This window comes from Nostoc sp. FACHB-110 (assembly GCF_014697425.1).
Lineage (GTDB): Bacteria > Cyanobacteriota > Cyanobacteriia > Cyanobacteriales > Nostocaceae > Nostoc_B.
This window is the reverse complement of record NZ_JACJRU010000001.1, coordinates 57672-519044: the sequence shown is the minus strand read 5'-3', so window position 1 is coordinate 519044 and position 461373 is coordinate 57672. Positions and strand designations below refer to the sequence as shown.

The 461373-nt window shown below is 40.5% G+C and carries 363 protein-coding genes, 2 tRNA genes, 4 pseudogenes and 1 CRISPR repeat array (2 of these 370 running past the window's edge); of the genes and pseudogenes, 183 read left to right on the top strand and 186 right to left on the bottom strand.

The annotated features are described in order from the left end of the window. Positions 1–70 carry the 5' portion of a CRISPR-associated protein Csx3 gene (locus H6G69_RS01930; protein WP_190680975.1) on the bottom strand. The gene continues 236 nt to the left of window position 1, outside the view, so only the first 70 of its 306 coding nucleotides appear in the window; the start codon lies at positions 68–70; its stop codon lies off the left edge, out of view. 102 nt (positions 71–172) lie between these two features. Between H6G69_RS01930 and H6G69_RS01925 the strand changes: the two genes are divergently transcribed. Continuing rightward, entirely contained in the window at positions 173–1570 is a 1398-nt protein-coding gene (locus tag H6G69_RS01925; RefSeq protein ID WP_190681203.1) for a TIGR03985 family CRISPR-associated protein, read from the top strand. Between the two features lie 7 nt (positions 1571–1577). Beyond that, complete coding sequence (locus tag H6G69_RS01920; RefSeq protein ID WP_190680973.1) at positions 1578–2150, top strand: HD domain-containing protein; 573 nt, start codon at positions 1578–1580, stop codon at positions 2148–2150. A 3-nt stretch (positions 2151–2153) separates the two neighbouring features. Then, a CRISPR array of direct repeats spans positions 2154–4031; the repeat unit is 37 nt; unit sequence GTTTCAGTCCCCTTGCGGGGAAAGTTAGTTTAGAAAC. A 651-nt stretch (positions 4032–4682) separates the two neighbouring features. Here H6G69_RS01920 and H6G69_RS01915 read toward each other — a convergent pair. The 23 genes from H6G69_RS01915 to H6G69_RS01805 all read right to left on the bottom strand — a co-directional run bounded on the left by H6G69_RS01915 (position 4683) and on the right by H6G69_RS01805 (position 32254). After that, the gene (locus tag H6G69_RS01915) at positions 4683–5651 is read right to left on the bottom strand and encodes a TauD/TfdA family dioxygenase (protein WP_190680971.1); all 969 of its coding nucleotides are present in this window, start codon (positions 5649–5651) and stop codon (positions 4683–4685) included. 72 nt (positions 5652–5723) lie between these two features. Beyond that, positions 5724–7166, bottom strand: coding sequence for an NAD(P)-binding domain-containing protein (locus H6G69_RS01910; RefSeq protein ID WP_190680969.1), 1443 nt, complete (start codon positions 7164–7166; stop codon positions 5724–5726). Positions 7167–8141: 975 nt separating this feature from the next. Continuing rightward, the gene (locus H6G69_RS01905; protein ID WP_199335656.1) at positions 8142–10385 is read right to left on the bottom strand and encodes a multicopper oxidase family protein; all 2244 of its coding nucleotides are present in this window, start codon (positions 10383–10385) and stop codon (positions 8142–8144) included. A 755-nt stretch (positions 10386–11140) separates the two neighbouring features. Then, positions 11141–11350, bottom strand: coding sequence for a hypothetical protein (locus tag H6G69_RS01900; protein WP_190680968.1), 210 nt, complete (start codon positions 11348–11350; stop codon positions 11141–11143). Positions 11351–11473: 123 nt separating this feature from the next. Continuing rightward, positions 11474–12661 carry an acyl-CoA dehydrogenase family protein gene (locus H6G69_RS01895; RefSeq protein WP_190680966.1) on the bottom strand — a complete coding sequence of 396 codons (1188 nt, stop codon included), beginning with the start codon at positions 12659–12661 and terminating at the stop codon, positions 11474–11476. Positions 12662–12760: 99 nt separating this feature from the next. Continuing rightward, on the bottom strand, positions 12761–13798 hold the full coding sequence (locus H6G69_RS01890) for an ABC transporter substrate-binding protein (RefSeq protein WP_313950115.1): 1038 nt from the start codon (positions 13796–13798) through the stop codon (positions 12761–12763). Positions 13799–13931: 133 nt separating this feature from the next. Further along, positions 13932–14693, bottom strand: coding sequence for a class II aldolase/adducin family protein (locus tag H6G69_RS01885; protein WP_190680964.1), 762 nt, complete (start codon positions 14691–14693; stop codon positions 13932–13934). A 44-nt stretch (positions 14694–14737) separates the two neighbouring features. Continuing rightward, the gene (locus H6G69_RS01880; RefSeq protein ID WP_190680962.1) at positions 14738–15382 is read right to left on the bottom strand and encodes a hypothetical protein; all 645 of its coding nucleotides are present in this window, start codon (positions 15380–15382) and stop codon (positions 14738–14740) included. A gap of 13 nt (positions 15383–15395) precedes the next feature. Beyond that, positions 15396–16481 carry an LLM class flavin-dependent oxidoreductase gene (locus H6G69_RS01875; protein ID WP_190589580.1) on the bottom strand — a complete coding sequence of 362 codons (1086 nt, stop codon included), beginning with the start codon at positions 16479–16481 and terminating at the stop codon, positions 15396–15398. Between the two features lie 55 nt (positions 16482–16536). After that, on the bottom strand, positions 16537–17613 hold the full coding sequence (locus tag H6G69_RS01870) for an aliphatic sulfonate ABC transporter substrate-binding protein (RefSeq protein ID WP_313950114.1): 1077 nt from the start codon (positions 17611–17613) through the stop codon (positions 16537–16539). Between the two features lie 200 nt (positions 17614–17813). Beyond that, on the bottom strand, positions 17814–18662 hold the full coding sequence (locus H6G69_RS01865; protein WP_190680961.1) for a MetQ/NlpA family ABC transporter substrate-binding protein: 849 nt from the start codon (positions 18660–18662) through the stop codon (positions 17814–17816). Positions 18663–18974: 312 nt separating this feature from the next. Next, positions 18975–19631 carry a methionine ABC transporter permease gene (locus H6G69_RS01860; RefSeq protein ID WP_190589582.1) on the bottom strand — a complete coding sequence of 219 codons (657 nt, stop codon included), beginning with the start codon at positions 19629–19631 and terminating at the stop codon, positions 18975–18977. Between the two features lie 85 nt (positions 19632–19716). Then, positions 19717–20910, bottom strand: a complete 1194-nt coding sequence (locus tag H6G69_RS01855) for an LLM class flavin-dependent oxidoreductase (RefSeq protein WP_190680959.1) — start codon at positions 20908–20910, stop codon at positions 19717–19719. A 465-nt stretch (positions 20911–21375) separates the two neighbouring features. Beyond that, positions 21376–22614 carry an acyl-CoA dehydrogenase family protein gene (locus tag H6G69_RS01850; RefSeq protein WP_190680957.1) on the bottom strand — a complete coding sequence of 413 codons (1239 nt, stop codon included), beginning with the start codon at positions 22612–22614 and terminating at the stop codon, positions 21376–21378. A gap of 274 nt (positions 22615–22888) precedes the next feature. Then, on the bottom strand, positions 22889–23524 hold the full coding sequence (yfcF, locus tag H6G69_RS01845) for a glutathione transferase (RefSeq protein WP_190680956.1): 636 nt from the start codon (positions 23522–23524) through the stop codon (positions 22889–22891). 32 nt (positions 23525–23556) lie between these two features. Further along, a complete protein-coding gene (locus H6G69_RS01840) occupies positions 23557–24906 on the bottom strand; it encodes an LLM class flavin-dependent oxidoreductase (protein ID WP_190680954.1) in 1350 nt (449 codons plus the stop codon). Positions 24907–24924: 18 nt separating this feature from the next. Beyond that, entirely contained in the window at positions 24925–25779 is an 855-nt protein-coding gene (locus tag H6G69_RS01835; protein WP_190680952.1) for a MetQ/NlpA family ABC transporter substrate-binding protein, read from the bottom strand. 119 nt (positions 25780–25898) lie between these two features. Further along, on the bottom strand, positions 25899–26876 hold the full coding sequence (locus tag H6G69_RS01830; protein ID WP_190680950.1) for a methionine ABC transporter ATP-binding protein: 978 nt from the start codon (positions 26874–26876) through the stop codon (positions 25899–25901). A 35-nt stretch (positions 26877–26911) separates the two neighbouring features. Further along, a complete protein-coding gene (locus H6G69_RS01825; protein WP_190680943.1) occupies positions 26912–27805 on the bottom strand; it encodes a MetQ/NlpA family ABC transporter substrate-binding protein in 894 nt (297 codons plus the stop codon). Between the two features lie 24 nt (positions 27806–27829). After that, complete coding sequence (locus H6G69_RS01820; RefSeq protein ID WP_190680941.1) at positions 27830–28720, bottom strand: MetQ/NlpA family ABC transporter substrate-binding protein; 891 nt, start codon at positions 28718–28720, stop codon at positions 27830–27832. 25 nt (positions 28721–28745) lie between these two features. Continuing rightward, positions 28746–29831 carry an aliphatic sulfonate ABC transporter substrate-binding protein gene (locus H6G69_RS01815; protein ID WP_190680939.1) on the bottom strand — a complete coding sequence of 362 codons (1086 nt, stop codon included), beginning with the start codon at positions 29829–29831 and terminating at the stop codon, positions 28746–28748. Positions 29832–30200: 369 nt separating this feature from the next. Then, positions 30201–31016, bottom strand: a complete 816-nt coding sequence (locus tag H6G69_RS01810; protein ID WP_190680937.1) for a hypothetical protein — start codon at positions 31014–31016, stop codon at positions 30201–30203. Positions 31017–31141: 125 nt separating this feature from the next. Beyond that, the gene (locus H6G69_RS01805) at positions 31142–32254 is read right to left on the bottom strand and encodes an LLM class flavin-dependent oxidoreductase (RefSeq protein WP_190680935.1); all 1113 of its coding nucleotides are present in this window, start codon (positions 32252–32254) and stop codon (positions 31142–31144) included. A gap of 228 nt (positions 32255–32482) precedes the next feature. Between H6G69_RS01805 and H6G69_RS01800 the strand changes: the two genes are divergently transcribed. The 5 genes from H6G69_RS01800 to H6G69_RS01780 all read left to right on the top strand — a co-directional run bounded on the left by H6G69_RS01800 (position 32483) and on the right by H6G69_RS01780 (position 38930). Then, positions 32483–33796 carry an LLM class flavin-dependent oxidoreductase gene (locus H6G69_RS01800; protein WP_313950113.1) on the top strand — a complete coding sequence of 438 codons (1314 nt, stop codon included), beginning with the start codon at positions 32483–32485 and terminating at the stop codon, positions 33794–33796. Between the two features lie 69 nt (positions 33797–33865). Next, on the top strand, positions 33866–34921 hold the full coding sequence (locus tag H6G69_RS01795) for an LLM class flavin-dependent oxidoreductase (protein WP_190681194.1): 1056 nt from the start codon (positions 33866–33868) through the stop codon (positions 34919–34921). 318 nt (positions 34922–35239) lie between these two features. Further along, entirely contained in the window at positions 35240–36877 is a 1638-nt protein-coding gene (locus tag H6G69_RS01790) for an FAD-dependent oxidoreductase (RefSeq protein ID WP_199335653.1), read from the top strand. Between the two features lie 13 nt (positions 36878–36890). Next, entirely contained in the window at positions 36891–37232 is a 342-nt protein-coding gene (locus tag H6G69_RS01785) for a 4Fe-4S binding protein (protein WP_190680934.1), read from the top strand. A 573-nt stretch (positions 37233–37805) separates the two neighbouring features. Next, positions 37806–38930 carry a choice-of-anchor tandem repeat GloVer-containing protein gene (locus tag H6G69_RS01780; protein ID WP_206757631.1) on the top strand — a complete coding sequence of 375 codons (1125 nt, stop codon included), beginning with the start codon at positions 37806–37808 and terminating at the stop codon, positions 38928–38930. Between the two features lie 162 nt (positions 38931–39092). Here H6G69_RS01780 and H6G69_RS01775 read toward each other — a convergent pair whose 3' ends face one another. The 7 genes from H6G69_RS01775 to H6G69_RS01745 form a co-directional block, all read right to left on the bottom strand. Then, complete coding sequence (locus H6G69_RS01775; protein ID WP_190680930.1) at positions 39093–39893, bottom strand: SDR family oxidoreductase; 801 nt, start codon at positions 39891–39893, stop codon at positions 39093–39095. Between the two features lie 241 nt (positions 39894–40134). Further along, positions 40135–40503 carry an inorganic pyrophosphatase gene (locus H6G69_RS01770; protein ID WP_190680928.1) on the bottom strand — a complete coding sequence of 123 codons (369 nt, stop codon included), beginning with the start codon at positions 40501–40503 and terminating at the stop codon, positions 40135–40137. 28 nt (positions 40504–40531) lie between these two features. After that, on the bottom strand, positions 40532–41209 hold the full coding sequence (locus tag H6G69_RS01765; RefSeq protein WP_190680925.1) for an HAD family phosphatase: 678 nt from the start codon (positions 41207–41209) through the stop codon (positions 40532–40534). Between the two features lie 22 nt (positions 41210–41231). Continuing rightward, entirely contained in the window at positions 41232–42182 is a 951-nt protein-coding gene (locus H6G69_RS01760) for a zinc-binding dehydrogenase (protein ID WP_190680924.1), read from the bottom strand. A gap of 29 nt (positions 42183–42211) precedes the next feature. Further along, positions 42212–43096: an NAD(P)-dependent oxidoreductase gene (locus H6G69_RS01755; RefSeq protein WP_190680922.1), complete on the bottom strand. Its 885-nt coding sequence runs from the start codon at positions 43094–43096 to the stop codon at positions 42212–42214. A gap of 471 nt (positions 43097–43567) precedes the next feature. Beyond that, complete coding sequence (locus tag H6G69_RS01750) at positions 43568–43753, bottom strand: microviridin/marinostatin family tricyclic proteinase inhibitor (protein WP_190680920.1); 186 nt, start codon at positions 43751–43753, stop codon at positions 43568–43570. Positions 43754–44325: 572 nt separating this feature from the next. After that, positions 44326–44730, bottom strand: coding sequence for a hypothetical protein (locus H6G69_RS01745; RefSeq protein ID WP_190680918.1), 405 nt, complete (start codon positions 44728–44730; stop codon positions 44326–44328). 816 nt (positions 44731–45546) lie between these two features. Here H6G69_RS01745 and H6G69_RS01740 point away from each other — a divergent pair. The 8 genes from H6G69_RS01740 to H6G69_RS01705 all read left to right on the top strand — a co-directional run bounded on the left by H6G69_RS01740 (position 45547) and on the right by H6G69_RS01705 (position 53779). Further along, on the top strand, positions 45547–46563 hold the full coding sequence (locus tag H6G69_RS01740; protein WP_190680916.1) for a formylglycine-generating enzyme family protein: 1017 nt from the start codon (positions 45547–45549) through the stop codon (positions 46561–46563). Then, positions 46553–48913: an arylsulfatase gene (locus H6G69_RS01735; RefSeq protein ID WP_190680914.1), complete on the top strand. Its 2361-nt coding sequence runs from the start codon at positions 46553–46555 to the stop codon at positions 48911–48913. Before H6G69_RS01740 ends, H6G69_RS01735 begins: the two co-directional genes overlap by 11 nt. Positions 48914–49289: 376 nt before the next feature. After that, complete coding sequence (locus H6G69_RS01730; RefSeq protein WP_190680911.1) at positions 49290–50183, top strand: bile acid:sodium symporter family protein; 894 nt, start codon at positions 49290–49292, stop codon at positions 50181–50183. A gap of 403 nt (positions 50184–50586) precedes the next feature. Then, positions 50587–50913 (top strand): divalent-cation tolerance protein CutA, encoded by a 327-nt coding sequence (cutA, locus tag H6G69_RS01725; protein WP_190680910.1) that lies wholly within the window; start codon positions 50587–50589, stop codon positions 50911–50913. Between the two features lie 131 nt (positions 50914–51044). Then, entirely contained in the window at positions 51045–51599 is a 555-nt protein-coding gene (locus H6G69_RS01720) for an acireductone dioxygenase (RefSeq protein WP_190680908.1), read from the top strand. A gap of 39 nt (positions 51600–51638) precedes the next feature. Further along, the gene (locus tag H6G69_RS01715) at positions 51639–52280 is read left to right on the top strand and encodes an HAD-IB family phosphatase (RefSeq protein ID WP_190680907.1); all 642 of its coding nucleotides are present in this window, start codon (positions 51639–51641) and stop codon (positions 52278–52280) included. Beyond that, positions 52259–52888, top strand: a complete 630-nt coding sequence (gene mtnB, locus H6G69_RS01710; protein WP_190680905.1) for a methylthioribulose 1-phosphate dehydratase — start codon at positions 52259–52261, stop codon at positions 52886–52888. The genes H6G69_RS01715 and mtnB overlap by 22 nt, the downstream gene beginning before the upstream one ends. Positions 52889–53083: 195 nt before the next feature. Next, entirely contained in the window at positions 53084–53779 is a 696-nt protein-coding gene (locus tag H6G69_RS01705) for a class I SAM-dependent methyltransferase (protein ID WP_190680903.1), read from the top strand. Positions 53780–53879: 100 nt separating this feature from the next. Here the strand turns inward: H6G69_RS01705 and H6G69_RS01700 are convergent, their stop codons facing one another. After that, positions 53880–54041 (bottom strand): CopG family transcriptional regulator, encoded by a 162-nt coding sequence (locus H6G69_RS01700; RefSeq protein ID WP_313950112.1) that lies wholly within the window; start codon positions 54039–54041, stop codon positions 53880–53882. A gap of 1092 nt (positions 54042–55133) precedes the next feature. Between H6G69_RS01700 and H6G69_RS01695 the strand changes: the two genes are divergently transcribed. The 3 genes from H6G69_RS01695 (at position 55134) to H6G69_RS01685 (ending at position 60829) form a co-directional block, all read left to right on the top strand. Continuing rightward, a complete protein-coding gene (locus H6G69_RS01695) occupies positions 55134–55700 on the top strand; it encodes a heme NO-binding domain-containing protein (protein ID WP_190681190.1) in 567 nt (188 codons plus the stop codon). After that, positions 55693–59589: a response regulator gene (locus H6G69_RS01690; protein ID WP_190680899.1), complete on the top strand. Its 3897-nt coding sequence runs from the start codon at positions 55693–55695 to the stop codon at positions 59587–59589. The genes H6G69_RS01695 and H6G69_RS01690 overlap by 8 nt, the downstream gene beginning before the upstream one ends. Positions 59590–59650: 61 nt before the next feature. After that, positions 59651–60829, top strand: coding sequence for a PP2C family protein-serine/threonine phosphatase (locus H6G69_RS01685; RefSeq protein ID WP_190680897.1), 1179 nt, complete (start codon positions 59651–59653; stop codon positions 60827–60829). Positions 60830–61174: 345 nt separating this feature from the next. On the opposite strand, the gene H6G69_RS01680 is transcribed toward H6G69_RS01685, so the two are convergent. The 8 genes from H6G69_RS01680 to H6G69_RS01645 form a co-directional block, all read right to left on the bottom strand. Then, positions 61175–61828: a glycosyltransferase gene (locus tag H6G69_RS01680; RefSeq protein WP_190680895.1), complete on the bottom strand. Its 654-nt coding sequence runs from the start codon at positions 61826–61828 to the stop codon at positions 61175–61177. Between the two features lie 83 nt (positions 61829–61911). Further along, positions 61912–62466 carry a polysaccharide pyruvyl transferase family protein gene (locus H6G69_RS01675; protein WP_190680893.1) on the bottom strand — a complete coding sequence of 185 codons (555 nt, stop codon included), beginning with the start codon at positions 62464–62466 and terminating at the stop codon, positions 61912–61914. A gap of 742 nt (positions 62467–63208) precedes the next feature. Further along, positions 63209–64513, bottom strand: a complete 1305-nt coding sequence (locus H6G69_RS01670; protein WP_190680891.1) for a sensor histidine kinase — start codon at positions 64511–64513, stop codon at positions 63209–63211. Then, complete coding sequence (locus H6G69_RS01665; RefSeq protein WP_190680890.1) at positions 64510–67308, bottom strand: CHASE2 domain-containing protein; 2799 nt, start codon at positions 67306–67308, stop codon at positions 64510–64512. Before H6G69_RS01665 ends, H6G69_RS01670 begins: the two co-directional genes overlap by 4 nt. Positions 67309–67642: 334 nt before the next feature. Beyond that, positions 67643–68695 (bottom strand): DUF928 domain-containing protein, encoded by a 1053-nt coding sequence (locus tag H6G69_RS01660; protein WP_190681188.1) that lies wholly within the window; start codon positions 68693–68695, stop codon positions 67643–67645. Between the two features lie 189 nt (positions 68696–68884). Beyond that, positions 68885–71449 (bottom strand): CHAT domain-containing protein, encoded by a 2565-nt coding sequence (locus tag H6G69_RS01655; protein WP_190680888.1) that lies wholly within the window; start codon positions 71447–71449, stop codon positions 68885–68887. A gap of 68 nt (positions 71450–71517) precedes the next feature. Next, complete coding sequence (locus H6G69_RS01650) at positions 71518–74091, bottom strand: S-layer family protein (protein ID WP_242071944.1); 2574 nt, start codon at positions 74089–74091, stop codon at positions 71518–71520. A gap of 252 nt (positions 74092–74343) precedes the next feature. Continuing rightward, positions 74344–76725, bottom strand: a complete 2382-nt coding sequence (locus tag H6G69_RS01645) for a type IV pilin-like G/H family protein (RefSeq protein WP_190680884.1) — start codon at positions 76723–76725, stop codon at positions 74344–74346. A gap of 1176 nt (positions 76726–77901) precedes the next feature. Between H6G69_RS01645 and H6G69_RS01640 the strand changes: the two genes are divergently transcribed. Beyond that, positions 77902–79587, top strand: coding sequence for a ShlB/FhaC/HecB family hemolysin secretion/activation protein (locus tag H6G69_RS01640; protein WP_190681186.1), 1686 nt, complete (start codon positions 77902–77904; stop codon positions 79585–79587). An 82-nt stretch (positions 79588–79669) separates the two neighbouring features. Further along, positions 79670–82123, top strand: coding sequence for an S-layer family protein (locus H6G69_RS01635; RefSeq protein WP_190680882.1), 2454 nt, complete (start codon positions 79670–79672; stop codon positions 82121–82123). Positions 82124–82374: 251 nt separating this feature from the next. On the opposite strand, the gene H6G69_RS01630 is transcribed toward H6G69_RS01635, so the two are convergent. Continuing rightward, positions 82375–85638: an EAL domain-containing protein gene (locus tag H6G69_RS01630; protein WP_190680880.1), complete on the bottom strand. Its 3264-nt coding sequence runs from the start codon at positions 85636–85638 to the stop codon at positions 82375–82377. 384 nt (positions 85639–86022) lie between these two features. Between H6G69_RS01630 and H6G69_RS01625 the strand changes: the two genes are divergently transcribed. From H6G69_RS01625 to H6G69_RS01585, 9 genes are all read left to right on the top strand, one after another. Then, entirely contained in the window at positions 86023–88503 is a 2481-nt protein-coding gene (locus H6G69_RS01625) for an S-layer family protein (protein WP_190680877.1), read from the top strand. 39 nt (positions 88504–88542) lie between these two features. Next, a complete protein-coding gene (locus H6G69_RS01620) occupies positions 88543–90984 on the top strand; it encodes a hypothetical protein (RefSeq protein WP_190680875.1) in 2442 nt (813 codons plus the stop codon). 156 nt (positions 90985–91140) lie between these two features. Next, positions 91141–91275: an S-layer family protein gene (locus tag H6G69_RS34310; protein WP_190680873.1), complete on the top strand. Its 135-nt coding sequence runs from the start codon at positions 91141–91143 to the stop codon at positions 91273–91275. A 124-nt stretch (positions 91276–91399) separates the two neighbouring features. After that, complete coding sequence (locus tag H6G69_RS01610; RefSeq protein WP_190680871.1) at positions 91400–93778, top strand: filamentous hemagglutinin N-terminal domain-containing protein; 2379 nt, start codon at positions 91400–91402, stop codon at positions 93776–93778. Between the two features lie 86 nt (positions 93779–93864). Next, the gene (locus H6G69_RS01605) at positions 93865–96750 is read left to right on the top strand and encodes an S-layer family protein (RefSeq protein ID WP_190680870.1); all 2886 of its coding nucleotides are present in this window, start codon (positions 93865–93867) and stop codon (positions 96748–96750) included. A gap of 65 nt (positions 96751–96815) precedes the next feature. After that, the gene (locus H6G69_RS01600) at positions 96816–99266 is read left to right on the top strand and encodes an S-layer family protein (protein WP_190680868.1); all 2451 of its coding nucleotides are present in this window, start codon (positions 96816–96818) and stop codon (positions 99264–99266) included. A 65-nt stretch (positions 99267–99331) separates the two neighbouring features. Beyond that, positions 99332–101788: an S-layer family protein gene (locus H6G69_RS01595; protein ID WP_190680866.1), complete on the top strand. Its 2457-nt coding sequence runs from the start codon at positions 99332–99334 to the stop codon at positions 101786–101788. Positions 101789–101852: 64 nt separating this feature from the next. Next, positions 101853–104315 carry a filamentous hemagglutinin N-terminal domain-containing protein gene (locus H6G69_RS01590; RefSeq protein WP_190680864.1) on the top strand — a complete coding sequence of 821 codons (2463 nt, stop codon included), beginning with the start codon at positions 101853–101855 and terminating at the stop codon, positions 104313–104315. A 49-nt stretch (positions 104316–104364) separates the two neighbouring features. After that, positions 104365–104970 (top strand): hypothetical protein, encoded by a 606-nt coding sequence (locus H6G69_RS01585; RefSeq protein ID WP_190680862.1) that lies wholly within the window; start codon positions 104365–104367, stop codon positions 104968–104970. A gap of 197 nt (positions 104971–105167) precedes the next feature. Here H6G69_RS01585 and obgE read toward each other — a convergent pair whose 3' ends face one another. Both obgE and H6G69_RS01575 read right to left on the bottom strand, forming a co-directional pair. Next, complete coding sequence (gene obgE, locus H6G69_RS01580) at positions 105168–106196, bottom strand: GTPase ObgE (RefSeq protein WP_190680860.1); 1029 nt, start codon at positions 106194–106196, stop codon at positions 105168–105170. Positions 106197–106314: 118 nt separating this feature from the next. Continuing rightward, positions 106315–106986 (bottom strand): Mo-dependent nitrogenase C-terminal domain-containing protein, encoded by a 672-nt coding sequence (locus H6G69_RS01575; protein WP_190680858.1) that lies wholly within the window; start codon positions 106984–106986, stop codon positions 106315–106317. A 223-nt stretch (positions 106987–107209) separates the two neighbouring features. On the opposite strand from H6G69_RS01575, the gene H6G69_RS01570 reads away from it, so the two are divergent. The 3 genes from H6G69_RS01570 (at position 107210) to H6G69_RS01560 (ending at position 109209) form a co-directional block, all read left to right on the top strand. Beyond that, positions 107210–107638, top strand: coding sequence for a DUF3110 domain-containing protein (locus H6G69_RS01570; protein WP_190680856.1), 429 nt, complete (start codon positions 107210–107212; stop codon positions 107636–107638). A gap of 236 nt (positions 107639–107874) precedes the next feature. Beyond that, positions 107875–108795: an N-acetylmuramic acid 6-phosphate etherase gene (gene murQ / locus H6G69_RS01565; protein WP_190680854.1), complete on the top strand. Its 921-nt coding sequence runs from the start codon at positions 107875–107877 to the stop codon at positions 108793–108795. A gap of 267 nt (positions 108796–109062) precedes the next feature. After that, positions 109063–109209 (top strand): hypothetical protein, encoded by a 147-nt coding sequence (locus H6G69_RS01560; protein ID WP_190680852.1) that lies wholly within the window; start codon positions 109063–109065, stop codon positions 109207–109209. 40 nt (positions 109210–109249) lie between these two features. Here the strand turns inward: H6G69_RS01560 and H6G69_RS01555 are convergent, their stop codons facing one another. Beyond that, complete coding sequence (locus tag H6G69_RS01555; protein WP_190680850.1) at positions 109250–111478, bottom strand: FdhF/YdeP family oxidoreductase; 2229 nt, start codon at positions 111476–111478, stop codon at positions 109250–109252. Positions 111479–111571: 93 nt separating this feature from the next. Here H6G69_RS01555 and H6G69_RS01550 point away from each other — a divergent pair, with 93 nt between their 5' ends. Further along, positions 111572–112123, top strand: a complete 552-nt coding sequence (locus H6G69_RS01550) for a 2'-5' RNA ligase family protein (protein WP_190680847.1) — start codon at positions 111572–111574, stop codon at positions 112121–112123. A gap of 60 nt (positions 112124–112183) precedes the next feature. Here H6G69_RS01550 and radC read toward each other — a convergent pair whose 3' ends face one another. After that, the gene (gene radC / locus H6G69_RS01545; RefSeq protein ID WP_190680845.1) at positions 112184–112915 is read right to left on the bottom strand and encodes a DNA repair protein RadC; all 732 of its coding nucleotides are present in this window, start codon (positions 112913–112915) and stop codon (positions 112184–112186) included. 419 nt (positions 112916–113334) lie between these two features. Between radC and H6G69_RS01540 the strand changes: the two genes are divergently transcribed. The 5 genes from H6G69_RS01540 (at position 113335) to H6G69_RS01520 (ending at position 120182) form a co-directional block, all read left to right on the top strand. Continuing rightward, positions 113335–113408 (top strand) — tRNA-Pro (locus H6G69_RS01540). Positions 113409–113967: 559 nt separating this feature from the next. Continuing rightward, on the top strand, positions 113968–117087 hold the full coding sequence (locus tag H6G69_RS01535) for a GAF domain-containing protein (protein WP_190680843.1): 3120 nt from the start codon (positions 113968–113970) through the stop codon (positions 117085–117087). Positions 117088–117797: 710 nt separating this feature from the next. Beyond that, on the top strand, positions 117798–118721 hold the full coding sequence (locus tag H6G69_RS01530; protein WP_190680841.1) for an energy-coupling factor ABC transporter permease: 924 nt from the start codon (positions 117798–117800) through the stop codon (positions 118719–118721). After that, a complete protein-coding gene (locus tag H6G69_RS01525; protein ID WP_190680839.1) occupies positions 118714–119382 on the top strand; it encodes an energy-coupling factor transporter transmembrane protein EcfT in 669 nt (222 codons plus the stop codon). The genes H6G69_RS01530 and H6G69_RS01525 overlap by 8 nt, the downstream gene beginning before the upstream one ends. A gap of 35 nt (positions 119383–119417) precedes the next feature. Further along, positions 119418–120182 carry an energy-coupling factor ABC transporter ATP-binding protein gene (locus H6G69_RS01520; protein ID WP_190680838.1) on the top strand — a complete coding sequence of 255 codons (765 nt, stop codon included), beginning with the start codon at positions 119418–119420 and terminating at the stop codon, positions 120180–120182. 216 nt (positions 120183–120398) lie between these two features. Here H6G69_RS01520 and psb34 read toward each other — a convergent pair whose 3' ends face one another. After that, on the bottom strand, positions 120399–120569 hold the full coding sequence (psb34, locus tag H6G69_RS01515; protein ID WP_190680836.1) for a photosystem II assembly protein Psb34: 171 nt from the start codon (positions 120567–120569) through the stop codon (positions 120399–120401). Between the two features lie 247 nt (positions 120570–120816). After that, entirely contained in the window at positions 120817–122058 is a 1242-nt protein-coding gene (locus H6G69_RS01510) for a hypothetical protein (RefSeq protein WP_190680833.1), read from the bottom strand. A 337-nt stretch (positions 122059–122395) separates the two neighbouring features. Between H6G69_RS01510 and H6G69_RS01505 the strand changes: the two genes are divergently transcribed. The 6 genes and pseudogenes from H6G69_RS01505 to H6G69_RS01480 all read left to right on the top strand — a co-directional run bounded on the left by H6G69_RS01505 (position 122396) and on the right by H6G69_RS01480 (position 128607). Next, a complete protein-coding gene (locus H6G69_RS01505) occupies positions 122396–122869 on the top strand; it encodes a hypothetical protein (protein WP_190681184.1) in 474 nt (157 codons plus the stop codon). Between the two features lie 337 nt (positions 122870–123206). After that, a complete protein-coding gene (locus tag H6G69_RS01500) occupies positions 123207–125102 on the top strand; it encodes an iron uptake porin (RefSeq protein WP_190680831.1) in 1896 nt (631 codons plus the stop codon). A gap of 160 nt (positions 125103–125262) precedes the next feature. Beyond that, the gene (locus H6G69_RS01495; RefSeq protein WP_190680829.1) at positions 125263–126300 is read left to right on the top strand and encodes a hypothetical protein; all 1038 of its coding nucleotides are present in this window, start codon (positions 125263–125265) and stop codon (positions 126298–126300) included. A gap of 289 nt (positions 126301–126589) precedes the next feature. Further along, on the top strand, positions 126590–127261 hold the full coding sequence (locus H6G69_RS01490; RefSeq protein WP_190680827.1) for a DUF1361 domain-containing protein: 672 nt from the start codon (positions 126590–126592) through the stop codon (positions 127259–127261). A gap of 187 nt (positions 127262–127448) precedes the next feature. Continuing rightward, positions 127449–127718 (top strand): annotated as a pseudogene (locus tag H6G69_RS01485) (hypothetical protein); the annotation flags it as partial. 67 nt (positions 127719–127785) lie between these two features. Further along, complete coding sequence (locus H6G69_RS01480; protein WP_190680823.1) at positions 127786–128607, top strand: hypothetical protein; 822 nt, start codon at positions 127786–127788, stop codon at positions 128605–128607. Between the two features lie 10 nt (positions 128608–128617). Here H6G69_RS01480 and H6G69_RS01475 read toward each other — a convergent pair whose 3' ends face one another. From H6G69_RS01475 to H6G69_RS01465, 3 genes are read right to left on the bottom strand one after another with little or no spacing between them, the layout of a single operon-like run. Beyond that, the gene (locus H6G69_RS01475; RefSeq protein WP_190680821.1) at positions 128618–129055 is read right to left on the bottom strand and encodes a PIN domain-containing protein; all 438 of its coding nucleotides are present in this window, start codon (positions 129053–129055) and stop codon (positions 128618–128620) included. Beyond that, positions 129056–129337, bottom strand: a complete 282-nt coding sequence (locus H6G69_RS01470) for a hypothetical protein (protein ID WP_190680820.1) — start codon at positions 129335–129337, stop codon at positions 129056–129058. It lies immediately after the preceding gene. A 14-nt stretch (positions 129338–129351) separates the two neighbouring features. Further along, entirely contained in the window at positions 129352–131694 is a 2343-nt protein-coding gene (locus tag H6G69_RS01465) for a putative PEP-binding protein (RefSeq protein WP_190680818.1), read from the bottom strand. 585 nt (positions 131695–132279) lie between these two features. Between H6G69_RS01465 and H6G69_RS01460 the strand changes: the two genes are divergently transcribed. Continuing rightward, positions 132280–132738 carry an MgtC/SapB family protein gene (locus H6G69_RS01460; protein ID WP_190680817.1) on the top strand — a complete coding sequence of 153 codons (459 nt, stop codon included), beginning with the start codon at positions 132280–132282 and terminating at the stop codon, positions 132736–132738. A gap of 236 nt (positions 132739–132974) precedes the next feature. Here the strand turns inward: H6G69_RS01460 and H6G69_RS01455 are convergent, their stop codons facing one another. Continuing rightward, positions 132975–133388 carry a hypothetical protein gene (locus tag H6G69_RS01455; protein WP_190680815.1) on the bottom strand — a complete coding sequence of 138 codons (414 nt, stop codon included), beginning with the start codon at positions 133386–133388 and terminating at the stop codon, positions 132975–132977. A gap of 90 nt (positions 133389–133478) precedes the next feature. Here H6G69_RS01455 and H6G69_RS01450 point away from each other — a divergent pair, with 90 nt between their 5' ends. After that, positions 133479–133631: a hypothetical protein gene (locus H6G69_RS01450; protein ID WP_190680813.1), complete on the top strand. Its 153-nt coding sequence runs from the start codon at positions 133479–133481 to the stop codon at positions 133629–133631. A 63-nt stretch (positions 133632–133694) separates the two neighbouring features. On the opposite strand, the gene recF is transcribed toward H6G69_RS01450, so the two are convergent. Beyond that, on the bottom strand, positions 133695–134816 hold the full coding sequence (recF, locus tag H6G69_RS01445) for a DNA replication/repair protein RecF (RefSeq protein WP_190680811.1): 1122 nt from the start codon (positions 134814–134816) through the stop codon (positions 133695–133697). A gap of 110 nt (positions 134817–134926) precedes the next feature. After that, positions 134927–137788, bottom strand: coding sequence for a cation-translocating P-type ATPase (locus H6G69_RS01440; protein ID WP_190680809.1), 2862 nt, complete (start codon positions 137786–137788; stop codon positions 134927–134929). A 397-nt stretch (positions 137789–138185) separates the two neighbouring features. Between H6G69_RS01440 and H6G69_RS01435 the strand changes: the two genes are divergently transcribed. Both H6G69_RS01435 and H6G69_RS01430 read left to right on the top strand, forming a co-directional pair. Then, positions 138186–139817, top strand: coding sequence for a transglutaminase domain-containing protein (locus tag H6G69_RS01435; protein ID WP_190680807.1), 1632 nt, complete (start codon positions 138186–138188; stop codon positions 139815–139817). Between the two features lie 437 nt (positions 139818–140254). After that, entirely contained in the window at positions 140255–141619 is a 1365-nt protein-coding gene (locus H6G69_RS01430; RefSeq protein ID WP_313950111.1) for a hypothetical protein, read from the top strand. An 80-nt stretch (positions 141620–141699) separates the two neighbouring features. Here the strand turns inward: H6G69_RS01430 and H6G69_RS01425 are convergent, their stop codons facing one another. After that, positions 141700–142539, bottom strand: coding sequence for a PD-(D/E)XK nuclease family protein (locus H6G69_RS01425; RefSeq protein WP_190680805.1), 840 nt, complete (start codon positions 142537–142539; stop codon positions 141700–141702). A gap of 154 nt (positions 142540–142693) precedes the next feature. On the opposite strand from H6G69_RS01425, the gene H6G69_RS01420 reads away from it, so the two are divergent. Both H6G69_RS01420 and H6G69_RS01415 read left to right on the top strand, forming a co-directional pair. Beyond that, positions 142694–144121, top strand: coding sequence for a phosphoglucomutase/phosphomannomutase family protein (locus H6G69_RS01420; protein ID WP_190680803.1), 1428 nt, complete (start codon positions 142694–142696; stop codon positions 144119–144121). 68 nt (positions 144122–144189) lie between these two features. Beyond that, positions 144190–144465 carry a LapA family protein gene (locus tag H6G69_RS01415; RefSeq protein WP_190680801.1) on the top strand — a complete coding sequence of 92 codons (276 nt, stop codon included), beginning with the start codon at positions 144190–144192 and terminating at the stop codon, positions 144463–144465. Between the two features lie 109 nt (positions 144466–144574). On the opposite strand, the gene H6G69_RS01410 is transcribed toward H6G69_RS01415, so the two are convergent. Continuing rightward, complete coding sequence (locus H6G69_RS01410; RefSeq protein ID WP_190680799.1) at positions 144575–149815, bottom strand: tetratricopeptide repeat protein; 5241 nt, start codon at positions 149813–149815, stop codon at positions 144575–144577. 31 nt (positions 149816–149846) lie between these two features. Next, complete coding sequence (locus H6G69_RS01405) at positions 149847–151151, bottom strand: P-loop NTPase fold protein (protein WP_190680797.1); 1305 nt, start codon at positions 151149–151151, stop codon at positions 149847–149849. 506 nt (positions 151152–151657) lie between these two features. Here H6G69_RS01405 and xerC point away from each other — a divergent pair. Beyond that, a complete protein-coding gene (gene xerC, locus H6G69_RS01400; protein WP_190680795.1) occupies positions 151658–152749 on the top strand; it encodes a tyrosine recombinase XerC in 1092 nt (363 codons plus the stop codon). A 39-nt stretch (positions 152750–152788) separates the two neighbouring features. Here xerC and H6G69_RS01395 read toward each other — a convergent pair whose 3' ends face one another. The 3 genes from H6G69_RS01395 to H6G69_RS01385 form a co-directional block, all read right to left on the bottom strand. Then, the gene (locus H6G69_RS01395; RefSeq protein WP_190680793.1) at positions 152789–153175 is read right to left on the bottom strand and encodes a hypothetical protein; all 387 of its coding nucleotides are present in this window, start codon (positions 153173–153175) and stop codon (positions 152789–152791) included. A gap of 239 nt (positions 153176–153414) precedes the next feature. After that, positions 153415–153972, bottom strand: a complete 558-nt coding sequence (locus tag H6G69_RS01390; protein ID WP_190680791.1) for a hypothetical protein — start codon at positions 153970–153972, stop codon at positions 153415–153417. Next, positions 153962–154219, bottom strand: coding sequence for a hypothetical protein (locus H6G69_RS01385; protein ID WP_190680789.1), 258 nt, complete (start codon positions 154217–154219; stop codon positions 153962–153964). Before H6G69_RS01385 ends, H6G69_RS01390 begins: the two co-directional genes overlap by 11 nt. 93 nt (positions 154220–154312) lie before the next feature. Here H6G69_RS01385 and H6G69_RS01380 point away from each other — a divergent pair, with 93 nt between their 5' ends. After that, positions 154313–154951 (top strand): hypothetical protein, encoded by a 639-nt coding sequence (locus H6G69_RS01380; RefSeq protein ID WP_190680787.1) that lies wholly within the window; start codon positions 154313–154315, stop codon positions 154949–154951. 231 nt (positions 154952–155182) lie between these two features. Then, the gene (locus H6G69_RS01375; protein ID WP_190680785.1) at positions 155183–155701 is read left to right on the top strand and encodes a hypothetical protein; all 519 of its coding nucleotides are present in this window, start codon (positions 155183–155185) and stop codon (positions 155699–155701) included. Positions 155702–156163: 462 nt separating this feature from the next. Here H6G69_RS01375 and H6G69_RS01370 read toward each other — a convergent pair whose 3' ends face one another. From H6G69_RS01370 to H6G69_RS01335, 8 genes are all read right to left on the bottom strand, one after another. Beyond that, positions 156164–157648, bottom strand: a complete 1485-nt coding sequence (locus H6G69_RS01370) for a virulence-associated E family protein (RefSeq protein ID WP_190680783.1) — start codon at positions 157646–157648, stop codon at positions 156164–156166. 97 nt (positions 157649–157745) lie between these two features. After that, a complete protein-coding gene (locus H6G69_RS01365; RefSeq protein WP_190620426.1) occupies positions 157746–157895 on the bottom strand; it encodes a plasmid mobilization protein in 150 nt (49 codons plus the stop codon). Positions 157896–158085: 190 nt separating this feature from the next. Beyond that, positions 158086–158265 carry a hypothetical protein gene (locus H6G69_RS01360; RefSeq protein ID WP_190680781.1) on the bottom strand — a complete coding sequence of 60 codons (180 nt, stop codon included), beginning with the start codon at positions 158263–158265 and terminating at the stop codon, positions 158086–158088. Positions 158266–158471: 206 nt separating this feature from the next. Continuing rightward, positions 158472–158732 carry a hypothetical protein gene (locus H6G69_RS01355; protein ID WP_190680780.1) on the bottom strand — a complete coding sequence of 87 codons (261 nt, stop codon included), beginning with the start codon at positions 158730–158732 and terminating at the stop codon, positions 158472–158474. Beyond that, positions 158729–158947, bottom strand: a complete 219-nt coding sequence (locus H6G69_RS01350) for a hypothetical protein (protein ID WP_190680778.1) — start codon at positions 158945–158947, stop codon at positions 158729–158731. The genes H6G69_RS01355 and H6G69_RS01350 overlap by 4 nt, the downstream gene beginning before the upstream one ends. Positions 158948–159115: 168 nt before the next feature. Then, a tRNA-Ala gene (locus H6G69_RS01345) sits at positions 159116–159188 on the bottom strand. A gap of 132 nt (positions 159189–159320) precedes the next feature. Next, a complete protein-coding gene (locus H6G69_RS01340; RefSeq protein WP_190680776.1) occupies positions 159321–160073 on the bottom strand; it encodes an HAD family phosphatase in 753 nt (250 codons plus the stop codon). After that, positions 160070–160984 carry a class I SAM-dependent methyltransferase gene (locus H6G69_RS01335; RefSeq protein WP_190680775.1) on the bottom strand — a complete coding sequence of 305 codons (915 nt, stop codon included), beginning with the start codon at positions 160982–160984 and terminating at the stop codon, positions 160070–160072. The genes H6G69_RS01340 and H6G69_RS01335 overlap by 4 nt, the downstream gene beginning before the upstream one ends. A 378-nt stretch (positions 160985–161362) precedes the next feature. Here H6G69_RS01335 and H6G69_RS01330 point away from each other — a divergent pair, with 378 nt between their 5' ends. The 4 genes from H6G69_RS01330 to H6G69_RS01315 all read left to right on the top strand — a co-directional run bounded on the left by H6G69_RS01330 (position 161363) and on the right by H6G69_RS01315 (position 165116). Then, positions 161363–162544: an RtcB family protein gene (locus H6G69_RS01330; RefSeq protein WP_190680773.1), complete on the top strand. Its 1182-nt coding sequence runs from the start codon at positions 161363–161365 to the stop codon at positions 162542–162544. 847 nt (positions 162545–163391) lie between these two features. Then, positions 163392–163757: a Mo-dependent nitrogenase C-terminal domain-containing protein gene (locus H6G69_RS01325; protein ID WP_190680771.1), complete on the top strand. Its 366-nt coding sequence runs from the start codon at positions 163392–163394 to the stop codon at positions 163755–163757. Positions 163758–163781: 24 nt separating this feature from the next. Then, a complete protein-coding gene (locus H6G69_RS01320; protein ID WP_190681180.1) occupies positions 163782–164054 on the top strand; it encodes a cupin domain-containing protein in 273 nt (90 codons plus the stop codon). A 315-nt stretch (positions 164055–164369) separates the two neighbouring features. Next, a complete protein-coding gene (locus H6G69_RS01315) occupies positions 164370–165116 on the top strand; it encodes a creatininase family protein (protein ID WP_190680769.1) in 747 nt (248 codons plus the stop codon). A 215-nt stretch (positions 165117–165331) separates the two neighbouring features. Here H6G69_RS01315 and H6G69_RS01310 read toward each other — a convergent pair whose 3' ends face one another. The 3 genes from H6G69_RS01310 to H6G69_RS01300 form a co-directional block, all read right to left on the bottom strand. Further along, positions 165332–165754 (bottom strand): peptidoglycan-binding protein, encoded by a 423-nt coding sequence (locus H6G69_RS01310; RefSeq protein ID WP_190680768.1) that lies wholly within the window; start codon positions 165752–165754, stop codon positions 165332–165334. 84 nt (positions 165755–165838) lie between these two features. After that, a complete protein-coding gene (locus H6G69_RS01305; protein WP_190680766.1) occupies positions 165839–168145 on the bottom strand; it encodes a PhoD-like phosphatase in 2307 nt (768 codons plus the stop codon). A gap of 124 nt (positions 168146–168269) precedes the next feature. Further along, complete coding sequence (locus H6G69_RS01300; RefSeq protein ID WP_190680764.1) at positions 168270–169661, bottom strand: malic enzyme-like NAD(P)-binding protein; 1392 nt, start codon at positions 169659–169661, stop codon at positions 168270–168272. A gap of 725 nt (positions 169662–170386) precedes the next feature. On the opposite strand from H6G69_RS01300, the gene H6G69_RS01295 reads away from it, so the two are divergent. The 6 genes from H6G69_RS01295 to H6G69_RS01275 all read left to right on the top strand — a co-directional run bounded on the left by H6G69_RS01295 (position 170387) and on the right by H6G69_RS01275 (position 177715). Further along, positions 170387–173560 (top strand): PAS domain-containing protein, encoded by a 3174-nt coding sequence (locus H6G69_RS01295; protein ID WP_190680762.1) that lies wholly within the window; start codon positions 170387–170389, stop codon positions 173558–173560. Positions 173561–174743: 1183 nt separating this feature from the next. Beyond that, positions 174744–176189, top strand: a complete 1446-nt coding sequence (gene atpD / locus H6G69_RS01290) for a F0F1 ATP synthase subunit beta (protein ID WP_190680760.1) — start codon at positions 174744–174746, stop codon at positions 176187–176189. A gap of 95 nt (positions 176190–176284) precedes the next feature. Continuing rightward, positions 176285–176698, top strand: a complete 414-nt coding sequence (atpC, locus tag H6G69_RS01285; RefSeq protein ID WP_190680759.1) for an ATP synthase F1 subunit epsilon — start codon at positions 176285–176287, stop codon at positions 176696–176698. A gap of 42 nt (positions 176699–176740) precedes the next feature. Continuing rightward, positions 176741–176872 carry a hypothetical protein gene (locus H6G69_RS34305; RefSeq protein WP_277883330.1) on the top strand — a complete coding sequence of 44 codons (132 nt, stop codon included), beginning with the start codon at positions 176741–176743 and terminating at the stop codon, positions 176870–176872. Positions 176873–177040: 168 nt separating this feature from the next. Next, positions 177041–177370, top strand: a complete 330-nt coding sequence (locus H6G69_RS01280) for a DUF433 domain-containing protein (RefSeq protein ID WP_190681178.1) — start codon at positions 177041–177043, stop codon at positions 177368–177370. 3 nt (positions 177371–177373) lie between these two features. Next, a complete protein-coding gene (locus tag H6G69_RS01275; RefSeq protein WP_190680757.1) occupies positions 177374–177715 on the top strand; it encodes a DUF5615 family PIN-like protein in 342 nt (113 codons plus the stop codon). Positions 177716–177869: 154 nt separating this feature from the next. Here H6G69_RS01275 and H6G69_RS01270 read toward each other — a convergent pair whose 3' ends face one another. After that, the gene (locus tag H6G69_RS01270; protein WP_190680755.1) at positions 177870–178121 is read right to left on the bottom strand and encodes a type II toxin-antitoxin system HicA family toxin; all 252 of its coding nucleotides are present in this window, start codon (positions 178119–178121) and stop codon (positions 177870–177872) included. Continuing rightward, positions 178114–178623 (bottom strand): DUF4365 domain-containing protein, encoded by a 510-nt coding sequence (locus tag H6G69_RS01265; RefSeq protein WP_190680753.1) that lies wholly within the window; start codon positions 178621–178623, stop codon positions 178114–178116. Before H6G69_RS01265 ends, H6G69_RS01270 begins: the two co-directional genes overlap by 8 nt. Positions 178624–178850: 227 nt before the next feature. Here H6G69_RS01265 and H6G69_RS01260 point away from each other — a divergent pair, with 227 nt between their 5' ends. Both H6G69_RS01260 and H6G69_RS01255 read left to right on the top strand, forming a co-directional pair. Next, positions 178851–179063, top strand: a complete 213-nt coding sequence (locus H6G69_RS01260; protein ID WP_242049142.1) for a DUF2281 domain-containing protein — start codon at positions 178851–178853, stop codon at positions 179061–179063. Beyond that, positions 179053–179442: a type II toxin-antitoxin system VapC family toxin gene (locus H6G69_RS01255; protein WP_190680752.1), complete on the top strand. Its 390-nt coding sequence runs from the start codon at positions 179053–179055 to the stop codon at positions 179440–179442. The genes H6G69_RS01260 and H6G69_RS01255 overlap by 11 nt, the downstream gene beginning before the upstream one ends. A gap of 76 nt (positions 179443–179518) precedes the next feature. On the opposite strand, the gene H6G69_RS01250 is transcribed toward H6G69_RS01255, so the two are convergent. The 4 genes from H6G69_RS01250 to H6G69_RS01235 form a co-directional block, all read right to left on the bottom strand. Further along, a complete protein-coding gene (locus H6G69_RS01250) occupies positions 179519–179662 on the bottom strand; it encodes a hypothetical protein (RefSeq protein ID WP_190680750.1) in 144 nt (47 codons plus the stop codon). 91 nt (positions 179663–179753) lie between these two features. Beyond that, positions 179754–180020, bottom strand: a complete 267-nt coding sequence (locus H6G69_RS01245) for a type II toxin-antitoxin system RelE/ParE family toxin (protein ID WP_190680748.1) — start codon at positions 180018–180020, stop codon at positions 179754–179756. Further along, positions 180017–180226: a hypothetical protein gene (locus H6G69_RS01240; protein WP_190680746.1), complete on the bottom strand. Its 210-nt coding sequence runs from the start codon at positions 180224–180226 to the stop codon at positions 180017–180019. The genes H6G69_RS01245 and H6G69_RS01240 overlap by 4 nt, the downstream gene beginning before the upstream one ends. A gap of 58 nt (positions 180227–180284) precedes the next feature. Next, on the bottom strand, positions 180285–182399 hold the full coding sequence (locus H6G69_RS01235; protein WP_190680744.1) for an AAA-like domain-containing protein: 2115 nt from the start codon (positions 182397–182399) through the stop codon (positions 180285–180287). Between the two features lie 375 nt (positions 182400–182774). On the opposite strand from H6G69_RS01235, the gene H6G69_RS01230 reads away from it, so the two are divergent. The 4 genes from H6G69_RS01230 (at position 182775) to H6G69_RS01215 (ending at position 187408) form a co-directional block, all read left to right on the top strand. Continuing rightward, entirely contained in the window at positions 182775–184106 is a 1332-nt protein-coding gene (locus H6G69_RS01230) for an AAA-like domain-containing protein (RefSeq protein ID WP_190680742.1), read from the top strand. A gap of 151 nt (positions 184107–184257) precedes the next feature. Next, positions 184258–184728, top strand: coding sequence for a hypothetical protein (locus tag H6G69_RS01225; protein ID WP_242071942.1), 471 nt, complete (start codon positions 184258–184260; stop codon positions 184726–184728). Between the two features lie 187 nt (positions 184729–184915). Then, a complete protein-coding gene (locus H6G69_RS01220) occupies positions 184916–187003 on the top strand; it encodes a flotillin family protein (RefSeq protein WP_190680738.1) in 2088 nt (695 codons plus the stop codon). A 216-nt stretch (positions 187004–187219) separates the two neighbouring features. Continuing rightward, entirely contained in the window at positions 187220–187408 is a 189-nt protein-coding gene (locus H6G69_RS01215) for a hypothetical protein (RefSeq protein WP_190680736.1), read from the top strand. Between the two features lie 66 nt (positions 187409–187474). Here H6G69_RS01215 and H6G69_RS01210 read toward each other — a convergent pair whose 3' ends face one another. Beyond that, positions 187475–187885, bottom strand: a complete 411-nt coding sequence (locus H6G69_RS01210) for a hypothetical protein (protein WP_190680734.1) — start codon at positions 187883–187885, stop codon at positions 187475–187477. A 138-nt stretch (positions 187886–188023) separates the two neighbouring features. Here H6G69_RS01210 and H6G69_RS01205 point away from each other — a divergent pair, with 138 nt between their 5' ends. Then, the gene (locus H6G69_RS01205; protein ID WP_190680732.1) at positions 188024–188602 is read left to right on the top strand and encodes a Uma2 family endonuclease; all 579 of its coding nucleotides are present in this window, start codon (positions 188024–188026) and stop codon (positions 188600–188602) included. Positions 188603–188608: 6 nt separating this feature from the next. On the opposite strand, the gene H6G69_RS01200 is transcribed toward H6G69_RS01205, so the two are convergent. After that, entirely contained in the window at positions 188609–189835 is a 1227-nt protein-coding gene (locus H6G69_RS01200; RefSeq protein ID WP_190680731.1) for an acetate kinase, read from the bottom strand. 130 nt (positions 189836–189965) lie between these two features. On the opposite strand from H6G69_RS01200, the gene H6G69_RS01195 reads away from it, so the two are divergent. From H6G69_RS01195 to H6G69_RS01180, 4 genes are all read left to right on the top strand, one after another. Further along, positions 189966–190286, top strand: coding sequence for a hypothetical protein (locus H6G69_RS01195; RefSeq protein ID WP_206757630.1), 321 nt, complete (start codon positions 189966–189968; stop codon positions 190284–190286). Between the two features lie 562 nt (positions 190287–190848). Next, the gene (locus H6G69_RS01190) at positions 190849–191106 is read left to right on the top strand and encodes a hypothetical protein (protein ID WP_190680727.1); all 258 of its coding nucleotides are present in this window, start codon (positions 190849–190851) and stop codon (positions 191104–191106) included. 1317 nt (positions 191107–192423) lie between these two features. Further along, entirely contained in the window at positions 192424–195516 is a 3093-nt protein-coding gene (locus tag H6G69_RS01185; protein WP_199335650.1) for an amino acid adenylation domain-containing protein, read from the top strand. Positions 195517–196102: 586 nt separating this feature from the next. Continuing rightward, positions 196103–201499 carry an ATP-binding sensor histidine kinase gene (locus tag H6G69_RS01180; protein ID WP_190680726.1) on the top strand — a complete coding sequence of 1799 codons (5397 nt, stop codon included), beginning with the start codon at positions 196103–196105 and terminating at the stop codon, positions 201497–201499. Between the two features lie 30 nt (positions 201500–201529). Here the strand turns inward: H6G69_RS01180 and H6G69_RS01175 are convergent, their stop codons facing one another. Then, positions 201530–202114 (bottom strand): DUF99 family protein, encoded by a 585-nt coding sequence (locus tag H6G69_RS01175; RefSeq protein WP_190680724.1) that lies wholly within the window; start codon positions 202112–202114, stop codon positions 201530–201532. A 148-nt stretch (positions 202115–202262) separates the two neighbouring features. Continuing rightward, the gene (locus tag H6G69_RS01170) at positions 202263–202529 is read right to left on the bottom strand and encodes a hypothetical protein (RefSeq protein ID WP_190680722.1); all 267 of its coding nucleotides are present in this window, start codon (positions 202527–202529) and stop codon (positions 202263–202265) included. 269 nt (positions 202530–202798) lie between these two features. Here H6G69_RS01170 and H6G69_RS01165 point away from each other — a divergent pair, with 269 nt between their 5' ends. Continuing rightward, positions 202799–205210 carry an MASE1 domain-containing protein gene (locus H6G69_RS01165; protein WP_190680720.1) on the top strand — a complete coding sequence of 804 codons (2412 nt, stop codon included), beginning with the start codon at positions 202799–202801 and terminating at the stop codon, positions 205208–205210. 58 nt (positions 205211–205268) lie between these two features. Further along, a complete protein-coding gene (locus tag H6G69_RS01160; protein ID WP_190680718.1) occupies positions 205269–206522 on the top strand; it encodes a response regulator in 1254 nt (417 codons plus the stop codon). A 13-nt stretch (positions 206523–206535) separates the two neighbouring features. Here the strand turns inward: H6G69_RS01160 and H6G69_RS01155 are convergent, their stop codons facing one another. The 4 genes from H6G69_RS01155 to H6G69_RS01140 all read right to left on the bottom strand — a co-directional run bounded on the left by H6G69_RS01155 (position 206536) and on the right by H6G69_RS01140 (position 216329). Beyond that, positions 206536–212166 (bottom strand): ATP-binding sensor histidine kinase, encoded by a 5631-nt coding sequence (locus H6G69_RS01155; RefSeq protein ID WP_190680716.1) that lies wholly within the window; start codon positions 212164–212166, stop codon positions 206536–206538. 576 nt (positions 212167–212742) lie between these two features. After that, positions 212743–213486 carry a hypothetical protein gene (locus H6G69_RS01150; protein ID WP_190680714.1) on the bottom strand — a complete coding sequence of 248 codons (744 nt, stop codon included), beginning with the start codon at positions 213484–213486 and terminating at the stop codon, positions 212743–212745. A gap of 864 nt (positions 213487–214350) precedes the next feature. Beyond that, complete coding sequence (locus H6G69_RS01145; RefSeq protein WP_190680712.1) at positions 214351–214725, bottom strand: ferredoxin family protein; 375 nt, start codon at positions 214723–214725, stop codon at positions 214351–214353. Continuing rightward, a complete protein-coding gene (locus H6G69_RS01140; RefSeq protein WP_242071941.1) occupies positions 214725–216329 on the bottom strand; it encodes an FAD-dependent oxidoreductase in 1605 nt (534 codons plus the stop codon). The genes H6G69_RS01145 and H6G69_RS01140 overlap by 1 nt, the downstream gene beginning before the upstream one ends. Positions 216330–216872: 543 nt before the next feature. Between H6G69_RS01140 and H6G69_RS01135 the strand changes: the two genes are divergently transcribed. The 7 genes from H6G69_RS01135 to H6G69_RS01105 all read left to right on the top strand — a co-directional run bounded on the left by H6G69_RS01135 (position 216873) and on the right by H6G69_RS01105 (position 225738). Then, on the top strand, positions 216873–218237 hold the full coding sequence (locus H6G69_RS01135) for an LLM class flavin-dependent oxidoreductase (protein WP_190680710.1): 1365 nt from the start codon (positions 216873–216875) through the stop codon (positions 218235–218237). 373 nt (positions 218238–218610) lie between these two features. After that, positions 218611–220149 (top strand): amidohydrolase family protein, encoded by a 1539-nt coding sequence (locus H6G69_RS01130; RefSeq protein ID WP_190680709.1) that lies wholly within the window; start codon positions 218611–218613, stop codon positions 220147–220149. A 138-nt stretch (positions 220150–220287) separates the two neighbouring features. Then, the gene (locus H6G69_RS01125; protein WP_190680707.1) at positions 220288–220941 is read left to right on the top strand and encodes a dienelactone hydrolase family protein; all 654 of its coding nucleotides are present in this window, start codon (positions 220288–220290) and stop codon (positions 220939–220941) included. Between the two features lie 93 nt (positions 220942–221034). After that, a complete protein-coding gene (locus tag H6G69_RS01120) occupies positions 221035–221676 on the top strand; it encodes a DsbA family protein (protein WP_190680705.1) in 642 nt (213 codons plus the stop codon). Positions 221677–221708: 32 nt separating this feature from the next. Further along, positions 221709–222707, top strand: a complete 999-nt coding sequence (locus H6G69_RS01115; RefSeq protein WP_190680703.1) for an aldo/keto reductase — start codon at positions 221709–221711, stop codon at positions 222705–222707. A gap of 42 nt (positions 222708–222749) precedes the next feature. Further along, positions 222750–223790: an aliphatic sulfonate ABC transporter substrate-binding protein gene (locus H6G69_RS01110; RefSeq protein WP_190680701.1), complete on the top strand. Its 1041-nt coding sequence runs from the start codon at positions 222750–222752 to the stop codon at positions 223788–223790. A gap of 124 nt (positions 223791–223914) precedes the next feature. Then, positions 223915–225738, top strand: coding sequence for an ABC transporter ATP-binding protein (locus H6G69_RS01105; protein WP_190680699.1), 1824 nt, complete (start codon positions 223915–223917; stop codon positions 225736–225738). Positions 225739–225953: 215 nt separating this feature from the next. Here H6G69_RS01105 and H6G69_RS01100 read toward each other — a convergent pair whose 3' ends face one another. From H6G69_RS01100 to H6G69_RS01080, 5 genes are all read right to left on the bottom strand, one after another. After that, positions 225954–226874, bottom strand: a complete 921-nt coding sequence (locus H6G69_RS01100; RefSeq protein WP_190680697.1) for a cyclase family protein — start codon at positions 226872–226874, stop codon at positions 225954–225956. Positions 226875–227095: 221 nt separating this feature from the next. Continuing rightward, the gene (locus tag H6G69_RS01095; RefSeq protein WP_190680695.1) at positions 227096–227506 is read right to left on the bottom strand and encodes a hypothetical protein; all 411 of its coding nucleotides are present in this window, start codon (positions 227504–227506) and stop codon (positions 227096–227098) included. A 192-nt stretch (positions 227507–227698) separates the two neighbouring features. Continuing rightward, positions 227699–228973, bottom strand: a complete 1275-nt coding sequence (locus tag H6G69_RS01090; RefSeq protein WP_190680693.1) for an MFS transporter — start codon at positions 228971–228973, stop codon at positions 227699–227701. 253 nt (positions 228974–229226) lie between these two features. Further along, positions 229227–229892: a glutathione S-transferase family protein gene (locus tag H6G69_RS01085; RefSeq protein ID WP_190680691.1), complete on the bottom strand. Its 666-nt coding sequence runs from the start codon at positions 229890–229892 to the stop codon at positions 229227–229229. A 75-nt stretch (positions 229893–229967) separates the two neighbouring features. Beyond that, a complete protein-coding gene (locus tag H6G69_RS01080) occupies positions 229968–231089 on the bottom strand; it encodes an aryl-sulfate sulfotransferase (protein WP_190680689.1) in 1122 nt (373 codons plus the stop codon). A gap of 123 nt (positions 231090–231212) precedes the next feature. On the opposite strand from H6G69_RS01080, the gene H6G69_RS01075 reads away from it, so the two are divergent. Further along, entirely contained in the window at positions 231213–232253 is a 1041-nt protein-coding gene (locus tag H6G69_RS01075; RefSeq protein WP_190680688.1) for an isopenicillin N synthase family oxygenase, read from the top strand. A 53-nt stretch (positions 232254–232306) separates the two neighbouring features. Here the strand turns inward: H6G69_RS01075 and H6G69_RS01070 are convergent, their stop codons facing one another. Together H6G69_RS01070 and H6G69_RS01065 are read right to left on the bottom strand one after the other, a co-directional pair. Next, the gene (locus H6G69_RS01070) at positions 232307–233530 is read right to left on the bottom strand and encodes a glutathione S-transferase family protein (RefSeq protein ID WP_190680686.1); all 1224 of its coding nucleotides are present in this window, start codon (positions 233528–233530) and stop codon (positions 232307–232309) included. A 2-nt stretch (positions 233531–233532) separates the two neighbouring features. Continuing rightward, entirely contained in the window at positions 233533–234186 is a 654-nt protein-coding gene (locus tag H6G69_RS01065; protein ID WP_190680684.1) for a class I SAM-dependent methyltransferase family protein, read from the bottom strand. A gap of 386 nt (positions 234187–234572) precedes the next feature. On the opposite strand from H6G69_RS01065, the gene H6G69_RS01060 reads away from it, so the two are divergent. The 8 genes from H6G69_RS01060 to H6G69_RS01025 all read left to right on the top strand — a co-directional run bounded on the left by H6G69_RS01060 (position 234573) and on the right by H6G69_RS01025 (position 238458). Further along, positions 234573–235205, top strand: a complete 633-nt coding sequence (locus tag H6G69_RS01060) for a helix-turn-helix domain-containing protein (protein ID WP_242071940.1) — start codon at positions 234573–234575, stop codon at positions 235203–235205. Positions 235206–235285: 80 nt separating this feature from the next. Further along, the gene (locus H6G69_RS01055; protein ID WP_190680681.1) at positions 235286–235822 is read left to right on the top strand and encodes a dihydrofolate reductase family protein; all 537 of its coding nucleotides are present in this window, start codon (positions 235286–235288) and stop codon (positions 235820–235822) included. Positions 235823–236316: 494 nt separating this feature from the next. Continuing rightward, entirely contained in the window at positions 236317–236523 is a 207-nt protein-coding gene (locus H6G69_RS01050; RefSeq protein ID WP_190680679.1) for a hypothetical protein, read from the top strand. 41 nt (positions 236524–236564) lie between these two features. Beyond that, complete coding sequence (locus tag H6G69_RS01045; protein ID WP_190680677.1) at positions 236565–237002, top strand: nitrogen fixation protein; 438 nt, start codon at positions 236565–236567, stop codon at positions 237000–237002. 42 nt (positions 237003–237044) lie between these two features. Next, entirely contained in the window at positions 237045–237254 is a 210-nt protein-coding gene (locus H6G69_RS01040; protein WP_190680676.1) for a hypothetical protein, read from the top strand. 46 nt (positions 237255–237300) lie between these two features. Beyond that, complete coding sequence (locus tag H6G69_RS01035; protein WP_190680674.1) at positions 237301–237591, top strand: Nif11-like leader peptide family natural product precursor; 291 nt, start codon at positions 237301–237303, stop codon at positions 237589–237591. 524 nt (positions 237592–238115) lie between these two features. Continuing rightward, a complete protein-coding gene (locus H6G69_RS01030) occupies positions 238116–238259 on the top strand; it encodes a hypothetical protein (RefSeq protein ID WP_190680672.1) in 144 nt (47 codons plus the stop codon). A gap of 55 nt (positions 238260–238314) precedes the next feature. Beyond that, positions 238315–238458 carry a hypothetical protein gene (locus H6G69_RS01025; RefSeq protein ID WP_190680669.1) on the top strand — a complete coding sequence of 48 codons (144 nt, stop codon included), beginning with the start codon at positions 238315–238317 and terminating at the stop codon, positions 238456–238458. 531 nt (positions 238459–238989) lie between these two features. On the opposite strand, the gene H6G69_RS01020 is transcribed toward H6G69_RS01025, so the two are convergent. The 4 genes from H6G69_RS01020 to H6G69_RS01005 form a co-directional block, all read right to left on the bottom strand. Continuing rightward, on the bottom strand, positions 238990–239742 hold the full coding sequence (locus H6G69_RS01020) for a peptidylprolyl isomerase (protein ID WP_190680668.1): 753 nt from the start codon (positions 239740–239742) through the stop codon (positions 238990–238992). Positions 239743–239866: 124 nt separating this feature from the next. Beyond that, positions 239867–241390, bottom strand: coding sequence for an HlyD family efflux transporter periplasmic adaptor subunit (locus H6G69_RS01015; protein WP_190680666.1), 1524 nt, complete (start codon positions 241388–241390; stop codon positions 239867–239869). 74 nt (positions 241391–241464) lie between these two features. After that, complete coding sequence (locus H6G69_RS01010) at positions 241465–244197, bottom strand: peptidase domain-containing ABC transporter (RefSeq protein ID WP_190680664.1); 2733 nt, start codon at positions 244195–244197, stop codon at positions 241465–241467. Positions 244198–244215: 18 nt separating this feature from the next. Next, positions 244216–244863, bottom strand: coding sequence for a helix-turn-helix domain-containing protein (locus H6G69_RS01005; protein ID WP_242071939.1), 648 nt, complete (start codon positions 244861–244863; stop codon positions 244216–244218). A 428-nt stretch (positions 244864–245291) separates the two neighbouring features. Between H6G69_RS01005 and H6G69_RS01000 the strand changes: the two genes are divergently transcribed. Further along, positions 245292–250700, top strand: coding sequence for an ATP-binding sensor histidine kinase (locus tag H6G69_RS01000; RefSeq protein ID WP_190680663.1), 5409 nt, complete (start codon positions 245292–245294; stop codon positions 250698–250700). Here the strand turns inward: H6G69_RS01000 and H6G69_RS00995 are convergent. Beyond that, a complete protein-coding gene (locus tag H6G69_RS00995) occupies positions 250695–251150 on the bottom strand; it encodes a DUF2214 family protein (protein ID WP_190680661.1) in 456 nt (151 codons plus the stop codon). The two genes, H6G69_RS01000 and H6G69_RS00995, sit on opposite strands and share 6 nt — an antisense overlap. A 241-nt stretch (positions 251151–251391) precedes the next feature. Here H6G69_RS00995 and H6G69_RS00990 point away from each other — a divergent pair, with 241 nt between their 5' ends. Next, a complete protein-coding gene (locus H6G69_RS00990) occupies positions 251392–251664 on the top strand; it encodes a hypothetical protein (protein ID WP_190680659.1) in 273 nt (90 codons plus the stop codon). 43 nt (positions 251665–251707) lie between these two features. Here the strand turns inward: H6G69_RS00990 and H6G69_RS00985 are convergent, their stop codons facing one another. Together H6G69_RS00985 and H6G69_RS00980 are read right to left on the bottom strand one after the other, a co-directional pair. Beyond that, on the bottom strand, positions 251708–253786 hold the full coding sequence (locus H6G69_RS00985; protein WP_190680657.1) for a LysR family transcriptional regulator: 2079 nt from the start codon (positions 253784–253786) through the stop codon (positions 251708–251710). After that, the gene (locus tag H6G69_RS00980; protein ID WP_190680655.1) at positions 253779–254825 is read right to left on the bottom strand and encodes an LLM class flavin-dependent oxidoreductase; all 1047 of its coding nucleotides are present in this window, start codon (positions 254823–254825) and stop codon (positions 253779–253781) included. The genes H6G69_RS00985 and H6G69_RS00980 overlap by 8 nt, the downstream gene beginning before the upstream one ends. Before the next feature lie 206 nt (positions 254826–255031). On the opposite strand from H6G69_RS00980, the gene H6G69_RS00975 reads away from it, so the two are divergent. The 6 genes from H6G69_RS00975 (at position 255032) to H6G69_RS00950 (ending at position 261470) form a co-directional block, all read left to right on the top strand. Further along, a complete protein-coding gene (locus tag H6G69_RS00975) occupies positions 255032–255232 on the top strand; it encodes a hypothetical protein (protein WP_190680653.1) in 201 nt (66 codons plus the stop codon). A 219-nt stretch (positions 255233–255451) separates the two neighbouring features. Next, complete coding sequence (gene sfnG / locus H6G69_RS00970) at positions 255452–256546, top strand: dimethylsulfone monooxygenase SfnG (RefSeq protein ID WP_190680652.1); 1095 nt, start codon at positions 255452–255454, stop codon at positions 256544–256546. Positions 256547–257056: 510 nt separating this feature from the next. Continuing rightward, positions 257057–258556: a sodium:solute symporter gene (locus H6G69_RS00965; protein ID WP_190680650.1), complete on the top strand. Its 1500-nt coding sequence runs from the start codon at positions 257057–257059 to the stop codon at positions 258554–258556. Between the two features lie 11 nt (positions 258557–258567). After that, on the top strand, positions 258568–259101 hold the full coding sequence (locus tag H6G69_RS00960; protein WP_190680648.1) for a hypothetical protein: 534 nt from the start codon (positions 258568–258570) through the stop codon (positions 259099–259101). A 26-nt stretch (positions 259102–259127) separates the two neighbouring features. After that, positions 259128–260336, top strand: coding sequence for an SfnB family sulfur acquisition oxidoreductase (locus H6G69_RS00955; RefSeq protein ID WP_190680647.1), 1209 nt, complete (start codon positions 259128–259130; stop codon positions 260334–260336). 96 nt (positions 260337–260432) lie between these two features. Further along, the gene (locus H6G69_RS00950) at positions 260433–261470 is read left to right on the top strand and encodes a hypothetical protein (RefSeq protein WP_190680644.1); all 1038 of its coding nucleotides are present in this window, start codon (positions 260433–260435) and stop codon (positions 261468–261470) included. Positions 261471–261725: 255 nt separating this feature from the next. On the opposite strand, the gene H6G69_RS00945 is transcribed toward H6G69_RS00950, so the two are convergent. Next, positions 261726–263270 (bottom strand): iron uptake porin, encoded by a 1545-nt coding sequence (locus H6G69_RS00945; protein ID WP_199335648.1) that lies wholly within the window; start codon positions 263268–263270, stop codon positions 261726–261728. Positions 263271–263935: 665 nt separating this feature from the next. Here H6G69_RS00945 and H6G69_RS00940 point away from each other — a divergent pair. From H6G69_RS00940 to H6G69_RS33730, 3 genes are all read left to right on the top strand, one after another. Continuing rightward, entirely contained in the window at positions 263936–265120 is a 1185-nt protein-coding gene (locus H6G69_RS00940) for an acyl-CoA dehydrogenase family protein (RefSeq protein WP_190680640.1), read from the top strand. 273 nt (positions 265121–265393) lie between these two features. Beyond that, positions 265394–266299 carry a cation diffusion facilitator family transporter gene (locus H6G69_RS00935; protein WP_190680638.1) on the top strand — a complete coding sequence of 302 codons (906 nt, stop codon included), beginning with the start codon at positions 265394–265396 and terminating at the stop codon, positions 266297–266299. Positions 266300–266317: 18 nt separating this feature from the next. Further along, positions 266318–266458 (top strand): hypothetical protein, encoded by a 141-nt coding sequence (locus H6G69_RS33730; protein WP_242071957.1) that lies wholly within the window; start codon positions 266318–266320, stop codon positions 266456–266458. A 79-nt stretch (positions 266459–266537) separates the two neighbouring features. Here the strand turns inward: H6G69_RS33730 and H6G69_RS33725 are convergent. After that, positions 266538–266732: pseudogene (locus H6G69_RS33725) on the bottom strand (zinc ribbon domain-containing protein); the annotation flags it as partial. On the opposite strand from H6G69_RS33725, the gene H6G69_RS33620 reads away from it, so the two are divergent. Together H6G69_RS33620 and H6G69_RS00925 are read left to right on the top strand one after the other, a co-directional pair. Beyond that, on the top strand, positions 266665–266883 hold the full coding sequence (locus H6G69_RS33620) for a hypothetical protein (RefSeq protein ID WP_206757628.1): 219 nt from the start codon (positions 266665–266667) through the stop codon (positions 266881–266883). The pseudogene H6G69_RS33725 and the gene H6G69_RS33620 sit on opposite strands and share 68 nt — an antisense overlap. A 205-nt stretch (positions 266884–267088) precedes the next feature. Continuing rightward, positions 267089–268366 carry an ATP-binding cassette domain-containing protein gene (locus tag H6G69_RS00925; protein WP_190680636.1) on the top strand — a complete coding sequence of 426 codons (1278 nt, stop codon included), beginning with the start codon at positions 267089–267091 and terminating at the stop codon, positions 268364–268366. A gap of 78 nt (positions 268367–268444) precedes the next feature. Here H6G69_RS00925 and H6G69_RS00920 read toward each other — a convergent pair whose 3' ends face one another. From H6G69_RS00920 to H6G69_RS00910, 3 genes are read right to left on the bottom strand one after another with little or no spacing between them, the layout of a single operon-like run. Further along, entirely contained in the window at positions 268445–269362 is a 918-nt protein-coding gene (locus H6G69_RS00920; RefSeq protein ID WP_190680634.1) for a glycine betaine ABC transporter substrate-binding protein, read from the bottom strand. A gap of 3 nt (positions 269363–269365) precedes the next feature. Further along, the gene (locus H6G69_RS00915; RefSeq protein WP_190680632.1) at positions 269366–269995 is read right to left on the bottom strand and encodes an ABC transporter permease; all 630 of its coding nucleotides are present in this window, start codon (positions 269993–269995) and stop codon (positions 269366–269368) included. Beyond that, entirely contained in the window at positions 269992–270750 is a 759-nt protein-coding gene (locus H6G69_RS00910; protein WP_190680631.1) for an ATP-binding cassette domain-containing protein, read from the bottom strand. Before H6G69_RS00910 ends, H6G69_RS00915 begins: the two co-directional genes overlap by 4 nt. 154 nt (positions 270751–270904) lie before the next feature. On the opposite strand from H6G69_RS00910, the gene H6G69_RS00905 reads away from it, so the two are divergent. Continuing rightward, on the top strand, positions 270905–271099 hold the full coding sequence (locus tag H6G69_RS00905) for a hypothetical protein (RefSeq protein ID WP_190680624.1): 195 nt from the start codon (positions 270905–270907) through the stop codon (positions 271097–271099). Next, positions 271074–271562, top strand: a complete 489-nt coding sequence (locus H6G69_RS00900) for a hypothetical protein (protein WP_190680622.1) — start codon at positions 271074–271076, stop codon at positions 271560–271562. Before H6G69_RS00905 ends, H6G69_RS00900 begins: the two co-directional genes overlap by 26 nt. Before the next feature lie 25 nt (positions 271563–271587). Here the strand turns inward: H6G69_RS00900 and H6G69_RS00895 are convergent, their stop codons facing one another. Together H6G69_RS00895 and H6G69_RS00890 are read right to left on the bottom strand one after the other, a co-directional pair. Further along, positions 271588–273291, bottom strand: a complete 1704-nt coding sequence (locus tag H6G69_RS00895) for a hypothetical protein (protein ID WP_190680619.1) — start codon at positions 273289–273291, stop codon at positions 271588–271590. A 34-nt stretch (positions 273292–273325) separates the two neighbouring features. Continuing rightward, positions 273326–274276, bottom strand: a complete 951-nt coding sequence (locus H6G69_RS00890) for an ABC transporter ATP-binding protein (protein WP_190680617.1) — start codon at positions 274274–274276, stop codon at positions 273326–273328. Between the two features lie 509 nt (positions 274277–274785). Here H6G69_RS00890 and H6G69_RS00885 point away from each other — a divergent pair. The 3 genes from H6G69_RS00885 (at position 274786) to H6G69_RS00875 (ending at position 276822) form a co-directional block, all read left to right on the top strand. Beyond that, positions 274786–275301: an AbfB domain-containing protein gene (locus H6G69_RS00885; RefSeq protein WP_242071938.1), complete on the top strand. Its 516-nt coding sequence runs from the start codon at positions 274786–274788 to the stop codon at positions 275299–275301. 197 nt (positions 275302–275498) lie between these two features. Then, a complete protein-coding gene (locus H6G69_RS00880; RefSeq protein WP_313950110.1) occupies positions 275499–276002 on the top strand; it encodes a hypothetical protein in 504 nt (167 codons plus the stop codon). Positions 276003–276210: 208 nt separating this feature from the next. Continuing rightward, positions 276211–276822 (top strand): hypothetical protein, encoded by a 612-nt coding sequence (locus tag H6G69_RS00875; RefSeq protein WP_190680613.1) that lies wholly within the window; start codon positions 276211–276213, stop codon positions 276820–276822. Positions 276823–276825: 3 nt separating this feature from the next. Here H6G69_RS00875 and H6G69_RS00870 read toward each other — a convergent pair whose 3' ends face one another. Then, the gene (locus H6G69_RS00870) at positions 276826–277194 is read right to left on the bottom strand and encodes a Dethiobiotin synthetase (protein WP_190680611.1); all 369 of its coding nucleotides are present in this window, start codon (positions 277192–277194) and stop codon (positions 276826–276828) included. A gap of 260 nt (positions 277195–277454) precedes the next feature. Between H6G69_RS00870 and H6G69_RS00865 the strand changes: the two genes are divergently transcribed. After that, a complete protein-coding gene (locus tag H6G69_RS00865; protein WP_190680609.1) occupies positions 277455–278615 on the top strand; it encodes a glycosyltransferase in 1161 nt (386 codons plus the stop codon). Positions 278616–278625: 10 nt separating this feature from the next. On the opposite strand, the gene H6G69_RS00860 is transcribed toward H6G69_RS00865, so the two are convergent. From H6G69_RS00860 to H6G69_RS00845, 4 genes are all read right to left on the bottom strand, one after another. Beyond that, on the bottom strand, positions 278626–279069 hold the full coding sequence (locus tag H6G69_RS00860; protein WP_190680607.1) for a type II toxin-antitoxin system YhaV family toxin: 444 nt from the start codon (positions 279067–279069) through the stop codon (positions 278626–278628). Then, entirely contained in the window at positions 279053–279391 is a 339-nt protein-coding gene (locus H6G69_RS00855) for a hypothetical protein (protein ID WP_190680606.1), read from the bottom strand. The genes H6G69_RS00860 and H6G69_RS00855 overlap by 17 nt, the downstream gene beginning before the upstream one ends. Positions 279392–279440: 49 nt before the next feature. After that, entirely contained in the window at positions 279441–280817 is a 1377-nt protein-coding gene (locus tag H6G69_RS00850) for a serine hydrolase (RefSeq protein ID WP_190680604.1), read from the bottom strand. A 111-nt stretch (positions 280818–280928) separates the two neighbouring features. After that, a complete protein-coding gene (locus H6G69_RS00845) occupies positions 280929–288695 on the bottom strand; it encodes a phytase (protein WP_190680602.1) in 7767 nt (2588 codons plus the stop codon). A 563-nt stretch (positions 288696–289258) separates the two neighbouring features. Between H6G69_RS00845 and H6G69_RS00840 the strand changes: the two genes are divergently transcribed. Both H6G69_RS00840 and H6G69_RS00835 read left to right on the top strand, forming a co-directional pair. Beyond that, a complete protein-coding gene (locus H6G69_RS00840; RefSeq protein WP_190680600.1) occupies positions 289259–290023 on the top strand; it encodes a PEP-CTERM sorting domain-containing protein in 765 nt (254 codons plus the stop codon). A gap of 80 nt (positions 290024–290103) precedes the next feature. Continuing rightward, positions 290104–290322, top strand: coding sequence for a hypothetical protein (locus H6G69_RS00835; RefSeq protein WP_190680593.1), 219 nt, complete (start codon positions 290104–290106; stop codon positions 290320–290322). 119 nt (positions 290323–290441) lie between these two features. Here H6G69_RS00835 and H6G69_RS00830 read toward each other — a convergent pair whose 3' ends face one another. After that, positions 290442–291236, bottom strand: coding sequence for a COP23 domain-containing protein (locus tag H6G69_RS00830; RefSeq protein WP_190680590.1), 795 nt, complete (start codon positions 291234–291236; stop codon positions 290442–290444). Between the two features lie 69 nt (positions 291237–291305). Beyond that, on the bottom strand, positions 291306–292904 hold the full coding sequence (locus H6G69_RS00825; protein ID WP_190680588.1) for a M48 family metallopeptidase: 1599 nt from the start codon (positions 292902–292904) through the stop codon (positions 291306–291308). 306 nt (positions 292905–293210) lie between these two features. On the opposite strand from H6G69_RS00825, the gene H6G69_RS00820 reads away from it, so the two are divergent. After that, on the top strand, positions 293211–293642 hold the full coding sequence (locus H6G69_RS00820) for a Fur family transcriptional regulator (RefSeq protein ID WP_190680586.1): 432 nt from the start codon (positions 293211–293213) through the stop codon (positions 293640–293642). A 135-nt stretch (positions 293643–293777) separates the two neighbouring features. On the opposite strand, the gene H6G69_RS33720 is transcribed toward H6G69_RS00820, so the two are convergent. The 3 genes from H6G69_RS33720 to H6G69_RS00805 all read right to left on the bottom strand — a co-directional run bounded on the left by H6G69_RS33720 (position 293778) and on the right by H6G69_RS00805 (position 296534). Further along, entirely contained in the window at positions 293778–294305 is a 528-nt protein-coding gene (locus H6G69_RS33720; RefSeq protein ID WP_190680584.1) for a cold shock domain-containing protein, read from the bottom strand. A gap of 140 nt (positions 294306–294445) precedes the next feature. Next, a complete protein-coding gene (locus H6G69_RS00810) occupies positions 294446–295498 on the bottom strand; it encodes a DUF1611 domain-containing protein (protein WP_190680582.1) in 1053 nt (350 codons plus the stop codon). Continuing rightward, positions 295482–296534, bottom strand: coding sequence for a dipeptide epimerase (locus H6G69_RS00805; RefSeq protein ID WP_190680580.1), 1053 nt, complete (start codon positions 296532–296534; stop codon positions 295482–295484). Before H6G69_RS00805 ends, H6G69_RS00810 begins: the two co-directional genes overlap by 17 nt. 221 nt (positions 296535–296755) lie before the next feature. Between H6G69_RS00805 and H6G69_RS00800 the strand changes: the two genes are divergently transcribed. The 4 genes from H6G69_RS00800 to H6G69_RS00785 all read left to right on the top strand — a co-directional run bounded on the left by H6G69_RS00800 (position 296756) and on the right by H6G69_RS00785 (position 299721). After that, positions 296756–297304 (top strand): NUDIX hydrolase, encoded by a 549-nt coding sequence (locus H6G69_RS00800; protein ID WP_190680578.1) that lies wholly within the window; start codon positions 296756–296758, stop codon positions 297302–297304. A gap of 11 nt (positions 297305–297315) precedes the next feature. After that, the gene (locus H6G69_RS00795; protein ID WP_190680576.1) at positions 297316–298104 is read left to right on the top strand and encodes an ATP-grasp domain-containing protein; all 789 of its coding nucleotides are present in this window, start codon (positions 297316–297318) and stop codon (positions 298102–298104) included. A 169-nt stretch (positions 298105–298273) separates the two neighbouring features. After that, complete coding sequence (locus tag H6G69_RS00790) at positions 298274–299050, top strand: uracil-DNA glycosylase (RefSeq protein WP_190680574.1); 777 nt, start codon at positions 298274–298276, stop codon at positions 299048–299050. Positions 299051–299217: 167 nt separating this feature from the next. Next, complete coding sequence (locus tag H6G69_RS00785; protein ID WP_190680572.1) at positions 299218–299721, top strand: methylated-DNA--[protein]-cysteine S-methyltransferase; 504 nt, start codon at positions 299218–299220, stop codon at positions 299719–299721. Here the strand turns inward: H6G69_RS00785 and H6G69_RS00780 are convergent. After that, positions 299712–300569: a fatty acid desaturase gene (locus H6G69_RS00780; protein WP_190680571.1), complete on the bottom strand. Its 858-nt coding sequence runs from the start codon at positions 300567–300569 to the stop codon at positions 299712–299714. The two genes, H6G69_RS00785 and H6G69_RS00780, sit on opposite strands and share 10 nt — an antisense overlap. Before the next feature lie 173 nt (positions 300570–300742). On the opposite strand from H6G69_RS00780, the gene H6G69_RS00775 reads away from it, so the two are divergent. Together H6G69_RS00775 and H6G69_RS00770 are read left to right on the top strand one after the other, a co-directional pair. Then, entirely contained in the window at positions 300743–301960 is a 1218-nt protein-coding gene (locus H6G69_RS00775; protein ID WP_190680569.1) for a TetR/AcrR family transcriptional regulator, read from the top strand. 293 nt (positions 301961–302253) lie between these two features. Beyond that, on the top strand, positions 302254–302712 hold the full coding sequence (locus tag H6G69_RS00770; protein WP_190680567.1) for an NUDIX hydrolase: 459 nt from the start codon (positions 302254–302256) through the stop codon (positions 302710–302712). Here H6G69_RS00770 and H6G69_RS00765 read toward each other — a convergent pair. Together H6G69_RS00765 and H6G69_RS00760 are read right to left on the bottom strand one after the other, a co-directional pair. Further along, positions 302709–304736, bottom strand: coding sequence for an ATP-binding protein (locus H6G69_RS00765; protein ID WP_190680566.1), 2028 nt, complete (start codon positions 304734–304736; stop codon positions 302709–302711). The genes H6G69_RS00770 and H6G69_RS00765 overlap by 4 nt on opposite strands. Before the next feature lie 237 nt (positions 304737–304973). Further along, the gene (locus H6G69_RS00760) at positions 304974–307046 is read right to left on the bottom strand and encodes an amylo-alpha-1,6-glucosidase (RefSeq protein ID WP_190680564.1); all 2073 of its coding nucleotides are present in this window, start codon (positions 307044–307046) and stop codon (positions 304974–304976) included. Between the two features lie 220 nt (positions 307047–307266). On the opposite strand from H6G69_RS00760, the gene H6G69_RS00755 reads away from it, so the two are divergent. The 4 genes and pseudogenes from H6G69_RS00755 (at position 307267) to H6G69_RS00740 (ending at position 309365) form a co-directional block, all read left to right on the top strand. After that, positions 307267–307878 (top strand): peroxiredoxin, encoded by a 612-nt coding sequence (locus H6G69_RS00755; protein WP_190680562.1) that lies wholly within the window; start codon positions 307267–307269, stop codon positions 307876–307878. A gap of 187 nt (positions 307879–308065) precedes the next feature. Next, positions 308066–308245, top strand: a pseudogene (locus tag H6G69_RS00750) (DUF2887 domain-containing protein); the annotation flags it as partial. An 83-nt stretch (positions 308246–308328) separates the two neighbouring features. Beyond that, the gene (locus tag H6G69_RS00745) at positions 308329–308667 is read left to right on the top strand and encodes a hypothetical protein (protein WP_190680560.1); all 339 of its coding nucleotides are present in this window, start codon (positions 308329–308331) and stop codon (positions 308665–308667) included. Beyond that, positions 308667–309365: a DUF6745 domain-containing protein gene (locus H6G69_RS00740; protein WP_190680558.1), complete on the top strand. Its 699-nt coding sequence runs from the start codon at positions 308667–308669 to the stop codon at positions 309363–309365. Before H6G69_RS00745 ends, H6G69_RS00740 begins: the two co-directional genes overlap by 1 nt. 157 nt (positions 309366–309522) lie before the next feature. On the opposite strand, the gene H6G69_RS00735 is transcribed toward H6G69_RS00740, so the two are convergent. Beyond that, positions 309523–311367 carry a VWA domain-containing protein gene (locus H6G69_RS00735; RefSeq protein WP_190680556.1) on the bottom strand — a complete coding sequence of 615 codons (1845 nt, stop codon included), beginning with the start codon at positions 311365–311367 and terminating at the stop codon, positions 309523–309525. Between the two features lie 386 nt (positions 311368–311753). Between H6G69_RS00735 and H6G69_RS00730 the strand changes: the two genes are divergently transcribed. From H6G69_RS00730 to H6G69_RS33705, 6 genes are all read left to right on the top strand, one after another. Further along, the gene (locus tag H6G69_RS00730) at positions 311754–311993 is read left to right on the top strand and encodes a DNA-binding transcriptional regulator (RefSeq protein ID WP_190680555.1); all 240 of its coding nucleotides are present in this window, start codon (positions 311754–311756) and stop codon (positions 311991–311993) included. A gap of 62 nt (positions 311994–312055) precedes the next feature. Further along, the gene (locus H6G69_RS00725; RefSeq protein ID WP_190680553.1) at positions 312056–313885 is read left to right on the top strand and encodes a VWA domain-containing protein; all 1830 of its coding nucleotides are present in this window, start codon (positions 312056–312058) and stop codon (positions 313883–313885) included. Between the two features lie 19 nt (positions 313886–313904). Continuing rightward, positions 313905–316637 carry a tubulin-like doman-containing protein gene (locus tag H6G69_RS00720; RefSeq protein ID WP_190680551.1) on the top strand — a complete coding sequence of 911 codons (2733 nt, stop codon included), beginning with the start codon at positions 313905–313907 and terminating at the stop codon, positions 316635–316637. A gap of 73 nt (positions 316638–316710) precedes the next feature. Beyond that, complete coding sequence (locus tag H6G69_RS33715; RefSeq protein ID WP_242071937.1) at positions 316711–319761, top strand: hypothetical protein; 3051 nt, start codon at positions 316711–316713, stop codon at positions 319759–319761. 21 nt (positions 319762–319782) lie between these two features. Continuing rightward, positions 319783–319929 carry a hypothetical protein gene (locus tag H6G69_RS33710; RefSeq protein WP_242071936.1) on the top strand — a complete coding sequence of 49 codons (147 nt, stop codon included), beginning with the start codon at positions 319783–319785 and terminating at the stop codon, positions 319927–319929. Positions 319930–319961: 32 nt separating this feature from the next. Next, positions 319962–320588: a hypothetical protein gene (locus tag H6G69_RS33705; protein WP_313950117.1), complete on the top strand. Its 627-nt coding sequence runs from the start codon at positions 319962–319964 to the stop codon at positions 320586–320588. A 186-nt stretch (positions 320589–320774) separates the two neighbouring features. On the opposite strand, the gene H6G69_RS00710 is transcribed toward H6G69_RS33705, so the two are convergent. From H6G69_RS00710 to H6G69_RS00675, 8 genes are all read right to left on the bottom strand, one after another. After that, entirely contained in the window at positions 320775–322028 is a 1254-nt protein-coding gene (locus H6G69_RS00710; protein ID WP_190680549.1) for a ribulose bisphosphate carboxylase small subunit, read from the bottom strand. A gap of 89 nt (positions 322029–322117) precedes the next feature. Then, positions 322118–322414: a type II toxin-antitoxin system VapC family toxin gene (locus H6G69_RS00705; RefSeq protein WP_313950109.1), complete on the bottom strand. Its 297-nt coding sequence runs from the start codon at positions 322412–322414 to the stop codon at positions 322118–322120. 123 nt (positions 322415–322537) lie between these two features. Further along, positions 322538–323533, bottom strand: a complete 996-nt coding sequence (locus H6G69_RS00700; RefSeq protein WP_190680547.1) for a hypothetical protein — start codon at positions 323531–323533, stop codon at positions 322538–322540. A gap of 103 nt (positions 323534–323636) precedes the next feature. Further along, a complete protein-coding gene (locus H6G69_RS00695) occupies positions 323637–324317 on the bottom strand; it encodes a Uma2 family endonuclease (protein ID WP_190680545.1) in 681 nt (226 codons plus the stop codon). Positions 324318–324390: 73 nt separating this feature from the next. Next, positions 324391–325221, bottom strand: coding sequence for an aminoglycoside N(3)-acetyltransferase (locus H6G69_RS00690; RefSeq protein ID WP_190680544.1), 831 nt, complete (start codon positions 325219–325221; stop codon positions 324391–324393). 194 nt (positions 325222–325415) lie between these two features. Beyond that, the gene (locus tag H6G69_RS00685) at positions 325416–325745 is read right to left on the bottom strand and encodes a ribulose bisphosphate carboxylase small subunit (RefSeq protein WP_190681166.1); all 330 of its coding nucleotides are present in this window, start codon (positions 325743–325745) and stop codon (positions 325416–325418) included. 45 nt (positions 325746–325790) lie between these two features. Beyond that, the gene (gene rcbX, locus H6G69_RS00680) at positions 325791–326198 is read right to left on the bottom strand and encodes a RuBisCO chaperone RbcX (protein ID WP_190680542.1); all 408 of its coding nucleotides are present in this window, start codon (positions 326196–326198) and stop codon (positions 325791–325793) included. A 90-nt stretch (positions 326199–326288) separates the two neighbouring features. Further along, positions 326289–327719 carry a form I ribulose bisphosphate carboxylase large subunit gene (locus H6G69_RS00675; protein ID WP_190680541.1) on the bottom strand — a complete coding sequence of 477 codons (1431 nt, stop codon included), beginning with the start codon at positions 327717–327719 and terminating at the stop codon, positions 326289–326291. A gap of 826 nt (positions 327720–328545) precedes the next feature. On the opposite strand from H6G69_RS00675, the gene H6G69_RS00670 reads away from it, so the two are divergent. Continuing rightward, positions 328546–329640: a DUF2817 domain-containing protein gene (locus H6G69_RS00670; protein WP_190680539.1), complete on the top strand. Its 1095-nt coding sequence runs from the start codon at positions 328546–328548 to the stop codon at positions 329638–329640. 5 nt (positions 329641–329645) lie between these two features. On the opposite strand, the gene H6G69_RS00665 is transcribed toward H6G69_RS00670, so the two are convergent. Beyond that, positions 329646–334751 (bottom strand): eIF2A-related protein, encoded by a 5106-nt coding sequence (locus H6G69_RS00665; RefSeq protein WP_190680537.1) that lies wholly within the window; start codon positions 334749–334751, stop codon positions 329646–329648. Next, complete coding sequence (locus H6G69_RS00660; RefSeq protein WP_190680535.1) at positions 334724–336058, bottom strand: P-loop NTPase fold protein; 1335 nt, start codon at positions 336056–336058, stop codon at positions 334724–334726. Before H6G69_RS00660 ends, H6G69_RS00665 begins: the two co-directional genes overlap by 28 nt. A 1662-nt stretch (positions 336059–337720) precedes the next feature. Here H6G69_RS00660 and tatC point away from each other — a divergent pair. Next, a complete protein-coding gene (tatC, locus tag H6G69_RS00655) occupies positions 337721–338515 on the top strand; it encodes a twin-arginine translocase subunit TatC (protein WP_190680532.1) in 795 nt (264 codons plus the stop codon). Positions 338516–338754: 239 nt separating this feature from the next. Here the strand turns inward: tatC and H6G69_RS00650 are convergent, their stop codons facing one another. Then, the gene (locus H6G69_RS00650) at positions 338755–339063 is read right to left on the bottom strand and encodes a DUF3067 family protein (protein WP_190680530.1); all 309 of its coding nucleotides are present in this window, start codon (positions 339061–339063) and stop codon (positions 338755–338757) included. A 229-nt stretch (positions 339064–339292) separates the two neighbouring features. Between H6G69_RS00650 and petC the strand changes: the two genes are divergently transcribed. After that, entirely contained in the window at positions 339293–339832 is a 540-nt protein-coding gene (gene petC / locus H6G69_RS00645) for a cytochrome b6-f complex iron-sulfur subunit (protein ID WP_190680528.1), read from the top strand. Positions 339833–339944: 112 nt separating this feature from the next. Next, entirely contained in the window at positions 339945–340946 is a 1002-nt protein-coding gene (gene petA, locus H6G69_RS00640; RefSeq protein ID WP_190680526.1) for a cytochrome f, read from the top strand. A 128-nt stretch (positions 340947–341074) separates the two neighbouring features. Here the strand turns inward: petA and H6G69_RS00635 are convergent, their stop codons facing one another. Further along, positions 341075–342766 (bottom strand): NAD-binding protein, encoded by a 1692-nt coding sequence (locus tag H6G69_RS00635; RefSeq protein WP_190680524.1) that lies wholly within the window; start codon positions 342764–342766, stop codon positions 341075–341077. Positions 342767–342924: 158 nt separating this feature from the next. On the opposite strand from H6G69_RS00635, the gene H6G69_RS00630 reads away from it, so the two are divergent. Then, complete coding sequence (locus H6G69_RS00630) at positions 342925–343410, top strand: hypothetical protein (protein ID WP_190680522.1); 486 nt, start codon at positions 342925–342927, stop codon at positions 343408–343410. A gap of 45 nt (positions 343411–343455) precedes the next feature. Here the strand turns inward: H6G69_RS00630 and H6G69_RS00625 are convergent, their stop codons facing one another. Together H6G69_RS00625 and H6G69_RS00620 are read right to left on the bottom strand one after the other, a co-directional pair. Continuing rightward, positions 343456–344637 (bottom strand): low temperature requirement protein A, encoded by a 1182-nt coding sequence (locus H6G69_RS00625; protein WP_190681164.1) that lies wholly within the window; start codon positions 344635–344637, stop codon positions 343456–343458. Positions 344638–344835: 198 nt separating this feature from the next. Beyond that, positions 344836–345120, bottom strand: a complete 285-nt coding sequence (locus H6G69_RS00620; protein ID WP_190680520.1) for a DUF2470 domain-containing protein — start codon at positions 345118–345120, stop codon at positions 344836–344838. Positions 345121–345328: 208 nt separating this feature from the next. Between H6G69_RS00620 and H6G69_RS00615 the strand changes: the two genes are divergently transcribed. After that, a complete protein-coding gene (locus tag H6G69_RS00615) occupies positions 345329–346087 on the top strand; it encodes a metallophosphoesterase family protein (RefSeq protein WP_190680518.1) in 759 nt (252 codons plus the stop codon). 34 nt (positions 346088–346121) lie between these two features. On the opposite strand, the gene H6G69_RS00610 is transcribed toward H6G69_RS00615, so the two are convergent. Next, entirely contained in the window at positions 346122–346976 is an 855-nt protein-coding gene (locus tag H6G69_RS00610; RefSeq protein ID WP_190680516.1) for a M48 family metallopeptidase, read from the bottom strand. A 277-nt stretch (positions 346977–347253) separates the two neighbouring features. On the opposite strand from H6G69_RS00610, the gene H6G69_RS00605 reads away from it, so the two are divergent. Next, positions 347254–347787: a DUF4330 domain-containing protein gene (locus tag H6G69_RS00605; protein WP_190680514.1), complete on the top strand. Its 534-nt coding sequence runs from the start codon at positions 347254–347256 to the stop codon at positions 347785–347787. 14 nt (positions 347788–347801) lie between these two features. Here the strand turns inward: H6G69_RS00605 and H6G69_RS00600 are convergent, their stop codons facing one another. Beyond that, complete coding sequence (locus H6G69_RS00600; protein ID WP_190680512.1) at positions 347802–348704, bottom strand: alpha/beta fold hydrolase; 903 nt, start codon at positions 348702–348704, stop codon at positions 347802–347804. Positions 348705–349204: 500 nt separating this feature from the next. Here H6G69_RS00600 and H6G69_RS00595 point away from each other — a divergent pair, with 500 nt between their 5' ends. Both H6G69_RS00595 and H6G69_RS00590 read left to right on the top strand, forming a co-directional pair. Next, positions 349205–349780: a hypothetical protein gene (locus H6G69_RS00595; RefSeq protein ID WP_397326856.1), complete on the top strand. Its 576-nt coding sequence runs from the start codon at positions 349205–349207 to the stop codon at positions 349778–349780. 328 nt (positions 349781–350108) lie between these two features. Further along, positions 350109–350888, top strand: coding sequence for a hypothetical protein (locus H6G69_RS00590; protein WP_190680509.1), 780 nt, complete (start codon positions 350109–350111; stop codon positions 350886–350888). Between the two features lie 25 nt (positions 350889–350913). Here the strand turns inward: H6G69_RS00590 and ftsE are convergent, their stop codons facing one another. Both ftsE and H6G69_RS00580 read right to left on the bottom strand, forming a co-directional pair. Further along, positions 350914–351657: a cell division ATP-binding protein FtsE gene (ftsE, locus tag H6G69_RS00585; protein ID WP_190680507.1), complete on the bottom strand. Its 744-nt coding sequence runs from the start codon at positions 351655–351657 to the stop codon at positions 350914–350916. A gap of 243 nt (positions 351658–351900) precedes the next feature. Beyond that, positions 351901–352653, bottom strand: a complete 753-nt coding sequence (locus H6G69_RS00580) for a WecB/TagA/CpsF family glycosyltransferase (protein ID WP_190680505.1) — start codon at positions 352651–352653, stop codon at positions 351901–351903. A 718-nt stretch (positions 352654–353371) separates the two neighbouring features. On the opposite strand from H6G69_RS00580, the gene H6G69_RS00575 reads away from it, so the two are divergent. The 3 genes from H6G69_RS00575 to H6G69_RS00565 all read left to right on the top strand — a co-directional run bounded on the left by H6G69_RS00575 (position 353372) and on the right by H6G69_RS00565 (position 356380). After that, positions 353372–354088, top strand: a complete 717-nt coding sequence (locus H6G69_RS00575; RefSeq protein ID WP_190680503.1) for a response regulator transcription factor — start codon at positions 353372–353374, stop codon at positions 354086–354088. 189 nt (positions 354089–354277) lie between these two features. After that, entirely contained in the window at positions 354278–355951 is a 1674-nt protein-coding gene (locus H6G69_RS00570) for a SpoIIE family protein phosphatase (RefSeq protein WP_190680502.1), read from the top strand. A 3-nt stretch (positions 355952–355954) separates the two neighbouring features. After that, a complete protein-coding gene (locus tag H6G69_RS00565; RefSeq protein WP_190680500.1) occupies positions 355955–356380 on the top strand; it encodes an anti-sigma regulatory factor in 426 nt (141 codons plus the stop codon). Positions 356381–356592: 212 nt separating this feature from the next. Here H6G69_RS00565 and H6G69_RS00560 read toward each other — a convergent pair whose 3' ends face one another. Continuing rightward, the gene (locus tag H6G69_RS00560; protein ID WP_190680498.1) at positions 356593–357012 is read right to left on the bottom strand and encodes a ketosteroid isomerase family protein; all 420 of its coding nucleotides are present in this window, start codon (positions 357010–357012) and stop codon (positions 356593–356595) included. A gap of 370 nt (positions 357013–357382) precedes the next feature. Between H6G69_RS00560 and queG the strand changes: the two genes are divergently transcribed. Continuing rightward, a complete protein-coding gene (gene queG, locus H6G69_RS00555) occupies positions 357383–358339 on the top strand; it encodes a tRNA epoxyqueuosine(34) reductase QueG (RefSeq protein WP_190680496.1) in 957 nt (318 codons plus the stop codon). Next, positions 358329–358961, top strand: a complete 633-nt coding sequence (locus H6G69_RS00550) for an HAD-IA family hydrolase (protein WP_190680494.1) — start codon at positions 358329–358331, stop codon at positions 358959–358961. Before queG ends, H6G69_RS00550 begins: the two co-directional genes overlap by 11 nt. Positions 358962–359060: 99 nt before the next feature. Here H6G69_RS00550 and H6G69_RS00545 read toward each other — a convergent pair whose 3' ends face one another. After that, a complete protein-coding gene (locus H6G69_RS00545; RefSeq protein ID WP_190680492.1) occupies positions 359061–359432 on the bottom strand; it encodes a hypothetical protein in 372 nt (123 codons plus the stop codon). A 214-nt stretch (positions 359433–359646) separates the two neighbouring features. Here H6G69_RS00545 and H6G69_RS00540 point away from each other — a divergent pair, with 214 nt between their 5' ends. Further along, on the top strand, positions 359647–360177 hold the full coding sequence (locus tag H6G69_RS00540; protein ID WP_190680489.1) for an orange carotenoid protein N-terminal domain-containing protein: 531 nt from the start codon (positions 359647–359649) through the stop codon (positions 360175–360177). A gap of 269 nt (positions 360178–360446) precedes the next feature. On the opposite strand, the gene H6G69_RS00535 is transcribed toward H6G69_RS00540, so the two are convergent. Then, on the bottom strand, positions 360447–361205 hold the full coding sequence (locus tag H6G69_RS00535) for an ABC transporter ATP-binding protein (protein ID WP_199335641.1): 759 nt from the start codon (positions 361203–361205) through the stop codon (positions 360447–360449). A 57-nt stretch (positions 361206–361262) separates the two neighbouring features. After that, the gene (locus H6G69_RS00530) at positions 361263–362246 is read right to left on the bottom strand and encodes an AraC family transcriptional regulator (RefSeq protein ID WP_190680486.1); all 984 of its coding nucleotides are present in this window, start codon (positions 362244–362246) and stop codon (positions 361263–361265) included. Between the two features lie 246 nt (positions 362247–362492). Here H6G69_RS00530 and H6G69_RS00525 point away from each other — a divergent pair, with 246 nt between their 5' ends. From H6G69_RS00525 to H6G69_RS00505, 5 genes are all read left to right on the top strand, one after another. Continuing rightward, a complete protein-coding gene (locus tag H6G69_RS00525; protein ID WP_313950108.1) occupies positions 362493–362954 on the top strand; it encodes a cupin domain-containing protein in 462 nt (153 codons plus the stop codon). Further along, entirely contained in the window at positions 362954–363472 is a 519-nt protein-coding gene (locus H6G69_RS00520; protein WP_313950107.1) for a cyclophilin-like fold protein, read from the top strand. The genes H6G69_RS00525 and H6G69_RS00520 overlap by 1 nt, the downstream gene beginning before the upstream one ends. 531 nt (positions 363473–364003) lie before the next feature. Then, a complete protein-coding gene (locus tag H6G69_RS00515) occupies positions 364004–365011 on the top strand; it encodes an aldo/keto reductase (RefSeq protein ID WP_190680485.1) in 1008 nt (335 codons plus the stop codon). Between the two features lie 161 nt (positions 365012–365172). Continuing rightward, positions 365173–366210, top strand: coding sequence for a zinc-dependent alcohol dehydrogenase family protein (locus H6G69_RS00510; RefSeq protein ID WP_190680483.1), 1038 nt, complete (start codon positions 365173–365175; stop codon positions 366208–366210). Between the two features lie 203 nt (positions 366211–366413). Beyond that, positions 366414–368561, top strand: a complete 2148-nt coding sequence (locus tag H6G69_RS00505; RefSeq protein WP_190680481.1) for a DHH family phosphoesterase — start codon at positions 366414–366416, stop codon at positions 368559–368561. Positions 368562–368679: 118 nt separating this feature from the next. Here the strand turns inward: H6G69_RS00505 and psb30 are convergent, their stop codons facing one another. Continuing rightward, a complete protein-coding gene (gene psb30 / locus H6G69_RS00500; protein ID WP_062296431.1) occupies positions 368680–368814 on the bottom strand; it encodes a photosystem II reaction center protein Ycf12/Psb30 in 135 nt (44 codons plus the stop codon). 130 nt (positions 368815–368944) lie between these two features. Between psb30 and H6G69_RS00495 the strand changes: the two genes are divergently transcribed. The 3 genes from H6G69_RS00495 to H6G69_RS00485 all read left to right on the top strand — a co-directional run bounded on the left by H6G69_RS00495 (position 368945) and on the right by H6G69_RS00485 (position 370203). Next, on the top strand, positions 368945–369295 hold the full coding sequence (locus tag H6G69_RS00495) for a YkgJ family cysteine cluster protein (RefSeq protein ID WP_190680479.1): 351 nt from the start codon (positions 368945–368947) through the stop codon (positions 369293–369295). A gap of 93 nt (positions 369296–369388) precedes the next feature. Further along, positions 369389–369805, top strand: coding sequence for a TMEM165/GDT1 family protein (locus tag H6G69_RS00490; RefSeq protein WP_190680477.1), 417 nt, complete (start codon positions 369389–369391; stop codon positions 369803–369805). A gap of 95 nt (positions 369806–369900) precedes the next feature. Then, positions 369901–370203, top strand: a complete 303-nt coding sequence (locus H6G69_RS00485) for a TMEM165/GDT1 family protein (protein WP_190680476.1) — start codon at positions 369901–369903, stop codon at positions 370201–370203. 143 nt (positions 370204–370346) lie between these two features. On the opposite strand, the gene H6G69_RS00480 is transcribed toward H6G69_RS00485, so the two are convergent. Continuing rightward, positions 370347–370841, bottom strand: a complete 495-nt coding sequence (locus H6G69_RS00480; protein WP_190680474.1) for a hypothetical protein — start codon at positions 370839–370841, stop codon at positions 370347–370349. A 346-nt stretch (positions 370842–371187) separates the two neighbouring features. On the opposite strand from H6G69_RS00480, the gene H6G69_RS00475 reads away from it, so the two are divergent. Then, entirely contained in the window at positions 371188–371778 is a 591-nt protein-coding gene (locus H6G69_RS00475; RefSeq protein ID WP_190680473.1) for a DUF2808 domain-containing protein, read from the top strand. Positions 371779–372020: 242 nt separating this feature from the next. Here the strand turns inward: H6G69_RS00475 and H6G69_RS00470 are convergent, their stop codons facing one another. Continuing rightward, positions 372021–374612, bottom strand: coding sequence for a GAF domain-containing protein (locus H6G69_RS00470; RefSeq protein WP_190680470.1), 2592 nt, complete (start codon positions 374610–374612; stop codon positions 372021–372023). 320 nt (positions 374613–374932) lie between these two features. On the opposite strand from H6G69_RS00470, the gene H6G69_RS00465 reads away from it, so the two are divergent. Then, the gene (locus H6G69_RS00465; RefSeq protein WP_190680468.1) at positions 374933–375349 is read left to right on the top strand and encodes a thioesterase family protein; all 417 of its coding nucleotides are present in this window, start codon (positions 374933–374935) and stop codon (positions 375347–375349) included. Positions 375350–375409: 60 nt separating this feature from the next. On the opposite strand, the gene abc-f is transcribed toward H6G69_RS00465, so the two are convergent. From abc-f to H6G69_RS00445, 4 genes are all read right to left on the bottom strand, one after another. Next, on the bottom strand, positions 375410–377017 hold the full coding sequence (abc-f, locus tag H6G69_RS00460; protein ID WP_190680467.1) for a ribosomal protection-like ABC-F family protein: 1608 nt from the start codon (positions 377015–377017) through the stop codon (positions 375410–375412). Between the two features lie 354 nt (positions 377018–377371). Continuing rightward, positions 377372–378328 (bottom strand): N-acetylglucosamine kinase, encoded by a 957-nt coding sequence (locus H6G69_RS00455; protein WP_190680465.1) that lies wholly within the window; start codon positions 378326–378328, stop codon positions 377372–377374. After that, positions 378325–379605, bottom strand: a complete 1281-nt coding sequence (locus H6G69_RS00450; RefSeq protein WP_190680462.1) for an MFS transporter — start codon at positions 379603–379605, stop codon at positions 378325–378327. The genes H6G69_RS00455 and H6G69_RS00450 overlap by 4 nt, the downstream gene beginning before the upstream one ends. Before the next feature lie 56 nt (positions 379606–379661). Next, positions 379662–380108 (bottom strand): GxxExxY protein, encoded by a 447-nt coding sequence (locus H6G69_RS00445; RefSeq protein ID WP_397326855.1) that lies wholly within the window; start codon positions 380106–380108, stop codon positions 379662–379664. A 63-nt stretch (positions 380109–380171) separates the two neighbouring features. On the opposite strand from H6G69_RS00445, the gene H6G69_RS00440 reads away from it, so the two are divergent. From H6G69_RS00440 to H6G69_RS00430, 3 genes are all read left to right on the top strand, one after another. Then, a complete protein-coding gene (locus H6G69_RS00440; RefSeq protein WP_190680460.1) occupies positions 380172–383183 on the top strand; it encodes a valine--tRNA ligase in 3012 nt (1003 codons plus the stop codon). Between the two features lie 176 nt (positions 383184–383359). After that, positions 383360–383803, top strand: coding sequence for a hypothetical protein (locus H6G69_RS00435; RefSeq protein WP_190680451.1), 444 nt, complete (start codon positions 383360–383362; stop codon positions 383801–383803). 391 nt (positions 383804–384194) lie between these two features. Next, a complete protein-coding gene (locus H6G69_RS00430) occupies positions 384195–384605 on the top strand; it encodes a hypothetical protein (RefSeq protein WP_190680449.1) in 411 nt (136 codons plus the stop codon). A 289-nt stretch (positions 384606–384894) separates the two neighbouring features. Here the strand turns inward: H6G69_RS00430 and H6G69_RS00425 are convergent, their stop codons facing one another. Continuing rightward, positions 384895–385602 carry a tetratricopeptide repeat protein gene (locus tag H6G69_RS00425; RefSeq protein WP_190680447.1) on the bottom strand — a complete coding sequence of 236 codons (708 nt, stop codon included), beginning with the start codon at positions 385600–385602 and terminating at the stop codon, positions 384895–384897. Between the two features lie 515 nt (positions 385603–386117). Between H6G69_RS00425 and H6G69_RS00420 the strand changes: the two genes are divergently transcribed. From H6G69_RS00420 to H6G69_RS00405, 4 genes are all read left to right on the top strand, one after another. Then, positions 386118–386582, top strand: coding sequence for a hypothetical protein (locus H6G69_RS00420; protein WP_190680444.1), 465 nt, complete (start codon positions 386118–386120; stop codon positions 386580–386582). Between the two features lie 11 nt (positions 386583–386593). Then, positions 386594–387151 carry a glutathione S-transferase family protein gene (locus tag H6G69_RS00415; protein WP_190680442.1) on the top strand — a complete coding sequence of 186 codons (558 nt, stop codon included), beginning with the start codon at positions 386594–386596 and terminating at the stop codon, positions 387149–387151. Positions 387152–387428: 277 nt separating this feature from the next. After that, positions 387429–392846: an ATP-binding sensor histidine kinase gene (locus H6G69_RS00410; RefSeq protein WP_190680441.1), complete on the top strand. Its 5418-nt coding sequence runs from the start codon at positions 387429–387431 to the stop codon at positions 392844–392846. Positions 392847–393446: 600 nt separating this feature from the next. Then, positions 393447–394145, top strand: a complete 699-nt coding sequence (locus H6G69_RS00405) for a nuclear transport factor 2 family protein (protein ID WP_190680439.1) — start codon at positions 393447–393449, stop codon at positions 394143–394145. Between the two features lie 92 nt (positions 394146–394237). Here the strand turns inward: H6G69_RS00405 and H6G69_RS00400 are convergent, their stop codons facing one another. The 3 genes from H6G69_RS00400 to H6G69_RS00390 form a co-directional block, all read right to left on the bottom strand. Then, entirely contained in the window at positions 394238–394729 is a 492-nt protein-coding gene (locus H6G69_RS00400) for a YajQ family cyclic di-GMP-binding protein (protein WP_190680437.1), read from the bottom strand. Between the two features lie 66 nt (positions 394730–394795). Further along, positions 394796–395191, bottom strand: a complete 396-nt coding sequence (locus tag H6G69_RS00395) for an MAPEG family protein (protein WP_190680435.1) — start codon at positions 395189–395191, stop codon at positions 394796–394798. A 110-nt stretch (positions 395192–395301) separates the two neighbouring features. Next, positions 395302–395805 (bottom strand): hypothetical protein, encoded by a 504-nt coding sequence (locus tag H6G69_RS00390; protein WP_015112345.1) that lies wholly within the window; start codon positions 395803–395805, stop codon positions 395302–395304. Positions 395806–395859: 54 nt separating this feature from the next. Between H6G69_RS00390 and H6G69_RS34300 the strand changes: the two genes are divergently transcribed. Next, positions 395860–395988 (top strand): hypothetical protein, encoded by a 129-nt coding sequence (locus H6G69_RS34300; protein ID WP_277883327.1) that lies wholly within the window; start codon positions 395860–395862, stop codon positions 395986–395988. Between the two features lie 38 nt (positions 395989–396026). Here the strand turns inward: H6G69_RS34300 and H6G69_RS00385 are convergent, their stop codons facing one another. Together H6G69_RS00385 and ebsA are read right to left on the bottom strand one after the other, a co-directional pair. Continuing rightward, a complete protein-coding gene (locus H6G69_RS00385; RefSeq protein ID WP_190680433.1) occupies positions 396027–397121 on the bottom strand; it encodes a DRTGG domain-containing protein in 1095 nt (364 codons plus the stop codon). A gap of 330 nt (positions 397122–397451) precedes the next feature. Continuing rightward, complete coding sequence (ebsA, locus tag H6G69_RS00380; RefSeq protein ID WP_190680431.1) at positions 397452–397826, bottom strand: type IV pilus biogenesis protein EbsA; 375 nt, start codon at positions 397824–397826, stop codon at positions 397452–397454. Between the two features lie 512 nt (positions 397827–398338). On the opposite strand from ebsA, the gene H6G69_RS00375 reads away from it, so the two are divergent. Further along, entirely contained in the window at positions 398339–399745 is a 1407-nt protein-coding gene (locus H6G69_RS00375; protein ID WP_190680430.1) for a glycosyltransferase family 2 protein, read from the top strand. A 113-nt stretch (positions 399746–399858) separates the two neighbouring features. Here the strand turns inward: H6G69_RS00375 and H6G69_RS00370 are convergent, their stop codons facing one another. Then, positions 399859–401847 carry a DNA polymerase III subunit gamma/tau gene (locus tag H6G69_RS00370; protein ID WP_190680428.1) on the bottom strand — a complete coding sequence of 663 codons (1989 nt, stop codon included), beginning with the start codon at positions 401845–401847 and terminating at the stop codon, positions 399859–399861. 216 nt (positions 401848–402063) lie between these two features. Here H6G69_RS00370 and H6G69_RS00365 point away from each other — a divergent pair, with 216 nt between their 5' ends. Then, positions 402064–402762 carry a hypothetical protein gene (locus H6G69_RS00365; protein ID WP_242071935.1) on the top strand — a complete coding sequence of 233 codons (699 nt, stop codon included), beginning with the start codon at positions 402064–402066 and terminating at the stop codon, positions 402760–402762. A gap of 210 nt (positions 402763–402972) precedes the next feature. Then, positions 402973–406908 (top strand): tetratricopeptide repeat protein, encoded by a 3936-nt coding sequence (locus H6G69_RS00360; protein ID WP_190680426.1) that lies wholly within the window; start codon positions 402973–402975, stop codon positions 406906–406908. A gap of 63 nt (positions 406909–406971) precedes the next feature. Here H6G69_RS00360 and H6G69_RS00355 read toward each other — a convergent pair whose 3' ends face one another. Beyond that, positions 406972–407307, bottom strand: coding sequence for a hypothetical protein (locus H6G69_RS00355; RefSeq protein WP_190680424.1), 336 nt, complete (start codon positions 407305–407307; stop codon positions 406972–406974). A gap of 197 nt (positions 407308–407504) precedes the next feature. Further along, entirely contained in the window at positions 407505–407906 is a 402-nt protein-coding gene (locus H6G69_RS00350) for a fasciclin domain-containing protein (protein WP_190680422.1), read from the bottom strand. Positions 407907–408171: 265 nt separating this feature from the next. On the opposite strand from H6G69_RS00350, the gene H6G69_RS00345 reads away from it, so the two are divergent. Next, the gene (locus H6G69_RS00345; RefSeq protein ID WP_190680421.1) at positions 408172–409116 is read left to right on the top strand and encodes a putative 2-dehydropantoate 2-reductase; all 945 of its coding nucleotides are present in this window, start codon (positions 408172–408174) and stop codon (positions 409114–409116) included. 299 nt (positions 409117–409415) lie between these two features. Here the strand turns inward: H6G69_RS00345 and H6G69_RS00340 are convergent, their stop codons facing one another. From H6G69_RS00340 to H6G69_RS00325, 4 genes are all read right to left on the bottom strand, one after another. Further along, positions 409416–409628, bottom strand: coding sequence for a DUF1830 domain-containing protein (locus H6G69_RS00340; RefSeq protein WP_190680419.1), 213 nt, complete (start codon positions 409626–409628; stop codon positions 409416–409418). 202 nt (positions 409629–409830) lie between these two features. After that, positions 409831–410073 carry a hypothetical protein gene (locus H6G69_RS00335; RefSeq protein ID WP_190680417.1) on the bottom strand — a complete coding sequence of 81 codons (243 nt, stop codon included), beginning with the start codon at positions 410071–410073 and terminating at the stop codon, positions 409831–409833. Between the two features lie 53 nt (positions 410074–410126). Continuing rightward, positions 410127–410507: a DUF423 domain-containing protein gene (locus H6G69_RS00330; RefSeq protein ID WP_190680416.1), complete on the bottom strand. Its 381-nt coding sequence runs from the start codon at positions 410505–410507 to the stop codon at positions 410127–410129. A gap of 24 nt (positions 410508–410531) precedes the next feature. Then, entirely contained in the window at positions 410532–411020 is a 489-nt protein-coding gene (locus H6G69_RS00325) for a hypothetical protein (protein WP_190680414.1), read from the bottom strand. Positions 411021–411405: 385 nt separating this feature from the next. On the opposite strand from H6G69_RS00325, the pseudogene H6G69_RS34740 reads away from it, so the two are divergent. After that, positions 411406–412485 (top strand): annotated as a pseudogene (locus H6G69_RS34740) (PAS domain S-box protein); the annotation flags it as partial. A 108-nt stretch (positions 412486–412593) separates the two neighbouring features. Beyond that, on the top strand, positions 412594–415314 hold the full coding sequence (locus H6G69_RS33700) for a PAS domain-containing protein (protein ID WP_397326869.1): 2721 nt from the start codon (positions 412594–412596) through the stop codon (positions 415312–415314). A gap of 156 nt (positions 415315–415470) precedes the next feature. Here the strand turns inward: H6G69_RS33700 and bchM are convergent, their stop codons facing one another. Continuing rightward, the gene (gene bchM / locus H6G69_RS00315) at positions 415471–416160 is read right to left on the bottom strand and encodes a magnesium protoporphyrin IX methyltransferase (RefSeq protein WP_190680411.1); all 690 of its coding nucleotides are present in this window, start codon (positions 416158–416160) and stop codon (positions 415471–415473) included. 525 nt (positions 416161–416685) lie between these two features. On the opposite strand from bchM, the gene H6G69_RS00310 reads away from it, so the two are divergent. Then, positions 416686–416904, top strand: coding sequence for a hypothetical protein (locus H6G69_RS00310; protein ID WP_190680409.1), 219 nt, complete (start codon positions 416686–416688; stop codon positions 416902–416904). 80 nt (positions 416905–416984) lie between these two features. Here the strand turns inward: H6G69_RS00310 and nagA are convergent, their stop codons facing one another. Further along, a complete protein-coding gene (gene nagA / locus H6G69_RS00305) occupies positions 416985–418166 on the bottom strand; it encodes an N-acetylglucosamine-6-phosphate deacetylase (protein WP_190680407.1) in 1182 nt (393 codons plus the stop codon). A gap of 98 nt (positions 418167–418264) precedes the next feature. Between nagA and purE the strand changes: the two genes are divergently transcribed. Both purE and H6G69_RS00295 read left to right on the top strand, forming a co-directional pair. Continuing rightward, positions 418265–418783 carry a 5-(carboxyamino)imidazole ribonucleotide mutase gene (gene purE, locus H6G69_RS00300; RefSeq protein WP_190680406.1) on the top strand — a complete coding sequence of 173 codons (519 nt, stop codon included), beginning with the start codon at positions 418265–418267 and terminating at the stop codon, positions 418781–418783. A gap of 121 nt (positions 418784–418904) precedes the next feature. Then, the gene (locus H6G69_RS00295) at positions 418905–419141 is read left to right on the top strand and encodes a DUF2795 domain-containing protein (protein ID WP_242071934.1); all 237 of its coding nucleotides are present in this window, start codon (positions 418905–418907) and stop codon (positions 419139–419141) included. A gap of 236 nt (positions 419142–419377) precedes the next feature. On the opposite strand, the gene H6G69_RS00290 is transcribed toward H6G69_RS00295, so the two are convergent. The 4 genes from H6G69_RS00290 to H6G69_RS00275 form a co-directional block, all read right to left on the bottom strand. After that, positions 419378–419614 carry a hypothetical protein gene (locus H6G69_RS00290; RefSeq protein ID WP_190680404.1) on the bottom strand — a complete coding sequence of 79 codons (237 nt, stop codon included), beginning with the start codon at positions 419612–419614 and terminating at the stop codon, positions 419378–419380. Between the two features lie 259 nt (positions 419615–419873). Then, on the bottom strand, positions 419874–420671 hold the full coding sequence (locus H6G69_RS00285) for a basic amino acid ABC transporter substrate-binding protein (RefSeq protein ID WP_190680402.1): 798 nt from the start codon (positions 420669–420671) through the stop codon (positions 419874–419876). 59 nt (positions 420672–420730) lie between these two features. Then, on the bottom strand, positions 420731–425773 hold the full coding sequence (locus H6G69_RS00280; protein ID WP_190680401.1) for an eIF2A-related protein: 5043 nt from the start codon (positions 425771–425773) through the stop codon (positions 420731–420733). 241 nt (positions 425774–426014) lie between these two features. Next, positions 426015–426335, bottom strand: a complete 321-nt coding sequence (locus H6G69_RS00275; RefSeq protein WP_190680399.1) for a multidrug efflux SMR transporter — start codon at positions 426333–426335, stop codon at positions 426015–426017. 355 nt (positions 426336–426690) lie between these two features. Between H6G69_RS00275 and H6G69_RS00270 the strand changes: the two genes are divergently transcribed. Then, positions 426691–427140: an Hsp20/alpha crystallin family protein gene (locus tag H6G69_RS00270; protein ID WP_190680397.1), complete on the top strand. Its 450-nt coding sequence runs from the start codon at positions 426691–426693 to the stop codon at positions 427138–427140. A gap of 71 nt (positions 427141–427211) precedes the next feature. Here the strand turns inward: H6G69_RS00270 and H6G69_RS00265 are convergent, their stop codons facing one another. Together H6G69_RS00265 and H6G69_RS00260 are read right to left on the bottom strand one after the other, a co-directional pair. Continuing rightward, positions 427212–427403 carry a hypothetical protein gene (locus H6G69_RS00265; RefSeq protein ID WP_190680396.1) on the bottom strand — a complete coding sequence of 64 codons (192 nt, stop codon included), beginning with the start codon at positions 427401–427403 and terminating at the stop codon, positions 427212–427214. Positions 427404–427578: 175 nt separating this feature from the next. Next, positions 427579–429654 (bottom strand): cytochrome-c peroxidase, encoded by a 2076-nt coding sequence (locus H6G69_RS00260; protein ID WP_190680394.1) that lies wholly within the window; start codon positions 429652–429654, stop codon positions 427579–427581. A gap of 500 nt (positions 429655–430154) precedes the next feature. Between H6G69_RS00260 and H6G69_RS00255 the strand changes: the two genes are divergently transcribed. The 4 genes from H6G69_RS00255 to truB all read left to right on the top strand — a co-directional run bounded on the left by H6G69_RS00255 (position 430155) and on the right by truB (position 434929). After that, positions 430155–431078: a DMT family transporter gene (locus H6G69_RS00255; protein WP_190680392.1), complete on the top strand. Its 924-nt coding sequence runs from the start codon at positions 430155–430157 to the stop codon at positions 431076–431078. Between the two features lie 260 nt (positions 431079–431338). Beyond that, positions 431339–433153, top strand: a complete 1815-nt coding sequence (locus H6G69_RS00250; protein WP_190680390.1) for an alpha/beta hydrolase — start codon at positions 431339–431341, stop codon at positions 433151–433153. Between the two features lie 67 nt (positions 433154–433220). Next, a complete protein-coding gene (locus H6G69_RS00245; protein WP_190680388.1) occupies positions 433221–434024 on the top strand; it encodes a Uma2 family endonuclease in 804 nt (267 codons plus the stop codon). Between the two features lie 29 nt (positions 434025–434053). After that, the gene (gene truB / locus H6G69_RS00240; RefSeq protein WP_190680386.1) at positions 434054–434929 is read left to right on the top strand and encodes a tRNA pseudouridine(55) synthase TruB; all 876 of its coding nucleotides are present in this window, start codon (positions 434054–434056) and stop codon (positions 434927–434929) included. Between the two features lie 278 nt (positions 434930–435207). On the opposite strand, the gene H6G69_RS00235 is transcribed toward truB, so the two are convergent. The 3 genes from H6G69_RS00235 to H6G69_RS00225 all read right to left on the bottom strand — a co-directional run bounded on the left by H6G69_RS00235 (position 435208) and on the right by H6G69_RS00225 (position 437435). After that, positions 435208–435891 carry a J domain-containing protein gene (locus H6G69_RS00235; RefSeq protein WP_190680383.1) on the bottom strand — a complete coding sequence of 228 codons (684 nt, stop codon included), beginning with the start codon at positions 435889–435891 and terminating at the stop codon, positions 435208–435210. Between the two features lie 176 nt (positions 435892–436067). Then, the gene (locus tag H6G69_RS00230; protein ID WP_190680382.1) at positions 436068–436661 is read right to left on the bottom strand and encodes an ATP-dependent Clp protease proteolytic subunit; all 594 of its coding nucleotides are present in this window, start codon (positions 436659–436661) and stop codon (positions 436068–436070) included. A gap of 111 nt (positions 436662–436772) precedes the next feature. After that, complete coding sequence (locus H6G69_RS00225) at positions 436773–437435, bottom strand: ATP-dependent Clp protease proteolytic subunit (RefSeq protein ID WP_190680379.1); 663 nt, start codon at positions 437433–437435, stop codon at positions 436773–436775. 235 nt (positions 437436–437670) lie between these two features. On the opposite strand from H6G69_RS00225, the gene H6G69_RS00220 reads away from it, so the two are divergent. Both H6G69_RS00220 and H6G69_RS00215 read left to right on the top strand, forming a co-directional pair. After that, positions 437671–438927 (top strand): VWA domain-containing protein, encoded by a 1257-nt coding sequence (locus tag H6G69_RS00220; protein WP_190680377.1) that lies wholly within the window; start codon positions 437671–437673, stop codon positions 438925–438927. Further along, positions 438924–440201 (top strand): VWA domain-containing protein, encoded by a 1278-nt coding sequence (locus H6G69_RS00215; RefSeq protein ID WP_190680375.1) that lies wholly within the window; start codon positions 438924–438926, stop codon positions 440199–440201. Before H6G69_RS00220 ends, H6G69_RS00215 begins: the two co-directional genes overlap by 4 nt. Positions 440202–440212: 11 nt before the next feature. Here the strand turns inward: H6G69_RS00215 and H6G69_RS00210 are convergent, their stop codons facing one another. From H6G69_RS00210 to H6G69_RS00195, 4 genes are all read right to left on the bottom strand, one after another. Then, positions 440213–441565: an RNA-guided endonuclease TnpB family protein gene (locus tag H6G69_RS00210; protein WP_190680373.1), complete on the bottom strand. Its 1353-nt coding sequence runs from the start codon at positions 441563–441565 to the stop codon at positions 440213–440215. A gap of 227 nt (positions 441566–441792) precedes the next feature. After that, entirely contained in the window at positions 441793–442353 is a 561-nt protein-coding gene (locus H6G69_RS00205; RefSeq protein ID WP_199335637.1) for a hypothetical protein, read from the bottom strand. Between the two features lie 12 nt (positions 442354–442365). Further along, the gene (locus tag H6G69_RS00200) at positions 442366–443187 is read right to left on the bottom strand and encodes an alpha/beta fold hydrolase (protein ID WP_190680371.1); all 822 of its coding nucleotides are present in this window, start codon (positions 443185–443187) and stop codon (positions 442366–442368) included. Between the two features lie 87 nt (positions 443188–443274). Next, on the bottom strand, positions 443275–443769 hold the full coding sequence (locus H6G69_RS00195) for an NUDIX hydrolase (RefSeq protein WP_190681148.1): 495 nt from the start codon (positions 443767–443769) through the stop codon (positions 443275–443277). Between the two features lie 940 nt (positions 443770–444709). On the opposite strand from H6G69_RS00195, the gene H6G69_RS00190 reads away from it, so the two are divergent. Beyond that, positions 444710–444874: a hypothetical protein gene (locus H6G69_RS00190; protein ID WP_190471133.1), complete on the top strand. Its 165-nt coding sequence runs from the start codon at positions 444710–444712 to the stop codon at positions 444872–444874. Positions 444875–444980: 106 nt separating this feature from the next. Here H6G69_RS00190 and argH read toward each other — a convergent pair whose 3' ends face one another. Together argH and H6G69_RS00180 are read right to left on the bottom strand one after the other, a co-directional pair. Next, entirely contained in the window at positions 444981–446372 is a 1392-nt protein-coding gene (gene argH / locus H6G69_RS00185) for an argininosuccinate lyase (RefSeq protein WP_190680369.1), read from the bottom strand. Between the two features lie 63 nt (positions 446373–446435). After that, complete coding sequence (locus H6G69_RS00180) at positions 446436–446642, bottom strand: hypothetical protein (RefSeq protein WP_190680367.1); 207 nt, start codon at positions 446640–446642, stop codon at positions 446436–446438. A gap of 413 nt (positions 446643–447055) precedes the next feature. Between H6G69_RS00180 and H6G69_RS00175 the strand changes: the two genes are divergently transcribed. After that, positions 447056–451234, top strand: a complete 4179-nt coding sequence (locus tag H6G69_RS00175) for a chemotaxis protein CheB (RefSeq protein WP_242071933.1) — start codon at positions 447056–447058, stop codon at positions 451232–451234. A 237-nt stretch (positions 451235–451471) separates the two neighbouring features. Here the strand turns inward: H6G69_RS00175 and larB are convergent, their stop codons facing one another. The 6 genes from larB to trmD form a co-directional block, all read right to left on the bottom strand. Beyond that, positions 451472–452248 (bottom strand): nickel pincer cofactor biosynthesis protein LarB, encoded by a 777-nt coding sequence (gene larB / locus H6G69_RS00170; protein WP_190680363.1) that lies wholly within the window; start codon positions 452246–452248, stop codon positions 451472–451474. A 53-nt stretch (positions 452249–452301) separates the two neighbouring features. Beyond that, a complete protein-coding gene (locus H6G69_RS00165; RefSeq protein WP_190680355.1) occupies positions 452302–454068 on the bottom strand; it encodes an ABC transporter substrate-binding protein in 1767 nt (588 codons plus the stop codon). Positions 454069–454099: 31 nt separating this feature from the next. After that, positions 454100–454696, bottom strand: a complete 597-nt coding sequence (locus H6G69_RS00160) for a PIN domain-containing protein (RefSeq protein WP_199335635.1) — start codon at positions 454694–454696, stop codon at positions 454100–454102. 13 nt (positions 454697–454709) lie between these two features. After that, positions 454710–455228 carry a type I restriction enzyme HsdR N-terminal domain-containing protein gene (locus tag H6G69_RS00155; protein WP_190680351.1) on the bottom strand — a complete coding sequence of 173 codons (519 nt, stop codon included), beginning with the start codon at positions 455226–455228 and terminating at the stop codon, positions 454710–454712. A gap of 66 nt (positions 455229–455294) precedes the next feature. Continuing rightward, positions 455295–455777: a 2-C-methyl-D-erythritol 2,4-cyclodiphosphate synthase gene (ispF, locus tag H6G69_RS00150; protein WP_190680349.1), complete on the bottom strand. Its 483-nt coding sequence runs from the start codon at positions 455775–455777 to the stop codon at positions 455295–455297. Positions 455778–455924: 147 nt separating this feature from the next. Further along, the gene (gene trmD / locus H6G69_RS00145) at positions 455925–456635 is read right to left on the bottom strand and encodes a tRNA (guanosine(37)-N1)-methyltransferase TrmD (protein ID WP_190680347.1); all 711 of its coding nucleotides are present in this window, start codon (positions 456633–456635) and stop codon (positions 455925–455927) included. Between the two features lie 544 nt (positions 456636–457179). On the opposite strand from trmD, the gene H6G69_RS00140 reads away from it, so the two are divergent. Together H6G69_RS00140 and cphA are read left to right on the top strand one after the other, a co-directional pair. Then, positions 457180–458043, top strand: a complete 864-nt coding sequence (locus H6G69_RS00140; protein WP_190680345.1) for a cyanophycinase — start codon at positions 457180–457182, stop codon at positions 458041–458043. A gap of 176 nt (positions 458044–458219) precedes the next feature. Then, the gene (gene cphA / locus H6G69_RS00135) at positions 458220–460931 is read left to right on the top strand and encodes a cyanophycin synthetase (RefSeq protein WP_190680342.1); all 2712 of its coding nucleotides are present in this window, start codon (positions 458220–458222) and stop codon (positions 460929–460931) included. A 73-nt stretch (positions 460932–461004) separates the two neighbouring features. Here the strand turns inward: cphA and tatA are convergent, their stop codons facing one another. Both tatA and H6G69_RS00125 read right to left on the bottom strand, forming a co-directional pair. Continuing rightward, positions 461005–461178, bottom strand: a complete 174-nt coding sequence (tatA, locus tag H6G69_RS00130; protein WP_190680339.1) for a twin-arginine translocase TatA/TatE family subunit — start codon at positions 461176–461178, stop codon at positions 461005–461007. A 73-nt stretch (positions 461179–461251) separates the two neighbouring features. Continuing rightward, positions 461252–461373, bottom strand: the final stretch of a protein-coding gene (locus H6G69_RS00125) for a serine/threonine-protein kinase (RefSeq protein WP_190680338.1). Its footprint extends 1279 nt past the window's final position; the window shows 122 of its 1401 coding nt (coding positions 1280–1401); its start codon lies beyond the right edge, outside the window; the stop codon is at positions 461252–461254.

Sequence of the window (461373 nt, the reverse complement as noted above, 5' to 3'; positions counted from 1 at the left end):
CATTTTGGGCTGGTTCGCCAAAATTAACTCGTAATAGGTTGTCTTTAATTTCAATTTTGTAAGTAGACATGACCATTACCTTGATTTGCTGGGTACATCATACACGTCATTGGAAAAGATGTCTTCCAATAGGCTGTATCTTAAAGAAAGTTATATGTTGAAAAACCCTATAGTGTCTGAACTCGTCTTTCAAGAAGTTCCTCAAGTTGAATTACTGCAATGGTTAGCCCGCGGTTCGCTCAAGCAAAAACTGTTGCGGACAATTCGATTGTGGGTATGGTTGCGTTCGTTATACGGTTTTGAAGGAGCATCGCTTAATGGTGAGTGTGATGAACGTTTAGCTTTAAATGATCCTTTTACTTATGCCGAATGGCGAGACGCATTTTTTAGTTCTTCTCATACCAAAGGCGAAGAAATTCCCAGCTTACATGATCCTGATTGTCCTTGTGCTAAAACAACCCAGCAGTGGTTATTTAACGAAAAAACAGGCGTGGTTGCTCACCAATGGCAAGAATCGTTGATAGCTCACACTGGTATATCACAATCAAAGTTGAACGAAGTATTAATGCAAAGATTGTTTGGCATAACTCGCCGTTCTTTGCTGGATGATTTAAAAACTTTAGTCAATTTAAATTGGCTGGTTTATCAAAACGAAAAATATTACCGTGTCAGTGAGTTTCCCCAACGTCCAGTTACGCCAAAAAACGAAGCTGAATCTAACCAACTGAGTGTTTATCAATTGAATTTTTTACACGATGATTTGTTGGGATTTGCCCAAAATCACTTTCAAAAAATTAACGGAGTACAACGCTTTTTTTTGAAAGTAGATTATGTTGTACCTCGTAGTACTTTAGATGCTGTTGATGATTGGCAGTATCAGTTAAGAGAACTTTGGACAAAAATTCCAGTCCCACCAATTAAACTAACTTACGCCAGTGCCAAAGTAGGAAATAAGCTTGATTGCATAGTTTATCCAGTCTGTATTTACTATGTACAAAGGGCAGTTTATTTGTGTGCTTATGGTGAAAGCCCAGATAAACAAAGCCAATGGTATAACTTCCGTCTTGACCGCATTCAAAAGATGATTCCTTTAAGCTGGGATGTTGCTGAACTACCCTTAAATTTACGTCAGCACTATCAAAGACATACCTTACCCAGCCCAGATTATATTGCCTTAGAGATGTCTAAAGCTTGGGGATTTGATTTTTATTTACCTGCACAATTAACGTTGTTGCGGTTTGATAGAGAATTTGGCGATCGCTATGTTAAAGGTACTGAACGCCATGAAACTTTTGCAGAAATTTCTTACCAGCAAGCACAAAAATTAATCAAGCAAAAAATACCCCAACCAGAACAACAGACTTTACTCAAAATTCTCAATAATCGCTCAGACAAAGATGCTTATTATCAAGTATTTATTCGTTATCAAAACGAGCAATCTAGAGATAACAATGTCATCATGCGCCTGCGTGCATGGCGGCCGAAATGCGAAGTTATCTTTCCTTACGAGTTAAGACAAAGTATTGCCGCCGATGTCGCCACAGAATTTCAGCTTTACCATCAACATTGATTTTTTTATGAATACATTACAGTTAACCGCAAAATTTGAAGAAGCATTAGTCTATGCAACTCGTCTTCATGCCAACCAAACACGCAAAATTAGCGGCGTTCCTTACATCGCTCACTTGCTGAGTGTAGCTGCACTTGTACTAGAAGCAGGTGGAACCGAAGAAGAAGCGATCGCAGCCTTACTACATGATGCCATAGAAGACCAAGGCGGCAAATCTACCCGTGAAGAAATACGCCAGCGTTTCGGTGAGACAGTCGTTGCAATAGTTGATGGCTGCACAGAATCTGACATATACCCGAAACCACCTTGGCAAGAACGCAAGCAAAAGTATTTAGAAAACCTGCGTCATGCTTCACCCTCAGTCCGGCGGGTATCTTTAGCAGATAAGCTCCACAATGCCAGGTCTTTGCTAGCAGACTTGCGGCAACATGGCAATAGTATTTGGCAACAGTTCAAAACTGGCAAAGAAGGCAGTTTATGGTTTTACCAGCAGTTACAGCAAGTTTATAGTGCAAATGGTTCCGACTTTTTGACCCAGGAGTTTTCCAGAGTGATTCAAGAACTTTGTAATGAAAGTTAAAAATGTGTAATCCCCTTGCGGGGAAAGTTGGTTTAGAAACCTGGTACTAACACTGGTCTTGCCGCACAGGTTAACACGTTTCAGTCCCCTTGCGGGGAAAGTTAGTTTAGAAACTCGTCGAGCGAGTACCCGTTTGTTAGGTGTGAATATGTTTCAGTCCCCTTGCGGGGAAAGTTAGTTTAGAAACTGTCCGCTTCGCCACTAGGGGCGAGATGCAACTGAGTTTCAGTCCCCTTGCGGGGAAAGTTAGTTTAGAAACATATATTTCCACCACATCTTCCCACGGCATCAAGGGAAGTTTCAGTCCCCTTGCGGGGAAAGTTAGTTTAGAAACCACCTTCAGTGAATTCATAGCAGGATACGTCTCCAAGTTTCAGTCCCCTTGCGGGGAAAGTTAGTTTAGAAACTCAAAATAAGTGCTGAACAAGCTAAGGATCTAGGCGTGTTTCAGTCCCCTTGCGGGGAAAGTTAGTTTAGAAACTTGAATTTTGTGTCATTCGGGATGTCATATAATATGTGTTTCAGTCCCCTTGCGGGGAAAGTTAGTTTAGAAACGCGAAATCTTAGAAGGCAATCCTAAACTATTGTTTAATCGTTTCAGTCCCCTTGCGGGGAAAGTTAGTTTAGAAACTCCGTAGATGATTGCAGCGATCGCAATGAGTTCAAAGTTTCAGTCCCCTTGCGGGGAAAGTTAGTTTAGAAACTGGAGTATTAACGCCCAACACCGTTTGACTTCACGTTGTTTCAGTCCCCTTGCGGGGAAAGTTAGTTTAGAAACCGTTAGTCGCAGGAGGTCAACCGAGTACTGTTTACGTTTCAGTCCCCTTGCGGGGAAAGTTAGTTTAGAAACGTTGGAATTGCGGCTTGTAGGTGATGTTGTAGAGAGTTTCAGTCCCCTTGCGGGGAAAGTTAGTTTAGAAACCCTATGCCTTCCACCAATGATAAATAACGCGTTCTCGTAGTTTCAGTCCCCTTGCGGGGAAAGTTAGTTTAGAAACACACACTAGCAGCAGCACAGAGTCTCGGGATAGACTAGTTTCAGTCCCCTTGCGGGGAAAGTTAGTTTAGAAACTTTTGCCTATTCAAAGCATTGAGCCGGACTTTGTTTTGTTTCAGTCCCCTTGCGGGGAAAGTTAGTTTAGAAACGTATTGTTGTAATCGTTGCAATATGCGTCAATTGAGTTTCAGTCCCCTTGCGGGGAAAGTTAGTTTAGAAACGTATTCAAAATATAAGTGGTGAACTTGCAAAGTATAGTTTCAGTCCCCTTGCGGGGAAAGTTAGTTTAGAAACTCAGTTGACTACGTAAAAGAGGAAACTGGTTATATAGTTTCAGTCCCCTTGCGGGGAAAGTTAGTTTAGAAACTTTGATCTTTTGGTGGGTTGGCGTCTTTGAATGTTTTGTTTCAGTCCCCTTGCGGGGAAAGTTAGTTTAGAAACTGAAAAGCATCGACTCCAAAGCCTCATCCATATCAGCATGTTTCAGTCCCCTTGCGGGGAAAGTTAGTTTAGAAACATACCACAATAATTATAGTAAGGCTAGGTGATGTTTCAGTCCCCTTGCGGGGAAAGTTAGTTTAGAAACCTTACGAATTGAGCGAGATACAAAAGGGGCTATTGCGTTTCAGTCCCCTTGCGGGGAAAGTTAGTTTAGAAACACAAACAAAACCGTCTGGTCTTTTACCTAAGAAAGCTTCAAGGTTTCAGTCCCCTTGCGGGGAAAGTTAGTTTAGAAACCTTGCCGTTGGTAACTTCTTAAATTGTTGTATAACTCGTTTCAGTCCCCTTGCGGGGAAAGTTAGTTTAGAAACATTAAAGAGCTTACTGGTTGGGCTTACTTTCATTTGTTTCAGTCCCCTTGCGGGGAAAGTTAGTTTAGAAACTGCTCGGTGCTGAAACTGTTACAGAGACAGCTTCCTGGAAAGCATTTTGACGAACCTCAAAAAAAGGTCGATTTCAGCCGCGATTATTGCGACTAATTCTCAACTTTCCAACCTAATGAAATGCTGTAATTATTACATTGTCAAGGTTCTGGCGATTTTGGCAAATCCCCCAGGGTTTTTGACCCCGCTTTGATTTGACAAACATCAAGCTGATTACCCAATCATAATATGAGTATCTACTATTGTCGAGTTTTTCATAACTTACGCAAGAGAACGAAAAATAAAATTAAAGTTTTGGGAAAGGGTGTAAGGGTTCTGGAGATATATAGCGTTTCCTAGTCTGCTGAAGTACAAATTTCTGCGTACCTCTGCGCTTAACTCTGCGACCCTCTGCGTTTCAAAATATTACCTGTACCTCACTTAACTGGGAATCGCTATACTACACCCAATACTTTTCGGATAAAGGTTTGATCATCCTAGATTTAGATCCCCCCGCCTGCGACGACCCCCTTAAAATGGGGGTAAAAGAGGTGTATTAGACACCTTAAAAAAGTGGGGTTAGGGGGAGCTAAACAAAATAGAAACGTTAACCGAAATGTATTGATACCATCCCTACACCCTCATATTACAAGGTTGTACTTCAGTCCTGACTTAATTTAGTACTGCATCTGCTAACACTTTCTCAGATTTTTGCTTTAGGACTGTTGGTAAATCACTAGTTAACGGCTCACCTTCAACTATTTGTGATTTAAACCCATCTGGGCCAACGGGAATATCACCTGTAATGGTAGTGCGATAAAGTACGCGCTCAACTTCTATATGATCTAAATCTTGGGGTGCTAAATGTGAGGTGGCGCGGTTATCCCAGAAGGCAATATCACCATTGTTCCACCGGAAGCGAGTGGTATAGGCGGGTTTAGTGATTTGGTTGAAGAACAACTCAAGCAATAATTCACTTTCTTGTGCTGATACATCGAGAATGTGTGAAGTGAAGCCAGGGTTCACAAACAATGCTTTTTCACCAGTCTCAGGATGAACGCGCACTACTGGGTGAATGGAAACTTGGGGATTAGCTGCAATACGTTGAGCGTATTTGCTATTGCTGGGTATCCGTAGACGTGCATTAAAGCGATGTTCAGCTTTTAATCCATCGGCTAACTTCTTTAGAGGTTCGGATAGACCTTCGTAAGCGGCTACTAAATTAGTCCACTGTGTGTCACCACCAAAGCTAGGAACATTCACCGCTCGCAAAATCGAACCCGCAGGAGGGTTAACAACCGCAGTCACATCAGTGTGCCAACGGCTTTCGTAGCTAGAACGTTGTATACCATTGCGACGCTCAAAGCGGCTGCGGTCAATTGGTAAGATTTGAGAAAAGCCTTCTATCGGCTCATCTTCGTGGGGGTGCGCGTAGGTCACTTCACCAAAACGAGCCGTGAAGGCAATCTGTGTAGCATGATCTATGTTCTGATTGCGAAAGAAAACAACCTTCCACTTCAATAGTGCTTTACGAATTTCTGCAACTACCTCATCTTGCAAAGGATGTGAAAGATCCACGCCACTGATTTCCGCACCAGTAAAGCCAGAGGTTGGTTTGACTTCAATATGCTTGTAGCCCATATCTAATCTCCAAAGTTTGATTTACGAGAAATGTTTAAACGTTCAAAAGCCATCAGGTAACGCTACGCAGATTTAGCTGACTCCTGCCTTAGCTGGCTGTTTCCACACGGCATTGGCATACAGTGATGGCTCAAAGTCTGGTGTAACATTGTCACTGGTAATTCGGGCTTCGTGTAGTGACCAGTCAGCAAAGAATAAGTCGTGGCTAATGCGTGAGACGATTGCTGGTACATCCCGGCGGATGCTGGGGACATCGCCGATGGGTAGGCCAAAACTGACGAAGCCAGCCGGATTAAACACATGAATATCTTTGAGATAAGAAGCCGTACCAGGGACTTTTTCTAGATATTCATGAGCAGAACCAAGGTAAGGATAGGTACTAAGTTGCTCGTTGCGCTGGTCGGCTGGCGGTTCGTAGCGATCGCGCCACAGGGCGATATGATGAGCAAAATCAGCTAGTTCTGGCCGTCTGGTGGGATCGACAAAGTAGCCAGTCCCTGCGATCGCAAAATCGAACTCAAATACATCATCATTCACTTGCGCCACAATGCGATCGCCTTGAGCCTGAGCTTCTTTCCAAGCTGCAGATAAATGCAGATGGAAATTAGCAAAAGCTGTGACTCGCTCAATCGCATCCGGTGGTGGTGTTGAGCCAAATTGATTAAACCGCCAAGCTTGAAACCACCGCGCTGCATCAGGTAATTGCCAATAGTTACTGTAAGCTCCAGGATAACCCCGCACACGAATCACAGGCAAAGATGCGATTTGCGATCGGCGTGCAAATAAATGCACTTCCTTCGCACCTGATTCTAGTGCCACACCCGCCGCATCAAACGCCGAAGCCGCCGCACCCAACACAGCTACCTTTTTGTCACGCAATGCCTCAAAGTCAATTGCTTCTGAGGTATGTGCATATAAATTGCGCGGTAGAGATGTTAATCCAGAGGGGATGTTTGCTCCACCAGTACCAGCTACACCATTAGCAAAGATAATCTTTCGTGTGGTTTCTATCTGGGCGACACCATTCACTTCCAGATGTAGGCGAAAGAAACCTGCGGCTGGTTCAACTCGCACCAACTTTGTCTGATACCGAACTGGAATGTCTAAGAAATGCCGATACCAACTAAGATACTCCGCCCATAATACTCTGGGTATGCGGTCAATTGCGGCGTATGCTTCAGTTCCGTGTCGCGCCTCGTACCAAGCCTGAAACGACAGTTCGGGAATTCCCAGTTCTGGCCCTGGGAGATTTTTCGGTGTGCGTAGCTTTTTCATCCGCGCTCGTGTCAGCCATACGCCCGCATTAGCTTCGTCTTCAGCCGCATCGATAATTGTCACGCGGCCAATACCTGCACGCCGTAGCGCAAATGCAAAAGTGCTACCACTGCCACTACCACCTACTATTGTGACGTTGTGGTCAATCTCTGGATGATCAGGTATCCAGTTTTCGGGATCGGGGCCGATGAGGCGCAACGCTTCGCGTGCGGCAAAATCAGCGTCAGTCGTTGTTGTCATATCGGTCTTTCAGGATGAAACGAGGTTTGAGCAAGATTAGTGTTGACAGAAGAATAATTTGGCTTTGCTAATTAGTTGGGTGTTTTTTGTTTCGCACCAAGACGAGGTAGCACATTGGTTGGGCAGTTTCCCCGACTTGTTCGCTAAAAGCCTTCCCGTAGGGTAGCGACGGCAGTCGCCAAGACTAAGATTTTCAAAGGAAAATTCGATGATTTCATCCCGCATTCATACAACGCCAATAGTTTTTTATCTGACGCAAACATACAGATGGATGAATTACATAATGTTTTCTCTCAACCAAATTTGGTTGCAGAAATTTACTAATTGCTATGCCAAAAATGAAATCAGTTAAGGGGATGTTGTTTTGTGAGCGATTGACCACAAATTTTTGTAGTCATTTACTCAGCAGATACAGCTTACATCTATTGATACAAAAAATATGTACTGACGAACACAATCTTTGTATCACTAATAATTAGTTTAGCTAATATTAAGTTTTGCAAATAGCTTATAGTTGATTAAACCAGGCGAAAGAAAGACTTTTGAGCAGGGCGATCGCATCTTATTTACTAATAAAAACTAATATAGCGTTTCCTAGTCTGCTGAAGTACAAATTTTTGCGTACCTCTGCGCTTAACTCTGCGACCCTCTGCGTTTCAAAATATTACCTGTACCTCACTTAACTGGGAATCGCTATAAAAGATTTACCAATGATATGAACAATTCTAAAATTGAGGAAATAATAAGCAAAATAAATCAAATATTTTTTTCAAATCTGGATGCGCTTATCTTCAATTAACCGACTATTTATTAATAGTAAAATAATTCACTTATCAAATATATAAGCTTATCTTTATCTAATAAATATACTTTTTATGTCAAGTATGAAACTCTAGTTTTAATATTATATTTAGAGTCAAGACGATTGCATTGGTTGGGGTTCCAAGCCCTCACCAATGCTGTCTTCACTACACCCTACACCCTATTCCCTACACCCTGTTGCTGACTGCCACTATTCGCACCCCCACCACTGGGGATAACAATATTGACGTTCTGCATCATACCTTGGTCTTCATGGTCGAGAATATGGCAGTGAATCACAAATTCGCCAATATAACGCTGGTAACGGGTGCGTACAATAATTTTGTAAATTCCTGTTGGTGGTGGTATTTTATCTGACTGTGATGCCGTTGAAACTAGGCTTTTTATCCAGAGAGTATCTTTCCAAACACCCTTTAACCCTGGATACTGCGGATCATTCGTGCCATCTGCATTATCTATCGCATCCGGCAAACTAACATCCTTGCCGTTAGGGTCGAGGATTTTGACGATCTGGAAAGGGTTGACATGGATGTGGAACGGATGGCTGACTAAGTACGACTCCAAAGTCCATTCATCGACACCGCCAAGGGTTAGATATCGGTCGATGCGGTTGCCATCGTAAGGTTTGGGAGCAAAATTCTTGCCTATAGCGTTGCTGACCTCGAACTTGAGTGGATTGCTCTTTAAGTCGATGAAGAAAGCCAATTCCTGCTTGCCAGTGACCTCACTGTCTTGAATGTCAAGGTGAGGTGTAAAGGCTATGAGTTTCAGATCACTTTTTAAGTCTGTTACAATCTTTTCTTTGATTGAAATTGGTAAGTCGAGTTTGTTAGCGGCAGCAACAAGTTGATCTTTCAAAGAACCACCAATGTCATACCCTTGCTTTTCGTCAATGAAAGGCACTTGCACTTGGGTTCCGGCCTTGGCTTTAACCACACCTAGCAGTTGACGGCTGCTCGCCTGTGCGTTAACAGTTCCCGAAGGTGAAGTAAGGGCATCAACGACACAGTAATTACCTGGTTCAGGGAAAATAACTAGCGCATCGCTGCGATAGCCAGGCTGCAAAGTCGTTAAGTCAGTTTTCCATGCTTTGGATCTGGTCAGTCCATCGTCAGCGATTACATAGTAGGAGATGGGATTACCTGTACAATTTTCGCGGATGTAACTGTCAGCATCTACGGTTTTCAAACCTTTGAAAGTAGGTGCGCCTTCTTTCAATTTGCGAAATCTCAAGTTGATTGTGTCGCGTACACCTGCATGTATTATTCGCCAGCGTTCGATTCTGCCGGATTCGGCCTCCTTGAAGGTTGGCAGAATTTGCCCATTAATGCTTGTGTAACGCCCGGATTCACTCCATGTTCCTGGGCCAAACAGTCCGTTGCCGCCCGGATCATCGTAAAATTCGATTACGCCTTTGTCATTGGTGTCACAAATCCAGGCAACAACTTTATCCTGACCATTTTGGTCTTTTTCTTTTCTAACCTTGATCGCACCATTTCTATCCAAACAGGCATACTGGATCTGCTGTAGTACCAAGATTCGTTCTTTGCTGTTGGCTTCTTTGAGCAAGGTGTCGATGTCGCCGTTAGTCTTTTCACTAGGCAAGCGATCGCCACGCACGATCAAAGCTCCAGCCATGCCACTTGCTACCTGGAGTGCAGTTGAGCCATGTAGATGGGGATGATACCAAAAAGTGCCAGCTGGATGGTCAGGCGGAATGTTGTATTCATATTGGAACTTCACACCAGGATCTACCACCGACAGCACATTATCACTATTGCCGGTCGGACTGATCCATAAGCCGTGAGAATGTATATTCGTGCGATTGAAGTTGATGCAATGAGGCTGGTTTTGATTATCTATCTTTATGCAACGCTCATCAATCCGCAGTAGGTTGTTCAGGTTAATTCGCACGGTTTCGCCTGGTTTGATCTCGATGGTAGGTGCGACATAGGGCGTTTTATTACTAGTATTGGTTCCTACATAACTACGCAAGCTTACTTTGTCATAGTTCCGGGTTGCCGGATTGTAGAGTTTGCTATCGGTATAGACAACTTTGAGATCGAATACTTCTTCGCCTTTGGTATCTCTCTCGAAGGGTTGAGTCAAGCGTGTGATAGGTCGGATCTGTTTTTTGCGGAGTTGCAACACTGGTGGATTTTCCACAACGCGTTCTGCTGGTGGCGGGTTTTCTACGATACGTTCGGCTGGCGGTAGGTTTTCCACGACGCGTTCTGCTGGTGGCGGGTTTCCTACCACATTTGCTGCTGGGGCTGCTTGTACAGATGGGACAAAGAACGTTGTCATCAGTACTGATATCAAAGCCGCAAAAGTAATTTTTTTCCAGGCTCGAATTAAACCCGAATCATGAGAATTGCACTCAGATGTTTTGAACATTGATTAATCCTTGACTGGATTTGATAAGGGTTTGGGAAAGCATTTCTTAGCAGATGAAAGCACTAAAAAAGGGAAAACACATATACATATGTTTTCCTTACCTAATAAGTCACAATCAAGGGATTTCAGAAACATCAACTTGATCGGAACTTACGCGTTTATATAACTTCACTAGGCCGAAAAGATTTCTCAAAGGCTTACCTTGGGTTTCCTTAGGTCAACCCAAGCTACTTCTCAGTCTAATTTGGGGTTGGAAAACACGCCCTAGCATCCATACATTCAATCAAATGTATAGAATCCGCCAGAATGCTTATATCATTTGCTTTTTGAGCAATGTATAACAGTTATTCTGGTGAGGTATGCGATCGCTCTAGTCAAGACCAGAATCGTCGCTGAAAACCCTAACTATTTCCTCGGCGCACAAATGTTTTCGGCCTACTGAAGTTATCAATGGCACGATGAATCACAATTTGACTGCACAGAATTATACTCAGTTAGAAAGGAGTTTTTAATTGGTTGATAACCATCAATTATCAAGGTGTATGACGTTATGTCAAACTTATACCCAAAGAAGGATGCGTGTCAAAGAATTTTAACTTTTTGAAAAGAAAGTCTTATTATTTATTAACACTAACGTGAGTTCGACGGTTAAAAAACGGTAGGAATAAATATTTTTTCTGTTTACTTTTGCCTTGTTGTATTAGTAGCTTACAGTTATGCCTCCAAGACTCTTTCTTGATTCTGTCCATCAATATTTAGATGAGTTCGCCCTGGCCTTTTAGTTTACGAAAAAATCCCACTTTTTTTATTTTTTGTTGAGAAAAATGTTTATCCTCCGTAGATATTTGTGGTGGTAATTCCCAAATATCACGGCTTTTATATTCTTCTCGTTCTGGCAAAGGATAATGTTGTTTAATTAATCCAAATTCACCGTCTAATAATTCTCTTTCTATTTCGTGAAACATATTTTCACCATGATTAAAATTATGATAATCAACACTTTGCTATATAAAATTCATATTCGATTGCTGCTTTTCTACGCCCCACTCCCTATTTACACAAGCAAATTCGGCAATCAAACCACATTCCTATAGTTTTAAAGCTGACTTACCTAAAGAAGAACAAATCACATCATTTTGTGGCGTATGAATCCGACTACATAGCACATCTCGATAATGTCTTTCCAGGGGATTTTTTTTAGATAAACCGGGATTTCCGATTAGTTGTAAACCAGTTTCTACCGCTTTAATTGCATTACTGGTAACTAAATATTTAACTGTTTGTGCTTGTAAATTTACCTTCGGGTCTAGTTCACCTTTATCAATATCTGTTGCAAGACTATAAATTAATCGCTGGTTAGCATAAAGTAAGGCTTCAATTTCTCCAACAGCTACTTGAAAGCGGGGTAAAGTTGCGAGAGTTGCACCTAAATTGGTAGGCGATCGCTCATTTAAATATTCCACTAACCAATCTCTGGCGGCTGTTGCTACACCTTGATACAAAGCACTCAACAATAAACTGCCAGCAGCCAGCATCAAGGGGTCGGGCTGTGACCAAGCTTTTAAAGGACGCACATCCAAGGCATATTCTGAAGGAATGCCAACATCTTCTAAAATCAAATCGTGACTGCCAGTTGCCCGCATCCCCAAGTGATCCCAAGTTTCCACAATCTTGATCCCTGGAAGATGTCGCGGAACTAAAAAACTCCCTATTTGCGGTTCTTCATCTTCTGTTCGCGCCCACACTACGAAGTAACGCAAAATCGGACTGCCTGTGGTGTATTGTTTGTGACCAGTAATTAACCAACCATCAGCTGTCCGTTTAGCGATGGTGGCAGGTAATCCGCCTCTGGCTGGTGTGCCTAATTCCGGTTCCACACGAGCAGCATTGAGTAAAGCGACACCTTGCACAGACTCTCGACACAATCTTTCATAAACAACCGGATGCCAACGTCGATGTCGGGCGGCGTTAGCGTGTTGTAAGTAGTGCATTGTTAGCACCAACGCAGTAGAAGCATCTCCACTAGCTATCTTTTCAATCACCCGACAGGCTGTGGTGTATCCCACCGCTAACCCGCCAAACTCTACGGGTACAGTCAGACTTAATAATCTGGCTTTGTGCAGAGCATCAAAATTTTCAAAGGGAAAAGAACTATCACTGTCATGGATAGCGGCGCGGGTAGCAAAATCAGCAGCCAGAGAATCCACAAGTTCAAACAGATTGGGTAAGAATTTTGCTGTTGTGGTAGCTGCTTCTAAAACAGGTGGTTTGGACATTTAGCTAATCCTGAATTGGGGGTGTAAGGGGGTTAGGGTGTAGGGGTGTTAGGGTTCAAGGGTGCAATTTTTCCCCTATACGCCTACACCCCTACACCCTTAGTTTGATTTGCATTTATTGATATCTTCGTTAAAACTGTTATCCCACAGTTGTTTGACCTCAACCTTGGCAGGAATTACACCTGCTTGAAAGAAGGTATCTGCAACTTTTTGTTGAGAAGCTATGGCTTCGTCAGAAATAGGTAGGATTTCTTGACGGCGTTGTTTTTGACCTTGTTGGGCATCTTGATAAACAATACCTTCATCAACATTAATGGCGGTTGAATATGTCTTTGACCATTCCTTGAGGTTAGATTCCCGCCAGTTTTGGGATTTTTGTAAGCGACATAAGAAATCTGCGATCGCACCTTTTTTTTGTGAATCAGCGATCGCATTTGGTGAAGCAATAATCACAAAGTTACCGCTTAAAATATCCTTTGCCGATTCCAACACCCGCGCCCCTTCTTTTTGGGCTTGGGGAATAGAGTAACCGTAAGTCGCCCAAGCATCTAGTTCGCCTTTACGAAAAGCCGAAAGTCCATCAGGTATCGATAACGGAATCGCATTGATATCCTTCATCGTCAGCCCGACTTTTTCCAACATCTTAATTAAGAAGTAGTGGGCAGTTGTGGCTTTAACGTAACCGACTTTTTTACCTTTGAGATCAGCGATGTTTTTGGCGGTTGAGTTCTTCGGTACAAGCACAACTTGACCAGTCGTCGGCCCTTTGAGAGTAGCGATAATTTTTACCGATGCTTTCGATTCAATCGCAAAAATTGGCGGAATTTCACTAGCTGAAGCCAAGTCAATTGCACCAGCGTTGATGGCTTGTACCATCAAATTACCGCCAGTAAACTCAGTAAACTGCGTTTTGTAGGGGAAATTATCTTGTCCAGCTAACTTTAAACTCAAATCCCAGCCACCTTTGTACTTAGCCACACGTAATTGAGTTGTATCTGATGCTGCCACTTCAGAAGGGGCGGGATTTGCTGCGATCGTTGTTGGACTGGTAGACTTAACCTCTGAGCAAGCCGTTGTTGCTAATAACAAACACCCCAGAGGCAAGATAAAATTCTGCCGTAACCAATTGGTAAACACGTTAATTCTTAAGTATAAAAAGACAAAATCTCTAATAACCTCTGCGCCAACCTCTGCATAACGGCAGTCGCTACAACGGGGGGAACCCCCGCAACGCGCTGCCTCACCTTTGCGTTAAAAAAGGTATTCGCAACTACTCCAATAAATCCGGTTCTTCCCGCACAATCCGGTCATAGAGAGGCTGAAAACTAAACCAACCGCCCGTATGAGTTCCCACTTGACCATGAGTAAAACTTGCAGTTTCATGATCAATCGGCAGGGGTTTGCCAGCTGCTTCTGCCAACAATTGGGCTTGAGCCGATCGCTCAAAAGAGATGTACCAAAAAGCAGCTTCGTCTACTGTCTGCCCCACAGTTAAAAAGCCATGATTTCTAAGGATGACAGCTTTTTTATCTCCCAAAGATTCAGCAATTCTTTTACCTTCAGAAGTATCTAAAACTACACCTTTGTAGTCATCAAATAGCGTATGGTCTTGATAAAAAGCACAAGCATCTTGAGTTAAAGGGTCAAGCAAACGACCCAAACTTGACCAAGCTTTGCCATGTAGGGAATGAGCGTGAGCGGCTGCAACTATATCAGGACGTGCTTCATGCACCTGGGAATGAATCGCAAAGGCGGCGCGATTTACAGGCGCATTACCTTTGACCACTTCCCCTTCTCTATCAACTAACAACAAATCAGAAACACGGATATGACCAAAGTATTTACCCAAGGGATTCACCCAAAAATGGTCGGTAAATTCAGGGTCACGGGCGGTAATGTGTCCGGCTATTCCTTCGCTAAAGCCAAAACGACCAAACAGGCGGAATGCTGCTGCTAGGCGTTGTTTGCGATAAAGGCGTTCTTCTTCCACCCGTTCAAATACTGGTGGTTCTGGTCTAGTGAAATTTGGCATAATTTTTTCCAGTGCTGAACAGCTATGTGTGGGTTTTCCTTGTTTTATTTGAAAAGTACATTGGAATATCCAGAGCGAAAAGACCGCACACTCTGTTGTTGGGGATGATAATGATGTCGCCAAATGCTACCAGTATCATTCCCCATAACATGAATTGAGATTGATGGCGCGAAGACGTTAGTAGCTTTGACAGAGTGAATATCGTTATCTGGAGGTAATAAATGATAAATATCCCCAGTTTTCACCTGATAAGTTCCTACCGTTTCTAAATAGGCGTATCCTTCTAATTCACCGTTATCTACGCGACGATATACTGTTTCTTCTTGTTTACCTTGATACAGTCCGACTAGTCCCCAAGATAAATGATCGTGGACAGGTGTAATTTCATCGGGAGGAATCACCAAACTAAAAATAGTTAAGGAGCGATCCTGAGAACGATACAGTAACCATTGTCCGATTCCTCCGCCTAAACCACTGTCAGGATTTGGCTGGGCAAAATTTGTTGGTAGCCAGTTCTCTTTCTTTAGTAGTGCTGCAAAGTAAGGTTCTAGAGTATTGAGAGTTTCGGCGCGGTTATGAGTCGTGCTAGAGATAATGTCTTTAGCTGTTGCTACAAACTCACGCAAATCAGGACTATCAACAAACCATTGGTCTGCTTGTAAAGGTTCAAGAACAGTTATCTGAGGCATAGATTTAGCTGATTTAAGCTACGGTTGCTGTTTGTCTTTCTAGTCGTTGGACTTCTTGACGCACCAAAGGAATTACATCTCGGCCATAGGCTAGAGCATCTTCCACAGGGTCAAAACCACGAATCAAGAGTGTTGTTACCCCAGCTTTGTAGTAATCAAATAATGATTCTGCTACCTGTTCTGGAGTCCCAACCAAGGCTGTAGTATTACCCCGCGCACCAGTAGCAGCTGCAATTGGTGTCCATAAACGCTTATCGTGGATTTCCCTTTCTTTGGCAAAATCCAGCAACCGCAAGGAACCCACAGCTTCAGGTACTGCCGGAGCCTGACCACGAATTTCATTAATCCGCGAGAGAATATAATGGGCTTTTTCCCAGGCCTTTGCTTCGGTTTCGCCCAAAATTGGACGCAAGGAAATACTGAAACGTAAATCTTTCCCTGGCGGTGCTGCGGCTTTGACTTCAGCAATGCGTTGCTTAATCGCACCTATGGGTTCTCCCCAAAACGCATAAACATTACTGTGCTTTGCACCTACACCCACAGCTGCACCAGAAGCACCACCAAAATATATAGGAATATGTGGTTGCTGTAAGGGTTTAACGTCTGAAAATGCGCCTTTGAATTGGTAAAACTCGCCTTCATAATCGAAGGGTTCTTGGCTTGTCCATACTCGTCGCACAACATCAAGATATTCATCAGTTCGACGATAGCGAGTATCATGGTCAAGCCAGTCACCATCACGCTGTTGTTCAGCATCACTACCACCAGTAATGATATGTACTGCAACACGACCATTGCTAAAGTGATCTAATGTAGCTAATTTACGTGCGGCTAAAGAAGGAGACACAAAACCAGGTCTGTGTGCAAGTAAAAACTTAAGTCGTTCTGTTGCAGCCGCCACATAACTAACAACATTAAAGCCATCTGGCCCTGTGGAACTATAACCAACTAGCACTCTGTCAAAGCCACCATCTTCATGGACTTTGGCAAAGTTACGCACATAGTTTAAATCTATACTTCCCCCCGTAATTGATACGGTTGGGCTATGTAACTCTGACGCATTTCGCGTACCAATCATGCCAATAAATTCAACAGGCATAAATATCTTTACTCCAAGTTATTAATCATAAGTCAAAAATTCTTCTCCCCCTACCTCACCTAGAAGCAGTAGTTCCCAATGGACATACGGATGCAGCAATATCTACTTTTTGGGGAATAATTTTTTGTTCTAATAACCAATCAGCAGTTTTCTGGAGTTTGGCAACATCTTCACTGTTGGGAAATACGTAAGACTCTGGGCCGCGATTTTGAGTTACTTGTTTGGCGACTGCATCCGAAAGTTTTAATTCTTTAACTAAAAAATCTGATGCAGCATTAGTATTTTTATTTAGCCAATCACCATCTTCACTTAAAGCAGTCAGAGCAGCTTTAACTGCTACAGGATTTTCTTTCGCTGCATCACCGCGCACAACCATAATGCCGTAGGTAGGTGCAGGGTGTGTCGTGGTAATTCTTCTGGCTTTATGTTCTAATTCGGCAATCGAAATATAAGGTTCCCAAACTGCCCAACCATCAACAGAGCCTTGATATAAAGCCGGTGCAGCGTCATTTGGTGATAGATAAACTCGCTGGACTTTTTCTTTAGGAATCTTTTCTTTTTCCAAAACTTTTAATAGTAAATATTCGCCTGCACCACCTTGATTCACTGCAACTTTTTTACCGACTAAATCAGCAGGTTTGCGAATGGGAGAATCACCCCGAACTACGATCGCACTGCCCAACGAATCGGGACTTGGACGCTGTACAGAACCAATACAAAGAGGCTGTCCCGCCGCAATTCCAGAGATGGTCGGAATATCACCACATCCACCAATATCGGCTCGATTACCATTGAGAGAACTTAACAGCGTAGCACAACGGTCAAATGGGCCACTCCATTCAACTTTAATATTTTGTGCTGTTAACTGACGCTCTAACTCACCTCTTTGACGGGCTAGGGGAATAATGCCGCCTTTTTGGTAGCCTAAGCGAATGACATTGTTTTTCTCTGTTGTTTTGGTAGCAACAGTATTTGAATTTGAGGTTGTATCTGATTTAGCTGAGACATTGGTAGCTGTTTGTTGGCTGCAACTAGAAGCGATCAATCCTATCAAAGAAACTGCGATCGCTAATATCTTACCAGCAGAATATTTTTGTGTATCCACAAAGCGGGGGTCTTGGCAATTGTTCACTACAATTTACTCCTTGATGTCAATTTTTAGGAGTTTAAGCAGCCATTATTGATGATGATAACAACTTAAATACATTAAATCGACCGATTTACCGTATTTAATAAAAATCAGCATACCATCTTTCGATAGACTGCCCAAACCAAATCAATATTTCTTTATCTCTGAACCAGAGAATAAAACCTTGGCACGAGACATTTTTGCTAAAAAACTGGTACAAGCCTACCCTTATATTCCTGATTGATAAAATCTTTGACTTTAGGGTCAACGAGTAGCTTGTTTAATTTTTGAATCTTGGCTTCATTTTCTCGACCCTGCAACGTAACGAATGCCAGTGCATATTTTTTATCTTTGGCTGTTTCCTGACCCATAGAATTAGGTTCTATCCCTGCCAGCGCAACAGTTTGAGCCGAAGATACAATAAAATCTACGTCATTAATGGCGCGGACTACTTGTACACCTTCAACTTCTTTGATTCGCAAGTTTTTGGGATTAGCAGCAATATCTCTTCGGGTAACAAATTGTGGAGCATTTTCTTTTAACTTAATTAGACCATTTGCTGCTAATAATCGCAATCCTCGGTCGTTATTGATGACATCATTCGCAATGGTGACGGTTGCATTTTGCGGAATTTCGCCGACTGATTTGAGATTTTTGGAGAAAAGACCAAGTGTGTTTAAATAAACTGTATTTAATGCTACTAAATTTATTTTCAATTCCTTCACAGCATTATTCATAAATGGTCTGTGCTGAAAGAAATTGGCATCAATTACCTTATCTCTCAAAGCTGTGTTGGGTTGTATCCAATCATTAAAGGTAACAACTTGAATTTCTAAGCCTTCTGCTGTGGCAAGATTATTATTGACAAATTTCAAGATATCCTGAGCAACTACACCAGTTACGCCGACTTTAATGATTTCTTTTTGCTCTTTTTGGCTAATTGTCTGCGTACTATTATTAGATTCTTGGGTTGCTGGTTGGCTACAACTGGCAAATATTAAAGAAGCAGTTAGGGAACCTAAAGATGTTAAGAAAAATCTGCGTGTATTCATAAAAATTTTAATTAAGAATGATGATGGAAATTTCTTATACCAATTCTGTGTGAAGTTGCGATTAATAAGAAACGAACCGCATAGACGCGGTAGCGGCTTCCCGCAGGGTAGAGCGCAAAGTACACGAAGAGAAGAAAAGAAGAAGAGAGGGTTTGGTACAGTTTTGCAAAGAAATGGTTTTACAGTTTTTGAGCATTGCATAAATACGGAATGAAATCATAAAATTCCACTTTTAAAACTCTTACTCTTTGCGTCTTTGCGCCTTTGCGCGAAAAAAAATTCATCCCCATAATCAGCAATGCCGGTTTTTGTTTAGCGTTTTCGCATCCGTTGGGCAATTAAATCACCTAAGAATTGAATAATTTGCACCAATGCAATTAAAACCACAATGGTAGAAAACATTACCCCTACATCAAAGCGTTGGTAGCCGTATTGAATTGCTAAATTACCTAATCCACCGCCACCTACAGCCCCAGCCATCGCAGAAGAATTAAGTAAACTCACGATTAGAATTGTCATCCCTAATATCAGTGATGGAAAGGCTTCAGGAATCAAGACTTTAAGAACGATTTGCCAATAATTGCATCCCATTGCTTGGGCAGCTTCGATGAGTCCCTTATCAACTTCTAAAATGCTGGTTTCTGCAATGCGTCCAAAAAATGGAATAGCGGCGAGGGTGAGAGGAACTAAGGCGGCGGTGCTACCGATGGAAGTACCGACAATTAAGCGGGTGAGTGGTGTTAAAACGACAAGCAGAATAATAAACGGAAATGACCGTCCCGTATTCACGATCGCACCCAATACTTTATGCAATTTAGGAAAGTCCAATAAGTTACCGGGGCCAGTCATCACTAACAATAAACCTAACGGCAAGCCTAAAAATATGGCAACTAGGGCAGATATCCCAACCATATAAAAAGTTTCACTAGTGGCTTGCAGTAAACTTTGAAGTAATTCTTGCCCTTGCATTCATACACCTCTCAACATAATTTTTAGCGAATGGACTCAAATAAACTTTGCGTTCCTCCGCGCTTACCTCTGTGTTCCTCTGCGTTTAAAACCTAAGTCCAGCCTGTTTCAATAGTGGTAGAACACGCTTACCGAATAAATCTAAATCAGGCTCGAAATCATAAAAAGCTATCTGGAAACCATCAACACCAGCTTTATTGAGTTGCACAAGTTGTTCGGTGATTTGTTCTGGCGAACCAATGAGTTGCACATTACCACCGATCGCACTGCCAACGCTATGACGCAGATTTCCCTTTTTATGCCCTCTCCAAGCGTGGGCATCGCTGCTAACAAGGGAACGTCCCGCAATTGACTCATGATCAGCCTGGTCAACAATGGCTTGGGCGTATGCTTCTGCCTCTTTTTCCGTTTCTCGCAAAACAATCAACGGATTTAGCAGCGTGCGGACTTGTCTACCTTGAGCGATCGCAGATTGTTTCACTCGTGCTGTATGGGCGGGTAAGGATGACAAAGCACTCTCTATATCTCCGCCAGCCGGACTGGTGATAAACACAATATCAGAATGACGACCCGCAAAATCGATACCCGCATCTGAACCAGTGGCGTTAACTAAAACAGGACGACCATAAAGCGGACGAGGGCTAATATAAGCATCTTTGAACTGCCAAGAGCTTTTTTGACTCTGGTAAGAAAAGTTCTCGGTTTCTGACCAAAGTCTCTTTAAGACAGTGACAAATTCATCAGCCATTTCGTAGCGGCGATCGTGTTCGATTTGACTCCAACCGAACAATTCATGCTCATAAGCCCGGTGTCCGGTGACAACGTTAATTCCCCACCGACCTTTGGAAATATGGTCTAATGTCGCCCCAAATTTAGCTAAATGAATGGGATGCCAAGGCCCATAAAGAACGTGAATGGTAGAAATTAAGAGAATCCGCGAAGTCATCCCAGCTAAAGAAGCTGTTGCAATGAACGCATCTAAACCCGCTTCCGTGCGAGTCGGCCCCTGTCCACCCTTGGGTTGCCATGTGGAATAACCAAAAACCAAGTCAAATCCCAATTCCTCAGCCTTTTGGGTCAACTTGGCATTATAGTCAAACGACCAATCGGTAGTGCGAGGTAAATATGATGAACTCCAGCCACCGTGATGAATTGGTAAGAATAACCCTAGTAATACAGGCTGTTTGAGAGCTTGAGATAATGGACTGTCGGGATAGTCGGTGGGAGAGGCAATCGCTTTTATCTCCGTTCTGACAGCAGTAGTATCAATTACACTCATAGAATGGTTAAATCCTTTTAAAATTTCTTTCTTTGTAGGCTAGGACGTACACATAAGTTATCGAAGTACCAGAAGTGCTGAGATTACCCCACCCTAACCCTCCCCTTGGAAAGGCTACCGTGTACACACAAGTCTTGAAATCCTACCTATCGTTTGGTTTTGTCATTCTAGCTTTCGGTTTTGCGATCGCTCTGAAAACCTGTCATTGCGAGGAGGAACGACGAAGCAATCGCCAAAACTACGAGATTATGCGATTACTTCGCTCCGTTATCACTGCGCTCGTAATGACAATTTAAGGAGGCTATAACGTCTGAAACCCTTGCAGCTACCACTTGTGTGTACACCGTAGGGGGGGATTAAGGGGGGTAATTCGACTTGTGTGGACACGGTAAACTTGTAGGGTAGAAGTTTCAAGAGGGATATCATGTTCATCTCTTCCCCCTACACCCTTAAACCCCTACACCCCTAAAAGAATCCTCTCTGCGGCAACGGTGTACCATTTATCTCATAGTCTCCAATCGCACGAGCCTTAAAGTGATTGGGATTATGTGAGGATAAAGTACGGGCATTGCGCCAGTGACGGTCAAAGTTTGAGCTTTTCTTGGTTGTAGAAGCCCCACCAACTTCAAATAGTAAGGTGGCTGAACGTAACGCTAAATCATCAACAATTAATTTGGCTTTCGCTGCTTTCAAAGAAGTTTCTAACGCTACAGCCGTCTCGGCTTCTTCGCCTTGGGCTTTTGCCGCAGGCAGGCGATCAAGTCCATCGGCGGCGGCTAAAACGATCGCTTCTGCTGCAAAGGCATTAGCCGCAATTTGTCCGACGGTTTGCTGTAAAATGGGGTCGTCTGCTGCTTGCTCGGATACAGCGTGGTAAAAAGTCCGAGGACGTTTATGAACGAGGTTTGTGGCATCACGCAGCACGCTACGAATAATGCCAGCGTTGATAGCAGTCAAGAATAATTGCGGGATGATATTGTATGGCAAATTGTCTTTGTCTGTGTCCGTCTCAAAAAATACTTCACTTCTCTCAACACGTACATTAGTAAAGTTAGTTGTTCCTGTGCCTGTAAGCCTTTGACCAAAGCCATCCCAGTCATCTATAAGCTCAATTCCATCGCGGTTTGTCGGGATGAGAATAAACGCCGTAGTGCCATCTGGTACTAGTACACGCACAAAAATCAAGTCTGCATAAAGGCTGCCAGTGCTGTAATACTTCGTGCCATTCAGACGATAACCGTCGCCATCGGGTGTTAATTTTGTATTCACAACTTGACCACCGCCAGCCCGTTTAACTTCTAATTCGGTGGAAGCAAGGCCAATAATTGCCCCATCAACTACTTCCTTTAGCCAGCGACGATTTCTTTCGGTGCGTTCTGAGCGCAAAATTCGCTCTGTGACAGAAAAATGATTCCGCACAATGTGAGCTACGTTCGGGTCAGCATCGCCTAACTTAATCACCACCTCAAATAATTCCCGCGCCGTGCTACCACCGCCACCTTCAGCAACGGGGATTCGTAATGCACCCAACCGAGAACGCCGGATTAATTCAACTACATCAAAAGGTAAGATGCGATCGCGGTCGCGTTCACTTGCTCCCAGAGCTATATGATCAAACAACTGCTGGAGTTCCGGCGAGTTAGTTCTGACTGGAGCCGAAAACTGGATTGTTGTATCTGCAACTTTTTCTAGACTTTTAATCATTATTTTTATCTCCGATGTAGAAAATCTATGTTGGCGAGTTGTAAGCAACTAGTACAGGTCGGCGTAAATAAACTTTCATCGCCCTTTTGCTGATTCGCCTAGCCTGAATCACCCGCAGCTATATATGGAGAGAATGTCAAGAATGCTTTTATATCTGCGGCGATTACCTCTGGTAACAAATTTAAGTTAAGCTAAACACCAAGAAAGAACTAAAAATCTACCAAAATACCGTAGATTAATAATCCTAAATTTTCCCTAAGTTGTCAATCTTTTATCAACCCAAGGGCTGGCGTTGCTGATTGACCCATAACTGAACAGATGGCCGTTGCCATTGATGTTTAGCGTATGTCACCAAATTCTCTGGTACTGGGTCGCCATTCAAAATTAGGCGATGGAGTATGAGAGCGAGGTCAACATCGGCGATAGACCACTGACCAAAGAGGTTTTCCGTATTGGCAGATAGTAGTAACTCAGCAGCGAAGAACAATTTCTCGGCGGCTGTTTGCGCCTTTTGTGATAAAGGTGGCTTTGTTGCCCCGGAGAATATCACTTCAGTAGGACGCTCTTGTTTGATAGGTGTGAGATCGCTGCGTAGCCATGCTTGCACCTGACGCGCTCTGGCCCGACTCTGTGGTTCTGCTGGGTATAACGGAGTACCAGGAAAAACTTCATCAATGTATTCTGCGATCGCCGAAGACTCCGACAATGAGAATCCATCGTGAATTAAAGTCGGTACGCGGCTCGTCAAAGACTTAGTGGCAAAGCCTGGTTCATGCTGGGCTTTAGCCGCAAGGTCAATGGTCTGGATGTCGAATGACAGTCCTTTTTCATGCAGAGACACGAATGCCGACAGTGCATAAGGGCTGAGGTACTGGGTATCGACATAGAGAAGGATAGATGTGGATGACAATGTTTTCTCCTGTGAGGACTGTTGATTACTAACTAAATAACTGCTGGCGATCGCTCTGATTCAAAGAAACGGTTGGCAGGGCGGGGAAGTCCCAGATTTTCCCGCAAGGTTGTTCCCTCATACTCGGTGCGGAAAATTCCCCGACTTTGGAGTTCTGGCACAACCTTGTCAACAAAATCGTTCAACCCTTCCGGCAGATAAGGGAACATAATATTAAAGCCGTCCGAGCCTTCTTCCTTTAGCCATTGCTCCATCTCATCGGCGATGGTTTGGGGTGTCCCAACAAAAGCTAACCCGCCGTAACTGCCAACACGTTGCGCTAGTTGCCGAATCGTCAAGTTTTCACGCTGCGCTAAGGCGATGACTCTTTCTCGTGAAGAATGTCCGGCATTGGTTGGGGGAATTTCTGGTAAGGGGCCATCAGGGTCAAAACCGGAAACATCGTAACCCAGCGCACCATTTAAACTAGCGATTCCACTGTCATAATGTACGAGGCTATCTAAATAAACACGCTTTGCTTGGGCTTCAGCAACAGTTTCCCCAACCACAACTAAAGCACCAGGTAAAATTTTGATACTATCGGGGTCACGTCCAATTGCTTTCGCCCGTCCTTTGATGTCTGCAAATAAAGCTTTGCCAGCCTCCAGATTACCAGCCGGCGCAAACACAGCCTCGGCAGTTTCGGCGGCTAATTGTCGTCCGGCTTCCGATGCACCAGCCTGGACAATTACAGGCCAGCCCTGCACGGGTCTTGCAATGTTCAATGGCCCCCGCACCGAGAGATATTTACCTTTGTGATTCAGAACATGAAGCTTTTCGGGGTCAAAATAAATCCCGGCTTCCACATCCCGAACAAAAGCATCATCAGCAAAGGAATCCCAAAGCCCTGTAACCACATCATAAAATTCCCTCGCCCGACGGTAGCGTTCATCATGCTCTATCTCTTCTTCTAAATTAAAGTTGAGTGCTGCGTCTGGATTGGCTGTGGTGACGATGTTCCAGCCAGCGCGGCCGCCACTGATATGGTCGAGAGAGGCAAAGCGACGGGCAATATGGAAGGGCGCGTCATAAGTTGTGGAAGCTGTAGCTACTAATCCGATGTTTTCGGTGACAGTAGAGAGGGCAGAAAGCAGAGTAAACGGCTCAAAGGATGTCACAGTATGACTGCGTTTCAGGGCATTTATGGGCATATTCAGCACTGCTAAGTGATCTGCCATGAAGAATGCGTCAAACTTGCCTGCTTCGAGCTTTTGGATGAATTTTTTCAGTGCTGGGAAGTTGAAATTAGCATCAGGTATAGCCCCAGGATAACGCCAAGCACCTGTATGGATGCTGACGGGGCGCATGAACGCACCTAATTTTAATTGCTTAGTTCTACTCATTATCCCTCCGTATCATGTTTAGAATGCAGGGGCGATCGTCCCTTTGAGATAGTTATTGATGTAGTCTTTCAATTTGGGATCGACCACCAATTGATTTAGCTTTTGGATATTTGGATCATTTACTTTTGATTGTACAGTTGCTAAACCCACTGCATAATTTTTGTTAGCCATACCAATTTCGTCTAACACAATTGGGTCTAGGGATACTTTTGCTTGGACTAAAAAAGATGCCGAGGTCACGGCTAAATCGACATCATCCAATGCTCTGACGATCGCGTAATTATCTAATTCTTTAATTTGCAGATTTTTAGGATGCTTAATTACATCTTTGACGCTGTAATATTCTCCAGTCTTTTCTTTTAAATTGATTAAGTTAATTTGTTTGAGAAATTTTAAAGCCCTATCCTGATTGCTATCATCGTTAGAAATAGCGATGGTTGCTCCAGTAGTAATGTCCTTAAGGGATTTTGTTTTGAATTTTTTTGAATATAGCCCTGTGATGGTGGTATAGCTACGGTTTAACATGACAAAATCAGCATTCAGTCTTTTAGCAGCTTGTTTCATAAATGGTTCATGCTGGAAAAAGTTAGCATCAATTTCGCCATTTTTAAGAGCATCGTTAATTTTGACAGAATCAGCAATAGTCACAATTTGAAAGTCGAAGCCATGACTGGGGGCTATTTCTTTTTGAATGAACTTTAAAACATCTTCGGTGGTGGTATTGCGAGAACCAACTTTGAGTAATGTTGTCTTAGTTGATTGACTCACCAATTGACCAGTAGAAGTAGGTTGTTTTGGTGTACAACTGGCGAAAGAAATAGATGCGATCGCAGTGACTGTGGCAAGTAAAAAATAGCGGCGGTTGATTCCCATTTTCCGAATTACTGAATACTTTAATAATGTATGTTTCTAGCTCTAAAATGCAGGGGCGATCGCACTTCCGATACCTAAAAGAAAATATCGCCGATTGATTCTTGTTAAACTAGCCATGATCAATGTACTTCTACTTCAAATTCGGCTTCATGTAAATAGTTCAAAGCTTGCGTTACCTTTTGTCCTGCTAATTCAATGTGGAATTGACCAACGCGGCGATCGCCCACAGTTTCCACACTTCCACTCAGGATATTGACATCGACATCAAAGCGTCGGGCTAAGGTTGCGAAAATTGGTTGACTGGCTTGTTCTCCTGCAAAGGCGATCGTGGCGAGAACAGCACCCGGTTTTGCTCTATAACCATTCCGACGGGGAAAAAATTCTTGGGCGAGAAATGATTCTGGTCTAGCGATTAAATCACTTACATATCCCTTTTCAACAATTTTGCCAGCATTGAGTATTGCCACACTATCGCAGATTTGCTTGACCACACCCATCTCATGAGTAATGAGTAAGATTGTCAAACCCATACGTTTATTCAAATCGCGTAACAAGTCCAAAATTGACCTTGTAGTTTGGGGATCAAGTGCAGATGTCGCTTCATCAGACAATAAAACTTTCGGTTCTCCCGCCAAAGCCCTAGCAATACCGACTCGTTGCTTTTGTCCCCCAGACAGTTGCGCCGGATAAGCATCAGCTTTACCTTGCAAACCCACCAGCGAAATTAATTCTTCTACCTTCGCCCGACGTTGTAGCCTACTCAAACCCATCACTTCCAAAGGAAAAGCAATGTTTTCCGCCACCGTTCTGCAACTTAGTAAGTTGAAATGTTGAAAAATCATGCCAATATGTTGACGGGCGATGCGTAATTTATCTCCCGACAATTTTGTGATTTCCTGTCCATCAACCACAACTGAACCTGATGTTGGTCTTTCTAGTTGATTCACACAACGAATTAACGTGCTTTTACCTGCGCCACTTTGACCTAAAACGCCAAAAATTTCCCCTGGTTTAACAAACAGGCTCACTCCATCTAAAGCGACAACTTTTTGAGTACCTTGGTGATAAATTTTGCGAACATCAGTAAATGTGATCATTTCAGAATTACCCCACAATTAATCATGACTATTTTTTAAGGAATGGGAATCACTGCGCCTTGATATTTATCTCTAATAAATTGTTTGACTTGATCATCCCGTAACAACTTATAAAGTTTTTGAATTCTGGGGTCATTTTCCTGCCCTTGTAATGTTGTCACAGTCACCGCATAAATCGGATTGTTACTGGATTCTAACGCCAAGGCATCTTTATCTGTTCTTAGTCCTCCTGCCAGCACTGTTGCACCTGTCATCACAGCTAAATCAACATCAGGAAGCGAAGGAATCATTTGAGTCGCTGGTACTTCTTTGACTTGTAAGTTTTTAGGATTTTCGGCAATATCTTTAGGACTAACTAAACCTTTAGCAGTAGTTTTTAATTTCACCAATCCAGCTTCTTCAATTACCTTCAAAGCTCGATGAGCATTATTAATATCGCCAGGGATAATCACAGTGCCATTTTTCGGCACTTCTGCCAAAGATTTGTGTCTTTTGGAATATACACCCACTGGATTTAAGTGAATTGGAGGATTTAAAGCCACCATTTTAATATTATGTTGCTTGCCAAAATCCTCCATAAAAGGAACGTGCTGAAAGTAATTAGCATCTATTTGTTTATCTCTCAGCGCAAAGTTATTTTGTACACTGTCACTAAAGGTGAAAATTTCAATATCTAGTCCCGCCTGTGGTGCGAGATTTTTCTTGACAAACTCTAAAATTTCTCCGGCTGGAACTGGTGAAACTCCAACTTTAATTTTTTCCTTAGTTGCGGTTGTCGTTGTGTTAGAGGCTGTGGTTGCAGAGGGATTAATATTTGTATTAGCAGAGTTATTTTGCGGTGAACTACAACTAGTAAAAACTGTAGAAGCTGTAAAAGAGACAACTGCTAGGAGAAAAAACCGACGATTAATGTTGTTAAGCAAAGTCATTGATTTAATTACAAATAATGAAAATTAAGGGATGGGAATCACTGCGCCTTGGTATTTATCTCTAATAAATTGTTTGACTTTATCGTCCCGCAATAACTTATAGAGTTTCTGCACTCTGGGGTCGGTTTCTTTACCTTTTAATGTTGTGACAGTCACCGCATAAATTGGGTCTTTAGCAGTCTCTAAAGCTAAAGCATCTTTATCGGTTTTTAATCCAGCTTGCACAATCCAATTACCTGTAACTCCGGCTAAGTCTACATCAGGAAGACTCGGAATTGCTTGCGCTCCTGGTATTTCTTTAATTTGGATATTTTTGGGGTTAGCAATAATATCTTTAGGACTCGCCGGACGAACATTTTCCTTAAGTTTGATTAAGCCTGATGATTCCAAGACTTTTAAAGCCCGATGAGCATTACTAGGATCATCAGGAATTGTCACCAGAGCTTTGTTAGGTACATCATTAAGGGACTTATATTTTTTAGAAAAAAGTCCCACAGGATTTAAATGAATTTGTGGCGTAAAAGCATACATTTCAAAGTTATGTTTCTTGCCATAGTCCTCCATAAAAGGAATATGTTGGAAATAATTGGCATCAATCACACCATCTTTCAAAGCAGTGTTATTCTGCACAAAGTCATTAAATGTAACTATTTCGATATCTAGCCCCGCTTCTGGTGCTAAATTCTTTTTGACAAACTCTAAAATTTCGCCGGCGGGAACTGGTGTAACACCAACTTTGATTTTTTCTTTGGCTGGAGTTGTGGTTGTATTGGCTGCTGTGGTGGCTGAAGGATTCACATTATTCACAGCCGAATTATTATGCGGTGAACTACAACTAGCAAAGACTGTAGAAGCTGCAAATGATGTGATGGCGATGAAAAAGAATCGGCGGCTAGTATTGATAGGTAATTTCATTTTTGTAACTATGATTTAATTTGATTTACCATTTTTGGTCAGGAATCCAGTTGTAGTTTTTATCTTTGACATCTATTTTTTTCGGAATGATTTTAAGTTCATAAAATGTATCCGCCATCCTTTGCAAACCACTTAAAACTTCATCTGTAACTGGTAACACTTCCCGTTTACCACCTCGTTCCTCTACGGTTTCCATTGTTTTTAAATCAATCTTGTACAGTTTAGAAAGCAGTTTGGCAGAATCTTTGTAGTTCTCTCTCGACCAAGTACCCGCTTTTTCTAACTCTTGCAAAATTACTTTGAGAACGTCTGGATGATCGCGGACAAAATCTGGAGCAGCGTAATAAAAACTAGGGCTTTCGAGTGCTGCTTTATCTCCAAATACGGTGCTATTATCTGCTAGTAAGCGAGTGCGGAGTTTGCGTTCAGCTTCAGCCGTGTAAGGGTCCCAAATTAACCACGCATCAATATCACCACGTTCAAATGCTGGTAAGGCTTCGGCTGGGGTTAGATAAAGAGGTTTAATATCACTAAATTTCAACCCAACTTTTTCTAAAGCACGCACAATAATGTAGTGTTGACCAGAACCTTTGGCAAACGCAACTTTCTTACCTTTTAAATCAGCAAGTGTTTTGATTGGGGAATTTTCTTGAACTAAAATGGCAGAACCTCTGGTGCTACCTGTCCCGGCTGCAACTCTAACAAAGGGTTTATCACCAGCTTGAGCAAACACGCTTCCTGTACCACCACCGCCACCAAATACAATTGCACCTGCTCCCATACCATCTAAAAGCGGTGCTGTGGAGGAAAATTCATTCCACGTTACAGATATCCCCAAGGGTTGTAATCGCTTTTCTAAACTTCCTTGGGCTTTGATAATATTCAACAACGCCATCCCTTTTTGATGACCCATTTTCAGCACTGTGAGCTTTGGTGCTTGGGCTTTTTGGGTGGATGTATCAGCTGAATTACTGGGGGCGCAAGATGCGATCGCTAAACTCAATCCTATACCCAGCACAAACAATACAGCAAAAGTCTTAATTCTTTGATTCTGAAATAATCCCCACTTTCTGAAAAAACTTAACAATTTATTTAGTATTTGCCCTATCATAAATTAACCCTCCTTTGTGTCACATTATTCCAATGCAAATCTTGGGGTTTTTGCAAGTATTCCGAACTAATATTAGGCATAGAAAAATGTCTTTTCTCTATGCCAAAAATATCGTTAAAGCTGGTTGAAACCTGTCTGCAAATTAGTTCTATTAGAAAGGATATAATATATCTACTCTCTAAACAATTGTTGTGTTCGTTGCGACTAAATTTAAAAGCTTAACATATTAAATTTAAATCCAAATTTTTCTGTCATTAAACAAAGAAAAGATTACTAATTATTAAAATAATTAGTAATACTTAAAGACGTTATGAATACAGCTTCAATAAATCATAAAGTAGTTTTATACTACTTTTGATTTAATATTTATTAATCATTAACGCTCACAAGTTTGGGTAGCTTAGATACAGGTATATCTAAGAAATAAGCAAGTACCTCTCGCCGCCAAGTATCATAAAGTACTGGCAAATTATCAATTTCAACTCCAATAGCTTTTTGACTCAATTGCCAATGATTGCGAAGATAAGGATTCCGCCGACGTTGACCTTCTTCATCAGCTTCTAAAACTTGGGCAATTAAATCTTCTTTCTCGGCTTGTGAAGCATGATCAAATTTACGTTGCCACCAATCAACCACACCTAAACGATGAACTGCTTCATCTGGTAAGATTTTTTCTGCTGCATATTTGGCAGAGTCTGGGTCATTAATTTTGCTAGTACGACTATTGATAAATAACAAAGCCACAATATGCAGTTCATAATGTAATTCAAATGCTAAAAAGCCTTGCCAATTACGAATGGGTAAATCACCCATATAATCCCAATGTTTCTGCACTTGTTTTTGGATATCTTCAATGGGGTCATGTCCAGATATTGCTTGCGCTCTTAAACGGGTGTTTTGAGCGTGTGCGCCATCATCTCCTATTTGTCTGCTCAAAAATAACTGTAATTCTGGGTCTGGAATTTGGTCAATTATCTTAGCGCAGACTTGCACAATAAATAAATCATGGGCTGCACCAGCTACACGAAAACGATAAAAATTCTCTCTTTCTTCATCAGTTTCCGGTGGTCTTGGTTCAACTAATCGCTTTTTGGGAATGTGCGGTGCGTGTTTATCAACTAATTTATCAAAGATTTCCAGTTCTAAATCTGTAGTCCAAGCTGGACGAGTTAAGATTGCAGTCATAAAGTTACCTTTGGGTAATAAGGATTAGGAAAAGATGTTTGGATTCAATCTAAAATTCTTAATACCAATTCACTAAAATTACGAAACAGATGTCAATCCCCAAAACCTTGATTAATCAGGCTTTGTTAATTGCGAATTGAGAATTGCGAATTGGTATTAGCCCCTATTTTGGCGTTGGCGATCGCTTCACTTTCTTCTGTTAACGCTCTTACTCTTGGTATAATCTCCGTAGCAAAACGCTCCATTTCTGTAGCGAAAGGTTGGAATTGCAGCATGAAAGTATCAATTCCTACTTTGGTAAATTCAGCAATGCGCTGGGCTACGGTTTCATAACTCCCAACCAAACCAGCCGCAGTCCCGCCATTGCTGCCTACACCTGGATATTTCGCCATATTTTTGAACATGACTACTTCAGAATCTACGCCTTTGAGTAGTTCTGTGCGATCGTCCTGGGCAAGTACCATTGCTCTTAAGTTTTGATACTCTGCTTCGGCTTCTGCGTCTGTCGGTCGAGCAATGACAAAGGCTGACATTGCAAAGCCTATAGGTTCAGAGCGAGAATGAGTTTTTTGCCGCACTTGAGCAATGGTTTCGCGGATAACTTCAATCGGACGACCATTGAGAAAGAATGTATGCGCTTGTTGTGCTGCTAATATCTGCGCTGGTTCTGACTCTCCCCCGACATACACACGCGGATGGGGTTTAGCAACAGGTGGGGGATTTAGCTTTAAATCATTGATGTGAAAATAGTCGCCGTGGAAGTTAACGTTTTCCCCACTCCACAAAGCTTTGACAACTCTTATCCATTCATCAGAATAGCGATAACGTTCGTCGTGAGGCAAAAAATTGATCCCTGGTTTTTCCATTTCTGGCCTAAACCAAGCACTGACTAAGTTAATTGCAAAACGTCCCTTGCTAATTGCATCAATACCTAAAGCCATCTTGGCTAAGACAGCAGGATGAAATAGTAATGGCTTAACAGCTGCAATAATCTCAATAGAACTTGTCGCTTCTGCAAGGGCGGCGGCGGCTGTCCAGGTTTCTAATTGGTCAAGTTGTTGGTTCCTGGGATTGATGATGTGTTGCGCTATTAAAGTTGTGGTAAATCCACACCTTTGGGCCAACCGAATTAAACTTTTAGCTCGTGAGTAACTAGCATCACGAGGTTCAAGAGGATGGTTCATCACGCCGCAGTTGCCGTAAACGGGAATCCATATCCCATAGCGTGGTTCAGACATAGTTTTCTAGAACCTTTGTAGTCGGCACTAAAACTAAAGTTTTGTACCCAGATATCCTACGGTAAATCGGTAGATTTATAGTAGTATACTATGAGGTTTGCATATATGAGCATAAAAAACAAGGGGTGCGTGAAAATCTGGATTTTATATTGGATTGATCAAGCATTTACCCCTTGCTATTTTATCCAGCAGTGTTAGCCAAGATGTGGCTTGGTAAGGAATATCATTGTGAGACAAATACATCTAGCCGGTTTCCTGCTTGCCTCTCAGGTGGTTCACTCTCATGCTGTTTGGCGACATCCCAGAACTGAGTTAGGCTTTCTCGAAGCTGAATATTATCAGAATATTGCTCGTGTGCTAGAGCGCGGCAAGTTTGACTTAGTATTTTTTGCCGACTCCTTGACCATGCCCGACACCTATGGGGGGAGTTTTGCGGAGAGTGTCAAGTATGGCGCACAAGGGGCGTTGAGGCTAGACCCCTTATTACTAGCCTCAACAATGGCAGTTGCTACTAAACACATTGGTGTTGGTGTGACCCGTTCCACAACTTATTATCAACCTTATGATTTAGCGCGGGGATTTGCCACCCTCGACCACCTCAGCCGGGGACGCGCAGCCTGGAACGTAGTCACATCAAGTAGAGCTAGTGAAGCGGGAAATTTTGGTTTTGACCAGCATTTAGAACATGATTTACGTTACGATCGCGCTGATGAATTTCTCGAAGTAGCCTTTAAACTATGGAATAGCTGGGAAGAAGGGGCCTTAGTTTTAGATAGAGACAATGGCATCTTTGCTGATCCGACAAAAGTTAATTACGTCCACCATGTAGGGCAATGGTTCAAAGTGCGGGGGCCATTGACTGTACCTCGTTCTCCCCAAGGGCGGCCACTAATTATTCAAGCAGGTGCATCAAATAAAGGTAGAGAGTTTGCTGCCAAATGGGCAGAACTAATTTTTGAAATCAGTCCAGATATCACCACGATGAAGTCCTACTACCAGGATGTGAAAACTCGTATGGCGAAGTATGGACGCAGCCCAGACACCTGCAAAATTTTGCCAGCAGTTATGCCCTTTGTGGGAGAGACAGAAACTATTGCCAAGGAAAAACAAACTTTCCATAATGAGTTAGTCCATCCGATGGCCGGGTTATTGACTTTATCAAATCACATAGGTGTTGACCTGGCACAATACTCTTTAGACCAACCTTTAGCAAAAATTGACATACAAGGTTCCCAAGGAGTGTTTGCAGTAGCTCAAAAACTAGGTGTAGAAGAAGGTTTAACACTTAGAGAATTGGGCAAGATTTACGGTAGAGGCTTAGTTGTACCCCAACTAGTTGGCACTCCTACACAAATTGCTGACAAGTTGGAAGACATATTTGAACAGCAAGGCGGCGATGGTTTCATTATTTCACCAGCCTATCTTCCTGGAGCCTTTGAAGATTTTGTTGATTTAGTCATTCCCGAACTACAAAAACGTGGACGATTCCGCAAAGAATACACAGGTAATACCCTCAGAGAAAATTTGGGATTGGTTCAGTAGAGACGTTTCATGAAACGTCTCGACCCCAAACACGGCACGCAACGTCTTTACAATAAATTGGAGGCAACAATGTCAGAACCACGTTATGGTATTTGGTCGCCTGTTGGCGGTAACTTTGGCCCTTTGAATACAGCAGATGAGCCGCTTGATGCTAGTTATGAGCGCACGCGATCGCTAGTATTAGAAGCAGAACGTTTAGGATATGTCACAACCTTAGTTGCCCAGCACATTGCCAACCCCCGCAGTTTAGATTTAGAACAGCTAGAAACTTGGACAGCTTGTGCAGCCTTAGCCGAAGCCACAGAAACTATAGAAATTATCGCCGCCATCAAACCTTTATTATTTCACCCAGCCGTCTTAGCCAAGATGGCTTTAGGTATTGATGCAATTAGTCAGGGACGTTTTGCCATTAACTTAATTAGTGCTTGGTTCCGTCCAGAAATGGAACGGACGAATATTCCCTTTCCCCCCCACGATGAACGTTACCGCTATTCAGGGGAATGGTTGCAAGTAGTTAGAGCCTTGTGGAGTGGTGAGAAAGTAAACTTTGAAGGCGAATATTTCAAAATTCAAGATTTAAGTTTTCGACCCTTCCCTGTTGCTCAACCTTATCCACGGATTTATCTTGGCGGCGCATCAGAACCAGCGCAGATATTAGCAGCGCAACAAGCTGATGTTTACTTTATCAACGGTCAACCGATTGAAGATGTCCGCAAAGTAATTCAACAAGTTATCAGCCGTCCCCGTTCCTTAGCCCAACCAGTGCGTTTTGGTTTGTCAGCCTTTGTGATTGCGCGTCCCACCGACGAAGAAGCACAAGCAGAACTAGAACGGCTCATGGCACTACAAAAGCTAGAAGAACAATATAAATTAAGTGTTGCCAAAGGGGTTGACAAAGAAGCCGTTATGTTTCAACTCTTTGCCAAAAATCCTGCTGTTGGCGGGAATGGTGGCACAGCCGCAGGTTTAGTTGGCAGTTATGATACAGTTGCCACTCGCGTTGCAGCTTTTGTGGATGCCGGGATCGATACTTTCATGCTGCAATTTAATCCCTTTGTCCGAGAGATGACACGCTTTGCCGAAGAAATTATGCCGCGTGTGCGACACTTGCAGAAAGTTGCTTAGAAATTTCTCAGCAGGCAACAGTAACAAAATTAACTTGCGCTACTTAATATTTGACAAACTAACAGTTAGGGTATCATACTATCTGTAATTCGTTTTACATACTCTTAGGACTTACGCAAAAACTCTCTCTAACTCTCATAACTTCGTGTCCTTTGCGTCCTTTGCGGTTCGTTTCTTCATACTTTTGCGTAAGTCCTGACTCTTTGTGTATGTTGTGCAGACTCTATTTTCTGCATAATCAGTCCGATAAAACCTCACTCATTCATCACAAACAAATCAGCGACTACCGCTAAGGCAATACCAAAAAGGAGAAAAAAATTGCTCACAGAAAATGAACTACAACTAAATGCTGACGTGCTGGTGATTGGTGGTGGCCCTGCCGCAGCATGGGCAGCATGGTCAGCAGCATCTCAAGGTGTCAAAGTCATCATTGTTGATAAAGGTTTTCTGGGTACGAGTGGTGCTGCTGCTGCAAGTGGTAATGGCATCATGGCTCCTTCTCCAGAGAACTGGGAAAAAGTTGTCTCAGAGCGTTATCGTGCAGGAAAAGACTTAGCTAACTTGCGTTGGATAGAGCGTGTAGTTGAAAAAACTTGGCTGAGTTTGCCTTTATTAGAAGATTGGGGTTATCGTTTCCCGAAAGAAAATGGGGAATCTGTGCGTCAGAGTTACTATGGCCCGGAATATATGCGGGTAATGCGGAAAAATTTGCTGCGTTCTGGGGTGCAGATTCTTGACCAAAGCCCGGCTCTTGAGCTTTTAGTAGCTGAAGATGGTTCTGTGGCTGGGGCAAGGGGTGTACAAAGACAACATCATCGTTTTTATACCGTTCGTGCTAGTGCAGTAGTATTGGCGAATGGCGGCTGTGCATTCTTAAGTAAAGCATTAGGTTGCAATACTAATACAGGTGATGGAATGCTAATGGCGGTAGAAGCTGGTGGCGAACTCTCTAGTATGGAAGCTTCTAATCACTATGCAATCTCCACTGCTTTTAATGCCACAGTCACAAGGGGTGTTCCCTTTGGTTGGGCAAGTTATAGCGATGAAGAGGGTAATGACCTTGGTGGTTATATCAATGGTCGTCGTGACCCTAGTTTCTTACCAAATGCTTTAATGAAAGGGTCTGTTTATGCTCGTTTAGATAGAGCTACACCAGAAGTTAAAGCTGTAATTGAAAAGTCTCATTTCATAGCTTTTCTACCATATAAAAAGGCTGGGATTGATCCCTATACAGAAAGAGTACCTGTGACATTGATTTTAGAAGGGACAGTCCGGGGTACAGGTGGTGTTCGGATTATTGATGATAGTTGCGCGACAAAAGTACCTGGACTGTATGCGGCTGGGGATGCGGCATCGCGGGAATTTTTAGCTGGTTTAGCTTCTGGCGGTGGTGGCCCGAATGCGGCTTGGGCAATCTCTACAGGGCAGTGGGCAGGAGAAGGGGCGGCTAAGTTTGCCAAGAGTTTGGGCGCACATACAGATGAAAGAACTGCACGTGCAGCTGGTCAGGTGGGAATGCGATCGCCCTCCGCGTCTTCTGATACTTTTGATCATGAGGCGATCGTGCGTGGTGTGCAAGCCCAGATGTTCCCATTAGAGAAAAACTACTTGCGTTCGGAACAGAAGCTTCTAGACTCTCTCGCCAAATTAGAAACACTGTGGCAACAAGTACAAGGGAATCCCAAACAAGATAGTGTCCGCGATATTGAATTTTCTCGGCGGGCAGTGGCTTTGACTGCCGTCGCCAGATGGGCTTATTTTAGTGCTTTACATCGTACAGAAACCCGCAGCGAACATATCCGCATAGATCATCCCCAAACTGATCCCAACCAGCGATATTACCAAGCCACAGGCGGTTTAGATAAGCTGTGGGTAAGACGCGATTGGATTACGGATGCTTCCGTGACATCACCAGTAGAAACCACTCAAGCCACACCCGTTGTATCAAAGTTATAGCCAAAATAAAATTATGATTGAGCTTGTCAGCCATAAACTCTGTATTAATTGCAATCTTTGTGTTCAAGTTTGTCCGACTAATGTTTTTGATGCAGTTCCCAACCAACCACCTGTAATTGCTCGCAAAGAAGACTGTCAAACTTGTTTTATGTGTGAAGCGTATTGTCCGGCGGATGCGCTTTATGTTGCACCCCAGTCTCATACAGAGATTGCAGTCACTGAAGATGATTTGATTGAAAGTGGCATTATGGGCGAATATCGCCGGATATTAGGTTGGGGATATGGCAGAAAAAACAATAGTGAATTAGATACGGCGCATAAACTACGCCAATTACCGCGCCCATATCAAAGTTAATTTTAGCGGGTAGGCGATCGCAATTTCTCTTCAGTTTTGCACAATGCGATCGCTTCTATGTTTCTTTTCTTTTTATATGAAGAAATTTAAATTGGATTTAATATTTTTAGTGTTGATGGCGACATCTAACGCATAAGCGATCAATTATGCTATCAAGCGAAATTCATTCACGACGTACAGCTTCAGTGCTAATACAAGTTTTATTGTTGAGGCGGTGCTAACCTTTCTGAATCATTTTCCAGCAAGGTTAAAAAACCATCCATATCTTCATTGGGCTTGAAGAAAAAAAAGGTACTAATGTTGAGTATCTAGTGGTCTGCCAAGCCAAAATTGCTGTATTCAGGCTGGGAAAAGGCAAAAGTAAAAGGGAAGAAAGAAAATCTTTTTCCCTTAATTCTTGCTCTTTACCCCGCCCAATTTATGTGGCATACCACTAGTTTGACTAATTAGTGTTAACAGCAGTAGCCATAACAAAACCTGTAAAAGCATCTATGCACTCTTTACTAAATCTTTGTGAGGTTAAAGGTGAAAAAAATCAATCTCTGCAAACCAAGTCCCAGCAAGAATACAGTATTGATTCTAACTTCGTTGGCAGTGCTGTCTTCTCCATTAGTATTGCCTTTGCCACAAGCTGTTGCTGGAACATTAACAACCCTTGTCAATTTCAACGGGGTTAATGGAGCTAGCCCAAAAGCAGGCGTGCTTCAAGGAACAGATAGCAATATTTATGGAACGACTTCCGAAGGTGGTTCGCAAAATAGAGGCACAGCATTCAAATTAACAGGTACTAATTTTAGTACTTTGACGACACTGGTTAACTTTAATGGAACTAATGGAACGAACCCAATAGCAAGATTATTTCAGGCAAGTGATGGCAATCTTTATGGAGTAACCTCTACAGGTGGTACTAGTAATCTTGGCACAGTTTTTAGACTCGCAAAGACCACTTTTACGACTTTGACAACTCTGTCAAATTTCAATGGCACGAATGGAGCCAACCCAGCAGGAAGATTGATTTCTGGTAGTGATGGCAGACTTTGGGGAACAACCTCAGCAGGTGGAGTCAATGGTAGAGGAACGGTATTCAAGGTTCCCTTAACTGGAGGTACGCCGACAATTGTAGTCAACTTCAACGGTACAAATGGCGCTACTCCATTAGCAAGGTTGCAACTAGCAACTGATGGAAACTACTATGGCACAACCTCAACAGGTGGTACAAGTAATAGAGGTACGGTATTTAAGCTAACTCCTGCAGGAGTATTAACTTCATATAGCTTTAATGGTTCCAATGGTCAGAGTCCCCAATCTGCATTAATTGAATCAAGTGGGTTTCTCTACGGTACAACTTTTTTGGGTGGAGCCAGTAATAGAGGGGCTATATTCAGAGTTCCACTTGGCGGTGGTTCACCAGTTTTAGTCGCCAGCTTTAATGGTACTAATGGAGCCAACCCTACAGCTGCACTGATAAGAGGAATAGATGGTAACTTCTACGGTACGGCTTCTACAGGTGGTGCAAGCAACAAAGGCTCTATTTATCGATTGGTTGGTGGAACCATTAGTTTGCTATTTAGCTTTAATGGGACAAATGGAGCAACGCCGAACTCCACATTAATTCAACTTTCCAATGGTGCATTTTATGGAACTGCCTCTGCTGGTGGTACTTCTAACAGAGGAACTGTGTTTCGGTACGTAAACTAATCCAAAGTTTTAGCTAAATACGTACAAAGATTGTCTGTTTAGACTGGGTGTAAGGGGGTAAGGGTTAATAGGTGTTTAACACCTACACCCTTACTCCCTTATACTTATACACTCTTGTCTAAACCATTGATTTTTCGTATCAAGGCCTAAGCTCTAGATTTATCAAACACCTGGAGTAGTACCACCATCAACCAGAATTTCTGCCCCAGTAATTGAAGAAGCTAAGTCAGAAACTAAAAATAAAGCGAGTGATGCAATTTCTTCTGGCTTGACAATTCTGCCCAAAGGTATGGCTTTGAGTGATTCTGCTTTAATTTCTTCTATACTCACACCACGAGATTGAGCATTTTGTTCTGCTAATCGTTCAGCGCGTTCAGTCCCCGTCAAACCAGGAGAGATAGCATTAATCCGAATATTGGATAAGGCTAACTCTTTAGAGATTCCCCGTGTGAAGTTCAATAAAGCAGCGTTAGTTGTCCCACCAGGGAGAAAGTTCGGACGAGGTGTGCGGCCTGCACCACCAATAATGTTAACTATTCGCCCATCGCCCTGATTTTTTTGATGTGGTACAACGGCTCTAACTAATCGGATGTAACCCAACAATTTCAGATTCCAAGCATCTAAAAAAGCATCGTCACCCAATTCTAAAAACGACCCAGCACGGGCTGATCCAGCATTGTTAATTAAGATATCAATCTGACCAAATTGTGTCAAAGTTGTAGAAACGATTTGCTCAATACTTTCTGCTTGGGTGAGGTCAGCACTAACAGCAATAATCTTCGCTCCAGGGGTGGGTAACGATTGGATATCAGCTACAGCCTTGTCTAATCTTTCTTGATTACGAGCAGCAATTACTACATTGACACCTTCACTATAGAGGGCTTTGGCAGTAGCTAAACCAATACCTGCACTTCCACCTGTGACAATTGCTGTTTTACCAGATAGTTTTAGGTCTAATGTCATCAGAATTCACCTGTTAGTTATTTGATCGGAAAAATCTAAATTAAGTAAGTCGGTGCAATAAAACCAAACTGTGTGAAGAAAAGTAAATAATGCTCAAACTCTTTCTCCCCCTGCTCCCTGCCCCCTGCCTTATCCCAACATTGATTATTTACGCCGACCTACTTAGTCTCATACAAAGTCATGAGAGTTATTAAAATTAACTGGCTAGAAACTCATGACTAAGCCAAGCCTTCACTACACCCTACCCCCAACGCCCCACACCCTTTTCTTGACGAACTAATAATATTGCTGACTGCTCGCCTGTATTATGGATATTAAAAATGATTTGACTTTCATCAGACGTACAGCCTAAGAGAATTTTGATTTCGGTGTCACGTTTTTGCAAATCTACGCTACAGATAATAGCTCTGACTTGTTGATGAGATAAGCTGCCAATCCAGACATCAATATTAGCTTGATCTCCGGCTTGAGTGTTTTGCAAATATCCATAATCTAAGGGATAAATAAATGATGGGTATCTAGGATGTAAGCTCCCTTTGGGGCGCTCAATTTTGATAGTGCTAGTAGCTACTAATTTATCTAATTTATGCCAGAAATCTTTCTTTTCCATTATTAGAATAATTATTAGATATCATATTTTACGTAGCACTGTTAATAGAATAAGTATGATTTTGCTGCTCTAAAAGGTTTGGCAATAACCTCATATCATGAAATACAACCGATGCACCAACTTCGCGTAACTTTTGTGGGTGAATTAGTTCTGCATAACCAAATACTGTCATCCCTGCATCAACTCCAGCTTTTACACCTGTAGGAGTATCTTCAATAACCACACATTCTTGAGGTTCAAATCCCATTTTTGCAGCTGCATATAAAAATACATCTGGATGTGGTTTGCTACGTTGAACATCTTTTGCGCTGAAGATTTTGCCTGAGAAGTAAGGTAATAAATTTGTGGCATCTAAAGCTGTATTTATCCAATCATGACTACTATTTGAGGCAACACAGTAAGCATATTTTAGTTTACTTACAACATCATGTATTCCTTTGATTGGCTGTAAATCTGTTCTGAAAGTGGTCGTAACTCTTTGATAAAATTCCTGTTTGAAGTTATCTGGTGGATTTTTACCAAAGCGATTTTTAATTATTTCTATACATTGAGACGTAGATTTGCCCACAAAAACATTAAAAACATCGTCTAAAGTCAAAACTATTCCTAGTTCTGTGAGCATTTCCAACAAAATATTATTTGCGATTGGTTCGCTGTCTATAAGAACCCCATCACAATCAAAAATCACTAAATTAAATTTGTCCATTAATTTACAAAAATTTGATGGTTTACGGAGTTGATATATGTAAAACTGCTTTGCCAGGATAGGTTCTATTTAATAATTTCTGCGCTATGTCTGCTACTTCTGTCCAATCAGCTTCAATATCAATTTGCGGACGTAATTGATCTGCTGCGACTAAACTCAAAAGTCTCTGTAATCCTATTGCAGCTGATTCTCGTCTCAATTCGTGAAACAAAATTAAGCCATACAGACTTGCACCGCCTGTGCCATAAAAGCGACTAGCATTAAATGTGACTTCTGCCCCTCCTGATGTACCAAACAATACTGTTATCCCATCTTCTGCTAACAAACTCAGGGCTGTACCTAGGGTTTTCCCACCTACTGATTCCACAATTAAATGATAAGGACTGTATTCGCTAGCGGATGCAATATCCTCTCCAATGACTATAAAATCTGCACCTGCTTCTTTAACGAATCTCTGATATTCTGGGCGACGAATATGCGCTGTAACTTTTGCTCCACTAAGTTTTGCTAATTGAATAGCAAAATGTCCTACGCCACCAGATGCGCCTGTAATTAGTACTGAACGAGCTAGAAGTGAACCACCTTTGAGTAGGGCATGATAGGCTGTTAAACCTGCTACAGGCAATGTAGCAGCTTGAGCAAAGGAAACAGATGAGGGTAATTCCGCTAGGGAGTGAGTTGGGACTGAAACTAATTCTCCCCATGCACCAGAACGCAACAACCCAACGACGCGCGCGCCCACACCAGGGCCAGAACCATCAGCCGCAGGAGTTTCTACGATACCGGCTAAATCCCAACCAGGCCGCCAACCGGCATCGGCGGTGGTTGAACGTCTAACTTCTCCACGGTTTAAGGAAATGGCTGCTACTTGAATAATTGCTTCATTAGCAGCGGGTTTTGGTGCGTCTACATCACGCAGTACTAAACGTCCTGATACGTTAGGGTCAACAACAACAGCACGGATTTGACTCATTTTGACCAGACTTGAATGAAGTTACAGTTTTAGTTTGTCGCAGTTTCGTCAGCAAGAATATTAATGATTTCTTTTAATTGCCGTTCGCGATCGCTTTCTTCTGGTGTTTCTTTTCCTAAAGAGGTATCTTTGACTAAACGGTAAATATCAGCTGCGCCGTAAAAAATTCGCTCAGTCAAACCTACTTCTTTAAAGGTCTCTGCAATTTCTTCCATTTCCCCTACCCAACGATGTGCTTTTGGTGTCATAGACGGAATGGCACGAAGCAAGATACTCGCAAGTGCTGGTTGACTATGAGATACTTCTTGCCATAGTTGCTCGTCCAAACCTAAACGATGGGCAGCAATTAATAATTCTGTGCTAATTGCTGTTAATCCTTTGGTGAGGGCGGCGTAAGACATTTTTAATCCAGAAGCCTGACCAATTTCATCACTAATGACTCGGATATCTAAGCCATAATTACTCAAGTGTTGAAATTCTGTGGCGTGTTTGCCAGAAGCATAGATGCGAGTGCGTCCGGGAATTCTCGGTGGTGGGCCAATAATGGCAGCATCAACAAATGTCGCTCCTGAGGATTCAATGATTTGAGCGATACTTTTTACTTTTTGGGGTGCGATCGCGTTAGCATCAACATAAAGAATTTGTTTGCCCACATTACTAATTACCTGGGCTACTTGCTGGGCAACTTCCGCCGCCGCCGCAGGGACTAAAACTGATAACACTACATCCGATTCAATTACCAACTGTGTGAGAGAACCAACATCTTGAATATTGGCTACGGCTGCTAATTGTCGGGTTCTTTGACTGCGATTTTCTAGGGCGGCAATAGTTCTTAACCCATTTTGACTCAGAACAGAGCCTATAGCCTGTCCCATATCACCCGGACTTAAAATACCGACTGTTTGAATTGCCATAAAAAGCCTGATAATGCTTTGTATTCAGCCTTAAACTACTAAGCTGACTTTGGTGATTGAGTTCTCAACCAAAACTACTGTAAGTTGATAGAATTAACGTACTTAGCTTTGATTAGGAAGTTATCACAATTCATTCCCACAAAGCAAGCATTAAATGACTCAAAAAGCAAAATTCTCTCGACACATATCTTACACCTATTAGTTTGGCGACCGAAAGCACTAGCTCGGCGATAAAAACTAAGGGCGACAAGATGGCTTTAAATTAATAGTACAAATATTCGGCATAGTGCCATAGGTATCAAATTAAACTGTGTATTTAACTCTGGATTCGCTGTATATCTCCGAATTTTCGACAAATTCAGAGATATACAAGAAGTAAGTGGCTTCACATCCTATGAATTTTATAGCAGGAGGCAGAAGTCAGGCAAGAAAAGTTTTACTAGGCATCGTATTAGTACTTTTTAGATATCCTTACCTATCTTCCCAATCAGAAGGAAATTTCAAAGTATAAATAGGAGGAGGAAGAGGAAAAGAATCATCGTCAGAAGGATTTGATGGAGGGTCTTCTGATGGTTCAGCAGCAGATTGATATTCTAAAAAATGGGCAAAAAATGGTAATGCCTCTGTATTTGACGCTGTTAATGTGTTTATAGACATAATATTTCCTCTCGGAAAATTGACGTTAAACATTTAAAAATGTATCATCAATTCATCAAAATAACAAGTTTTAAATATCATTTAAATTAATAAATTTAAAAAATAAAATTATTTAATTTTTAACGTAAAAAATCTCATAATAATTCAGCAGACATCTGCCAGAAGTCATGCTTTAAAAGCAATATGCGTATAATTATTCTATTGCTTGAGACACATTATTCTCAATTTTCTAATATTCTGACTCCTGGATTCAGACGCATGTTTTCTTACAAAATCTCAGATATTTCTTAAGTTGTACAATTGCTAAAATTAAAGATTAGAACACTGATGAACTAATATCATCAATAACTTAAAAACTTATTTTTTAGTCTTTTACAGGTAAAGATTTTTTTGTAAAAGCAAAAGAAAATGAGTTCTGAGCGATGATTGTAAGTAATGAATCAGTGTTCTAAAAAAGCTGTTGGGAAAAATTTACCTATTTTAATCGCAATTAACTAGGCAAATTTTATTTACTTTTACTGTCTGCCTATCCTAACAGCCATATTCATTGGGCAGTGTCAAAGTTAATTTAACTAGCCGACTGGTTGCTCATCAACAAATTCTGCTGTTGTTGGAATAGGGCTTTCTTCTGCTTCAGTTACTACTACTGGGCTAATGTGATGTTTGAGTTTGAGTTTGAGTGAATCTGTAATGGGTAAGTCTTGAATTTCTTTGAGGAGAAATCTGACAGATTCAGTTTTGCTACGTTCTGAATAAACTAGCTTGAGAATGTTTTCAATGCCAAATGCTGTGATGTATTCTCCGAGGATACCTGCTAAACCAAGTAGTCCTAAACCACCTAAGAAGCCTAATGGCCCTCCTAAAGACGAGAGTAGAGTAGCAACAGCAGGGATACTACCACCTGATGCGGCAGATGCAATCAAGAAAAGTATACCAGGAAGACCTAGACCAGCAATTTTTTTAACTAGTTCGTCCATTGTATTTACCTATTAATTCTCACTTTTTAGTATAAATAAAACCACTAAAACCGTTAGTCTATTTCGGAATTTGTTATAAATTTTTAATCTTTCAAGAAAAATAAATTGTGGTGGGAAAATCACGCTGAACTGTTGAGATATCAGCATTTCTGCAAATATGAATAAATTACAGTTAACCGCAAAATTGAAAGATGCGATCGCATCTTTGGAGAAATTTGATTGCTAAATATCTTTGTCTAAGCCAGGAACGTTATTTTTTGTAAGTTCCCTAAAAAAATTAATCTATCTACAGGATGAAGAGTAAGTAAAAGCTTAGGCATTGCTCAAAAACAACTAATTGCTTGGACAATGCCTGAAGCTAGTTGGGTATGTAGATTTGGCTGACTCGATTATTATTATGTCTAACCGATGTATCAATTTATGTTGGTGCTGGCGTTGAAGTTAACGTATACTTTGTATATTTTGTATACGAACAAGTAAATTCTCAGAAAATAATCATGAATATGAGTGGGGCAAGGCGATCGCATCTGTAACCGCATCCTCAATATTCCTACTCTCAGCTTTAATAGAAACCTTGCTTCCAACATCTCTACAACTCTGACTGCAACTTGAACTTAGCTTATTGACTTATTTTGGCTGAGGAGGTAGTTTATCTTTATTGTATTAGATACGCTAAACCAATCGGTATACAGTATTTAAAAACAGACTCAAGTTGTTCATTACTAGCTCAGAGTTTTTGATTCAAAACAACTTGAATCTGGTTAAGCAAAAGCAGAAGCTAGCAAGTACCACCCTACTGAGGGGGTAGTTTTCACAATGTCCCAGTCAAGAAAAAGTTTTTTAACACTGTCGTTAGTTATTGGAATAGCGATCGCACTCTCACTCATCACGCCTCCAGCCTTTGCCACTAGTTCCAATTCCTGTCCAGCAGAAATGGTGATGATTCCCGGTGGCACATTCACGATGGGATCGGAGAATTCAGGCTATCTAGAAGAACTCTCCGCACAAGAAGTCAAAGTTAGTTCCTTTTGCATTGATAGATATGAAGTAACTAACGCCCAATTTGCAGCCTTCGTCAAAGCAACAGGATATGTCACCATTGCAGAGCGTCCTTTACCCAAAGAACAGTTTCCTGATTTGCCAGATGAACAGAGATTACCGGGTTCTCTGGTGTTTGAAATAGCCCAACCAGGCTCAAAGTATTTAAGTTGGTGGCATTGGCAGACTGGGGCGAATTGGCAACATCCCTTTGGCGGGGAAAGTGCCATCATCAATCAAGATAACTATCCAGTCGTGCATATTGCCTACGCAGATGCCCTAGCCTATGCCCAATGGGCAGGTAAATCACTCCCGACTGAAGCGCAATGGGAATATGCGGCCCGTGGTGGTTTAGATAATGCAACTTATACCTGGGGCGACCAATATTCCGCAAAAAAAGCCAACACCTGGCAAGGCATTTTTCCCTTTTTTAATAGTAAAAAAGATGGTTATGTCGGTATTGCACCCGTTGGTTCCTTTTCGCCTAACGGTTATGGTCTGTATGACATGACGGGTAATGTTTGGGAATGGACGAGTGATTGGTTTCAACCGGGACACAACCACAAAACCCACACGCTCAATCCCACAGGCCCAGAAACAAGCTTTGACCCGAATAAACCCACAGAAATTGCTCTACATGTTATCAAAGGTGGGTCTTATTTGTGTGCGCCTAACTATTGCAGCCGCTTCCGTCCGGCGGCGCGAGAATCTCAAGCACCCGATACGGGAACAACTCATATTGGGTTTCGCTTAGTAATGAATTTGACTACAGAAAGGATGCAGAATGAAGTTTAAATCCAAGCATTGGGAATTTTTCAGAGAAATAGCAAAGGCGATCGCTTTATCTTTGCTCATCACTTTGTTGATGGTCAATAGCCCAGCCTTAGCAGCTACATCAGAAGTTTTACCCGTTCCCTTCCCAGAATTCAAAGGTAAAATTGGCCTCACCTATAAAGAATCACAACCAGACTTTCCCCAACCCATCACCGCCCCAGCTAAAGCCCCCAACGTCTTGTTAGTGATTTTAGATGATGTGGGTTTTGGCCAAGCCAGCACCTTTGGCGGCCCGGTGGATACGCCTAACTTAACGCGCCTCGCCGAAAGCGGATTACGCTATAACCAATTTCACACCACAGCCCTGTGTTCGCCTACCAGAGCAGCTTTGTTAACTGGACGCAATCATCATTCAGTCAATACAGGGGTAGTAGAAGAATTAGCTACAGGTTATCCTGGCTACACAACAATTCTGCCTAAAAGTGCAGCCACCGTTGCCGAAATCCTGCGACAAAATGGCTACAACACCGCAGCTTTTGGGAAATGGCACAATACACCAGACTTTGAAACCAGTGCCGCCGGGCCTTTTGATCGCTGGCCTACAGGGTTAGGATTTGAGTATTTTTACGGCTTTCTTGGTGGTGATACTAATCAGTGGAGTCCGGCTTTAGTGGAAAATACTAAACGTGTAGACAAACCCAACAAGCCAGATTATCACCTGACACCTGACTTAGTAGACCATGCGATCGCCTGGATTCGCAACCAACAATCCATCGCGCCAGAAAAACCCTTTTTCGCCTACCTCGCCACCGGAGCCACCCACGCACCCCACCACGCCCCCAAAGAGTGGATTGAAAAGTACAAAGGCAAATTTGACCAAGGCTGGGATAAATTACGCCAAGAAACCTTTGCCCGTCAAAAACAACAGGGTGTAATTCCAGCCAACGCCCAACTTACACCCCGCCCCCAAGAATTGCCAGCGTGGGATTCCCTCTCCGCCGAACAGCAAAAACTCTATGCCCACATGGCCGAGGTATTTGCTGGATTTTTAGCACATACAGATTATGAAGTCGGCAGGCTAATTAATGCCGTTGACCAACTCGGTGAACTAGATAACACCTTAGTTATTTATGTCGTTGGAGATAACGGTGCGAGTGCCGAAGGTGGTTTAACAGGTAGCGTCAACGAACTGCAAGTTTTCAACGGTGTACCCGAAAATCTCCAACAACTACTAGCTGCTTATGATGACTTGGGTAGCCCCAAAACCTTCAACCATTTTCCGGCGGCTTGGGCTTGGGCAGTTAACACGCCTTTCCAATGGACAAAACAAATCGCCTCTCACTTTGGCGGTACTCGTAACCCCTTAGTAATTTCCTGGGGCGACAATATCAAAGACCAAGGTAGTATTCGCAGTCAATTCCATCATGTAATTGATATTGCCCCCACCATTTTAGAAGTAGCGGGAATTGCTATCCCCAAAGAAGTTAATGGTGTCAAACAACAGGCGATCGAAGGTACTAGCCTTGCATACACCTTTAACCAACCAGATGTACCCTCCCATCGAGAAACTCAGTATTTCGAGATGCTTGGCAACCGAGCAATTTACCACGAAGGTTGGGTAGCAGCCGCACGTCACGGTCGCTTACCTTGGGAACGCACGGTAAAAGGTAGCTTTGAGACAGATGAATGGGAACTGTACAACATTGCCGAAGATTTCAGCGAGGCGAAGAATCTAGCCAAGGAAAACCCCCAGAAGCTAGAAAAACTGCAAAAGTTGTTTTTAAAAGAAGCCCGCAAACACCAAGTCTTACCATTAGACGATCGCATAGGCGAAAGATTTGATGTTAAAATTCGCCCCAGCCTCACCAAAGGACGCACAACTTTCACTTACTATCCCGGTACAGTCGGCATCCCCGAAGGTAGCGCCCCCAATCTCAAAAATCGCTCCTTCAACATCACAGCTAACGTAGAAATTCCTGAAAATGGTGCAGAAGGTGTTTTGTTAACCCAAGGTGGACGCTTTGCTGGTTGGAGTTTCTTCCTAGAAGATGGTAAACCCACATATATTTACAACTACGCAAACACTGCCCGTTACATCATCCAAGCCCCAGAAAAATTACCCCCTGGTCAATCTACACTACAATTCAACTTTGATTATGACGGTGGTGTAGGTGCAGGTGGCATCGGCAAACTCTTCATCAACGACCAACAGGTAGCCGAAGGACGCATAGAAAAAACCATCGCTTACCGTTTAGCCCTAGACGAAACCTTTGATATTGGCAGAGATACAGGTACTCCAGTTGTAGATAGCTATCAAGTACCCTTTGCTTTTACTGGTAACTTACAACAAGTCAGTTTGGAGTTGAAGTAATAGAGATTGGGAATGGGGAATGGTTTTTAATACAACTCGAATCTTTGCCTGATTTTGCTGTTCCCTGTTCCCTATATCCAATACAGTTCAGTGAGTAATTTTTTCTTCTCTTCGCGCTCTTTGCGTCCTACCCTGCGGGAAGCCGCTTACGCGTCTATGTGGTTCGTTTAATAAAGAAGTTAGGACTTACGCAAAAACTCTCTCAAACTCTCATTTCTCCGTAAACTCTGTGCCTCTGTGGTAGCCTGCGGCAAGCCGCTATCGCGTCTACGTTCTTCCGTAGCCTGTGCGTAAGTCCTAGAAGTTTAGTTTAGCTTTAACTGAAATTTATTGCCCTATATCCCTCACTACTTTATTCTGCACGATGAATTAAATCATGAATGAACTATTAGTATTAACCGACAAACTTGCACTGTTCACATTTATTGTTTGCACTATGTTGGGTGCAGGTTTAAGTTTAACGATACAACAAATTTGGGAACCTCTTCGCAGTCCTCGGCTCGTTGTGTCATCTCTGCTGGCGAATTTTGTGTTAGTGCCAATTTTTATCTATTTGCTAGTACAAATAGTACCTTTAAGTGAACCACTAAAAGATGGTCTACTAGTCATGGCAGTAGCATCGGGGCCGCCAGCTTTGCCAAAACTAGCTCAAATAGTTAAGGGTAATATCGCCTTTTCTGTAGGATTAATGATGCTGTTGATGCTTGGCACTATTTTTTATATGCCGATAGTACTGCCCTTGGTGGTGCAAGGTGTAGAAATTAACTCTTGGGATATTGGCAAACCCTTGTTATTGCTGATGGTTAGCCCATTAGTAATTGGATTATTGATCAAAGCCAAATTTAGTGCGATCGCTCCCATTATCCAGCCAATTTTTTTCAAGTTATCTAGTGCTGGATTACTTTTAGGTTTAGTAGTCAGACTATTTATTCATACTAACGATATCATCACATTATTAAAAACAGGTGCAATCTTTGTTTGTGCAGTCTTTATTATTTTCTCCTTTAGCGTTGGTTATCTTTTAGGCGGCCCTGGCATTGATACCCAACGTGTGCTAGGAGTAGGAACCGCACAACGCAATTTTGCCGCAGCATTATTAGTAGGTACGAGTAATTTTTCCGACCCTAACGTAGTCAGCATCATCATGGTCACAAGTTTATTAATGATGGTGATAGTTCTCATTATTGGGCCAAAGTTTATCGAAATAGACCAACCAGCAGATGCAGAAATAAAACAACTAGTACTTAAACAAATTGATTTTGATAGGTGAATCAAAACTCTATTTCTCTTCTTACTTCTTACTTTGTGGTCTAATTTAGTATGGTGAAGTTGCTAAATAAGTATCATCTTTTACCAGCCTCCAGTTTGCTTGGCTTCATTTAGGTTATTCTATAGGTTTCAGATAAGATAAACTTACTTTTAAAAAGGCGCAGATGGATAAAAGCTCTAGATAGCCATTTCCCTATAGCGTTTCTTAATCTGCTGAGGTACTAAGAACATCGCTAATAGAATTGGGCAAATCTCAGTGTGCCTCTGCGCTTTCCTCGGCGTTCCTCTGCGTTTTAAAATATTGATTCTGTACCTCACGCGAGAATCGCTATATTAGCTAACAATTGTGTCCAGCTAAAGAAATCAAATACTATTGCTCAGTTCAATTTTAGGTTGGTCTTTTTATGAAACTATATTACGTAACGTTAAATAATCCAGATGAAGCTCGTCAAATTGGTCGAGCATTACTAGAACGTAAGCTAGCAGTTTGTGTCAATTGGTTTCCCATCACCTGTGCCTACATTTGGCAAGGAGAAATTACTGAAGAACCAGAAGTAGTTTTAATCATTAAAACCCAAAATGGGTATACTTTAGAAATTGAAAAAGTTATTCGAGAGTACATTAGTTATACTAATTTTATCGGGGAAATTTCTCCCATAGGCGTTAACGAAGGCTTTTTAAATTGGTTAAATACAGAAGTTTCACCGCGCCCTGCTCTCGAAGTTACCTAATAATTTAGCACAAATATGCAAACCAACTGCTGTGCAAATAAGATGGCTATATGTGCAGTTAAATCTTGCAAAAATTCTCCCTGAATTTACAAAACACAAAATCTCAACGCAGCTTTTTTTGGATTACCACAATGGCAATTTTAAAACTAGAAAATGGAACTTTGTACACTGATTTAAATCAAATTATCCAAGAATTAGCACCTCTCAATATTCAAATTAATCGCTGGAATATCCCAAACAATCCTGAATTACAAAGCTTATTAGCAAATTCCAGCCTGAATGAAGATGAAAAAGAACAAGTACTCAAAACTTTAGACAGTTACTTTGAACAACTGCAACAAACAGCAGGCTATCAATCTCGTGATTTGATTGTTCTTCATCCGCTAATTGATCATCTTGATGAATTAATGGCCAAGTTTGACCAAATTCATACCCATGCAGATGATGAAGTTCGCTACGTCATTGATGGCGAAGCAATTTTTGGTTTTGTACGCCCTGATGGGACTCAAGTAGAACTTACAGTACAACCAGAAGAATATATTAACGTCCCAGCCGGAACCGAGCATTGGTTTTATCTCACCCCAGCAAAGCGAGTCAAAGCAATACGTTATTTCATCACCACAGATGGTTGGACACCACAATACACAGGAAGAGAAATTCGCACTCGTCAACCTCTAGTAAGGTAAATTAAAAAAATTCATCCAAATATAGAGTCAATATAACCAGTGAAGCGAATTGTTTTTTGTGACTTTGACGGCACTATTACAGTTGAGGAAACTTTCGTTGCGGTTTTGCAGAAATTTGCACCAGAAGTTGCCGCAAAGTTAATACCTGAAATGTATGCGAAAAGGCTGTCACTCCGAGCAGGAGTAAAGCAAATATTACAATCAATTCCCTCTGCCAGCTATGCAGACATCATTGAATTTACCCAACCACAATTAATTCGTCCTGGATTTGTAGAATTGTTAGATTTTTTAGATTTTCAAGGAGTGCCATTAATCGTAATTTCTGGTGGTTTGAGGGGAATGGTAGAAATTGTTTTAGATAAACTAGTGCAGAGAGTAAGTAATATTTATGCTGTAGATGTTGATACTAGCGGTACTTATTTAAAAGTAATTTCTCCATACGAAGGAGATACAGAACTTGTCGCCAAGGTGCAGGTTATGGATAAGTACCCAGCAGATGAAAAAATAGCTATTGGTGACTCCCTCACTGATTTAAATATGGGCTTGCAAGCTTCTGTTGTTTTTGCCCGCTCTCCCTTAACAAGATATTTAGATGAACATCAAAAACCCTATATTCCTTGGAATGATTTTTTAGAAATCCGCGATTATTTAGCGAAATCATGGAGTTTAACTCAAACATAACAGATCCTCGCTCTTCACTAATTGCCACGGCAAGGTATTTTTACCAAAAAGGTTGGATGGTAGGTACTGCTGGCAATCTTTCTGCTCGATTAGCTGATGGTAGTTTTTGGATTACTGCCAGTGGTAAATCTAAAGGTGAGTTATTGCTCAACGATTTTGTTTGCATTACATCTGATGGTAAAGTAAAACCATCAAGTCTCCAGATAAAACCCTCAGCAGAAACAGTTATTCATCAATTAATTTACAACCTGTTTCCTCAATCACAAGCTTGTTATCACATACATTCGATTGAAAGCAATTTAGTTTCTCGTTTTGTTGAAGGTGATACCCTACCTTTACCTCCTTTGGAAATGCTTAAAGGTTTGGGAATTTGGCAAGAAAACCCTTCTTGTGTAATCCCAATTTTTACCAATCATTTCCAAGTTTCCCAAATTGCTGTTGATATTGAAAAACGCTTTGCCTTAGCTGCACCACAAATATCTGCATTACTAATTCGAGATCATGGTCTGACAGTTTGGGCCGGTTCTCTGGAAACTGCTAGGAACTATATTGAGTTATTAGACTACATTTTTCGCTACATGGTTGCTGCTGCTAGACTAGGTATGTAGTGGCGTGGCAAGGCTAAAATGTTGCAAAAAAATTGTAGGTTTGGTGAAGCGGAGCGTAACCCAAAAAAATTCTGAAAGTGTTGGGTTTCACTGCGTTACACCCAACCTACCTTTAATGCACTATTTTAGTCTAGACAGTCCAGTAGTATGATTGGCCTGTAAACCGTTATTATCTGAGAATTGACAACTTATCTGATGAATATTCAAGAAGCCTTTAATAAATCCGCAGCAGATTATGATAGTTTGCGCCGACTGTTAATCCCTTGTTTTGATGATTTTTATCAAACAGCAGTTGAAATTATTCCTAGCCATGAATTAGCACCACTGAAGGTTTTAGATTTAGGTGCTGGTACTGGACTTTACTCCGGTATGGTGCAATCAATATTTCCTCAAGCAGAATTTACCTTAGTAGATTTAGCCGTGGAAATGCTAGATAAGGCTAAATCGAGATTTAGCAAAATGGGTAAAGTCCCTCAAATTTTAGTTGCTAACTATTTAGAAGTTGATTTGAGTGACACCTACGATCTTGTGATCTCAGCCTTATCCATTCACCACTTATCAGATTCTGATAAGCAGCGTTTATATCATAAAATTTACAATGCTTTGGCTCCAGGAGGGATGTTTGTGAATGCCGATCAAGTGTTAGGCAAAACTACGGCATTAGAACAACTTTATCGTCAAAATTGGTTAAATTCTGTAATTGCTTCGGGAATTTCATCCACAGAATTGCAAGCCGCACAAGAACGGATGAAATACGATCTCATGACACCTCTCGATGTTCAACTGAGTTGGTTAGAAGTCGCAGGTTTTCAAAATGTAGACTGTTGGTACAAAAATTTTAGCTTTGCGGTATTTGGTGGCCATAAACCCGCTCAACTTGACAAAAGTTAATTGATAACTGAGAGAAAGAATGATGAAGTTGGGAGGTGATATATAGAGAGATAGCAGGAAAAAGAGAACGTGGTATGTAATTGTGACTGATTTCAATCTATCAAGCGTTAGTTTCTTTTTCTTCAGTTTTTAAAGAACGAATTAATTCTCGAATCACATCAGTTGCAGGTCTGCCTGTGTGCGAGCAATAGACTTCCAGTTTTTCGGCTTCGGTTGATGTCAAATTAATGGTAATTCGTTTAACAGCCCATTTTTTGTTCACAGTTAATAAAAGCAATATTTGCTAACAACTCTTCAAATATCACTCATCTATCCTGTTAATACAATGATATAAATAATGAGATTAAGTTTAAATAGTTGTAAAGAAAATGTTACTTTCTTAAAAATTAGAGTGAAGAAATGAGGCATTTAGAGCAATATGAATTTTGTCTACTTCAAAACACAAACATTACTCACAGAATGTGAAAACTAGATTATATTCACACAAGCCAATATAAGTATATTAAGCAACTCAATTTGAAGAAGAGACTAAGTTTGTGATGTCAGGCGAGCATAGTTGATCCCAAAGAAATTACTCATTTACAGCCATATCACAAGAACATGTGCACCCAAGTCATAATCTCATCATCCTCCTTGATTTCTCAACCAGGAAGTAAGGCGGGGAAATAAAAAGGAGACTTGTTGAGAATTTCTCCACTAACTGCTAATGACTACGACTTTTCCCTTAGACTCTTTGACAGTCAGTAAAAGCACTCAAATTTATTGAATCAGCAATGAGCGCTAATTAATAGCAGGCTCAAAAGCTAGAGTAAATCTTATGATGACCACTTCACTTGATCAGTCTCATCCCAATAATGTCATTAGAGCAGCTTGCAATATAGCCAGACACAAGGTCTGAAATTTGATGAGTGTCGTTTTACAAGACACAAGTAACTTAAATCAAACCGGATTCTTATCTCATCAAGCCTTGAAGCTAAACTATCAAAACTGTCCTAGGCTAGGTGACTACCGCTATATACAGCGTTTTTCTGTTGAGTGCAGTACAAGTAGATAACGAACATAGGCTAGATGTTAGTAGTTTAGCAAGTCAACTTTAAGGGGTAAAGAAACAAACCACGAAGACGCGAATTACTCAAAGAAAGAGTAAAGAGAGAACTAGAAAATTTGATGCACCTAGCAAAGTTGTATTGGCAGACTACTAAAGTAAATTCCTAAATCAAACCGGATGTCTATAACAGTGAAAATATTTAGATAGCAAGTTATTTTTTTCAGTATTAATACCCAAAGATAAAGGAAGTATCTGGCTTTAAAATTTTTACAAAAGAATATGTACTACATCAAAAGAGCAAACACAATGTATGGTTTAGTTAACAAAGCAATTCAAGATATGGTTTGCGAATATCACGGGGAGGAAACTTGGGAAAGGATTAAACAAAAAGCAGATATTGAGGATATTGACTTTTTTATTGGGATGGATAGTTATTCTGACGATGTTACCTATCGTTTGGTGTCAGCTGCTTGTGAAGTTTTAAATACACCTGCTGATGAAATTCTCCAAGCTTTTGGAGAATATTGGGTGAATTATACGGCAGAAGAAGGATATAAAGAGCTTTTAGCTAGTGCGGGAACATCGTTACCGCAGTTTCTCGAAAATCTTGATAATCTCCATGCTAGGGTTGGTTTAAGTTTTTCGCAACTTCGTCCACCATCTTTTGAGTGTGAACACACTAGCGACAAAACTATGGAACTCCATTACCAATCGACTCGCCAAGGACTGGCCCCAATGGTAATTGGTTTACTCCACGGATTGGGAAAACGTTTTCAGACAAATGTGGATGTTACCCAAGTTAGTTTTCGTGAGCAAGGAGAGACTCACGATATTTTCTCTATAAAATATACAGATTTGCAGTCTGATGACTAATTATAATGCTATCGGGTTAAAGCAGTTTACTCTTAGTGCTGACCAATTTGGAGCGTTGTTTCCCTTCCATCTGGTGGTAGATTGTCAGATGAAGATTGTCCAGGTGGGTGATGTGCTGCAACGCATTCTAGAACCAATGACAATTCTTAATAGTTCTCTAGAAGAACATTTCTCTATTAATCGTCCTAACTGTTCGGTGAATTTTGAAGCTATTTGTCAACAAACTAAATCTCTGTTTCTGCTGCAATCCCTCCACAAAGAAATGCAGCTAAAAGGACAGATAGTATATGTAGAAGATAGCAATTATTTTGTCTTTCTTGGCGCTCCCTGGATTACAGATATTGCAGACCTCAAAAAGTTAGAACTGAGCATTGATGATTTTCCTCTATATGACTCAGTTTCAGATTATCTGTTTCTTTTACAAGCCAAAAATTCCGCGCTCAACGATGCGAAAAAACTCACGACAAAACTCACCGAACAACGAGCTGAATTAAGAGCCACTGCATCTCGACTGAGAACGCTGATTGAAAGTTTACAAGTTGGTGTTTTACTAGAAGACGAAAATCGACACGTAATTCTGGCAAATCAAGAGTTTTGCAGCTTATTTAATATTCCAGTAACTCCAGAAGCTTTACAAGGCATGGATTGTCGTCAAGCATCCGAAGCCAGCAAACAGCTTGTTGCTGACTCAGACAGATTTATCCAACGCTTAGATGAGATTTTGCATCAAGGAGAAATAGTTGTCAATCAAGAATGGCAACTCCAAGATGGGCGAATTTTGGAACAAGATTATGTACCCATTGTGGTAGATAACAAATTTTATGGTCATTTGTGGAAGTATCGTGACATTACCCTGAGAAAACAGTCAGAAATTGACTTGCGGTCGAGCGAGGAACAGTTAAAATTAGCTCTTGATGCAGTAGAAGAAGGGCTGTGGGATTGGAATTTAGCAACTGGAGAAGTTTATCGCAGCCCCCGATGGTACACAATTTTGGGTTACAAACCAGAGGAATTAGATGATGATATTAAAGTTCTCAATAGATTAATTCATCCAGACGACCGACGCTTGATGCGAAAACGGTTGATAGCGCATATTCAGGGTAAGACTCCTTTTTATGAAGCGGAAGCACGCTTTTTAACGAAATCTGGGGAATGGAAGTGGATTTTAGATCGGGGTAAGTTGGTTCAGTGCGACTTCAACAGAAAATTTTTGCGGATGGTAGGAACCCATCTCGATATTACCGAACGCAAACAAGCAGAAGCAGCGTTACAGCAACAGTACCAACGCGCTCTTCTGCTCAAGCAAATCACTGAAGAAATTCGTCAGTCCTTGCAGCTAGAAAAAATTCTTCAGACAACGGTAACGGAAGTGCAGCGGATTTTGCAAGCCGATCGCGTTTTAATCTACCAAATTAACCCTGATGCTTCTGGTAAAGTTGTGCAAGAGGCAGTAACTTCGGGATGGTCTACTACCTTAGATCGGGATATTTACGATCCTTGTTTTTCTAAATATTTATGCTTGTATCGCCAAGGACGAATTAGCGTCATTTCCAATATAGAGCAAGCAGGATTACAACCTTGTCATATAGAGTTTTTGCAACAATTTCAGGTGAAAGCCAATTTAGTAGTCCCGATTTTGGTGCGCGAAGATTTGTGGGGGTTATTAATTGCCCATCAGTGCGATCGCCCCAGACAATGGACTGACATAGAATTGGATCTGCTCAAACATCTAGCCGATCAAATGGGTATTGCTCTGACTCAAGCCCAATTGCTAGCAAAAGAAATTAAACAAGCCAATTTGTTAGTACAGCAAAACCAAGAACTCAGTCTGGCCAAACAAGCGGCTGAAGCTGCCAATATGGCCAAGAGTAATTTTCTCGCCACGATGAGCCATGAAATTCGCACTCCCATGAATGCGATCGTGGGGATGACTGGATTACTTTTGGATACACCCCTCAAACCAGAGCAACTCGACTATGTAGAAACCATCCGTAACAGTGGCGATGCCTTATTAACTATTATTAATGACATTCTCGACTTTTCTAAGATTGAGTCTGGCAATTTAGAGTTAGAAGAACAACCTTTTGATTTGCAAGTTTGCGTTGAAGAAGCCTTAGATTTGCTGGCTCCGCAAGCAGCTTTAAAAGGCATTGAATTGATGTATCAATTCCAACCGCGCACACCAACTTTAATTATTGGTGATATTACCCGCGTACGCCAAATTCTTTGGAATTTAGTCAGCAATGCTGTCAAATTTACCAAGGTTGGACAAGTCATGGTGACAATCTCTGTCCAAAAGATTCATCATCAAAAAACTACAGCTGATGGTCATGTATACTATGATTTTCTGTTTGCTGTTAGTGATACAGGTATTGGCATAGCAAGCGATCGCTTAGATCGACTGTTTAAGCCCTTTAGTCAAGTTGATGCTTCTATGACTCGACGTTATGGTGGTACTGGCCTAGGATTAGCCATTAGCAAACGCCTCAGCGAGATTATGGGAGGCAAAATGTGGGTGGAAAGTGAAACTGGTGTTGGTTCTACTTTCTATTTCACCCTGACGCTACAAGTCGATCCTTCTACTACCGATAGTTTTGGCAACATATATCCAGAGCTTGTTGGCAAGCAATTACTTCTAGCCGCAGATAATGACCAATTAAAGAAATGCTTAATATGGCAACTTCAAAGTTTGGGAGTCATTGTTCAAAGTGTAAAATTAAGTGCTGCTCTCGGCTTAATGCAACAACTCCACTTTGACTTAGCTATCGTAGATATCGATAGCCCTAACCTCAATATCCTTGATTTTACAGCTAAAATTCGGGCTATACCCAGACAGCAGCACTTACCTTTGGTAATGTTAAGTTTTAAGGGCAAGCAAACTTTAGAAGTCAAACAAGTAGCGGCTGAGTTTACTGCCTTTCTGCACAAGCCTGTGCGACATTATCAGTTGCACAATACACTCTTACAAATTATGCGTGGTAGTTGGTCAACTCGACGAGCCGAGGCTAAGATTACCATTCCCTCTTACTCTCGCTTACCGACACCAAATCTGCCAACCATAGATTCCGAGCTTGCCCAAAGTTTGCCACTGAAGATTCTTTTGGTTGAAGATGTTTTGGTCAATCAAAAAATAGCCCTGAAGATGTTGGAGCGCTTAGGTTTTCGGGCTGATGTCGCTAATAATGGGCGTGAAGCTTTAGAAGCATTGCAACGACAACTCTATGATGTTGTGTTGATGGATATTCAAATGCCAGAAATGGATGGTTGGGAAACAACAGTCCGTATTCGTCAGGAATTCTCTCTTCATGCTCAACCCTGGATCATTGCGATGACTGCCCATGCTCGTGCAGAAGATCGCCAAGAATGCTTAAAAGTCGGGATGGATGATTACGTCAGTAAGCCGATTCGGCTGGAAGCACTCGAAGCAGTCTTGAAAAAGTATGATATGCAGCAATATCGAAATTCACAAGGTTCTGAATTAATGGATGAAGCTGAATCTGCATTATCCTCTGCATCTTTAGAATCTGACTTAGAAGAGGTGATTGACCAAAGTTTTTTGCAAGAGCTACAAAATATGGCAGGTAGCGATGGTAAAAAGTTAGTTGCTGAACTCATCCAAGTTTACTTTGAAGATACCCCTAGGCGAATCCAAGCCATTCAAGAAGCCATTGTCTTAAAAGACAAAGTTAAGTTGCAAAAAGCGGCTCATGCTTTGCGATCGCCTAGTGTAAGTATTGGTGCAATTAAGCTAGGAGATATCTGTGAAACTTTAGAAAATACTGCTACAGAGCAATCATTAGAGCAACTTTCTGGAGTAGTTAATCAGTTAGAAAGTGAATATAACAATGTGATTGTCGCTTTAAAAAATATCTATAGTAAGCTTGTTTAATTCTTGACTTAGATTCAATAGCGAAATCATCAGTTTCAAATACAATGAAATCCACATGAATATGTCTGAAATATCTGCATCTCCATTCAAAATTTTAGTCATAGATGATGACCGCATTATCCAACTAGTTTTAAAACAAACTCTGCAAGCTCAAGGATATGAGGTAATTCTGGCTTCTAATGGCCCCGAAGGATTAGAAAAAGCGTATCAGCACCATCCAGCACTGATCATTTCTGACTGGCAAATGGATGAAATGGATGGTTTAGAAGTTTGCCGCAAAATCAAATCTGAACCATCTTTATCAACAACATTTTTTATTTTGTTAACATCGCGCAAGGCTGTAGAAGATAGAGTTGAAGGTTTAGATACTGGTGCAGATGATTTTTTGAGCAAACCAATTGAAGCCAATGAATTAAAAGCTCGCGTCAGAGCAGGATTAAGATTATATCAAACTAATCAAGAACTTCAGAAATTAGCGCAAGACCTACAAACGCAAAAGCAACTTTTAGAAACAGAGTTAGATGAAGCAGCCGATTATGTCAAATCTATTCTTCCTCAGCCTTTGTCAGGATTAATTAATATTAATTCTCGATTTTTACCATCCAGTCAGCTAGGGGGAGATTGTTTTGATTATTATTGGCTAGATGACGATAATTTGATGATATATTTACTTGATGTTTCTGGGCATGGATTAGCTGCGGCTTTACCTTCTATTTCCATACATAATTTATTGCGATCGCGCTCTCTAACCCACGCTAGTCTCTATAATCCATCTGAAGTTTTTCAAAGCTTAAATAAAGCTTTTCAAATGGATAAACAAAATAATCAATACTTCACTATCTGGTATGGAGTTTTTAATCGAATTACGTCTCAGTTAACTTATGCCAGTGCAGGTCATCCCCCGGCTTTATTATTAGCTCCTACAACTAATAGTAGTTTACAAATACAACAATTATTGACTCAAAACTTACCGATTGGAATATATACAGAAAACCAATATTATAATGATGTATGTGAGATTAAATCAGGCAGTAAACTGTATGTTTTTAGCGATGGAGTTTATGAAATTGAAAAGCCTGATGGAAATATGTGGCATCTAGAAAACTTTATCAAATTGCTTACAGAAATTCATCAGCAAGTTACTGATTTAGACTCTATTTTAGAAGCAATTAAAAATGTCACAAATAGTCAAATATTTAACGATGACCGTTCTTTATTAGAAATAAGCTTCAGGCATTAAGCAAAATATTATGTAAGAATTCAGCACCCAGGAGGAGGCAGTGCGGTGAACGGGTTTCCCGGCATAAAGAAAACAGTTGCACAGGAAGGCAATGCTCTCCTTGAGCAGACTGTCGTCAACTGCCGTTCAGAAGTCAATTGATATATTTAATTATGAACTATCCTGAAAGATGTAACGCGATGTGCAACTTATTCTAGAAACCCCTCTCCAAACTTTTTCATCTGCTTGCACTATTTTGTCGGTTATACCGTTACGGGTCAACACACGAATCAATTCGTAAGTCATCAAAACAATAGCTGCAAGTCCATAATCTTCGGCATTCAGAACCGAGTGTATGCAGCACTTTCATGAGGTAACAACCTCTAATGGTTGTGGAGTTGGGCAATGGCTCCTTATTTTTTCTTGATAAGCTTGGGCAATGGTCGCGGCGTGTAGTGACCAACTATAATTTTTCACTTGATTTAACCTGACAGATAGTGATGGTGCAGCTTCTGGATGATTGAGCAAATGATGGATAGTGTCAGCCCAGACTTCCGGCTGACCAACTGGACAGTAGACTGCTGCATTGCCGCCTACTTCTCGCAACACGGGAATATCGCTTACAACTGCTACGCTACCACAAGCTAATGCTTCAATCAAAGGCATTGCAAATCCTTCGGTTTCGCTGGTCATTAATACTATTGCGGCTCGGCGATAAAGTTCTACCAAATCTTGTTGCTCGATTTTGGAGAATAACCGAATACCATGTTGAATTCCCAAGCGTTCGATTCGCGCTTGCATTTCCGGTTCCCATTGGGGGCCGATTCTAACTAACAATAATTCTGGATGATGATACCGTAGACGAGCATAGGTTTCTAGTAAGACATCTAATCGTTTGCGTTGGAGATTGCCACTGATATTTAAGATAAAAGGGCGGTGGCTGATTTGTTGTTGAATGTTGGTTGTCATATGTAAAATCTCTTTACTAAAAGAAAATTCGGGAGAAATTTTTAACGGCATTGGAACTAATTGATTTGGACTGATTAAGTTGAGTTAAATCTTTGCCTTTATTGGAGTAGTACAAATTAAAAGGAACTTTACCACTAGTCAAAAGCACGCAACGAAATCATTGCAGTTGACTCTGGTGGGATATCTAAAGCTGGAAACACCTGTTTTGTCATAATTTTAGCCTGTTCATAGAATGTCAGGCTAAAAACCGCATCAAAAGGCAAAGTTGCCTTGACTGCCGCTTTGGTTAAACGTTGATGGCTTTCAGCATCCCGGACGCAAACAGCAGCCAAGCGGCGCAAGCAAAAAGTTAAAGCCTGAAAACTCCAACTGTGGCAAGAGCGTAGAATTGACTGTCCAAAGAGAAATGTTTTTTGTGAAGATCGCGTTAACTGAACTAAATTGCCGATGAAAGCTGTTGTGATCAAATTTTCCCGGGCGTTATAGAAAATATCGCCGCCTACACTAATATAGGCATCACAACAGCTAATCTCCGGTGCAATTTGCCATCCAGATATTTTCTCTGGTTGTGCATCTGGAAATTGAGCTATAACTTTAGCCTCAGATGCTATGGCAGTTAACGCCAGATAAATTGCTGCATCACCAATATTTGTTGAATAAGTGTTTACCAGCCCAATGGTACATCCCATATGTGATGAACGGAGTTATGAATTCCATAGCTAAGTGACTGGTAGATGCCCCATTGAGATTGACACAGTAAAATGTTTCGTTACCGAAACCGCTGATTTTCCCTGACCCGTGTCTTGGTTATCACTTTTTCAACCAACTAGTAGCTGAGTTAGTGAATGTATTATTTTTATAAACTGTTTTTAGTTATCTTGTCTAACTTTTTGTATAAATTTTTGCAAGATTCATACCTGAATCCAAAAATTAGAGGAAAATAACTAGACTTGGCAAGCAAAAAATCAATGCTTTTTCAGTAATTACACGTAATATTTTTGTAAAATATTTTATTAAATTTTTATTAGAAAAACTAATGACGATGGAAGTAATACAAGGCAGATTATATTTAACTATAGGACTTACGCACAAAGATTGTCTGTGGAGACTGGGTTAATGGGTGTCAGGTGTCGGGTTAATGGGTTTTGGATACATGCACCCTTACACCCCTAAACCCCTAAACCCTTGATTTTTCATTTTCATTGTCCAACTGCCAAATTTGGTTTAAGTATTGTATTGATTCTTTTTCTTTATACCTTTGGTGAGAATTGAGAAATATTAGTCTATTTATACTGGCCGGGATTATTAGTCATGGGCATTGGTTGTCAAGAACCAATTTATCAGCCCAGTAAAAAAATATTAGAAAATAATCAGACATTCAATAATGATAATATGTGCAGAAATACTTAAATAAAACCTAAATTTTACAAGCTAGACAGGCAGAGTAATCATAAATTTAGTTCCCTTGCCCAGCGTTGAAGAGCAAATAATATTACCGTGATGTTTGTCAACAATAATTTGATAGCTAATAGCTAATCCTAGCCCAGTTCCTTTGCCTACAGGCTTAGTAGTAAAAGATTGCTCAAAAATTCTAGCTTGCACTTCACTAGGCATACCCAGGGCATTATCTTCGATACAAATTGTCACTGTTTCTTGCAAGCGATCGCATGATGTAGTAATTGTAATTGTATGAGCTTCTGACTGAATTTTTTCAATATTTGAACGTTTTTCATACAAGTCATCAAAGGCATCAATAGCATTAGCAATAATATTCATAAATACCTGGTTGAGTTGCCCAGGATAACAAGTAATTGGCGGGAGTTCTCCATATTGTGTGAACACCTCAATTTTAGGGCGTTCTCCTTGGTCTTTCAGTCGATGTTTGAGGAGCATGACAGTACTATCAATGCCTTCATGAATATCAAACTTTATCTTAGATGAAATATCAGCACGAGCAAAAGTCCTTAAAGATAAGCTAATATCTTTGAGGCGACCAATTCCTTGGTGCATTGATACCAGAAGTTTTGGTAAATCCTCACTCATATACTCTAAATCAATCTCTTCCACTAGTTCTTCTAATTCAGGATCGGGGTGTGATAGCTTTTGCTGTTGCAGATTAACTAAGCGAAACAAATCCTTCACATACTGCTCGATATATGAGTAGTTTCCACTAATAAAACCAATCGGGTTATTAATTTCATGTCCTATACCCGCAACCAGTTGCCCTAAGGTAGACATTTTCTCGCTTTGGATGAGTTGGAGTTGAGTTTGCTGTAGCTGTTGTAGCGAATGAGTTAATTCTGCGGTGCGTTCTTGCACCCGTTGTTCTAATGTCCGCGTCAGCTGAGAAATTTTGAGATGTAATTTAAGTCGCGCAATTACCTCTTCTTGTTGGAAGGGTTTAGTAATGTAGTCAACTGCACCAATTTCTAGTCCTTTGACTTTATCTGTAGCATCCGACAAAGCAGTCATAAAAATGATGGGGATATTTTGGGTGATATCACTAGCTTTAAGTCTGCGGCAAGTTTCAAATCCATCCAGTCCTGGCATCATCACATCTAAGAGAATCAAATCAGGATGGGCGTATTCTGTTTGTTCAATTGCCGACTCTCCATCAGTTGCCATGAGTGCTTTCCAACCACATCCTTGAATTGCTTCAGATAGCACCTTCAGATTATTTGGGTTATCATCTACCAATAAGATGTGCATTGGTTTTAAACAAGCTTCAGTGATCATTGATGTGACTCCGTGGTGACAAATGATTTTAAGAACTTACGGATTTTGGCAGTTTGAAAGTTTGCTGTGAGTTTACCTAACTCAGTTGCAAAGTTCGTTAACTGACTGTCTTGTTTGACTAGCTCCTTTATAATTCCCTCAATTGCCGCAATATCTCCCATCATGGCCAGATGATATAGCTGTTGCAAAACATCTTGAGATGGCAAAATCAATTCACCATGATGATTTATTGGCTGATTATTGACAGGTGAAAGCTGAAGTTGAGATTGATGATAAATCCAGTCAATTTTGAGTAGCGATTTCAGTGCATTGAATAGTTCATCAATTTGCAAGGGTTTGCTTAAAAAGGCTGTAGCTCCGGCTTCTAAACTGCGTTGCTGATTTTCTTCAAAGACTCTGGCACTAGAAACAATAATGGGAATAGAACTAGTTCGGGGATTTTCTTGTAAGTGAAGCATCAACTCAAAGCCATCCATATTCGGCATAGCTAAATCAAGCATAATTACATCTATTTGATGTTCATTTGCTAGTTTTAGTCCTTGTTTACCGTCAATTGCTTCTAAAGTTTGACAACCAATTTCTTTGAGTAAGCCACTCAACATCGACAGATGATTTTGATCATCATCAACAATTAAAATCTGCGGCGCATTACCTTGAATCCCGACAATTTTTTCATTGTCTGAATTCATGATTTCTGTATTCCAATCATGGGAAATGGGAACTGGTACGCTCAAATCTAGCCAAAATAAACTACCTTCACCTAAACGGCTTTGCACTTGAATTTCGCTACCCATCAAAGCTGCGATTCTTTGGCTAATTGCTAATCCCAAACCAGTACCTTCAGATTTTCTTCCCGCTTCACCTACTTGCTCAAAGGCCAAAAAGATTTTCTGGAGTTGGTCTGGTGACATTCCAATACCTGTATCTTCTATTTGGAAGCGAATCTTGAGATGTCTGATTTCTTCGGTCTCATTTGTCGTCTGCGGCAAATATTGATCAATGACATCTACTTTAAAAGTAACGTTACCACTGTCTGTGAATTTGATTGCATTACCTAGTAAGTTAATCAACACTTGTCGCAGACGTTTTTCATCCACTTTAATTGCAACTGGCAGGGAATTGTCAATTACAATATTGAATCCAATTGCTTTTTGTTCGGCACGAATACTGCAAATCTCCGTAACACTATGTAAGAAAGTACGCAAATTGACAACAGTGGGAAATAATTCTAATTTTCGCGCTTCGATTTTCGACAGATCCAGAATGTCATTGATCAACATCAACAAATGAGAGCCACATTGGTAAATGATACTAACACCTTCACGATTTTTTTCGGTTAAATCTGGCGATAGTTCTAGCACTTGAGCAAAACCCAGAATGCCATTGAGTGGTGTACGTAGCTCATGGCTCATATTAGCTAAAAATTCACTTTTAGCTTCGTTAGCGGCATCAGCAGCTTGCTTTGCTTCCCACAATTCACGAGTGCGTTCTTCTACTTTGAATTCTAAAGTTTTGGAATAATCTAGTAGTTGACCATTGGCAATTTCTAGCTGCCGATTTGCTTCTTCTAACTTCTGTTGTTTATTGGCATTTGTTGTGGCAATGACGCTACTAATAAATGCAGCTAAGGTAGGTGTGATCGGAATTAACATGCCCGATAAAAACATTCCATAGCCGCCACCAAGCAATAAGCCATTGATGCCAACACTTGCCCAAAGAATTTTGCCACCTGGAATCTTTCGCTGAGTACGCAAATTTGCTAAATACCAACTGCCACCAGCACCAATCCAAGACCACAAAATAATCCACAATGAAGTATTTATTCCAGAAATACCTTGCAAATTCGCTTTTCCGGTTCTTGCGCCTTGGACTATTTGATGGGCAATATTGGCATGAATTAATACGCCAGCTGTAGGCTTTTGAGCAGAAACCAAGGAAGAACTAAAAGGTGTGCTAAAAAAGTCATTGGTACTGGCAGCAGTTGAACCAATAAACACCATGCGATCGCGCATCAAATTTGCCGGAATTTTGCCTGCCAACACATCGCGCATTGTCACTGTACGAAATGCGGTTTCTGCACCATACCAATTGAGCAAAATTTGATAGCCGCCTACATCAGTATCAGAATAACCAGCTTCTTGATTTTGTAGTGGTAAGTAAACTTGCTTACCTAGTCGAAACTTTTGTTGTTTTTCATCAACAGCTTCTAAGCTAATTTTTTCGGCTTCTAGATACTTCAGTGCGATAACAGTTGCTAGTCCTGCTTTAATTTTTCCTTCTTGTTTAGCATCAGTGGCGGTCAGTAAGGCTCGACGGATATGGCGATCGCCATCTAACACCAAATCAGCTAATCCTACTTGATCGAGTTTTTGTAATTCTGGTGGAGGATTGACACGCTCTCCAGTAATTTTTTCAACGCCAATCAAATTAGGAGTGCTACGGAAAATCTTGACAAGTTCTTCATGTCCCTTGCCTTCTGGTAAATCTCGATAAAGATCCAAGCCAATGGCGCGGGGTTGTTGCGATCGGATTTTGGCGATTAATTGTGCTAGTGACCAATCTGGAATTGGCCATTTCCCGACAGATTGAATATCGTTTTCATCTATTGTGACAATTACAATGTCTTTAGCTATAGTGTTTTGCGCTCTCTGTCGCACCCATTCATCACGCAGTTTCCACTCAGGCAAGTTAAAAAGTCCTAATGAGTTTCCAATTATAACGATGAGAGCAACGCTGGGAGTAATAACCAAAACACTCCGAGAACGTTGAATGAATACTTGGAATTTACGCCACATAAATTTTGCTAGAGGCTTGAAGTTCAAATAATATTTACTCAACTTACGTACCAGCCAGAAATCAACAAATCGCAAAGCCGGACATCAGCAAGGTGTGGGAACTGCCTGAAAATGGTGGAATTAGGTTTTAAGCAGATGATAGAGTGAAAATTTTTTTGCTGTCTAAGTTTGTGTATCTATCAATGTTATAACTGCTTTGGTGATTCCTATCAAAGGTTTTTACGTAAGTTTTAATTGAATGAATATTTGTCAGCCTCAATCACACTTATTTCGGATTTGTCATGAGAAAATAGGGAACAGCCAAAAAATTAACTATTCCCCATTTCCCCAGTATTTAATTAGTTGATGCGACTAAAGGAACTGTTGCAATATCCTTTAAGCTCACCGAAGAAAGCAGTTCTTCCCATTGCTGAATCAGCTGCACATTTTGAGGTTGAGTAGTGTGCAGCAGAGCCATTGTTGCTACACAGTCATACCATACCCCATTTTTACCGAAAGCAACTGCGCGTTTGAGAGCATCTTCCTCTTGCATTTGTGTTGCTAATTCGGCATTAGGTTGAATACGCTCAATCCAACCATCAACATAAGGTGTACTGGGATTAAGTACTCCGTCTACTTTCAGAGCCAAGAACCATTGATAGTTTTTGCCAACCGCTAAAGCTGGTGCATCTGCGGGTAATTTGATGGGGATAACTCCAGCTTTGGCGGGAACATTAATGGTCATTTGATACTGTGTGTTACCAGCTTCATCTTTGAGGCTGAACACAGCTTCTTGTGCATTAGAAGTAGGGAGATATACCAAAATTGTGGGGCGTTCCGAAACTGTTGTGCCATAAAAACTTTCTGGCAAAACTGCGATTAGGGCTGCTGGCCCTGATGCAGCTACAGTCGAAGGATTCAAGTAGTAAGTACCAAGACGGGAAGCACCTCCAGATGCTTGTTCGGGAATACTACTACCTTTTTTAGGGGTAAAAAGATTGCCACGAGATGCGCCTGCAGATGCTTGTTCGGGAGTACTATTACCTTTTTTAGGGGTAAAAAGATTGCCACGAGATGCACCTCCAGATGCTTGTTGAGGAGCATTGTTACTTTGCTTCGGAGTAAAAAGATTCCCGCGAGATGCACCACCAGATGCTTGTCTAGGTGCATTGTTACTTTGTTTTGGGGTAAAGATGTTACCGCGAGAAGCTCCTCCTGTTGACTGTTTAGGTGCGCTGTTACTTTGTTTTGGGATAAAGATGCTACCGCGAGAAGCTCCTCCTGTTGACTGTGTAGGCGCGGTGTTTTTGACAGGAGGTGTAAATGTAACAGCATAGGCACTAGCCCATGCACTGCTAGCAATGAGAGCAATGATACTCAATGTACTAGCTAGATATTGGCTTTTCATCATCCTTGACCTCATTTCATTAAATGGTAATGGAAAATACTCAAACAATCACTGTGTCAATAATTCATTGATGCTGCTAAACCATATGCAAATTGGCGAATACTACTAGCTTTTATATCTGAATATCGGTCAAAATTGTATAAAAAAAGCGTTTTTTTTAACGCTTTCTATGATAGTGATATTACGTAATTATGACCAATTGCCAACTAAAACAAAGGCAGACCAAAAGAAAGGATCTCGAAAATCTGTTTGGCGAATCATGTTGATTTGTGCTTGTCTTAGGGCTTCAGCTTTAGTGATTTTGGGTTGCCGTAGTTGGTCATAGAAACGAGTCATCAGCATCTGGGCTGCTTTATCTTTGACAGGCCAAAGTGTCGCAACAGTAGAACGAGCGCCGGATTTAACGGCTAAACCAGCTAATCCCAGTGCGGCTCGATCATCACCACTAGCCGTATCACAGGCACTTAAGACTAATAATTCGATCGCTTTTGCTGAATTACCACTACGATTTTTCAGAAGTTCAGACAATTCTTTCACGTTCACTTGTCCATCCCACGTAAGTAAGAAAGTATCTTCGAGACGAGAGCTAAATTGTCCGTGGGTTGCTAAGTGGACAATATTTGCTTTTCCTAATTTGACGCGATCTGCTAGGGCTTGACTGGTAAATTGTTGATTGAGTAAGAACGATGATGGAATTTTTTTAGAGATTTGTTTAACTTCTGATTCCACAGCAGGCAAGGCACTAAAGCCAGCACGAGATTCACTGATACCACCAATAACTGCGTCAATTTGCTTTTGTTGGAGCGATCGCGCCGCCATCAGTTGTAAGCCTGGTGAGAGGGCAACTGCATACTTCTCAATTAAATATTGCTTACCGTCGTACAAAGCTGCCATTGGAATGTTTCGCAATCGACCATCTAAGACAAACACTAGGGTTTTAGTGTCTTTAAAGGCTTGATCTGCTTCTGCTGGGCGAATCAGCCAGTCATAAATCTCCTGGGACAATTGATCTCGAAGTTTAGAGTTAGAGACTGGATTGAGTGCAATTAAGAATTGGTCTAGAGTTTGCTCAATTTCTGTTTGAGATTTGGAAGTGGCATAATAACGCAGTGGTTTTCCTGCTTGGGAGAAAATGATGCCCAAGCGATCGCTTAAAATAATCGGGTAAATAATTGTTGCTGTAGGGTCTACTTTGTCTATTTGTTGTGCTTTATCTAAACAAGCTTCACGGAAAAAGTTATCAAGTTCGGCAATTTGCAGTGACTCAATCAATTCGCGCGCTTGGGTTAATGCCGCTTGAGTAGGTTGTTCATCTAGCAATAAACTTACTAGTTCCCGATACACAGGCTCAACACTTTCTCGAAAAGAAAATTGCACATCTGGGTTGACTGCAACCATATCTCCTCGGAGTGCTTTTAATGATTTGACTGCTTCTGTATAAGCTTTAATGGCTTCTGAATGTTTGCCTTGTTGTTTAGACAATTTGCCTACTTGCCATGCTGATTGCGCGATTAAATCATCTGCTTGGAGTTGACGGGCAATATTCAGGGATTTTTCCGCTAGTCGCTGTGCATCAGACCACTGTTTTGTATGGCTGTATAGTTGTGACCATTCATGGAGTGCGTAGGCTTCAGCGCTGCCATCCTGAAGTTTTTGGGCAGATTTAACTGTGTCTGCCATTAATTGTGCTGACTCTTGACTTGGTAAGATTTGATCTGGATTTTTTAACCGATTCAAGGTGGCAACAAAATTAATCGCTGCACCAAGGGAAGTATGACTAGGTGGTAGTTCTGATAACTGCTGTCGTAATTGTGGTGCTAGGGGAATAGCATATTCGAGTTTGTCGTAGTCTACTAATAATTTGAACCGAGCTAGTCGCGCTTGCAAAGCTTCATTGGGGTTTGTTGCGGCGGTTTCTGCATCTTCAAAGTAATTTAAGGCGGCTTCTGGGTCTTTAAAGTCAGAAGCAACTTTTCCTAAACTTGCCAGAATCGAACTTAACTGAGTTTGAGCTTGAATTTGCTTGGCTGCGGCTAAACTTTGTTCTAATACTTGCTGACTGTTGTGATCACCAATGGCGTGCAAAGCTAAACCAAGCGATCGCAATCCACTCACTTTGATTTCGGAATCTGGCATTGCTATCAGCTTTTGCACTAAGGCTTCTAACTGTTGTTTTGAACGACGATAAAATCCTAAACTTTGTAAGGCTTGTGCTTGGTTAATTTGACTACCTAAACTGCCAATTTTATCCCCTGCCTGCTCATAATATTTTTGAGCTTGTTGCCAAATTTCTAGGGCTGTTTCTGCTTTATCTGTACGTAGTTTTAAATTCGCCTGAGTATTCAGTATTTGCGCCCAAATAATAGCATTAGCAGAAGGCTGAGAACTTTGTAAAATCTTTACACTTTCTTCGATAGACTTTTGTGCAGCTTCCCATTGATTGAGTTCTTGTTGTGCTAATGACAAATAGCTCAAACTGACGGCTTCGTTAACGCGATCGCCTTGTTGATGGTAATTTTGTACTGCCATCTGCCAAGCGTTCACTGCTTCTGCAAAGCTACCTGACTGGTAAAATTGTCGTCCCTGTTCTAGCCAATTGGTAGATTCTGTAGTTGAGATGACATTGAGACTAGCCAGAGAATTAGTCGATACTGGTCGAGATGCTTGAGCAGGTGTGATTGTGACTGCTAAACACAAACTTAAAATACTCAAACTGAGATATAGCCAACGACGTTGTTTTCTGCGGAAATTCATAGGTAGTTATAGGTTAAGAGGTAAGAGAAAAATTATGGCGATCGCTTGTCCAAAATGTATGCAGGAAATTAATTTTGTAAAAGCGCATTACAAGTTAATTGCGGATTGATATTTGTAGGTGATTGAGGAGCGACAAGCTCAATTTGTCCTTGAGGATTACGCCGCCAAGAAGTTGCTTGGGTCAGCACTTGTAAAGTAGGAGGTGCTTGTGCATTGATACTGCCAGATTTGCCAAATGTGGTCAGATTGCGGACATCAGACCAAATGCGATCGCTATTAATTTCTTGAGTCGGATTTTGTGGTATTCCACCGCGTCCTATAGCGACAAAACTACTACCTTGATTGCTATCACAACCATTTGCTATTTGCTGCGATTGATCAGTGACATTAGCGGGTAATTCTACTAAACCAGAATTGGGGTCAACACCAACATTATTCACTTCGACTGTCCCATTTACCCCAAATTCAGAACTGGCAGTAATATCATTTTCTGGAGTGAGTTGCGAACGATATGCTAACCCGATAATTCCCTGAGTGGTAATTTGAATATTACCGCCACGACCTTGAATCGCATTGGCAATAATATCACTATCTTCTAAACCAACAATGATGGGTGCATTAAGATTGATATTGCCTCCAGTAGAATTACCACTGGCATTGGCACTAATTTTGCTACCATGTCGCAGCAATAACACATCATCTAGTTGCAGTTGAATATTTCCCTGACTGCCACCATTCACTTCAGAACGTAAGCCAGCGCCATTATCCAAGAAAAGCTGACGAGCATTCAAATTCAGATTCCCGGCATCGCCTGTGCCTATATTACTGACAGAGATTTGAGCATTATCACGGATGTGTACTGTATCAGCTTGAATATTTACAGAACCTGCGGCAAAGTTAGTTACTGAAGATGCGGCAATGCTACTGGGTAAAATCTGACCATTACTTAAGGGCTGAGATATACCCTGCACATCAAGATTTTTCACTTGTAAGTTAATACCGCCAGCATTTCCCTGACCTTGTGTTGAGGAAGTGATTTGACCACCGTGGAAGACTCTTAAGTTATCTGCGGTTAAATTAATAGTGCCACCAACGCCAACTACATTTTTACCTACAGAGGTATTAATGCCAGTCACTAACCCACTCAAAGGTTCAATAACTGAGTCACTGACAGCCACATCTGTAGCTCGGATAGTAATATTTCCTGCAGTACCATTTCCCGCTAAGGTACTGCGAATTGAACCACCATTGCTCACCTGCAATCTGCCCGTTTCAATGACGATATTTCCTCCTTGACCTGCTCCCGATTGCTGGACAGAATTTGTCACTCCAGAAGCTAGGGAATTTTGGCCAACAGTTTTACCTGCAATTTCAAAACTCTCGGTTGCTCGAATAGAAATATTTCCAGTTCTGCCCGTAGCTGTTAATTGACCACCAAATAAATCGGAAGAAATCAGTCCACCATCAACTGTACGTAGTCGATTTGTTTCAATGGTGATGTTGCCACCGATATTATTCATCCCGCTAGAAACAGTATTAATGTCAGTAGGCGAGACTAAATTACGGTTAGGAATAGTATTAGTACCTGTCAACTCTATATCGGTAGCGCGGATATAAATATCCCCTGTTCTAGAGTTGTTACCCCTAGTTGTAGATTGAAGCGATGCACCATTAGTAATGCGTAAACTTCCTGTTTCAATTACCACATCTCCAGCACGACCAGTACTTGAGGCACTAACAGAAGTGCCAAGGGAAGTCCTGGATCTTCCTGAAGTAGATGCTCCCAATATCTCAACAAAATCTGTGGTGCTAACAATAATTCCTTTCCCTTGACCACCGGAAGTACTGGAACTAATGTTTGACCCATCTTGTAAGGTCAAACCCCGCCCACGAATATTGATAGCACCACCATTAGTTCCATTGGTGTTAATCGATGAGACTTTTTGCAAAGTAATCGTACCCCAATCAGGTGTATTAGCTATGCTCGTCAATTGCCAGCCTGTTTGATGATCAATTTTGATCTCAGCATTTCGCACCGCCCATAACTCTACCCGCCCATCAGGAGCCGTTAGTCTGGCTTCTGTCAGATCAATTTGACTCCCAACTAACGCCAACGTTTGCTTAGTCGGAACTTGTAATTGTCCTTGTATTTGGATGCCTCCGGCATTAGATCCCAGTTGTAAACCAACAGGTACGCTTATGGTTAACACAGGAGTTTGAGTGATGTCAGTGTTGAACTCTTTCCCATCTGCAAATTTAATTGTGTTGGCTGTTGTCCCAATAAAAGAACCAGCAATACTCAAATGGGCATTTTTACCAAAAATAATCCCGGCTGGGTTGAGTAAGAATAAATTGGCATTAGCGTTGATAGTTCCGTCAATGTAGGAAATACTATTGCCAGTAACGCGACTAAAAATATTTTGAATACCGGATGTAGTTTGGAAGAATACAGAAACGTTGCGAGGAATAGAGAATTGGCTGAAGCTATGGAATAAATTATTACCAACAATAGTGCCACCAGTAATCTGAAGAGGGTTACTGCTACTGACATTGGTTTTAAGAGTTCCATCAGGCTGTATTTGAGCCAGAGTAGGACTGTTGCTCAATAAGATAAATCCTAATGGCAAGAGTGTCGAATTCAAGAGTATTTGATTCACCCAACCCATGAAGTGAAGACTCCCTTTATAAACTAGTCACCGTCTGTACTCTATGTTTAGTATTCCCACAATGACCTAGTTTTTAACTCTACTAGTATAAAAAAGGGAGTAGGGAGTAGGGAATTAGTATTGCTGACAAGTCTAGGTTTTTGACTTTCTACCGCAACACAATTGATTTGAGGTGTAGGGGTGTAAGGGTTTTGCATACATACACTCCTACAATTTTTTCCTAACCTATTATCGATTATCAAATTTACCTGTGTAAGTAAGTGGTGATTGCCCAATTTGAGATTGCCAAATTGGCTGTTTATTAAGATAAATAAACCATTTACCGTCAGCCGCAGATTTATATAGCCATTTATGACCTAGACAGATATTTGATGGCATTTCAGCTAGCGAACTTGGTAAGGCTTTTTTTTGGGAAATAGTTGCTTTTACTTGTAGGGCTTTTTGTAGCATTTCTGATGCTAACATTAAATGATGAGCTTTTAGAACTTCTTTAATGTAGCTTGGTTTAATAATATTCTGTTGAGAAAGATACGGTTTTTCTAATTCTTGTAAATTGAGCGAACAAAGATTATCTTTTTTCTGTTCAATGTCTGTGGTAAACGCTTGGTTTAGTTGATATGTATTTACTCCATACCAATTACGATATAACTGAGATAATGGTGTATCTTTTTCTGGAGTAATAATTTTATCTAAACCTTGTAATTGAAAAAAAGCTTCAGTATTTAATGCTACAAGCATCGCTTTTGTATAGTCTTTTGTTAGTAATCGCTGTTGCCAAACTACAGGTAGATTATCAATTTTAACCAGTACGCGGAGTTGCGATCGCCTAATAATTACATTCACCAATTGACCTATTAAAGATGGTTCGTCTTGTAATGATTCACTGAGTTGCCAAGATGCTTCTAAAGATTGCAGCATCTGTTGGGTATTTCCTTGCTGATGTTTATCTAAAATATCAATTATTAATAAACGTTGTAAATTTACCATCCCGATATAGCTAGGAATGGTAGCCTGAAAGTCTCCTTCTTTAATCCACTTATAATCTAATCCCCAGCGTGGTATTTCACTATTTAATAGCAAGTTACGAATAGTAGCGATCGCAGTTGTATTTTTATTTATATAACTTCGTAGTTGCTTAGGTAAATTTTTATTAAAATCTGGTGATTGTTCATCAAAATACTCTTGTAATAATTCGGAAATTTCTCCAAAAGCTTTCATGTTCTTTTCAGATATTTTCAACTCTTGGCTAGGTACAGTCAAAATATTGAACCCTAATTGTAAAGCTCCTACTTCTTGAATTTTTTTGGCTGTACTGTTAGTCTCTAATTTATAATTCTCAAACAAAGCATACATCTTGGATTGTATTGTTCTTTTTTGTCCTAATAAAGATGGTTTTGCTACTTCTAAAATAGGATTAATTTTCTGAAAAAATGTATCTGCAATTGGATTGTAGCTACGTTCTGCATTCATCTCAGTCAAAATATCATATTCAGTAATTCCCAAAACTTCTAAAGCTAAAAAATACTTTTGTAGAGATTCGAGATATTTACCTTCTTTAGCCAAGTTATCAGCAATTTGTAAAATCTGAATTTTTTGGGGTTTATTAATTTCGCTCATTTCAGCCTGATACTTTTTAAAGCTTTCAAGTTCTTGGCTGATCACTGTTGCTTCTTCTGAATTAAGACTGACTTTAACAAAATTTTGAGGACAAGTCAGTAAACCATTCGGAGGAAGATTGTTTAATTGTGTTAAATCTAGAGAAGCTTGTGCTGATATTTCACAAACAATAGAGTCTAGCTGTTTTATTTTAGATTGATTAGGTCTAACTATTCCAATATAACTTTTTTGTTGTTGTTGAGGAAATGGTACTATTGTAATAATTCCATTTTGTATACTTTTGAGCGGTAAAAACTTGATTTTTAAGTCTTGATCTGAAGCATATTTATTTATAGAAAAACCAAAAAGCTCATCAACGTTATCTGTAAATACTTGATGGCGATAATAATATTCCTGCTGTAGAGAATTGAGCATACTTACTATTAATTTTTGCTCTTTTTCTTTTTCTGAATTTCCAGATACGTTAGCTTCATTTTCACTCAGTTCTAATTTTCTAAAACCAGCAGGGCATTCAACTCCTTGATTTTTTAAAAATTTAGTTGGTAATTTAGGAACTATTAATTGATTTTGCTCACTTTCACATAGAGTTGAGATAGTAATTGCCTCATTTGCATCTGTTATAGTGAAAACAACAAAATTAATATAAGTCCGCGAGTTTTTCTGTTGTGGCAATAGTACATTCATGGCAATTTTTTTAGCTGCTTTATCAGTAAATATTTGCCATTTATAACCAGAAACACCATTTTCTACAGTATTATATAAACCTAATTTTTTAAGTTGATTTGCAAAAAATTGATTTTCCAAGTAATATGATTGTTGGGCGCGTCCAACTGAAACTAAGTTTGATAAAATTTGCTTTTTTAAATCTGTCTCTTGTGTAGATGTTGGTTGAGATTGCTGATTATTAATAATGCTTGCATTAACATTTGATGTTGCAGTTAAACAACAAATTAGGGTGATGCTAGATAATAAACTAAGTAAAGATAATTTCATTGATTTCCTACACTGATTTTGTTGATAATAGTTAATTTTTTATACCAAATTGAATATAGATAGTCTTGATTTAAGTTTTTTAGGACTCACCCATGACAACAAAAAATCCACAGGATGTATAGGTGTGTGGATATAGGTTTTCAAAATCCCTAAACCGTTACACCTAGACTCAAGCGATAATTTTTGCGCGTTAGTCCTGCTTCTAAAATCCAAAATTAGTATTATTACCTGTTATAGAGTGTCTGAACTAATAACTACATCCCTAACATTACTTAAAATGTTGGATGAAGCTCTAAGACTCCTCTTGAATTTTTGAAAAAACCACCTATTTTTAATAATTCTTGTTTTATCTAGAGTCAGTAATTAATTTTTTGGCACAGTGGTGCAGATTAATGATAATTGCATATTGTTAGACGAATGAGTTTTTACAAGCTTTATCAAAACAGAATACATCCGTCAGTCGTCAGAATTATCCAATTGAATTGGAGTGCAAAGCCGCGGATGAATAAATGGTTTTAAGACTCCTACTAAATCAAAGATTTAGTGGTCTTTAATTAATAGAAGAAAAAGACCCTCTACTAATTGATTATGATTTCTAAATTATTCTATAAAAAGATTTACCAAGTATGATTGCTAACATTGATTTGCCAACAATCTAAGCTATACTCTACTGCTGAATGGGAGTTTCAAGGTCTATCGGTTTCCCAGAGGTGTTTTTAGTATAGCTCTCAATTTTTAACACATCTGCTAAAAATTAAAACAATATAATTACTACTTTGAATAAAAACCAGTATTTATTCTGGTGATGCTAGTAAAAAAAACAGCCAATATATAATTGACTCAAATATTGGGACTCATCTATGCAAAAAATTAACTATTAGCTACGAGAAGTAAAGCTAATGATTTATAAACTCTCTAGAACAGCAGAGTTAACTGAGAAAAATTTACAGAATTTATCAGAAACACATAACAGACTCGAAATCTAAAAAATACGAAAAATCTGCCTTTTACTCATAGTTCAAGTAATGGGAAATATCACTGTGTCATAAGTATGTAAATTTACGGAGAAAAATCTTGGTGCAACAAGTTTTTATTGGCGACTCTTTCATTAACGCAGCATTTTTCCAAACAGCATCCAAAAGTTCTTTAAACCGTCAACTATTCACATTCGGCTTGATGGTTTTGGCAGTATTTTACAACCATCCAGCGATCGCCCAAACAGTTAATCCTGAGACTTTACCACCTGGACGGATAGAAGAAGTTCCAGTCAATCCTTTACCTGCGGATGCCTTACAGCAACCATCAGAGCAGCAGCCATTACTTCCACCAGTACAATTGCCTAATGAGCCAACACCACAAGAAGACGATCCTGAGACTAAATTCAAGGTTGAACGCATTGAAGTGCTTGGCAGTACAGTCTTTCAAGCAAAGGATTTTGCTGCCATCACAGCCCCTTTTGTAGGGCGGGAAGTCTCCTTTGCAGAGTTATTACAAGTCAAAGATGCTATCGGCAAACTCTATACAGATAAAGGCTATGTAACTACTGGTGCTGTGATTTTACCGCAGACAGTAGAGGCGGGAGTTATCAAAATTCAGGTAGTTGAAGGCAGCTTACAAGAAATTCAAGTTGTGGGCAATCGGCGATTAAGTAGTTCTTATATTCGAGATCGTATTCAACTCGGTGCAGAAAAACCCTTGAATGTACCTCGTTTATTAGAAAAGCTGCAACTACTACGACTCGATCCGCGCATTAAAAACCTCTCTGCTGAATTACAAACAGGTACAACTCCCGGAACTAATATCTTACGCGTCGAAGTTCAAGAAGCTAACACTTTCTCGGCGACAGTCAGCTTAGATAATGGCCGTTCGCCTAGTGTTGGCAGTTTTCGCCGTGGCATAGATGTGCAGGAAACCAACTTACTGGGCTTGGGAGATACTTTGAGTGTCGGCTATACCAATACAAATGGTAGCAATACAATAGCTGCAAGTTATACATTACCCGTTAATGCCCACAATGGGACTGTATCTTTGAGTTTTAACCAAGGCTGGAATAATGTGATTGAAGAGCCTTTCAGTGTTCTTGATATTCAGTCAAATAGCACTTCTTACGAACTGGGATTTCGACAACCATTAATTCAAAAGCCAACCCAAGAACTAGCAATTGGGTTATCATTTTCACGCCAAGAAAGTCAAACAAAATTAGGTTTGGATAATATTGGTGGTTTTCCTTTGTCGCCTGGTGCAGATGAAAATGGCAACACCAAAATTTCGGCCTTGCGCTTTACCCAAGAGTATACCCAACGTAGTAACACCCAAGTTTTTGCAGCGCGATCGCAATTTAGTCTTGGAGTAGATTGGTTTGATGCTAATGTCAGCAACAATGCCCCAGATAGTCGCTTTTTTGCTTGGCGAGGACAAGCACAGTGGGTGAGACAGTTCGCGCCAGAAACTCTACTTTTAGTTAGGGGTGATTTACAATTAGCCGCAGATTCGTTAGTGCCTTTAGAGCAATTTGGTCTTGGTGGGCAATTAAGCGTACGTGGCTATCGTCAAGATACATTACTTACAGATAATGGCCTATTGTTTTCCTCTGAATTCCGCTTTCCCATTTTCCGTGCCTCCAAAATAGGTGGAGTATTGCAACTCACGCCTTTTATTGATGTCGGCCAAGGTTGGAATACAAAAAGTAGCGATCCGGCAACTAGTACATTAGTAGGTACGGGTTTCGGTTTGTTGTGGAAACAAGGTAATAACTTTTCGGCTCGTTTAGATTGGGGTATTCCATTAATCTCAGTTGATGGCAACAAAGGATCGCTCCAAGAAAACGGTTTATATTTTTCCATGCAGTATTCACTATTTTGAGAGAAGTGACTACTTATTCCTCAACCGAGGAATCCTAAATTTCGGCAATTGGCAATTGTAGGTATCTAGGGCCAACTCAATCATGAAAACAAGAATAATCGGAAGTGGAATAGTGTTAGTTGTGACACTTCTATGGAGCAGTGCGACAAATGCCCAAGTAACAACTGATGGCACACTTAATACCACAATCTCCCCAACCAGTACAAATAGCTTCAGTATCACCAATGGTACTCAACAAGGAAGCAATCTCTTTCATAGCTTCCGTCAATTTTCTGTTTCCAACGGTACTACTGTCTTATTCAATAACGACCCTACGACTGTGCAGAACATCTTCGTGCGGATTACTGGTGGTAACGTGTCTAATATTGATGGAATCATTAGTGCCAACGGTAGTGCTAACTTATTTCTGCTCAATCCTGCCGGGATTTTATTTGGGGCTAATGCTAAATTGGGCATTGGTGGTTCATTTGTAGCAACAACCGCCGATAGCATAGTATTTACAGATGGTTGGAAGTTTAGCGCGATCGATACCAAATCACCAGCTTTATTAACTATGACTGTCCCCGTGGGGTTGCAGCTAGGTAGTAATCCAGGGGCAATTACTGTTCAAGGAGTTGGACACGAGGCCAATTTCAGTTCATCGTCTTCAATATCTGGACTCAACATTGGTACTAGAGGATTACAAGTACAATCTGGCAAAACCTTAGCATTAGTAGGGGGGAATACTGTTTTGGATGGTGGTTTACTCTCTGCACCTGGAGGAACCATAGAATTAGCTAGCATCAGTAATGCCAACGTGAGTCTCAGTTCCACTTCTTCAGGATTTACTCTGAGTTATCCCAATACTGGAAGTTTTGGTGATATTACCCTAACTCAAAAAGCGTTAGCATCCACACGCGATCTCAGCCGTGGAAATGGCGGTTCTGTCCATATTCAAGGCAAGCAAGTAAGTATCCGTGATGGCTCTTTGGTATTAGTCCAAAATCGGAGTAACCAAGCTGCTGGGGATATTGTTGTTAATGCTACAGAAGCATTAAATATTATCGGTAAATCTCCTAATTTTGCGAGTTCTAGCAGTTTAGTTAATGACACCGTATCTTCTGCTTCGGCAGGGCATATCATCGTCAATACCCCAAAGTTAAATATTGATCAAGGTGGTTACATCTTAAACCGCACATTTAGTGCAGCTTCTGGAGGTAACATTGTCATCAATAGCGATGCAACAGATGTGAATGGTTATGCATTGGGCGATCCGCTTGCTTTTCGGGCTGTTAGCCAGATATTAGCCGCTTCTTTTGGTACAGGAAAGGGCGGAAATATTTCTATTTCCACACAAGATTTATCTGTTGCAGCCGGAGCCAACATAGCAGCTAGACCTTATTCTTCCGGTAAGGGCGGCGATTTGAATATCAAGGCAGATACAATTCAGATCATAGGTGCAGGAACACCAAAAGGTAGTTATTTTACTTTAGTTTCAGCAGCCACATTCGGGACTGGGGATGCTGGTAATTTGAACATTGACACCCGTAAATTATCTGTTCAAGGCGGTGCTAGAGTATCGGCTTCTAGCATAGTTTTAGGAAATGCAGGTTCACTGACAATCAATGCAACAGAATCAATTGATGTGAGTGGAGTAAAACCAGAAGAAACTCCTAGTTATATTGGGACTGCTGTTTTGCCTGTTGGTGCTTTTAGTACAATTTCCCGTGCTAATGCCGGGAATACTACTATTAACGCTCCTATTGTTAACGTCTTTGATGGTGCAACAATTTTTGTCCAAAACACTGGTTCTGGAACAGCTGGCAATTTGCAAATTAATGCTCATACCCTCACACTAAAAAATGGCGGAAATCTGTTAGCCAATACAAAAACAGGTGAAGGAGGTAACATTAACCTGCAACTGCAAAATTTATTACTCATGCGTGATGCTGGTTTGATTAGTGCAGAAGCAGGTGGTATTGGCAATGGTGGCAATATTAGTATTTATGCACCAGTGATAGTTGGACTAGAAAATAGTGACATTATTGCCAATGCCCTACAAGGAAAGGGGGGTAATATTGCGATTACAACTCAAGGCATTATTGGTTCAGAATTCCGCAATACCTTAACTCCTAGAGAAAACTTGACAAATGATATTACAGCCAGTTCTGCATTTAATCTGAATGGCACAGTAGAAATTAATAATATTGGTGTTGATCCCAATTCAGGTTTAGTTGAATTGCCTGCAAATATTGTTGATCCATCTCAACAAATTTCTAGTGGTTGTGCGGCTAATACTAGTAGTAGTTTTGTGGCTATCGGAAGAGGTGGTGTACCGCAAAATCCGACCCAGGAAATTAAAAGCGATCGCATTTGGTCAGATACTCGCAATCTAACTGCATTCCACACCACAAAACCAGCACAAATATTAAAATCACCTGAAATACTTGTCCAAGCTACTTCTTGGCGACGTAATACACTGGGAAAAATTGAATTAATTGCCCATCAATCTCCAACTCAGGTACAAACAGCCTTAACCTGTGCGGCTACACCTTAAAATTAATTAACCTGACAAACTCAATATTACATAAGCTACTAAAAAGGTGAACAATTTATACAGAATAAAATATAAAATAATGATTGCCCCATTTTCAAATACTCTTCGGAGTTAAGTTCTGCGTGGAGGCCACATTATCCTTGAATTCTGGCCATCTTTTCTTTTAAGTGGCACTCTACCCAAGTTGTTAGCTGCGGGTAGATTTTTAAGTCAGTGTCTTTGCTCATAAATTTACGGAGTTTTTTCCAAAATCAAATATTAGTCCCAGAGCATTTTTTGAGCAGTAGTAAATCAATTTCATCAGCAGGCAAAGGTTTAGAAAATAAATAACCTTGACCAAATTCACATCCAAGTTGTTGTAACCATTGGCTCTGCTGCGGTGTTTCAATGCCTTCAGCTAAAACAGCCAATCCCAGTTGGTCACTAAGTGTGATGATTGTCTGGACAACTTGATAATTGCGATTTCCTTGCTGCATTTGACCAATAAAGGAACGATCTATTTTTAAGGTGTCGGCAGGTAATCGATGCAGATAATTGAGTGATGAATATCCAGTGCCGAAATCATCAATGCTAATTTGAATTCCTAGTGCTTTTAATTGCTCTAAGACAAAGATAGTCTCTGTGATATTCTCAATTAAGATACTTTCGGTAATTTCTAGGGCGAGATAATGACCATCTAAACCAGTTTTAGTCAAAATATCCTGCACATCTCTAACTAAACTGGCTTTGCGGATATCTTGAACTGAGAGATTAACACTTACCTTGAGTTGCAAACCTGAAAATTTAGTTTGCCACGTTGCAAGTTGTTGACAAGCTGTTTTGAGTACCCAGCTATCTATAGGGACAATCAGACCTATTTCTTCAGCTATGGGAACAAATTCTGCGGGAGAAACGAAACCACGCTCGCTATTTTGCCAGCGCACTAATGCTTCAAAGCCAATCCAATGATTGCTATGGATATCAACAATTGGTTGATAGTAAACAATTAGTTCTTCTTGTTCCAGTGCTTTTCGGAGGTCATTCTCTAAATTCAGCCGTTTGAGAGCTTGAATGTGCATTTGAGTATCAAAAATTTTGTAGCAGTTTCTACCTTGAGCCTTGGCTTGATACATAGCAATATCAGCATCTCGAAGTAAATCTAAAGCTTGCTCATAACTTGCTGTGGCTAGAACAATACCAATACTTGCAGTGATAAATATTTCAGAGCCATTAAGTAGTAAAGGTGCTTCAAATTCTCCTATTATGCGCTTGGCAACCATCACGGCTTCTTCAGTACCTTCTACGTTTTCCAGTACAATGACAAACTCATCGCCGCCTAAGCGAGCTGCCAAATCGATGGAACGAATTTTGGATTTGAGTTTTTGTGCAATCATAGTCAGAAGTTGATCTCCTACTATGTGTCCTAAGCTGTCATTAATGATTTTGAACCGATCCATATCGACAAACAAAACCACAAAATGATAATTTTCCATCAGCTTGGCGCGGTTAATAGCTAATTCCAAGCGTTCTATCAATAATTTACGATTGGGTAAGTTAGTTAAAGGGTCATGAAGCGCGTTATACAAGATTTGTGCTTCAGCTTGTTTACGTTCAGTGATGTCCGTAATTGTGCCAACATAACCTGTAATTTTTTCTGCTAAATCAAACTCTGCAACAGCCTGCCCGAACACCCAAGTCACGATGCCATTAGGTTTTTGAAATCGATATTCCGCCTGAAAAGAACGATTTTCTTGAGTTGCACAATACCACTCAAGGACAACTTTTTCTCGATCATCGTGGTGAAGTACGGATACCCAGCCACTCCCCAAGGCGGCTTCAGGAGTTAAGCCAGCAATTTTGCACCAACGTTCATTGACATAAATACAAAGTCCTTGAGCATCAGTGCGGAAAATTCCGACTGGTGCCGCAGCTGCTAAAGAAGCATATCTTTGTTCACTTTCGCGCAAATGTGCTTCTGTCCGTTGTCGTTCTGCTAGTTCAGTTTGCAACTGTTGATAGGCAGTAGCTTGTTGAATGGCGATCGCCATTTGGGTAGAAAGTTGTTGTAACAATCTGATTTCATCTGTGTGCCATTGTCGCGGTGCTTGACTCTCAACAACATTCATTAGTCCCCAGAGTTGTTCACCGTTGACGATGGGCAGTAATATTTTTGCCCTAGTCTGTAAAGTTTCTAGTAGTTGACGATGACAACTACTCATCTGTGTTGTGTAGATATCGCAGACAACTCGAATTCTTTCTTCACGATATATATTTAGCCAATTTTCTGTAAAACAGTGATCATAAACTTGTTTGCCCAGATAAGAAACATGACCATCAGCCACTGATTCAGCCACTACAACTATGCTCCAATCAGTTTGAAACTGGCAGATGTTAACACGAGTGCAATGTAAAAGGGATCTCACTTGTGTGACTGTGGTGTCGAGAATATCTTGCAGATGCAACGAACTTCTAATTTGGTTAGCAATAGTAGCAATTAACTTTTCTCGTTCTGCTTGAATCTGAAGAATAGCTGTGCGCTCTTGTACTTGCTGCTCCAGTTCTGTATTGCGATTTTGTAACAGTAGCAACTTCTCTGCCTCTAAGTTGGATACCCGTTCACCCAAGGCTGCGACTAATTTATTTAGCTCCAGAGGATTCAAAACTTTCAAAATACTAGTCTGAGTAACAATACCTAATAACTCACTTTGTGTGCCAATTACTACTAACCGCTTGACTAGATATTGCTGCATAAGCTGTTGTACTTTCAACAGAGAATCATTGGCACTAACGGTTAATATTGGCATACTCATGACAACCTGTGCTGTCAGATGCTCAAAATCCAGTTCCAATGCTTGAAACTGTACAATGTCTCGTTCTGTAACAATACCAACTGGTATTTTGATTGTTTTATCTTGTTCTTCCTGATAGCGTTCCTCAACCAGTACGACACAACTGACTTTGTGTTTTGCCATCAATTGAGTGACAGCTAGCACAGAAACATGAGGATCTGCACAAATTACTTCCGCCGTCATTACATCTGCAACGACACGAAGACGCAGTAAATCTATGGGACGGGATAATTGTTGTAAGCTTTCATGGGTAAGTAAGCCCACGATTTGGTTATACTCATCGAGTATTGGTAAGTGGCGAATGTGATATTGCTGGAGTAAATTGACAGCAAAGAACAGCTCAGTAAAGGCAGATTGCGGTAAGGTAATGACTGGATGTGTCATCACCTCAACAATTGTGATATCTTCTAGCAAGACATTTTGAGACTTCAGGCGAACTACGTCACGTTCTGTAAAAATCCCTAATAATTGATTCCCTTGTGCAATCAATACGCAACTCGAACGCGCTTCTATGTGCAAAGTGGCAATTTCAATATCTGCAACTCTTTCCGTTGGACAAAAGGCACGAATCCCACTCATTTGGGCGATCACTGCATTCACAGATGTGTCTGGTGAAACTATCAAAGGATTGCGAACAATTGCCGAGTCCAATTCACCTTCTGTTAAAGCGGTGGAAGATATCAACATTCGTGCCAAAATATGTAAATTTGTTCAACTGTGAGATAGTCCTATCATGCCCATCACATGAGATGTCTTAACATAGTGAATTTGCTCAAATTTTACTTGAAAAACATGAAGAGCTAGTGAAGTACTTTAATTTCAAGATATTTATAACAAATAGCTATTCTTTAGCTGCAAAATTATTGGTGTCTGTGCTGTGAATATGATGGCTGGTATAAGTAACTAGCTGGCGACATAACATTCAAGGGAAAATTGAACTAATTACCAATCAATCTTTTATCCAGGTACAACAAGCCTTAACTTGTGCCGCTCTACTTATAAAGTAATTAATGTTACAAGCAATACACCTTTGGGAATAATAATTACGGAATACAAAATCCGAAATTCGTGATGAAATTAGCTTTTGCTGGGTTTGGCTTTCTCGGTGGAATCTGCATCTGGGCTTTTTGCAACAATTGTGTTCATGGACAAGTAACACCAGATAACACCCTCAATACTTCTGTGAGTGGTAGTAGTAATTACACCATCACTAATGGCACTCGTGTCGGCAACAATTTATTTCATAGCTTCAGTCAATTCTCCATACCTAATGGGGGTTATGCAACATTTGACAATGATATTACTGTAGAAAATATTTTTAGTAGAGTCAGTGGTAGTCATATTTCCACAATTGATGGTCAAATCAGTACCAAGGGTAACGCCAACTTATTTTTAATCAACCCATCTGGTATTATTTTTGGGCCAAATGCCAGCTTAAGTATTGCTGGTTCCTTTGTGGCGACAACTGCCAACAGTGTCAAATTTGCCGATGGAACTGAATTTAGTGCAATCAACCTCAATCAGTCGCCATTACTAATTATGAGTGTACCCATCGGCTTACAGATGGGGCAGAATTCTGGTAGCATCACCGTGCAGGGAATAGGAAACAAGTTAACAGATAGTACTGGTTTTGGTACTGCCAATGCCAGCACAAGTCCCATAGGATTACAAGCTGGAATCAATCAAACCTTAGCCTTGATTGCCAGTGGTGTGAACTTCTCTGGCGGTGTTACTTCCACCAATGAAAGTGGTCATTTAGAAGTGGGGAGTGTCAGTAGGGGAACAGTTGGACTAAATGCCACTTCTAGGGGTTGGGTGGGGGATTACTCTGCTGTGTCACAATATAACGATATTCATCTGGCACAAGAATCGCTGTTGAATGCCACTGGCAGCAATGGCTCAATCCTGTTGCAAGGACAAAATATTAGCTTGACTGAGGGTTCTGCTGGTTTGCTCCAAAATCTGGGAACACAATCCTCTGGAGGTATCACAGTCAATGCCAGAGGTTCCCTGAATCTGACAGGGAATACAAGCAACGGTCAATTGGGAAGCTTGCTCCAAATTAACAATTTCAGTACAGGTCAGGTAGGAGATATTACCATTTCTGCCGCCCAGTTATCTCTTCAAGATGGAGCCAGAATTGTTACTAGAACTAGGACTACAGCAGATGGTAGCAATGTTATTACAAATGTACGTGGTAAGACTGAGGTCAGTGGCTTTAACCACGATAACCCAGCTATTTATACTGCGATCATCACATTTTCATTAGCGCAGGGCAATGCAGGGAACATCACAGTATCCACTGATAATCTCCAGATTCTGGATTCTGGCGAAATTATTTCTGTAGCTGTCAACTCTGGACAAACTGGCACAATTCAAGTGAATGCCACAGATCAAGTTAAAATAGCAGGTTACAACCCGAAAGCATTTTCCGAAAGTTCGCTATCTACATTTACTCAAGGTTCTGGTAATGCTAATCGAGCAGTTATCAATACTGCTCGATTAGTAATTCAAGGGGGTGCATCTCTGGGGTCTTCTAGCGCAGCCAGTGGTTCGGCCGGTAGTGTGGAAGTAAATGCTTCTGAGTCCATCAATATTGAAGGTAGTGTAACCCAGGGTATGACTATCGGATTACCCTCTCGCATCTTTTCCAATGTGGAGATTCCAGATTTGGTCACTCAAGCTGTCTTTCAACTGCCTTCTCTTCCTACTGGTAATTCAGGTTCTTTAAAGATTAACACGCCACTGTTACGCCTCACAGATGGAGGTGCGGTAAGTGTGAAAAATGATGGAACTGGCCAAGCTGGAGATTTACAGGTTCAAGCCAAATCAATTTTTTTAGATAACCAAGGGAGTATTACTGCATCAACAACTTCTGGAAATGGCGGAGATATCAGATTGAACTTGCAAGATTATCTGCTGATGCGCCACGATAGTGTGATTTCTGCCACTGCTAAGGGACAAGGTAATGGTGGTAATTTGTCGATTAACTCACCAGTAATTGTGGGCTTGGAAAACAGCGATATCATCGCCAATGCTGTTCAAGGTCGTGGTGGCAACATTCAAATTGCTACACAAGGCATTATTGGTCTAGAATTCCGCAATACCCTAACTCCTAGAGTTGACCTGACTAACGACATTACGGCTAGTTCTCAGTTTAATATTGATGGCACTGTAGAAATTAATAATATTGGCGTTGATCCCAATTCGGGTTTAGTGCAATTACCTGTAAATATCACTGATCCTGCGCAACAAATTGCCCGTGGTTGTAATGCCAATACTGGTAGTAGTTTTGTCGCTATAGGAAGGGGTGGAGTGCCGCAAAATCCGATGCAGCAAGTTTGGAGCGATCGCACTTGGTCAGATATCCGTGACATCTCTGCATTCCACAAAATACAATCAGCACAAGCCCAAATGAAAAAATCTCCAGAAACACTTGTCCAAGCAACAGGTGTACATCGTCGGCTTGATGGTACAATTGAACTAATAGCTAATAAGTCTTCTATTCCCGTACAAACACAATTAACCTGTAAAGCTGTTCCTCAAGAGTGAACACGATATTAGTCTATCAAAGGAAGAATAGTAGAATTGATGCAAGTCAGTGATCAATCAGCAATTGCTATTGCCAAAAGTTTTAATACAACACCAGAATTATTAACAGAATTGGCAAGACATAAAGATATAAAAGTCCGTCAAGCTGTAGTCGGAAATCCTCATACTCCACCATATATTTTATTTCTCCTGGCAGAAGAGTTTCCCCAAGATTTTCTTCACAATCCTATTTTTCCTACACTAGATTTAGAAAATCCAGAATTAGTAATTCCTGGTTCCTCTCTACAGACAATTTTAGCTTGTGACAATGCACCTCAAGAATGGTTACACAGATTCGCAATTTCTGGATATCATTATCATTTATTAGGAATTGTGCAGAATCCTCAAGCCAATAAACAAGTATTACAATTAGCGGCAGAAAATCCATCTGGCGATGCGTTTATTCATGAATTGATTAAAATGCACGTAAATATTGCCGGAGAAATGGATTCAGGTTGGCAAGAATATGCAGATAATAAATTACCACAGATTATCGCAGCTAGTTTTTCTAACTTTGCAGAAGTAGGATGTTATGGGACTAACAATTCTCAGGGATACTATTATCAATTTATCTTGTGGCAATTGGGAATTACACCTGCTTGGCAACTTAATAAAACTTCAGAACATGTGCAACAGGCGATCGCTAAATTCATTGATGCGCCACCAGCATACTTACGGCAATTGTTAGATATCAAAATCAACATTACTACGCTTATTGAAGTTGCTAAAAATAAAAATACACCTATTGAATGTTTAATTGACCTGGCCCATCATCAAAGTAGAGTAATAAAGGAAGCTGCTATGCGGAATCCTAGTTTACCACGGTCAATAGTCAATGATTTTTGTCAAGAGAGATTTTTAGCTACTCATCCTCATACACAAGTAGAAAAATTGCGAGAACTGTGTAGTAGCAAATGGTCATTTATTCGATGGCGAGTTGCAAAACATCCCAATTTAGAATTAAGTGACTTAAACACATTAGCGCAATCTGCTGATTGGAGAATACGAGTAGGTGTTGCGAGTCATCCTCGTGCTGATTTAGATATACTCCAACAGCTAACTCAAGATAAGAGCGTTCGTGTTCGTCAAGCAGTGGCGTTAAATAGCCAAACACCGCCAGAATGTCTAGAGAAATTATCAGGCGATCGCAATATATTTGTCCGTGCTAATGTAGCTAAAAATCCTCATACTCCATTAGATATTTTACTGCTTCTTTACCAAACCCAAGATAGCCGTATACTGCAAAAGCTTGCCTATAATTCTGCGCTTCCACAAGAATTAAAACAGCAATTACAGTTATACTTTCCTCAGACCAAACCTCATAATATTTATCTACACTGGAGACTTTTTAGCGCACCACATAGTTATGAAGGAACTCAAATTGAAGAAATAGATCAACAAGAACAATATGCAATAGCCACAAGTGCAATGACTCCAATTACTCAATTATTAGAACTGTTGAGAATTACACCAGTTGATATTTATTGGGAAGCAGTGCATAATATTTGTCAACAAGTGGTTTGCCATCATGATATATCTTCAGAACTATTATTAGAAATTTTAGATGTTCGTAGTGTAGATGTATATGCAGCAGTAGCTTCTCATCCTCACATCTCGGATGCAGTCTGCGAGAAAATAGCTAAATTTAAAGAATACCGATTGCGCTTACTGATACTAAAAAATCCCAATATAACATCAGATTTTATCGAGAAATCTTTATACGATAAACATGTGGAAGTTCGTCAATATGCCTTAAAAATCTGCCAAGAAAAATTGGCAAATATAAGTTTTATCATTCAATACAACGAAGCTATTAATGAGGATACGCCACTGCCAAAATTAGCTGAACTAGCCAAGCATAAATCAGTACTTATCCGCGAAGCCGTGGCGAAAAATCCTCGGATAATAGAAGCGTATAGTAGTCCAAAGAGTAATAACTGCTTAGAAAGACTTGCCAAAGATAAAAATCAATTTGTACAAATAGCTGTTGCCAATAACATCAACACCCCCATTCATATACTAGAAATTTTGGCTACTAATTCTCAATATGACCATTATGAATATATCTGTTCTCCGCGTTATCATAAGCGTAAAGAACATAAAGTTTTTATAGCAGCAGTTAAAAGATTAATTCAAATTGCGCCTACAATTGCTAGTAAATATCTAGCTAATTTTATTGAACCAAAGTTTCATAACCTCGATACCATACCTTTTCGTTTGGTGCTGCTCCAACATCCCGCCGCACCGCTTGAATATTTAGCTCAAAATTTACAGAAATTACGTTCGTTTTCTTGGTATGAACGTTATGTTATTACCCAACATCCTCAAGTAACTACAGAAATTCTCCAAATTCTCGTGCAAGATGCACATCGAGTTGTACGAGCAGCCGCAAAAGCAAGATTGAATGAAAAACAAAGGATCACTGCATTCTTCCAGGGCTGAAATTAGTTGCTTTCAGAAATAGTCGTCTTTCTACTTTCTACTCCCTACTCCCACTCTAGGTTACTATCTTTGACTGCAACTTGGTATGAGGAGCAATATCTAGCGACAAGTCTAGAGCATCTATGCACTTGATCAGACATCCCTGATATCTCTGCATTGCACACAACCCGGCAATTACCAGCCCAAATACCAAAATCGCCAGAAATTCTTGTTCAGGCTACTGCTTGGCAACGTAATGCCCAAGGCAAAATTGAATTAATTGCCGATAAATCTTCTGTGAACTTCTTATAATCATTAAATTGTGCTGCTGTTAATCAAAACTGAAAAAAACTCATCATAACATTACACAGATACCCTAATAACAAAATTTACCTTGGGAAAACTAGACACTAAGTAGATAATTAGAAATAAGTTGATGAAAGTAACTTTTGCTCACTTAAGTTTAGTTGGTGCGATCTACATATCTGCTATTGGTAACAGCAGTGTTCAAGCACAAGTAATACCCGATAACACTCTCCACACTGCTGTGTCTGGCAGTAATAGTTACAACATCACAGGTGGTACTGTCATTGGCAAAAATTTATTTCATAGCTTTAGCCAATTCTCTATTCCTACAGACGGTTCTGCCACATTCAACAGTACTTCTGGCATCCAAAACATTTTTAGTCGGGTGACTGGGGGTGATGTTTCTTATATTAACGGTTCCATCAAAACCAATAGCGGTGTGAATCTATTTTTACTCAACCCGGCTGGAATTATATTTGGAGACAAAGCTTTCTTAAATGTGGGTGGTTCTTTTATCGGCACAACTGCAAATAGCATCAAATTTGCTGATGGCAATGAGTTTAGCACCAATGCAACTATCTCTCCTGTATTAACAGTGAGTGTACCCATTGGTTTGCAGATGGGGTCAAATCCGGCAGCAATCAAAGTTCAAGCATCTACAACCCCACTGCAAGTCTCTACAGGTCAAACCTTAGCATTAGTCGGGGGAGATGTTTTAATAGATGGCCGTACTCTTTCCACTCCTCAAGGAAGGATTGAAATTGGTGCTGTTGATGGCGGAACTGTCAGCCTCATTCCCAATAATTTAGGTTGGAGTCTAGGTTATCAAGATGTTCAAGATTTTCGGGATATTAATTTATCTCAGCAATCTCTACTTTCTACTGGTGGAAATGGAGAAATTCAGATTTGGGGGGCTAATGTATCCTTAAGTGGTGGCTCTCGTGTGTCAGTTCAAAACACCACCAATGTCCCAACTCCCGGTAAAATTTCGGTTCATACATCAAAATTACTCACAGTCACTGGTGATAATACTAATGGCAGTACTACTACTGCAATTAGAGCAGGAGCTATTGGTACTGGGATGGTTGCCAATATGGAAATATTTACGCAAGACTTGATTGCCAATAATGGCGGCATAATTTTGACAAATAATTCTGGTGCTTCTGTAGGCGGAGGTAATATTACAGTTAATGCCTCTGGAACGATTCAAGTAGCAGGGGTAGGTAAAATATCAACTAATCGCAGTGGCATTTCTGGTTTGACTTTTTTTACTGGTAAAGGTGGGAATGTCAATGTTTCTACAAATAAATTAGTGATTTTAGATGGTGCTGTGGTGACAACTTCCACAATCTTTAAAGGTGATGCGGGAAATGTGACAGTCAACGCGCGAGAATCTATCCACTTGTCTGGATTTGAAACTGCTTCAACTAGTTTTGCTCCTAGTTCCTTGAGTTCTTCAACTTTGGGTGTGGGTAATTCTGGTAACTTGATTGTGAATACGGCTAAATTATCGGTTCATCATGGGGCAAGAGTTGAAGCTTCTTCTTATGCTAGTGGCAATGCTGGCAATGTGATTCTCAATGCTTCCGAATCAGTGGAAGTGGCTGGTAAGCCAGCACAATCTTTCTTAATTCCGAGTTTTATCGGTTCATCAACTGTGCAGCAGGCTGGTTCATCAAGAGTTTTGACTGGCAATAGTGGAGATGTTCATATTACAACCCAGCAGTTAAAAGTTGCCGATGGTGGATTAGTGAATGTCAGAAATGATGGCACGGGTAATGCGGGAAAAGTTGGCATCAATGCTAACTTTTTGATGTTAAATACTCAGGGTGCTATTACAGCTACTACTAAAATTGGTGAAGGAGGTAATATAGCTGTTAATGCTAATACTTTATTGATGCGCTATAACAGTGCTATCAACGCTACATCAGGCAGTGTGGGTAATGGCGGTAATATTACTATCAACACACCAATTGTTTTTGCTTTAGAAAACAGTGATATTGTGGCTAATGCGGTGCAAGGTAGAGGTGGGAATATTGCCATTAAAACTCACGGAATTTTTGGTTTAAGATATAGCCCACAACTAACACCAGAAAGTGATATTACTGCCAGTTCGCAATTTGGGGTGAATGGTACAGTCGAAGTGAATAATGTTGGTGTTGACCCCAATTCTGGTTTATTTAAATTACCAACCAATGTTAATGATCCATCTCAAAAAATAGCTACAGGCTGTGCAGATAGCCTTGGTAGTAGTTTTGTCGCCACAGGACGCGGTGGAATACCAAAAAATCCCACAGAAGATATCATAAGCGATCGCCCTTGGTCAGACATCCGCAATCTGGGTGCATTTCCACAAACCCAATCAGTACAAGCTCACATACCACAATCTCCAGAAACACTTGTCCAAGCAACTTCTTGGCGACGTAACGCCCAAGGCAAAATCGAATTAATTGTTGCTAAGTCTTCGAGCAACGTGCAACCATCATTAACTTGTGCAGTAATTCCTTAAATTAAAGTTAAACTCAATTATTTTTAGTAATAAAAACTACTTATATGGGAATAATAAATCCGGGTTAAAGCATGATAAATAAGTAGATGAAAACAAGTTTTGCTGGCTTAGGCTTCATTAGTGCAATTTTCCTACTTACTATTTGCACCAGCAGTGCTGGCGCGCAAGTGATACCTGATAGTACCCTCCACACCATTGTGGATGGAACTAATATTTACACTGTTACAGGTGGTACTGTCGTTGGCAAAAATTTATTTCATAGCTTCAGTCAGTTCTCTGTTCCTAGCCAAAATTCTGTAGTCTTCCAGACTAACGGTATTCAAAACATTTTTAGTCGAGTCACTGGTAATCATGTTTCTTATATTGATGGAAACATCAAAGCTGATGCTAATTTATTCTTACTCAACCCCGCAGGCATTATTTTTGGCAAAAATGCCAGCTTGAGTGTTGCTGGGTCATTTGTGGGGACAACGGCCAGTAGTATTAAGTTTGCTGATGGTACAAAGTTCAGTGCTACAGAACCACCATTGTTAAGCATAAGTGTACCCATTGGACTGCAAATGAGTAGTCATGCCAAACCAATACAGGTATATGGTAATGGTAATGATGGAATTGTGCCGACAAAGAATTTAGGTATATTAGGCAGTGCCACAAAGACCATTGCCTTAGTTGGTGGAGATATCACCTTGAGTGGGGGTGTCATTACTGCACCGTTAGGTCGAATTGAAATTGGTGCAGTCGATAGTGGCACAGTGAATTTAATCGCCACACCCACAGGATGGCAGTTAGATTATGCACAAGTGCAAGATTTTCGAGATATTAACTTCACACAACGCTCTTCTTTATGGAATCCTAATCCCGTAAGTAATCCCTTTGGTGGCATTCAAGTAGTAGGCAGAGATATACGCCTCGACCAATCGCAAATTGCGGGTGCAGCAATTAGAAGTGGACAGGGTAGTAATATTACTGTAAATGCAGCGCGATCGCTATTTTTGGGTGGAATCAATGCTAATGCTCAAGCTCCCAGTGCTTGGATTGTGAATCAGGTGGCACAAGGGGCAACAGGAAAAGGTGGTGCAATCAATATTCAAGCCGGGAATGTAACATTACAAGATGGTGCAGCCATTGAAACCTTCAGTTTGGGTACAGGGGCAGCAGGCAAAGTACAGGTCACAGCAGATACCATTACTGCTACGGGTGCGGTTGCCCTAACATCTCCCTTAGCACCATCTGGTAGTAGCCCCAGCCGCATCGGTAGTCAAACCTATACTTTGGGAGATGGGGGAGATGTGAGCGTAGTTGCGCGTAAACTCACTCTCAAAGATGGTGGTTTAGTCGGAACCATTGTCTTTCCGGGGGCTACGGGCAAAGGCGGAAATATTTCTGTGGATGTGGCTGATGAAATTTATGCCACTGGAATTAGCCCCATTAGCTTAACTTCCAGTGGTATAGATACTTACACATTCAGTAGTGGTAAGAGTGGCGATATCAAAATTTCCACAGACATCTTGAATTTGATTGATGGTGGAACCGTTTTGACTTTCACTTCTCGCTTGCAAGGAATACCAGGAACAGGTACTGGTAACACAGGCGATATTTCAGTGGTGGCACGCAAAGGTGTGAATATTGTGGGAACATCACCAATTTCACCCACTCTAATCAGCTTTTTGGGGACTTCTACAGCTGGTTCCGGCAATAGCGGCAATGTTTTTTTAACAACACCTAATCTGTCAATAGAAGCTGGGGCTTCCTTGGGTACAAGTACGCTGCCGATTATTGGTAACTTTGGCGATCGCACTCAGTCGAATAATCTAGGAAATAGTGGCAATATTAGTTTAAATGTCACAGAGCGTATAACCATTACTGGAATTAATCAGTTTACACTGGCTCCCGGTGGCATAGGAACTGCTACCTACGGTAATGGTCAAGCTGGTGATGTCAAAATTCAAACTAATCAATTGCAGATACTTGATGGTGGGGCTCTGGCCAACGGTACTACCAGCACTGGCAATGGTGGAGCTTTAACAATCCAGGCAAATGATATTTTAGTAGAAGGGAAAAATTTACGTGCCTCCGCGATTGGAGCTAGTGCCGCTATTTTGAATGCAACTACCCGTAAATTCTATAATCTACCTGATGTACCCACGGGCAAAACCGGTATATTGAACATTAATGCCAACAAGTTAACGGTTCGTAATGGTGGTAATGTTAGCGTCGCGCATGAAGGCACAGGTGACGCTGGAGAGTTAAATATCCAAGCCAATCAGATATTTTTGGATAATGGAGGGATTAAGGCTACCACTGCCTCAGGAGAAGGCGGTAACTTGACATTAACGGTGGGCAACGCCCTCGTGATTCGTGATGGCAGTAAAATTACCACCGAAGCAGGCAGTAATGGCAATGGCGGCAATCTTAAAATTAATGCCCCAATCATTCTGGGTTTAGAAAACAGCGATATTATTGCCAATGCCGTTCAAGGTAATGGAGGTAACATTGGCATTACCACTCAAGGCATTTTTGGGTTGAAATACCGTCAAGAACTAACTACAGAAAGTGACATCACGGCTAGTTCGCAATTTGGAGTGAACGGTACAGTTGATATTAATAATATTGGTGTTGACCCCAACTCAGGTTTACTCGAACTGCCAGAAAATGTTACCGACCCATCCCAGCAAATGAAGAGTAGTTGTGCGGCTAATACTGGTAGTAGTTTTGTCGTCACAGGTAGGGGTGGCATACCACAAAATCCTACCCAGGAAATTAGGAGCGATCGCACCTGGTCAGACATTCGTGATATCTCTGCGTTCCACACCACACAACCAGTCAAAGCCCAAACAGCAAAATCACCAGAAACGCTTGTCCAAGCTACCTCTTGGCGGCGTAACGCCCAAGGCAAAATTGAATTAATAGCCGAGCAATCTTCTACTCAGGTACAACCAAAATTAACCTGTGCGGCTCTACCCACAAATTAATGTATGTTATAAAAATCACTATTCTGGGAACAATATATACGGGACACAAAATCAGAAATCCGTTTATGAAATTAACGTTTGTTGGGCTTGGCTGTCTTGGTGCAATCTGTATCTGGGTGGTTTGCAACAATGGTGTTCACGCACAAGTAATTCCTGATAAAACTCTCAATACTGCTGTAGATATTGGTAGTAATAGTTACGTCATCAAAGATGGCACTCGTGTCGGTAACAATTTATTTCATAGCTTTAGCCAGTTCTCTATCCCTACAGGTAGCTCTGCATCATTTGACAATGCTACCGATATTCAAAATATTTTTAGCCGAGTGACTGGTGGTAATGTTTCTAACATAGACGGCTCTATCAGTGCCAAGGGTAGTGCCAACTTATTCTTACTCAACCCCGCAGGGATTATGTTTGGGCCAAATGCCAGCTTAAATATTGGTGGTTCTTTTATCGCTACAACTGCCAATAGCATTAAATTTGCTGATGGAGTTGAATTTAGTGCTGTAAATTCTGCTGCTAAACCATTATTAACAATGACTGTGCCCATTGGGCTGCAAATGGGTAATTATCCCTCAGCAATACAAGTTCAAGGTACAGGACATAAGCTATATACAACCGATTTTTTTTCTCCTGTAATTTATAATCCTAGCTCCACTCAATTACAAGTACAGTCAGGAAAAACCTTAGCATTGGTGGGTGGAAATATTACTTTGGATGGTGCTATTCTAAGTACCCAAACGGGTCAAATAGAATTAGGTAGTTTAGGAAGTGCAGGATTAGTTAGTTTAATACCGACTACTCAGGGTTATAAATTGGAGTACGAGCAGGGACAAAGTTTTGGCGATATTCAACTGGCGCAAAAGTCATTATTAGATGTGAGTGGGTTTAACTCCGGTGCAGTTCAACTCCAGGGAAGAAATATAGACTTTACTGATGGTTCGTTGATTTTATCCCAGAATTATGGCAATCTTTCGGGTGGAAATATTAATTTGCAAGCATCAGCAGCGATCGCCATTATTGGTAGCACACCTGAGGCAAAAATTCGTAGTTCGATTCGTACGGAAGCATTCGGAAGCGGAAACAGTGGAAATATCAGTATTATTACTCCCCGCTTGACACTCCAAGAAGGTGCCGCAATCAGTACTCTCACTTTTGGAACTGCTAAGGCTGGTAACATCCAAATTCAAGCAGCAGATATGGAGGTATCAGGTTTTTCACCCCAGAATCCCACTGGAAATACAGCCATTAACACTACCACGTATGGAAAAGGAGCGGCTGGAGATGTCGTCGTTAATGGGAATAATTTATTACTCTCTGGGGGAACCTCTATAACATCGGGGACGTTGGGGAGTGGCTCCAGTGGTCAGGTCATGATTCGCAATCAAAATACCACCGTCATAGGTGAAAATCCTTTTGGCCTGTCTAGCTATATTGGTATCATCACATTTTCAGATGGAAATGCTAAAGATTTAAGATTAGATACTGGGAACTTGCAGATATTAAATGGTGGAGTAATTGGTTCATCTGCATTCTTTGTCGGTAATGGCGGTAATGTCCAAATCAATGCTAGTAAGGCGATCGCTATTAGTGGTCGTGGTAGCAGTAGTAACAGTAATATTGGCTCTTCTGTTGTGCGTTACAGTCCGCAAATACGTCAATCATTTGGTTTGCCAGATATACTCACAGCAAATGCAGGTAATGTCAGTATTACTACACCTAAACTCACACTCACAGATGGTGGCACAGTCACAGTTGCTAGCCAAGGTACTGGAAATGCCGGAAATCTGCAAATTATTGCCAATCAAATTCAATTGAAAAATCAAGCTTTAATTCAGGCACAAACAGAATCGGGTAATGGTGGTGATATCAGTTTGCAAGTCAGAGATGTGGTACTGATGCGCGATCTCAGTAAAATTACAACCACCGCAGGCAGTAAAGGTAATGGTGGGAATATCCATATTAATGCACCAGTGATTATCGGCTTAGAAAACAGCGACATCACTGCTAATGCTGTTCGCGGTAAAGGCGGCAATATTAACATCACTACTCAGGGAATTATTGGTTTAGAATACAGTTCCCAACTGACAGGAGAAAACAATATCACCGCTAGTTCCGAGTTTGGGGTGAATGGGACAGTAGAAATTAATAATGTTGGTGTTGACCCCAATTCAGGTTTAGTGGAATTGCCAGCAAATGTTACTGATCAATCACAACAAATAGCTAGTGGTTGTGCTAACGAAACTGGTAGTAGCTTTATCGCTACAGGTAGAGGTGGTGTACCGCAAAATCCGACACAGGAAATTAGGAGCGATCGCACCTGGTCAGACACCCGCAATATATCTGCATTCTACACAACACAACCAGTCAAAGCCCAAACACCAAAATCACCAGAAACACTTGTCCAAGCAACTTCTTGGCGACGTAACGCCCAAGGTCAAGTTGAGTTAGTTACTGATAATTCCTCTACTCAGAAGCAAACTTCTTTAACCTGTGCTGCTGTAGCCGAAAATTAACTACTGTTCAAAAACTTATTCTCTTGGGAAACATCAATATGGACTAAAACACAAGAAATCGATTCATGAAATTAACTTTTGCTGGTTTGGGCTTAACTGGTGCAATTTTGATGTCTGCTCTTTGCTACGGTGATGTTCAGGCTCAAGTAACTCCTGATGGAACTCTCAATACATCGGTAACTGGCAATAATCATTACACCATCACCAACGGCACTCATGTAGGCAACAATTTATTTCATAGCTTTAGTCAGTTCTCTATCCCTACAGATGGTTCTGCATCATTTGAAAATGCCACTGATATTCAAAATATTTTTAGTCGGGTAACTGGTCGTCAGGTTTCTAATATTGATGGTGAAATTAGTGCTAAGGGTAATGCCAACTTATTTTTACTCAACCCCGCCGGGATTATCTTTGGCAAAAATGCCAGTTTGAATATTGGTGGTTCCTTTGTTGCCACAACTGCTAATAGCATTACATTTGCTGAGGGTTCAGAATTTAGTGCTGTAGATCCTGCTACTAAACCATTATTAACAATGAATGTACCCATTGGTTTGCAAATGGGTCAAAATTCCCAGGGGATTACTGTCGAGGGCTTAGGACATCGGATCACAAGTGGGGTCTTTACACCTTTAGATCGCACTCAGAATCCTACGGGTTTACAAGTTAAGACAGGCAATACCTTAGCACTAATCGCTAATGAGGTGAATTTCTCTGGTGGGATTATTAGCACTAATGGAGGTGGACATCTAGAAGTAGGGAGTGTGAGTGAGGGTCAAATCAAACTCAAACCTACTATTACAGGATGGGATGGAGATTATTCAGCAGTACAAAAATTCAACGATATCCACCTTGCAAACCAATCGTTGCTTGATGCCAGTGGTAGCAATGGCTCGATTCAATTACAAGGGCGAAATATCAACTTGAGCAATGGTTCTGCTATTGTAATCCAAAATTTTGGTGCAACAGTATCTGAGGGTATCAAAATCAAGGCTATGGAGTCTTTGAATCTTATCGGTAATGTCACCGATGCAAGTATCGGGAGTGCTATCCAAATTGACAATTTAGGAACTGCTCAAGCGGGTAATATTACCATATCTGCGGGGCAACTATCGATCCAAAATGGTGGACTAATCTCGACTCGGATGTTTACCCAAGCATCTGGAGGCAATATTACAGCCAATGTAGCAGGTTCAATCGATATCAGTGGCTTTGCCCCTAGCAATCCAATCAGATTGTCCTCAATCTCAACAACCACAGTTAACTCCGCTAATGCAGGTAATGTTACAGTCTCAACTGACAATCTCAGACTTCTCAATGGTGGTGGATTATCCTCTACAACCATAGGACTTGGACAGGCAGGAACGGTACAAGTTAATGCAGCAGACTTAATCGAAATTGCTGGTAACAACTCGATGATCTTGTCACCGAGTGCTTTGACTTCAACAACTCTCGGCCCTGGAAATGCCAATAACACCTTTGTTAACACATCCAGATTGGTGGTTCGAGACGGTGGATTTTTAGGGTCTAGTACTGTTGCTACAGGTTCATCTGGTAGTGTAATAATTAATGCTTCTGAATTTGTAGATATTAAAGGTAAAGGTGCGGGATCGATTACGCCTAGTCGTATCGTTTCCACCGCAGAAACTCTCGATCCAATCACCCAAGCTTTCTTTGGACTTCCTCCAATTCCTACAGGTGATGCAGGTTCCTTAATCATTAACACACCGTCATTAATTATCACAGATGGGGCATACATAACTGTTAGAAATGATGGGCCTGGTATATCTGGAGATTTGCAGATTAATGCCAATTCTATTTTTCTAGATAAACAAGGCAACATAACGGCATCCACCGCCTCTGGTAATGGGGGGGATATCAAATTAAACTTACAAAATTATTTGCTGATGCGTCATAACAGCTTGATTTCTGCCACCGCAGGCGGTAATGGTAACGGAGGCAATATCACCATTAATTCACCTACTATTATCGGCTTAGAAAACAGCGATATCACGGCTAATGCTGTTCGAGGTAAAGGTGGTAATATTAACATCACTACTCAGGGAATTATTGGTTTAGAATACCGTTCCCAACTGACAGGAGAAAACAATATCACTGCCACTTCCGAGTTTGGGGTGAATGGGACTGTGGAAATTAATAACATTGGTGTTGACCCCAATTCTGGTTTAGTGGAATTACCAGCTAATTTCACTGATTCTTCCCAACAAATCGCCAGTGGTTGTTTTGCGAATACTGCTAGTAGTTTTGTCGCCACAGGTAGGGGTGGTGTGCCGCAAAATCCCACAGAAGAATTGAGTAGCGATCGCACCTGGTCAGACACCCGCAATATATCTGCATTCTACACAACACAACCAGTCAAAGCCCAAATATCAAAATCTCCCGAAATACTTGTGCAAGCTACTTCTTGGCGACGTAATGCCCAAGGCAAAATTGAGCTTGTTGCCGATAAATCTTCTTTGCAGATACAACCAGCCTTAACCTGTGCAGCTACATCTCAAAATTAACTACCGTTAAAAATTTATGTTCTGGGGAACAATAAGTACGCAATAGAACACAAGAAATCGATTAATGAAAATAAATGTTGCGGGTTTGGGCTTAATTAGTGCAATTGTGATGTCTGCTATTTGCCACAGTGATGTTCATGCTCAGGTAACTTCTGATGGGACTCTCAACACCTCTGTGACTGGCAGTAATCATTACACCATTACCAACGGCGATCGTGTTGGCAACAATCTATTTCATAGCTTTAGTCAATTCTCTATCCCTACAAATGGTTCGGCATCATTTGACAATGCTACTGATATTGAAAATATTTTTAGTCGAGTGACTGGTGGTAATATTTCTCACATAGATGGTGCCATTAATGCCAATGGTAGTGCGAATTTATTCTTGCTGAACCCCGCAGGTATTATTTTTGGGCAAAATGCCAGCTTAAATATTGGTGGTTCATTTATAGGGACAACTGCTAATAGTATTAAGTTTGCCGATGGGACAGAATTTAGTGCCGTGCAGAGTGCAGGTAAACCTTTGTTGACAATGAGTGTACCTGTGGGTTTGCAAATCGGTCAAAATTCGGGGGGTATTACTGTCGAGGGCTTAGGGCATCGCCTCATAACTGGGTCTTTTACACCCCTAGATCGCAGTCAGAATCCTACAGGTTTACAAGTTAAGTCAGGCAATACCGTGGCACTGATTGGCAACCAAGTCAAATTCTCAGGGGGGATTGTGGCAGTCAACGGAGGTGGACATCTAGAACTAGGAAGTGTTCAACAGGGGCAAGTCGGACTCGATCCCACACTTACGGGATGGGTAGGAGACTACTCCCAGATTCAGCAATTCAATGATATCCATCTAGCCCAAAAATCCATGCTAGATGCCAGTGGTAACAATGGTTCAATTCAAGTACAAGGAAAAAATATCAGCTTGAGTGAAGGCTCTACTTTGCTGCTGCAAAACCTGGGAGCGCAATCACAAGGAATTACTGTCCACGCCACCGAGTCTTTGAATTTAACAGGCAACGCCCCTCAACAAGGATTGAGCAGTGCAATCAGAATCGAAAACTTAGGAATAGGTTCATCAGGAGATGTTGTGGTTTTTGCTAATCAACTCTCCATGCAGGATGGTGCCAGGATTAATAATCTTAATTTCACTACAGCAATCGGCGGAAATATTAAGGTTGATGTTAAAGATTTCATTAATATCAATGGTTTTATCTCTGCTGTCCCATCAGAAACCTCCGTTATCGGAACAGTTGCCACTAACTCTGGTAAAGCTGGTGATATTAATATCTCGTCGGGCAACCTCAGAATTACCAGTGGGGGAAATGTTAATTCTGTAACTGCGGGTTCTGGGGAGAGCGGAGCGATATTGATCAATACCACAGGACTGATCGAAGTTACTGGAAACAATCCATTTGTCTTAGCACCTAGCGGCATCTCTTCCACAACTTTTAGCACTGGCAATGCCAATAGTATATTGGTTAACACATCCAGATTAATTGCTAGTGACGGAGGAAGTCTGGGATCTGGCACTTTGAATCGGGGTTTAGCGGGGAATGTGACAATTAATGCGTCAGAGTTTGTAGAGGTGAGAGGTAAAGCACCAGGATCGATTAGAGGCAGTAACATCGCTTCCTCGTCTGAAATTCTTGACCCAATTTTGCAAGCCACTTTTAAACTACCGCCCATTCCTAGTGGTGATGCTGGTGCTTTAACAATTAATACCCCATCATTACGGGTTACTAATGGTGCATTCGTGAGTGTGAAGAATGATGGCCCTGGCAAAGCAGGAGATTTACAAATTAACGCTAATTCCTTGTTGCTCAACAACCAAGGTAATATCAGTGCATCCACTGCTTCGGGTAATGGCGGAGATGTCAGATTAAACTTGCAAGAGTATCTGTTGATGCGTTACGATAGTGTGATTTCAGCCACTTCTTTGGGTAAAGGTAACGGTGGTAATGTGTCAATTAAATCACCAGTCATAGTCGGATTAGAAAATAGCGACATCATCGCTAATGCCGTACAAGGTCGCGGTGGCAATATTGATATCACGACTCAAAGTGTTAATGGGCTAGTATTTCGTAATACTCTCACTCCCAGAGTTGATCTCAGCAATGACATCACGGCTAGTTCCCAATTCAACGTCAACGGCACGGTGCAAATTAATAACATTGGCATTGACCTCAATTCGGCTTTAGTAGAACTACCTACAAATATTACTGACTCATCACAGCAAATTGCTACAGGATGTGCAGATACTAGTGGTAGTAGTTTTGTCGCTACAGGCAGGGGAGGAATACCGCAAAATCCCACACAAGGGTTGAGGAGCGAACAACCTTGGTCTGATACTCGTGACATCTCTGCATTCTACACAACACAACCAGTCAAAGCCCAAATATCAAAATCTCCAGTAACACTTGTCCAAGCTACTTCTTGGCGACGTAATGCCCAAGGTAAAGTTGAGTTAGTTACTGATAATTCTTCTACCCAGAAGCAAACCTCTTTAACCTGTGCTGCGGTTCCTAGATAAAATAAGATTGTATCTGCACTGCAAGTTTCTCAAACAACGCTATAGCAATATGGCCTACAGTGAGTTTAGTTTAGCTAAAGCCAAACAAGCCTTTGGTTTAACGACAGTAGAGCAACGCGATATTTTTGCCAATGTTCCAGAATTATCAGCCAGTCAGTTGCTTGTAGAAACTTTGAATTATAACCTGGCGATCGCCTTGGCAAGTAACAGTGAAAAAGCCCGTTCGGAACTGATTATTGCCCCAATTCTCGTAGATTTACGCCGACAGTTAAAGGAAAAAATTAGTTTATTTTCTGGGATAGATTTTACGGTTGATGAAAGTCAAGGATTAAATGGCACTTGTGATTTTATTATTACAAAATCCCCAGAAATTTTGATAGTCACAGCACCAGTAATCACGGTTGTTGAAGCAAAAAAGGAGAATATCAACGCAGGTTTAGGTCAATGTGCAGCAGAAATGATTGCAGCCCAAATTTTTAATCAACAAGCACTAACAGAAATTAAAACAATTTATGGTGCAGTTACAACAGGTAGTATTTGGCAATTTTTAAAGCTAGAAGGACAAATATTAAGTATTGATTTGAGTGAATACTATCTTAAAGATGTGAATAAAATTCTTGGCATTTTAGCCAGTGGTATTATGACTGAAGGATAAATTTATCAGGGCTTCTAGCATCCAATTATTTATCAAGACTCAATTAGCTACATTGTAGATAGGACTCGTATTTGATTTCTGACAAAAACTCATACAGTTTCCAAACCTTGTTCCCTGTTAAGAGTTGCCTACCTTCACAAGTAAGTTCAGAAATCAAATCGAATTGCTATATATCTTTTGTTTTATTGTAAGTTAACTTAACTCAAAACTTGCTCGGCTTCAGCACTATTAATTTGGTCAAGAATGCCCCAAATTTCCTGTAACATTGGCTCTAGTCCAGTACGTGTTACGGCAGAAATTAGAAAAACAGGAGCATAAGCAAGGTGATTTAATTGCGTAGCCAATGCTTCTAAATCGACTGCTTCTCGATCAACTGCGTCAATTTTATTCAGTGCTAAAATTTGGGGACGCTCTGCTAAACCACGTCCATAGGCTTGTAACTCTTGTTGAATTGTTGTGTAATCTTGAATGACATTATCACTGGCGGCATCAATTAAATGTAACAATACTCGCGTGCGTTCAATGTGGCGTAAAAAATCATGTCCTAAACCTGCGCCTTCGGCTGCACCTTCAATTAAGCCAGGAATATCGGCAAAAACTGTACCATCACCTGTGGGTTTTCGGACTACGCCCAAATTTGGCACAAGGGTAGTAAATGGATAATCAGCTATTTTTGGTCTTGCAGCAGATAAAGATGAAATTAAAGTGGATTTACCAGCGTTTGGTAATCCAATAATGCCAACTTCTGCTAATAGTTTCAACTCCAGACGTAGCCTTTTTCTTTCCCCTTCTAAACCTGGCAGAGCGTATTCTGGGGCGCGGTTGCGGTTACTTAAAAAATATTGATTGCCTAATCCACCTTTACCGCCTTCTGCAATTAATAAAGTTTGTTCTGGTTGAATTAAATCACCAATTATTTCATCGGTTTCTGCGTTATAAATTGCTGTACCGCAGGGAACTTCAATGATTAAATCTTTACCGGATGCACCTGTACGGTTATTGGGGCCGCCTCGTCCACCATTTTCGGCTTTAAAAAGATGGTTATATTTAAAGTCTAAGAGAGTTTGTAAGTTTTCTACGGCTTGGAAAATAACAGAACCCCCGCGTCCACCATTTCCACCAGAGGGGCCACCAGCAGGTACATACTTTTCTCTGCGGAAGGCGACAATACCATCGCCTCCTTTACCTGCTTCTACTTCAATTTCTACTTGATCGATAAATTGCATAGTTTGATAGTGCTGAGTTGTGAGTTCTAAATTATAAGTTTTTTATTAATGCTTTATCTTTATTCTCTACTTTTAACTCAAAACTCAGCAATGACATTTGCTTTAGCGGAGGTTTCCTCTAAATATATGGTGTCACATCTTCCCCGCAGTCATCTGCCAAATAGGAGAGGGCGCGGAAACGTAAACCCACTAATTGCTCATAAAGTGGATTAATTTTACACAAAGGTGGGATGTGGACAATTTTGCGGCCAAATAAAGTGACATCCCGCTCAAAAGGACATTGAGAAGGAATCATTTTACATAGGAACCTAGCAACTCTGGGATCTTGGATATCTAACCCATCTAACCAGTCACGCAGGGGGTGAAGTGGGTCATGTTGCTGTCCTACAGATACGCTAGGAGGTATGACTGCCCAATCTTTATGTTCAAGAGTGTGGCGTAGGGCTTCTATAATATCTTCTGGTTGTTCTAAGATGACACAAAACTTGTGTAGTAATTCATCCTCACTGGGAGAATATGTACCATCAGCGATCGCTACCATAACAGCAGTACGTAAAAAATTCTCAGATGCTGATTGATCTTTACCTAAGGCTGCGGCTAATTCCTCTGGTGTAATGATCTCAAAAGACTCCCATTTGAGACTAGGTGCTAGTTCTTCTTGAGTCAGACTGGCAATTAATTGCTGTTCGTGGTCATCAAAGTTCCCATCTGCCCATGCAATTGTTAATAGCCCACGCAACCAAGCGGCAATTTGTTCGCTGCTGTATGGAGATTTTACGACACTGCTCATACTTTTGGCCTCAAAATTCTCACGGGTGATACTAGGCTACCTCGAATCCCCACGAGAGACTAGTTTGTCTTGTCAAGAGCTACAAAATTGCTCCTTACCCCTGATCTTCTCCCTGAAGCTTTGCCACGAAGCAAAGTTTGTGTGGTGAAGCACTAGGTTACAGTGGGGTTTTAAAATTGGAAAACAATGACTAGAGTGAAGAAAAATTTAAGTAAAAGGATAGATGATTAGTCCAATGCGTATATTTGTATTAATTTTTAATGCTCATACAGATAACGAAGGCATTCATACAATTAGAGTAGGCGATCGCAATAAAATTTTGATGTTCGAGTCAGAAGATGATGCTTTGCGGTTTGCTTTAATGTTAGAAGCTCAAGATTTCCCTACACCCACCGTAGAAGCAATTGATTCAGAAGAAATCAAAGAATTTTGCGAAAGTGCTAATTATGGCTGGGAAATCGTTCCCGAAAACAGCGACTTAGTGATTCCGCCAGAAATTAACGTAGAACAACCAGACTGGCAAAGTGATGCCGCAACTGATGAGGCTGATGAAAATGCCTTGGAAACTGAACAAGTCCCACCCGCCGCAGAAACCGAATTTTCCGACTCTGAACTCGCTGATATTCGCCGCAAACTAGAAGGGTTGTTGTAAAAAAGGAGCTAGGGGCTAGAAAGTCAGGTTTTTTACTCCTAACTTTTAACTCAGAGGAAGAGAACCTTAGGACTTACGCAAAATATCTCTCAAACTCTCATTTCTCCGTGAACTCTGCGCCTCTGTGGTAGCCTGCGGCAAGCCGCTATCGCGTCTACGATTTTCAGTAGCTTGTGCGTAAGTCCTGAACCTATTGACTATTGACCAATAACTATTGACTATTGAAAAAGGAAAAAATGGTAAATTTGCAGGAACGTGGGCATCTTTTAACTGAGCAGGTCAATCCTGATAGTCTCAATTTAGACCAACTCAGTGCTGTAGAGTTAGTAGAATTATTTAATAGCGAAGACCAAAAAGCAGTAGCGGCAGTAGCCGCAGCTAAAGCGCAGTTAGCATCAGCCATTGAGCAAACAGCAGCGCGATTACACCAAGGAGGACGTTTATTTTATATAGGTGCAGGCACTAGTGGTAGGTTAGGGGTATTAGATGCAGCAGAGTGTCCGCCTACTTTTTGTACGCCGCCCGAATTGGTGCAGGGAATCATTGCGGGTGGTGCGGGTGCGCTGGTTCGCAGTTCGGAAGATTTAGAAGACCGCGCCGAAGATGGCGAAGCGGCCATCGCTCAACGGCACATTACCCAGTTAGATGTGGTGGTAGGAATTACGGCTGGCGGCACAACACCATTTGTTCACGGCGCGCTGAGTGCGGCTCGTCAACGAGGCGCGGTAACTATATTTATCGCCTGTGTTCCACAAGAGCAAGTTAGCATTGATGTAGATATTGATATTCGCCTGTTGACTGGGCCAGAAGTGTTAGCTGGTTCAACGCGTTTAAAAGCTGGCACAGCCACAAAGCTAGCTTTAAATATACTGTCTACTGGGGTGATGGTCAAACTCGGCAAAGTCTACGGTAATCGGATGGTAGATGTTGCAGTCACAAATCAAAAACTCCTTGATCGCGCTTTACGAATTTTACAAGACCTCACAGGCCTCAGCCGAGAAACTGCTAATTCTTTACTAGAACGTAGTGGTAAATGGGTCAAGCTTGCTTTATTAATGCATTGGACTGGTTTAGAAAAAGAAGCAGGCGATAAACTGTTATCAGAACATCAAGGTAATTTGAGAGCGGCTGTAGCTAGTTATCAGGATAAAAGTTAAGAGAAGGGGGAATGGGGAATAGGTAAAAGAAAATGGGGTGTAGGGTGTAGGGAAAACTTGAGTGTCCCCGCGTCTCATACTAAGTTGGGTGTAAAAATATTATTCCTATGCCCCACTCCCTACTCCCTAGTACAGATTGGTCTAAATAAACAGACCATCGGAAATTGCTAAAAAGCTTGTGGTATCAAGATTATTTCTTTTTACTTTTTACTTTTTACTTTTTACTTTTGCCTTGTTGTACTAGTGTATTTAAGTAAACACGATATTATGGCTGAAAAAATCCAGACAGAAACAACTAATAATACAAACAATCAAGCAACAGAAACTGAAAAAGTTTTATGTCCTCATTGCCTGCGTACTGCTACCAACGGGATTAAATGTAAAGGCATTTGTGTAGCTGACAGTGATTATTAATGGAAAAAATTGCGATCGCTCCTAGCATATTTGATGTATATTACTTAGTGTATTTTTCCAGTCTGACAACAGCATTGTAATCTGGGACTCCTTCTAGCGATCGCTTACTTTTATCAAGCAGTACATTTCCCTCTGGCCAGTGGACTTGCAAATTTCCCCGTTGAATGGGTGCAATATAAACTTTCCCCACCAACTCGCCCAACTGATTTTTTAAAATTACCCGCTCCCCATCCTTTAAATTCAACTCCGCTGCATCCACCGCATTAATTAACACCGCCTCACGGAACGCCCCAGTAATTGCATCTTTGCGTTCTTGCACCATACTATTAAACTGTTTGCCTCGACGGGTAGCCACCAAAAAACAACCTTCTGGTAATTCTTTTTGCGGTGGTGATAGAGGTGTAAAATAAGCCTTGCCATCAGGTGTAGCGAAATGCCAACCAAAGCACAAATGCGAACCACCATATTGAAATTGGTCGCCTGCTTGCTGCAAATGTTGAATACCGGCGTATAACGGTACAACTTGGGCAATTTCCTCACGAATCGCAGAGGTATTCGCAAAACTTACCTTATCTGCTAACTCTGGACGCACCCGCTTGGCTAATTCGATAAACACTTCCCACTCTGGACGCGCCTCACCAACACGCGGCCCGGGAATTTCCGGACTAAAAATTATCCGCCGTTCGGTAGAAGTTTCCGTTACACCTCCCGGTATTTCATAACGAGTTGTGGCAGGTAAAAGCACCACAGTATCAGCAGGCTCAATTAACATCTGACTAGAAAGCACAATATCCAGATGTACCCGCAAAGGTATCTTTGCTAATGCACCAGCCACATAATCTGGTTCTGGCAATACTTCTAAGAAATTCCCACCCACAGAAAACAACACATCTAATTGCCCTTGATAGGCAGCATCAATCATTTCTGGGGCGATTAACCCTCTACTAGTCGGTACTGCAAAGCCCCACTGTTGACTTAACTTAGCAGCATTTTCTGAGTTGATAGGTTTACCACCGGGGAACACCGTCGCATAACATCCCATCTCTGCCCCACCTTGTACGCCAGAATGGCCGCGTATTGGCATTAAACCGCAGCCTTCGCGCCCAACAAAGCCTTTAGTCAGTGCCAGGTTAATAATACTGCGTACATTGTCTTCGCCACATTCATGCTGAGTTATGCCCATACTCCAAACAAATACAGCCTTATTTGCGGCTGCAACCATTTTGGCAAAGGCATACATCTCATCGCGGGTTGCGCCCGATAGTTGTTCTAACTCTTCCCAAGTTTGTTGTTCTAAAGATGCTTTGAGTTGGGCAAAACCAGAGGTATAATTGTTGATAAAAGATTCATCTACCCATGCGTGGGCAATTAGATGTTTGATTGTGCCGTTGAGAAAAGCTATATCACCACCGACATTGACCAAAAAGAAGTCTTCGGCAAACTTAGTCCCAAATAAAGCACTTTCCACAATTGAAGGAACCCAGTACCTTTCCATTCCAGGTTCGCGGTAAGTGTTAATCACTACAATTTTTGTGCCAGCTTTTTTAGCGTAGTGCAGATATTTCACTGTGACTGGCTGATTATTAGCGACATTAGAACCAATAAAAACTAATAAATCTGTACCTATCCAGTCTTTATAAGAACAAGTGGTAGCCCCTGCGCCCAGAGTGCTTTTCAACCCTGCCGTACTAGGAGAATGGCAAATACGGGCGGCATTATCAATATTATTGCTACCCATAGCCCGCACCGCTTTTTGGGTAGCGTAATAAGTTTCGTTGACAGTCCCGCGACTAGTAACGTAAAAACTGAGTTTGTCTGGTGTGGTAGCGCGGATATGAGTAGCAATTACATCTAAGGCTTCTTCCCAACTAACCCGATGGAAACCTTTTTCTTTGCGTTGACGCATCATTGGGTAGGGTAGTCGCCCCAATTCCCGTAACTGGGAACTTTTTTGAGTTTGCAATTGGGCGACATCTTGCAGTAAATCGGGATCAAAACTAGGCATAGTATTCATCTGCAACAAGCGCAACCGCACATTGCACAGATGGATACCATCTAAAGTCCAATCTTTCATCCCGGTTGTTCCTAACGCACAACCATCACAAACACCTTGATTGAGAATTTTCCAGGCGTAAGGTAGTTTATGGCGTGACAACCAGATAGCGCGAAATACTTCCCAGTAATTATTGGGGTACTGTTCGCCAATACCGAATGGCTTCCAACTAGCCCAGTGTTGAGGTGTCCAATATTTAGTGGGTTTAGGCAGCATAATAAGTATGGGAGTAAATCAAACTACCACTTTTAGGCTACCGTTTTGAGTAGCAAATGAGTAGTAGGTTTTGGTAGAGCGATCGCAATAATTATGCCTAAAATCAGCCTTTTTTTTGTTGCCCTGCTACCACCACCAGAAATTCAAGATTACGCTAACAATATCAAGCAATATTTTGCTGAGAATTACGCTAGTCGCCACGCCCAAAAATCACCACCCCACATTACCCTACAACCGCCATTTAAATGGGCGAATGCTGATACGCCACGGTTAGAAGCATTTTTACAGGAATTTGCTCATCAAAAACAGTCATTATTAATTACACTCAACGGTTTTAATGCTTTTGCTCCCCGTGTTATCTATATTGATGTGGTGAGAAGCCAAGAACTTTTGCAACTCCAAGCCCATTTAATGGTAAAAATGGAAGCTGAATTAGGCATTATAGACAAGGTGGGCAAAAAACGTCCTTTTGCGCCTCACATGACAGTCGCCTTTCGAGATTTGACCAGACGAAATTTTAAAGCTGCTTGGCCAGAATTTGCCCATAGACAAGTATATTTTGAATTTATGGCTGACAGGTTAACATTATTAATTCACGATGGTAGACGTTGGCAGATAAAAACAGAGTTTGCTTTTTTGGGTTAGATATCGTTTCCGGTGCAAGACTTGTCATTAAGCACCCAAAGCGAATAGAGAAATTGGCAATTAATCACCTTGCGGATATTCATTCCACAAGGTTGTAATTTCGCGGAGACTTTGGTGATTGCCATTGCCTAAAATTAAATGATCTAGCAAGGGAATATTTAATAACTGCGCTCCTGCTAAAAGTTGACGCGTCAATTCTATATCTTCATCACTAGGTTCCACATTACCCGAAGGATGGTTGTGAGCGACAATTGCTTTTGTTGCGCCTTGACGAATTACTTCCCGAAAAATCTCTCTCGGCGAAGCTAAAGTTTCTGTGGCTGTACCGATGGTAATTACTTTTGTACCTAACAAGCGATTCTTAACATCTAATAAAAGTACCGCAAAACGCTCTTGTGTCTGCCACATTAAATCGTGACTCAATGCTGCGGCTGCGGCCATTGGGCTTTCTATGGGTGTGCGGTCTAAAGGACGAGATTGAAAGGCACGTTTTCCGAGTTCTACCGCCGCTAAAATAGTTGTGGCTTTGGCTGGGCCGATACCCGGAATTTGCATTAATTCCGCAGGCGTAACTTCGCGCAGCACTGCTAATGGGTCGCGCTGATGTTTGCTGAGTTCCTGCAACAGATATTGCCCTAAACCCACAGCTGAAAGTTTGCCTGGCCCTTGTCCTGTGCCTAAGAGAATTGCAATTAACTCCGCAGTGGCTAAAATTTTTGGCCCATGTGTCATTAAGCGTTCACGCGGACGTTCATTTGTGGGGATGTCGGCAATTCTGAGGCAATAAGTCATAGAACAAAGGCGAAATAGTTACCCTGAATGGAACTATTTTTAGTTATCCCTTGTTTGTGGTCATAATTATCTTTATTTGAGAAAATTTTAATTTTGGAAATTTTACTGGAGTAATCCCCAAAAATCTCTTGCTCTAGAATTAGCTCCCAAATTGCCTTAAACGTTCATATCGAGCGAAAATATTGTTGGTAATTTTTAGTTGTAGTCTGAATTATGGCTTGCTAGGCACAAAGCATACAACACCGAATTGGTTGAGTTTTTCATGAGAACTGGTCTACTGATATGGGGAAAAGTGACCTTAATAAGGATAAACTGAAATGCGATCGCCACAATTTACGCTTGTTAACCAAGTTTACTAACTGTGAAACTTCCTTTTTGAAGTTCTTTGTGGTATAATAAAAAATATTGCCATTTTTTGACGGGATGTAGCGCAGCTTGGTAGCGCACTTCGTTCGGGACGAAGGGGCCGCTGGTTCGAATCCAGTCATCCCGATTGGTGTTGTCGAATAACTAATTATTTGTCGTCGTTAACACATTAGTGTCGTTATTAACAAATTAATGTCGATGTTAAGCTGTTACGCATTTAAATTGGATAATCAGGGCGGGCTGTCCGTCCCACCCCACAAGAATTTGGCAGAAATATATTATGCAATTTAAATGTTTTTTAGCTTAACGAATTTAACGATGATTGGAGTTGTTCATAACTAATACCTAAAATTTGTTTTGTTCTATGTGGATATTTCTCAATATAATCAAAAACCCTAACTATTTCAGAAAAATGGTAAATGCTCAATTTAACTTTTTACCATTTTTATTTCCCTAAGTTAATATTTCGGACAAGTCTATTATTGAAACCAGTACTTTATCGCTTCAAAAACAATTTTTATTTATAGTGATTTTCTGACTTAGCTCTCTTTACATTTCTTTAGAGACAGCCTCTAAGATTGTGCGAGAATTTGACTAGCTTTCCCGACATGAGCAAACTGTTACCTTTGAAACTAATCAGGGAATTATGATATGAAGGACTTTCGTTATTTAAAGTCAGATAGAGAATGGAAAACTCCTCTAATCTCAAATCTATACACCAGAATTCTCCGCAATTACAATATCAGTCAGATATGACATTCTCCCTAGATCAAAGCGAGAAGCAAAAAGCCCTGTCTGGTGTCATTGCTCGGATTCGAGAGTCTCTGGATGTAGACACTATTTTCAAGATCACAGTTACAGAAGTCCGGCAACTACTGAAGAGCGATCGCGTCGGTGTGTTTCGTTTTTATCCTGAATCGGGATGGGGTGGAGAAATTATCTATGAAGATGTCGGCCCAGGCTGGAAGTCGGTATTAGCAGCTAAACTCCGCGATGAATGCTTTAGTGTGGAATTTGCCAGTAAATATCAGCAGGGACGGATTAATGCCACGGCTGACATTTATCAAACTGATGCTAGTGAATGCTACATCCAGCTTTTAGAACAATTCCAAATACGCGCTAATATCATCGCCCCCTTGATTAGAGGCAAAGACTTGTGGGGATTGTTATGTATTCATCAATGTGGCACACCTCGACAATGGGAAGAATCAGAAATTGAGTTTGTGCAACTCATCGCTGCCCATCTGGGAGTTGCTCTCCAACAAGCAGATTATCTCGAAAAAGTCAAAATTCAATCAACACAACTAGCACAAGCCCAAGCTAGAGCCAAAGCCGCTGAATGGCAAAAAACCATCGCCATCACCGTCGAAAAAATTCGTCAGTCTTTAGATTTAGAAGGAATTTTCCGCACTAGTACCTTAGAAATCCGAGAATTACTCAATGCAGACCGGGTTGCCATATATCGTTTCAATCCTGATTGGAGTGGTGAATTTGTTTTTGAATCAGTAGCCGAGGGTTGGATTTCTCTGATTGAAGAACAATCACAAGACTCTAATTTAAAAGAAAATGTCAGCGAGTGTAGCGTGCAAGAGTTGACTGAAACCCCAGTCATGGATACTTACTTACGCGATACAGAAGGAGGTAAATTTACCAAAAGCGAAGTATATCGTATTTGTAATGATATTTATAGTTATGGTTTTACTGACTGCTACATCAAACTTTTAGAACGTTATCAAGCCAGAGCTTACGTAATCATTGCCATTTACCACGGTCAAAAACTCTGGGGATTACTAGCGGTATACCAAAACAGTAATAGCCGCGAATGGCAAGAAGATGAAGTTTATTTACTCACTCAAGTTAGTACGCAACTAGGTGTAGCTTTACAACAAGCAGAATTTTTACAGCAAATGCAGCGCCAAGCCGCAGAACTGAGTAAAGCTGCTGAACGTCAAAGAGCCTTGGCAAATACTGTGGAAAAAATTCGCCAGTCTCTAGATATTGAAGCTATTTTTAAAACCACTACTCAAGAAGTTAGACGACTATTAGAAGTAGAAAGAGTCGCAATTTACCGCTTTTACCCTGACTGGAGTGGTGAATTTGTCGCTGATTCCATCGTCGATGGCTGGACTCCCATTGTCAAACCCCAGCCTGTAACAGAACGCGCCTTGCTTCAAGAAACGCAAGCTGGTAAATATCCGCGCCATGAAGTGTTTGTACCAATTTCCCAAGGTGAAAAATTATGGGGATTGTTGGTAGCTTATCAAAACTCCCAACCCCGGTATTGGCAAGATGAAGAAATCAACTTATTAGCTCAAGTCGGTATTCAGCTAGGAGTTGCATTACAGCAAGCAGAAGCCTTAAAACAAGTACAGTTACAAGCCGAACAACTAGCAAAAGCCGCAGAACGAGAACGAAAAGCCGCAGAACGAGAAAAAGCACTAGCTGTTACCGTTGAAAAAATCCGCCAATCCCTTGACTTACATACAATTTTTGCTACTAGTACCCAAGAAGTCCAGCGGTTGTTAGAAGTAGATCAAGTAACAATTTATCGTTTCCGGGCTGATTGGAGTGGGGAATTTGTCGCAGAATCAGCTGCGCCTGGTTGGGCTTCGGTTCGCAAACTTTTGAGTGTGATTGCTAATGATTATTTACAAGAAACCCAAGGAGGAGACTTTGCCAAAGGTCAAATTCTGGTGGTTAGAGATATTTATAACAATCAAGATGCTCATCAATATGTTTCTTTGAGCCAATTAATGGAAGCTCGTTCCTATATGATTGTGCCAATTTTCCAAAGCGATCAGTTATGGGGATTATTAGCGGCTTATCACAACACTGTAGCCCGTGATTGGCGAGAAGAAGAAGTGGATTTGCTGGTACAAATAGGGAATCAGTTAGGTGTAGGACTTCAGCAAGCAGAATTACTCGAACAAACTCAGCGACAAAAAGAAGAATTAACACAGACTCTCAAAGAATTACAGCAAACTCAAAGCCAGTTAATTCAAAGTGAAAAAATGGCTGGGTTAGGTCAACTAGTCGCAGGTATAGCCCATGAAATTAATAATCCGATTAGTTTTATTTTTGGCAATATTACTTATGTGGCTGAGTACACCAAAAATATGCTGAATTTGCTGCAAATGTATCAAAAATATTATCCCAAGCCCAGGGTAGAAATTAGAGAAAAAGCAGCAACTGTAGATATCGATTTTATTGCTGATGACCTGCCCAAAATGCTGAATTCGATGATGATGGGAGCAGACAGAATTTCGCAATTGGTTTTGTCATTACGCACTTTTGCGCGTTTAGATGAAGCCGAAATGAAACCTGTTAATTTGCATGAGGGGATTGAGAGTACTTTATTGATTTTGAATCATCGGCTACAAGCCAGTGCCGATAATTTAGCTATTGAAGTAATTAGAGAATATGGTGATTTGCCGCTAGTAGTTTGTTATGCTGCCCAGATGAATCAGGTATTTATGAATATTTTGAATAATGCTATTGATGCCCTAGCAGACTTAACTACTCAACGCAAAATCATGGACAAACCGAAAATTTGGATTCGGACAAAAGTGACGGCTGAAAATACAATTCAAATTCAGATTGCTGACAATGGTCATGGTATTCCCGAAGAAGTGCGATCGCGCATTTTTGAACCATTTTTTACGACTAAACAACCTGGACAAGGCACTGGTTTAGGACTTTCTATTTGTTATCAAATTGTTGTCTACAAACACGGCGGTAAACTCAACTTTGTTTCTCAACTAGGAAAAGGCTGTGAGTTTTGTATAGACATACCCAACATCGGCTAAATACATTTTTCCAGAATTAAGGTGGGTTTACTCAAAGTATCATTATAGCGATTCCCAGTTAAGTGAGGTACAGGTAATATTTTGAAACGCAGAGGGTCGCAGAGTTAAGCGCAGAGGTACGCAGAGATTTGTACTTCAGCAGACTAGGAAACGCTATAGTATTTAATGATATTTTAAACTCGCCTTTACTTTTAACTATTGATTTGTTCATGCCTTATTCAATGAAGATTGCTCTGCTAATCTATTATTAGATATCAATCAAATTACTATAGGCAGTAATTCTAATTTATTTGATAAACATCAGTATTTATATAGTAATCCGGTTTGATTATTGAAATTATCTGCGTAGCCTGGGAGTAGTGAGTGGGGAGAGGGGAGTAGGAAAGAGTAATTTTTGGAGGTACGGATTTTTTTTCCTAAATCAAATATGAGTCCGATAAATTATTAGTTTGGTTTACAACATTTTCTACATATATGAGGATTTTGCTTAATTTAAATATTTATTTTTAAATAAATATAACAAAATATTAAAACTAGTAAATAACTAAAATATTTAACATAAATTCGCTTGTCAATCCTCCTTAAGAAGTAGTAAAAATCCCCTGAGAGGGCATTGCAAAAAGCCGGAAAATTTTGTTTTTTGTTAATATAAATACCGTGGTTATATTGATTTAATTGTGTGAGTCAACACATTCAAAACGGGGCGGATCATGCATATTCCTGATGGATTTGTTTCAGGGTCAGTAGCAGGGGCTACAAGTTTAGCAAGTGTGATAGCACTATTCATTGCTTCTGGGCGATCGCAAGCAGCTTTAGGTATGCGTCGCGCGCCTATCTTGGGTTTAACTACTGCTTTTATATTTGCTGCCCAGATGATCAATTTTCCGGTAGCTGGAGGCACTAGCGGTCACTTGTTGGGGGGAACTTTAGCGGCGATTGTTTTAGGTAGTCCTTGGGCAGGGATGTTGTCTATTGCTACGGTTTTAATTATTCAAGCTGTACTCTTTGCCGATGGTGGGATCACAGCCTTGGGTGCAAATATTTTCAATATGGCTATAGTTGGTGTTTGGGTTGGTTGGGTTTTAACCCAAACTTTGCAACGCTTATTTGGTGGTTCTAAAGGGCGTTTACCTCTAGCAGCTGGGATAGCATCTGGTATTAGTGTAGTGGTAGCTGCCATAGCTTGTGCTATTGAATTAGGTCTTTCGGGAACTGCACCTATAGCGATTGCATTACCCGCAATGACTGGCGTACATATCTTAATTGGTGTGGGTGAAGGTTTAATTACTGGTGGTGTTTTAACTTATTTAATTACCGCAAGGCCGGATTTATTACCAGGAGAACAGGAGGAATTTAAAGGCTGGTTAGTTCCGGTTGTGAGTATCTTTTTAATTGCAGGAGTGCTGTCACTATTTGCTTCTGCATGGCCGGATGGTTTGGAAAGGGTAGCGGGAAACTTAGGCTTTATTAACTTAGCTGAAAATGTCCGCATAAGTGTACCAACCCCCTTTGCTGACTACAGTATTCAAGGTTTAGGGACAATTGGCACAAGTATTGCCGGGCTTTTAGGTGCTGCGGTGTGCTTTGCTATTGCCTTTGGGATAGCCAAGGTAGTGAAACCAAATAATGCTTAGATTCGCCTTACCGTTACGTTTACATCTATCCCTGGTGATAGTTATCGGAGCAGCGTTATTAAAATATCATGCTTGGCCTTGGTTGGGTGTGTATGGTGCGATCGCACTTTTATGGGCCAGTATATTACGCGTACCATTACGCCATCTGGCTAGCTTAGTAGGTACAGAATTGATTTTTCTATCGTTATTAGCATTGCCTTTGGGATGGGAGAGAGCGAGCTTTCTATTGTTGCGTTCTCTGGTATGTCTGTTAGTCATGAATAGTTTTTTGTTAACTCTACCGCCCCATAGTTTTGGTATTGCGCTGAAAAGCTTACCCGTCCCTGCTGCTATCAAAGAAAACTTACTTTTAGCAGGGCAGTATATGGAGATTTTGGTAGATGAAGTGACACAAATGATCCGCAGCGCTCAACTACGTGGCCTCACAGGTACTGCAGGATGGCTGCGCTATGCTAGTGCTGCCATGATTGGTAGTTTATATCTACGTAGTTTAGATAGAGCAGAGAGAGTATACGCGGCTATGGTAACTCGTGGTTATCAAGGAAAGTTGCCAGTAGACGCATCATTAAAACCAAAAGAGCGTTTTGTCTTGTTGATAACTTGGGCGGTTGTGATTTGTTTAACCCTAAGTTCTTACTTTCCAGGTGCGGTTAAAGGCTGACAGCAACATTGTTGTGAATTATTGAGTAGTAAATTTTGAAATCATTAACTTCTAATCATCAAAAATCAACCTCTGATTTCCCCACCGCCGTCGTTGAAGTGGAGAACTTAGTTTATGCTTATCCCAATCAAGAGCCAGTATTGCAAAATATTTCCTTTAGTTTAAACGCTGGCGATCGCGTTGCTTTAATGGGTGCAACTGGTTCTGGTAAAAGCACCCTACTGGAAAACTTGGTTGGTTTAAAACAACCGCGAACTGGGCAAATTTTGATTAATGACATCCCCGTAGAACCGAGAAATCTACCTCAAGTGCGTCGTTACATCGGTTTTAGCTTTCAAGATGCCAACGATCAACTTTTTATGCCCACCATCCTAGAAGATATTACCTTTGGGCCGCTGAATTATGGCATACCAAAAGCCATAGCCATTGATAAAGCACGGCAGTTATTAGCAAACTTTGGTTTAGAAGCCTATGCAAATCGTTCTGCTCACGAGCTATCAGGAGGACAAAGAAGATTAGCCGCCCTAGCTGCAATTTTAGCTTTAGAACCAACGATTTTGATCTTAGATGAGCCAACGAACGGTCTTGATCCGGCATGGCGGCGACACTTAGCCCAAGTATTATTAAAATTGCCAGTGCAGGTTATGTTAATCGCTTCTCACGAATTACATTGGCTAGGCAGAGTGACACAACGCGCTTTAGTACTTTCAGGTGGTCGAATTCATCTAGATAGCCAGATTCAACCACTATTGCAAAATGGCGATACTTTAGAACGGTTAGGTTTACCCGTAGATTGGTAATTCATCAAGGCTTCATCCTAAGTTGCTACGACTAACTCTGGAGATGAAAAATCAAGGGTTTGGGGAAGGGTGTAGGTTTTCAAAATCCTTACACCTATTCTTCACAGACAACCTTATATAAGTCCCTAAAAACAAAAGACCTCGGCGAAACTAACCGAGGTAAAAGGGAGAAGTTCAAATGACGATGAGTGATACCGATACCGAAAACAAAAATTTTTAGCTCACAGCAACAGCAAATAACACTAAAAGACTAACAAACATAGTTGCAACCGCGCCTTGTAAAACATAGCGGCGTTGTTCCCAAATGGCTGGGTACTCAGAGTAATACATCTGAGGTTCAGTTGCATAGTTATTTAAAATGCCGTCTTCATTAACTGTGGTGTACATAGGTTTTTTTCCTTATTTGTTAACTTATGTAAATAAATTTAACAAATTTGTTACGAACTGTCAACATGACTTGACAAAAAAAGTTTAATGCTCTTAATAAAAAGTACTTATCGCCATAGCATCAGTCCCAACGCATTAAAAAGGGACACAAAATATAGTGTCCCCAAATAAGCTTGGCTAAATAGATTGATAGTGAAACTGTTCCCAGTCGCCCGTTAAGAGTTCCACAGGAATTTTCCAGCCAGCCCTAATTAAACCAAGCTGCAAACTCAAAAAATTGCCCTCGGAAAACTTCTAACAACCGTAACCAAGTATTTGTATCTGTTACTTTACCTAACTCTAGATAAGGTGCAGCAGCAGTTCCTTGCCCCCATAACACCAAATCAAAGGTACGGGGTTGAGTGAATACTTTGTTTAAATTAATACCTCTAACTTCGCGTTTTCTCCAGAACGGAACTAACTTTTTACCTGTCAGCAAAGCATCCGCTTCATCTAAAAAAGTCAACCAACCATCAATCATGGATTGAGTGACAGCTGCATTAGGAATTACACTTTTTTGTCGAGGATTTGGTAGCCATTCTCTATCATCATCAGTTTCCGCTAAAATCAATTGCCAAGATTGACGACTTAAAGCGGTGACTGCTTGTAAATTTTCTACTGCAGCTGTTAAACGTTCTGGTTCTGCAACCGGAAAATTAATCAAATGTACAAAGGCGATGATGTCGCTAATAATATCCAAATCAAACCCACCTGATGGGTTTCTACCATTAATCAGAAATGGATAAGCGGTTTTTGGTTGAGTAAAAACCAAGTGAGCAGTAGCATCAAACAATTTACTTTCATCGTATGCTAAAACCACCTGAGCGATCGCTGACAGCAAATTGCAATATCCCCTCAACCAAATTACATCACCTGCATCAAACGCGATCGCTAAATTTTGTGCAGATTTTTCTGTTGCGGGTATTCCTGTCAATAAGCTGAAGGTTTTCCAAAAAGATTCATCTTCTGCCAACTTACCATCAGCGTTGAAATCAATTCGTGTCAAACCAAGTCGCAGTGGTAGCTTGACTTGAGCATCTTTGATAGGTTCAAGAGTGTTTTTAATTTTAGTTAAATCATTGACTAAGTTTTGCAAAATCTGGCGCGTATCTTCATAGGTGACTGATTCTGGTTGAGGATTTATCGGTACAGGAAGACGCAAAATCGGGAAAAATTGAGTGACAAAATTTTGTTGCAAACCATAACGATAGAGGGATTGCATTAATTTTTGAGTCGTACCCATTAACTGCACAACTCCCAACTTAAATCGCGTCTCATCATCATTACTGTCTTTTTCCAGCTTTGTAGCAAAAGCTGTTTCTGCTTGTTCAAATTCAGCATTGCTTAAATACTGCTCAATATCAGAAACAGACGTTGCTGATTTTACTAAAGGTGTAAATGAGAATAACAGACTGATAACTAGTAAAAAACAACAAACAAAAATTCGCATCAGCTTTTATCTTATGTATCCAGTTATTTGCGCTACTGTAACCTATATAATCCTAAATTCTGCTAGATATTCACTAAAATTCAGTTTTTCCGAGGATTTAAATGTAAAAATTAATGCTACATAGCCTAATTAAATCCAAGTATAAATGACAGCTTCTAGCAGACAATTTCTTGTAGGCAGAGCAAATCCTGAATCCTACCCCCTTCGGGCTGTCCTACCTCTTTTAGTCACTCGTCACATGATATATGACGTTTTCTAGGAAATTTACGCAACAATTTTCACAATTTATGAAATTATTAGTTACGATTGTCTCGATTTAATTGCTTGTAGGATTGTGATATCTGTGTGGCGTAAACATAATATTATTGCTTTTGTTAGTTTAAGTATTGCTTTATTAGTTACGGGTTGTGAAAATAAAAACTCCCAGTGTCAGCGTTTAATTCAAGTCGTCAACGAAGGTAATGCGCTAATCGATCAAAATAAAGGTAAGCAAGCGATTACTAGCTTGCAACTCTCTAAAGATTTAGAAGCCATCAACACATCTTTAGAAGAACTCAAATTAGCAGATCCCAAACTCAAAGAATATCAAACTCGTTTTCAAAAGGTATTTGATAGCCTCAGCCAAGCCATCGCCAAAGCCGCCAAGGCTTTAGCCACAGCAAAATCAGCTGAAAACTCGCCATCCGGTAGAGAAAAACTCCAAAAAGCCAGAAGTGAAATTGATACAGCCTTAACCACGGTTTCCAAAACCACTGGTAAAGACTCAGACACTTTAATGCAAGATTTGAATAAATACTGTAACCAACCGTAATTGAAGTGTGAAGTGTGTAGACGCGCAGCGGCTTGCCGCAGGCTAGTGTGAAATTGAAGATTTTTAGAGCTAATCACCAAACTCTAATGACTTAGAGTTTGTATCTAATATAGCGATTCCCAGTTAAGTGAGGTACAGGTAATATTTTGAAACGCAGAGGGTAGCAGAGTTAAGCGCAGAGGTACGCAGAGATTTGTACTTCAGCAGACTAGGAAACGCTATATTTTCCGACTTCATACTTCATACTTCATACTTCAGACTTTTTATACAGAAATATCCTGAATAACACTAACAAGCTTTGTCAATAGATATGTTGGTGTTAGTCAAATGATATACCATGAGTGAATTCAGCCTACTGATGTTAGGCGTATTGACAGCTGGGCAAGCATCGCCGCCGAATAATTTGCCAGAACAGCCAATAATTGAGCCGGAATCAATATCACAACCGCAAAATCAGGAGAGTTTCTCCGAAATTTCTCGGACTTCTGAAATTACGCCACCTGAATTTATCTCGCTTGATAGCACTTCGCCAGTTTTTACGTCACCAGAAAGCTATCAGTATCAAAATCTACTAAAAAAAATTCCTCAAAATATTATTGCAACTACACCTGATACTCAATCTTCTCAGCCGTCATCACTCACCACTCAGACACCAGAACTAACACCTTCTTCTTCTTTACCGATTTCCCCTGAATCACCAGTAGTGCCAGAATTTTCAGCATCTAATGATGGGATGTCTCAAGTTACATCGGTATCAAATTTAGATGATGTACAACCAACCGATTGGGCTGTTAATGCCTTACAAACTATAGTTGAACACTATGGTTGTATTTCTGAAAATGGTACTGGAATTTATCTAGGAAATCGCAGTGTCACGCGTTATGAATTTGCTCAGAGTTTAAATATTTGCTTAAATCAAATTCAAGAATTAATTACTAAAAATACTGCTAATACTATCAGTCAAGAAGATTTAAACCTACTACAACGTTTACAAACAGAATTTCAAGCTGAATTACAACAATTACAGCAGCGTCTAGATGTTATAGAAGACCAAACTCAAAAATTAGAAAGCAATCAGTTTTCTCCAACAACTAGATTATTTGGTCAAGCTATTGCTAGTGTTCAAGGCACAAATTTTACCAATGTTGATTTGTTTCCTAGAGATGGCGTACCAGAACGTCAAGGTAAGACAAATTTAACTTTTACAAATAGCGTGCAATTAACCTTAGCAACTTCATTTACTGGCAAAGATTTATTAATTACAGGACTATCTGCGGGAAATTTAGGTTCAAATGCCTCAGCAGTTTTTAATAATATGGGGCGGTTAAGTTTTGAGTCGAATACAGATAATAATGTATTTATTAATGATTTATCTTATCGATTTTCACTATCTAATAATTTAGGAATTGTTGTTGGTACAGCAGGCGTGAATGCAGCAACTACCTTTCGGGGGATTAATCCCTTAGAAGGTTCTGGTGATGGGGCAATTTCCCAATTTGGTCAGCGTAATCCTATTTTGAATATTGGGAATGGGACTGGCGGTATAGGTTTTGACTGGGAAATTAGCGATCGCATCAGTCTCCAAGGGGTGTATAGTGCAGAAATTCCGAGTTTTCCTACTAATAACACTTCTGCTGGATTATTTGGGGGTAGATATACCGCAGGCGCACAATTAACTCTCGCACCTACAGATAATATCGATATTGGCATACATTACATCTACTCTCACTCACCAAATGATTTATTAGGTACAGGTATCGGTGATGCTCAATTAATTTCGCCTTTTGCACCAACTACAGAATTTAATACTCACGCTGTTGGTGCAACTGTAGTATGGCGGATTAATGAGAACTTTCAATTAGGCGGTTGGGGTGGTTTTACTTACTCTAAACCAGTCAACCTTTCCGGTAGTGTAGAAACAACTAACTGGATGGTATTTGCTGCATTTCCTAATTTGGGTGGTGAGGGTAATTTAGGAGGCGTTCTGGTTGGACAACCACCTAAAATTACTGCTAGTAACTTACCTGAAGGCTATAACTTTCCTAACTTCTCCGATGGGGGAACATCTGGCGGGCGTACTGATACATCGCTACATCTAGAACTTTTTTATCGGACTCAGCTAAATAACAATCTTTCTCTCACACCAGGCTTATTAGTTATTTTTAATCCTGATCACAATGCAGCTAACGATACTTTAATTGTTGGTGCAATGAGAGCAACTTTCCGGTTTTAATTACGTGTTCATGTAAATGTAATCACAAGGGGCCAAACCCCTCATCCCCGTGTTTGCTTTCTCAACTGTCAGCAACTATCAGTCAGATTTTAAACTTTTTTTCCACGCCTAAAAATCCCAGGCGTGTTGTTTTCATGCTTAATTCAGGAGCATATTTTTTATGCAAATAAAGCCGTCTGTAACAAAATTAGGCTGTGCAGTTTTGAGTAGTAGCAGTTTAGCCGCAGCTTTTTTGGGTTTTGGGGCGACTAATGCTTCGGCTCAACTCGTCATTCAAAGCACCGGAACATTATCAGGTACACTGCAACTTCCCAGTTTTAACCCTAATTTTAATAATAGAGTAACGCGCATTGATACTGATTCCCAAGGTGTATATCAACGCAACATCGGTACTAAAAGTAAGCCAAATTACGTACCAGTTTACCAATCAAATTATGTCAAAGTTGAAACTCGTACAGATGGGAGTTTGCATTATTTTGTTGACTTTAAAGGCATTCCCGTAATTTCTCTCAATGGTGTGTTAAATTCGCCTGCACTTTCAGGTGGACAGTTGCAACCTTTTACTTATCAAGGCAAAATCCCTAACACTTCCTTTCAAGGTGTAGTGCAAGATGAATTTGGATTAACTAAAGCTTTTTATACTGGCGTTGTTACTGATCCCAAAACTGGTAAGCAATATCAAGGGACTTTTCAACTGAATGGCCAAGGGCCAAGATATAGCGATCGCAACGGTGGCGAAAGTCCGACAGTATTTGATTATAAATCTGATATTCCCGGTAAGCCAAGTGTCACCACCTATGAGATGAAAAATACTCCCTTGGTAAGATTGACAATTACCGTACCTGCAAACGCTACACCTGTTACTAATAACCCAACACCGGCTCCACCTGTCGTCACTAATAACCCGACTCCCACACCAGTTACAGCCTCAGTAGATAGTGGTGCGATCGCAACTACTTCTACACCAACTAATCCTAGTAGTCAAATTTTGACTAACTCCAATCAATATAATTCTCCATCACCATCTACCGAAGCGAATATGGAGTTTAGTAATGGTAATTCCCCAGCAACTTCACCCCTGAATTTAGAAGTGTCTACCGTTGCTACCAATATTTGTCACCAAAATTCTCTCAAATGTGGCCCAAAAGTGACTGCTGCGAAAGCCATTGGCCCCCGCAGTCGCGTACTAGTGCGTTAGCCTCTCACCATTATCAGGAATTGCTCAAAGGGAGATTGTATTTAAATCATGACTAAAAAAGTACGACCTCCTAGAGCAAAAACTATACTGGAAGTTGGGTAGCATTTTCGCCATCCACACTTCCAGATTTCTCATAGATTCATTAAGGATAATTTTCTCGTTATACTAGTTGCTTAGACTATATATAAACATCTCACAGTTAAATTTTTTCCCAAGTTATCAGTCAATCACTGAAGTTAAGACTCTAAAACTAAACTACATCAATCACATATCTTGCAAGTGAACATTTATGAAAGTGGAATTGATTGAATTGATAGCCAGAGTTTTACAGGTTTTACGAATCAACATGAGTTGGATGACGTGGAACCTGTTTTTGGCTTTTATCCCTTTAGCTTTAAGTGTTTGGCTGTTTCGGATTAAACGTGGTCGTTCTTGGGTTTGGTGGCTAGGATTTATTGTATTCTATGCTTTCTTACCAAATGCACCATACTTGTTAACCGATGTCATCCATCTGATAGATGATATCCGCACCATTCAATCAGTATGGATGATTACATTGGTGTTAATCCCAGTTTATTTTTTAGTAATTTTTGCTGGGTTTGAAGCTTACGTTATCTCTTTAATCAATTTAGGTCACTATTTACACCGCATTGGCAAGAGTCAATGGATTTTTCGAGTTGAGTTAATTACTCATGCTCTTAGTGCTATTGGGATTTATTGGGGCAGATTTTTGCGTTTCAATAGTTGGGATTTTATTACGCAACCTGATGCTTTGTTAACCAAAGGTGTAGAAGAACTTTTAGGTAAACAGCCTTTAGTAATTATTGCAATTACCTTTGTGATTCTTACAGGTTTGCATTGGCTGATGAAACGCGTCAGTTTAGGATTTGTCAATCAATCACGAAAAGCAATAGCTGTTAAGTCACGTTCTACCAATCCTGATACACCCAATGCTGGATAAATGCAAAATCTTGCTCAGATTGTTGCTCATATTATCTAATACAAATTTCAATTAATACGCCAAAAACGAAATAGGCGTATTTTTTTATATTTACTCATTCACCTATTGAGAAAACAGATACCAGATTTATTTAAGAAGTCAGGGATCTAGACATATCCATCTAAAGAATGATTGTTTAGTAGCTTTTTTGTTTCATTATTATCAACTGCCAATGGAATTTCAAGAATTGGTAGTTGTGAGCGATCGCTTTCACATCAAGCCATTACTACATTTAATAAATAATGATGGCAAGTTCTATGTTCTAGCTTTAAGCCAGCAGGATTTAAAATTTTTTGAAGGTACTCGCTCTAGTCTGAATAAGGTAGTAGTAGAAAATCTGCCAAAAAGCCTTGATGAAGCTCTTTTATATGACGAAACTGCCAAAGATGCTCAATTTCGCATCGCTACCCAAAAAGGCAGCAATTTTACGATATTGATGATTTTTGTAGTGTTGTATACAGTTGAACAAGTTACATACAACACCCATGCTGAATAATTGTCGTGCTTTTCTTTGTCAATCGCTGATCGGTTTAGCTGTTTTTAGCCAGATGGCTGTATTTGCCCAGCCCAGTAGTGCAGAAACTATTGCTGGGAAATCTGGTAATGTCCGCGCCGAAATATCTTATGACAAACCAGAGGAATTTCAATATAAAAATGTCCGTTTGCAAATTAGCCGAGCAGGTAAAACTGTTTTAGATCAAAAACTGCCGCAAGAAAGTGAATATGACCGCCCTGTTGGGGGTTTTGACGGACAAGAAAATAATTTACCAGTGCTAGATTTAGACGGCAATAAAGAACCAGAAATAGTTGCCGATTTCTTTACAGGTGGAGCGCACTGTTGTACTTATTCTTTAATTTACCGCTACGACAATAAATCCCAAAAATACACTCAAATTAGGCATGAGTGGGGTAATGGCGGTTATCGATTTAATGATCTAGATAAAGATGGACTCCCAGAATTTGAAGCTAGAGACGATCGCTTTGCCTATGCTTTTACAGCTTATGCTGCTTCTGCTTATCCGTTACAAATTTGGCAATATCGCCACGGCAAAATGGTTGATGTGACTCGCCGCTATCCCAAGTTAATCTATAGCCATGCCGCAGATTTATGGAAAACTTATACTGAGATTCGTCAGCAAGGTGATGATGGTAAAGGATTTTTAGCCGCGTACCTAGCAGATAAGTATTTACTCGGACAAGGTGAGGATGGTTGGAAACGAGTAAAACAAGTTTATAAAAGTAGCAATCGCAATCAATATTTTGCCGATGTCCGCAAGTTTCTCCGCGAAACTGGATATATTAAGTAATCTCAATCACTCAAAAAGTGCTGGGGTTAACAGCAGTAATTTCTGCGTAACGAGCAAAATCACTAATATTAAATGTCAGAATATGGGTTAACTTATGCACCAGCATTGCTGCAACTAATCGTGCATCATGTACGTTAACTCCCCTAATTCCATAAGCAACAACCAGTCTTTCCCATTCCTGGTAAATAGTCGGAGTATCTAGTAATAATGAAAACAACATTTTCAAACAAGTGACTTCGGCCTGTGCTTCAATTACACTACGCCCTAAACCATTTCGTTCGGTTGGGCGTGTGTAGACATTCCACAATTCAATTAAATTCTGAGGTACGATGTGCAACTGTTCACCACGACCCCGCAGTGTACTGATAGCTTTTGTTGCATCAGAGTTCATGGGATGGCTAAGGTCTACGCTTCTCAATAGAACATTAGTATCTACAAGGTAAGGCACTTAACCACGTTCTCCATAAATACTCTCCCTACTAATAGCTTCATCAGAAAGGGTGGGAAGATTAAGTTCTCGATGGCTTTCGACCCATTCCTGAAATGCTGCTATCCATTCTTGAGGGGTTGCCGTTGCATAAAAAGGATGCTCCTCTAATGGTTGCACTAGCTGTTGAAGCATAGCATCTAAGTGAGGTTTAATTTCTGATGGAGTACGCTGAGAAACTTTAGCCAACAATAGAGTTATGGCTTCAATATCTTGGCTATCTGGTTTTGGTTGACTGTTCATAGCTAAATTATCATTTAATGAAGTTTTTGGCGTGCTGCTGCTAATAGTAAACGCTGTTCGGCACGAGCGATCGCTTTATGGGTTCGTTCTACTGCTTCTGGTTCAACAGAAATGGAAGTAATACCCCATTCCACCAGTTGGTCGATAATTTCGGGATACATTGCTGGTGCTTGACCGCAGATGGAACAGGGGATTCCCGCCTTTGTCGCCATCTGAATTAATTGGGCAATTGCACCCATCACTGCCGGATGGCGTTCATCATATACTTTTGTGAGCTGTCCTTGTTCTCGATCTACGCCTAATAAGAGTTGTGTTAGGTCATTCGTGCCAATAGAAATTCCCTCTACACCTGCTTTGACATAATCTGGCAATAAAAACAAGACACTAGGTACTTCTGCCATTATCCACACTTGAAATTGGGATGTCTGAGTTAACCCAGCTTGCTCAACTTTGTGCCGACAAAAGCTAAACTCAGCCACACTCCGCACAAAAGGTAACAAGAGCCGCAGATTGCTGTATCCTGCTTTCTGCACTGCGGCTAATGCTGCCAATTCCAATTCAAAGACGGGGGGATTGTTGACATAAGTAAATGTACCGCGATCGCCCAAAATTGAATGGGATGCAGTTGTGGAAGTATGACTTAATGAGGGAAACTCGTGAAATCGCCAATCCAGCGAACGGTAAAAAACTGGTCGGGGAGCAAAGGCGCGAACAAATTGCATAATTTGTTGTGACCATAACTCCAACAAATCTGCCCTACGACCATCTAAAAGCCAGTTGTTAGGATGCTGCCCTTCGAGGATATTTAATAACATGAGTTCTGAGCGTAACAATCCCACACCATCCACAGGTAAGCTTTGCGATCGCTCGATTAAACTCGGCTGACTCAGATTCACCAATAGTTGAGTAGCAATCATAGGTAGGGGAGTCCTCTCCAGCGCTGGGGATAAGGGGAAAGCGGAAACCGCGGCATTTACTGGTTGATTTTCGCCATTACTGTTTTTGCTTTCTCGCAGACGATAAACTTCTCCCCTATCGCCATCTACCAGCAATTGTTCTCCAGTTTGAATTAAAGCTGTAGCATCTTTAGCACTGACGACAGCAGGAATACCTAATTCTCGGGCGAGAATAGCGGCATGGCTGGTCAATCCGCCTTGGGTTGTGATGATTGCCACTACTTGATGTAGCAAAGATAACCAATCGGGAGCGATCGCGGGAGCTACTAAAATTACTCCTTGAGGGATATTTTCCGGTTTTTCGGGAGTGTTAATTACATAAGCTGTTGCGCTAACTTTACCTGTGGCTGCACCTAAACCTTTGATTAACTGTACATTATTGGGTACATTGGGAATTGCCGACGGTGGATTACTAACCTCTGTAATCTGAAATTGGGGAATAGACTCTGCATCTACAAGAGTCCATTTCACCGTAAAACTTTTGCCTAGTTCACTGACTAATTGATTTGCGAGGGCAATCAGTCTTTGCAAATCGGGTTCTGTTAAAGCGTATTTTTGTTGTTTATCTTCTGCGACTAACTGAGCGACTAGGCCTGTGTTTTCATCTGTCACTACTGATGGGAGGATAGATTGATTAAAGGTTTCAGCCCCATCATCTAAACCGTAACTCAGCAACTTATTACCTAAATGTTTTTCTAGTACCATCCCTGTTTCTTGTTGGATGTAGTACATATCTGGCAGTACTTCCCCTCTAGTCATAGCTATTCCTAGTCCCCAGGTAGCTTCGATTGTCCAACCAGATGGATTAACATTGAGTGAACCGCTAGCGATCGCATTTTGGATTGGTTGCACTAATACAGCTAAATTAATTTGCTGCAAATCAATCCCCATACGCTGCCAATAAAGTAAGCTTTTAGCGCGAAATAATTGACTCCATGTGCGCTTTAATGCTGTGGCGATTGCATCTTCATCATAAGCACAAAAAACTGACTCCAATAAACCCGATGTATTTCCTACCCCTTGATGGGTATGCGATACTGACAAGGATGGTCGCAAAATTAAATATTTTGTCTGCCATTCTTTAGCAGCTGCCATAATTGCACTTACCCAAGTTTGGGGTAAATTTGCCGCAATAATTTCTTGACGCAAGCGACCAGCCACAAGTTGGAGTTGTCGCCAATTAGCTACGTCAAGATACAAAGAAGAATCAGGCAAGTCCGCCGCTAAAGACTCTGAATTATTAATACTTTCCAGAAATTCTCGTAAAACTTCTGCGGACACCACAAAACCAGGGACAACAGAGTAGCCACGCTGTACAATTCTGCTTAAGTAAAATGCTTTGTCACCTATTTTGGCGCGGTCTTGCAGTTTAATTTGGTCGAGCCAGTAGACTTTTTCCACTCACTTTTTTTTGTCAATTGTCAATATACCAATCCAAGCTATTACTCTGGTTAAACGCTCACAGAGCATTTACTCAAAGTATCTGCCGAGCCAAGTTCTGTGTATTGAAGATATTTATGCCAATCTAGTGATTAGCCCCGACTGACACAGTGACACACTAGTAAAATATCAAATAAACACTGTTGCTTTCTCTACACCTTGTCACCATATACCCCCGTGTTTTTCCGAGACTTCCCACTTTCTTTTAGTATTTTAGTAATTTCACCTCTCGATAGATTGACATTTTTGGTAGACTCACCAAAAAATCTTCAATAGAGATATAGCATTCAAATATTGAGTTAAAGCATACATTTAGCAATTTGAGTTAAAATGTTACTTAACTAATCACCTTGAACACTCAAATTGCTAGTTCTTCAGTTTACAAGCTCTTGCATTAGTCTAGATTATTAATATTTTCATAAGTTTTAAGTACAATTTTAAATAATCTAGCAAAAATATCAGAATTCTCAGTGCAATGAATTAGGTAATATTGCACCACTAGAACCCATTTTTAAAATCTAGTATTTTTATTTTCTGAAAACACCCTTGTCAAATCCTTACTACATTTCACCCAATGATTGGCTCAACATCATCTTTAGGCTATGCCTAGCTTTGCTGTTAGGAGCGGTTATTGGTATAGAACGCCAAATTAGACATAAACCGGCTGGTTTAAGAACTCATATGCTGGTCAGTTTTGGGTCAGCCTTGTTAACACTCATCCCTTTGCAAGCAGGTATACCAGAACACACTGGTGATGCTCTCAGTCGTGTAATTCAGGGCATTGCAGCTGGCGTAGGATTTTTGGGTGCTGGAGAAATTGTACGCGAATCTTCTCAAAAATCACAGCAATCTGAAATTCATGGCTTGACATCCGCAGCCGCTATTTGGGTTTCAGCCGCTTTAGGAATTACTGCTGGGTGTGGTTTATGGCAATTAGGATTAACTGCTGCTGTCTTGAGTTTTGTAGTTTTGAATGTGGTGAAACGGTTAGAGGCTAGGGGCTAGGGCAATACGGTTCAGTTAAGAGAATAGTAGGTTGGGTGTAGCGATAGCGTAACCCAACAAAGTATGCGTGAATGTTGGGTTCCGTTCCTCCACCCAACCTACACCAGTCTAAGTTGTTGCCTTAACTGAACTGTATTGGGGGCTAGGGGATAGAGGTTCGGGGTTCGAGAATACCTGTCTAGAGCCTAAAAACAAAATTTTTATCTATATATTTCTAGCCCCTAATTCCCCCAGCCTCACTTAAACAAAGACAATGCTTTGGCAAAAATCTGTTCTTCGGCTCTAGTTTCTAAAATAGATTTAACTAAATATATAAACGCCCAATCTATTTGGGTGTCATTTTCTATAGTTTTACTAGCAGCATAAAAACTAACATCATCAATAGATAATTCATTCGTATTACCTGTTTGTAATTCTGGCTTTCTGATATCCCATGAAAGAGATTTACCACGCAAAGTAAATTGAAACCAAACGATTTCTTCTTGATCAAATTCAAAAAAAACATCAAAATAAGGTTCTTCACCTTGGAACCAAATTTTGCTATATCCTTCTTTGCGACTTTGTTTGAGTAGCTTTTGTTCAATTGCTCGTAGTGATGCACCTAAGGATGCAATTTCTTGTTTATCTAAAATGTGATTGGTTTTTTGCATAAATGAATTGTCATTCGTCATTTATTTTTTGTCAGTTGTCAATTGTCATGTCTGATTTTGACTATTGACCAAACAAGTCAAAAGTAAAAAGTGAGCCAGTGCCGTGGACAGGTTCTCCGGCATAAAGGAGACATGGCCGTCGTTGGTGGGTTTCCCGACTTGAGGCAACTGTCGTCAACTGGCGTTAGCGACACAGGAGCGTCACTCGCCAGAGTTAAAAAGCAAAATAAATGTCAAGAATAAGGCTCACAAGTTCATAACTTTATTGGGATTAATTTTTACTTTTTACTTTTTACTTTTTACTTCTTAATACTGCGTTGATATTTCTCCTGATTTCACATACAAGATTTGGGAAGAATTCAACCACTGAGAATCAAAAGAATTCAAGTGAGTAGTTGTAATTAGGGTTTGAAAACGGTCTTGAATTGTATCGAGCAATTGATTTTGGCGGGATGGATCTAATTCGGCTAAAACGTCATCAAGTAATAGTAGTGGCGACTCTTTAACAACTTCTTCAATTAACTGTAATTCTGCCAGTTTTAAGGCTAAAACTAAGGTTCGTTGCTGACCCTGAGAACCATATTGTCGAGCAGGCGTTTGATTAATAGTCAATTCTACTTCGTCGCGGTGAGGGCCAACAAGGGTAGTACCTCGGTACAGTTCGGCAAAAGCACGGTGCTGAATTTTACTTAAAAAGGCCTGCTGGATTTCTTCGGGTTGATTTTGACCAGAAATAATGTTGGGAGAATATTTAATTTCGAGGATTTCTGTACTGCCGCTAATACTGGAGTGCCAAGCAGCAGCCAAAGGAGCTAATCTTTGGATAGCCCGATCGCGTCTTCTAATTACTCTTGTACCTGTAGTTGCTAACTGTGCATTCCACAGCACAAGTTCTGATTGCTGAGTGCTAATTCCTGAGTCTTGGTGTTTTTTCAAAAAGGCGTTGCGCTGGCGTAATACCTGATTATACTGATGCAAAATATGGGCATAAACAGGTTCGAGTTGAATTAATAAAGTATCCAACCAGTTACGCCGTACTTCCGGACTACCACGCACTAATTCTAAATCTAAACTAGAAAATTGTACGGCGTTAATCACGCCCAAAAAATCCATTTGTCGCCTGAATGTTTCACCATTAATTGCTACACTACGGCGACCACTACTACGAAGAGTTAAAGTTAAATCGCTAATACCAATTTGGCGTTCGAGGCTGGCATTAATTTGCGCAAAGGTTTCGCCATCTTGCACTAAATCACGATCGCGTGCCATCCGATGCGATCGCAATGTCGCTAATAACTCTACCGCCTCTAACAAATTCGACTTTCCTTGAGCGTTATTACCTACCAAAATTGTTTTGGCAGCATCAAACTCAACTTTTTGCTCATGGTAATTCCGAAATTGTCTCAGGTGTAAAGTTTTCAGATACATATTTTCAATAAAAAGGAAAAAGGTAAAAGGCAAAAGCTCAAGATTCTTGAAGCAAGACTTAAGATATCAACTAACTTCTGTTTTACCTTTTTACTTTTACCTTTTTACTTTTAAACAGTTTTCTTGCCTCTTAGACGGAAGAAGATTTTTTCTGCTTCAATCCAAACAAACATTAAGGCACTAAAACCAAAACAAATTGCCAACTCTATTGGCGGTAGCCAATGAGTGCCAAAGAAATCACGTAGGGGTGGAACGTAAACCAGCATCAATTGTAAAACCGTTGTCACCACAACCGCACCCAGTACATAGGGATTAGATAAGGGATTCACTTCAATGGTGAGTTGGTTGTTAGAACGAATGGCGATGGCATGACCCATTTGAGCCACGCACAAGGCTGTGAACACCATTGTTTTCCAACGATCTGGGCTGAGGTCTGGCCCTGTGACTGCATGGGCGTGACTATATGCCCATTCCATCAGAATAATCGTAATAATCGCAAACACAATCCCAATCCGGATCATGTAAGAACCTAACCCCCTAGCAAAAATGCTTTCGCGGGGACTAAACGGCGGACGCTTCATCACGTCTGGTTCTGGTGGTTCCACAGCCAAAGCCAATGCGGGTAAACCATCTGTGACTAAGTTCATCCAGAGAATTTGCAATGGTGTGAGCGGAACACCACCCAAACCTAAGATGGGTGCGGCGGCAATTGTTAAAACTTCACCGATATTACTGCCCAAGATGTATTTGATAAAACGGCGGATGTTGGTGTAAACTACCCTACCTTCTTTAGTGGCGGAAACGATGGTGGCAAAGTTGTCATCTAGCAGCACCATATCGCTAGCTTCTTTGCTGACATCTGTACCAGTAATACCCATTGCAATCCCGATATCTGCTTGTTTTAAAGCAGGTGCATCATTCACCCCATCGCCTGTCATAGCCACAAATCTACCCCGACGTTGTAATGCTTGCACAATCCGCAGTTTGTGTTCTGGGGCTACTCTGGCATAGATGCTTACTAAGTCAACTTGCTGCTCTAATTCTTGGTCGCTCATACGTTGCAATTCTTGACCAGTCAGCACTCTATCGCCTTCTTGCGCAATTCCCAAGTCAATTGCAATGGCGCGGGCTGTTAATTGATGGTCGCCTGTAATCATGACTGGGCGAATCCCGGCTTGGCGACATTCAGCTACAGCTGCTCTCACTTCTGGGCGTGGTGCATCTAGCATTCCCACCAATCCCAGCCATACCAAACTTTGCTCGGATTCTTCATCTGAGCCTTCTGGGGGAACTTCTAGCAAGGGTTTATAAGCAAAACCCAATACCCGCAAGCCTTTACTTGCCATTTGGTCGTTGGCTGCTAGGATTTGGCTGCGTTGTTCTTCATTTAAAGGTGAGGTGTTTGTACCTAGACGAATTTGGGTGCAACGAGCCAAAATTAACTCTGGTGAACCTTTGGTAAACATCAGGTAAGATTCAGAGTTAACAAAACCGGAAATGGCCGGATCAATCCCTGTTAAAGATGGTTCCCCTGTGGCTACTTCTTCTACCTGGGTAATTACGCTCATCCGTTTGCGTTCTGAGGAGAAGGGAAATTCACTTACACGGGGTAACTTACTGTTCCACTGGTCTTTTTCAATACCAGCTTTGCCTGCTAATGTAACTAATGCACCTTCGGTGGGGTCGCCTAAAATTGCCCATTCGCCTTTTTCTTTTTGCAATACTGAGTCATTACAAACGGCGCAAGCAACTAACAAAGCCGGAATTTCGGGATAATCTTCAGCAGCAACGTTTTGACTATCTAATTGAAAATCCCCAACTGGGGCATAACCTTCGCCTGTAATCCGAAAAGTATTGTTATTAGTAAAAATTGACTGCACCACCATTTTGTTCTGTGTCAGTGTGCCTGTTTTATCAGAACAAATTGTAGTGACTGAACCCAAGGTTTCCACTGCTGGTAGTTTACGAATCAAGGCATTGCGGCGTACCATTCGCTGGGTTCCTAATGCCAAGGTGACGGTAATCACGGCGGGTAAACCTTCGGGTACTACCGCCACTGCCATACTTAAAGACACTTCTAACAAGTCTTTGAGGTTGCTAAAGCCTCTGGCTTGAATGACACCGCCAATCACCACAACCGCTACTAAAATCAAGGAACCTGTAACGAGAACGTTACCTAGTTGGGTCATTCTTTGTTGTAGGGGTGTGGGTTCGCTATCCACCGACTGCAACATCGCGGCAATTTTACCTAGTTCTGTTGTCATCCCGGTGTTTGTCACCAGAACTTTACCGCGTCCTTGAACAACTTCCGTACCTTGATAAACTAAATTCAGGCGATCGCCTAAAGATGTATCTTCTGGTAGTTGTAAATTTGATTGTTTATTGACAGCTTCCGCTTCACCTGTCAGTGCTGACTCTCGCACTTGTAAATTGGATTGTTCGATTAAGCGTCCATCTGCGGCTATTTGCACCCCTGCTTCCAGTAGCATGATATCGCCAGGAACGATTTCTTTAGCAGCTACATCCAACAATTTGCGCTCGCGGATGACTCGCACCAAGGGAGAAGCCATCTGCTTGAGGGCGGCTAGGGCTTTTTCTGCGCGGCTTTCTTGGACATAACCCAGAATGCCATTTAAAATTACAATCGCCAAAATCGCAATTGTATCTTTAAATGGCACTTCCCCTGGCTTTAATTCGCCAGCTTGCCAAGCCGTAAAATCTAAAAAACCTGATATAAAAGCTACTGCAATCAGCATCAACAACATAATATTCTTGAACTGATCTAGCAGTATTTCCCAAGCACCACGACCACCATGTTCTTCTAATTCATTGGGGCCGTATTTTTGCAACCGTTGGTCAACTTCTTGGGGGGTTAAGCCACTGTCTGCCTTACTATTAAGCAGGCCTAGCGCTTTATCAACTTCCAAAGTGTGCCAATTTGCGGCACTGTCAGGCAGAGAATTAGCAGACATTGTGTAGGTTCAGAAAAAGGTTACAAAATTCGATCATAATTTAGTGATGGCAGGAAAACCATCAACTAAAGTTATATTAGGGCTATTGCCAACTTGTACAAGTTTAAATGTGTTTTTGGTTCTTTGCTAATTTTTATTTAGTGACATTGCTAGCTGATTTGATTTTTGAATCAATGGTCTGGCAGCTTGTACAGATAATTTCCACAAGCAAATCAGCTGCCTATATGTATTTTTATGTAATTCCTAGTATTTCTAATAACAATTAGCAAAAATTCTTCACCAAGAAAATTCGCACTTATGTCTAGAGATAATAGCAAAATTAATGCTAGGCGTGATAAACCGTTGAATAGATATGCTTAAGATAAGTTTTGCACTCCCTAATTAGACTGCTAGCCAGATGTTTGGGCAAAGGACAATTCGACCGCTTACGGCTGCCACTCTAGGTGGTATTGCTTTCATTGACGATAGACTGATTGCCATTGACAGTACAAAGGGACATCTACTTGAGATTGATCCTGAGTCTGACAACAGCAAAATTATCAATCCGCATCAGGTTAAAGAATTTAGTGATGTCACTGGTTTAGCAGTTTGGGAAGATACCCTGTGGGTGACTCGCGGTAACAGTGTTTATGTATCTAAGCTTGGTTCTTTAGGACTAGAACATTTTGCTACCTTGCCCTATACCGCTAATGGTGTGGCTGTTTGGGAATCAACTGTTTATGTTAGCTGTCAAAAGCTGGGTTACATTTTGATTTTTGATCGCAACACACGCAAAGAAATTACTAAGTTTTATGCGCCTGGGGTGGGTGTAGAAAACTTAACAGTGACTCAAGAAACGCTGTGGATTTGCGATCGCACTGAACAAACAGTGTACTCGATGGATCGAGCTACTGGCGAAGTCAATTTCAGCGTTTTGACACCGTTTGATTCTCCTACAGGCATTGCTGTACATCAAGATGCTGATGGCAAACAAATGCTTTATGTTGCCTACTCTTCGGAGGAACCATACATTCGAGATAATCCCAATGCTGACCCAAATCATGAGTTAACTTACCGCGATCGCACTTTCATTCACCCGCTTTATTATCATTACAATACGGAGAAACGCTACGCCCTTTCTAACGGCTATCTCATCGAAATGTCTTATGTTGAGGAAATTGCCCCCTTAGAAGAGGTATATCTCCAAGATATAGAATGGCGCATCGCTTTACCCTCAGAAACAGAACGCCAAACACTTAAACAAGTTGAACCTATTGGTCTGCCTTTTACAGAAGAAGTCATTGATGGACAACGGGTAGCAGTGTTTAAATTTGACACCCTGGCCCCTGGGGAACGCCATATATTTGGCTGGAAAGCGTTGTTAGAAGTACGGGGGATTAAGTATCGAATTACGCCTAAAGATGTAGAAGATTTGCCTGAACTGTCGGCAGAATTACAAAGCCGCTACCTCGTTGATGATGATGATTTGGCAATGGATACTGCTATTGTCCGGCGTGCTGCCCGTGATGCGATCGGTTCGGAAAGCAATTTATTACGGAAAATGTATAGTATCCGTAACTACGTCTACGATGAATTATCCTATGGCATTAAACCCTACATCGACACCCCAGATATTGTTTTAGAACGAGGCGTTGGTTCTTGTGGCGAGTATGTGGGTGTTTTACTAGCTTTGTGCCGTTTAAATGGCATCCCTTGTCGCACTGTGGGTAGATACAAATGCCCTCCCTACAGCGAACATCAAGGAGTACCATTACAACCTGATTTTAACCACGTATGGTTAGAATTTTATATTCCCAATTTTGGTTGGTTGCCAATGGAATCTAACCCTGATGATTTAGGAAACTACGGCCCCTATCCCACACGCTTTTTTATGGGTTTGTGTTGGTATCACATTGAAATTGGTAAAGGTATCTCTTTTGAAACTCTCAGTAGTCAAGGTCAAAGACTCACAAAAGAAGACATTGCCATCGGTGATTTAGCAATTAATCATATTCGCTTTACAATTCTTAAAGAACTTTCACCTTTTTGATTTTGTTAAGTTAATTAATTGTTTTTTCGTCAACAATCATCACCCCGGCTTTCAAAAAAAGTCGGGGTGATAAGTATGAGAACAAAACTAACTCTTCACTCAGGATTTTACTGAAGAATATCATTTATTGATGCTGACTTATCAGAAATTTATCATGCTTATTCGTAACAGTATGGATATCCTTCTCTAGACGAATACATAGCTAAACCCGTATACACCCTCAAGACAGTTTAGCTGAATTAGGATAGTCTTCCTGTATATACTTGCACAGCATTTTCTTGTGGCTGGCTTATTCAAGACATTATAAACTTATCTGCATTTTCCTGAAAAGAATTAGGTAGCTCAGTAAACATAGAGGTTAGATTTATCGAGTTGAAATAACCTAAATCTTCATTTATTAAAATTCCTGTCCCCAATTTGAAAGCGGTAACGTTAAAGTGACTAATTGGATAAATCCTCAATCTCAAAAAATCCCTAAACAGCTAATAGCTGGCAATAAGACCTACGATTCTGGATATTTCAATAATACTACTCAACAGTCTAATAATGCTGAGGAACAAAAAATATATCAACATCTGCTGCACTTAGTACAAGTGAAATCTACTAATGAAATGATTGAGCGATGTCGAGCTTTATTTATTGAAGGTGCAGATTATCCTGAACCAGAAATATTATTAACTTTAGATAACATTACCTCCAATAAAAATGCTATCCATGAGTTTAATTTTTTTCTCAATCGCTGCTGTCATATCTTGATTAATCGCTGGCATATGCAGCCACAACTGCATCATGCTATTCCTACATTAATACAATTATTTGAATCTTCGCCTACTAGATCCAGAGCTACAAGTTTTCGCCATCGCCACATTAGGCATTTGCGTGAATTAGTCCAGATATTTCTTAAAAGCGAACAATATTTAATGTTACGCCGCTTTGTCCAGGTAATGGCAAAAACTCCAGCAGTGAATGTTATCGATGAAAATCAACCGTTAATTACTTTAATTCGCCGTTATCCCTATTTATACGAACATTGTTTGATGAATGATGATTCTAGCTTTGAACATCAGTGGCGCGTCAAACAAATGCAAGCAAAGGTACAAAGACAATTTGAAGTTGATTTATCTAAATATGTGACTTACCAAGTGCGACGCAGCCAAATATTAAAAAAAACTTCCGGGGATGAAGCAGACCGGATTTTGCTTCCTGTAAATAATCCTACATTATTAAGCGATCGCCAACTCCATGACACCCTGAAACATTTTTTGGGTAAAGTTGAAGGTAACTATACATATCCAGAGTTAGCTCAAAAATTTTTGCAGTCTAGTCAGCAAGCTACTTGCTTTCGTGATTTTAAACAAGATTTATATGAATATTTAATTTCATCAGTTGGTAACGGCTCAGGAAAGCGGCAATTTCAACAAAAATTATCGACACAATTACAAAATACACTAGCACAAGCTGATGCTCAAAAACCCGATGAATTTTTAATTCTCCGAACTTGTAGCCAGTTATTAAATTTTTTAATCATTGAAAGTCACTTTTCTATCCAGCATTTTAATTTAATAGACTTAGTTAGTAACCAAGGAACAATTAATACTACAACTTTATTGCTAAAAATTGTTTTAATTTGTCACAAAGTCAAACCATCTCTAGAAAAACGTTTAGCTATTTTATTTTATCACTATGAATCGGCAACTAATAACAGTATAGAGTGGCTAGTGCAAGTGTTAGAACAAATTAATATTGCGATGGTACTTTATTTCGGCAAGATTGATATTTCGTATTTTAAAGAAATTAGTTAATGGCGATGGCTTTTTGTTATACCACTTGAATGTGAAGTTGCACATATTTCGATCGTTTTCATGCGTAAGTCCTGCTATTATCACACTGGCAAGACTGGCTGAGAAGAAGCAGTTAAATTAGCAAATTCACAAATAGAATTAAACGGACAAAATCGGCAGTGATAACCAGGATTTGGGGGGAAAATCTGGCTAAAATCGCTCTTTTGTTGATGATATTTTTGCAAATCATCTTGATGCTTCTGGGCAATTTTAGCTAACTCATATTTTAAATTTTCAAATTCATGATTCGAGATTTTAATTAAGTCCGATTTTTTCCCCAATTCTAAATTATAAAATGATGCTACTGCTGGTCTGCCAGGATAAAGATAACGAGCCGCTAGCAAATAAACTAAAGCTTGCCTCTGGTCAAAAGCAGATTTTCCGGTTTTGAAATCTAAGATATGTAAAGTACGATCGCCATCAATAAAAATGCAATCCATCGCGGCATATAAGCGGAAACAAGTATCTCCTTGACCAATTAAAATTGGTTTCGGAAAACCTTCATCACCTGGGGTTAATTGCAAGATGTTTTTACCCCTTAAAAACGGTGCATTTTGATATTTCTTTAAAATCTGAATTACTCGCTGTTGCACTTGATGGCTGGTATTGTTGAGTTTTAATAACTGTGCAACTTTTTCTACACCATCAGATTTGTTTAACAAATGTCTATTATGATGAAACTCATAAACGCCTTTTTGCGCGAGTATACCAATCCGTTGGGGAGCCGTAGCTTGGCCTAGTAGTTCTTTAACTTGCGGTTCGTGTTGACGCGCTTTGATAAACCCCCGTCGCATCTGACAATGCCAGCGTTCTTGTCCAGTCGCTGGGGTAACTAAAGACCAAAGGTGATAACTGACAAAAGGTCGATCAGGGGTTGACATCGCTAACAAGCAGTGAGAAGAAATACTGAGGGGAGAAATTTGAGCATTAATTTTTGCTGCTCATAACTTCTAGAGAGAGATAGTTGCGGCTACGCGCGCTTTGCGGGAAGCTTTCTAATAGAGTACTGAAGATGGATGGGAGAAAGTGGCAACAATGAGTGTTAGTAGCAATTCCAGCAAAATCAAATTTGGGACTGATGGTTGGAGAGGGATTATTGCCGATGATTTTACTTTCCCCAATGTGCGGAAAGTAACAAGAGCGATCGCCAGCTACCTCGAAACAGCCTACTCTAAAGACAGACCAGTTCTAATTGCTTACGATACGCGGTTTTTAGCTGATCAGTTTGCCCGTACAGCCGCCGAAGTCTTAGCAGACTTGGGTTGGACGGTCAAAATTACTGATCGAGATTGCCCCACACCAGTAATTGCCTACAACGCCCGTCACTTAAATTCAGCAGGGGCGTTAATGTTTACAGCTAGCCATAACCCTGCACCATATTGTGGAATTAAATATATCCCCGATTATGCTGGGCCTGCCACTCCAGAAATCACTGATACTATTGTGGCAAATATTGAAAGTGCTGCGGATGATCTGCCTAGTAACAACCCTAGCGGGTCAATTTCTATTTTTGACCCCAAACCCGATTATTTGCAATTTATCTATACATTGCTGGATGTAGAACGCATTAAAAGCGCTCATTTAAAAGTTAAATATGATGCTTTGTATTCGACTTCACGCGGTTATTTAGATGAAGTTTTGCAACAAAGCGGCACAGAATTAGAAAGCTTCCACACTTGGCGGGATGTATTATTTGGTGGCGGAATGCCAGAACCCAAAGGTGAACAACTAGAAGAATTAGTAGAAGCAGTACGCCGTGACCAAGCTGATTTAGGTTTAGCAACCGATGGTGATAGCGATCGCTTTGGTATAGTAGATGAACAAGGCAATGTCCTCACCCCTAACACTGTGTTGTTGGTATTAGCCAGGCATTTAATCAAAAATAAAGGTAAAAGCGGCGCAATCGTCCGCACAGTAGCCACAACTCACCTATTAGATAATCTGGCGGCTAAGTATGGTCTGCCAATTTATGAAACCCCAGTCGGCTTTAAATACATTGGGGAAAAAATGCGGGAAACAGCCGTTTTGATTGGTGGTGAAGAATCAGGTGGTTTGAGTGTAATTGGGCATATTCCCGAAAAAGACGGTGTTTTAGCTGATATGCTAGTGGCAGAAGCGATCGCCTACGAAGGCAAACCCTTAAGCCAACTCGTCAAAGAAGCGATCGCGGAAGCCGATGGCCCCTTGTATAACAAGCGTCTGGATTTACACTTAACCGAAGACCACAAAAACGCTGTGATCGACTCTTATACCAAAAACCCACCCTCAGAAGTGGCAGGTATTAAGGTCAAAGAAGTGGGCAGGAAAGATGGTATTAAACTTTACCTAGAAGAAGGTAGCTGGGTTTTATTGCGTCCTTCCGGTACAGAACCACTGGTACGCGTTTATCTAGAAACTAATACCCCCGAAAAACTCTCGCAAATCGCCCAAGAAATGGAAAGCGAAATTGCTAAGTTAGGATAAAAGTTTAAACCGCAGATGGATGCAGATTCACACTATCTGTGTTCATCTGCGTTTATCTGTGGTTTGTTATGAAGACAATTGCTAATTTATTGATATCTGTAGTTGTGGCTGTTTGGATAGTAGCGATCGCCATTATCTCAGTCCAAAATGCTACACCAGTATCGCTAAAATTTTTAAGTTTTCAATCAATTCAAATACCAGTCGGTTTAGTTCTGGCTTTTAGTGCCGCGCTTGGGGTAATTGGCATAGCTGTGCTGCAACCGCTTTGGGGTTTAGCTGATTCTGAGCGAGATAATCGATATGAGGATGATGCCGAGTTTTTTGTTGACGATGAAGATTTTTGAATTTATCTCATGTCCGGCAAATCACTGATGATTCAACACATCTGTGCAGAAACGACAAAACCCTCTCCCCTACACCCCTAAACCCACCAAAGAACTTTTTCACCAAGCCCTATTTAATTCCCTCACACAACTTTTTATCCTGCTCACTCGCAATGGGATTTTTCAGATAATACTGTAACCACACACAACCCCGCGCTAACAAATCATCTAAACTCTGCACAGGCCACAACCGCGCTGTCCCATCATCACTGGCGGTGGCGATAGTTTTGCCATCGGGGCTGAAACTCACACCCCAGACACTGCCCCCATGCCCTTTCAATTCCCGTAACAGTTGCCCGTCAACAGTCCACAACCGCGCTGTGCTGTCATCACTGGCGGTGGCGATAGTTTTGCCATCGGGGCTGAAACTCACACCCCAGACACTGCCCTGATGCCCTGTGAGTTCCCGTAACAGTTGCCCGTCAACAGTCCACAACCGCGCTGTCCCATCACGAGAGGCGGTGGCGATAGTTTTGCCATCGGGGCTGAAACTCACACTATAGACAATGCCCCGATGCCCTGTGAGTTCCCGTAACAGTTGCCCGTCAACAGTCCACAACCGCGCTGTCCCATCACCAGAGGCAGTGGCGATAGTTTTGCCATCAGGGCTGAAACTCACACCCCAGACACCGCCCTGATGCCCTTGAAGTTCCAGTAACAGTTGCCCGTCAACATTCCACAACCGCGCTGTCCCATCACCAGAGGCGGTGGCGATAGTTTTGCCATCAGGGCTGAAACTCACACTTCTGACAATGCCCTGATGCCCTTTAAGTTCCCGTAATAGTTGCCCGTCAACATTCCACAACCGCGCTGTCCCATCACCAGAGGCGGTGGCGATAGTTTTGCCATCGGGGCTGAAACTCACACTATAGACAATGCCCCGATGCCCTTTCAATTCCCGTAACAGTTGCCCGTCAACACTCCACAACCGCGATGTCCCATCACCAGAGGCGGTGGCGATAGTTTTGCCATCGGGGTTGAAACTCACACCCCAGACAATGCCCCGATGCCCTTTGAGTTCCCGTAACAGTTGCCCGTCAACACTCCACAACCGCGCTGTACCATCATAACTGGCAGTGGCGATAATTTTGCCATCGGGGCTGAAACTCACACCCCAGACAATGCCCTGATGCCCTTTCAATTCCCGTAACAGTTGCCCGTCAACACTCCACAACCGTGCTGTTCTGTCATAACTGGCGGTGGCGATAGTTTTGCCATCGGGGCTGAAACTCACACTATAGACAATGCTCCGATGCCCTTGAAGTTCCCGTAACAGTTGCCCGTCAATAGTCCACAACCGCGCTGTCCCATCATCACTGGCGGTGGCGATAGTTTTGCCATCGGGGCTGAAACTCACACCCCAGACACTGTTCCGATGCCCTGTGAGTTCCCGTAACAGTTGCCCGTCAACACTCCACAACCGCGCTGTGCTGTCAGAGGAGGCAGTGGCGATAATTTTGCCATCGGGGCTGAAACTCACACTATAGACAATGCCCTGATGCCCTGTGAGTTCCCGTAACAGTTGCCCGTCAACAGTCCACAACCGCGCTGTCCCATCACCAGAGGCGGTGGCGATAGTTTTGCCATCGGGGCTGAAACTCACACTATAGACAATGCCCCGATGCCCTTTAAGTTCCAGTAACAGTTGCCCGTCAACAGTCCACAACCGCGCTGTCCCATCATCACTGGCGGTGGCGATAGTTTTGCCATCGGGGCTGAAACTCACACTATAGACAAAGCCCCGATGCCCTTTAAGTTTCAGTAACAGTTGCCCGTCAACAGTCCACAACCGCGCTGTCCCATCACCAGAGGCGGTGGCGATAGTTTTGCCATCGGGGCTGAAACTCACACTTAAGACGAAGCCCTGATGCCCTTTCAATTGATTACGTTCTGTAATCCTGCTTAAAATACTATCTAAAGCAAACATAGGGCTAATAGCCGGGTATTTTTCCAGAGGGCGGCCATCTTTCACCAATGCTTTCAACTCTTTAGCCGAGTGCATCACCGCCACCAAAGCTTCTAACTGTGCAAATTCAAACTGTCTTAAAGCATTCACCCCGGCTCGTTCTAGTTCTGTTCCTTTCTGCGCTTCCTTTTGGGCTGCTTGTGCGGCTTCCGTTGCTTTCCTTGCGTTCGCCAGTTCGGCTTCTGCTTTCCTCAAAGTTTCATCAGCTTGTCTAGCTTTCGCTTCCGCATCGTCTTGCTGTTTCTTTGCCTGTTGTGCTTTCACCTCAGCAGCTTTGACTTTTTCTGTCGCATTTTTAATTCTGGCTTCAGCCTCAGCATTTTTCTGTTGTAAATTTGCTGCTTCCTTGTTTACTTTATCTAAGTCTGCTTTAGCATTAGCTAAATTCTCACTTGCCTTGTGGCTTTCTAATTGTGCCGCTTTAAACTTCGCCTCTGCCTCTTGCTTATTTTTCAATGCTGCTTGATAGTTTTTATTTAAATTCTTGCTTTGATTTGCTAATTCCTGAGCTTGTTTGCGGTTCTTAGCCAGTTGAATTTCTGTCTGCTGCTTTTCTTGCTTAACTGTTTGCAAACCCCGTTGCGCTTCATTGAATTTTTTTTCTGAAGCTTGCTGTTTGCCCTTCGCAGATTCCGCCTGTTGAAATAAGCTAGAAGCATACAACCCTGTGACGGCTAATAAACATATTGATAAACCAGAACTTATCAACAACCGATTTCGCCCCTGCTTAATTTTCTGGTCAGCTTCCCTTTGCGCATCAGCTAATATTTTATTTTTCTGTTCAACCCGTTTTAATTCTTCTTCTGTTAGTTGACGCTGTTCTCTTTCTCTTGCCAGTTCTGCTAATATTTCATTACCCTGCTGCTGGCGAATAACAGCCACCAAATAATCATGCACTAACTGATAACGGTCAGCAGGTGATTCTGGCAAGAATAAAACTAATCCAGATTCTACAAAAATCTCTAAAACCAAATCTAACTTATCAACTTCTGCCGCCAAACCCTCTACTAACTCCGCACGAGTTTTTAGGGGTCGTGTGCCATTTTCATCTGTAAGTAAATATAAAACTAATCGCGCTAACCGTTCATTTTCTGTGCCACAATCTCTAATTACATCTTCTAAAAATCGCTCAACCAGTTTTTCCTTAGTTCCTACTTGCTGATACTGTGCTAAACGGGTAATATTCTCTGTTTGTAACTGCGCCCCTACAATTTGCAATTCAATCGGGCGTACTTCTCCCAATTTCCCAGCTAAATCACTCACTAATTGTTCAACTAGCTCATCTTCTAAATAAAACTGGGTTCTCTCCGTCAAACTTTTAATAACTTTTTTTGTATCTTCTATCGAAAAGTTACCTAAATAATAACGCCTTTGCTTATCTAAAATATTATTATCAACAACAGCTAAATCAAATAACCGTTCTAACTCTAATAAATAATGTAAATAATCTTCCCGCAAAGACAGCACAACCTTCACAAAAGGAATATCCAAACACACCCGCAAAAAATCATAAAATTCTCGTCTTTGCTCCTTATCGGGATACACAAAGAAAAACTCTTCAAACTGGTCAAAAATTAACACCGTCAAAAACTTACGCTCATTATTCAGGTGTAACTGTTCAATAATCACTGCGTCCGAGTTAAAATCAACAGCTAATTTACTTCTCCGCACCGCCTCAAAAGCCTCTGATATCCCCCTTCCCAACACACTCACCCAATCAGAATAAACCCGCACCAAAACAGGTAAAGCCTCTCGCGCCTGTATGGATTGTTGCTGCAAAGCAGGTATTAAACCCGCCTGTAAAATTGAGCTTTTACCCACCCCAGATTGACCATGAATCACAATTAATTTATTCTGATTCCCAGTAATTTTATCTCGCAGTCGATTAACATCTAATTCCCGCCCAGAAGCCCGAATTTCATCAGCAATTGTTCCGGTTTTCTCTCCTTGCAACTGTGTTGTATTAATCTCCTGCCGTTGCGGGTTAAGATAAGATGCACCTACAAAAGCCCTAAACTTATACTGTTGTTCAATTCGTAATTGCTGTAGCTTCAACCTAAACGCTTGCAGATATTCTTTTTCCTCAAAATACCACTCCCGCAACCATGCCAAAATGCTAATATAAAGCCTGGGATTATATTGATGATCACTTTCATCCTTAGCTAACTCTAAATTAGCAATAGCCTGATTAATTTGTTTGGTAGCATATTGAGCGCGTGCCAAAATCAACCGATATAAACCCCGCTCATGAATTTGCTCATCAGCTACATTTTCACTACTAGCTAATGCGCGTTTAGCAAAATCTTGAGCTTCACTCCACCGCGCTTTTTCTAAAGCCACCTCCGCCAAAAAACCATAACATTGCGCCACCTGCAACGCCGTACCATAACTTTGCTGTAGAGTTAAAGATTTGTTCGCCAGACTTTGCAACTCATCCCAAGCTTGCAGATGTCGCAGCACTTCACCCAATTTATTAATATACTTAGCAACTAAATTCCTAAATTGTCCCGCTTCTAATACTGCAATAGCTGTTTGGAAATAATCTCTAGCTGTCTGCAAATTTCCCTGATGCTTTTGCGCCTGACGTTCCCCAGCCAACCCCAAATGAAATAATAAAATACCTTGACGTTCTAAATGATTACTTCCCTGCCAAAAATTTAAACTCTGCTGATAACTTTCTAAAGCAGCGTCTATATCATCATGTAGATAATCATACCACCCCCGCACAAACGCCAAACTAGCTGACAAAGCTGGGTCTAAATCTACCCCCTGACGCTGTAAATCTTGGTTAGCCTGATTTAATTCCCAACAAACCTGAGCATGAGGAATCATATGACCATGAAATATCTCATCAGTAATTTGTTGAATTAACTCAATTAACTCATGGGTAGAACTTTCAAAAACAATAGCAGTAGTCCAACTTTCTAAATCAGTCGCTAACCGAATTAACTTTTGCAAAATTTGGTCATTTACCCACAACAAAACCGGGAAGCGAAAGTTATTTCTAAACTCCTCCCGCACCCGGTTAGCCGTAGTCAAAACGCTATCAATATCTTGCACAGACTCCAAACCAAAAACCATTAAAGCCTCTGGCTGTTCATCTCCCAACTGCTCCACTATGCTGGTATACAGCGTTTTTACCGATGTGGGTAAACTAATTTCCCGTATTTCTAAAGGAGATAACGCGTGTAATCTGCGTGTAATTTGCTGCCGCAAAGCCCCATAATTACAGCGCAATAAAATCAGCGAAAATTCACCCTGAGACAAAGTAATTGCTCTTACCAGAGTTTGTAAAGAGCGTTCATTTTCCGGCGTTAAATTTTCTCCATCCTGCTGATTTCTCATACACAGAGATTATATCCAGTCCGTTTAGTTGTCATAACTGAAAATCCCTAGCCTCTGCCAAAATAGGATTAATATCAAACCAGGAACTATCATCATCCCGATATTCAAATACAAACATACTACGCAATAATAATTCGTAATTTTCATGACCTCTTAAAGTTTTCACCCTCGCTACCTCACGCAGCACTTCCCATTCATCAGGGGTAATAGCTAAAGTCAGTTCATTGCAACGTTTTTTAATCACGCTTTCTAAACACTCCCTAGAAATGGGAGGATCATCTTGCTGAAGACAGCGAAATAATATCATTAACAAATTCCGCAAATGACCACCACTAACTAAGCACAGTCTTTCTAAGGTCTCAGGGTTATCAAACACTTCTGTAATTAAATGCTGGCTTTGTTCCCAACTCACCCCAGGAAAAGCCCTTACCATCACCATTTGTTGCAATAATCTCATTCCCTCGGAGGATCTAGTTCCATCCCGCAGTTTTACCGGAACCATTGGTAAAACCTTGGGGTCAACTCCAAAGCGATTTGTTAATCTACCTAAAGTGTTGGAGAAAAGTAATACCAAGGGAATTGTATAAACAACGTGACAACTTAGCTGGTTTAACTGTTCGCCACGTTCCACAAATAAATATTCTGGCTGAATTTGACCGTAACCTTTTAAGGTATTATCAATACGGTCAAGGTTATCAATAATGACAACTAAACCTTGTTTACCTTGCTGTTTTAGCTTGTCAATTGCAGGTTTGAGTATTTCTTTATTGATAGATTCTAGAATACCATTAGTGCGGGGTTCTAGATATTGCCGCAATTGCGATCGCAAGTTAGGACTATCTTTTGTTTTAGCAGTAATTTTCCCAATTCCCACCGACAACTCAGCCTCTACCCCAATATCTAAAGGTGTCTGCAAAAATTCCGCCACTTCCCTAAATAGGTTTTGAAAGTATCCAGGCTTAAGGTTAATCTTAACTGCTTCTAGACTTTGACCTACTTCACGAGCTATAGCTAACAAAATATCCGTAACATCTACATCAGCCGTATCTAGACTTTGGCTAGATTCAAAGTAAACTACATGAAATCCCTGCTGTTCTAACTCTAATTTCAGTTTCAGCAACTCTGTAGATTTACCACAGCCAATATGTCCAGTAAATAATTGACAAGTAGGTTCATCAGGCGAAAGTCGGCTAATGGTTCTGCCTAATTCGTTAATAATCTTGCTACCACGCACCTTAGAGAAATCTATATAATATTGTCGATCCTCCGGCTTACTCACAACCAGGGTTTTCATTGGGTTGCACGCCTGATAAAACCTCTTTAAGTCCAGTTTCATGACAATTTACCCAAATTTAACGTAAAAAAACACATATATATAAAACTATACCTGTATAATCACGCCTTACCCTCGTCAGCAACAGGGTGTAGAGGATAGGGTATGCCTGAGTGTGAAGACGGCATTAGCGGTGGCAAGGATAACCATTGAGCTAGAAAGTATATAGAGGTTATTTACGCACACTAACCAGACTTTAAAATAGTTAAAGAGTATACTTGATACCAAGTTGCAGTCAAAGATAGTAATCTAGAGAGTAGGAATACTACTATTGCCGCAAAGTAACTTAGTATAAATTATTACAATACTTGAAAAGAGTGCTGCGATCGCACAGCATTTTAGTTAGTGCGTTCGGCAAATAATTTGTCGCTTTATGTTATGAATGGAGAATAGGGAACTCGAATCCCTGACCTCTGCGGTGCGATCGCAGCCATCCTAAAGGGTTAAACCTTTAACTGTAGAGGTTCCCTAACTGTCTTGATGATGCCTTTAGGACATCACTAGGACAGATGAGAGAGATTAAGCCAGTTAACAATAATGGGTCTATTCAGCTTAAGTTTAGCTTTGGCGGTAAAAGATACAGTTTTAACCCAGTCCCAGGCAGCCACTATGATGATAAAAGGGATATGGCTGTTGCCAGAGCGATCGCCACACAGATACAGAATGATATTCTAGCTGGTCACTTTGACCCTACCCTAAATCGCTACAGGTTAGAACCTAAGGCATTAACCAAGACACAGCCTAAGACCTTATTAGAACTCTGGGATACCTGGGTAGAGTCCTTAGACCTTCCGCCAGCTACCAAAGCCAATCATTATAAATGGGTTAGGCGGATGATAACCAAGGCTAACCCAGGATTAACAGAAACTAGCTGGTTAACTCAGGCTAACATTTCACCTAGAACCTACAAAGACCGCTTAAGCCTTGTTAGGGCTTGTGGTAAATGGGCAGTAGCTAAAGGCTGGCTAGAGGTTAACCCCTATGAAAATCTTAAGCCCAAGAAAGATAACCCTAAGGAAATCAAGCCATTTACCCAGACAGAGATTAGAGCCATACTGGCTGGCTTTGATGAACTAGCACCACACTATAGCCCCTTTGTTAGATTTCTACTGGCTACTGGGGTTAGGACTTCTGAGGCTATTGGGTTACTTTGGGGTCATGTGGACTTTGATAGGTCAGAGATAACTATCAAGGAAAGTTTACCCAAAGACCTAACAGGGAATGGCTACCGCAGGGTTAGGAAAGAGACTAAGACAGGAAACATTAGGTATTTACCCATGTCCCTAGAGTTACAAGCTCTGTTAATGTTTCTTAGACCTGCCAAGGTTAACCCTGATACCCTGGTCTTCACTACTCCTCAAGGCTGTATCATAGATGCTGATAACTTTAGGTGTAGGCAATGGACTAAGGTACTGAAAGCCCAAGGCATACCCTACAGGAAACCTTACACCACTAGGCACACAATGGCTAGTCATGCCATAGACCAGGGTATACCTATCACTGGTGTAGCTTATCTGCTAGGACATAGTGATAATACTATGGTCATGAGAAACTATGGTCACATGGTTAATAGACCTAATCTGCCGAGTGTACCCATATAAACTAGAAAGCCCTTAGCGATCTCTAAGGGCTTCTAAGGGCTATTCAAAGACTACTGATGGAGCCTCTAAGGGTAGCTTATCCAATACCTGTAAATCCTTGATCTGATGGATATAGCATTGGGTGTGATAACCAGAAGTATGGCTAACCTGGGAGGCTTCTATAACTTCCTTACTGGCAGATAACAGAGTACCATTAGCTAACTCATAGACTAACAGGGTAGGCTGGATGCGCTTGTAGTCTTCTACCTGGATACCCTTAAGGTCATAGAAAAACTTAACTACTTCCCCATAATGGCTTTTAGTAGGATAGTTAACAGATACAGGCTGACCATCCTTGATATTAACAGAGGCTAAAGAGGGTCTAGGGACTATACAAACTACCCCAGATGTGCTATAATAACTGTACTGAGCATTCTTACCAAACATTGTTTAATCCTTTAGGGCTGTAACCCTATACTTGTTTACTAGTACCCCTTGAGTATTTCGCAGATACTTAAGGGGCTTTGCATTAGGACATTAGAGTAATCCCTTATGTCCTTACTACTAGATAGTCAATATGAGGATTACTCATGTTTGAACATTAGAAATAATAATGATTCTCATTCTAGAAAGATTTCGCCAGCCATCGAAATAGTTAGCTGATGGTTGGCTAAGGGTTAGATAACTTACTCCTCATCATCTGGTCTAGGTGCTAGGGCTATTCTTAGGCTATGGGTAGCATCTTTAGGGTCAAACTTTAGGTCATCCTCTGGTAGCCCTAAGGATTCCTCCAGACTTTCCATAGTTATTTGGATGTTAACCTCAGTCTCTGGTAGTCCTTCTCTGTCTTGTCTATCCCTAATAATCCTGTTAGAGACATCAAGCCATTCTCTAAGCTCTCTAGATACCCTGAGGGATTTATTCTGCTGGTACTGGTCATACAACCCATCCGCCATATTACAAGCTATATCTAGTAACCTGACTTGTCTCTCATCAGAGGTTAAGCCATCCTCAGATACCAACTTAGCAACCTTGGTAGGTATTAGTACCTCTGAGCTTACTGGCTTGGCTGGTTTCTTAGAATGCTTAAAATGGTTATAGATATTCTGGGGAGTAACAGAGATACCCTGAGTCCCTAGGTAATCAGCTAGGGCTGAGGCAGGTAAACCCATAGCTACCCTTTGGTTGAACTCAGCCAACTTATCAGGGTCTAATCGGCATATTGAACATCTCCTATTTACCATTAGCCTTGACCTCCTGTAGCTGGCTGATTAGCTCATCTAGCTGGCTTAGAAAGTTCTCAGGCTCCAACCCAGAAAGGTACTCAAGGCAATCATGATAAGCCCTAGCTGACTCATTAGACATCCTGGCTATCTTTAATACTTCCCTAATAACCTCTGTTAGGGTTAACCCAGACTTAGCTGATAAGTCTTCTAGCCATTCCCGATCGCTCTCAGTTAAGCGGATTGATACTCTGTTACCCTTAGCCATCTTAGTAATCCTCTATTGGTTTCTATAGGTATTTTGTCAGCCAAAGTAGGTTGACTAAATCCAGATAGTTAACCCTAGTAGGAACAGATAGGTATGAACCTAGAACAACAGATTAAACAACAGGCAGAACAGTTAGCTGCTTTACAGATTCAGAAAGCCCAACAGGAAGCTGAGAAGGCTAAGGCTAAGGCTTTTGAATGGAACTCTAAGGTTAAGCTGGTAAGGTTCCTAGAACAGTACTTAGACCATAGTATTAAGCTAGGTAAGCTTACCCCAGATGTCTTCTTTGATGTCTATAGAAAGTATAAAGAGGTCTACCAGGATACTGATGATCAGCTAAGTTTCTTTATCAGTACAGTTATTAAACTGATTAGCCATAGCTGGTATGGGGTTGAATGCCAGACTGCTTTTATTGGCAATGGAGGTTTATTGTACAAGGGTAAGCAATACCAAGACCCTGAGAAGCTGTATCTGGAGATTGTATTTGGCTCCATCTTAGGCGAGTTAGCCAATGACCCTTTTGGTACTGACTGTTGGTTCTATGAGTTACTTAGCTTTCATTTTGAAGACCCTACAGCATTCCCAGCTTATGCCCAGATTGGGGAAGTAAAGACCAGAGTTTTACCATTACTTAAGCGCATCATTGAGGCTGAACAGGCTACTCAGGAGTTACCAGAGATAGAAGGGTTAACCTTAGATGATGCTATGTACATCCAGGCATTGTTTGATTAGGTCTTTGACCTCTAGGGTTCCCTAGGGGTCTTTATTGACTGATTAAGGAAATATAGTAAACCACTAAATATAACAAGCAGCCCCTCTAGGTATCTGGAGGGGTTTATTAATGGGTTATATATTATCTAAGTATATTATTTAATCCTAATAGTAAATAAGTAGTAGAGCAAAGCAGTCTTGACCTTGGCTAATACCAAGCATAGACTAATATGAGTAATATTAGATACTCTTATGCTAGACAAACTACTAGCTTTTGTTGAGAAAAATCCTAAGAAGGCGGCTATCATTGGCGCATTGATTTCAATACCACTCTTTATTATTCAAAGTATAAACACTTATCATAGAACCCCTGTACAAGAACAAAACCTATCAGAAGGGGATGAGCCACTAGACCAACCTAGCCAAGAAACATTTGATAAGGCTAAATGCAAGGTTTACACAGTGGGGATTTTAGCAGGTGCTATTGTTTACCAGTTCAAAACTACTGATAATGCTTTGGCTTATGTAATGGTTGCTGATCGGGATGAGGTCATAAGAATCTTTGAGAAGAATAACCTCCACCTGTGGCGGACTAGGCAAGATTTTCAAAATACCGAGTATACCGGGCTAATACAAGTTTTACCGCCTGAAGGTATACATGAACTCAATGAAATACTATCTATGTACCCTTATGCGGCAATGGGAACTGAGGCAATCGCCAAGTCAGCCCAGCCAACTATGTTTAACTCTGATAGATGTGATGTAGAGTGATTTATGTCATAGGACAGCCTGAAACCCTTATTTATTCTAGAGTTTAACCCTTTAGACTTTAGAAACTGTCCTATGTGTCCTATGCTGTCCTATGATAATAAAAATATAGGACAGCTAGAAAGCTTACCCTGCAAAGGTTCTAGAAGTTGTCCTATGTGTCCTATGTAAAATGCTAGGTTTACCCCTGATACAAGTATTAATGGTATCAGCCATTACCTAGTATACTTATAGTTCATATACTTTTCTATTTCTCATAGGACACATAGGACACATAGGACAATATATCTGAAACCCCTACTATGACCATATTTCATCTGTCCTATGCTCTAGTAACTACATAGGACAGTCACAGGACACATAGGACATTATAGGGTAACTAAATCATTCTGATTAAGCGCATTAAAGCGAAACAGCCATAATAAAACCCTTGAGGAACCCAAGGGTTAGTCAGTTTACTTTAAATCACTTCCAACACTCTGCTAACTGTTCTAAAGACTTAGCCTCTACTAAATAAGGGTTTCTAGTTTCAGGCTTGATATATACATAAACCCTACTCCCACCTATAGTTTTCCTCATCTTGGTATAACCTAACTCCTCTAATGCTTCCTTTACTTTCTTCTCATAACTTTTGAATGAGCCTGGATGAATGCTTAAACTTAACTCCATAAAATCATGGAGGCTAATAGATAACCCATCATAAGGTTCATAACCATTTCTTACCTTCTGGGAGTCATTCTTAGAGTCTATGTAACCTTGGAGTTTAGCCAAAGTGTTGATAACCTTCTGTAGCCATTCATTAGTTACCGAATAGTCTTTATTGCGCTCCTCTGACTGTTCAGACATAGCCTCATCAGGATACCAAGTATAACCATCTATCCATTTCAAGTAAGCAGTAGCTAAAATATCCTCTCTGTTCACTTTCAGATAATCTGTGTTTACTTTGCGATCGCCTAAGTCGATAATCCAGAATCTTCTGTTACCTGTGGAATCTCTCAGAATCTCATCAGAGTTACAAGTACCGCCAAACACACAATGCCTGGGGTGATCGGATGGCTTGCGCTCATAAAGTCCTCTGAAAGTATCTTTAGTTTTAGTTAGGAAAGCTTTTAACTCCTCTACTTCCTTCTTGCGGGTAATCCCTTCCATTTCACCCATTTCTACTATCCAGGATCTATCTAACTGCCTCTTGGTCTCTGTCCCATCAGTTGAGTTATCAAGGTCTAAAAAATAATCCCCTCCTAATAATCTGAAGAAAGTAGACTTACCCGCACCTTGCTTACCTTTTAATACTAGGCTGTAATCTGCTTGGCATCCTGGTTGATATGCTCTGACTACTGCGGAGATTAGCCACTTCTCTAACATCATCTGGCTAAGTTTATCCTCAGTCCCAAATAAAATATTAGCTAGGTTATCCCAATCAGCCATAGGGGTTATATCCGAGTGTTCATAATGCCCTTTATCCGCACCAATAGGGAACACCCATTTTGTTGTTCTATTTTTAATAATCCCCTCTATTTGCAGCCTAATGGGGTTAAATGTATAAGCCTGAATCCACACTTGAAACTTTCTATCAAACTGTTCTCTGTTGAGTTTCATCATCATTTTAAGTGACTGTTCTAGCCTATCAATGAGGCTTTCAGGAGTAGCTATTTGACCATCAAAAACTAACTCACCAGTCCAAGCATTAAGCTCTACCCTGCCTTGATATACAGCCTTAAATACTTCAAACCAAATATACCCAGCTTCCGAACCCGCTTTATTAATATAAACTCTGATGTTATTAATCAGGTTAACTTGGTCTCTTTCCTCCTTATTATCAAATGAAGCTGAACCTCTCTTATTTAGGCTTAAGATATCAACCCTACTAAGTTGCTTAAGGATGGTTTCAATACTTTCTGAACCATCAAAGCTTGACTGAATACCATTAGATGTGTTATAATCTGACATAATCTGAATCCTTTGGGCATCTGCCCTAATGTTGTTTAATCTGAATACTTGTTTCTTAGGGTCTACTAGCTGGTTACTGGTTGACCCTATTTGATGTTTAGACATCTTTAGGCTGTACAGGTAGCCCCATAGCAGCTAGCCTGATGTACTCTGATAAGCAGTAGCCAGCCTTAGCCGCATTTGCCTTAATGAGTGCTAGTTCCTGAGGGTTAGCCTTAACAGTAATCTTGTGTGGTTTAGTAATCATTTGAGTTACTCCCTTTAGTCCTGTCTCTAGTAAACTGTCATTTTTCTATTCAACTACCCTGTTCTACCAAATAATCAAGGTTTCAGCCATTTAGAATAAGCCAGGATTATCTCTAGGTAAGTTATGAATAACAAAAGATAATCTCTAAATATTCCTCTTGCTTTTGAATACCTGATAAGTCGCCTAAGGGTTAATCAGGTTTATTTATGTTCTCATTAGCTGGCTCTAATAGGTCGAGCATAATCTTGATATATGCAGTTAGAGTAACCCTCTGACCTGTTTCAGCCATATAAGCTATGTGGTCAAAGGTTAGCTTTTGGTACTCATCTAAGCTAAGTCGCAAGGGTAGAGTTTTCTTATCTGCTGCCATATTGATAACCTCTGATGTCTTTGATATCTATGACATCATTGTAACCTAAATATCTACCAATGTAAGCAATAACTGGCATACTTAAGGCATAAACTGGCACATTAGGGTTAACCCTATTTGAGTATATTTGAGTAGATAAGGTAGGCTACAGTACCCCTTAGATAAACTAATAACCCTCTAGGGGTTAACCTAAAGGGTTCTAGGAGTTATTTAGGAGGTCTAGTAGCGGAACCATTGAAGTATTTAACCTGTAACTTAGGCGATCGCTTATCATCTGCCTCAGCTTTCTCTAACTTCTGTAACTCAATAAAGGCTTCTCTCTGGGCTGGGCTTAGGCTATCAACAAAGTTTACTCTAGCTTCTGTAGCATTCTTTGGCTGTCCTTTCTTAGCTAATACTGCCTTTAATCTCTGTCTTTGCTCTGGAGTTAGAGACTGGATAAGCTGTTTACTGTTTACAGATTTCATAAGCCTTTATCCTCCAGATATTGAGTTAACTTAAGAAGTACCTGAGTATTAGCTTCTACTGCCTTATCCAGTCTTTCTAAGCATTTGATGATGCGCTCATTGGTCTCTTCAACTTCCTTAGTTGCTTGCTTGGGAGATAAGTAATCTAATCTGGGCAGCCATTGAGATGTTATTTTGGTTAGCCAGTTTCTTGAGGTCAGAGTAAAGTTGGTCATTTAGGGTAAGAGGTATCCTTTTAGATTTCATAGGAGATATCAAACTGATACCTATAGATAGTCAACTAAGCCTGAAGCACTTGTTATTTAAACTAATCATGAAATATTATTAGGACAGCATTAGGACAGTTAGGACAGCCCTAGTAAGCTTAGAAGGTTTTACCTTAATGGAGAATAGGAGACTCGAACCCCTGACCTCTGCGGTGCGATCGCAGCGCTCTACCAGCTGAGCTAATTCCCCTTACAATAGTGCTGAGTCACCGAAGTTTGCTCAATGGGGGGAACCCCCGCACGCAACTTCTCGCTGAGTTGTGAGTGCTGAATTAAGAAAAATATCAGCAGTTTAATCAACGCTCTGCTACCAAAAAACATTTTAACACTCACTGACGGTTGGCTGCCCTTCTCCACCAGAAAATACGTTTTGGACTCGTTCTAGTTCTAAGTCAGTTAAATAGTCCACAGTCCAGTTACAGCAACGCTGAAGCATATGGAAGGGGTAGGTATTCGCTACACCAACTACCTGCATTTGTGCTTGCTTTGCGGCTTGGATACCTGCGGGAGTATCTTCTATAGCTAAACATTCTTGTGGTTGCAGATTTAATTCGGGATATGTTTGATTGAAGCGTTCTACAGCTAGTAAATAACCATCTGGTTGAGGTTTACTAGTAGTGATGTCGTCACCTGCCACAATAACTGTAAAATAAGTAGCTAGTTTGGCACGATTAAGCACAAGTTCTATTTCTTTGCGGAGTGCGCCACTGACTAAACCTAAATTGCAATTGAGCGAATCTCCTCCGGAGACGCTGCGCGAACGCACCTGATATATTAAATCTTCTACACCAGGATATATAGGCAGTTTTTCTAATTTTTCCAGTTCCAGCACGTAAGCTTCAGCTTTGCGGTTAAGTAACTGGTTGAGATACTCATCCGTTACTACTCTACCGCGATTTTTTAGCAGTTCTTGAAAACAAGCGCGATCGCTCCTGCCTAAAGAACGCTGACGCTCTTGCACTTTTTGAGGTTGGAGATTTTCTTGAACGAGAATTTCATCTATTAGTCGCAGGTGGATGCGTTCATCGTTAATGATGACACCATTAAAATCAAATAGAACTGCCTTTAAACTCATGCCTTTATGCCAAATGCTGGAGATCCTAAACCCTCCAAATCATTATTATCTATTGTGTCGTCTATTGATCCCGTAGTGTACTGACGAACTTTTGCTTGTACTGCTGAACCTGTAACAGGAATGGGTTTTATTCCACTAGAAACTTGATGTATCCAAAAAATATCTTCCGTGCGTACCCCCTCAAAACCCGCCGCACCCATACGCGCGTCTAAACTATCAGCAGCGTACTCACGAATATATGGTTCCTCAAAAATATTATTCAGCCAATCTAGCTGACGTAAAGCTTTCTGATTTCCATCTAAAATTAAAACTTGTCCACCTGCAACTAATAACCGCAAGCTTTCTTGCAAAATTGCTTGAGTAACTGTGCTGGGTGTTTCGTGAAATAGCAAGGAAACTGTGACTAAATCAAAACTAGCATCGGGAAATTTCGTCTCTTGTGCATTTTGGTGTCGCCAAATGATATTTAAACCAGCAGTTTTGGCTTTATCTGCTGCTCTTACCAACATATAAGGTGATAAGTCCAACCCAATAACTTCAGCTTGCGGAAAAGTTTGCTTTAACATCAAAGTCGTGGAACCCGTACCACAGCCTAAGTCAAGTATGCGCCTTGGTTGAACTTTTACCGCATCAATTAACGCTTGGCGTACCCAAGTTTCATTCGGTGCTAGGGCGTATTCCGTAATTGGGTCGTAACTTACAGCTGCACTAGAGTTAAGGTATCCTCCTTTAATTCCGTGAAAATTTTGGTTGTAGTACGCAGGCATTGTCACATCGCTAGAACGGATGTAGCTGCTTTCTTTTTCCCAATCAATACTGTTAGCGTATCGTTGTAACTTCTCCTCATCAATCAAAAAACGTACTACTGGAGATAAAAAGGTGTCCCAGATGGTATTTTGATGCACAGCCATAAAATGTATTTTGACCTGATGAATTAGTCATTTTCTTGACAAATTTTAATATATCTTAGCAAAATCTGCTTTTCCTTCGATGAGTGGGGATTGACGCTTATCTAGTTTTATACTACATTTGTAGTATATTAGTCGAAGTATAGGTTAGGGCAGTCTTGATTACTCAAAACTTCTCACAGACTGGATATTAACTCAGCACGCTGCTCAACTCCCGCTACCGCTAACAGCACTTGGCTATATAAGCAATTTTATGCAGGCAACTCATTAAAACCCAATGCAAAATTTAATTTATGTATCAACTCATCAAAGTGATGATTTTGCCAGACAAAAAAACAGTGACTACAGCTAGACAATTTCTCAACACTAAGACAAAAAATTATGCCTTACGAGAACTTAGAAATTAACACACCAACACCCGTTTTATCTTGGGCGAATCATCCATTAGCTAGCGATGAAACCAAGATGGCTAAAAATGTGGCATCGCTACCATTTGTATTTAAACACGTAGCCTTAATGCCAGATGTACATTTAGGTAAAGGTGCTTTAGTTGGCTCTGTAATTGCTACTAAAGATGCTATCATTCCTGCGGCTGTGGGTGTGGATATTGGTTGCGGGATGAGTGCAATTAAAATGCCATTCACAGGCGATAAATTAGAAGGTAAACTCAAAAAAATTCGCCTAGATATTGAAGCAGCAATTCCTACAGGTTTCAATGAAAATAAAGACATTGAAAAATCTGTGACTAATTGGCAACGTTGGCATGATTTTCAAGGCTTACATCCAGGTGTGCAAGACTTAGAAAATAAATCTATGAAACAGATGGGTTCTCTCGGCGGTGGGAACCATTTTTTGGAAGTGTGCCTCGATACAGAGAATCAAGTTTGGCTAATGTTACATTCTGGTTCACGTAACATTGGTAATAAATTAGCTCAATGTCATATTAATACTGCCAAAGAATTAGCAAAAATGGCAGGTAATAATTTACCTGATCCTGATTTAGCTTACTTTGTTGCTAATACACCAGAATTTCAAGCTTACTGGAATGATTTGCAGTGGGCGCAAGACTATGCGCGTGTCAACCGTGATGTGATGATGGCGCGTTTTAAGCACATCATTGAAAAACATCTAGCAGGTGGGAAGGTAACGAAACCTTTATTGCAAGTAAATTGCCATCATAATTACGCCGAAAAAGAAGTACATTTTGGCGAAGATGTGTATGTAACTCGTAAAGGTGCAGTCCGCGCGCAAACTGAAGATTATGGGATTATTCCGGGTTCAATGGGGGCGAAATCTTTCATTGTTAAAGGTAAAGGTAATGCCCATAGTTTTTGTTCTTGTAGTCACGGTGCAGGCAGATTATTATCTAGAAATAAGGCAAAAAATGTCTATACTCTTGATGATTTAATTGAGCAAACCAAAGGTGTAGAATGCCGCAAAGATAATGATGTGTTAGATGAAATTCCTGGTGCATATAAGCCAATTGAGCAAGTGATGGCGAATCAGGCTGATTTGGTGGAAGTTGTCGCTACGCTCAAGCAGGTTGTTTGTGTGAAAGGTTAAATGAAAAGGGTGGGTATGTGCCCACTTTTTTTATTTTTTAACGCGGAGTATCGCTGAGGTATGCGCAAAGGTGCGCTGAGAAAGAGGTTTTGACAAGAGCGATCGCGTGGTAAAGTGATCGTCAGAAAGTTAGTCAAGTTGCTTTGCAAGCAGTTAAATATCAAGCAACCAGTATATTAGCTGATTTCTCTACCTTTGTATGAAGATAGTGTGAAGATTTTGGGTATTTTTATTTGAGAATTTATGGAAGTAATTCTCACCTACTACCTTGGTATTCCCTACCTCCATAGATTTAATTACTTTTTTGATGTTTTGCTTGGTTACTTACATAACACAATTAGCTTTTGCTTATCAAACAATTTTGGATGATTAATTAAATAATCTCTAGGGCTTCTTATGTATCTTACATAACAATTTATTTTATACTCCTTGTCCTACAATCATTTAGCCCTGTGAAATAATTCCTAGGAAGTCTAGCTTAAGTCAGAATTTAACTGTGCTTTGGGCGGCAAAAGTCCACCTCCAGGTACTGTGTTGTTTCCGCACTATGATCTAAAGTCAAGATATGAAATTGCTATCCCCCGTATTAGCAATTACTAAGTTAAAAAAATCCCACTTTTATCTTTTCTTTGTTATTTTGTAGTTAACGGGACAGTTCTACACCATACGGTGGGGTTAAATATCAATTAAGTCAACATTTCCTGCATTTTGTAAAACAAATAAGCATTTTGCACTTGGAGAACATATCTCTGCAAGTGCGACACAAACTGCTGGAATAATTACGAGTTCAGACTTAAATCTGCAACCCGTTAGTTGATTAAACCTGAGACAATTTTTGGTAACGGCTATGCTTAAAACAACTAATCTATCTATTATTTTTCCTGCTTTCATTCAACCTGAAAACTTAAGACAAACTGCGTTGGTTGAAAAGAAAAAGGCATTCGCTAAATCTAAATATGATGTTCTACAACCATTACGCCAATGGCTAGACGAACTAGAAATTCAAAATCGTAAGTTAGCACACTTTATTGCAAAATTGATCCCTGCCCAGTGTCCTTTTGAACGTGATATTGTTTTGTTTGGTCGCACAATAGCTCACATTCCTCCTATGTGCAAGCTAAATCCCCTTTACGATCAATTTGTGGGCTTGCGTTTTCGTGCTTTGTGTTATTTAGTAGATGAGTGTGGAGAAGATATTCAATCCTACTGTTAAACGCAAACCATGAATACTTACAACATGGCAATCAAAATTGAGCATCAACCCAGTCAAGAATATCTCAAGAATTTGGGTGTGTTCAAATGGGCGATTTGGGAAAAAGAAGTCTCCAATTTCCCCTGGACTTATGATACTGAAGAGACTTGCTACTTTTTGGCAGGTGATGTGATTGTTACGCCGGATGGCGGACAACCAGTGCAAATGGGTAAAGGAGATTTGGTGACTTTTCCGGCTGGGATGTCCTGTACATGGGAAATTATCAGCGACGTGAAGAAGCATTATTACTTTAGTTAATTAGTAAATCATCAAGGATTGATTCTCTTATATCTTTGATTGATCCCAACGCAGGTATTACTTAGTTTACTTGCAGAGTAATTCGTAGCGATCGCCTAATATAAAGCAGCGCACCTTGCAAAGCTCGTTACGAACCAATCACCAAGAAGTTTTTCTTAAAAATCAATAGTCTCATCGCTTGACTAAACAAAATTCGAGTTGGCGTAAATCCTCATAAACTAGCAGATGGTTAATTGCTTCAAGCTTTGAGGCTGCTGGTTCATACTCAGCACTTCGTTATGCTATAGAGCAGTTGTCATGAGGATGTAGAGAAAAATGTTATTGCATTTGAGTACCTGGCAGGAAGTTGAAGCTTACTTACAGCAGTCTCAGGGGATCATTTTTCCCATTGGTTCCACAGAACAGCACGGGCCGACGGGATTAATTGGGACTGATGCGATTTGTGCAGAAGCGATCGCTCGTGGTGTGGGTGAAGCGACTGGGGCGATCGTTGGCCCTACAATCAATGTAGGGATGGCGTTACATCATACGGCTTTTCCTGGCTCGATTAGTCTGCGTCCTAGCACGATGATTCAAGTGGTGCGCGACTATGTGTCTAGTTTGGTGAAAGCTGGGTTTACTAAGTTCTACTTCATCAACGGCCACGGCGGGAATATTGCTACTCTCAAAGCCGCTTTTTCAGAAACTTACGCTTATCTCGAAGATTTACAAATTCCTCACGCCCATCAAGTGCAATGTCAGGTAGCGAACTGGTTTATGTGCAAGTCAGTGTTTCAGTTAGCCAAGGAATTGTATGGCGATAAAGAAGGATCTCATGCAACGCCTAGTGAAGTAGCTGTAACACAATATGTGTATCCCGAAGCAATTAAGCAAGCACCTCTTTCGCCAGAAGTTGCTAGTGGACACAACATTTACAGTGCTACTGATTTTCGCAAGCGTTACCCAGATGGGCGTATGGGTTCAAATCCTGCCTTAGCTACACCAGAACATGGTAAGCAATTTTATGATTTGGCGGTGAAGGAACTTAGTAATGGGTATTTGGAATTTGTAAATTCAGATTAAATTCCGCGCCGGAAATAGTGGGGAGTACTAATGTAGCGGTGCGTTTGGTTCAAGCCGTAACACACCTGACTGGCGTGGCAAGGCTAAAGTAATGCAAAAATATAGTTTTTGTGGTGTGGACTTCTAGCCCGCACTACAAGAAAATTTTAAGGCAATATTTCAGGCTTGCCACGACACTATGACTATTTAGCTTTATTTGTATCAGCCTATGTATATTAAATTAATTGTTTTGCTACTTTATCAAGAGTTTTGCGGATTTCTAAACTAGCTACACCATTGATAAACTGCGATTCTTCAGAAAAATATTGGGCGGCGAATTTCTTAACGGCTGCAACAGTTTTTGGCCCGTAAAAAGGATGATCTTTGGGAATGTCTGCTTGAACAACTACATTTAGTTCATATTGCAGAATACTGATAACTTTTTCTGCTTGCGCCATTGTTTTTGCTCCAACTATACCATCAGCTGTGAGTCCGTAATCTGCTTGAAAGTTTTTGATTGCTTGTATGGTTTTATTGCCTGTCAAAGGAGAGTTATCGCTGGTGAGTGGGAAGTCTTGGTCGAAGACAGCGAGTTCTGGAGATAAATATCCTAGACCAAAAAGGATAGAACGAAATTGAGCATTGGTGTATGTAGTCATGGCCTTAATCTTCAATTACTAAGTAATCAGTAACTATATTTATTGATTGTTATTTCATAGCTACATCAGTAATTGAGGAAATTCCTAATCGAACAAGCCACGATTAGGTATTAACTGAGTTTTAAAGCGAGAGTAAACTAATTCTGTTTGATACCAAGCCCAAAACCAATATAAGTCTTGGATGATTTGGCCAGGTTGGTTTTCATTGCTGACTTCAAACTGCACTAAGGCGATATTATTCACTCCTACGACTTCTTTACCGTCTTGAAACCAACGGGCTTTCCAAAACATGAATGGCTGTAGCGATCGCCATTTGTTTTTTTCGGGTCGATTCCACGGGGCAATTAAAGCTAAAATATCAGGGCTGAAGTTAGCATTTTGGGTTTTGGAGCGTGGGATGACTTCTAAAGCACAATGCCAATCGGCGGCCATTAACTGCTGCTGAGATATTTTAGGATGATGAGTGCGATCGCGTTGCCATTGTTTGGCTGAGACTTCTACCATATCAGCCGGATTTATCCAGCCCAGCCAATACCGCACTTTTTCTGGTAATAGCCAGTGTTTCAATTTTGTATGAATTAACCGCGTCAGCAATTCTTCGTTTTTTAAAGCACTACAGGTTAACTGCACTAATACAGATTGCCATTGTGAATGAGTGCGTTGATGAGATAACTTGACTACCGAACTGTAGTGAATATCTCCCGACAAGACAATTACCTGTTGACGTTGGTCAAACAATGTGCTGATAAACTGGGCTAAAGCTTCCGTATGAATATTCCAAGCATCACCCACATCGGTGGCAAAAACAGCATCGTTTTTTAAGTTCCACTGATGTACCCAATCAATCACTTTTAATCCAAACACATTGGTAGGTGCAATCACAAATGTAGCTTGAATATCGCTGTTAGCCGTTTGTTGTAAAGGCTCAAGTAATTGCTGTTTTAAAGCGTGGGGAGACAACAATCTCGGCGGTGCGATGGGTTTTTGGTCGGCTGGGTAGCCTCGCCAAGTGCGGGTATCTAAAACAATAACTTCATGAATGGGGCTGCGGACTGTGTAGTGCCAATTAAGTGATTCCGGATGTCGCGCTAGCACCAATACTGAATAGTCTTGCACAAAGTTTGGCAAACCTGTACGGGTATCGATAGCTGGTAAACCAAGATAACACGCGATCGCTTCTGCCGCATCAATATCTGTACCGTGAGAAGCAGACCAAGCTTGGGCGGCTATTAAGAGTTTTGCGCCAGATTTTCCTGCTGCAAATTCTTCTGGGGTATTGCCCCAAGCTTGAAACACAGCGTAAGCTAACATAGCATTCTGCACCGCTCTTCGTCCTAAGGGTTTGCCTAAGACGCGTAAACACCATGCTTGATTGAGGTTCCAATCATCACTGACATCGTGGTCATCGAAAATAGTGTACATAGGAATATTCGCCAAGGCACGGCGAACCTTCCCCAAGGTGTAAATAAATTGTTGTAAGTGGCGGACTTCTTGATTCCACTTTTTGATAGTTTCGCGCTCTGTTGATACTTCTTTTCCCTCAGGAAATTGACGCGGCCAGCACACAGGCGACCAAGTTAATAAATAAGCAGCGTAATATTCACCCAAACTCAGAAGATGACTACTGACTTTATCAACTTTATTGTGCAATCCTGCAGTAAAACCAGCTTGTTGGGTGGCAACTTCCGCCCGTTCTCCTGGACGTAGCTGTTTAGGAGTGCGATGAATGGGACTCACAGGTAATTGTTCTTCCCAACCCAACAAAGCATCACCTAAATTCGTGGCTACCCACAAATAAGGATCTCCCACATCATCACCATAAATTTGGTCGCCAGTCAAAAACAATTGATGGGGGCGGTTTTGGGGTTGATTTGCTGCTACTTCAATTAAACAGTCCAGAATCGGTAGCGCATCCATCCCATGACCAGATGGTTTACGACAAGAAGAGTGGACAATTTTTAAATCTTGTAGACGGCTAGGAGATAAGGCAAAGGTTGGTTTTTGATGTGCAAAATAACTGATGTTGGCAGTGGGGAAACTGGTTGAAACTAACGCTTGTGATAGGGTTTGCTGTTCTGCATCCGTAATGAATTCTAAGTCATAAGCATAGATACAGTTGCTCACCAAAAAATTCCCATCTTCAGAATGCGCCGTCACAGCCAAAATATGCAAATGCTTACCCAGCGCAATTGTCGAACTTTGCCCTACTAATAAGCAATTACCTAAAGTTGCGCCTTGATTAGTCGTGTCATAAACCTTTAGTATTACCTGACAAGACTGCTTTAATGCTACCCAGACTGTCACTGCATCTGATTGAGTATGTTGTAACATCGGCCCTGCCAAAATTAACGGCAGTTGGGCAATAAATTCGCTTTTAAAGGGGTAGTACATAATTAAATTAAAGATACTGGATTGATACTCAGCACTCAGCACTTTGCTACATCTGCAGTTCATCTACTACCCCTGTTGCTGGTTCTCTAGGACGGGCAAAAAGCCCATCCCAAAAGAATTATAGTCAACTCTTGGCAATTCCCTCCTCGCGCGCCGCCCTTTGTACAGCCGCCGCTACTGCTGGGGCGACACGGGCATCAAACACAGAAGGAATAATATGTTCTGGATTCAAATCGGCTGGGTTAACTAAAGAAGCGATCGCACTTGCCGCTTCTAAATACATCGTGGTAGTAATTGTGTGGGAGCGACAGTCTAAAGCACCCCGGAACACTCCCGGAAACGCCAGCACATTATTAATTTGATTGGGGTAATCACTCCGCCCGGTAGCCATTACCGCCACAGTTTTACTCACTAATTCTGGCTGAATTTCGGGTATGGGATTGGCCATAGCAAACACAATTGGATCTTTAGCCATTGCTTGCACCATCTCTACAGTTAATACACCTGGCGCGCTCACACCAATAAAGACATCTGCGCCTTGCATTGCCCCAGCTAAAGTACCTTGGGCTTTGACGGCAAATTCCCGTTTTTCTTCGGTTAAGTCGGTGCGGCTAATGGAGAGAATGCCTTTGGAATCGCACATTAATATGGTTTCTGCGCCGGCTTTTCGCAGTAGTCGTGCAATTGCCACTCCCGCCGCTCCTGCACCGTTAATCACAATGCGAATGCTCGCCATTGTTTTGTTAACTAATTTCAGGGAGTTGTATAAAGCTGCTAAAGTAACAATGGCTGTACCGTGTTGGTCATCGTGGAAGACGGGAATATCTAACTCCTGCCTTAATCTTTGTTCAATTTCAAAACAACGGGGCGCAGCGATATCTTCTAAATTCACACCGCCAAACACCGGGGCAATATTTTTAACAGCTTGCACAATTTCATCCGTATTTTGCGTAGCCAAGCAAATAGGGAAAGCATCAATCCCAGCAAATTCTTTAAATAGCATAGCTTTACCTTCCATCACTGGTAAAGCCGCCGCCGGGCCAAGATTACCCAAGCCTAAAACCGCACTGCCATCGGTAACAATAGCAACAGTGTTTTGTTTAATAGTAAGATTGTAAACTTCTTCTGGGTTTTGGGCGATCGCTTTACAAATTCGACCGACACCAGGCGTGTAAGCCATTGCTAAGTCAGAAACACTTTTTAAGGCGATGCGGCTAGCAATGCTGATTTTACCGCCACGATGTAAATTAAACGTGCGATCGTATACATCTAGCACTTTGATGTTTGGTAATTCTTTGACTGCTTGCACAATCGTCTCAGCGTGTTCTGTGCTAGCAGCATCAACAGTCAAATCGCGGGTAGATTCTTGACGGGTTTGTTCAATTAAATCTATCTGACCCAGATTACCACCAGCATGAGCGATCGCTTGCGTTACCGATGCTAACATCCCCACCTTATTGGGAATCTGCAAGCGTAGAGTCAAACTAAAACTGGAATTAGGAGTTAGGTCTGCCATTTTAGTGTGGGATAGTGAATTTTTGATTTTATATTGAATTGCTGAGTAAAAATCGAGACGTTAGCTAAAATCTATGAAGCTTTTTTGAGTGCAGAACTTTACAAGGAAGCGAAATTCTCTGTCTCAGGACAAAAACACTCACTTAGCTTAGTTAATCAAGTCATAATTTTCAAGCATAGTAACTATTGGTAAAGTGCTGAGTGCTGTTAGCGGTAGCGGGAGTTGAGCAGCGTGCTGAGTAAAAATGCCTGCCCCTCTTTCATTGTTGGCTATGAAACTTGTTTCATCGGGACTGCCTTAACACCCCATTTAACTAGAAAGCGATCGCACTGACTTACAATCAATGCGATCGCCTTAATTTTGGTTCCGAATTTTTACATCAAGAATGTTACATTACCTAGCAACTTGATGACTATACAGATGTAACAATTTATTAAACCCGTTGATTCATCCGTGGCTTTGCCCATAATTCCCAAGCTGAATTCTGGCGACTGAAGTATGGATTCTGTTTGATAAAGTTTTGCTACAAGTTGGTCATCAATCGGGGTTTATCGATGCTCCCCACAAAACACTATTACTGATCCTGCTCAACAAACATCGATTTTTCGTGATTTCAAATTGTTTATCTACGATGGGATAACAATGCTCACTCATAATTAAGGTACTAATTTACCATTAATTGTCTAACAAGGCGACATGTTAAATGGGGGCAGGAGGAAAAAATAGTGAGTTTTTTTTCGTCATTATTGTCTTACGCTGTGGGAATTAGCTTCAGTGCGATCGCATTGCTAATCAAACTATGGCTAGAACCACTTTTTTCCAGAAGTCTTGGCAGTATTTTTTATATAGCTGTCTTGTTAAGTGCTTGGTATGGTGGTTTTCGCGTAGGATTAGTCACAATATTTCTGTCAGCGTTAGTAATTGATTATTTTATTCTGCCTCCAAAAAATCAACCTTGGCTGTCGCACCCAAAAGATTTATTTGAGTTAATTACTTTTATCATTATTGCTTTAATCATTAATCTGCTCACTAGCAATTTTCAGCAGAGTAAACAGAAAATTAAAAAACTTAATCAACAACTCACTCAAGAAAATTCCTGGCAGTTACAAATGGCTTTATCCGCCGCCCATATGGCTATTTGGGACTGGGATGTAGTCACAGGTGACATTAAATGGTCGCCAGAACACGAAAGATTATTTGGCATTGCTATTGGTAGTTTTGATGGAAAATTTGACACCTTTGCGGCTTGTTTACATCCAGAAGACCGCCACCAAGTCACTCAGGCACTACAACAAACATTACATAATCAAACTCCCTATCAGTCAGAATATCGAATTATTTGGCCTGATGGTAGTATTCACTGGATTGAGAGCAGAGGCCAGGCCTTTTGTGATGCAGCAGGTAAGCTTTGGCGAGTCATAGGAACTATTATGGCGATTGACGATCGCAAGCAAGTACAAAATTTACTACAACAGCAATTTGAGCAGCAACGTTTAGTCATGGAAATGACGCAAAAAATTCGGCAATCACTGAATTTACCAGAAATCTTGCAAACTACTGTTGATGAAGTGCGACAGTTTTTAAAATGCGATCGGGCGATTGTGTTTCAATTTTCTCCGGATATGAGTGGCACAGTCGTAGTTGAATCTGTTAGCCCTAACTTTACAGCTATCTTATCCACCAATATCAAAGATCCTTGCTTGAGCGGAAATTATACAGCACTTTTTCAAGCAGGTTTAGTGACAGCAAAAACTGATATTTATAGTCCAAAAATTAATCAGTGTCATCTCGACCTCTTAGAAAATTTCCAAGTCAGAGCCAATCTCGTTGTTCCGATTCTCAACAAAGATGAATTGTGGGGATTATTAATTGCCCACCACTGCCTAGAACCACGCGAATGGCAATCCTCAGAAATTATTTTGTTACAACAATTAGCTAGCCAAGTCAGCATTGCAATTCAGCAATCAACTCTCTTTCAACAGTTACAGACTGAACTGTCAGAACGTAAGCAAATTGAAATTGCTTTAAGGCAAAGCGAACAAAGATATCGTTCTTTAGTCAATGCTTCAGCCCAAATTGTCTGGCTGACTGATGCTGATGGTATGACTATTATTGCTTCCGAAAAATGGGAAGAACTCACCGGGCAAACTCCCACAGAAAAACTAGGATGGGGTTGGCTGAATTGCGTTCACCCGGAAGACCGCGATCGCACTTTTGCTGCTTGGCAAGAATCTTATCAAAATCGCACATTTTACGAAACTGAATATCGTCTGCGGATGAAAGATGGCAATTACCGCTATTTTTTCGCTCGCGGCGTGCCGATTTTGGATGCTGATGGCGAAATTAGCGAATGGATTGGTACTTGTACAGATATTACAGAACGTAAACTTTCCGAAGCAACCCTACGAGAAAATCAAATTCAACTGCAACGCCAATTAGCAGAAATCGAAAACATTTACCAATCAGCCCCCATAGGTTTAAATGTTTTAGATACTGACCTCCGCTTTGTAAGAATCAATCAGCGTCTAGCAGAAATCAATGGTTTTTCTGTAGAAGAACATATTGGGCGCACAGTACGTGAATTATTACCAGATTTAGCTGATACATCTGACCAATTACTCCGCCCAATTTTAGAAACAGGTAAACCGCTTCTCAATGTCGAAATTAGTGGCACAACTCCGGCTCAACCTGGCGTAAAAAGAACTTGGCTAGAAAGTTTTTTGCCATTAAAAAATGGCGATGCAATTATTGGCATTAGTACAGTTTGCGAAGAAATTACCGAACGCAAACAAGCAGAAGCAGAACTAAAACAAGCCAAGGAAGAATTAGAAATTCGAGTGGCTGAACGCACAGCCCAGTTACGTAAAATCAACGCTAACTTACAACAGAGTGAATCTATCCTCCGTAGTTTCTTTAACAGTAGTGCTATGCTGATGGGCATTGTTGAACTACATAATAACGATATTCTTCACATTTCTGATAACCTAGCCGCTGCGCAATTTTTTGGTACAACTCCCGAAGCTATGCAAAATAAATTTGCTAGTGATTTGGGTGTACCCCAAATAATTATCCAGCAATGGGTAAATCATTACTATCAGGCTCAACAAATTCAGGCTCCACTGCGGTTTGAATACCCTCATGAAACCACCAAAGGTCAAAGGTGGCTTTCTGCTAGCGTTTGCCCAATTGCTATTAGTGCTAATGGCTATCCTCGATTTTCTTATATAGTAGAAGACATCACAGAACGCGAACAAGCCAAAGAGCATATCGAAGCATCTTTGCGAGAAAAGGAAGTACTGCTCAAAGAAATTCACCATCGCGTCAAAAATAATTTAGCCATTGTTAGTAGTTTAATTCAAATGCAGTCTCGACGCACTCAAGATGCTCAGGCTAATGAAATTTTACGTGATAGTCATAACCGCATTGCTTCTATTGCTCTAGTACATGAAACACTTTATTCTTCTAAAGACCTTGCCAACATTGATTTTTCTCAATATATATCTAAATTAACAACTCATTTATTTGACTCTTACAATACTAAATATCAACAAATCGAAATCAAAACTCAAATTGAAGATGTCATTTTAGATATCGAAATAGCTGTACCTTGTGGATTAATTATTAACGAATTAATTTCTAATGCTTTAAAGTATGCTTTTCCCGATGAGCGTAATGGCAAAATCAAAGTCAAATTTTATCAAGAAAATGAACATGATTTAATATTGCTAATTCAAGACAATGGAATTGGTCTGCCAGAAAATTTTGATAGCCAAAAATCTAAGACCTTAGGGATTAATCTTGTGCGTGGTTTAGTGCAGCAGTTAAGAGGAAGCATGACAATTAATTGTCAACAAGGAACAGAATTTAGAATTTTTTTACGCAACCTGAGACACTTTTAGAAATTAGGACTTACGCACAAAGATTGTCTGTGGAGGCTGGGTTAATGGGTTTTGGATACGTACACCCCTACACCCTTGCCCCCTTCTCCAAACCCTTGATTTTTCGTAAGTCCTGGAAATAAAAAATTGATTTATGTGTAGGGGTGTCAGGTTCACGGGCAACAGGCAACGCACTGCTTTGAGACGCAACTAAGTAGGTCGGCGTAAATAATCAATGTTGGGATAAGGCAGGGGGCAGGGAGCAGGGGGAGAAAGAGTTTGAGCATTATTTACTTTTCTTCACACAGTTTGGTTTTATTGCACCGACTTACTTAAAGGGAAGTACACAAAAATTACTGTTGCCTGTTCTCCCAGCCCTATTCCCTACCAAACCTTTTGATGCCTAAGTACCCTGAATACAACCTCTAGGAAGATGAAGTGTGAGTGAATGATGTCTACATTGATTTTAGATGTCTGCTTAAGCACTAGGACATTTTTCGGCTTAGTTAACTACTAAGCCTTTTTTTTACAAGTATCATTTTGCATACTTAATTCCAGCCTTGACTACTTGTTTTGTCGGGAAATTTTGGTGCGATCGCTTTCTTATTTATTTGTATCTTGCATAAAAAGAATTGAATTTATGTAAAAATTGCATAACAACTGATGCAATACTGTCGAACTAATGCGATTCTCGTTATGTAGGAATAGGTTGATGCTGATAGAGATAGATATCCCCTGGCGTAAACCAGGGGCTTTTTATTTAAAGCAGATGCTTCATGCTTTAAATGTAAACGCCGGACTCAAGCAGCCACCTGCAAATTAATAAATAAGTGAAATACTCATCAAGAGTTATACAAATACAGAGCGCAAATCTTGAAGCGATCGCCATTGGCAGGTAATGGGTGGATTTGATTTATGCCGACAAGCCTGATGAAAGCTGGTTTTTGCCCTTGTAAAACCTAAACTTAAGGCTGAAAAATGAGGTTGGAGAAAAATCAGGCTATCAGCTAGATACTGAGAAATTAGCAGTCCTGCCAGCCAAGCTGATCCCCATGAGAATGACCGCTCAGGCCACCAAGATACTTTTTAAGGAATTGATAACAGAAATGTGTAACCCCAGAGTGTTAGAGTGAAAGATGACATTGCTTAATCTTTTGTCATCAAAGACCTCATCTGAAATATAGCTTCAATCATTAGGCTCAGCATGGTCACCGCAGAAAAAACAAACATAGGCTACATTACCCAAATCATTGGTCCTGTTGTAGACGTTAAATTCCCTGGCGGTAAATTACCGCAAATCTACAACGCTTTGACCATCAAAGGCACTAACGAAGCTGGACAGGAAATCAACCTAACCGTCGAAGTACAGCAACTGCTGGGCGACAACCAAGTTCGAGCTGTGGCGATGAGTTCCACCGATGGTCTAGTACGCGGTTTGGAAGTTGTCGATACAGGCGCTCCCATCAGTGTACCAGTGGGTAAAGCTACCCTGGGTCGGATTTTCAACGTCCTTGGCGAACCTGTTGACAACAGAGGGCCAGTAAATGCGGAGGAAACCTTACCTATCCACCGCGATGCTCCCAAACTAACTGAGCTGGAAACCAAACCTTCCGTTTTCGAGACCGGAATTAAAGTCGTTGACCTGCTAACTCCCTATCGACGTGGCGGTAAGATTGGTCTGTTCGGCGGTGCAGGGGTCGGTAAGACCGTGATCATGATGGAGTTGATCAACAACATCGCTACCCAGCACGGTGGTGTATCCGTATTTGCTGGTGTAGGTGAGCGTACCCGTGAAGGGAACGACCTCTACAACGAAATGATTGAATCTGGGGTTATCAACAAAGACAACCTCAACGAATCGAAAATCGCGCTGGTTTACGGTCAGATGAACGAACCACCCGGAGCGAGAATGCGGGTTGGTTTGTCTGGTTTGACAATGGCTGAGTACTTCCGTGATGTAAACAAACAAGACGTACTGCTGTTTGTTGACAACATCTTCCGCTTTGTACAAGCAGGTTCAGAAGTATCTGCGCTACTAGGTCGGATGCCCTCTGCGGTAGGTTATCAGCCTACACTGGGTACTGACGTAGGTGCATTACAAGAACGGATTACCTCGACAACCGAAGGTTCTATCACCTCCATTCAAGCGGTTTACGTACCTGCGGACGACTTGACTGACCCCGCACCTGCAACCACCTTTGCTCACTTGGATGGTACTACAGTACTATCTCGTGGTTTGGCAGCTAAAGGTATTTACCCTGCGGTAGATCCTCTGGGTTCTACCTCAACAATGTTGCAGCCCAACATTGTGGGTGACGAACACTACAACACTGCTCGTGCTGTGCAAGCAACCTTACAACGCTACAAAGAATTACAAGACATCATCGCAATTCTCGGTTTAGATGAATTGTCTGAAGATGACCGTCTGACTGTAGCCCGCGCTCGGAAGATTGAGCGTTTCTTGTCTCAGCCCTTCTTCGTAGCAGAAGTATTCACAGGTTCTCCTGGTAAATACGTAAAATTGGAAGACACCATCAAAGGCTTCCAGAAGATTCTGTCTGGTGAATTAGATGCTCTGCCAGAACAAGCCTTCTACTTGGTAGGCGATATCAACGAAGCGATCGCCAAAGCTGAAAAGCTCAAAGGCTAAATAAAGGCTGAAGTCTGAAGGATGAAGTATGAAATGTTAACTTCATACTTCATACTCCGTACTTCATACTTCATACTTTACACTTCATACTTTCTATGACATTAACCGTTCGTGTAATTTCCCCAGACAAAACAATCTGGGATGCTGAAGCTGAAGAAGTAATTTTACCCAGTACAACTGGTCAGCTAGGTATTCTCAGTGGACACGCACCACTGTTAACCGCCTTGGATACAGGGGTAATGCGTGTTCGTGCCGGCAAAAATACTAACTGGCAAGCGATCGCACTTTTGGGTGGTTTCGCAGAAGTAGAATCTGATGAAGTGACAATCTTAGTCAATGGCGCAGAACGTGGCGACGCTATTGACGTAGAAAGCGCCCGCACAGCATACAACGAAGCCCAAACCCGCCTAGCTCAAGTTCCAGCAGGCGATCGACAAGCTCAAATCCAAGCTAACCAAGCATACAAACGCGCCCGCGCTCGTTTTCAAGCTGCTGGCGGTTTGGTGTAAACATTGCTCATAATCTGCAATTTTGTAGAGTAGGCTATCTGCTTGCTCTACAAATTTTTTTGGGGATATGAGCGATCGCTTCCTGAAGTCTATAGCGGTTCTCGGTTGGATGAAGTACATTCAACCCCACCCCCAACCCCTCCCCGCGTGCGGGGAGGGGAGCGTTTGCGTTAGCAAATGCGGGGTGGGGTTCCGACTGTATTACAAGCAAGTAAGAACCGCTATAGTAATCGCACTTCTCAAAACTAGCAAAAGGCGATCGCGCTGGTGGGTTGTGTGATTCCTTTATTGCTCATACCCAAATTGCTAGAATGCAGATACTTTTTATCATCCGCGATCGCTATGACTCGTCAAGAAATCGAAGAGCAACTTCTGGGCTTATCGCTTGCTGACAAAGCAGATATTATCCAAAGTCTGACCAAAAACCTTAGCACCAGTGGAAGGGGAATTACTAAAACTCCTGGTGTGTGTGGTGGTGAAGCTTGTATTGCGGGAACTCGAATTGCTATTTGGCTTTTAGTGGAAGCACAGCAACTTGGTATTAATGAAGCTCAATTATTGCAGGACTATCCTCACATTACCGCAGCAGATTTAGTCAATGCTTGGGCTTATGCTGATGCTTATCCCGAAGAAATTACTGCCGCAATTCGTGCTAATAATGAGGCAGCCTAATCGATGGCACGTTTGTATACAGATGAACAATTTCCTCGGATAGTCAGCGAATTGCTGCGGACAATGGGACATGATGTTTTAACTGTACAGGAAGCTGGTAACGATAATTTAGGTATTCCTGATGAGGAAGTATTAGCTTTTGCAATTAGAGATAATCGCGCAGTCATAACCCTCAATCGTCAAGATTTTGTCCGCTTGCATCGTGCTAATTCTGAGCATTTTGGTATTATTGTTTGTACGAATGATACTGACAGAAATCGAATGGCAATTCGTATTAATGAAGCTTTGGTATCTGAGGAATCTTTGGCAGGTAAGTTGATTCGGGTTGTACGTCCGGTAATTTAGACTATAACTATAAGTCGCCATCTCCAAAAACCAAAAAGCGTAGCCGTAAGGCTTGTCGTCAGACATCGCATTCTTCAAAACCAAAGTGGGATAACTTCGTTAAGCTACGCGATCGCATTCCTCAAAACTACCAAAAAGCGATCGCATGTGGCATTTAGCTTGCTACTTTGTTCAAAAAACTGTTGAAGCGATCGCTATCCATCAAGCCGTTTTCCGATAGTATGCGGCGCACTGTAACTAAATGCAATGTTCTGACATCCGCTTGTTGCTCGTAACCAGGCAGGACTATTAGTGTACCAGATGATGGATGCTGGTAAATCTTTTGAGAGCCAAAGGTCTGCATAGTTACAAACCCCGTCTCTAAAAGCAATTTTTCTAATTCTGTGAATTTAATTTCTCTAACCATGATGACGAATCACTCCTTGTAACTGGCTGAGAACATTATTTTTAAATTTAGCAAATATTTTAATCGCCTGTATATTTAATATGTTTTCTTTAGATAAACGCACAGTTAAACTATCACCAACATTCGCTAAATCGAATCCCTCAATGCTTTCAAAATATGCTTGTATATATAACCAATAAGCTTGGCTATTTTTTGCATCATATACAATTAAAATACATGGCATTGGTTCAACCAACCATAATTCTAAATCCGAGCGGGTGATAGTAAAAGTAATGGTTTTTTGGTCTGCAAGTATAGAGAGGGAATCTGTAGCTTTTAACTGTACATATATCTGACCATTTTCAATCTCACCTCCAGCATTATAAGTAAAAATCACTAGATCGTAGCCATAATCATACTCAATACGCTCTACAGAATACCCGCATAGCAAGACATATCTTTCGACATAATTGACACTTAAATCTGCTATTATATGTTCTCTTGGTCGCTTTTTTCTGGGCATTGAACGGGCTTTTTAGTTTAAAATTATCAAAATTATATTATGGCGTTTCTTACTCTAGTGAAATACAGAGAAGAATAATTAACCGCAGATAAACGCAGATGGACGCAGATAAATTTGTACTTCAGTAGACTAGGAAAGGTAACGCACTCCCATCAACCCTAATAAAAGCGATCGCGGTGGGACTTTAGATATACTCAAACTAGAATCAACTAGCTGATAATATTTGAATGATGACAAATCGTGAAGAATTAATTCAAGAACTAGAACAAGCCCCTGATGATATAGTTCAATCGGTACTAGATTTTTTGAATCGGGTAAAAGCCACACGCAAAACTCATCCCCTAGCAAAATTTGCAGGTATTTTAAGTGATGTCGAAGCCGAAGAATTAAAACGGGTGATAATCGCAGAATGTCGGCAGGTGGATGTAAATGAGTGGTGAGATTGCCCTTGATACTTCTGTGGCTGTGCGTTTTTTGAATGGGGATGAAGTGGTTGTTTCGCGGGTACTAGCTTTACCAGAAATAGTTTTACCTACTGTTGTGGTTGGTGAGTTACTTTTTGGTGCGGAAAATTCAACTCGTCCATTACAAAATTTACCGCGTTATCTGGAATTTATTGAGGCTTGTGTAGTTGTACCATTAAGTCGAGAAACAGCCACAGTTTATGCTCAAACTCGATTGATATTGAAACGGAAGGGACGACCCATTCCCATGAATGATGTTTGGATTGCGGCACAGTGTTTGGAACAGGGTTGGGTTTTAGTGACAGATGATACAGATTTCGATTATGTTGATGGTTTGATGTTAGAGCGTTGGTAATTTGTAGTATGCAAAGGCTAAAACGCGATCGCACCTCCCCATAATTTCCACAAATGCGTAGCCGTAAGGCTTGTCGTCAGACATCGCACTTCCCCAACATCACACAGGCGATATCATTCTTCAAAACTACCAAAATGCGATCGCACCTCCCCACAAATCCTAATACACGCGATCGCACCTCTCCAACATCACAAAAGCGATCGCACTTCCCCAAAATCACACAGGTGATAACCTCGTTCAGCCACGCTAACGCACACAAAAAACCCCTATAAACACATAGCCATAAGACTTGTCGTCAGACATTACTATAGTTAAGGAAAATATCTGTAAATATCCTTTCTTTGTAATGCTCTAACAAAAACAATTATGCCATCAGAGATTGTTAACCCAATTCTGTAATCTCCTATTCTAATCCGATAATAATCGCCGTCAGCTTTCAGTTTTTTAACATTATTCACATCTAAAAGACTTTCGGCATTTTCGACTTCTTCAATTACTGTTTGTATTTTTTGTAGCAAGGTTTCATCTCGGATTTTGCTTAAATCTTTTTCAAAGCTCTTTCTAAACTCAACATTCATCCTTTATTTCCCAAAATCTTGAAAATTGCCTCTCGGCTCACTAGCTCGGTATTTTCGCCTTCTTTAATGGCTTTTTCTAGTGCTATATCTTCAATGATTTCTGCTAATAAATCGGAAAATACTTCTTTTTGTTCTTGTATAACTTCGGTTAGTGCAATTTTAAATATTTGCTTAATTTTATCTTCGTCAAGATTTAGTTCTGTCATCTTAATTTCGTTAAGCTGTGGATTGATATTAGCATAGCGAATAATTTATGCTATTTCGCTATTTATTCGGGCAAATCTTCCGACGCAACTCATCGCGGGTAGCGAGGTAATCTTGGAGATAGTTGCAACCCTGCGCTAGTAAATCATCTAAATCTAAACTCCAGAATTTGATGGTGCTATCCGTAATTTTGACAGTAGCGGTTCTGCCATCAAGACTAAAGGCGACACTGCTGACTCCATCTCCATGCCCAGTGATGGTGGTAATTTCTTTGCCTGTGATGACATTCCACAATGTGATGGTCTTGTCCCAACTTGCAGAAGCTAAGGTTTTGCCATCAGGACTAAAGGCGACGCTGCTGACCCCACTTTGATACCCGGTGAGGGTGGTAATTTCTTTGCCTGTGGTGACATTCCACAATGTGATGGTCTTGTCCCAACTTGCGGAAGCTAAGGTTTTGCCATCAGGACTAAAGGCGACGCTGCTGACCCCACTTTGATGCCCGGTGAGGGTGGTAATTGCTTTGCCTGTGGTGACATTCCACAATTTGATTTTATTGTCTAAACTTGCGGAAGCTAAGGTTTTGCGATCAGGACTCAAGGCGACGCTGTTGACCGACTGTTTTTGTTGATTTAATTGTCTATTAAGGTTGTTCAAATTATCTTTTGCTATTTTAAGATTTTGGTTTGCTGTCACCCGTTCATCATTAAACTTCATTAATGTTCCAACAGCCCCAATTATGGAAATAACCAGCACAATCAAGCCAATGCGGATTCTTTGATTTGTCTTTTTCTCCACCTCTGTTAATCGCTGCCTTGCTTTTTCTTCTTCTTGAAAAGCTTGATTTAATCTAGTTTCCGCCTTCACAACCTTCTGATTTAACTCAGCTTCTAAACTCGTAGACAAAAACCGATAATCAACATCGCTTAACTTTCTTATATTCGCCCAAACGCGAGCTTTTTCTAAATCTTCTCCCCACAATAAACAACTATTATCTTGATAATTACTCTCTACCCAAACCCGTAATTTATCAGCATAAAAACGCAATTTACCTAACTCATTCTCCACCCAATTAATATCAAAAACACTCCCATAAATCTGGTTATAAACCCTTAATTTACCCTGCTGCTGTACCACCAAACCCGTCAAACGCAAGCGCATCTGCTCAAAGCCACTATCAGCAGTCATTTCTTTTTGTTGTAAAATCTGCTGATATAACCCCAGCAAAGCCACAGAAACTTCTTCGTTAATTAGTAACCTATCTCGAATCGTTTTTAAATGCTCTTGTTTATCGTTTGCTTCCCAATTATCAATAATTTGATTGTTAATAACTTCTTTTACTAATTCAATAATCTGATTTTCATCAACAGACTTAAAATCTCGCCTCTCGATACTTAAAGCTTTCCCCAACAATTCACAAACTCTCTGAGTTAAAAATGGCTGTCCCCCTGTCCAAGCTAAAACCTCTTGCATCACCGCTTGGGGATTTGCTACTTTCCCTGCTAATCCCTTTGCTAAAGGTTCTATTTCGTGAATTTTAAATCCATCTAACTCAATTGCTTCGCCAATATTAAACGGGGTTCTGGTTTTATCTTGGATTAAATCACCAGGGGTTGCTACTCCTAATAAAGCAAAAGTCAACCGCTTATAAGCTGGATTTTCAGCGCGTTTGTTATAACAACTTCTAATCAGAGCAAAAAAATCTTCGCTCGCAAACTTTAAACTCAGGGTACTATCAATTTCATCAACAAAGATAATAATCTGCCCTGAGATAGATGACAGAAGTACATCTTCAATAAATTCATCTAGCCTCTGCACAGGGGAAATATCATGGCGATCGCGCCACCAAGTCCGACGAAATTCGATTGGTTTGGCAATTTGCAAATCTTTAACAATTTTGGAAACAATACCCGTATACCATTGTTCTTGAGTGACGTTATCTTTGCTACCTTGTCCAGAAACATCAATACTAGAACAAGCCACCCCTTCGTTGACAAGTCTTTGCATCACCCGAACTTTCAAGCTCGATTTACCCATTTGGCGCGAGTTAAAGACGTAACAATATTTACCAGCTTTCAAAGCATGATAAAAATCCGAGTCAGCTTTCCTCACCACATAACTAGGAGCATCCGGGGGGAGACTGGCTCCAACTTGGTATTCGTAATTGTCAACCATTACTTTTTCAATTTCTCTGATTTTGGTTAAGAAACACCAAAAAATAAATTATTACCAAATTTACGGTTAGTAGGGTGCGTCAGTATGAATAATTTCTTGGTACAGCTAGGTTTTCTTGCACTGACGCACCCTACATTTTGGATATTTTTTTATCTGGAAATCCCTTATCTAATTATTTTTTCTGCAAAATAATAAACATCAAACAACCTCAAAAGCTTGTGTTATATAAGTTTAGCCGAAGTGGGATTGTAAAAACTTTGAATTTAATTTGAATTTGATTTGAGTTTGATTTGAGTTTTGTAAGTACGATTTTTAGGGGTTTATCTATAGCGAGAAATCCTCTAATCTGTTGGTATAGTTATTATCTATTTTTTTATGAATATCAATCCAGAACCCGTTGGGGGGTTAGGTTTTAGGGTGCGTCAGGACTGTATCAACAAAGTTAAAGATGCCAACAAGACCGCTATGATGAAAATGGGCAAGAAGAATCAAGAAACTTTTGCCCATGCAATTGAAATTGCTCCATCGACATTAAGTAGTTTTCTCAATGGTAAAAATGTTGCTCTGGGAACTTTCCTGCAAATTTGTCAAAATTTAGATTTAAACTGGGAAGACATCGCCGATAGACCAAATAACCCAATTACTCCTCAAGTTCCCCAATCTTCCACAACATCAATATTAATCCTCTCCCCTGATATGTCCATCAAATATCCAGAAGGGCCAGTTGCATTAGATTCAAGTTTTTATCTTGAGCGTCCCCCCAAAGAACAGGATTGTTACCGAGAAATTAGCAAACATGGCGCATTAATTCGCATCAAAGCACCGGAACAAAGAGGGAAGACTTCATTACTAATTCGGATTTTGCACCAAGCACAAACAAATGGCGATCGCACTGTTTATATCAGTTTAAAAGAAGCAGACAATCAATGTTTTACAAACTTAGATAAATTCCTGCGTTGGTTCTGTGCAAGTGTTAGTCGTAAATTAAAATTAGAAAATCGCTTAGATGAATATTGGGAAGATGATATTAGTTGTAATATGCGCTGCGAAACCTATTTTGAAGAATATATATTACCAGAAATAGGTCAACCATTAACCCTCGGTTTAGATGAAGTCGATAGATTATTTGCATATCCCGATATTTACGGCGATTTTTTTGGCTTACTGCGATATCTCCACGAAGAAGCTAGGCGAGAGAATATTTGGCAAAAATTTCGGTTAGTCCTCGCCCATTCCACCGAAATTTATGTCCCTTTAGATATCAACCGTTCTCCCTTCAATGCAGGTTTCCCCGTCGATTTACCAGAATTTAATTCACAACAAATAACCGAATTAGCCCAAAAACATCAATTAAATTGGGGTGAAAAAGAAGTTAATAAAATTATGTCGATGATAGGTGGACACCCGTTTTTAGTCCGCCTTGCTTTATATCATATTGCCTGTCAAGATGTCAGTTTAGATAACTTTCTCCAAACAGCAGCCACCGATTCAGGGATTTACTCAAAACATTTACATCGTCTTATGTCCGCCCTCGAAAAACAACCAGAATTATTAGCATCAATGCGGGAAGTTGCTAAACTTAATCGACCAATACAGTTAAGTTCTGAAATCAAATTCAAATTACAAGCAATGGGATTAGTCAAAATCACAAATGATGGTGTGATACCCAGTTGTGAATTATATCGACAATATTTCCAAAATTTTTAATCCCCTGTTTGTTACGAATTCAGCATCAACGGAAGGTGAAAATATTCTATTTATATTCAAAAGAAAATCAAAAGAGATTTAAACCAGTTTCAGAGCGAAACACCTATAATTCCAGTGTTTGATGAAATTGTCGAGTTCAACAGACAATTTCATGTTACAAGCATTCAGCAACAAACAAATCAAAAATCTCACAGCAGCCGCAGTCTTCGCATTTAGCTCCCTTTTTCCAAGCGTAGTTCGTGCAGAAGACGATCGCCCATATATTTATCAAGTCAGAAAGCAGCTAGTCAAAGCAGCCATCGCATCAGATTTGGATGGTTACACTTTAACTCACGAACCTACCATCGATACCCTTCGTGAAGGTCGCTCCCACTATATCAATATAAATCTGCGTGCAGGTATGTCCTATGGAATTGTGGGAGTGTGTGACAGCGATTGTCAAGATTTAGACATTTCTCTTTACGATCACCGAGGAAACTTGATTGCTTCAGATTTACAAGATGATGACATTCCCGTGATTAGCCTCAATCCCTCTCGAAGCGGTAGATATCAAATCCAAGTTGATATGGCTAATTGTAATGCTAATACTTGTTACTACGGCATAGGTGTATTTGGTCAATAAACCTAAATGGAAGTCGATCAGGCATTCAAAAAGGGGAGTAATATTCAAAGCCTCTCTCCGCTTCGAGGAGAGGGGTTTCAAGAAGAAGTCGCACATCTGATAAAAAATTACACCAAGTTTAAGAAAATCAGACCTGAGCAAGTGAAGTGTTAACTTAGATGATTAGTTGCCCAGCAGGGCGCATTATATGAAAACTTTTCCATCTTGCTTTGGTAAGAGTCAACAAAATAAATTAGTTCGTTTGGGATTGTCCGCATTAACGGCTTTAGCTATCACAGGCGGTATACATTCAGTTAATGCTACTCCCCTAAAAACCCAAAATTCGGCAGAAATCGCTTCAGCCTCAGTCAGCCTCAGTCAAACACAAACCGTTACTAATCAGCCTTCCTATCAAGCAATGCAGATAGCACCATTGATTCCCATAGTGGTGCTTGGTGGCGTTGTAATATTTGTGCCATTGTTTTTTGGTGGGTTGGTAGTCATTGGCGAACGGGAAGTTGGCATTGTCGTGAAAAAATTTGACCTTTCGGGACGCGGATTGCCAGCAGGACGATTGATAGCCATCAACGGTGAGGCTGGTTTGCAAGCTGATACCCTTGCACCGGGTTGGCATTGGGGTTACTGGCCTTGGCAATATTCGGTTCGTAAAGAATCGGTGGTGGTAGTACCCCAAGGTGAAATCGCTCTGATTGTAGCCGCAGATGGCGCATCCAACCCACCGGAAAGGATTTTGGGCAAAATTGTCGATTGTGATAATTTCCAAGATGCACGCAAGTTTCTGACCAATGGTGGCGAGAAAGGTCGTCAAATGGGCTTTCTGACTGCTGGTACTTACCGTATTAACACCGCACTGTTTCGCGTCATTATGGCAGCCAACGCCAAAAACAATGATATGCAGTCCGAACAGTTACGGGTGTATAGTGTTGCATCAGATAAAGTCGGTATTGTCACAACTTTGGATGGTTTACCGATTCCGGCTGGTGAAATTGCAGGGCCGATGATTCCTGGACACGATAATTTCCAGAATGGTCAAAAATTCCTCAATGCTGGTGGACGGAGAGGTTTGCAAGAGCAAATATTACTGTCTGGTTCTTGGAACCTGAACCCTTGGTTTGTGCAGGTTGAGCAAGTTCCAATGTCTGAAATCCCGATTGGTTATGTGGGCGTGGTGATTTCTTTCGTTGGTCAATCTCAAGAAGATGTCAGTGGCGCAACTTTTACGCATGGTAACTTGGTGAATCCTGGACACAAAGGTGTGTGGATAGAACCGTTGTATCCAGGTAAGCATCCCATCAACTCTCGAATTATGAAAATTGAGTTGGTTCCCACGACTAACATTGTGTTGAATTGGTCAAGTCGTACGGAACGCCACAGCTATGATGCTCATTTAGCTTCCTTGACAGTGCGATCGCGCGATGGTTTTGCCTTTGATTTAGAAGTCGCCCAAATTATTCATGTCGGCGCTTTGGATGCACCAAAGGTAATTTCTCGTGTGGGTTCTATGCAAAATTTAGTTGACCATGTATTAGAACCGACCATTGGTAACTATTTCCGCAACTCTGCCCAAGATTACACTGTACTTGATTTTCTCACCGCCCGGAGCGATCGCCAAGCGGAAGCGGCTGAATATATTCGCGCCGCATTACGCGCCTATGATGTGCAAGCAATTGACACTTTAATCGGTGATATTCAACCGCCAGCATCCTTGATGCAAACCCAAACCGACCGCAAAATTGCCGAAGAACAACGCAAAACCTACGAAGTACAGCAGGTAGCCCAAACCCAACGCCAACAACTGGTGCGGGAAACAGCATTGGCTGATATCCAACAAGAAATGGTGAAATCAGAAAAAAGCGTCCAAATTGCGGAACTCAAAGCCCAAGCCCAGATTCAACACGCTACTGGGGACGCAGAAGGGATAAAATTACGCGCCATTGCCGAAGCCGAAGGAATCCGCGCCACAGGTAACGCCAAAGCCGAAACCTACCGCGCTGGTGTGGAAGCCTTGGGGCCACAAGGTTATACAGCTATGCAACTGATGCAGATTATAGGCGATCGCAACGTCCGGTTGATACCAGAAGTTTTAGTCAGTGGTAACGGTAATGGTAATGGCTTGGTCGATGGTTTACTCTCAATGATTTTATGGAATCAAACCGCCAAGCAAGGTGAAGTCACACCAACACCTTTACATCCACAGCCCATAGTTGTGAATAAACCACCAGTTTCACCAAATAATCACTCGCCGATAGTTGCGGAATTCCCAACAGATAAGTAATCTACATAATTGAATTAAATCAAACTATTGTAAGGTGGGCATACTTCGACAAGCTCAGTACAAGTCTTGCCCACCCTACTAATAGACTTATTGCACGAATATTGAAAAACTAGAATCTTTAGCCTCACGCAAAGACAAGGCAGCGCGTTGGGCGGCTTTGCCGACTTGAAGCGACTGCCGTGCAAAGGCGCAAAGAGTTAAGGAACTGGAGGGTGAATGAAAACTATCGAGCAGCTAAAAACACGCATTCGGAAGTTGGGAAAACTTGCCGCACAGTTCAGTCAGCAAGCTGTTGAGGTAAGTAAAACTAACCGCGAACAAAGCAAACATCTGATGAGACAAGCTAGAGAAGCTAGTAAACAATGTCAGGTATTGATACAAGAGTTAACAAGACACAACTCTTAGGAATCGCTTCAAAAACAACTAATTAAACTGTTTATGACTCCATAAAAAATTGAAAGGGAACAGTAATCATCTACTTTTAGTTAAATTTGTATGTACTTTTAATAATCCCTCTAATAAATCTTGTGGCAATTCTGATATTAAGGAAATTTTATCAGGACACTGTTTATGTAAAATATATTTTTTTTGAATGGTCTCTAAACACAAGACTAATCCTGTCAGTTCATAAAAACATTCTGGAGTCGCCCACCTATATATTTGAAAAATACTATTTAAGCGAAGAAAATCCAAAAAGCTAACTTGGTAATCCGAATCAAGGCTGACTAAATAAATTTGGTTAAACTTATCTATACCAATTTGCCAGTAACGAAGGTTTTCAATAAATTCCGCCTCATCCTTTAAATTAGCAACAAACTCCAAATCACGAGATTCATCGTTATCGTCAGCAAACAATTTTCCCTGGAATTTTCGTAAATTCATTGGTTTAACAAAATATGCAAGAATCTATATTTTAGAATATATAATATTTGCCGTAAACAAAGAGATCGCTCCAAGATTAGGTAAGTATGATTTTGTGCTGATAAATTTTCCCTAGAAAATTATAAAAAACAAATTGCTATGACTGCTTTAACCTTACAATTACCTCCTCATCTCAAATTTACAGATGAAGAATTTGAACAGATTGTGGCTGTTAATCGAGAGTTGCGTTTAGAATTAACTGCTGAAGGAGAATTAGTAATTATGTCACCCACTGGGGGAGAAACAGGAAGTCGTAATTTTGATTTGTTAGGTCAACTATGGTTTTGGAACAGCCAAAATAATTTAGGAAAAGCTTTTGATTCTTCCACTGGTTTTAGACTTCCTAATGGTGCAACTCGTTCTCCTGATGCGGCTTGGATAAGGATAGAAAGATGGAACTCACTCACACCGGAACAAAGAAAAAAATTCCTACCTTTGTGTCCTGATTTTGCGGTGGAATTAGTTTCAGAAACTGATGATGTGGCAGACACTCAAGCCAAAATGGAGGAATATTTAGCTTCAGGTTTATTACTTGGTTGGTTAATTAATCCTCAAGATAAACAAGTAATAATTTATCGCCCGAATCAAGCACCTGAAGTTTTACAATCGCCTACAAGTTTATCTGGTGAAGATATTCTCCCTGGTTTCGTTTTAAACTTGCAGCAGATTTTTGCATAAATAAATTTACTCCCGACTTTTTTTGAGAATTTGCCAACATTGTTGTGCGATCGCCCAATCTTCTTGAGTATGTATAACCAACACTCGCGCTGTAGAATCAGGTGTGGCGATATCTTGATCAACAGGTTGATTTTGATTTTTGGCTGGGTCAATTTTCAAGCCCAAAAATCCAAAGGCTTCGCAGACTGCTTGACGAATTCCAGCAGATTTTTCCCCGACACCTGCGGTAAATAACAATACATCCAATCCGCCTAAACTAGCCAGCATTCCCCCAATTCCAGACCGTAGGCGATGAACGTACACATCCCAAGCGAGTTGGGCGCGATAATTACCTTGGGAGATCGCTTCGATAACTTGCGGTAAATCGCTGGATATTCCCGAAATTCCCCGTAATCCAGAAGCTTTATTTAATACATAATCTAAGCTTTCTGCTGAGTGATTAGATTGGCGCAGTAGGTAAATTAAAATGCCTGGGTCAATGGAACCACAACGACTACCCATCATTAAACCATCTAAAGGTGTGAAACCCATTGTGGTATCAATACTGCGACCATCTTTAATTGCGGCCAAAGAACAACCATTACCCAAATGACAACTAATAATTCGCAACGATGCTAAATCTCGACCGAGAATTTGCGCCGCCCGTCCAGCACAATATTGATGACTGATACCGTGAAATCCATAACGACGAATACCTTGTTCTACCCATTCATAGGGGCCAGGATAAATTGCTGCCGCATCCGGGAGGGTGGAATGAAACCCAGTATCAAATACAGCAACTTGAGTAACTTCGCCTAAACTTTTTTCGATGGCTTCGATGCCTTCTAAAGCGGCTGGGTTGTGTGCAGGGGCAAGATTAGCCAGACGAGCGATCGCATCTTTAACTTCTTGCGTAATTACCACACTATGGCGGTAATCTTGTCCACCATGAACTATCCGATGTCCCACCACATCAATTTCTGACAATTGGCTCAAAACTTTGGTAGTACCCCGACTGAGGGTGTAGAGCATATAAGCGACGTGTGCTTGACGAGAGTCACCATAAATAGATTCGTGAAAAGTTGCACCGGAAGCTGTTTTGACCTCAATTTCTGCGACACCTCTATCTTGTGTCCAGTTGACTTTGCCTTCCCAAAGCGGTAATGGTGCTTCTTGGGGTAAAGCATCATCAGCTATTTCATACAAACAACTTTTTTGACTGCTAGAGCCAGCATTTAAAATAAGTACTTTCATTACTTTTGCGTCCCTCAGGTTTGTGAACTCTGAACTATATGGTTTTTCAACTTCAAGTATTAAATAAACTTATTACCAATAGTCTTGGAAAAGCAAAGACGTGCAAAGTTTCAAAAAGCTATCCTCAATTGTGTTCCTGCTATTAGCCTTCATTTATCCACCTGCTTTAGCCCAAGCCAAGGAGAATACCTTAAATCATGTTCTGAATGAACATAGCCTGAACACAGAGACTTTAGTTGGAGATTCCAATAGAGAGCTTTTACTAGCTCACAGAGATAATCGCAGACGTTATCATAGACGGCAACGAAATCAACACTATTATTATCAACGCCAGCGCACCAGACGACATTATCGCTATGGAAGTTATTCTGGACAACCATATCGTAATGGAGAATGGGAACTTGTGCGCGATCATCATGGACGATTAATGTATGAGTGGCAGCATTATTAATCAACTTGATACTTAAGTTTTACAGGTAATCTTTGCGCGTAAATCTTTATTTGGGTGGAATTGTTGGAGATAATATTCCAAATTATTAGCAGCGCTCGGCTATGATAAAAAGTTTGGATTTTCAAGAAAAAGCCTCATTCATTAACTGTCGCAGTATACCAAAGCCAGACTTTGAGTTGTTTTTTTACACTTAAAATTACCTTTACAATTTTTTAAGAATTCACTGTATTTTTTAACACTTGCTAATTTCTATATACTCAGATGCGTCAGAGCAGTTGATTGGATTTTTATTCCAAATATTATCAGCTATTTACTAGCTTAATTTTACTTAATTTTATTTGTATAAATAGTAACTTTTGCTCAACAATTCTTCTGATTTACCTCAGCAAAATCCTCGTAGTATTACTGAGGATATACTGTAATTTCAGGGTTAATATGTGTCCAATGTCATAGATAGCTCTAAGTATGACTGAGGTTAATTTAAAAATTAAAGAAGTTTTTAGATTTTGCTTCGGTGGTGCATCCAGAAAGTGTAGATATGGGCTGATTTTTGACGCTACACATGATTAAACTAGCTGTTGGTAACAATTCTACAGGCGATCGCCCTGTCATTGAATCTATCAAGCTACCCACAGCAGCAGCAACTAAGCAGACATCAGCTGATAAGCCTGCTGTTCAACAAGCTCAGGCAAACTTAACCCAAACTTTAGAACAGTTTATCAAGGCTGTTGATCAAACAGCTGGCGATCACTCCCAAAAACTTCAAGTCACAGTTTCCACCGTTATGAGTTTATTGGAAACTCTCAAGAAGTTGGGTTAATCAAGAAAGCTAAAGATTTAAGGCTAGGCACTAAAAGCTAGAGGCTAGATAAATTTCTTAGTCTCTAGCTTTTTCTTATCAAAACAGAATTCATACCAAGTTGCTTTGTTGAAATAGTCGTATTCCTACTCCCTACTCCCACCCTAGGTTACTATCTTTGAGTGCAACTTAGTATCAAAATAGCGATCGCCATTTCTTCAGAATTTAAGAGTAATGAGCGCGTAATCAATATATTTGATTGAGAAAACTGTGACTAAATTTTCTAACCTTCTGAATCCTGAATTCTGACTCCTGAATTCTTACGTAGAAAGTTACTCTATTACTCCTCTACACAATGCCATATCTAATAATATTAGGGTGTGCTGCTATCTAACACACCTTTTTTATATTTGTCTAGGTAGAGAAGAAGAAAACTCTAGCGATCGCCATATATTTGTTATTTATGATACTTGCTTAATATAGCTAGCTATTGAAGCTTTACAAATAATTAGCAAGCCCACAAGCATTTATATATGTATCATATTCATGTTGGATGATTGTAAACTGACATAGATAGCTTAATTGCTAGCTATTTAATCATCAGTAGCAAAAAATAAAAATTTAATTTTTTATATTTACTCTCAAATTCTCCTCGTACAAACACTGATTTTTCTTTAACTATACATATAGTATCAACATCTATTTTGATATCTTTTGTATCTCAATTTCAGCTATTTATACTCAGATAAAGATTGGATAAAAACACTAGAAACTAGGGATATTATTTGCCATAATAAGCATCTAACAACATAAATATAAACTTCTCATTTGTTTGAATATGCATTTAATCTGAACTCAAGCACACAAAATTAACTACCTGAAAACTTAAAAAAATCCTTTTATGGAAACTTACCCACATTTTCTCAGTAGATACCAAATATTTAGAGTTGAAGGTAGGAAATCAAACAGCTTAGACTGTCACATTAACGCTAAAGTTTCCTTCAAAGGCTAGAAAAATCATAAAATTTGCTGGCAAATGAATTTATCTCTATCATCATGTTTGGGCAATTTATCTTTTGGAATCTCATATTTTGATTAAAGAAAATCATGGCATAATCCTTAATCTTCCTAAAAAATAAATGATTATATTTTTTTAATCAAAAAACATAGATGATGTACGCAATATGAAATAAGTAATTAAAAAAATACCAACAATACATTAAGTTCTTAGCTTTTTTTAAAACTTAATATCTCAAAGATAAGCGATACCAAAAAATTATTGCTTGTCTACTTTCTGTACCCAATTTTTCTTTAGTCGTTATTGCTTTATTAATCATCATGCTGAATTTCCAAATCAATTCTGATAATTCACAATCGGCTCCAACAGTTGTCTCTTACCTAGATTTGATTTGCCAAAAATATCCCAATCATGTTGCGTTATTACTAGAAGAACAACAATTAACCTACAAAGAGCTAGGCGCAAGAGCCGAACAACTATATAACTATTTGACAGCCCAAGGTTTACTAGCACCCAACAGCTTAGTCGGGTTGTGTTTAGAACCATCGTTTGAAATGATTATTGCTATCTATGCAATTTTGAAAGCAGGAGCAGCTTTTGTTCCCCTTGACCCAGACTTGCCTCGTCAGCGTCTTAGCTACATGATTGCAGACGCGAAATTAACCACAATTTTGACACAGCAAAAATTTGCTTTTGATATTGAGCCAGCTATGCGTCAGAGTGGTTTGAATGGGCAAATGTGTTTTCTCGATACTCCCACAGTCTGGCAAGAGTTACCCACATCTTTAGCGTTACCTCCTGTTGTCAAGCCTGAGCAACTAGCTTATATAATTTACACTTCTGGCTCTACAGGTGTACCTAAAGGAGTGATGATTAAGCATCAGGGTTTGCTAAATCTTGCTCAAGCGAGTGGTAAGGTTTTTAATATTCAACCAGGCTTGCGTTTACTTCAGTTTGCCTCTATTAGCTTTGATGCAGCTGTGTGGGAATTAGTCACAGCATTATGTAGTGGAGCCACTTTAGTACTAGGCCCAAGAGAGCAAATGCTTCCTGGGCAAATCTTGGCCAATTTTTTAGCTAAACAACAAGTACAATGGGTGACTTTAGCCCCTTCCGTACTGGCAACACTCACACCATTTTGCGACCAACTATCTAACTTACAAATGGTAGTGGTAGCCGGTGAAGCTTGTCCCCTATCGCTTGCCAAAGCATGGGTGACACCTAATAGACGCTTTTTTAATGCCTATGGGCCAACTGAAATCACAGTTTGTTGCACTATTTACGAATTTCAACCACAAGATATTCATCTCCCCATTGGTCATGCACTACCAAACATAGAACTTTATGTGCTGGATGAAGAATTGAAACTTTGTCAGCGTGGTGAAAAAGGGGAGCTATACGTAGGTGGTATAGGAGTAGGTCAAGGCTACCTAGATAAACCGGAAATTACCAACAGTCGTTTTCTCAATAACCCTTTTGGATTAGGCAAAATATATAAGACAGGCGATATTGTTTACGAAGATCCGCATCAGCCTGGGCTATTACACTATGTAGGCCGATCTGATCATCAGATTAAAATTCGGGGCAAGCGTATAGAAATAGAAGCCATAGAAATGATCATTGGTCAGCATCCTGATGTGCAGGCCAACGCTGTCAAAGCAATCAGAACTACTCGCCCAGAAAGTAACGACGTACCGGAAAATTATGGCGTATCAATGCTGGCTGCATATATTGTGCCTAAACCCGGCAAGTTTTTGACAGAAAAGCACTTGCAATGTTTTGCTGCCGAACAACTACCAGATTATATGGTGCCTACACGGTTTATTTTTATGGACGAATTGCCTTTGTTACCTAATCGTAGCAAAGTAGACCGAAAGGCTTTACCACAAATACCCCAAACACCTTCTTTCTTGGCTGATACGCTAGATAATTCGCTGAAAATAGCAATAATTTTTGATGAAGCGATAGAGTTACCCGCAGGAACTTGTAAGCCTCATACAAATTTCTTCGAGATAGGGGGTAGTTCACTTTGCATAGCTCATGTATTGTATGCACTCAATCGTGATTTTGGTGTTACCGTTCCTTCTCGTTTCATTTATGAATATCCTACACCAGTAAGTTTAGCCAAATTGTTAGAGCAGTTAAAAAACAAAAGCGAAAGTGCTTTTCATGATAGAAATATTGACCTACAAGCAGCAGCAGCCCTGGCTTCAGATTTAGATGTATCAAGTTGGCAACAACAACCACCAGTTCAGTATGACTGTGCCTTAATTACAGGCACAACTGGCTTTCTCGGCGCACATTTACTCTATGAATTATTGGTCAAAGGCACTTACCGAAAAATTTATTGCTTAGTCAGAGCAAAAAGTAATGCTGAAGCGGTTGAAAGACTGCGTGCAACTTTGCTCCAATACCAACTACCAACAACAATGTTACAGCAGGTCAATGTCATTGCTGGTAACATTGAACAACCACAGTTACAACTATCAGCAGAATTATTTGACAAACTTAGTGAGGAAGTATCTCATATCTATCATGTAGCTGCTGACACTAATTACATCAAGCCTTATTCGCTAATTAAAAAATCTAATGTCGATGGGACTGCAAATATTCTGGCTTTAGCAGCTTATCGTCGTCACAAAATACTGCATTACATATCCACGATGTCTGTTTATGGAGCAGTAACTTCATTCTTAGGAATTAACAAACTCTTTGAAGATTTTGATATTGATAGCAGTCTACCAATTATGTCCGTAGAGTGTGCTTATGTCAGATCAAAATGGGCGGCTGAACGTATGGTCAGAACGGCAAAAGCCGAAGGATTAGCAGTTTCTATTTATCGTCCTGGTTTTATTTCTGGTCACAGACAAACAGGAGTTGCTAACGTTAATGACACTTTTTACCGCTTTGTCGGAGGTTGTATTGAAATGGGGATGTATCCAGACTGGCCAGAAAAATATTGGACTCCAGTACCAGTAGATTATGTGGCTGCTGCGATCGCTCATATTTCTTCAGACGCAAAATACACAGGTGGTAATTACAATATTGTTGTGCCTAGAGAACAGGAGTTAACTAATGTAGAAATCTTTGAGTGTTTTAATGAGTTTGGTTATTCCTTACAAAAAATTTCCCCAAAAAACTGGTTGAACGCTCTTTCTAATTTGACAACTACTAATCCCTTGTATCCCTTGATATCGTTCTTTCAAGAAAAAGTTTATCAAGACCGTAGCACTATCCTAGAGATACATCATCTTTCTCCTATACCCCAAGTACACAATACACTTGCGGCAATACAAGGTACTGGTATTGTCTGCCCAAAAATTGACAAAGAACTAATGAGACAGTATTTACCCAAATTTGACAAAAATTTCGCAACCAGACAACTGCAAAATGTAGGCAATCTCCACTATTAGCCAACACCAGATTCCCATTTTTATTACATAAGGGGAATCTGAATATTTAAATTTTTATCTGGTCAGGGTGTATAACCACTTAAAACAATTATAGGAATCAGGCTTGATTTCTGAATCTAGTTGTGTAGTTAAGGAGTAGGGTTAGGGGAATAGGAAAGAAGATTGATCTGGGTGTACTGATTTTTTTATAAATCAAATATGAGTCCTATAGAAGGACATAAGTAACTCAGGAGAAAAAAGCAACCTATATTCATAAAAGTTAATTAAATCCAAGTGCTTTTTCCTGCTGCCTCCTACCTGTTCCCCAGTATAAATATTGAAGCTGTTCTACTTATAAAATGGGAAAAATTCATGACAGTGAGTTTTCCAAGAAATTAAACTGATAATTGTAAGTAGTTAACAAGTTACTTTATTTACTTGCTGGCTTAATGTTTTGTTATTAGATGCTTTTTTGCTGTGTAACTTGATATTACTCAAAGCACACAAAGATTAATGACATTTTGATAAAAATTTAATTTGATTGAAGAATCAAATATTGGGAATCATAAAATAACCAAGTTTTGTGTTTAATAACAGGGTCAAGATAATGCTGACATCTAGCTCACTTTCAGGGTATGACATCAACGAAATGCTCCATGAAGGAGATGATACAATTATTTACAGAGCCGTAGCAACGCAAGACAAAAAACGAGTTATTTTAAAAATACTCAAATCAGATTATCCTTCGATAGATGCGATCGCTCGCCTCAAGCATGAGTATAAAATTACAGAAAACCTCAATTTAGAAGGCGTTGTTCAAGTATTAAGTCTAGAAACTCACCAAAATCGGTTAGCGATCGTATTTGAAGACTTTGATGGTCACTCTCTTAAAGAACTACTGATTCAAGGACAACAAGATTTAAAAAGTTTTATTAATATTGCAATTCAGCTAACCAAAGCTCTTGTTTCTGTACATAGTTGTCACATTATTCATAAAGATATTAAACCAGCTAATATTATTATTAATTCCCACACTGGAATTGTAAAATTTACAGATTTTAGTATAGCCTCGCGTCTGGACAAAGAAGTACCACAACTAGCTAACCCCAACCAGCTAGAAGGTACTTTACTTTATATGTCCCCAGAACAAACTGGGAGAATGAACCGTACTCTTGACTATCGCAGTGACTTTTATTCTCTTGGGGTTACTTTCTATGAAGTGTTGACTGGACAATTACCTTTTGAAAGTGACGATCCTCTAGAATTAGTTTACTGTCATATTGCCAAAGAACCAACCGAAATTGAAATATTAAATCCCGAAATTCCTAGTGCCATCTCATCTATTGTCAAAAAATTGATGGCGAAGAATGCTGAAGACCGCTATCAAACAGCGAAAGGACTTCTCTCAGATTTACAAATTTGTCAAGAACAGTTAGAAAAAATAGGTAAAATTAGCGAATTTACACCAGGTCGGTTAGATGTTTTAAGTCAATTGTTAATTCCTCAAAAGCTTTATGGTAGAGAACATCAAGTTAATTTACTATTAGAGGCTTTTGAACGAGTCAGCAAAGGCAACCGTGAACTGATTTTAGTTTCTGGCTATTCAGGAATTGGTAAATCTTCGGTTGTGAATGAAGTTAACAAACCAATTACTCGCGCTAAAGGTTTTTTTATTGGGGGTAAATTTGATCAATTTCAACGTAATATTCCTTATGCCTCATTGATTCAAGCTTTTAGTTTATTAATGAAGCAACTCCTGACAGAAAATAATCAGAAGTTAGAAACATGGCGGAGTGAAATATTAGCTGCTGTTAAGTCCCAAGGTCAAGTAATTATTGATGTAATTCCAGAAGTAGAATTAGTTATAGGTAAACAACCAGAAGTAGCTAAACTCAATGCGGTAGAATCACAAAATCGCTTCAATAAAGTTTTTACTGACTTTATCCGTGTTTTTGCCAAAAAAAGACACCCTTTAGTCATTTTTTTAGATGACTTGCAATGGGCAGATTCAGCAACTTTAAAATTAATTGAATTACTAATTACTGACCAACATACCAAATATCTACTTTTAATTGGGGCTTATCGAGATAATGAAGTTAGCAGTACTCATCCTTTAACTCAAACAATAGAAGCAGTAAATAAAGGTGATACACTCGTTACTAATATTATCTTGCAAGCCCTTTCTCTAGAAAATTTTAGTCAGTTAATTGCTGATACATTACATGATAATTCTGAAAGAATAAAACTGTTGGTAGATTTACTCTATAATAAAACCGCAGGTAATCCATTCTTTTTAACACAGCTTTTATTGGCTCTATATCAAAAGAAGTTTTTGTATTTTCACTTTGAAACAGCTTTATGGCAGTGGGATATAGAAAAAATTCAGGCGATTGGTATAACTGATAAAAGCATAGTAGAACTAATTGCGAATGTTATTGAAGACTTGCCATTAGCAACACAAGAAGTTTTGCAACTAGCCGCTTGTATTGGCAATAGATTTTCGCTAGATATACTTTCTATTATTAGTACTAAATCTCCGACGAGTACGGCAAATGAGCTTTATTCAGCATTACAATCTGGTTTGATTTTGCCGTTGAGTGATGCTTATCGTATACCTTTAGCCTTTGAAAAAGAAGAATCTGCTAAACTCACATTTGACTCTAAACAAATTAGCTATAAGTTTTTACATGATCGAATTCAGCAAGCAGCTTATTCATTAATTCCCGAAAATCAGAAACAAAACACCCATTTAAGAATAGGCAGATTATTACTAGAAAAAACACCAGAAGCATCACTCGCTGAAAATATTTTAGATATTGTTAACCAACTAAATGTTGGTTTAGATTTATTAACTCAAGTATCAGAAAAATATGAACTAGCAAAGTTAAATCTTTTAGCTGCTAAAAAAGCTAAAGCTGCTACTGCCTATGAAGTCGCTGCTAGATATTTAAATATAAGTTTAGGACTTTTACCATTAGATAGTTGGCAACAAGAATATGAATTAACTTTGAATTTATATACTGAAACTACAGAAATTGAGTATTTAAATGGCAATTTTGCTCAAGCCAATAATCTAGGAGACATTGCCTTAAATCAAGCACGTAGCATTTTAGATAAAGTGAAGCTCTATGAAGTGAAAATGCTCACTTATATGGCACAAAATCGGATGCCAGAGGTCTTAGAAATTGGAATTAAATCTCTGAAAGAGCTAGGTGTAAAATTACCGCAAAATCCAACCAAATTAAATGTTTTACTAGACTTAGTTAACACACAAATTGCCTTAAAAGGTAAACAGATAGAAAACCTAGCTTCATTGCCGGCAATGTCAGACCCTTATAAGCTAGCGGCGATGCAAATTCTCCTACAAATTGTTCCCGCTGCTAGTCAAGCAGGATCTTTTTTATTTGTATTAGCTGTGTTAGCTATGGTCAGATTATCTATTAAATATGGTAATTCGCCTGTTTCAGCTTATGGTTATGTAGCTTATGGCACTATTTTAACTGATAAATTTAACCAAATTGAAACAGGATATAAGTTAGGAAACTTAGCTATTAATTTACTAGCAAAAATTAATGATAACTCTATTAAGGCTACAGTTTATTTTGTACATAATGGTACTATCAGGTTTTATAAAGAACCTGTAAAAGATACAATAATGCAACTTTTAGAAGGAATGCAAAGTGGTTTAGAGCTAGGGAATATAGAAAATGCTGGTTATTGTGCTGTAGTCGCTGGCTATCATACGCTACTATCTGGAGAAAATTTGGAAATAGTAGACAAAAAAACTGCTAGCTATGTTGATTTAATGCAGAAATTAAACCTAGGAACTTTAGCAGCAACTACAAATATTTTTAGACAAGCGGCTTTAAACTTACAGGCAAAATCATCGAGTAAATCAGCTTTAATCGGTGATGCTTTTGATGAAGTAACAATGGCAGATGATGTGATCAATAATTATTCATTTAAAGGTTTGTATTATGGTTGTAAAACTATATTATGTTATTTCTTTGATGAATATGATTCAGCTATAAAAAATGCTGAAATAGCAGAAAATAATCGTTTAGAAAATGTTGGGTGGTTAATTCATACAGCTAATAACTTTTATTATTCTTTAGCTTTATTGGCTTTGTGCAACCAAGCTTCTCCTTCGCAAAAACAGCAATACTTAAAGCAGGTGATAAATAATCAAAAGCAAATGAAGAAGTGGGTAAAACAAGCACCATCTAACTTTCAACATAAATATGATTTAGTAGAGGCAGAAAAAGCTAGAGTATTAGGAAAAGTTCAAGCAGCGATAGATTTATATGATATTGCTGTGGTTGGAGCTAAGAAAAATAATTATATTCAAGAAGAAGCTTTAATTAATGAACTCACAGCCAAATTTTATTTAAATTTGGGTAAAGAGAAAATTGCAAAAATGTATATGACTGAAGCATATTATGGTTATATATATTGGGGAGCTATAGCTAAAGTTAAAGAATTAGATGAACGCTATAATAATTTGATAATTCGGAATGGAAATGGACAAGAATCAACATTAGATGTACGTAAAACTATAGCTACAACCAAAATAAATTATACAGGCACAATTAATGATAACAAGGTCGCTTTAGATTTGACTACTGTAGTTAAGGCATCTCAAGCAATTAGTGGGGAAATTGTTTTAGATAAACTATTAGACACACTTTTACGTATTATATTAGAAAATGCTGCTGCTCAAAAAGGCTGTCTAATTTTACTGAAAGACAATGAATTATTTATAGAAGCAATTAGCGGCAAAGATAACTCTACGATTATTTTGCAATCAAGTCCAGTCAAAACAAGTGCAGATATCCCAGTATCAATAGTGGAATATGTTGCTCGAACCCAAGAATCGCTGGTGATAAATGATGCTATGGTGGAGACAATTGCTATGGCAGATCCCTACATCAAACACTATCAACCAAAATCAATTTTGTGTACTCCTATTTTCTCTCATGGAAAATTTATTGGCATATTGTATTTAGAAAATAATATAACTACTAGTGCATTTAATGGCGATCGCATCACAACTTTGAATTTGATTACATCCCAAGCAGCTATTTCTTTGGAAAATTCTCAACTTTATCAGAAAGCCCAAGATTACGCCAAGCAATTGGAAAATTCCCTCTCTGACCTCAAGCAGATGCAGTTACAACTAGTGCAGAGTGAAAAGATGTCTGCATTGGGTAACTTAGTATCTGGTATAGCTCATGAAATTAATAACCCTGTTGGTTTTCTGGCTGGCAACTTAGAGCCAGGCTCGCAATATGTTAATGATTTGTTAGAGCTAGTGGATTTATATGAAAAGCATTATCCTCAACCGACAACAGAAATTAGCAAAAAAATCAAAGCTATAGATTTAGAATATCTGCGGGAAGATTTACCCAAACTATTTACTTCTATGCAAAAAGGTGTAAATCGTATTTATGAAGTAAGTGTCAGTTTGCGTACTTTTGCCAGAGCCGATAGTCAAAAATTAACCCCTTGCAATATTCATGAAATTCTTGATAGCACAATTTTGATTCTGAAGCACCGACTGAAAGCATCACAGAATCGCCCTACTATTGAAGTAGTGAAAAAATATGGTGATTTGCCCCCTATCAAGTGTTTTCCCGGTCAACTGAGTCAGGTATTTATGAATTTGATTGCTAATGCTATTGATGCTTTAGAAGAGTCAAATACTGGCAGAAGTTTTAGTGAGATTAGCAAAGATCCTAATTGTATTACTGTCACCACAAAGATGAGTGAAGACCAGAAATTTGTTGTGATCAAAATTAAAGACAATGGGATGGGAATGACGGAACAAGTTAAGCAGAAGATTTTTGATTACTTATTTACTACCAAACCAGTGGGTAAAGGCACAGGCTTAGGATTAGCTATAGCTTGCCAAATAATTATAGAAAAACATGGCGGCACGATTGATGTCGAGTCTACTTTTGGCGAAGGAGCAGAGTTTATTATTCAGCTTCCAGTACATGAATAATTGTATCAACTAGAGGGCGCAATTCATCAATTACGCTTGTCGCCCACTTTCTCCCTTGACAAACGCAGAAGCTATCAAGTGAGCTAGACGCAGAGCTTCCGGGACATGTCCACAGTCGGTAAGATGCTGAAGTACTTGGGCTGTAGTCTCTGGTTGTGCGCCACAAACCTGAAAATAAAAGGGTGGATGCTCATAAACAGGGCCAGCACGACCTATAATTTCTAATCGCTTTTCTGGATGGGGTAATCTTTGCATTGCATAGGTCATGGCAGGGAGATTAGGTTGTTTTCGCATCACTGCAATACAAGGACGCTCTAATCTTGCTGCTAACAATGGTAAATCGACAATATTGAAACCGCCTAAAGAAATCCCATCTAATAGGACTACGTGAAGATGGGGTAGAAATTTGCCACCAATTAGTAACTGAGAAAGTTTTTCTGTCGCATCCCAACCATCAGGCTGTATTTCTCCCCAAACCATACCTTCAAATCGAGTGTCTGCACAGATTATACCTGCAACTCCCACAGGATGATTTGCACTTCTCATAAAAGGAGCATCATCAAAACCAATTGCGCGAATAGTGCGACGATTTCTCAGCAGATTTTCTAATTCCATTGGTGTCGCTTGAAGATGATTTTTTAGCTGAAAAATATCACAAAAAAGCTGATCAAAATTAACTTGATGTATAATCACATCCGCAAGAGCAAATATTTTTGATAGCAGATTTTTGCGCGGTAAAATGAATAGCTAATCTATATTAAATTTAACGATTTGGAGTTTTAAATAATCCCACCACTAGCACAACAATACCTGTCAAAAAGATATAAATGCTTTGCAGGAAATAACGATCTGCACCTATTCTTCTATAGGTTGCGACTGTTTGTACATCAGCTGCCCCAAGTGTACCAAAGAAGCGGCTGAGGTTGCTTTCAAGTTGCGATGGCAATAATGAGATGCTAAAAAAGGCGATCGCAATCAGTACAATTCCAATAATTATCAAGCGCAAATTAAGTGAAGTCTGTCGTAACATTGTCTAGATAGTTCGCTGAGAAATAATTACACAGAGACGACAGTTGCCGCCCCTTAAACTGTAACGCAGAACTTAGTTAGTTAGCTGGATTTTTGGATCTAAGCACATCAACGATATATTCTTTTTGCATCTGCACTGGCAAAATCTAGCGATCTCAGCATATATTTCCATCTTAAGGATGAAAGCCACAACTACTTATTTGGGAATCATAAGCTTGACAAATGTGGTTGAGGGTTATTTCCCTTCAACTATTGGCACGGAGACAGCAAATGCAGTTAAATACGATAAAGCGGCAATTTTTGCTTAAACTCGATCGCCCATTGATCATAGCAGCACTAACTATTCCCATTGTTCATCTCGGACTGGGATATCTGGGCTTATCTATGACTTTTGTCGATGGTGCGTCAGCATTTTGGCCTTCACTGGGTGTGTTTTTGGCAGGAATGTTGTTAGTTGGTTATCGGGTTTGGCCGATATTATTTATCAGTGATTTTATTGTTAGTTATATTATTTTTTTTAAGCACAATATTTTAATTAGTAGTATTATTCCTGCTGTTAATTTAATTACGCCTTTTGTCGCTACATTTTTGATTAATAAGTTTATCAATCGTCGCCATTTTTTAGAGCGATCGCAAGATATTATTAAATTTATAGTTCTGACTATACCCAGCCCCCTCATCAGTTCCATACTAGCAGCACTGACACTTTGCTTGAGTGGAATTGCGCCTTGGGTAGCATTTAGCAATATTTTCCGTACTTGGTTAGCATCTGATAGTACAGGTATTTTAGTTGTTACACCTTTACTATTAGCATGGTTGCAAAAATCTAAATCGCCCAGAAGTTTTCATCGAAGACAAATTATCGAACTTGGATTTGTGTTCATCACAATGATGATAATTGTGCGGATTGCTTTTTCTGGGGGATATCCAATTGAATATATGGTTATTCCCCCACTGATTTGGATGGCGTTTAGATTTGAAGCGCGGATATCGACGTTAGCTGTACTAATTATGTCAGCGATCGCAGTTTTTGGCACTGTTCGTGGCTTTGGTTCTTTTGCCAAACAACCCTCGCCGAATGAATCACTTATTTTAGTGCAATCATTTATTTGTGTGATTGCGATGACTACCTTTGTCATCTCTGCGGTTACTCATGAAAACCAGCGCTCGGCAATGATTCTCCGTCAAGCCAATGATGAACTAGAACAGAGAGTAGAAGAACGCACAGCTGAACTTCAAGAAGCCAAAAATATTGCCGAAATTGCCAATCAAGCCAAAAGTGAATTTCTCGCCAACATGAGCCATGAATTGCGAACACCGCTAAATGGCATCTTGGGTTATACCCAAATTTTACAACGCACTGAAAACTTAACAGAAAAAGGATACAAAGGAATTGAAATCATCCATCAATGCGGCTTTCATCTATTAACTTTAATTAACGACGTACTGGATTTGTCTAAAATTGAAGCTCGCAAAATGGATCTGCATCCTATCGATTTTCATCTGCCTTCATTTCTCGAAGGAGTTGTCGAAATCTGCCGGATTAAAGCCGAGCAAAAAGTAATTGCTTTTAACTATCAGCCTGATGAAAAATTACCTGTTGGTATTCATGGTGATGAAAAAAGACTGCGGCAAGTTCTGATTAATCTTTTAGGTAATGCCATCAAATTTACAGATAAAGGAGGAGTCTCTTTAAAAGTAAATGTCATTAGTCCAGAAATCGAACCAATAACTAATTACAAACTTCGTTTTCAAGTAGAAGATACAGGGGTAGGAATGACATCAACACAATTGGAAAAAATCTTCCTTCCCTTTGAGCAAGTAGGCGAAATCAAAAGACAGTCTGAAGGAACCGGATTAGGTTTAGCTATCAGTCAAAAAATAGTCCATCTCATGGGTAGCACTTTAGAAGTTGACAGCCAACCAGGTAAAGGTAGTGTTTTTTGGTTTGAAGTAGAATTACGCGAAGCAAAACAATGGGCAGAACGTTCTAGGATGATGCCACAAGGAACTATTACAGGTTATCAAGGTGAAAAACGCACAATTTTAATAGTAGATGATAAGTGGGAAAACCGTTCGGTAATTTTCAATTTACTCGAACCAGTTGGATTTAAGTTGATCGAAGCTAGTAACGGACAAGAAGGAATTAATGGGGCGATGAAATTTCAACCTAACTTAATTATTACTGATTTAATCATGCCTGTGATGGATGGCTTTGATTTAATTAGACAAATTAAGCAATCTGAGCAGTTAAAAAATGTCCCAATCATTGCTGCTTCTGCAAGTGTGTTTGAGGGCGATCAGCATCATAGTTTAGATGTTGGTGCAGATGCTTTTTTGCCCAAACCAGTTGTCGCGGAAATTTTACTAGAACTACTGCGAGTACATCTAAATTTAGTCTGGATTTATGAACCAAAATCAGAAATTGAGACAAATCGTAACCAAGCTAATATTCAGATGAGTTTAGCGGCAATTGCTTTACCTGCTATCGATATATTAAATCATTTATATCAGTTAGCCAAAGATGGGAACGTTGATGATATATTGGATGAAGCGAATAAATTAAAAAATAATAATTCTGTTTATTTAGATTTTGCTGACCAAGTAATTCAACTTGCCGAAAATTTTCAACTTAAAAAATTGCGAGAGACATTAAGCCAATGGATGCAACAGTTTAATTAACTGATAAAGTATCCAAAGTTAATTGTGCGTCTTTTTATAAAGATTAATATTTCTATCAATGAAAAATTCAGATTTTGTGTTGATTGTTGATGATAACCCCACAAATTTATCAGTGCTATCACAAGCCTTAAAAAGTGCAGGTTTTACAGTCAGAGTTGCTGAAGATGGAGAAACTGCCCTGGAAATGGTGCAGAACAAACTACCTGCTTTAATTTTATTAGATGTCCAAATGCCTGGTATAGATGGGTTTGAAACCTGTAAAAAACTTAAAGCCAACCCATCAACGCAAAGTATTCCTATTATTTTTATGACGGCGTTAGCGGATACTGAAAATAAGGTAAAAGGACTTTCTTTAGGTGCAGTTGATTATATTCCTAAACCTTTTGAACAAGCAGAGGTAATTGCTAGAGTGCGAATGCATTTGCAACTCAAGCAACTAACAGATAATCTCGAACACAAGGTAATAGAGCGAACCACAGCATTACAACAGGCACAAATACAACTTGTACAACAAGAAAAGCTGTCAATGCTGGGTCAATTAGTTGCAGGTGTAGCCCATGAAATGAATAATCCTATTAGCTGCATTATTAGCAATATTCATCCCGCACAAGATTATATTGCCGATCTCACCTATATTCTGCAATTATGTCAGCAAAGTTATGCTCAATTACCATCCGCCCTTCAAGATGCGATCGCGCAAACTGATTTAGAATTTATCTTAGAAGATTTACCCAAGTTGCTAAATTCGATGCAAGTTAGCACGGAACGCATTAAAGATATATCCGTTTCGCTGCGAAACTTTGCGCGTACTGATACATCGGCCAAAGTTAAATTTAACGTTCATGAGGGACTTGACGATACATTATTAATTTTGCGCCATCGTCTCAAAAGTGTGGGGCAAAGACCAGATATTCAAGTCGTCAAAAAATATGCTTCTCTACCAAAGGTTGAGTGTTATCCAGGACAACTCAATCAAGTATTTATGAATATCTTAGCTAATGCCATTGATGCTTTAGAAGATGTTTGGCAACAGGGAAGGCGAATAAATGATTCCTTGACAATTAATATTTGCACCGAGATGTCTGATGATGAAAATATGACAATTCGGATTGCTGATAATGGTGCTGGGATGAGCGAAGAAGTAAGACAACGGATATTTGATTGTTTATTTACTACAAAAGCCGTTGGTAAAGGTACGGGACTGGGACTAGCGATCGCGCATCAAATTATAGTAGAAAAGCATGGTGGAGCAATTTATGTTCATTCTACCCCTAATCAAGGAACGGAGTTTGCGATCGTGTTGCCAGTTTAAGGCATCATAATTATCAAAACTCAAGTGAATTTAAAGGTAGTAACAGCGAAAACTCTGAACCTTCTCCTATTTGAGATTTAACACTAATACTACCTCCGTGCTTTTTCATAATCGAATAGCTAATAGATAACCCCAAACCTGTACCACTACCAACTGGTTTGGTGGTAAAGAAAGGGTCAAATATGTGCGGTTGAACATCCTCAGATATTCCTATCCCATTATCGACAATTTGAATACTTATGGTCTGAGCATCAACCATTTGCGTATTAATTTGAATTGTGGGAATTTTTGTTGGTTCTAATTCAGAAATTATTTCTTGTTCATAATTGGCAAAAAATAAGTCTACAGCATCAATGGCATTAATCATAATATTGAGAAATACCTGATTAATCTGACTGGCATAGCAATTAACTTCTGGCAAATTAGCATAACCTTTGATTACCTGAATTGCCGGACGGTATGCTTTCTTCTCTAGACGATGATGTAAAATTAATAAAGTGCTATCAATACCTTCATGCAAATCAACATACTTCATTTCCGCTTCATCTAGTCGGGCAAAATTACGCAAAGAAAGTACAATTTGGCGAATTCTTTCCGCCCCAATGGTCATCGATTGTAATAATTTTTTGAGGTCGGATTTGAGAAAATTAAAATCTACATCTTCTAGAGCTTTTTGAATCTCACTAAATGGTTGAGGATAGTAGTAATGATATAAATCAACTATCTGTAATATCTGTTGTAAATATTCTTCGGCATGGGATATATTACCATAAATAAAATTAATCGGATTATTAATTTCATGAGCAACACCAGCTACCATCTGCCCCAAAGAAGACATTTTTTCTGTTTGAATTAGTTGGGTTTGTGTATGTTGCAATTTTTCTAAAGTTTCTGACAAATGTTGATTTTTTTCATGCAATTCTTGGGTTCTCTGTTGTACTTTATGCTCTAAGCTATGGCTATACTCTTCTAATTGAGTTTTTGCTAAAGCTAGATTGTGATAAAGGATGGCATTTTGCAATGATATGGCAGCCTGGGCTGTCAAAAGATGTAAAACTTCCAAGCGTTTTTGGGTAAAAGCTCCCGTTGTTAAACTATTTTCTAGGTATAAAATGCCAATTAGCTTCCCACGATTGTGAATAGGTGTACACAGCAAACTTTTTGGTTGCCATTGCATAATATAAGGATCATTTAAAAAGTTAATTTCAGTGCGCGCATCATCTAGTACAAGAGTTTCACAAGTACGTGAAACATAATTAATAACTGAAGAAGGAATATCTTGACTATCTGACAGTGGTAGCGATTTTAAGTTGATTAGACCAAGGTTTTTTCTGAGTTGTTCGTGGGAATTGATACCTTGATTGATATTATCTATTGTTATCAGTCGTTTACTACTTTTTTGCGCCGCAATTACCCAATTATCATCCTGAAGCAACAAAAGTACAGATTTTTCGGCTCCAGCATTTTCGCTGACTACCTGCATTAAAGTTGTCAATAATTTTTCTAATTCAATTTCTCCCGCCAGTGCATGAGAGGCCTTCATAACTGTTGCTAAATCTAAAACCTCAGTCACGCTAGAACTGCTTTGTTCTAAGCCAATGGTTGTAATTCCACTCAAGTGAGAGGAATTAGCATCCTGTTGCTGAAGAAGTACAGTAATAAATTGAGCATATTGAGATTCTAAATGCTTGACTTTGGCGACTGCACCCCAATTTAGGTAACAGTAATAAGCATTTGCTAGATACATTTGAGCAATCGGCTCTTTGTTCCACTCTAGATAAAATCTCGCCGCGAGTTCATTGGCGAGTGCTTCTTCTTGAATGTAGCCATTAATTTTCGCGCCAACAATTGCGCGATCATAGATATCAGCAGCTTGACCTCTTTGTTGCAGAACTCGACATTTTTCAGCTTCTACTAATTCAAATTTATGCGAATAATTCATGGGGGCACTATGCACCCATGTCTGCATTTTACGTTGGTTTTCTTTAACTCTTTCTAGTAGTTGTTCTTGCTGAGAAACAGTAGCTTGGGAATACTCTGCCAGTGCTGTTAGTGAATCATAAAAGTAAAATATTGGCACTGTGGCATAACCAGTACCTGCAGCTAAATATTCTCTAGCTTGATCTGCAGTTTTAACTGCTAAAGTGATGTTGCCAAATAAATAACAAAGAATCAATTTATGCAGCGAAAAATAATGCAGTCCGGTAAACTCTTGTGTATTAATTAAGTGAGTGACAAACTCTTCTTCTTGGATTACGTCACCTGTCAAATTACAGATGTTATCAGCCTTACCCAATAAATTTAAAACTGTTTGCCAAAATATACGACAATAATTGAGAGTTGTGCCTTGTTTAAAATTTTCTAAAACGTGAGTGTAGGCTTGAATTTCTTGTTCTAAACCAGGCAATTCTCGTCCTAAAAAATAGGAATATTGACAGATATCTTTGGCGTTAAAACCTACATAATAGACATTGCCAGTATCTAAGGCGATTTTGTAGCCTTCTAACATTAACTGGACAGACTTTTGTAGAGGTGAATTTAAATAGGTGATAAACGCACCTACAACATAAAAAACGGTGGGTTTGATATCACTAATATTAAATTTGTGAGTTAATGCTAGTGCTAGGTTGCCAACTTTTTCTGCTGTTTCTATATCTTGTAAAAATCCATTTAATAAAATGCCATAACAGGCGTAACAAAAAGCTGAAAAAGGAGCATTGCCATACAAAATCGAGGCTTTAATTTGAGACAATATCAGTAGAGGAAACAAATTTTGCTCGGCAATGTAAACAGCAGGCGCAACGTTAGCTGCTATTCGAGTGATTGCCAGTTTGTCTTGTGCTGTCATGAAGGGTAAGTCAAGCAATTGAGCAATGTCATGTTCAGCAATTAAAGTGGCGACTTCCTCAAGAGCTTGTTGAATATCTTGCTGGGTAGGTACTTCTGGGAAAATCAAGCCAAGCTGACTCATTCCTTGCCGAGCGATCGCAATTGCCCCCAAAACATCATTTTGGGCAGTGTGGGCCTGAATTTTGGTTTCGTAAATGCTAACTCGGTCTAGGGGGGTTTTAGTGTGCTGTATGACTGTTTGCGCCAATTCCTCCATCTTGGCATAGGCTCCGCAAAGGTAAGCTGCATCAGCCGCTAATTCGTGCAGTGCCAACGCTAAATCATATTGGCTTTGCCAGCAGTCGTCTCTTAATAAACTAATACCTGTAGTTAAATACTCAGTTGCTACCCAATAAGCTGTAGCAGACTTGGCTTTGCGTCCTGCTAACAGATTCAGTTGTGCGAGGCGATCGCGTTCTTGCTGCTGGGTGATTAGTTCTACGCCAAAGTTAAGTTGGTTGACAATTTCAAAAATTACTTCTTCTAGCTTGCATTCTGAAATATTACTTAAGAGCAATCGACCAATTTTCAGGTGAGTTTCCCCTTTTTGATTCGGAGGAATTAATGAATATGCAGCTTGTTGAACGCGATCGTGTAGAAATTTGTAACTGATAGTAATTGAGTGATGTCCGTTAGCACTGATAGCTGAGTGATGATTAACTAAAACATTATCGATAACAGTAGATTTATTCTGAAAAAGTTTATACCCTTCTCCGCTAGGTAAGATTAATCCATCTTTGAGAACTGTCCAAAGAATCGCTGCGGTTTCTGTAGAGGATTTTTCATATACAATTGCTAAAGTTTCTAAATCAAATTGATTACCAATGCACGCAGCTAATTTCAAGATATCTTGAGCCTGACTGGGCAACTTATGAAGTTGCTGAGTGACAAATTCTACAATATCTTGGGTAAAAGACATTGCTCTAATTTGATTAATATCACACTGCCAAGCTCCTGTTTGATTAACAAATTTAATCAACCTATCTTCATAGAGAGATTTGAGAAATTGGTTAGTAAAAAAAGGATTGCCTTTGGTCTTTTGATATACTAGCTTTGTAATTTTCAGTGATTGTTGTAGTGAATATTTCAAAGTATCTGCAATCAATTCATTGAGTTGCATTTCAGTCAGTGGAGCCAAGACAATATGATTAACTGTAATTTCTGCTTGACGCATCTCCTCAATGGTTAACATTAATGGGTGTGCCGATGAAACTTCATTATCTCGATATGCTCCGATTACTAATAAATAAGTGTTGCTAGCTTCACTCATTAACAGTTGCATCAGCTTTAAAGAAGCCGTATCTGCCCACTGCAAGTCATCTAGAAAAATGACGAGGGGATGTTCTTGGGTAGTAAAGACTTGAATAAATTTCTGAAACAACAGATTGAAGCGGCTTTGCACTGCACTACCAGATAATTCTGGGACAGCAGGTTGTTTTCCAATAATGCGTTCTAGTTCTGGAATGACCTCGATAATTACTTGTCCATTTTCACCTAAAGTCGCTAAAATTTTCGTTTTCCAAGTTTCGATTTGAGTATCACTTTCTGTTAGCAATTGTGTCATTAAATCACGAAATGCTTGCACCAATGCTAAAAAAGGAATATTCCGGTTAAGTTGATCAAATTTACCTTTAATAAAATATCCCCTCTGGCGGGTGATTGGTTTGTGAACTTCATTCACAATTGCGGTTTTACCAATACCAGAAGAACCAGATATCAGCATTAATTCCGCATTTCCCTGGCGTACTCGCTCAAAACTGGTGAGCAGTTTTTGAACTTCAACTTCTCGTCCGTATAGTTTTTCTGGAATGACGAAGCGATCGCAAATATCTTTTTCTGCTAGGGTAAATTCTGGAATACTACCGCCTGCTGTTAATTGGGACAAACAAATTTCTAGATCGTATTTTAGTCCTAATGCACTTTGATAGCGGTCTTCAGCATTCTTCGCCATCAATTTATCGACAATGGCTGACAGTTGAGTCGGAATAACCGGATTAAGATAATGAACTGGTGTAGGTTGTTTAGCTATGTGACAATGCACTAATTCCATCAAATCATGAGATTGAAAAGGCAATTGCCTAGTTAAAAGTTCGTAAAAAGTTACTCCTAGAGAATAAAAATCAGTGCGATAATCAATTCCTCTATTCATTCTCCCAGTTTGTTCGGGAGACAGATAGGCCAGAGTTCCTTCTAAAACCGCCGGACTAGTGGAAAGTTGGGTTTCTTTGGTTAATACCGAAGCAATACTAAAATCAATCAGCTTGACTTGCTTGGTAGTTGGGTTAATTAGGATATTAGCTGGCTTAATATCTTTGTGAATAACTTGATAATTATAGAGATCAGCCAAAATATCTGCAAGAGCGATCGCAATTTCTAAAAACTCCCGCAAAAAATGATAATTACCAACTAATTCATTTTCCTGATTCTCTGTTTGATCGCGTCCTTTTCTGCTTAAAGCTGTATATTCTTTTAAAGAAATTCCCCCAAAGTCTTCTAAAATCAAGGCTAGCCGATTTTGAAAACTTTCTAAACTATATATCCGAACAACCCCAGGCACATTTAATATATTTGTAATAGCAAATTGATTTTTAAATTGAACTAATTCAATGGGACTGGGATAAGAACTTTTCAGTAATTTAATCACTATAGGTGTTTGATCGGATTCTCGCCAACCTCGATAAACCAAGGTTCGAGTACTGATATAAATAGTTTCGCTAATCCGATAACCAGGAATCTCGGCTCGATTCTTTACCATATAGAGTTGTTCATGGAAAATATAAATTTATTTTTCCCAAACTCACACCTGAATCTCACAACATATGCTAAAACTTTGTAAGTCTATATAATGGGATTAATCTGCATGAGAGAATATGGCAAATTTGGTTGATTTATGGCGAAATCAAACTTACATCTTTTCTCAATCACCCCTTTTTGATGTGACTTTAAAATCTTTGGCAAAATATTTCAGTATCTCAGAGTCATAAGCGGATAATTAATCTATTTTTGGCGAAGAATATAATTAGATTTACTAACTTTCTGCCTCCTGGATTTAGGCGAATTTATTCTGACTATTTTTCTGCCTGTTTTTCCGGTAATCAGGATGAATTAAAAAAGATGTATAGGCACAGAGTTTAATAATTTGGCTTACTTACACTCCCTATACCCATACACCTTATCCAATATCTATGAATTTTAGCTGTAATAACTGATATAGCGTTTCCTAGTCTGCTGAAGTACAAATTTCTGCGTACCTCTGCGCTTAACTCTGCGACCCTCTGCGTTTCAAAATATTACCTGTACCTCACTTAACTGGGAATTGCTATATTTGAGCTTATACAGCACTGAGTGATCGCTCTATTGGATAAACTTTGGCAAAAGGTACTTCATAAGAATGAGTCGTAATATAAGCATGAAACTCATTCACCAAGTCTGTGAAATACTCAAACGCCACATCAATAAATTCGAGAATGTGCTGATGCAAGTGTTCTGGCACTTCAATCTCTTTGATTGTTTGCAAAGAAGCAGGAGTATGAAGAGTGTGAGTATTTTCTATATGATTATGTCGCATTCCAAAATAACGAAACTCTGATTTGGTCATTTCCTGTAGTTGGAGTGCCGCAGACATAGTTGAACGGAAAAAGACATTCGCCGTCACCTCGGATACTTCAATGGCAACTAATCTCATAATCGGGTGCGCACCGCGAGTATATCTCTCAAATAGAGGTAACATCGAACGAGAAACCCGAGTATGCTCACTCCACAAAAATCTCACGGCATCACTAAAACGCATGGGATAATCAATTCCCATCTTTGCCATATCTTCGAGTAACCATTGCCAATGGAAATGTTCTTCGTGGGTATGTACATTGACAATTTCTTGAATGTAATTAGTAGTTGGTTCATCTCGCAGAATTCTTTTGCAGAACTCACTAAATTCCATTGCCAGTGGAGCGATTACAGGCGCAAATGCCAATCTTTGCCGTGGGTCAATTGTTTCGTCTTCCATATATTTAAAAAACGGCAATTGAGCATATTCTTGATTCTTTTTCTCAATCAGTTCAAGAATTGATTTCATGGTTGATGCCCCTAAAATAGATAAGAGATGAATAAACTCAACAACAAAATTCAGCACCCAGGAGTCAGGATTTAGAAGTATTTAGTAGAATCAGAAATTGGTTCCTCAAATATTTATCCTGATTCTTTAATTCTTCTAGCTCCTGAATTCTTGTAACTAAATTGGTTACTTCTTTGGTATGTAACTCTCAGAACAAAACATTTGATAATAGCAATGACATTATTGCTAGCCAAATTTTCTACATCTGTGAAATGACAAATGTAAATTCATAAGTGAGAAAGACTTAAATTTGGTTAATTGATATTTGCTATCCGCTTTTGATGGAAAAAATCACCTAGGTTTTACTACTACACCTAAGAAATGATGTAGGAGTTTGAAATGAGTTATCCACAAATCTACTCGCTGCTATGCTCACCGGATTTTCCACACCCATAAGTAGTTTAGAAATTAACTAGGATTTTTCTGGGTAGCTTCAACTAGCTTATTCATTCTGTATCTAAGTTGTAAATTAGTTAATTTACGGTTTTTCTCTATTTAATGTAGAGATTATCTCAGTAATTTCTATTTTTTTTTAGTACTTGCTGAGAAACATAGCTATGCAAATCTTCTATGGCATTTAAATTAAAATTTAATAGAAGAATTTACTTTAAACTTTCAACTTACTTAGATACCAAGGCATTAGCGATGAAAAATTGGATTTTTTAATTTGTCAAGAGATTTTTTTGAAATTAAATATAAGTACTTAATTAATAACAGTCATCACTTAAGTAGACTATTTAATAAATAGTCAATATCCTTGGATATAATATCAGTATGGCTGTGAAATATTCTTACGTAGCTTTTTTGAATCGCAATTTTAAGGTGCTAGCGGCGATCGCGGCCAGAGTTTTCCGAATTGGCATTAGTGACACTCCTATTCAAAACCCTGAGTTTTTGCGTTGGATCTTTGTCAGTACCTCCCATTTTGCCACGATCCCAACCCATATTTCGGGTATAACTACCCAACAAGTTTTGGGCATTTAATTGCTCTATGTCAACCGCATCATCTAGTTCTGCGTAAGGCGATACATAAAGCGCATCGACGGGACAATATAGTTCGCACAAAAAGCAAGTCTGACAATCTGACTTACGCGCAATCACCGCTAATCCATCTGCGCCAGAGTCGAAGACATCGCGCGGACAAACTTTTACGCACATATCACAACCGATACAGCGATCGCTATCAACAATTTCAATCATTATGCTACCTCTTGCAACTGATTTTGGGCGGCGAAAACAACAACATCATCAACTCCACTCGTCAAGATTCTGCGTGTTTGCTGCACATCGGTTTTGGTAAAATCTGTGCGGCGGTGCATTCCCCTGCTTTCTTTGCGTGCATCTGCGCTCGCCCAGATCCAGCGAGCCGTGGCTGTCATTGCTGCTGCTTCGCGTGCGCGTAAAGCATTACGGCCTTCACCTGCTAAATAATCCCGCACATCCGCCCAAACTGCATCTAAACGTTCCCGCGACAACGCTATCCGCGCCCCAGAACGGAAGAAATTCACATCCAGTGGCAAAGTTTCTGCTTGAACAGCACCAATTACTGCGGAGATTAACCCATCATCTTGCGGCTGTTTTCTGGGGCGCAAACCAGCCTCACCTAAACCATGAATGACGCGAGTCTCGGCTTTGTCACCTAAAGATTTAGCAAAACGCGCAGCTGCGCGCCCACTCCAAGTACCGCTAGCGATCGCCCAAGACGCATTCGGACTTCCCCCACCTGACACTGCTCCTGTCAGATTTTCTCGTGAGGCTGTATCGCCTGCAACATAAAGACCAGGTACTTTTGTCGCGCAATCATCGTTGATAATTTCTAAGCCACCCACCCCGCGCACAGTCCCTTCAGAGCGCAGTGTCACGGGAAAGCGTTGCTGGAATGGATCTAAGCCGATTCGTTCCAAGGGTAAAAAGCAGTTGGGTTGACCCCGACGCAACCACTCATGCTGAATGGCATTACCTCTATCCATCAAAGCATAAACTTTCTGTCCAGCTATCAGCTGACGCGCAATGCGTACCGCCCGATCTTCCCCTGTCTGGGGTAGTGGTGTGCCATCTTCTAGATAAAAACTGGCAAAGGAGAATGTCAGCCCTTTTGTGACTGAAGTATGTGCCGGAGCCAAGCCATATTGTGCAGAAAACTCCATCCCGGATAATCTTACACCTGCCTCTGCTCCCATGAGATAACCATCGCCAGTATTTCCATCGCAACCTAAGGCGTGAGATAAAAAAGCACAGCCCCCTGTAGCTAGTACCACAGCACCCGCTCTGACTTCCCAGCGATCGCCACTACGCGGATGAATACCTGCTGCACCGGCAATGACACCATCGGCTGACAGTAATTCTAGTGCGGGATGATGGTCAAGAATGCGTACGCCAGCTGCGATCGCGCGATGGCGCATAAAGCGCATATAATCTGGGCCGCGTAAGTTAGCGCGGTAGGGATTGCCGCGATCGTCCAATGGAAAAGGATAGCCCCTATCTCCCAAATTATCTAAACCATTTTGCGCCTGCTCCATTACACGCTGCAACCAACGGCGATCGGCTAGTCCTGTGGAACGAGACAAGCGTTGCTCAATTTCTGCATCACGTTGCTCGCCTTGGGGAAGATACCATGCACCAGTATTCGAGGGTGCTGTTGCTCCTGATGTACCGCAATATCCTTTATCGGCTAAGACAACGCGGACACCTTGCTCGGCCGCAGAAAGCGCTGCCCAAGTACCTGCTGGCCCACCACCTATAACCAGAACATCAGCATTAATTACCGTCTGTGCTGGTGTCATCCCAAAAGTTTTTGTATCCATACTCACAGGTTAAATTTGCCTAAAAACCGTGATTTTGCCAATTCTCAAGAAAGTTTCGTCTACGTTATTCATCAATATTTACTATTTAGCACTGGTTTGAAGGTTGCATTTAAATTAAACTACGATAAATTGGTAGACATACAGTATTTTATCTTTAGGAAGCTAACATACATCTTCCGAGAAAGCAAGTTGTTTACATCAAGAGGAAAGCTACCAACTAAAAAAGAAGTTAACAAGTTGAGATTGATCAGTGGCTAATCGCACGGGAATAATTACTTTCCGTGTCCTTCTAAGCTAGCCATTGTATGGTTTGCAAAACTTAATGTTAGATAAGCTAATAATTAGGATTTCATGGTATTGTGTTGTTCAGTACAGATTTTTTGTATCAATGTGAGTAAGCTATACGTAGCTGAAAGCCATGTAATTTGTACAACACAGCTATCCCTACGCCTTTAACCAGAAGCAGTTTAGAACAGGCGTTACATCAACAGCCATTAGCTATACAAAAAATCAGCAATCGCGTTATAGACCAGAAAAAAGCAAATGAGCAAAACAAGGAAGTTTCGTTTAGGTGCATTTATTCAAGCGACTGGACATCATGTCTCTGCATGGCGACATCCAGATGCACAAATAGACGCTGGTTCCAACTTCGAGCATTACAAAGAAATTACCCAAACTGCTGAACGGGGCTTATTTGATGCAGTTTTTCTTGCAGACAGCCCAGGCATTTGGGGCGGTAGTCCCCAAACGCAAAGGCGTAATGGCAAACTGGTGCATTTCGAGCCAGTCACCCTTTTTTCCGCCTTATCTGCTGTCACCAAAAACATCGGCTTTATTGCTACTGCTTCGACTACTTACGAAGAGCCTTACACTTTGGCGCGTAAGTTTGCCTCGTTAGATCAATTAAGTAATGGCCGCGCTGGGTGGAATGTCGTTACAACAGGCAATGAAAATGCCGCCGCTAACTTTGGACTGGAACATCACCCAGAACATAGCCAGCGTTATGAACGGGCCGAAGAGTTTGTCCATGTGGTGAAAGGATTGTGGGATAGCTGGGAAGACGATGCTTTCATCCGTGACAGAGAGTCTGGCATTTATTTTGATCCGAATAAACTGCACATACTCAACCACAAAGGCAAGCATTTTTCTGTCAAAGGCCCCTTAAACGTTGATCGTTCGCCCCAAGGCTACCCAGTGATTGTCCAAGCAGGAGCCTCCGAAGCCGGACGAGATTTGGCCGCGCGTACTGCCGAAGTTATTTTCACCGCGAATCAAACCCTAGCCGACGCACAAGAATTTTATGCTGATGTCAAAGGTAGATTAGCAAAATACGGTCGTTCTCCCGATGACCTGAAAATCATGCCAGGAGCTTTCCCAGTGATTGGTCGGACTGAAGAAGAAGCCCAAGAAAAATATGAATTCTTGCAATCTTTAATCCATCCTGATGTAGCTTGGGGTATCTTAAGAAACTATTACAAAGGTGTGGATCTGACGAAATATTCTTTAGATGATCCTGCACCCGAACTACCCGAAGATACCAACACCAACAAGAGCCGTCTGAAACTGGTGAAAGATTTAGCGACTCGCAGCAGTTTAACTTTGCGCCAGTTGTATCTAGCTCTGGCTACTGCTAGAGGACATCGCACCATCATCGGAACTCCCGAAAGTATTGCCGACCAACTAGAAGAATGGTTCAACAACGGTGCAGCCGATGGCTTTAACATCATGCCACCCATTCTCCCGACAGGCTTAGATGAATTCGTGAATCTAGTCGTTCCCGTTCTTCAGAAACGAGGCTTATTCCGTACCGAATACGAAGGCAGTACCTTGCGAGAAAACCTAGGCTTGAGCCGTCCGGTGAATCAATTTGCTGCCAAACAAGAACAAGAGAGACTAGTGTTGGTGTAAATCAATCCTTCTAGGTCTTTTAGGACTTATGGATATAGCCTGATTTTGCCTAAGTCCTGCCTCCTAAACAAAGAGTAGTGAGTTTCGAGTGCTGTAGACGTTTTTGCAATGAGCCATTGCTTTATCGTGACTGGCTTTGCTGAGTTATCTAGATACGAAAAACTAACATCAATATACGAATGGTGCTAAGTTAACGCCAAACTCATTATCTATAAGGCTTTTGGGTGCAAAGTATGGCTCTTGTGGGTTTTTCCTACACCCTACACCCTGCCCAAACGAGCGTTTTCTTAGTGCCATTCCCACAATGTTGTACTCAGTACCCACAACTCATTTCTCAGCACTACTTCTGTAATTTTTTTAAAGGGTAAAAAACATGAGTGAATATAGCAGATTAAAAACTTCTCGCTCTGCTGCCATCAAAGCAACCCTGAATTATCCGGTAATTGATACCGACGTTCATACGAATGATTTCACCCCCGCGCTTGATGACTACATCGCTAATTATGGCGGTGCAAAACTTGTAGACGCATTACGCAAGGCAGAAAATTCTCGGCTGAACTCCAAAGCTAACGGTAAAGATTGGTATCAACAAACACCAGAAGAACGTCAATATTACCGCACAATTCGTTCGCCTTGGTGGGCAAGAGTTACCCGTAATACATTAGATTTAGCTACTTACACCTTGCCGGAATTGTTCTATGAGCGTCAAGCAGAACAAGGCTCAGACTATTCTGTACTGTTTCCGAACAATGTACTTGCACCAGCTGGTGCAGGCCCAGAACACCGCCAAGCACTGCAACGCGCGGTAAACCACTATCATGCTGACTTGTATCGCAAATATAGCGATCGCTTGACAGTGGTTGCTGGTATCCCAATGGGTACTCCTCAAGAAGCGATTGAAGAGTTAGAATTTGCAGTAAAAACACTAGGTTTAAAAGTAGCAAATATTCCTGGTGGTGTAAAACGCCCAATTAAAGCGATCGCTGATAAATATCCCGCAGACCAATTCCCAGAAATCGCCAAGTATGCTTCATACATTGATTTCTACGGATTGGATAGTGAATACGACTATGATCCATTCTGGGCGAAAGTTGTTGAGCTAGGTGTACCCCTGACTACCCACTACGGTAGCCAAGGTTGGACTGGACGCTCTTCTATCAGCAACTACATGAACAACCACATCGGTCACTTTGCCGATGGTTCCCAAGCCTTCGCCAAAGCACTATTCTTTGGTGGCGTTACCAAGCGTTTCCCACAATTGCGTGCAGCCATGCTCGAAGGTGGTGCAGATTGGGGCGCACACGTCTACATTCATTTAGTAGACCGTTTCTCCAAGCGCAGCCTCAAAGGACTCCAAAACTACAACCCAGACCTCACGAATGCGAATGAGTTGTACGAGTTGTTTAAACGTTTTGGTAATGAGTTCCTCGAAGCCCATCCTTTAGACAAAGAAGAACTAACCAAGAGTGTCTTAGGTTCTTCCTTCAGCCGTCATAGCCGTTCACCCGTTGGTAGTGAATTAGAAGACTTCGCGGCTGCTGGAATTGAAAGCATTGAAGATATCCGCGATCGCTGGGTAAATAGCTTCTTCTTTGGTTCTGAATCTGACGATCGCACCATCGGTGCAGCATTCAACGACAAAGCTAATCCCTTGGGTGTGAAAATCAACGCCATCTATTCTTCCGATGTCGGTCACTGGGATGTACCCGACTTAACAGATCCCCTAGCAGAAAGCTGGGATTTGGTGCAAGAAGGAGTGATTACCGAAGCTGACTTTAAAGCTTATGTCTTTGGTAATCCTTATAAGTTCTATACCGAAGCTAACCCCGACTTCTTCAAGGGTACAGCAGTTGAATCTAAGGTCAATAACCTTAACTCTTCACCAGCTGATCAGAATCTTGTAGTGGCTTAAGAGTGCTGAGTTAAAAGTGCTAAGTGCTGAGTACTTTTTACTTTACTTAGTACCCAGCACTATGAGACTGCAAGATCCCCGACTTCTTAAAGAAGTCGGGGATCTGACCACCAAACATACATTTGAGGTATTGCAACTATGGCTATTGAACGTCGCTCTGGTTTATTGCCTTATCTGTTCTCGGCTGTTGCGGAAGATGCACAAAAACCCGCACCTTTAGTATTGTTTTTGCATGGCGCGCGCGATCGCGGCAATGATTTAGATGTGCTGCTGAAATGGGGTTTACCTCGGTTTGTGAATGAGTCAAGCTCTTTACCTTACTTCTTTTTAGCCCCCCAACTCCCTGAAGGGCAGACTTGGGTAGAGCGAGAGTCAGATGTGATTGCTTTGTTGGATAATTTCATCGCTTCCCGTCCTATCGATTCATCCCGCGTCATCATCTCAGGGTTCAGCTTGGGAACTGCTGGGGCTTGGCACATCGCCGCTTCTCATCCTGGTCGCTTTGCTGGGTTAGTCGCGGTGTCTGGTCGCGTTCCTCAAACCTTAGAATCAAGTCAACTAGATGCACTCAAGGAAATTCCCATCCAAATATTCCAAGGTGCTAAGGATGAAAAACTATCAATCGAAGCTACACAGCAGATTGTGGATACCTTGCGAGCATCTGGCGGTACAGTAGATTTTACAGTATTACCAGAAGGTGATCATTTTATTGCTGATGAAGTTTACACTGACTTGAAATTACAACAGTGGTTTGTTTCTCAGAGCGTTCACCCTGCCGTTGTAGCGATTTAAAAATTTTTGCCCTATTCAGACGACGGTGCAGATCCTGTAACTTGCAGTCGTTGTGATGACGACTGTATAGTTCATTTTTGTTAACTTTCAACAATGATTGAAATTGATAGCTACACAATCTATCATTCTCCCAATGCCTACATTGGGATCACATTGTTCAATCGCGCTTTATCGGAAATCCCGGTTATAGTCAAGCGTCGCCCAATTTGTATTCCCAAAGAACAGGGAATCATGGTTGCAGACCTATTAGGTAGTAAAGAACCTCCGGTTAAAGGATCTTATCATCGGGAAGATTGCATTCGTTGGGCAGATAAATTTGGCATCGAACTCAATTTAATCACTCGTGATCTCTTTCAAGAACGTGCAAAAAGATGGATTGCATCGCCATTAAATCGGGAAGAACTACCAGCTCGTGCTTATTATGCAGCACTGGGAACGGGCAAAGAAGCATTATTAGACAAATTACTCTTCCGTGCTGCTTGGGTAGATGGGCTGGATGTGAATGAGGAGGAAGTTATTAAATACTGTATATCCTCTTCTGGTTTAGATTGTGAGCATATTTTAAACCGTGCTTTCACGATGGAAGTTACCCAGATGTTGGCTCATTCCATGAATTTATTCACTAAGGCAGCTTGTCCTGGTGTACCTACTTGGGTAATCAAAGGTGAACGTTTTTGGGGTAAAGACCGTGTAGATTGGTTGGTCGAAAAGGTACACTCAATACTCTCAACCTAAATTTTACATAGCTATATTCTTGTAGAAAATCTATGACATTACCAACAACGAAACTTGGTCAAACTGGATTGACTGTTTCTCGTCTTGTGCTTGGTACAATGACCTTCGGATTGCAAACGGATGAAGAAACTTCGATAAAAATACTCGATACAGCCGCCGAAGCGGGAATCAACTTTTTAGATACAGCAGATGTTTACCCTTTGGGTGGTGGTTTAGCCACAGCTGGACGTACCGAAGAAATTATTGGACGCTGGTTAAAAGGTAAGCGCGAACATTTTATTTTGGCTACCAAAGCTGTTGGTAAGGTTGGCCCTGCGCCTTGGGATCAAGGTGCTTCACGCAAACATATTTTAGATGCGATCGATGCTTCTTTAAAAAGATTGGGAACTGATTATGTTGACTTGTATCAGTTGCACTCTGACGATAGCTCAACCCCTCTTGATGAAACTCTAGAAGCATTAGATACAGTAGTGCGGGCTGGGAAAGTTCGCTACATTGGCGTTTCTAACTTTTTAGCTTACCGACTCGCCCGTGCTTTGGGTAAAGCTGATGTACGAAATTTGACTCGTTTCGTCTCGATTCAACCCCGCTACAATTTGTTATTCCGCGAAATTGAACGCGAACTTCTACCTCTAGCGAAAGAAGAAGGATTAGGTGTCATACCTTATAATCCGTTGGCAGGTGGTTTACTGACAGGCAAACATAATTTCAGTCAAGGCCCAACCGCAGGCACTCGCTTTACCTTGGGTACGGCCGCAGAGCGTTATCAAGAACGGTACTGGCGCGATCGCGAATTTAATACTGTTGAAGAATTACGTACAGTAGCGGAATTTGCTGGATTTTCGTTGACAACTCTAGCGGTGGCTTGGGTTTTAGCTAATCCTGTGATTACCGCCCCGATTATTGGTGCTAGTCGTCCAGAACAACTAGCTGACACTCTCAAGGCTGTAGAAGTTAAACTCGACGACAGTTTAAAACAAAAACTCGACGATATCACCTCCGATTATCGTCGGGGGGATTCGCTGCGTTAGTACGAGTGGGAAAAAGTCAAAAGGCAAAAGTAAAACAAGAATATGATTAAACGCCGTCGTTTTCTCAATGTTGCGACATCTAGTCTAGGCGGTTTTTCTCTGGCATATCTGTTAGGTAGTTGTAGCCAACAAAGCCAACAGAATATAGCAAGTAGTAACGGTTCTTTGGGAATAAAAGCAAAGGTTCTCCGCATGGGATATCAGAGTGCGGGGGATTTAGTACGAAATCGCAAAGTTTTAGAAAAACGCCTGGAACCACTGGGAATTAAGGTAGAATGGGCGCAATTTGTCCAAGGGCCGCAACTGATGGAAGGAATGGCCGCAGGCAAAGTTGATGTGGGATCTGTTGGCGAAACACCACCAATTTTTGCCCAAGTTGCTGGTTCCAAGTTGGTTTATGTTGTTGGTACACAAAGAACCGCAACCACCGGAACAAGTAGCGTGATTGCTGTACCCCCAGAATCTTCTTTGACCAAGTTTGAAGAAATTAAGGGACAAGAAGTATATTTTCAAAAAGGTTCGGCATCGCACTATTTTATTTTGAGGGCTTTACAGTCAATTGGTTTGACTATCAAAGATATCAAAATTAGAAGTATGCCGACAATTGAGGCGCGGGGTGCTTTTTTAGAAGGGAGAATTCCTGTATGGATGACAGGAGATCCGCATTATGCGATCGCTCAAAAAATGAATCGTATTCGTGTCCTCAGAGATTCTGTCGGGTTAGATTCTCCTGGTAGCTACTACATTGCAGATCGCAAATTTGCTGAAGAAAATCCTGGCTTACTCAAAATCGTCATTGAAGAACTTCATAATCTTGATAAATGGGCAGACGCAAATCGAGATGAAGTCAAAAAATTGATGATTACAGAACAAAAACTCGCACCAGATGTAGCAGATATAGTTATGTCTCGTCGCACTTTTGCTGGACGCAGAGGCCTAAGTCCTGCACTAATAACAGAGCAACAACGTGTGGCAGATTTGTTTTTTGAAGAGGGTGTCATACCTAAAAAAATTGACATTAAAGATGCGTTATTACCGCCCGATTTATATGCTGCAATTACACCACCTGAAATTATGGTTTAAAAAACAAAGATTAGAGCAATTGTGGAAAGTCGCGGCAAAAAGTTTTTAACGCCAGAGGGCGGCTCAATCAGCCGTCCATTTTTGTTTTACAAAAGAGTAAATAGTTACATAAAGAACGATTTTCATGATCAAAAAGGTGAGACTTTCCAAATCTTTTCAACGTGCTGCTAGTGCGCCAAACTTGCCTGATACACCATTTAGGTTTATTTGTTATTTTGTCAATCAGTTTCGTTGGTGGTATCTATTAATGGTCATCTTAGAGATACTACACGCAACTTGTGGCATTATGTTGCCTTATGCCATTGGCGAAATTATTCGCAGTGTGACACGCTCAACTGGTGAGAACAGAAATATTTTTGATACTGTCAGCCAACCTTTAATACTGTTTACGGCTTTAAGTGTGGGTGAAGTAGTATTTGGACGTTCGGCTGGGCTTTTGCAAACTATCTTGCATCCTATCCACCGCCAGCATATTGTTCGCTCTCTATATGCTTATTTACAACATCATTCCCATCGTTATCTAAGCAGTAGCTTTGCTGGGGCGTTAGCACATCGCATTGGCGAAACTTCTTTGGGTGTTACCCAGACAATGCAAATGATGATTACGGAATTTATGTCTGTAATTATTGTGTATATTGTTGCTGCAATTTTACTGTATCGAGCCTATCCGCCGCTAGCTGCATTCGTTGGTATATGGGCAGTTCTTTTCATCAGTATTTCCTTTTGGCTGGCTACGCGTTGCCGAATTTACTCCCGCAAAGCCGCAGCTGCTAGAAGTGAGACAACAGGTATGATTGTAGATGCGGTAACAAATCTCAGTAGTAGTCGGCTATTTGCTCGTTTGGGTTTTGAAAGACGTTATTTAAACGATCAATTAAGGGAAGAACTTAAAGAGGTAAGACAATCCAACTGGTATTCGGAAAGAATTCGCTGGTTTCAGTTTATCTCAGCCGCCATTTTGAAAATCGGTACTCTGTATTATTCTTTGTCGCTCTGGAGTCGTGGAATTATTGCTACTGCTGATTTTGTAGTGGCAACTAGTTTGTCGTTGTTGATTATTAGTGAAGCGCGGAATTTAAGCCGACGCTTTCTAGAATTTTTTGAACACATCGGCAATGTTGCTAATGGTGTCCATGTAATTGTTCAACCCCATGAGTTAGTTGACCGAGAACAAGCGATCGCTCACCCCATCACCCAAGGTAAAATTGAATTTCAGCAAGTCAATTTCAGCTACACAGAAGGCAAGAAAGTTTTTGAGAATCTTTCTGTCACCATCAAACCAGGTGAACGTGTTGGACTGGTGGGTTTTTCTGGCTCTGGCAAATCAACTTTTGTCAATCTCATTTTACGCCTGTTCGATCCCCAATCTGGGCAGATTCTCATTGATGGAGTCGATATTCGTGATATGACTCAAGATGCCCTCCATGCCCAAATTAGCTTGATTCCACAAGATCCGTCTTTATTCCATCGCACATTAATGGAAAATATTCGTTATGGACGCATAGATGCGACCGATGAGGAAGTAGTTGAAGCGGCGCGCAAAGCTTATGCTCACGATTTCATCACCCAGATTCAAGAAGGGTATAACTCTCTGGTGGGCGAACGCGGTGTGAAATTATCTGGTGGACAAAGACAACGAGTTGCGATCGCACGGGTTATCCTGAAAGATGCACCCATCCTGATTCTAGATGAAGCTACTTCCAGCCTCGATTCCATTACCGAAAAAGCCATCCAAGATACCTTAGACGTGGCAATGAATGGAAAAACGGTAATTGTCGTAGCTCACAGACTCTCTACTATTTCCCATCTAGACCGGATTTTAGTATTTGATCGAGGGCGCATTGTTGAGGATGGAACCCACACCAAATTACTCGCCCGCCAAGGTGCTTACTACAGGTTATGGAAAATGCAAGCAGGTGGATTTTTACCTGTAGTGGCGAATAATTAGGGCTTGCTGAATAACCGCAAAACTCTGAGCCTGTTAGTAATTCGTGGCTATTTTTGGAAAAAAAGTGCAATAAAATCGGGATATAAGGCAATATGCTTGGGTTAAGGAACGAAACCCAACATTCACGCATACTTTGTTGGGTTACGCTATCGCTTCACCCAACCTACTTTTCTTCATGTCTGGAAATGCGATCGCTTTTATTTGGCGCAAGTGCCTCAACGTACCCGTACACCTAGTTTTTGATCCCAATGAAGTGGTTTATCTGCTTTTTGCAAAGGTGATTCTGGGATTTTACCAACAGAAACACCATATTTCCAATTAGGTGGACAGATAGCTATATAGCGTGCATAACCTCCTAAACCACCTTGAAATTTTGGATACCCGATTACCACTAATGCACCAGTCTCTGGGACTTGCTCTAAATTAGTAACACCCTCAGCTTGAGTATATCCATTCTGAAGTAGCCAAGCTTCTCCTTCTAGATTTGGTGTGCTGTCAGTATCCAGTGGCTCATGTCCGTGAAAGAGGATTTGACGCTGTAAATGTAAGAACTTGAGAGCTTCTAGCTTCACCCCAGGAAACTCAGTTCTAGAAGCTATATTCGGGTCTGACCATTGCTTAGACCAATCTGAGCGCACAAACACAACAGAACCTGGCGGAATCTTGCCGTGCTTTTTCTCCCAATCCAAAATATCTTGAACAGCCAGGTGATAATTGGCATTTTTAGCAACCTTATCCTGAATAGGGATAACGACTAAAGGACGAATAGCGTAGGTTGCAGGTAGTTCATCAATAGCTGGATAATCAGGATTCCAGTGAGCAGGTGGATCTAACTGCGTACCAAGCTGATCGGTATATAACTCGTAATGAGTTGCTTCAAAACCATCTTGTTGGTATGTGTATGGTTTTCCGCTTTTAGGGTTGATAGTGGGTTGAAATTTTGACTGAGCAAATCCAGACCATACAGGCATTGAAGGAGTGATTGTATGAGTCAGGTCAACATATTTTGCACTTTTAAGCGACTGCTGATAAACTTGCCACAAAGAATGACTCTTTTGGGGTTGGGCTGCGCTGACTGAGATATATATGACCAAGTTAAATATTATTACTAAACATAAAATTGTGAATCTTTTCATTGTTTAAGCTGTTGTCAATAATTGTAAGTATTTAGGAGTCAGAATTCAGGACTCAGAAGGTTTAAAGAATGAGGAGCAATATTTGATTAAATAATTTCTTTATACAGCGTTTTTCATGCCAATGGGGTACATTAAGCTAGCCTCTAGCCCCTAGCCCCTAGTCTCTTTCCCCTTGAAAGATTTACTGCGCCAAACTGATAAACGCTGTATGTTGACCTTCTTCAATTCAGGTCATTACGATTAGGTTTTGGCAATTGAAGCACTTCAGAAAACCGCGAATATTTAACTACATCAGTAGAAGGATAATCTACTGATATGGCAATTAAACCAACTTTTATATCTTCAAAATAAATTACGCCCCCAATACGGCGTTCAACTTGGAAAGGGGCATGAAAAAAATTATATTCTTTAATATAGATTGGCAAAAAGTTAGTAATTTTGATTGCTCTACCAAATATTTGCTCTACAGTTTTATGGATGATGCTATCTAAGTATTGGTTAGGAGTAGGCGCACCCAGGTCGATAAATTCTGAATGATCTGCAAAATTATCCATGTAATACAACCAGATATTAGATAAGTCTGCTTCTAAGGTCAGTTTTTGCTTCAGTTCCTGGAATCGATCGCTGTTCATAGTATGTATTGTGATGAGGTGGGAAGAGCAGACAGCACTATTCTAAATTTAGACTATAGTTGTGAATGATATAGCAATCCTAAATCATTCGTGAAGCACAAGATCCCCAACTTCTTGCAGAAATCGGGGATCTGAATCTCACTAATTGTCAGCATTTAAGTTTAAGCATACGAGGCTGTAAGTTATGTTAACTTAACTACCTTCATACTCTTGTAACGCACCTAGCTTGGCGATTTTTGGCCAGATGCCAGCTACAGCAAACACTACCAAAATTGTGCCAATTCCACCACCAACTACGGAGATGACCGGGCCAAATAAAGCTGCTGTTAAGCCTGATTCAAAACCACCCAACTCATTGGAGGCACTGATAAATACACTATTAATTGCCGCTACCCGACCGCGTAAATGATCTGGTGTTCTAATCTGCACCAATGTATGGCGAATCACAACGCTAATTGTATCTAGTGCGCCACTTAATACGAGCATTAAAAGTGACAGCCAAAACCAACGCGACAGCCCAAAAATAATTGTGACAATGCCAAATCCCACCACTGACCAGAGTAAGGCAGGGCCAGCTTTGCGTAAGGGTGGTAAATATGCCAGTACAACCGCCATGAATAAAGCCCCAATGGAAGGGGCGGCTTGTAGGTAGCCTAACTCTAATGGCCCGACTCGTAAAATATCTCTGGCGAAAATGGGCAATAGCGCGATCGCACCTCCTAACAAGACTGCAAACATATCTAAGGTAATCGCCGCTAAAATCAATTGATTTTCCCAGACAAATTTAGCCCCAGCTGAAAGTGCTTTCAGTGAAATCGGTTCTTTGGCACGAATGGTTTCTTGTTTGGAGATTGCCACCGTTAAAATAAAACACAACAACCCTGCGATCGCGGCTAGTACGTACACCCCTGTCGCCCCACCTAAAAAGGCAATACCAAATCCTCCTAAAGCCGGGCCAATCACTGAGGCTAACTGAAAGCTGCTACTATTCCAAGTGGCTGCATTTGTAAAAGCACTAACAGGTATTAATTGCCACATCAAAGCATCACTGGCAGGTTTCAAAAAGGCTCTGGCAATTCCTGTAAATACTAAGCAGGCATAAAATAAAATAACTGCACCTTTAGTCCAAGAAAGTACAGCCAAAGCTAGGGAACATAAGACTAACAGTAAAACTGATAGTAGCGTGGTGAGTTTGCGATCGCGGCGGTCTGCGACATCCCCAGCAATCAAGGTGAGAGCAATCATCGGTAAAACTTGGGCTAACCCAACACCACCTAATGCTAAAGCGGAATTGGTGCGATCGTAGAGTTCCCAGCCAATCGCCACAGTCTGCATTTGTGACCCGATGAACAAAAGTACACGCCCAATTGTGAATAATCGATAATCTCGAAACCTTAGTGCTACAAAAGGATCGTGTTTTCCAGAATTAGCGTTACTCCTGTTAATTTTATTTTTGCTCGAAGACATTTTTTAGTAAAGCCAACCTTTTTTTAATGAAAAATTTGTTTGAGTGTCAGTCCTGCCAAAAGGTCGGCAATCTGAAATTCTCCTTATAGTGAGTATGGATGAAGAAATGGGAATTGGAATATGGTGAGGTTGAGATTCATTTGTGATCATACGAGGTATAGTTTTTCCAATTCCCAGTATTCAATCTTTGCGATCGCTGCAATCATGAACTAAGTGATTTTTCAGCAATCACAGAGATTAATAACTCTTGATTTTAGGCTGCAACAGGAGTCGCAAATCTAGCATATCGCTCTATGTAGAACTCTTTGCTATTAGCGATCGCTACTACAGATTCACGTTGTTTTATAGCCTTTTTCCACTGGCGTATACGGGCAAATTCCTCTGGTACTCCAAAGCCGCGATAGTGTTTTAATGCAGGCCAACGCTCAAACCAAGGATAAAAGGTGAAATCAACTAAACTCACAGATTCTCCAAACCAATAAGGGCCTTCACCTGATAATTTTCCGAAAGCTTCTTTTTCGATAAATTCTAGATGTTTGTATAGCTCTTGTTTAGCTGCTTCTTGCTGTTCAATTTCTGGACTCCGTAAGAGAGTAGAAAAAGCTGGCACAAATCTAGTATTAGCAAAATCAATCCAGATGCGAGCCTGCGCTTTATCAATTGGATTATTGGGTAAAAGTGGCGGGTTCGGAAATACTTCGTTGAGATATTCGTTAATTACAGCCGATTCCCAAACTCGATTTTCACCATGTACAAGTGCTGGCACTTTTCCATAGGGTGAAATATTGGTAAATCCCTCTGGCTTATTTTGCAAGTTAATTTCTATCAAATCAAAGTCGATACCTTTTTCTTGCAATACCAAGCGCGAACGATGAGCATAAGGGCATACAACCGCACTATATATCTTAATTTCAGCCATGTTGATGTTTCTCCATAAATAGGATTGGTTTATTAGCAGAAGTAGAAATCCCTCCTGTCTTCTGCCTCCTGCCTTTTACAGCCAAGGCACTTCTTCAGGCGCGTAACGAAAAGCGCGGAAGACTGAATTTTGCTCGCCACGAGCGACTGCTGATTTCTCTCCCACATTCCGAAGTGCAAAGTGAGGATTGACATATTCCCAGACAATTTCGCCTGAAGTTGTCACCTCAAAAATGCGTCCGAAAGCACCTTCTGTAATTAAAGTATTGCCATTAGCTAAACGTTGAGCGCCAGAGATATAGGAACTAAAGAAATTTTGCGGTGGGTTATCTGTGTACTCCCAAACTATTTCTTTAGTTTGACGGTTAACTTCAATTACACGCGAGAAATTCAGCGCAGTATGACGACGATGTGCGCCATTATCAAAAATCAGGATATTACCGTTAGGTAACTCGTTGGGAAAATGCTGCTGTGCTAATACATCATCTCCCAGTGTCCAGATAATTTTTCCTGTTTGGCGATCGATAATTACAACGGTAGAGATATTACGAAAGCTGACGATTATATTGCCATCAGCGAGTTCGCCTACAGCATTACCATGAGTCCATTCATGACGATGATCTTGAGGAGTAATAGTAAAGATATCAGGATCTAGATGTTCGTGGGCGTGCCAAGTCCAAACAATTTCGCCCCCAGAGGTGACTTCGTAAAGCACATCAGCATAGATATCACCGTCTGCTTCTGTTCCCGCTACACCGCCTTTAATGCGAGGAATTAAAGACGGAGGTATTTTCTCAATCGCTAATAAAATCGTGTTACCGTTGCGAAGCCTGCGTCCATCATGATGATGATCTAGATGTTGATATTCCCAAATAATATTTCCCTTGGGATCTACTTCTAAAACAACGCCACCTTTAAAAGCAGCCCACAAAGGAAAACGCGGTTTATCTTCGAGAATTTTACCATTATAAAAAAGGTTGCCGTTGGGTAAAAGATAACCGTATGGCCCTGGTGGATAAGGCAAATTCCATTGATGTACTATTTCGCCTTCTAGGTTGAGAAGATATACTTCGCCATCACCTGTAAGTGGTGTGAAAAGTGTATATCCCTTGAATACTTTGTCAGGATTATAAGCTCTTAAACCTGTACCACGGCGACGAATAGTATTTTGGTCAACTGATGCGGTTGCGATCGTCATAATATTTGAGAGGCTATGTGTATTTCATGTAATTAGAAGCTTCCATCTCGTAGATTGTGTACACTAAATAACAGATGAACAAGAGACTGTTTCTCATCCACACTCAACTAGGAGAATCAAAAAATGACAGTCTTACAAATTGTAGATAAAAAGTTTTCACAAGTTCCCATAATTGATATTAGTGCGCTGGTTGATCAAACTAAAAATTCTTCGGTAATCAAACCCCAAGATTGTCATTTAGTTGCAGAGCAAATCAGACAGGCGTGTGAAGATTATGGTTTTTTCTATATTGTTGGGCATGGAGTTGATGAACAATTACAACAAAATTTAGAACAACTTAGCCAACAATTTTTCGCGCAGGATGTAGACACTAAACTCAAGATTCGGATGGCTCTTGGTGGTAGAGCATGGCGAGGATATTTCCCTGTGGGAAACGAATTAACATCAGGTAAACCAGATTTAAAAGAAGGTATTTATTTGGGTGCAGAATTAGCAGAAAATCATCCTTTGGTACAAGCTGGTTTGCCAATGCACGGTCGTAATTTATTTCCAGAAAATATCCCTCAATTTAGAGAAACAGTGCTTGAATATATTGATTCCATGACTCAACTCGGACACACTTTAATGGCGGGTATTGCTCTTAGTTTAGGGTTAGAGCCATCATACTTTGCAGACCGTTATACAAAAGACCCATTAATATTATTTCGGATTTTTAATTATCCTCCTAATTCAACATCATCTCAATCGGATTGGGGCGTTGGCGAGCATACCGATTACGGCGTATTAACCATTCTCAAACAAGATAATATTGGGGGATTACAAGTTAAATCAAAATCTGGTTGGATAGATGCAGCTCCTATTCCTAACTCTTTTGTGTGCAATATTGGTGATATGCTCGATCGCATGACTCAAGGACTGTATCGCTCAACACCTCACCGTGTCTTAAACTCATCAACCAGTAATCGCCTATCATTTCCCTTCTTCTTTGATCCCAATTTCAATGTTGAAGTCAAACCCATTGAATTAAAAGACGTAGTAGTGAATGATGATAAAAGCGATCGCTGGGATAAAGCTAGTGTCCATGAATTTCGGGGAACCTACGGCGAATACCTATTGAACAAAGTCTCCAAAGTCTTCCCAGAACTACGCCAAACAGTGCTTTAAACCCCTCTTTTTCTCTAACTCTGCGACCTCTGCGCCTCTGCGGTTCGTTAAAACTAATAAACAGAAGCCAAAAGCTTATCTATCGCCGCCCGAAACGCTGTTGCTGCACCCGCACTCATGTCACGAGGCGCGCAGATGCGATTTCTCAAATACGCAAAAGTAATCGCCCCCACAGCAGCGAAGATAGGATCAACAGTGCTATTTTTACCACCAGTTCGACCACCCGGTAAGGTTTCGCCATTGCCATGAATGAGATAATCAGCTAGTTGTCGCAGGTGAAAATCCACTGCGTCCTTCACTTTACTAAAGTCACCATCTGCGGCTAAGGCTTGAACTCCAGAGTTTTTAATAATATCTCCAATAGCAACTTCTCGATTATCACTTAATCTCTCAGCTGCTTCGGCGCGATATTGAATCTTTTCGCTATCTGCTGCATCTAGAGGTAAAGGATTACCAAGAGGTTCTACACCCCATCGACGACGCAAAAGCAAATTGTTGGTAATGTTATCCGACTTCACCCGATGATAAGCAGGGCGTTGATTCAATGCTTCAAACCAAGCATTAATTCGGGGAAAGCGTGGATTTCCTTTGAGGTGATATCCCCGATACACGGGTAAATTAGCCGCTAATCTATCTAGATGGGGGCTATACAGAATATCTACCAAGCTAAATGTGCTGACAAAGAAAGGGCCAGGATATTTAGCTAAAGCTTGCTCAAGTTCATCTAACTTCGCTTCAAATGCTGCTTGTAAGTTTGCTAACTCATCAGCATCAGTTGGTGCTTCTCTGAGGAATTTAAACGCAATCTCTCTAAAACCATTAGTCTCAGCTTCTTCTACTAGTTGTCTTGCAACCGCGTTTTCTTCGGAATTTTCCGGCAATAATGCAGGGCTAGGAAACTTTTCTTCTAAAGCTAAGAGAATATCTTTGGATTCATATACTAAATTTCCTTCAATCTTGGCCGCCGGGACAAGCGTTGTCGGAACTAAATCTGTATACCACTTGGGTTTATTACTTAAATCAATAAACTCCGTTGCAAAAGGAATTTCTTTTTCTTCTAATGCAAACCAAACTCGCTCGCAAAAAGGACACCAAGAGTTAGTATCACGATAAAGCAAGACTGGCGGTTCTGTATTTGGAGGAAGTTTATCTAAACTGCTGGGTATTGGTGCAGTTGAAGGTGATTGTCCTGGTCTTTTTATCCGACGCGCAGAGGTATTATTTCTAGCAGTTTCTAAAAGTTCTTCCCAACTCGATACTGTACTTTGAATAGTCATTTTTACCTCGCTTTATTAGGAACACCCGAAAACACAAATAACTGTTGCTCTTTTGGTTGAGGTAAAGTTTCACCAACGTATTGATGGATACCTATACCCATGTCACCTGTAGCTGTGAGTTTGAAGTTAACTTCTTCAAAATCAGTTAAATGTAAGATTTTTCGCACATTGTCAGAGTAGGGTATACCGTTAGAGTGCCCACGAGTCCAGATAATAAAAGCACCTGGTTTACTGAGAAAACTTAAGTTATCTAATAAACGGTTCAGTTCTGCTTCTGACAAATTACCAAAGACACCGCAAACAATCACAATATCTGCTGGTACTGCACCTACATAATTACTAGCGATCGCTGCATCACCATTGATAAACTCAATTTGCTGGGCTAAACCCAAAGACTCTATAGTTGCTCGTCCACGTTCAACTAACTGGGGGTTGAGTTCCACAAGTCTTGCAGAAACATCCTTCGCACGGGGATGATTTTCTAATGTTCCTAATAAATCTCGTCCATCACCCGCGCAAAGACTCACTATCCTAATCGCCCCATCCGGTGACGAGTTTAAACTATAAGTAATAAATTCGCGCACGATTTCTAGACGCTGCTGCAACCTTGGCTCAGTCTTGTAGAGGTCGTGCCATTCATACCAATCTTTTGGCATAGGGGGTAATTCCCGTTTAATGCACACTGTTTAACTAAAAACTACGGTTAGTTTATCAAGTAACTGTAGTTTATGGATGAAGGCAGATTATCATACACATTCATAGAAAATCAAGGCTTATTCTGTAGAAGCGTACTTAATTGCAATACTTTTTAGTTAAGAGTTGTTGAGCGATAGAGACTATGGTACAGAGAACAGAGAGGGAAAAAAAGCTGAACTCAGGTGTACTGTATTGATTATCTATTTGATTGTGGGCGATCGCTACACACCAAATGTTTAGATGTGCAAAGTTAAATTATAGAGGTAACAGAGTTTGGACTAGGGTTTGTAACGGTGTAATGGAATTTGTATTTGACACAAGGTCGGCAAACTCGTCTTTTGTCGAAATGATCTGGTACACTCAAAGCGATCGCGCTGGCAATTTTACTTCGACAGCCGTCAGCAACTGGGAGATAGTAATTGCCACCTTTAACGGCAAGACAAAAATCAGTGTGCGCGGCCCAGAGACCAAAGCAACCCAAGCCGATTTTCCCGCTCAGGCCGAGTTCTTTGGTATCACCTTCAAACTTGGCACTTTTATGCCCCATCTCCCAGTCAAAACCCTTCGGGATAGACAGGATGCGATTCTGCCGGAAGCATCGAGCAATTGCTTCTGGCTAGATGGCGCAGCTTGGGAAATTCCCTCTTTTGAAAACGCCTATGTATTCATCAATAGGCTGATTTGTCAGGGTATACTTGTACGCGATCCTGTAGTCGAGGCAGTGATTAAGGGACAAACACCTCAGATATCTATACGTTCTTTACAGTATCGCTTCTTACAGTCAACCGGATTAACCCACAAGACAATTCAACAGATTGAACGCGCTCATAGTGCCGTCTCTTTGCTTGAACAAGGTACATCTATTGTAGACACTGCTTGCGAACTTGGATATTTCGACCAGGCACATCTCACCAATTCGCTCAAACACTTGATTGGCAGAACACCCACACAAATCACTGGCAAAAATGTGATTCCATAGTTTGCGTTTTTTTCCAAGACTCTTTCTTTTTGCTACATCATGATTGTGGTGTGAATGGGGAATGGCAAAAGGAGAACATCATGCGGAAAGTAGTTGTCACCGAATTCATATCATTGGATGGCGTTATAGAAGAGCCTGCCTGGACTGCACCTTATTGGAATGACGAAATCGCCAAATTTAAAGACTATGAACAAGACACTAGCGATGCTTTGCTCCTAGGACGCTTGACCTATCAAGGGTTTGCAGCAGCCTGGCCTCAAAGTATGGATGAAGGCGCAGACTATATGAATAGTGTAAGCAAATACGTAGTGTCAACAACCCTAAATACAGTGGAGTGGAACAACTCAAAACTGCTCAAAGACAATATCATCCAAGAACTTACACAACTCAAACAGCAGGAAGGTCAGAATATTCTAGTCTATGGTAGTGCTACGCTTGTGCAAACCCTGATTCAACACGATCTTGTAGATTATTATCGACTGCTTGTTTACCCGGTGGTTGTGGGTAAAGGCAAGCACCTGTTTCCAGAAAATACCAACGCAACTTTAAAGCTTTTGGAATCACAGTCTTTTAGTTCAGGTGTTGTGGCACTGATTTATGAACCGGAACGCAAGTAATCACTGCTGTAATTTATGTCCTAATGGATATGTTTGGGGCATAAATGTTTTAGTTGAGGTAGTTATATTGTTAGAACTCACCGAATCAGATTCTGGAAATCAGAATCATAATATAAGTACCCAGAACTAACTGGACTCATCAATATAATTGTGAAACAAAATCTTCTGTAAATTCTGAGTTCTGATTTTTGCGAAAAGAAAGTAGGGGCAGGTTTACCAACATCTTACTAAGTAAAGATGCTCCAAATAAACCCGCCTCTACAAATCCACCCAAAAAAATAGGTAAATAATTTTTAATTACTACAATTAATCAAGAGTATTGCAGCAAAAAATTATTCAACATAGTGACAAAACTAGTATATTTATGTAGCTTCAATATAAAAATATTAGCGGCGGGTTGGAAAATAAATTTCTAGAATTAAGCAAGATAAGCAATGTTATTCATTAATCATTGCTTGTTATGTAATTTGATGCAAATTTTGAGGTAAATCCAAATGGATATCAATAATAGAAAGCAAAGACATCAATTTGAAATCAATGATTTAATTGATGATGCGGTAGAAAAAGCTGTAGCACGCAGAAATCAAGCCTTAGAATCAGAAGATTCATTATTAAATGTATCTGATGAACACTCTAAAAAAGTCATAGGTGGTGCAATTTCTACCCATGTTACATCAGGAATTATCGCGGTTGAAAAATAAAATTTATCAGTAATAAACTTATCTTCCTGGAGGCTTAATTAATGGAAGAAATTGCAGGGGATAAGACGACACTTTGCCCTAGTTCTAGGCCAGAACCTGGAAATAGTGTTGTCTTCGGCATCATCAGTGGATCAGTTACTGAACCTAAAGTAGCTTATCTCAAGCAACCGCAACCTGTTACACAAGAACTCATAGCAAAAGCTAGTCCAATTACGCCAGCAGAAATTTTTCGGACAGCATCACCTTGTGCTGCTAAGGGTTGTCAGCATTTTGATGGCCAAGATTGTCGTCTGGCAATGCGAATTGTGGAAAAATTGCCATCGGTAGTAGAAGAACTACCCCCCTGTTCCATACGCCGAGATTGTCGTTGGTGGCAACAGGAAGGTAAGTCAGCTTGTATGCGCTGTCCGCAAGTAGTTACAGATAATTACAATCCTTCTCAGCTAATTGCTGAAGTGTCTAGACCTATTACTGATTAAGTAAAACTGAAAAAAATTATTCAATAAATGAAGGAGAAATTCATGTCTAGAGAAATCAATCAAAAACATCTCAAAAATCAAATTGAGATTGAAAATTTGATAGAAGAAGCGGTGATAAATGCCTCCGCGCGCCGAGAGCAACTTTTAAACGACAGTGAAGATATGGCAGATTTATCTGATACAGAAAAGCAAGCGATCGCAGGCGGACAAATACGAATTATTCTTGGCTATTTTCCTATTAAGATTCAATAATTTCATCTATCAAAAATCAAGAAAACAATTAGTAAATTAGGAAATTATGGCTTTAGAAAATGTTAAAGCCTTTTATGAAAGGCTTGGTTCAGATGCTGCTTTTCGTAGCCAAATTCAAAAAGTTAAAACTAAAGCAGAATGTAGCAAAATTGTTAAAGCTGCCGGTTATGACTTTAGCCAAGAAGAGTTTCAAGAATTTACTGCTCAAGTATTAGAGTTAAATTCTAACGATAGCCAACTCCAGGAAGTTGATGAAAAAGAACTAGCAACTATCTTGGGAGGAATTGCCGCAACTCAAATCTACGGCAATGTTTGGCCAAAAGAGTTTAATTTTTAGTTACTTGCTAAATTTTTACTGTAACTCCGCTTATTCGCAATTCCAACTTAATAGTTATATTATTTAAGCCCAAGTCTGTATTTGGGCTTTTTTATTTTAATACCTTTCAATATTTGGTACTGGAGATAATATTCTACTTTAACTGCAAACTCCTTGTAGGCTTAAAGACCCATCTGATTTAAAAATTCGTGTCTCTGATTTATGTTCGCTAGATACATCATCTTAAAGCTTAAATACAGTCACATTTAAGTTTATAAACTAGCCAATAAACAATATTAGAGTGACCTAATTTATTTGATTTTGGAACAAAATTTTATAAATTTTTTGAAAAAATAATCAACTTGCTCTTTTGGGTTTTAATAAAGACTTGATAGCGGGTAAAAAATACATTTTTTATGCCCCATAGATGAATTAAATAATATTGAAAAATCAAAATACATATCCCATAATAATATTTAAGAGAACAAACCAAACTTGGTTTCTCAACAAATTAAAAACAACCAACTTCTTTAGGAGCAAAAACAATGTCTAAACTAACAATTTCTGATTTAGCTATCAACTCTGCTGATGAAAGCTTAGTTAACGAATTAACTGAACAAGAAGTTAATGCGATTTTTGGTGGCGCAGTAGAAGTGACAATCAGCATCACTATTAAAGTCGGCAAGTAAAAATCACTATTTCTCAACACATCACAATTAACTCATTCCAATAGGAGCAAAAACAATGTCTAAACTAACAATTTCTGATTTAGCTATTAACTCTGCTGATGAAAGCTTAGTTAATGAACTAACTGAACAAGAAGTTAATGCAATTTTTGGTGGCAAAGTTAATGTAGAAATTAAAATTACCATCACAATTAGATTCTAATAGAGTTACTAAATTATTAAACTCTATCAATATTTTTAATTAAAATCAGCATAGCTACGATACAAAAATATCAGCTATAGCTGATATTTTTGTTAGGTAGAAATAATAACAAGAGGCGCATTTATAAAAAATAATTAATAATATTTCAAATATAAATGTGTATTAAAAGTAGGTTGGGTGTAACGCAGTGAAACCCAACACTTTCAGAATTTCTTTGGGTTACGCTCCGCTTCACCCAACCTACAATTTTTTTGCTTTAAATGTTGCATAAAATTCTTTTGTGGGATGGGCTTCTAGCCTGTCCGGTGCAGGCAGGATGCTCACAGCATAAAACATAACTTTTATGCACTATTTTAATCCGCTAACGCCACTAAATATATTTCAAAAATCAAATAGGAGTTCTATTTCAAGCTTTTTATTACACAGCCAAATAATATGGTGTGTTATGTCTTCAGCATAACACACCACAAATACCTAATTTATCAATATATTTCGAGCCTATACAGTACCAAGCTTGATATTAAACAAATTCTAATGATTATTAGACAAGCCCATTTCATTGATAATTTCTAGTTGCAGACTTTGTTGTTTTAGCCATTCACTGAATAAATGACCAGCAATCTTATAACGAAGCTTTTGATCTAATACTGGTTGAATAATTTCCTCAACAAAGATGAGATGTATCCCTTTAGAACTAACAATTGGCTTTAATAGTTGCGGTGGATTAGCGGCAAAAACAGCAGCGGAGATTTCTGGCTGTAATTCTTTTCGGTTAACTGTACCTTTATATCCACAGATACGACGTGATTCTATATCTTGAATATATTTATGTGCAACATCATAAAAGCTGATTTCACCTTCTTGAATTGCATAAAAAAGCTCTAGGGCTAAATCTTCATCATCTAGGATAATTTCATATATAACTGCCCCTGTGTAGTCTAGTTGATTTTCATAGAAATATGGTTCAATTTTATCTGCGAACAGGTGAGTAGCAACTTTGCCAGATTTGAGACTATTAAAAACGATTTCTTCAAAACTTTCTAAAGTTAAAAAATATTTTTCTAGCCATTTCCATGTATCTTCAGCACTATGAAGTTTGTTGCCTAAGCGTATTTGATCTGCTGCTTTTTGAAGTTCCTCTGTGTCTACTGTAATCCCAGCTTCTTCAAAGACATCTGTAATTATCTTTCGGTTCACAATTTGCTCAATTACTTCAGGTAATTTACAGGATATTTGGATTTGATGAATGATGTCTTCGGCGGTAATTGTAATAGTTTTTGACATTTTATCTTTCCTTAATTTACGTAAGTATTAACTGATTGACTAAGATTTAGCCATTAGCAAGATTAGAGGTTTTATGGCGATTTTCACTGATAGAGAAAGAAGGGAAAATTACATCATAAATTTTCTACAGTTTCACTCCTCCACTCTGTAACTGCTTAAATGGATCAAGGATAAAATCAATGATTCGCCTTTGCCGTACAATCACTTCACAGGTTGCTGTGGCTCCTGGATGTATAGGAATACATTTGTCGGCAGAGGGAATACAATTTTGCTTGAGAGAAATTTCTAAGGAATAAGCTGCTACTTTTCCATTAGGTGTATCTATCTCGATGGTAGTAGGAGAAATTTTAGTTAATTCTCCTGATAAGACTCCATAATCTTGAAAAGGATAAGCATCAAATTTTAGTTTGACTGGTAAACCTGTTTTTAAAGAACCACTTTCAGAAGTTGCCATTTGCGCCCGAATAATTAAGGGAGAATTCTGTGGTGCAATTTCCGCAACTAGTGTGCCTGACTGGACAACTGAACCAGGTTTTTGAATTGGTAATTGATATAGGGTTCCATTTTCAGTCGCTTTGATTTCTCGTTGTCCTAACTGAAATTTTAATGAATCAATTTGACGCTGAGTTTGAGCAATATCTGACTTAAGTGAGGTAATATCTGTTTCTAAATTTTTCTGTTGTTCTTCTAGTTTTAAAACAGCTAATTGACCAGAACGAGTTAAGGTTTGATAACTTCTTTCTTGTTCTTGTAGTCTTAACTGAGCTTGTTCAATATCAGCTTTTGCTTGGTTAAGAGTACGTTCGTAGACACTTTGTTGTTCTGCTAAACGTAATTTAGCTTGTTCAACATCTGATTTGCTTTGTTCATACAACTTTTGTTTATCTTGAAATATATCTTCTTTTTCGACAACATTAATTTCTGGCACGATTCCATCTTTGCGGAGTTGTTTATATCGCTCAACTTCTCTTTGGGAACTTGTTAAAGTACTTTGTGCTAATCTGCTAGCAGTTAGGCTGTGTTCTAAATTTTGTTTGACTAAACTTACTTGAGCTAATTGTTCTCCTCTAAGTAAGTTATAAGCATTTCTTAATGTGTTGATATTTTGTCGAGCCTGGTCAATTTGAGCTTGTTTTTCTAATTTTTGAGATTGATTTTGCTGTTGTTGAGTTGATAAGGAGACAAATAATTGATTTTTGGATGAGTTTAACTGTGTGAGTCGATTTAGTTGTCCTTCTAATTTATCTTGAGTTTGCTGCAATTCTGATTTCACTAATTCAGACTCTAGTACTACTAAAGTTTGCCCAGCTTTGACGGTATCGCCTTCTTTGGCGCGAATTTCAGCAACTGTTCCCTCGACGGCTGCATCAAGCTTTACTGTCCGGTCTCTTGGCTCAATTTTGCCTCTGGCTGTACCTGTTTCATCGACTTTAGATAGCATCGCCCAAGGTAAAACTATAGATATAAACACTACCAAAAAGTAGAGTAACCCTCTTGTCCAGACTTGAGGTAAGCTGTCAAGTAGTTCTTTAGTAACGTCAGCCCAGTTATCAGTGGATGTAGCTGATATTTCTGAAGAAAATATTTCTGGATTAGCAGGATAATTTGCTAACTCACTCTTCACTTTTCCATTTAAGTTATTTGGCATAATTTTCTCTCAAATCTGTTTTGAACTTGGATGAACACAGTTAGAGAATCGTCGATTTTGTTGATGCAGAAGATTTAGCTTATGCCTTGAATTTGTTGCTGATTGAGATAGAAATAATGTCCTTTTTTAGCCATTAATTCTTCATGAGTACCGCTTTCAATCAATACACCTTTATCTAAGACTAAAATTAAGTCTGCATTGCGGATTGTGGAAAGACGATGGGCTATAACAAAGGTTGTTCTATCTTTAAGGATGGTATTCAAATTTTGTTGGATAATTCTCTCTGATTCTGTATCTAGATGAGAAGTAGCTTCATCTAAGACTAATAGTCGAGGATTTCCTAATAATGCTCTGGCGATCGCAATGCGCTGTCGCTGTCCACCTGACAATAGCCCACCGCCTTCACCTATCTGGGTTTCATATCCCATTGGTAACTTTTTAATAAAGTCATCAGCACCCGCAAGTTTAGCCGCTTCAGCTACTTCTGTTAAACTTGCTCCGGGATATCCTAAACTAATATTTTCTCTAATCGTACCACCGAACAAAAAGGTGTCTTGGTCAACTACCCCTACAGAGGATCTTAAAGAGCGTAATGAAATACTACTAATATCTTGACCATCAATGAAAACTTTACCATCTGTAGGAGGATATAAACCCAAAACCAGCTTAGAAATCGTAGTTTTTCCAGAACCACTACGCCCTACTAGGGCTACCATTTGTCCTGGTTTGACTTCAAAATTGAGATTTTCTAAGATATTGATGTCACTTTCAGGATGATAGCGAAATGTGACATTGCTAAAACGAATATGACCTTGAATCTGAGGTAAATTTTGCCGGGATTGCTGTTGTAAATCTTCTTCTGGTTCTGCATCTAATACATCGTTAATTCTTTCTACAGCAATCACAACTTCTTGGATTTGATTCCACAATACAGTCAAGCGTTGAAAAGGTGTAATGATATTTCCCAGCAGCATATTAAATGCTACTAATTGACCAATAGTTAACTGATTATGAATGACTAAATGTCCACCATACCACAGTAAGGCAGTAGTAACTATTGCTTGAATAGAATTACTAAATATTTGCAGGCGGTTACTAATAATTTCGCCAGAGAAATTAGCTTTAATTTCTTTATTTAATAGCTCTTCCCAGTGCCATCTGACTGTTTGTTCTATGGCTGTTGCTTTGACTGTGCGTACTCCAGTTAAGGCTTCGATGAGGTAACTGCTTTCTTTAGCGACAGCATTAAAAATTTCTCTGGAAATTCTTTGTAAAAAAGGTGTAGCAATCAAGGCCAGTAATGCAAAAGGCGGAATTATTAACAACGCTAATAATGCCATTTTCCAACTGTACCAAAACATCAATCCCACATAGATAAAGACAGTGAATAAATCTAGTAGGATAGACAAGGCTTCGCCAGAGAGAAAGCGTTGAATTTTGCGGTTTTCTTGCACACGCGAGATAATATCTCCGACATAACGAGTCTCGAAGAAACTCAATGGTAAGCGTAGGGTATGACGGATAAATCCCACAATCAATGCTAAGTCAATTCTGTTGGCTGTATGGTCTAACAGATACTGCCTTAACCCAGTCATAGCCACACGAAAGAGGCTAAATATCAACAACCCTAAGCCGACTGCGGTTAAGGTCAGTTCAGAGCGTTGCACTACTACGCGGTCTAAAATTAATTGGGTAAATAAGGGAGTGATTAGCCCAAATATTTGAATAAATATTGAAGCAATCAATACCTCTAGCATTACCAAAGAGTGCGGTTTTAATAACTCAAAGAATTGCCAAAAAGGTGTAGAAGTCTCTTTTGCCTCTTTTAGCATGACTGTTGGCTGCAATAAGAGTGTATAACCAGTCCAGTTAGCTGTGAATTCGGCGTGAGTTAAAGTCAGTTGACCAATACCAGGGTCGGCAATAATAACGTGTTTCGGGGTAATTTCATAAACAACAATATAGTGTTTACCTTCCCAGTGAACGATCGCGGGCAATTTTTGTTTTGCTAATTGATGCAGATTGGCTTTGACAGGTCGAGTACTAAATCCAATACTTTCGGCGGCTGCTGACAATCCACGCAGAGATGCACCGTTGCGATCGGCGTTAGTTATATCTCGTAGGCGATTAATACTGAAGCGTTTTCCCCAATAACGAGACACCATAACTAAACAAGCTGCACCACAGTCGGAAGCACTTTGTTGGGCAAAATACGGATATCGCCGCATGACTCTTTGCCAAAAATGCCCGGCTCTTTGAGTTGGTGTCGGAAAGTAGGCTTTACTAATCTTTTTCTGATGGGGTGTTTCCGCAGGCGTGGCAGTGATTTCTAGATGATGATTACGAGACTCGGATTGGTTGATTGAAGAGTATATGTTATCTGAGTTGACAGGTTCGGAATAACGCGATCGCGCTACAGTTAGCAAATGCTCGCGGATTTGCGGATATTGGGACATCAATTGCCATAAGACTTCGCCAGGTATAAAGCATAGTTGCAAATTTACCGAAGCCCTGGCTGCATAAGGTTTCAGGTCAATATCGGGAAACAAGGTAAATTCCCCAAAAGCAGCCCCTACCTCTAAAGTGGCGATTAACTCATCAGCACTATCTAGCAATCTGACTTTGCCACTCATCACTATATAAATGCCTGGTTCCGAATCGCTTCCTGTCCAGAATTTGCCAACTTTGGGATTGAGGGATTTAGCTTGGCGAAGACAATGCTCCCATTCTGTATTGGACAGGGAATAGCCTAGAGCATTGTTGATTTGTTGTACAGAAACTAATTCAACAGATAAATTTTGCACCATGAATATCTCAATATTTAGCTAATTTTGTAAATTAACAGGCAAATATTCATAATTTTCCGAATTATGCGCCGATTTGATATCATGAATAAGAATTTTTGCCTTATTGTGCTGTTGACAGCTATTTTCTTGAGTTTGGCTGGGTTTTGGTCTAGTGGATAAACCCATTTGTTTGAGCAGTCGTTTAAAATGGCGATCGCTCACTTCAATGCCAAATTCTTTAGCTAAATGTTTCTGCAACCAACCTGCTGTCCACCGCCGAAAAGCATACCCATAATCGCGGGGACTATCGTTTAGCAGTTCTTTTAAACGAGCTAAATATTGGTCATTCACAGCTTTAGGACGACCAATCGGACAATCTTGCCATTGATGAGCCATCCCTGTGCGCGCAATGTGTGTCCAATGTCTTGCGGTAGCGGCACAACAACCTAAAATTTGACAAATTTCAGTTTGGGATTTTCCCTCATCAGCTAATAACATGATTTCAATTCGCTGGCGGTAAGAGTCAGATAAATTTCTGTGGAGTTTTTTTTCTTGCAGAAATTTGCGTTGAAATGCTGTTAAGTATTTACCACCATTTGTATTTGGACTTTGATTTTCACTTTGTGCTTGGTAGTAGGACATAACCATAAAATTGCACAGTAACCGAGCTAGAGATTGAATAGGCATGTTTTTGTTTGGTTTACGCATATATCTGCATAAACCAGACAATAATCAGTGCAGTATGAATTTCGTTGAATCACACCGCACGATAACTACATTCAGAGAAAATTAATTTCCGTAAAAATTATTAATTACTTTGCACTCTAGTTAAAATCTTCGTGTTGAGGTGATGAATTTGTGTATTTTTACTGTGTTATTTATCACAAATGGAATGGGGAATATCTGTCAGAAGCCCCACCTTAAAAAGGCCTTTGTGTTGGAACACCGTCTTTCCCACACCCTATCCCCCTGTTCAACAATTCAACTTCAAATAATCGCCACCAACTTTTCAGCCTCAGTAGTGGCATTGTAAATTATTTTTCTCTAGTTGTGCAATATTCTTATGTGTCTGGGAATACTAAGTCTGCTGAGGTTTATATGACTATATAGTTATTATGCTGACTGTTACTGGGTATTGCTTGAAAGAAGAACTTTATCATGGTTCGAGAACAATAGTTTATCGAGCTATTCGAGAGATTGATTCATTATCAGTAGTTCTTAAACTGTTAAAAAATTCTTATCCCAGCTTTAGCGAACTAATACAATTTCGCAATCAATACACCATTGCTAAAAATCTTAATAACCCTGGAATTATCCAAACTTATAGTCTGGAACCGTTTGAAAATGCCTATATGTTGGTGATGGAAGACTTTGGCGGAATATCTTTACAAGATTATTTTGCCAACCATGATCATCAAGTATCTTTACAAGAATTTTTACAAATTGCGATCGCTCTATGCAATACCTTAGAAATACTGTACCACGATCGCATTATTCATAAAGATATTAAACCAAGCAACATATTAATTAATCCCGAAACCAAACAAATTAAATTAATTGACTTTAGTATTGCCTCTTTACTACCAAGAGAAACACAATATCTTAAAAATCCCCAAGTTTTAGAAGGAACATTAGCCTATATATCACCCGAACAAACAGGAAGAATGAATCGGGTAATTGATTACCGCACAGATTTTTATTCCCTAGGTGTAACTTTTTATGAATTACTCACAGGAAAGTTACCATTTCCATCAACAGACCCGATGGAATTAGTACATTGTCACATTGCGAAAAAACCGCCAAGCTTAGAAGGTAGGAGGCAAGAAATTCCGCCAGTAATTGCCGATATTGTGATGAAATTGATGGCGAAAAATGCCGAAGATAGATATCAAAGTGCTTCGGGATTAAAGTATGATTTAGAAAAATGCTTAGAGCAACTGGAAACAAATAAAGAAATTCAGTATTTTGCAATCGCTCAAAGAGATATTTGCGACAGATTTATTATCCCTGATAAATTATATGGACGCGAATCAGAAGTTGACGGCATATTAGCAGCATTTGATAGAGTATCTGCCGGAAAAAGCGAACTAATGTTAGTTGCAGGTATTTCTGGGATTGGTAAAACTGCGGTTATTAATGAAGTACATAAACCAATTGTTAAACAACGAGGATATTTTATTAAGGGCAAATTTGACCAGTTTAATCGCAATATTCCCTTTTCGGCATTTGTACAATCTTTCCGCGATTTAATGAGTCAATTACTCGCCGAAAATGACACACAATTAAAACAATGGAAAACTCAAATTCTGCAAGCTTTAGGTGAAGATGGGCAAGTAATTATTGAAGTTATTCCTGAATTAGCGAGAATTATTGGCGAGCAACCACCAGTAGCAGAGTTATCTGGTACTGCTGCCCAAAATCGCTTCAATTTATTATTTCAGAAATTTCTGCGCGTATTTGCTAGTTCAGAGCATCCTTTGGTGATGTTTTTGGATGATTTGCAGTGGGCTGATTTAGCTTCATTGCAACTCATGGAATTATTAATGTGTGATGCTCATTTAGGCTATTTACTATTAATTGGTGCTTATCGAGATAATGAAGTCTCAATTGCTCATCCTTTGCAGTTGACAGCCAATGCAATTAATCAAGCAGGCGCAATTATCAATACCATTACCTTGCAACCTCTGAGCCAAGAAACATGGAATCAACTTGTAGCAGATACCTTAAAATGTGCTGAGAGTGTGGCTTTATCTCTTTCTCAATTAATTTATCGCAAAACTCAAGGTAATCCTTTTTTTAGCACTCAATTTTTGAAATCATTACATCAAGATGGACTAATTGAATTTAACTGGGAACAGAGATGTTGGCAATGCGATATTTCTCAAATCAATCAGCAAACACTGATTTCTGATGTGGTGGAGTTTATGGTATTGCAATTACGCAGATTACCAGAAGCTACTCAACAGGTTTTGAAGCTGGCTGCTTGTATTGGAAATCAGTTTGATTTACAAACATTGGCGATTATTTCTGAACAATCGGAAGTAGAGGCGGCGGCTGGTTTATGGAAGGCTTTACAATCAGATTTAATTTTGCCGCAAAGTGAGATTTATAAATTTTATCAAGATAGCAGCAATGAAACGAATTTTACCTCTAGCGATCGCCCCATCGCTAATTATAAATTTCTCCACGATCGCATCCAACAAGCCGCCTATTCTCTCATCCCGGAAGCGCAAAAACAAAAAACTCATTTCCACATTGGTCAATTATTATTGCAAGGTTTATCCCAACAAGAACAACAAGAACGAATTTTTGATTTAGTCAACCAACTAAATCTGGGACAAACAACAATTGCTACCCAACAAGAGAAAAAACAATTAGCTTGCTTGAACCTACAAGCCGGACAAAAAGCCAAACTTTCAGCAGCTTATCAAGCATCTTACAGTTATTTTACGACTGGGATTGATTTACTACCGACAACCGCTTGGCAGACTGACTACCAATTAATGTACAGTTTGCACCGTTATGCTTCCGAAACAGCTTATTTGTGCAGTAATTTTGAACAAGCTGAAGTTTTGTACGGACAAGCTTTGAATTACGCCCAAACAGCCTTGGATAAAGCGGTAATTTATCGCGTGCAGATGACTCAATATCAGCTTCAAGGACGCAATGCCGAAGCGATCGCTTTGCAAAGTCAGAGCTTACAATTACTTAATTGGCAATTACCACAAGCACCAGAACTAATTCAACAAAGCCTAGACGAAGAAATTGCCATAGTCAAAAGATTTTTAGAGCAGCAGAGTGTAGCATCAATTTTGAATCTGCCTCAAATGACAGATGCGAGTATGGCAGAAATGCTGCGAATTTTACAGATTCTTTTCTACGCTGCTTGGCTGGATGGTAGACCTACCTTAGGACTGCTTGTACTTGCTAAAATGACGACTTTATCGTTGCAGTATGGTAACAGCGATATGTCTCCCTTTAGCTATGGCGGCTATGCTTTAATTGCCAATGCCGTTCTCAAAGACTTCAACACAGCTTATCAGTTTGGCAAAATGGGGGTGCAGCTGTGCGAACAGTTTGATAATGCTGATGTGCGGGGAATGACGAATTTTCTTTTTGCTGCTGATGTCCAAAGCTGGAGTCGTCCAATTAGAGAAGCAGATACATACTACGACAACGCCTATAAATATGGGATGGAAGCTGGAAACTGGCTGACTGTAGGCTTTATGATGATGCAGAGTGGTTCCGATCGCCTTACTTATGGTAAGAACCTGAGTGAATTATATGCGATCGCTCAAGCCCATGCAGACTTTCTCCGGCAAATCAAAAGTTTAGAAAACCTCGATGCTTTAACAGTTGGAGTAATTCAACCAATTCGCCAACTACTAGGCTTCACTAAAACCACCTTCAGCTTTGATGACGAAAGTTTCAGTGAAGCCGAGTTTTTAGAAAAATATCACAATAGTGCTTATCATCTGGCTTGGTTGTATTCTGTCAAAATTCGTCACGCCTATTTATTTGACCACAAAACCGCATACCCAGATTTAATTCCGCAGTTAAGCATCATTGAAAACACTATTTCCAGCCATGCCAAAGTCCCTTCTAGTGTGTTTTATGTAGCATTGATGCACCTATCACTAGCGGAAATTGCGACTGAAGAAAAAGAGCGGCAGTTGCATTTACAAGCGGTACTGCCCTTAGAAGAACGCTTAAATATATGGGCTGAAGCCTGTCCTGAAAATATTCTCCACAAGTGTCTACTCATCCAAGCAGAAAAAGCGCGCTTAAACGAACAAAAAGCCCAGGCGATCGATTTTTACGAACAAGCTATTACCCAAGCCCAAGCCCAAGCTTACGGCTATGAAGAAGGACTAGCCAACGAACTTGCAGCAAAATTCTACCTCAACTGGGGCAAACAAAAAGTAGCCGCAGGATATATGCAGGAAGCTTATTATTGTTATGCCAAATGGGGTGCAAAAGCTAAAATTGACGACTTAGAAAAACAATATCCCCAACTACTGCAACCTATTCTGTACAAGCAACAAATTACTCTCAAACCTTCAGAAACCCTCAGCTTTCATGTCACTGCTTCACCTACTCACACTTCGACTACAGGTAGCACCAATATTTCTGATGTCCTAGATTTTACCTCTGTTCTTAAAGCGGCTCAAACTATTTCTAGCAGTATTGAGTTAGATCAACTAATCACTAGTCTTACTCACATTATTCTCGAAAACTCTGGAGCCAAAAAAGTTGCATTGATACTTCCACAGTCAGATATTTGGCAAGTTAGAGCAATTACTTCAATTAATCATCAAGCCAATTCCCCAATTCAAATCCAAACTATCCTCAAGCCACAAACACTAGATATTTGTCAAACTCTGCCTCGAAAAATCATTAATTATGTCAAGAATACCCAAGAAACTGTTGCGATTGATAACTGCCAAACAGCAATTCCTGGGGTGATTGATGAATATCTACTAGAACATCAACCAAAAAGTTTATTATGTACCCCAATTCTTAACTACGGAAATTTAATCGGTATTTTCTATTTAGAAAATAACCTTACAAGTGCTGTATTTACTAATGAACGACTGCAAGTAATTAACTTACTTTCTTCTCAAGCAGCCATATCATTAGAAAATGCCATGCTTTATCAAAAATCTCAACAAGCATTACAAGATTTGCAACAGGCACAATTACAAATTGTGCAAAGTGAAAAAATGTCAGCTTTAGGTAATTTAGTTGCTGGAATAGCTCATGAAATGAATAATCCCTTGGGTTTCATTGTTGCTACACTCCAACAAGCTAAACCCACACTCAATGATATTGTAGAACACTTAAATCTCTATCGAGAAACCTTCACTAGTTCTAGCCTCGAAATCAAAAAACACGCTGCAGAAATAGACTTAGATTATAGCTTAGAAGATTTGCCTAAAATGATTGAATCGATGACAATGGCCTGCGACAGACTAAAAAATATTAGTACTAGTCTCCGCACATTTTCCCGTGCTGATAAAGATTACAAAGTTAAATTTGATTTGCACGAAGGCATAGATAGCACAATTTTAATTCTTAAGCACCGCCTCAAAGCTAATGAACACCGTCCCGCAATTGAAGTGAATACCAACTATGGGGTATTACCTTTGATTAATTGTTTCCCTGGACAATTAAATCAGGTATTCATGAATATCATTGCCAATGCCATTGATGCTATAGACGAATCAAATACAGGTAAAACTTTTGCTGAAATCCAAGCTAGCCCTAACCACATTAAAATTAACACATTGATATTAGATAAATGTGTAAAAATCTCAATTGCTGATAATGGTAAAGGGATGAGTACAGCAGTCAAAGAAAAGATTTTTGACCATTTATTTACTACTAAAGCTGTGGGTAAAGGTACAGGTTTAGGATTAGCTATAGCCAGACAAATTGTCGTCGAAAAACATGGCGGAGTGATTGAGGTAGACTCTCAGCTAGGCGAAGGGACAGAATTTGTGATTCAGCTACCGCTTTCATAATCTGCCAATTCCCCCAGCCATGATTGTTGCTAATAGGGGAATGAGAATAAAACCCGCGAGTTCAATTCTAATCAACCAACTGATCAGATTTAATTTGGCTAATTCTAGCCTGGGTGTTTCTCTATGTAATAGCCCTTTTAACCAACTAAGAAAAGAAATAGTGGGATAGAGAGACAAAAAACCTACCACAAGAAAAACGGCTACTTTGGTATAGAAAAGAGGATTATTTAAATAGTAATCTCTACCTTTACCAAAGTAGATAAAACGCAAAATACCTGTGACAAACACAACAGTTGCCGATATGCCATAAACAGCATCAGCAATCACAATTTTCCAAGCTTCACTTAAGCTCAAATCTTTTTTTAATGTGAATGACTCTAATAGCAAAGAGCCAAAACATAACATGAAGCTTAAATAATGTAAATACGCAACGATCGCACTGATCCACATATAGCAATCCTACGTGATTTCTCAACTGTAATTCCTACACGAACTGCTGTATTGATTTTTGCTAGTTTAGGGTTGTGAGATTGATTTTGAGCATCAAGCCCAAAGTAGCACTAAGCAAATAGTAAAAAAGTGACTAATCAATCAGAATTCTAGCGATCGCGCACACACAATGATGATCATACTAGCCTTGAATAGCTAGTATTTAATTTTGTGACCTTTGCTAGGAGTTTGACAGGTATCAATGAACTTAGGAATCATCGAGCCTTACAGTAGCGGCTTTTTAGAGGTATTACCAGAGGGCGAATACAGCGACTATTGGCAGATTGCAGCAATACACATCAACGGACAAGCTTTCCGCCCTACCCCTGAACTTTATCGCTCCGAAAAAGCAGCATTAACAAAAGCCGCAAAAATTTATGATTGGATAGCTGCTCACCAGCCAGAAACAGATAATGGGGTTTGCTATTGCTCCCCATTAAAACTGGTTTTATGGCAACAAACAAAAGTAGCTTAATTATTTCTCAACAGAGCTAGAGGTAAGCGAATTCTATGCCGCTTTATGAAAAATTAGTACTAGCTCTGCCATTATCTTTTGGAAATAAATCATAATTCTCATACAGAACTTTCAGATGTCGGCTAAATTGTTCTTCTAAAAAATAGCTACTGGAAAATTCACTCTTAAAAGAAACCTGATGAAAATGGTAATCTAAATTAAGCAAGTTGTAGACAAGACGCAAAAAATAATCATCTATCCAAAAATCAACATCAAAAAGTGAGATGCCGTATTTGCCTTCTAATCTGCGATTTAAAGTTTTCAATAGCCAAGACCATTGAGGTTTGAGTGTTGGGTCGATGCGATTACCAAATACAGGGTCAAAAAACTGATTTATCTGATTTTTTCTCACATTAATTACTTTACTTAATAAATCTACTGCCTGCATTTGAGATGAATTAAACCAATAATTAGCAACGAGTAAATCATGTAAGTAAGCAATCACAAGCTTAGGGTTTTCTTTAATAAACTGCGAACGGCACACAATTCCTCTAACGGATGGAATATTTAAACTAACTGCTGGCTCTAGAGATAGCTTTTTAATAAAAGCATATCCTTCTAAAATTGATGCAAAGGTGTAACAACAGACATAGGCATCTATAGTTTTATCTGCTAGACTTTTGCCAGCTTCACGAGGGTCTTCATCTATTAATCTACAATCTTTATTGACATCCATATTATAGAGGTCAAATAAAGTAATAATAAATCTATGAGCATGAGAACCAAATAAGGTAGCAATTCGTTTACCCTGCAAATCTTGAATAGTATTTATCGATGAATCTTTATGGACAACAATGTTCACATCTTGCCCTAAAAGATTATAGGAAGCAATACCAATCAATTTAGACCCAAAACTGAAATCATCAAAAAATTGGCTACCATTATTTAACAGAGAAATATCATCTAAAATACAAATATCTATTTCTCTGCGTTTCATCTGTCGGTTTATGTATTCACCAGAGGTAAATGGGAGAATTTGTAAATCAAAATCACGATGGATTTCTACATTTTTAAATATAGGTTGTTCTAGTAATGCAGATGATTTTTGCAAATCAAAAATATATTTAGTCACATATCCCGCTACAAATTGTCCGATGGAATCACTTTGAATTCCAACTCTTAAAACATTTTCTTCTTTGACATCCCCAGTAGCGATGATTATATTGACACTAGGCAAACTTTCTAGGTTGTTTCCATCAAGTCGAAAACTTCTGACCAAACTTTCAGCAGAAATTAACAATTCACTCCAGCGAGGAACGTGAAGATAAATTCCATATTCATGAATATCTTGAATAGGCAAAAATATTGCCTGATGTTTAGCTATAATATCAGCTTGACAAAAATCTGGTAAGATTGTCAGCTTTTGATTGATAGCAGCATGATTGAGTAAATCATCATAACTTTGGATAACTTGTACATTACTTAATTTATCAATCAAAAATTCATTCTTAGATAGTTCCTGATACACTTCCTCTAAAAGTACAATCTTATCGAGATAAATATCATTGAGTTTCACTAAATGCTGAGGTTTCAGATATTTATGTCTACCAAAAGAGACTAACAACATTTTATGAGTTGTTAATCTAGTACAGTGGTGTTCTTCTTTATATCCAGAACAACTGTTGAGTAACAGGTCAATTTTTAGGGGTTGAGAATTAGCAAAATATCTGCTACGCTGTACTGCGATCGCTTTGATATTTCTCCCAGGAAAACAAAGCTGAAATCTTGGCAAATTTTGTTTGAGCCAGACTTGTAAGATTAAACTAGTCGCTCCTAAAATTAAATCTTCGCCCTCAGCACTAAATGTTGCTTGAAATTCTTCTCGCAGATTTTCTACAGTTTTGACGACATTAAGTGTCTGAGCAATTAATTTCTTACCTTTATTAGTCAAACATACAGAGCCAGGAGAACGATTAAGAAGAGTTACGCCAAAATAATCCTCGGTTTGCTTAACCTTCTTGCTAATCAATCCTTGACTATACCCTAGTTTTTGCGCTGCTTTAGAAAAGCTACCACATTCATCTACTGCTTTGAGAATTTTGAGGTGATTGAGGGTAATATCTTCAAGTTTACTCTTATTCATAAATAGCTTTCATCTGTGTATATTCAGAAATAACTAATTGATGGAAGCGAATAGTATCTGACAACATAGATTCAAACTTGAGGATGATTAAATCAACTCCGATAGCTTCGTATTCTCGTAGGCGTTGGATAATAGTAGCGCGATCGCCTACTAGTTGCGCTGATAAACCCAGATTCGCTTCAATGGTTTGGCTGATATCAAGTTTGTTATGAGCAACGACGTTGGGATCGATTTGCGCTTGAAAATACTTAATTTGCTCCCAATCTGCCGCACGATAAATAGCTTCTAATCTGGCTTCCGCTTCCGCCGCATTTTCCCGAACGATCGCAAAAGCACTCATAGCTACTTTAATTTGACGTTGATAGCGATCGCTAGCCAATCGTTTCACTTTCTCTACCAATGCTGCAGTTTTTTCTGGCGCATCCGCATTGATAAATAAATAATCTCCTTGACTAGCTGCTAAATTAATTGCCCGCTCTGATTCTCCCGCGATGAAAATTGGCGGTGTTGGTGTTGGTTTATCTGTGAGAATACCATTCTGAATAGTGTAATATTTGCCTTGATAATTAAAGTCATCAACTGTCCATAACCCCTTGATCACATCAATGTATTCCGCTAACCTGGCATATCGCTCGCTGTGGGGTAGCCAAATATCTCCATAACTTTCTACTTCTAATTTCCACCAACCTGCAATTCCACTCAACGCAAATCTGCCATTACTCAATCGATTTTGGATATTTGCACTCAATTTGGCAATCACAGCTGGCAGTTTAAAACCAGGCTGTATCGCTGCTACAATCTTAATCTTCTTCGTGTTTAAACTAGCTAAAGCTGCTGTAATCCAAGCGTCAGCCACATCATAGCTAGGCCCGTGAACCGCATTTAAATAATGTTCCGGGATGTAATAAAACTCATAACCTAACTCGTCTGCTGCAACTGCCAACTTTACCAAATCTTGGGGAGATAAATTTGCTTCATGGTCAACTGTTCGCAACCATCCCCCACAGACAGGAGACCAAATTCCAAACTGAAGTGGCATAAAATCTGTTCCAGTACATTTTGCTAGGAAACCTCAGACAAATACGGTAAATGCGTGTAATTACCGTATTTTATTATTTCACACTACCACATTTATGCTAGAAGGCAGACGGACAAGTCTAACTATTCCTAGCATTTAAGCTTTCAAATTAAATAGTGCTAAGTGAACGGCAAACTCATTATATATAAGGCTTTTGGGTGCAAAGTGTGGCTCGTGTGGGTGTATTGAAATACAAGTTTTCTTCATTTTTCCCTACACCCTACACCCTGCTGGGAAAACTACTACCACGCGATCGTTCTCTTGGCAGGCTGCTAGTAACAGTTAGCGGTATTCCATTTTGGAATACAGAAAAGAGATTTACGTATATCGAGTCACAACATCTGAGCAAATGTCGTGGTAAAGTCTGATTTATCCAAAAAACACGGTAATTTAGTCGGATTATAGTATAATCTCAGCACAAAGTCTGAAAATCCCTATCTGAAAAACCAGAGAATAGTTTCTAGCCGCGCTTAAATCTTAATTCTGATGAGGATTTTGCCGTACGCGGGGCTACATTGTTGGTGATTGATTTTCATTACCAACCATCAGACAAATAACTAAAAATTCTCCATTACGCACACACAATTATGGCTGATATTAAGTTTGCATACTGGATTCCCAACGTTAGTGGTGGGTTAGTAGTTAGTAAAATCCCCCAACGCACCAACTGGACTTATGATTACAACGCTCAACTAGCGCAAACAGCCGAAGAAGTTGGGTTTGAATATGCTCTAGCTCAAGCTCGATTTATTGCTAGCTATGGTGCTGAGTACCAACTTGAAGCATTTACAACAGTGTCTGCCTTAGCTCCAGTCACCAAAAAGTTAAAATTAATTGCCGCAGTTCATCCTGGATTGTGGCATCCAGGAGTAGTGGCCAAAATCGGTTCTAGTATTGATTTTCTTTCCAACGGCCGGTTTGCTTTGAATATAGTTAGTGGCTGGTTCAAAGATGAATTCACTATTTATGGTGAACCTTGGTTAGATCATGATGAACGCTATCGGCGTTCGGAAGAATTTATCCGTGTTCTCAAAGGTTTGTGGACAGAAGACGAGTTCCATTTTAAAGGCGACTTTTATCGCATTAATGGTGGTTGGGTGAAGCCTAGACCAATTACTCAACCACATCCAGAAATCTTCCAAGGTGGTAACTCTAAAGCCGCCCGACGTATGGCTGGGCGCGTATCTGATTGGTATTTTATGAATGGCAATACTATAGAAGGTGTGCGCGAACAGATTGCAGAGGTGTCTGCATTAGCGCGTGAAGCAGGACGCACCATCAAGTTTGGTTTGAATGCCTTCATCATCGTCCGGGATACAGAAGCCGAAGCCCATGAAGTATTGCGCGAAATCATTGCTCAAGCGGATGTAGAAGCAGTTAAAGGATTTGGCGAAGCTGTGAAACAAGCAGGAGCCTCAACCCGTGAACGTCAGGGAATGTGGGCAAATTCCAATTTTGAAGACTTAGTACAGTATAACGACGGCTTCCGTTCCGGCTTGATTGGTACACCAGAGCAGGTGGCTGAGAAGATTCGCCAATTTTATGAAGCGGGAGTTGATTTAATTCTTGGCGGTTTCTTACACTATTCAGATGATTTACCTGCATTTGGTCGGACAGTAATTCCGCTTGTGCGCGAAATCAAAGCACATCGTCGGACTGCTGAAGACTTAGTTCAAGTCTAGATTGAGCGCACAATATTGGACAGCAGCGATTTTTGTAGATTAGGGCTGATAATTAATCTTCAATATCTAGGTTTTGCCAACACCGAGACTTAGACTTGATTAGGACTTACGCAAAATATCTCTCAAACTCTCATTTCTCCGTGAACTCTGCGCCTCTGTGGTTCGATTTTCCGTAGCTTGTGCGTAAGTCCTGTTGATAAAATTTCTGGCTAGAGTTTCAGTGGGCGTTGCTGACATAATTTGGATGATTGAGGCCCAGACGTGGATTATGCAACGCCCAAATTCTTAAATCATCCCGCAATCATACAACGCATTTGAGAGAGTCATACTGTTTGTCAAAGCCTTGACTTGAGATTGTATCTCTGCATCTGAAATTAATCTACAAAAATCGCTTCGCCTCATTCAAGTGATTACTTAATCAGCTAGAAGCATCTCTGCATCACTCTGTGAATCAGAGCTAAATAATTCATTCTCTCACCACTAGCAAGACAATTCAGAGGAGAGAAAATAATGCTAGGGATTACCCTAACAGCCAGTGCATCTTTGGGACAGACAGAAGGCATTATCACATTAATTGTAATGGGATTGGTCATGTTAACTGTCTCCTACTATGCCAAGTGGAAACTTGTACGAAATACCCATGATTTTGTGATTGCCGGGCGCAAATTGGGTTTGGGGTTTGGAATTGCCGGGTTGCTTTCCGTCTGGACATGGGTAATTGGTATCTTATTACCCATTGGCGTAACGTATAAATACGGTTTATCAGGACTGTGGTGGTTTACAGTCCCCAATGGTTTATCTGTTGTTGCCGTCATTCCCTTTGCCAAAAAACTCAGACGGCTAATGCCTCATGGCTACACCATTAGTGAATTTGTCTCCGTGCGTTATGGCGGTGCTAAGTTAGCTCGGATTGTGGTAGTTGCAGGTATCCTATTTGGTGCTGTGCAAATTGTGACAGTGAACTTAAAAGGCGCGTCACTGATGGTAGCCACCATTTTTGGGATAAACCAGGGAGTTGTGGCCGCGATCGCCTCCGTTGTCATTCTCGGCTACATTATGTTAGGTGGACTTTGGGCTTCGATGTCAACTTCCACACTCATGTGTTTGCTGATTATGCTGCCCTCTGTATTAGTCACTGCGGCTGTAGTCGGGCAAGTTGGCGGGCTAGAAGCTATTTGGCAAGCGGTAGAAAGTCATGGGAATAATTTACTTTCTGTAACTCGACCTGATGCTTTTCAGAGTTTTGGCTTAACATTCTGCTTGGCACTTATTACAGCCACAATTGCTGGTCAAGAATTCTGGCAAGTAGCTTGGGGTATTCGGGAAAAAGAACTAGGTCGGACTTTTTTCTGGGGAGGCGCACTCTACTATCCAGTGGCTCTGTGTTTAGGTGTCATTGGGTTAGTCGGAATCACCTTAAATGTAGACTTAGCCAAAGATTTAGGTGGTGATCCCGCAGCTTTAGGGCCGTTTCTCGTCTCTCATCTAGGACTACCAAGCTGGGTAATTTATTTGTTTGTAATTATTGTGCTGTCTGCTTGCTATTCCACTTGTGATGGCACACTAGCGGCGGTCAGTTCTGTTTCGGCTGTAGACGTAATTAAGCCCTTATTTCCCAATATATCAGAGCGATCGCTCTTTACCTGGACTCGCATCTCTATGGTCATCGCTGCCTTGATTTCCATATCAGTTATCCTATCCGGCATCGATTTAGTGACCTTAGTTTTAGGAACTTCTGTGATTCGCGCCGCCGTCCTTGTCCCTTTGATACTTTCAATTATTTGGACAAAGATGAATGCAACAGCATTTACCGCCGGGACAATTAGCGGATTAATTGCTGGAATCATCACCCTCGTCACTTTAGGAGAAGAGATTAGTACATACACCGTAGTTGTAGTCAGTACAATAGTTCCGATTATTATTGCTGCCACAAATTCAGAACGTTTTGATTACAGCAAGCTCAAACAAGCTCATGATTTATCAGAAGTTGCTGAATCAAATGTTAGGTAATGGTTAACATCATGGACAATCTCTTCAAAACTTCAAATGTGAGGTTTCATAGCACTACAAAGCGGCTGGGCTTTTTCTTCTTGGGGACATTTTTTACAGTTGTGTATGCACAGCTATGTCATGCCCAAAACTCTACTGTTTCTTCTACCGCTACCACTAATAGCCCTTACTCTTGGGAAACAATTTTTACCGCAGTGTTTGGTGCAATTATCACAGTCTTTTATCTGCGAGGAATGTATCTTGTTTTGACCTATGCGTCTAAAACCTATGGATTAGATGATGAAGACATCGACGAAGACGATGAAACAGAATCCAGAAAGAACAAGATATTAGCTTTTGGTGCATTTTTATTAGTTGTGATTTCTGCATTGATTATTGCCAGTTACGGTTTTGGTTGGCGATTCTTATACCTTGGGCCAATTATTTGCTTACTCGGCCCGATAGTGCCGATTGTGGCGATGGAATTCGATCTCAAACGCTACCAAAAAGTTTTGGAATCTCAGACTACCCAACGGCAATTTCAGAGTAAACAAGTCCGGTTTTGAATCTATATCTAGAAAGGAGTTTAACGATGACTTCAATTATTGATACCGAACAAAAAGCGCACATTATTCAGAATGACCAAGAAGCGATCGCGATCGCTCATGAATTAGCTACTGAGTTTGCTAAAGGTGATTCAGAACGCGATCAAACTCGGCGTTTACCTGCCGAAGAGGTGCAGAAGTTCTCTCAAAGTGGATTGTGGGGAATTACAGTACCGAAAGAATACGGTGGTGCTTTTGTCTCTACTGCTACTTTAGCAGAGGTAATCAAAATTATCTCCGAAGCTGACTCTAGCCTGGGGCAAATTCCCCAAAACCACCTCTATATGGTGGAAGCGATTCGTTTGGATGGTACACATCAACAAAAGCAGTTCTTCTTTGATTTAGTTCTCCAAGGTAAGCGATTCGGTAACGCCTTCTCGGAAATTGGGACAAAATCAGTAACTGATATCCAAACCAAATTGCAGCCAGATGGCTCTGACTATGTACTCAACGGCCGCAAATACTATTCGGCAGGTGCATTATTAGCCCATTGGGTTCCTGTCATCGCCAGTAATCCAGACGGTAAAACAGTCGTCGCATTTGTAGAACGAGACGCTGAAGGACTTACCCTGCTTGATGATTGGACTAGCTTCGGACAGCGTACCACGGCTAGCGGTACGACCATCATTGAAAATGTCAAAGTCAAAGCAGAACACGTCATTCCCCATTATTTAGCATTTGAGCGCGCTACACCAATGGGTGCGATCGCCCAAATCATTCAAGCTGCTGTCGATGTGGGTATTGCTAAAGCCGCAGTTCGTGACACCATTTACTTTGTCCGCAATCATACCCGTCCTTGGGTTGATAGCAATTTAGAAAAAGGCTACGAAGACCCCCTCACCCTCTATAACTTAGGTAACGTCCAAATTCAGGTTCACGCTGCGGAAGCCTTGCTGCGACGCGCAGGTGAATTTATCGACATCGCCAACGAATCAGGTTTAGAAGAACCCAAAGTAGTAGAAGCATCAATCGCGGTTGCAGAAGCCAAAGCCCTAGCCACCGAAGCCTCATTACTTGCTACCAACAAGTTATTTGAATTAGCCGGTACTAAATCCACCTTGGAGGAATTCAACTACAATCGCCACTGGCGTAATGCCAGAGCGCATACACTCCATGACCCCGTGCGTTGGAAGTATTACGCCGTTGGTAACTACTTCCTCAATGGTGTCTATCCTCCCCGCCATCCTTGGTTGTAATAGTTACTCTGCATTCTCCACCAGGGTAAAGCAAAAAGAGGTTTGACTCGAATGCTTTGCCCTTGAACAATCTAACAATGATGAGAAGTTAACACTATGAGCTTTGCACATCCCCAGCAAAAGCGCAGCATTTGGAAAAGCCAACCATTTAAGGGACTGTTGTTTATTCCTGTAATTGCTGTTATTAGCTACATTTTTGAACTCATCTTTGGTCAAATTCTTCAGATGCCTGTAGGGACTAAATTGACTTACATTACTATCTGTTTTGTCTGGTGGTGGCATCTCGGTTTTTCCCTCAATGGCTATCCAGGCTCTCGTTTTTCTTCCACAAGATTCGGACGCGGAACGGTGAATTTATTAGTGCTAGTAGCACTAGTTTATTTAACTGGAGAAGTGTGGAAATTTATCTTTGCCAAAGCTAGTCTCACTGACACATCTGTAGGTTTGTGGGGACAAACAGCAATCATTACTGCGGCTCTTAGTTTGTTCTTCTTTGACAACACTCTTGTCACTACAAAAGAAGTACGGGATTGGCATCCAATTAGCGGATTTATCAATATCTTTTTTGCTGTCTTCTTTATTGCTCCTGCTCTTACCTTTCTGCCCCAAATTTGGGGACTTTCACCCTTTTACTTTCCTTGGTATTGGTATCCTTGTTCAACAGTATTTGGTAGTTTCTTTGAACGCTGGCCGTTGAATAAACTAGAACTAGGAATGCCCCGTTTAGGGTTACTACATACAGGTGTTGTTTTGTTTCTCACTTTAATTACTGCGTTGTTTCTCAAACAGCTAGGAATGGATTTGTTAACAACCACCACAGGCCCAACTTTTGCTGCAATTTGGACAACAGTTGGGTTAGGCTTGCTGTGGCAATTTAATATGTGGCCATTCACGGAATTATCACAGCCCACAAAAGGCATAGTTACTACTATTACTAGTTTGATAGTTTCGGTTTTGTTGTATTGGGTAACAGTATCTCTGGTAGGTCAAGAAAATATTATCCAAGGGCTGTACTGGTGGTTTAATATTCTTTGGGTTCAAGTATTCTTAATGGCCCCAGGATTGTACGACGGTTTAGGACTATGGCAAGATACGGCAACTCTAGTTAAAGAACAACAGCCACTGAGTTTATAGCGTTTCCTAGTCTGCTGAAGTACAAATCTCTGCGTACCTCTGCGCTTAACTCTGCGACCCTCTGCGTTTCAAAATATTACCTGTACCTCACTTAACTGGGAATCGCTATAAATCACGAAGGTCGTTAATTTTGGTGTACGCAGTTCATGACGGCTACTTACTCTCTCTTTTCTGTTAACAGTTAGAGAGTTTTTGGCATAGCTAATTTCCATTTTTGAACAGCAACGCCACAATTTGTAACGTTGCTGAAACTATCTAAAAGGTGAAGGTGGTTCTGACAGTACCAATTACTGCATCTTGATTATCATTGTTTTGACCAGGGGCTGTAATCCAAATCACGCCCGGAGTAATGGCAATGTTATCTGTCAGCCGATATTTGTAAAAACCTTCAATATGCAAGGATAAATCATCAGCAGGTGCAGGATTTCCACCCCGATAAGGTTCTGCACCTACAACAATGCCACCAAGATTGCCTTGTTTGCCTAAATCTGGGAATGCCAAGCCTAAAGCATAGTACCAAATATCTGCACTACCACTACCTACAAGATTTTTGGCGTTAGTGTAGCCAAAGAAACCATTCACAGCAAATCGCGGACTCAATCTATAAAAAGCTTGTACTCCGTAGGAATTAGTAATCATTCGTTCAAATGGAGTGTTAGCTTGTTGAGTTCCGACGAGTGTAAAACCACTACCCAAGTCAAATATTGCTCCTCGGTTTTGATAGGCATTGACGTAGGTAAAAGCAATCCCAGAGTTATTGTTGGGGTTCCAAGCTAATTGTCCAAATGCACTATATTGACCATTCAAAAAACCACTGTCTGCTTGAGGACTGGCATGATCTCCGGCTAAGTAACCCAAACTCAAAGTTAATTTGTCACTGAACCGATAATTGAAGCCTCCACCTGCACCACCACCAATCCGATAAATCGGACTAGAGGAAGCAAATTCTGTTAATGCACGACTGCCTCCGGTGGCACTATCAAGATCAGGACTCATTGTTGGTACAAAATCAAAGAAGACTCCGTTAACTACTCCGATATAAGCCTCTATGTTGTCGCCAACAGGAAAGTAATAAGCTAGCCAATCAAGTGCCGCATTGTTATTACCGGGAGAAAGATTAAAAGTTTGCAGTCCTTCGGCTGTACCATCTGGCAACCTCAAAGTATTAGCATTTCCCCCTGTGAAACGAACATTCAAACTGTCTCTACCTGTGAAACTACTTTTGAATACCAAGCGGACTCTATCTTGAAAAACTGGGTTACTACCATTCACCGAACCACTAAAGGCATCTGTCACGGCAAATATAGCTTCTCCAACTAACTTAGTTGTTGTGGAAAATTGATTAGCTTCTAGTTCAGCAGTTCTCGCTTCTAAACTATCAACGCGACCTCGTAAAGTTGCTAACTCAGAGGCGAATTCTTCTTGTAGTCGTTGAATAGTTGCTAAGTCTTCTTTGCTAACTAAGTCAGATGTGGCTGTGGCAATTAATTCGTTAACTCTAGATAGACAAGCATTTAAGCCAGCTGCAAATTCGTAACGAGTAATGGCACGGTTTCCGCGATAAGTACTATCTAGATAGCCTGCAATACATCCATAACGTTCCACTAAAGACTGTAGTGCGCCAAATGCCCAGTCTGTTGGTTGAACATCTGAAAATTGCGATACAGATGTTATCTGGGACATATGATCAATTTCGCTTACTTTTCCCAGGTCTTGAGCGTATACTGATTTGCTGGCTAACAAAGTCGCACTGAAAATTACTGCTTGTATGCCTAAATTGTGAAATGAACCTTTGAACATTCCAATTACTCCTGATATTTTTGATGGTAAAAACTTATCGAAAGTCATCAGACATTGAGCAATTATTCAAGCTATAGCAAAGTGCTGAGTTATGAGTGCTGAGATTCTCAGGAGTTTCAGCAATCAACATAGTCTTAATCTATGCTTCTGCTTCTTGTTGCATAGTGACTTTCACACCCAAAAATTTTCACTAATATCGCTAAACTACCAGCTACATAAGTGAATTTTTCGGTTTTATCTGCATACTTCAAGATAAAATGTCATTTTTCACACAAATAATATCCTGATAATAGCTGCGCTATCTGCTGTGATAATATCTATGATTCTGTAAACAAAAATGACAATTTTACAGAATTATCTGAATTTATGCTTTAAAAATACTATATCTCCATCAATTTAAAGCAGATTATAGTATTTAAATTAAAAATATCGCATAGATAGTTAATAAAAACAAGTATATTTTGCCAGGAAATATCTATTTATTCGTGACGTATTAGCAATCTATAATTTTAGGCAAAAATTTAATTTTTAACTTGATTTATGAGTTTGGATATGTAAAAATAAAAATATTACAGTAATCTGGTCAAAATACTGTAGATTAAAGTTTTTCTAGCGAAATTTATAGTTGCTCCTGGTAAGAGGGTGAAGAGGAGAAGTGGTAATTTATGCAATTGATTGACACGAAAGAGTCGCAAAACTATTTAGATATAGCTAAATCTTTAGCAGAAGAATTTGCCAAAACTGCGGTGGAGAGGGACGCAAAAGGAGGAACGCCAAAACACGAACGCCATCGCGTTCGTGAAACCAACTTACTGAAATTAATCGTCCCCGAAGAATACGGCGGCTTAGGCCAAAGCTGGATTACTGTTTTGCAAATTACTCGTGAGTTTGCCAAAGTTGATAGTTCAATTGCCCATGTCTTTTCTTACCATCATTTAGGTGTTGTAGTTCCGCATATTTTTGGTTCGGCAGAGCAGAAACAACGCTATTATACAGAAACGATTCGTAACAATTGGTTTTGGTGCAACGCCCTTAACCCCTTAGATAAAAGAAATATTCTGACCCCAGAAAACAATTATTTTCGACTCAACGGGGTTAAAAGTTTTTGTTCAGGTTCCCATGATTCCGACATATTACCCATCACTGCCATTGACCAAGCAACGGGTGAATTAATGATTCTGGTAATTCCGACCCAACGGTTAGGCGTGAGTGTGAATCATGATTGGAATAATATGGGACAACGCCAAACAGATAGTGGTAGCGTCACTTTTGATAATGTATTGGTTTACCCAGAAGAAATTCTGGGTGTGAGAAATAAACCAACTCAACCTTTCACTAGTATTCGTGCCTGTCTAACGCAATTGAATTTGGCTAATATTTACTTGGGAATCGCCGAGGGAGCATTTGCAGCCGCTAAAACATATACTCGCACGAAGACAAAACCTTGGCTAACATCAGGTGTAGAAAGTGCAAATCACGATCCTTACATTCTGGAAGACTATGGCAAAATGTGGGTCGATTTGCAAGCGGCTAAAGGCTTAGTTAACGAGGCGGGAGAGTTACTACAAGCGACTTGGGAACAAGAATGGTCGCTAACAGCAGAACAACGGGGAGAATGCGCCCTCTTAATTGCTAGTGCTAAAGCTTTGACGACTAAAGTCGGTTTAGAAATTACAAATCGCATCTTTGAAGTGATGGGGGCACGTTCCACTAGTGCAGAATATGGTTTTGACCGTTATTGGCGCAATCTGCGGACATTCACTCTCCACGATCCAGTGGCTTATAAAATTCGAGATATCGGAAACTGGGTACTAAATGATGAACTGCCAAAACCCAATTTTTATTCATAGGTTTTCAAGTCAAAGCAGTACCAACATAGAAAAATGCCCTCACCAGAAGGCAAAGGGCTATGCTACGCGCTTAGGAAAGGAGAACGCTGACGATAGGATTTAAATTTTAGATTTATCACTGCTTTTATACACTCTATAATATATCGGAATACCGGAGATTGCAATCTATCGCCAACAAGTTTGGTAAGTTAAAAAAATATAAAAATCTTGAGATAGATCAAGGAAAGGGCTACATTTGCTACTGTGTCATAGAATTGCACTTGAGTAGTGATAATGAGTAGCCGAACAGCCCGGTCTTATGCTTATCTATCGATCGCCGCCGCAGTGATCACTATTGCTTTAAAGTTCGGAGCTTACTTACTAACTAGTTCGGTAGGGTTACTCTCTGATGCTATTGAATCTTGTGTCAACCTGGTGGCGGCACTTGTGGCATTGTGGGCATTGACTTATGCGGCTAAACCAGCAGATGCCGAACATACTTTTGGGCATTCTAAAGCCGAGTATTTTTCGAGTGGGGCCGAAGGAGCGTTAATTTTAGTAGCCGCTATCAGCATTGCCGTAGAAGCCTGGGGAAGGTTGTTACATCCAGAGCCATTAACTCAATTGGGTTTAGGGTTGGGTTTGTCTTTGTTAGCCACAGCCGTCAATGGTGGGGTAGCCTTTGTCTTGCTGCGAGCAGGTAGACGCTTACGTTCGATTACTTTGCGCGCAGATGCTCACCACCTATTAACCGATGTTTGGACTTCCGGTGGTGTCATCTTAGGAATTATTCTGGTCAAGCTTAGTAGTTGGTTAGTACTTGACCCAATTATTGCTTTATTGGTAGCCATCAATATTGTTTGGGCCGGATTTCGTTTACTGCGAGAAACTTTTTCTGGACTGCTAGACGCAACTTTACCAAAAGAAGAACTAGAAATCATTCACCAGATTCTCAACCAATACGAACAACAAGGTATTCAGTTTCATGCAATGCGTTCTCGGTTAGCCGGAACACGTCGCTTTATTTCGTTTCATGTTTTAGTTCCCGGCTTTTGGACAGTGCAGCAAGGACATAATTTATGTGAAGAGATTGAGTTAAAGATGATCCAAGCACTGCCAGGAAGTAGCCTCATAACTCATCTAGAACCTGTAGAAGACCCGGCATCTTGGAATGATATGGAATTGGAGCGTCCAACGTAATCGGTAGCCAGAAAATGTATGATGGTCGGTGAACTACCCACACTTCTGCGACTCCGAAGTGTGGGCTTCTGGTTTCATCGACAACAGCCTTTCCACCTTGCGGCTTATTGGTCTTACGTCGCCTCGACTCAGCAAGAACGGGGTTCCCTCCGCCCATAGATAATATCCGTATGCCTTCTGCTCTGATATTCTTACTTGCGTTCGCATCCCTATCATGATGATTTTTACAAGCAGGGCAATCCCACTCTCTGATATCCAGAGGCAATTCATCAACGATGTGTCCACAACAAGAGCAGGTTTTGGAACTGGGAAAGAATCTTCCTATTTCTACAAGTTGACCATCTTTAGCTTTTAACTTGTAATCAATGAAATTAACAAACATTCCCCATCCAACATCGGATATTGATTTAGATAGCTTGCGATTCCGTACCATTCCCTTAACGTTTAGGTTTTCCACAACGATAATTTGGCTTTCATTTTCAACCTTGAAACAATACATCGAATCACAAGACCGACCAGAAAATGGTGATTCCGACGCTCCTTCTCTGCGAGACGCTGCGCGAACGTCGCTACCGCTTCGCTAACATCGACCCCCTGCCCTGTCAAGGAATAGCGGATTGAATTGGTTGTGGGTCAATTCGTCATCACCCCGACATTCATCCCACACTGCCTTCGGTCAGATGTGGGGCTTCTGTCGGTTTTAGCTAAAATATCCTTTGTTATCTGTCATTTGTTTTCATCTAATGACTAATGACTATAACTAATGACTAATGACTATAACTAAAACTCGTGGCGCAAGTAATTTTAGAAAACGTTTATAAAAGTTTCCCCCCACGTAAAGGGGAAAGTAATACAACACAAGAGCGTGCAGAAAATATTAATGTCTTACGGCGGATTAACCTGACAATTGCCGATGGTGAGTTTATGGTGCTGGTGGGGCCTTCTGGCTGTGGTAAAAGCACCTTAATGCGGTTGATTGCTGGCTTAGAATCACTGACTGGTGGGAATATTTTAGTAGGCGATCGCTTGATTAATGACCTACCACCAAAGGAACGGGACATTGCGATGGTGTTCCAAAATTACGCGCTTTACCCGCACATGACGGTGTATGACAACATTGCTTTTGGCTTACGTCGGCGGGAATTGGGGAGTAGGGCAAATCGGCAATCTCAACTGCCAACTGCCAACTCCCGACTCCCTAATTGGTCGGAGAATGTTTTGGTGGGAGTGACGCGAAAGTTGCCAAAAGGATTGCGTTACGTTTCTGCAAAGGAAAAAATGGTCGATGAACGGGTGCGAGCGGTGGCGCAATTATTACAAATTGAAATGCTGCTAAATCGCTTACCCAAACAACTATCGGGAGGACAAAGACAACGGGTCGCCTTAGGCAGAGCGATCGCGCGCAATCCTCAAGTATTTTTAATGGATGAGCCACTGTCTAATTTAGATGCCAAACTCCGGGCAGAAACTCGCGCTCAAATTGTGAAACTGCAACGCCAGTTAGGTACAACCACCATTTACGTTACCCATGACCAAACCGAAGCAATGACAATGGGCGATCGCATTGCCATTATGAATCAAGGTCAAATTCAGCAAGTGGCTTCTCCCTTAGAACTCTACAACAGTCCAACCAACCGTTTTGTCGCTGAATTCATTGGCTCCCCACCCATGAATTTTATTTCTGTGGAGTTTAACGCCCCATTGTTAATTACCCATCCTTTGTTTCGGTTCACCTTGCCAGAGATTTGGGCAAAAGCTTTGCAAAAATACAATAAACAGAAGTTAATCTTAGGTATTCGCCCAGAACACCTGAGCTTGAGCTTACCCGCAACCAAAAATTTACCTGTGCAAGTGGACTTGGTAGAAAACTTAGGCAACGATGCTTTTATCAGCGTTAAACTTGCTGAACCTAACTCTTCCCCCACTGCTACTACTTCTGATTGGCAAGTTCGCATCCCCACAGAACGCCAGGTGAGCATCGGCGAACAATTGTGGTTATCCTTAACACCTGACAAATTACACTTTTTCGACCCTGATACAGAATTAGCGATATTTCCTGAACAGTAGTTATATAAAAAGATTGGGTGTAAGGGTGTAGGGTTTAGGGAGAGAATTGACCTGACAACTCATAATCTCGACCCATAATCACTTTGTACCTGGGCGAGAACCTAAACCCTTAGATTTAAGAAACTCACGTACAACCTCTTTAATATCTTGTAATTCGCCTTCAACTAAATAATTTAACTGGCGCATTTCATCTGCCGAAATTTTACCAGAAATTTGAGCGATCGCACTTCTTAATTCTGGGTATTTCTTTAACGTTGCTTGTCTGACAATTGGCGTAGCTTCGTAAGGGGGGAAATATTGTTTATCATCCTTTAATACAGCTAACCCTAACCGCGTAATTTGTCCATCAGTCGAATTTCCCGCCACCATATCTACTTGCTTTTGGATTAAGGCGCGATATATTAAACCCAAGTCCATAACTTGCGGTGATTTAGAAAAACGCAAATCGTAAGTTTTGGCTAACCCGGGAAAACCATCTTCTCGTTCTAAAAATTCGTAGCCAAAACCGCCGCGCCATTGGGGTGTATATTGAGCAACCTGGGATAAAGTTTGAATATTATACTTCTTGGCATCTTCACCACGAATTACCATTGCGAAAGTATTTTCAAAACCTAAGCTAGGCATAACTTCTAGCTTAAATTTTTGGTCATATATTTGTTTTAATTTCTCGTAAACTACTTGCGGGTCATTGACAGCTTTTTGTTTTAAAATACCAGTAAAAGCTGTACCCGTATATTCAATATAAGCATCAATTTTTCCTGCCAGAATAGCATTATGACAAACAAAAGAACCGCCTAAACGGGGACGACGGACAACTTTAAGTTGAGTTGTTGCTTCAATTTGTTGGGCTAAGAGTTCGCCTAAAATATCTTGTTCGGTAAAATCTTTAGAAGCAACAACAATATCGCCCGTGGTATTATTTGCACTAGGGTTACAAGCTGCGATCGCCACTACTAAGGTAAAAGTTAAAATAAAAAATATTAAAAATCTTTTCATTACTTATTTAACTTTTAATTTGGTTTCCAACAACCCAATTAACAAATCTGCCAGTAAAGCAATCACGGCGGCTGGTACTGCCCCGGCTAAAATTAAATCATTATTCACTACCGCAATGCCGCGAAAAATAAACACGCCTAAACCACCAGCACCAATAGCAGCAGCAATTGTAGCAATACCAATACCTATCACTGCAGCAACTCTCACACCTGCCAAAATTACACTCATTGCTAAGGGAATTTCGACTTGTAATAATAATTCTTGATCAGTCATTCCCATACCTCTACCAGCTTCGATAATTGCGGGATCTACACTGGTAATACCTGTGTAAGTATTGCGAATTATCGGCAAAAAAGAATATAAAGTCAAAGCAACAATGGCTGGAATAACACCAATTCCCCCAATGATAGGCACAGGAATTAGTAAACCAAATAATGCCAAACTTGGAATAGTTTGCAATACATTGGCAATACCCAAAATGGGTTGACGCAAACGAGTTTGACGGGTAATTAAAATACCTAGCGGAATGCCAACAAGTGTGGCAATTGTAATGGCAATGCCTACCAAAAATAAATGTTCTAGCGTGTGCTGGAAAATTTCTGGGGCATACTTAATCAAGAAAAAATCTTTCATAAATTGTCTTGCAGAGAACGCAGACATTGAAGAAAAGCCTGGCTTTCTGGATGTTGCGATCGCACAAACTCCTCCTTTGTACCTAATACTACCAGTTCTCCGTCATACATTAACCCAATTCTAGAAGCCAGCACAAACGCTTCTTGAATATCATGCGTCACAAAAACCACTGTCTTCCCGAGTTCTTGCTGTAACCGCCGAAACTCCTGTTGCAATTCTAAGCGTGTAATAGGGTCAAGTGCGCCAAAAGGCTCATCCATCAACAACACTGGAGGATCTGCGGCTAACGCCCTCGCTACGCCTACCCTTTGCCTTTGTCCCCCCGAAAGTTGATGGGGATAACGCCCAGCAAACTGCACAGGATCTAACCCTACTAATTGCAACAATTCATAAACTCTTGTTTTAATTTGTTTCGGTTTCCAACCTTCTAAACTAGGAACTAAACCCACATTGCGTTCTACAGTGAAATGGGGAAATAAACCAGTTTCTTGAATGACATAACCAATTTTGCGTCGTAGTTTAATTTCATCCCATTGCTTTGTCGGAGTTCCATCAAATACGACTTCACCTGTGGTTGGCGTAAACAGACGATTAATTAATTTCATCGTGGTAGTTTTACCGCTACCACTGCGTCCAAGTAATATTAATGCTTCTCCTTGATAGATAGAAAAATTAAGATTTGCTACTAAATTGCGACGGCTGCGACTAAAGCTGACATCGCGGAATTCAACAGCAATTGAGCGATTGTACGACATGGTTGACTGTTGTTAGCTGACTTAAGTTATTATTGCTGATTTTGGTAGTATGTTATCGTCAAAACTCCAATTTTTTGAGAAAATGCTAAATATATTAATAGTAAAAAATTGATCAATCTAAAAATCTGCTAAATTTTGATAGGAGTTTGTCAACGTGAAAGGTTATATCAAAGGAAAAACAATAATTTTAAATGAACCACTACCTGCCGATATTAATGAAGGTGAGGAAGTAGAAGTAATTATTATTGTGCGTCAGAGAAAGTATAATTTTCCTACTTTCAAATTTGGCATAAGAGATGAATCATTAGATAGAGAAGACATCTATGAGCGCACGCAGGATATTCTTTGATACTAATGTGTTAGTTTATGTTCATGATGAAACCGCGATTTTTCATCCTGAGTCAGCTACACTACTCAATTTAGTTTTAGAAGTAAATAATATTCAGGGTGTAATTGGAGAACAAAATTTAGTTGAATTATATAGAATTATTACAAATAAATCAGCTATGACGGGTAAACCATTAAGCCCAAACGATGCTAAAAATCTAATTAAACAAACATATTTAAGTGGATATTTTGAAATCGTTTATCCCACAATTAATAGTATCAATGAAACTTTAGATTTAGCCGTTAAAATTAATGCTGTCTCTGCCAGAATATTTGATGTAAGGCTGGCTAGTTTAGTTTTAAGCGCAAGAGTAGATTATTTTGCAACTTACAATATCAAGGATTTTCAAGGTATCAATGGAATTTCACCATTGATACCGAGAGAAATTTTAGTGGCTGTTAACGATTCAAGTCAAACGCTGTAAATCAACAGCCAAAAAGCTACACTAATTAATTTCCTACTAACAGTGCTTTAGTTGCAGACTCTCCAGCTTTTTTTAACTTGCGCGTTAATTGCAATATCAAAAATCCTAAGATAGCAAAATGACCTAAAATTGCTAGCAAAGGCTCAACTAAGGAGTTATGTTCACCTGAATAAAATAAAACTACTAGCGGGGCTAGAACAGAAAATAGCCAGACAAAAGAGTTATTCGCGGGGCTAGAAAAAAGTACTAAAAATATAATGTTTGGTAAGACAATGACTGCAACTAAAATGCCTGCTGCCCACAATATGCGTTGTTCTGTTTTCATAAACAACACTAATTGTGTTAAAGCCGCATAAGTTACAGCTAAAATCCCGCCAAAAGCTAGTGCAAATAAAGCATCTATTTTGTTATTCATATTAGTATTAGATGCTAACACAAAACAGCTTATCCCGGTAATTGCTATGGCTGCATTAATAGCGATCGCTAAAATTCCTGGACTTTTTTCACCCCAAATTAAATCATAAATTAAACTGCCACGAGGAGAATTTTTGAGATGAGCAACATGGCGATAACGCGCCCAATCTATAAGTGTTTGGCGACCAGGAGTAACGGCTGCAATCAAATAGAGAAATAAGCCGAAATTTAAAATCATCAAAAGTGCTGTATCTCCCTGCATCAAGGAAAGGTAAGACTGTTGCTGAAAGACTATTTTTTGCCAATTAGCTGTTCCTAAAGTGATGAGTGTAAAGCAAGATGTGAGTAAATAACTTTGCTTTTTACTCAACATTGTGGTGTCGGAAATTTGAAAGCAACGCTGCAAAGATTCCCAAATAAAAAATATACCTACACAATACACTAATAAAGCAAAGCCGACTGTCAATCCGAGATTACTTTTTAACTGCAAAATATACCAATGAAAGTCAGCAAATTTGGGAATATTATTGAGAAAATTATGATCAATTTCCGGATAAGGAATTAAAAAGTATGGGTTAAATAATCCCACTATATTGGCTGGAGAATCACCCGTAAAATCACGTTTGATTGCTGATTCAGTAAATAAAAAATAACTGAGTAATGTCCCACTCGCTAACCAAACTTGAAAACCACCTAACCAAGAACCGACTAAGCCAAATAACAATGCTGCACTGAAATATAAAACACTAGCCGTCATCACAACTGCATAAAAGCTCAAAATTTGTATGATAGAAAGTTGAGCATTGAATCCTGACCATAAATGTAAGGGTAACGCTAGCAGGATGCCAAAATAAAATAAAATCGGAACTCCAAGAATTTTTCCCCATAAAATGCTTTGTGCTGTTTGGGGACTAAGCCGAATAAAATTGAGAGTGTCGCGTCTTTGTTCTGTAGCTAAATCATTAATAAGTAGATGTGTACCTGCTACTAACAATACAATACAAGTCAGCAAACTGAGCAAACTAAATATGTCAAATGACCAGAGTTGCCAATTAATTATTACATTGTCTAAACCATCGCTCAAGCATTGTGGTACATCATAGTCTACAGAACCTGTACAATATCTGTTAGAGCTTTTTTGAAACGCCGTGAGGTTTGTAGGTAACTGGCTTTGAAAAGACATGAATAATATAAATTGACCCAGCAAAGAAAGGCTAGTTGCCAGCAAAATATTGCGGACTTTTAACCGACCTTTAATTTCTCGTAAAAGTTGAGGATTCCAATCACCAATTTTGTCTAAAAGATGAGAGTACATAGAGAAAATTCCTGAATTGTATGTAGACAAGATTTCAAGATGCTTGTTTATGACCCATCTTGAGAAAAATAGTTTCTAAATCTTCTTGTGTGCAATGAAAATTACTAATTGGAATGCCTATTTGAATCAGCGATCGCAAAAGTTCTGCACAAGCTGTTTGGTCGCCAGAAAAGTTCACTTTTAAGCTATTTTTATCTGGCATAACTGACCATTCTTCCACTAAAGAATGGCTTTTTAATTCGCTGATAACTGCTTCTAGATTTCCTAGAGTTGACAATACAATTTGCTGACGAGCAAGGCGTTGGTAAAGATGTTGGAGTGAAGCACTTTCTACCAAAAAACCTAGTTCCATAATACCTATAGATGTACATAATTCCGCTAAATCACTAAGAACGTGGGAAGAAATTAAAATTGTCATTCCCGCTTCTTGCAAAGCTTTGATAATTTCGCGGAACTGCATTCTGGCGATAGGGTCAAGCCCAGAAACAGGTTCATCTAGTAATAGTAAAATCGGCTCATGAATAATGGTGCGCGCTAAACTTAATCGCTGCTTCATCCCCCGCGACAGTGTAGAAATTAAACTGTTGCGTTTATTACCCAGTTGGATAAGTTCTAAAACTTCATGCAGTCGTTGAGTGCGGCGTGGTTCGCGCAAACGATACAAGCGCGCAAAATAATCTAAGTAATCCCAAACGCTTAAATCCTCATATAAAGGATAGTCATCAGGCAAGTAGCCAAGGTAACGCTTAATATTAGTGTTACTCTGACCACGCACCAAGCGATCGCCATTAATATAAATCTCACCCGTTGTTGCTTCCTCAGCTGTCGCCAACATCCGAATGAGAGTGGTTTTACCTGCACCATTGGGGCCAATTAATCCATATACTTCACCTGTGGGAATTTCTAAATCAACATTATTAACTGCGATATGTCGCTCAAATTGCTTTGTTAATCCACTGGTGCGAATTGCTAATTCTTTTGCCATAGCTGCTAGTGTGCAACAGATTACAAACTAACCTAGCCTTTCTCTATATTTATTGTCAGTCTCGTTGCCAAAATTGAAACTGAATTGATATCAAAGTGAGTAAACCTACTATAGGACTCATATTTGAGTTCTAAAAAAATCAGTCATCTTCCCCACCCACTAGTCACTACTCCCAGGCTATCGCCCACCACGCAGATAATTTCCCAAATCAAAACTCTTATATTTTGCACAGTTTTTATCAAACACTCTGCGCCTCTCGGCATTTAAATTTATAGTCACTTCTCAATAAAAATATATATTTTTGATTTTCCCTGATTTTTGATGAAATTTACTGATCCTTTCATCAAAAAAATATTTTAATCTGAAAAATCCTCAGGTAAACTACTGATATTGGATGTATCGAAAAAAATCAAATCTCTTATCTGTTTCTTGCTTTGTCAATTACATAGGAATACCATAACCCCTATCAAGTAATCATAAATATGAAACTTAACTCGCTAAAAAAATTCTTGAGCATTTCAACTTTAGGTTTATCCGTCTGTGGCATCTTTTTGACATCATCTTCATCAGTTTATTCCCAAAATAGCAATGAAGTGGTTTCTTTTAGGTCATATAATTATAGCGATCGCTATATTCGCCACAGAAATTTTTTAGGCTATCTAGAACCAATTAGTGACGAACTGGGAAGAAAAGATGCAACGTACAAAATTATTCCCGGATTAGCAAATAGCAAATGCAGTTCATTTGAATCAGTTAATTTTCCCGGTCATTTTTTAAGACACGAAAATCTGCAAATAAAGTTATCCAGGAGAATTAACCAGCAGTTGTTTAGAGAAGATGCTACCTTTTGCATTAAGACTCGACTATTTGGTGATAATCCTCATAATTGGTCATTGGAATCCCTCAATTTGCCCGGACACTACATCCGACACAAAAATTTTGAGTTGTGGATAGAAGCTGCTGATGGTAGCGATTTATTTAGACAGGATGCGACGTTTACTATCACTAATCCTCTGTATAAGTAAGTTTTTTATGGGCTAATATTCTAGCCCTTACCCATTACATAAATTCCTTTTTAGCTAGCATCTAAAATCAAGCAAATTTACTTATAAAAATAATATAATTTGTTATGCCCAAGCAATTTAATGATTACTTAATCAAGTTTAACCATAATATAAATTTATTTAACAAATGCGGATTAATAAAGCTTTTGAGTGTTGGTGTGATTGCAACATTAATCAACAGCATTTACCTAAACCAAGGAAAAGCATCATGTACAGCACCTTATGGCAATCTAGACTTTGAACAACAGCCACATCCATCATCTTATTGGGAAATTGAAGGACGTGCAGGGTTTGATGTGAATAAAGGATATAGTTTTAGTGGTAAAAATAACGCCTGGATGCGGAATGTTTCTGATTGGAATGGGATTCGTCAGCAAGTACGTCTTCAGCCAAATTCTAACTATATATTAGAAGCCTATGTGCGGACATCGCCCAATGTGAGAGATGGATATTTTGGAGTGCGTGATACTGAACAGAAAGTTTGGTCAGAACTCAAGTTTGGTAGCTTACCGCAATATACAAAACTAACGCTACAGTTTCGCACTGGTAATGCCTCTAATTATAATATTTTCACTGGTTTCTGGGCTTTGGGACAAGATAGCTGGGTGCAGGTTGATAACTATTCTTTAAAAGGCCCTAGTCCCAACTGTCCTATTGAATAGGATATTCTTTAAGAATCATATTTGATTTCTAAGTCTTCATAGCAAATTCCTAATTCCAATTAGGGTGATTATTCTGTTATTTGTTGCTTATTTGCTATTCCCTTTCACATAGATAAATTCGAGTGCTATGAAATAATCACATATTAAAACGGGAAGACTATGATTAACCCATCATTGGGGAATTTCCGTGTGAATCCCGAATAGGAAAATGCTAAAAAAATCTTTGGTGAATGGCTTAATTTTGTCTTTTTCTCTCATTCCCTGGCTAGGCGTGGGTATGGTGTTTAATTCTCAAGCAAATGCTTTACCTGGGCAAACTACGGAAGAAGTGACTACTTGGATGAACGCCCATCCGACGCTACGCCCTGGCAGTGGCGAAAAATTATATGTGCAGAAGAGTGACACAGCCGCTCAACGCTTTACTTTTCAGGCTTCGGTTTTACCTCCAGGTAAGGTGGAGTTTACCAAAGACCGCAGCCGGATTCGTTACGAACGCTTGGCTATGTATGATGCTATTAATGGTATGAGCTTTCAACGCCTGCAAGAATCTTTGCGGGTAATTTATGGCTACGATATCTACCAAGATTTTAATCAAGCTCAGGTAGTGTATGATTACCCTAGCCAAAGTCAAGTAAACTCGGCTCGTTTTGCTAAAACTCCGATTAAAGAAGCTTTACAAGGGCAATTACGTATAGGCGATCGCTATGCTTATTGGATAGAAATAGCTAAACCTCGCAATGGTAAGGCTTTCACTGGACAAATGACAGTTTTACTCAAAACTGACGCAGAAAAATTGTTCAAAGAGTTACAAATTCGTTGAACTTTAACCCCCGCCAAACCCCCCAGATGGCGGGGTTTGCCATACACCAGAAAAAATACTTTCCGTAGCCAGGGCAATTCTAATTAAATCTTCTTTGAGTAGTGGTGGCCAATCTACTCCTGCTTTGCGTCCAGCTATATATAACTGTTGTGTTTTTACACCTAACTGATAAAGGGCAAAGATTAAGTCTCGGTCTAGGCTAGGTGCATCTTTGAGGGCTTCAAACACGACTTTTAATGCCAATAAAATTGAGGTAATCTGACCAGGAACAGGTGGTTTTCCCTGCTTCATCCGCATCAATAAAGCATCAGGGTTTTCTTCGGTGGCAATTGTTTGAGATACAAGCAGTTTGCGGGCTGTGTCGTAATTCATTAGTTAAACACAGATAGACACTGCTAATTTATCAGTGTTTATCTGTTGATTCAAATACTTTAGGTGAAAAATAGGGGCTAGCGGCGAGGGCGTGTTTTCAAACTCGTTGTATCCTAACAAAAATACACATTCGCTGTGAGGGTAAAGGTAAGGTTATAGTTGGAAAACACGCCCTAGCTTCTCATCTCAAAGAAATTTAGCTTTCTCCAACAGGAAAGGCTATACAATACCAAAGTTTGGTGAGTTATTCTTTCTGAATCATGGTGGCAATTTTACTAGGGTTAGTGATTTTATCTTTGGTGATTTGGTTAGGCTTACTAACTTTGCGGGGGCAGTTTTGGCGATTAGACCAACAATTAGAGGTGAAAGAATCACCGTTAAAATCGTTACCTAGTGTGTGTGCTGTGATTCCGGCGCGTAACGAAGCTGATGTATTACCTGTTAGTTTGCGATCGCTACTACTACAAAATTATCCAGGTAATTTCCACATTTTTCTAGTAGATGACCGCAGCACTGACCGCACCGCCGCCTTCGCTGAAGGAGTCGCCCACGCTTTAGATAAAGCCCAGCAATTGTACATCATCTCTGGCGAAGCATTGCCCTCTGGTTGGTCTGGTAAACTTTGGGCTGTGGAACAAGGTCTAAAACAAGCCCAAGCACTCACTCCAGATTATTTTTTACTCACTGATGCAGATATCGCTCACGATGTCAATAATTTGCAGCGACTTGTTGCAAAAGCTGAACAAGAAGATTTAGACTTGGTTTCTGTCATGGTGAAATTGCGCTGTGACAGTTTTTGGGAAAAATTGTTGATTCCGGCTTTCGTTTTTTTCTTTCAAAAACTCTATCCTTTTCGCTGGGTAAATAATCCGAAAAATTCAACTGCGGCGGCGGCTGGTGGTTCTATTCTCATTCGTAGAACAGCTTTAGAAAGAATTGGTGGGATTCCAGCTATTCGCCAAGCTTTGATTGATGATTGTGCTTTAGCTAGTGCAGTCAAATCTAGTAAAGGGCGAATTTGGTTAGGATTGAGTAATTTAACTTACAGTTTGCGTCCCTATAATTCCTTGCAAACTATTTGGGATATGGTGGCGCGGAGTGCTTATACTCAGTTAAATTATTCACCTTTATTATTACTCGGAACTGTGGTGGCGATGACTTTAATTTATCTGATTCCACCGCTTGGTTTTATCCTAGGTCTATTGTTGGGTAATGGGATAATCGCCCTTACAGGTTTATCTACATGGTTATTGATGACCGTTGCTTATTTTCCCATCGTTGGTTTTTATCAATGCTCACCTTTATTTGCTTTTAGTTTACCTGCGATCGCCTTTCTTTACACGTTAATGACTATCGATTCAGCAATTCGTCATTGGCAAGGGCGCGGCGGTGCTTGGAAAGGGCGAGTTTATTCTGGTTAAAAACTATTTTTTAACCTTCTGTCAACAACTCATCCAAACTATCTGGAAATTCCCCTCGTTCAATCATTTTATTAAACACCTGATAGCAGTCATCTTTTGCCCCTTCCTTACGCGGAAACCCTAGCCACAAAATAACAATGGCTCTCAAATTTTCTGTATCAAACGCCCGAAAAAATAACCGATATCTTTGGGGTAAACCCATCTTTTTTACCCTTCCGTAACGTTTTAATGCTCCTGTTAAAGCAAAATAACTGGCAAACGGATCGGCAGGAATTTTAGTTTCAATAGCTACAGTAATTGCAGCAAATAACTTAACTGTTGCATGGGTTTTATATTCGCTTTCTGGTAGTTGTTCTTGCAAGCGAGAAACACGTTCAAATAATTCTTGATATTGATGACCAAATAATTGTGGATGAAAATAAATTTCCCACCCATTACTAATAAATTTCGCCATCTTCTAATAAATCATCGTCTAATTCTACACCCGCAATCAGTTTATGGGCAGCCTCCGACATTTGGGTTGTATAAGGTTGTAAAGTATTATTTTTCAATGCTTCTGTCATCGCAAAATCGAGAAATAGGCGCATTAATACCGAGTCCTCGTCGTCTTCTTTTGACTTAGGCTCAATCCGCACAATAGCAGTATCTTCTGACAATACTTCTATCCAACCATCTGCATTGGCAAACTGAGGATTTTCTCGATAAAACTCTGCGGGTAGCCTAAATCCTGCGCTGTTACCAATTTTGGTACTCCGAATGCTGTAGGAGTTACTCATAATTTATGCGTATATACAGACTGTACTTACATAATAGCAAAAGCAATGTTCAATTAGTAAAAGCCGCTAAGATTTGAGGAACAAACTGTTCGCGGGTCGATGTTTCATTTTTTCCCAGATGAACGATAACGAGTTGGTGTGAAGGAATAATCGCAATATATTGATCCTGAAATCCTTGAGCAGTCAGAATTTGGTTTTGTCCAGATGCTGTAGCAACGTTCATCAACCAAAAATGACTACCATAATTTTTCTTGGGTGCAAGCTTTGTTAGCGTGCGACTGTACTCTACCCAGCCTTCTGATAAGATGCGTTGTCCTTCCCATATACCATTTTGTAAATAAAGTAGACCAAATCGCGCCCAATCCCTGGCTGTAGCATACATAAAAGATGAGCCAACAAAAGTTCCCGATGTATCCAATTCGATCACCGCACTCTTCATACCCAAGGGATCAAATAAGGCGCGACGGGGAAATGTCAGATAATCAGCATCGTTACCTATAGCATTGCGAATCACCCGCGAAATAATGTTGGTTGTCCCACTGGAGTATTGCCATTTAGTACCTGGTTCGGCTTCTAAGGGCTGGTTTGCCGCATAATCAGCCGCATTTGCCTGACCAAATAGCATTTGAATCAAATTTCCCAGAGGATTTGATTCTGCTTCGTTAAACTTCAATCCGCTACTCATACGAAGCATCGCATCTAGCGTAATTTCACTACGGCGATCGCTTTTATTATTCCACTGGGGCATCAAATTTTTATCGGCCAGCGATAGTTTACCCTGCTTAACCAAAATCCCCACCAGTGCATTAAATACGCTCTTGGTCATCGACCATCCAGGTAAAGGCATTTGCGCGGAAAACCCTGGTGCGTAGCGTTCGGCGATAATATGTCCTTGATAAACAATCACTACCGCCCTAGTGTGCTGCTGGGGCTGGAAAACCCTGTCTAGAGCTACTTTAATTTGTTTTTGGTTGATTTCAGGTGGCTTTTTTTCTGTAGGCTCTTGTAACCACAGTTCATCGGTTTTTTGGCGAACCAGAGACACTGGCTTGACGAGCGATCGCAACTCTGCTGGAGTGGTAGCAATGACTAAAGTACAACCCAATCCATCACGAAAGATGGCTTGATGTTGTATCCAGCCGAACATACTTGCTGTTACAGATTGTTGTGGGCGATCAATCTTAACTTGAATTGACTTGACAATTGACCGTTCTAGTGATGATAAACCGTTAATCTCAGCTAAAACATCTTGGTTGAAAATAGATTCGGGAGTGCGCCCAGAGACAAACACTCCCGAACAAAATTGTTTAGCTTGATAAGCAGTGCCAATATTTAATACTTGCCACACTGTATAGCCAAAATAGCTGGCAACCCCCAAGCTGATTAACCCCAAACTCAAAAATATATACTTGAGGCTTTGTTTCATCTACTAACTACCACATTCTTGGGTTTACCCTGCCCTGCTTGATCACAAAAAGCGGGGGTTGACCACAATATATATGTAGAGACGTTGCAATGCAACGTCTCTACACCAAAATTAGGCAATCTGTAAATCGACGCGGACAGTCATATCGTTAAAGTCTCTATCGCCACCTTTGGGTAAATCTTCAAAACCAAAAATGTTATTGCCTAATAACGTAATTTGGTCTGATGATTTGGGATTAGCACCTAAGAAGGAGAAGTAAACTGGGGGGTCTTTGGGGTTGTTATCCAAAATCGCTTCTGGTGTACCATTAGCAATGATAAATGGTGCATAGATGTAGCCACCTTGGAATGTAGCACTATAAGTGGTTGTGCCACTGTTGGCTGTGAGGTCAATGCCAGCTACACGCGTACTTACTGCTGCTTGAGTATAACCAGCCTGTCCGGGTAGGATGTCTGCTTTTCCATCCCCATTGATATCAATACCGCCATTGGCATCGGTGACTTTATAAAAGCTGACATAGTTTTTGTAAGCCGCGTCTTTGCTAACGATAAAATCAGCTTTGATTAACTGTGTCTGGGCGCGTAAGTCAATTAATTCTTTTTGGGAATCACCTTGCAAAGCTGTGCCAATGGGTAAAGCTGTGTCAGTGGATTGAATTTTCACTACTAAATCTTGGAAGTCTGGGCCATTATCTGGTTGAATCTCCCAAGCGAGGGAAAACTGATTATTGCCCAAACTGGTAACTTTTTGGGTTGTGTTGCTGGCAAAGACAACGTTACTCAGGGGGATATTCCCCGCTAGTACACCGTCAGTTGTACCATTTTTTACAGCATAAAATCTTAGGCGATCGCCTGAATCAAATTCCACAAGGCGAGAGATATCAACATTCTTCAATCCTCTATTGAGTACAGAGAAAATTGTTTTTGCCCTCTCTAGCGCGGCTTCGGTGTAACCTGTTTCTCCTGGGGCGATACCATTGATTCTGCCGTCAGCATCGTCTACGGTAAATACGCCCAGTTCGTTGGTGCGATTAGTGTTGCGTCCAGTCAAGTCTATTTTTAGTCTGGTTTTGGCATCTTTACCTTGGATGGTAAAGATATCATTGTCAAAATTTTTGAATAGTGGGGGATAGTAGTTTAGCGGCTTGTCTAAATGCAGCACAATCATTTCGTTGTTGTCGATATCGCCTGTTCTACCTTTAGAGAAAGGATAGTTGTTATCGTTGGCAACCAAAATAGTGTTAGCATCCAAGACTAAGACATCTTCAATGGTGACGAAGGGGAAGGTAAATTTGGTTTTGCCATCTTTATTCAAGTCGTTGGGGTCTTGAATATTTAACAAGTCGGCAATTTCTTCCTTCTCAACAATGCCGTTGGCATCTTTTTTGGAGAAGTCAACTTTGAAGATTTTTTTGAATTGTGCTGCATCGCCTTGATTATTATCCCGTTCAATTACCAGATATTCATGGTCGTTGACTACGGTGAAGTCACCAATGGCGTAGCTGGGGTCTTCTAATTTGTAGTAGCCAACTAAACCCTGATATTGCTGGGATGGCACATCAAATTTATAAATTCGTAGTGAACCAGCAGGATCACCTGTAACAGAACCTTCGAGAAGTGGATACAAGGTTTTCTTATCGGGGCTGATGGCTAAACCTTCAAAGCCTTTAGAACCACCAAGGTTAGGTACAGCTGGTATTCCGACAAATTTGTCGCGGACTAAATCACCTGTTCCAGGAAAATCTGTAAAGTAAGCATCTATGCCCAAATTAATGAATTGTTCGTATTCTTTTTTCGGGTCGCCTTGGTAATCTGAAGCTAAGAATACACTTTCGTTACGGAATGTATAAGCGTGTACCTGCAAGCCGACAGAGTGGGCATCTTTGATTAATGTAGTGGGTGTGCCTAAAACTCTATCGGCATCAGTGATTGTACCATCACCGTCGAGGTCATCTGGTTGCCCATCGTTATTGCGGTCTACAGTTTTGGCTGGGATAATCAAACGTTTGTTGGGGCCAATACCTGCGGCATAAGTAGCGATCGCAGCTAATCCTGTCGGTGTAATTAAATCACCGTAAGTGCGAGAATCACCACTGACAACAAAATCATAAGGTTTTTGATTTTCGCCACCTAATAGTTGCACTAAGGGAATATTAATCCCCACAGCTGGCATTAAAACCTGTTTTAATTCTTTGAGATTCCCTACCTCAAAGGATTGAATAAATATCCGTTTGGGATCGGTAAAGTTTTTCGCAACTAGGGTATCAACAAGTAATTTGCCTAAGTTGGTGTTAATGGATGTCCCATCGATGAGTTTACCTTCCGAGGCAAAGTAAGTAGGATGCTTGGTTTCGGGGTAAATGCCAATTTTACGCCCTGTTTCAGCTTCTACCTGCTTCACCAAATCAATGATTTCTTCTAAAGTCGGTACTTTTAGCCCATCATTATTAAATTTGCTTCCCCGCAGATTTGGTAAGCGTTCAATTGCATGGAGAGTTTTGATTTCAGCTAGGGTGAGGTCTTCTGTAAACCAACCTTTAACGGTGCGTCCATCAATGACTTTGGTAGTGAGGCGGTCTTTAAATTCAGGACGCAAGTAAATATCAGTGCTGGTATCGGTGAGATTGACTGTACCATCATCATTGAGAATTGCCAAAGCATTTTCGTGACGGGCGATTAGTTTGCCGTCTTTGGTAGCAACTAAATCGGGTTCAATGAAATCTGCACCTTGAGCGATCGCTAACTTATAAGATTCTAAAGTATGTTCAGGACGCAACCCACTCGCCCCACGATGCCCAATTACTAAAGGTGCATTGCCTGATAAAGTCTCAAAAGTCTTCTGATTCAGCACATCAGGATTTTGCGGCGATCTTACCAATAGCCCAGTTAATTGGTCACGCACCAAATCGCCTGTACCCGGGAAGTCAGTAAAGTAACCATCTACACCCAATTTAATGAACTGTTGAAACTCGGCTTGGGGGTTGCCGTTATAATCGGCTGCTAGGTAACGCCCTTCGTTGCGGAAGGTGTAAGGATGAACTAATAAACCTGCAAGATGGGCATCTTTAACTAAAGAAGTTGGTGCAGTTAAAGTTTTATCCGCATCGTTGACTAAACCATCACCATTAACATCATCGGCTTTTCCATCACCATCTTTATCTACCCCCTTGACAGAAACAATCATCCGCTTCCAAGGGCCAATTCCATCGGCGTAGGTGGCAATTTCTTTTAAACCTGCGGCTGTACGTAAGTCTAAATATGTGCGGGAGTCACCATTCACCAAAAAATCATAAGGCTTGGTTTCAATTAATGAACCATCTAAATTGACATCAACGGCATCTAATAACTGGACTAAAGGCAAGTCAATGCCAGCCGCAGGCAGAATAACATTGTTCAATTCTTTGAGATTTCCCACCTCAAAAGATTGAATAAATACCCGTGATGGGTCAGTAAAGTTATTGGCAACTAACAAATCAACTAGCTTCTGGCTAATATTAAAACCTTGCTGGGCAAAGTAAGTTGGATGCTTAGTTTCAGGATAAATGCCAATTTTCTTGCCTGTATCTTTTTCTACCTGCTTAACCAAATCAATGATTTCCTGCAAGGTAGGAATTTCATACAAATCGTTAAACGCTTGGGGACGGAAATTGGGCTGAATTCTAGCCCGTAAGGTTTTAATTTCCGCCAGCGTAAAGTCTTCCGCAAAGAAGCCTTCCTCCTCTACTCCATCAACAACTTTTTTAGTTTTGCGGTCTGCAAACTCGGGATGATCTGATACATCGGTAGTATTAATCAAATTCGGTTCGTGACGGGCAATTAATACACCATCTTTTGTCACTACCAAATCAGGTTCAATGAAGTCTGCACCCTGTTCAATTGCCCGCATATAAGCACCGAGGGTGTGTTCTGGTAGTTCTCCGCTCGCGCCTCGGTGTCCAATCACAATGGGTGCTTGACCATTTAAGGTGTTGAGGGTGGTGATATTGGGTGTGGGGATAGGTGCATCTAACAGTTTGCCAGTGGCATCAAAATGTAATAAATATGGGCCGAACTCATCACCTATCCAAAAACTACCATCGTCACCAATAACTAGAGATTCGACATCAAAATCTGCACCCGTGAGGAAACGTTCATTAGTATTTTCATTGACAATTTTAAAAGGTACTTTCTTATCAGGGTCAGATAGTTGAATAAAATCCAACGCCTTGACGCTACCATTACCCCCGGCTTCTATTCCTCGGAAACTGGGGTCTACACGATGAATTCGCAGTAAGTAGTCTGCACTATTATCTTTACTGCCAAAACCGTTATCAGATAAGAAGTAAAAAGAATTATCATCCGCTTTTTGTACACCGCTAAAGCCTTGAATTGGCTGTTTAGCAAAAGGCACATTCCGGCCATTTGTACCTGTAATTAAACTCCCAGATGCTGGCCCTTCAGCAAAGCTATCAGCAGGTAAAAATGCAAAACCTTTGAGGGTAACTTTGGGTGGTGTCATATCTTGAGGATTACGAGGATTGTAACTATTGGTGTCTATGGTTAAAGGATTGGGAAAAGCGTTAGCGATGTTTTCCCAAGGCACAAGCTTGAAGTTAGTGCTGATGTTCTCGCCATCAGCGATGACTGCGGGTTCGTTAGAACCGTCTTGAGTGATAAATAATCCGTTGGGGAAATTCGGGCCTAATGGGACGTTAATCACATCTGCACCATCAGACTCTTGCACACTATCTATTGACCCGTTGTTACCGACAGCAAAGCTACCTAAATATCGGTTATTGCCTTCGCGGGTATAAGCCACAAAGGTGTTATCTCCTTGAGAAGAGGCTAATAAGTAACCCTTACCATCCTTGCCGTAGTAGATAGTCAAGCCTTCTACATCGTCGGTGAGATGAGTCCCACCTAAAGCCCGGACTTTATCTATTAATGTGCCTGTCGTATTGCGGTCTGGTTCTGCCTCGAATTTCCAGATACCGACATCTTCTTGACCGATGTATAAAAAGCCTGTTTCTTGGTCTACTACCATCCCTTCAGTTTGCGGCGATCGCCCTTCGGTGGTAGGTATGGTAAATTGCCGGACTCGTTCTGCCCCAATTTTGCCGTTACCTTTATCTATCAGTTTGAATTGGGCAATGTCGCCAGTTTGCCGACGACTCACGAAGACATAGTAATCATTGCTAATCGGACTGCGGTACAAAGCCAAGCCGTAAGCACTCCGAGAAGAAGCAGAATAAGGTGGCGTAAATGGTAGTGCTTGGAAGATAGTCCCAATACTGCTGTCGGTGATTTCTTCGAGATATTGACCGGGGCTATTGGGGTTAATCTTGAAGATTGCTAGTTTATCATTTTGGCGATCGCTGGCGACGGCAATATCAATAGTTTCATTGCCCAATTTAAAGCCATATTGCAAATCAATATTGTTGTAGCGGATATTGCCAGGATTGACTGTTTGCAACAATTCCCCCGACAAGTTATAAACCCGCAGTCCGCCATTTTTCACAGAGGTCAGCACTAAGCTATCGGCGGAATTATTGGCGTTGACGTAAATTGCTGGGTCATCTGCATCCGCATTCTGTACATCATCATCCAACAAATCAGGGCGAGTTTCGACGCGCGGCGCAACCGTAGGAATTAAATCTGCACCTAAAGTGAGGATTTGGGTAAATTGACTTTGGTTGAAGTTGTTATCACTTACCAATACGATAGACTGACGACCATCTGCGAGTTTGGGGCCGAAGTCTAAACCTTCGATATTATCAGTCGTCAGATTCAAATCATTGAGATTGACTACTAAACGCTTCTGCGCTGGTTGAATAGCTGCTATTTGTTCTGGACTCAAACTCTCTAGAGAATCGATGGTACTAATATCAGTCGCCCCTTGCAAACTGATTTCGTAGATTTTGATAGTATTTCCAACACCCGCCGCAAAAGAACGTTCCAACGCTAGTAATGTGCCACGATTATCAATGGCGAGTAAATCAACTAAGCCGTTATCACTAAAGCCTGTGGCGGGGTTTGGTGTCACAGATGGGTCTGTAATGTAGAGATATTCTTTTTCTGGCTGACCGGAAACCAAATTATATTGCAGAATCCGCGAACGTGTACCTGTGGTAGTGGTGGTAGTTGCACCATCTTGGAACAAGGCGTTTTCGGTGGCGGTGAATAATGTTTTTTGGTCTGGGGTGATGGTGAGACTTTCAAAAGCCAAGTTATTCCGCACACCGGATGTTTGTGTATCGTTAGTATCTTGAACTTTTGGGAGGAATTTTTTGGGGATAACTAGCGATCGCAATTCCTCGCCAGTCAACGAAAATTCTTTAATGAAGGGATCTGTCACCCGAGCAGCCGCAAGATTTACTTCTCCTTCCGAGGTAATAAATACAGTACCTTTGTTAGTCAGGGCAATATCTTCTGGGTCTACACTCAACGGTGCGAAGAAGTTACCGTTAGCATCTTTTAAAGGAGTAACGTTAGTAAAAGTTATACCAGTTTTTGGGTCGCCAGTAAAAGTATAAAAGCGGGCAGGGCCATTTTGCGAGCGATCGTCTGAGATAGCATAATAACGATTGTTAGCAGCATCGTAAGCAATACCCGATAAACCACCAACAGGAATTGTTTCGCCGTTTATCTTTCCTGCTGTACCATCGGGAATAAAGCCTGTCGGAAAAATCTGCTGTCCCAAAAACCCTACATTTGTTACAGTCTTCCCTGTAGCTGTCGGCCCAGTTTGCACATCTGCATAAACTAAGCGATGGTCAGAACTAGGGAAGGGAAAAGTCCCCACAGGTGTAAATTGTGGGTCAGTATTGAGAGGCCAAAATACTCCAGAGTTGTTAATTGTCAGGTCGGCTGAGGGTAAGACGTAATCTGTGCGTAAATTACCAGGCGCAGTATCAGCGAAATCTGCGGTATCAAAAGCAGGATTACCCTTGTGATTATTATTAGCACCGCCTTGTAACGCCGCTTGTTGCACTCCTCCTAGACTGCTAGGAATAACGTTAGTGTTGAGATTGGGATTTTGTAATAGTTGCAAAATGGCATTATTAAAACTGTCCCCATCAACCGGGTCAGCATTTTGATCCCCCATAATCACAAAACGTGACCCAGCCGCTAAACCACCTCGCTTACCCGCATCATCGTAGATATAATTACCTTTACCTGGGGTAATGTAGTCTGCCCAAAACCGAATTTCATCATGGTTGCGCTTACCGTTGCGGTCTTCAGCACCATCAAAGGTTGGCGGTGTGGGATGGCTAACCAAAACGTGAATTGTTTCACCATTTACTTTGATGGGTACATCCCAATGGCTTTTAGAAGAAAGGCGCAGGATGTTTTGTTCTGCTGCTGAGTACCAAGGTTCATCAGAACCAGGAGTAGTAATAGTAGGTAATAAAGAATCTGGCATATCCTTCCATAAGAAGTTTTGGAAGGTGCGAATATTAGCAGTGTCAATAGGATGTTTGGAAAGTAGCAACATTCCATATTGACCAGGAAAATTGCCAAACCCAAAGGCATCATCACCATAGCCTGGCGCGCCTGGGGTAGTGACAATTTTGCCATCGTTATTTAAATCAAACCCAGAGGCAATCCCAGTATTAGACGGGGCAATATATATATAAGGATATTCCACTGGGGTTGCACCATTTTGGCTAACTCCCAGGTAATTTTGTTGAAATAATTGAACTGCTTGTAAAGGGTTGTCTTTTAAATAATCAAACTCATTAATTAGTAAGACATCTGGGTTATTGCGTTGAATAATTTCAGCTACAGCTTTGGCTTGGGCATTGTCGGGGGTAGATAAATCAGTAATTAACTGACCTTCAGCGTTGCGATTTAGGGAAGCATTGAACTGCGAAAAGCGGATTGAATTTGTAGTTACCATAGATTGTAAAACTTAAACTCTCTGCTTTGCGTATAGGTAGGGCGATCGCCACATCATCTAAACTACAAAGATATACCTTGCAGTTGGTGCGATCGCCAATTGGGATTAATTTTGGATTCAGTGCTTCACGCTATCCCAGCTAGATTAAGAAATACCTAGCAAAAGGTTAAGTTAGGTAAAATTTCACCATCAAAAGGAAGAGCAGGTGGTTATGAGTGTATTACTTTCTAGCTATTAACATCTTTTATAAAAACCATAGCCCAAAACGTCATATAGATGTAGATGTGTAGGGCAGTCAGTTTTATCTATTCTTTAATTCCCAGCTATCTTAAACACAAGATTTTTAATTTACATAAGTTATTTCATCCCAAATTTATGATTTTGTGAAGGTTTTTTATATATTGTTAGGTAATTACACTATTTTTCTAGTTAAAAAATACCAAAAATAATACTAAAGTCTTCCTTTAACATATTGATAAAAATATAGTAATTACATCCTTCTTCTTATAAGAAATAAATTCCACAATTGACTTATCAAACACCAATCGTGGAAAGGTTCAATAATGTTTATCAAAAAATTGGCGTGTTTTGCGGCTCTTTCTGCATCTGCGATCGCTTCTGTGGCTTATGCTGGTTCTGCCCATGCTATTAGCTTGAATTACACCCCTGGTGCTAATCGGACATCTAACGTTCATGAAGGTGCTTTTTCTCAGAATGTCAACAATAGTAATTTCGTTACTATTGACTTCAATAATGTTAATGACAAAAGTTTTAAAGGCAACAGTCTAGTAGATTACACCTTTTCTCAAGGTAATTATTCAACTTCAGCAGGGAGTACAGGTATTTTTAACGATCAATGGGCGCCTGCTGGTGTAGCTGGAGATGTTAACCAAAGCAAATATTTAGCAGTATTTGACGGTAACTCTGTCAGTATCAAAGCTAAAAATGGTGGTGTTTTCAATTATTTTGGTCTTGATGCAGGTGCTTTAAGTGGTGGTAACACCTTTGAACTCCTTAAAGGTGGAGTAACTGTTGCAAAATGGGACTACCAGCAATTAAACGATATTGCTACCGTTGTCGGTATCAACATGAGTAACCAAAAGAATGGCTTCTTTGAGTTTTCCTCCACCGGCACATCTGATAACTTTGATGAAATCAAGCTTTCCCAAGTTGGGGGTGGTGGTTTTGAATCTGATAACCACACATTTCATCTCGGTTCTGGTAAGTTTCAATCGACTCCTGAACCTAGCGTAACTTTAGGAATGCTGGCAGTAGGTGGTATTTTCTTATACCAACGCCGCAAACAAAATTTACAAAATGCCAAGTAACTCCAGATTTACAAGCTGTTGAAACTACTTAAAGCTGAGTTGTAATTATACCTGCAACAAAACCAGCTAGGCAAGGAACAATGAATCAGGGGCAAGATTTACCACTATTTCTCCAGTATGCCATTGAGTATCTGGAGATAATTTTTTGGCGATCGCATTGTATTACACAACTATTTGGCGTTGCTGATTACGGGGATGATTTTTGTCTCACGCAAAGGCAAGGCAGCGCGTTGGGCGGGTTTCCCGACTTGAAGCGACTGCCGCGCAAAGGCGCAAAGAGCAAGAGTTTTAAAAGTTGAATTTTATGATTTCATCCCGCATTTATGCAACGCCCAAAACTATTTATATCATGTCAGTGTAAAGCAATCACATAGTCTCTGTGATTGCTTTGGAATTTTTCTGTACCTCTTAAACCTGATTAACGGAATTTACCAGGATTTAGAATAGTCCGACCTTGAGATTGATTCGGAGATTGACGGCGAATTGCCACACCATTTTTTAATTTTGTACCAGTGCCACCATCTTTGCGATCGAGGAATGGTTTAAGATTAATTCCACTTCTAGATGCGCTCACTTGTTGATTACGACTACCACCTAATATTGTGCGACCTAGATTGTAGATTTCATCTACGCCGCTACCACTGTTGCGATAAGTGTTTACCGCCGTAGTTTGTTGACCATCATCGGCAGAAATTAAGTTTTGAAAAATACTATTGCGGACAGTATAAGGGTCTTTGTTGCGTGGGACTGTTAGCACAATGCGGCAGCTAGGGTTAGCCTCGGTAGTCACACAAACAATGTTTTCGTTATTCAAAAAACCTGTCTGAAGTTCTTGCAAGCCGTCAGGACGATATTGTTCTAAGCGTTGAGCAATGGTCAGACAGCGTTTGTAAGCATCCCAACCACCGCCTAAACTTGTTGGTGCTGCCCAACGAAAGAATCTTCCTGGTTGACTTTCGGGCTGATACATCACGACATACTGACCATTGTCATTTTGACAGACAAACCTATTATCACCAACGACAGTGCCATTAGATGAAGTGGGTACACCTGTTGATGTATCCACAGGAATTGATGAATCTGAAGGGTCAGAAGTGGTGGGTACAACGATACCACCGCCATCGTTAACTTGAGCAAAAGCGGCGGAATTACCTAAAAATAAAGATAAACCTAAGCCACTCAAACATAATAATTTCAAGGGTTTTAATTTCATAAATGCTCCTCTACAACAAAGACACTAGACAGCTATATTTACAGTGACGCAAAAATTTTGGGTTTTGATTCACTCAGAATGATGCTTTTTGTCTTCTTGCTCTTTTTTCTCTTTGAGGATTTTTTTAACTTTTGCTTGAATCTGAGTGTGGTGTTCCACCCCTTCATAGGTGTAGCGATTATAGTTACCACGGGTAATCAGGTTTTCTAGATAACTGACTCGTTCTTTACCGCCAGGGTGTGATGATAACCAAGTAGGTGGAGCATTTTTATTTTGCTTTTCTAATGTCACCATTAAGTTACGTAACCCATCAGCAGCATAGCCGCTAGCCACAATCAAACGTGTCCCCAGGGTGTCGGCTTGACGTTCCATGTCCCGACTATAACTAAGGGCAAAAAGTTGACCAACTGTGCCACCTAAAGGCAAGTATTGGGTAACGTTAGAAATTAAGTTGCCTTGGGTAATTAGTTGAAAACCGTGGGATAAAACTACGTGGGATAATTCATGGCCGATTAATCCAGCAAGTTCGGCTTCGGAGTTACTTTTAGCGATCGCACCTGCATTAATAAAAACTTTACCGCCAGGTAGGGCAAAAGCATTAAGTTCCTCTTCGGAAATCACAAAAAATTCGTATTTAAATTCGTTGCGTCCGGAAACCTTGACCAATTTTTGCCCAATTTCGTTAACGTAAGCTAACACTTCTTCGTCTTTAACTAAAGGCAGTTGTTTTTTAGCTTGTTTGGCCACCGACTCACCCACTGTACCTTCACCTTGCAGCAGCAAGATGGTGGAGTCTAAAGCAGAAAACGGCCCCAACAAGCTACCAGTGACGGCATAACCCAATGCACCTGTGATGATATTAGCTATGGTGTTACCGCGAATTTCCGATCTGATGTGAGATTTGTAGCGTTTCAGATTTTGGTCTGCTAATTGGGTAAATTCTCCTGCTTGGGGATCGTTAGGGTAAAGCATGGCAAACTGACGCGCAGCTAAAGATGCTTCCATCCATTTTTTTTCATCAGCCAGTGCTGTGACTCTAGCTCTAATTAAATCTGGTTGGTCGGGATAAAGTGACGATGCTCGTTCTAAAATATCTAAAGCTTCTTTGGGGTGATTATATTGTTTGAGAGCTTCGGCATAGCGAATATGACCAGGAATAAATTCTGGATTATTTTCTACTAATAGTTTCAGTGCTACTAAAGTTCTGGTTTGCAATTTAGCCGCAATTCCAGCTTCACCTTCTCGCCAATAAACTTTACCCCCTGGCGATAGTAGTGTGGGATCAACAATAGCTGGTTTACGTTCTTGAGTTGGTGTATCTGTTGTGGCAAATGGTGTTTTGACTTCACGATAGAGTTTTTCTGCTTCGGCAATATTTCCAGCCAGGTATAGCTTGTCTGCTTCAATAAACTTCTGTTGACGAGCGATTTCTTCTGGAGTGGGTGCAGGTTCTTCTACTGCATCTGGTTTTTTTGGTTCGGTGGCTGTTGGGTTGTCTGGTTCGTCGGTTGGCTTTGGAGTTTCTGTGGTTTCTACCGTTGTCGTCGTCGGTGGTTCTTGTGCTGGAACTGGTGCAATTGGTTGCGTCAGAATAATTAAAACTGATGTGCCAACTGACAACAATATCCAACTCAAGGCTAGCAGCAGAGACTTCCTCGTGCGTTTCATGCTGGGTATCACTTATGCAAAGGGGTGTTGTTTTAATGCTATGAGCAACAGGCCTCATCCGCATAGAGCGATCGCTATTCTTTTACCGTAGGAGGCTGTATAAAAGGATTTGTGTTCCTCGTACTTATGCTTTCAAAATATTTTCATCTACATACAGCTTTTTTAAATCAGAATAATTATAATTTCAGAGTTAGCAAATAGTAATAAATACTTGTTTAAGCTTATTATTCCTTAAAAAGGAAATTACTGAGAGGAGAAACGTTATAATAATGGTCTAAGTTTGTTAATGTAAGCCAAGTAAATGCTATGCAGCAAAAAGCTGATGAGATTGTCAAAACACTCAAAAGCAAAGGATTGCGAGTGACTCCCCAACGCTTCGCGGTATATGCGAATCTGCTAGGAAGAGAAGACCATCCTACTGTCGATCAAATTTTGACAAACTTGAATCAGGATGCGCCGACTTCATCCCAGGCAACAGTTTATGCTGCTTTGCAAGCATTACGTGAGGTTGGTTTGGTAAGAGAAGTGCTGCTAGAAGAAGGCGTTTCTCGTTATGATGCCAATGTTGGGCCACATCATCATTTCCGTTGCACTTGTTGTGGTGCAATTGAAGACATCAGTTGGGATACATTTCAGTGTATAGACGTAAATAAATTGCGCTCGGGATTGAAAGCCGAACGCTATGAAGTGACTGTGCAGGGAATTTGCGATCGCTGTCAAACGAAGTGTGAAGTATGAAGTGTGAAGTGTGAAGTATGAAGTGTGAAGTGTGAAGTGTGAAGTATGAAGTATGAAGTATGAAGTGTGAAGTGTGAAGTGTGAAGTATGAAATTTGAGGGCAGCCTGTAGCTATGATGTGTTGGGTTGCTGTGTCTACCTTGGTGCTTTACGCCAACCAGATGCGATCGCTTCTTTCTCTGTACAAAACCACCTCTCTCCCTTCAATGGATCAATAATAGTTGATCCATAATCTTCCATACCTGGAAGATGATATAACTTGTTTCCTGTTCCAATTGCAATATTGCCTTTAATCATACATCCCGGCTGCATAATAGATGTAATTGGTGAAGGAAAAGGACTACGAGTAAACAGAGCAATAGCAGCTAAACTTACGACTCCAACACCAATTTTGAGTGCTCCACCTTTTGTTTTGTGTCTCTTAATTGACGAAGCTTGAGGTACAACACCTTGAATAGAGGCTTTGGTAGCACGTATCTTGCCATTAGATTCAACAAATTGCTCGTAGAGAATGGTATCTCCAAGCTTTGGGCGACGACCTGCTCCTTTCAAAGCACTAATATGTAAGAAAACCTCTTTACCACCACCATCGGGTTTGATAAAGCCAAAACCTTTATCATCCTTCCAAGTTGTTAGTTTCCCTCTGTGTAAAGCAGTTTTCATACAACAGTTTCAAGGTGATGCCTATTTGGTAGTTTTCCCAAAAATAGGATCTTTGATCTCAATAGAAGTGTAAAATTTCATACTTCACACTTCACACTTCACACTTCACACTTCACACTTCACACTTCATACTTCATACTTCACACTTCATACTTCATAACCGCATCTAACAACAACCCAGCACCAAATCTGACTGGATCTATACAGGTTAGACCTGTTTCGGCGGTAGTTTGGGCGATCGCTTCTTGGGCAGCCAATTCATCTAAGTGAGCGGTATTTAAAGCTATACCCACAACAGGCACTTTCCCAAATGCGCCCCCTGCACTGGCAATAGATTCATACATTTGAATGACTTTAGTTAACGGTGGAATTGGTACATGGGGATTATTCCGGTTATGGATTTGTCCGGCGCGATGTACTAATACCAGTTGCGTGGGTTGAGAACCGCGAATTAAGGGCAAGGTAGCTGTAGAACCGGGATGTAGCAGCGAACCTTGCCCTTCAATATGGAGGATATCGTAGTCTCGACCATAACGCATAACGATTTGTTCGACAGCACCCGCCGCAAAATCAACCCTGACAGCATCTAAAGCTATACCGTCACCTTCTAACATCAAACCAGTTTGACCTGTAGCGATAAACTTAGAACGCCAACCCCGCAATTTTGCTGCCCAGTGGAGTTCTAAACTGGTAGACATTTTGCCAATTGCCATATCCGTTCCCACAGTCAACACCCGGCGACAGGGAAGATTCCGCGCCATTCCACTGGCTACATTTAGGTTTGGTGGTTCTTTGCGGACATCCCAAATTACTTGTCCTGGCTTGAGGAGAGCATTTAATTCTGCGATCGTTGCTAATGGTGTATGTAAACCATTAACTAAAGACATTCCAGCTTTGAGGGCATCTTTAATTTCTAACCAATAATCATCCGGTACAGCACCACCTTTGGGGGCAATCCCGATAACTAAAACTTCCGGTTTGTACTCTAAAGCTGCTGCTAATGATGGGACAATCGGTACATCACGCTTGATCCCTGTTAATTCTGGCAAAGGTCTGCCAGCAGTAATCTTATCAATGACTGCGACGATGGGGGCTTCACTGTAGCGTAAGATTGCCAACCCCGTTTTTCCTTGGGTTCCAGTTACCCCATCATGCAGCAAAATAGCTATTTTTTGGTTAAGCGGCAAACGCACTGTATTGTACTCCCAAGCCTGGTAAATCGTTTGGTAAAACTCTTCCCTCGTTCACAAATGCGCCTGTAAACGGGTCATCAATTAAGTTTAGGTGACTATCTAAATCTAAATAATCAGCTAGTGGTGCTAACTGTGTTGCGGCTGTGTTTGCTAGCGAACTATCAGAATAGCAGCCAAACATTACTTGTAAATTATATGCACGCGCTGTATGCACCATTCGCAATGCTTCTGTTAAGCCCCCTGACTTCATCAGTTTGATATTAATACCATCTACGCAGTTTGCCAAATGGGGAATATCAACGCTGGTGAAGCAACTTTCATCGACAAAAATCGGTAAAGGTGACTTTTGTTTGAGTTGAGCTAAACTTGCTTCTTGACCTCGTGCTAAGGGCTGTTCTACATACTTTACACCAATATCAGCCAGCAAATAGCACATTTCAATCGCATCGGTTAAATTCCAACCGCCGTTAGCATCTACAAAAAATTCTAAGTGGGGTGCTTCTTGTTGTACAGCAAGTAACATTTGCCGATCTGCTTCAATTCCATCAGGACTACCCAATTTCACCTTAAACAGCCGCACATCGATAAAATTTAACCAGTCCCGCGCCCTAGCCCTCGCGCCTTCTGGGGAATTGATGCCGATTGTGACTGAAGTTGGTACAATGTTTTGGCGATCGCATCCCCAAATTTGCCACAGTGGTAAACCGACTCGCTTACCTAGCCAATCGTGCATAGCCATATCCAAAGCAGCCCGCACCGACGAAGGCACTTGTTTTTCGATTAAAACCTGCTCAACTTGTTGCCTCTGCAAAGGGTGGAATGATTGTAATAATGGTATAACTTGCTCGAAAGCATCTTTAATTTGCTCTGTTTTTTGGGCATAATTACCTACACCAAATGGTGATGCTTCACCCCAGCCTTCAATACCATCTTCAATAATCTTTACCCATACATTTGTTGTTTGTGCCGTTGTCCCCCTACTAATAGTCAACGGAAATCGTTTATTGACAGTAAATAGATTTACTTCTAATTGCATAAATATGCTCTATTATGGCTAGGGCAAAAACAGTTTAAGAGATTTTAGCTGATTTATTGCATCTGTTATACTTTTTTACATTCATCAACTCCTACACTTCTTCATAAAACTGCACCAAAATCTCGCTAACTTTCTCTTTTTGCGTTCTTTGCGCCCTTTGCGGTTCGTTTCATTATTGCTTCTGTATAGTGGCAGTTTTATTCATAAATGATATGACATATATGAGCAATCTTAAAAAGTGGAAAATATTAGAATCAAATATGGTATTAAACCATCGCTGGTGTCAAGTTAGGCAAGATACCATCGAATTACCCAATGGTAAAATAATTGATGATTATTTTGTGAGTATTAAACCAGAAATTGCCATTATTTTACCAATTACAATTAATAAAGAAATCGTTTTTGTCCGCCAATATAGACACGCAGTAGCCGACTTTTTTATAGAACTACCCGCCGGACATTTCGACCCCACTCAAGAAAGTGCCGAAACAGCAGCTATTAGAGAATTACAAGAAGAAACTGGTTATCTAGCGCAACAAGTAAAAGAAGTTGCAACATTCTATGATAAACCAAGCAAAGATACAAATCGCATACATTTATTTTTAGCTGAGAATGTGATTAAGGTAGGCGACCAGAACTTAGATATCACAGAAGAAATTGAAGTGATTTTAATACCTGTAGAGTCAGTATTTGAGAAAATAACTCAAGGGGAAATTTCCGTTTCCGGAACTATAGCATCTCTATTTTTAGGTTTACAACTTATTAATTAGATAAAAATTTCATGAGATTTCTTTTTCCCAGTGATTACTTTAATCCCAAGAAAGCAGATGCAGCTTATTTAGAACAAGTTGCTTGTGTGCAAAGTGCTGGCTTTGCCACTTCTTTGATTTCTTTAGAGTCATTAGGTACTAATTCATCAAAGATAATTCCTCTTCCTGAAGTCGGTTCAAAAGTAGTTTATCGAGGTTGGATGCTCTCGCCTACTGATTATGAATCGTTAGTTAGTGTTATACAAAGTACAGGCGCAAATATATTAACTTCTCAGACTGATTATTTAGCAACACATTACATTCCAAATTGGTATCCTTTGATAGTTGACTTAACCCCAGAGACTAAATTTTATTCTGTCGATGATGATTTAGAAAATGAGTTAACTAAATTGGAATGGAATGGATTTTTTATCAAAGATTATGTTAAATCTCTCAAAACATCAGTTGGTTCTGTAATTAATCAACCTTCAGAAATTAAAACAGTGATTGCTGAGATGCAGAAGTTTCGAGGGAATATTGAAGGCGGTATTTGTGTACGGCAAATTGAAGATTTTCTCCCTGAGACTGAGAAGCGTTATTTTGTCATATATGGACAACCTTTTGCCGCTTCACCCAATGAAGAAATTCCAGAAATTGTTGAAGAGTGTGCCAGACGAATTGAAAGTAAATTTTTCTCTGTGGATGTAATAGAACGTAGAGACGGTAACAAGCGAATTGTAGAAATAGGTGATGGACAAGTCTCAGATTTGGTTGGATGGACAAGTGAACGTTTTACCCAATGTTGGGTTGAGTTACATTAGACTTCTAAATACTGTGGTGTTGCTGACAAGACTGTTTAAAAGCTCACGCAGAGGCGCAAAGACACAAAGAAGAAAGTAAAGAGTATATGTTGTATAAGGTTCAGTATTGTTAGGCTATTTGTAATTACGGGCAACCTAGATAGTAATACAATCTAATGACCGTAAGTTCATGTCACAGTATTTATTTTCACAATTTAAATCAGATGAGTTTGAGTCCTTACAACGGGAATTATCTAAAGTGTTTTATATTTCACAAGAAACGTTGCAGGGTTTCTATGAGGTGATGCGTAAGGAGTTTAAGATAGAAGGTTATCCTCCTGAACGTACTCTGCCTAGAAGTATCTTTCACTCTGATGATGAGGAGTTTCAGAAACGTTATCACGAAGCTTTAGTTATAGGGATTGATATTCCTAGTATTCTTGAGAGAAATGATGATAACTCCAATAAAAAGACAATTGTCATTGTCGGACAAGATCCTCTGAGAAAAAGTGACGAAAGAGTAGAAGAAATTCGTATTGCAACACCTTATGCTTTGCACCTCAAAAGTTGTCGTGAGGAACACCGCAGCACTAGGCTATACTTTGATTTAATTAAAATATTATTAGATGAAGGATATCGAGTTTATTTAACAGATATATTCAAAATTTGGGTCAGTCAGCCTGATAAAGATAAAGGTATTAAGTTAAGTAAACAAGACCGCGATCGCTTCATTCAAGTTTTAAAGGCTGAGTTAAGAATTTTTGAGCCACTAGCTATCATTACATGGGGAGGAAAAGCAAGTAGTAAAGTGAGAAACATGGGTTTAGAAGCCAAACATCTAGCATTTACTCATCGCAGTGGTGCTGCGTGCGGAACATGGCGAAAAATACTAAATAAACCAGTAACGCGAGAAAATAAAATCGACTTTTGGAAGCAAAAAGTTTTTAGTGAATTGGCTGAACTATAGAAGATTTTTAAGTTTTTCGTTATGGCAAAGGTATAAAACGATGAAATTACTAGTTTACAAAATTGTCTAACAACAAGTAATAATATTATAAATGTATAAAGTTACAATTAATATTTAGTATGAAAATTTAAATTTTCGTCAAAATAACTTCGATAAAAAATTAAACTATGAAATTACTAGTTGACAAAATCAATTCAGAAATTGGCACGATTTTAATTGCCTCGGATGGTGAAAAACTTTGCGCTTTAGATTTTGCTGATTATGAACAACGAATGTTTAAGCTGCTTCAGAGGCGTTATGGTAGTTTTGATTTGAAATATGTCAAAAATCCCCAGGGTTTTAGTAGTAAAATTCAAGCTTATTTTGAGGGCGAGCGCACCAGCCTAAACAACATTCTCATCAGCACTGGTGGAACTGCATTTCAGCAGCAAGTATGGCTTGCATTGCGCTCGATACCTTGGGGAAGCACTATTTCTTATGCTGATTTAGCGGCAAAAATTGGTAAGCCGACTGCTTATCGTGCTGTCGGCATGGCAAATTCACTTAATCCCGTTGCGCTTGTGCTTCCTTGTCATCGAGTCATTGGTGCTAACGCTACACTCACAGGCTATGCAGGTGGGTTAGAACGCAAGCGTTGGTTGTTAAATCATGAAGGGGTAATTCATCTGTGACTTGCAAGGTGAGCCGGAGGTAATACTATTTTCTTGGCTAAACCCAATTTTTCTAAAGCTTTAATACTCCACCAGGTGATATCAATCTCCCACCACTGAAATCCGGCTTTGGCTACGTGGGGAAAAGTATGATGGTTGTTGTGCCAGCCTTCGCCATGAGTTAGCAGGGATACCCACCACAAGTTACGCGCTTCGTCGTTGGCATCAAAGGTGCGATAACCCCAAATGTGTGATGCAGAATTGACAAACCAAGTGGAGTGCCACAACAAAACTGCTCTCACAAACATTCCGTAGACGACAAAAGACCAGCCGCCCAAAGCATACAACAAAATTCCTAAGGGAATTTGCAATAATAAAAAGTAGCGATCTAACCAGCGATAAAAGGGTTGTCTTTCTAAGTCAGGTGCGTATTTTTTATAGATTTCATAGTCAAAAAACTCAGGACGAGGACACATAATCCACAGCATATGACTCCACCAAAATCCGCGCTTGGCAGAGTAGGGATCTAAATTGATATCTTCTGTATGGGCGTGGTGCTGGCGGTGTCCACCAATCCAAAAAATCGGCCCGCCTTGCATGGCTAAGGCTCCGATAGTGGCGATTACATATTCTAACCACTTGGGTACTTGGAAACTCCGATGGCTTAATAGTCGATGATATCCTAGGCAGATGCCAATACTTCCAAACAACCAATGGAGAAATATTAACAATCCCAATGCTGACCAAGAAAAAAACCAAGGAGCCAACAAAGCTAAGGCATGAAAAGCAGCAAAAAACGCCACATTTACCCATCTGAGGCGAGGTGATTTTCTTGTCTCAGGGGCAACCGCCAGATATTTTGCAGTCATAAACATTTCCGTTGATGGATCGTGCAGTGATTTGCTGTGATTTGGGCAAACTTCCCCAAGAAGTTTTTCCATTCTGTAAACTAGTTCGTTACAGTGAACTAAGCAAGTATCACTTACATTAGGCATCGTAACAACTATTGGTTTTTTATGCAAGTGCCACTTGCATTTTTCTTATGGCATCTCAATCTGTTTCAGCCCGACAACGACTTATTCAAGCAGCGTTAGATTTATTTACTACTCAGGGGGTCAGTAATACTACTACACGCCAAATAGCTGAAAAAGCTGAAGTAAATGAAGTGACACTATTTCGTCATTTCGGCAATAAACATGGGCTACTTTTAGCTGTGTTAGAAGAATCAGCAGCGTTTAAGGATTTGGGAGAATCTTTAGTTAGAAGGGCGAATCCTCCTGGCAATGTCTATCAAGCCTTAAAAGACTATGCAAGTGAGAGCTTACATACATTAGAACGAGTCCCTGAGTTTGTCCGGTCTGTGGTGGGTGAAGCTGACCAATTTCCGGCGGAAAATCGCCGTGCTTTAGGCCGAGGATTAACAGAAGCTAATCGCTATGTAGCGCAGTATTTGGCTACCGTAATTCAGCAGGGAGACCTAAATACTTACCTACCGGCAGAGAAATTAGCTAGTTTACTCAATGGAATGATTTTGGGTTATGCGGTGATTGAATTCACCAGCGAATTTCATGAACTGTGGGAAGATAGAAACGATTTTTTAGAGAATTTAGTAGAGTTGTTTTTACATGGTGCTATGTCCTCTGTACCGCAATCAGTTAAAGAAGTTTTAATTACTCAAGAAGTAGTTGATTTACCAGCGGTTTTAGTCCATGAAATTCTGCAAAATGCCAAAAAGTCAGGAATCCAAGACTATGCTCTAGCTTACTTGTTATTTGGTGCTGGTTTATCAATTACAGAAATAATTGGTTTACAACGATCGCATCAAGTATGCGATCCCCAAGGTCACTTGCTGCAAATCACTACCCCAGGATTACCCCGCCAAGTGCCTGTAAATCAATGGATTTTAGGAAAAAATTACGGGACTTACACTAATAATCCACTCATGAAATGGTTAAAAAGTCGTAAAGATAATTATTCCCCTATGTTTATTGGCGATGAAGGTAATTCTCTGACGGATGCGGAAATACTAAAACGCTGGCAAATTTGGACACAAGGACTACTTACACCGCAAGGAAAGCCGCCAGACATTTCCCAAACACAACAAACTTGGCGTGTGGAAATGATTATGCGTGGAATGAACTTAGAAGATTTAAGTATTTTAACAGGCTGCGATCGCGCCCAATTGCAACCTTATGCCCGCCGGGCTAAAGAAAAAGCCGCACTAGAGGCGGCGATTCGTTTAGATCACAAGCCAGCATGAGATGAAAAGGCAAAAGTAAAAAGTTAAAGGGCAAAAGCAATAAATATGGTCTATAAGTACCTAATTTGTGGAATTAAACTCAGAATAGGAGGTTGGACAGATGTAGCAAAAAAAACATTTATACTTTGTTAAATTCCTTAAACTGAGAGGAAATATTTTTCTACTTTTAATTTTTTACTTTTTACTTGAAAAGTTATTTGCTTTATTTTTGATGCTTGATAACTATATTAAAATGAAACTGGTCTGAAATTGCCGTTTGCGTTGTTTTATGATTAAACTGTTCCAGAAGATTCATGAGTCAAAAAGTCAGCAAAATTTTCCAGCAGTCGGGGGTAATTCCTTATAGATGCCAAAATGGCAACGTCGAAGTCTTGTTGATTACAAGCCGCGATCGCAATAATTGGGTAATTCCTAAAGGTGGAATTTGCAAAGGTATGAGTCCACCTGCCTCGGCTGCCAAAGAAGCCTGGGAAGAAGCCGGGATCATTGGTCAGGTAGATGTGAATAAAGTCGGCACATACAGATATCGCAAACGCGGCAAAATTTACCGGGTGCAGATGTATTTATTGTTAGTTGAAATGCTCAGTGAAGATTATCCTGAAGTAGGACAAAGACAAAGAGAATGGCTAGATGTTGCTAGTGCTATCCAACTAGTCAAACAAAACTCTCTCAAAAGAATTCTCAAACAGTTTTTTCAAGTAAAATCAGCTTCTTTTCAATCTTCAATCCCCACCCATATTTCCATATTTTAGGACTCTTTCATCACTCTGGATAAAGAATCATAAACAACAAATGGCAAAGTGAAATAAAAGGTGCTGCCTTCCCCAAGGGTACTTTCTGCCCAAATACTACCATCATGCTGTTGAATGATATTTTGACAAATGGCTAACCCAAGGCCTGTACCTCCCTTGGCACGAGCATCAGAAATATCTACTTGCCCAAACCTTTCAAAGATGGTTTCGAGTTTATCGGCGGGAATACCGCGACCTTGGTCTTGGACTTGAAAGAGTACCCAGTCGCCTTGAATTGCCGCAGACAGAGAAATCATTGAGTAACGCGGTGAAAACTTGATGGCGTTACTTAATAAATTGGTTAAAGTTTGAATGATTAAATCAGGACAAGCCCACACACAAGCGGTGGTGGGCGTAATTGAAATACTAATCGCCGCAGTGATGGCAATGGACTGTACACCTTCTACGGCTTTTTGCATTAAATCGGCAGCGTGGCAAACTTCTTTGACTAGTTCGATTCTTCCAGAAGTCAATCGCTCTAAGTCTAAAATATCATTGACTAAACGCACGAGGCGATCGCTATTAGTTAAAGCTTGTTGAATCATGCGTTTGGCTTTTTCTGGTCTATTGTCGTAAATATTAGTATTTAGCAGTCCTAAAAATCCTTGAATGGCGGTGAGTGGGGTACGCAGTTCATGGCTGACAATGGAAATGAACTCGTTTTTCATTTGCTCTATTGCTTGCTGTTCGGTGATATCTTGAAAAATCAGCAAAATCGACTTGAAATTATTTTGTTCGTCATAAAGTGGTGCTGTCGAAACACTAACTATTACCTTGGAATCATCATGCTGGCGACGGCAAGTTTCTACACCGGCAAATAGTTCTCCTCTAGCAATTGCAGCAGAAATTTGGCTAAATTCTGCTTGTTTATCTGGGGAAAAAATCGGAATTGGTTGACCTAAAACTTCCACTGCATTCCAACCAAATAATTTCTCGGCTGCGAGACTCCACAGTTGCACCTTCATGTTTGGTTCAATGACTACAATTGGCAGTGGTGAAGCTTGGATAAGAGTACTTAAGGTTTGTAGTGTTTGTTGGAGTTCTTGTTGGACTTCCTTATGTTCGGTAATGTCCATATTTACCCCAATTAAGCGATCTGGTTGACCACCATCATCAGAGAAAATCTTGGCCTTAGTGGCGACCCAGCGAATTCTGCCATCAGGAAGCATAATCCGCAATTCAGTCGCTAAATCGTTTCCTTGAGTGATTGTTTGTTGGGCTGCGAAGTCTGCATCAACGCCATCAATTGAATATAATTTTTTTAACCAGTGTTCATAGCTACCCGCAAAACTTTCGGGTTCCAAGCCAAATAGTCCCTCCATTTCTTCTGTCCAAATTAATTCTCCGGTTTTAATCTTCCATTCGTAGGTTCCGATTTTGCCCACTTGTTGCGCTAAGAGTAAGCGCTCACGACTGATTCGCAAAGCAACTTCGGCTTGGAGTCGCTCATCTATTTCTTGTTGTAACTGCTGATTAACTTGCACTAACTGGGCTGTTCTTGCTTGTACACGTTGCTCTAGTTCGTCTTGTAAGTGCCTAAGTTGCTTCTCAACTTGCAAGCGTTCTTCTATTTGTGTCTGTAATGCCTTGTTGGCTTCTCTTAATTGCAACGGACTAGGTAAAGCGAGTGCTTTTGGCAATAATGCGACAAGTTCGATCGCTGTAAATAATGAGACAATCGCTGTTGCAGCTTTGAGAGTTCCCGATAACCAATAAGTTGGATGCCAGAGTGTCCAAATCTCAAAAATGTGCGTTGTGCCACAAAAAATAATAAACCCAGCAAATAACAAAAATATCCAAGAAAAAGGTAAATCTTGCCGTTTGCGAACAAAGTAGAACAACGTTAAGGGAATGGAATAGTAAGCCAGGGCAATGATGGCATCAGAAATTATGTGTAACCAAACTAACCCTGGTTTCCACAGGTAGCAGTGACCGTGAGGAATAAATGAGTCGGTGCTAAAAAAATTTACTACAAAGTCTTGCATACCAATGAAAACTAGGCTGACAGCATCAAATCGTATTTTGGTAATATTTCTAAGGTAGCAAGTTGCAGCTAAATCCTATATTTCACCTCCTAGCCCAAGTTACTCACCCCGCAGCCAAAAAGAACAAGGAATAGGCAACAGTAAAATAGATAACTTGAAAAGTTTTCATAGTTACTTGTTTCTACTTAAAACTATTCTGCTCCCGGTTCCCCCAACCCTATTAAATAGTATGAGCAATTAGCAATCATGGATATGACGAATCACCTCAGCTACAGACCAAGCTTGAGCGATCGCACCTTTTGGTGTGTGGGGTGGGTCGCCATCAAAAATCTCGGAGATAGAGTAAACACAAGCATCAGAGACAAAATGGTCTAATAGTGGTTGCCAATCAAAGGGTAGGGGTTGTTGGGGATAAAAACGTTGCCAAGCACGTACAAATGGCCCAATCAACCAACTCCAAACTGTGCCTTGGTGATAGGCGCGATCGCGTTCTTGAGGATTGCCTGTATACTTGCCAATGTATTCTGGATCGACGGCATCCAGACTACGTAACCCATAGGGAGTTAGCAAGCGATAGGTGGCTAAGTCTATTACCTGACGACCTTGCTCTTGGGTAAATCCACAATGCTGCAAAGATAGGGCGATGACAGCATTAGGGCGGATTTGGGAATTGCGGCGATCGTCCGGTTCAATTGTGTCGTAAAAATATCCTAAATCCTGATTCCAAAATTTTTGGAGTGAGAGTTTGACTTGCTTTGCTTGTTGAGCATAACGCTGTGCCTGTTTGCTGAAGCGCGCTGCATCTCCTACTTGCAGATAACTTAACCTTTCTGCCCATTGGCTCATCCAACAAAGTGTGGAGTACCACAGGGCATTAATTTCTACTGGTTTGCCGTGACGAGGAGTGACAGGTTGCCCATTCACAACTGCATCCATCCAGGTTAAAGCTACACCGCGCGCATACCAACCCACTAAGCCATCAGTTGCATCTACATGAATGTTATAACGCGTACCACCAATAAAAGCTTTATGGATTTGTTGGACTACAGGAAATTGCTCTGCTAAAAACTCCCAGTCTTGAGTGGCTTCTAAGTAAAGCCCTAATGTTTCAATCCACCACAGGGCAGCATCAATGCTGTTATAAAAAGGTTCATTATCGGCATCGGGGAAGGCATTAGGAATTAAACCATAGCGACAGTAACGGCCAAAAGTTTCTAATAAACCTTTTGCGAGTTCAAAGCGTCGCGTCACTAATGCTAAACCAGGCAACGCAATTAAAGTATCCCGTCCCCAATCATTAAACCAGTGATAACCTGCAATGACGGTAGGCCCATTGATTGAAGCTCGATAAACAATAAATTGATCACTGGCTTTCAGGAGGCGATGCCAAATGACAGATTGGGTATGGGTGGGTAATTTTGTCTTTGGCCAATTTGGAGTTCCCAGCTGCTGGTCGCCATTTTCTTTTGGACTACATCCAAAAATCTGACAGAGCCTTTCTTGTTCAGCTTCTAAGGCTTCGGCAAAGGTTTCTGGGGCTAGAAGGCTATGCTGGGGATCGGGAAAGCCTAGCCGTGCTTCTAAAGTTACGGTATCTCCTGGTTGGAGTGTAACGCTTAAATAACCAGGACTATAGAGGTCTTCACGATCGCCTAATCCCCGACGCATTTCTTCTGGTAAGCCGTAATTCCAATACCACACTGCATCTGCTTGATATTTGCCCTGTGTCCAGCGCAAGTGCCAAGGCTTACCAAAACCACCATCAGAAATTGCTTGCAAACAGACTTGCTGAGTTCCTAGTAATTGAGAGAACTGTAACCCAGGCCCAGCAGTTTGCTGATGGTGAAAGTCGCGATCGCCAATTAATAGCCGCAGTCTTAAAATTGCTGTATTTAAACCATCATAACGATAGTGAATCAAAATCCGATGGGATAGAGAAGAAGAAGTTGGGTGATCTTTTCGATTACCTTCCCAACCATAAGGCATGACCAACTGTCTGCTTAACTGCCAACTATCTTCACTCCAAATCCATTTGGGAACTGGGTTAATCTCAAATGAGTGCAGCAATTTGTAGCCAGTAGGCTCGATCTGACCACTACCCCAGATATTTGTCCCCAGTGCCACAACCCTACCAGATACTTCTAAGCTTGCTTCTATATGCGATAGCAAAAGTGTCCGCCCGGAAGGTGGATTTGTGGCGGCAAATAACCAACCGTGATAAGTCCGTGTCCGCACATCAGAAACTGTACCACTGGCAAAACTGCCTAAGCCATTAGTGAGTAACCATTCTCTTGTATCTAAATTGGTCATTTGCTACTCAAAATCGTTATGACTATGATATAGTCGTAACAGATCGTAATTAAACTGTGAATCAGCCCTAGGGGACTGTGTTCCCCAAAGGGGTTCTCGTTCGCAAAGCGTGTCGTAGACAAGAGTACCTGAAAGGTGAGACAGAGTGGAAGGGTGAGTTTTACCTGACCCGAATACTCACGCTAGTAAAACATATATAAGTTGAAGGAGAATAAAGTTAATGTCCCTCACTTACGGAACAGAAGGAAGCCTGCGCGTTGGTCAACAAGCTCCTGACTTTACAGCAACTGCTGTAGTAGATCAGGAATTCAAGACAATCAAACTGTCCGACTATCGTGGTAAGTATGTTGTCTTATTTTTCTACCCCCTAGACTTTACCTTTGTTTGTCCTACTGAGATCACAGCATTTAGCGATCGCTACGAAGAATTCAAGAAACTTAACACTGAAGTTCTCGGTGTTTCCGTTGATAGTGAGTTCTCCCACCTAGCTTGGATTCAAACCGATCGCAAATCTGGTGGCGTAGGCGACCTCAATTATCCCCTAGTTTCCGACATCAAGAAAGAAATTAGCGCAGCGTACAACGTCCTTGACCCAGCAGCTGGTGTTGCTTTGCGTGGACTATTCTTGATTGACAAAGATGGTATCATCCAACACGCTACTATTAACAACCTAGCATTTGGTCGTAGCGTTGATGAAACCCTACGGACACTACAAGCTATTCAGTATGTCCAATCACATCCTGATGAAGTTTGCCCCGCAGGTTGGCAACCAGGCGATAAAACCATGACTCCTGACCCTGTGAAGTCTAAAGTTTACTTCGCTTCTGTCTAGAATTTTCTAGCTTTCAATTCCAATAATTTCTATTGGAATTGAAGGCAAAATTCATCCAAACCACAGATGAACAAGAGATAAACACTGATACAGTGTGAATTTCGGTATTTATCTGTGGTTTTATGCTTGTTTATTTAGCCTTATATCCTATAAATTGGTAATATATGGGGCGCAGCTTGCTAATACTAGTATTGAACAGTGTGATATTCATCCTCATCGCTCATTATTGAACGGCGAACAAGTGCATCGAGTGTATTTGGATGAATTAGGGGATATTCGCTCCTTACCAATTTGGGTAGCATTGATGGTACTGACTACTGTAGAGGAAAGCCAAGCACCACAAGAAGCCAGATATTTGTTAAACAGAAATTGTAAATTTATTACCAAAAATATACTTAATTTAGTAAATATGTACTACAATAAATACGCATTTCAAAACTGAAATACTGTATGTTGAGTAACGGCAAATCCTCGATTAATCAAGCCAACGCGCTTTATCGACACGGTGACGTTTTGCTGCGGCGGATTAACCGCATACCCAATACGGCGCAAAAACGCGTAGGTACAACCCTAGCGCACGGTGAAGTTACAGGACACAGCCATCGCATACAAGAATCTGACCGCGTTCAGTTGTGGGTGTATGGTAGCGATTTGTTTTTAGAAGTAAAACAAGCAGGTGCTACCTTAATTCACGAAGAACATCGGGCAATTGAACTACCTCCAGGACTTTACCGCGTGTGGAGACAACGAGAATATCGTCCTGATGCTTATGTAGAGGTAGAAGATTGATGCTGCACATGATGTCTGGTGGGCGTGTACCCAAAAAACGAGTTAAGCAACCGCCCAACATAAGCCACGAACCTGTATCAGCACAAATGGGACGAAAACTCATCCTAGAACATCGCGCCTGGGATGGGATACGCGTTTTGGGACATCTAGATTTAAGTGGTGCGACAGAACTAGTCAACTTACCAGAAAATCTGACTTGTGAAAGTTTAGATATTAGTGATTGCGTTAATTTAACCACCCTTCCTGAAGGTCTTCATGTTACACGGTGGATTGAGTTAGCGGGAAGTGGGATTACAGGTTTAGGAAAAGGACATGGTTTCGTTTTACGTTGGCGGGGTGTAGAGGTAAACGATTCCATTGCCTTTGAATCCGACTCCATCACCGGGCAAGATATTCTCAAGATAAATAACGTTGAATTGCGGCGAGTGCTAATTGAACGCCTCGGATATGAAACATTTTTGCAGCAAGTGGGAGGATTAATCCGCGATCGTGATACAGATATAGGTGGCGATCGTCAACTTGTCTATATTCCCTTTGAAGATGACGAACCCCTAATGGTCTTAAAAGTCACCTGTCCATCCACAGCACACATTCACGTATTGCGCGTTCCTCCCTATATGCGGACTTGCCATCAAGCAGCCGCCTGGGTTGCTGGCTTTGATAACCCCGATGATTATCAACCACTAATTGAAGCGTGATATCAATAGCTAAAGGGTATAGAGGAAAGAATAGACTTCTTGCAAAATTCGCTATTGGCGAGCTTTTCTTTGCGTCTTTGCGCCTTTGCGCGAGACAAAAAATATTTATGCAAGAGGTCTAATGAATTGGTATTACCCCCTTACACCCCTAAACCCTTCAATTAGTACTTTGCACAAACCGCTTAATATCACCACAAGCAATATAAGACTTGCCATCGGGTGCTGTCTTAATTTCATCAACTACATACAACATTCCTTCCTCGCGGATAGAACGGGGAAAACGCATATTCCAATCTGGTTCATATCCGTCGGAAACTACCCTAGCGCGTAGTTTACTGCCATCTTTAACACATTGAACTAAAACACCATTATCTATAGTGTCAGTAGTCACCAGGTCGGCGGCAGTGGCTGGGGCTTTTGATGCTTTACCTGAAGAACTACTAGACCTTGATTGTCTGGGCGCAAAGAAAATGTCTGCTTCGCCTGGTTTCGCAAAACGGTTGATTGTGCCAACTACACGATAAAAACTGCCATCACTAGAAAGTTCCACGTTTTCCACTACATATCGCGCACCTTCAGCACGAATAGCGCGAGGGAATTGCACGTTTTTATTAGCATCGTAACCATCAGATACGACTTTAACCCGCAGCTTACCGCCTTCCCGAACACAGGTTAGTTCCACACCTGAACCAATTTCATTCACAACCGACATCGCGTAGACTTCATCGCCAGCCGTCACACCACGACCAGCTAGGTCACTGCGGTTACGTGTCATCGTTTGGAAACTTTGGTCGCGTAGTTCTTTGCGCCCGGCATTTCCTAGGGCTTTTTGAGCAATTCTACCTGCAAAATACTCCAGCTGATCGATTTCCTCAGCAATTTCAAAATTCTCGTTTAAGCCTTGGTCTCGCAGAGATTGTACTAAATCACGCAATATTTTTTCCGCTTCTTGATGCTGTCCTTGTTCTGCAAGTTCGAGGGCTGTTTCTTTAGCTTTTGCAATCTTCAGGCGGCTGAGGTCAAGGATGATATGACTAGAAGAAGCTTGCGCTGCTTCTTCAACTGTGCCGAATTTGGCGATGACATCTGTTGTACCTGAAACGTTTTGAATGATGTCATTTTGGATAACATCTGCACTGTAATGCAGTTTCATCACAGGTAATTCGCCTACTTGAACCGAGGATATCATTAAACTCAAACCCAGTAGCTTATCCTCGCTCTCGTAAAGTTCTCCCAAAGTAATTACAGTTTGACCAGCTTGATTTTGACTAACTTTAGCCACACTCAAAGTGTCAACCAGTGTCACACCATCAGCTAATTCCAGTGTTACTTTGAGGTTCTGACCGACTACGGCTTTGAGGCTATCTAGTTCAATGCTGAACACTTCAGCCGCTTCATCAACACTTTGAATAAAGTAGAAGTTACCACTAGCCGCCCTCGCCATACCAATGAGCAAATCTTCATTGAAGCCTTGGGCAAAACCTAAAGTAGTTGTGGTGATTCCTTCCTCGGCTTTTTGTGCTGATGTTGCGGTGAGTATTTTTGGGTCTTGAATACCCATGTTGGCGTGACCATCGGTTAGCAATAGCACACGGTTAATTTTTTGCGTATCAAGCTGGTTTTTGACATATTCACACCCTTTAAGCCAGCCTCCCGATAAATTGGTAATACCACCCGCCCTGACTCGGCGTATAGATTTTTTCAGCGCAGATTTATCGGTAACAGGCTGAGGTGAAACAACAGTATCTACCACATCATCATAAACAACTACCGAGAGAGTATCTTTTGGCTCAAGTTGATCTACAACAGATTCAGCAGCTTGCAGCGCATGGTGTAAAGGTGCGCCAGCCATCGAACCCGAACGGTCAATTACTAGAGAAAGGTTAAGGCTGCGTCGGGGAGATTCAGGTACATCAGCGCGAAAACGCAGCAAAACATTAGCCCTTGATGAAAATCCCGCAGGTAGTATGGGTTGCTCAAATTCATAACTTGTCTTTACCATTTTCTTTTCCCCTCTGAGTTACTGGACATCAGCTGGAACCTGATGATGTATGGATACAAATTGTTGTGCTTAGTTTACCCAGGAGTATGTTTAATGTTGAGAAAGATAAAATGAAATGGGGTTGCGATCGCCTAATCGATAACTTAACCTACTGATTGTTAATTTTGCGGAATAACCGTTAATATTTCTTCAATCTTTTGTCAAAAATACTATCAGTATGTGCGCTACTTCGATATATTTTGCGGTCTAAAAATATATAACCTAGATGTCTTGTCAGGATAAATACTGAGTATTATAAAAGACGTGACATTGACTAAAGAAGCAGTTAATATATAGCTTGATATATCACTTGTTATATCCATCGCCCTAATATGATGGAAAGTTGAATGTCAATTCAAAAAAGAATAATCATTAACCAACCAAAAATTGGTCAGCTTATCCAAGAAATCAGGCAGTTAATGGGCTTGACTCAAGAAGAATTTGCCATAATTCTTGGTGTGACTTTTCCAACAGTAAATCGTTGGGAAAATGGGCATACTAATCCTTCAAAACTTGCAGTAAAGCAAATTGAAGTCTTAATAGAAAAATTAGGCGAAGCCGGAGAAAACCTTTTGTCTAAGTACTAATAGAAAGATATTTATGTCAAAGCATTAGGAGTCATAATCTATATGGCTGGAGACTTCGATTAATGAGGTTAAAACATCTTAATTATTTGTTGGAAGTTAGCTCATTACAAAGTATTTTTGTTTTAGCTATTATGTTAATTACTCACTTTGGTAGTGCATTAGCTCAGACTCCCCAAGGTGGAATTGATTGGATTTTAGTAGTAGATACTTCTGCATCTATGCGAGGTGCAGGTGGAACAAAAAATATTTTTGAGCAAGTAAAAAAATCTATTACTGAATTTGTTAACACTGCTAGATTAGGCGATACCATTACTATCTATACTTTTGACCGGGATGTCAGCTTAAAAGCTCAAGAAATCAGAATTAGTAGTAATCCCGATCGCGGCAAACTTAAGCAGATAATTAATACTTTTACAGCTGACGGTGTGCGTACCCACACAGGTAAAGCTGTACAACAAGCACTGCAAACTTCTGCTGAATTAAACCAACGTACTAATGCAGGCGATCGCACTGTCAGTGTAGTCTTTTTGACAGATGGTTTGGAAGATGTGCAAGGTATTCCTAACCCTGTACCGATTCCTCAAAGTACCCAGCTTTTGCGTCAACAACAATGTAAACCTTATGTATTTTTCGTATCTTTAGGCCTGAAAGAACACGAAAAGCAACTAAATGATTTTGCTAACAGTCCAGCATTATGTGGTAAAGGACAGGTATTGCGAGATCCTGGTGGTGTAAAACTTAATCAATTAGCTCAAAGTATTCGACCAATACTGATTAAACCGCAGCTTGATGTTGATGTATCTACTGCTAATTTGCAGCCAATATTACCAGGAACAACAACAGAAGCATTAAAAATTAATAGTATTAGTAATGTCGATACCAAGGTAAATTTAAAGCTACAAGACAATAAGCAAAGCGGCATCCGCTTAGTTGCACCTAATAGCGCAATTAACCTAAAAGCTAATAAATTAACAACCATTTCTGTCAAATTACAAATTCCTGCTAAAGTGCTAGGTGGTACTAGCAATTTGGGCCTGATAGTATCAGCAACAGATAAAGCGGTTGCACCGCAAATAATTGATCTACCTATCACTATTAAGCCGCAATTATCACTGCTAACAAACAATTTAGATTTCGGTTCTATAGAAGCAGGTAAAACTAGTCAAACACAAATTTTAGTCATTCGCAGTAATATATCAGGCACAGCTAATTTACAACTGCAAGGCAATCCTCAAGATGTCACTTTAAAACAACCATTAGCAGGCGTATCTTTAAGAGTTGGAGAAACTAAAATTCCTCTACAGTTTGCGGTTGCTAATAGCAGTTTTGACGGGAAACGTACTTTTAATGTAGTTATTACTCCTGATCAGTCTTTAGCTAAATCTCTGAATGCCAAAGTGCAACTCCAAATCTTGATGCCACTGGGGCGGAAAATCTTTATTTGGTCAGTATTAGTATTGCTGATTTTATTAATTACCTTAACGATATTTTGCTTAATTCAACGTAAAACCCCGTGGGAATTAGCTCAAGATATTCGCACACGCAACCATTTAGAAGGGGAATTAGAACTACTAGAACCAGCACCAATATCACCAGAAGAACAATACATCAGTCTTACCCATCAGCACAAGCAAAAAATCAATTTGAGTGAAATAGTTTCAGCGATCGCACTTACAAATTGTGATGCTGAATTATTTATCGATTGGCAAGTTGGTAAAAAATATGTATATCTACGGAGTTTACAAGGTAATAATTTTGTCAATAATGAAAAGTTCACTAAAGTTCAACTATACGATGAAGATACAATCCAGCTTGGTAACGTAAAGCTGCGATTTAACTGGATTGGCAATCAACGGCCCTATGAACAAAACAGTGGGCTGGCAAACTTTTAAAGATATCAGAGGAAATTAAATGTCACGTCCCACAGTTGTTTTTCGCCCTACTGTTGTCATCGGGTTAGGAGGTACAGGTTATGAAGTTGTACTCAAGCTGAAAAAACGCTTTATTGATGCTTACGGCGAAGTACCAGAAATTATTCACTTTCTTTCTATTGATACAACCGAAAATATTCAAAGCCGGGAAAAATCACCAGATGGTACTAAAGTTGTTTTAGAACCTAATGAACTGTATGCAATTTCTGTTGCCAATCCAGGCCCTTATACACGCAACGATCATATTGAGGAATGGTGGCCTAAAAATATCCCTACATCTAGCCTAATTAGTGGTGCTGGACAGATTCGCGCCCGTGGACGGTTAGCCTTTTTTGCCAAAGTAGGCGATATTAACGGTTTAATAGCCCAGGCGATTAATGCTGTGCGCGAAATTCGCAGTAGTAAACAAGCATATTCAGATAACTTTCAAGTTTCTAACCGTGATGGAGTAGAAGTTTTTATTGTTGGGAGTTTAGCTGGAGGAACAGGAAGCGGCACTTTTTTAGATGTGGCGTTTTTATGCCGCCAATATCTTAATAGTTTTTCTAATATTACCGGGGTTTTTGTATTACCTAGAGTCTTTGCGAATCTTCCCCAAACTCACCTAGTGAAATCTAATGCTTATGGTGCGCTGAAGGAGATAGAACACTTTTGGAATTTATCACCATCAAATACCTTAGAAATTGATTACGCTATTACCAAAGTTAAAGCAGACCGCCCTCCCTTCGATGCGGTATTTTTAATGGATGGTGTGAACAAAAATGGCACTGTTATAAGTCGTCCTAATGACTTACAAAATTTAATTGCTGATGGTTTATATATTCAAATTGGCTCGCAAATTGGGTTAGATGCTGCTAACGTCGCTGATAATATTCGGGCTTATTTGGCAACTGGTGAGAAAGTTCGAGGCAGAAATATCAATTACTGTAGTTTTGGCTTTGCAACTTTGACTTTGCCAGTACAACAGTATGAGCGGATGAAATTAGAAGATGCACAAAACTTGCTCAAAAATGAGTTGATGTCTTCTATTGCAAATATTGATATCGGAAACGAAATAGACCGTTTTTTACAAGACTGCAAATTAGCAGAAGCAACTACACTTTTAGATAGTTTGACAGAAAGCGATCGCGGTGGACAAGTCAAACCAGAGTTTCGCATCGGTGAAATGAAATTTGACCGGACATCTTTACCGACGATTCAAGAATTGTACAAGCGGCAGTTAGACCAAATGGAACAAAAAACTGCTAAAGATTTAGCGATGAATTTCTATCGCTTAGAACAAATTGCAACTACTACTATTTCAGCTTGGTTAGAGCGCAGTCTTAACCGTCCCAATGGTCTAGCTTCTACAATCCAATTTGTCAGCAAACTCGCCCAAAATATAGATGAATTACAACAAAATGTGCAGCGTAAAGCCAAAGAAGCACAATCTAACTTTAATGCTTTAAAATTAGAACCACAAGAAGAAAAAATTAAAGAAGCAGCCGGAGGTATTTTTGTTAATAAAAATAATATCCAAGCAGCTTGTCAAAGATTTAAAGAAAGGGCTGATCAAAAGTGGCGGATATATTTACATTGGAAGCGGTGTGATAAAGCAGCAGAACTGTGTGGTGTTCTACGAACTAAGCTAGAAGAGATTCAAGAAAAATGTCAACGCATTCACAGCAACCTAGATAAAGTTTACCGAGATTTAGAACAAAGTTACATCGAAGTTAGCCGTCAAGGTAATTCTGATAATCCTTTTATTCACACTATTCAGCGCGTTGACTTAGAATCGAAACGCCCTAAAGTTAGTGGCGAAGACTTCATCCGTTGGTATCGAGAACAGTCTCAAAGTTTAACTAATTGGTCTGAGAAAAAAGCTGAAGATGTTAAAGATGAAATCTTGGCATTTATGGATGAAACTTATCGTCCACTCACCAGTATGAATGTTGAGCAAGTCTTGGCGGCTAGTAACCCAGAAGATGCCGGACAAGATTTACAACAACTTGGTAAACTTGCAGTTCCTTTGTGGCAATATCAAGACGCAGAAATTCCAGCTAAACAACAGCACGTCATTACAGAATTTTATTACTACGGAGTAGAAAGTAATAACACTATTTTTAGTGACCCACCGCTTTCTAGTCGTATACCTAAAGGTAAAGGTAATGCTTCTTTTGTACCGACAGGTGAACCCCATAAACTGACACTGTTTCGCGTAGAAATAGGCGTACCTTTGTTTGCGCTGAATGGGGTGAAAGATATGGAACTAGCTTATTTAGATCCGGATAAAGTCTTCAAACACCTACATCGTAATTGGACAAATTTACCGAATTTAATTCCCCCAGAAGATGATGGCGGAGCTTTACGCTGGTTTGCTTTAGCTTTAGCACCTCAACCTTATTCATTGATTGTCAATCAGAAACGACAATATTTTGTACATACAGACCAAGCGAGAAGATTAGAAGATGGTATTTTGCCTTTAGGAAGCGATCGCAAATCAGCATTCAGAGCCTTCAAAAATAATGTACCACTGATTAAAGAAATCGAGAGTAAAGTCGAGCAAATCACTGATAAAGATAAAGAAAAAGCTAGACACTCTTTAGAAAACTACATCAAACACCTCAATCAGCTTTTAAAAGAGGGCAAAGTTGATATACAAATTAAAGAACAGGTGGAAATGGAAATTCAAGAAATTGAGGCTTACGTAGAAGATTTAGATGTAATTAGCTAGTAAAGGTTAGCTCCAATAAAGCACACATTACAAAATTTTAGACTTCAGACTTCAGCCTTTTTGTACTAGCATCATGTCAAAACCAACTATTTTACTTGCTCTCGACCCTCATAGTGCCGCTTTATGTGCAGCTATCAAGCGGCAACTTCAACCATTATCCTCTGTTCAAAGTCGTTTAATTGAGGCTTATACTTTCACTTGGGACGGTCAAACTTTTGGGTTTAGTGATGAATTAGATAAGTTTGCTGATGCAAGTTTTGACCTCAACTTGATAAACCCAAAACAAGCTTACATATCACAACTGAGTCAACAGTTTCAACAAGGGACAAAGGAACTGCAAACTATTTTAATTAATTTAATTAAATCAGTTAAGCAAACTCCAGAAGCGATCGCCGTGAAAAATGCCGGAGTTGAAATCAGTTCTGGGTATAGAATATATATCATGTTTTCAGCCTGCGATCAGCGCGGACGAGAGGTGATATTTGAACTGTCCCGCTTGATTCATTGGCTATTTAGTAAATATTTTGCAGATATCCCCCATAGTTTAGAGACTTTGTTGCTTTTACCAGGGTTATTTGCTCAAGCCAGAACTGAAAATTATAGTGTTGCTTATCAATTTTTGAAAGAATTAGACGACAAAATGACTCAAGGAGTGGTCATTTCTGGTACTCAAAAAAGACCACCCTTTGATAATTGTTGGTTGATTGATGAACGTATTGGAGAGTTAGGAGTTAATTTAAATAGCTACGCTGATGCTTTTGCAGGTTTTTTAACTCTTGAACCAGAAACAGGTGGCTTGTTGATTGGTATACATACAGTGCGGGGGAAAATTGGTGCTTACAGTACATTTGGCTATGGAGAGTTATTTTTCCCAGCAGACATAGTTATAGACCGTTTGAGTTCAGCCTTAGCCGCAGATATTGTCATACAGGAGTTTTTACCCCAAGCAAAACTCACTCCAGACGCAAATCGTCAATTGCTGTTAAATGCTAAAGAATTTGTCCTGAGTGAAGAATACAACGATGCTTTACAGCAATTAGAACGAGATAACGGTAAACCAGTTTGGCAAGATTTTAGTCCTCGAATTGATATTCGTCCTGGTAAAGTTCAAGAATATGGAATTGAATTGCAACGTGCTTATAAGCAATTTGAAAATAAAGAGCTAATTTCATATAAGCGCACCCTAGAAAGTTGTGGTAAACAAGCACAAGCAGCATTAACTAAACTTTTAGACAGGAGAATTAATGAATATGCTGATGCTGTAACCAGTGGCTTGCATGAAGCTGTCAGATTATCCAATATCTTGACTAATTCTTATGTGGAATTGCAAAGTGAATCTATTAGTGATCGCCCGGAAAATTTAGTTACAGAACTACGTGCTGCCGAAGCTTTTTTAGATAGCAAATTGCAAGTCATAATTAACAAAGAAAACAGCCAAAATCTGCTCAATGAAATTTTTAATTTAAAATGGCAACGGCAGCAATTACAAGACACCTTAGCCGAAACTAATTCCGAAGCCGCCACCCAAGAACTACAGAAAATTCAAGAAAAATTACAAGTTGCTGTTACTGATTATCATCAAGCCATCAATACAGAAATTGAACAAACTCGGCAAACCCGCTTAGTAGCAATTGATGATGCTAGAACCAAAGCGCAAGCAGCGATTACTTTAGCGCAAAAACAGTTAAATTCCTTAGAAAATCAACTAGAAACAGCTACAGACCAGTTAAATGAACTGCTAGCAGAAGAAAGCCGTTTTCGCTCCTTCTATCTGATTATTTGCCCTGCGGTTGTTGCTATTTTCTTAGTTGGAGGGATAGTTTTAACTGGGCTTTTTAGTCAATCAACTCTTTGGTTGTTATTACAAAATCTAGGCGGTAATTTATTTAATTACTTACTTTGGGGTTTAGTTACAATATTGACTTACTTAGGTTTAGTTTGGCTGAAGTATAGCACTAGTATCCGCGATCGCATTCAAAAAAGCCAAAAACAAATTAAACGTCTAGAAAGTAGTTTAAAGGCTACTGGTGTAGAATTGCGCCGCAACTATAACGAGCAATTAAAGTTAGAATATGACCTTTATGCTCAAAAAATTCGCGTTGAAGTAGTCAATCATTTGCTTAATATAGGTAAGCAAAGAAGTATCACGTTAAGTCAAGCTTTATCTAACTTTTCTCAAATATATGAGATTTTAATTTCTCAACATGAGAAAGCATCTACAAATTACTCAGAAACTAGATTAGCAATTTTAAGCAATTCAGATATTGATGTTTATTACCATCAAACAGTTTTATCTGAACTACCGATTAATAAATTCACTCAAGAAGAAGTTAGCCGTTCTCAATCTTGGCAAATTTCTAATCAAGAGTTTCAAAATAAATTGCTATTTTTTGCCAGAAAACAGTTTGAACATCTCAATCAATTATCGATTGGTGAAGTCTTAAAATCAGATTTGATTTCAAACAACACCGCCAATGTTCGATTGAATCAACTTTATAATAGTGCCAAACTGTTATTACGTCTTCAAGATGGCGATGCTCATCTAAACCCTACATCTCAACCAGAAATTAACCTTTGGGTAGGAGCAAAAGATAAAGAAGAAATACTCCGGCTTTACAGCCGCTTTAGCCGTACCTTAACACCTTTTGTCGCAGAAGATGAAAGAAATATATGTGTTTTAGTACGTTCTTTAGGTTTCCCTGCTTACTTTCTCAGCCAAATTGAATTTTATCGAGACTGCTATGAAAAGAACTCTATTGAACAGCAAAATGACAATATACCTGATATAATCCCAGAAGAAATTGGCACAAGTAAAGAATTGAGTATGGCTTACGAAACTCTGATGTTAGGGTTGGCATTTGGTTTAGTAAACCAAGATGTTCAAGGTAATCATCAGTTTAACGGACAGAAACTTGGTAGAGACAGAGAAAAAATTTCCTTAGCTTTTGCCAATGAATTCAACTATCAAGAACTATATGGCAAACTAGAACAAAGCGTACAAGAGTATGAACATGATTCTATTTATCTCCACTTGCAGAAATTAGAACAATCTGCAAAAGATTTAAGTAATTATGAATCTAAGCTTTTAGCTCGTTTACTAGCAAAATATAACCCGTTGAATTAGCTATATTTCCCTCATGACAGCTTGTCTCGTTCTGCCAAATATACTCGCTACCTGAGCGATCGCACGCTACTAAGAACTCATACTACTACGATCATGCCAGAGTTAATTCCTTTACCTAAACTCCGAGAGAATGCTCCCGCCAAACCGGAACGGTTAGCGGTGAGATGAATTGTTGTTTTTAGGTAAAATTAGTCTCCACAATTATCTCTGCAATTCTTCCAGGTATTTCTTATCGTTTAAATGAAATTTCTCACCCCTACACACGTAACGGGTTAGAAATCGAAGTTTTAGTAAATGGTAGTTGGATAGAAATTGGCGAATGTGGAGAAACGCATCCTGGTTTATTAAAACCTGGTTATACTGGATTAGCTTCTGGTTGGGGATTAGACAGATTAGTAATGTTAGTTAAAGGGATAGATGACATTCGTTTATTACGAAGCACCCATCCCCGGATAGCTGCCCAGATGACTAACCTGGAACCCTATAATTTGGTATCTAATCAACCCAGTATCAGCCGAGATATGTCGATTGTCACTGGGATAGATACGGATATCGAGGATATTTGTGAAAACATTATAAAGATATTGGACAAAGATGCGGAATTATTGGAATCAGTGGAAGTTTTAAGTGATACCCCCTATAACGAACTTCCATCACTGGTAATTCAACGTCTAGGTATTCAACCTCATCAAAAAAACTTGTTGCTGCGGATGACTTTGCGAAGCTTACATACATCTATTAGTAATCAACAAGCCAATATTTTACGGAATTTAGTTTATCAGCAAATTTATCAAGGGAATTGTTATCCCATTTCACAAAAAACCTGATAAATATTAACACAGGACTTACGTATGAAAACGAAAAATCAAGGGTTTGGAGAAGGGGGTAAGGGTGTAGGGGTGTATGTATCCAAAACCCATTAACCCGACACCCATTAACCCAGTCTTCACAGACAATCTTTGTGCGTAAGTCCCATAACACTGTAGAGACGTAGCATTGCTACGTCTCTAGTCTTAATTTTTGCCATTCGGTCGTTGAATAATCGTTTCTACAACCCGCCGCTTGGCTTTTGGGTCAATTCCTACCAAGCGCACATACTCCCCACTGTATTCATTTAGATGTGATTCTAAAGTTGAGATAGCATCAGACTCAGCATCGATATGAATTGTACCGCAACTTTGCCAAGCACCTGTACGGAAGCGGCGTTCATCTACGTGTTCAAAGGTAAGTTTGAGACCTTGAGACAAGATTTGTCGAATTTGTTCTTGAGTCTCTAGACTTACATGGGTACTTGATATTTCTTGTTTGCGAGAACTATTACCATTAGATGATGGCTGACTAACTGGTGCTTCAGTAGTTTTTGGTGCAGTTTGATAACTTCTACCTCGATTAAGGCGATTATATTCATCCACCAACTGAGAATTTTCCACCCGTTTTTGTTCACCTACCATAAACTTACCAGACTCAATTAAATGAGACAGACTAAAATCTGGCTTTTTAAACTCTGGTGGCCCTTCTACACTATTTACCACACGCATAGAGATGCGTTCAAAACCTATTTTATGAATAAAGTCGCGGATTTGTTCATCATAAATTCGAGAACGCAAAGCACTAAAAAAGTCAATTGATTGATTAGCAAAAGTATCCACTAATTGTTCAATTTCGCGTTTTGAAAGTCCATCCTCCGCAAAAATTCCGCCGACAATTCCCACTTTGTCATCGCGGTTAGGTTCCCAATAGAATTTTTCCATCCGTCCATCTCGAATTAATGGCGCATACAGAGTGGAAAAATCATTACCTGTGACGATAATGGGGACACGCCGTATCGGGTTGGAATCATAGCTACCCGGTAATTGTACATCTGTAGGATTATCCGCAATATTCATCAGTGTGGCATTTACCAACTGAGTATTTACCGTGTATTGCGTACCTTCATCAAAGCGGCCTGCACCCGCATCTAAATCGTTAATCATCAGTACACACATTTTGCCACGTACTTTGATGAGTTCGGCTGTTTCTCGATAGCGTAGCCGAATTAACCGTGCTGGGTCTCCTGCATCTGGACTTTCTAATTCGCCGCCAGAGATGAGTGTTACCTCGATACCCATTTTCTCGAACACTAACTCACATTGGAAGGATTTACCTTCACCTTTACGTCCGTGGATACCTAAAATTAAAGGAACTCGCACACCAGGAAGATTTAAGAAGTTCTTGGTAATGTGAACAGCAAGTTTATCCAAAAAGCGAGGAGCAATATAATAACTCATACAATTATCACTGGTGATGCCTTACTCAATAATGCTATGTTTTTTTGGTATTTATTGTTTACTAATCTTTGGGTAGATATCTACAGCTACTACCACAAACGCTGTATAGGATATGTAGCAAAAATTTTATCCGCACTTAATACAGGTATATTTTCTACAATTGCTTGGGCAATTAACATTCTGTCAAAGGGGTCACGATGGTGTAATGGCAATTGAGAAACCACTAAAATATGTTCAATGCTGATAGGCAATAATTGAATACCATTTATCACTATTTGTTGTTCAACAAACTCAGCAAAACTCAAGTGAAAATTTAGTTTGCCGATACTGTGTTTGACAGCCATTTCCCAAACACTGGCAATATTTAAAAGGTCAGAATTCAGCACCCAGGAGTCAGAAGTCAGAATGAATAAGTATCTAGTAGATTAGGAAATTTATTCATTAGATATTTATCTTAATTCTTTAACCATTCTGAATCCTAAATTCAGACAAATACAGCCTAAGTCTCATCACTGGTATTGGCTCACCAGTTTTTGGATATATGGCTTGGATGAACCGTAACTAACAATTACTATATCAAGCTCAACATTTTTATAGATGTTCAAGGCACGTTGAATTGCTCCCATTATCCAATCTGTTTGGTTGCCAAATGCTCCACCACCAAGCAGCGTCAGAAACAATTTGTTATTCCCATTTTTTCTCCAATTCAAAATGGCAGCACAAATAGTTGCTTCATAGGATGCCTCTAAAACCAACTGTGCAAATTTTGCCCATAAATCTGAAAAATGATCCGAGTAAGCGACTGGTAAAGCCGAACAATAAGCTTGTGAAACTTTGTGTTTGCAGTCATTCAGCGTCACTTGTGTATCCCACTGAATGCCAATGCGTAACAACTCTCGCAATTTATCAACTCCCTCCTCGTTTAACGCTTCCAGCCGATTTGAAATTTCGACTAACCCAGCGCGTGATGCCAAAGCATAACCGTTTCGCATTTCCCAAAGACGGTTATCTTGATTTCCGAGTGCGGCTCCTATATCTTTGAGGCAATCGATTTGGTTTGTTGCGGATTGACCAATTTGCCCATTTACTCTCACAAAATAATTTCGATAAATTGTTCCTGCCCCAGCTGCTACAGCACAAGCTGGCCCTTGCGTAAAATCATTTTCATAAATCCCTACACCATACTCAGGTGTTACATAAGGATATCTCATCTCTAGCAAATTGAACTGGGAAGCTACCTGAAATACTGAATTAGCATTAGCTTCATTGATATGCAAATCCTGCACATTGGCTACTACTTCTCGGAGAGTTATTTTTCCTTGTGGATATCCACTTTTGAGAACGCGTTCTCTCAGTTGGGCTAAAGACGCTATTTCTAACTGACCACAGACTATGACTTTGCCATTTACATGAGATTTTAACAACTCACCGTCAACAGTCATATTTTCTCTCACCAGAATTGGAGATTGTTCCGCAAAACCTGTTAACGTTTCAAACCAAGTCACTTTTTTACTCTTTTTTTTCACACTTCCCTCTTTTCTAAGTATTTACAAATCCCAGACTCATGACTTCTGGGTGCTGAATTCTTACGTATCACCAATAATTAAGTTAAGAATGTGTTGATATTTGTTGAATAAATAGTTGATGTGCTTCCGATGCCACTCCTTGTTGTAATACTGCTAAAACTTGCGTCATTTCTCCGGTTAATAATGCTGATAACTCTAACCATAAACCAGGAAAAGTTCGACTTTTGATTATGCCGTTAGTATCTGGATTTAATGTTATATAATCACCATTTTCTAAAACGAACCAATCAAGTTTATTATCAAAAACTTGCCAAACAATATATTCTTTAACGCCATTGCGACGGTACACACGTTTTTTGTCATACAAGTCATTAGCGGCACTGCTGGCTGCTACTTCAGCAATTAATTCTGGTGCGCCTTCTATATAGTCATCTTCGGTAATACGTGTTTGTCCACCTAGTTGTTCGTCAATTAGTAGCACAACATCTGGCTGTACTTCATTATCTAAATCTAAGCGGACTGTAGAATTATCACCTAACTCTACACCAGGGGTAGAAACTTTGTAAGTTCCCAGCCAAATTATCAAGTTTCCATGTGGTTTACCATGACTTTTGAAACGTAAGGGTGAGGCTATGTATACGACTCCTTCGATTAATTCGGCTTTTTTGGTATTGGGCATGGCGTGATAGCGGTGTTCAAATTCTTGGCGAGTTAGGCGATCGCCACTTTCTAAAGGTGGTACTTTTAAATTTGATGCTGCCATTGCCAAATTCCTCAAAGGAGTTTTACTGCATCTAGTATAAGCAATTCTTATCTGTAGCGGAATGCGGGGAGCGTCAACTCGGATTATCTCTCAACCAAGCAACTGCAAAATCAACAGCGTTTCTCATATTAAATAATTTTGTTGTTGCTGAACCAACTGTTGAGATTCCAACTTGACCAGTTATTTCTAAAGCTTCACCTACTTCTACAAAACAGTCAGTATCAAACTCAATATCTGTGAACCATTGCCAAACTCTTTGTCCTGCTTTTAAAATCGGCGCACCCTGTTTAACTTTTTGTCTTTTACCTACTCGGTACTCAGCTAGATGAAAACTAGTGCAATTTTCATATCCAACTCCCAATAAAAGTACCCAAGCATTCAAATTGTACAAACGAGCTAACGGTGAATTTTCTCCTAAAGAGTAGTCTAGAGAGTGATTTGAAATTATCTTTTCAGCATCTTTACCCCAAGCAGCAAAAGAAACCTGGGGATGAGAACTTCGCAGCACATTTTCCCAGGTGCGGAAGGTTTCTACAATCTTTCCCATACCTCGTGTTGGAGTCACTTTAGGGTCAAAGGCTGGCATAGTTTCCCGAATGATAGACCACCACTCTTGGGGAACTGGCGGTTCTTGCCACATTGCAGGGTCAGATAAATCACCAGAATGGGTAGGCATTACCAAATTTCCGCTTGGTGTAATGACATCCATTAATGCCTGAACTACTGCGACTGAACCGCCACAAACCCATCCTAATGAACTCAAAGAAGAATGAACTATCACATTCATACCTGGTGCTAGGCCAGCATTGGATAAATCTGTTGCTAGACTCTGGCGAGTGCGAGGAGATGATGTGTTGAGAATGACTTTTGATTCACTTAAGTATTTTTGGTAAGCAGTGGACATCTTTAACTGTAGCCATCCTTCATTTTCCAGTTTTATTCTTAATAACTTATTTACGTAATCGAGTTCAAAGCCAAAATCCAGAGCGAGAATTTTCTGCAAATAGCCCAAAAAAAAGAGAGGCTTTTATTTCACCTCTCTTGTTTAAATTTAGTTCACTCAGGTATTAGGACTGTTACCCCTTACCTGTAACTTTTTCAATATCTGTTGGGTTTGTGAACAATGAAGCTCAGTACTTGACACTGCTTGATGTTATCGAAACCTACAACACGAATGTAGTGGGTAGGATATTGAGAACGGCAAGATTGAACTTCGCTTAATACTTCACGGGTAGATTTAGCTCCGAACAAAGGCAACTTCCACAGTGTCCAGTAATATTCGGTTGGTTCAGAAACTTCGTTAAATTCAATTGCGGGAATGTAGCCTTGGCTCAGAATGTACTGAACTTGTTTTTCAATTTGAGCGTCGCTGAGGGGGGGAAGATAAGACAGGGTTTCGTAGCGGCGCTCTTTTGGTAGGGTTTGCATAACTGGTGATAACTGTTTGCTATTTTGTAACGGCTTAGACATTTCCTAACTGGCTAAGTTGTCCCAGTCAGGATCGGAAAAACTTTGTTGTTCTGATTCAGGACTGGGGTTAGATAAACTCAGCTGCGTGATGCGTTCTAAATGCTGGCGACGTTGTTCTGTATTAGCTTGCTGTATACCAGTCAGAACCATTTCTGGTAAGAATTCAACAACTTCTTCAGCGATGTGTTCTCTGACTGTCATTATCCGCAGGGCTAAATCTGGCTTTTCTTGGAAAAGTTGTTTAATGTAAGCTTCTCCATCCTGGACTTTTCCGGCGGAAAAGTTATGCAGCCAAACAGCTAACGGTGGATTCGTTTCGCCTAGCTGTGCCAGCACTGTCCTTAGTGCCTGATAAGTCAGGTAGCTTTGGAGAGTTTTGGCTGTATCTTTCGCAATTTGCTTGAGATTCATGCTTGACCCAGCCCAAATTTAAGTTAAAAGTAAAAAGTAATAAGTAAAAAGATTCTTTTACCTTTTAACTTTTTACCTTTTACTTGATGATCAGACGGTATCAACTGCCTCAAACTCGAACTTAATTTCTTTCCACAGTTCGCAAGCAGCAGCCAATTCAGGAGACCACTTAGCAGCTTCACGGATGATATCGTTACCTTCACGAGCCAAGTTGCGGCCTTCGTTACGAGCTTGGACTACTGCTTCTAATGCTACGCGGTTAGCAGTAGCACCAGGAGCATTACCCCAGGGGTGTCCAAGTGTACCACCACCGAATTGTAGTACGGAGTCATCACCAAAGATTTCAACTAGTGCGGGCATGTGCCATACGTGGATACCACCGGAAGCAACTGCCAATACACCAGGTAGAGAAGCCCAGTCTTGGGTAAAGTAGATACCGCGAGACTTGTCTTGCTCAACGTAGTTTTCCCGCAACAGGTCAACGAAGCCCATTGTGATACCACGTTCACCTTCCAACTTACCTACAACCGTACCGGTGTGGATGTGGTCGCCACCAGATAGACGTAGAGCTTTAGCTAATACACGGAAGTGGATACCGTGGTTCTTTTGACGGTCGATTACTGCGTGCATCGCGCGGTGGATGTGCAATAAAACGCCGTTATCACGACACCAACGAGCCAAGGTGGTGTTAGCGGTAAAACCTGCGGTTAGGTAGTCGTGCATGATGATGGGCTGATTGAGTTCTTTAGCGTACTCAGCCCGTTTCAGCATTTCTTCACAGGTAGGCGCGGTGACGTTGAGGTAGTGACCTTTGATTTCGCCTGTTTCTGCTTGAGCTTTGGTGATCGCATCAGCTACGAACAAGAAGCGATCGCGCCATCTTTGGAATGGTGCAGAGTTGATGTTTTCGTCGTCTTTGGTGAAGTCCAAACCACCGCGCAAACACTCATACACAGCGCGTCCGTAGTTCTTAGCAGATAGACCTAATTTTGGTTTGATGGTACAACCCAACAAAGGACGACCATATTTGTTTAATTTGTCACGCTCAACTTGGATACCGTGAGGAGGCCCTTGGAAGGTCTTAATGTAAGCAACAGGAAAGCGAAGGTCTTCCAAACGCAATGCCCGCAAAGCTTTAAAACCAAATACGTTACCTACAATTGAGGTTAAAACGTTGGTGATGGAACCTTCTTCAAAGAGATCCAAAGGATAGGCAATGTAGGCAATAAACTGGTTGTCTTCGCCAGGAACTGGTTCGATATCGTAGCAACGACCTTTGTAGCGATCTAGATCGGTTAATAAGTCTGTCCATACGGTTGTCCAAGTACCAGTAGAAGACTCAGCCGCTACAGCCGCAGCTGCTTCTTCAAAGGGAACTCCAGGCTGGGGTGTAACACGGAACGCCGCCAGAAGATCCGTATCTTTTGGTGTGTAATCTGGTGTGTAATAAGTTAGTCTGTAATCTTGAACCCCGGCTTTATACCCAGCTTTTGACTGAGTCTTCGTTTGAGCGTAAGACATATCTATCCTTCCAAGATGTCACTCTTTTTACTTATCAAATCACGTTTTGTGCAACTTTCTCTCACCATTTTTCTTTCCCTCATCACCAGAGGATCAGATTAGGCAAAATTTTCTTTTAGAGGTTGTCTTCGCCAAAGGGGAGCATTGTTTTATTAACACTTGCTTCAGGAGAAATCCTTTCCATCAGTGCTGTTTACGCCTAGGAGTGCGTTACTTGGCGTTGTTGCTTTTCCCTCATTTGATGAAAAATTTCTTTTATTTATTCCTCTTTACTCGCTAAATCTTCTCAGTCTCACGCAAAATTCTCCAAATATGAGATTTTTCTCTTTTACATTCGGTCATTTCTGGGAATAAGCTTTTTAGCTCACATTCCCTGATCCGTACTCTTGCTGTATTCCTCATTTATAGAAAACAGGCTGGGAGAGAATCTGCTGGATACTGATTTAGTCGAGCAGTGAGCGAAAAACAAAGTTGCACTTAACGTAATTTGTAACTTGTCTCACAATATATCAAGAAATTGCATAAGTTCTTCTTTGAAAGTTCTTAACTTATGTATTTAAATTTGTTATTAAATAAAGATTTAAACATTTTGTTAAATGTAGTTTACAAATGTTGCTTCTAAATGTATAGAAATATAAACCCAAGATGAATAGGGGGTGGGGGGCAGGGGAGCAGGGAGAAAGGATTAAAAACCAATTGATTTGTATCAGGATTTTCGTGAAATGGTATCAAGAGGCAAAAAAAGCTGATTTACTACGGTCAGATAAAAATTAGAGTAAAAGCAAGCCTCACTTTGTAATGTTTTGTAAATAAAAGCCTTGCCCCCATGTCCTACGCCTCTGCATTCAGTCCCAGCTACGCTGCTGCACGATATCGCTTTTGTGCTGCGGCCCAGGCCTTGGGTTTTCAATTAGAAACCTATCCAATTAACCAAGTAGGGCCGGATGGAGAAGATTTAACGATTGATGTGGCGATATTGGGAGATTTGCAACCTGAGCAAATTCTGGTAATTTCTAGTGGACTACATGGGGTTGAGGGTTTTTTTGGTTCGGCTGTTCAATGTGCTTTGTTAGAAGAACGGCTGATTGGTTGGTGTCCTAACCCTGGTTCAGCTTTAGTGCTGATACATGCTTTAAACCCTTATGGTTTTGCTTGGGGAAGGCGATGGAATGAAGATAATATCGACCTCAACCGCAATTTCTTGTTAGAGAATGAAGAATATAGGGGTAGTCCCCCGATGTATGGCCAATTGAATGGTTTTTTTAACCCGACTTCCCCACCATCTTCTTTTGAGCCATTTTTAATGAAAGCGATCGCTACTATTTTTCGTTACGGCATTGATGCTTTAATTAATACGTTACCTGTAGGACAATTCGACTATCCCCAAGGGCTATTTTTTGGTGGTCATCGCCCATCTCAAACTTATGAAATTTTAGCTGCCCATCTTCCGCGCTGGATTGGCAATGCCAAAAATATTTTGCATATTGACTTACATACTGGTTTAGGTAAAAAAGCAACTTACAAACTCTTCATTGAAGATCCACCAGAATCAGCATCCACCCGGTGGTTAAAACAACAGTTTGGTGCTGATGTAGTCGAACCTTACCAACCAGGCAAAATGTATAAAATACGTGGCAGTTTGGGAAATTGGTGCAAGGCAATGTTTCCCCAATGTCAATATAGGTTTCTCACGGCTGAGTTTGGTACTTATCCGGTTATTCAAGTAGTGCAAGCCTTACGGGCAGAAAATTGCGCGTATTTTTATACTCCGCCAGATCATCCTACTAGAGAGTGGGCGCGTCAACGTTTGCAAGAGGTGTTTGCACCAGCAGATGTGGCTTGGCGTAATGCTGTCGTTTCTCAAGGTCTGGATTTAATTGAACAGGCAATTGAAGTTTGTTTTCCTATAGAAGTGATTTAGTTGATTTAGCGTGGGAAACATAAAGCCCGATCGCTTGTACTCACTCTAGGGTTAGTCTGGAAATAGTCGTGTAACATCTCACAACCCCGCTTTAACAAATTATCGAGTTTAATATCTGCTAAAGGCCGAATTATCACCATTCCTTTAGCCCCACCTGCTGCCAAAATACGACCATCTGGGCTAAAAGCTACACTGGTTAATTCTTCCTTATCGCCTTTGAGTGCAATTAGTAATGTGCCATCACGTTTCCAGAGTTTGAGTTTATCTTCACTGGCAGCGACGAGCATTTTGCCATTGTGACTAAAACTCACACTAATAAAACTATCACCATCCCCAGAAATATCTTGGAGTAATTGACCGTCTCGATTCCATAGTTTAACTGTGCTGTCAATACTAGCAGAAGCTAGAGTTTTGCCATCGTTTGACCAAGCTACACCATTTACCGGACGGCTGTGACGATTTAAGATTTTTTGCAGTTTGCCGTCTCGACTCCAAATAATCACTGTTTTATCGTCGCTAGCAGAAGCTAAAAATTTGCCATCTGGGCTAAAGTCTACCCAATTTACACCGTCTTTGTGACCTTCTAAAGTGTTGAGTAGCTGACCATCACGACTCCAAAGTTTGATGGTTCTATCCTTGCTGGCTGAAGCGATAATTTGACCATCAGCAGACCACGCCACACTGAAGACTGTATCTTGATGTCCGCTAAAAGTATGCAGCAGTTTGCCATCACGCCGCCAAATTTTGACGGTTTTATCTTTACTGGCGGAGGCAATATTTTGACCATCTGGCGACCAAGCCACACCCCAAACTTGACCTTGATGGCCTGTTAAGGTGCGTAAAATTTGCCCTTGGCTATTCAAGATTTTGACAGTAGCATCACGGCTAGCTGCGGCGATATTACGGCTATCGGGGCTAAAACTGATACTCGTAATCCAGTCTTCTTGGTCACTTTTGGGGTTACGCCCTAACACATCATCCCAACGCCAAAGTTTCACAGTTTTATCTCGTCCCGCCGAAATCAAAGTCCGACTATCAGAACTAAAACTCACACTATTGACCCAATTGTTATGTCCTCTGAGAGTTCCTAACAGCAAACCTTGAGGACTCCATAACTTGATGGTTTGGTCGAGACTCGCTGAGGCAATTGTATGACCATCGGGGCTAAAACTGACACTGGTGATTCCGGCGGTATGTCCTGATAAAGTTTTGAGCAGCTGACCTTGCAAGTTCCAGAGTTTGATAGTCTGGTCTAAGCTCCCCGAAACAATAATTTGCCCATCACTAGACCAGGCTAGACTTTTAACAGCATCATAATGAGCTTGCCAACTTCGCAGTAATTTACCTTCACGGTTCCATAACCGGATGGTGTTATCTGCACTAGCCGAGGCCAAAGTTTTGCTGTCTGGCGACCAAGCGACATCTAAAACGGTACTTTGATGTCCGGTTAAGGTGCGGAGTAGTTTACCGTCACGACTCCACAATTTGATGGTGTTGTCGGTACTGGCGGAGGCGATGAGTTGTCCATCGGGACTAAAACTCACTTTATTAACTTCTGCTGTATGGCCTGTTAAGGTGTGGAGTGGTTGACCTTCTCGACTCCATAATCTCACTGTCATGTCTTGACTGCCAGAAGCAATCATTTGCCCATCGGGACTAAAACTCACGCTATTGACTATATTTTGATGTCCTAATAGGGTTTTGACTAAAGTACCATCAGCCCGCCAGAGTTTAATTGTATTATCTGCGCTACCAGAAATAATTAAAGAGCGATGGCTTTGCCAAAGCCCAGGGCTAACGCGGCTAAATACTGCACTATTCACCCCACCTGTATGGCTTTCTAAGCGGTTAACCTCCCGCACTCCCGAAACTGCTTGGTACAAAGCTGTTTGCACTTGTTCTCTGGTTGACGGGTCTACCCACAAAGCTTGTTGTAATTTTCTCCCGGCTTTTATGCCTTCTTTTAAAGCATCGATACCTTTTTGGGATGCAAACAAAGCTTCACTAGAAACGCTGAGGGTTTTGATTTCACTATCTAAAACGGTAATGATAGAAACTGATAAACCAAAAATCGCTAAAAATGCCACTGATAAAGCCACTTTTAAAGAGCGATTTAATCTGGCTTCGTTGAGGCGCTGCTTTTCTTTAGTTGCTGTGAGTTGGGCTGTTAATTCTTTTTCTTTAAGTGCAGATTTTAATTGCTCAATTTCTATTTGACTTAATTCTTCGCGCTTGCGGAGTTCTCGTAGTTCGGTGACTAAATCTAACCCTTGGGTGGGTGGACTGTCGCTGAGTCTAGCTTGTTGCTTTTTTTGGCGGAGTTCACTTTTGAGTCGTTGAATTTCAAATTCACTTTGATCAACTTTGCGACGTAGTTGATCGAGTTTAGCTTGTAAACTTGATTCTTGTTCTTGCAAGTAACGAATCAAATCAACTAAATAATCATGAATTAATTGATAGCGTTCTGGCACATCAGGAAATAATACTACTAGTCCAGAACTGACTAAGATATTTAAGACTAATTCTAATTTCCCGGCATCTTCTAATTCCGAAATTTCTGTAGCTAATTCGGCACGAGTTTTAAACGGTCTTTGATTTGTTTCATCTGTAAGTAAATATAAAACTAGTAAAGCTGCCCGTTCATTTTCGGGGCCGCAGTCTTTAATTAATTCTTTAATGTAACGCTCAATCAGTTTGTTGGGGCGATAGGGTTGATATTGGGCTAAAGTATTGATGCGTTCATCTTGTAATTGTGCGCCGACAACTTGTAATTCAATTGGCCTAACTTCACCTAAATCTGCTGATAAATCTTCTACCAAAGCATCGATTAATGCCGGCTCTAAATGCATCTGCGATCGCTCGGTTAATTTTTGAATGATTGCTTTGGTATATTCTGGGGAAAAATTATTTAATTGATAACGAATATTTTTCTCCAAGATATTATAATCAATTGCTTCTAAGGCAGCGAGATTTTTAAATTCTAATAATCGATGTAAATAGTCTTCGCGGATAGAAAAGACTATTTTCACAAAGGATATATTTAAACAATCTCGCAAAAATCTATCAAAATTTTGTCTTGCTCCTGGTTGACTACAAGTAAAGAAAAATTCTTCAAATTGGTCAAAAATTAAAACGGTAATTAAATGTTTATTGGCATTTTCATTTAATTTTGCCAAAATATCAGCAGTCGTGATGGGAATTTTGATATCCGCTATGGGTACTTCTAAAGTGTCTTCTCCCTGAATTTGTGACATCGCGGCTGTAAAAGCTTTGCCAAATTCTCGCACCCAATCTGTGTAAACTTGAATCACCACAGGCACGGCAATTTGATCGCCTACGGTACGATTTTGTAAGGCGGGTACTAGTCCGGCACTGACAGTGGAACTTTTACCCACACCAGACTGACCATGAATGATCATTAATTTTTGGTCAGAGCGGCTAATTTTGCCAATTAAGTTATTAATATCGCCTTCTCTACCAGAAGCCGCAATTTCTAAAGCGACGCTGCTAGTGCCTGAAGGTGACATCAAAGCGGGGTTGGTAACTTGGCGTTGGGGTTGTAAGCGTCCCGCCCCAATAAAAGCGCGAAAGCCATACTGTTGCTCAACAGAACGCCGTTTTTGCCTGATAGTGTAAGCTTCTAGATAACGCCCAGCCTCAAAGTAAAGCGATCGCAGCGTCCGTAATAAGCGAATATAACGATGGGCATTATATTGATGGGTGCTATTTTCTAAGGCATTGGGGAGTGCTTTGGCTGCTTTATCTAAATATTCATTAGCAACTTGATGGTCGCCTAAACTTTGTTGGGCTTCGGCTAAAACTAAATAATAAATTTGTGCCAACAATAAGGGAAATAAATATTGATGAGAAGCACTCTGTCTTTGGGCTTCTCCTAATTTTAATAACGAGACATGGGCTAAAATACTCGCCTGCATCCAGCGCGACTGCTGCAAAGCAACTTGGGCTAAAAAACCATAATCACAAGCTAGTTGAATTTGACTACCATAAATTTGATGCAGTTCTAAAGATTTTTGGGCTACAGTTTGCAATTCTTCCCATTCTTGCAGATGTTCTAAAACTTCTGCCCATTGACTAATAAATTCGGCAACTATATCGGGTCTTTGTGCCAATTGCAAAACATTACATGATTGTTGTAAATACGATTTTGCACTGTCCCAATGACGGCGATTTTCTGTTTGATTCTGCTCGGCAAGGCGAGAATAACATAAGCCTAAATAATAAAGTAAGACTCCTTGCCGCACTAAAGGCGAAGTATGATTACTTAGGATATCTAATTCCGTATTCCAGGTATTAGGAATAGTTTGGTGAAAATCGCCATGATTTTCTAATGCTAATTGTTGCCAAACAGCCAAACTTTGTTGAAAATGATTTAATGCCCGTTGAATGCGATCGCTAACATAGTTATCTAAGCCAAAAACAAATTCTAAACTCGCATATAACTCTGGTTCTAAGGTAATTCCCCGATGACGTAACTCTTGAATGGCAAAGTGTAACTCATCGTTATGTTCCCAGATTTGCTCTAAAGTAGAATATTGTTCTGTGCCTTGGTTATCTTGATGTTGGGTAGGTAAAACAGTCGCAAATAGCGAGTCTGTTTCTTGAAGCAAAAAATCTTGTAATTGAGTCGTCGTCATTTCAAAACGAATTGGTGTCGCCGCCCAACTGGCAAAATCTGGGGCTAACCGCACAACTTTTTGCAACACCTCATCATTCACCCAAAAAATCATCGGGAATGAGTGACGTTTAGGAAATTCATCCCGAATTTGGTTGATCGAACTGAGTAAATCATCAATGCGTTCTACTGACTCTAAACCCAAAATATTCAACGCCGATGGTTGTTCTTCATCGCTTCGCAATTGAATATGAATTGTGCTGTAGAGACTTCTGGCACTGTGGGGTATAACTAGTTTTTTGGTTGAGCCTGGTAAAAGAAGTTCTAATTGCTGTAAGATGTTCTCTTGCAAGATGCGATAGTTGCAACACACCAAAACTACAGAGAATTGACCCCGCGACAGAGAAATCGCTCTGCTTAAACTCCGCAACGCCCTTTCGTTGGCTGATTTTATGTCTGCTTGTGTGTGTTCAACCATGATTTAAATTTTTGGGTCTCTGCGATAACTGGGTTGACAGCAAACCAAGCACCTCGATGGTCACGATATTCAAAGACGAATAAACTGCGTAAAAGAGCGTGATAGGCGATGTCGCCACCGACTCTTTGCTGTTCTACCACCTGAAAAATTAATTCCCATTCATCTTGGTCGATGGCGTGGGCGCGGTAGTCTCGTTGACGTTGAATCACTAATTCAACGCAGTCGCGCTCAAAAGGCGGGTCTTGTTCTCTCAAGCAGTCGAACAACAGCCCTAGTAAGTCTCGGACATGACCACCACTAATTAAACACAATCGATCTAGAGTTTCTAGGTTATCAAATATCTCTGTAACTAAGCTTAAGCGATCGCTCGGTTCAATGTCAGGAAAGGCTCTAGCTAACACCATTTGGCGCATCAGTGATAGCCCTTGGTTGAATATTTCTCCAGAACGCAACCGCACAGGTATCATCGGTAAAACTTTGGGCGCAACCCCACCACCCAACCGATGCTGAAGCTCGGCGCTATCGTTAGAGAAAATTAACGATAACGGTATAGTGTAAACTAAATGACAATCTATTTTCCGTAATTGTTCGCCACGCTCAATAAATAAATATTCTGGCAGCGATCGCCCCGAAGGTAAAGGCCGAATCGCTACCCTATCTAAGTTATCAACAATTACTACTAAACCTTTTTTCCCTTGATTTTTCAGTTCCTTGGTGGCGCGTTCTAGGAGTTCTTTATTAATGGACTGCAAAATATTTTGGGTACGCGGTTCGAGATAATCTCTTAAGCGTCGCCGCAGTTGGGGACTTTCTTTAGTTTTGGCGGTAATTTTCGCTATCCCCACAGATAATTCTGCTTCTACGCCCAAGTCGATGGGTGTTTGCAGGAAATCAACAACTTCAGTGAATAATTTGGCGAAGTAACTCGGCTTGAGCCGAATTTTTTTGGCTTCGAGACTTTCGCTAACTTGTCCGGCGATCGCAAGTAAAATATCTGTGATGTCTACATCGGCCATTTCTAAGACATGGGTAGACTCAAAATAAACCACATGAAATTTTTGCTCTTCTAATTCCGCTTTTAAGCGCAATAATTCTGTCGATTTTCCACAACCCAAATGTCCAGTAAACAACTGACAAGTCGGTGTTTCTGGAGAAATGCGGGTAATGGTTCGCAGCAAAGCCTCGATGATTTTGCCACCCCGCACCGCCGCAAAATCGATATAATAGCGGCGATCGCTAGCATCTCCCATCACCAAAGGTCTACTCGGATTACAAGCCTGATAAAATCTTTCTAAATCTAAAGGCATAACTATCTAATTCACTCTGTAAACAATAGGGATAGTGCAACCTGCTAAATGAATATATTTCTTTTGATTAATTTATGCGTTTATTCCCGAAAGCCATTGCCAAATATTAACTAAATTAGCAGTTTTCTGGAAACCATTTTATCCAGAAGTTTGATATCACATAGTAGGCTTGACATTTTTTATCTGCAAAAGAATCACAATCCTATTTATTTTATTTAAAAAAATGAATATATTAAGAACAATATTTAATTTTTGAAAAAATCTCAGTATATGTAGGGTTTGTTAGGCGTAAGCGGTAACGTGTCAAAAGCTTTCGGTAGATGTATTACGCATCACGTTAACACATCCTACTACGTGTATTTTAAAAAATTAAGTCTGAATCCTATATTTGTCTAACGTTCTTAAATCAAAGCCAAACAAATCTTTTACCTGTTGCTGATTCCCTTGCTTAACGAATAAGTTGGGAAATTAAATTTGCTTGCTATATTTTTTACCCAAATAAAAATTAATCAATTTTACATATAAAAAGTGTTGAGTTGACAGAACAAAGTAAAAACTGTACCACACAGAAACTCTGAACTGAGTTGACTCAACACTACAAAAATTATGCAACTCAAACACCAAATATTGCCGACTAACCCCTACAGTTACCGTGTCGGACACAATCTCCTGTTTGATCCTCCCTAGAAGAGATTTGCCACGGTGCTAAATTTGTCTGAGTAGTAATACTCTGATTTTGGTTGATAAAAGTAGCAGTGATAATAGGTAAATTACCACAACTCGCTAGACTGGGTTTTGCATCGTACAGATAAACAGGTAATGCTATCAGTCCAATGCACATTATCCTATGCATACAAACCTCAGCGAACAATACCGATATCGCTATCTTTTAGATGCCACCTTGATGAATCGGAGTTTCTAAACTGAGCATTGTCGATTGATTTTGTATCAATTTATGCAATGCTACTGTCCGCAGAGACGTAATTTCTAAAATATCTGTTCCATCCTGATATCTATTTAGAACTTACGCACAAAGGCTAGTTTATTGAAATTGGCTGTAAGGGAATCAAGATTTTGCTCGCATACACCCTTACACCCCTAAACCCTTGATTGTTGTTGTACTGCGTAAGCTTGATCTATATGTCGATAATCAGATGGACATGACTCACAAGATGACATCCCACTAACTGATCCTAGCACTAGCACAAAAAAACCGGAAAAAAATCCGCAATTAGAAATAAACGGGATTTCGCTAGTTAGTTTTTGAGGTAGAACTTACGCAACGATATTATGTAGCTTTGGCAGGAGGTTGACATCCTCTCGCCGCTACACCCTTGCGGGTGTAGCGGGAGATTCCAAAGATCACTCTTTGGGTTTTCTCTAATACCAGCATCTTTACATCAAACTTACTGACGTAAAGATATCACGACTATTGCTAAAAGTACGGGCGGGTTTACCAATATTCTCGCTTTTGTACGATGATCCAAATAAACCCGCCCCTACATCCCTTGCCTTGTCAAACCGCAGGTTTGACAAGGCAAGGGGTGTTTCGCTTTTAGCCAACAATTCATCTCACCGCCACAACGTAGTTTGGCGGGAGCATTCTTGTTGTTTTTAGGTAATAGAATAGTTAACAAATGTTGCCTACCTAATAGCATACTCATGACTCCTTCATCCGAAGCTGACACTATCATCAATCCTGATATCGACCTAGAAGGACAAGGCAACTCTGAGAACGATCCTCTTGATGAGTTGCCTGGTGAAGTCGAAATGTCCCTGTTCGACCACCTAGAAGAGTTACGACAACGGATTTTTTATTCCTTAATAGCTGTAGTAATATTTGTTATCGGCTGTTTTGTTGCTGTCAAGCCGATTGTGCAATTACTAGAAGTGCCAGCAGCCGGGGTAAAATTTCTCCAGCTTGCACCAGGAGAATATTTCTTTGTCTCCTTGAAAGTTGCTGGCTACAGTGGCTTAGTTCTTTCTAGCCCTTTTATTCTTTATCAAATTATTCAGTTTGTTCTCCCAGGTCTGACACGCCGCGAACGTCGCCTACTGGGGCCAATAGTTTTGGGGTCGAGTGTATTATTTGCTGGCGGTTTAGTATTTGCCTATTTACTTCTCATCCCCGCAGCGTTGAGATTTTTCATTAGCTATGGTGCGGATGTAGTCGAACAAATCTGGTCAATTGATAAATATTTTGAATTTGTATTGCTGCTGTTATTTAGTACTGGTTTAGCTTTTCAAATTCCGATTATTCAATTATTGCTAGGCAATTTAGGCATTGTTTCTTCTGAAAGAATGCTGTCTGGTTGGCGTTATGTAATTATGGCAGCCGTAATTTTAGGTGCTGTGCTGACACCTTCTACTGACCCTTTAACCCAAGCTTTGTTAGCAGGTGCTGTTTTAGGGCTTTATATGGGTGGAATTGGGTTAGTTAAACTCACAGGTAAATAGAAAAACATCACTGATAGTGAGCTTTTAACCCTGTTGTCTGCTGTGGGTGTAGTTTTAAATGATGGCAAAGTAGCCCTAATGCAGCCAGATAGAAATTGCTTATAGGCTCAAGAATTTTATAGTTCAATTTAGAACAATGACTAATTAATAAGTATCAGTAAGAGCAGGTTTAGATTTTTAATCAACCAATCGAAAATTCAAAATCAAAAATCTAAAATTATTCTGCCTCCTGCCTTTATTTATACTATCCATTCCGAAGCGCGTTCCCCCAAATCTAGGGGAATACTAACAGCTTTACCCAGCCGTGGGCGATCGCGTGTTTGAGCGATAAAATTTTTTACCTGTGCTGTACCACCTAAAGCATTAAGATAATTAGCGATGGTATCAAGATGCTCTTGGTACTCTGCCTCTGTTAAGGGAAAAGAAGCTTGCTCAAGATATTTCCACATCACTTGCAGAAATATCTTGCCTTGAGTACGGCGAAACTGGACATCATAAGAATGTCCCCACTTATCCAGCAACAGTTGGTGTAATTCCTTTCCTGTCATAGCTTCTCTCAATTAGATTTTACATTTAGTTATGATGTTAAGTTCCGTAACTCAAGTATGATAAGGATATAAAGAAATGTAATGCTAACAGAAAAGCTGCTAAAAGTATCTTGCAACAAAGAAGTTTAGCATCGTTAGTTAGCATTTCGACCCAGACAAGAGTTACTCAAGTATTAGTACTCTTGTCAAAATGCTTAGACAAAATATACAAAGAGCGAGCGCGTAGGATATGGCTCAATTTTCGGAATCAGCAGACGTGCCAGATATGGGCCGTCGTCAATTCATGAACCTGCTCACCTTTGGGACTGTCACTGGAGTAGCTCTGGGTGCATTGTATCCCGTTGTTAACTACTTTATTCCTCCAGCTACTGGTGGTGCTGGTGGTGGCGCAACAGCAAAAGACAGCCTAGGCAACGATGTGAGCGTTAGTCAGTTTCTAGAGAGCCATAACGTAGGCGATCGCACCCTCGTCCAAGGATTGAAGGGCGACCCCACCTACATTGTGGTCGAAAGCAAAGAAGCAATCACCGATTACGGTATTAACGCTGTTTGCACCCACTTGGGTTGTGTTGTTCCTTGGAACGCTGCGGAAAACAAATTTAAATGCCCTTGCCACGGTTCTCAATACGATGCAACTGGTAAAGTAGTTCGAGGCCCTGCACCACGTTCTTTGGCTTTAAGCCACGCCAAAACCGAAAACGACAAGATTGTTCTCACACCCTGGACTGAAACCGACTTCCGTACCGGCGAAGAACCTTGGTGGGCTTAATTTATCAGTGAACAGTGAACAGTGAACATGCTTGATAACTGATAACTGATAACTGATAACTGATAACTGTGACTATTGACTACTTCATCCAAGAATCGTTGTCCTTATAGAGATGAGAAATGCCTTTACAACAGCGAGGTTAACTCGCACTGCTAGAGCAATTACCAAAACATTGCTCGTAGCGATCGCTACAGTAACATTCTTCTTTACTAGCGATATTGCTTTGCCTCAAAGTGCTGCCGCTTATCCTTTCTGGGCGCAGCAAACCTATCCTGAAACTCCCCGCGAACCGACAGGTAGAATTGTTTGCGCTAACTGTCACCTAGCAGCCAAGCCCACAGAAGTTGAAGTACCCCAGTCCGTGCTGCCCGACACAGTATTTAAAGCTGTGGTGAAAATTCCCTACGATACTAGCGTGCAGCAAGTTGGTGCAGATGGTTCTAAAGTTGGCTTAAACGTTGGTGCAGTTTTGATGCTCCCCGACGGTTTCAAACTTGCTCCTGAAGACCGCATTCCTGAAGAATTGAAAGAAGAAGTCGGTGATACCTACTTCCAAACCTACAAAGAAGGTTCCGACAACGTAGTTATTGTTGGGCCTTTACCTGGCGAACAATATCAGGAAATTGTCTTCCCTGTTCTATCTCCTAACCCTGCAACTGATAAAAACATCCACTTCGGTAAATACTCAGTTCACGTAGGCGGTAACAGAGGACGCGGACAAGTTTATCCTACTGGTGAAAAGAGCAACAACACTGTTTACAACGCTTCCGCTACTGGAACCATCAGCAAGATTGCTAAAGAAGATGATGGTGAAGGTAATGTGAAATATTTGGTGAACATCACAACCGAAGCTGGCGATGTGGTCACTGATACAATTCCGCTTGGCCCAGAACTGATTGTTTCTGAAGGACAAACAGTAAAATCTGGTGATGCTTTGACCAATAACCCCAACGTTGGTGGTTTCGGTCAAAAAGACACAGAAATCGTGTTACAAGATGCTAGCAGAGTTGGTTGGTTAATTGCCTTTATCACTCTGGTAATGTTAGCTCAAGTAATGCTAGTTCTCAAGAAGAAACAGGTTGAAAAAGTTCAAGCTGCTGAAATGAATTTCTAAAATTCTCTGATAAATCCTTTTTTAAAAAAGACAGGCATATTGCCTGTCTTTTTTAATTTTTGCCTATTCTTCTATTTTTCTTGCTCTAATACCATTTCACGAAAATGATATATCGCGTCTCTACTCGCCTAACCCCTAACTTGCGAAACTCTGTCTTCACGCCACAATTGATATAACCGATTTGCTGGCATTGTTAAATATAAAACATCGCCCTCGACGAGATGAGTAGTAAGTAAATCCCAGCCGCGAATTTTCTGGCTGTTGGTTTCTACATACAAAGGCACAAAATCAGCCAAGACTGCTATTTCTTTAACCGATTGACTGCAAAAGGGATGGGAGGGGGTAATTAATGTGGCAAAGGCTACCCAAAGTTTATCGGCTGTGATGCCATTGCCTAAAATACGTCCACCCAAAGCAGCAGCCGCAAAGGCGGGGGCTGCTAGTTCTGCGGGGCTGAGGACGGCTTCAAAATCAAATACTTGTTGTGCCATCCCAGCAAAATCAGGGTCGGCATAGTGGACAATCACAGGGATTTTTGGTGCTAAACCTTTGGCTTTCAGGGCAATTTCTAAATTAGTCGCATCGTTGCTAGTGACAGCTAACACCGCAGCCGCAGAAGCGACATGACTAGTTTGTAGGATGGTGCGAAAACTGGCATCACCTTGAATGACGGGAATACCCAAGCCGCGCACAGAGTTGATATATTTGTTATTCGAGTCAGTTTCTATGACAACTACTTCGTAACCACTGGTGTGTAGTTGCTGGACAATTTTGCTGCCGAGGGCGCTTAAACCGCAGACAATATAATGATGACGCTGGGGAATTCGGGCTACATCCCAGAATTGTTTGAAGCGGCTACCTAAGACAAAATCGGTCAGCATGGCGTACCATAGCCCGATCGCTACTGCCCCAATTAGCATAATAACGATGGTGAATATTTTCACACTGTTGGGGGCATTCTCGACAACTTTATCGTTACCGCCTGCGCCCGTAATCATCCCGACAGAAAAATATAAAGCATCGACTACCGATAAACTTAGTTCGGTAGACATATAGGTGAGTGTAGCGATCGCTATAATTACCAATAATACAAATGCACCCGCTACTACCGATTTTCCATGTTGCTGAAACTGGCGCAAACTAGTAAAAACTTTCAAAAATTTTTTGATTAACGACCTGCGAATCGAACGAACGCGGGGTTGGATAGCAATAATTAAGCGATCGCCTACTTCTAATTCTTGCTCAGAAAGCACACCATAAATTAAATTCATTTCCCCTTTTACAGGTAAATAATAAATCGGCATCCTTGCGGTTTCTTCCCACAAATCACTCAATTTCCGCCCTAGCCAAGGATGATTTTCATCAATATATTCTTCTTGGACAGGCCAAGTTTGGTCAAATAATTTGATTTGTCCTATGGCTTGATTTCCTAGCGCAGCAAAAGTAAATAATGGTGCGGCTAAACCCACCACACTCATACTTAAGTGGTCTGGTAAAGCTTGGTCTAAACGCTCGCCCAAATTTGTATTGTACAAGCGGTTAATGATGCGAATTCGGGGATTTAACACCCGTGCTTGCATCATAATTGATAAATTTAAAGCATCATCTGAACCAGTAATGACTAGAGTTTGTGCTTGGTGAATTCCTGCGGCTATTAAAGTCGCAGCCGCGTGTAAATTCCCAATAATCACATCTGGTGAACATTCGCCAGGTATCGGTTTGTGATGGATACCCACAACCAATGCCCCCTGCTGTCTCAGCAGACGAAAAATTTTATATCCAGTACGTCCTAAGCCGCAAACAATAATTCGAGGTTTCATGAAACAGCAGGAAAAATGTATTGGTAGTTAACAATATTCTTGCGCTGTTTCTCCAAGCGTAACTGTAACTAACAACACGTTAGTTTTAAATCAAATTAATTAGGCACTTTTGCTACAGTTTTCCAGTCAAATAAAATATGAAATTTCAAGTAATAAGTATGAACTTAATTCATTTTAGTGGGGTATTATGCCCACTATTTTTAGCAGGTGCGATCGCCTCTACTGCACAAGCCCAAACAGAATCTACACAAGGGCCTTTAGCCGCGCCTAATGTGCAACTAAAGGTACAACGTACTAGCGGAACTTGCCCACAAACAGTTGGGTTATGGTGGTTAACATTACCTTATGAAGGTGGGGCAGAACATACTGTCGTGGCAGATACTAGAGCTTTTGCCGATACTGCTCAGTTAGTGAAATCTAACAATCAGTTGTTTGTTGAATTTGTTTCACCTTTACGCAGTAATTATGCTTCTTGTGTTGGCAAAACTCAAGGGCAAGAATATCCTTTTTACAATGTGCAGTTTCAGAATAAAAAAGCTTATTTCCGTGTAGATTTGCGTAAAATTAACGCACCAGGACAGCTAATTACCTATAAAAGTGTAATTGGTTTTCGGCCTTATGTGCGGTGGGCGATCGCAGACTAAAGAAAAAGTATGAAGGATGAAGGATGAAATGAGAATCTGGGGAAATTAAATTTCGGGGTCGGCTAGGCGAGTAGTTGGGCGACTTTGATACAAATCTTGAATAACTTGTACAGCAGAAACTAGGGCTACTAAGGCGATAACAGCAACAGGTAATAAACCTTTGCCAATAATCGCAATTGCTATTAACACAAGTGCGCCACTGAAGCGATACAAAGAACGAATTTTACAATAGCGGATGACTCCATATCTATGCAGGATGGCAACAGCAAAGGAGCATAATGCTACTGAACCACAAATTAACCATCGTTGGCTATCTGGTAAAGCTACAGTGGGCGGACTTAACAAAATTTGTTCCACACCAACCCCTGTAGCTGCAATCCCAATGACTAATGGCAAATGGGTATATAGCCAGATATTGACAGTTCCTACTTTTCCCTCTTTCCGCGCTGTTTCGATGGGTGTACCACCTAGATTATCGAAATAAACCCACCACCAACAAAAAGCAATAGCTAAACCAAAAATGGCGGAAAGTACAGTTAATACATCCCATTTTTGCTGAGAAACACCGTTGACTACAGCAATAATCGCCTCTCCCAAAACAATAATCGTGAACAGCCCAAACCGTTCTGGTAAATGAGACGCGTGTGGAAGTAAACCGACTTGAAACTTGCGTGCAGTTAATGGTGTCGCAAAATCAATGATGATTCCCAATCCCCAGAGTATAAATCGCCAGGGAACGGGAAAAATTGCCGAGATGAGCCATATAATAGATGCGATCGCAAAACCAATGGCGTAGCGAGTTGTCAAAGGACGCGCTGACGGAATATGTATACCTGCGCGGATATATTCTACTACCAGCACAGCGCGACCAAGGGCATAAGCTAAAGCAAAGCCAGGAGAACTTTCGCCTAAGCCGTGGTGAATATTTACAGCCATAGCCGCAGCCGTTAACATTTGTACGCCAACCAACAGGCGATGTACTATGTCATCGTTATCAAAACGGTTGGCATAAAAAGTAGTGCCAATCCATGACCACCAAATAGGAATAAATAAAACGACAAATCCCAGTAATCCTGATAAAGAGATATCTTCTTTGAGATTGTGGGCTACTTGCGAGACGGCAACCACAAACACCAAATCATAAAACAGTTCTAGCCAAGTAGCGCGTCTTTCTTCTTCGGTGTCTTCACCAATGCGTAATCTTGGCGGTTGGAGAAAATTGTTCATAAAGCTAATGGCAAATTGCTTATTGTTTTCTACCATTAGCAGTAAGTAATTGACTATCTATAGTAGTAAATAAACTATAGGAATCCGGTTTGATTTAGGAATTTACTTATGTAGTCAGGGAGTAGGGAATAGGAAAAAAGACTTTTCTGTGTGTACTGATTTTTTGCAAAAATCAAATATTAGTCCTATATTAACATTTTACTGAGCTTTTGTACGTGCTTGCCTGACCATTGCAATTAAAGTTTGGTGAGCATCTTCTGAGTCTTTTAAAATATGATCAAAGACAACACGTACTGGTTGAGATTCCCCATTCACTTCGGCGGATAAATTCATCCCTTCAGCATCTATAGAAAGCATTTTGGCAGATGCTACATCTTTGATTTCAGCAAAAACCCGTGCATATAGTAATACAGCATCAGCATGATCTTCATTCATGTGATTACAGATGCGATCGCTAATTTTCGCAGAAAGCTGATCCGACATGGGGCAAACATTTAAAACAACACCCTAAATTGTAGAATGACTGAAAAAGAATTGCTTAAGTGGATTCCTCCGCAAGGTCAAGGGTGTTTTCTCGAAAATCGTTACAATAAATTTAAATTTGTCAAGTATTTTTTACCTTTAATTGCGGAATCTCGAGAGCTTAGACTGTAGCAGAAATACTAAATAGGATTATTCTAGCCAAGAGCAGATGAGCGAAACTAGCCAACGCCGAATAGTTATTGGGGATGTACATGGACATTATGAAGGCTTAATGACACTGTTAGAGGCGATCGCCCCAACCTCAGCAGATCAGATATATTTTTTGGGAGACTTAATTGATCGTGGCCCACACAGTTGCCATGTAGTAAATTTTGTCCAACAGAACAATTATTCCTGTCTGCTAGGAAACCATGAGCAGATGTTATTGAGTATTTTCACACAAAACAACGTCCCAGCACAAGCCTTGCAAGCGTGGCTGTACAGTGGTGGACAAGCAACCCTCAGCAGTTACGAACAGTCTACTATTCGTCAAGACCATATAGAATGGCTTGAGACTTTACCCACATATTTAGATTTAGGGGATATTTGGTTAACTCATGCAGGATTAGACCCTGCTTTACCCATAGCCGAACAAACTGCTGAACAGTTTTGCTGGATTAGAGATGAATTTCACAGCATAGAAAAGCCTTATTTCCCCAATAAATTAATTATTGTTGGCCATACAATTACTTTTACTTTACCAGGAGTAACCCCTGGTAAACTGGCTCAAGGAAGAGGATGGCTAGGGATAGATACTGGTGCTTATCATCCCCGTAGTGGTTGGTTAACAGGATTAGACATTACCAATAAGCTAATTTATCAAGTGAATGTCTTTCAAAATAGTTTACGCACTTTACCCTTGGCAGAAGGGGTAATTGCTATTGAACCATCCAAAATTACTGCTCGCCGCCAACAGCAGCGAGCATAGTTATTGTTGTCACTTTGCTTTGCGTAATTAACAATTAAAGTAATGGTCGGATATCTGCCCGATAAGCAGACTCATCCAATCCAGCCCGCGCGCTGCTAGGTTGAGTGTTGATCGCGCGTTTGAGATTAGTGATGCGATCGCTAGTTGCTGGATGGGTACTCAAGAAAGTCGGCCCGGAGCCACTCTTGAGTAATTTTTGCATAAAAGAAACCATAGCAGACTGGGCATAACCCGTTCTTGTTAAAGTTCTTAATCCTCTTCTATCAGCGTCAAATTCATCTTGACGGCTGCGAGGACGGTTAAGTGCTAAGTCTACACCAATGGCTACAGCTTGATTGCGGTCTAAACCTGCGGCTGTCGCTACACCACTTGCCAAAGCCCTTTGTCGCATTTGTTTAACTAAGTGTTTACCACCAATGTGACCAATTTCATGGGCAATAACGCTGGCTAGTTCCGCTTCATTATCAGCAGTTTTCAATAAACCAGTGTGGACATAAACAAAACCACCCAAAGTGGCAAAAGCATTAACTGAGTTGTCTTCTACTACCTGGAATGTATAGGGTAGATTAGGCCTATCGCTATTAGCTGCTAAACGCTTACCAATTTCTTGTATATAACGATTCACCTCTGCATTGCGGTACAATCGAACTTCTCCACTTTGCAGTTGCTCGTTCATCTGCTTGCCCAGTTCCACTTCCTGGCGATCGGATATATTAGAAAGCTGGAGTATTTGCGCGCCTTGAAATAACAAGGGTAATAAATCTATAGCGCGTCCTGGTGTAGCTGTAGTCACGCATACACTCAAAGCCACTACCACAGAAATCACCGGATATAACCAACTACGCCGCCACCGACGATAATTTGCCACAAAATCTTTCCAAGTCATCATAAGCACTTCTGATGATAATTTCGCAAAAACAGAGAATATCAAACAAAATCCAAGACGAATTTAGATTTGCTTAAGTTGCATTTTCCACCTCAGGCTACTGAGATAATCAGCACTCGCCTGTTTGATTGCACACCGAATTTTTCAACTCGTGATAAACTGTCGCAAGGCTGCACCAACCTACCACCTTTAAGTCCGATTTCCGTGGGAAATATTGCCGTGTCCCTCATAAAACTTGTTGCTACAATCAATTACTTCGCTTGTATTTAGGAAAATTTTTATGGCTATTTTTGATTCCAAAGGTCGTTTGTTCGGCAAAATCAACATTCTTGACTTAGGTGCTGCACTTGTAATTCTCCTGGTCATCGTGGGAATTTTCTTTTTTCCCGGAACCTCTGGTTCTGTGGCGCAAGTTGGCTCAAAAACAGTCCCCATTGAAGTAGATTTGGCCGTTCGCGGTTTAAATGTCCGCGATCCCGAAAGACTATTTGACAATGGCTTCAAAAAAGGCGGAAAAACGAATGTAATCATCCGCAATCAACCTTATGGACAGATTGGAATTAAATCTGTTCAAACTTTAGACAGAACAATTTTAGCCACACAACCGGATGGTTCTGTTAAGGAAGTAAAAGATCCCAGAAGCAACAATTTCAGTACGGATATGCTTTTGACTTTAGAAGGTAAAGCTCTCGCCACCCCTGATGGCCCAGTTTTGGGTAACAGCAAAGTCAAAATTGGTATGCCGTTTGAGCTAGAAGGTTATAACTACAACTTTAATGCAACTGTGATTGATGTCAGACTGCAAAATAAATAGCAAGTGACCATTGACTATTGACCATTGACTAAAGGCAAAAACTGTTTAATTAAGCCAATGGTGACTGCTGGTAGTTCTAACTGTGGTGTTAATCCAACATCGTCTAACTTTTGAAATACTCGGATAGCGTGGGGGTTTTTCTGAGCTAGACGATGACCAATATGGGGGCCAGTAAATTGCGATTCTTGTCCCCAGATAATTGCTGTGGGAGTTGTTAACTTTTCAATATCAAGCGATAAGTCGAAACACAAGTCGCCCCGCACAAAAGATAGGGCTGCATATTCAGCATTAGGTTGCTGGGCTGATTCCAGATAAGCCTGGACAATTTCTTGATAAACGCGGTTAGGTTGAGCAAATTGGCGTTGCTCTAAAAAACTCCGAATACCTGCTTCGGTGGCTACACCTGTACTATAAAGCAAGCGGTCAATAAAAGGTATGCTGACTAACTGGGCAAAAAAGCTGCGCGAGTAATCTTCACCAAAATCAGCTAGTCCTGCGGGTGTAGTGAGAATTAAAGACTGGAATAATTCAGGATGAGCGATCGCTACTCGAATTGTCAACGCTGCAGTTAACGAAGAAGCAATCACAGTTACTGGGCCTGTACAAGTTTGCTGCAAAAATTCCCGAATCGTTGTTAGATAATCATCTATCTGGTAATTGCGGACTGGATGCTCTGATCTCCCCCAACCAATTAAGTCTGGAGCCAAAATCCGGTACTCACTGGCAAACGCTGGGTAAACCTTTGACCACTCATAAGCAGAAGAACCACCGCCAAAGCCATGCAAAAACACCAAAGATTCGGTTTGTGGGTTGGCGATCGTTTTTTCCTGCCAAGGTACACCAGCAGGCGTATAATATACCATTCTGCCTAACGATGTCATAACAGAGCGTTGCTCAAATCCTTGTGGCTGAAACATATAACAGTGAAGAAAAACTAAAGGTGGAATAAAGAGTTGAGATATGTAATTACATAGGGTGTCTGGAGAAAATCTCTGACATCCAATTTCAATAACTCACATCTGCCCAACTCAAGATACTTAAATTCGCAAATGTTGACTTTTAATATTGATATTATTAGCCAACCTACTGCTTGTTGACTTCTAGCTTCCGTCAGATTAAGCAGATGTAAAATTACTGGCTTTGGTGTAAAGATTTAGTGATTTTTTTGTCTCCTAATAGTAGTGTATTTGCCTGGAAATACTGTAGCAAAGGCATTTTATCAAGTAGTCTCCATTACTTAAACAAGTTAAGTCTCAAAGTTTTTTATGATAACCTATCAGAAAAGTCACTGAATATTTTCAACTTTACAGAATAGCCAGAATACTTAAAATTAATAGCTATTCTGCATTTAATAAAAATAGCTTTAAATATAATTACTGATCTGTTTGTTCTCTAGGTAATGGTAAGGCGGGGTGTTGTGGTAAAGCAGGCTACTCTTGAATCGGATACAGCACTAAAGTTTGCGGATTGTAAATATGTACTGGAAAATTGTGATGTTTATGTAGCCCCAGCATGGCGGGGACAGCTACAAGACACGCTCAAGACAGCTAGAACTGGTGTGCCAGTATGTGTATGTTTAAACTTAGAAGATTTAAAATGTTTTGAACCTGTAGAACGCCAGTATGAGCAATGGGGTGTAGTTTTTCAAAATTCCATTGCAATTCAACCTTCAAATCCGGCATTTCCCTCTCATTCAGGGCTAATAGTATTAATGGGTTCGCCCAAAAGCGGATTGATCGAAGCCAGTTTCTTACAACCTGTGAACTATGTTAGTGCTTATGTTACCAGTTCCCAGCGATTAGTAATGTCTGCTTACGATCGCGATCGGCAACTTTTGGGGCAAACCATCCTCCCTGGTGCTAATCTGGCTAATTCTGATTCGGCTGTGCCACCTAATACTTTATTGTCAGTCACAGCAAGTAACATCCAGTTTGTCACTTTCTGTGCGTTTGATGGGCAATTCACCATTGATGATTTTCATTTTTGTATTTAATTTTTAGCATCATCTTTTATCCTCACTTACCAAGTCTAAGCGGAGAGTAAATTCGCTTAGACTTTGCGCTTTTTGATTGGCTATTGCATATAACAAAGGATAAGTGAATAATTTAGCTAAATTTATCCGTGCCAATTTCCCTCTGGGGATGATTCTGAACCAGCTTGCAGCCAAGGCTACGGAACAAACGACTAACGCTATCCCCAGCGTGCTTCAAGCCAATCTCAAATCCAAAATCTCAAATCCACAATAGATTGACTTTATCCTGAGGCTAAACCCTGGTAAAAGATATATATTAGAAAATCTCGTAAACAAATAGGTAAAAACCGTGGCAAAGGCTTCGTACTCTTTGCAGCAACTAATCAACCAGATCCTTGACTGGTCACTTCCAGTTTTTCATGCGGGAAGTCTAAAGCAGCAAAATTTCAAGCCTTTTTCCGGGCCAGGCGGTATTCTCAGCGTTTTCACAATTGTTGTGGCGATGCTGTTGTGGAACTGGAAACTACTGTTGGCCCTTGTAGTTGGCATAGGGGTGATGCTACTAGCCTACACATCTGGGCGATGGAATTGGCGATCGCACTGGTCAGAAATGGCAAAATTTTTTAATGGCCCCTATCGTCAGTTAGTCTTAGCTGTTGCTAGCGGTGGTATTGCTACAGTTAGCACCTATATGGCAGCGACAATTTGGGTTGATTCCTCCAGTCCTTTGATTGCTGCTGGTGCAATTTTGCAAGGTTTGGGAACCCTATTAATTTTACTTTTGCTGCTGTGGCAAATTTTCAGCCGTTATACAAATCAAGATCCAGACTTATTAGATCAGTGGTTGCTCAATTTAACCGAACAAGACCCACTAAAACGCTTGCTTGCTATACGTCAATTAACTAAATTCATCTCTCGTCAGCCAGTAAATTCCTCACTCCAGCAAGAAGTCACCCAATGCTTACAAATTTTACTCACTAAAGAGGAAGAGCCGATCATTCGAGACGCAGCTTTTGAAAGTTTACAAACTTTAGACAGACTACAAAATCTACCATCTAGCACCCCTACTCCGCTCAAACCAGCCAAGTTAAAAATCAAAACCCAAAAATCTCAAGTTTTAAACTATTAATTGACTTTAGAAGTAATCTCATACTTCATTTCCGATAAAGTCTGCCGTTGCGGACTTGTACCACCGGATGATTACAGCGCCGTACTAATTGTTCATCGTGGGTAGTAACAATCACTGTTGCGCCAAAAGAATTTAACTTTTGTAGGATTTGGATAACTTGCCAGGAATTATCAGGGTCAAGGTTCCCGGTTGGTTCATCAGCTAAAAGTAATGGTGGCGTTCCCACAATTGCTCTAGCAATGCTGACTCGTTGTTGTTCCCCACCCGACAGTTGGTCAGGAAAACAGTTAGCTTTTGATAGCAAACCCACCAGTTTCAATGTCGGTTCTAAACGCCTTTGAATTTCTTTGCGCGTGTAACCTTGAGCTTGCAAAACAAATGTGACATTTTCCGCCACAGTTCTTTGGGGAATGAGTTTGTAATCTTGAAACACAATGCCGATGCGTCGCCGCAACAGTGATAAGCGATCGCCTCTTAAAGCTGTAACATTAAAACCATTGACAATCACTTCCCCCTGACTGGGCAACTCTTCACCATATAGCAATTTTAAAAGAGTTGACTTACCTGAACCACTTGGCCCTGTGATAAATAAAAATTCTTTGTGTTTAACCTCTAAATTCACCTCTAACAATCCATGACAACCATTTTCGTAGGTTTTAGTCACAGAGCGTAATTGTACAGTAGGACTATTACTACTTTGCTGCTGAGATGTAGCATCTGCGGGAAAATTTGTATCCGTCTTGCTTGGAGTTGTTACCACGGTTCTCATTTACAGAAATATATGAACTTGATGAGAGCTATAGCAATGCTAAAAACCTCAAAAATATCAGTGAAAGATTGCCTTAAAAATAAGGATTCCCAGGTAACACCCAGGAATCACAAATCCAAGAGCAAAAATTAAAATTTTTTGAAGTCTTCAGTAGTAACTACAATCTTTCTAATTAGGGAGTGGGGAGTCGTGATTTTTGATTTTTGATTTCTTTCCTATTCCCCATTCCCCTAACCCTACTCCCTAAATTGCACTTTTCTCCGTCAAGCGATAAACAAAAGCTTTGAGTGCAAACTCTGGTAAAGCTAACATCCGTCGCCAACGCCAAGGCTCTTGATACAATCGATACAACCACTCTAGGTTATTATTACCTAACCATGCAGGGGCGCGGGTTTTTGATCCTGACCAAATATCAAAACTACCACCCACACCAATCCAAATTGCATGAGGACATAAATGACGGTTTTGCGCAATCCATAATTCTTGGCGTGGTACTCCCAAACCCACCAATATCACTTGAGGCTGCAACTGCACTAGGGTTTGACGTAATTTTTCTTCTTCTTCTGGAGAATGATAGCCAGAATGAGTACCTACTACATGTAAATTAGGAGCTTGCTGTTGCCAGAAATTTGCTGATGCGGCTGCTATTCCCGGTGCGCCACCGTAAAAAAAGACTTTTGTACCTTTTTGTTTTTGCCCAAGTTCGCGCAATAATGTCTCAGCTAATTCAATTCCCGGACAACGTTGAACTTTTTGCCAAAAAAGCCACTTCAAATACAGAACTACTCCCGCACCATCGGGAATTACTAACTCGGCATCGTGAATTACCTTGGCTAAGGTACTGTTTCGCTCTGCCTGCATTGTCATTTCTGCATTGAGTGTAATGACATGAGTACCTCGGCTTTGTTGCACGCATTCTAGCAACCAGCTTGGGTAGTTACTCATGACATGAACTGGTATTCCTAATACCGAAAATACTTTAGGCGATTTAGACATAGCCTACTCTTGATTAGCCTCACACCAGATTGTCTCGAACGATAGTTTATCAAATTTTTTAATAAGTCGCCTGGGGAATTTTAGGCAAGTTTTAGTTAATAAATTACAGAGCTAAACTGTTGCCAGTTCTTTCTTTGAGAAGATGCCAGTAAATAAAGTTAGGACTGATACCGATTTTTTAATAATAAAAATTTTTTATCAGTCTAGTTACTAGTCATCTGGTAATGTTTCAGCATCATTAAACAGACGATCGCAATTTTTACCCGCGATCGCATTGTGCTGATGACACTAAGTATTTAACAAATATGAATCTGTTGTAATTCAACCAGTATACTCATAAAAAAGTAGGTTATTTTCATTAACCTCAAATTGAATCAACTCAAACAGTCTCATACAGAGTGCAGCATTTGTTCGCTACCATCCGAAACTATTGGAAGTAGCTCTCATCTGGTTGTTCCATTCGAGTTTGTTCCCCTGTCAAAATAGAAAATACAATCTAAATTTATTGAGGTGAAGTGCTTGTGCCTAAGATAAACCTATGCTGATTTCACGTTTTAAAGCTGATATCCTCCAAAAGCATGGTCACTAACCACCAGGCTTACTTAGCCAATATGTCTACATATATTTATTTTTACAAATGATTTTTAACTGCATCTGTAAATATTTTTGAATCAACTCGGTTTGACAGTTCAGTTAGTTTAATGGGCAGAAGTTGACCATGAGTAAAATCCGTATTGTTTTGATTGAAGATCATGATCTCACCCGTGTCGGAATTCGCACAGCACTACAGCAAAAAGAAGAAATTGAAGTGCTAGGAGAGGCTGCTAATGCCGCCGAAGGCCTCAAACTGCTCAAAATGTTACAACCAGATATTGCGATTGTTGATATTGGTTTACCAGATAAAGACGGTATTGCCTTGACAAGAGAAATCAAAGCTATTACTACTGGTGAAGAGGCTACAAGAGTGTTAATTTTAACACTTAGAGATAATAAAGAAGCAGTATTAGCAGCTTTCGCGGCTGGTGCTGATTCTTACTGTATGAAGGACATTAAATTTGATAATTTGCTAGAAGCCGTAAGAGTCACATACAATGGCAACGCTTGGATTGATCCCGCGATCGCCAGAATTGTGTTACAACAAGCACAACAAAATTCACCTAAACAGGAAACTGTTACATCTGATAACAAAAATACTACTCAAAACGAAGAAACTAGTGAAAATGAGGAGGTAATTGACCCTTATACCCTGACAGAAAGAGAGTTAGAAGTGTTACAGTTAATTGTCGAAGGTTGTAGCAATGCTGTTATTGCCGAACGACTATACATCACAGTTGGCACTGTCAAAACTCATGTCCGCAATATTTTGAATAAGCTATGCGCTGATGACCGCACCCAAGCAGCCGTACGTGCGTTGCGTTCTGGGTTAGTCGGATGAAGTGGTTTTGGGGTGGCATCACCCTGAAGCGAATTTCAACAAACAGCTTAACTTTGAGTAAATTTATTGCCTTCAAAGTAAGTAAATTCTCTAAATTAAGGCTGGCTGTTTAGTTGTTTGTAGATTGTATCTGGGTGGGATAAAAATTGTATTATCTCGCCACACAAGTATTGGAAATTAAAGTCAAGTATGACTGAAACAGAGGTAGAAAAGCTCAAGCTCATGATTGTTGACGATGAGCTAGATAACTTGGATTTACTCTACCGCACTTTTAGGCGAGATTTTCAAGTATTCAAAGCGAATCATGCCCTAAGTGCGTTGGAAATATTAGAGACCGAAGGGGAGATGGCAGTAATCATTTCTGACCAAAGAATGCCAGAAATGAACGGTACAGAATTTCTTAGCCGCACCGTAGAACGCTTTCCCGATACGATCAGGATTTTACTCACTGGTTTTACTGATGTTGAGGATTTAGTAGATGCGATTAACTCTGGTCAAGTTTTCAAATATATTACTAAACCTTGGAATCCTGAACGTCTGAAAATCTTAGTTGAACAAGCCACTGAAACATATCGCTTAGTTAAGAAACGCACCCAAGAATTACGCCGTTCTCTTAGAAGAGAATCATTATTTAATGAGGTAACAACCGCAATTCGGGAGTCGCTTGATTATGGCAATATGTTGCAAAAAATTGTGGCGACAATTGGGCAAACTTTTGATGCAACTTGTTGTTTATTAATCCCTGTAGAAGGAGATCGTTTAACAAAGGATAAATTTTCCTATCAAGATGCAAAATCTTCTTTAGTAAGTTCTACTTTCGATGAAAGTTTGTTTGAAAAAGTTCTGGAAACCCGTTATTACCAACTGAGTCAAGATATTTTTGATGACAAGCCCTGCAACCATTTAGTTGTACCACTGACCTACCAACAACAACTCCTGGCTGTACTGGCACTTGACCAAATGGGATGCGATAAGCCTTGGTCAGAAGAAGATATCCAATTAATTACAGGCGTTGCTGACCAAGCAGCCATAGCTCTTTTTCAGGCAAAACTTTATCAACGCTTGCAAGAAAAGCAAGAGCAAATTAGAGCCGAATTAGAAGTTGCTCGCCAAATTCAGCACAACCTTCTTCGGCAAACTTTACCAGAGATTAAAGGTGCAAGGTTACAAGCTTGTTGCTATCCTGCACGCGAAGTTGGGGGAGATTTTTTTGAGGTATTTGTTCATCCTAAAGGCGATTTATGGTTAGCGGTGGGTGATGTTTCTGGCAAAGGTGTACCTGCGGCTTTATTTATGGCTAGTGCAATTTCTGTATTGCGGCGGGAATTGTCTCAAGAAACGCCAGCAGAACCTCACATAATCATTCAAAATCTCAACCATGCTTTGTGTAATGACTTGATGAGCAACAATTGTTTCATCACTTTAGTCTTAGCTTGTTATACCCCTGCTACTCAAGAACTAGTTTATGCTAATGCTGGGCATATATATCCTCTGCTTTGGTCGCGCCAAGCCTCATCAGCCGAACAACCCAACTATCTAAAAGTACGCGGTATTCCCCTGGGGATTTTGCCTACTTGGAAAGCACAATCAGGACGTTTACTGCTTTCTTCTGGTGATACCTTACTGTTAGCTAGTGATGGGATTACTGAAGCAACAGTATCAAATGAGCTACTACAATGCGGTAACAAAGCTGATAGTAATGTGCCAGCAGTCAAGCATTCTATGCTAAATCAAGAAGGTCTTTGGCAACTTCTACAAATGGAGCCAGAACCACTTTCCTTAAACCATTTATTAGCTCGCATCCAAACCGATAACCAAGTTCAAGAAGACGATCAAACTATACTTTCATTGGAGGTTATATAAGTAATGAAAAGTGAGCTTCATGTACCAAGTGATTTAAATTATTTAAACATCGTCGAAAGCTGGTTATTAGGATGCTTGAAAGTCCAGTTAGGAGACTCTGTTGATTGGTCTCGCCAATCAAGCCGTTTACGACTGGCTTTGGTAGAAGCCTACTCTAATGTGGTTCGCCATGCCCACAAAGAGCAACCCAATTTACCAGTATTACTGCGCTTAGAACTGAAAGAACGAGATATTGCTTTAGAAATTTGGGATTATGGCGAAGGCTATGATATGTCCACCTACTTAGCACCTAACCCCTTAGATAAACAAGAAGGAGGTTATGGATGGCTAATTATGAATCGGTTAATGGATAAGGTAGAGTACCAATTGCAAGTCGATGGTGCTAACTGTTTAAAGTTAGAAGTAACAATTCCCGAATTGGCGAAATAATAAAAGAAAAATAGAGTTTTGTCTGGGATGGGGTGGCTGACTTAAGTTTGGCTACCTATATTTTTTGCTAATCAAAAGATTAGGTGTCGGATGACAAGAATAGGCTCTAGGTTGAATTTGTCTGAAATAGGCAGTCAAGATGCCCACACTACCAGAGGTTATAGTAATGAGAAGTATGACAAGCAAATATGAAAAACTATCTTTTCTAGCCTCTATCCCCTAGTCTCTGGACGCAAATTGAGTAATTCTTGGGGAGAAGCCAACAGTTTAATTCTGGTGTAAGCAATTTTTCTTTGTTCGTTCAAAATAAATAACCACATTGCATTGACACCACACCAAGCGGTTTGAGCTTTACCTGTTACCTGAACTTGGATTTGGTTTTTGTCTAAGTTTTCAATAGTTCCTTGATGAGGATATGCTTTCACGCCTTGGGCTTCTTTTTGTAAGTATGCGACGATCGCATCTCGTCCGACAAGATCAGACTCAAAAGGTGGGCGCATGATTCCGTTTTCGGCGAACAATGCAGCTGTAACGCGGAATTCACCAGCATTTAGACTTGTAAAATAATTGACAATAGAGGGTTCTGTAATTCCGGCAATTTCAATTTTTTCTGGAGACTCAGCAGCTTTCATAAAATTAGCCAATGTTACGCTTACTGAAATTCAATTTGAATATAAAAATATCTAGAAAAAAAGCAGCTGTCGAGGTAAATTATCAATCTCCAGTACTTCTTAAGAAAGAATTTGTTCCCAGATAAAAATCTGGGAACAGCTTTTGGCAATTCATTGAGGTTGGGAGGTATCTTAAAACTAATTCGTGAGTCAATCTCAAATCCAAGATTTGCATCAGAGTTTTGCCTCTTGCTTTCCAGTGTTGCATTATTTCTTAACAAATTGCAAATAAAATTTACAAATGGAATGTGTGTAAATTTTTCTATGGCAGTATTAACTGTATAAGGTATAATTACAGCGCTCAAAAATGGGCAGTATTTAGCTCAAAAAAATGAATCAGTGTTCAGTTATCAGTAGTAGTGCAGTCAAAGACAAAGCTTTGGAGTTAGGCTTCCATAAAGTTGGAATTACTGCTGTAGATGAGAGTAATAATACGGAAGTTAACAGGCTGCAAGCGTGGATAAGGTTAGGTTATCACGCTGATATGGACTGGATGGATAACCCAAAGCGGCGAGATATTCATTTAGTCATGCCGGAAGCGCGATCGCTTGTGTGTGTAGCGTTAAATTATTACACTCCGCATCAGCGTCCAGATGGCGAGGAATATGCCAAAATCTCGCGCTATGGCTGGGGGCGAGATTATCACAAAGTGATGCACAAGAAACTCAAGCTGTTGACTAGCTACTTAGAATCACTAGGTGAAGGGATTAAAGCCAGATACTATGCCGATACTGGCCCGGTGCAAGATAAAGTTTGGGCGCAAAAAGCTGGTATTGGTTGGATTGCGAAAAATGGCAATGTGATTACAACAGAGTATGGCTCTTGGGTATTTTTGGGCGAAGTTGTGACAAACTTGGAACTAGAAAGCGATCGCCCGCATACCCAACATTGCGGTAGTTGTACTCGTTGTTTAGAAGCTTGTCCTACAAATGCAATTACGCAACCGTTTGTAGTTGATGCTAATCGATGTATTGCATATCATACAATTGAAAATCGCGGGGAAATACCAGAAGCGATCGCGCCACACCTACAAGGCTGGGTTGCTGGTTGCGATATTTGCCAAGATGTTTGTCCTTGGAATCAAAGATTTGCCCAAACAACTGACGTGGCAGATTTCCAACCTTATCCTGGGAATATTGCACCCAAGCTGATAGAATTAGCAAAAATCTCAGATGAAGAGTGGGACAGACAATTTCCGGCATCAGCGTTGCGGCGGATTAAGCCAGAAATGTTAAGACGGAATGCCCGTGCTAATCTTGACGTATCCAGGCGAAATAATGACTCATAAAGTAATTGTTTTTGATTTCGATGGCACGATCGCGGATACTGTAGATGCTCTTATAGGTATTGCCAATCGTTTAGCTACAGAGTTTGGCTACAAACAAATCACTTCTGAACAACTGGCTTATTTAAGAAATTTAACATCTAGAGAAATTATCAAGTATTCAGGTGTTTCTCTCATCAAAATTCCTTTTTTGGTGAAAAAAGTCAAATCAGAACTCAAAAATAAAATTCATGAATTTCAACCGATTCCTGGAATTATAGAAGCTCTCATCGAACTTAAAAATCAAGGTTATCAGTTAGGAATTATTACATCTAACTCAAAGGAAAACGTCACAGCTTTTCTGAATAACCATGACATGGATAATCTGTTTGATTTTATTTATTCTGGAGTAACTATTTTTGGTAAAACCACAATCATCAATAATGTATTAAAGCAAAAGCAAATTCCTACCCAATCAATTCTCTATGTTGGTGATGAAACTAGAGATATAGAAGCATCAAAAAAAGCCAATATTAAAGTTGTTGCAGTCACTTGGGGGTTTAATTCTCCTGAAGTTTTATCTAAGCAAAAACCGGACTTTTTAATTCATCATCCCAGTGAACTGCTAGACGTTGTGAAAAATTAGTGTTAATCACTAAGTCAAAAATGAATCGTCAAATCCTCATAAATAAAGCATGAAGCATGAAGAATAACAATTCACACTTCATACTTCACACTTCATACTTTATTGAGGTTTACCTTTTTCTAGAGCTTTTTTAATTAAATCATCGCTAACATTTGATACGCCTTCAGATTCAGAACCCCCAACTTCTTTAGCTAAATCTAAATAATCATCAGGATTACCTGTTGCTTGTGCTTCAGTGGTTCTTTCTTCCGCTTCTGGAACTTCAAATCTAGGTGCGGTTGCGGCTTGGGCTGCGGCGGCTCCTTCGGGAGTACGATCTACATCACTAACGCTGAATTGTTGTGCGGCTGCGTAATCAGCATCAAAATCTACTTTTTGCAATTTTTCTTCACCACTAGCCATATTTTCTGCGGCTAATTGTGCATCATGGGTAGTAGCTTCATTGGGATTTGGTTTTATTGTATCTGCCATAATTTAACACCTTGTGTAATTTTATATGCTGAGGGCGATTGTACTCAAGCAAGGTGTTAGATTTCTGCCCTCTGAAGAGAGATTACTACCTCTATTCAAAGATAGATATAAGTTTTTATTGATATTTAAAATAACTCCATCTCTGGGGGGGAGAATGCAATTATCAAAATTTGTTAACTCTTAGTTTGATATGTTAAATTCCCGGAGATAAATTATGACTGCAAGTTACGAAAAAAACGCTCCTCAAGCGTTAAGCGATAAAACTCAAAATGTTGTCAAAGCCTTTAATGATTTAGATACTGATGCTAAATTAGCATGGTTTTATCTTGTTTATAAAGAAATGGGTGAAGCCGTTACGCCAGCTGCTCCAGCTGCGGCTGAACCTGAATTAGCACCACTTTTATTAAACGATTATCTCAATTTATCAGACGCAGAACAACTAAATGTAATGCGCGACATAGTTGAGCGCAAAGATACAGAATATTCTCGAGCTTACGGTGCAATAAAAGAAAATAATCAGTTGTTAGTTTGGTATGTTTGGGCAGTCGCTATGGGTGATAGTGTAGTTGGCTTCCCTGATAATTATGAACCAGATAATGCAATTGATGATTTAATGTCTCAAATAGAAGGATTGGATTTTGAAGAGCAAATGTCAGTGTTTAGAACGATCGCTGGCGAAATGGGCTACACTGAGGTTCAACCAATAGAAACACAAGCCGAAACTGGCAAAACACCAAGTCTTTAAAAGGGGCTAGGGGCTAGAGATTAGGGGCTAGTTGACCTTATGTGGATACGGCTATAAATATCTCTAGATTTATAGTTCAATACAGTTCAGTTAAGGCAACAACTTAGACTGGTGTAGGTTGGGTGGAGGAACGGAACCCAACATTCACGCATACTTTGTTGGGTTACGCTATCGCTACACCCAACCTACTATTCTCTTAACTGAACCGTATTGATTTATAGTTGATCAAGCAGTCCCTAATCATACGAGGTATCCCTAGCCTCTAGCCTCTAACCCGCTACTTGATTTAAATCGGCTGGTGTAAGGTTTGAGTGTACCACTTGTCCATCACGGAACCAGACGATGCGCTGGGTTTGACGAGCGACTTCTGGTTCGTGAGTCACCATGACTACGGTGATACCGCTAGTGTTTAATTCAGTGAAAATATCTAAGACTTCTTGAGTTGTGCGAGAGTCAAGCGCGCCTGTGGGTTCATCGGCGAGGAGGACGACGGGACGATTGACAATAGCCCGAGCGATCGCTACTCTTTGTTGTTGTCCACCGGAAAGTTGAGTGGGTTTGTTGTTGAGGCGTTTTTCTAAGCCTACTTTAATCAAAGCTTCAGTAGCGCGATCGCGTCTTTCTGTTGGGTCAACATTAGCATAAGCCATTGGCAACATCACATTTTCTAAGGCTGTGAGTTGGGGTAAGAGGTGAAATTGTTGGAAGACAAACCCCAATTTTTTGTTACGGATGTGTGCTAAGGCTTTATCATCCATTTGGGCAACATCAACGTTATCTAAATAATAATGTCCAGAAGTCGGACGATCTAAACAACCAATAATATTCATGGCTGTTGATTTACCTGAACCAGAAGGCCCCATAATCGAACAATATTCGCCTTCGTTGATAGTTAGGTTAACATCATTGAGTGCTTTGACTTCGGTTTCGCCACTACCATAGACTTTAAAGATATTTTCTAAGCGAATGATTGTTGATTTTGGTATGGGGTTATTAACTAAAGAATCGGTGAGAGAAACAGTTGTCATAAATATTTAGTTATTAATAAATTTACTTGCTATTTCTAGGATAGTCTTTGCATTTAGTTATCCACAGAATTTACCTATAGTTGCCGCTTGTCGTAGCTGCTCAACATCGCGCATTGGTGGCGCACCAAAAAACCGTTTGTAATCCCGGTTAAAGTGCGAAGCGTCATCATATCCGACTTTGTAAGCCGCACTGGTAGCATCAAGATTTTCCCCCAACATCAGACGACGAGCTTCTTGGAGCCGCAGTTGCTTCTGGAACTGCAAAGGACTCATCGCAGTGACAGACTTGAAGTGATGGTGAAAACCTGAAACACTCATTCCCAGTTCTCGTGCGATGCTTTCAATCCGAATTGGCTGGTTAAAGTCTTGGCGAATTCGCTTGACGGCAAGCGCAATGTGGTGAGTGTAGCCACCCAAAACTGCAAGATGACGCAGCCGATTACCTTGCTCTCCTATCAAAAGTCGGTAAATAATTTCTCGCGTTATCAGTGGCATCATTACTTGCGCTTCGGCTGGATTTTCCAAAAGTCTAACCAGCCTGACTACAGCATCCAAAAGAGAAACATCTAATGGACTCACATCAATCGCTTTGACATTAGCACCCCTTGATGGTGAAGAATAACCTGCCTCAACCATAACTGAACCGACAAGGGTAGGGTTGAGATCAAGGCGGAGGCTCAGGTATGGTTGCGCCTTGGATGCTGTCAAAATTTGGCTGACAATTGGCAGTTCGACCGTAGCCAGTAGATAATGCATCGGGTCGTACTGATAGCGTTCTTTGCCTAAAAGCACTTCTTTACTGCCTTGAGCAATCATACAAAAAGCCGGGACAGCGATACCATGAACGCATTCCGAAGGGGAGGAAGCGCGGTTAAATTGCAATCCTTTTAGTGGCTCAATTGCCCCATCATGACGAATAGCCTGTGAGATGCGCTCAGTCAGTTCGTCTCGGTTGGCTTGCGCTCTGTCTGCCTCACGTTTTGCTTGTTGGTTGTTGATGAAATCCGTATCGGACTTGTCACTCGTTTTAACAGCGTTCATATCTAAGTTTGCAGGATTGTACAACAATCTTAGACGATCATTCTATTGCTGTTCCTTGAATATCCTTAGAATGAAGCTACAGCAATAAAAAATGATTCCGACTTTTTATAGGTATTCTAGATTTTTATTCAAGAGAAAATTCAGTTTTGATTGGGCAATATACTCGCCCACTGAAAACCATACAGGGTGTCAAGACTAACCTTGCTTCTGAAAAAATCTCATCCCCACTGATAGAAGAGGCGATAAATGCTCAACTCTACGATTGGGATAACAAGTATGCAAAGCATCAAGAGAAGGAATAAACAAATGGACATCAAAAGAAGTGGCTCACAGTCTTCCGCCAAAGGGCCGACCGAGTATTTTACCGGCACTGTCCGCATTGACCCCCTGTTCGAGGCACACGAGCCTGCACGCACGTCTGGAGCTAGTGTCACGTTTGAACCTGGTTCTCGGACTGCATGGCACACTCACCCGTTAGGACAGACCCTAATCGTGACGGCTGGCTATGGTCTGGTACAACGCTGGGGCGGCCCTATTGAAGAAATTCGACCAGGGGACACGATTTGGATCTCGCCGGGTGAAAAGCATTGGCACGGTGCTACAGCAACCACAGCAATGACCCACATCGCTATTCAAGAATGGCTTGATGGTAAGCCTGTGGACTGGCTGGAGTATGTCAGCGACGAGCAGTATGGAGGAAACTCTTAGTGCTTGCCATCAAGCGGAAAAACTATCCACAGAAAATGCTGATTTTGGTTCTTGCCCTAATGATGTCAGTGAGTTACTCAGCCTGTCGTGCCAACAACAGTCTGACTAGCAGTGCCTCATCAAAGATGCCGACTAAAATATCAACCAAGCAGGCAGATAGTATGAAGATCAACATCAAGGTCAAAGACAAAGTAGTTACAGCTACTTTGATCGACAGCAAAACCACTCAGGATTTTATTTCCCTGCTGCCATTAACGCTGACGTTAGAAGATTACGCGAAAACCGAAAAAATCAGTTATTTATCAAGAAAATTATCTACAGAAGATGCACCGCCAGGCAGTGATCCGGCTGTTGGAGATATTGCTTATTATGCTCCCTGGGGAAATTTGGCGATGTTTTATCGAGATTTTGGTTACTCAAACGGACTTGTTATCCTCGGAAAAATAGATGGTGACATCGAGGCATTGAATGTGCCTGGCTCTGTAAAAGTGACAATCGAACTTGTGCGATCGCAGTAACTAAGTCAATCTGTTGGGTTAACGTCAAATTCATGAATTTCTACCCTTTCGACGACATTGAGACGATTTTACCTCGTCCTATGCTGTTCATCACAGGGGCAGATGCACATTCCAAGGAGTTCAGCGAAGATGCTTACAAACGCGCAGCCGAGCCAAAGGATCTTTACATCGTGCCAAATACGGGACATGTCGATTTGTATGACCGAGTGAATTTGATTCCCTGGGAAAAACTTACATCCTTTTTCAATCAGCATCTCAGTCGGTAAGCGTGCAACTGTAGCAGTTGCATATAAGGGACTTCCAAGTAAAAAAATATCCACAATTTTCTTGTGGGATGGGTGTCCTCACCCGTCCAGTCCTGAGGGCGGCAAGACTTGTACTGAGCTTGCTGAAGTATGCCCGCCCCACAAAATGAATCACTTATTTCTTGAAAATCCCTAAAATCCCTAAAAACTGAGACAAGCATCCTTAATCCAGACCTTTGAGGCTTTCGGACGACCTTTATTTAGTACAAACATAGGAGTTCAAAAAATGCACAAGCGCCAACTTGGAAACAGCAATTTAGAAGTTTCCGCGATCGGGCTGGGCTGTATGGGTATGAGCTTTTCTTATGGCCCACCCAAAGACATACAGGAAATGAAGGCTCTGATAGGGGCTGCCGTCGATCGCGGTGTTACATTCTTTGACACTGCCGAGGTTTACGGCCCGTACTTGAATGAAGAGCTTGTGGGTGAAGCCCTCGCTCCTTTCCGCGACCAAGTAATCATCGCCACCAAATTCGGGTTCGACATCAGTCCGAATTCTGATCCCCGGGGTATGAAAGGTTCGCCAGGATTGAATAGCCGACCGGAACATATTAAGGAAGCTGTGGAAGGCTCGCTCAAGCGGCTTAAGGTCGAGGCGATCGATCTGCTCTATCAGCACCGGGTTGACCCGAACGTGCCAATTGAAGACGTTGCAGGAGCAGTGAAGGAACTGATTCAAGCAGGTAAAGTGAAGCACTTTGGACTTTCTGAAGCCGGAGTGCAAACAATCCGCCGCGCCCACGCCGTTCAGCCTGTGACGGCACTGCAAAGCGAATACTCGCTGTGGTGGAGAAAGCCGGAAGCAGAAGTGATACCAACGTTATCTGAACTTGGAATTGGCTTTGTTCCCTACAGCCCATTGGGTAAGGGCTTTCTGACTGGCAAAATTGACGAAAACACAACCTTCGACAGTTCCGACTTTCGCAGCACCTTGCCTCGCTTCACACCAGAGGCACTCAAGGCGAATCAAGCTTTGATTAATCTTCTTGGCAGCATCGCCCAACAAAAGCAAGCAACACCAGCCCAGATTGCACTGGCCTGGCTGTTGGCTCAACAGCCTTGGATTGTACCAATTCCAGGTACTACAAAGCTGCATCGTTTAGAGGAAAACATTGGCGCAGTCTCAGTTACACTTACGCCTGAAGATTTACGTGACATCGATGATGCCGCCGCTAAGATTACAGTGCAAGGTGCAAGGTATCCTGAGAAGTTGGAACAAATGACAGGTCGCTAAAGGGTAAAAATAATTACCAGTAAAGTTTGTTTATCTATCCCTCCAGAATTTCCAGCCAAATTAAGTTACGAGCAGATCCAAATTCAAGTGCTAAATTTTCTACCTCAGATTCGTAACTGACAAAAAAAGTAAGCCTCAGTTTTTCACAAGGAGATTGTTCGATGAAAGCAACCGTTTACTATGCCCCTGGTGATGTCCGAGTTGAAAATGTTCCTGATCCCGTGATTCAACAGCCTACAGATGCCATTGTCCGAATTACTCACGCCTGCATCTGTGGATCTGACCTGTGGTTCTATCGTGGGGAAGAAGAATGGCAACCTGGTTGGCGAACGGGACATGAATGGATGGGAATTGTGGAAGAGGTTGGATCTGAGGTTCGTACTCTCAAAAAAGGCGATCGCGTCCTGGCTCCTTTTGCGTTTTCCGATGGCACTTGTGAGTTCTGCCGTAAAGGCATCCAAACCTCTTGCCTACAAGGTAATTTTTGGGGAAGCACCAATGATGGTGGACAAGCAGAAGCCATCCGTTCGCCCTTGGCCGATGGCACATTAGTTGTGATTCCTAATGAGGTTGAAAATGATGACGATCTGCTCACCGCCATTCTGCCGCTTACTGATGTGATGTCAACCGGACATCATGCTGCCGTCTCAGCACACGTCCGCCCAGGCCGCACAGTTGCAGTCGTTGGCGATGGGGCTGTAGGTTTATGTGGCGTGCTGGCTGCTAAAAGACTTGGTGCTGAACGCATTATTATTCTGGGGCGGCACAAATCACGCTTGGAGATTGCGCGCCGTTTTGGTGCAACAGATGTTGTCAGCAGTCGAGGCGAAGAAGCGATCGCGGCTGTGCAAGAGATTACCCAAGGCGGTGTAGAATCAGTACTTGAGTGTGTCGGGAATGAATCAGCAATGACAACCGCGATTGGTATTGCCCGTCCCGGTGGTGCGATTGGGTATGTCGGTGTGCCACATAGCAGTGGACATAATTTCAATTTAGGTCGTTTATTTAGGCAGAACATCACATTACAAGGTGGCGTTGCACCCGCCCGTGCTTACATTCCCGAATTGCTAGCCGATACTGTATCCGGCAAACTTGATGCTTCTGCTGTTCTCGATTTAACTGTCGAACTCGATGGTGTTCCCGCAGGGTACGCAGCAATGGATAGCCGCGAAGCAATCAAGGTTATGGTAAAACTTTAACAGGATTTATACCTTTGGCTTGAAAAATAGAGAAGAGGTAGGTGAGCAGGGAGTAGGGGGAGATTCTTCCCTCTTGCACCCTGCAACCTTGCTTTGTCTGGGTGCGAAACAAAAATATCTATGAAACAAATCTATTCTCGACATTAATATAGTGTTATCAGTTAAGAGTTACGCAAGAACTCCTAACTTATTTGTTTTTCACTGTGCTGAACCGACCTTTACCTGAACGTTCACAACTTCCTAGGCGCTTACCGAATCAGCGTTGGCAAATTTACCTACAAAAAACAGATTTAGCCGAAAAACTAGCAGTTTCTCTGAATCTTTCTCCCATCATCAGCCAGTTATTTATTAATCGTGGCATTGAAACACCAGCACAAGCACAAGCATTTTTAGAACCAGAATCGATAGTTTTACCTTCGCCTTTGGAAGAATTTCCTGATTTGGCAATGAGTGTGGAGTTGTTGCACCAGGCGATCGCATCTCAAAGTAAAATCGCTATCTGTGGAGACTATGATGCAGATGGGATGACTAGCACTGCATTACTACTGCGAAGTCTCCGGGCTTTAGGCGCGCAGGTAGATTATGCAATTCCTAGCCGGATGCACGAAGGTTACGGCATCAACAAACGCATCGTTGAAGAATTTCACGAAGAAGGTGTCAACCTGATACTAACTGTTGATAATGGCATCTCTGCGTATGAACCGATCGCTAGAGCTAAAGAACTGGGATTAAGTGTCATTGTCACCGACCACCACGATATTCCGCAACAATTACCCCCAGCTGATGCTATTCTCAACCCCAAACTCATCTCCGAATCTTCACCTTATCGCGGTGTCGCTGGTGTTGGCGTAGCTTATATTTTGGCAGTCTGTCTCGCACAACAGCTAGGCGAAACTAGAGGCTTAATCCAGCCAATGCTAGAATTATTTACCCTGGGAACCATTGCAGATTTAGCTCCCTTAACTGGTGTGAATCGCCGTTGGGTAAAACGTGGTTTAAAGCATTTACCCAAATCTAAATTACCTGGTGTGCAAGCATTAATTCAAATTGCCGGAGTACAAGCGAAAGAGGCAGGGGGGCAGGGGGGCAGCACTTCGGCTACGCTCAGTGGACGGGGGGCAGGGGAGAAAAATTCTTCTAAGTCACTCAAACCAGAAGATATCGGCTTTCGTCTTGGGCCGAGGATTAATGCAGTTGGTAGAATTGGCGATCCGCAGACAGTGATTGATTTGCTGACTACCGATGATATGGGAGTTGCGCTGACAAGAGCGATGCAGTGCGAACAAACCAACACCAGCCGTCAGCAAATGTGCGAGGAAATTGAACAAGAAGCGATCGCCTTTGTAGAGACACAATATATAACGTCTTTACAACATGATAGGGTATTAGTTGTTGTCCAACCTGAATGGCATCATGGGGTGATTGGGATTGTCGCCTCTCGCTTGGTGGAACGCTATGGTGTGCCTGTATTTATCGGCACGTATGAAGATGAAACACATATACGCGGTTCTGCACGAGGAATTCCTGAGTTTCATGTGTTTGAAGCATTGGAATATTGTCGAGATTTGTTAGGCAAATTCGGCGGTCACAAAGCGGCGGGTGGGTTTTCTTTACCAGCAGAAAATTTAGAATTGGTGCGATCGCGTTTAATTGATTTTGCTAACCAGTGTCTAGAACCGCAACACCTCAAGCCACTGCTGAAAATTGACGCTCAAGCTAACTTTAACCAAATTAATCAGCAGCTTTTTCTACAGCTAAATGCGCTGCATCCTTGCGGAATTGATAACCCCGACCCAGTTTTCTGGACACCAAACGTGCAAGTCATCGAACAGCAAATTGTCGGCAAGGGTCATATTAAGGTGACACTAGCGCAAACTATTGATGATCAGCAGTATATAGTTAAGGCGATCGCTTGGCGTTGGCGAGATTATTATCCTTTACCAAAGCGAGTTGATATTGCTTACAAATTGCGCGAAAACACTTTTAACGGCAACACTACTATTGAGTTGGAATTAACAGGCGTAAGATTAACAACAGCATCAACGCAAATCTTTTACACTTCGCCACCCAAACCACTCAGAACCACTTTTGAGTACAAGCAGCGTCAGTATACTTGTGGCATCTATCAAAACAATTTTTTACCAGAACTAAGAATTAAAAATCCCGAAGGCAAAATTTTAGTCATGCACCCAGAACGTATAATTGGCCTGTTGGGAACCAGTCGTGAAGAAGCTATAGAGGTTGATGTATCTCAACCGCCGTATGATTCCATTATCCAAGCAGCCTTACAAGCATTATCATACATACAGCAGAATTCAGGAGTCAGAATTCAGGAGTCAGAATTACAATAAATTTTCTACTTAGATTTGAGACTTTAATAGTATAATTCAAGACTTAAAATGTAATATAAGTGCTGAGTCATGAATACTGATGTTTCACTCAGCACTCATAACTCAACACTCAGCACTCTTACAGGTTGCCGTTGCGAAAAGCCAGGACAAAAATTACAGCTGGGCCAGCAATGACAATTAATGCAACAGAGAGCAGTTGGAAAATAACTTCCCAGTTGATGCTGGTGAAAGTGCTAATAATACCGTCTAACATTTTTTCTCTTTCCTCCCAATCGTCTTAAAAAGTTCGATAATCAATCAGTTGCAAAACCCGCATTTGATCATATCCGGCAACGGTATGTGAATTTTAATTTACTTAACAAAATTATAGGAAAAAACACAAAATGGCAAACTGGCAATGTGTCAAACAATGTGGAGCCTGCTGTAATCTCGAACCTGCAGATCGTCCAGACATACACGAATATCTCTCACCAGAAGAGTTGGAACTTTACTTGAGTATGGTGGGTGAAGATGGCTGGTGCATTAACTTTGACCATACGACAAGAGAATGCCAGATTTACCCGAACCGCCCGCGTTTCTGCCGTGTAGAACCAGAAGCATTTCAAGATATGTATGGTATTGAGCCAGAAGAACTCAATGATTTTGCTATAGATTGCTGTCGCCAACAGATTGAAGGGGTATATGGCGATCGCTCTTTAGAAATGCTGCGCTTCGACAAAGCTGTTGGCTTATGATTATGTCGTTTTTCGCAATACAGTTGCAATTTATTACAATTATCTGAGAAAATGAGAGAAATATGAAAATTACCTAGCAACAAAACTACGCCTGTGAAACTTGACACTGCACCTGTAGCTATTTCTGCAAAAGACCTGCCAGAATTCCAAGAAAACGCCAAAAATCAAATCACTACTGCCACTATTGAACCACAGCAACCTGCAATTACTGAGAGTCCCAAAAAGCGGGAATCAGCTTTTGCAGTGTTCGGCACAACTTTCGTTACTATATTTCTTGCCGAAATTGGTGATAAAACCCAGCTATCCACCTTGTTAATGAGTGCAGAATCTCATGCACCTTGGGTAGTGTTTCTCGGTTCTGCGGCTGCACTTATCACTACTAGTTTACTAGGTGTACTTTTGGGTAGTTGGATATCTAGCCGCCTCAGTCCCAAAACTGTAGAAAAATCAGCCGGAGTCATGTTGCTGTTGATTTCAGTCATGCTGTTTTGGGATGTATTGCAAGGTTAATTTATATCCCTACTCCCCACTCCCGGTTGGTGAGCGACTTGTGCCGAGCAAAGTCGAGGTAAGCCGAACCACTATTCCCTACTCCCCTTAAATTTATGGATTGGCATCTTTTAGGAATAAGCTTTATTACAGTTTTTTTATCAGAATTAGGTGACAAAAGCCAGTTAGCTGCGATCGCACTTTCTAGCCGTGGTCAGTCTCAAAAGGCGATATTTTTTGGTACAGCAGGCGCACTTTTGTTGACAAGTCTTTTAGGCGCATTGGCTGGTGGTGCAGTTGCAGAAGTATTACCTACACGTATTTTAAAAGCGATCGCGGCTGTAGGTTTTGCTATCCTCGCTGCACGGCTGTTATTTTTTAACAACGAAGAATCACAAGATTCTGAACCAACACCATAAATTATTACTGGAAAATAAAAACCCCAGTCTTTCTAAAAAAACTGGAGTTTTTTAATATCTAATTTTGGCAAGTGGGATGATTATTTGCATTCACAGGAAATACTCGTAAAGTTTTTTATTTCCTACTCCCCACTCCCAACTCTCTATTCTTCAGCTTGCATCCGCCAGCATTGGCTTAACAATATTCCCCCAGTTACCAGCTTAACTGCATCCAACACCCAGTAACCGCCGTGTAGTAAATTCATTGTTGCTGGAATTGTAGATGTTTCAAACATATTGAGATGAATTCCAGCAGCGCACATATTAGGAGTTAAAAAATACGTTTCTAGCAAAGATACTGTTAGCAAGATGATAGCAAAAACAATAGTGTTAGGATGCCAGTTATGTTTGGTTTTGCTTAAAGCTAATACCCCAGTTAAAACTATCGCCGCCGATAACAATTCAATGCGATTAAAATTCCAAAAAATTGCGTAGCCAGCTGTAGTAAAACTAGCACCGTTCATCATGCCAGAAAGATAAAGGGTAGGCATTATTACCCAATCTAAAATCACACTAGCACTTAACCAAAATCCCAAGGTCAACAGAATGGCGGGTTGCCAAATTGACCGCTTGAATGCACCTGTCGTAAGGGTATTCATAATACAAAATAATTGCTGCTCTCTTACTATTAGTGTCTAACTTTAAGAGTGACTTTGACAACGAATATCAATTAACTTTTGCAAATTAGTATTAACTGTGAGTATAAAAATATAGCAATCCTACTTGATTTCTAAATTGCTTGTGGAGTAGGGAATGGGTGGTAAGGAGTAGATTTTTTAACTCCTAGATAGACTGACGGAGTAAATAAAATGTAACGAAAGTTTAGAAACGCAAGCTAGTAAGCAAGGCTAGATTAGTGCGATCGCACTGGCTATAAAGTAGATGAAATGTAGCCTTGACGCACCCAAACTACAATAGGAATTAAGCAGTCATCAAAAAAAAGTCATGCGTCCTAGAGTGTTTTTGGGTGCAGCGATCGCCAGTATAAGTTTAATAGAAGGATGCCTTCTGTCGCCAACTCAAGCAATTCAGTTGCCAGATGGGACAGTCTATTTTGCTCAACCGCCGCGCCTAGTTGAAACCACCACCACTTACAACGAAGTTTATGTCTGGGGTGCGACATACTATTTTACAATCAGCTTGCCAGAAAATGCCGGCGAAGGTTTACAACGGCTGACGATTAACCAGCGTGAGGGAGTAGATCATATTCACTTTGATTTAAATGACAGTGTAGCTTTTGAAGGTAAGGGTTCTGGTAGAGGAGAAAAGCTAGGATTAAAAAATATAGTCAGCGATCCCAAAACAAGAACTGTTAGCTTAACATTTGACCCGCCAGTATCTCCAGGTCAAACTATTACAATTGGTCTCAAACCCTGGCAAAATCCCCGAAATACGGGTGTTTACCTGTTTGGTGTTACGGCGTTTCCCCCAGGAGAAAAGTCCCACGGTCAATTTTTAGGTTTTGGTAGGTTGCAGTTTTATAACCATAATGATTCACTGTTTTGGCCTAGGGGATTTTATGGTATTTGGCCATAGTAATTTGCAATTAAACCTCTAGATTTTGGTCTTATACTAAGCACAGCTTCGCCTACAATCGGAGCGAATTGAGGGTTGAAATTTAAACGCAAAGTAGCGCGGAGATAAGCGCAGCGAAAAGTTGCGTGCGGGGGTTCCCCCCGTTGAGCAAACTTTTCAAGACAAAGGTACGCAGAGGATTCGCTACGAATTAATAACATGTTGTACTAAGTTACCCTGAAATAGGATTTCTACTCCCTACTCTATTTCTCGTTAAACGTCCAAACACCATCATCCCAATCGTAGTCAGTTGGTGGTGATTGTAGCCAATGTTGACAACGCAACAGGTGTAACATTGCGGCTTTGTCTTGGTTATCAACAGCTAAAACTTTGGCAAATTCAGCCCTAGCATAACTAAACTGACGCTTGAGATAATATTCGCGTCCTTTGTGATAATGCTCAATTACTTGTAATTTTTCGCTTTCAATTGGGTCGGAACGTAAACCGACTAATTCATAAATAGATACTGGTTCGTTTCTACCTTTGACGCGAATATAGTCTAATTCTCTTGCCCAAATATAATCTTTACAGGGCTTAAATGTATTGTCACTCAAAACAATATCACAACCATATTGTTTACTGACACTTTCTAGGCGGGAACCCAGGTTAACACCATCACCAATGGCGGTAAATTCCATCCGCTTACTAGAACCAATATTGCCACTAATTACAGTATCTGAATTAATGCCAATACCAATGTTAATTCTTGGTTTATTAGCGGCGTAACGCCGTTGGTTAAATTCATACAAGCGATGGCGCATTTCGATTGATGTTTGTACAGCCATCCAAGCGTGTTCTTCTAAAGGTAAGGGTGAACCAAATACAGCCATAATGGCATCACCGATGTATTTATCGAGAGTACCTTTATGTTTAAAAACGGCTTCTACCATTGACTCAAAATATTCATTGAGCATACTTACCACTTCTTCTGCTTCGAGGTTTTCTGTCAAAGTGGTGTAGCCGCGAATATCAGAGAATAAAATCGAAACTTCTTTGCGATCGCCACCTAGTTTAGCATCATCTAATTTTAATAATTCTTCCGCTAATTCTTGGGTCATGTAGCGGTACATAGTACTTTTGAGGCGTTTCTCATCACTAATGTCTTCCATTACCACCAACGCGCCGCGCACTTGTTGTTGGTCGCTGACATCAGCAATGGAATTAATCGATAAATTAATACTGTGTTGTTCTTGTTCTGAACCAGTGCTTAAAAGGGTGCGGTCAGGATAATATTGTTGGCGGCGTTTAATATCTTGTCCATGTAATGCATCTTGACACCATTTGCTAAAGTCACCTTCTTTAATGGCGATAGCATCACTAATTAATTTACCTTCTAAACGTTCTTCGGCTTCTACACCGAGCAAGCGTTTGGCACTTTCATTAGCAGCAATAATACAACCTGATTTATCTGTAGAAATTACACCATTAGAAAGACTCCGCAAAATATCACGCTGCATTTGTTCTTGTTGCTTGACTGTGGCAAACAACTGAGCATTTTGCAACGCTACCCCCGCTTGAATGTTAAAAGCTTCCATGAAATCTTCATCGTTGCGGTCAAAACTTGCTTGGAAGCATTCAGGAGCTTTTGGCCAAGTTGCGGGATTATAGTGGGGAAAATCACCAGATTTCTTTTTATTTACCAATTGTGTAACACCAATCAATTGTTGGTCGGCGTTAAACACTGGCATACACAATAAGCTACAGGTACGATAACCATTTTGCTGGTCAAGTTGTTTGGCTGTTTCCGAGTCGGGATTGTCGTACAAATCAAAAGGAATATTCAATGTTTTGCCAGATGCAGCGACTATCCCAGCAAAACCCTTACCGATGGGTACGCGCAACTCTCTTTTTGTCCCATCATCTTGAGTAATTTTCGTCCATAATTCGTGGCGATCGCGATCTATTAACCACAGGGTACTGCGATCGGCGTTCATTAATTCTTTCGCCTCGTCCATTACCCGCTTGAGGGTATCTTCTAAGTCCAGGCTGCTTTGACTAAGAGACTTAATCGCCTTCATGAGTGCGGCGGCCGCTCTTTGTTTTTGCGTCGCCATATAAAAAGAGCGCGATGATTCTAAAATCAAGCGAATCGACGGCGCGAATTCCTGAAATAATTGTTCGTCGTGTATAGTAAAACCCACAGTATCAACGCGCTCTGCTAAAGGCGCATCAGGGTTTACTTGCGACTTTAATTTATTCAGTAATTGGACTACTGCGACCAATTGACCTTGCTCGTTTAACAAAGGCAAAGCCAGCATTGTGTAGGTGCGGTAGCCAGTGATTTTTTCTTGTGCTTGCGCAAATATTGAACGGGGATCGTTATAAAAATCAAAGGGAATATTAACTACTTGTTTTAAGGTAGCGACTTCACCGGCAATTCCTTTATCGGCGGGGATGCGAATTTCTAAAGACCTATCGCCTTCTCCCGCCGCCACAATTGACCACAATTCTTGTTTTTCTTCATCTAACAAAAATATAGTTGTGCGATCAGCCCCCAATAATTCGCCAGTTTTTAAGGTAATTGACTGCAACATTTCTTGCAGAATTGTTTCAAACCCATGAGAATCCAACATGGACAAGGTTTGATGCACAATCTGTAATTTATGCTCGACCTCGGTAACAACTTGTTTAAAAGTATCCTGAGTCAGGGGAGCAAGAAAAGTTGAAATCGTTCCTTTTCTTCTAGCTAAGGCACCCACAGGAGCAGAATTGGGTTGTAATTGTTGATTCTCTTGGTTGTGAACACCAATAATTAAATCAGCGGTCTCCCCAACACTACGTTGATGCACTGTCATAAGTAATTTTTCTATAGCAGGATTAGACTTTATGAACGATTAGCAAATTTAATTAATTTTACTTATGTGTCGCTTTTAGCAACAAATGATTGACATTACCCACAGTTTAATCGCTTGTTGAGCTAGCGTCATCCTGCTTTCCCCCTGTATTTAACAAACAAATATCGTCTGTTTCTTTTGCTACGTTCTTTGTGGAAGATGCACCCAGAAGACCCTCCGATTCAGTCATAACTAAATCTGACTGGCAATATTTGTGGAGGTACTATTTTTATAGTTCCCAAAACCTTAGCTAAACTCACAACCAAAATTTGTTTTAATTCATGCAACCATTTAAGACTTTACTGCGCGTCCGGCATTATGAAATGGATGCTTTGGGACACGTTAATAATGCGGTCTACCAAAATTATTTGGAACAAGCAGCTATCGAACACTCAGAACACCTTGGGGCAACTTTAGATGTTTATCGGGAGTTAGGTGGTGTGTTTGTGATGCGGCGAGTCGAAATTGACTATCTACGTCCCGCCGTGGCTGGCGATACGTTAGAAGTTACTACTTGGTTAAAAGAAATACGTGGTACTCGTGCCTTTCGACGCTACGAAATTCGCAAGCAAGACCAAGAAGATTTGCTAGTTACAGCTGAGGCACTATGGGTTTGGGTAGAAGTCAATACAATGCGTCCGCGACCAATTCCCCGGGAAATTGCCGACAAGTTTTTGCCAGTTCAAAATTTGGGATAAAACAAACCGCATAGACGTGTCAGGGGTTCGTTATTCTATCAGTTGGCATAATTCCTGTGATTAACTGGCATCACAAGCCAAAATTTCTTGATAATATTCTTCTGGCGCACTGGGTAAATAGGTCGTCATTTGCAAAGTTGGATTTTTCAATTGAAAACTTTGGGTAATATTTATGCGGCTGAGGAAATCAATGTCGTGAGAAATTACCCACAATGCACCTTGATAATCATTGATAGCTGTGACCATTTGTTCTACAGTTTCAATATCGAGATTGTTAGTTGGTTCATCAAGAATGAGTAAGTCAATCTCAGAAATGCTAATGATTGCGATCGCTAGTCTTGCCAACTCACCACCACTCAATACTGATGCGCTTTTGTGAACGTCATCATATTTAAATAAGAAGTGTCCGAGTTGTTGACGCAATAGCTGATAGCTGAGATGGGGATTCGCCGCTTGCATATTTTCTAGAATTGACTGCTGGCGATTAACTAATTCATATGTTTGGTCAAGATATACGGCTTTCATTGTGGGTGCAATGGCAACCTCACCTGATTTGAGAACTCCGGTTTGTCCTAAAATTGCCTTGGCTAAGGTGGATTTACCAGAACCATTTGCACCAGCGATGGCGATGCGCTCGCCTGACGACAAACGCAACTGAAAATTTTCAATCAGCAAGCGTTCTGATAGCCAAAGATTTGCACCTTGAATATCAATCAGATTTTTGCGCTTGTGATTTCTTGGTTCTATGTGGATACTTGTAACTTTGGTCGTTTTAACTTTTGTGTCTGCTACTTTTTGCGTAGCTTTGATTACAGCCGCTTCATGTTTCTTTTTTGCTGTTCCTGCTGATGTTTCGGCTTGGCTTTTAAGTGATGCAGCTACTTTTCTGTCGATACTACCATTGAGCAACTGAGTCCGAGCATTACGTTGGACTTGGGCGGCGCGCTGCTGTTCTTGCATAGCGGTTGCTTGAGTGCGTTTGAGTTCCTTTTTTGCTACTTCGTGCGATCGCATTGCTGCTGCTAATTCGATTTCTTTTTGTTGCTTAAAATGAGAAAAATTCCCCCCATATACTTTGACTCCATTAGGTGTAAGCTCCCAAGTAATATCTGTCACCTGATCTAAGAAAAAAGGTTTATGGGAGACAATAATATATGCGCCAGAAAAACCTAAAAGAAACTGCCTTAAACTTTCTAACGCTGGCAAATCTATATGATTAGTTGGTTCATCTAATAACAGCAAATTCGGTTGTTGCGATAAACCAATCGCCAAAAATAACTTCGTCAGTTCACCACCACTTAAATTTGCAAGTGGTAGTGATAAATCAATATTTGTTTGAAATTGCGTCTGCAATATTTCTTCAATTTGCCACCACTCATCAGAGATGGAAATTAAATAGTTCAATACCGTATCTGCCTTGACTTCTTGCCTAATAGTGCTAATTTGTGGCAAATAATAAACACCACAATTTCGCCAAACTGAACCAATACTAGGATTTATTTGTCCTGCTAATAACTTTAATAGAGTTGATTTGCCTACACCATTACTACCAACTAAAGCAATGCGATTATCTGCCTCTATACGCACTAAGACTTTTGCAAATAAAGTCTTAGCATAGCTGAGTTCATAAGCTAAATTCTCAGCTATCAATATTGTTTTATTCTGCATTCTTGCCCAACCTCAAATTATCAAATTTCACTCGTATCTACACACAAAACACGGGTGAATTAGGCATAAAAAACTTAGTCGCTACAACTTCCTAGCGGCTTAATTTAAAAAATTAGGAGTGACTCTATGTTTAGCTCATGATGATTGTGAAGTAACCTTGTCAAACTTGCTGTGTTGATTTTGTTTTGACGTTTTGGCTGCGGTACTACTTCATTGCTCTATGGTTACTTGTAAAAACTGCTGAATGCTGTTTAAAATACTTACTTTATTTGAACCTGCGTAGACAGGTTTTGCCTGTGTAGCTACGACTTCTAGTCGCCAAGGCAAGTAATCAATCAGACTGACATTATCTTATCATAACTGCTTGATTGCCAACAACCCAGCACCATAAGCAGGCTCATATTTAGGATGAATTACTTTAACAAACGGAAAAATATTGCCAATAGATGCAGCAAATCTCTCTTGCATTTGAGATTTACCTTGCCAAACACTACCGACAGTTACGATTTCAATACTAGAGTTATCTGTGAAAATTCGATTGATGACTGTAGATGTAGAATTAACTAAATCTGCTACTGCTTGATCAATTATCTGATTTGCTAATTCATCACCTGAAACTGCCGCTATATCTACAACTTTTGCCAAAGCAGCTATTTCTGTAACTCCCCAACCTCGTTGATATACAACTTCAATTAATTCTTCTATGTTTTTCAAACTAAGATGTTGTTTAAAACCATCTACTAAACTTGTGATTTTTTCTCTTCCATCATAAGATTTGAGTGCTGTGTGCATACCAGCAACAGCAATTTTATAGGCACTACCTTCATCGCCTAAAATATAACCCCAACCGCCAACGCGGTGAGTTTGTCCCTGTTGATTGCGTCCAAAAACTATCGAGCCTGTACCTGCTGCGACAACAATTCCTACATCATCACCAATGCCACCAACCAAAGCAATCAACGCATCATGACAGATGATGATATGAGAAGGTGATAAATCCCAATTAATTGGTAGCCAATTACTATTTTGTAACTCTTTAACTATTCCTTGAATGATTTGCACATCAAATGGACGGCCAACACCAGCTAACCCTAAACATATTGCTTTAACTGCGATCGCATCAATAGATTTGAGAGCTTCATTAGCTGCTTTATATATAGCAGAATGAATTGATTGGATTGTAGCTTCAACACCAACACTGTGATAATTGGACGCGCCTCCCATACCACATCCTAGTACTTTACCAGTATCATCCATCAGGACACATACCGTTTTAGTACCACCACCATCTATTCCTAAAACGTAACTCATGAATTGTTTGAATTTTCGCTAGATGTATGCTGTATTTCTTCTGTTAAAGGAATAAAAAATAAAATAATCATCCCCGGAATAGTCAGTAAACAAACCAAGCTAAAAAATAATGGATATCCTAATAAAGGTTGTAGATATCCACTAACTATTCCTGGTAACATCATTCCTAAAGCCATAATGCCAGTAGAAATAGCAAAATGAGAGGTTTTATACTCTCCTTGGCAGATGTACATTAAATAAACACTAAACGCAGTAAACCCAAAACCATAACCAAATTGCTCTAAGGATACTAGAGGATAAACTAAAGTCAAAGACGGTTTAGTATAAGCCATATACACATAAAATAAATCAGGTAAATTCAAAGCCAAAGCCATAGAAAATAGACATTTTTTTAAACCATACTTGGCAATTACTAATCCGCCTAAAATTCCTCCTGCAATCAGAGAGATTACGCCAAATGTGCCGTAGACTAAGCCAACATCTGATGTTGTTAGCCCTAAACCACCTGCTTGTGGCTGATCTAGCAAAAATAACGAAGCAAACTTAACTAGCATAGCTTCGCCAAAGCGATAGAGCAAAATAAATCCTAAAATAAAAATAATTTTTTCTTGAGTAAAATAAGAACTAATGATTGTCCAAAACGGTATATTGTTAGTTGCCTGTAGCTGTCTTGGTTTATCTGTATCTGGCAAAGGCAGAGTTAAACGGTGAAAAATAAACAGGATTGCTAAAATAACTGCGGAAAAGCCAATAGATATCGTCCAGCTTAAGGGGATGTTATTTAGATATCCTTCAAGCTGACCTGCTAAAACTACTAATAACCCTGAACCAAAGATAACCGCTAGTCTATAAAATAGTGAGCGAATGCCCACGAAAAATGCTTGTTGTTCGGGACTTAAAGCTAAAAGATAAAAGCCATCTGTGGCAATATCATAAGTTGCAGAAATAAATGCTCCCACTGTTAAGGCTGCAAGGGAGATAAAAAAGAAGTTAGGTAATTGTAAGCAAAATGCGATTAAACCCAAGCAACAGAACATAGCAAATTGAGTGTAAATTAGCCATTTTCTTTTAGTTGAGTAAGTATCTACAATTGGCCCCCAAAACATTTTGATCACCCAAGGGAGATAAAGCAGGCTAGTCCAGACGGCAATTTGTGTGTTGTCTATGCCTAGTTTTTTATAGAAGATAACGGAAACTGTGTTGATGATGATGTAAGGTACACCGGAGGCAAAATATAGGGTGGGGATGTAATACCAGGGGGAGCGTGAATGTGTCATAAAATAATTTTTTAAACGAACCACAGAGGCGCAGAGAGCGCAGAGGAGAAGAGTTATTAGGAGAGAATAATGCGTTTTATGCCATCTTTTAGGAGAGGGACATTAAAGTTTATGAGGAGGCCTAAAGGGTAATTTGTCATTTTTAGGTAGGAGAGAACTTGGGCTTCATGGATGGGTGCTAGGTTTTGGACGGCTTTTAATTCCACTACTAAACAGTTAGCAACTAAAAAATCTAATCTACCTTTGCCTACCTCATGACCTTTGTAATTAACTGTTACAAACTTTTCAAACTCATGAGGTATGCCACGCCATAAAAATTCTATAATTAGTGCCTCTTGATATACCTCCTCCAAAAAGCCAGTCCCCAAAACCCGATGCACCTCAATCGCAGCCCCAATCACCTCCCCAGTCAGACGATTCATCTCTGTGTTGCGCCAGTTGCTACAACGGGGGGAACCCCCGCAACGCACTGGCTTCTCTGCGCCTCTGTGGTTCGTTTCCATTAAAACCCCCTGCAACCCTGTGGCAAAATTTATTAAAGTCCTTCCACACTTAGTTTTCCCCCCATGACCGCAACTATCCTAAATCTTCCCAGTCTGTACGAACCCTTCTCCACTGAAGCTAAATGGCAAAAGTTCTGGGAAGAAAACCAAGTTTACAAAGCTGACCCTAATCACGGTGGCGAACCTTATTGTGTTGTGATTCCGCCACCGAATGTGACTGGCAGTTTGCACATGGGTCACGCTTTTGAAAGTGCCTTAATTGATGTTCTGGTGCGTTATCACCGGATGCAAGGACGCAATACTCTGTGGCTTCCTGGCACTGACCACGCTAGTATCGCTGTACATACGATGCTAGAAAAACAACTCAAAAAAGAAGGTAAAACTCGCTCTGAGTTGGGGCGGGAACAATTCCTAGAACGCGCTTGGCAGTGGAAGGCGGAGTCTGGGGGATCAATTGTGAATCAATTACGCCGTTTGGGTGTCTCGGTGGACTGGTCACGCGAACGGTTCACTATGGATGAGGGCTTATCGAAAGCTGTGGTGGAAGCTTTTGTCAGTCTCTATGATGAAGGTTTAATTTATCGTGGCGAATATTTGGTAAATTGGTGTCCGGCTACGCAGTCGGCTGTGTCGGATGTGGAGGTGGAATCTCAGGAGGTTGATGGTAATCTCTGGCATTTTCGTTATCCACTGACCGATGGTTCTGGTTATGTTGAGGTGGCGACGACTCGACCAGAAACGATGTTAGGTGATACCGGGGTAGCGGTAAATCCTAATGATGAGAGGTACAAGCATCTGATTGGTAAAACTTTAACTCTGCCAATTATGCAACGGGAAATTCCCATTATTGGTGATGAGTTGGTTGACCCCAGTTTCGGTACTGGTTGTGTGAAGGTAACACCAGCCCATGATCCCAATGATTTTGAAATGGGTAAGCGTCACAATCTACCGTTTATTAATATCTTGAATAAGGATGGGACTCTCAATGCTAATGCTGGCGAGTTTCAAGGACAAGACCGCTTTGTGGCTAGAAAGAATGTGGTTTCTCGCTTAGAAGCTGATGGGGTGTTGGTGAAGATAGAAGATTATAAGCATACCGTTCCTTATAGCGATCGCGGTAAAGTCCCAGTCGAACCTCTACTTTCAACTCAGTGGTTTGTCAAAATTCGCCCAATGGCGGACAATGCTTTAGAATTCCTCGACCAAAAAAATTCGCCTGAGTTTGTCCCCCAACGCTGGACAAAAGTTTACCGTGATTGGTTGGTGAAACTCAAAGATTGGTGTATTTCCCGTCAATTGTGGTGGGGTCATCAAATTCCGGCTTGGTACGCTGTTAGTGAAACTGACGGGCAAATCACTGATACGACTCCGTTTGTCGTAGCTAAATCTGCTGATACAGCTTGGGAAAAAGCCAAAGCCCAATTTGGCGACAATGTGCAGTTACAACAAGACCCGGATGTCCTTGATACTTGGTTTTCTTCGGGGTTGTGGCCGTTCTCAACTTTGGGCTGGCCGGAACAAACCCCAGATTTAGCTAAGTATTACCCCACTACTACCCTAGTGACAGGTTTTGACATTATCTTTTTCTGGGTTGCCAGAATGACGATGATGGCGGGTCATTTTACCGGAAAAATGCCATTTCAAGATGTTTATATCCACGGGTTGGTGCTGGATGAAAAAGGCCAGAAAATGTCAAAAACTAAAGGTAATGGCATTGACCCACTGTTATTAATTGATAAATATGGTACAGATGCCCTACGCTACACCTTAGTTAAGGAAGTGGCTGGTGCGGGTCAAGATATCCGCTTAGAATACGATCGCAAAAAAGATGAGTCACCATCGGTAGAAGCTTCGCGCAACTTTGCCAATAAGTTGTGGAATGCGGCTAGATTCGTCATGATGAATCTCGATGGGCAAACTCCTGCACAACTTGGTCAGCCACTCAGCAATGAATTAAGCGATCGCTGGATTCTTTCTCGCTATCATCAAGTAGTCAAGCAAACTACCAATTACATTGATAACTACGGTCTAGGAGAAGCCGCCAAAGGTCTGTACGAATTTATCTGGGGTGATTTCTGTGACTGGTATATTGAACTAGTCAAATCCAGGTTACAACCAAGTGCTGATCCCGCATCTCGTCGCGCCGCCCAACAAATTCTCGCCTACGTATTAGAAGGGATTTTAAAACTACTACATCCCTTTATGCCGCACATCACTGAGGAAATTTGGCAAACACTCACCCAACAAAGCCCCGATTCTCAACAAACGTTAGCTTTACAAGCTTATCCCCAAGTAGATGCCAACTTAATTGATCCCGCTTTGGAAGAACAGTTTGAATTGCTAATTGGGACTATCCGCACAATTCGGAATTTACGTGCTGAGGCAGATGTGAAGCCAGGGGCGAAAGTTAAAGTTTATTTGCAAACTGATAATCCCAAAGAACAGCAAATTCTCACCGCAGGTCAGGCTTATATCAAAGATTTGGCTAAGGTGGAAACCTTAAACTTTGCCAGTGAACCAACCAGCCAAGTTGCACCAGCACCACAAAAACCGCAACGAAACTGGAAGAATATTGGTTTAGTGATTTTAGGGCTGGTCTTTGCCAGAATCGGTATAGCCGTTGGTAATACTGTTAACCACATTCCTATTGTCAACAACTTTTTTGAAATTGTTGGTTTAGGCTATAGTGTGTGGTTTGTTTCCCGTAATCTTTTGACTGCGGAAGCTAGACAAAAATTCTTGGCGAAGTTTTTCCCAGCAACTACACAGCCACTACAGCAGCAAGCCGTCCTAGAAAAACCTCAAACACCAGAACAAACTATTACTGGGGTTATTGGTACAGTCCAAGTGGTAATTCCTTTGACTGGTGTCATCGATGTGGAAACACTGCGGGCTAAACTCCAGAAAAGCTTCAACAAAGCCGAAACTGAAGCCCAAGCCCTCAGAGGTAGGTTAAGCAATCCTAAGTTTGTCGATAAAGCACCAGCCGACGTGGTACAAGGAGCGAAAGATGCCTTAGCCGAGGCGGAAAAGCAAGTCGAAATTTTACGCGTACGCCTTCAGGAGTTATCGTAGATATCGCTGAGGTGGTTTAGCAACACTTTTATGGGTAATAGGAGAGTCAATTTCCCAACTCTCACCAATTACCCATAACTAACAATTTCCCAAGTAAAATAACTTAATTTCATTTTCTGGTTTAATTTAAATTTTGTCTTTAATTTTTAATTGTAAAGTGGAGCCAAACGACGATCATGCTATATCTAGCTCAGGTACATAAAAACGAATTTTTAGACCAGTACCAATTGCGCTTGTTAGCACGTCAAGAAGCTGAAAATCTGTGGGCCATTATCCCAGAAGAGGCTTTTATTTTGTTGGGTAAAGGCAACACCATGAGTGAAAAATTGCTGGTGTTAGTAGAACTTTCTCCTACAGGTGACATTGAAAAAATAGAAGATGCTAGTAATTGGGTACTTCATTTAGTACAAACATACCTGAGTGTGGGTATGACCCCAGAATTATTACAAGAAGAAGCAGAACGGGCTGAACAGTGGCGACAATCTTTAACATTACAAAATCAAGACTTAGCCCGTCGTTCCTTAGAATTAGAAGCCCGGCGCGAACAAATTCAAGCTTTAGAAGAAAGTCTTAAGCGCGAGCGAAACGGTCATCATAAAGATGAGACGACCGATGCGTAAAAATATTAAGTTTTATGTGTAAATTACTGAATTTGTTTTTAATTTTCAGCTTTTAACAGAATAATTATCCTGTTTTTAACTCCACAGATAACTTTATTTTAAGTCAACCCTGTAGGGTTATAACCATTATCGTATTTGATTGGCATTGACATAAAATCGCAAAAGATGAATAATCCTGGGATGCTGGGTGCAATTGTGCTGATCTGGTAGTTAAGAATAACTAACCGTTAACTACCGCATACTTACGTATGTTCTCGTAATTTTGAACTTTTAACATACGTGTAGCAATCGCCCAAAAATGAAGTAATATGACAGCTAACTTTAGCCTTAAATAGCGACAATAGTAGGTTTGTCGTGCTTTGATTGAACTAGTGAGGTTATTTTAAAAATTATGAATGCTTTCCAACCATCTCAACTGCCGTTACAACCTATACAAAAACGCCAAGTTACACCCCGTCCAAAACGCCATCTTCGCCAGCGTTCTTACCAAGTAATGGCATTGGAAACCACAGTCAAAATAGGTGTAAATTTAGCTGTCTTCGCCGCCGCCGTCTCCGCCTTGACTCAACTTGTGCCTTATCACTGGTTACAGCAAGAAAAGTTGCGAGAAGTTCGGACTGAAGTCAAACTGATGGAAGGGCGTGTGAATACCTTACAAGCAGAATTCACTCGTAACTTTGATCCTCGGCAAACTAAAAGCATCATTGAACAGCAAGGATATAAATTTTCACCCAACCAAAGACTGATTGTGATTATGAATCAGGATGGGAAAGAAATTAAAGACTTAAATTCCCTCCCATAAACAAAATCTTGATTGAGAGATTTAGGAGGGGTAGTTGTAGTTTAATTTATGCCTATATAGATGTATACACATCAAAAATATCTAATAGCTAATTATTCAAAAGCTACATCCAGCAATCCGATTTGATTTTTCAACTCCTCAAATAGGCAGGGAATTAGAAGTCAAGCAACTGCTACAAGGACTGCTACAGTAATCAGAGATTAGCTATTAGCACTTGCAGGGTTTCCATCCTTCATCAAACTTGATGTCACTACTAATTCAGCCTATCGTGGTTGGGAAACCGGAAAAATTAGCATTTGCCCAAAAGTTCATCTAGCCAATTTTCCATTTTTAACTGCAAACGATAAACAGCAATATCACCTTTGCGGCCGAGCAAGGTTATTTTTGCTAAAGCTCGACGATAATCAGCAATAGCACAATTCCAATCACCCCAAAGATGGTAAGTTCTGCCGCGTTCAGCCCAAATATGCGTCTCTAGCTGACCAAATAGCAGTGCCATGTCAAAATTATCAATTGCCTCTTCATACTGCCCTAAATCGCGTAAAGTGATCCCACGGTTAATCCAAGCCCTGACATAACTAGGATTTAAATCAATAGCTTGGTCATAGTCAGCCAATGCAGCAATTAACTCTCCACAAGCTGCGTAGTAATTGGCTCGATTATTATAAGCACCAGCTAAATTGGGATTTAATTGTAAGGCTGTGTTGTAGTCCACCAAAGCCTTTTGCTTGTCACCACTTTGAAAATAAATTAAACCCCGATTATTGTAATCAACCGCATTTTGCGGGTGATGCTGAATTAACTTGTTCAACAGGGCGATCGCTTGAGTATAATTTCCTTGTTTAGCTGACTTCAACGCCCAAGAGCGTAAATCGCTTTCTTCTAAAGCCGATATCGGCCTAGTGTCAGATGCTGGGGAATTAAAAGGATTATTTATAACAAATTTATAAAAATTATTTTCTCGATCTCCATCTGTTAAAAATGACTGACTGTTCATATCTCCCTGCCTAAGACGCTTGCGCTTGTAAATAAAAATAAAGTTTTTTCTCTGGCGGTAGCTCTACCCTATATTTTTAAAATGTGTCTCTAAATACTTGGTTTTCCGTATTCGCGGTCAAATTGTAGGTACTCACCCAATCAAAAACTTGGACTTATACCCACAATTCATGCCTAAACTTAGTAATAGATACTTCACCCGCAAGTAGAATTCCAGAAAAAAACTAATATCAATCTTTACGGGGATTAGCTCTGGAATACTGGATACTACAACCACTAATTTTCGATTTATTCTGCTTGAGTGCCTTGAGCATCCCTTGGTTCTGAATGAGCAACTACTTGATAGAATCCTACTAGCCGTTCAAAAGAGATGGAGAAAAGGGTCAAGAGACATGGCAACATCAAGAATCCATCACAGTTTCTTTGATGTGCTGTGTTTCTCCCTGAAAGGGCATCTAACACTTGCAAAATTTTCAGTTACGCGCTCTCAATTTTTAAGTCTTGTGAAAATTTCCGATGACAACAGCAATTTCCCCTCAAGATACTTCCGATTTAGCCGCCGATGATTACGTCGTTATCGGTCTCGCAACCTGCTTCATTAAAGAAGATGGAGAAGTACATCAAGTTGATGTGATAGAGCCAATTCCCTCTGCATCCTTAGAAGCATTAATGAAGGGTATTCCGACTTCCTATAAACTCGCTTGTGCCACAACCTTGGCATCGGTATTAACTGGGGAGCAACCACGGCTCCTGGAAGGTTTCCCCAATTCGGCTCAATTTGCCGATGAATTTGCCCAACGAGTATTTGCCGCAGCACGCACCTATAAGCGCAGCGAAAACGCCAAAACCTTAATTCCTTTAGGCACAACCTACACGGATTTTAAATATTCCACAGAACGCAAACGTGTATTAAACGCTGCCAGGGTAGTTACCAAAGAAGACAATGTGAAGCAGCACTCCCATACCCATAAAGTTCTTTAAATCAAACTATTATGCTCAAACTTTACGGCGGTGCGATGAGCCGCGCTTCCATCGTTAAGTGGTATCTAGAAGAACTACAAATTCCCTATGAGTTTGTCCAGCTAGATATGCAAGCAGGCGAACACTTAAAGCCTGAGTATCTGCAAATTAACCCAATGGGTAAAGTTCCCGGAATAGTTGATGGAAACTTACAGCTTTGGGAATCTGGTGCTATCTTGCTGTACCTGAATGATAAATATGGCCAAACCTCACTGTCGCTAGAACAGCGTGCCGAGTTATATCAATGGGTATTGTTTGCAAACAGTACTCTGGCTCCGGGAATTTTTACCGAAACTACCAGAGAACGAGAATTACCCCGTTTATTCACTCCCTTAAATCAAATTTTTGAGCAACAGCCTTTCTTATTAGGGGATGAATTCACCGTTGCTGATGTGGCAGTTGGCTCTATCTTGGCTTATATTCCCATGATGCTAAAACTAGACCTTAGTGCCTACCCAGCAGTTTTAGACTACATCAAGCGAATGTCTGAACGACCAGCGTTTCAAAAAGGTGTTGGCAGAAGACCTTAATTTGGTGGTGGGCTAGTCCCACCATTTTTCTACTAACAAATTTTATAACGTTGTTAAGCGAATCCGGATAAAAAAACCGCAAAATTATTAAATTAAAGTAAAGATTTTCGATGCTTAAAGCATCAACGGTTTGCGAAAATTTTATATCGCAATGTTATGTAGAACGTTATTTCTAGCGATAGTAACAATCTTTTAACTACTGGGAACAATAAACCAGAACCCCTTTTTGAAGAGAAAAGGGAGAAATGATAATTTTGTAACTTGTAGTTAAAAATCAATGGTAAATCTAGCTGGATACCAAATTAGTTCTACACTTCATGAAGGAATTCAAACAATTATCTATCGGGCGCAAACGCCAGAAAAGCAGCAACGGGTCATCCTCAAATTGCTAAAAAATGAGTTTCCCACCCTAGAAGCTCTGACTCGTCTGAAAAATGAGTATCAAATTCAACAAGGTTTAGACCATCCCAACATAGTTAAAGTTATTAGCTTAGAAAATTTTGATCATCGGGTAGGTTTGTTATTAGAAGACTTTGGCGGTCAATCTTTAGCACAACTTTTACAAACCGAAAAACTAGACTTAAGACAATCTTTAAAAATTACAATTCAATTAACTAAAGCTTTAGATTATCTTCATAAACACCAAATTATTCATAAAGATATCAAACCCAGTAATATCATCATTAACTTTCACTCAAATGAAGTTAAACTGGCAGACTTTGGTATAGCTTCACGCCTGAATAAAGAAACTCCCCAATTTACTAATCCTAACTGTGTTGAAGGCACACTCGCCTATATGTCTCCTGAACAAACAGGGAGAATGAACCGCACTCTTGATTACCGGAGTGATTTTTATTCTTTGGGAGTCACTTTATATGAAATGCTAACCAAAAAAATTCCATTTCTCAGCGATGATCCCTTAGAAGTAGTTTATCGGCATATTGCAGTTTTACCATTAAATCCCCAGGCTTTAAATCCTGAAATTCCTACCGCCATTGCAGATATCGTCATGAAACTGATGGCGAAAAACGCTGAAGAGAGATATCAAAGTGCAACGGGTTTATTAGTTGATTTAGAATTCTGTCTCAATCAATTAGAATATCTACAAGAAATTACTGAGTTTATCCCGGGACGTTTAGATGTTTTAAGTCAGTTATTAATTCCTCAAAATTTGTATGGTAGAGAAACCCAGGTTCAAGAACTTTTAAAGGCGTTTACTAGGGTCACTAATGGGACTAGTGAAGTTATCTTAGTATCTGGCTATTCTGGTATTGGCAAATCTGCTTTAGTTAATGAAGTGAATAAACCCATTACTCATCGCCAAGGTTACTTTATTACGGGTAAATTTGACCAATTAAAACGGAATATTCCGTACGCGTCATTAATTCAGGCTTTTTCCTATTTAGTGCGCTGCTTATTAACAGAAAGCCAAGAAAAAATTGCTACCTGGCGGTATAAAATATTAGCGGCCTTAGGCAATAATGGCAAAATTATTATTGATGTTATTCCTGAAGTTGAATTAATTATTGGCACTCAACCAGAAGTACCTCAATTAGGAGCTACAGAATCCCAAAATCGCTTCCATCGGGTTTTTGAAGAGTTTATTCAAGTGTTTACCCAGAAAGAACACCCATTAGTTATCTTTCTGGATGATTTACAATGGGCAGATTCGGCCACTTTAAATTTAATCAAAATTTTAACTACCAACCCCAACAGTAAATATTTATTGTTTATTGGAGCTTACAGAGATAATGAAGTTAGCTCTACTCATCCGTTAATTCAAACAATTGCCGAAATCAAGAATCATGGCACATTGATTAATGATATAGTTTTGCAACCTTTAGATTTAAATAATGTTCAGCAGTTAATTGCTGACACATTACAAACCAGCCACCATAGTGCTATAAATTTTAATATTTTTCATCAAAATATTTGGCAACTGTCCGAACTAATTTTTAATAAAACTGGTGGTAATCCCTTTTTTATCACGCAGTTATTACAAGTACTTTATCAAGAAAAACTTTTAAAGTTTGATTTTCAGAGTGTGACATGGCAGTGGAATTTAGCCGAGATTCAAGCTATTGGAATTACTGATAAAAATGTGGTTGAATTAGTGGCAAGCCGCCTAGAAAAGCTACCACAAACTACCCAGGATGTTTTGAAATTAGCAGCTTGTGTAGGTGATAGATTCAGTTTAGATGTATTATCAGTAATTTATGAGCGATCGCCATCAGCTACAGCTACTGATTTATACCCAGCATTACAATCAGGCTTAATTCTACCACTTAACGAAGCTTACCGGATTCCTTTAGTATTTAATCAAGAAGAAGCAGTAAATTTGAAGGTTGATACTTCCCGCATCACTTATAAGTTTTTACACGATAGAGTCCAACAAGCAGCTTATTCACTAATTCCCGAAGCTGATAAAACAGCCACTCATCTCAAAATCGGTCAACTGCTGTTAAAAAATACCCCGAAAAATGAAATTGAAGCTAACATTTTTGATATTGTGAATCAGTTAAATGTCGGTACTGCTTATTTAACCGAACAAGCCGAAAAAACTGAGTTAGCTAAGTTAAATTTAATTGCAGCCCAAAAAGCCAAAGCATCTACAGCTTACGAAGTAGCCCTGAAGTATTTAAAAACAGGTATAGAACTTTTAAGTATAGATGCTTGGGAGAGTGAATATAAATTAACTTTAGGTTTATACGAAGGAGCCGCCGAAGTTGCTTATTTGAGTGGCAACTTTGAGCAAATGCAGCAGTGGGCTGAGGTGGTATTACAAAATGCCAATAATTTATTAGATAAAGTTAAAGTTTATGAAGTAAAAATTATCTCGGCGATTATTCAAAGCCAACAACTAACAGCTATTCAAACTGCATTATCAGTACTAAATTTATTAGGAATTGAACTACCTGAAAAACCAACTCCTAGCGATATTCAGCAAGGAATAGATGATATAGCTGTGAAGTTGCAAGGACAAGCAATTGCTGATTTAATTAACTTACCCTTAATGACCGATCCGCAAAAAATTGCCGCCATGCGAATTCTCATGGGAGTTCTCCCAGCAGCCTTTCAAACTGCTCCTGAGATGATGCCTATTATTGCTTGCGAAATGGTCAATTTATCTTTAAAGTATGGCAACACATCTGTTTCTGCCTATGGCTACAGCCTTTACGGTTTAATTATGTGTGGTGTGCAAGGAAAAATTAATTTTGGCTATGAATTTGGCAAACTAGCATTAAACCTAGTATCTCAGTTTAATTCGGAAATTAAAGCCAAAATTTTAACGGTTGTCAGCGCTCATGTTATGCATTGGCAAGCCCATGCAAAAGAAACACTAACAACTGCCAAAATTGGCTATTTTAGTGGTTTAGAAACAGGAGATTTAGAATATGCTGGCTACTGTGGTTATATCTATCCTTATCATTCATTTTGGCTAGGCAAAGAACTATTAGTTTTAGAACCGGAACTGGTAGCTTACTGTGATTCTCTACAAAAAATTCAACAGCAAGTAGCCTTAACTTGGAACAAAATTTATCTCCAAACAGTATTAAACTTGCGCGGTAACGTTGAAAATGTTTGCTGTTTAACTGGTGATATCTATAATGAGCAGATAATGTTGCCAATTCATCAACAAGTCAACGACTTGTACACCATGAATCATTTATTTGTGAATAAGCTCATGCTCTGTTATCTCTTTGAAGAATATGAACAAGCGGTAGATAACGCTGTCATGGCTGAAAAATCTTTAGCTGGCGTTACAGGGCTATTTGTAGTGCCATTATTTTATTTTTACGATTCTTTAGCACAACTAGCAATTTACCACACTGCTACACAAGCCACACAACTATCTATTTTAGAAAAAGTCCGCAATAATCAACGCAAAATGGAACTTTGGGCTACTCATGCCCCAATGAATCATTTACATAAATTCTATTTAGTGGAAGCTGAAATATACCAAGTTTTGCGGCATAAGCTAGAAGCAATGGATTACTATGAACTTGCCATTAACAAAGCTCAAGAAAATGGCTATATCCAAGAAGCAGCTTTAGCCTATGAGTTAGCAGGCAAATTTTACAAATCTTTAGATAAAGAATTAATTTATCAAACTTATCTGACTAAAGCTTATTATGCCTATATTCGTTGGGGTGCGATCGCTAAAGTTAAGCATTTAGAAGTCAAATATCCTTTCCTAGTTCAACAAACCAACGTCTCCAGTACTTCTAAGCTCAAATCAGATTTAACTCACATGACCACCAGTACGACTACTAGTAGTGGTTTAAGTGATTTCTTAGACTTTAATACTTTTGTCAAAGTTTCACAAGCAATTACCAACGAAATTGTTCTAGAAAGCTTGTTGAGTAAGTTAATCAAAATCTTACTAGAAAATGCTGCCGCCCAAAAAGCAGTATTATTACTGGTGAAAGATAACGAACTATATATTGAAGCCTCTGGTAATGTGATTGATGACTACGCTATTGTTTTACAATCAGTTCCCCTGAATAACTATCAAGATATCCCTTTATCAGTCATTAACTATGTTTTAAAAACGCAAGATAATTTAGTTTTAAATAATGCGAGTAATACTGAGCCATTTCGATTTGATAGTTATATTCAAGCCAAGGAATCAAAATCTATTCTGTGTTTGCCCATTATTTATCAATCAAAACTGACTGGCATTATTTACATCGAAAATCAAATCTCAACAGGTGCATTTATTCCTGAAAGAGTCAAAGTATTGCAAGTACTAGTTTCGCAAATGGCTATCGCTATTGAAAATGCTCGCTTGTATACTACCGAGCAAGATAAGTCAAAGCAATTAACACAATCACTTCAAGATTTGCAAGCCGCCCAACTCCAAATTATTCAAAGTGAAAAAATGTCATCTTTAGGTAATTTGGTTGCAGGCGTAGCTCATGAAATTAATAATCCTGTAGGATTTATTACAGGTAACATTGATTTAGCCAAAGATGCGATTCATGATTTAATTGATTATTTAAAACTTTATCAATCTACATTCCCTAATCCTGGTGATGATATTGCTGAAAAAGCAGAAGAGATAGATGTATCTTTTTTGCTAGAAGAGTTACCTAAAATGATTGAAGGGATGAAAACAGGTACAAAACGCATTCGAGAAATCAGCAATTCTTTGCGAACTTTTTCACGGGCTGATACAACATCTAAAGTATTAGCTAATATTCATGAAGGTATTGATAGCACCTTAATGATTTTGCAGCATCGGATTAAAGCCAATTATGACCGTCCCGCTATAGAAATTATTAAAGAGTACGGTGATATTCCCTTAGTGGAATGTTATTTAGGACAATTAAATCAGGTATTCATGAATATTTTAGCGAATGCGATCGACGCTTTAGATGAAGCTATAACTAATAGTAAAGTAGGAGATAAATCAGTTCATCATCCTCAAAAAATTACTATTAAAACTGCCATATCTGAAGATACAAAAAATGTAGTTATCAAGATTAAAGATAACGCTCAAGGCATGACAGAAGAAGTAAAATCATCTATTTTTCAGCACTTATTTACTACTAAAGCTGTAGGTAAAGGTACAGGGTTAGGTTTGTCTATTAGTCGGCAAATTATTGTAGATAACCATAGTGGTAATTTAAGTTGTGAGTCTGTGATAGGTGAAGGAACCGAATTTATAGTTTCTATTCCGATTTCCGGTTAGTCGTTTAAGTGAGCAGTTTTGATATCCCCGACTTTTTCCTAAAATCGGGGATATTTTAGTTTTTGTATGTAATTAAATATAGAATCCGGTTTGATTATTGAAATTATCTGCCTAGGAGTAGGGAATGGGTAGTGGGGAGTAACAAAGAGTGATTTTGGGGTATGGATTTTTTTCAAAAATCAAATATGAGTCCTATATATAGGAAGTTAGGACTTACGCAAGAACCCTCTCGAACTCTTATAACTTCGTGTCCTTTGCGCCCTTTGCGGTTCGTTTTTTCATAATTTTGCGTAAGTCCTGGAAGTATTATTAACTTTATGCAATTTATACAGATACATAAAATATTTATAAATTAAAAGGGGTTTTACTTAGCTTCTCAAAATTTTAATTACTATTATCATTTTTTCTGTATAGAAATAATTTCGTTATATTTATCAATTACTTTTAATTAAATGCCTTGTTATAAAAATTATAGATAACCCCAAAATATTCCAATAGTGATTCATGAATACTTTCATCTACAGTCAATTTAGGCTGACAAATTCATGTAAAATCACATTATTTCTTGGCAATTAACCATAAAAGTTAGTAAGGAATTCTATGGAGACGATAAAAGGTAGTCAACCATTATTATCTCGGACTATTTCAATGCTATTAAATCGGTTAAGTTTGATTTTAATAGCAATAGTCATGGTGTTATTTATCGGAGGTAAATTTGAACTAGCAAGTGCATCTCAAACTAATGCTGAGTCAGAAATTCAAGAGTTGGCAATGTGTTACGCATTAGGCACTGACGCTATTGGTAGGGGAAATCTGCAAGAAGGAAAAGACATTTATAGTAATTGTTTTACTCCAGATGCAGTTATCACTGCTATTTTTCCTAGTGGAGCAAGTGCAACAAGCTATAATCCAAATGATTGGGCAAAGTTTGTGTATTCAGTATTTCAAGGAAACGGATACAAAGCTACTCAACATTTGATAGGAACAGTAAACATTTCTGTCAAAAATAATCAAGCATCAATGTCTTCATATCTCCATGCTACTCATGTACTTTCCGATACTAGTATTGATGTTGCAAACGGTACATATGTAGACGAAGTTGTAAATAAAAAAGGCAGTTGGAAAATCAGTCGTCGCACCCTTAAATTAATTGATTTCTTAAATCTTTCCTCTCCTGCTTCTGCTAATTCAGCTGCTTCTAACTCTAGTGCAACAGCTACTAATTCTTTTGCTGCTGATACTTCTAGTAATACATTGAGAACATCCCAGAGACCGTATATACCTAGCTCTGAAAATTAATTTCATAGGTATGTAATAATTCAAATTGAGTTGATAAAAAATAGGGCAGGTAAATTACCTGCCCTATTTTTTTAAGTAAATTTTGCAGTTCTCTAGCGATAATTCGTAAATTGTAGAGCGACTGGATAGTCTTCTTGTTTTAATCTCTGGATGACTGTTTGTAGTTCATCTTTAGATTTAGCCGAAACTCGTACAGCATCACCTTGAATGGATGCTTGTATCTTCTTGAATTCATCTCGAATCAGTTTAGAAATTTGTTTGCCAATATCTTGACTGATACCTTTTTTGAGAGTAACTTCTTGGCGGACTCTGTTACCACTAGCAGACTCAACTTTACCAAAGTCAAAAATCTTTTGAGAAAGACTACGCTTGGCAGCTTTTTCTCGCAGAATATTGTGTACAGAGTCTAAGGTAAACTCACTGTCAGTATTAATAGTTATGGTTTTTTCTCCTAATTCGACAGTAGTTTGAGTATCTTTGAGGTCATATCGACTGGTAATTTCGCGGACAACTTGATCGACTGCGTTAACTAATTCTTGTCGATCAAAGTCGCTCACAATGTCAAAGGAGTAAGTAGAAGCCATAGAAAATGTTGAATTTTAGATTGTGGATGAGGTAGTTTGTAACCGATAGTTTCCTCTTCCCTACGCTTAATTGTTTGCTTGCACAATGCTCAAGAAAAAGAGAGTGGCAGAGCCAACAGAACTAATAGCAAACATAAGCGATCGCAAAAGCGGTATATTCAAAATATAAAAAATAGAATATAGCAAACGAGCCACCACAAAAGCGATCGCCGCCACCACCGCCACAGCAGAATTAACATTAGTTATGTATGCCATCAACGCAGCGACAGCAAAAATCATAAATGTTTCAAAAGAATTTTGATGCGCCCAAGTAGCTCTTTGAGCGTAAGCTGGTAATTTATCAAACATAGCGCGAGGTGCGGACATATCATATCCCACACTCCAGCGAGCGTAACCCACCACTAAAAACGGCAGATAAATTAATCCAGCAGCTGCGGCAATACAGTACAAAAAAATAGTCATTAGTTAATAGCCCATAGTCCATTGTCTATAGTCCATAGTCCATCGTCTATAGCCCATAGCCACCCAGTTATTTGACTTTTGACTATTGACTCTTGACTATTGACTCTTGACTAATCAAAGTAGAACAGAGTTACTACTTTTCTTTGTTCTTCCGCATCTCCACAAGTTTGTAGCAAAGTGCGGCTGTCATGAAATGCAAAGCAAATTAATTGCTGGCAACGGGAAACTATCTCTTTGTTACAGATGTAACTAGCTTCAGCCAGCGACAGATTATCATTGCTAGGATTTTCTACCAAATGCATCACCTGTTCTAGCTGCTGGCGAGACTCTAAAGGCTGACGTTCTAAGCTTTGGGGAAGAATGACTGTCAGCAAATTGGGATCGGCGCGCATTGCTCCCTTAATGGCAGCAGAATTAGTCCCGGTTGCACCAGAGGTAATAATCCGATTTCCTGATAAAACCAAGGCATAGGTCATCATTTCAATCAGATTTTGATGCGTAATCGGTACATGACGTGAACCCAGCAAAGCAATTCGTTTAGAACCTGTTTGCTGGATTGTCGCCAGTTCTTGCGCTAATGTATCGAGGTTGATAAGGTCTATTGACTGGCTCAAAGATGGAATTAATCATAATTAAACAACCCAGCTATTCTACCAAACAGAGTGTAGATGAGCAGCCAAATTGAATCAGACATTATTGCAATTTATGAATATAGCAATCAAACAATAATTCGCCACCATCAGAAATGGCAGCGAATTATCTTCACCCTGATTAACATCAAAATATGGCAAAGATGACTGAGCCTTGATGCTCTCATAATTTTCCAGTTATGAGATTAAGGTAATACCGCAGCCGGAGTTAAGCCGAGTTTAGATAATAAACGCTCAATATCAAAATACTCAGAGGTCAATTGCCGAATACACTGTAGTTTAATCGGTTCGTGGACGCGTACTTGACCAAAAGTGCGGTCAACAATTTCTACAGTGGTTAAGGTGTCTAAGTCAACAGATAAAATGGGGATTTCTAGTTCTTCGGCGCGGCTGAGAATAAATTGCGGTGGTGGTAATTGCCCGGTGAGGATGAGACATTGGGTAGATGTTTCTAAGGCAGCTTGTTGAATTTCTACTCGATCGCCGCCTGTCACCACAGCCATATTACGCCGTTTGCGGAAATACTTGACAGCAGCATTGACGTTCATCGCGCCAATTGCCAAGCTTTCTACCATCAAATCTAAGCGATCGCTCCGACACAGAACTTCGGCATTTAACTGATTGACTAGTTCACCTACACTGACACTCCGTAGTAAGTCATTTTTTGGTAGCGTTCCTAGTACCGGAATATCCTGCTGTTCTAAAAACGGGCGGACAATATTTTCCACCATTTCTAGTTCTTTGGCAGGAATATCATTCAGGACAACACCAACTAGGCGATCTCCTATGCGCTGTTTTGCGGTGAGTAAAGCATCTAGCGATAGTAGCGAATTATAACGCGTTACTAACAACACAGCCGCATCTAAAACTTCCGCCACTTGCAACGCTGATAAATCAAACAGATGACCCTCTGTTAAATTTCCCGGCCCCTCTAGTAAGACTAAATCTCCTCGAGAAACTTGTAAATATTCCTGTACTAACGACTGCCGATAATTAGTATTATCTTCGCCACTTAAACGTTTCTGCACACTGACTTGATCTAAAGCCAACATAGTAGGCGCAATGCGGTTCGCTGCTAGGTTAAGACTAGACGCAATAAACTGGACATCTTCTTCGACTATGGTTCCACCAGATGTTTTCAAACAAGTTCCCAACGGTTTACCGTAGGCAATATCCAGTCCTTTTTGCTGTAGCTGATAAGATAACCCCAAAACTGTTGCAGATTTTCCACTGTAAGTTTCGGTTGAGCCAATCAGCAGATATTTAGCAGATTTTGGCACACATGCACTCCTAATTTCAAAAGGAAGTAGAACCCAGCTAGGTGTTTACTAATTTTAGTTGGTTCCAGCAAAAGACTTACGCTCTTAGCGAGCATAGTTTTTTAGAATTAACATTTTTGTGGTTAAAATATTTGCTTTAATTGACAGTATTTCTGAGATGAAGCTGATAAATACTGAGTTTTAAATTTAATGTCTGAACTGTTTTTAACTTGATACTAAATTTAGTTAATAACTTATAGCTCAATGTCTCGGCCAATCAAGATATAGGGTAGATTTCAGAAAAAGCAATTTTTCCTACTTTCCTACACCCTAGACCTTTACGGAATCAGTTTATTCATCAATACGGAGCAATTTTCGATAAAAAGATTGAGAAAAGTCCGGCACACGATAACGTTTATAGTTTTCCATTAATTCAATCAAAAAACTAATAAACTCAAAGCTGGCCATCATCACTTCATAATTGAGGTCAGCATTACCATCAAACTGCATTCGACAGCGAGTCAAATCTGAAGGCAAAGTTGCCACATTCCAAGAAGCAACAAAGGGAATATTTTCACTAGCTTCTATCTTGCGGTGTCCTTCTAAAATACCTTTTTGGTAAAGACTAATGGCATAAGGCAAGAAATTACGCTTTGTACCTTGGATATAAGGCAAGTAAACGCTAGCTTGCTGCTGAGTTGCAGGTTGTAGTTGCTCAATAGACATTGTTGAATATTCCTCAAGTTGGCTGAACTGGGGATATTAATCTTTGTCAATAGTATTCCCAAAAAAATCTCTGTAATCCACACTACAGAATGGTAAGTCTAAGAAAAATCGGTAAAAATCTTTTGCCAAAATATTAAAGAAATGTAAAAAATAAATAAGTAATTCTTTGTATTTTGTCTTTTTAGTTTTGACTTTGTGATAGTGCCAGCAAAGTTACTACTAAGAAATATTAAAATTTCGGTTACAATAAGGCTGCATTAGCTTTTATTCAAGCTGGGGCAATAGCCGCAAAAAAACCTAGCATTAGGCAATAAACGCGCTTATTGCAATGCCTCATAACCATAAGCTGTGTTTAGCTAGTCATTACTTTGCTTCATCTGATTTAGCCTCCATCAGGCTACAAACCCCTGATGCAGCAAGTAACCACAAGTCACACAGTTAAAGTTTGACGTTAGATAATTCCCAGCTTATTTATGGGTGTAGAAAAATACTGGTATTGCATCAAGTAAACTATGCCAGCGAACTCCTGGCCGGAAAACGATTCATACAAAGAGCTTGAAGCACTTGACTCTCTGTTAGTTGACCTATCGGCGACAGAAGAGCCACTGGTAGGGACAAATCGATTGTCTCAACCATCCCGGTTTCAAGGACGTAGAGGTAAAGCTGCTCTAGTTTTGTCAATAGTCTGGAGCGGAACAATCGCTCTACACTTTGCTTCTTGGGCTTATATTTTTGTCCTGGGATTGACCACAATTTTAGGACTTCATGCCTTAGTAGTTGTATTTGCTAGACCTCGCCGCTATCAAAAAGAAATGCAGGGCGAATTGCCCACTGTATCTTTATTAGTAGCAGCCAAAAATGAGGAAGCAGTAATTGGCAAATTAGTCAAAAGTCTTTGCAATCTCGACTATCCAGATGGAAAATACGAAGTTTGGATAATTGACGATAACAGTACTGATAAAACACCGCAAGTTTTAGCAGAACTGGCGCAAGAATACAAAAAACTCAAAGTACTGAGGCGTTCCCCCCAAGCTGGTGGTGGTAAATCAGGAGCATTAAATCAAGTTTTGCCACAGACAAAAGGCGAAATTATTGCTGTGTTTGATGCTGATGCTCAAGTGCCATCAGACTTGTTACTCCAGATAGTACCTTTGTTTCAAAGAGAAAAAGTTGGTGCAGTACAAGTGCGTAAAGCAATAGCCAACGCTAAAGAAAATTTTTGGACTAAGGGACAGATGGCAGAAATGGCTCTGGATACTTGGTTCCAACAGCAGCGAATTGCTTTAGGTGGCATTGGCGAATTGCGGGGTAACGGTCAATTTGTCCGACGCACAGCCTTAGATAGTTGTGGTGGGTGGAATGAAGAAACCATCACCGATGATCTAGATATGACCTTCCGCCTGCATCTGGATAACTGGGATATTGAGTGCGTATTCTACCCAGCCGTGCAAGAAGAAGGTGTCACTACTGCAGTTGCGCTTTGGCATCAGCGCAATCGTTGGGCTGAAGGCGGCTATCAACGCTACTTAGATTACTGGGATCTAATTCTCAAAAATCGCATGGGAACCCGCAAAACCTGGGATATGCTCATGTTTATGATCTCCATGTACATCTTGCCAACAGCTGCAATTCCAGACTTATTAATGGCAATTGCTAGACATCGCTTGCCACTTTTAGGCCCGGTTACTACCCTATCAGTATCTATGTCTGTTGTGGGTATGTTCGCCGGACTGCGGCGGATACGTCAAGAGCAAAAATTCACTGTTGCGACCTATCCTGTGTTACTCCTCCAAACCCTACGCGGCACATTATATATGTTGCACTGGTTAGTAGTTATGAGTAGCACAACGGCTCGGATGTCTATCCGACCAAAACGCCTGAAATGGGTGAAAACTGTACACTCCGGTAGCGGGGAATAGAAAGGCAAAAGTTAAAAGGTAAAAGGCAAAAGAATGTTTTTCTTTTGCCTTTTTGTTTAATATGAAGACTAAATAATTTCAGACTTCAGACTTCAGCCTTCAGCCTTCTTCTACTAATCATCGACTTCAACTTCCTCTACCCAGTCAGTTGCAGCCGTAGAACTAGATAAATCTGCGTTATCTTCAGCAAAACGGATAATTTGCCCATCAAAAAATTGTGCCAAATGTTGGGCGGCTCTGGTTACTTCGTCCCATTCTTCAGAAGAACTTTGAGTTGGTTGCGGCGGTGAAGTTTCTATCCTAGCTATGCCATTGTTATGGCCATTATGATAATGATTTACTGGAGCTTCAGATTTTACTGGTGCGGGTGTAATTGTCGGTTGCGAGATGGGTGTTGGTGTAACTGGCTGCGGTGCTGATGACTTTTGCTCATACTTAACAGCTGGTGATTGCTGAATGCGATTAGCACCGTTTGTTGATGGTTCTTTTTTGACGACAGTAGAATTTGCAATATTCGCTTTTTCGAGGCTAACTTCGACTTGACGGTTGACAGTCTGCTGAAAAGCAGCTGCAATCATCGTTACGTCAGATTTAACTTTGTCATACCATGCTTGTTTTACACCTACACGCGCAGTTGCACCATTAAACTCAATCAAATGGCACATTTGGCCTAACAAGGCGCGACGAGGTATTTGTTGAATATTATTTAATACCTGCTGCCAAAGATCATTAATTTCTAATTCTCCAGTGGTTGGGGGTGTGGCTATTGCCGGGGGAACTGTTTGTGTAGGTTCAGTTGGTTGGACTGGGGGGGGAGTAGATGCCGGAAGAGGGGGTGAAACAGGTTGCTGGAGAGCAGTTACAGGGGCTGCTGTTGCTTGGGGAGGTGGTGGTGGTGATTGATGATGGTTGGTTGGCGGTAGTACAGATGCCAAAGGTGGGGGTGATGGGTGATGGTTGTTTTGCGGTATAGGTTGACGAGGCAAAACAATTGCTGTTGGCTGTGTAATACTCGCGCTGGGTAACAATCCCAGTAGTGTTACTTCTAACCACAAACGCGGTTGAGTAGTATTTTTTAGTTGTAATTCTGCGGTTCTCAGGTGTTGCTGTCCTGCCAAAATTGTACTTATTGGCAACTGTTGTGCTAATTCTACTAACGCTGTCCAAGTTGGGCTGGTACAAGCTACTAAATCTTGGCGACTGGGTGCGGTTTTGGCGATGAGTAAGTCGCGGTAGAGGTTGGCGAGGTTTTGGAGAATGGTCAGTGGTTCGCGCCCTCGCTCTAGAATGTAGCGGCTACAGTCTAAAACTGCTTCTGGGCTATCTTGAGCGATCGCATTTAATAATGCTAACAAATCCCGTTCGCTCACAGAACCGACTAAATCCCAAACTCTATCGGGTGTAACTTCCCCCGCTAACAAGGCTAATTGGTCAAGCAAACTCTCTGCATCACGCAATCCCCCTTGGGCAATTTGAGCTACTAGGGTGATGGCTTCATCCGAAATATCAATGCTTTCTTTCATGGCGATCGCAGTTAAATGCTTGACCATCGCCTCTAGTTGAATGCGTCTAAAATCAAACCTTTGACAACGAGAAATAATTGTCGGTAACACTCGCTGGGGGTCTGTGGTTGCTAAAACAAATACTACGTGTTTAGGTGGTTCTTCTAGTGTCTTTAATAACGCGTTAAATGCCTGATTACTGAGCATATGGCATTCATCAACTACATACACTTTATACCGACACTGTACTGGGGCGAACTGGGCTTTTTCTATGAGTTCGCGGATATTATCGACACCAGTATTACTGGCAGCATCAATTTCAATTACGTCTAAAGAATAGCCTTTAGTGATTCCCTGGCAAACATCACACACGCCGCACGGCTCAGGCGTTGGCTTGTCACTTTTGAGACAATTAAGTGATTTAGCCAAAATTCTGGCACTCGAAGTTTTACCCGTACCTCTCGGCCCGGTGAACAAATAAGCAGGGGCAATTTTCGCTGTACGGATAGCATTTGTAAGGGTGGTTGCGATCGCCTCTTGCCCCACCAGTTCAGCAAAACATTTTGGGCGATACTTGTGGTGCAGGGGTTCGTAAGGCATGGAGAGGAAAATGTCAGTGCATTTTCAAAATTAATTTTTACACAAGCGCCCAGATTGGCGTTCAAATATTTTAAACGCAGGCTGTCGGTTTTTTATGAATTATAGTACATTTGAACTAAAAATCCAAGTCGTAAAGGTTAAGATTTCCTACTTCACACTTCACACTTCCGTCTTGAGTTAGCGCGATCGCTACAATCTTAGGGTACACAGTACTTTATGGTGGAACAAATGCTCAAGCGGTTCATTCAATGGCTCAAAAAGCTCTTTCAAGGCTTATTCGGGAGAAAATCAACTTCACCAAAAACAGCAGCTAGCATCGAAAAAGAGCCAGCACCACTTCTGAGCGATACAGATTTAGAATTTCTCTTTACTGAACTGTTAGAAGGTGTACATCAAGCGCGGGGTCAAGCTTGGGCGTTGAAGTGGTTTCAAAATATTGAACATCGGGTATCAAAAGAACGCTGGATAGAATGGTTAGGGCGTTTTGGCAATCGCTTATTAGCAGCACCGAATCCCAACAATGAATTAGCCGCACGCTTAGTCCAGTTGGGTGATTTGGGTGTGGGTGACATTGGAGATGTAGCTTATGAAATCGGGATGCAGTTATTAACCCGCAATTCTGGCGAACCGATTTGGGAGTATGACGGGCCGGATGTCATCAGTACCAACTTTGCTGCACCAGATAGTTACGTAGAATCACAAGACATAGCCACAGAAGATACTGGTACGGAAACAGATTACCAAACCGTTACCCTAGAGCAGTTGTTTGGGATGATGCAGGAAGATCCAGACTTACGCAAGCAAATAGCCCAGCAGCTAGCAATAGACTCAGATGACGCGGAAGAAATTATCAAGGAATTGATTAATCAGTACTACACACCAAATCAGTCAAATTCTGATGAAGCTCAAGCTTGACTAAATTAAAAGTAAAAAGTACAACTGCAAAAGATTTTGTGATTGTTTTTCGAGTCCAGCATGAAAACTGACTAAGTTTTGTATATTTTTGATAAACATCTACCCGTCAAACCCGCCAGTAGCAGTGGGTTTCACTTAAATTTATATTGATTTTTTTGACACAACGATCGCTACAATCTAGGATAAACAAAACCTTCAGAGTATGTGCAGATGCTCACGCAGCTATGGCAGTGGCTTAAAACACATTCAAATCAACCCGTTGGTAGTAAGCAGGCTATACAACCTCTAAGGGAACAGAAGATGGGGGAACCACCTCCTGAGCTAACTAATGGCGATTTAGAAATTCTGTATACCCAATTGCTAGAAGGTGTGCATCAAGGAAGAGGGCAACAGTGGGCAATCAGATATCTACAACGCATGGAAGACCGCATTAGTACTGAGCGTTGGCTAGATTGGCTACTGGAGTTTGGCGAAAAATTGCTGAATTCATCTGTAATTAACCAGCAGCTAGCTGGGCAAATGGTGGAACTTGGTGAACTCAATATCGGCAAAGTTGGAGACCTTTCTTATGACATTGGTATCCGATTAATAACGCGGAATCTTGACGAAGGTCATCAACATTTTCAAGATTCCACCGTTGCAACTACTGATACCAATGATGAAACTGCGGCGAGTTCTCCCGGACAAGAATTACTGCGTAACTTTGGCGAAATGCTTTGGGAGTATGAAGAATCTGCACAAAATCGCCCAGAAACCACAACATCAGCCTATGAAGTATCTACCGAAAATGTAGAAGAAATTGTTTGGGAGTATACAGGCGAAGCAACTGATCCATCAGCATCATTGTGGCAGTACCCAGAGGCAGCATCTACTCCACCACAGGCAAATCACTGGGCGAACACCATCCCAGCTTGGGAGTACGAAACAGAAGCATCCCACTCACCCCCATCAGAAGAAACTCCAAAAGAGTTCATTATTACCCCATCTCAACCACCTGTACCGGAAATGACACCGGAATCGCTGTGGGAGTATCCCCTAGAAGAATTTGCCGCTATTTCATCACCCCAGGAAAATGTCACGCAAAATTTAGCCGCACCCCCCAAAGAAGATAAACAAGAAGAGTTAACTGCCTCAGCAGTAGTATTTCTACCTCCGGCAGAGGAAGATGTAATTGGCGATTTAAGCGAGTTGTTTTTGGAATATCCAGAACCCACGAGAATCGTGAGAACAGCAGCAAACTCTACAAAATTATCGCCAGGAAATGCTTGGGATCAGTCGTTAGCAAATTTAGATCCCAATGTTGCTTACACCTTAGATGAACTGTTGGTCAGGTTGGAGCAAAGTGCCCATTTAGTACAACAGTTAGCGGTGAATCTGACAACACAACTCAGCCAGCCTATAGCGACGACAACTAATCCAGTAAATACGCCTATCCAAGCTCAAGCCTGGTTTTATCAGGGTCTACAACAAGCAAAAGCTGGAGATTTAGTAGGGGCGATCGCATCTTATGATCGTGCCATTGAACTACAACCAGATGCTTATGATTATTGGTTTAACAGAGGTTTGACACTATTCCATTTAGAGCGTTTCGCCGAAGCGGTGGCCGCGTATGATACAGCTATCGACCTGAAACCAGACCACTATAAAGCATGGTACAACCGGGGTGGCACTTTAGGGGAACTGGGACTATTTGCAGAAGCGATCGCATCTTTTAATCAGGCAATCGAAATTCATGCTAATTACCCAGAAGCTTGGGCGAGCAAAGCTTTAGCACTGCTGAAGTTAGGGCAAATCGGCGAAGCTCTCGCTGCTTACGACCAAGCCTTGGAATTGCAACCCCAAGACCCAGAAACTTGGTATTACCGAGGCATTGCCCTCGCTGTCAGTGAACAATATACAGAAGCGATCGCCTCTTATAATCAAGCTTTAGAACTGCAACCAGACTATTACGAAGTTTGGATTGACCGGGGTGTAGTTTTATTTAATTTAAGACAGTGGTCAGAAGCAATTGCCTCTTGGGATAAAGCCTTAGTTCATCAACCAGATTTTTATTTAGCTTGGTATAACCGTGGTGTCGCACTCGATAACTTAGGCAAGCGCGAAGAAGCAATTGCTTCCTACGAAAAAGCCATTGCGATTAAACCAGACTTTCACCTTGCTTGGTATAACCAAGCCGTCGCATTATTTTATTTAGAACGATACGCCGAAGCGATCGCTTCTTATGACAACGCTTTACAAATTAAACTCGATTACTGGGAAGCTTGGATAGGGCGAGGCACAGCCATTGGTCATGTAACTAATGTGGATACGCCATTACTATTAACAAATCTCGCCGCCCTTAATCCCAACTTAAAACAAGGCACTTATGCAGGCAAACTCGCCAGTTACGAGCAAGGTTTAAAACACATCCGTCCCGATACCCACCCTGAAGGTTGGGGGAGATTGCATTTTGCCATTGGCAATACACACTACGAACAAGGTAAAAAACACCCAGCATCTCGCCAAAGTTGGCGCAAAGCAGTAGTGGCTTATAATCAAGCACTGTTAACTCTTAGCTGGGAAGGTTTTCCCCAACTGCATTTAGAAATTTTGCAATCTTTAATCAAATTGCTGTTGAGTTTAGGACAAACTACCCAAGCCCAAGAATTACAACAACGTGCCTTTCAATTATTAGAACAACTCCTGAGTGATCAAACGCTGACAGATGAGGGGAAAAAACAGTTAGCACTGAAATTTGCCGGACTGGGACAATTAGCAGTTGACTTTTGGGTAGAATCTGGTGATTTAGTAGAAGCTTGGGAACTGGCAGAACAGGAAAAAAATGCTTGTTTACAGTGGTTGCTGTTTGGTTGGCAAGATGAAATTTACTCGCCTAACTATCGTGCAGTTCAACATCTGCTTAACCCCAATACAGCAATTATTTATTGGCATATTAGCCCAGCGGCTCTGCATACTTTTATTATTAAAGATGAAGCACCATCACCGATATTGGTCTTTACGCCAGTCCAATCACTAGGTAACACTGCTGCAACGCCTTTACAAGAATTACCCTTACCCGAAGCAGCAAGAAGGTTAATTGCTTTTGAAAACTGGCTAGAAGATTGGAGCCAGGCATATCACGATTATGGCGAGCAAGCACAAGACCCCCAAACTAAAAGTAACCATCCCTGGCGATCGCAGATGCTACAAAGGCTCTTAAATCTGCAACAAATTCTCGAAATTTCCACAATTACTCAAGAGCTTGAAGGCATCACTAATTTAATTTTGGTTCCTCACCGAGATTTACACAGATTACCCCTACATTTACTGTTTAATCTCTCTGATTTTGAGACTGAAATCACAATTCCCGCCACAAAATTTACTACTACTTATTTGCCCAGCATTCTCACGGGTTTAACTTTACAGTTTGAAAGCATCGCCCAATTATCAGATCAAAAATTACTCAGCGTTGAATCTCCGACAACTACAGGTTATGTCGCCCCCAAATTTGCCAAGTTAGAATCGGAAGTAATCAGCCAAATGTTTGCTCAATCTCAACGTATTCAAGAGGTAGATGCTACTAAAAATATGGTAGAAACTGCCTTAGCTGAAAATTACAATATTTTCCATTTTACAGGTCAAGTTATTAACAATTTTCGTGACCCAACCAAATCGGAATTAGCATTAGCAGGTGAAGATAAAATCACCCTAGAAGAAATCTGCCAAAAAAATCTCAGTAGTTATCAATTAGCTATTTTATCAGCTTGTCAATTGGTGCATCAAAACAACCAAAATATTCATACGGAATATGTTTCTGTCGTTAATAGTTTTCTTTGTGCCACAGCACCGCGAGTTATTAGTACTCTTTGGTATGTAGAATCAACTGCTAGTGCTTTATTAATCATTGAGTTCTATCGGCGACTGCAAATGAATAAAACACCAGCCACCGCCTTAACAGAAGCTACTGCTTGGTTACAAGCAGTCACCGCAGGCGAATTAACCAAATGGTATGAAGATTTAATTAAATCTCTGCATCCTGACGAATTAAGAATTAGAACTTATTTAGCAACACATTTATATAGACTGAGTAAAATAGTCCCTGATAAACAACCCTATAATCATCCTTATTATTGGGCAGCATTTATTTTAACAGGTACAGCCAATTAATTAAATATAGCGTTGCCAAAATTTTGATCAACCCGACTTCTTCAAGAAGTCGGGGGTAATGATTTACAAATTACTAGAAAGTCTAGGGCTATTTAGCAAACGTCTGTGAATAAAAATTGCTCCAAAATTAATTACCAAACAGGTAAGTGCTAGAGATAAAAGAATATAAGTCGGAGCCATCACTACCCCAGCCATAAACCAACTATATACGTGCAGTATCATTACCACAGCAAAAATACTAGTTGCTCCTACAAGTACTTGCACTTGATATATGGGACGACGTAAGAAAGTAAAAATAATCGTTAGCAGTGTGGCAATTAAATTTGCGGGTACGAGAAAGGCACAAACACCAATACAATTGGTACGAGAAAAATCAGCCAAAGCATTAAAATCTATCATTAATTTATTTCGACATCAACATTTTAAAGTTAATAAATTTAATACATTTTTATGTATACTAACTAACACTAACGTAATTTAAAGTGAATACTCCGCCAATGTTACATAAATTAAATAAAACAAATCAGATAAATATTATAAATAAGCAATATTAAAAAATAAAATAATTTAGGTGGGAAATCCCCACCTAAGGATAGTTAACCAGGCAAAATTACTGTATCAATGACGTGAATTATTCCGTTATCGGCTTCAATATCTGCTGCTAAGACTGTGGCATTTTTAACTTCAAAACCATCAGCACAATTTATTTTAATCACTGAGCCTTCGACAGAAGTCACTATACCGAGTTTGGCTAAATCATTTTTTGCTAGTTTTCCAGCGACGACATGATACTTTAAGATTCGGGTTAATTGAGGAATATTCTGTACTAAGGTTTGAATAGTGCCTGGGGGAAGTTTGGCAAAAGCATTATCGTTTGGTGCAAACACAGTAAATGGGCCTGGACTTTTTAATGTCTCGACCAAACCAGCCGCTTGTACTGCTGTGACAAGCGTTTTAAAGGCATCAGAACTTACTGCAATATCAACAATATCAGGCATATTTTTAACCTATTTGCTTTCATAAAATTTAATTTATATTAAAACAGTTAATTTTTTATACAAAAATTTATTTTTTGAAAATTCCAGGTCATCAGTAAAATTCAATCTAGTTAATAGCTATAAGTCTATAGTTATCGTATTTGATTCATACACTACATATCAAGTAGGGAATATTGTGTAGAGAGTGGTGCTGAGACTAGTATGAGGTGCAATAGTGGCAGACATAGGCTTATGATAATTTTCAGGATAGTTGCTTTGAAAAAAAATGCGCGATCGCAAGTACGCTGTCATTGGCACTGGGGCATTAGGTGGTTATTATGGGGCCAAGCTGCAAAAAGCGGGTTTAGATGTTCACTTTTTACTCAAGAGTGATTACGAACACGTTAATCAATTTGGTTTAATTGTTGAATCTAAAGATGGCGACTTTACCCTTCCACACGTAAACGCCTATAATCAGGTGGAAAAAATGCCACAATGCGATGTCGTGATAGTGGCACTTAAAACTACGCAAAATTATTTACTCCCACAATTATTACCGCCTGTGGTTAAAGATGGGGGGGTAGTTTTAGTATTACAAAATGGGCTGGGGATAGAAGAAGAAATTGCCCATCTTGTGAGCAATGCCTATGTAATTGGGGGATTGTGTTTTTTATGCTCTAATAAAGTAGGGCAAGGCCATATTCACCACGTAGATTATGGACACATTATTTTTGGAGAATATGCCCATAACTATCATGAAGCAGGAATCACCAAGAGAATACAGCAAATTGCTGGTGACTTTGAAAATGCGGCAATTAAGATTGAATTAGCTGAAGATTTACTCTGGGCGCGGTGGAAAAAATTAGTCTGGAATATTCCCTATAATGGGCTGTCTGTGATTCTCAACGCCAGAACAGATGAATTAATGACAGATACACACACTCGCCAACTTGTTGAACAATTAATGTATGAAGTAGTTGCCGGGGCAAAAAGTACTGGGCGAATAATTCCTGAGAGTTTTATTCAAACATTACTTGATTACACACTCAAGATGAAGCCGTATCGCACCAGTATGAAAATAGATTATGATGAACATCGCCCTTTAGAAGTAGAAGCAATTTTTGGCAACCCATTACGTAAAGCTCAAGCATCTGGGGCAAATTTACCACAAATTAATTGTTTGTATAACCAGTTAAAATTTTTAGATACAAGAAATCAAAATTATGGATAGTGATTTAATTGCTTTTTTGGCTGGTGTTGGCTTACTCATACTTTATTTGATTTTCTCGGCATTAACGGAAATGGGTACTAAATTACCTGGGAAAAAATAACGTAACGCACCTAATATTTAGGCACGTTACGACTTTAGAGGTGGTGTAGAAATGAAGTTATAAACTCCTGTATTATCTTACCTACCACTACCGCGATCGCAGTCTGTCAAATTTGCAAAAAATATTGAATTCATAGCATAAACTAAATATCAACTACAATGTTATGCACCCTGGATAACTGTTTCTACAAATCTTATCTTCACTCTAAAATTTGCAGATTCAGGCAAGAAACTTGATTAGTTGCAACTTTCCCTGCTATTACTTCAGACTCAATTTTTAGTTCAACATCAGGAATAGTTTCAAATAAAAGTTGTTCTCCGGGAAACATTATTAGTTCAAACTGCTGAAAAAGCCGAACAATTTGAATTTGACTAGTTGTGTTTTTGTAAAAACAGATAATTTTTGGCTTCATATGCCAAATTTGAAATTTGGCAGCAGGATGTATTAGAAAATACTAAACTCCTTATGTGAATTAAGCCGGAGGATACTGTTCAAAAGTAAGTACGTCAATGCCAAAACGCACTCCGCAGAAAAATACGCTTATACCAGTCATCTATTAACACAAATATTGTCGTTTTGTACCCACCAAACCCAAATATGAGTGTCAAGTATAATCATTGCAAAACTTCCCAGTCATCTAAAGCGACGGGTTCTGTGGGGTCATCATAACGGTATGGCTGTGTGTTGTGCAAAGGATAAGGATTTGTACCTGATTGGGGTAAATGTTGGGCTTGCTGCTGTGGAGTTTTAGTTTCTAGAATAATCACTTCCACAGCATCCCCAGCATGAAAAGGTAAACCCTGTAGCGTCAGAGTTCCATCTTCAGTTAAAACGACTTCTATCTTGAGAGCATTCATATTTCAACACAGTAAGCAGGGTTTTCAGTCTAAAGTCCTAACTTACCGTTTGATTAAAATTTCAAATTCCAAGCAGCAACGGCTAAAGCACCCCAAGCAGCAATCAAAGCTAAACCGCCTAAAGGTGCGATCGCGCCGAAAGATTTCACACCAGTTAAACTTATGGTGTATAAGCTACCGGAGAAAATAGCAATACCAATGACAAATAGCCAAGCACTGGCTATTAAAGTAGCGCTTGGAGATTCTACACGAGTCATGAGGAGAGCAACTAGCAAAAGTGCTAGAGCGTGGTACATTTGATAGCGAGCGCCAGTATCAAATATTTCGAGCGATCGCTCACTGATTTTATCTCGTAAAGCATGGGAAGCAAAAGCCCCAGCCGCAACTGACAAACCACCAAAAACGGCAGCTAAACTCAAAAAAATCTGCGCCATGAGACTTATTAATCTAACCAGACATTAGACATCAAAATGGTATGATACAGCCCCTTCTTCATTCACTTTAAAATTTGCATTGAATTCTTTAGCTTTTTGATCTAAAAATTCCCTAGCGACGGGTGCAGGTAGTTGTGACTGTATTGCAAAACCTAAAACTGTCACTCTGCCATTATTTTGTTGTAGCATCTGATAAAAAACCGATTGTAAGCGATCGCTCATTTCTTGCTGAAGGGCTTTGTGTTCTCTTTTTGTTTGACGATATAAAGACAAGCTTAACCAGCCACCAATAATCATTGTCGGCACGCCAAAAATAAAACTTTGCCTTGCCGTGGTATCTAGCATATATAGTGCTTCTTGATTGACAAAATCTTTGCCAGAATCTATATCATCCCCAACTGGAAGTGGTTTGAGCATATTATTTTTTTCCACTACCGCAGAGACAGATAATGTCAAAAACATGAATCCGAGTATCAGTAGCCAACCCGCCGCCAGTTTTTCAGCCGTCTTCATAACTCGATTTTAAATTTTTGCTTTGCTGCGATTTTAACCCTACTTTGGCAAACGTTCCAGAGGTTGGGCTATTTGAAGATATAGCCAATTCAGCACGATCGCACTGTTTTGGTGAAAAAGTTACAATTTTTGGTGATCTAAATCATATTTGTAATTTAAAGATTTCTGCCTCTTGGGATAGAAGCCCTTAGAGGTAGCCTTGGTGGTATATTGCTACAGACGCTATATCCAAAGTGAGATTTCCTCCTAATTAGGATTCAACAGAACTCATATTTTAGCTGTGCGAAGAATTAGAGCAAGCAATATTAGGACGCGATGAGTGGCACAGTTTTAAACTTCGTGCGTAGGTTCTGTACTTGAGTTTACCTAAATTTCCGCAGGAGGAATGACTATGGCACAAAAATTTCTCTTGCTCTCAGACAATTTAGGGGATGTAGATGTGATTCAAGCCGCGCTGATCAATAGCAGTCTGGACTATGAACTGCTGCGGGTGAGTACTGGTGCTGAGTTTGTCAAAGTACTCTCCGGCAATGAATTTGACCTGATTCTGGCAGACTACACGATATCCGGTTTTGATGGCAATTCTGCTTTAGAAATTGCCTGCGAACGGTGTCCTGATGTGCCGTTGATTGTTGTGTCTGGGAGTTTGGGTGAAGAATTAGCGATCGCAGCTTTACAACAAGGAGCCACCGATTATGTCCTCAAGCAACGCTTAGAAAGGTTAGTGCCAGCGATTGAGCGAGCATTGCGATTAGGCCAAGAACGCCGCAATCGCCAGCAGGCGGAACAAGCTTGTCATGAAAGTGAGGCAGACTTCCACGCCCTGTTTAACCTCATCAATGTGGGTATGGCACAGGCAGAGCCGATAAACCGTCGCTTGCGGCGCGTGAACGCCGCGTTTTGTGCTGTCACCGGCTACACAGAAACAGAATTGCTGGCGATGACCATTGATGAGATCAACCATCCTGATGACCGCGATCAAGATCGCGCACTTTTTATGAGGATGGTAGATGGCACTACTAATAGCTACCAATCAGAAAAACGCTATGTGCGTAAAGATGGCAGCATCGTCTGGGTGTTGGCAAATGCCAATTTAATTCGTGATCCCCAAGGGCGACCGTTGCGTACTATCGCTGTAATTAATGATATTACTGAGCGTAAACAAACTGAGCAAGCACTACGTGATGCCGAAGAACGGTTGCGAGTAGCATTGCAAAACGCGCCAATTACTGTATTTAACCAAGATTGTGAATTAAAATACACCTGGATTCATAATCCCGTGTTGCACGATTTACCGCAAATGCTGGGTAAGTGCGATCGCGATTTCTTGTCACCCGAAAATGCTGAACCACTAACGGCAATTAAACAACAAGTTCTCGAAACCGGAATTGGTGCGCGGGAAGAAATCAAAATTACCAGACATGACAGAGATTACTACTACGACTTGACAATAGAACCCTTACGCAGTTCCAGTAGAGAGATTATTGGCATTACCTGTGCGGCCATTGATGTTTCCGAACGCAAGCACGCTGAAATCAATTTGCGTCAGAGTGAAGAACGGTTAAGACTAGCAATGGCCGCTGCCCATTTGGGTACTTGGGATATTGATCTAATCACGGGAAAAGCAATCTGGTCAGAATTGCATTTCACTTTATTGGGCTATGAAAGCTCGCCAACAGGCGAAGCCACCGAAACTATGTGGATGAGTCGGATTCATCCTGACGATCGCCATCAAGTCATCCAAGAATGGCAACAGTCTCGGCAAGAACGCAGACTCTATAATTCAGAATACCGAGCAATCCGGGCAGATAATCAGCAGGTTGTCTGGATTGCTGCATTAGGAAGTTTTACTTACAACCAACATGGCGAAGCAGTTCGCTCTATTGGTGTCGTCTTTGACATTAGCGATCGCAAACGTCAAGAACACAACGCAAAATTTTTAGCGGAAATCAGCAAAGATTTGGCTGGTGGTATGAGTATCAGCGAAATGTTGGCGATCGTTGGTCACAAGATGTGTGTTTACTTTGGCTTTTCGCTGCTGAAGTTCACTGAAATCAACGACACAACAGATACAGGCCAAGTAATTTATGCCAACCACAACCGAGAAGAGGAAAACAGCGAATATCGGTTGGCGGATGATTTAAGCAACAGCCAACTCGAACATCTGCAAGCCGGCGGAGTGGTTGCCATTAACGATATTCTCATCGCACCCTGCATCCGCGAGGGACGGTTAAAATTGGTTGTTATTGGTCATCGTCAGACAACCTCAAACTGGCGCAGCGACGAAATTGAGTTAATCCAAGAACTCGCCACCCGAATCTGCATACAGATTGAAAACGCCCGCACCGCAGAAAATCTGCGCCGCAGTGAAGCAGAATTTCGGACTATCGCTAACGCCGCACCTGCTTTGGTCTGGGTTTGCTCACCCAATGGCGAAGTGATCTTTTTTAACGATCGCTGGTATGACTTCACCAGACAAACAAAAGCACAAGCCATTGGTCAAGGCTGGTCTTACACAATGCACCCAGACGATGCCGCGCGGATTTTACCTGAGTGGGAAAATTGCCAAAAGACAGGGGCAATTTACGAGGGCGAAGTGCGTTATCGTCGCCACGATGGGGAATATCGCTGGCACGCTTTCCGCGCCTTGCCACGCTGTGATGCCAATGGACAGATTGAGGCTTGGTATGGTTTGAGTATTGATATTACTGAGCGCATCCAAGCCGAAACTGCCTTGAAAGAAAGTGAAGCACGCTACCGCTATTTAGTCGAAGCAATTCCCCAAATGGTCTGGACTACCGATGCCCAAGGGCAGAATAATTATGTAAATCAGCAGATGTGTGATTATATTGGTTTGTCCTATGATGAGTTGCTCGGTTTAAATTGGCGAACCGTCATCCATCCCGATGATTTAGAGCGAGTATATCAACGCTGGATGGAATCAGTCCAAAACTGCATTCCCTACGAAGCAGAATACCGACTACGGCGGGCAGATGGAGCATATCGTTGGCATTTGGTACGCGCTATGCCCTTCCAGGATGAGCAGGGACAAATCATGCAGTGGTTTGGCGTATTAACAGACATTCACGACAAGCAAGAACTGGCAAAACAGCGAGCGCTGCTGTTGCAGCAAGAGCAAGCAGCACGAGAAAAAGCCGAACGAGCCAACCGCATCAAAGATGAATTTCTGGCGGTGTTATCCCACGAATTGCGATCGCCCCTGAACCCAATTCTTGGTTGGTCACAGTTGTTGCAAACCCAAAAGTTCAACCCAGAGACAGCAGCCAAAGGTCTAGCAACAATTGAACGCAATGCCAAACTGCAAGTCCAACTGATTGAGGATCTTTTGGATGTGTCGCGGATTCTGCGCGGTAAGGTGGTGCTGAGTCATCATCCGGTAGATTTAGTCACAACCATTGAAGCTGCCCTAGAAACTGTACGTTTAGCCGCAACCGGCAAAAACATTCAAATTCAAACTCAGCTAGATTCAGGAACTGTCTCTGGTGATTCTACCCGCCTCCAGCAAATTATTTGGAATCTGCTGACAAATGCAGTCAAGTTTACTCCTCAAGGTGGGCAAGTAGAAGTGCGGCTAGTGTGTGTGGATGGGTTTGCTCAAATCCAAGTCCAAGATACAGGTAAAGGTATCAGCCCAGAATTTCTCCCCTACGTATTTGATTATTTTCGCCAGGAAGATGGGTCAACTACCCGAAAATTTGGCGGGTTGGGGTTAGGGCTGGCGATTGTCCGTTATCTAGTGGAACTGCATGGTGGCACAGTACGGGCCGATAGTCCCGGTGAAAACTTGGGAGCTACATTTACTGTGCAGCTACCACTTATGCCTACTCAGCCCAGTGTCAATTCAAATTGTCCATTGCCGGAAATAGGGTTTAATCTAAGCGGTATTCAAGTTTTAGTTGTAGATGATGAGACTGATACACGAAGCTTAATTGCATTTTTATTACAACAGGCTGGGGCTAACGTGATTGCCGTTGCTTCCGCAGTTGAAGCATTCACCATCTTGAGGCGAAGACCCGCCGATGTGCTAATTAGTGATATTGGAATGCCAGATATTGATGGCTATATGCTGCTGCGGCAGATTCGAGCCTTACCACCAGAACAGGGAGGTAAAATTAAAGCGATCGCTCTTACAGCCTACGCTGGCGAGTTTGATCGGGAACTCGCCCTATCCGTAGGATTTCAGCAGCACATTCCTAAACCTGTAGAAACAGAGATACTGCTAAAGGCGATCGCGTCCTTAATCAATTCATCTCCGGCAAAAGACTTATCATAAAGACCGCAGGGTGTAGGGTGTAGGGTGTAGGGGAAGAGAGAGCATTGAACCACCCGTATGTGCTACAGCCCCGTATAATTTTGCAGGGGGATTGGGGGAGAATCCCCCAAATCTGGCTCTGAGAAATCAACTCTCATGTGTAGTCTTCACTACACCCTACTCATGACGTGTAGCTTCAATCAGGCGGGAGAAATAAAAGCGAGTTTTAGTCATCTCCTTGCGTTGTACAGCAAAGCCATTCTTTTCCAGAATTTTCAACACATCAACTTCCCGATGTAGATAGGCGCGAGTAGTTTTGCTAGCACCAGGAAAGAAACTACCAATTTTCTTCAGTAAACTGAGGGCGCAGGTTTTGGGTGCAAAACTAATAATTATGCGTGACTGTGCCAAAGAACAAAGGTGAGAAATCATCTCATCGGCTTTTTCTTGGGGATAGTGGATGAGAACATCTAGGCAAATCACGGTGTGATAATTACCGCTCAACGATTCTAAATCTTGTACGGCAAAGTGAGGATTTGTCCCATTGCCCAAGGTTTCTAAGGCTCTTTTTTTGCCTTCTTCTACCATTTTTTCCGAAATATCGCTGGCATAAACTGTTGCGCCTTCGGTAGCTAGGGGAATGCTGAGACTACCCACACCACACCCAGCATCGCAGATTGATAGCTCTGATAAATTGCCATCATTCTTCAGCCAGCCGATAACTTTATCCACAGTTTGCTGGTGGCCATAGCGAATGTCTAGTTGAACTTTGTTAACTTCGCCATCGCCATAGATTCGCTTCCATCGGTCAAACCCTGTGGAATTAAAATATTCGCGTACAATCGTTTTATCGTCGGCTGCGTTCATAAACTTCGATTTTTAAGGGTTCCCAATCCTTAAAATTATCATTGATGCGAACCGACAAGAGCGATCGCTTTCACAGATTTTTGATTTTGTCCGTTTACTTAGTAGCAATTCTGCACTTAACTATTTCTATTACAGCAATCTGATTTGATTTTTGAACCTACTCGTGAAGATAGGGTTGGGGGAACAAAAACTGTATTCAAATCAAATTGATGATTTCATCTAATTGTGTTCTGGATAACTGATCAATTTTACGGTGAACCATTCTCTATGTAGAGAAGAATAGTTCTCAGAGGAAGATACAATCAATTCAAGAATAAATTAAAGTTACCAGTATCCACTTTATAGCAAATACAAACCTCAGCACCCCATCATATCAATGATGGGGTTTTTTCTGGCAATGTTAGCACAATTAAATTGTTGCCTACATTTCCTTTGATAGATGTTAGCCAGCTAAAACTAGATTTATTTTGAGAACTAAGCAAGACTTTTTTTAAACATGAAAGCGAATTTTTGGGATAGAAAAATATGCAATTCGCAATTGAATGTAACACTTTGAAAAAACAGCAAATTTGTTTAGTATGCAATCACTCATTTGAAATGGGAGCAGCCAGATTAATTGTATGTAGCAATCAAGGTGATAGCTATGGTGATGTTTGTCCTGTATGTATGGCTAGAGGTGGTAGTTGGATTGGTAGCCAACTCCGGCGCATACAAGGGGACGGTTATCTTGAAGAACGAGCTTGATACTCGAAATTGATCACCGTCGCCCAAAAATATTTGTTAATACTATCTCCTCAAAAGCTTGTGATACCACAAGCTTTTTTTTATGGTTTACTTAACAATCGTTGCCAAGTCAATGCTTGTTGAGAATCATCCCAATGCCAACGTAATAAATTAGCTCTTTGACCTGGAGAAATCACTGGTAAATTCAGGGCTTGTCTGGGTGCATTCGTCGCAAGTGTAATTGCTTTTTCTACATCACAAATTCCCCATTTTACTAAGTTCTGCACTCCCTCAAATAACGATAAAGTTGTGCCTGATAATGTACCGTCTAAAAGTCTGGCTGTACCGTTTTTAACTTGAATGTGTCGGCTATCCCAAGGATACATCCCATCAGGTAAGCCCAATGGTGCGAGGGCATCACTCACTAAAAAAAGTTGTTGAGTTGCCCTGAGCAAAATTTTCAGCATTGTTGGCACAACGTGTTGACCATCGGCAATAAAACCACACATGACATTTGGATTGATAATTGCTGCACCTAATAATCCAGGTTCGCGGTGATGTAAAGGCGGCATGACATTGAAGGCATGAGTCACCATTGTTGCGCCCAAATCAAAGGCTTGTTGCGCTTGGTCTGCGGTAGCTTGCGAATGTCCTAAACTGACGGTGATACCTAAAGAATGTAAATAGGGGATGACTTCGCCTGTGGAGTCTAATTCTGGTGCGAGGGTGATGACTTTCACTACAGAAGCATAATCACCTAATACCCGTTTGACTTCTTCAATGGTCAGTGGTAGCAAATATTCTGCTGGGTGGGCGCCGCGTTTGCCATAGTTTAAAAATGGCCCTTCTAGATGTACGCCTAAGATTTTGGCTCCAGTTGTTTGGTGAGCAGCAAAATCAGCAATAATACTAAGCGATCGCTGAAAGTTTTCTATGGAAGTTGTGACTAATGTGGGTAAATAAGCATCAACCCCCACATCCCACAAATACTGCGAAATTTTTGGCAGCCTAAAGGCATTTTCTTGAGTTAATTCGGGAAATGCTAAACCTAGCGCACCGTTAATCTGTAAATCAACGCCACCTAATGAAATCCAGTCACCAGCTACATCCCAGACTTGTAAATCAGGATTAGGAATGCGTTTCAATACCGTACCCATTGGTAAGATTTGCTCAATCACGCCTTCGTGATTAACTAAGAGCATCTGCAAATCTTGATAACCAGGTACACGCGCATTGATAATATCTACGTTTGTAGCGATGGGGTTTTGTGTTGCTTGGGTCATCACTTTTGACTGAAAGTAGCTAAGTCTGAGTCTGACACGATTGTAAATCTAGCAATCAGCCTTTAATCGAAAATCCAAAATCCAAAATTAAAAATTCTATGTCTCCCCTTGTTGGTATTATCATGGGCAGCGATTCTGATTTGCCCACAATGAAAGATGCGATCGCAGTTTGTGACGAGTTTGGTGTAGAAACAGAAGTAGCAATTGTTTCTGCCCACCGTACCCCAGAACGTATGGTACAGTATGCCCAAACAGCCCATCAACGAGGCATTAAGGTGATTATCGCTGGTGCAGGTGGGGCGGCTCATTTACCGGGCATGGTAGCCTCGCTGACACCCTTACCTGTGATTGGCGTACCTGTTGCCACTCGGAATTTGCAAGGTGTTGATTCTCTATATTCTATCGTTCAAATGCCCGCAGGTATCCCAGTTGCTACTGTAGCGATCGGCAACGCGAAAAATGCCGGGTTATTAGCTGTGCAAATTCTGGCAACTCACCAACCAGAATTACTCCAAAAAGTACAGCAATACCGCCAATCTTTATCAGAATTAGTCATGACAAAGCAAGCGAAACTAGAACAGCTTGGTTATGAACAATATTTAAAAGAGGAACTTTAACCATCATAACACTGAGGTATCAAAAACTGTTGATATCTCAGTTTGATTCCCCTCTAAAGTTAGAGGCAGAGGTGAAGAATTTCAGTTTAATCTGAGCAAAGAGTTGAGGAACTGGTTGCTCATGAAGTTTAAATCTCGTCAAGCCTTCAAGCGGCTAACAATGTTAAACATTACTCCTGTACAGTTAGAAGAAAACTTAGGAATACTTGACTACCCAGCCACAAAGCAAGACTTGATCAAAAATGCTGAAGAACATGGTGCGGATGAGAAAATTCTCCGAGCTTTGAAGAAAATGCCACTCAAAAATTATGAAACGATCGCGGCTGTAAGTCAAACTTTAAGCAACATACCTTTGTGAATTCATAGTAAAATTTTAGATAATTTTTAAATAAAAAAATGCCCGACTTCTAAAATAAGCAGTCGGGTATTTTTGTCGATTTTTCCAAATCAACTAGGGTGTTATATATAGGGTAGAGATGTGTATCAATAAGCTAAAAAGCAACAATCAAACAAGTAACTTTTAAGATATTATTGGTAGCACAAACAACAAGGTAATTCCACATAATTGCGCTACCAAACATTCTCCGCATCTTTTTAACGAGATTCTGTTCCTTGGTTGGGAAGACCGGGTGTTGTGACTGTACCGCCAGCTGCTTCTGGTTCTGCACCGCTACGAACATCAGTACCAGACTCTTGACCAGTCATCCGATATCTTTCATCTAAGGGTGTATCACCATCTTCTGTGGTGGGGATGTTTGTTTCAGTTCCAGGGTTATCTTGAGCGTCGTATTTAGCGTCTTCTTGACGATTATCTTTAGGATCTGATGGCATAAATTTGTACCTTTTTCAGTTGTTTATGCTCTCAGAATAAGTTTAATTTGCATGAAAGTTTTCTACCTGGAGATAGGAATTGCTTATTCAATAACTGTTCCTGATAGTCAGCCTGAGGATAGAGTTAGAGTGTTTTATTTAATGTTCGGGATAGGGAGAAGCTGAGGTATTTATATTAGCTATTTCTAGAAGAGAATTTATTTCGCGCATAGACGCGGTAGCGGCTTCCCGCAGGGTAGGCGCAAAGGCACAAAGAAGATTATGAGTGTGGTGCAGATTCAGGTAAATTTGGTGGTTCAGTGTTAAACCATTGACGATAAATTTGTTTATATGTACCATTAGCTAAAATTTTGGCAATACCTTGATTAATTACGTCTAAATGAGGAGAATTTTTTGGGGTGGCTATGCCGTAATATTCTTCTGTTAATAAATTTGTGACAACTTTGAGACCTTTGAGTTTACCGTTGTTGATAGCATAGATAGTTGCAAAGGCATCACTAATTGCTGCATCAACATTTCCATTGAGTAAGTCTTGAAAAAAATCTGGGCCAGAATTGAAGGTGCGGATTTCGGCATTGGGAATTGTTTTAGCAAAGTCCGCACCTGTGGAACCAATTTGGACAGCTATTTTGCGACCTTGGAGTGTTTTAATATCTTGAATATCTTGGTTGTCGGCGCGGACTGTAATTGCTAACCCAGCTTTAAAATAAGGTCTTGAAAAATCAACTGTTTGGCGGCGTTCTGGTGTAATTGTAATTCCACTAATTGCGGCATCAACTTTTTTAGCTTGCAGAGTTGAAATCATGCCATCAAATGGTAAACTTTCAAATTTAACTGTTAATTTTACTGCTTTAGCGATCGCATTCATCAAGTCAATATCAAAACCTTCTAAGTTACCCTCAGCATTTTTGATTTCAAAGGGGATAAAAGTTGGGTCTGTCGCAACTGTTAAAACTGATGAATTCGTAGCTGAATAGGAATTTTGGCAACTAACAATTAAGATGAGACAACCTAAGCTGAGAATGAGTTGTTGCCATTTTAAAAGTATACGTCTCATATTTTTTGACTCCTAAAAATCCTCTGCGGGAAACAAAATACTTTTTACTTTGTTACCTATCACTGACTAGAATTGCAGATATGGCGATCGCTCTGGTTTACAGTTGCATTATTCTGGAGATAATCAGTAATACGCCGACAACTTTGTTGCATTAAATTATTTAAATCTAGATTCCACGATATCATCTCAACTTTTTCGCCACTACTCAATAAGGTTTTTCCATCAGCAGTAAAACTGATGTTGTTTACCTTACCAGGATGGCCTAGCAGAGTTTTCACTAATTTGCCATCAGAAATATTCCATAACTTGATAGTATGGTCAGCACTACCGGAAGCGAGTATTTGACTATTGGGAGTAAAGCTGAGGCTAGTTACACCATCTGAATGTGCGCTGAGAGTGTTGATTAAATTGCTATCGGGGATATGCCAAAGTTTGATAGTATTATCCCAACTGGCTGAGGCTAGGATTTTACTATCGGGGGTAAATTGCAAGGCTGCGATCGCTAAACCATGACCAGTGAGATTTTTAATTAATTTGCCGTCAATTTGCCATAATTTCACTGTATTATCAGCACTACCAGAAGCGAGAAATTTACCATTAGGACTAAAAATTACGCTTGTTACTTCATCATGATGGCCTGTCAGAGTTTGTAATAATTTCCCATCCGATATTTGCCATAATTTAATCGTTTTATCAGCACTACCAGCAGCAAGGATTTTGTTATCTGGTGAGAAACTCAGGCTTGTAATTCTCTCGTTATGTCCTGATAAGACTTTAATTAATTTTTGATTTTTGATATCCCAAATTTTAATGGTTTTATCTGGCTTGGCTATGGCTAAAATTTGATTATTATGGCTAAAAGTAACTGCATCAGCATTATCTGATAATGTAATAATATTTTTATCTGCTTGGTGAAGCGTGATTTTGCCATCCCAACTACTAACAGCGAACATTTTACCATCGGGACTAAAACTTACACTTTGAATATTATCTGTTAATATTGGCTGATTATTTACCTGCCACAGCCTAATAGATTTATCAGCACCTGCAGAGGCAAGCATTTTACCATCAGGACTAAAACTAATATCTCGAATTTGTTCGCTATGTCCGGGAATAGTTGAGATTAAATCGCCATTCAAATTCCAAATTTTCATATTACCATCAGCCCCAGCAGAAGCTAAAGTATTACTGTTTGGACTGAACCTTATACTATTAACTTGTTTATTCTGGGCTTCTATAGATTGTAATAATTTACCTTGAGTGTCCCATATTTTAATAGTTGTATCACCGCTAGCTGAGGCAATGTTTTTACCATTTGGGCTAAAGCTGACGCGGTTAATTCGTTCTTGATGTCCGACTAAAGTTTTCATCAACTTACCATCGGATGTTTGCCAAAGCTTAACTAAATTATCTTCACCACCAGAGGCGATAATTTTCCCATCAGGGCTAAAGGTAACAGTATTTACCCAACCATTATGAGCATTCCAAGACTTGAGCAGAGTGCCATCAAGCCGCCATAATTTGATAGTTTTATCGAGGCTAGAAGAGGCAAGAGATTTACCATCAGGACTAAAACTAACATCAGTAACAATGTCGGTATGTCCGCTAAAAGTTTGAATTAAATCACCATTTATGTTGTAGAGTTGAATAGTATTATTAGCATTAGCCGCAGCTAAAAGTTTACTATCGGGACTAAAGGCGATCGCAGTTACTCTTTTACTATTATTTTTAATATTTTTCAGTAATTTTCCCGCAGTATCCCACAGCTTAATCGTTGCATCATCACTAGCAGAAGCCAGCATTTTTCCATCAGGACTAAAACTAACAGCATTAACTTGTTGGGTGTGACCTTGCAAGCGATTAATTTCTTGGGTTTGTGTCATAGCTTGCTGCAAAGTTGCCGCCGTGGCTATTTGAATATCCTGAGTTGATGACCAAACTTGCTGAATTTCTTTTGTTGCTTTCACACTCGAAATTACTGACTCTAATTGTTGATTAGATAATAAAAATGCTTCCGATGAGGCATTTAAAGCGGCAATTTCTCGTAACTGCGCGGCTTGTTTTTGTAAATAAGCAAAGCCACCAAAACCAGCAGCCGCAATTCCTAAAATACTAATCACTGCAACTGCCCTTTGTGCTTGTCGTAGTCGTTTTTTCTGCTCTAATTGTTGTTGTTGTCTCGCAACTAAACAAGCCGCAATAAAATTTTGTACATCCACCGATAATTCATCGGTGTACTTAACATAAATTTCTTCAGCTTCGCCTAACCGGACACCTTGCAACAAAAAATCAGGTTGCTCATGATGATGTTTCCATAAAGCAGCAGCTTGCTCAATTTGCCGCGTTAACCGTAACCGAGAGCGATTTTCTTCTAACCACCAGCGCAAAGTTGACCAATGACGGATGAGAATTTCATGAGCAACTTCTATAGTTACAGGTGCAGAATTCACCAAAGGTAAAACTTCGCCGCCGCCTTTTTGCCCTCCCAACTCCTCATTATCTAAATTCACCACTACCAACTTCGCCGCCGTCAACGCCAACAAAGTTCTCTCCACCAAATCATTAGGGTATTTCTGCACCACCAATTCCGACTTCAATACCCTGCGTCTAGTATCTTCTGTCCCCTCGCCTAACTGCGTCAGCGACAGAAAAATCCAACGCGCACATTCTTGGGCTGGCTTATCTAAACTTTCGTAAACTTCTTGGGCTTTGCGTTCTAACGCCCCTTTAATTCCGCCAATTTGCTGTTGATGAGCCGCCAGGGTTAACTCACCTGCTTGGCGAAACTCCCACAACTGTTCCAGCACAAATTCTAGTAGTGGTAAGTCTCCGGCGGTGTGGTTCAATTCTTGTAACAGAACTTCCACCAGTCCCGCTTCTACCTTTAACCCTACTTGTTCGGCTGGGTTGACGATAACGCGGCGGTAGTCCTCATTGCTGAGTTTTGGCGGAACCAACACACTCGACTGTTGCAATAAGTTAGCCAAGGCGGGAACTTCCAAACAGGAGGCGATAAAATCGGCGCGGACAGTTAGCACCAACTTAAATTTATCAGCCGCATACTCCACCGCCCCCAGTAGCAATTCTAAAAACCGTTGTCTCTCCTCACTCGCCGCGAGAGTGAATAGTTCCTCAAACTGGTCTATCACTAACACTACCATCGGTTCCGGTCGGCTCCGCACCCAATAAACAAAGCCTTCTACACCTTGGTAAAGCATTCCTTCAATAAGGAGATGGGGTGTCGGGGTGTCAGGGTGTAGGGGAATTTCTTTTGACTCTCCTAAACGTCGCGCCAAAGCCTCCAAAGGATTTGCACCAGGACGCAAACTTTTGATTAACCAAGAGTCACTCCCAGGAAGTTGTTTACCAGAACGCAACTGTGCGATTAAGCCTGCTTGCACAACCGAAGATTTACCGCTACCAGATGCACCCACCACCGCCAAAAATGATTTGTGTGCTAATTGAGCAATTAATTGCCCAGTTAAAGATTCTCTACCATAAAAATATTGAGCATCTTCTTCAGCAAAAGCTTTTAAACCAGGATAGGGGCAAATTTTTAAATCTAATGCTGGTTTTTTCGAGTTACGAGCGCCTGTATTTGCTGGGATAATTTCAATTACGCCTTGCGTCCCCGATAACCAAACTTGTAAAGGTATTTGTGCTAAATAAACTTGTAATTGCGTAATCCAAGCTGCTACTGATAACCCAGTTGTTACTGAAGCAGATTTTAAGGTATCAATTAAAGCTTGAGCAAATAATTCAGGATTGTTTTTCGGGAAATTCGCAGCAATAATACATTGCCCTGTTTCCGAACCAACTTGTAAATCTTCTACCCATTCTTGCAGAGAAGTTTGACTGTTTAAACAATCTAAAATGATGATTTGCTGCGTTACTAAAGAACGTCTCAGTTGTTGTCTTAACCAAGAACGGCTTAACCAAATATTATCTAATAAAACTAAGGCGGCATCACCAGAGGGAGTTTCTTCTAAACGACCGCGCAGATATAGCAAAACGGTTTGCTTTGCTTGCGAGGTAGTTAACAAACAAGCTTTAATAGCTGCTCGAATATCTTTAGAGTTAGTATTACCAGAATGCGGTAAATATTCCAACTCAAACGCACCAGCATTACCTAAAACTTTACTAAAATTAAGTGCTGCTTGTGAGCCGCTAATCCCTTCAATAATTAATGCTGTTCTTGGGGAAAAAGATTGAGCGATCGCACCCATCGCGCCCAAAACAACTTCGCCAACACCCTCAACAATTCGCTTCGGAGTTTGCAAAGGATATTCGCTATAAAGTTGTGTATCTCCTTTCCCTCTTTTTTGCTGATTAATTAACCGTAATTGTTGGTTAGTCTTATCAATATATTGCAGCGTTTGGTGATAAACATATCTATATAATCCATCGGCAGTAATTACACCTTGATGATCAGCCGCATCCCCAAGCAGACCCCGCATTAAATAATATGTAAATACCCCATGACCTAATTCAGGAAATTCCCAAGATTGTTGGTCTGTATCACAAGAAAGTAACGCATAAAACCCCTTACTTTTGGCTGCACGTTGCTGCAAAACTTCCACTAATCGCGGTGTGGGATTCACACCTCGTAGCGTCATACCCCCACTATGGCAAGCATCCAGCCACACTAACTGATGTTGTGCTTGACTATTACCTAATAGTTGCAATAATTCTTGGACAGCTAAACCTGTATTTTCGAGATTATCTTTTTGCGTATCTGCTAAACACAAAAATGCTTGCTGAGTCTCTGGCTGAAGCATTCCATGTCCAGAAAAATACACCAAAATTGTATCTAGTGATTGAGCGGTATTGGTAATTTCTTTTAAACTTTCTCGAACATTTGCTAACAGTGGTAATTGAGGTACAAAATCATGATAAACTTTAACTTCTGTTTGTGAAAATTGCGTTTGGGTAGCAGTTTTTAAAGCCTCTGCTAACACCTGACAATCAACTGCAGAATAACGCAGACAAGCAAGCTGTTGATCCTGGTATTGGTTGACTCCTACCAGCAATAACCAAAGCTTAGGAGCAATTGTTTGTTTAGCTTTTAATGAACGACTGGTAGTAACACCAACAGGACACATAATAGTTTTTAATTTTCAATATTATTCTAAATCGCCGACTGAGTTATTAAATATAGGACTCTTATTTAATTTTTCAACAAAATCCGTACCCCCAAAATCACTCTTTCCGACTTCCCACTTCCTACTCCCACCCCTAGGTTACTTTCTTTGACTGTAACTTGTTATGACTACGTTTGCTGGCTAAGTTTTATGCAGGTAGTCTCAATCTCTGCCAAGATTGAGTAAAGACAATAAGATTTGGTTATTTACTAGAATTTACCCCAATTACCCCGACAATAATTAAAGCGATAGATAGAAATTTCATCGTAGACATAGATTCGCGGAACCAAAGCACCCCAATACTAGCAATTAAAGTTGTGCCTAAACCCGACCAAACAGCATAAGCAAGACTAACTTCAATTTTTTTGAGTGCTAAAGTAAAACAGCTAAAACAAATTCCATAACAGACAAATATTAAAACTGAGGGAATCATTTTAGTAAAACCCTCAGATAACTTCATGGAAGTTGTACCAGCGACTTCAAAAACAATTGCAGCAATGAGATAAATCCAACTATTGATCATGTTTGCTATGGATAATTAATGGCAATTCGTACACATAAGTAACCAATTTTACATACTTACATATACGACAAAATCAGAGCAGCAAAAATTTTACAGTAAAAAATTAAAGTCTTCTGCTAATTTGATGACAACTTTAATATACAGGTTGAGAGCAAACAAAATTCGGGTTATTACACCAAAAATATGGGCATTAACCGCACCCTCAATTAGGCAAATAATTTAGTTCGGTAATCATCCTTTTCAAAGTGATAAAAACCGAATTTACGCCCTGATAATTTGTGAATAAGATAAAACAAATCAAATGATTTACATCTAAATAAACTACAAATATTAGGCATTATCTGAGGTGGATATTATGGCATTAGTACGTTGGAACCCCTGGCAAGAAATTAACACTGTTCAAAGACAACTCAATCGTTTATTTGAAGAAGATATGCTACCATCTACACTTTTAGAAAGAACCTTAACCAAAGTGCCGGCGGCTGAATTGCAAGAAACGGAAGAGGCTGTTCAACTCAGACTAGAACTACCAGGTATCGAAGCCAAAGAACTAGATATCCAAGTAACTGAAAAAGCTGTTTACATCAGTGGTGAACGCAAATCTGAAACAAAAACTGAAGACAAAGGCGTAATTAAAACTGAATTTCACTACGGTAAATTCCAACGCTTAATTCCTTTGCCAACCCGCATTCAAAATAACCATGTCACTGCTGAATATAAAGATGGTATTTTGCATCTGACTCTGCCTAAAGCCGAAGACGAAAAGAAAAAAGTTGTGAAGCTAAATCTAGAATCTATTGGTTAATTAGGTTTAGGTATTCAACAATCTTCAGATTAGTAGAGAGATGTCATAGCAGAGTTAACTGATTGCTAAACTCAGTCCCCGACTTCTTGAATGAATTCGGGGATTTTTTTGGGGAAATAAGTTGCGATCGCCCTCAGGTAACAGATAATTAAAGAACCCCTACTCAAATCTAGTAGTGGCGTGGCAAGGCTCAAATAATGCATTAAAGGTAGGTTGGGTGTAACGCAGTGAAACCCAACACTTCCATAATTTTGTTGGGTCACGCTTCGCTTCACCCAACCTTGGATATTGAAATAACATCAAACTCTTGTGGGTTGGACATCTTGTCCGCCCATCTGATGCAAGTTAAATATGGAACAGTTTATTGCCGATTTCTTTTAACAAAAAAACCCTGTATAGTTACAGGGTTTGTAGAGACTTAGCAATGCTAAATCTTGACTAATCTTCTAAGAAATTAGGTGTGCCATAACCGCCTTTTTTGCCAACAGCCGGAATTTCTAAGAAGCCATCTTTGGCTTTGCCTGTACCATCATCAATCACAAATTTAGTATCACCCCAATGACCATTGGGAATAAATAATTGTGGATGGTCAAAGGGAGCTTTTTCATAGCGGACTCGCTCATCAGTGAGTCCTTTCATAAAAGCTACCAAATCTGCTTGTTCAGCATCTGTTAAATTCAACTTAGCCAGCGCACCCGGAAAATCTCCGCCACGGTTGTAAAAGTCTACAACTTGTTCCAAAGTCAAGTAACCACCATTGTGGAAATACGGTGCAGTCAGTTCAATGTTCCGCAATCCTGGTATTTTGAAACTACCATCCGCAAGTATTAAATCATTGGTAGTCACAGTAGTATTAGGTTTGGAACCAAGCAACTTCTCAAAAGTTCCTAAAAGAGCTAATCGCGGTTCTGATAATGGATTCCCAAAGGGGTCATTACCACCAACACCAACATCTTCTAATGGAGGTCTAACACCAATATTGACCCAGCCTTCATCAAAGACAAATCTTGGCAAATTAGGAACTTGTATTGTCCCAATACGTTCGTTTTCTACAGCACTGACTGTGGCTTTAGTGAGTTCTCCACCGTTATGACAACCAGTACATTGAGCTTTACCTTCAAATAAAACTTTGCCGCGTTTTTGCTGGTCGGTTAGGGCGTTGGTGTTTCCTTCTAAGTAGCGATCTAATGGTGTATCGTCAGCAATGAGTGTAGACTCGTACATCTGCACAGCCAGCCCAAAAAATAGCGGGAAGTTGTACTCCATCAATGTGTATTCATTGGTTTGTAAGGATTTGTCTGGCTTGCTGACAAAAGTTTTGCTACCGTCAGTATTGATTTGAATAATCTGATTTGAACGCCACCATTCGGGTTTGAAAGCATCAGTAATCAGTTTTTCGTAGCTTGCAGTTTGCAGTCCAAGTAGGGGCCAACGGCTTTCTTTACCCAAAACGCTATCTTGAGGATGAACAATCTGTTTACCTAGGGGTCTTAGGGCTTTTCCTTTACCAATTAACTTTTTCCCTAGTTTTCGCAGTAGTTTCTTACCTTTACCAGCACTATGGGATTTTTGATCAATCGTACCGAACTTATCACCTATTTCAGCAAAGGTGCGACCATCCGCAGACATCTCAAAGGAACTGATTGGTGGCCCAACAGCTTGAGAAGCTAGAGAGGCATGATTGAGGCTAACTTTTACAGATTCTAATTGGTTAAGAGTCACTGCTTTGACAACAGAAGCGTTGGCGTCTCTTAAGCCAAATACATTTACGCCATTGAAGATTTCTTGCGCTCTACCATCCCAGAAGTTCCGGAAGTTAAATACAGAATTAATTACTGAAGGGGTGTTACGCGGTTCAACACGACGTACATTTGTACCATTGACGTTAAATACTGAGTCAGGTACTGACTTGACTTGATCTACAGCACTACCTGGTGTAACGTCGATAAATTGGCTATTGAATACGCCTTGTGAAGAAACGACATCGTTTGTTTTGATGGGAAAATCTTCAGGCTTAAGTTTATAGTTGGGTGCGCCACCGACATCAAAAACTGTGTCTGGATTTGCTGTTTTGTCTGCGTTAACTCGCAACAACCCAGGCGCAATCTGATTTTTCGCTCGATTATCAGCACCCGCATGAAAGTGACAAGTTGCACAGGATGTTATACCATCGCTACCAACTTGCATGTCCCAAAATAGGGCTTTTCCGAGTTTGATAGCTGCTAGTTTATCTTTGATAAATTCGCTGAGATTGTCGGGTTCTGGAACTGCAACTGTTTTTAGTGAAACTAAGGGACGTGCTGTCACCTGTGCTGAGACAGTATTGCCCGCAACGATCGCAATAGTAATTATTGCAGCAATTACTATTGGCTGAGAAAATCTCGATACAAATCGTTTTGATTTGAAAAAATTCAATTTCTGCTTTTTTCTTTGTTTACCCTGAGAAGTACGTAAAAAAGAAATTAGCCATAGTGATACACCCACTAGTAAGCCAACAAAAAGTAGGATTTCCATGTTTTTTATGATGAAAAAAACATTACGTTGAGTTATTAAAGCTAAGGGAACATTTTTGATTGTCAAAAATTACCATATTTAGTTACCTTTTTTGCTACTGCATACTCTTTAAAAGTGAAACTTTATATTACTGTAAATTTTACGTAAGTATATACGCATAATTTCACTTTGATGCTTCTAAAATAGAGCGATCGCCATTCAATTAATGTGTAAATTACTTGTCAATATAGAAAGCAGTTAATATTATTTAAATAAGCGGATTAAGGCAATATCTTAAACTTTATCAGGATGGTAAAAGAAAGTCTTAGTGAATTTTTATACACATCCCTCCTAAATCCTGATACCATTACACTTTAACTTTGATATAAATAGATAAATATGGGTTTAATAGCATTGCAAATTCATAACAACATACATAAATTTTGTAGAGACGCGATATATCGCGTCTTTACTTCTGTGGCAAATCCCCATAACCAATGAGGTTTTGTTACCATAACTGAATGTCACTACATCAAAATTCTGGTCACTGGCGTTTAGGGCTAACCTTATCTCTAATAACCGTCCTGTTATGGGGAATTTTACCTATTGCGTTAGCGTTAATAATGCGATCGCTGGATATTTACACAGTTATTTGGTTTCGTTTTTTGGTGTCCTTCGTCTTGCTGGCTAGTTATTTAGGCGTGCGGGGTGAGTTACCAAAGTTAAGACAATTAGATTCTACTGCTGGGAAATTGTTAGCGATCGCTGCAATTATGTTAACCGCTAATTATTTCCTATTTATGCAAGGTGTAGCCTTGACATCGCCTGCAAATGCGGAAGTTTTGATTCAATTAGCTACATTGTTATTAGGTTTAGGTGGTTTAGTAATTTTTCATGAACGTTATACACCCCAACAATGGTTTGGTGTCGGTGTACTTATCTGCGGTTATATTGTATTTTTTCGTGAACAATTAGCCAATTTAATTACCGCACAGGGAACGTATATTTTTGGCAGTGGATTAATAGTTTTAGCGGCGGCGGTCTGGGCTATTTATGCCCTAGCACAAAAGCAATTGTTACAATCGTTATCTTCTCCTCATATCATGATGATGATTTACGGAGAATCTGCGATATTATTAACACCTTTGGCAAAACCAGGTGCTATTTTCCAGCTTAATGGTTTTGATTTAGGAATATTAATTTTTTGTGGTATTAATACTTTAATTGCTTACGGTGCTTTTGCGGAATCGTTAGAACATTGGGAAGCATCCCGAGTGAGTGCAGTGTTAGCTTTAGCACCAATCGTGACGCTCATTTCAGTTGAGTTAGTTGCCATATTTACACCTACATTAATACCCCCAGAAAATATCACTTTAATTAGTATTTTAGGAGCGGGTTTAGTAGTAGCTGGTTCTATGGCGATCGCCCTAAAACAGAGGAAATAACCTACATTATTTGGTATTATAAAACACCAAAAAATTGATTTTTTGTCGTTACATTACATATTTACCTATACAGAGGCAAGATAATTTATTATTTGTTATGATTTTTGAGAGTTATCAGCGTAGTTAGTAATTACTTCATATCTATCTTGGCAAATTTTAGGTAGAAGTATTACGCTTGGGAAATTTCCATATATTACAAATTAGTTGAATCGGGCGACTGCATAACTACCAAAGCCAACACCCAGTGAAAACGTTGAGCGATGAATAGTTTGTTTGGTCATTTAGCCAGCACCCTACAAAAAAATTATCTTTTGCTGGTGGTCACAATTTTGCTGCAAATATGCGGCTTTAATTTATCAGTAAAAGCAGCAGAACGAGTTTATGTATCCTACTCTAATTTAGAGCTATCCATTTCTGTAGCGACTTTAGAAAAGTATGCCAAACAAGGAATTATTGATGATGAATTAGCAATTTATCAAAAATATGTACCACCAACACAATTTCAAGAATTACAGCGAATTTTAATTACCCCCGTCAAATCTAGCCCGGCGGTAGTTGCACAGTTTCTCTCAACACCCCAGGGAGAATTATTGCTCAAGCGTTTTACAGAAGTTATTCAAAGTAAATCCCCCCAGTTACAACTAGAATTAAATCAGATGCGCTCTGCATTAATTCAGTCCCTTGCCGAACCAGATGGGTTAAATTTATTAAATCTATTACGCCATTATCCCGCTAACAATATCCGCATTGATTTAGGGCGGAGTTTTGCCATTGCTGGCGAATTAGACAGTCTTGTTACAGCAACTAATCAAGCGATCGCTAAAGTTACCGAAAGGGCTAATCTAGAATCTGTCACTCTTCCGAAACCAAGCAATTTCTGGCAATTACCAGATTTACAACAACCAGGCAACTTTATATCACAAAAATATACTTTAAGTTTTTTTGACTTTACCCGCAATCGATTACTATTAACTGATATTTATATTCCGAATGTTCGCTCTCCAACCGCAGTAATTGTAATTTCTCATGGCTTAGGTACAAATAGCAGCAACTTTCAATATTTAGCTACACATTTAGCTTCTTATGGGTTTGCTGTGGTGGTTCCCAACCATCCAGAGAGTAATACTAAAAAATTGCGATCGCTAATTAATCAACCTAACGAATTTACCGATAGACCGTTAGACATTAAATATATCCTGAATCAGCTAGAGAAGGGTAACAAAACAGATTACCGATTCAAAGGTAAACTAAATCTGCAACAAGTGGGTGTATTTGGTCAATCTTTGGGTGGTTACACAGCTTTAGCTTTGGCAGGTGCAAAAATTAATTTTCAGCAGTTAGAAAAAGATTGTCAAAGTACAAATCTCGATCAAACTTGGAATCTATCTTTGCTATTTCAATGTCGGGCTTTGGAACTAAAAAACCATTCAAATTACAACTTACAAGATACCAGAGTCAAAGCAGCGATCGCTGTTAGCCCCATTACCAGTTCTATTTTCGGTAAAGCTGGTTTAAGCCAAATACAAACGCCCGTTATGATTTTCGCTAGTAGCAATGACACGATTGCACCAGCGTTATACGAGCAAGTCTTACCTTTTTCATGGTTGACTAGTTCTCACAAATACTTGCTCACCCTAGTAGGCGGAACCCATTTCTCAACTATTGGCGATAGCAACCCCGCATCAGGACAAATACAATTACCCGCAGATGTGGTTGGTGATGCTTCCCAAGCACGACGCTACATCAATATTTTCAGTTTGCCTTTTTTTCAAACCTACGTTGCCAAAAAGCCACAATACCTCTCTTACCTGCATCCAGCTTACGCCCAAAAAGTTGCTAGCTCATCTTTGGGCTTAAATCTTGTTCAGTCTCTGAATACTGTTGAACTAACGCCAATCGTTAGTAGACATTCCTACCCAACTACTAAAGCAGCACTTTCTGACTCCATAGTTAAATTTGGATTTTGGCTGTTGAATATTAGTGTGTCGTGTCCTTATCAAAATCCTCTAATTTTAATTATGGGGATTGGACTGTTGCCTTTTGCCTGTTTCCTGTTCCCTATTAAGAACAGATAAGCGATCGCCCAAACTACCTTAAAATATTTACAATAATCCCCATACACCAGCGACATTTTTAACCATCATGGTTTTAGCCGCACCACAGCGTCAAACCCCTGTCGTATCTTGGGAAAAACTGCCAGACGATTTTATTTTGCCTGATGACCCAGTGGAAAATAATCTACAGCCTTTCCTTGCAGCCGCGCTAACAGATGTGTTAGGTGCAGCAAATCGCATTCAACCAGAAATGTTGATTGCTTCTAATTTTGGGATTGTCGCTAGTATTAATCAAAAAGTTGTCGTCAAAGCACCAGATTGGGTATATGTACCGCGCGTCTCACCAGTAAGTACAGGGATAATTCGTCGCAGCTACACCCCTAATATAGAAGGCGAACCTGTAGCTGTGGTGATGGAATTTCTTTCTGACACTGATAACGGTGAATATTCGATTCGTCCTACCTTTCCTTACGGAAAACTCTATTTTTACGAAAAAATATTGCAGGTTTCCACATATATAATTTTTAATCCTTACGAAGTCACTTTAGAAGTGCGTCGGTTGGAAAATGGCCAATATTCTTTACAAGAACCATCAGAATCAGGACGGTTCTGGATTCCTGAATTGCAATTATTTCTGGGAATCTGGCAAGGAACTCGCTTAGGGTTCAATATTTATTGGCTGCGTTGGTGGGATGAAGCAGGTAATTTATTGTTATGGAGTTCTGAACAAGCCCAACAAGAACGCCAACGTGCAGAACAAGAACGTCAAAGGGCAGAACAAGAACGCCAACGTGCGGATGATGCGATAGCAAATTTAGAAGCCGAACGTCAGCGCAATGCAGCGTTAGCCGCCAAGTTACGAGAATTAGGCATAGATCCCGATGATAGTTAAAATAGGGATTTGTCATCAAAAAGAACACTGTGCAAGGTTTTCTCAACTTAAATAAACCCTTTGGTTGGACTAGTCATGATTGTGTGGCGCGAGTGCGCAAGTTACTGCGCCTCAAAAAAATCGGACACGCAGGTACGTTAGATCCGGCGGCGACTGGAGTTTTACCCATTGCAGTGGGTAAAGCCACCCGATTATTGCAATATCTCCCAGGAGACAAAGCCTATAAAGCCACAATTCGGTTTGGTGTCAGCACCACCACTGATGATTTGCAAGGCGAAATTATCGCTTCCCAACCTTGTCCTGGGTTGAATTTAGCCCAAGTCCAAGTTGCACTCACGCAATTTCAGGGCAGAATTGAACAAATCCCGCCAATTTACAGTGCTATTCAAGTAGAAGGTAAACGCTTATATGATTTGGCGCGTCAAGGTGAAACGGTAGAAGTTCCAGTACGAACTGTAGAAATTTTTAGTACAGAAATTTTAGATTGGCGCGCCGGAGATTTCCCGGAATTAGATGTGGCGATCGCTTGTGGTAGTGGTACATATATTAGAGCGATCGCTCGTGACTTAGGCGCAGTTTTAAATACTGGCGGAACTCTTGCCGCTTTAACACGTACCACTAGTAGCGGTTTTAACTTAAATCATAGTTTGACTATGACTGACTTAGAAACCCAATTACAAGCAGGGACATTTCAACTAACTCTGCCTGATGTCGCTTTAGAGCATTTGCCTATTGTGAATTTACCTGCAAATATCGCTCATAAATGGTGTCAAGGACAAAAGGTAGCTTTTAATGAAAGTTCGGGAATTGTGCGCGTCTATGCAGAGGAAACGCGATTTTTAGGTATTGGACAACTAGAAAATCAAACTTTAATTCCGCAAATGGTATTTGAACCAGTTTCGTAACGAAAAGTGTAGATATCAGGCGATCGCATTCGCGCCCTTGTGTAAAAAAAGGATAGCCAGTAGAATAAAACAAACTGGCCATCTTGTAATTGTTTCCTGTAAAGCTTATTTTACTAACTGAATAAAAAGATTGGTAATTAATGACTAGTTACTTTATCAAAAAATAAAATTCAGTGGCTACGACTAATTACCATCTTTACATTCAGGACGAAGACCTGGCAGAAGGTGAGCGGGAAAAGGGAACAGACAATGGGTTCCCCTAATCGCCAGAGAAAATTTTAAAAAATCTGCTCTATTTTCTGAAAATCGCGTTGCACTTCATTCCACAAAGCTTTGTTATGTGGATCGGTTTTTAAGGCTTTTTTCAAGTAAATTCGCGCCTTAAGAACTTGATTTTCGTTAATTAAGGTTCTTCCCCAAATTTGATAAGCAATGGCTAGCCATTGGCGAACTTCCGCATCTTTAGGTAAGCGGTCTACTAAAGCCTCTGCTAGTGCGATCGCTTGGGGAAATCGTTTTTCTTTTAAAAATCTTTGTAATTGCTCGTAAGTCTTCCACTTCAGCCGTTGTTCAATTTCCGCAATATTGGCTGGCGGAGTATGGGGCTTTTCGGTGGTGACTGTCGTTTTAGGCGTTGTTTCTGAAGGAGTAGCCTTTGCTTCTTCTCGCTTAGAGACAAAGGGTTCAGTAAAAACCGTGGTTTTGGCTGTTGTTTTTGGTTCCTCGCGTTGCGGCGTGAACGGCTGGCTTGGCGGCTGTTCGACTGGTTCCTCTGGCGGTACTACCGTTAAGAGCAGCCTATAAGCTTCTGTCAAGGCAATAAACTTATCTTTAGCTTTTTTGTCATCCGGGTTGATATCGGGATGATATTGCTGTGCCAACCGTCTGTAAGACGATTTGATTTCGGCAAACGAGGCTCCCGACCTTAAACCCAATAAACGGTAGCAATCTCCTAGATCCATTTCGAGCTATCAGCTATCTAATATAAAGCTAGCAGCTATGTGCTGTTAGCCTAAGGTTTTAATGATAAACACTAATTTTCTAATTTATAGTTCAAACTAGACAATTTTGGGAAAGTATGAAGTATGAAGTATAAAGTATGAAATTTCACACTTCATACTTTAGCCTTCATACTTTTCTAGATTCTTTCTTCAATTACACGGTCAATCAAACCGTATTCTTTAGCTTCTTGAGCAGACATGAAAAAGTCACGATCCATGTCTTTTTCAATTTTCGCTAAAGGTTGACCAGTGTTTTGAGCGTAAATGTTGTTGAGTTGATTGCGAATCCGCAGAATTTCTCTGGCTTCGATTTCGATATCCGTGGCTTGTCCACGAGTTCCCCCAGAAGGCTGGTGAATCATAATCCGGGAGTGGGGTAAAGCTAGGCGCTTGCCTTTAGCACCCGCAGTCAACAAAAAAGAACCCATTGAAGCCGCTAGACCGACACAAATGGTGACAACATCAGATTTGATGTGTTGCATCGTATCATAAATTGCCAAACCAGATGTCACCATCCCGCCAGGAGAGTTGATATACAAGTAAATATCTTTACCTGGCTCTTCCGAATCCAGATAGAGCATAACCGCGATGATTTGGTTAGCAATTTCATCATCAACATCACGCCCCAAGAAAATAATCCGTTCCCGGTAGAGGCGATCGTAGATGCTAATCCAGTCTGTAAACTGCCCTCCGGGCATCCGGTAAGGAACTTTGGGAACGCCTATAGGCATAATTAACTCCGTTCGTAACTAAATTGAGGGCATAAATAAGTATTTAGGGTAAAAGTTGAAGAATGAAGGCAAAAAATAAAATTTCATACTTCATACTTCACACTTCATCCTTTAAAGGACACTCGCAGGCAGTGGTGGATTGGCGAGTTCTTCTTTTTCAAACACGCGGTCGATTAAACCGTATTCCTTAGCTTGGTAGGCATTCATGTAGAAGAGACGATCCATGTCTTTGGTGATTTTTTCTACCGTCTGTCCGGTGGTGCGAGTCAAAATCTCTACTAATGATGTCTTGTTTGCCAGAACTTCCTTCGCCCGAATCTGAATATCTGTAGCTTGACCTTGGGCGTAGCTCTTGGGCTGGTGCAGGATAATGCTAGCGTTAGGCAAGCTGGCGCGGCAACCTTTAGTACCAGCACTAAGTAGCATCGCCGCCATACCCATCGCCGAACCAATACAGATGGTGTGGATGGGCGGCTTAATGTATTTCATTGTGTCATAAATGGCGAAGGCTTCGGTTTCAAAGCCGATGGGGTCGCCACTGTAACCGGATGTGCCGGTCGAGTTGATATAGATTTTAATAGGCTTTTCGGGATCGTCTGACTGCAAATACAAAAGTTGCGCCACGATCAATTCCGTGACAGCAGGCACCAGTGGCATTCCCAGATAGACAATTCGTTCTTTTAAAAGTAGGGATGGTAAATCTGGCGGCGGTGTCCGGTAGGAGTTATCGCCGTAGTATTGGGCTTGAACAGCCTTGATGGGGGAATTGTCCATAGCAACTGATCGCCTGAAAATATGCCGTTAACTGTAATACATCCTAGCGCGATGCCAGCTAGAGTCAGGTGCGGTTTCCTCGCTAAAAAGACGAGTTTGCTGGCATCTGTTAAAGCTAGACTTCTAAGATATTGTGAATATCTTAATCTATCTCGACAGGATAAGTTTTCCGTAGCACGAATCTGCCGATTTGAAGTTATTTATAAATATGTATCTGTGTTAGGAAGTTTGGGTTATGAAGGTCAATTTGCAGCCTGCCCTGAATGATAAAAATGTTGATGCTAATCAAACCAGCAGCCAACGTCAGTTGTCGGTTTCTGTTTCGGCGATCGCGGAAGTTCAAGACCGTAATCTCCCGATTAATTTATGTTTAATTCTTGACCACAGCGGTTCGATGAATGGCCGACCGCTAGAAACTGTCAAAAAAGCCGCTAATTTGTTGGTTGATCGGCTTAAACCTAGCGATCGTCTGAGTGTGGTAGTCTTCGATCACCGGGCGAAGGTTTTGATACCCAATCAATCGGTAGAAGACCCAGAACAAATTAAAAAGCAAATTAACCGCTTATCTGCTGATGGAGGCACAGCCATCGACGAAGGCTTACGCTTGGCTATTGAGGAGTTAGCCAAGGGTAAAAAAGACCGAATTTCCCAAGCTTTTTTGTTAACTGATGGCGAAAATGAGCATGGCGACAACAATCGCTGCTTTAAGTTCGCTCAATTAGCGGCTGGCTATAACTTGACTTTAAATACTTTGGGCTTTGGCGACAATTGGAACCAGGATGTTTTAGAAAGAATTGCCGATGCTGGTTTAGGCACTTTGTCTTATATTCAAAAACCCGATCAAGCTGTGAATGAGTTTGGTCGTTTATTCACCCGGATGCAAACTGTCGGCTTGACAAATGCTTATCTTTTATTTTCCTTAATGCCTAACATTCGGTTAGCAGAACTCAAACCCATTGCTCAAGTTTACCCCGATACCATCGAACTTCCTGTACAGCAAGAAGCAGACGGACGCTTTGCGATTCGTTTAGGCGATTTAATGAAAGATGTAGAACGAGTAATTTTAGCTAATATTTATCTGGGACAGTTGCCCGAAGGTAAACAAGCCATCGCCAATGTCCAAATTCGCTACGATGACCCGGCTCAAAATCAAACTGGGTTATTTACGCCTAATATGCCAGTCTACGGAAATGTTACCAGGGCTTATCAACCAGATATTAATCCCCAGGTGCAGCAATCTATTTTGGCTTTAGCTAAGTATCGCCAAACCCAACTTGCAGAAGCCAAATTGCAACAAGGCGATCGCGCTGGTGCAGCGACAATGCTGCAAACTGCTGCGAAAACTGCTTTGCAAATGGGTGATACAGGTGCAGCCACAGTGTTGCAAACTTCGGCCACCCAACTACAATCGGGAGGAGAGTTAAGCGAAAGCGATCGCAAAAAAACTCGGATTGTCTCAAAAACTGTGTTGCAAGATATCCCGCCGCAATGAAAGTTCAATTGCTCTCGTCGCTAAATGATCGTAACGTTGATGTGGCTCAAAACAGCAGTCAACGTCAATTAGCTGTTTCGATTTCTGCGGTCGCCGAGCGGTTTGACCAAAGTTTGCCATTGAATTTATGCTTAATTTTAGATAAAAGCGGTTCTATGCATGGCAAACCCATTCAAACTGTTATTGGGGCAGTAGAGCAATTATTAGATAAGTTACAACCAGGCGATCGCATCTCTATTGTCGCCTTTGCTGGTTCTGCGGAAGTGATTATCCCTCACCAAGTAATTCAAAATCCCAACACCATCAAATCGCAGTTGAAAAAACTAAGTGCTAGTGGCGGTACAGCCATTGCTGAAGGTTTGCAGTTGGGAATCACAGAACTCATGCAAGGCGCGAAAGGTGCGGTTTCCCAAGCCTTTCTCCTCACCGATGGGTATGGTGAAAGTAGTTTGCGGCTGTGGAAGTGGGAAATCGGCACAGATGACAATAAACGCTGTCTAGAATTGGCACAAAAGGCAGCTAAAATCAATCTGACTATTAATACCCTCGGATTTGGCAATAACTGGAACCAGGATTTATTAGAAAAAATTGCCGATGCTGGTGGCGGCACGTTAGCGTATATTGAGCAGCCAGAACAAGCGCTAGAGCAATTTAGCCGTTTATTTAGTCGAGTAAAATCAGTAGGGCTGACAAACGCTTATTTACTATTTTCGTTTGTCCCCAATGTGCGACTTGCAGAACTCAAACCCATCGCCCAAGTTTCCCCAGACACGATTGAGTTACCAGTGCAGGATGAAACTCAAGGACGCTTTGCAGTGCGTTTAGGTGATTTGATGCAAGGCATAGAACGTACAGTTTTGGCGAATATATATTTAGGAGAATTACCAGAAGGCGAACAAGTAATTGGACATATTCAAATACGCTACGATGACCCAGTTATGAATCAAGATAGTATACTATCTCCACTTGTGCCGATATATGCCAATATAATAAGTAAATATCAACCTGCTCTTAATCCTCAAGTACAGCAATCAATTTTGACACTGGCAAAGTATCGTCAAACCCAGTTAGCCGAAGTGAAATTACAACAAGGCGATCGCGCTGGTGCAGCAACTATGTTACAAACTGCTGCTAAAACTGCCCTACAAATTGGAGATACCAACGCCGCATCTATTTTGCAAACATCTGCTACACGCCTACAAGCTGGAGAGGAACTATCCTCAGCCGAACTCAAAAAGACGCGCATTGTATCAAAAACAGTTTTACAAACATGAACTACCCCACCCTACTTCGTTGAGGGTGGGGTTTCTACATTCCCACCAGTAGAGCAAGATTTTTGACGCTTCTTCTCGCCTAGTTGCTTCATGCTTCCCGCAGTCTTGCGGGTACGCGAAGTAGAGCTAGAACGATCTGCGTCTGCGAGACTGGTTCCCAATCCCGGTAGTCTTCCTGAGTACCAAAGAAGTAGCACTTCGCCAGAAGCTATATCACGTTGTTGAGTGTATTCACAATTGCTGCAAATATGCACTCTCTGGTCTAAAGATTTCTTTTCCTGATGCCCACATTTAGGACAAGTTTGAGATGGTTTTATCTTCTTAGTCGGTGCTTCGGAAAATACACCGCTAACATCATCCAACTTAGCTTTAAGGGATTGCTTAATCATTCCCATTCCAACATCAAGAATTGATTTATTTAGACCAGTTTTTTGCTTCTTGCGCTTATCGCGCTTGCGCTGCGCCTTTGGCGCACCACCTTTTTTGGCTTTGGCACTCATGTTTTTAACTTCTAGTTGTTCAGTTACCACCGTGCTATTACCGCTAATTATTCGTGTGGTGACTTGATGAACCCAGTTCTGTCTTTGGTTAGCTACTTTTCGATATATTTTGCTAATCTGACTCTGAGCTTTCTTCCATCTCCTAGAAGCCTTCTGTTTCTTTTTTAAATTAGGTGAACGTTTACGACGTTTACCTTTGCTTAGTTGCTTGATTTTTTGTTCTGCATTCCTGAAAAATCTAGGCGCAGAAATCAAACCGTTTTCTTCTCCATTAGTCCAAGCAATTGCATCATTACACCCTAAATCAATTGCAACAATACCATCATCCGTTTTCCGGCTATTCCTTAAAAGTTCATCATCTATATCTAAAACTACAGATGCGTACCATTTACCATTGCGGTGAACTATGTCTAGTGCTTTGGGATGACCCCACAATCTAGACTTTCCCCGCATTTGGATAGAACCAATTTTAGCTAGTTCTAAATAGCCGTTATCACCAGTGCTGTGACATTTCCATCCTGTGAAGGATGGATAACTCCAACCAGAATAGCGACGAATTGACTTGAATTTAGGATAACCACCTAGACCTTTGAAGAAACGCTGGAATGCTAGGTCAACACGTTTTAATGTTGCCTGCAATGATTGGGAATTTATTTGTTTATATTCTGCCCAAACTTCCTTGAAATCTGGTAGACAATTTTGTTGCTCAAAGTATGAAACTGACTTACCAAATTTCCTGTAAGACGTAATTCTATTAGACACTGCGGCATTGTAGAGTTCTTTATGAAGTCTTTGGTGATAGTGTAATAAATTATTCACTTTTTTTGTTGGATACAACCTAAAAGTTGCTCTACGCAATGCCACTAAATATCACCCCCTGCCCACCATACCTGTTTCACCTGCGGTAAAAATTGGTATGATGGGCGTTTCGTTTTTGACTCGCTTACATCCCCTCCCTGCTTCGCTCCCGGAAGGGGAATTACGCGAAATCTGTTAAAGAAACTGAACAAAACATCACCAGAATTTATCCCTAATTTAACCATCAACTCTCAACATTCCTAGAGCAGGTGTTATTTTTGATAAAAATCACCTCAACTAGATGATGACTCAACTAAATAAATATCCACAAGAGGAGTTAGCACCTCACCAGTCCAGAGATTTTCTAATATTATTTGTAATTTTTGGCGATCGCTCCACTGATCAAAATCTGCTATATCTCCATTAGTATGTTCACGATATCTGAAACGAAATTGATATTTACCTGGGTATAGTGGATCAAAACCATAAAGATCCTGTGCAGGAAAAGGGAGATATAAAACCAACCGGCGATCGCGCTTTTTTCTGCTTTGCCGTTCCCAAAACAGAAAGGAATCTCGATAAATTGTGACTGCTCTTCCTGGTATTAATAACACAAACTCAGATGCCGTTGGTCGGTTAAATCGCTCACAGGCAATACCTGTTCGCATTAACTCACCATCTGGCGCAATCATTTCCGGAAACATCGCATAAAAATTCGTTGAAAAGTGTAATGATGTCTGCGTATTATTAGTAATACGAATGCCAAGCTCAACAGGTGTAAAACAACCGCGCTTGGCTTCAGGGATAGTTAATACATTTTGGGATACAAAAGTTTCAAATTTAACTTCATCCACATTTTTATGTATCTACATTACTCTAACTGAATTAATAAAATCTCTCACCTCTTCAGCCACAATTCCAGCACAAGTAGCTGGTAAGTCATTTTCGGCATGAGCTACTGATTTAAAATCAACTTGGGAAATTAATTGTTTATAAGTTTGGCTTTTAAATACAGCATCATAGCTATCTTTGCCACCTTGTAAAATTAAAACAGGAACTTCTATTAAATGCAGTTTATCTTGCAGTAACTCTGCTTCAATTTCTAGCTTTTGTCTTTGAAATAATATTTGACAAGCGGCTGGGTATTGCAGCCAAATTTGACGTTGTTCTAAGTTTTGTTCAATTTTCTCTTGCCAACCCAACATTTTCGTCAAAGGCTTGACAATTTTCAAAATTTTCACAAATAGTGGTGAAAGTTCCACTAAATTTCTCATTTGCTGCCATCGCTTTTCTTGTTGTTCTATCTTCACCCCTTCTGGTGCTAACAACACTAAACCTTCCACTTGTTCTGGATATTTCAAAGCATAACTAGCTGCAATCCAACCGCCAAGAGAATGTCCTATTATATATACTTTTTCTAATCTTAAAGCTTGTAGTAATTCTGCTATACATTCTACGTGTAAATCAACTGAGTGATGAATTTTAGGTTTATCAGACTCACCAAAACCTAACAAGTCTGGTGCAAAACAATGGAAATTTTTAGCCAATTTTTCCATCACTAATGACCATTGGCTGCTGTCGTTCCAAGCACCATGTAACAAAAGCACAGGAATACCTTGTCCAGCCTCACTCCAGAATAACAATCCTTGCGACAGCTTTCTGCGGGAGTTACGTAATAGCGTATCCATCTTCTATATAAAGACTACATCATAGCTGATTTTAGTTTTTATCTTGGATTTTGCAATTAAATCCTCAAACTAAAATCTAAAATATTGTTACGCTAGTGTCGTCAAACCGTTTAAGTAGTCTTGCATCTGTCGGGAATGGTCATGAGACATCGGCCCAGTTGGTAAAGCACTAGGCAAGAAAGCTTGTATCTCTTTGACTTCTAAAGCATCCTGAATTTCCATTTCTCCTTGGACTGCAACTTCCACCACAACGCAAATTGAATGAATTCGAGGATCGCGGTCTGGAGCCGAATATACACCAACTAGGCGCTTAATTTCCACTAATTCTAGTCCAGTTTCCTCTAGCAACTCTCGGCGGACTGTGCTAGGGATATCTTCTCCCCAATCTACCATCCCCCCTGGTAACGACCAAAGACCATTATCTTGCCGTCGAATTAAGACAATTCGACCATCAGGCAAAATAGGAATAATACTTGTACCAGTAATAGGATGACGGAAAATAACACCTAATACTGTTTGTCCATAACGCCATAACCCGCGTGTAGATTGGACAATTGCCGCAAAAAAAGCAAGAACGTTCAAGCTGAAAATATTGGTGTGGGATGTTTGGATTTTCTGCACTCGCATTTACTAAATAACTAAATTATTGGGGATTGTTTTACTCATATATGCTTGTGCTGGATGATTTTATTCTAAAGAGGGCGTTGGAAAAGTATTTTATGTTATACCCAAAATTAATTATAGGTATAACTCTAAAATCACACTAACCACCATCCGACTTAAGAAGTAAAAATCAGACAATTCCGCAAATTAATTCACTACATCTACAAATTTAGTCATAGTTAACTAATACGTTAATCTCTGCCTAATTTCATAGACTGGTTTTACCCAGCTAGTATACCCTTCAGCTTTTGCATTCGCATTATCAAAATGTTAAAGACAAATCTCTAGGGTAATTAATGATGGTAAGACTAATGTGAAGTAGTAGCATCAAGAACAATACTTGATGTTTTCAAACACCCTCTAACAATTTTCGTATAATAGCTTAATTTTAGCATTTGATTACAATAAATTAGATTTTATGTATATATTGATACTATGTTAACAACATATAATTTTTTTCCTAATCTTGTGTCAAGAAAATAAGAAGAGTTTAACCAAAATTAAATAAATTGAAATTATCTAAAAAATTAGATTTTGAAAATTTTGAAAATATAATTGTTTATCTTAAATAAACTTGAATTTTTGAAAAATAACTCATAGATGATAGAAATAAACTTAAAATGGACTATCTTTAAACTAATATTATTGAAATGTCCAAAATTTCTAAATTATAGGAAATAATCGGAAAGTAGTATTGACATTCATAAAATCAATACGATATGATAGTATGCTGTTCAAAGAAAGTATCTAGACTGTTAAACTAGGGGAAAATCATATCAACAGCAGCAGCATTAGTAGCTGATAATGCCTAAGAGATGCCTAGTTTATCTTTTTTTGTTGTTTATTAAATGAGGTGAACATGGCAAAGCGCCGTAACCCCAAAAAAGAAAAGGCGCTACGGAACCAGGCATACGCCAGAAAGTTTCGTAAACGGACTACAACGGGAAGAATGCAGAGAAGGTTCCAACAAAGAACACCAAAGAATGAGGAAGATGAGGGCGCAGCAGCAATTGACGCTGAGTAAGCTACCTGCTTAGTTTCTGATTCTTGGAATGATTCAAGTTGAAAGGGCGTACATTTATTTGTACGCCCTTATTTGTTTGAAAGTCTGAAGTCTTAAATCTAAAATTTTATCCTTCATCCTTTAGTTGAGTACGGGCAGAGTGAATTGCTTTATTTACTTGAGCAAAACCTGTGCCACCATAACTATTACGGGCGGCGACAACTGTGCGCGGTGCGATCGCATCATAAATGTCAGCTGCAAATGTAGGATGTATTTGTTGCCATTCTTCTAATGTTAAATCTTTCAGCAGTTTGCCTGCAGCAATGCTAGTTTTTACCACCTTGCCCACCAAATTATATGCTTCCCGGAAAGGAACACCCCTAGCTGCTAAATAATCGGCGACATCGGTAGCATTAGAAAAATCTTCTGCGACGGCTGCGTTTAAACGCTGGCTACGAAATTCCAAACCTTCCCGGAGCAAAATTGTCATTGCTTCTAAACAAGCTTTGACTGTATTAACAGCATCAAATAAACCTTCTTTGTCTTCTTGCAAGTCTTTGTTATAAGCCAAAGGCAAACCCTTCATAATCACTAACATCGCCTGAAGATGACCAAAAACACGCCCAGTTTTACCGCGCACTAATTCTGGTACATCAGGGTTTTTCTTTTGAGGCATAATGCTAGAACCAGTAGCACAGCTATCTTTAAGCGTGATGAAGCGAAATTCTTCCGCAGCCCAAAGAATAATTTCTTCGGAAAGACGGCTGAGGTGAACCATAATCAAACTAGCCGCACACAAAAATTCAATGGCAAAATCGCGATCGCTTACGCCATCCAAGCTGTTAGCATAAACATTATCAAAATTTAGCAGTTGGGCTGTGTAATGGCGGTCAATCGGAAATGTAGTTCCCGCCAAAGCACCGCAACCCAAAGGTGAAATATTCACACGGCGATAAACATCTCCTAAGCGTTCCCAATCGCGCTGTGACATTTCAAAGTATGCCAATAGATGATGGGCTAAACTCAAAGGTTGGGCGCGTTGGAGGTGTGTATAGCCAGGGATGAGGGTTTCAACATTATTTTCGGCTATATCTAATAAAACTTGTTGAAATTCACGCAACTGAGTACGAATTTGCTGAATTTGGTCGCGCAGATAAAGTCTAGTATCTGTACCTACTTGGTCATTGCGCGATCGCGCCGTATGTAACTTTTTCCCCACATCGCCGACAATTTCTGTCAGTCGTCTTTCTACGGCAAAATGCACATCTTCAGCATCAATCCCTGGCTGAAACTGGCCTTGGCGATATTCTTGGCGAATTTGTTCTAAACCTGTGACGAGTTGTTCGCCTTCTGCGTGAGAAATTATCCCCGTATGCGCCAACATTTTGGCATGAGCTTGAGAACCAGTCAGGTCGTATTCGATTAATTCAATATCAAAATTAATGCTGGCATTAAAACGAGCGATCGCCGGATGCAGAGCTGATTCAAATCGCTGGCTCCAAGTTTGTTGTTGCGTCATAAAACAAAGGGGAATTGGAAGTAGGCAAATACTCTAATCCCTACTACCAACCCCCTGTCAGTGTCAACCGTAGCTGGCAAGACTGCGAAACATATAACCAACCACTAAACCAATTAACAAAGCCCAAACTTGACCTGTCTGGATAAAGTGATTCCAAGTTTTTTGAATTTGACCAAGTAAATCGGGGTCACGAATTTCTTGGGCTAGGAGTATGACATTATCAGGTAAATGCCAAAACAACCGAAACGTTAAATCGTTGAAGTAGTTCATACTAAGTTCTCAATAAGACCTCTATGTCATAACCTCTAGATATAGGGGATGTCCAGTGGTTGATCTAGCACTCTGTCAAGACAGGGTGTTGGGGGTGACTGAGTGTGAAAACGGTGTTGCAAGGGGCTTGTATCCCACTGGTTGTTGGGGCTTTTTCTTCCCTACACCCTACACCAGCTGCCATGTTTCGGAGGGTAGTGAAACTCTCATTTATCTCCAATCCGTTTAGCCTCAGTCTGTTCAAAAGCCTTGTTGAGAGATGCTTGGGTATGGATGTTGAGTTGTTAGTAGACAAACATTGTTACACTCAGGATACAACTACGTGAATACAACAGAAAGTTAAATTTTCTAGTATTGTATTCGCCAATACCATGAATTGTAACCAATCTTCTGAGTCATTACCATCAGATTCTATGGCTATTGAAAAATTGACACAGAAGCAGCAAGATAAAAGCAATAATTTATTTCCTATAGTCGGAATTGCGGCCTCTGCAGGAGGATTAGAAGCATTTACGCAGCTACTGAGTCACTTACCCATCGATACTGGAATGGCATTTGTGCTGATTCAGCACTTAGATCCAAATCAGAAGAGCCTGTTAACTGAGATTCTGGCGAAAACAACACAGATGCCCGTTTGTGAAGTGCAGAATGGGATGCTTGTCGAGCCGAACCAAGTATATGTCATTCCCCCGAACCGGAAGATGACGCTGCTTAAAGGGGTGTTGCAACTCGCGCCCCGTGAGAAAATTCATGGCAAATATATGCCGGCTGATGCTTTTTTTGCTTCGCTGGCGGCAGAAATAGGAAGCAAAGCCATCAGTGTTGTCTTATCAGGAAGTGATGGAGATGGCGCACAAGGCTCAGAAGCAATTAAGGCGGCTGGCGGTATTACCTTTGCTCAGTGTGAAGCATCGGCACAATTCAGTAGTATGCCGAATACTGCGATCGCTACTGGTGATGTTGACTTTATTCTACCACCGCACAAAATTGCTGAAGAATTAGCCAAGATTGCTCGCCATCCCAACGTTACCCGTCTGATTTCTTCACAAACAGTTGAGCCACTGCCTAAAAGTGAGACTGCTTTGCCGGCAATCTTTGCAATGCTGTTTACTACCACTGGTGTTGACTTTACGCATTATAAGCAAACAACCATAAAGCGCCGAATTGCTCGGCGGATGGTGCTGTATAACTTGGAAAGTCTAGAATATTACGTAGAATATCTGCAAAATCATCCAGATGAAGTGCAAGCACTGTACTACGAAATCTTAATCAGTGTCACCAGTTTTTTCCGTGATCCAGAAGCTTATCAAGCTTTGAAAGAGCAAGTCTTTCCAGTAATATCGAAGGGGAAGTCAGTTGATGAGCCGATTCGGATCTGGATACCAGGCTGTGCAACTGGGGAAGAGGTTTATTCCATTGCTATTTCTTTAATGGAATTTTTGGAAAATGTACTTCCCAAACCTGCTATTCAAATTTTTGCCACAGATATTAATGAGACAGCAATTGAAAAAGCCCGCTTAGGTATCTACAAACCAAGCCAAATAGTTGATGTCTCACCAGAACGGCTAAGACGCTTCTTTAATCAAGTAGAGAGCGGCTATCAAATCAGCAAGCCGATTCGGGAACTTTGTGTTTTTGCTAAACAAAACCTGATCAGCGAACCACCATTTTCCAATCTGGATCTCATTAGTTGTCGTAATGTCCTGATTTACTTTGAATCTGTTTTGCAAAAGCAGGTAATGCCCATTTTTCATTACAGTCTCAAGCCCACTGGGTTTTTGATGTTAGGTGTTGCCGAAAGTGCAGGAGAATTTTCTAACTTATTTACTTTAACAGACAGAAAAAACAATATTTATACCAAAAAATTAATACCCACTCCACTTAACTTTAACTTTGCAACCAGCAACTACCCTGTAGCGAAAATAGCTGCTGATAAGACCATGAGTCATAAGACTTGGGATATTACTGACTTAAATAAACAGGCTGACCAGATTCTTTTAAATCGTTATGTCCCAGTGGGCGTAATGATTAACGACAATATGGATATTCTGCAATTTCGCGGAGAAACCAGTCCCTATCTCAGACCTGCCCCTGGTGTTCCCAGTTTTAATTTGTTCAAAATGGCCCGAAAAGGACTGCTAGAAGAGTTGCGTACTGCGATTCATCAGGCAAAAAGGCAGAATATTTCTGTGAGAAAGGAACAGATACAGATAGAAGGCAGTGAGCTATCTAGGAAAGTCAACGTTGAGGTAATTCCGTTTCAGCCTGATTCAGGGGAAACTCGCGGCTTTCTTGTTTTATTTGAAGATGTACCTGCCCTAACAAATCCACAACTAAGCATCAAACCTGAAAATGTAGAACAAGTGGGTACAGAGGAAATACTCCGACTCCAACAAGAACTGGCAACCACTAAACAAGAGCTTGCTGCAACTCAAGAATATTTGCAACTGATTAGTCATGAGCATGAAGCCACTACTCAACACCTGAAAGTGGCAAATGAAGAAATCCTCTCCAGCAATGAGGAACTACAAAGTACTAATGAAGAGTTGCAAACCGCCAAAGAAGAAGTACAAGCAACCAACGAAGAATTACATACAACTAATCAAGAACTGCAAAGTCGCAATCTCGAATTACACAATGTCAATAATGACCTGTTGAATTTACTCAGTAGTGTGAATATTCCCATTCTCATACTGACCAACGATTTACGGATTCGGCGTTTCACACCAACCGCACAGCGTTTACTGAATTTGATTCCCACAGATGTAGGAAGACCACTAAGTGATATCCGCTCCACTATTGAGGTTCCTAATTTAGAGTCGTTGATTATAGAGGTAATTGATACCTTAAATCTCAAAGAATTAGAGGCGCAAGACACTGAGGGACGTTGGTACAATCTGCGAATTCGACCTTACAGAACTACAGAAAATCAAATTGATGGCGTGGTGATGGTGTTCATGGATATTGATGCCCTCAAACGCAGTACACAGCAGCTTCAACAAGCCCTTGATTATGCTGAGGCTGTGGTAGAAACTATGCCAGAACCTTTAGTAGTTCTCAATGCTGACTTACAAGTTATCAAAAGCAATCGGGCTTTTTATCGAATGTTTCAGGTAACGCCCGCCCAGACAGAACAGCAAGTAATTTTTGAGCTAGGAAATGGTCACTGGAATATTCCCCAAGTGCAATCTATCCTGGAAGAAATTCTCACTCATAACACTCAAATTGAAGGTTTTGAAGTTTGCTGTGATTTTGAAAAAATTGGGCAAAAGACTATATTGCTCAATGGTTATAAAATTTTACAACCAGGAAATCAGCAGATGATTTTGCTGGCACTTCATGACATTACACAGCAGAAGTTGTTTGAGGAAGAACGCGCCCAGTTATTAGCTCAAGAGCAGTCAGCCCGCTTAGAAGCGGAGGCATCTAACCGAACTAAGGATGAGTTTTTATCTATCTTATCCCACGAACTTCGCAACCCCCTCCACAGTATTCTGGGATGGTCTGATTTACTCCAGAAGCAAAACCTGGATACTACTCAAATGAATCGAGCAGTTGACATGATCCAGCGTGGTGCTAAAGCGCAAGTCCAAATGATTGAGGATCTTCTCGATATCTCGCGGATTACCACTGGCAAACTCAGTCTGAATATTTATCCAATTGATCTCTCCTATGTGATTGAGGCAGCCCTTGAGATAGTCAGATTATCGGCAGAAGCAAAAAATATTCAAATTGAATGCCACCTGCAACCAATGGGACAGGTACTGGGGGATGGGACGCGATTGCAGCAGGTAATCTGGAATTTGCTTTCTAATGCCATCAAGTTTACACCTGCTGGGGGAAGTGTAGTGCTCACACTGGAGGAAGTTAATTCCCAAGCCCAGATTCGAGTTAGTGACACAGGTATTGGCATACCTAATGACTTTCTCCCTTATGTTTTTGATCAGTTTCGCCAGGCTGACAGTAGGAAAACTCGTGCTAATCAAGGACTGGGCATAGGGCTGTCCCTTGTTCGTTATCTAGTCGAACTTCATGGCGGCACGGTTCAGGCAGAAAGTCCAGGTGTAGACTTAGGGACAACTATCATCGTTAAGCTACCACTGAACAGCAATCTTGAGGAGGATGTTAGCTCTGGTGATCCAATGGTGATAGATATTGCCAACGATACGGAAATATGCGTTGATAACATTCCTTCCCTGGACGGTTTGCACGTACTGGTTGTAGATGACGATGCCGATATACGTGAGTTAACGAAGATTATGCTACAAGATTACGGGGCTGAAGTAACTGCTGTCACATCTGCTGATGAAGCATTCTCAGTACTCACAAGCCAACCAGGGATGTATGATGTCCTATTGTCTGATATTGCGATGCCGAACCAAGATGGCTATACCTTGATCCGGCGAGTGCGCTCTCTTAGTGCTGAGGCTGGGGGAAAAATTCCCGCAGCAGCAATCACAGGGTATGCCAGTAGTATTGATATCCAAGAATCGAGGAATGCAGGCTTTCAAATGTACATTCCTAAACCTGTCGAGCTAACCCAATTGGTATTTCTGGTTGCCAACTTAGCTGGACGAACTAAAAATACTTAAAGTATTTTGGTCAGAAATTCTGCGGTTAAGACATTAGCGAGTTAAAAAACTCAGTTCAGTTTCGTCCTAGTACTTCACCATACTAAATTCGACAGGTAAAATAACGAACCACAAAGAACCCAAAGACCACAAAGTAAGAAGGAAGAAGAGAAACAAAGTTTTGATTCACCTATCAAAATCAATGTGTTTAAGTACTAGAACAGAACTGAAAAAATACTACTCCCTAGCCTCTAGTCTCTACCTATGACTCAATTTCTCCGCCGTTCGCAAAATTTGCCCTGCTAATACTGCTGCACCAAAACCGTTATCGATATTCACTACCCCAACACCAGCTGCACAAGAATTCAGCATTGTCAATAAAGGTGCTAAACCGCCAAAACTCGCCCCGTAGCCAATACTTGTAGGAACAGCAATTACAGGACAATTTGCTAAACCTGCAACGACACTCGGTAAAGCACCTTCCATTCCAGCGACAACAATTAATACCGATGCTGACTCAATTAAGTGACGGTTACTCAACAAACGATGAATTCCTGCTACACCTACATCCCAAAGCCGCTGAACGCGAAAACCAGAAAGTTCTGCTGTCACAGCTGCTTCTTCCGCTACAGGTAAGTCAGCAGTACCAGCTGAAAGAATTCCTATCTCGCCGGGAAATTGTGGTTCGATAGTTGGGGGAGTAATAGCACAAATCCTGGCTAACTCGTAGTATTGCAAACCTCGAACTTTTGATTGTAATATCCCATAGACCGATGGTTCGATGCGAGTAGCCATAACTACAGAGTTACGTTGACGCATCACTTCGATAATACGAGCAATTTGTTCTGGGGTTTTACCTGGCCCCCAAATGACTTCTGGAAAACCCGTTCTAAGTGCGCGATGGTGGTCAATTTTGGCAAACTCATCTACAGGTTCATAGGCTAAGTCTTTGAGTGAGTTTAAAGCATGATCCAGACTCACTTTACCATTGGCGACAGCTTCTAGGAGCGATCGCAAGTTTTGATCATTTGTCATTTGTGCATATTCCCAAGTCAATGGTCAATAGTCTCTTGAGCATTGACTCTTAACTATTTTGTAATTTTGATTTCATAAATGTTCCAGAATGCGCCACTCAAAGCAGAGTAGTTAATACCTTCAAAGCGATTACGTACTGCTGTCATGGCTAAGGGATTAACCAAATAAATAAAAGGCAAATTTTCCTGGGTAATTTGTTGAGTTTTGGCATAAAGCTGTTTAACTTTTGCTTCATCGAATTCTTGAGCAGCTTGGATATAAAGTTTACCAATTTCGGCTTCCCAAGGAGACACTTCCCAACCTTCAATAGGTTTTTGTCCCGGTTGGGGTTTTTGGTTAAAAGCGTGCAATCCTCCCTCAGGAAACCAAACATTCGCCCCATCATTTGGCTCTAAACCGCCTGTTAAACCGAGTAAAGCTGCTTCCCAATCTAAAGTATTAGACAGCTTATCTGTATAGGTACTCCAGGCGATCGGTGTAAAATCAACTTGCATACCGATTTTACTCAAGTCTCGTTTAATCTGCGCTCCCATTGCTTCACGAATTTTATTACCAGAATTAGTCAGTAATGTGAAGCGAACCCGATTACCTTCACTATCTAATAATTGACTTTTTTCGTTATATTTAAAGCCCGCTTTGATTAATAATTGTTTGGCTTTATCTAGATTGTAATTGTAGGTTTTTAGCCCTGCTTCTGGCGGTAAATAATAGGGACTTTGGACTGTAATTGGTGAATCTTGAGGTTTCCCCAAACCACGAAAAGTATTATTAATCATTGTTTGACGGTCAATAGCATAAGCAACCGCCTGACGGAATTCTAAGGTATTAAACCAGCGTGATTTTACTGGTTCTACTAATGGTTTACTGTTCCTTCTCCCTTTATTCAAATTAAAAAATATAAAGCTTGTACCAGTCCCCGGTTCATTTCCATAAATTTTGAAATTGCCTTGTTTTTCTTGCACCTTCAGCAAAGAAAAATAATCAGGCGAAATACCTATAGTATCTAATCCACCAGAACGGAATTGGAGTAAAGATGTATCTGTATTTTCGACAATCTGCCAAACTAAACGTTCAACATAAGGTTGGGAATTACCTTGAATATCTTTACGCCAATAATAAGGATTACGCTGAAATATAACGCGCTCACTAGTGTCATAACGTTCGAGTTTGTATGGGCCATTAACAATAATTTCTCCTGGAGGAGTATCAATACCCCATTTACTTAAAAATACTGGTTTTCCTTCACTATCTTTTTGGTTGACATATTTTTGCAACGTATGGGCAGGTAATATAGGAGTACCTGTATTTAAAAGAAAAGGTCTAAAGGGTTCTGGTAAAATAAATTCTACTGTTCGCTCATCTATTTTTTGAATACTAGGTAACTTCCGACTAATGCCAATCTTAAAAGCATCTCTGACATCTGTCGGAATCGCTTCATTGAAATAAATATCCTTATAAGTAAATAAAACGTCATCGGCTGTCAGTGGCTGACCATCCGACCATTTTAAACCCGGACGCAGAGTAAAAATAAACTTTAATTTATCTTCAGAAACTTGCCAAGATTCAGCTAATCTTGGCTCAACTTTTCCAGTTAGAGGGTTTTGGTCAACTAAGCCCTCATAAATTAATCCAAAAACATTGGGGGATTCTTGACTAAGAGGAAAATTAAATGTTTTTGGATCACTAAGAATACTACTTACTATTTGGGGTACTTGAGCAGCCGAACTTTTAAAGTTATTAGGATTACAAGCTGCAAGGGTCATTGCTGTAAATGCAGCAAGAATTATGAATATCCAAAAACGTTTAATTAAAGAGTACATATTTTCACTAGCCCGTCTAATTGTAATTGTGTCAAATATTTTGAGACTGTAGCCAACCTAAAAAATCTTGAGTACGGGTAAAATATTTACTTATTCCAGCATCACGCAAAGCGGCTTTGACTTCTTGCTTGCCAAAATCATTTGCATTCGCACTCAGAAATACCTTAGTTGCTTGAGTATGTGAGCTTGCGTGTTCAATAATACTTCTTAAAATTAAATTGTCCATAATATCGTTTTGAATAAGCAAAGTTTCTGGTTGAATAATAGTTGTTTGAGCAACATCCTGAATAATTTGTTGTTCTAATTGTATTAATTCAGTTCTTGTTAATAGGATATCTATTGCATCAGCTAAACGTCCTTGAACATCATTAAGTAAAGAGCCATTTAAAACTTTTAATTCTTGTAAATTTTCTAAAAATTTTTTAGCGTTATTAGAGGTGGTATCACGCTCTGAATTATTAATTTGTTTATCTAACTCTTGACTAAATTGTTGGAAGTAATATTTGCTTTTTTCCCAGGTAGAAATAGCTTCAATATAACAAATAGCTGGTATTACTATACGAATTGAATTTGGTATCTGCTGAAGTAAGTCTTCTGCCTGTATCTCTCGCCCGTTAGCAATAGCCATCAAGAAATTAGTTTCAATGTAAAGTATCTGCACCTATGTTTACCTGAGAATAAGTTTTTCCCCCTTCTATTTGGGATAATAAACCAATTTCTGCTAATTCTTTTAAGCCTGGTGGTATTTCTGATTTCCAATGATATACCAAGTCTCTTAGCCATGCTTCTACAAGTGTTTCCATATACAAGTTAAATATTCTTTTATTATTAAAATCTGGATCGTAATGGCTCAGAATTACAGAGGTTGGTAGTGAAACAAGCAATTTTAAATAAGGATTGTCATTGGAAAAATTATATTTATAAATTTCTATTTTGTTTATATCAACTATCATTGCAAAAACATCATTATTTATTAATGAGTAATCATTTTTATATATTATCTGTAAGTAAAAATTTATTTGTGATATTGCTTGTTCTTGAGGAAATGATACTTCTAATTGTATATTTTTGATTTCAACTAATAAAACAAGTTTTTCATTCTTATTTACAACAACAATATCAGCAAGATAATTATGAGTTTTAAGTTTTGAAACTGTCATTTTTTCCAGGCTCCTAAATTAGGTAAGAATAGTGTATAGATAAAATTCTTACCTTTATCCTAGCTATTAAAATGCAACTAGTAAGACGACAGCATAAGCACAAATACCTTCTTCTCGTCCTACGGGGCCTAGTTTTTCGTTGGTGGTAGCTTTAATGCCAATTTGATTAGGTTGTAATTCTAAAACTGTGGCTAGTTTCTCGCGCATTTTTTCAATGTGTGGTTTTAATTTTGGTCGTTCTGCCACCACTACAGAATCAATGTTACCTATTTGCCAACCTTGGTCTTTAATTAGCTGATGTACTTGAGTTAAAAGTATCAAACTATCTGCACCTGCCCATTGGGGATCAGTGGGGGGAAAGTAATGGCCAATATCTCCTAAAGATAAAGCCCCTAACATAGCATCCATAATGGCGTGGGTTAAGACATCAGCATCACTATGCCCTAGCAAACCCAATTCGTGGGGAATTTGAATGCCACCTAAAATTAAAGCGCGATCGCTCACCAATCTGTGAATATCGTAGCCGTTACCAATTCTGATGTTAGTCATTTGTCAATAGTCAATGCTTACAAGGCAGGATACAGCAATATTTCACACTTCATACTTCATACTTCATACTTCATACTTCATACTTCATACTTCATACTTCATACTTCATACTTCATACTTCATACTTCATACTTCACACTTCACACTTCATACTTTTTCATCCCCCTGCTTCTTCTCCTCTTGCCATTTTGAGAGTAAATCAGGGCGACGCAAGGCTGTGCGTTTAATTTGTTGTTCGTAACGCCACCGAGCGATCGCGGCATGGTTTCCAGACAGCAAAACATCTGGCACTTTCCAACCGCGAAAATTAGCCGGACGAGTATACTGGGGATAATCTAGCAATCCTTCTTCAAAACTTTCCGACTTTAGAGATTCAACTTTGCCCACAGTTCCCGGTAACAGGCGCACCACACCATTAATTAAAGCCATTGCCGGAATTTCCCCGCCCGTGAGAATAAAATCTCCTAAAGACACTTCTCGCGTCACCAAATGTTGTACTCGGTCATCTACTCCCTCATAATGTCCACAGATAATTACTAGCTGGTCATAATTAGTTGCCAACTCCCGCAATAAAGGTTGGTCAATAGTTTGACCTTGGGGACTCATCAAAATGATCTCTCGACGTGGTAAACAAGGCAATGACTCCACAGCACCAAATATAGGTTCTGGCTTCATCAGCATCCCCACCCCACCCCCGTAGGGTTCATCATCCACCTTGCGGTGTTTGTCCGTTGTGAAGTCTCTGGGATTCACCAAATTTACTTGGGCAATTTGTTTGGCTAAAGCTTTACCTAACAGCCCAGAACTGAGAACAGAGGTAAAACAATCAGGAAAAAGTGTAACTATATCAAAGCGCACAGTAATTCGTATTCGAGAACACTAATCTTAGAATTGAATGTCTACTAAACACAAGAAGCAAATGTAGGTTACAACTACAGATAAGCTTAATCAATAGTATCCAAAAGTCTTAGAACTATTGATTTTTTGTGCAAACTAAAGTTTTTCTAATCACTTAATTTATGTTTAAATATTGTCACAACTACATTTAAATTAATAATCTGACTAAGGTTAACAACTTTCAGGTTGCATCGAGCCAGACTGAAAAAACAGCGTGTTAAGACCTGCTCACAGCCAATCCCAGAGGGGCAACTTAGTTGCCAACCAATATATTCTGCCAGTCTGGAACCCGTGGATAGGTGAAAAAACAAGGCGCTGGCTTTGAAGAACGGCAACTACAAACACATGAAATCTATAAATTATGTGTTCAAGTGAGGAGCCAAAGTGGCACAAGCCGCCGCTGTCAACTTCCAAAAAGTGTCCTCTCAAGAAAGCAAAATGCCCAAAGCATTAGGATACTGAAACCTTGTTAAATTCACCTGAAGTTGTTGACAGGAGAAACACAATGCAGCAATTACAAGCTAAATCGCTGGAAATGAGGACACCCCAAGCAACTAAAACCGCTGTGATGGTCATCGGAGGCGCTGAAGATAAAGTTCATGGGCGCGAAATCCTGAGAACTTTTTTTGGTCGTGCTGGTGCTAGTAAGGCTCATATTACAATTGTTCCATCTGCCTCCCGCGAACCCGCTATTATCGGTGGTCGGTATATTCGCATTTTTGAGGAAATGGGTGCAGAAAAAGTTGAAATTTTAGATATTCGTGAGCGGGAACATTGTGAATCCTCCCAGATCAAGGCATCTCTAGAGGCGTGTAGCGGGATATTCCTCACTGGCGGAGACCAACTACGCCTATGTGGCGTATTGGCAGACACCCCAGCAATGGATATTATCCGTCAGCGGGTGAGAGCAGGGCAGTTAACCTTAGCAGGCACAAGTGCAGGCGCAGCAGTGATGGGTCATCACATGATTGCTGGTGGTGGCAGTGGTGAAACACCAAATCGCTCTTTGGTAGATATGGCGACAGGTTTGGGATTTATCCCAGAGGTGATTGTTGACCAACACTTTCACAACCGCAATCGCATGGGTCGCCTCATTAGCGCGATCGCAGCTCATCCAGACAGACTGGGAATTGGTATCGATGAAGATACCTGTGCTGTATTTGAACGTGATGGTTGGCTACAAGTCATGGGTAAAGGCAGTGTCACCATTGTTGATCCCACAGAACTCACCCATACCAACGAACCCCATGTGGGTGCGAATGAACCATTAACACTACATAATTTACGCTTGCACATCCTCAGCTATGGCGATCGCTTCCACCTGTACCAGCGGACTGTATTGCCTGCTGTACACCGCATCTCCAGCTGACGGGATAGAGTATCCGAGGTTACACTGAGGTTGATCGCGTGTTTATTTATGGCGGTAGAAAAAATTAGTGGAATACCATTTATTAAACATAAAAAACTGTTTGCTATGAACAGTTTAGCGGTCAATGCCAGTATGAAACTAGAATTTTGGTTCCGAATCTCCATCTACCTATTCCCATGAGAATCCTCAAGATCCAGACCTTACGCGGCCCAAACTACTGGAGCATTCGACGCCACAAACTGATCGTCATGCGCCTCGATTTAGAGAACCTTGCCGAGACACCCTCAAATGAAATTCCTGGATTTTATGAAGGATTAGTTGAGGCGCTGCCTAGTCTAGAGGGTCACTATTGTTCGCCTGGCTGTCGTGGTGGTTTTCTAATGCGGGTAAAAGAAGGGACTATGATGGGCCACATTGTGGAACACGTAGCCTTAGAACTCCAAGAACTAGCTGGAATGCACGTCGGCTTCGGTCGTACCCGCGAAACATCCACCCCCGGCGTTTATCAAGTAGTCATCGAATATCTGAATGAGGAAGCAGGACGCTATGCTGGCAGAGCCGCAGTCAGACTGTGCCAAAGCATTGTAGATCGCGGTCGCTATCCCAAGGCAGAACTCGAACAAGATATCCAAGACCTCAAAGACTTTTGGCGTGATGCTTCTTTAGGCCCTTCTACAGAAGCAATTGTCAAAGAAGCAGAAAAAAGAGGCATTCCCTGGATGCAGCTAAGCGCGCGCTTTTTGATTCAGCTGGGCTACGGTGTGAACCAAAAGCGGATGCAAGCCACCATGACGGATAAAACAGGCATTCTCGGCGTAGAACTAGCTTGTGATAAAGAAGCGACAAAACGCATCTTGGCTGCCGCCGGTATCCCCGTACCTAGGGGTACAGTCATTAACTTTTTGGATGATTTAGAAGAAGCAATTGAATACGTTGGTGGCTATCCCATCGTGATTAAGCCACTAGACGGCAATCATGGACGCGGCATCACCATTGATATTAGAAACTGGGAAGAAGCCGAAGCAGCCTATGAAGCAGCTAGACAAGTTTCTCGGTCAATAATTGTTGAGCGGTATTACGTTGGGCGCGATCATCGGGTACTGGTGGTAGATGGCAAAGTAGTGGCCGTAGCTGAACGTGTACCTGCTCATGTAGTTGGTGATGGTAGATTGACAATTGCCCAATTAATTGAAGAAACCAACAAAGACCCCAATCGTGGCGACGGACACGATAAAGTTCTCACCAAGATTGAATTAGACCGGACTAGTTACCAACTCCTAGAAAGGCAAGGACACACCCTCAACAGTGTTTTACCAAAAGGTACAATTTGTTACCTTCGTGCTACGGCCAACCTCAGTACAGGTGGCATTGCTGTAGATCGGACTGATGAAATCCATCCCGAAACTATTTGGCTGGCGCAAAGGGTAGTTAAAACTATCGGTTTAGATATCGCTGGCTTAGATGTTGTGACTACAGATATTAGCCGCCCCTTACGCGAAGTTGATGGGGTAATTGTGGAAGTCAATGCTGCCCCTGGTTTTCGGATGCACGTTGCCCCCAGCGTCGGGATTCCTCGCAACGTTGCTGGTGCAGTTATGGATATGCTGTTCCCCAACGAACAGTCTAGCCGCATTCCCATCCTCAGCATTACAGGTACAAATGGTAAAACTACTACAACCCGACTGCTGGCACATATTTATAAGCAAACGGGTAAGGTAGTAGGTTACACAACTACAGATGGAACTTATATCGGTAATTACTTGGTAGAAGCAGGCGATAACACAGGGCCACAAAGCGCCCACCTCATCCTGCAAGACCCAACTGTAGAAGTAGCTGTATTAGAAAGCGCACGCGGTGGCATTTTACGTTCCGGCTTGGGGTTTGAAGCTGCCAACGTTGGTGTAGTGCTGAACGTAGCTGCTGACCATTTAGGCATAGGTGATATTGATACCATCGATCAATTAGCCAACCTTAAAAGCGTAGTCGCCGAAGCCATATATCCTGATGGCTATGCTGTACTTAATGCAGACGATCGCCGCGTGGCGGCAATGGCAGAAAAAACCAAGGCCAACATTGCCTACTTCACCATGAACCCAGACTCAGAATTAGTGCGTCAGCACATCCAAAAGGGAGGAGTAGCCGCAGTTTACGAAAACGGTTATCTGTCAATTGTCAAGGGCGATTGGACACACCGCATCGAAAGAGCAGAACAAATACCCTTGACAATGGGTGGACGTGCGCCGTTTATGATTGCTAACGCCTTAGCTGCGAGTTTGGCCGCCTTTGTGCAGAACGTCACTATTGAACAAATTCGCGCTGGCTTAAGAACATTCCGCGCTTCTGTCAGTCAAACCCCTGGCAGAATGAACCTATTTAACTTAGGAACCTTCCACGCCTTAGTAGACTATGCCCACAACCCAGCCAGTTACGAAGCTGTCGGTGCATTTGTCCGCAACTGGAACACCGGACAACGAATTGGTGTAGTTGGTGGCCCTGGCGATCGCCGCGACGAAGACTTTGTAACTTTAGGTAAACTAGCTGCCGACATTTTTGACTACATCATCGTCAAAGAAGACGATGATACTCGCGGTAGACCAAGGGGATCAGCTTCGCAGTTGATTATGAAAGGGATTACGCAAGTTAAACCTGATGCTCGCTGCGAAGTGATTATGGACGAAACCCAAGCAATTAACAAAGCTTTGGATATGGCTCCAGAAAAAGGCCTGGTGGTAATTTTGCCAGAGAGCGTCAGCCGGGCGATTAAGTTGATCAAAGTACGTGGTTTAGTGAAAGAAGAAGTACCACTACAAAACCCTCCTACAACCGCCACAGAAAATCAAAATCAAAATGGTGTGTCACCTTCCTCCGTGATCAACACGCTGTTGTAACCTAAATACAATTCTTTAGTAAAGACGCGAGAATTAATTCTCGCGTCTTTATATTTTTAGTAGGGCTTGTTGACTATTCCTGTTCTTTTTCCGAAGTTGCTTCATCATCGGTATGATTCAATTCTTCTTTAAAACCCCGTAGAGTCTTGCCCAGTGCATTTCCCAGTTCAGGAATTTTTTTTGGGCCAAAAATCAGCAGTGCGACTATGGCAATTACACCCACTTCTAGCCATCCTAATCCGAACATACAAATTTCCTCTCAAGCTTCTGTAGTCAAATATAAACTGATGGTGTCCAAGCTATTGTGCAAACAATCTTGCCTAGTCATGGCTAAGAGGTATATCTAACCAGTCCTTTAATTCATGGGCTAACCATGCTAGTTCTGCTTCTGATAAGACTATGGCGGTTTTACCACCAAACGAATATTTCTTCACGCCAATCC

What these genes read in the sequence shown, in the direction of transcription:
- H6G69_RS01920 (WP_190680973.1), top strand. Translation starts at nt 1,578, where the DNA reads ATGAATACATTACAGTTAACCGCAAAATTTGAAGAAGCATTAGTCTAT.
- H6G69_RS01915 (WP_190680971.1), bottom strand. Translation starts at nt 5,651, where the DNA reads ATGGGCTACAAGCATATTGAAGTCAAACCAACCTCTGGCTTTACTGGT.
- H6G69_RS01910 (WP_190680969.1), bottom strand. Translation starts at nt 7,166, where the DNA reads ATGACAACAACGACTGACGCTGATTTTGCCGCACGCGAAGCGTTGCGC.
- H6G69_RS01905 (WP_199335656.1), bottom strand. Translation starts at nt 10,385, where the DNA reads ATGTTCAAAACATCTGAGTGCAATTCTCATGATTCGGGTTTAATTCGA.
- H6G69_RS01900 (WP_190680968.1), bottom strand. Translation starts at nt 11,350, where the DNA reads ATGTTTCACGAAATAGAAAGAGAATTATTAGACGGTGAATTTGGATTA.
- H6G69_RS01895 (WP_190680966.1), bottom strand. Translation starts at nt 12,661, where the DNA reads ATGTCCAAACCACCTGTTTTAGAAGCAGCTACCACAACAGCAAAATTC.
- H6G69_RS01885 (WP_190680964.1), bottom strand. Translation starts at nt 14,693, where the DNA reads ATGCCAAATTTCACTAGACCAGAACCACCAGTATTTGAACGGGTGGAA.
- H6G69_RS01880 (WP_190680962.1), bottom strand. Translation starts at nt 15,382, where the DNA reads ATGCCTCAGATAACTGTTCTTGAACCTTTACAAGCAGACCAATGGTTT.
- H6G69_RS01875 (WP_190589580.1), bottom strand. Translation starts at nt 16,481, where the DNA reads ATGCCTGTTGAATTTATTGGCATGATTGGTACGCGAAATGCGTCAGAG.
- H6G69_RS01865 (WP_190680961.1), bottom strand. Translation starts at nt 18,662, where the DNA reads ATGAATACACGCAGATTTTTCTTAACATCTTTAGGTTCCCTAACTGCT.
- H6G69_RS01860 (WP_190589582.1), bottom strand. Translation starts at nt 19,631, where the DNA reads ATGCAAGGGCAAGAATTACTTCAAAGTTTACTGCAAGCCACTAGTGAA.
- H6G69_RS01855 (WP_190680959.1), bottom strand. Translation starts at nt 20,910, where the DNA reads ATGAGTGTAATTGATACTACTGCTGTCAGAACGGAGATAAAAGCGATT.
- H6G69_RS01850 (WP_190680957.1), bottom strand. Translation starts at nt 22,614, where the DNA reads ATGATTAAAAGTCTAGAAAAAGTTGCAGATACAACAATCCAGTTTTCG.
- H6G69_RS01840 (WP_190680954.1), bottom strand. Translation starts at nt 24,906, where the DNA reads ATGAGTAGAACTAAGCAATTAAAATTAGGTGCGTTCATGCGCCCCGTC.
- H6G69_RS01835 (WP_190680952.1), bottom strand. Translation starts at nt 25,779, where the DNA reads ATGGGAATCAACCGCCGCTATTTTTTACTTGCCACAGTCACTGCGATC.
- H6G69_RS01830 (WP_190680950.1), bottom strand. Translation starts at nt 26,876, where the DNA reads ATGATCACATTTACTGATGTTCGCAAAATTTATCACCAAGGTACTCAA.
- H6G69_RS01825 (WP_190680943.1), bottom strand. Translation starts at nt 27,805, where the DNA reads ATGACTTTGCTTAACAACATTAATCGTCGGTTTTTTCTCCTAGCAGTT.
- H6G69_RS01820 (WP_190680941.1), bottom strand. Translation starts at nt 28,720, where the DNA reads ATGAAATTACCTATCAATACTAGCCGCCGATTCTTTTTCATCGCCATC.
- H6G69_RS01815 (WP_190680939.1), bottom strand. Translation starts at nt 29,831, where the DNA reads ATGATAGGGCAAATACTAAATAAATTGTTAAGTTTTTTCAGAAAGTGG.
- H6G69_RS01810 (WP_190680937.1), bottom strand. Translation starts at nt 31,016, where the DNA reads ATGACTGCAATCTTAACTCGTCCAGCTTGGACTACAGATTTAGAACTG.
- H6G69_RS01805 (WP_190680935.1), bottom strand. Translation starts at nt 32,254, where the DNA reads ATGTCTGAACCACGCTATGGGATATGGATTCCCGTTTACGGCAACTGC.
- H6G69_RS01795 (WP_190681194.1), top strand. Translation starts at nt 33,866, where the DNA reads ATGTCAGAACCACGTTATGGTATTTGGTCGCCTGTTGGCGGTAACTTT.
- H6G69_RS01785 (WP_190680934.1), top strand. Translation starts at nt 36,891, where the DNA reads ATGATTGAGCTTGTCAGCCATAAACTCTGTATTAATTGCAATCTTTGT.
- H6G69_RS01775 (WP_190680930.1), bottom strand. Translation starts at nt 39,893, where the DNA reads ATGACATTAGACCTAAAACTATCTGGTAAAACAGCAATTGTCACAGGT.
- H6G69_RS01770 (WP_190680928.1), bottom strand. Translation starts at nt 40,503, where the DNA reads ATGGAAAAGAAAGATTTCTGGCATAAATTAGATAAATTAGTAGCTACT.
- H6G69_RS01765 (WP_190680925.1), bottom strand. Translation starts at nt 41,209, where the DNA reads ATGGACAAATTTAATTTAGTGATTTTTGATTGTGATGGGGTTCTTATA.
- H6G69_RS01760 (WP_190680924.1), bottom strand. Translation starts at nt 42,182, where the DNA reads ATGAGTCAAATCCGTGCTGTTGTTGTTGACCCTAACGTATCAGGACGT.
- H6G69_RS01755 (WP_190680922.1), bottom strand. Translation starts at nt 43,096, where the DNA reads ATGGCAATTCAAACAGTCGGTATTTTAAGTCCGGGTGATATGGGACAG.
- H6G69_RS01750 (WP_190680920.1), bottom strand. Translation starts at nt 43,753, where the DNA reads ATGTCTATAAACACATTAACAGCGTCAAATACAGAGGCATTACCATTT.
- H6G69_RS01745 (WP_190680918.1), bottom strand. Translation starts at nt 44,730, where the DNA reads ATGGACGAACTAGTTAAAAAAATTGCTGGTCTAGGTCTTCCTGGTATA.
- H6G69_RS01740 (WP_190680916.1), top strand. Translation starts at nt 45,547, where the DNA reads ATGTCCCAGTCAAGAAAAAGTTTTTTAACACTGTCGTTAGTTATTGGA.
- H6G69_RS01735 (WP_190680914.1), top strand. Translation starts at nt 46,553, where the DNA reads ATGAAGTTTAAATCCAAGCATTGGGAATTTTTCAGAGAAATAGCAAAG.
- H6G69_RS01730 (WP_190680911.1), top strand. Translation starts at nt 49,290, where the DNA reads ATGAATGAACTATTAGTATTAACCGACAAACTTGCACTGTTCACATTT.
- cutA (WP_190680910.1), top strand. Translation starts at nt 50,587, where the DNA reads ATGAAACTATATTACGTAACGTTAAATAATCCAGATGAAGCTCGTCAA.
- H6G69_RS01720 (WP_190680908.1), top strand. Translation starts at nt 51,045, where the DNA reads ATGGCAATTTTAAAACTAGAAAATGGAACTTTGTACACTGATTTAAAT.
- mtnB (WP_190680905.1), top strand. Translation starts at nt 52,259, where the DNA reads ATGGAGTTTAACTCAAACATAACAGATCCTCGCTCTTCACTAATTGCC.
- H6G69_RS01705 (WP_190680903.1), top strand. Translation starts at nt 53,084, where the DNA reads ATGAATATTCAAGAAGCCTTTAATAAATCCGCAGCAGATTATGATAGT.
- H6G69_RS01695 (WP_190681190.1), top strand. Translation starts at nt 55,134, where the DNA reads ATGTATGGTTTAGTTAACAAAGCAATTCAAGATATGGTTTGCGAATAT.
- H6G69_RS01690 (WP_190680899.1), top strand. Translation starts at nt 55,693, where the DNA reads ATGACTAATTATAATGCTATCGGGTTAAAGCAGTTTACTCTTAGTGCT.
- H6G69_RS01685 (WP_190680897.1), top strand. Translation starts at nt 59,651, where the DNA reads ATGTCTGAAATATCTGCATCTCCATTCAAAATTTTAGTCATAGATGAT.
- H6G69_RS01680 (WP_190680895.1), bottom strand. Translation starts at nt 61,828, where the DNA reads ATGCCGTTAAAAATTTCTCCCGAATTTTCTTTTAGTAAAGAGATTTTA.
- H6G69_RS01675 (WP_190680893.1), bottom strand. Translation starts at nt 62,466, where the DNA reads ATGGGATGTACCATTGGGCTGGTAAACACTTATTCAACAAATATTGGT.
- H6G69_RS01670 (WP_190680891.1), bottom strand. Translation starts at nt 64,513, where the DNA reads ATGATCACTGAAGCTTGTTTAAAACCAATGCACATCTTATTGGTAGAT.
- H6G69_RS01665 (WP_190680890.1), bottom strand. Translation starts at nt 67,308, where the DNA reads ATGTGGCGTAAATTCCAAGTATTCATTCAACGTTCTCGGAGTGTTTTG.
- H6G69_RS01660 (WP_190681188.1), bottom strand. Translation starts at nt 68,695, where the DNA reads ATGAAAAGCCAATATCTAGCTAGTACATTGAGTATCATTGCTCTCATT.
- H6G69_RS01655 (WP_190680888.1), bottom strand. Translation starts at nt 71,449, where the DNA reads ATGAATTTCCGCAGAAAACAACGTCGTTGGCTATATCTCAGTTTGAGT.
- H6G69_RS01645 (WP_190680884.1), bottom strand. Translation starts at nt 76,725, where the DNA reads ATGAAATTATCTTTACTTAGTTTATTATCTAGCATCACCCTAATTTGT.
- H6G69_RS01640 (WP_190681186.1), top strand. Translation starts at nt 77,902, where the DNA reads ATGGTTTTGGCAGTATTTTACAACCATCCAGCGATCGCCCAAACAGTT.
- H6G69_RS01635 (WP_190680882.1), top strand. Translation starts at nt 79,670, where the DNA reads ATGAAAACAAGAATAATCGGAAGTGGAATAGTGTTAGTTGTGACACTT.
- H6G69_RS01630 (WP_190680880.1), bottom strand. Translation starts at nt 85,638, where the DNA reads ATGTTGATATCTTCCACCGCTTTAACAGAAGGTGAATTGGACTCGGCA.
- H6G69_RS01625 (WP_190680877.1), top strand. Translation starts at nt 86,023, where the DNA reads ATGAAATTAGCTTTTGCTGGGTTTGGCTTTCTCGGTGGAATCTGCATC.
- H6G69_RS01620 (WP_190680875.1), top strand. Translation starts at nt 88,543, where the DNA reads ATGCAAGTCAGTGATCAATCAGCAATTGCTATTGCCAAAAGTTTTAAT.
- H6G69_RS01610 (WP_190680871.1), top strand. Translation starts at nt 91,400, where the DNA reads ATGAAAGTAACTTTTGCTCACTTAAGTTTAGTTGGTGCGATCTACATA.
- H6G69_RS01605 (WP_190680870.1), top strand. Translation starts at nt 93,865, where the DNA reads ATGAAAACAAGTTTTGCTGGCTTAGGCTTCATTAGTGCAATTTTCCTA.
- H6G69_RS01600 (WP_190680868.1), top strand. Translation starts at nt 96,816, where the DNA reads ATGAAATTAACGTTTGTTGGGCTTGGCTGTCTTGGTGCAATCTGTATC.
- H6G69_RS01595 (WP_190680866.1), top strand. Translation starts at nt 99,332, where the DNA reads ATGAAATTAACTTTTGCTGGTTTGGGCTTAACTGGTGCAATTTTGATG.
- H6G69_RS01590 (WP_190680864.1), top strand. Translation starts at nt 101,853, where the DNA reads ATGAAAATAAATGTTGCGGGTTTGGGCTTAATTAGTGCAATTGTGATG.
- H6G69_RS01585 (WP_190680862.1), top strand. Translation starts at nt 104,365, where the DNA reads ATGGCCTACAGTGAGTTTAGTTTAGCTAAAGCCAAACAAGCCTTTGGT.
- obgE (WP_190680860.1), bottom strand. Translation starts at nt 106,196, where the DNA reads ATGCAATTTATCGATCAAGTAGAAATTGAAGTAGAAGCAGGTAAAGGA.
- H6G69_RS01575 (WP_190680858.1), bottom strand. Translation starts at nt 106,986, where the DNA reads ATGAGCAGTGTCGTAAAATCTCCATACAGCAGCGAACAAATTGCCGCT.
- H6G69_RS01570 (WP_190680856.1), top strand. Translation starts at nt 107,210, where the DNA reads ATGATTAGTCCAATGCGTATATTTGTATTAATTTTTAATGCTCATACA.
- murQ (WP_190680854.1), top strand. Translation starts at nt 107,875, where the DNA reads ATGGTAAATTTGCAGGAACGTGGGCATCTTTTAACTGAGCAGGTCAAT.
- H6G69_RS01560 (WP_190680852.1), top strand. Translation starts at nt 109,063, where the DNA reads ATGGCTGAAAAAATCCAGACAGAAACAACTAATAATACAAACAATCAA.
- H6G69_RS01555 (WP_190680850.1), bottom strand. Translation starts at nt 111,478, where the DNA reads ATGCTGCCTAAACCCACTAAATATTGGACACCTCAACACTGGGCTAGT.
- H6G69_RS01550 (WP_190680847.1), top strand. Translation starts at nt 111,572, where the DNA reads ATGCCTAAAATCAGCCTTTTTTTTGTTGCCCTGCTACCACCACCAGAA.
- radC (WP_190680845.1), bottom strand. Translation starts at nt 112,915, where the DNA reads ATGACTTATTGCCTCAGAATTGCCGACATCCCCACAAATGAACGTCCG.
- H6G69_RS01535 (WP_190680843.1), top strand. Translation starts at nt 113,968, where the DNA reads ATGGAAAACTCCTCTAATCTCAAATCTATACACCAGAATTCTCCGCAA.
- H6G69_RS01530 (WP_190680841.1), top strand. Translation starts at nt 117,798, where the DNA reads ATGCATATTCCTGATGGATTTGTTTCAGGGTCAGTAGCAGGGGCTACA.
- H6G69_RS01525 (WP_190680839.1), top strand. Translation starts at nt 118,714, where the DNA reads ATGCTTAGATTCGCCTTACCGTTACGTTTACATCTATCCCTGGTGATA.
- psb34 (WP_190680836.1), bottom strand. Translation starts at nt 120,569, where the DNA reads ATGTACACCACAGTTAATGAAGACGGCATTTTAAATAACTATGCAACT.
- H6G69_RS01510 (WP_190680833.1), bottom strand. Translation starts at nt 122,058, where the DNA reads ATGCGAATTTTTGTTTGTTGTTTTTTACTAGTTATCAGTCTGTTATTC.
- H6G69_RS01500 (WP_190680831.1), top strand. Translation starts at nt 123,207, where the DNA reads ATGAGTGAATTCAGCCTACTGATGTTAGGCGTATTGACAGCTGGGCAA.
- H6G69_RS01495 (WP_190680829.1), top strand. Translation starts at nt 125,263, where the DNA reads ATGCAAATAAAGCCGTCTGTAACAAAATTAGGCTGTGCAGTTTTGAGT.
- H6G69_RS01490 (WP_190680827.1), top strand. Translation starts at nt 126,590, where the DNA reads ATGAAAGTGGAATTGATTGAATTGATAGCCAGAGTTTTACAGGTTTTA.
- H6G69_RS01480 (WP_190680823.1), top strand. Translation starts at nt 127,786, where the DNA reads ATGCTGAATAATTGTCGTGCTTTTCTTTGTCAATCGCTGATCGGTTTA.
- H6G69_RS01470 (WP_190680820.1), bottom strand. Translation starts at nt 129,337, where the DNA reads ATGAACAGTCAACCAAAACCAGATAGCCAAGATATTGAAGCCATAACT.
- H6G69_RS01455 (WP_190680815.1), bottom strand. Translation starts at nt 133,388, where the DNA reads ATGCAAAAAACCAATCACATTTTAGATAAACAAGAAATTGCATCCTTA.
- recF (WP_190680811.1), bottom strand. Translation starts at nt 134,816, where the DNA reads ATGTATCTGAAAACTTTACACCTGAGACAATTTCGGAATTACCATGAG.
- H6G69_RS01440 (WP_190680809.1), bottom strand. Translation starts at nt 137,788, where the DNA reads ATGTCTGCTAATTCTCTGCCTGACAGTGCCGCAAATTGGCACACTTTG.
- H6G69_RS01435 (WP_190680807.1), top strand. Translation starts at nt 138,186, where the DNA reads ATGTTTGGGCAAAGGACAATTCGACCGCTTACGGCTGCCACTCTAGGT.
- H6G69_RS01425 (WP_190680805.1), bottom strand. Translation starts at nt 142,539, where the DNA reads ATGTCAACCCCTGATCGACCTTTTGTCAGTTATCACCTTTGGTCTTTA.
- H6G69_RS01420 (WP_190680803.1), top strand. Translation starts at nt 142,694, where the DNA reads ATGAGTGTTAGTAGCAATTCCAGCAAAATCAAATTTGGGACTGATGGT.
- H6G69_RS01415 (WP_190680801.1), top strand. Translation starts at nt 144,190, where the DNA reads ATGAAGACAATTGCTAATTTATTGATATCTGTAGTTGTGGCTGTTTGG.
- H6G69_RS01410 (WP_190680799.1), bottom strand. Translation starts at nt 149,815, where the DNA reads ATGAGAAATCAGCAGGATGGAGAAAATTTAACGCCGGAAAATGAACGC.
- H6G69_RS01405 (WP_190680797.1), bottom strand. Translation starts at nt 151,151, where the DNA reads ATGAAACTGGACTTAAAGAGGTTTTATCAGGCGTGCAACCCAATGAAA.
- xerC (WP_190680795.1), top strand. Translation starts at nt 151,658, where the DNA reads ATGAGAGAGATTAAGCCAGTTAACAATAATGGGTCTATTCAGCTTAAG.
- H6G69_RS01395 (WP_190680793.1), bottom strand. Translation starts at nt 153,175, where the DNA reads ATGTTTGGTAAGAATGCTCAGTACAGTTATTATAGCACATCTGGGGTA.
- H6G69_RS01390 (WP_190680791.1), bottom strand. Translation starts at nt 153,972, where the DNA reads ATGGTAAATAGGAGATGTTCAATATGCCGATTAGACCCTGATAAGTTG.
- H6G69_RS01385 (WP_190680789.1), bottom strand. Translation starts at nt 154,219, where the DNA reads ATGGCTAAGGGTAACAGAGTATCAATCCGCTTAACTGAGAGCGATCGG.
- H6G69_RS01380 (WP_190680787.1), top strand. Translation starts at nt 154,313, where the DNA reads ATGAACCTAGAACAACAGATTAAACAACAGGCAGAACAGTTAGCTGCT.
- H6G69_RS01375 (WP_190680785.1), top strand. Translation starts at nt 155,183, where the DNA reads ATGCTAGACAAACTACTAGCTTTTGTTGAGAAAAATCCTAAGAAGGCG.
- H6G69_RS01370 (WP_190680783.1), bottom strand. Translation starts at nt 157,648, where the DNA reads ATGTCAGATTATAACACATCTAATGGTATTCAGTCAAGCTTTGATGGT.
- H6G69_RS01365 (WP_190620426.1), bottom strand. Translation starts at nt 157,895, where the DNA reads ATGATTACTAAACCACACAAGATTACTGTTAAGGCTAACCCTCAGGAA.
- H6G69_RS01360 (WP_190680781.1), bottom strand. Translation starts at nt 158,265, where the DNA reads ATGGCAGCAGATAAGAAAACTCTACCCTTGCGACTTAGCTTAGATGAG.
- H6G69_RS01355 (WP_190680780.1), bottom strand. Translation starts at nt 158,732, where the DNA reads ATGAAATCTGTAAACAGTAAACAGCTTATCCAGTCTCTAACTCCAGAG.
- H6G69_RS01350 (WP_190680778.1), bottom strand. Translation starts at nt 158,947, where the DNA reads ATGACCAACTTTACTCTGACCTCAAGAAACTGGCTAACCAAAATAACA.
- H6G69_RS01340 (WP_190680776.1), bottom strand. Translation starts at nt 160,073, where the DNA reads ATGAGTTTAAAGGCAGTTCTATTTGATTTTAATGGTGTCATCATTAAC.
- H6G69_RS01335 (WP_190680775.1), bottom strand. Translation starts at nt 160,984, where the DNA reads ATGGCTGTGCATCAAAATACCATCTGGGACACCTTTTTATCTCCAGTA.
- H6G69_RS01330 (WP_190680773.1), top strand. Translation starts at nt 161,363, where the DNA reads ATGCCTTACGAGAACTTAGAAATTAACACACCAACACCCGTTTTATCT.
- H6G69_RS01325 (WP_190680771.1), top strand. Translation starts at nt 163,392, where the DNA reads ATGCTTAAAACAACTAATCTATCTATTATTTTTCCTGCTTTCATTCAA.
- H6G69_RS01320 (WP_190681180.1), top strand. Translation starts at nt 163,782, where the DNA reads ATGGCAATCAAAATTGAGCATCAACCCAGTCAAGAATATCTCAAGAAT.
- H6G69_RS01315 (WP_190680769.1), top strand. Translation starts at nt 164,370, where the DNA reads ATGTTATTGCATTTGAGTACCTGGCAGGAAGTTGAAGCTTACTTACAG.
- H6G69_RS01310 (WP_190680768.1), bottom strand. Translation starts at nt 165,754, where the DNA reads ATGACTACATACACCAATGCTCAATTTCGTTCTATCCTTTTTGGTCTA.
- H6G69_RS01305 (WP_190680766.1), bottom strand. Translation starts at nt 168,145, where the DNA reads ATGTACTACCCCTTTAAAAGCGAATTTATTGCCCAACTGCCGTTAATT.
- H6G69_RS01300 (WP_190680764.1), bottom strand. Translation starts at nt 169,661, where the DNA reads ATGGCAGACCTAACTCCTAATTCCAGTTTTAGTTTGACTCTACGCTTG.
- atpD (WP_190680760.1), top strand. Translation starts at nt 174,744, where the DNA reads ATGGTCACCGCAGAAAAAACAAACATAGGCTACATTACCCAAATCATT.
- atpC (WP_190680759.1), top strand. Translation starts at nt 176,285, where the DNA reads ATGACATTAACCGTTCGTGTAATTTCCCCAGACAAAACAATCTGGGAT.
- H6G69_RS01280 (WP_190681178.1), top strand. Translation starts at nt 177,041, where the DNA reads ATGACTCGTCAAGAAATCGAAGAGCAACTTCTGGGCTTATCGCTTGCT.
- H6G69_RS01275 (WP_190680757.1), top strand. Translation starts at nt 177,374, where the DNA reads ATGGCACGTTTGTATACAGATGAACAATTTCCTCGGATAGTCAGCGAA.
- H6G69_RS01270 (WP_190680755.1), bottom strand. Translation starts at nt 178,121, where the DNA reads ATGGTTAGAGAAATTAAATTCACAGAATTAGAAAAATTGCTTTTAGAG.
- H6G69_RS01265 (WP_190680753.1), bottom strand. Translation starts at nt 178,623, where the DNA reads ATGCCCAGAAAAAAGCGACCAAGAGAACATATAATAGCAGATTTAAGT.
- H6G69_RS01260 (WP_242049142.1), top strand. Translation starts at nt 178,851, where the DNA reads ATGATGACAAATCGTGAAGAATTAATTCAAGAACTAGAACAAGCCCCT.
- H6G69_RS01255 (WP_190680752.1), top strand. Translation starts at nt 179,053, where the DNA reads ATGAGTGGTGAGATTGCCCTTGATACTTCTGTGGCTGTGCGTTTTTTG.
- H6G69_RS01245 (WP_190680748.1), bottom strand. Translation starts at nt 180,020, where the DNA reads ATGAATGTTGAGTTTAGAAAGAGCTTTGAAAAAGATTTAAGCAAAATC.
- H6G69_RS01240 (WP_190680746.1), bottom strand. Translation starts at nt 180,226, where the DNA reads ATGACAGAACTAAATCTTGACGAAGATAAAATTAAGCAAATATTTAAA.
- H6G69_RS01235 (WP_190680744.1), bottom strand. Translation starts at nt 182,399, where the DNA reads ATGGTTGACAATTACGAATACCAAGTTGGAGCCAGTCTCCCCCCGGAT.
- H6G69_RS01230 (WP_190680742.1), top strand. Translation starts at nt 182,775, where the DNA reads ATGAATATCAATCCAGAACCCGTTGGGGGGTTAGGTTTTAGGGTGCGT.
- H6G69_RS01225 (WP_242071942.1), top strand. Translation starts at nt 184,258, where the DNA reads ATGTTACAAGCATTCAGCAACAAACAAATCAAAAATCTCACAGCAGCC.
- H6G69_RS01220 (WP_190680738.1), top strand. Translation starts at nt 184,916, where the DNA reads ATGAAAACTTTTCCATCTTGCTTTGGTAAGAGTCAACAAAATAAATTA.
- H6G69_RS01215 (WP_190680736.1), top strand. Translation starts at nt 187,220, where the DNA reads ATGAAAACTATCGAGCAGCTAAAAACACGCATTCGGAAGTTGGGAAAA.
- H6G69_RS01210 (WP_190680734.1), bottom strand. Translation starts at nt 187,885, where the DNA reads ATGAATTTACGAAAATTCCAGGGAAAATTGTTTGCTGACGATAACGAT.
- H6G69_RS01205 (WP_190680732.1), top strand. Translation starts at nt 188,024, where the DNA reads ATGACTGCTTTAACCTTACAATTACCTCCTCATCTCAAATTTACAGAT.
- H6G69_RS01200 (WP_190680731.1), bottom strand. Translation starts at nt 189,835, where the DNA reads ATGAAAGTACTTATTTTAAATGCTGGCTCTAGCAGTCAAAAAAGTTGT.
- H6G69_RS01190 (WP_190680727.1), top strand. Translation starts at nt 190,849, where the DNA reads ATGATTAAACTAGCTGTTGGTAACAATTCTACAGGCGATCGCCCTGTC.
- H6G69_RS01185 (WP_199335650.1), top strand. Translation starts at nt 192,424, where the DNA reads ATGCTGAATTTCCAAATCAATTCTGATAATTCACAATCGGCTCCAACA.
- H6G69_RS01180 (WP_190680726.1), top strand. Translation starts at nt 196,103, where the DNA reads ATGCTGACATCTAGCTCACTTTCAGGGTATGACATCAACGAAATGCTC.
- H6G69_RS01175 (WP_190680724.1), bottom strand. Translation starts at nt 202,114, where the DNA reads ATGGAATTAGAAAATCTGCTGAGAAATCGTCGCACTATTCGCGCAATT.
- H6G69_RS01170 (WP_190680722.1), bottom strand. Translation starts at nt 202,529, where the DNA reads ATGTTACGACAGACTTCACTTAATTTGCGCTTGATAATTATTGGAATT.
- H6G69_RS01165 (WP_190680720.1), top strand. Translation starts at nt 202,799, where the DNA reads ATGCAGTTAAATACGATAAAGCGGCAATTTTTGCTTAAACTCGATCGC.
- H6G69_RS01160 (WP_190680718.1), top strand. Translation starts at nt 205,269, where the DNA reads ATGAAAAATTCAGATTTTGTGTTGATTGTTGATGATAACCCCACAAAT.
- H6G69_RS01155 (WP_190680716.1), bottom strand. Translation starts at nt 212,166, where the DNA reads ATGGTAAAGAATCGAGCCGAGATTCCTGGTTATCGGATTAGCGAAACT.
- H6G69_RS01150 (WP_190680714.1), bottom strand. Translation starts at nt 213,486, where the DNA reads ATGAAATCAATTCTTGAACTGATTGAGAAAAAGAATCAAGAATATGCT.
- H6G69_RS01145 (WP_190680712.1), bottom strand. Translation starts at nt 214,725, where the DNA reads ATGATTGAAATTGTTGATAGCGATCGCTGTATCGGTTGTGATATGTGC.
- H6G69_RS01140 (WP_242071941.1), bottom strand. Translation starts at nt 216,329, where the DNA reads ATGGATACAAAAACTTTTGGGATGACACCAGCACAGACGGTAATTAAT.
- H6G69_RS01135 (WP_190680710.1), top strand. Translation starts at nt 216,873, where the DNA reads ATGAGCAAAACAAGGAAGTTTCGTTTAGGTGCATTTATTCAAGCGACT.
- H6G69_RS01130 (WP_190680709.1), top strand. Translation starts at nt 218,611, where the DNA reads ATGAGTGAATATAGCAGATTAAAAACTTCTCGCTCTGCTGCCATCAAA.
- H6G69_RS01125 (WP_190680707.1), top strand. Translation starts at nt 220,288, where the DNA reads ATGGCTATTGAACGTCGCTCTGGTTTATTGCCTTATCTGTTCTCGGCT.
- H6G69_RS01120 (WP_190680705.1), top strand. Translation starts at nt 221,035, where the DNA reads ATGATTGAAATTGATAGCTACACAATCTATCATTCTCCCAATGCCTAC.
- H6G69_RS01115 (WP_190680703.1), top strand. Translation starts at nt 221,709, where the DNA reads ATGACATTACCAACAACGAAACTTGGTCAAACTGGATTGACTGTTTCT.
- H6G69_RS01110 (WP_190680701.1), top strand. Translation starts at nt 222,750, where the DNA reads ATGATTAAACGCCGTCGTTTTCTCAATGTTGCGACATCTAGTCTAGGC.
- H6G69_RS01105 (WP_190680699.1), top strand. Translation starts at nt 223,915, where the DNA reads ATGATCAAAAAGGTGAGACTTTCCAAATCTTTTCAACGTGCTGCTAGT.
- H6G69_RS01100 (WP_190680697.1), bottom strand. Translation starts at nt 226,874, where the DNA reads ATGAAAAGATTCACAATTTTATGTTTAGTAATAATATTTAACTTGGTC.
- H6G69_RS01095 (WP_190680695.1), bottom strand. Translation starts at nt 227,506, where the DNA reads ATGAACAGCGATCGATTCCAGGAACTGAAGCAAAAACTGACCTTAGAA.
- H6G69_RS01090 (WP_190680693.1), bottom strand. Translation starts at nt 228,973, where the DNA reads ATGTCTTCGAGCAAAAATAAAATTAACAGGAGTAACGCTAATTCTGGA.
- H6G69_RS01085 (WP_190680691.1), bottom strand. Translation starts at nt 229,892, where the DNA reads ATGGCTGAAATTAAGATATATAGTGCGGTTGTATGCCCTTATGCTCAT.
- H6G69_RS01080 (WP_190680689.1), bottom strand. Translation starts at nt 231,089, where the DNA reads ATGACGATCGCAACCGCATCAGTTGACCAAAATACTATTCGTCGCCGT.
- H6G69_RS01075 (WP_190680688.1), top strand. Translation starts at nt 231,213, where the DNA reads ATGACAGTCTTACAAATTGTAGATAAAAAGTTTTCACAAGTTCCCATA.
- H6G69_RS01070 (WP_190680686.1), bottom strand. Translation starts at nt 233,530, where the DNA reads ATGACTATTCAAAGTACAGTATCGAGTTGGGAAGAACTTTTAGAAACT.
- H6G69_RS01065 (WP_190680684.1), bottom strand. Translation starts at nt 234,186, where the DNA reads ATGCCAAAAGATTGGTATGAATGGCACGACCTCTACAAGACTGAGCCA.
- H6G69_RS01060 (WP_242071940.1), top strand. Translation starts at nt 234,573, where the DNA reads ATGATCTGGTACACTCAAAGCGATCGCGCTGGCAATTTTACTTCGACA.
- H6G69_RS01055 (WP_190680681.1), top strand. Translation starts at nt 235,286, where the DNA reads ATGCGGAAAGTAGTTGTCACCGAATTCATATCATTGGATGGCGTTATA.
- H6G69_RS01050 (WP_190680679.1), top strand. Translation starts at nt 236,317, where the DNA reads ATGGATATCAATAATAGAAAGCAAAGACATCAATTTGAAATCAATGAT.
- H6G69_RS01045 (WP_190680677.1), top strand. Translation starts at nt 236,565, where the DNA reads ATGGAAGAAATTGCAGGGGATAAGACGACACTTTGCCCTAGTTCTAGG.
- H6G69_RS01040 (WP_190680676.1), top strand. Translation starts at nt 237,045, where the DNA reads ATGTCTAGAGAAATCAATCAAAAACATCTCAAAAATCAAATTGAGATT.
- H6G69_RS01035 (WP_190680674.1), top strand. Translation starts at nt 237,301, where the DNA reads ATGGCTTTAGAAAATGTTAAAGCCTTTTATGAAAGGCTTGGTTCAGAT.
- H6G69_RS01030 (WP_190680672.1), top strand. Translation starts at nt 238,116, where the DNA reads ATGTCTAAACTAACAATTTCTGATTTAGCTATCAACTCTGCTGATGAA.
- H6G69_RS01025 (WP_190680669.1), top strand. Translation starts at nt 238,315, where the DNA reads ATGTCTAAACTAACAATTTCTGATTTAGCTATTAACTCTGCTGATGAA.
- H6G69_RS01020 (WP_190680668.1), bottom strand. Translation starts at nt 239,742, where the DNA reads ATGTCAAAAACTATTACAATTACCGCCGAAGACATCATTCATCAAATC.
- H6G69_RS01015 (WP_190680666.1), bottom strand. Translation starts at nt 241,390, where the DNA reads ATGCCAAATAACTTAAATGGAAAAGTGAAGAGTGAGTTAGCAAATTAT.
- H6G69_RS01010 (WP_190680664.1), bottom strand. Translation starts at nt 244,197, where the DNA reads ATGGTGCAAAATTTATCTGTTGAATTAGTTTCTGTACAACAAATCAAC.
- H6G69_RS01005 (WP_242071939.1), bottom strand. Translation starts at nt 244,863, where the DNA reads ATGCCTATTCAATCTCTAGCTCGGTTACTGTGCAATTTTATGGTTATG.
- H6G69_RS01000 (WP_190680663.1), top strand. Translation starts at nt 245,292, where the DNA reads ATGCTGACTGTTACTGGGTATTGCTTGAAAGAAGAACTTTATCATGGT.
- H6G69_RS00995 (WP_190680661.1), bottom strand. Translation starts at nt 251,150, where the DNA reads ATGTGGATCAGTGCGATCGTTGCGTATTTACATTATTTAAGCTTCATG.
- H6G69_RS00990 (WP_190680659.1), top strand. Translation starts at nt 251,392, where the DNA reads ATGAACTTAGGAATCATCGAGCCTTACAGTAGCGGCTTTTTAGAGGTA.
- H6G69_RS00985 (WP_190680657.1), bottom strand. Translation starts at nt 253,786, where the DNA reads ATGAATAAGAGTAAACTTGAAGATATTACCCTCAATCACCTCAAAATT.
- H6G69_RS00980 (WP_190680655.1), bottom strand. Translation starts at nt 254,825, where the DNA reads ATGCCACTTCAGTTTGGAATTTGGTCTCCTGTCTGTGGGGGATGGTTG.
- sfnG (WP_190680652.1), top strand. Translation starts at nt 255,452, where the DNA reads ATGGCTGATATTAAGTTTGCATACTGGATTCCCAACGTTAGTGGTGGG.
- H6G69_RS00965 (WP_190680650.1), top strand. Translation starts at nt 257,057, where the DNA reads ATGCTAGGGATTACCCTAACAGCCAGTGCATCTTTGGGACAGACAGAA.
- H6G69_RS00960 (WP_190680648.1), top strand. Translation starts at nt 258,568, where the DNA reads ATGGACAATCTCTTCAAAACTTCAAATGTGAGGTTTCATAGCACTACA.
- H6G69_RS00955 (WP_190680647.1), top strand. Translation starts at nt 259,128, where the DNA reads ATGACTTCAATTATTGATACCGAACAAAAAGCGCACATTATTCAGAAT.
- H6G69_RS00950 (WP_190680644.1), top strand. Translation starts at nt 260,433, where the DNA reads ATGAGCTTTGCACATCCCCAGCAAAAGCGCAGCATTTGGAAAAGCCAA.
- H6G69_RS00945 (WP_199335648.1), bottom strand. Translation starts at nt 263,270, where the DNA reads ATGTTCAAAGGTTCATTTCACAATTTAGGCATACAAGCAGTAATTTTC.
- H6G69_RS00940 (WP_190680640.1), top strand. Translation starts at nt 263,936, where the DNA reads ATGCAATTGATTGACACGAAAGAGTCGCAAAACTATTTAGATATAGCT.
- H6G69_RS00935 (WP_190680638.1), top strand. Translation starts at nt 265,394, where the DNA reads ATGAGTAGCCGAACAGCCCGGTCTTATGCTTATCTATCGATCGCCGCC.
- H6G69_RS33730 (WP_242071957.1), top strand. Translation starts at nt 266,318, where the DNA reads ATGATGGTCGGTGAACTACCCACACTTCTGCGACTCCGAAGTGTGGGC.
- H6G69_RS33620 (WP_206757628.1), top strand. Translation starts at nt 266,665, where the DNA reads ATGAAATTAACAAACATTCCCCATCCAACATCGGATATTGATTTAGAT.
- H6G69_RS00920 (WP_190680634.1), bottom strand. Translation starts at nt 269,362, where the DNA reads ATGAAAAGATTTTTAATATTTTTTATTTTAACTTTTACCTTAGTAGTG.
- H6G69_RS00915 (WP_190680632.1), bottom strand. Translation starts at nt 269,995, where the DNA reads ATGAAAGATTTTTTCTTGATTAAGTATGCCCCAGAAATTTTCCAGCAC.
- H6G69_RS00910 (WP_190680631.1), bottom strand. Translation starts at nt 270,750, where the DNA reads ATGTCGTACAATCGCTCAATTGCTGTTGAATTCCGCGATGTCAGCTTT.
- H6G69_RS00900 (WP_190680622.1), top strand. Translation starts at nt 271,074, where the DNA reads ATGAGCGCACGCAGGATATTCTTTGATACTAATGTGTTAGTTTATGTT.
- H6G69_RS00895 (WP_190680619.1), bottom strand. Translation starts at nt 273,291, where the DNA reads ATGTACTCTCATCTTTTAGACAAAATTGGTGATTGGAATCCTCAACTT.
- H6G69_RS00890 (WP_190680617.1), bottom strand. Translation starts at nt 274,276, where the DNA reads ATGGCAAAAGAATTAGCAATTCGCACCAGTGGATTAACAAAGCAATTT.
- H6G69_RS00875 (WP_190680613.1), top strand. Translation starts at nt 276,211, where the DNA reads ATGCTAAAAAAATCTTTGGTGAATGGCTTAATTTTGTCTTTTTCTCTC.
- H6G69_RS00870 (WP_190680611.1), bottom strand. Translation starts at nt 277,194, where the DNA reads ATGAATTACGACACAGCCCGCAAACTGCTTGTATCTCAAACAATTGCC.
- H6G69_RS00865 (WP_190680609.1), top strand. Translation starts at nt 277,455, where the DNA reads ATGGTGGCAATTTTACTAGGGTTAGTGATTTTATCTTTGGTGATTTGG.
- H6G69_RS00860 (WP_190680607.1), bottom strand. Translation starts at nt 279,069, where the DNA reads ATGGCGAAATTTATTAGTAATGGGTGGGAAATTTATTTTCATCCACAA.
- H6G69_RS00855 (WP_190680606.1), bottom strand. Translation starts at nt 279,391, where the DNA reads ATGAGTAACTCCTACAGCATTCGGAGTACCAAAATTGGTAACAGCGCA.
- H6G69_RS00850 (WP_190680604.1), bottom strand. Translation starts at nt 280,817, where the DNA reads ATGAAACAAAGCCTCAAGTATATATTTTTGAGTTTGGGGTTAATCAGC.
- H6G69_RS00845 (WP_190680602.1), bottom strand. Translation starts at nt 288,695, where the DNA reads ATGGTAACTACAAATTCAATCCGCTTTTCGCAGTTCAATGCTTCCCTA.
- H6G69_RS00840 (WP_190680600.1), top strand. Translation starts at nt 289,259, where the DNA reads ATGTTTATCAAAAAATTGGCGTGTTTTGCGGCTCTTTCTGCATCTGCG.
- H6G69_RS00835 (WP_190680593.1), top strand. Translation starts at nt 290,104, where the DNA reads ATGAATCAGGGGCAAGATTTACCACTATTTCTCCAGTATGCCATTGAG.
- H6G69_RS00830 (WP_190680590.1), bottom strand. Translation starts at nt 291,236, where the DNA reads ATGAAATTAAAACCCTTGAAATTATTATGTTTGAGTGGCTTAGGTTTA.
- H6G69_RS00825 (WP_190680588.1), bottom strand. Translation starts at nt 292,904, where the DNA reads ATGAAACGCACGAGGAAGTCTCTGCTGCTAGCCTTGAGTTGGATATTG.
- H6G69_RS00820 (WP_190680586.1), top strand. Translation starts at nt 293,211, where the DNA reads ATGCAGCAAAAAGCTGATGAGATTGTCAAAACACTCAAAAGCAAAGGA.
- H6G69_RS33720 (WP_190680584.1), bottom strand. Translation starts at nt 294,305, where the DNA reads ATGAAAACTGCTTTACACAGAGGGAAACTAACAACTTGGAAGGATGAT.
- H6G69_RS00805 (WP_190680580.1), bottom strand. Translation starts at nt 296,534, where the DNA reads ATGCAATTAGAAGTAAATCTATTTACTGTCAATAAACGATTTCCGTTG.
- H6G69_RS00800 (WP_190680578.1), top strand. Translation starts at nt 296,756, where the DNA reads ATGAGCAATCTTAAAAAGTGGAAAATATTAGAATCAAATATGGTATTA.
- H6G69_RS00795 (WP_190680576.1), top strand. Translation starts at nt 297,316, where the DNA reads ATGAGATTTCTTTTTCCCAGTGATTACTTTAATCCCAAGAAAGCAGAT.
- H6G69_RS00790 (WP_190680574.1), top strand. Translation starts at nt 298,274, where the DNA reads ATGTCACAGTATTTATTTTCACAATTTAAATCAGATGAGTTTGAGTCC.
- H6G69_RS00785 (WP_190680572.1), top strand. Translation starts at nt 299,218, where the DNA reads ATGAAATTACTAGTTGACAAAATCAATTCAGAAATTGGCACGATTTTA.
- H6G69_RS00780 (WP_190680571.1), bottom strand. Translation starts at nt 300,569, where the DNA reads ATGACTGCAAAATATCTGGCGGTTGCCCCTGAGACAAGAAAATCACCT.
- H6G69_RS00775 (WP_190680569.1), top strand. Translation starts at nt 300,743, where the DNA reads ATGGCATCTCAATCTGTTTCAGCCCGACAACGACTTATTCAAGCAGCG.
- H6G69_RS00770 (WP_190680567.1), top strand. Translation starts at nt 302,254, where the DNA reads ATGAGTCAAAAAGTCAGCAAAATTTTCCAGCAGTCGGGGGTAATTCCT.
- H6G69_RS00765 (WP_190680566.1), bottom strand. Translation starts at nt 304,736, where the DNA reads ATGCAAGACTTTGTAGTAAATTTTTTTAGCACCGACTCATTTATTCCT.
- H6G69_RS00760 (WP_190680564.1), bottom strand. Translation starts at nt 307,046, where the DNA reads ATGACCAATTTAGATACAAGAGAATGGTTACTCACTAATGGCTTAGGC.
- H6G69_RS00755 (WP_190680562.1), top strand. Translation starts at nt 307,267, where the DNA reads ATGTCCCTCACTTACGGAACAGAAGGAAGCCTGCGCGTTGGTCAACAA.
- H6G69_RS00745 (WP_190680560.1), top strand. Translation starts at nt 308,329, where the DNA reads ATGTTGAGTAACGGCAAATCCTCGATTAATCAAGCCAACGCGCTTTAT.
- H6G69_RS00740 (WP_190680558.1), top strand. Translation starts at nt 308,667, where the DNA reads ATGCTGCACATGATGTCTGGTGGGCGTGTACCCAAAAAACGAGTTAAG.
- H6G69_RS00735 (WP_190680556.1), bottom strand. Translation starts at nt 311,367, where the DNA reads ATGGTAAAGACAAGTTATGAATTTGAGCAACCCATACTACCTGCGGGA.
- H6G69_RS00730 (WP_190680555.1), top strand. Translation starts at nt 311,754, where the DNA reads ATGTCAATTCAAAAAAGAATAATCATTAACCAACCAAAAATTGGTCAG.
- H6G69_RS00725 (WP_190680553.1), top strand. Translation starts at nt 312,056, where the DNA reads ATGAGGTTAAAACATCTTAATTATTTGTTGGAAGTTAGCTCATTACAA.
- H6G69_RS00720 (WP_190680551.1), top strand. Translation starts at nt 313,905, where the DNA reads ATGTCACGTCCCACAGTTGTTTTTCGCCCTACTGTTGTCATCGGGTTA.
- H6G69_RS33715 (WP_242071937.1), top strand. Translation starts at nt 316,711, where the DNA reads ATGTCAAAACCAACTATTTTACTTGCTCTCGACCCTCATAGTGCCGCT.
- H6G69_RS00710 (WP_190680549.1), bottom strand. Translation starts at nt 322,028, where the DNA reads ATGAGTTATTATATTGCTCCTCGCTTTTTGGATAAACTTGCTGTTCAC.
- H6G69_RS00695 (WP_190680545.1), bottom strand. Translation starts at nt 324,317, where the DNA reads ATGGCAGCATCAAATTTAAAAGTACCACCTTTAGAAAGTGGCGATCGC.
- H6G69_RS00690 (WP_190680544.1), bottom strand. Translation starts at nt 325,221, where the DNA reads ATGTCCACTGCTTACCAAAAATACTTAAGTGAATCAAAAGTCATTCTC.
- H6G69_RS00685 (WP_190681166.1), bottom strand. Translation starts at nt 325,745, where the DNA reads ATGCAAACCCTACCAAAAGAGCGCCGCTACGAAACCCTGTCTTATCTT.
- rcbX (WP_190680542.1), bottom strand. Translation starts at nt 326,198, where the DNA reads ATGAATCTCAAGCAAATTGCGAAAGATACAGCCAAAACTCTCCAAAGC.
- H6G69_RS00675 (WP_190680541.1), bottom strand. Translation starts at nt 327,719, where the DNA reads ATGTCTTACGCTCAAACGAAGACTCAGTCAAAAGCTGGGTATAAAGCC.
- H6G69_RS00670 (WP_190680539.1), top strand. Translation starts at nt 328,546, where the DNA reads ATGTCCTACGCCTCTGCATTCAGTCCCAGCTACGCTGCTGCACGATAT.
- H6G69_RS00665 (WP_190680537.1), bottom strand. Translation starts at nt 334,751, where the DNA reads ATGGTTGAACACACACAAGCAGACATAAAATCAGCCAACGAAAGGGCG.
- H6G69_RS00660 (WP_190680535.1), bottom strand. Translation starts at nt 336,058, where the DNA reads ATGCCTTTAGATTTAGAAAGATTTTATCAGGCTTGTAATCCGAGTAGA.
- tatC (WP_190680532.1), top strand. Translation starts at nt 337,721, where the DNA reads ATGACTCCTTCATCCGAAGCTGACACTATCATCAATCCTGATATCGAC.
- H6G69_RS00650 (WP_190680530.1), bottom strand. Translation starts at nt 339,063, where the DNA reads ATGACAGGAAAGGAATTACACCAACTGTTGCTGGATAAGTGGGGACAT.
- petC (WP_190680528.1), top strand. Translation starts at nt 339,293, where the DNA reads ATGGCTCAATTTTCGGAATCAGCAGACGTGCCAGATATGGGCCGTCGT.
- petA (WP_190680526.1), top strand. Translation starts at nt 339,945, where the DNA reads ATGAGAAATGCCTTTACAACAGCGAGGTTAACTCGCACTGCTAGAGCA.
- H6G69_RS00635 (WP_190680524.1), bottom strand. Translation starts at nt 342,766, where the DNA reads ATGAAACCTCGAATTATTGTTTGCGGCTTAGGACGTACTGGATATAAA.
- H6G69_RS00630 (WP_190680522.1), top strand. Translation starts at nt 342,925, where the DNA reads ATGAACTTAATTCATTTTAGTGGGGTATTATGCCCACTATTTTTAGCA.
- H6G69_RS00625 (WP_190681164.1), bottom strand. Translation starts at nt 344,637, where the DNA reads ATGAACAATTTTCTCCAACCGCCAAGATTACGCATTGGTGAAGACACC.
- H6G69_RS00620 (WP_190680520.1), bottom strand. Translation starts at nt 345,120, where the DNA reads ATGTCGGATCAGCTTTCTGCGAAAATTAGCGATCGCATCTGTAATCAC.
- H6G69_RS00615 (WP_190680518.1), top strand. Translation starts at nt 345,329, where the DNA reads ATGAGCGAAACTAGCCAACGCCGAATAGTTATTGGGGATGTACATGGA.
- H6G69_RS00610 (WP_190680516.1), bottom strand. Translation starts at nt 346,976, where the DNA reads ATGATGACTTGGAAAGATTTTGTGGCAAATTATCGTCGGTGGCGGCGT.
- H6G69_RS00605 (WP_190680514.1), top strand. Translation starts at nt 347,254, where the DNA reads ATGGCTATTTTTGATTCCAAAGGTCGTTTGTTCGGCAAAATCAACATT.
- H6G69_RS00600 (WP_190680512.1), bottom strand. Translation starts at nt 348,704, where the DNA reads ATGTTTCAGCCACAAGGATTTGAGCAACGCTCTGTTATGACATCGTTA.
- ftsE (WP_190680507.1), bottom strand. Translation starts at nt 351,657, where the DNA reads ATGAGAACCGTGGTAACAACTCCAAGCAAGACGGATACAAATTTTCCC.
- H6G69_RS00580 (WP_190680505.1), bottom strand. Translation starts at nt 352,653, where the DNA reads ATGTCTAAATCGCCTAAAGTATTTTCGGTATTAGGAATACCAGTTCAT.
- H6G69_RS00575 (WP_190680503.1), top strand. Translation starts at nt 353,372, where the DNA reads ATGAGTAAAATCCGTATTGTTTTGATTGAAGATCATGATCTCACCCGT.
- H6G69_RS00570 (WP_190680502.1), top strand. Translation starts at nt 354,278, where the DNA reads ATGACTGAAACAGAGGTAGAAAAGCTCAAGCTCATGATTGTTGACGAT.
- H6G69_RS00565 (WP_190680500.1), top strand. Translation starts at nt 355,955, where the DNA reads ATGAAAAGTGAGCTTCATGTACCAAGTGATTTAAATTATTTAAACATC.
- H6G69_RS00560 (WP_190680498.1), bottom strand. Translation starts at nt 357,012, where the DNA reads ATGAAAGCTGCTGAGTCTCCAGAAAAAATTGAAATTGCCGGAATTACA.
- queG (WP_190680496.1), top strand. Translation starts at nt 357,383, where the DNA reads ATGAATCAGTGTTCAGTTATCAGTAGTAGTGCAGTCAAAGACAAAGCT.
- H6G69_RS00550 (WP_190680494.1), top strand. Translation starts at nt 358,329, where the DNA reads ATGACTCATAAAGTAATTGTTTTTGATTTCGATGGCACGATCGCGGAT.
- H6G69_RS00545 (WP_190680492.1), bottom strand. Translation starts at nt 359,432, where the DNA reads ATGGCAGATACAATAAAACCAAATCCCAATGAAGCTACTACCCATGAT.
- H6G69_RS00540 (WP_190680489.1), top strand. Translation starts at nt 359,647, where the DNA reads ATGACTGCAAGTTACGAAAAAAACGCTCCTCAAGCGTTAAGCGATAAA.
- H6G69_RS00535 (WP_199335641.1), bottom strand. Translation starts at nt 361,205, where the DNA reads ATGACAACTGTTTCTCTCACCGATTCTTTAGTTAATAACCCCATACCA.
- H6G69_RS00530 (WP_190680486.1), bottom strand. Translation starts at nt 362,246, where the DNA reads ATGAACGCTGTTAAAACGAGTGACAAGTCCGATACGGATTTCATCAAC.
- H6G69_RS00525 (WP_313950108.1), top strand. Translation starts at nt 362,493, where the DNA reads ATGCTCAACTCTACGATTGGGATAACAAGTATGCAAAGCATCAAGAGA.
- H6G69_RS00515 (WP_190680485.1), top strand. Translation starts at nt 364,004, where the DNA reads ATGCACAAGCGCCAACTTGGAAACAGCAATTTAGAAGTTTCCGCGATC.
- H6G69_RS00510 (WP_190680483.1), top strand. Translation starts at nt 365,173, where the DNA reads ATGAAAGCAACCGTTTACTATGCCCCTGGTGATGTCCGAGTTGAAAAT.
- psb30 (WP_062296431.1), bottom strand. Translation starts at nt 368,814, where the DNA reads ATGTTAGACGGTATTATTAGCACTTTCACCAGCATCAACTGGGAAGTT.
- H6G69_RS00495 (WP_190680479.1), top strand. Translation starts at nt 368,945, where the DNA reads ATGGCAAACTGGCAATGTGTCAAACAATGTGGAGCCTGCTGTAATCTC.
- H6G69_RS00485 (WP_190680476.1), top strand. Translation starts at nt 369,901, where the DNA reads ATGGATTGGCATCTTTTAGGAATAAGCTTTATTACAGTTTTTTTATCA.
- H6G69_RS00480 (WP_190680474.1), bottom strand. Translation starts at nt 370,841, where the DNA reads ATGAATACCCTTACGACAGGTGCATTCAAGCGGTCAATTTGGCAACCC.
- H6G69_RS00475 (WP_190680473.1), top strand. Translation starts at nt 371,188, where the DNA reads ATGCGTCCTAGAGTGTTTTTGGGTGCAGCGATCGCCAGTATAAGTTTA.
- H6G69_RS00470 (WP_190680470.1), bottom strand. Translation starts at nt 374,612, where the DNA reads ATGACAGTGCATCAACGTAGTGTTGGGGAGACCGCTGATTTAATTATT.
- H6G69_RS00465 (WP_190680468.1), top strand. Translation starts at nt 374,933, where the DNA reads ATGCAACCATTTAAGACTTTACTGCGCGTCCGGCATTATGAAATGGAT.
- abc-f (WP_190680467.1), bottom strand. Translation starts at nt 377,017, where the DNA reads ATGCAGAATAAAACAATATTGATAGCTGAGAATTTAGCTTATGAACTC.
- H6G69_RS00455 (WP_190680465.1), bottom strand. Translation starts at nt 378,328, where the DNA reads ATGAGTTACGTTTTAGGAATAGATGGTGGTGGTACTAAAACGGTATGT.
- H6G69_RS00450 (WP_190680462.1), bottom strand. Translation starts at nt 379,605, where the DNA reads ATGACACATTCACGCTCCCCCTGGTATTACATCCCCACCCTATATTTT.
- H6G69_RS00445 (WP_397326855.1), bottom strand. Translation starts at nt 380,108, where the DNA reads ATGGAAACGAACCACAGAGGCGCAGAGAAGCCAGTGCGTTGCGGGGGT.
- H6G69_RS00440 (WP_190680460.1), top strand. Translation starts at nt 380,172, where the DNA reads ATGACCGCAACTATCCTAAATCTTCCCAGTCTGTACGAACCCTTCTCC.
- H6G69_RS00435 (WP_190680451.1), top strand. Translation starts at nt 383,360, where the DNA reads ATGCTATATCTAGCTCAGGTACATAAAAACGAATTTTTAGACCAGTAC.
- H6G69_RS00430 (WP_190680449.1), top strand. Translation starts at nt 384,195, where the DNA reads ATGAATGCTTTCCAACCATCTCAACTGCCGTTACAACCTATACAAAAA.
- H6G69_RS00425 (WP_190680447.1), bottom strand. Translation starts at nt 385,602, where the DNA reads ATGAACAGTCAGTCATTTTTAACAGATGGAGATCGAGAAAATAATTTT.
- H6G69_RS00420 (WP_190680444.1), top strand. Translation starts at nt 386,118, where the DNA reads ATGACAACAGCAATTTCCCCTCAAGATACTTCCGATTTAGCCGCCGAT.
- H6G69_RS00415 (WP_190680442.1), top strand. Translation starts at nt 386,594, where the DNA reads ATGCTCAAACTTTACGGCGGTGCGATGAGCCGCGCTTCCATCGTTAAG.
- H6G69_RS00410 (WP_190680441.1), top strand. Translation starts at nt 387,429, where the DNA reads ATGGTAAATCTAGCTGGATACCAAATTAGTTCTACACTTCATGAAGGA.
- H6G69_RS00405 (WP_190680439.1), top strand. Translation starts at nt 393,447, where the DNA reads ATGGAGACGATAAAAGGTAGTCAACCATTATTATCTCGGACTATTTCA.
- H6G69_RS00400 (WP_190680437.1), bottom strand. Translation starts at nt 394,729, where the DNA reads ATGGCTTCTACTTACTCCTTTGACATTGTGAGCGACTTTGATCGACAA.
- H6G69_RS00395 (WP_190680435.1), bottom strand. Translation starts at nt 395,191, where the DNA reads ATGACTATTTTTTTGTACTGTATTGCCGCAGCTGCTGGATTAATTTAT.
- H6G69_RS34300 (WP_277883327.1), top strand. Translation starts at nt 395,860, where the DNA reads ATGAGCAGCCAAATTGAATCAGACATTATTGCAATTTATGAATATAGC.
- ebsA (WP_190680431.1), bottom strand. Translation starts at nt 397,826, where the DNA reads ATGTCTATTGAGCAACTACAACCTGCAACTCAGCAGCAAGCTAGCGTT.
- H6G69_RS00375 (WP_190680430.1), top strand. Translation starts at nt 398,339, where the DNA reads ATGCCAGCGAACTCCTGGCCGGAAAACGATTCATACAAAGAGCTTGAA.
- H6G69_RS00370 (WP_190680428.1), bottom strand. Translation starts at nt 401,847, where the DNA reads ATGCCTTACGAACCCCTGCACCACAAGTATCGCCCAAAATGTTTTGCT.
- H6G69_RS00365 (WP_242071935.1), top strand. Translation starts at nt 402,064, where the DNA reads ATGGTGGAACAAATGCTCAAGCGGTTCATTCAATGGCTCAAAAAGCTC.
- H6G69_RS00360 (WP_190680426.1), top strand. Translation starts at nt 402,973, where the DNA reads ATGCTCACGCAGCTATGGCAGTGGCTTAAAACACATTCAAATCAACCC.
- H6G69_RS00355 (WP_190680424.1), bottom strand. Translation starts at nt 407,307, where the DNA reads ATGATAGATTTTAATGCTTTGGCTGATTTTTCTCGTACCAATTGTATT.
- H6G69_RS00350 (WP_190680422.1), bottom strand. Translation starts at nt 407,906, where the DNA reads ATGCCTGATATTGTTGATATTGCAGTAAGTTCTGATGCCTTTAAAACG.
- H6G69_RS00345 (WP_190680421.1), top strand. Translation starts at nt 408,172, where the DNA reads ATGCGCGATCGCAAGTACGCTGTCATTGGCACTGGGGCATTAGGTGGT.
- H6G69_RS00340 (WP_190680419.1), bottom strand. Translation starts at nt 409,628, where the DNA reads ATGAAGCCAAAAATTATCTGTTTTTACAAAAACACAACTAGTCAAATT.
- H6G69_RS00335 (WP_190680417.1), bottom strand. Translation starts at nt 410,073, where the DNA reads ATGAATGCTCTCAAGATAGAAGTCGTTTTAACTGAAGATGGAACTCTG.
- H6G69_RS00330 (WP_190680416.1), bottom strand. Translation starts at nt 410,507, where the DNA reads ATGGCGCAGATTTTTTTGAGTTTAGCTGCCGTTTTTGGTGGTTTGTCA.
- H6G69_RS00325 (WP_190680414.1), bottom strand. Translation starts at nt 411,020, where the DNA reads ATGAAGACGGCTGAAAAACTGGCGGCGGGTTGGCTACTGATACTCGGA.
- H6G69_RS33700 (WP_397326869.1), top strand. Translation starts at nt 412,594, where the DNA reads ATGGCCGCTGCCCATTTGGGTACTTGGGATATTGATCTAATCACGGGA.
- bchM (WP_190680411.1), bottom strand. Translation starts at nt 416,160, where the DNA reads ATGAACGCAGCCGACGATAAAACGATTGTACGCGAATATTTTAATTCC.
- H6G69_RS00310 (WP_190680409.1), top strand. Translation starts at nt 416,686, where the DNA reads ATGCAATTCGCAATTGAATGTAACACTTTGAAAAAACAGCAAATTTGT.
- nagA (WP_190680407.1), bottom strand. Translation starts at nt 418,166, where the DNA reads ATGACCCAAGCAACACAAAACCCCATCGCTACAAACGTAGATATTATC.
- purE (WP_190680406.1), top strand. Translation starts at nt 418,265, where the DNA reads ATGTCTCCCCTTGTTGGTATTATCATGGGCAGCGATTCTGATTTGCCC.
- H6G69_RS00295 (WP_242071934.1), top strand. Translation starts at nt 418,905, where the DNA reads ATGAAGTTTAAATCTCGTCAAGCCTTCAAGCGGCTAACAATGTTAAAC.
- H6G69_RS00290 (WP_190680404.1), bottom strand. Translation starts at nt 419,614, where the DNA reads ATGCCATCAGATCCTAAAGATAATCGTCAAGAAGACGCTAAATACGAC.
- H6G69_RS00285 (WP_190680402.1), bottom strand. Translation starts at nt 420,671, where the DNA reads ATGAGACGTATACTTTTAAAATGGCAACAACTCATTCTCAGCTTAGGT.
- H6G69_RS00280 (WP_190680401.1), bottom strand. Translation starts at nt 425,773, where the DNA reads ATGTGTCCTGTTGGTGTTACTACCAGTCGTTCATTAAAAGCTAAACAA.
- H6G69_RS00275 (WP_190680399.1), bottom strand. Translation starts at nt 426,335, where the DNA reads ATGATCAATAGTTGGATTTATCTCATTGCTGCAATTGTTTTTGAAGTC.
- H6G69_RS00270 (WP_190680397.1), top strand. Translation starts at nt 426,691, where the DNA reads ATGGCATTAGTACGTTGGAACCCCTGGCAAGAAATTAACACTGTTCAA.
- H6G69_RS00260 (WP_190680394.1), bottom strand. Translation starts at nt 429,654, where the DNA reads ATGGAAATCCTACTTTTTGTTGGCTTACTAGTGGGTGTATCACTATGG.
- H6G69_RS00255 (WP_190680392.1), top strand. Translation starts at nt 430,155, where the DNA reads ATGTCACTACATCAAAATTCTGGTCACTGGCGTTTAGGGCTAACCTTA.
- H6G69_RS00250 (WP_190680390.1), top strand. Translation starts at nt 431,339, where the DNA reads ATGAATAGTTTGTTTGGTCATTTAGCCAGCACCCTACAAAAAAATTAT.
- H6G69_RS00245 (WP_190680388.1), top strand. Translation starts at nt 433,221, where the DNA reads ATGGTTTTAGCCGCACCACAGCGTCAAACCCCTGTCGTATCTTGGGAA.
- H6G69_RS00235 (WP_190680383.1), bottom strand. Translation starts at nt 435,891, where the DNA reads ATGGATCTAGGAGATTGCTACCGTTTATTGGGTTTAAGGTCGGGAGCC.
- H6G69_RS00230 (WP_190680382.1), bottom strand. Translation starts at nt 436,661, where the DNA reads ATGCCTATAGGCGTTCCCAAAGTTCCTTACCGGATGCCCGGAGGGCAG.
- H6G69_RS00225 (WP_190680379.1), bottom strand. Translation starts at nt 437,435, where the DNA reads ATGGACAATTCCCCCATCAAGGCTGTTCAAGCCCAATACTACGGCGAT.
- H6G69_RS00220 (WP_190680377.1), top strand. Translation starts at nt 437,671, where the DNA reads ATGAAGGTCAATTTGCAGCCTGCCCTGAATGATAAAAATGTTGATGCT.
- H6G69_RS00215 (WP_190680375.1), top strand. Translation starts at nt 438,924, where the DNA reads ATGAAAGTTCAATTGCTCTCGTCGCTAAATGATCGTAACGTTGATGTG.
- H6G69_RS00200 (WP_190680371.1), bottom strand. Translation starts at nt 443,187, where the DNA reads ATGGATACGCTATTACGTAACTCCCGCAGAAAGCTGTCGCAAGGATTG.
- H6G69_RS00190 (WP_190471133.1), top strand. Translation starts at nt 444,710, where the DNA reads ATGGCAAAGCGCCGTAACCCCAAAAAAGAAAAGGCGCTACGGAACCAG.
- argH (WP_190680369.1), bottom strand. Translation starts at nt 446,372, where the DNA reads ATGACGCAACAACAAACTTGGAGCCAGCGATTTGAATCAGCTCTGCAT.
- H6G69_RS00180 (WP_190680367.1), bottom strand. Translation starts at nt 446,642, where the DNA reads ATGAACTACTTCAACGATTTAACGTTTCGGTTGTTTTGGCATTTACCT.
- H6G69_RS00175 (WP_242071933.1), top strand. Translation starts at nt 447,056, where the DNA reads ATGGCTATTGAAAAATTGACACAGAAGCAGCAAGATAAAAGCAATAAT.
- larB (WP_190680363.1), bottom strand. Translation starts at nt 452,248, where the DNA reads ATGACAAATGATCAAAACTTGCGATCGCTCCTAGAAGCTGTCGCCAAT.
- H6G69_RS00165 (WP_190680355.1), bottom strand. Translation starts at nt 454,068, where the DNA reads ATGTACTCTTTAATTAAACGTTTTTGGATATTCATAATTCTTGCTGCA.
- H6G69_RS00160 (WP_199335635.1), bottom strand. Translation starts at nt 454,696, where the DNA reads ATGGCTATTGCTAACGGGCGAGAGATACAGGCAGAAGACTTACTTCAG.
- H6G69_RS00155 (WP_190680351.1), bottom strand. Translation starts at nt 455,228, where the DNA reads ATGACAGTTTCAAAACTTAAAACTCATAATTATCTTGCTGATATTGTT.
- ispF (WP_190680349.1), bottom strand. Translation starts at nt 455,777, where the DNA reads ATGACTAACATCAGAATTGGTAACGGCTACGATATTCACAGATTGGTG.
- H6G69_RS00140 (WP_190680345.1), top strand. Translation starts at nt 457,180, where the DNA reads ATGCAGCAATTACAAGCTAAATCGCTGGAAATGAGGACACCCCAAGCA.
- cphA (WP_190680342.1), top strand. Translation starts at nt 458,220, where the DNA reads ATGAGAATCCTCAAGATCCAGACCTTACGCGGCCCAAACTACTGGAGC.
- tatA (WP_190680339.1), bottom strand. Translation starts at nt 461,178, where the DNA reads ATGTTCGGATTAGGATGGCTAGAAGTGGGTGTAATTGCCATAGTCGCA.